Source organism: Pseudomonas sp. HT11 (assembly GCF_044875395.1).
In the GTDB taxonomy this organism is placed as follows: domain Bacteria; phylum Pseudomonadota; class Gammaproteobacteria; order Pseudomonadales; family Pseudomonadaceae; genus Aquipseudomonas.
The window spans coordinates 4682436-5135606 of sequence record NZ_CP173217.1 but is presented as its reverse complement, the minus strand read 5'-3'; the positions used below and the strand labels follow the sequence as shown (position 1 = coordinate 5135606).

Below are 453171 nucleotides of genomic sequence, written 5' to 3'. Positions count from 1 at the left end.
CGCAGCGTCTGGATGGGATTCATCTGTGAAGTTTCCGATGCGGTTATTGGAGTGTTGTCGCCCGGTAATGGTCGGAAATTAATACCACTTAAATACCATGTCAATGCGGCCAAAACGGTGCGGAACCCGGTTTCAGGGCGCTTTAAGGGTGCGTGGTATCAAGTGGTATTAGAGAGGTCTTCATAGCGCGCAGAACTGGGCAGCCCGGCGCGGTGAACTGGTATTCACCGGCAGGCGCTGCCAGGGGCAGGAATTATTTTCAGATTATTTTACGAACGGTACGAAATTACGGCCGAATCTCGATCATGGTGCCGTCTTTGACCAGGTTCCAGACTTCGCGCATGTCGACGTTGCGCATGCCGATACAGCCATCGGTCCAGTCGAGGGTGTGGAACCATTGCTCCGGGTATTCCTCGGTGTCGGGCGTGCCGTGGATCATGATCATGCTGCCCGGTCTCACGCCTTCGCGGCGCGCGCGGGCAGAGTCGCTGATATTGGGGTAGGAAATGTGCATGGCCAGGTTGTAGCGGTCGCTGGTCTTGCGCCAGTCGATCCAGTAAAAACCTTCCGGCGTGCGGCGGTCGCCCTCGAACTGCTTGGTGCCCTTGGGGTTTTTGCCCAGCGAGATGCGGTAGGTCTTGAGCGGTTTGCCGTCGTTGATCAGTTGCAACTGGTGCGCCGACTTGAGCACCAGGATTTTCTCGACAGGTTTGCCGCCGAGGATTTCCACCGTGGAGGCCGAGGACAGGGTAACGAACGACAGGCAGATGAAAGCGAGCAACCAACGCATTGAAACGGTTTCCCTTGTTAGACGGTGCTGCCTGAAGGTGTTATTTGGCCGGCCGCGTCATCGGCGGCACCGACTCGCTGCGTACCGGGAACTGTTGTTGCCGGCGGTCAGCGAAGAAGCATTCTAAGGTACGCCCGACCGTGCGGAAAGCCAGCTCTGACCAAGGGATATCGGCTTCATCGAACAGCTTCACCTCAAGGCTTTCGGGCCCTGCGGCAAAGTCCAGGTCGACCAGTTCGGCGCGGTAGAAAATATGCACCTGGCTGATGTGCGGCACGTCGATCAGGGTGTAGATGCTCAGGTTGCGCACGCGGGCGCAGGCTTCTTCCAGGGTTTCGCGCATGGCGGCCTGCTCTACGGTCTCGGCGTTTTCCATAAAGCCTGCGGGCAAGGTCCAGTAACCCAGGCGCGGCTCGATGGCGCGGCGGCACAGCAGCACTTGATCGCCCCACACTGGCACGGTGCCGGCGACGATATTGGGGTTCTGGTAGTGAATGGTCGAGCAGTGATCACACACATAGCGCAGGCGTGTGTCGCCTTCGGGAATGCGCTGGGTAACCGGTTTACCGCACTGGCTGCAGAAGTTCATGCTGGGGTTCCTGGAGAGTGGGCCTATCTTGGCTTGGCGGGCAGGGCCCTGCAAGTTGTCGTTTCGCGACATGTGCCGGGTTTTGGGGTTGGGCACCCGCCCGCTTTGGTGCATGATGCAAGTTAGCCAACAGACCGAGATGACTCATGCTGGACGAGCTACTTCGCCGGGTAAGCAATCACACCCCTCACACACTGGAAACTGACGGGCGTTTCCCCGAGGCCGCCGTGTTGGTGCCGATTACCCGCAGTGACGAACCTGAGCTGATCCTGACCCTGCGCGCCAGCGGCCTGTCGACCCATGGCGGCGAAGTGGCGTTTCCGGGCGGGCGGCGTGACCCCGAAGACCCGGACCTGATTTTTACCGCGCTGCGCGAAGCCGAAGAAGAAATCGGCCTGCCGCCCGGCCTGGTGGAGGTCATCGGCCCGTTGAGCCCACTGATTTCCCTGCACGGTATCCGCGTAACGCCTTATGTTGGGGTTATCCCCGATTACGTCGAATACCTGGCCAATGATGCCGAGATCGCCGCCGTGTTCAGCGTGCCTCTGGAGTTCTTCCGCCAGGACCCACGCGAACATACCCACCGTATCGATTACCAGGGCCGCAGTTGGTATGTGCCCAGCTATCGGTTTGGCGAATACAAAATCTGGGGGCTGACGGCAATCATGATTGTCGAGCTGATCAACCTGCTCTATGACGACGCGCAGATCAGCCTGCACCAGCCACCCAAGAGTTTCATCAATACCTGAGCCATCGCTTGAATGGCACCGCCGTGAGGACACACCATGAAATACCGCCTGGGCGACGCCCGCGTCGAGACTCATCCGCAAAGCTGGGTGGCGCCCAATGCCACGCTGGTCGGCAAGGTCAAGCTGGAGGAGGGCGCCAATGTGTGGTTCAACGCGGTGTTGCGTGGCGATAACGAACTGATCCTGATCGGCAAGAACAGCAACGTTCAGGACGGCAGCGTGATGCACACCGACATGGGCTACCCGCTGACCCTGGGCACCGGCGTGACCATTGGCCATAACGCCATGCTGCACGGCTGCACCGTCGGCGATTACAGCCTGATTGGCATCAACGCGGTGATCCTCAACGGCGCCAAAATTGGCAAGCACTGCATCATCGGCGCTAATTCGTTGATCGGCGAAGGCAAGGAAATTCCCGATGGCTCGCTGGTAATGGGGTCGCCGGGCAAAGTGGTGCGCGAGTTGACCGAGGCGCAAAAGCGCATGCTCGAAGCCAGCGCCGCGCACTATGTTCATAACGCGCAGCGCTATGCGCGGGACTTGGTTGAGCAAGAAGAATGAACCCGATTGAACGCCCTGTTGCCTCGCCCTGCGTGAGTATTTGCGCGCTGGATGACGATGATATTTGCACAGGTTGCCAGCGCAACGTGGATGAGATTACGCGCTGGAGCCGCATGGACAATGCCGAACGCCGGGTGGTATTGGGGTTGTGCCATGAGCGGGCGAAGGCGAGTGGGTTGGTGTGGATGATTCCGGGGAAATCCGGCGCCTGAACCACCGCTATCGCAGGCAAGCCAGCTCCCACAGTGGATATGTGAATACATTCAAAAATGTGGGAGCTGGCTTGTTGTGGCGACCGGGCTTGTTGTGGCAAGCGGGCTTTGGGTGGCGAGCGGGCTTGCCCCGCGTTGGGCTGCGAAGCGGCCCTGAAACTGGCGCCGCGGTTTGCCTGACAAGACGCGGCGTTCTTAGTGGGGCCGCTGCGCAGCCTAACGCGGGGCAAGCCCGCTCGCCACAATGATTGCTGTGCATTACCCTGTGCGGCATTACCCACAGGTCCTTCCCCATGCTCTTCCTGATCGCCTACATCAGCAGCGTCGTGCTGATCAACTTTGCCTTCTCCACCGCCCCGCACCTGGACGTCATCTGGTCCGCCTGGGGTGGACTGGTGTTTATCCTGCGCGACATGGTGCAAACCCGCTTCGGCCATGGCGCGATACTCGCCATGCTGGCGGCGTTGGTGCTGTCGTATATCACCTCCGACCCGTCCATCGCCCTGGCCAGCGCCACGGCATTTGCGGTGTCCGAATGTATTGACTGGCTGGTGTTCAGCATCACCAAGCGCCCACTGCACGATCGCCTGTGGATAAGTTCGGCGCTGAGTATTCCCCTCGATACCTTTATCTTCTTCGGCCTGATCGGCGCGCTGACGCCGGCGGTGGCGGGCACGGCGTTGGTGTCGAAATTCGCCGGGGTCACGGTGGTGTGGCTGATCATGGCCTGGCGCCTGCGCAAACGCGCCGTCGCCAACTGAGGTCAATTCTTGCAGTTCATGTAAAATGCCGGCCTTTCTCCCCATGATCCGCTCCCCTGAGGACCTGAGATGACCCGAATCGGAACTCCATTGTCGCCAACCGCGACCCGCGTTTTGCTGTGTGGCTGCGGTGAGCTGGGCAAGGAAGTGGTAATCGAACTGCAACGCCTGGGCGTTGAAGTGATTGCCGTGGATCGTTACGCCAACGCGCCTGCCATGCAGGTTGCGCACCGTAGCCACGTGATCAACATGCTCGACGGCGCCGCCCTGCGTGCGGTGATCGAGGCGGAAAAACCGCATTTCATCGTGCCGGAAATCGAAGCCATCGCCACCGCCACGCTGGTAGAGCTTGAAGCCGAAGGCTTCACCGTGATTCCGACCGCGCGTGCCACCTCGCTGACCATGAACCGCGAAGGCATCCGTCGCCTGGCCGCCGAAGAGCTGGACCTGCCGACGTCGCCGTACCACTTTGCCGACACCTTCGAGGACTACAGCAAGGCCGTGCAGGACCTGGGCTTCCCGTGTGTGGTCAAGCCGGTGATGAGTTCGTCGGGCAAGGGCCAGAGCCTGCTGCGCAGCGCCGATGACGTGCAGAAAGCCTGGGATTACGCTCAAGAGGGCGGGCGTGCCGGTAAAGGCCGCGTGATCATCGAAGGCTTTATCGACTTCGATTACGAAATCACCCTGCTGACTGTGCGCCACATTGGCGGCACCACCTTCTGTGCGCCGGTCGGCCACCGTCAGGAGAAGGGCGACTACCAGGAATCCTGGCAGCCGCAAGCCATGAGCCCGATTGCCCTGGCAGAATCCGAGCGGGTTGCCAAAGCCGTGACCGAGGCGCTGGGTGGCCGTGGCCTGTTTGGCGTGGAATTGTTCATCAAGGGCGATCAAGTGTGGTTCAGCGAAGTGTCGCCGCGCCCGCATGACACCGGCTTGGTGACCTTGATTTCTCAGGACCTGTCGCAGTTCGCGCTGCACGCGCGCGCGATCCTGGGCCTGCCGATTCCGTTGATCCGCCAGTTCGGGCCTTCGGCCTCGGCGGTGATTCTGGTGGAGGGGCAGTCGACCCAGACCGCGTTCGCCAACCTTGGCGCGGCCTTGAGCGAACCGGACACGGCGTTGCGTCTGTTCGGTAAACCGGAAGTCAATGGTCAGCGCCGGATGGGTGTGGCGTTGGCGCGGGATGAGTCGATCGAGGCGGCGCGGGCCAAGGCGACTCGGGCTTCGAAGGCGGTTGTTGTAGAGCTTTAAAACCGCGTCGCGCCCATCGCAGGCAAGCCAGCTCCCACATTTGAAGGCATTCACAATTCAACATGTGGGAGCGGGCTTGCCTGCGATAGCGGTCTATCAGGCGACCTTGTTCAAGTCGTTATTGCGCGTCTCTTTCAGGCACAGCACAGCAATCAAGCTGAGCAACGCTGCCGCCGACACATACCCGCCGACATAACTCAGCCCGCCCATCGCCACCAGCTTGGTCGCGAAGAACGGTGCGGCCGATGCTCCGACAATCCCGCCCAGGTTGTACGCCGCCGAAGCGCCGGTGTAACGCACGCGGGTGGGGAACAGTTCCGGCAGCATCGCGCCCATTGGGGCGAAGGTCACGCCCATCAGAAACAATTCCAGTGCCAGGAACAGTGCGACGGCCCAGGTCGAGCCGTGGGTGAGCAGCGGCTCCATGGTGAAGCCCGACAGAATCGCAAGAATGGCGCCGACGATCAGTACCGGCTTGCGCCCGTAACGGTCGCTGGCCAAGGCCGCCAGCGGCGTCGCCAGGCCCATGAACAACACCGCAAAGCACAGCAGGCCCAGGAACGTCTCGCGGCTGTAGCCCAGCGTTGCAACGCCGTAACTCAGCGAGAACGCGGTGGTGATGTAGAACAGCGCATAGCACACCACCATCGACGCCGCGCCCAGCAGGACCGGCAGCCAATGCTGGCTGAACAGCTCCACCAGCGGCACTTTCACCGGCGCTTGCTTGGCGACGGCATTGGCGAATACCGGGGTTTCATGCAGTTTGAGGCGGGCATACAGGCCGACCATCACCAGCGCCGCGCTGAGAATGAACGGGATGCGCCAGCCCCAACTGCGGAACTGTTCGTCGTTCAGGCTCATGGCCAGGATCAGGAACAAACCATTGGCCGCGAGAAAGCCAATCGAAGGGCCCAGTTGCGGGAACATGCCGAACCAGGCGCGCTTGCCCTTGGGGGCGTTCTCGGTGGCCAGCAATGCTGCGCCGCCCCATTCGCCGCCAAGCCCCAGGCCCTGGCCGAAGCGCAGCACGCACAACAAGATCGGGGCCCACGCGCCGATGCTGTCATAACCTGGCAGCAAACCGATCAGCGTGGTGCACACGCCCATCAGCAGCAACGACGCCACTAGGGTTGATTTGCGCCCGATACGGTCACCGAAGTGGCCGAACAGCGCCGAACCCAGCGGGCGAGCGATAAAGGCGATGCCGAAGGTCAGGAACGACGCCAGCATCTGCGCGGTGCCGGAGGTCTGCGGGAAGAACACCGGGCCGATCACCAGCGCAGCGGCTGTGGCGTAGATGTAAAAGTCGTAGAACTCGATGGCGGTGCCGACGATGCTCGCGGTTGCGACCCGTGCGGTCGAGTTGAGCGGGGCGGCGGTTGCAGCCTCGGTATAGGTGGTGCTCATTGAGGTATCCCTGACGGTCATTGCGCGTTTGGACGCGGATTATTATTGGTCAAACACCCATGGATCAGGGGCGTAAGCGGGGCGGCTCGGGATGGGAGCAAACACCGGTCAGACACGGTAACGCAGTGCCTGGACGCGCTGAGTGCGGGTAGCACGCGGTCGGGCGGGGCTCTGGTAAGCCGTCCCGATTATAGGAAGGGGTTTGAACAGACAACAAGGGGGCGGGCGAGGATCTCTTGGCTGGAAACCGGATCGATGTGGGAGCTGGCTTGCCTGCGATACAGGCGCCTCGGTACATCAGGAGTACCGAGGTGATGCCATCGCAGGCAAGCCAGCTCCCACAGGGGCAATGTGTTTTGCCAGGAGGTCAGGCGGCGACGGGCACGCGGCTGGTGTGCCAGATCAGCACCTTGCTGACGCGGTTGTCCTCGGTCTCGAGGATTTCCAGGCGATAGCGGCCGATCTTCAGGCACACCGCGCAATCCGGAATGGTCTCCAGCGCTTCGGTCACCAGGCCGTTCAAGGTCTTGGGGCCGTCACTGGGCAGGTGCCAGCCCAGGCTCTTGTTCAGCTCGCGGATCGAAGCCGCGCCGTCGATGATGTAGCGGCCATCGGGCTGCGCTTCGATATGCGGGTTGTCCGCTGCCTGATCACTTTCGAATTCGCCGACGATTTCTTCGAGGATATCTTCCAGAGTGACGATGCCCAGCACTTCGCCGTATTCGTCCACCACCATGCCCAGGCGCCGCTGCTGCTTGTGGAAGTTCAGCAGTTGCAGTTGCAGGGGCGTGCTTTCGGGGACGAAATAGGGCTCGTGGCAGGCAGCGAGCAAGGCCTCTTTGGTCAGGCTGGCGTCGGGCAGCAGGTGTTGGATCTGCCGGGTATTGAGCACGGCTTCGACCTGGTTGATGTCACTGTGGAACACCGGCAGGCGCGTGCGCTGCGAGGTGCGCAGTTGCTCAATGATCTCCTCGACCGAGTCATCCAGGTTGATACCGTCCACTTCGCTGCGCGGCACCAGGATGTCGTTGACCGTGATGTTGTCCAGCGCGTGAATGCCGGGCATGCCGGGCGTACGATTTTCATCGGTCTCGGGCTCGGGTTCATCGTCGTGATCGGGCAGTGGCTCGTCGCTCTTTTTCACCACGCCGGATTTGCGTGCGAACGGGCGCAGCAATAACAGGCTGATGCCATTGAGCAGCCAGGCCAGGGGGTAGAGGATTTTCAGCGGCACACCCAGCAGCGTATTGCCAAAGCCCAGTACGGCTTGCGGGTGGCGAACCGCCAGGGCGCGGGGCAGGTAGTCGGCGAGCACCAGCAGGATCGCGCAGGAGATCAGCCAGCCGAGCCACGGGCCGTTCTGCGCCCAGGCATAGATTGCCAGCAGCGTGCAGAGAATCACCACGGCCGCACGACACAGGCTGTTGCACAGAATCAGGCTGTTACGCGGGAAGTTCAGGCGGGCGGCGGCCTTGTCACCCTGGCGTGTACCGGGGCGCAGGGCCAGCAAGTGCTGTTGTGCGGCTTCGATGGCGGTAAACAGCGCCGCCCATAACACCAGCAAGGCGATTACCGCGAGCATCGGCCCAAGGGGCAAGTTGTCCATGATCGCTGCCCGTCAGATATGCAGGATGTATTCGCGAACCAGCTTGCTGCCGAAATAGGCCAGCATCAGCAGGCAGAAACCGGCCAGGGTCCAGCGGATCGCCTTGTGCCCACGCCAGCCGAGGCGGTTACGCCCCCACAGCAGCACGCTGAACACCACCCAGGCCAGGCACGCCAGTAGGGTTTTGTGCACCAGGTGTTGGGCGAAGAGGTTTTCGACGAACAGCCAGCCGGAAATCAGCGACAGCGACAACAGCGTCCAGCCGGCCCACAGGAAGCCGAACAGCAGGCTTTCCATGGTCTGCAGCGGCGGGAAGTTCTTGATCAGCCCGGACGGGTGCTTGTTTTTAAGCTGGTGGTCCTGCAGCAGCAGGAGCAACGCCTGGAACACCGCAATCGTGAACATGCCGTAAGCCAGGATCGACAGCAGGATGTGGGCGAGAATGCCCGGCTCCTCGTCGATCACTTGCACGGTGCCGGTGGGGGTGAATTGCGCCAGCAGCACCGTCAGCATTCCCAGCGGGAATAGCAGCACCAGCAGGTTTTCCACGGGAATGCGGTAACAGGCCAGCAGCGTCAGGGCGATGACGGCAGCAGCGATCAGACTGGCGGCACTGAAAAAGTCCAGGCCCAGGCCGACCGGCGTCATCAAGTGAGTGAACAGGCTCGCGGCGTGGGCGAGCAGGGCGACGACGCCCAAGCCTACCAGCAGACGTTTATCCGCTTTTGTGCCTTGGGCCAGACGAGTGCCCTGATAGAGAGTCGCAGCGGCGTACAAAATGGCGGCGGCGAGGCTGGGTAGCAAACTGGGTGACAAGGGGACCATAAATCCTGATAGACAAGCCCGAAAGGCGCTGAGTTTGGCACACACCAACGCTGCACGAAAGACTCCCGGGCCAGACAGCGGGTGTGCACAGGCGCAGTCTTCGCTATAATCCGCGACCTGCCCACGCCGCAGGCTCGCCGAGCGCTGTTTTTAACAGCGATTTACCACAGCCTGGGCCGCCATTACCTCGGTCTACAAAGCATTTCGATGAATAGGGCCTGAAAGGATCGCGCATGTTTGAAAACTTGACTGACCGTCTCTCGCAGACGCTGCGCCACGTAACCGGCAAGGCCAAGCTGACCGAGGACAATATTAAAGACACCCTGCGTGAAGTACGCATGGCGTTGCTGGAAGCCGACGTGGCCTTGCCGGTGGTGAAGGACTTCGTCAACTCGGTCAAAGAGCGCGCGGTCGGCACCGAAGTGTCCCGCAGCCTGACCCCGGGCCAGGCCTTTGTGAAGATCGTGCAGGCCGAACTCGAAAGCCTGATGGGCGCGGCCAACGAAGACTTGAACCTCAGCGCCGTGCCACCGGCCGTCGTGCTGATGGCCGGTCTGCAAGGTGCGGGTAAGACCACCACCGCCGGCAAGCTGGCGCGCTTCCTTAAAGAGCGCAAGAAGAAGTCGGTGATGGTGGTGTCGGCCGACGTGTACCGTCCGGCGGCCATCAAGCAGCTGGAAATGCTCGCGGGCGAAGTGGGCGTGACCTTCTTCCCGTCCGACCTGAGCCAGAAGCCGGTCGACATTGCCAACGCGGCTATTAAAGAAGCCAAGCTCAAATTCATCGACGTGGTCATCGTCGATACCGCCGGTCGCCTGCACATCGATGAAGAGATGATGGGCGAGATCAAGGCGCTGCATGCCGCGATCAATCCGGTCGAGACACTGTTCGTGGTCGACGCCATGACCGGCCAGGATGCGGCCAACACCGCCAAGGCCTTTGGTGATGCGCTGCCGTTGACCGGCGTGATCCTGACCAAGGTCGACGGTGATGCCCGTGGCGGTGCTGCGCTGTCGGTACGTGCAATTACCGGCAAGCCGATCAAGTTCATCGGTATGGGCGAGAAGAGCGACGCGCTCGAGCCGTTCCACCCTGAGCGTATCGCCTCGCGTATCCTCGGCATGGGCGACGTGCTCAGCCTGATCGAGCAGGCCGAAGCCACGCTCGACAAGGACAAGGCCGATAAGCTGGCCAAGAAGCTGAAGAAGGGTAAGGGCTTCGACCTCGAAGACTTCCGTGACCAGCTGCAACAGATGAAGAACATGGGCGGCCTCGGCGGCCTGATGGACAAACTGCCGAACATCGGCGGTGTGAACCTGGCGCAAATGGGCAATGCCCAGGGCGCGGCAGAGAAGCAGTTCAAGCAGATGGAAGCCATCATCAACTCCATGACCCCGGCCGAGCGCCGCGACCCTGAGCTGATCAGCGGTTCGCGCAAGCGTCGGATCGCCATGGGCTCCGGCACCCAGGTGCAGGACATCGGTCGCTTGATCAAGCAGCACAAGCAGATGCAGAAGATGATGAAGAAGTTCTCCGCAAAAGGCGGAATGGCCAAGATGATGCGCGGCATGGGCGGTATGTTGCCCGGCGGCGGCATGCCAAAAATGTAAAGAATTCGAGCGGAAGTTCACTTCTGCTCCGACCCACAAGGATGTGGGATCTCCAGCAAACCCGCGGTTAGCGGGAGCTGACTCGCCGTTTTAACCGACGGCTCTATAGCAGATCTGAGTGGCACGCTGACTAGGCGCCAGAAAAAGACATTTGCAAAAGTCCGGATATTCCTTAGAATATGCGGCCTTTCGGGCACCTATGCCCGCTGTGCATTTAGATTTGCAGCACCGACTACAGGAACGATGTTCACATGCTAACAATCCGTCTTGCCCTTGGCGGCTCCAAAAAGCGCCCGTTTTACCACTTGACCGTAACCGACAGCCGCAACCCGCGCGACGGTTCGCACAAGGAACAGGTTGGTTTCTTCAACCCTGTTGCTCGTGGTCAAGAAGTTCGTCTGTCCGTGAACCAAGAGCGCGTAGCCTACTGGCTGAGCGTGGGTGCACAGCCATCCGAGCGCGTTGCAAAACTGTTGAAGGACTCGGCTAAGGCCGCAGCCTGAGCAATATGAACGCGACGCCAGCTGTTGCTGATGATTTGATCGTTATCGGCAAGATTTACTCTGTTCATGGCGTTCGCGGCGAAGTGAAGGTGTATTCCTTTACTGATCCGACTGAAAACCTGTTGCAGTACAAAACCTGGACGCTCAAGCGCGAAGGGAGTGTGAAACAGGTCGAGCTGGTCAGTGGACGCGGGAGCGATAAGTTCCTGGTCGCAAAGCTCAAGGGTCTTGATGATCGTGAAGAAGCGCGTCTTCTGGCCGGTTATGAGATCTGCGTGCCGCGCAACCTGTTCCCTGAATTGACCGACGGCGAGTACTACTGGTACCAGCTGGAAGGTCTGAAGGTTATTGATCAACTCGGGCAATTGCTCGGGAAAATCGATCATCTTCTGGAAACCGGCGCCAATGATGTGATGGTGGTCAAGCCTTGCGCTGGCAGCCTGGATGATCGCGAACGCCTGTTGCCGTATACCGAGCAATGCGTGTTGGCCGTCGACCTGGCAGCGGGCGAGATGAAGGTGGAATGGGACGCGGACTTCTAAGCGTGGCTAATTTGCGCATTGAAGTGATCAGTTTGTTTCCCGAGATGTTCTGCGCCATCAGCGAGTACGGCATCACCAGTCGGGCGGTGAAACAGGGGCTGTTGCAGCTCACCTGTTGGAACCCGCGAGACTACACGACAGATCGACATCACACTGTGGATGATCGCCCATTTGGCGGTGGTCCGGGCATGGTGATGAAGATCAAGCCCCTGGAAGACGCGTTGGTTGAGGCCAAGGCCGCCGCCGGGGAGAAGGCGAAGGTAATTTACCTGTCCCCTCAAGGCCGTCAGCTGAAACAGGCTGCGGTACGCGAACTGGCGAATGAGGAAGCACTGATCCTGATTGCCGGTCGCTATGAAGGCATTGACGAGCGGTTTATTGAAGCTCATGTCGATGAAGAGTGGTCGATTGGGGACTATGTCCTGTCTGGCGGCGAGCTGCCGGCGATGGTCCTGATAGATGCGGTTACACGACTGCTGCCTGGAGCTTTAGGGCATGCGGACTCCGCGGAGGAAGATTCCTTCACGGATGGTTTGCTGGATTGCCCGCACTACACCCGACCGGAGGTGTATGCGGATCAGCGTGTTCCCGACGTATTGCTAAGTGGCAATCACGCACACATCCGGCGTTGGCGTTTACAGCAGTCCCTTGGTCGGACCTATGAACGACGCGCCGATCTTCTGGAAAGCCGCTCGCTTTCTGGAGAAGAGAAGAAGCTGCTCGAGGAATACATCCTCGCGCGGGACGATAGTTAACAACGTATCGATGGTAGGTCCATTGACTTACCTTAGGAGCACAGCATGACTAACAAAATCATCCTTGCACTCGAAGCAGAGCAGATGACCAAAGAGATCCCTACCTTTGCCCCAGGCGACACTATTGTCGTTCAGGTGAAAGTGAAGGAAGGCGACCGTTCGCGTCTGCAAGCGTTCGAAGGCGTGGTAATCGCCAAGCGTAACCGTGGTGTGAACAGTGCTTTCACTGTTCGTAAAATCTCCAACGGTGTTGGCGTAGAGCGTACTTTCCAGACCTACAGCCCGCAAATCGACAGCATGGCCGTTAAGCGTCGCGGTGACGTACGTAAAGCCAAGCTGTACTACCTGCGTGACCTGTCCGGTAAAGCAGCTCGCATCAAGGAAAAACTGGCTTAAGTCCAGCTTCCGATGCAGAAAAAAGCAGCCTACGGGCTGCTTTTTTGTGCCTGAAATTTGTCCCTTGCCGGTACTTGCCCATGACCACCCGCCTCGAAGAAATCCAGCGTCGCACCGACCTGTCCGTGACCCACGTGACCAAGGCCGTATTTCCGCCGACTACCAACCACCACAACACCCTGTTCGGCGGCACTGCCTTGGCCTGGATGGACGAAGTGTCGTTCATTACCGCCACGCGTTTTTGCCGCTTGCCGCTGGTGACGGTCTCCACCGACCGCATTGATTTCAATCACGCGATTCCGGCCGGTTCTATCGTCGAGCTGATCGGCCGCGTCATCAAGGTGGGCAACACCAGTCTCAAGGTTGAAGTCGAAGTGTTCGTCGAGAGCATGAGTGCCGACGGTCGCGAAAAGGCGATCCAAGGCGTGTTCAGCTTTGTCGCGATCGATGCCGACAAGCGCCCGGTGCCGGTGCTGCCAGGGTTTGTTGACTGATCCTGAACCGAGTCGCGGCCATCGCAGGCAAGCCAGCTCCCACATTCGATCGATGTTGATGATGCTATCAGGCAAAACACAAAACCCATGTGGGAGCTGGCTTGCCTGCGATAGGATCTACCAGACACTCCAGTAATCAGCCTGAGCCCCTATGCCCGCCATTGACCATCCTCTGATCGACCGCTTTCTCGACGCCTTGTGGCTGGAAAAAGGCCTGTCGGACAACACCCGCCAGGCCTATCGCAGTGACCTCGCCCTGTTCAATGGCTGGCTGCAGGAAAAAAACCTCGAACTGATCAATGCCGGTCGCGAGCTGATCCTCGATCACCTGGCCTGGCGCCTTGAGCAGAACTACAAGCCGCGTTCCACTGCGCGTTTTCTCTCTGGCGTGCGTGGCTTTTATCGCTACCTGCTGCGGGAAAAGCTCATCGCCGCCGACCCGACGCTGCAAATCGACATGCCGCAACTGGGCCGGCCATTGCCCAAATCCCTGTCGGAAGCCGACGTGGATGCCTTGCTCGCCGCGCCCGACCTCAGCGAAGCCATCGGCCAGCGCGACCGCGCCATGCTCGAAGTGCTCTACGCCTGCGGCCTGCGCGTGACCGAGCTGATCAGTCTGACCCTTGAGCAAGTCAACTTGCGCCAGGGCGTGCTGCGGGTGATGGGCAAGGGCAGCAAGGAACGCCTGGTGCCGATGGGTGAGGAGGCAATCGTGTGGGTCGAGCGCTACATGCGTGATGCCCGCATCGAGTTGCTCGGTGGGCGGCCCAGCGATGTGCTGTTTCCCAGCCTGCGCGGCGAGCAGATGACCCGCCAGACCTTCTGGCACCGTATCAAGCATCAGGCCAAGGTGGCCGGGATCGGCAAGGCGCTTTCGCCGCACACGTTGCGCCATGCGTTCGCCACCCACTTGCTCAACCACGGTGCGGACCTGCGTGTGGTGCAAATGCTGCTGGGGCACAGTGACTTATCCACAACCCAGATCTACACGCATGTTGCGCGGGCACGCTTGCAGGATATGCACGCCAAGCACCACCCGCGCGGATGAAATTGCATCCGAAACGGCCCAATTTACCCACCGCAGTCTGCCCTCCGGCCCAACTGTGGTAGGCTTTGCCGGTTAGCAAAGGGGACGGTCAGACTTTTGTTTGCCTTGTGTGTATGACCCCGTATTTTCAGATCGGTGTTCCACACCCGTCCCTGCATCTGCCTTCAGGAGTTCCCATGCGCTTGACCCAGATTATTGCCGCCGCAGCGATTGCGTTGGTTTCCACTTTTGTTGTCGCCGACGACGCCGCCGAGCAAACGATTCGCAAGAGCCTGGCCAACCTGCAGCTCGACACGCCGATCGAAAGCATCAGTGCCAGCCCGATGGCCGGCCTGTATGAAGTCAAGCTCAAGGGCAGCCGCGTGCTGTACGCCAGTGCCGATGGCCAGTACATCGTTCAGGGCTACCTGTTCCAGTTGAAAGATGGCAAGCCGGTCAACCTGACCGAGAAAGCCGAGCGCCTGGGCGTGTCCAAGCTGATCAACGGCATTCCAGTGGCTGAAACCGTGGTGTACCCGGCCATCGGCGAGACCAAGACCCACATCACCGTGTTCACCGACACCACCTGCCCGTACTGCCACAAGCTGCACGCCGAAGTGCCTGCGCTGAACAAGCTCGGTGTGGAAGTGCGCTACGTAGCGTTCCCGCGCCAGGGCCTGGGCTCGCCGGGTGACGAGCAGTTGCAGGCGGTATGGTGCTCGGCCGACAAGAAAGCCGCGATGGACAAAATGGTCGATGGCAAGGAAATCAAGGCGGCCAAATGCGCCAACCCGGTTTCCAAGCAGTTTGCCTTGGGTCAGTCGATTGGCGTGAACGGTACACCGGCCATCGTTTTGGCTGACGGCCAAGTCATTCCGGGCTACCAGCCGGCGCCACAAGTTGCCAAACTGGCACTGGGTGCGAGTAAGCAGTAATCGTCGAGCCTTTGGCGATCATGCTCCGCCGAACAGTCGGCGGGGCATTAATTGAGAGCCGCAGTTGTGCGGCTGTTTTTCACGGCCGACCTTGAGTCGGCCGTTTCATGGGGAGTTCTTCAGTGAAACCGGTCAAAGTAGGCATCTGTGGGTTAGGGACCGTCGGTGGCGGCACCTTCAACGTACTTCAGCGTAATGCTGAAGAAATTTCCCGCCGTGCAGGGCGTGGGATTGAAGTGGCACAAATTGCCACGCGTACGCCAAAGCCTCAGTTCCAAACGACCGGTATTGCGATTACCAACGATGTCTTCGCCGTGGCAACCAACCCTGAAATCGATATTGTCATCGAGCTGGTTGGCGGCTACACCGTGGCCCGTGATCTGGTGCTGCTGGCCATTGAGAACGGTAAACACGTGGTCACCGCCAACAAGGCGCTGATTGCCGTGCATGGCAACGAGATCTTCGCCAAGGCGCGCGAAAAGGGCGTGATCGTGGCGTTCGAAGCCGCCGTGGCCGGTGGCATCCCGGTGATCAAGGCGATCCGTGAAGGCCTGTCCGCCAACCGCATCAACTGGGTGGCCGGGATCATCAACGGCACCGGTAACTTCATCCTCACCGAAATGCGCGAGAAGGGCCGTACCTTCGAAGACGTGCTGGCCGAAGCCCAAGCCCTGGGTTACGCCGAAGCCGACCCGACTTTCGACGTTGAAGGCATCGACGCCGCGCACAAGCTGACCATCCTGGCGTCCATCGCGTTTGGCGTCCCGCTGCAGTTCGACAAGGCTTACACCGAAGGCATCACCAAGCTGACCACCGCCGACGTGAATTACGCCGAAGCCTTGGGCTACCGCATCAAGCACTTGGGCGTAGCGCGCAGCACCCCGGCCGGTATCGAGCTGCGTGTACACCCGACGCTGATCCCGGCCGATCGCCTGATCGCCAACGTCAACGGCGTGATGAACGCGGTAATGGTCAACGGTGACGCGGCAGGTTCGACCCTGTTCTACGGCGCCGGCGCTGGCATGGAGCCGACCGCTTCGTCGGTGATCGCCGACCTGGTTGACGTGGTTCGCGCCATGACCAGCGACCCGGAGAATCGCGTGCCGCACCTGGCGTTCCAGCCGGATTCGCTGTCGGCCCACCCGATCCTGCCGATCGAAGCCTGCGAAAGCGCCTACTACCTGCGTATCCAGGCCCAGGATCATCCGGGCGTGTTGGCCCAGGTGGCGAGCATCCTGTCGGAGCGCGGCATCAACATCGAGTCGATCATGCAGAAGGAAGTCGAGGAACAAAACGGCCAGGTGCCGATGATCCTGCTGACCCACCGCGTGCTCGAGCAGCACATGAACGATGCCATCCGGGCGCTCGAAGCTCTTCAGGGCGTGGTTGGGCCGGTCGTTCGTATTCGCGTCGAACATCTAAATTAATTCAGCTGCAAGCGCCAAGCTGCAAGCTGCAAGTAAAAGCAGATCCACTGTTACTTGCAGCTTGTTACTTGAAGCTTGAAGCCCAAACCGAAGGTTTGCCCCTATGCGTTACATCAGCACCCGCGGCCAGGCACCGGCCCTGAATTTCGAAGACGTTTTGCTGGCAGGCCTTGCCACGGACGGCGGCCTGTATGTGCCGGAAAACCTGCCACGCTTCACCCAGGAAGAAATCGCCTCGTGGGCCGGCCTGCCGTACCACGAGCTGGCCTTCCGTGTGATGCGCCCGTTTGTCACCGGCAGCATTCCGGATGCGGACTTCAAGAAGATCCTCGAAGAGACCTACGGCGTGTTTTCCCACAGCGCCATCGCGCCATTGCGTCAGCTCAATGGCAACGAATGGGTACTTGAGCTGTTCCACGGCCCGACCCTGGCGTTCAAGGACTTCGCCCTGCAGCTGCTCGGTCGCCTGCTCGATTACGTGTTGGAAAAACGCGGCGAGCGCGTGGTGATCATTGGCGCGACCTCCGGTGATACCGGTTCGGCGGCCATTGAAGGTTGCAAGCACTGTGAAAACGTCGACATCTTCATCCTGCACCCGCACAAGCGCGTGTCGGAAGTGCAGCGTCGCCAGATGACCACCATTTTTGGTGAGAACATCCACAACATCGCCATCGAAGGCAACTTCGATGACTGCCAGGAAATGGTCAAGAACAGCTTCGCCGACCAGAGCTTCCTCAAGGGCACGCGCCTGGTCGCCGTGAACTCGATCAACTGGGCGCGGATCATGGCCCAGATCGTCTACTACTTCCACGCAGCCCTGCAGTTGGGCGGCCCGGCGCGTTCGGTGTCGTTCTCGGTGCCGACCGGCAACTTCGGCGACATTTTCGCCGGTTACCTGGCGCGCAACATGGGCCTGCCGATCAACCAACTGATCGTCGCCACCAACCGCAACGACATCCTGCACCGCTTCATGAGCGGCAACCAGTACGTCAAGGAAACCCTGCACGCCACGCTGTCGCCGTCGATGGACATCATGGTGTCGTCGAACTTCGAACGCCTGCTCTTCGACATGCACGGTCGCAATGGCGCCGCCCTGGCCGAGCTGATGAGCAGCTTCAAGAGCGGTGGCGGTTTCAGCGTTGACCAAGAGCGCTGGACCGAAACGCGCAAGCTGTTCGACTCCCTGGCGGTGGACGACGCACAGACCTGCGAAACCATCGCTGAGGTCTACGCCCAGACCGGCGAGCTGCTGGACCCGCACACCGCTATCGGTGTGAAGGCTGCGCGCGAATGCCGTCGCAGCCTGGATATTCCGATGGTCATTCTGGGTACGGCTCACCCGGTCAAGTTCCCGGAAGCGGTGGAGAAGGCGGGCGTAGGCAAGGCGCTGGAATTGCCGGAGCACTTGGCTGACCTGTTCGAACGCGAAGAGCGTTGCACGGTGCTGGCCAATGACTTGAAGACGGTGCAGGCGTTTGTCAGCCAGCACGGGAACCGTGGCAAGCCGTTGTAAGGCGAGCCGCGTAGACACGAACGCCGCTTTCCCTTCGTTGGGGCAGCGGCGTTTTTTGTTTCGGGAACCTCAAAACGGTCAACCATTGCGTAAGCAGTTATGTGCGGCCGTTTTTTGCCTGTCATGTTGCAAGCGCATGCTGGTTCACGTCACTCCCTGACGACCCCATAAAGACGATAAAGCGAACTTTCCTACGTCATAACCAGTCACTTAGGATAGATGCAGCTCCCGTTGAAACGATTGTTCCCGAACTATTGAGTGGTGATCGAGATGGAAAGTATCAGCCTATTGCTCGAAGAAGCACTGAGCCCTTATCAGGTGACATTGACCACCGCTGGTGTGCAAGACGAGTGCCTGGTGACCGTGAAGAACCCGGCCGGCGCCATCGTTGTGGAGCGTGAAGTCGACCGCGCGCAATTGACCGATAAACGCGTGCTGGTGGATGTGGTGGATTGCCTGCTGCGCGACCTGAAAATCGCCGAAGGGCGTCTGGAACCGTCCGTCATCGCGGCCTTGCGCAGCGCTGCCCAGACCCGCAATGGCGCCCTTGCATGAAGAATTGTTTAACTAGGGAAACTTCCTACAGCATGGCCGGTCAGATTTTGTAACAGCAAGAGCAAACATTGTGCTCCGGTGTTTGTGGCTTGTTGTACTGGTCTTTGTAGGCCACGTTTAACCCCGAAGTGTCTCCCCACTCTTCGGGGTTTCTTTTTGCCTGCGATTTGCCCTGTGATGCCTCAGGGGGTTGGTGAGTCCTGGAAAAAATCAGGGTTGTCACGCAAGTACTGTTCACGCGTGACCGGGTCCAACCACGACGTGTAGGACTGCTGTAGCTGCGCCTGTGGGATGTCGCGTAATACCTGGTCGATACGTGCCATGGCCTGGCGGCCTTGAGGCGTGTCCGAGCAACCGATATGCGTACGCTGATAAGGCGCTGAGCCCTTGATGGGATAAAACACCAGGTCTCGTGCGGCGATGCCCTGTTGCGTGGCGTGATAGCGGATTTCCGGCCAGTAGCCCAGCACCGCCTCCAGCCGCCCAAGACGTTGCATTTGCAGCAGGCTGCCAAGGGCGTCATTGCCGTAATGCAGCGCCAGAATGTGCGGATCGGCGCCTTTTAGCTGTTCATCGATGACGGGGCCGTAACTGCGTTCGGCCGTGGCGCCGATGCGTGCTTTGTGGGCGTCGAGGAAGGCTTGCAGGTCAAATTGTTCATTGACGATAAAGGGCGCCATTGCCGCCTGCTGGCTTCGTCGAATGGCTACGCCGTTGCTCGCCACCGCAAACGCCTGGGCGGAAAACACAATGTACTTCGCGCGTTCCGGCGTCCACAGCAGTAACGGATCGCAGGTCAGGGAGTCAGCGCGCAGCATCTGGATGCCGCGGGCGCGATTGACGTGCATCACGGTGTGTCGGTATTGCGGCAGACGCTCGCTGAGCACTGGCAGCAATTGATCCAATGCCCCTTGGCCTTTCTGTGGGCCCTCGAAGATGATCAGCGGCGGCAGGTCGCGCAGCAACCAGATTATCTTGTCCTCGGCACGCGCGGCGAGCGGCCATACGCCGAACATCGCGCCGACAAAGCACAGGGGAATGGACCAGCGTCTACACGGGCCAGCCATCAGATCGCGCCGCCCTCGCGCAAGCGGGCGATGGCCGCCGTGTCGTAGCCCAATTGGTTAAGCACCTCGCTATTGTGCTCGCCCAACTGCGGCCCGACCCATTCACAACTGCCGGGCGTGTCCGACAGCTTGGGCACGATCCCCGGCATTTTGAACTCCTTGCCGCCCGGCAACTGAGCCTTGAGGAACATTTCCCGCGCCAGAAACTGCGGGTCGCCAAGCATGTCTTCGGCGCTGTAGATGCGGCTGGCGGGCACCTCGGCCTGGTTGAGCTGCTCGACCACTCGGTCCAGAGGCAGCGAATTGACCCAGCGGTCGATCACGCCATACAGCTCGTCACGGCGGCTGTCGCGTCCATCATTGCTCGCCAAGGTCGGATCGTTGGCCAGGTCCTCACGCCCAATCGCCGACATGAAGCGCTTGAAGATCGCATCGCCATTGGCCCCAATCTGCACATGCTTGCCGTCGGCGCTGGTATGGATCGAAGACGGCGTGATGCCGGGCATGATGTTGCCGGTGCGTTCGCGGATAAACCCGAACACATCAAACTCCGGGATCATGCTCTCCATCATCGCGAAGATAGCTTCATACAGCGCCACGTCCACCACCTGGCCAAGCCCGCCGTTGACTTCGCGATGACGCAGCGCCATCAGCGCACCAATCACCGCCCATAAGGCCGCTATCGAATCGCCGATGGAAATCCCGGTGCGTACCGGTGGGCGATCTTCGAAACCGGTGATATAGCGCAAACCGCCCATGGATTCGCCCACCGCGCCGAACCCTGGCTGGTCCTTCATTGGCCCGGTCTGGCCAAAACCTGAAAGCCGTACCATCACCAGCTTCGGGTTCAGGGCATGCAGGGTTTCCCAGCTCAAACCGAGTTTTTCCAGTACCCCGGGGCGAAAGTTTTCGATCAGGATGTCGGCGTCTGCCAGCAATTGTTTGAGAATCGCCAGGCCATCCGGGTGCTTGAGGTTCAGCGTCAGCGACTTCTTGTTGCGCGCCTGCACAAACCACCACAGCGACGTGCCCTCATACAGCTTGCGCCATTTACGCAGTGGGTCGCCGCCATCAGGGGATTCGACCTTGATCACCTCGGCCCCGAATTCGGCACAGATACGTGACGCAAACGGTCCGGCGATCAGGGTGCCCAGTTCGATGACTTTCAGGCCGGCAAGCGGTTTGGCATTAAACGACATGAGGATCCTTAGCAGCGTGGGGCGGTGGTGTGATGCCTTTTAACATAGGCGAGCGGCCCAGGGATAAGGATGATGCAACGCCGTATTCGTTGATTGACCTCGCCATCGGTTAGACTGGCCGCCTTTCCCTGTCTCTAGAAGCCCGTTCATGGCCCAGCCGTCCACGACCTACAAATTCGAACTCAACCTCACCGACCTTGATCGCTCGGTGTATGAGAGCGTCAAACAGACCATCGCCCGCCATCCATCGGAAACCGAAGAGCGCATGACCGTGCGCCTGCTGGCCTACGCCCTCTGGTACAACGAGCAACTGGCGTTCGGTCGTGGCCTGTCAGATGTAGACGAACCAGCCCTGTGGGAAAAAAGCCTGGATGATCGGGTTCTGCACTGGATCGAAGTCGGCCAGCCTGACGCCGACCGCCTGACCTGGTGTTCACGCCGTACCGAGCGCACCAGTTTGCTGGCCTATGGCAGCTTGCGCGTGTGGGAAGGCAAAGTGGTGCCGGTGGCCAACAACCTGAAGAACGTGCACATCGCTGCCGTGCCGCAGGAAGTCCTCGAGACCCTGGCCAAGGACATGCCGCGCGTGATCAAGTGGGACGTGATGATCAGTGAAGGCACGATTTTTGTGACCGACGATCGCGGCCAGCACGAAGTGCAACTGCAATGGCTGGTTGGCGAGCGCGGTTGAAATTGTGGGAGCTGGCTTGCCTGCGATGCAGACACCTCGGTCTTTCAGCTATACCGAGGTGATGCATTCGCGAGCAAGCCCGCTCCCACAAAAGCCGGTTCCTACAGTTGATCCATGTTGCTTTCAGCATTGTTGTTTAACCGTTGTACTAGAAGAGAAGCTTCCGTCGCCCCATGCGTATCGATCCTCGCCCGTTGCCCGCTGTCCTGCCGTTTCTCGGTGAATTGCCACCGCTGTTGACCCGTCTTTACGCCGCACGCGGGGTGCAGTCCGAAGCTGAGCTGGACAAGAGCCTGGCGCGGTTGATTCCCTACCAGCAGCTCAAGGGCATCGACGCGGCGGTGGACCTGCTGGTGACGGCCTTGGAGCAGCGCCAGCGCATCCTCATCGTCGGTGACTTCGACGCCGATGGCGCCACTGCCAGCACGGTGGGCACCCTGGGCCTGCGTTTGCTCGGCGCGGCCCATGTCGACTACCTGGTGCCCAACCGCTTCGAGTACGGCTATGGCCTGACTCCGGAAATCGTTGCGGTGGCGCTGCAGCGCGAGCCGCAGTTGCTGATCACCGTGGACAACGGCATTTCCAGTGTCGAAGGCGTCGCGGCGGCCAAGGCGGCGGGGTTGAAGGTGTTGGTCACCGACCACCACTTGCCGGGTGATGAGCTGCCGGCGGCAGATGCCATCGTCAATCCGAACCAGCCCGGTTGTGAATTTCCCAGCAAGGCGCTGGCCGGCGTAGGCGTGATCTTTTATGTGCTGATGGCCTTGCGCGCGCGACTGCGCAGCCTGGGTTGGTACGCCAACACGCCTCAGCCGAACATCGGCGAGTTGCTCGACCTGGTGGCCCTGGGCAGTGTCGCCGACGTGGTGCCGCTGGACGCCAACAACCGCATCCTGGTGCATCAGGGCCTGGAGCGTATTCGCGCCGGTCGTGCGCGGCCGGGCATCAAGGCGATTCTTGAAGTCGCCAAGCGCGACCATGCGCGCATCACCTCCACCGACCTTGGTTTTATCCTCGGGCCGCGCTTGAACGCCGCCGGGCGCCTGGACGATATGAGCCTGGGCATCGAATGCCTGCTCACCACCGACTTCGCCGCCGCGCGGGAAATGGCGGCGCAGCTGGACGGTATGAACCAGGACCGCAAATCCATCGAACAGGGCATGCAGCGCGAAGCGCTCGCCCAGCTCAAGGACTTGCCCGTGGAATCGATGCCCTACGGTTTGTGCCTGTTCGACCCGGAATGGCACCAAGGCGTGATCGGTATTCTGGCGTCGCGAATGAAGGAGCGGTATTTCCGCCCGACCATCGCCTTCGCCGATGCCGGTGACGGCCTGCTCAAGGGCTCAGGGCGCTCTGTGCAGGGTTTTCACATCCGTGATGCGCTGGCGGTCGTCGCCAGCCAGCATCCCAACCTGATCACCAAATACGGCGGCCACGCGATGGCGGCCGGTTTGACCTTGCCCGAGGCGAATTTCCCCCTGTTTGCCGAAGCCTTTGACGCTGAAGTCCGTCGCCAACTGCGGGAAGAAGACCTGACGGGCCGGCTGCTGTCGGACGGCACCCTGGCGGTGGAAGAGTTTCACCTGGAACTGGCGCGCGCATTGCGGCATGCCGGGCCGTGGGGGCAGCACTTTCCCGAGCCGTTGTTTCACGGTGTGTTTCAGTTGGTCGAGCAGCGCGTGGTCGGTGAGCGGCACCTCAAAGTGGTGCTCAAGAGCGAATGCGGGTCGGTGAAGCTGGACGGCATTGCATTTGGTGTGGACCGTGAGGTCTGGCCTAATCCGACGGTGCGTTGGGTCGAGTTGGCCTACAAGCTGGACGTGAACGAGTTTCGTGGGAATGAAACTGTGCAGTTGATGATTGCGCACATCGAACCGCGCTGAATCTAAACAACACTGCAAAAACAAATGTGGGAGGGGGCTTGCCCCCCTCCCACATTTTAAGCCATGTAATACCTGGAGTTACTCGGCTTTGTCCTTGGCCTGATGCTTCACGATGATATCCACCAGGCGCTGTGCCAGCGCTGGGTAGTTCTCGTCAAAGTGATGCCCGCCTGGCAGCTTCACGGCTTCGCCAACAGCGGTCTTGTCGGTGCAGCCACTCTCGTCGACTTCTTCGGCGCCGTAGATGCACACCACTTTGTCAGCCGGCAGCTTGGCCATTTCCGGGCCCGTCGCGGCTTCTTTGCCGGCGTTGCCCAACCAACCTTCCACTTCGATCTCAAAGCTGCCGGTACGTGCGAACGCCAGCAGGATGATTGCGTCGACGCGCTGCTGTTCGTTTTCCGGCATGCGGTTGTAGATCGCCGGCAGTACGTCGGCGCCGAATGAATAACCGGTCAGCACGAAGCGCTTGGTGCCCCATTTCTGCCGGTAGTGCTGCATCAATTCGGTGAGGTCCTTGGCGCTTTGCTCGGGCGTTTTGTGCTGCCAGTAGTAGCGCAGGGTGTCGATGCCCACGACCGGGTAACCGATCTTGGCCATTTCACCGGCGACGTCACGGTCCAGGTCACGCCAGCCGCCATCACCGGAGAGGAACAGGGTAACGGTGTCCTTGGCTTGACCGGCCGGTACTTCCACCACGGGAATCGCCAGGCCGCCATTGTCCGAACCCACCAGTTGCTTGCGCAGTTCGTTGTTCAGCACTTGCGGGTAGTGGATGTCGTAGTCGCTGATGCTGGTCGTCGCGCGCGGGGTATCGCGTACGAAACTGGCACTTTCATCGTCAGGGTTGTCGTTCCACGCCACCAGCCAATTGCCATGGGCAGAGGTCTTGGGCAGCGGGTCCTTGCAGCCTTCCTGCACCAGGGCGAAGCCGACGGAGATAGCATTGGCCTTGTCGTCGTTCTGTGTGGCCAGCCAGCGCCAGGCGAGTGCTGCGCCAGGGCCGATGCCGCTGACCAGCGTCGCCGGGCCTTTGAGCTGGGCCAGGGCGCTTTGCAGCGCTTGTTCCTGCAGCTTGCAGTCATCCTTTGGCAGGATCACTTGAACGATTTGCGCGGAGCCGCCCTGGCTCAGGGCAATCAGTTGGCTATCGGTCAGGGTTTCATCGGCCATCACGGCCACGGCCACACGGGCTTTTGCCGAGCCGTTAGGCGTCACGCGGGTCATCACCGAACCGTCGGCCTGGGGCAGTTGTTCCAGGGTCGGTTGCGGGGCAGGGCGGTTCCAGTACCAGAAGCCACCCGCCGCGATCAGCGCGAGCAGCACTACAAAGGCCAATACATACCGCCAGGAGCGTCGAATCATCAGCGTTTCACCAATCCAGTCAAGCCGCCCGCAATCAGGGCGGCGGTATCGGCCAGTGCCACCAGCGGATCAAGTCCTGCGGGCACGGCCATATAACGGGGTTCCCAGTCAGGCTGGAACTTGTCTTTAAAGCGGCGCAAACCTTGGAAGTTATACAGTTGCTCGCCACGTCGGAACACCATCGAGCCCAGGCGTTGGGTCAGCGGTGCGCCACGGCGTGGTTGCAGGCCCGACAACGGCACCATGCCCAGGCTGAATCGGGCGTAGTCGTGGTTCTTATAATGTTGAATCAGGCCAACCATCATGAATTCCATGGTCAGCTTCGGCGCGTCCGGGTGCGCACGCATCAGGTCGAGACTGGCCAGGTCATGGTTGTAAGTCTCGAGCAGGTTGGCGAAGGCCACCGGGCGCCCTTCGAAGCGAATAATCGCAATACGAAAGTGCTTGAGGTAGTCGTCGCTGAAACGGCCCAGGGAAAAGCCCTTTTCCCGCACGTTCTTGCCGGTCAGCCAGGCATCGGAGATGACTTTGAGTTCTTCCATCGGCGCCTGGCCCGGTTCGAAGATCTCCAGGGACAGGCCGTCCCGGGTGCCACGGTTCCAGGTGTAGCGCAGGTCCTTCATCTCTTTGCCCTTGGCTTCCAGGTCAAAGCGTTTCAGGTCGACGCGGGCTTCTTCGCCCAGCTTGATCGCGGTCAGGCCGATGTCCATGTAGTACGGCAGGTTCTCGGCGCGTACCTGGTAAAACACCGGGCGCGCGTGATGGATGTCGCACAGGTCACGGAACTGCCAGATCATCTCGGCTCGCGGCTGGGTCGGGCCGATCGGGTCATACAAGGCCACCAGGCTGCGCCCGCGGCGGGCGTACATCAGGAAGGCTTCATCGTTGGGGTGGAACAGCAGCGCCTTGTCGCCGGTCAGCGCCAGGCCTCCGTCGGGCTGTGAGGAGGCCATCAGGATCTTGGTGGCGCGTTCCAGTTCGTCCGGGGTTGGCAGATGAATCACCGGGCGTGCGGTGCGCAGCAGCCAGGTCAGCGAGACGATCACCAACAGCACCGCTGCACCCAGCAGCGAGCGCAGGCCGCGTGGGGCGTTGGCGTCCAGGGTGAACTGCCACCACAGCTGGTGGCTGTACGGCACGTCTTGATAGGCAAACAGCAGCAGCCAGATCGAGGCGCCCAACACACAGACGCTGGCCACCAGGTACAGCGGCGAAAATGGCAGCTCGGTCAGGCGGCTGGCGCGGTAGAACGAGCGCCGGAAGATCGCCAGCAGCACGGCGGTCATGATCATCAGGCTGGCTTCTTCCCAGTCGAAGCCTTTAAGCAGTGAGAGCAGGGCGCCGGTGAGCAGCAACACCATGGTCAGCATCCAGGCGGCCGACAAACGCCGACGCAAGCCCTGGGCGAGCAACAGGCACAGCACGCCGATCAAGCTGGCACCGAAGTGCGAGGCGTCAATCAGGCGGTGGGGAATCAGGAAGCCGATGTTTTCCAGGCGTGAGTCGATTTCCGGCGTTGCGCCGGAAAACAGCAGGACCACGCCGGACAAAAAAACCAGCACGGCCAACACCGGCGCGGCCAGGCCAGAGGCAACCCGCAGGCTTTGCTGCGTCTGGAACAGGCGCTGGGCCTCGTTGACCAGCAGGAACACGCAGGCGATCAGCAGCGGCAGCACCACATAAATCATGCGGTATAGCAGCAGGGCGGCAGCCAATGGCGCGGCGCCAAGCTTGTCGGCAAATGCCGCGAGCAGAATCGCTTCGAACACGCCAACACCGCCTGGCACATGGCTGAGTACGCCGGCGGCCAGGGCCAGCAGGTACACCAGCAGGAAGGGGCCGAACGGCGGCGCTTCCGGCAGCAGCATATAAAGGACGGTGGCGGCAGCGGCTACGTCCAGCGCGGTGATGATCAGTTGCAGGAACGTCAGGCGCCGGCCCGGCAGGCGCAGGGTACGACGCCCCGCCTTGACCAGCAGGTTGTCTGGATAAGGTTGCTCTGGCAGGCGACGGCGATAAATGCCGATGCACAGCGCGGCGGACAGCAGCAGCACTGCACCGGCAATACCACCGAGCACGCCTTGCGACAGGTGCAGGTAGGTCGATGCCGCCGGCAGGTTACTCAGTGTGGCCAGTGCTGCCAGTGGCGGCAGCGCCGTACCAAGGGCCAGGCTGGCGAACACGGTCATGTGCGCCACTTCCGAAGCTCCGATACCGTGGCGTGCATATAAACGGTAACGCACAGACCCGCCGGAGAGCATCGACAAGCCAATGGCGTTGCCGATGGCAAAGGCAGTGAAGCCACCCAGCGCCAGGGTCTTGGCCGGCAGTTTTACCCCGGCATAGCGTGCGCCGGAGAATTCATAACCCAGCAGAATGATGAAACCGGCGATGGCCGCCGCGAACGCACCCAGCAGGGCGGGTCTGGGCACTTCCAGGATCGAGTCGTGGAGCGCATACAGGTCCAGTTCCAGCAGTAAGTGTCGGCAGGCGATCAGGGCGATTGCGAACAGCAACAGGGTAACGGCCAGCCCGATCGGCTGACGGTATTTGCTCAACAGATCCAGCCAACGCAAGCGGGTGGGTGTGATCGGTTGTGTCGCTGTGACGGTGTCTTGTGGTTCAGACGAGTTGGCGCGCATCAATCACCTCGTGGATTGTGCGCGACAGGATGGAGGTATCCAGCCAAGTTACCAATCCCTATGGACAAAATAATTACAAATATTAACGCGTATCGCCGGGTGCGGCGACTGCGGCCATTGGTCGTAGAGGGTAATGCTTGAGCATTCAGCATAGCTTGCAATGAGATGGACTCTACAAACCGTGTACGGTTTCATGAAAGATGCCATGCCATTGTTTCAGAAGAACTTTTTCGTCAGATACAAAAAAGGCCACTCTTTCGAGTAGCCTTTTTTGATGTTTGGTTGCGGGAGCCGGATTTGAACCGACGACCTTCGGGTTATGAGCCCGACGAGCTACCAGACTGCTCCATCCCGCGTCTGTGGGCGGCATTCTACAGCCCAACGCCGAGGTGTCAACCGTTAATGGGTCGATGGGTCAAATTAGTGTGAATTAGCGTCTTTCACCCCGACCACGTGCGGTAAGTACGCGACGGACAAAGATTTTTCTGTCTTACAATTTGCGTACACATGCAAAACAAGCACGCACAAAAAAGGCCACTCTTTCGAGTAGCCTTTTTTGATGTTTGGTTGCGGGAGCCGGATTTGAACCGACGACCTTCGGGTTATGAGCCCGACGAGCTACCAGACTGCTCCATCCCGCGTCTGTGTGTCGGCATTCTACAGAGGAACGCGAGTGTGTCAACCTGTGAATCGAAGAAAAGCGCTTGTGGTTCAATCGGTTAGCTCTCCAAGGCAAGCCTTGGAAGGGCGCGAGGCCAGTGTGGCCGAGGGTTTCAGCTCTATTGGCAGGCGAATTTCGATTGAGAAAATAAATTCATCAGTGAAATTTCCTACCGCTGAAGCGGAAGATTCAAACTACTGGTGCTATATACAGGGGTGAATGCGATACTGGCCGCCCGTTGGATTACACCCTCTGTTTATATGACGCAGCGCAAAATCATCCACGTCGACTGTGATTGCTTCTACGCCGCCATCGAGATGCGCGACGATCCGAGCCTGGCACAAAAGCCCCTCGCGGTCGGCGGCTCGGCGGACAGAAGGGGGGTGATCGCCACCTGCAACTATGAGGCGCGGGCTTATGGGGTGCGTTCGGCCATGTCATCGCGCCACGCCTTGAAGCTGTGCCCGGACCTGACCATCGTCAAGCCGCGCATGGACGCCTATAAGGAAGCGTCGAAAGAAATCCAGACGATCTTTCGCGATTACACCGACCTGATCGAGCCACTGTCGCTGGACGAAGCCTACCTGGACGTCTCTGACAGCCCGCACTTTGGCGGCAGTGCCACCCGCATCGCTCAAGACATTCGTCGCCGGGTCTCCAACCAACTGCACATCACAGTGTCCGCCGGCGTTGCGCCGAACAAGTTTCTGGCCAAGATCGCCAGCGACTGGAAAAAACCCAACGGCCTGTTTGTGATCACCCCGGATCAGGTCGAAGACTTCGTCTCCCAGTTGCCGGTGAACAAGTTGCACGGCGTTGGCAAGGTCACCGCCGATAAGCTGGCGCGCCTGGGGATTGCAGACTGCCTGCAATTGCGTGAGTGGAACAAGCTGGCGCTGGTGCGTGAATTCGGCAGTTTCGGCGAGCGGCTCTGGAGCCTGGCTCGTGGGATTGATGACCGCGTGGTGCAGAACGACAGCCGTCGGCAATCCATCAGTGTGGAAAATACCTACGACGTGGACTTGCCGGATCTCTCAAGTTGCCTGGCGAAACTGCCCGAGCTGATGGAAACCCTGGCCGGGCGCATGGCGCGCATCGACAGCAGCTATCGCGCGGGCAAGCCGTTCGTCAAAGTGAAGTTTCACGACTTCACCCAAACCACTCTGGAGCAGGCAGGGGCAGGGCGAGATCTGGAGAGTTATCAACAGCTGTTGACCCAGGCGTTCAATCGCGGCGGCAAGCCGGTGCGGTTGCTGGGGATTGGGGTGCGGTTGCTGGATCTGAGCAGCGGTAACGAACAGCTGCAGTTTCCCTGGTAAAAACCGGGAGCCAAATGTGGGAGCGGGCTTGCTCGCGAAGGCGCCGTGTCAGTCGATACATTCATCACTGATACATCGCTTTCGCGAGCAAGCCCGCTCCCACATTTAGATCTTTACCTGCCCTGAGGTCCTAGCGTGCCCCAGGGTCCGCCACCAACCGCCCCGCATCCTTGGTCAGCGCCTGCACAAACTCCTGCTGCAACTCGGGATCATTGCGGGTCAGTTCGATCAGGCTCTGTTCCAGCTCACTGGCTTCTTCCTCAAGGCCCAACTCCGACAGGCGCTTGACCCGGTGCACCCACTGGTTGACTTCGTCGTCTTCGAGGTCGTCGTAGATCAGTCCATGGGCTTCCAGCAACTTGCCGCGCAGGGTGTTGCTGATCGCCAGGGAGGAGTCCGAGTGCACGTCGTCCTGGCCATCTTCCACGCTGATCTTCAAGGTCGTGACGCGGTTCAGGTCCTGCTCGGCAAACGGGCTGTCCAACAGGTTCAGGCGCAGCACGCCGTCGCGGTCGGTGGTCAGCTCATGGGTCTGCTTGCCGGCGGTGACCTGTACCGGGCGCTCGCTCCAGGGCAGGCTCGAATACTCCGTGCGCTTGTCACGCTGGACTTCATCGATCCCGGCCAGGTTCTGTTGCGCACGGCCGTGGGATTGCACGTTCATGAACGGGTTGATGCCGTCCACGCCGTAGCTCAGCCAGTCACGCGTCATGCTGGTCGGCAGGTTGCCGAGGGCGAAGATGTTCGCCACGTTGGCCCCCGCGCCAGCCACCAGGGCGACCGCGCCCAAGGGCATCTCGTAGAGTTTGCGCCAGGGTTGGTAGGGGGTATAGCGATCGTAACGGCGGGTGACTTCGAATTCAGTGACCTCAAAGGTCTTTTGCTCGTGAATGCGAACCCGGCGTTGCGGCAGTTCCAGCACTTTGGGTTCACCTACATCGATCTGCAGGCTGTGGTCGAGCAATTTGCGCTCGACCCGCTCCTCGTGCTCACTGCGTTGCGACATCTGGTTGGCGCAGCCGCTGACCAGCAGGGCGCCGCACAAGGCGGCGCCCCCCAGGGCTCTGGTGTTTCGCTTGAACATGACTTCTCTTGATCTGGTTTTCAGCGACGAATACGCGCCTGAAGGAAAGACAGCACGTCAGCCACCGGCAACGATTGGGCTTCGGCTTCGGTCCGGCTCTTGTATTCCAGATTGCCATCGGCCAGGCCGCGGTCACTGACCACGATTCGGTGCGGGATGCCAATCAGTTCCATGTCGGCGAACTTGATGCCGGGACTGGTTTTCTTGTCGCGGTCATCCAGCAGCACTTCAAAGCCGGCGGCCGTCAGTTCGGCATACAGTTTGTCGGTGGCTTCGCGTACTTGCTCGGTTTCGTAGCGCAGCGGTACCAGGGCCACCTGGAATGGGGCCAGGGCGTCACTCCAGATGATGCCTTTCTCGTCGTTGTTCTGTTCGATGGCAGCTGCCACCACACGGGAAACACCAATGCCGTAGCAGCCCATGTCGAGGGTGATCGGCTTGCCGTTCTCGCCCAGCACTTCGCACTTCATCGCCTTGCTGTACTTATTGCCCAGCTGGAAGATGTGCCCGACTTCGATGCCGCGTTTGATTTCCAGGGTGCCCTTGCCATCCGGGCTTGGGTCGCCGGCGACAACGTTACGCAGGTCGGCCACGGTTGGAACTGGCAGGTCACGCTCCCAGTTCACGCCGAAGTAGTGCTTGTCGTCGATGTTGGCGCCAATGCCGAAGTCGCTCATCAGTTCGACCGAACGGTCGATGATGATCGGCAGCGGCAGGTTCAGCGGGCCGAGCGAACCGGCACCGGCGCCAATCGCGTCGCGCAGTTCGGCATCGGTGGCCATGACCAGCGGGCTGGCCACGCCAGGTTGCTGGGCAGCCTTGATTTCGTTGAGCTCGTGGTCGCCACGGATGACCAGGGCGATCAGCTTGCCTTCTTCTTCGGCGCGCACGATCAGGGTCTTGATGGTCTTTTCAATCGGCAGATTGAATTTTTCCACCAGCGCCGCGATGGTCTTGGTCTCTGGGGTGTCCACCAGGCGCAGCTCTTCGCTTGGCGCCGGGCGGGACGTTTCCCGTGGCACGGCTTCGGCTTTCTCGATGTTCGCCGCGTAGTCGGAACCGTTGCTGAAGACGATATCGTCTTCGCCGGACTCGGCCAGTACGTGGAACTCGTGGGAGCCGGCGCCGCCGATGGAGCCGTTGTCCGCTTCAACCGGGCGGAATTTCAGGCCCAGGCGCGTGAACACGTTGCAGTAGGCCTGGTGCATGCGGTCGTAGGTGACCTGCAAGGAGGCCTGGTCGGCGTGGAAGGAGTAGGCGTCCTTCATGATGAATTCACGGCCGCGCATCAAACCGAAGCGTGGGCGGATTTCATCACGGAATTTGGTCTGGATCTGATACAGGTTCAGCGGCAGTTGCTTGTAGCTGCTCAGCTCGTTGCGCATCAGGTCGGTGATCACTTCTTCATGGGTCGGGCCGGCGCAGAAATCGCGGCCATGACGGTCCTTGAAGCGCAGCAATTCAGGGCCGTACTCTTCCCAGCGCCCGGATTCCTGCCACAACTCAGCCGGTTGCGTGCTCGGCATCAACACTTCCAGAGAGCCGGCGGCGTTCATTTCTTCGCGAACGATGGCTTCGACCTTGCGCATCACCTTCAAGCCCATGGGCAGCCAGGTGTACAGGCCCGAGGCCAGTTTGCGGATCATGCCGGCGCGCAGCATCAGCTGGTGGCTGATCACAACCGCGTCGGAAGGCGTTTCTTTCTGTGTGGCGAGCAAATATTGACTGGTACGCATGGTAGGCCGTTGTCGGTTGCTTGGACTTGAAATGACTTGGGATTGTACGGGCGGTTGCTGCCGGAGTACAGGCATGAGGTCGCGGGGTGTTTCTGTGGCGACCGGGCTTGTGTAGAGCTGGCTTGCCTGCGATGCGGTGTATCAGTTACGTCGCGCTGATGCTATCGCAGGCAAGCCAGCTCCCACATTGACCGAGGTGAGTCATTCTTCGGTGGGCGGGCTCAACCGAATCCGTCGATTTTCCTGAAACCAGTGCAGGGCAATCAGGAACAGTGTCGGTACGCCTAGCAGGCAGGTGATCAGGAAGAAGTTGTGATAGCCGAACTTCTCCACCATTACCCCTGAATAACCGCCAATCAGGCGCGGCAGCAACAGCATGATCGAGCTGAGCAGCGCATATTGGGTGGCCGAGAACTTGAGGTTGGTCAGGCTCGACAGGTAGGCGACAAACGCCGAGGTGGCAAGGCCGGAACTGAAGTTGTCCAGCGAGATGGTGAAGATCAGCATCTGCAGGTCGGGGCCCATGTCCGCGAGCATCACGAACAACAGGTTGGTGCCGGCCGAGGCCACGCCGCCGATAAACAGGATCGGCAGGATCCCGAAGCGCACGATCAGCAAGCCGCCCATGCCGGCGCCGAGCAGGGTCATGATCAGGCCGAAAATCTTGCTCACTCCGGCAATCTGGTCCTTGGTGAAGCCCTGGTCGATGTAGAACACGTTGGCCATCACGCCCATCACCGTGTCCGACATGCGATAGGTGGCGATCAGCCCGAGCAGCAGCAAGGCCTGCCAGCGGTAGCGCAGGATAAAGTCGTTGACCGGCGTCAGCACCGGCGCCAGGCCGCGTCGGCCCATGGTCGACAGGCACAGCGTGGTCAGGATGATATAGAGGATGGCGCGCAGGAAGGCGCGGTCTTCCATCAACAGTTCCCACAGGCTGACGCCGTGGAACAGGACGCTGGCAAAGTCGGTGTTGTAGAGCTGGGTGAACATCGCCGGGACGGACACCAGCAACACGATCAGTACAAACACCGAGACCAGCTGATGCACGAAGCTGTAGCGGCCGGCCTGCAACTGCGTGCGCAGTGGCACATTGGGCTCGCGCATGAACAGAGTGGTCAGCAGCGCCGGAATCATCAGCAGGCCGAACAGCACGTAAGTGCCGGTCCATGCCGAGTGCTTATAGTTGAAACCGGTCGAGCCGAAGCCTTCGGCAAAGAACAGTGCACCGGCGGTGGCCAGCAGGGCGGCGATGCGATAACCGGACATATAACTGGCGGCGAGGGCAGCCTGGCGGCTGTCGTCGGCGATTTCCAGGCGATAGGCGTCTACCGCGATGTCTTGGGTGGCCGAGGCGAAGGCGACGATCACAGCAATCGCAATCAGCCACGACAGGTGTTTTTGCGGGTCGCAAAAACCCATGCCGATCAACCCGAGGATCACCAGCGTCTGGGCCAGCACCAGCCAGGAGCGACGTCGTCCGAGTTTGCCGAGCAGCGGCAAACGCCATTGGTCGAGCAGCGGTGACCAGACCCATTTGAAGGCATAGGCCAAGCCGATCAGGCTCGCATAACCGATGGTCTCGCGGGCCACACCGGCCTCGCGCAACCACACTGAAAGCGTCGAGAACACCAACATGTAAGGCAAGCCGGCGGCGAAACCGAGCAACAACAGCACTAACGTCGAGGGGCTGGCATAGGCGGCGAGCGCGGCGCGCCAGGTTTTACGGGGCATGGGCTGGAGTCTGCCTCAGATTTGCGGAAACAAAGCGCGCACTCTAACCGCTGTGCTCTACCGGGCGCCAGCCATGACGCTGAATATCAACGCGATTGTTCAGGATACTGACACCTTCGCTGCGTAAACGCGCACGTTGCTCGTCACCTGAGGCACTGCCCACTGGCAGACTTATCCGACCACCGGCACCCAGCACCCGGTGCCAGGGCAACCGGGTGTCCTCGGGCAACTGGCTCAGCGTGCGCCCGACCCATCGGGCCGCCCGGCCCAGCCCGGCCAGATGCGCCAGTTCGCCGTAACTCACCACGCAGCCTTGGGGCACTTGCGCCAAGGTCAGGTACAACGCCGTACGGCGCATTTCTGCTGGGCTTTGCGCAATATTGGCGGGTTGATTCACTGTGGGCATCGTCAGGGTCTTTGTAAGAAACGTCTGTAATCATGCTGTTGAGAATTGAACTCAATATAAATACTTGAGTCAGTCGTAGCTATCTAACACGATAGCGCCCCTTTTTCGCCAACCCTGAGCCCCGAATACGCTTATGTTGTCCAGAACCCTGCTGTGCCTCGCTGTTTTCAGCGCCTCCACGCCCCTGCTCGCTGACACCGTGTGGTTAAAGAACGGTGACCGCCTGACCGGCAAGATCAAAGTCTTCGACGGTGGCAAGTTGCTGATTCAGACCAGCTACGCAGGGGCCATCCCGGTGGATTGGAAGCAGGTGAAAACCCTGGAAAGTGACCAGGAGCTACTGGTCAAGCAGGACGCGTACAGCGGTGAGAAGGCCAAATCCCTGAAAGCTGCGGATGACGGCAAGGTGGTGCTGGCCAATGGCGAGGCGCCCAAAACCGTGGAACTGGCCAGCATCCAGCAAATCCTCAAGCCCAAGCCGGTCATCGAAGACCTGGTGTGGAAGGGCAATGTCGACCTGGCGCTGGACTACAAGCGTGCCGACAAAGACACCAACGACTACGACGTGGACTTCAAGACCACGGCCCGTCACGGCCAGTGGCGCCATACCGCGCAGGGCGAATACAACCGCGAGTTCCAGGACGACGTCACCACCACCGACAACTGGGCGCTGGAATATGACCTGGACCGTTTCATCACCGAGCATTGGTTCTGGCAAGGCCGCCTGACCTACAAGCGCGACAAGGTTGAAGACTTGTCCCGCCAGCGCACGGTCGGTACCGGTCCTGGCTACCAGTTCTGGGACGATGAGCTGGGCGCGTTCTCCCTCGGTTCGCTGGTTAACCGCACCGATTACGAATATGCCGACGGCGGCAAATCCAATTTCTACTCGCTGGCCATGAAGTGGAACTACAACCGCTACCTGGTGGGCAAGACCGTGGAGTTCTTCACCAACGGCGAGGTGGGCAAGCCGCTTGCCGGGCCGTCCGATTACTCCCTCGATGCGCAAATGGGTCTGCGTTACAAGGTCACCGAATGGGCGTCCCTCAACCTCAAGGCTGAACGCGACATCATCAGTGGCGAATCGCAAAGCAGCCTGAGCAAGACCCGTTACACCGCAGGGTTCGGTGTGGCCTGGTAAGTGCACTCTGGCAACCTGCGCGGATATTGATTACCTTGTGTTGAGATCCATTCCCATATGCTGTGGGCGGCGGAATACCCGAGGAGTCATACGTTGAGCGCGCACGTTGCCAAGAACGCCCGAGAGCTGTTGCTCAAGGAATACCGTGGGGCTCTCTCCACATTGTCCAAAGCCATGCCCGGGTTTCCCTTCGGCTCGGTCGTGCCGTATTGCCTCGACGAGCTGGGCCGCCCGCTGATCCTGATCAGCCGTATCGCCCAGCACACCCATAACTTGCAGAAAGACCCCAAGTGCTCGCTGCTGGTGGGTGAGCGCGAGGCCGATGACGTGCAGGCAGTAGGGCGCCTGACCTACCTGGCTGAAGCCGAGAAACTCGAAGATGCCACCGCCATTGAAGCGGCTGCCGAGCGTTATTACCGTTACTTCCCCGATTCGGCCAACTACCACCAGGCTCACGATTTCGACTTCTGGGTACTTAAGCCGGTGCGTCACCGCTATATAGGCGGGTTTGGTGCGATCCACTGGCTCGACCACCTGACACTGGCCAACCCGTTTGCAGGCAAGGCCGAGCGCAGCATGGTCGAGCACATGAACGCCGACCACATCAAGGCCATTGCCCATTACGTCGCGCTGACCGGCTTGCCGACCTTTGAACCCGCGCAACTGGCCGGCATCGACAGCGAAGGCATGCACCTGCGCATTGGCCAGTCGCTGCATTGGTTGCCGTTCGCGACGCCTTGCAACACTCCGACACAAGTACGCGAAGCCCTGGTTTCATTGGCTCACGCTGAGGTCTGGCCGAAAAAAGAGCCTGCCAACGCTTGAATTCACGAAATGGCGACGTCATCTAAGGTGGACTGGCAAGGCATTCTTGCGTTGAGGAACCATTTGATGCGCCCTTTTTTATTGCTCTTTCTGCTGTTCCCGGTGCTGGAGCTGTTCGTATTCGTTCAAGTCAGCAGTGCAATCGGGTTTTTCCCGGCACTGTTATTGATCATTCTCGGCTCGATGCTCGGCGTTCTGGTGCTGCGCGTCGCCGGCTTGGCCACAGCGTTGCGTGCGCGTGAAAGCCTGAACCGCGGCGAGCTGCCCGCTCAAACCATGCTGGAAGGCCTGATGATGGCCCTGGCCGGTGGCCTGTTGATCCTGCCGGGTTTCATCAGCGACGTAGTCGGCCTGGTGATGTTGCTGCCGGTCACTCGCAAGCTGCTGGCCGGCAAGATGCGTCAGCGCGCCGAAGAAGCGGCGATTCGCCAGCGTGCGTTCGCCGATGACCTGCAACCCCGTGGTGGCCCGGCTCCGCGCCCGCCGTTGGGACGCGAGGGCGATGTGATCGAAGGCGAATTCGAACACCGCGACAGCAAATAACCGCTTTATTGGCACGGCACCTTCGGGTGCCGTGTTGCTTTTGTGCGTCGGCAAGCATAAAAAATTTCCGCCGCGGCCCCTTGTAATAAGCTTATGCGCCCTTATGTAACGGTCACCGCAAGGTTTCTGGTGGCGACACCAGACAGACTTCCGCGTCTTGCTTGGCGAGGCGCGACCGGCACAGCCGGAATACAACCCGCCGGTACCGATACCGGCCGATGAAAAACACAATTAGGAGAGATCGACAATGAGCAAGCTTCGTCCTCTGCACGACCGCGTCGTTATCCGTCGCAGCGAAGAAGAAAAGAAAACCGCTGGCGGTATCGTTCTGCCAGGTTCGGCTGCTGAAAAAGCCAACCACGGTGTGATCGTCGCTGCAGGCCCAGGCAAGACTCTGGAAAACGGTGAAGTGCGTGCGCTGGCCGTTAAAGTCGGTGACAAGGTTGTTTTCGGCCCTTACTCCGGCAGCAACACTGTGAAAGTTGACGGCGAAGACCTGCTGGTAATGGCTGAGAACGAAATTCTCGCTGTACTGGAAGGCTGATTTTCCCGCTCATTTTTCCGTTACTCCAAAGAATTTAAGGAATATCGATCATGGCTGCTAAAGAAGTTAAATTCGGCGATTCCGCCCGCAAAAAAATGCTCACCGGTGTCAACGTCCTGGCTGACGCAGTAAAAGCGACCCTGGGCCCTAAAGGCCGTAACGTGATCATCGAGAAGAGCTTCGGTGCTCCGACCATCACCAAGGACGGCGTTTCGGTAGCAAAAGAAATCGAACTGGAAGACCGTTTCGAGAACATGGGCGCGCAGCTGGTCAAAGACGTTGCCTCCCGTGCCAACGATGACGCAGGCGACGGCACCACCACCGCTACCGTTCTGGCTCAAGCTATCGTCAACGAAGGCTACAAAGCCGTCGCTGCCGGCATGAACCCGATGGACCTCAAGCGCGGCATCGACAAGGCGACCATCGCTGTTGTTGCTGAGCTGAAAAACCTGTCCAAGCCATGCGCTGACACCAAGGCTATCGCTCAGGTCGGTACCATCTCCGCCAACTCCGACAGCTCCATCGGCGACATCATTGCCGAAGCCATGGAAAAAGTCGGTAAAGAAGGCGTGATCACCGTTGAAGAAGGCACTGGCCTGGAAAACGAACTGTCGGTTGTAGAAGGCATGCAGTTCGACCGTGGCTACCTCTCCCCGTACTTCGTCAACAAGCCAGAAACCATGGTTGCCGAGCTGGACAGCCCGCTGATCCTGCTGGTCGACAAAAAGATCTCCAACATCCGCGAAATGCTGCCAGTGCTGGAAGCCGTTGCCAAGGCCGGCCGCCCACTGCTGATCGTTTCCGAAGACGTTGAAGGCGAAGCCCTGGCGACGCTGGTTGTGAACAACATGCGTGGCATCGTTAAAGTCGCAGCCGTGAAGGCTCCAGGCTTCGGCGACCGTCGCAAGGCCATGCTGCAGGACATCGCTGTTCTGACTGGCGGTACCGTTATCTCCGAAGAGATCGGCCTGAGCCTGGAAAGCGCCACCCTGGAAAACCTGGGTAGCGCCAAGCGCGTGACCATCTCCAAGGAAAACACCATCATCGTTGACGGTGCTGGCGTAGACCAGGACATCCAGGCTCGCATCACTCAGATCCGTGCCCAGGTTGCCGAAACTTCCTCGGACTACGACCGTGAAAAACTGCAAGAGCGTCTGGCCAAGCTGTCCGGCGGCGTTGCAGTGATCAAGGTTGGCGCTGGTTCCGAAGTTGAAATGAAAGAGAAGAAAGCCCGCGTTGAAGACGCCCTGCACGCAACCCGTGCAGCCGTTGAAGAAGGCGTGGTACCTGGCGGTGGCGTTGCGCTGATCCGTGCTCTGGAAGCTTTGGTTGACCTTAAAGGCGACAACGCTGACCAGAACGTGGGCATCGCTGTACTGCGTCGCGCCGTTGAAGCGCCACTGCGTCAGATCGCTGCCAACTCCGGCGACGAGCCGAGCGTTGTGGTCAACGAAGTCAAGAACGGCAAAGGTAACTACGGTTACAACGCTGCCACTGGCGTCTACGGCGACATGATCGAAATGGGCATCCTGGACCCTACCAAGGTGACCCGTTCGGCATTGCAGGCAGCGGCCTCCATCGGCGGTCTGATCCTGACCACCGAAGCTGCGATCGCTGATGCACCGAAGAAAGAAGGCTCGGCTGGCGGCGGTATGCCAGACATGGGCGGCATGGGTGGCATGGGCGGCATGATGTAAGCCAGCCTTACCCGGCACCTGAAAAACCCCGCCTGCAGTGATGCAGGCGGGGTTTTTTTATGCGCGGTATTTGCCGCAGGCACGCCGGTCAGCGTGTGCTCACCTGCGGGATGACTTCCTTGGGTGCCTTCCAGCTCAGCAATTGTTGCTTGAAGCCGTAGCTCGCGCCTTGGTAGTAGGTGATTGCGCGCTGGATCAACGGGTCGTCACTGCCCACACGCAACTCCTGGCTCTCACCCAGCGCCTGGTCATGGCGACGCAGGCCCTGGCGCGGGCTGAGGATCGCCAGGTCATTGCCGTCAAACAGCCCAAGGTGTTGGTAGTTGCCGATGACGACACGCGGCGGCAGCGGATTGTCCTGCAACAGGTTGCGGCCGAAGAAGGTCGACTCGTAGCTCAGGTTGATCAGGCCCAGCAAGGTGGGCGCCAGGTCGATCTGGCTGGCCAGTTGCGCGGTTTCACGCGCTTCAATCAGCTTGGGTGCATAGATGAACAGTGGGATCTGGTAGTTGGCGACAGGCAGGTCCTCTTTGCCTGCGCTGCCGGCGGTGTGGTCGGCGACAAACACGAAGATCGTGTTATCGAACCAGGGTTTCTGGCGTGCCGCATTGAGGAACTCGCCGATGGCGTGGTCGGTGTATTTCACCGCGCCGTCACGGCCATTGCCGGACTTGATATCAATGCGCCCTTCCGGATAGGTGTAGGGGCGATGATTGGAGGTTGTCATCAGTTGCAGCAAAAAGGGTTGCTGTTTGGCGTAATCGGCGTCGGCCAGCTTCAGGGTTTGCCGGTAGAGGTCTTCGTCGGCCATGCCCCACGCGTTTTTGAACGAGATTTCTGATTCGGCCACGCTGCTCTGGTCCACTACCCGGTAACCGTTGCCACTGAAAAACGCGTTCATATTGTCGAAGTAACCACGCCCGCCGTAGACAAATACGCTGTCGTAGCCGATGGAGCTGAGGTGCTGGCCGAGGCTGGCGAAACCGCTTTCACGCCCGATACGTTTGACAATCGAGCGGCCTGGCGTAGGGGGAATTGCCAGCGTGATCGCCTCCAGGCCACGGTCTGTACGGGTGCCGGTGGCATAAAAGTTACTGAAGTACAGGCTTTGTTTACGCAAGGCGTCCAGATTGGGCGTGAGGTTGCGCCCATCGCCGTTGCTGCCCATGTACTTGGCGCTGAAGCTTTCGATGGTCACCAGCACGATATTGGGTTTGCGCAATGTGCCGGGGTTGGTGATTGCCCGGCGTATGTCCAGCGGGTCAGTGCCGACGAAGCGCGCATTGGGCTCACTGAGTTCAGCGCGCAATTGCCTGGCGACGACGTCGTCAGGCAGGCTTTTGTAGAACTGTGTGTAATCGAGCTCATTATTTCGGAACGCGGCGAAAAACTGATACGGGCCATTGCTGGCCAATTCATTGTTGTAAGCGTTACCGCCCTGGGCGCGTGGGCTGTCCTGGCTGATCAATTGCAGGCTGAGCCCGGCGACGATCAATAAGCCCAAGGCATTCAGCAGGCGGCCACGCATGGGCGGCAGAGGCGCGCGCATCGCCGCGTTGAACGGCTTGCGCAGGGCCAGGCTCAACACAATCGCCAACATCGCCAGCAAACTGAGCAGCTTGCCGATCGGGTAGGACTCCAACAGGTTGTTCAATACCTCATTGGAGTACACCAGGTAATCGACGGCGATAAAGTTGAAACGCACGCCAAACTCATCCCAGAACAGCCACTCCGCAACCGAGGTGAACAGCATCGCGAACAGGCTGACTGTCAGCACGGCCTGCAGGAACCAGCGATGGCCGCGGCGATGCCACAGCGCGGGCGGGCACAGCAGCAAGTACAGGCCCAGCGGCAGGGCGGCGTAGGTGAGAAAGCCCAGGTCGTAGAGCAAGCCGACGCCAAACACCGGCAGCAGGTTGCCACCGACTTCGTCCAGGTGCGTGAAGAGCAGCACACTGCGGGTGATCAGGAAAATAACCAGCCAGGTGCCGGTGACGAGCGGCAGAAAGCGCATAGGCGCTGTTTTGAGAAACCCCATGTCTATGTTCCTTATATCGATGGGCGGTGATCTTCGGCCTGACACTGTAGTCAGTTTGTGAAGCTATAGTGAAAAACTTGTTGGTTTATCTTATTGGTTGAAAACCTTTATCGACACGGCTCTGAGGTCTATCCCTGAGCCACACTTGGCCTTAAGCTGCGCGAGCCAACACGGCCGTTACCGCGTACGGAGACACTGCCCATGCGAATTTTATTGGTTGAAGACAACCGCGATATTCTGGCCAACCTGGCCGATTACCTGGGGCTAAAGGGCTACACCGTGGACTGTGCGCAGGACGGTTTGTCGGGCCTGCACCTGGCCGCTACCGAGCATTACGACTTGATCGTGCTCGACATCATGCTGCCTGGCATCGATGGCTACACCTTGTGCAAACGCCTGCGTGAAGACGCCCGTCGCGACACGCCGGTGATCATGCTCACCGCCCGCGACCAGTTGGATGACCGGCTGCAGGGCTTCAAGTCCGGCGCCGATGATTACTTGCTCAAGCCGTTCGCCCTGTCGGAGTTGGCCGCCCGCATTGAAGCCGTGCTGCGCCGTGCCCAGGGTGGCGGCCGCCGCGCCCTGCAAGTCGGCGACTTGAACTACGACCTCGATACCCTGGAAGTCACCCGCGAGGGGCGCCTGCTCAAACTCAACCCCGTGGGCCTGAAGTTGCTCGCGGTGTTGATGCAAAAAAGCCCGCATGTGCTGCGTCGCGAAATTCTCGAGGAAGCCTTGTGGGGCGATGACTGCCCGGACAGCGACAGCCTGCGCAGCCACGTCCACCAATTGCGCCAAGTGATCGATAAACCCTTCGCCAAGCCGCTGCTGCAAACCGTGCACGGTGTGGGTTATCGCCTGGCCGAGGGTCGTGATGGAGTTTAAGCAAAGCCTTGCCCAGCGGATCATCATCGCCTTTGCCTTGATGAGTGCGTTGGTGGCAGGGGCGTTCGCCATGGGCATCGTTGCCACCGTGCACCTGGTAGAAGAAAAACTGATTTCGGCGGGCTTGGGCGGCGACCTGCAACGGCTGTTGTTGATGGACAGCGTCGAGGACTGGAGCCACCGGCCGGAGCCCGATCAGCTGTTCTATTTCAGTGGCGGGCGCGGGGATTTCGAGCTGCCCAAGGATTTGCGGCACCTGGAACCCGGCTTTCATGAGGTGTTCCGCGAGGCGCTGTCGTACCACGCCATGGTCGAAGTGGTGGATGGCCGTCGGTATGTCCTGCTGCAGGACCAGAGCGACTTCGAGGAGCGCGAGCGGGTTTTATTTGCCGTGGTGCTGGTGGGCTTCGTGCTCAGCCTGGCGCTGGCGGTGTTCCTCGGTTGGGTGTTGGCGCGCAAAGTGATGGCGCCGGTGGTGCGGCTCGCTCGCCAGGTGCGTCATCGCGACCAGTTGCTGGGTCTGGCGCCACCGCTGGCACCCGACTATGCGGCGGATGAAGTCGGCGAACTGGCCGTGGCCTTCGATGCCACGCTGGGGCGTCTGCGTCAGGCGTTATCACGCGAGCAGTTGTTTACCAGTGACGTCAGCCATGAATTGCGCACGCCTTTGATGGTGCTGGCCAGTTCCTGCGAACTGCTGCTGGAAAACCCGGCGATCGATCAACGCGGCCGCAATCAGGTTGAGCGCATCGCGCGTGCCTGCGAAGAAATGCGCGAGCTGGTGCAGACCTTCCTGATGCTGGCCCGTGCCGAACACGATGAAGCAGCCATGTCGCCGCAGGTAACGCTGCCGCAGGTGGCGGACGATTTGCTCGGCATCTGGCGCGAGCCGATCGAGCGCAAAGGCCTGGCGTTGATCTACCAGCCAGGTAACCCTTCGGACGCGCGCTACAACACCACTTTTCTCCACGCCGTTATGGGCAACCTGTTGCGCAATGCCCTGCATTACACCGAGCAGGGCTTCATCCGCCTGACCCTTGAACCCAGCGGTTTTGTGGTGGAGGACACCGGTGTAGGGATTCCCGAAGACAAGCGTGAGGCGATGTTCGAGCCGTTCGTGCGTGGCAGCGAAAAGCGTGGCGAAGGGCTTGGCCTGGGTTTGTCGCTGGTGCAGCGTATCTGTGAGAACCAGGGGTGGACGGTCAGCCTCAGCACGATGGAACCCAACGGCTGTCGTTTTCACGTGCAGTTGAGTCAGGTCAATCCCTGACACTTGCCCCTGCCGTTATCCTGCCAGACATCCCCGTAAATCGGCGAAGATGGCCCCATGCTATTGCTTGTATCTGTAAAGTCTTGAAATGTATGAGATTGGACAGGACAAGTTTTTCACAACGGGTTGACCTGTTGATCACAGTTCGCTGCATAAGGTTGTAGGCATCAGTTACCGGAGATCCGTTGATGTCTACCCCGATCAAGCTCGATTTTTCTGAAAAGTACGACGATCAGCACGCGCAAAATTATTTGCTCAAGCATCAGGACAATCTGGCTCGCCGGTTGTCCCACAAGCGCGACGAGCAATTGGCGCGGGGTGCGCTGGCCATGGCCGGCGAACCTGGCCTGGTGTTGGACCTGCCGTGCGGCGCCGGGCGCTTCTGGCCGCTGTTGGCTGAGAAACCCAACCGTGTGATTATCGGGGCCGATAATTCAGCGTCGATGCTCAAGGTCGCGACCGTTGCTCAGCCAGCGGACGTGGTGAAACGGGTACGACCCTTGCAGACGTCTGCCTTTGATATCGATTTACCGGATAACTCGGTCGACAGTATTTTCTGCATGCGCTTGCTGCACCACATTGGTGATCCGGCGCACAGGATGACAATACTGCGAGAATTTCAGCGGGTTACCCGCGACAGCGTGATTATTTCGCTGTGGGTGGATGGCAATTTCAAGGCCTGGAAACGCAAACGCGCCGAAGTGAAACGTCGCAACAAAGGTGAGCAAGAAGGTTACCAAAACCGGTTTGTGTTACCGGCTGCTACTGTCGAGGCAGAGTTTGAGCAGGCCGGTTTCCGTGTTCAGGAATCCCTGGACTTCATACCGCTCTACGCCATGTGGCGAGTATATGTATTGCGTAAGAGGTAACAGGATGGCAGTTGAGTGCGTAGTAGGCAGTCATGTAGCTCCCGAGGAACGATTCGATTTTTTCTGGCGCCTGCAGGGCGAGTGGGTTGAAGAACCCAATCGCCGACGTGGCGGTGAAAGTGGTGTGCAACGCGTGATGAGCCCCAACGGCCGCTTGCTTTACAGCAAACGCCAGACCGGTCACATCTATCGCAGCTGGCTTCACCCGTTTGGGCGCCCGACCGTACTGCGTGAGCGTGATGCCCTAAGGGGTTTGCGTTCATTGAATGTACGCGTGCCGGAGCTGGTGTTCTGCGAGGCACGTCGCGACCCTGAACATCAATGGAAAGCGTTGTTGGTGACTGCGTCGCTCGACGGTTTCGACGAAATCGAAAACTGGTACGCCGCCGGTGGTCGTGAGCAATACGGTGAGGCGGTGCATGAGCGCTTGCTCAAGGAATTGGCGGGCACCCTGGCACGTATGCACAAAGGCCGCTGGCAGCATGGCTGCCTGTACATCAAGCACGTGTTCGTACGCGTAACCGGCGAAGGCGACTCGGCCAAAGTCGAAGTGGCGTTGCTGGATTTTGAAAAATGCCGGCAGCGTTTGACCGCTTACCGGGCGGCGTCCCATGACATGCTGCAACTGCGGCGCCATTCGTCGTGGAACGATACCGACTGGAAAAAACTCAGCTACTTTTACGAGACGGCGTTTGGCAGCGCTATCAAGGGTTTAACCAGATGAAGCTAGAAATAGCACGAGGTTTGTTCCTGGTCGGCGCGTTGGGCATTTCAGCCCTGGCGCTGGCTGCGTGGGAGCTGCCTCGGACACAAGTGCTCAGTGCGGTGCAAGGGGGCGGGCAATGTCCGTTACCGCGCATCGCCAAGGCGAATGTGGCGGTCAAGCCTGATCATGAGTTGTTGTTGTTCATGTTCGGGATGTCTCAGGGCATGAGGCCGCAGAGCTGAATAAAGCGTTGAACAGATTCAAACCCCCGAGAAAGGGCCTTGCGATGCGAGGTCCTTTTTTTTGGCTGTTGATTTGGGGCCCGGCACCTGTCCGTTACGCAGTCACGGACAGGTGCCGATTTCAAATCACGTGCAGATGGTTATCCCAAAACCCGGACGGCAGCTCCAACGGCTTAGCCACCAACTGCTTTTGGCGGCAGTCGTAGAAGCGGCAGCGTCCCTGGCCTGAAGTCACCACAAACCCGTCCGCTACCGCACCCACGCCGGCGCAGTCGGGCAAAGGCCCATCCAGGCGCAGTTCGCCGCTGTCCATGTCCCAGATAAAAAAGCGATTGCCCCGTGGCGCCGTCAGCGCGACCAGGCGTAACTCACTGTGCACTGCGACGCTGGCGGTGTAATGCCCCATCGCCTGCAGCTGCTCATCCGCCACCGGGAACGCCACAAACGGCTGCCCCGGTCGCTTGATCGCCAGCAACTCGGACCGTTCCTGAGACGGCCCCATGAACTGCTGCCCCGTGAGAATTGTGCCGTCGCTGGCAATCCCCATATGACGCACGCTGTTCATCTGCTGGGCCAGGGTTTCCTTGCTGATCAACCGGCCATCGCGATGCATCAATACCAGGCTCGGTTCCATCGCATTGAGGTTCATCTCAACCCGGCTTTCAGCCTCGGTGCGAATCCCGCCGTTGGCCACCACCAGGGTTTCTCCGTCGGGCATCCACGAGACCTGGTGCGGCCCGATACCGTGGGTGGACATCTCGCCGCTGTGCACCAGCCGTTCGCCTTCGAACTTATACACACCCAGCAAGCCACGGCCCGGGTCGGACGTGTCGTTCTCGGTGGCATACAACCAGTCGCCGCTCTTGTGGATCACCGCATGCCCATAGAAATGGCGATTGGCATTCGACGTGATGGTCTGCAGCAGCGCGCCATCACGCAGGTTGATCAGGTAACTCTCAGTGCCCGGGCGACGGGCCACAAACAACGCAATTGGCAACGTCGGGTGGTTGATGATGTCGTGGCAACGCTGGCCAACCTGGGTGGCAAACACCTGCTTGCCGTCCAGGTGATAACCCACGGCGTAGTGCTTGCCGTCCGCATCATCCCGTGCGGACAGCAGCAGTGGGCTATTCGAGCCCTTCTGCTTGAACAGCGTCCAACCGCCCAACGTGAGTGCGCTGAGCAGCACGCTGCCCACCGCCAAAGCCTGTCGCCTGAGCATCATCAGTCACCGTCGTTGGCGTTAAAGCCCAGTTGGATGCCCAGCGCTTTGGCCAGCTCACCTTCGTGCAGGCGGTGGACCACGTTGAGGCTGTCGTAAATGTCGTTGAGCTGCTGGCGGCCGGCGTCGTCGGCCAACATTTCATTGAGCGTGCGCTGATTGCTGGCGAACAGCTTCAAAGACGCGGCGTAGGCGGCGTCGATCTTGTCGGCCAACGGCTTCTGCTCCGACGGCAACAAGCCACGCAGGCCTTTGTTGTCGACGCCGGCCCACACGGTCTGGGCCGCAGCCAGGCTGGCTTCCAGGCTTTGCAGGGACGACTGGCTGCGCCACGCATCGGCCTGGAACGGTTGCGGGATGCCCTTGGTCTGGCGACCCATCGGCGTGCCGAGTTTTTTCTTCAGCGTGTCCAGCGCAGTGACTTGCACGCGCAGCAGGTCAGCGATGGCTTCGTGGGAATCGGCGTAGCGCTGGTTGGGGAACTTGGTCATCTGCGCGAGCATGCCGTCGGTGCTGTTCCAGCTTGCCAGGATCTCTTCAGCCAAGGCTTTCTGGCGCTCGCCGATGGCGACCAGCAGCGGGCAGTAACGGGCTTTCTGGGCTTCGTCGGCGACGTCGGTCTTGGCGTCGTAGAGGATGTATTCGTAGGCCGACAGGCCTTGTACCACCACGCTGGACTTGGCCAGGGCGGCGCCGTCGATCTGCGGCTGGGCGGTGACCAGTTGTTCGACTTGGCGGCCGACCAGGTTTTTCTTGTCCGGCCAGAACTGCACTTGCCACGAACGGTTGCCCTCGGCCAGCGGGCCGATCAGCAGCGGTTGCAGCTCGGCCCAGGCTTTTTGCGCGTGGAGGAAGTCGGCGCGGGCGGTCTCCAGGCTTTCTTTGCCCTGGCAGTAGGCGAGGGCGCTGACGGCCAGTTGGCGGTCGGCTTCAACCCAACGGCTGTAGGTCGGCAGGATCACTTGCTTGGCGATGGCCGCCGAGGTCACCGCTTGCGGGTCCTGCGGCGAGCAGGCGCCGAGGGCGAGGGCGGCCAGGCTTGTGAACAACAACTTGGGACGAAACATGTCGAGCTCCCTTCTGTAAGTGCGGCAAAGCTTATAAAGAATTCAGGAACGCCAGCAACGCGGCACGCTGCTCGGCATTAAAGGACAGCACATGCTGCTGCGCCGCGTGTGCTTCACCGCCATGCCACAGCACGGCTTCGAGCAGATTGCGGGCGCGGCCATCATGTAAAAACTGGGTGTGGCCACTGACGGTCTGTGTCAGGCCAATGCCCCACAACGGCGGCGTGCGCCAGTCGCGGCCACCGGCCTTGAATTCGCTGCGGTTGTCGGCAAGGCCTTCGCCCATGTCGTGCAACAGCAGGTCGCTGTAGGGGCGAATCACTTGGTTGGCCAGTTCGGGTTCCGCGGCGCCTGCGGCCGTGGTGAACGTGGGTTTGTGGCAGCCCTGGCAACCGGCCTGGTAGAACAGGTTTTTGCCGGCCAGCACCTGCGGCGTGTTGACGCCACGGCGCACCGGCACGGCGAGGTTGCGGGTGTAGAACAACACCAGGCGCAGGATGTTATCGCTGACTTCCGGCTCGCCATCGGGACCATTGCCGTTGGGGGCCTGTTTGCAGGCGACTTGGGCGTCGGTGCAGTCATCAAAGGGTCTCAGGGACGTGGTGAGGCCCATATCACCAGAAAACGCGTGAACATTTTGTTGATTGAGGTTGGGTTGCCCGGCTTTCCAGCCAAAGCGCCCGAGCACGGTTTTCTGCTGGGCGTCATCCCAGACCCAATTGGCGCGGCCGACGAGGGCTTCTTTGTCGGCCGTTTTCGGGTCGGTGTTGCGCAACACATCGGCGTCGCTGATGGCTTCGAGCAAGCCCAGGCCGATCATGGGCGGGGCGACGCGCGCCGAGAAAAGTGTATCCGGATGCATCGGGCCGTAGCCGAGCTGGGTGATGTGCAGGTCGGGCTTGCGCAGCTCGACCACGGTGCCGTCCTTGAACGTCACGTTGACCGGTGTGTAATCCACGCGCACCTTGCCTTCCGGCGCCACGCCCGGCACGGCCATGTCCTGCAATTGCCCGCCGTAGACCGGCTCGGGCACTACGCCGAGCTGCTCGATGATTTTGGCGTAGGGCGCCGGCTCTGTCATAGGCACGGGAATCGACAGGCGCACCAGCATCGACACCGCATTGGGCGCGTCGGGCAGTGGTGGGTGACCCCGGCCGTCCTTGATGTGGCAGTTCTGGCAGGCGTTGGTATTGAACAGCGGGCCCAGGCCGTCTCGCGCGGTGGTGGTGGACGGCGCGATCACCCACGGGCTGCGAAAGAAGCTGTTGCCGACGCTGAAGTCCAGGCGGCGGGTCGGTGCCAGGTTGGCCGAGGGCAGGGAAAAGGCGTTCTGGTCGCGCTTGTTCACCGTCGTCGCGCCGCCGGCTCGCGCTTCACCAGGTTCGGCTTTGGTGAAACGTGGGGCGTCATCGCAGGCGGTCAGGCTCAAGGCCATCAACGCTGCGGACAGGCGAAAAAGCGAACGGAACATCAAGTTTCCTGAAGCAATGGCCAAAATTAGGCCGCAAAGTCTAACAGGGCGGGGCTCAATGAATAAGAGCAATTATCGTTTGGTCGAATCCGATTCATTCCCGCTAGAATGGCCGCACATTTTTCTCTGGAGGTGGCCAATGCAGGCTCTCGACGCTTTGCTCAACCGTGTTTCCGTGCCGCGTTTGCTGGAACCGGCACCGACCCAGGAGCAGCGCGATGTGCTGTTCGCCGCCGCCATGCGTGCGCCGGACCACGGTCAGTTGCGCCCATGGCGTTTTCTCACCGTCGAAGGCGCGGCCCGCGAGCAGATGGGCACGCTGTTGGCCGAAGCGGCGCGCCTGCAAGACGCCGACGCGCCGCAAGCCGCCATCGATAAAGCCCAGAACGGCCCACTGCGCGCGCCGTTGGTGGTGGTGGTGATTGCCCGCCTGCAAGAACACTTCAAGGTGCCGAAATCCGAGCAACTGCTGGCGGCTGCGTGTGCGGCCCACGGTATTCTGCTGGCGGCTTATGCACAGGGCATTGGTGCCGTGTGGCGCACCGGCGAATTGTCTTACTCGCCTCACGTCGCCAAAGGCCTGGGGCTGACGGCGGATGAGGAAGTGATTGGCTTCCTTTATCTGGGCACGCCGCAGAACCCGCCGCGTGTTGCGCCGAAGGAAGATGTGGCGGCGTTTGTTCAGGCGTGGACTGGCCTTTAAACCTCTGCAGTTCTGCTCTTTGTGGGAGCTGGCTTGCCTGCGATAGCGGTGTGTCAGCCATAAAGGTATGGACTGACCCACCGCCATCGCGGGCAAGCCCGGCTCCCACAGAGACCTCTATCGGTTTCAGCAGTGGTGTTACACCTTGAACTGATCCATCAACTTCATCTGCTGGCTGGCCAAGGCATTCAGTTGACTGCTGATGGCCGCCGACTCGGTGGCCTGGCCAGTGAGGGTTTCAGTCACGGTACGAATTGCCGAAACATTGCGATTGACCTCTTCGGCCACGGCGCTCTGCTGCTCGGCGGCGCTGGCGATTTGCAGGTTCATGTCGCTGATGACTGTGACCGCGTCGCTGATCTTGCCTAGCGCCTGCACGGCCTGATGGATCTGCCCGGCATTGCTCTGGGCCTGATGCTGGCTGGAATGCATGGTTGCCACCACGCCACGGGTGCCGCTCTGGATGCGCTCGATCACCAGGCGAATTTCTTCCACCGAATCCTGTGTGCGTTTGGCCAGGTTGCGCACTTCGTCGGCCACCACCGCAAACCCACGCCCGCTTTCCCCGGCGCGCGCTGCTTCGATGGCGGCGTTGAGGGCCAGCAGGTTGGTCTGCTCGGCAATGCTGCGGATCACTTCCAGCACCGAACCGATCTGCTCGCTGTTCACCGCCAAGGCCTCGACCTCGCTCACTGCCTTGCTGACTTCTTCGGCGAGGGTGGTGATGTCGCGGGTGCTCTGCTCAATGATCGACATGCCCTCACGCGCTGACTGGTCCGCGCCGCGTGCCGCGCTGGCTGCGTTGGACGCGCTGTTGGCCACGTCGTGGGCGGTGGCGCTCATTTCATTGGACGCCGTGGCAACCTGGTCGATTTCGCGGAACTGCACCTGCATGCCTTCGCTGGTCTGGCGCGCGATGGCTGATGACTGATCAGCCGTGCCGCGTGCTTCGGTAATGCTTTGTTTGATCTGCGCGATGGTCGGTTGCAGCTTGTCGAGAAAGCGGTTGAACCAGTTCGCCAGCTCGCCCAGTTCGTCTTTTTTAGCGTAAGTCAGGCGCTGGGTAAGATCGCCTTCGCCGCTGGCGATGTTCTTGAGCATTGCGGCCACGGTGTTGATCGGGCGGGTCACGCCGGTGGCGGTCAGCCAGATCAGCACCAGGCCCAGCAATGCGGCGGCGGCGCCGACCAGCAAGGCCTTGAGCGTGCCGGCTTCCTGGGCGTTGTCGAGGACGCCTTGCAGTTTCAAGGTGTCAGCCAGCATCACGTTCTTGGGCAGTTTGATCACGATGCCCCAGGACTTGGCTTCGGCAATCGGCTTGACCGGGTACACGGCGCGGATCGTGTCGTCTTGCTCGCGGATCGTGCGCGTGTCGTTGGCCAGCAATTGCACAATCTCTTTGCCCTCGGCGCCCAGGATATCGATCAGGTTTTTGCCGACCCGCGCCGGCTCGCCGCTGTAGGCCGCGATCAAGCCGGTGCTGGAGAGAATCTCCAGGTGCGCGGCGCCGTCGAAGAGTTCTTTTTGTGCTGCGTCGGTCACCGCCTGCAGGGTGTTGAGGGCCAGGTCCACGCCGACCACGCCGATGACCTTGCCGTCGACGATCAACGGCAGCGAGAGGGTGGTCATCAGCACCTGCTTGCCGGCCACGTCGTCGGAGTACGGGTCAAGCAGGCAAACAGTGCGCGTGTCCCGTGGGCAGGTGTACCAAATGTTGTAGGGCGTACCGCTGAGATTGAGGGTGGTTTTGGTCAGGTCTTCCTCGACCATCACCGTGTTCAGGCCGTCACCGGCGGCGCGGCTCCAGTAGCTCGAAAAGCGGCCTTTTTCATTCGAGACGCGGGCCTTGTCGTTGACAAACTCGCTGTCCTTGCCATCCAGGCCATTGGGTTCGAACGACAGCCAGATCCCCAGCACCTTGGTGTTGCGCTCAAAGGCGGTCTTGAGGCTCTGGTTGAGTTCTTCACGCAGGGCACCCGCTTCCAGCCCGCGCTTGGCGGCGGTGGTGCGCAGGCCCTTGATCTGGTCGGCCAGTGCGGTGACCACCACCAGGCTTTCGCCAAAGGTTTTCTGCAGCTGTACCGCCTGTTCGCCGGCCTTGGCTTGCAACAGGTTCTGCACACTGTTGGTGAGCATTCGCGAGCTTGAATCGCTGACCAGTCGGTTGTTCTGATCGGCTTCGTAGAGGTTGACGCCGACGACCAGTGCAATCACCCCCAACAGGCAGAGGCCGGACAGCAGCACGATTTTCAAGCGGATAGAGAGGGTGTCGAACATAGGTTCACTCGCGATTGGACTTGTTGACCTGCAAGCAGGGCGAGCCAAGTCCATTCGGCGCTATGTCCGGAACATCGGCGTAACGAGATGTTTCATGAGGGAAAGGCGATGAGCGGTAGGAAAAAGACTACACGCCGCGCTATACGGGGGCTGCAAGCCGTTCCGGGCGTGACCATATCCACAGGTTGCCCAGGCTCATGCCGGCGATTGCCAGGTAGATCGGCCAGCCGTGATCGAGCATCACCAGCATCAAACCCGCGCACAGCAGCATGCTGACGGTGGCGCTGACCTTGGCACGGCGCGCGATGATCTTGCCGTTGCGCCAATTGAACAGGATCGGCCCGAATAGCCGGTGGTTTTCCAGCCAGGCGCTCAGGCGCGGCGAGCTTTTGGTCGCGGCCCAGGCGGCAAGCAGGATGAATTCAGTGGTGGGCAAACCCGGTATGACAATCGCCACCAACCCAATGCCCAGGCTGACGTAGGCCAGCAGGCCGAAGAGGATCTGCGCGATTTTTGAGGTGGATTGGGTTTTGCCGGTCATGCTGAAGCTTATCTGCTGAGGAGGTTACAAATTATTTGAATTGGAATGCGCTCAAATGTGGGAGCTGGCTTGCCTGCGATAGCGGTGGGCCAGGCACCGATGTGTAGACAGGCAGTCCGCCATCGCAGGCAAGCCAGCTCCCACATTGAGCCAGTGTTTATCGGAACATTTACGCCAATTCAGGGGCGCTAGCGTACGCCTGTTCCAGCAGCACGGTGAAGCGCACAAACGCGTCGATTGCACCTTTTTCTACTGCGGCTTCTTCTTCGGCGCTGAACTCAAGGCCGTCGAGGGTACGGGTAAAGCTTTTCCAGCCTTCAGCACGGCCACCGGCCGGCTCGCCGAGGTGGCGGGCGCCGAAGGTTTCGCTCAGGCCCAGGCCCACGGCGCGTTTGATCAGGAACGCGGCGCCCAGCTTGGAGCCTTCGGACACGAACAGCCAGCCCAGGGCTTCGGCCTTGCTCGGGTTCTTGACAGCGCCGGCGACCGGTGCAGGCACTTCGGTGTCCAGGTCGCCGAGGTCCAGCTTGGCGGCTTCGGCGCGGCAGCGTTCAGCCAGGTCGGGGACGATCTTGATCAGCTCAGGGTCGTTGTACAGGGCCACCAGTTCCGATTGGAACAGGTACTGCGCGACCACGAAGCGGGCGAAGTTGGCCTGGGTTTCGAACGGGGCGTGGGCTTTGACCAGCGCATCGAGCTTGGTGTGGGGCGCGTTGGTGATCTGGTTCAGGCGCTGGGAGCGCAGGCTTGGGCGTTCTGCGGTAGGGGAAGCGGTCATCGAAAAAAGTCCTTGAGAAGAGTAGCGCCTGGGTGCCCTAAAGAGAGCTGTTATCAACTAGACGAACAAGAAGACGCGGCACAGTAAAAAATCCTCACCTCGCCGGTGAAATTCCGGCGAGGTGAGGAGGCGGCATTTGGGGTGAAGGGCTATCAGATGTCCCAGATCAGGTTGATCGCGAAGTTGCGGCCGGGCTGGGTCAGGCGGTCGAGGTTGGCGGGCGCTGTCACGCCGGCTTCGCCGACGCCGTCGTAGCTGCGCACGTCATCCCAGTTCCAGTACTTTTTGTCGGTGAGGTTGTAGAGGCCGCCGTTGATGGTCACATCGTCGGTGACTTTGTAGTAACCGGTCAGGTCGACGATGCCGAAGCCTGGCGTTTTGAACGGCGCACTGGTGCTGCCATCCGGTGCGTGGAAGGTGGTGCTGTCGACGCGGTTCTGTTTCTTGACCAGCGTCCAGCTGACCAACGCGCCATATTGCTCTTGCTCGTAGCCCAGGCCGAACACGCCTTTAAGCGGGTTGACGCTGTTGAGCGGCTCGCCGTTGTCGTCGTTGCGGCCGTAGGTGTAACCGACCGAGCCCTGGGTGTAGAGGCCTTGCGGTGCGCCGAATGCGTCGAGGTTCAGGCGGCCCTTGGCTTCAACCCCTTTGATGGTGGCGTGCTTGATGTTGTTGGCTTCGAAGGTTTGTACGTCGCCGCCGGCGACCGAGGCGTCTTCGTCGATAAAATTGCGGTACTTGTTGTAGAACACCGCGATGTCGAAAGAGCCCTCGTCGAAATTGCCGCGAATCCCGGTTTCGATGCCCTTGCTGGTTTCCGGCTTGAGGTTCGGGTTCGGCTCGACGGTGTAGCCCAGGTTAAGGTTTTCAAAGCGACCATAGAGCGCCTTGGCCGATGGCGTGCGGAAGCCCTCGGCGTATTGACCGAACCAGGTGTATTGATCGGTCAGCGCATAGGTCAGGCCGAATTTGGGCGTTACACGGTGCCAGGTTTTTTCTTTGTCGCTGACCGGGTAGGCGCCGGTCGGGTTTACGGTGTTGAGGAATTCCTGGGTCAGCTTGGGTTTGAGCTGGGTGTAGTCATAGCGCACTGCCGGCAGGAAGGTCCATTTGTTCCAGGTGATCTGGTCCTGGGCGAACAGCGAGTAGGTGTTGATGGTCGGGTCCGGGAAGTCGCTGGATTTTTTCACGCTGTCGCTGGCTTGTGGGCTGGGTGCGCCGATGGCTGTGCAACCCGAGCCGACCGCGAGGCAGGAGGCGGAGCCTTCGCGCGAGCCGGTGACTTTCTGCTGTTTGAGTGTGGTGCCATAGGTCACTTGGTGATCGGTTTCACCAATGTTGAAGGCCTTGTCCAGTTGGGCGTCAAAGACCCACTGTTTTTCTTCGTAAAGCGTGTCACGGGTGCGTAATACGCGACGGCCCGCCTGGTAGATTTCGGCGGTGGTCTGGTCGGTCTTGGCGATCTGGTAGTTCAGGCTGGTCTTGATGCGATCGGCAATCGGCGACTCGAGGGCAAAGGTGTTTTCCAGGCCGAAGCGCTCGCGAGTGATGGTGTCGTTGCCGGAGCGGGCGCGGTACAAATTCATTCCTCGACCGCCGATGAACGGGCCGCCCACGGCGTTTTTCAGGTTAACGTCGCGGTCATCCTTGAACTTCTCGTAGGTCAGGCCCAGTCGGTTGTCATCGCCATAGTTCCAGCCCAATTTGGCCAGGATATTGGTGGTGCGTGCATCTTCCGGGTTGGCGCCGGTGCGGGCCAGGCCGGTGGCGTTGTTGCCGTCGTAGGATTCCATTTCATGGCCATTGCGCTGGCTCAAGTGCAGCAAACCGTCGAAGTCCTGCACGCGGCCGGCAACGGTGCCGGAGGTCAGCCAGCTGTCGTCGGCGGAGCTGTAGCCGGTTTTCAGGCGGGCGCCGACGTCCTGGCCGGGCTTGATGATGTCGTCCGGGTCGAGGGTGAAGTAGCTCACTGCGCCGCCGATGGCGCTGCTGCCGTACAAAGCCGAGGCCGGGCCACGCAGGATTTCCACGCGCTTGACGATTTCCGGGTCGACGTAGTTGCGGCGCGTCTTGGCGTAGGGGCCGTTGAAGAAGTTGTCGGGCACTTCGACGCCGTCGACTTGGGTGAGGATGCGGTCGCCGTCGATGCCGCGAATGTTGTAGCCCGCGTTGCTGGCGCGGGTGCCTGCGCCGCCGACTGATACGTTGGGCTCGTAGCGCACCAGTTCACGGATGGTGTTGACGTTCTGGCGGTCCAGTTCCTGGCGATCATGCACAGTGACCGTGCTGGGCACGCTGTTGACGTCCTGTTCGTTACGCGTGGCGCTGATGGTCACCTGTTGCAGGTTGAGCACGCTGCCGGCTGCGCGTTTTTCCAGCACGATATTGTTAGTGCCCAGTTTGCGGTAGCTCAGGTTGGTCCCCACCAACAACCGGTCCAGGGCTTTTTCGGGTGACAGCGGGCCGCGTGCGCCAGGGGACGAGACACCTTGGCCCAGCTCTGCCGGCAGGCCGACTTGCCAGCCGGTCACGGCGGTAAACGCATTCAGCGCCGAGACCAACGGCTGCTGCTCGATGCTGAAATTGTAGTTGCCGTGGCTGCGGGCAACCGGCTCGGCGGCAGTGGCGGCCATGACTGGCGCGCTGGCCAGCAGCATGGCAGCGGTCAGCAACGACAGGACGGGCGAAGAAGACCGGCGATTGAAACGAGAGGACATCGAGAGCGCTCCGGAGTACGAATCTTATAGTTGCGAACCGAATCAAATAGGAATCAGTTGCATTGGCTATAACGAGACGTACCGCCGGTTAACATCGAGTAAAAATAATTCTCATTTAGTTCAGAATGACCAGCGCCGGGTATTCCGAAAGCGTGGCCGAGGTGATGTGCGCCAGCGAGCGCACCACGTCCAAAGGCTGGTCGAGGCGGTAGTTGCCGGTGACGGCTGTGCTGGCGAGCTTGTCGTTGGTGTTGATGATCCAGCCCGGGTAATAGCGGCGCAGCTCGGCCAGCACGTCGCTCATCGGGCAGTTTTCGAACACCAGCCGACCTTGAACCCAGGCCAGGTCCTTGCTCACATCCAGCTTGGCGGGTTGGCCAAAGCCTTTGGGGCCGATGCGGATGCTCTCACCGGCGCGCAGGCGCACACGGGCATCGTCGAAGGTATTGCTCAGGTCGACGTCACCGCGCTGCACTTGCACCTGCGCTTCGCCATTGAGGTAGCGCACGGCGAAGTCGGTGTCGCTTACGCTGGCGCGTACCGGCCCGGCGTCAATCTCCAGGGGCAGGCCGCGGTTGGGCGCAACTTCAAAAAACGCCTCGCCCTGGTACAGGCGGGCGATGCGCTGGTGGTCTTTGATGCTGCTGGAAAACGCCGAGTTGGTGTTCAGCAGTACTTTGGAGCCGTCGTCCAATTGCACGCGCTGGCGTTCACCGACGACGGTGAGGTGGTCGGCTTGCAAGCGCACGGGCAGGTTGCTGAAGCTGAACAGGCCGATCAACAGTACGGCGGCGGTGGCCAAGGGTTTCCAATGCGGTTTTATCCGGCGCCAGGCGCTCGGTTTGCGCGGCGCTGCCAGGGCCACGGCGGCGCTGCGTACCGGCGCGCCGCCCCAGGCGGTTTGGGCTTTGTTGAACGCGTGTACGTGTGCCGGGTCACTGGCCAGCCAGGCATCGAACTGCGCTTGCTGCCCGGGTTGCGGGCACTGCAAGACGATCAGCCAATCAAGGGCCTGGTCCATGGCAGTGTCTTGCAACACCTCATGAGCCAGCTCATGGGGGCGCAGTTTATTCGGGTCTGTCACGGTGTTCCTCGGGTCTTCGCCACGTTCTATTCATCTTTCCTACAGACTGGATCGCCACATCTGTCGGCTGAAGCTTAAGGCTGATCCAGCCGTTCAGCCACTCCTACACAGATGGCCATGATCAATTTCAGTTCCTTTTGCACGGTGCTCAAGGACACTTGCAACTGATCGGCAATCTCTTGGTAACTGCAACCGTGCAGGCGGCTGAGGATGAATATCTGCTGTTGGCGAGCGCTCAGCTGGCCGAGGCTGATGCTCAGGTGTTCGAGCAATTGCTCGGCCTGGGTGGCGTCTTCGGGCGTGCTGATGGGCGCCGCGACACTTTGCAGCACGTCCAGCGGGACATCTTCCTGCAGCGTGCGGGCTTGAATGCGCCGCGAACGCAGGTGGTCCAGCGCCAGGTTGCGGGCAGTCTGGTAGACGAAGGGTTCGAGGTGGTCGATCGGCCGCTCACTGAGGGCCCGGGTGACGCGCAGGTAGGTTTCCTGCAACAGGTCCTCGGCGGTGCTGTGGTTATTCACCATCCGCTGCAAGGTGCGAAGCAGAATCACCCGTTGGGTGATAAAGACTTGGTTGAAGCGAGATTGGCTCACAGTGCTACCAGATCGATTTGCAGTTAATGATAATGCTTATCATCAACGGAAATGGCAAGTGGCTATTGCTGTGAGCCTGCACCGATCAAATGTGGGCGAGTGCTTTTGTGGGAGCCGGGCTTGCCCGCGATGCAGGCACCTCGGTATTTGAGTCAAACCGAGGTGATGCTATCGCAGGCAAGCCAGCTCCCACACAAACCGGGCTTACTCGGCGTTGCACAGCGCCAGGCAGTTATCCAGCATCCGGTTGGAGAAACCCCACTCGTTGTCGTACCAGGCCAGCACTTTCAGCAATTTGCCGCTGACCTTGGTGTGATTGGCATCGAAAATCGACGACAGCGGGTTATGGTTGAAGTCACTGGAAACCAGCGGCAGGGTGTTATAGCCGAGGATTTTCGAGTGCTGGCTGGCTTCTTTGAGCAGCGCGTTGACCTGCTCGGCGGTGGCTTCTTTCTTCAGCTCCACGGTCAGGTCGACCAGCGACACGTTGATCACCGGTACACGCACCGCCATGCCGGTCAGCTTGCCCGCCAGTTCCGGCAGCACCAGGCCTACCGCTTCAGCGGCGCCAGTCTTGCTTGGGATCATGTTCTGGGTGGCCGAGCGCGCGCGGTACGGGTCGGTGTGGTAGACGTCGGTCAGGTTCTGGTCGTTGGTGTAGGCGTGAATGGTGGTCATCAAGCCGTTCTCGATGCCCAGCTCGCGGTGCAGCACCTGAGCCACAGGCGCCAGGCAGTTGGTGGTGCAGGAAGCGTTGGAGATGATCTGGTGCGATTGGCGCAAAATGTCATGGTTCACCCCGTACACCACCGTGGCGTCTGCGCCTTTGGCGGGGGCCGAGATGATTACCTTGCGCGCGCCGGCGGTAATATGAGCGGCCGCCTTGTCACGGTCGGTGAACAGACCGGTGCATTCGAACACCACGTCGATCTTGTGCGCAGCCCACGGCAGGTCAGCGGGGTTGCGAATGGCACTGACGGCAATCCGGTCACCATTGACGGTCAGGCTTTCCTGATCGTGGGCAACCTCTGCTTCGAAAGTACCGTGTACGGTGTCGTATTTGAGCAGGTGGGCATTGATCGAACTGTCGCCCAAATCATTGATGGCGACGATCTGCAAATCCTGGCGGTAGCCTTGGGTATACAGTGCGCGCAGGACATTACGGCCGATACGGCCAAAACCATTGATTGCGATACGAAGAGTCATTGGAAAGTGCCTGTCGTCGATTTGTTGTAAGAATTACAAGATTATTCGCATAAAAATAGAAAACAAGCCTTTTTAGTGGCAATATTTTGTTCAATCTACAACGAGTGACCTGAATCAACTGGTCCGATGATACAAACGACACCCTGCCATCCCATGAGCTGCGGGCGTTTGATCAGCATAGGAACGAGGGTCGCCACATCCGTTAGCCTGGAGTTCTACACATGCATCCCCGCGTAATTGAGGTCACCGAACGGCTTATCGCCCGCAGTCGTGCAACCCGCGAGGCTTACCTTGCGCTCATTCGCGGCGCCGCCAGCGACGGCCCGATGCGCGGTAAGCTGCAATGCGCCAACTTCGCCCACGGCGTGGCGGGCTGCGGCACTGAAGATAAAAATAGTCTGCGCATGATGAACGCCGCCAATGTGGCGATTGTTTCCTCATATAACGACATGCTCTCGGCGCACCAGCCGTACGAGCATTTCCCTGAACAGATCAAAAAGGCCCTGCGCGAAGTCGGCTCGGTCGGCCAGTTTGCCGGCGGCACGCCTGCCATGTGCGATGGCGTGACCCAAGGCGAACCCGGCATGGAGCTGAGCCTGCTCAGCCGTGAAGTCATTGCCATGTCGACGGCGGTAGCGCTGTCCCACAACATGTTCGACGCCGCGCTGATGCTGGGCATCTGCGACAAGATCGTCCCCGGCCTGATGATGGGCGCGCTGCGCTACGGCCACCTGCCGATGATCTTTGTGCCAGGCGGCCCGATGCCCTCGGGCATCTCCAACAAGCAGAAGGCTGACGTGCGCCAGCGCTACGCCGAAGGCAAGGCCACCCGCGAAGAGCTGCTGGAATCGGAGATGAAGTCCTACCACAGCCCCGGCACCTGCACCTTCTACGGCACCGCCAACACCAACCAGCTGCTGATGGAAGTGATGGGCCTGCACTTGCCGGGCGCCTCGTTCGTCAACCCGTACACGCCGCTGCGTGATGCGCTGACCCGCGAAGCCGCGCACCAGGTCACGCGCCTGACCAAAGCCAATGGCAACTTCACGCCGATCGGCGAGATCGTCGACGAAAAATCCATCGTCAACTCCATCGTCGCGCTCAACGCCACCGGCGGTTCCACCAACCACACCCTGCACATGCCGGCCATCGCCATGTCGGCGGGCATCATCCTCACCTGGCAGGACATGGCCGACCTCTCCGAGGTGGTGCCGACCCTGTCCCACGTGTATCCAAACGGCAAGGCCGACATCAACCACTTCCAGGCGGCGGGTGGCATGTCGTTCCTGATCCGCGAACTGCTCGAAGCCGGCCTGCTCCACGAAGACGTCAACACCGTGGCCGGCAAGGGCCTGAGCCGTTACACCCAGGAGCCGTTCCTGGTCGACGGCGAGCTGATCTGGCGCGATGGCCCGATCGAAAGCCTCGACGAAACCATCCTGCGCCCCGTGGCCCGTGCGTTCTCGCCGGAAGGCGGCTTGCGCGTGATGGAAGGCAACCTCGGCCGTGGTGTGATGAAAGTCTCCGCCGTTGCCCCGGAGCACCAGATCGTCGAAGCGCCGGCCGTGGTGTTCCAGGATCAACAGGACTTGGCCGACGCCTTCAAGGCCGGTGAGTTGGAAAAAGACTTTGTCGCGGTGATGCGCTTCCAGGGCCCGCGCTCCAACGGCATGCCGGAATTGCACAAGATGACGCCGTTCCTGGGTGTATTGCAGGACCGTGGCTTCAAAGTAGCGTTGGTAACAGACGGGCGTATGTCCGGTGCGTCGGGTAAGATCCCTGCCGCGATTCACGTCAACCCCGAAGCTCAGAGCGGCGGGCCGCTGGCGCGGGTCAAAGATGGCGATATCATTCGCGTCGATGGCGTCAACGGCACCTTGGAGCTTAAGGTGGACGCCGAAGAATTTGCAGCGCGCACGCCTGCCACGGGCCTGTTGGGCAATAACGTGGGGGCCGGTCGCGAGCTGTTTGCATTTATGCGCTTGGCCGCAAGCTCCGCAGAGCAGGGCGCCAGCGCCTTTACCTCTGCCTTGGAGACGCTTAAGTGAAGCTTGCGCTGGTCGGTGACATCGGTGGTACCAACGCCCGTTTTGCGTTGTGGCGGGATCAGGAGCTGCACTCGATCCGCGTGCATGCCACCGCGGATCACCACAGCCCTGAGGAGGCCATCAAGGTCTACCTCCAGGAAGAAGGCCTGGAAATCGGGGACATCGGCGCGGTATGCCTGTCGGTGGCCGGACCAGTGAGTGGCGATGAATTTAAATTCACCAACAATCACTGGCGCCTGAGCAAAGCTGCATTCTGTAAAACCTTGCAGGTGGATGAGCTGCTGTTGGTCAATGATTTCACGGCCATGGCCCTGGGCATGACTCGCCTCAAGCCCGACGAATTTCGCGTGGTCTGCGAAGGCACGCCGGAACCGCTGCGCCCGGCGGTGGTGATCGGGCCGGGCACCGGCCTTGGCGTCGGCACCTTGCTGGACCTGGGCGAAGGCCGATATACGGCGCTGCCGGGGGAGGGCGGCCACGTCGACCTGCCGCTGAGCAGCCCGCGTGAAACCCAGCTGTGGCAGCATATCTACACCGAGATCGGGCACGTCAGTGCCGAAACCGCCCTGAGCGGTGGCGGCCTGCCACGGGTGTACCGCGCGATTTGCGCGGTCGACGGGCACACGCCGGTGCTGGACACGCCCGAAGCCATTACGGCAGCCGGCCTGGCCGGGGACCCGGTGGCGATCGAAGTGTTGAACCAGTTCAGCATCTGGCTGGGCCGCGTGGCCGGCAACAACGTGCTGACCACCGGTGGACGCGGTGGCGTGTATATCGTGGGCGGGGTCATCCCACGCTTTGCCGACTTCTTTATCAACAGCGGTTTTGCCAAGAGCTTCAGCGACAAAGGCTGCATGAGCGATTATTTCAAAGGCATTCCGGTGTGGTTGGTGACCGCGCCGTATTCCGGGTTGACCGGGGCGGGTGTGGCACTTGAGCAGGCTTTTGCATAGGCAGTGATGCCGTCATCGCAGGCAAGCCCGCTCCCACATTCAACCGCATTCATCCAGTTGGAATGAGTTTAAATGTGGGAGCGGGCTTGCCCGCGATAGGGCCTCAAGGGCAACAGATGACTCAAGCTTGGCCATAACAACAAGGAGGACCCCGTGAGCGTAATCAGTAAATCGATTCTCCTCGTCGACGACGACCAGGAAATCCGCGAATTGCTGCAGACCTACCTCAGCCGCGCCGGCTTCCAGGTGCGTGGCGTGCCGGATGGTGCAGGGTTTCGCCAGGCGATGAACGAGGCGCCGTGCGATCTGGTCATCCTCGATGTGATGTTGCCCGACGAAGACGGTTTCAGCCTTTGCCGCTGGATTCGCCAGCACCCGCGCCAGGCGCAGGTGCCGATCATCATGCTCACTGCCAGTTCCGACGAAACCGACCGCGTGATCGGTCTGGAGCTGGGCGCCGACGACTACATCGGCAAGCCCTTCAGCCCGCGCGAGCTGCAAGCGCGAATCAAAGCCCTGTTGCGCCGCGCCCAGTTCGGCCAGGAGCGCAGCAGCGGCGGCGATGTGTGGGTGTTTGATGAATGGCGACTGGACATGATCAGCCATCGCCTGTTTCACGTGGACGGCGAAGAGGTAATTCTTTCCGGCGCCGATTTTGCCCTGCTCAAACTGTTTCTCGATCACCCGCAGCAAATTCTCGACCGCGACACCATCGGCAACGCCACCCGTGGCCGCGACCTGATGCCGCTGGACCGTATCGTCGACATGGCCGTGAGCCGCTTGCGCCAACGCCTGCGCGATACCGAAAAACCCCCACGGCTGATCCGCACCGTGCGCGGCAGCGGTTATCAACTGGCAGCCAGCGTGGTTGCCGGCAATGCCCACTGAGCATTTAAGCGAACGCCGCCGCCGTTTCCCGGTGCCGCGCTCGCTGCTGGGGCGGATGTTGCTGCTGACCTTGCTCGCGGTACTGTTCGCCCAGGCGCTGTCCAGCGTGATCTGGGTCTCGCAATTGCGCGCCACCCAGCTCGAAGGCCTGGTCACGAGCGCCCGCAGCCTGGCGCACTCGATGACGGCCAGCGTGAGTTATTTCCGCTCGTTGCCAGTGGCCTACCGCCCGCTGGTGCTGGACCAGTTGCGCAGCATGGGCGGCACACGTTTTGTGGTGACCCTCAACGACCGACCTCTGGATATGCAGATATTGCCGCAGACCCCGCGCAAGCTGGCGGTGCTGCAAGCGGTAGACGAAGTCTTGCGCCAGACCCTGGGCGGCGACGTGCATATCTCGGTGGAGTTCGTCAGTGCCGAAGACCTGCGCATTTTCAACGCTGGCCTGAAGCTCGATGAACTGCCGCGGTCCTGGGCGCATTACGCGTTGACCCTGGAACCGGTGAATCCGCCGGTGCTGGTCACGCAGATCCAGCTGGCGCCGGGCGAATGGCTGTACATCGCCTCGTTGTTGCCCGAGCCCTACACCAGCCTTGAAGAACAGGGCCTGCCTTCGCAGCAGGTGTGGTTTATCGTGCTGACCAGCGGTTTTCTATTGTTGTTTATCGGCCTGCTGGTGCACTGGCAAAGCCGACCGCTCAAGCGTCTGGCGCGGGCGGCGCGTGATATGTCCCTGGGCGCGGATGTCGAGCCGGTGGCCGAAGGCGGCGGCAGCGAAGTGGTGGAAGTGGGCCGTGCGTTCAACGCCATGCGCGAACGCATCAGCCGTTACCTGACCGAGCGCAGCCAATTGTTCAGCGCGATTTCCCACGATTTGCGCACGCCGATCACCCGCTTGCGCCTGCGCGTGGAACTGCTCGAAGACGAGAACCTGCAAGCCAAGTTCGGTCGCGACCTGGATGAATTGGAGTTGCTGGTGAAGGGCGCGCTGCAATGCGTGAAAGACACTGACATCCACGAAAACATCGAGCCGGTCGACCTTAATCACGTCCTTGATTGCCTGGTGGAGCCGTACCTGGCGCCCAACGGCAATGGTCGCATCACCCAGGATGGCCGCGCCCTGGCGCCGTATGCAGGCAAGCCGCTGGCGCTCAAGCGCTGCATCGGTAACCTGATCGACAACGCGTTGAAGTACGGGCAGAACGCGCATCTGCACATTGAAGACGATGGCGCGGAATTTATCCTGCACGTCGACGACGAAGGCCCCGGCGTGCCGGAGCAGCGGCTGGAGCAAGTGTTTGAACCGCACTTTCGGTTGGCCGGGCAGCAGCAGGGTTATGGCTTGGGGTTGGGCATTGCGCGCAACATCGCCCACAGCCATGGCGGTGAGGTGAGTTTGCAGAATTTGCGCGAGGGTGGTTTGCGCGTCACTTTGCAGCTGCCCCGGACCTTGGACTAAAGAACACCAAGGTTCAAATGTGGGAGCTGGCTTGCCTGCGATAGCGGTGGGCCAGGCAGCTAATGTTTGACTGATACACCGCCATCGCAGGCAAGCCAGCTCCCACAATGATACTTGTGGTGGGTCAGATACTTTGGCGCATTCTCGCCAGGTCCCGCAGCGGCGGCGCCCCAAACAGCCGGCTGTACTCGCGGCTGAACTGCGACGGGCTTTCATACCCCACCCGATACCCCGCCGCCGAGGCTTCCAGCCCTTCGGCAATCATCAAACGCCGCGCTTCCTGCAGGCGCAACTGCTTCTGGTATTGCAGCGGGCTCATCGCGGTAATCGCCTTGAAGCGGTGGTGCAACGTCGAGACGCTGAGGTTCACTTCGCGGGCCAGGTCATCAATACGCAGCGGCTGTTCATAGTTGCCGTTCAGCCACTTGATGGCCTGGCTCACCCGATGGCTCTGACTGTTGGCCACGGCGATTTCATACAGCCGGTAACCCTGCGGCCCACGCAGCAAGCGGTAAAGAATCTCGCGGTTGATCAACGGCGCCAGCATCGCGATGTCTTTGGGCGTATCCAGCAGGCGCGCCAGGCGCAGCACGGCGTCAAGCAATTGAGTGTCGATGCGGTCGACGTACATGCCGCGTGAGGTCGGGCGCGAGGGCACGCCCATCGGGCCGGCCTCGGCGATCAGCGCCGTCAGTTGCGCCGGGTCGATATTGATGCGCACCGACAGGTTGGGATCTTCCGGCGTGGCATCGATGATCCGCCCGGCCACCGGCATCGCCACGGAGAACACCAGGTAGTTGAGCGGGTCGTAGGCGAAGATTTCGTCAGCCAGGCGTACTTCCTTGCTGCCGCTGGCGAGGATGCACAGCGCAGGTTCCACCAGCACCGGCATGAAGTCGCGCGGCGTGTTGTGGCGGTTGAGGAACAACGAGGTGATCGCCGTGCCGTAGGAGCCATCTTCCCAGGTATGCCGGTGCACGATGCTGGCGAGTTCGGCGCGCTGTTTTTCCGTCTCGGCATCGAGAGGAATGGACTTATGTTCCGACGACATGACGTGTCCTCTACAAGCTTTTTGATGGGATCAGCTTAGCGGCGGCTTTTGAGAAAGTGTTACGTCGATCCTGCACAATCCTTGCCTGATCCTGCGATAAGTCGCGAATCAGGCAAGTGCAGTGCCTGTCATCTGCCTGAAACACTGAACATGGCCATAGAATAAACCCCCGGGGCCAAACGTCTTATCTACGCCTCTGGCAGGATTGTGCAATAAGCCGGCAGGAATTGACTAACCGCGCCCGCACCCGCGCCGTTATCTTTGATCCTGTGGCAGCACGCCCTCACAGTGCTTGTCGAGCATCACTTCTCAACGGGAGAGTCGAACATGTCCACCCCCATTCCCGCGAGCCATATGGCCTTTATCCGTGCCCGTACCGGGTGCAGCACCGAACTCGGTGCACGCTTGAGCAGTTTGATCGAACCGGGCCGTCAGGCTCAGGGTTGCCTGCAATTCTCGTTGCAGCATTCCCAAGTGGATCCCGATGTGTGGCTGATCTGCGGCTTCTGGAGCAGCGAGCAGGCGATGAGCGCCTACTTCAACTCGCCTGCCTTGATGGTCTTTACCGAGCTGTTGAACGACATGGTGGTACGCAGCATGGACTTCCAGACCTTTACTGATGCATCCGCGGCGCATGCCTACGGCGAGTACCTGCAACTGGCCGGTTGAGAAGGTTAGAATGGCCGACTTTTCCATTGGCCAGGACCTGCAACATGGCACGTAAAGAGTTTGCCCACCACGAAGCCGTTTCCGCCTTGGTGCGTGAAGAAGAGGGTGGCTACAGCGCCGCCATCGCCGTCAAGGCACTGGATGGCATGGGCGCCCCCAAGTTTCACAAGATCCTTGAAGGCCACACGTTCAAGACCGCTGACGACGCCGACGATGCGGCTGCCGCGCAATTGGAGCAGTTGGTCGACGTGGACGAAGAAGGGCAATTGACCTGGTCACCTGCCGCTGACTAATCAACACCACCGATCCAAATGTGGGAGCGGGTTTGCTCGCGAATGCGCAGTGTCAGTCACCGAAAATATTGACTGATCCACCGCCTTCGCGAGCAAGCCCGCTCCCACATTTTTTTGCCTTTCACTCAGCGCTGAGTGGCGCCTGGGCGATACATCTTGAACAGTGCCTGCGGCTCCAGCTGGAAGTAATCCGCCGGGCCACCGCCGCGCAAGATCGGCTCCGCGGCGGCCGTGTCATAGATCCCATCCTTGAGCAGCCACTTGGCAATGTGCACCGCGACCACCTCGCCAAGCACCAGCCAGCTCGGCACCAACTCTTTGTCGGCGCGCTGCAACTGAATAATCTGCGTCACCTTGCATTCGAACGACACCGGGCTTTCGCCCACGCGCGGCACGCCGACAATTTTCGAGGCGACTGGCGTCAGGCCGGACAGCTCGAACTCGTTGACCTCTGGCGATACCGCCGCGCAACTCTGGTTCATCTGCTCGGCCAACGGGCGAGTGGCCAGGTTCCACACAAACTCGCCGGTCTGTTCGATGTTGTTCAGGCTGTCTTTGCGCCCGACGCTGGAAAACCCAATGATCGGCGGAATGTAATTGAACGCATTGAAAAAGCTGTAGGGCGCCAGGTTCAGGCGGCCTTCGCGGTCGTGGGAAGAAATCCAGCCAATCGGCCGTGGCCCGACGATGGCATTGAACGGGTCATGGGGCAGGCCGTGGCCATTGGCGGGTTCGTAGAAGTGGATATCGTCAGACATGGGCCGGGGTTCCTGCTGCGGGGGGCTGTGAGGTAGCCATAGTGCAATCCATGACGGCGAATTTCCATTGGCCGGATGGAATTTTCATTGATTGCCCACCTATTTTTCACAGCGTCCCGTTCAGTCTGCGCGCCAGGTCGACACCCCCTATACGTCGGCCCAATGCACGACTGAGCTTCGGAGCCTTGCGCACAATGAACAAACTTCCTCAGATCACCCTGGCGTTCTGGGTCATGAAAATCTGTGCAACCACCCTGGGCGAAACCGCCGGGGATTTGTTGTCGATGACCCTGAATGTCGGCTACGCCATCAGTTCGATGATCTTGATCAGCGTGTTTCTCGTCACCCTGATGACACAGCTCTGGTCGAAAACCTACAACCCAGTGTTGTACTGGATCGTGATTCTGTCCACGAGTACCGCCGGCACCACGATGTCGGATTTCATGGACCGCACCTTGGGCCTCGGGTACGCCACCGGCTCGATGATCCTGATCGTGATCCTGATGATCATCTTCGCGTTGTGGCACCTCAGCGGTGATTCGCTGAACGTGAACAAGGTCCAGACCTTTCGAGGCGAGCTGTTTTACTGGATGGCGATCCTGTTCTCCAACACCTTGGGCACCGCGTTGGGTGACTTCCTGGCGGACGACTCCGGGTTGGGTTTTGCCGGTGGCGCCTTGCTGATCGGCTCGGCCATTGCGGTGGTGGTAGCACTTAAATATTTCACCCAGATTTCTTCGGTGCTGTTGTTCTGGGTGGCGTTTGTGCTGACTCGGCCGTTCGGTGCGACCCTGGGCGATTTCCTCACCAAGCCCCATGAAAAGGGCGGGCTGGATTTCGGCACTATCGGTTCATCGGCGGTGTTGGCGGGCGTGTTGGTGGTAATGATTGCCGCGGCGTCGTATGCGCAGCGCCGGTACGGGCGCCGGCATCCCGTAGAGCTGACCTGACGCTGTTTATGAAACGCTGAAGACCAAAATGTGGAAGCGGGCTTGCTCGCGAATGCGGTGGATCAGTCAGAGCAACAACGACTGACACTGCGCTTTCGCGAGCAAGCCCGCTCCCACACTGTTTAGTCCGTGGTAATCCGCGAATGCTTGCGGGTGTCTTTCATGGTCACGTAGACCACCAGCGACACCGCAATACAGGCCGTCACATACCAGTAGTAGCCGGTTTCCATGCCAATGCTCTTAAACCACAGCGCGATGTATTCAGCCGTACCGCCGAAGATCGACACGGTCAGCGCATACGGCAGGCCCACGCCCAAGGCACGGATTTCCGTAGGGAACAGCTCGGCCTTCACCACCGCATTGATCGAGGTATAGCCGCTGACGATGATCAGTGCCGCCATGATCAGGAAAAACGCGCCCCACCAGGTCTGGATGGTGTGCAGGGTGGTGAGGATCGGCACGGTAAACAAGGTGCCGAGGATACCGAAGGCGATCAGGATCGGCCGGCGGCCAACCTTGTCCGACAGCCCGCCGACAATAGGTTGCAGGCACATGAACAGAAACAGCGTGGCCGCCGAAATGGTGGTGGAGTCGGAAATGCTCATGCCCACCGTGTTCACCAGGTATTTCTGCATGTAGGTGGTGTAGGTGTAGAACGCCAGGGTGCCGCCCATGGTCAGGCCGACCACGGTCATCAGTTCCTTGGGGTGGCGCATCAAGGTGCGCATGGCGCTTTCCTTGGCCTTTTCCTTTTTGGTGAACGACTCGGTTTCTTCCATGCCACGACGAAGATACAGCGCGACCACTGCGCACAGGGCGCCGATGGCGAACGGGATGCGCCAGCCCCAGTCGTACAGTTGTTCGGTGGTGAGCACCTGTTGCAGCACGATCAGTACTGCCAGCGCGATGAGTTGGCCGGAGATCAGCGTCACGTATTGGAAGCTGGAGAAGAAGCCGCGACGTTCCTTGGTCGCCATTTCGCTCAAGTAAGTGGCCGAGGTACCGTACTCGCCACCCACCGACAGACCTTGCAGCAGGCGGGCGAACACCAGCAGGATCGGTGCGCCGACGCCGATGGTTTCATAACCCGGGCTCAGGGCGATGATCAGTGAGCCGAAGCACATCAACAGCACCGAAGCCATCAAGGCCGCTTTGCGACCGGCACGGTCGGCGTACAGCCCCATCAGCCAGCCACCGATCGGGCGCATCAGGAAGCCCACGGCGAAGATCGCGGCGGTGTTCAGCAGTTGGGCGGTGGTGTCGCCTTTCGGAAAGAAGGCCTTGGCGAAGTACAGCGAGAAGGCGGCGTAGACGTACCAGTCGTACCACTCGACCATGTTGCCGACCGAACCGCTGAAAATCGATTTGATCCGGCTGGAAGTACTGCGTTCTTTTGCCGGCGCAGCCGCCGACCCCAGAGGCAGGGAGTTGGAGTTATCCATTGAAGGATCCTTCATCTAGTTGTTTTTATGGAGCGTGCTTGAGCACTGCCTGGCTGGGGCTATAGCAGGAGCTGTGCCAGGTGGGTGAAGGCCCGGAATAGAAGGGTTACAAGATTTTATTGAGCGGAAATTTGCTGATGATTTTCAGGTGATGAGCGGAAATCCGCTTATGGCTGCTGTCCTTATCGGGGGCAAGCCCCCTCCCACATTTTGATTTGTGAACACGCTCAAGTGTGGGAGGGGGCTTGCCCCCGATAGCGGCCTGCCAGTCAACACAACGATTGGCCTAGAGAAACATCTCCCGCACCAACCCATGCCGCTGCATTTTTTCATTCAAGGTTCTGCGCGGCAGTTGCAACTCCGCCAGCACCGCCTTGATATCGCCTTTATGCCGGGTCAACGCGGCCTTCAAGCAATGAGCCTCGAACGCCTCCTGCTGCGCCGCCAGGGATTGCCCGGCCTCGACGCCTTCCGGTTCCGGGTCGCCAAGCCCCAGCACTTGGCGCTCGGCGACGTTGGCCAGTTCACGCACATTACCCGGCCAATCATGGCTGAGCAGGCGCCCCAGTTGCGCGCCGCTCAAGGGCTCGGCGCTGCGGCCCAGGCGCTCGGCGGCGCTGTGGGCAAAGTGGTCGAACAGTAGCGGAATGTCTTCACGGCGCTCGCGCAATGGCGGCAGGCGCAGTTGTGCGACGTTCAGGCGATAGGCCAGGTCTTCGCGAAAACGCCCCGCTCGCGCCTCTTCCAGCAGGTCCGGCTTGGTGGCGGCAATGATGCGCAAGTCCACGTGAATGCTCTGGTTGGAGCCCAGTCGCTCAAGCTTTTGTTCCTGCAATACGCGCAGCAACTTCACCTGCTGAGCCAGCGGCATGCTTTCGATTTCATCCAGGAACAGCGTGCCGCCATGGGCATATTCCAGCTTGCCAATACGCTTGCCTTGGGCTCCGGTGAACGCGCCACTTTCGTGGCCGAACAATTCGGCCTCAAACAGCTGCTCGGGGATGGCGGCGCAGTTGAGCGCTACAAACGGCTTTTTTGCGCGCGGGCCAAAATCGTGCAGGCAGCGCGCGACCAGCTCTTTACCGCTGCCGGTCTCGCCACGGATCAACACATTGACCGGCAGGTTCGCCAGGTCGAGCACCTGACGTCGCAGGTTCTGCAAGCCTCGGGACACGCCCAGCAGGCTCGATTCGAGCTGCGCGCGATGGTCGGCCTGTTGATGCAGACGACGGTTTTCCAGGATCAGCCCGCGTTTGTCCAGGGCGCGGCGCAGGCTGTTGAGCAAGGCGTCGGGGCTGAAGGGCTTTTCCAGAAAGTCATAGGCGCCGTCGCGCATCGCTTCCACCGCCATCGGCACATCGCCGTGGCCGGTGAGCAGAATCACCGGCAAATCGGCATCCCGGCTTTGTACTTCTGCCAGCAATTCCAGGCCGCTGAGCCCGGGCATGCGCACATCGCTCAAGATCACCCCGGCAAAGTCCCTGGGCAGGTGCGCCAGGCATTCCTCGGCGCGGCTGAACAACTGCACATCAAACCCTGACAGGCTCAACCATTGTTCGACGGCCGTGCGAATGCTGGCTTCGTCATCGACCATAATCACGGCGTTCAGCATAGGTCGGGCGTCTCCAGCGCAATCGGTAAGGTCAAGGTGAATATTGCGCCGTCGCCACGGTTGCCGGCGAGCAGGCGCCCGCCCAGTTCATGCACGATAGCGTAGGACACCGCCAGCCCTAGGCCGAGGCCGTCTCCGACGGGTTTGGTGGTAAAGAACGGGTCGAACACGCTGCTCAAGTGTTCTTCTGCAATGCCGCCGCCGCTGTCGCTGACGGTCAGTCGCCATAACTGCTGGTCGGCGTGCAGGCGGATCTCCAGGCGTTTGCGTGGCTTGTCGGCCATCGCATCCAAGGCGTTGCGCAGCAGGTTGATCAACACCTGTTCCAGGCGGATGGCATCACCGCGGACCCAGGCGGGGCGGGTCAGGTCCAGCACCACGCCGATGGCTTCCTCGCGCAGGCGCGCGTCGAGCAAGTGCAGGGATTGGTCGACGACGGTGGCCAGGTCGAGCTTTTCGCGCAAGCCGCTGGGGCTTTTGCGCGCGAAGGTCTTGAGGTGGCCGGTGAGTGCGGCCATGCGCGTGAGCATGTCGTCCAGCGGTGTGAGCGCTTGGTAGGCGTCGTCCACGCGGCCGTGGTCCAGCAGCAGGCGCAGGGTCGCCAACTGCATGCGTTGGGCGGTCAGCGGCTGGTTGATTTCATGGGCGAGTGCGGCGGACATCTGGCCCAGTGCCGCCAGTTTGGCCGATTGCACCAAGCCATCCTGGGCCGTGCGCAGCGCCTGGGTGCGCTCCTCCACAAGCTGTTCCAACTCCTCGCGGCTGCGATGGCGCAGGCGGGCCAGGCGCCAGCGTTGGGTCAGAAACAGCACCAGAAACACCAGCGCCAGCCACGAGCCTGCAGCGGCGAGGCCGGCGTTGCGCTGATCCTCAAAGGCGAACTGCGGTTTGCGCAGCAGGTGCAGGGTCCAGCCTTCGGCCTTCAGTGGCAGGGATTCCCAGATGTAGTTGGCATTGCCGTCAGGGCCATTGACGCGCATCAGGTGGCTGTTTTCGTCGAAGCGCTGCAGCGTCTGGGTTTGCAGCGGCTGCAATTGCTTTTTATCGTATTGGCGCGTGGCCTTGAGTTCGGCAAGGTCGCTGGCCGACAGCGGCCGCAGGTTGCGATAACGCCAGCCCGGCTGGTTGGCGATAAACACGATGCCGCGCGCGTCGCTGACCAGCAGCAGGTCATTGCCCTGGGCCCACTCACGTTCAAGTTCGGGGAATTCGAGCTTCACGACCATGGCGCCGAGAAACTGCTCGTGTTCATCGACCACCGCGCTGGAGAGGAAGTAACCCGGAACGCCGGTGGTTACCCCAACCGCATAAAAACGCCCGGTGCCTTGGCTTAAGGTCTGGCTGAAATAGGGGCGAAACGCGTAGTTATGGCCGACATAACTGCTCGGCAAGTTCCAGTTACTGGCGGCCACGGCCAGGCCGTTGCGGTCCATCAGTTCCAGGGTTGAGGACTGTGCTGCGCCGTTGATGCGCTCCAGTTTGCGGTTGAGCAGGTCTTGGGTGGTGGCGTCGAGCGGGCCTTTCAAGGCGCTGATCATTTCCGAATCCAGCGCCAGTACGGCGGGCAGGGCGCGGTAGCGTTCGATCAGGGTGTGCAGGGAATTGCCATAGAGCGTGAGCTGTTGATTGGCGCGGGCGGCGTCATCCACCAAGGCTTGGCGTTCGGCATGGCGAGTGGCCAAGGCAGCGGCCAGCACCGCTCCGGCGATGATCAACAGGGAATAGAAGGTCAGGCGCAGGGGGCGTGGGATCGCGATCATACGGTGATGAACAGGCACGGTAAGGGGTGAGCACCATAGCATGCACGCCGTTCAGTTTGTGGCGAGCGGGCTTGTTGTGGCGAGCGGGCTTGCCCCGCGTATGGGGGGCGAAGCCGCCCTAAAAACTGCCCCCGCGATATGCCTGGCACACTGCGGTGGCCTTATTGGGGCGGCTTCGCCACCCAACGCGGGGCAAGCCCGCTCGCCACAACCAATCCCTCTAGCCACAACATGCCCTCCAGCCGCAACAGACTCCACTGGCCCGAAGGAATGAGTCGGCCATAAAAAAGGCGACTGGGCCATGGGCCGCAGTCGCCTTTATCCTCGCAGTGAAGTGCTTACTGCACTTCTACCGCCAGGCTTTCACTGATCTTTTTCTGCCAGATGGCAGGACCGGTGATGTGTACGGATTCGCCCTTGCTGTCCACCGCCACGGTGACCGGCATGTCCTTGACGTCAAACTCGTAGATCGCTTCCATGCCCAGTTCGGCGAACGCGACTACGCGCGACTTCTTGATGGCTTGCGCCACCAGGTACGCCGCACCGCCCACAGCCATCAAGTACACGGCTTTGTGGTCCTTGATCGCTTCGATGGCGGTCGGGCCGCGCTCGGATTTGCCGATCATGCCCAGCAGGCCGGTCTGCTCGAGGATCTGACGGGTGAACTTGTCCATCCGCGTGGCGGTGGTCGGGCCGGCTGGGCCAACCACTTCTTCGCGCACCGGATCAACCGGGCCGACGTAGTAGATGAAGCGACCCTTGAGGTCTACCGGCAGGGTTTCGCCCTTGTTCAGCATCTCGACCATGCGCTTGTGCGCCGCGTCGCGGCCAGTGAGCATCTTGCCGTTGAGCAACACGGTTTCGCCTGGCTTCCAGCTTTGCACTTCTTCCGGGGTCAGCGTGTCGAGGTTGACGCGGCGGGCCGATGGGCCGGCTTCCCAGACGATTTCCGGGTAGGCGTCCAGCGATGGCGCTTCCAGCGACGCCGGGCCCGAACCGTCGAGCACGAAGTGTGCGTGACGGGTGGCGGCGCAGTTGGGGATCATGCACACCGGCAGCGAGGCGGCGTGGGTCGGGTAGTCCATGATTTTCACGTCGAGCACGGTGGTCAGGCCACCCAGGCCCTGGGCGCCGATGCCCAGTTGGTTGACCTTCTCGAACAGCTCCAGACGCATCTCTTCGATACGGTTCTGCGGGCCGCGCTTTTTCAGCTCGTGGATGTCGATGGACTCCATCAACACTTCCTTGGCCATCACTGCGGCTTTCTCGGCGGTGCCGCCGATGCCGATGCCCAGCATGCCCGGTGGGCACCAGCCGGCGCCCATGGTCGGAACGGTCTTGAGCACCCAGTCGACGATCGAGTCGGACGGGTTGAGCATGGCCATTTTCGACTTGTTCTCGGAACCGCCGCCCTTGGCTGCCACGTCCACTTCCACGGTGTTACCCGGGACGATGGAGTAGTGGATCACGGCCGGGGTGTTGTCCTTGGTGTTTTTACGCGCACCTGCCGGGTCGGCGAGGATCGATGCACGCAGGACGTTTTCCGGCAGGTTGTAGGCGCGACGCACGCCCTCGTTGATCATGTCGTCCAGGCCCATGGTGGCGCCATCCCAACGTACGTCCATGCCCACGCGCACGAACACGGTGACGATACCGGTGTCCTGGCAGATCGGGCGATGGCCGGTGGCGCACATGCGCGAGTTGATCAGGATCTGCGCAATGGAGTCACGGGCTGCCGGCGATTCTTCGCGCAGGTAGGCTTCGTGCATCGCCTGGATGAAGTCAACGGGGTGGTAGTAGGAAATGAATTGCAGGGCGTCGGCAACGCTCTGAATCAGGTCGTCTTGCTTGATCACGGTCATGAGTCGCGCTCCTCTATAAGGGAACATTCAATAAAGGTGGCTCAGTGGGGTACATCGGTCGGCTGAGTCCACCTTTCCAAGGCACGCCGTAGGTGCAGGCGCGACGCTAAAAAGGCGCGGCAGTATAACCCGGCGCGGTGGCCGATACACCCGACTATGGTCAAACTGTCGCAGGCATGATTCCCTGTGCGCGCCCCTTCTGATTGAGACCTTATATGCCTGAACTGCACGTCGGCGAACGCCACTGGTCGGTAGCCACCGGCAGCAACTTGCTGGATGCCCTGAATTTGGCGGGTGTGGCCGTGCCTTACAGTTGCCGGGCGGGCAGTTGCCATGCGTGCCTGGTGCGCTGCCATGGTGCGGTCGAGGACAAACAACCCGACGCCTTGAGCCCGGCGCAACGTCAGCAGGGGTGGCGTTTGGCGTGCCAATGCCAGGTTGTCGGGGACGTGCAAGTCGAAACGTTCGACCCGCTGCGTGACGGTTTGCCCGCCAAGGTAGTGGGCGTCGACTGGTTGAATGCGAGTGTGTTGCGCCTGCGCTTGCAACCGGAACGTGGCCTGCGTTATCGCGCCGGGCAGCATCTGGTGGTGTGGGCGGGACAGGTGGCGCGGCCCTATTCGCTGGCGAGCTTGCCCCAGGAAGATCCGTTCCTGGAGTTTCACCTCGATTGCCGTCAGCCCGGTGAATTCATAAATATTGCCCGCCAGTTGCAAGTGGGAGACGACCTGCGCCTGGGCGAGTTGAGGGGCGGGGCGCTGCAATACGATCCCGACTGGCATTCGCGGCCGCTATGGCTGTTGGCCGCCGGCACCGGGCTTGGGCCGTTGTGGGGCGTGCTGCGCGAGGCGTTGCGCCAGGATCATCAGGGCGCTATCCGTGTGATTCACCTGGCTCATGATGCCGACGCGCATTACCTGGCCGAGCCCCTGGCGCAGTTGGCTTTGCAGCATCCAAACGTCACCGTGGAGCTGTGGACTGCGGCTGAGTTGACCCAGGCATTGGCGCAACTGCGGCTTGTTTCGCGGCAAACTCTGGCCTTACTCTGCGGGCACCCTGTCAGCGTCGAGGCGTTTTCCAAACGCTTGTTCCTGGCCGGTCTGCCGCGCAATCAACTGCTGGCCGATGTGTTTGTGCCCCGTGGTTGAGCGCTGATTTCTACAGCCGCGAGATCCACCATGACCGACGCCATCCTGCTGCAACGCGAACGCGGGCTGCTGACCTTGCAGCTCAACCGCCCGGACAAGAAAAACGCCCTGACCCGCGCCATGTACACGCAATTGGCTCACGCGTTGGAGCAGGCCGATGCGGACCCAGACATCCGTGCCGTGCTGATTCAGGGCAGCCGTGAGTGTTTTACCGCCGGTAATGACATCGGCGATTTCCTCGAACAGCCGCCCAGCGACCTCGACAGCCCGCCGTTTCACTTTATGAAAAGCCTGCTCAATTGCCGCAAGCCAGTGATCGCCGCTGTGGCCGGCGCGGCAGTGGGCATCGGCACGACCCTGCTGCTGCACTGCGACCTGGTCTATATCAGCCGCGATGCGCGCTTGCGCATGCCATTCGTCAACCTTGGGCTGTGTCCGGAGTTTGGCTCAAGCCTGATCCTGCCGCGATTGCTCGGGCATGCCAAGGCGGCTGAGCTGTTGCTGCTGGGCGAGGGATTCACTGGTGAGCAGGCGGCCGCGTGGGGCATTGCCACGCAGGCGTTGAGCAGCGGTGAAGCGGCGCTGGCCAAGGCGCGGGAAGTGGCTGAACGCTTTGAAACCCTGGCGCCGGGGGCAGTGCAAGTCAGCAAACATTTGATGAAAAGTGTAGATCGCGAGCAGTTGCGCCAAGTGATTGAAGAGGAGGGGGCGTTGTTTACGCAGCGGTTGAAATCGCCGGAGGCGATTGCGGCGTTGTCGGCTTTTGTCACCAGGCGCTAGATTTTTGTCGATTGTTCTGACGTCTTCGCGAGCAAGCTCGCTCCCACATTCGAGCGCGTTTCTTCAGGGTGTGTGCGGTCAAATGTGGGAGCGGGCTTGCTCGCGAAGAGGCCAGTGAAGCCAACACCACCACCAGCCTCAAATGCAAAAAGCCCCGCCATTCACATGGCGGGGCTTTTGTTTTTCAGCCTGTCACTCAGACCATTGGGTCGCCAACGTGCAGGATCTTCATGCCGTTGGTGCCACCGATGGTGTGGTAGCTGTCGCCCTTGGTCAGGATGACCCAGTCGCCTTTCTCCACAACGCCGCGCTTGATCAGCTCGTCGATGGCAGCCTGGCTGACTTCATGCGGCGGCAACGAGGCCGGGTCGAACGGTACGGTGTACACGCCACGGAACATGGCCGCACGGGCCTGGGTTTCGCGGTGCGGGGAGAACGCGTAGATCGGCACCGAGGAACGGATGCGCGACATGATCAACGGCGTGTAGCCACTTTCGGTCAAGGCGATGATCGCTTTAACGCCCGGGAAGTGGTTGGCAGTGTACATGGCTGCCAGGGCGATGCTCTGGTCGCAGCTTTCGAACACTTTGCCGATGCGGTGGCTGGAGGTCTTGCTGGTCGGGTGCTTTTCGGCACCGACGCAGATCCGCGCCATGGCTTGTACGGCTTCCAACGGGTACGGGCCGGCAGCACTTTCAGCCGAGAGCATCACGGCGTCGGTGTAGTCGAGCACGGCGTTGGCTACGTCGGACACTTCGGCGCGGGTTGGCATCGGGTTCTGGATCATCGACTCCATCATCTGGGTCGCCACGATCACCGCTTTGTTATGGCGGCGGGCGTGCAGGATGATCTTTTTCTGGATGCCGATCAGCTCGGCGTCACCGATTTCCACGCCCAGGTCGCCACGCGCAACCATCACAGCGTCGGAAGCCTTGATCAGGCCGTCGAGGGTTTCGTCATCGGCAACGGCTTCGGCGCGTTCGATCTTCGCTACCAGCCAGGCAGTACCGCCGGCTTCGTCGCGCAGTTTACGGGCGTATTCCATATCGGCAGCGTCGCGCGGGAAAGACACGGCGAGGTAGTCCACTTCTATTTCGGCGGCGAGCTTGATGTCGGCCTTGTCTTTTTCAGTCAGCGCCGGCGCCGTCAGGCCACCGCCGCGACGGTTGATGCCTTTGTGGTCGGACAGCGGGCCACCGATGATCACGGTGCAGTGCAGTTCGGTCGGGGTGGCGGTGTCGACGCGCATGACCACGCGGCCATCGTCCAGCAGCAGCTCGTCACCGACGCCGCAGTCCTTGACCAGATCCGGGTAGTCGATCCCCACGACTTGCTGGTTGCCTTCGGTCAGCGAATGGCTGGTGGAGAAGGTGAACTTGTCACCGATCTTCAGCTCGATACGCTTGTTGGCGAATTTGGCGATACGGATTTTCGGGCCTTGCAGGTCACCCAGCAGCGCCACGAAGCGGCCGTGCTTGGCGGCCAGGTCACGCACCAGCTTGGCGCGAGCCTTGTGCTCGTCCGGGGTGCCGTGGGAGAAGTTCAGACGGGCAACGTCCAAACCAGCCAGAATCAGCTGTTCGAGGACTTCCGGCGAGTTACTGGCCGGGCCAAGGGTGGCGACGATTTTGGTACGACGGACGGACATGCACAGACTCCTGAGTTCAAGCGCTGGAGAAGGCTACTATGCTCTTTCGTTGTAGTCATTGTTCGTTTGCACTACTTATCGACGATTGGCTTGTTTTTGCAGCGGTTGAATAGACGAACATCCTTGAAGATTTTCGACGAGGGGTCGATACACTGCTCAAGACAGGAGAACCCCCATGCGAATTTTGCTCGTTGCTGCCCTGGCCGTCAGTGTTGTCGGCTGTACCCGCTGGTCGATGGACCACCATTTGAACAACGCTTACCGTGCCTATGGGGTGGGTGATTGCGAGCGCGTCACGCTGGAATTGTCCCAGGTTGACCGCGAGAGCCGCACCCGTCGCTACGTGCAACCGGAGGTCTCGATGTTGCGCGGCCAATGCCTGGAGCGGCAGAAATTGTTCGTGGATGCCGTCCAGACCTACCAATTCATCATCAGCCAGTACCCGACAAGTGAGTACGCCTACCGTGCGCGAGCCAGGCTCGACACCCTGCAGCAGTTGGGGCATTACCCCGGCGCCAGTGCTGCACAGACACGGCCGGCGTCGTTGTAATGATATTTGTCATGCTATAGCTGGCCCGTCGCCAGTCTTGAGCTATCCTTTGGGTGTTCGTTTGTACAAGTTTCTATTCGAACGAATGCGAGGCCCGGATTCGGCAGTTGTTTAGTGACCATAGCGACGTCTGTTGGCACACCGAGATCCAGGGAGAGCGAGCCATTGGCTCGTTCCGAATCACTGGACCGGCCAGGGCATGGCCATTGGATGGCGATCTCACATGTTTACCCACCGACGGATCGAGCGGCACCAGCTACCTTGCTTCCTGCAGGTATTCAACCGTGTTACCGATAAACCTATCGGTTTTCTGGGCAACGCGTCCGAAAGTGGGCTGATGTTGATCAGCCAGTTGCCCATGATGGTCGACGTGGATTTCGAGTTGCGTCTGAAAATTCCTGGCCCGACCGGCGAGTGCCAGGCAATTGACCTGACCGCGACCTGCTTGTGGAGCCATGAAGACATCAACCCGCAGCACTACGACTCGGGGTTCAGCGTGATCGAGGCGGGCGAAGAGTACAGCCAGCTGATCAGCGCCTTGTTGAATTACTTCAGCTTCGATCCGTTACAGGCATCCGCTTAGGCATTGAACGTGTTGGCCCGGGTTGGATCGTTAGCCCGGCCTTGGAAATGTGTTTGTGTCAGCACGCGTTTAGAACACTCCGGCTTTTTTCCAACCCAGATAACGCGTGACGAGCGCGGCCCCCAACGCTGATGGCGGCGTGTCCAGTACGGATAACCCATGGGCGCTCAACCGGTCATGGAGTTCGTTGCGTGCATTGAGGTAGTCGACCGTCCCGCAATAAGCCAATGCTTCGGGCAGGGTTTGCACCGGGGCCTGGCGCAAATCATCGAGTACTTCCTCCCGCAGGCTGGCCACCAGTACCCGATGCTGTCGGCTGATGCGCTTGACCGCTGTCAGCAGAGCTTCATCGTCCTCATCGCGCAGATTGGTGACCACGATCACCAGCGCCCGGCGTTTTTGCCGGGCCAGCAGTTGGCTGGCCGCAGCTTGATAGTCGGCCGTGCGGCGGGTGGTATTCAGGTCGTACACCGCATTGAGCAGCAGGTTCAGCTGGCCGCTGCCCTTGACCGGCGCCAGGTAACGCGGCGTGTCACTGGCAAAGGTGCTCAGCCCCACGGCATCGCCCTGACGCAGCGCGACATAACTGAGCAACAGGCAGGCGTTGAGTGCATGGTCGAAATGTGACAAATCGCCGTCCTGACTGCGCATGCGTCGACCGCAATCGAGCATGAACACAATCTGCTGGTCGCGCTCGTCCTGGTATTCACGGGCGATGGGTGTGCGTTGTCGTGCGGTGGCCTTCCAATCGATCTGGCGCAGGCTGTCACCCTCGCGAAATTCGCGCAGTTGGTGGAATTCCAGCCCCAGGCCCCTTCGCTGGCGTTGGCGCACGCCGAGTTGGCTGAGCCAGTTATCCACACCGAGCAACTGTGCGCCGTATAAGTGAGCGAAATCCGGGTAGACGCGAGTCGTATCGCTGACCTCGACAAATTGCCGTGCCGACCATAGCCCAATGGGGCTGGGCAGATGAATTTCACAGCGGCTGAAGCTGAAGTGTCCACGGCGCAAAGGCCGCAGGCGGTAGCCCAGTTCGCTGTGTTCACCGGGGCGCAGTTCAATGCTTTGGGGCAGGTTTTCCATGCTCAAGCCGTCAGGAACATGATCGAACACCTTCACTGTGATTGGTTGCGAGTGATCGTGCGTCAGGGTCAGGCGCACTTCCCCCCAGCGTCCGAGTGCCAGGCTGCCCGGCATTTGCCGTTGTACTTGCACACCGGGGCGACGCTTCAGGCGCACGGAATCCAGCAGCGCCAGCAGCAACAGCGCCAGTAACAAGCCCCAGGCTATCGAGTGCAGCGTGTCGGGCACTTTAAGCTGCAGCGCCGTTGCGGCGCCGAGCAGGATGTTCAGGCCCAGCAGCACGCTCAGCCAGCTGAGCAACAGGCGGGTCGGCTTCATGGACGAGTCACTGCCGGGGCGCCGCGATCTGGTCCAGCAGTTGCTGGAGCACTTGGTCTACCTCGAGCCCGTCGATGTCCAGTTCCGGCGCAATGCGCACCCGGTGACGCAATACAGCCAGCGCGCACCCCTTGATATCGTCAGGGGTGACGAATTCACCGCCACGCAACAAAGCGCGTGCCCGTGCCCCGCGAACCAGGGCGATGGAGGCCCGAGGGCCGGCGCCGATGGCCAGCCCAGGCCACGTGCGGGTGGCTCGCGCCAGGCGCACGGCGTAGTCGAGGACTTGCTCATCCAGCGCCAGTTCGCTCGCAACCTGCTGCAGGTGCAACACGTCCTGGGCCTGCAGCACTGTACGTAGCGGGTGCACATCGAGCATGTCTGCCCGGGACGAGCGAGTCACTTCGCGCACCATCTCCAGTTCTTGCCGAGCATCGGGGTAGTCCATGCGCACCTTGAGCATGAAACGGTCGAGTTCGGCTTCGGGCAGGGGGTAAGTACCTTCCTGTTCGATAGGGTTCTGGGTCGCCAGCACCATGAAGGGCTGACCGATAGGCAGCGCCTCGCCTTCGAGAGTGACTTGGCGCTCCTGCATGGCTTCAAGCAAGGCGGCTTGAGTCTTGGCCGGAGCGCGGTTGATTTCATCGGCCAGCAGCAAGTGAGTGAACAGCGGCCCCTTGCGCAGCTTGAACTGCTCGGTGTGCAGGTCATACACGGCGTGGCCGGTGACATCGCTGGGCATCAGGTCCGGTGTGAACTGGATACGCGCGAAATCGCCACCAAAGCAACGTGCCAGGGCACGCACCAGCAACGTCTTGCCCAGGCCGGGTACGCCTTCGAGCAGGACATGTCCGCCAGCGATCAGCGCGGTCAGTACGTCGTCGATCACCTGATCCTGGCCAATCACCGCCTTGCGCAGTTCAACGCGCAGGGCCTGTGCCTGCTGGCTGGCGTGTTGAAGGCTTTCGGCGGTAGGGGCAGTGGCTGCAGGGAGTTCGCTCATAGGGCATTCCTGAGGGTTTGCAGGCATGCCACCTGACGGCTGAAATCGGCGCTGGTGAGCCGTTTTGCCGGGAGTGGGCCTAGGGCCTGACTGATGATGTGGGAGGGTTGGCGCGTCAGGCGTTCGAGTACCTGCCACTGTTGAGCGGTGTCGAGGTGTTCAAAGCCAGGGTGACGTCGGCGGGCAGCGCGCTGAATGTCACGCTGCAGGGCGTGCAAGAGCGTGCCCTGGCCGGTGCGACGCAGCAGGAAATCGGCGCTGGCCCTCAAATGCTCCTGCAACTGCCGACGTGCCCTGGGCGCAGGCGCCTGGATCGGGCCCTGGCGCATGCCGGTCTGCCAGAGTGCCAGGGCAATCAGCGCCAGGAGTGCCACCAAGGCTTGGGGGAAATAGCGCATCAACAGGGTCAACAGGCTGTCTACGTCGCTGTTGAACAACAAGGTCACGTCAGTACCTTGGTTGAGGTACCACAGCAGCCAGGCGTTATCGTGTTGGCCGATGCCCGGGGTTTTCCACAGCTCGCTGTCGGTCACCACGGTTACGGTGCCGTGCCCGAAATTGCGTTGCATGAGGTGGCTGGATTTGGCGCTGTTGGCTGAAAACTGTGCCAGGTGTTTGGGATCGGTGAGGTTGAAGTCGGTATCGAAACTGAAGTACGCCGGGGCGGTTTCATTGTCGACGTAGAGTTTGGTCAGGTCCGGCGTTTTCTTTTTGCGCGTCGTGGCTGGTTCATCGAAGGTTTCGCTCAATGTCTGGTGGATGTTCAACCGATCAAGCAGCAGGTCGCCGCTTTTACCTGTCTCTTCATCCCACAGCGCTTCGGCGACCACCAGCAAATGGCCACCGGACTTCGCCCACTCCAGCAGTTGATCCACTTGGCGTGGGGTCATGTTGGCGCGATCACCCAACAGCAGAAGGCTGTGGCCTTTTGGCTGGAGGTGAGCGAGGTGTTCAAGGCTATTGGCATGCTCGACGCTCAGGCCTTGCTGGCGCAGAAAGTACTCGGCCGCCAGATAGGGATTCTCCCGCGCTTGGGGCGATGGGCCGCGATCAACCACTTCGTCATAAGGGACCGCTTTGTGCCAGGCATAAAATGCACCGGCCCCCAGCAGGCACGCCAGCAGTACACCTGCCCACAGTAATGGGCGGTTCATTGCCCGGCGTCCGACTTGAACAACGCACGCCAGTCGCTGCAGAGCTTTTGCTGGGCGGCGAGCGGGGGCAGCCGGTGGCCGTAGGCCAGGTTCTGCCAGTGGCGTGTCAGCTCATCACTGAACACCAGCAGCTGTGGTTGTTGTAATTGGTGAACACGCTCCAGGACCTGGCCTTCGGTGTCGGCGGTTTTCAGTGGCATGTTGTAGTCATGCAACAGGTGGCTGAGCAGGCCTCGGTACAGAAGGCTGAGGGCTTGCCGTGGTTGTGTGGGCCATAAGTGTTCGGCAGTGCTGGCGATGTCGTCGGGCAAAGTGTCTATGCCCAGTTCCAGGCCGAATAACTGCGTTGGAACGGGCTTGGTAACCCTGGGTTGACTGATTGCGCGCCGACTGACAAAAGCCTGCAACCCGTCGCGGTAGTGCCAACCGAGCAACGCGAGGCCTCCAATCAACAGGCTCCACAGGAGTATTTCCAATCCCTGGCCTAGGTGTTTGAAGGTGTTGCTGTTGAGGTGATCGAGCAGTGCCTGTAGCCATCCGGGTAATTTGCCATCACCGTGCGCGGTGCCTTTGGCCGCAGGCTGGTCTTCGCCGAAGCGATAGCGGGTGACGGTTTCCGGGTTCTTGAACGGGGGGAGGGCCAGCAGGGTCTTGATGGATTGACTCGCAGCCGGGGTGCTCAGTTGCTTTGGGCTACTGGACTCATCCGCCATGACCTGTGGGCTGGCCTGCAGCATCAGTCCGACCGCCAACAGCAGTAGCGTCGCCACGCTGCCCAGGCGCTGGCGTAAACGCCGGAATACCAGTTCCAGGTCCCAGGCCTCCAGCACGGTACGGCGGTTGAGGTATAGGCTGAAACCGCAGGCGACGTAGATAGGCTCCCAGAACACCAATATCAGCGCATAGAACGCGTTGCCCAGATGCTCCAGCCACAGCCCTTGCGAACTGGTGGCGAGCACTAGTCGTTGCCAGTCCCAATCCCGTTCAAGTTGTTCAGGAATGAAGAGGTAGAACAGCGCCATGCAGCCAAACCACAGGCCGATTTCCAGGTGCATGCCAATGATTGTCAGCCAGCGCGCAGCCCCTGCGTTGCGTTGTAACAGCACGCCGAGGCGGTGTTGACGCGCCTGGCCACCCAGGCCTTCGAGTTGGCTCACTGGCAGCACGAAACTGCGGCTCAGGCTCAGACGCCGCCAGGTCAGGCTGACCAGCAGCTGGCTTTTCAGCAGTCGCGGCCAATGACGCACGGCTTGTTTGGCGCTGGGTGTTTCACCAAACAGTGCCTTGGACAGGATGTACAACGGCAGCCGATCGAACGCCGGCTTGAGCCACCAGAACAGAAAAACAGCGGCAAAGGGAGACTCCCATAACACCACGGTGAGCAACGCAAATACCGGCAAGCTCACCAGCGCCCAACTGCTCATCAACAGCCAGCGATGCTCCCTGGCCATCAACACGCCAAGGTCCATGGCCTCCCAGGCAGTGCGGGGGCGAATTACCACGCTGGCGTCACTCAGGCGCATGGTGAACCCGCCCTGCAAGAATCAGGTAAGCGGCCACCAGCAGCCAAAGCGCGGCGCCCACCAGGTATTTGATCCAAGGTGTGATAGCGGTGGTGGAAGACCAATACGCCTCTATCAACGCAGCGATCAGCAGGAACACCATCACACCGCAGAGCATCTGCACGCTTTTGCGCGCCGCCAACCGCAGGGATTCGCTGCGAGCGAGCGGTCCCGGAGCGATCAGCGACCACCCCAGTTGCAAACCCGCAGCGCCGGCCAGGGCGATGGCGGTCAGCTCGAATGCACCGTGGCCGATGACAAACGACCAGAAGGTCTGGCCATAGCCAATTTCGGTGAGATGGCCGCAGATTGCGCCGATGATCAAGCCGTTGAAAATCAGAAAAAACACGCTGCCAAGACCAAACAGTAACCCGGCTGCAAAGGTCTGGAAGGCGATGCCGATGTTGTGCATCACGTAGTAGCCGAACATCATCCAGTTTTCGCTGGAGGCTCGCTCGGCGGCGCGCCCAAGGCGGCTGGCAGCGGGGTCGTACATGCTTTGCATCTCGGCGACCTGCTGGGCGCTGACGATGCTGTAGATCAGGTCGGGAAACAGGTAAACCAGCAGGGCTATTCCCAGCAGGCTGCCGAAAAACAACAGGCCGGCGATTAACACGAAGCGCCATTGCTCTCGTACCAGGCGCGGGAAGTCGGCCAGGACGAAGCTCAGAACCTTCGCTCCCAATTGACTGCGATGGCGATAGAGCTGCTGGTGGCCGCGCAGGGCCAATTGCTGCAGCGGATCTACCAGATAACTGCTGTAGCCACGCGCCTGTGCCAGCGCGAGGTGCTGGCACAGGCGTCGATAGTGATGGGGGAAGTCCGCCACGTCGCTGGCCTTGGCCTTGCCTTGCTCCAACTGTGTCAGTTGCGCCGCAAAGGCTTGCCACTGGGGCTGGTGACGGCTTTCGAACAGGCTCTGCTTCATGTCGGCCCCAACAAGCCACGGGCCACACCATTGAGTTGCTCTACGGCGCGTACAGGGGACACTTGCAGAGGGGCCGCGAGGATGGATGCCAGTTCATGCACCCGTTCGGTAGAGAGTTCGCCCTGGCGTTCGGCGAAGCCGAGAATGGCGCGCTGCTCGCTCAGGTCAAGGGCGAAGGGCAGGCGCAACGCAGCCGCTTGGGGTATCCGGGGGCGGGCCAGTGATTGTTCGCGGTAGATCACCAGGGTGCCGGCGGCGAGGTCGCCGAGCCGTTTGAAATGAGGGTGTTGCAGGCAACTGATGGCGCCGAGGAAGTAGCCGAAGGGCAGCATGTCGACAAAGCGCAGCAGGTTGCGGATCAGCGAGGCGGACCAGCCGACAGGCGTGCCATCGTCCTGTACGACCCGCAGGCCCATGACCTGCTTGCCTGGAGAGCAGCCTTGATTGAGCACTTCGAACAAGACCATGTACCACCAGCTGACCAGAAACAGCAGCAATGAACCCAGGCCAATACCAATATTGCCCAACAGGGCCAGCGGCACGAGCAGGATGCCCATGACCAAGCCACGCAAGCCCAGGTCGAAAGCAAAGGCCAGTACCCGCGGCGGCAGGCCTGCCGGGCGCAAGGGCAGATCTATGCCTTCAGGGGTCTCGATCTGGTAGCGGGTATCCAAAGGGTTTTTCGGCATTGCGATCCCTGGCAGTGCGAAGCGGCTAAGAGACACGGATGCTAGCAGTGTCGCCGGTGGAAGCAACCATTCAAGGTTTTGCTGGATATTTGTACAGCCAAGGTATCACTGGCCCCGGACGGCCAACAGCGCCTAGACTTTGCCGGTCTTCAGCACAGGAATAACCCGTGACCTCCATTTTCTGGTACGACTATGAAACCACCGGCATCAATCCGCGCAGCGATCGCCCGCTTCAGGTTGCCGGTATTCGTACCGACCTCGAACTCAACGAGATCGGCCCGCCGGTCAATCTTTATTGCCAGCTCAGCGACGATATCCTGCCTCATCCGGCCGCCTGCGCGATCACCGGCATCACCCCTGACATTCTGGCGGACAAAGGCCTGGCCGAAGCCGACTTCATGACCCGAGTGCATGCCGAACTGGCCGCACCGGGCACTTGCGGTGCCGGTTACAACACGTTGCGTTTTGACGATGAAATGACGCGCTACAGTTTGTATCGCAATTTTTTCGACCCTTACGCCCGTGAATGGCAGGGCGGCAACAGTCGCTGGGATTTGATCGATGTGGTGCGCACGGCCTACGCACTTCGCCCGGAAGGGATCGTCTGGCCAGAGCAGGATGGGCGCGTCACCCTCAAGCTTGAGCGTTTGACCGCCGCCAACGGAATCGATCATGGCCAGGCCCACGACGCCTTGTCGGACGTGCGAGCCACGATCGCCCTGGCGCGTCTGGTCCGCGAGAAACAGCCCAAGTTGTATGAGTGGCTGTTTCAACTGCGCAGCAAGCAGCGGGTGATGGATCAGGTACGCCTGCTGCAACCGATGGTCCATATATCCGGGCGCTTTTCCGCCGAGCGTCACTACTTGGGCGTGGTGCTGCCGCTGGCCTGGCACCCGCGCAATCGCAATGCATTGATCGTCTGTGACCTTGGGCTGGACCCGCAGGGGTTGCTGGATCTGGACGCCGATACCTTGCGCCAGCGCCTCTACACGCGCCGTGGCGACCTGGCGGAAGGCGAACTGCCAGTGCCGCTCAAGTTAGTGCATATCAACCGCTGCCCGGTCGTTGCCCCATTGAACGTGCTGCGGGCGCAGGACCGCGAGCGACTTCAATTGGATATGGACACGTGCCAGGCACGTGCACTGCGACTAACTGACGCACACGAAGTTTGGCGCGATAAGTTGGCGGCTATTTATGCCGAGGAAGATTTTGCGCCGAGTGCGGATCCCGAGCAGCAGCTCTATGACGGTTTTATTGGTGATCGCGATCGTCGTTTATGCGAACAAGTCCGGGCAGCCGAGCCTTTACATCTGGCCCATCAGCAGTGGCCATTTGATGATCATCGTTTGCCGGAATTATTATTCCGCTACCGCGCGCGTAACTTTCCTGACACCTTGAACAACGAGGAGCAACAGCGCTGGAAACTTTTCTGTCAGCAAAGGTTGTCGAGTTCGGAGTGGGGCGCGCCGACTACCCTGTTGGCATTTAAACAGGCGCGCGAGGAGTTGGCTGTTAGTGCTACATCGTTTCAGTGTCAGGTGCTGGATCAATGGCAGGAGTATGCCGACTCTTTAGCCGCCCGGCTGAACCTGTAGTCAGGCATTGGAGAATATTCGGACAATAAAAAACGCCAGCAAGCTGGCGTTTTTTATTGTGTCGCTTATCAGGCGAGAGCCCGACCAGGCTTAGCCCAGCAGGGTAGCCCAGCCTTCAACCACGTCGCCGCCCCACTTGGCTTTCCACTCTTTCAGGGTCTTGTGGTTGCCACCTTTGGTTTCAATCACTTCACCGTTGTGTGGGTTCTTGTATTGCTTGACCTTGCGAGCGCGCTTGGTGCCGGTAGTTTTCACAGCGCCGCGGGGTGCTTTAACTTTCGACTCTGGATCCAGCAGCGCGATGATGTCACGCAGGGATTTGGAGTATTCACCCATCAGGGTGCGCAGTTTGCCTTCGAATTCCAGCTCGGTTTGCAGCTTGTCGTCTTGGGACAGATTCTTCAAACGGGCTTGCAGCTCTTTGATAGCTTCTTCGGTGGCACGGTATTCGTTGATCAGAGACATGTGGACTACCTTATGTAGAGCGCGGATTGGCAGGAGAGTGGCCCAATAATAGTCAGGCACTAACCCCAAGTAAACATTTAAGGATGCATTTATGTGAATTACTTTGAATGTTTGTAGCGCTGCTACGCAATCGAGTTAATTAGTAGGTGGTAGACGTAAAGATAATCTCGTTTATTTTCCGACAATTGCCCGTGCATCACGTTGGACACGCATATAGCGTTGGTAAAACCTTACGCTATTAAGGGCTGTAGCCTGAGGGTGGGGGCAGAATAAGCCGTAAGGAATACTGCAGTTTTTCTGCGCAATCGCTAGAATGGCCGCCTTTGCGAAGTTCTGGAGTTTCCCCCTAATGCGCACTTTTCGGCTGGTGATTGCTTGCCCGGACCGGGTTGGCATCGTTGCCAAAGTCAGTAACTTTCTGGCCTCCCACAACGGCTGGATCACCGAGGCGAGCCATCACTCGGACGATCTCAGCGGTTGGTTTTTCATGCGTCACGAAATTCGTGCCGACACGCTGCCCTTTGGTCTTGAAGCTTTTCGTGAGGCGTTTGCGCCGATCGCCGAAGAGTTTTCGATGACCTGGCACATCACCGACACCGAGCAGAAAAAACGTGTCGTGCTGATGGCCAGCCGCGAGTCCCATTGCCTGGCCGACCTGCTGCACCGCTGGCACAGCGATGAGCTGGACTGCGAGATCGCTTGCGTAATCTCCAACCATGACGACCTGCGCAGCATGGTCGAATGGCATGGCATCCCGTACTACCACGTGCCGGTCAACCCGCAGGACAAGGAGCCGGCCTTTGCCGAAGTTTCCCGCCTGGTCAAGCAGCACGAAGCGGATGTGGTGGTGCTGGCGCGCTACATGCAGATTCTGCCGCCGGAACTGTGCCGTGAATACGCTGGCAAGGTGATCAACATTCACCACAGCTTCCTGCCGTCGTTTGTGGGTGCCAAGCCGTACCACCAGGCCTCCCTGCGTGGCGTGAAGCTGATTGGCGCAACGTGCCACTACGTCACCGAAGAGTTGGACGCCGGCCCGATCATCGAGCAGGACGTGGTGCGCGTCAGCCACAGCGACAGCATTGAAGACATGGTGCGTTTCGGCCGTGACGTCGAGAAGATGGTGCTGGCCCGTGGCCTGCGTTATCACTTGGAAGATCGCGTGCTCGTGCACGGCAACAAGACCGTAGTGTTCTGATACAGGTCTTGAAGAAGCACAGGCCTGGGCGTTAAATCGTCCCAGGCCTTTTTTTTGCTGCTATTGGGGATTGATCAATGAGCGATCCACTCGACAAAGCCACCTCCCAAGCCCCGGCGACGCTGGGGGAGGGGTGTTTAAGTCGATATGACCCGGATGACCTGGATGCTGAGGACGGCACCGAGTTTCCGGGTGCCGCTGAGTTGTGGGAGCGCGAACAGGCCAAATCCGAGCCTCCGGAAAAATAACGGCCCGCCGCTCTAAAAAAACGGCGGGCACTGGGCTCAGATTCGGAAACTGCCCACCAACTGTTTCAAACGAGCGGCCTGTTGTTCCAGGTCGGTGCAGGCGCGCAGGGTGGATTGCAGGTTTTCCACGCCTTCCTGGTTGAGGGTATTGATCTCGGTAATGTCCATGTTGATCGACTCCACCACCGAGGTTTGCTCCTCGGTGGCGGTGGCCACTGACTGGTTCATGCCGTCGATCTCGCCAATGCGCTGGGTCACGCTGTTCAAGCGCTCGCCGGCCAGGTTGGCGATTTCCACGCTGTCCTGGCTGTGGCGCTGGCTTTCACTCATGGTGCTGACCGAGTCGCGCGCGCCGACTTGCAGTTCCTCAATCATCTTCTGCACTTGCTGCGCCGACTCCTGAGTGCGATGGGCCAGGTTGCGCACCTCATCGGCCACGACCGCAAACCCGCGCCCGGCTTCCCCGGCACGCGCCGCTTCGATGGCGGCGTTCAGTGCCAGCAAGTTGGTTTGCTGGGAGATGCTGGTGATCACCTCCAGAATTTGCCCGATGTTCACAGTCTTGCTGTTCAGCGCTTCTATATTGCTGCTCGAAGCACTGATCATCGCTGACAGTTGGGTCATTGCCTTGATATTGCGATCCACCACCTGTTGGCCGTCTTCGGCCAAGTGCCGCGCATCGCTGGCCTGGCTGGAGGCTTGTGCGGCGTTGCGCGCGATTTCCTGGGCGGCGGCGCCCAGTTCGTTGATGGCGGCGGCGACGCTGTTGGTGCGGTTGGCCTGCTCGTCGGAGTTGACCATCGAGGAATTGGAGGCACTGACCACGCGCAAAGCCACTTCGTTGACCTGTTCGGTGGCTGAGGACACTTCGCGGATCGAGGTATGAATCCGCTCCACGAAGCGGTTGAAGGCAATGCCCAGCGTGCCGAACTCATCGTTGTTCTGGATGGTCAGGCGGCGAGTCAAGTCGCCCTCGCCATCGGCGATGTCCTGCATCGCGCGGGTCATTACGTGCAGGGGTTGCAACAGCACGCGGATGAGCATGCCCAGCAGCGCAATGATGATCACCACCGCGATGATCGTGGCGATGATCGCCGAATTGCGGAACTCGCTGAGCATGGCGAACGACTTGTCTTTATCCACCGAAATGCCCAGGTACCAGTTCACCGAGGGCAGGCCCTTGATCGGTGTAAAGGTCACGATGTTGTCTTTACCGTTGGCTTGAACTTCACTGAAGTCAGTACTGATCTTCGGCGTGTGATTGGGGTACATGTCGGCCAGGGTCTTCATCACCAGGTTTTTGTCCGGGTGCACGAGCACTTTGCCATCGGCACTGACCAGGAACGCATAACCCATGCCGCCGAAGTTCAGCGCGCCAATGTTATCCACCAGCGTTTGCAGGCTTAGGTCGCCGCCAACCACGCCGATGCTCTGGCCAGTTGTGGTGGTGCTGGGGGTGGCGACCGAAATGATCAGTTTCCCGGTGGCGGCATCAATGTAGGGTTCAGTCAGGGTTGAACCATTGCTGGACTGGGCGCCCTTGTACCAAGGGCGCACCCTTGGGTCGAAGCCATCGGGCATCTTGGTGTCGGGGCGGATGGTGAAGGCGCCTTTGCTGTCGCCCACGTAGGTGGCCATGAACGAGGACGTCAGGGCTTTCTGTTCCAGCAGGCCGGCGACCACGGCGGGCTCGGGGTTGATGGCGATGTTCTGTGCTGCGTTTTCCACCAGCGCTATGCGTCCGGTGAGCCAGGTTTGAATATTGCTGGCGGTGACGTCGCCCATTTCATGCAGGTAATTATTGAGGTCGTCGCGAATCGCGTTGCGTTGCAGGTAGTCGTTGTAGAGGGTAAACAATGCGAAGGCGGCGATGACGATAAGGGCGGCTGCAAGCAGGATTTTGTGGCTGAAGCGCAGGTTTTTATTCATGGCTTGAAGGGTCCGCTAAGGTCTTGGTATCCGAAGCGCGTCCTCATGGGATGCGCAAAATGGCAGCGTCAAAAAAGGTGTGGTACTTCTGGTGATGGCTCTGTGAGTCCCTGTAGGAGCCATCCGACCTGTTTTTAGACTTTGTGGGTCTTACAATTATCTGTATCGACCTTGCGGCACTAAAGATTAACCAAAGGTGACGAAATGCCTGACTCCTCGCAACTCCTTATTGGCGCCGGCCCGGACGGCCAGCCCATCGCCCAGGCCATGCGCCTGGCCAACCGTCACGGCCTGATTGCCGGCGCCACGGGCACAGGCAAGACCGTGACCTTGCAGCGCCTGGCGGAAGCGTTCAGTGATGCGGGTGTGGCCGTGTTCGCCGCTGATATCAAAGGCGATCTGTGCGGTCTGGGGGCTGCCGCGAACCCTCAAGGTAAAGTGGCTGAGCGCATCGCGGGCATGCCCTTCCTTAATTACACGGCGAAGGCTTATCCGGTAACGCTGTGGGATATCCACGGGCAGTCGGGTCATCCGCTTCGCACGACCATCAGCGAAATGGGACCTTTATTGCTCGGCAGCCTGTTGGAACTCACCGACAGCCAGCAGTCGGCACTCTATGCCACCTTCAAAGTGGCGGACCGCGAAGGCCTGCTGCTGCTCGACCTCAAAGACCTCAAGGCGTTGCTCAACCATCTGCGCTATCACCCGCAACTGCTGGGTGACGATGCCGCGCTGATGACCACCGGCTCCAGCCAGGCGCTGTTGCGGCGCTTGGCGGTGCTTGAACAACAGGGCGCTGAAGCCTTGTTTGGTGAGCCGGCCCTGCAGCTTGAAGATATTTTGCAGCCGGCCAGCGACGGCCGCGGGCGAATCCATCTGCTCGACGCCAGCCGGCTGGTGCACGAGGCGCCCAAGGTGTATGCGACTTTCCTGCTGTGGCTGCTGGCCGAACTGTTCGAGCAGTTGCCGGAGCGCGGGGATGCCGACAAACCGTTGCTCGCGCTGTTTTTCGATGAGGCGCATTTGTTGTTTGCCGACACGCCCAAGGCTCTGCAGGACCGACTGGAGCAAGTGGTGCGCCTGATCCGCTCCAAGGGTGTCGGTGTGTACTTTGTCACGCAATCCCCCGCTGATTTGCCTGACACGGTCCTGGCGCAACTTGGTTTGCGTATTCAGCACGGCTTGCGGGCGTTCACCACGAAAGAGCAGAAATCCCTGCGCGCGGTAGCGGATGGCTTTCGGGCCAACCCGGCGTTCGACACCTTGTCGGTGCTCACAGAGCTGGGCACCGGTGAGGCACTGGTGGGCACCTTGCAGGAAAAGGGCACGCCGGAAGTGGTCCAACGCGTGCTGGTAGCGCCGCCGCAATCGCGCATCGGGCCGCTCAGCGAAGCCGAACGCGCCGCGCTGATTGCCAACTCGCCGTTGCTGGGGCGCTATGACAAGCCGATTGATCGAGAGTCGGCCTATGAAGTGTTGATGGCGCGCAAGGAGCTCGGGCCGACTGAGGCAGCCACGCCTGCTGCCGAAGAACCGAGCTTTACCGACAAGGCCGGGGCGTTTTTGGGCACCACGGCCGGCAAGGCACTCAAGTCAGCCATGCAGCAGGCCGCCAATCAGATGGGCCGGCAGTTGGTGCGGGGTTTGTTGGGCTCGTTGCTGGGCGGCAGCAAGCGTAAGTAGCTATTCAGATTTGGGCTTGGCGTGCGCGGCCAATCGCTCCAGTGCTGCGCGCAAGCCCGGATCGCTGATCCCGTCGGCCGTTGCCTGAATGGTTTCGGCCGCATTTATCGACAGGTTGATGGTGTGCCCCACCGCGCCTTGCTGCACGGTCGGCGGCTGCACCTTGAACTGGATACGGGTCAAACTGGCAAATTCATCAAAGGCCATCAATTGTCGCTGCAGGCGTTTTTGCTGATAGCGCAAACGGGTCGCCCAATGACCGTCGGTGACAATTAACAGCAAATTTCCTTCGCGCCAGGACGCCACATGGCAATGTTCACGTGCGGCAGGTTGTAGCTGGCTTTCGACCAGGCGTTGCAAATGGCCCAAGCGTTGCGCATGGCCGAAGATGGCTTTCAACGGCTTGGCTTCGCGGAGCAACACGCTGGGCGCGCGGGCTGTAAGAGGGCGAAATGCCATGTTTAGACACCTTAAGTAACAGAGCCGCCATCTTAGCAGAAAGCGCCTGTGTGCCCCCCAGCCAATGCGTCACGCAGCGCTTTGCTCGTAAAATCAATAGGTAACTTCTGCGCCTGATGGGTTGAAGTTCCAGCAAAAGCCCTTATTTTAAACAGGCCCTCTCACAGCGCCATGCCAGCATCGGGGAATAACGCCACTTTCCTCACCCACGATTCCGGGTAGAATGCGCGTTCGCATGCGGCCGTGAGGGCTGCTCGGGCCACTCACGGTGCGCCCTCCATCCCTATGTGTGGAAGAACCTGCCGATATGTTTGCGCCTTTGTTAAAGAAACTTTTTGGAAGCAAGAATGAGCGCGAAGTTAAACGCATGCTCAAGACGGTGCAGCTGGTCAATGCTTTCGAAGAGCAGATGGTTGCCCTTTCGGACGAGCAATTGCGCGCCAAGACCCAAGAGTTCAAGGCCCGCATAGCCAAAGGTGAAACCCTCGACAAGCTGCTTCCCGAAGCCTTTGCGGTCGCCCGTGAAGCCGGTAAGCGTGTCATGGGCATGCGCCACTTCGACGTGCAGTTGATCGGCGGCATGACCTTGCATGAAGGCATGATTGCCGAAATGCGCACTGGTGAAGGCAAGACCCTGGTGGCAACCCTGGGTGTTTACCTCAACGCACTGTCCGGCAAGGGCGTGCACGTTGTGACGGTGAACGACTACCTGGCTCGCCGGGACGCCAACTGGATGCGCCCGCTGTATGAATTCCTCGGCCTGACCGTTGGCGTGGTAACGCCGTTCCAGCCGCCGGAAGAGAAGCGCGCCGCGTACGCGGCCGACATCACCTACGGCACCAACAACGAATTCGGTTTCGATTACCTGCGCGACAACATGGCGTTCAGCATGGAAGAAAAATTCCAGCGCGAACTCAATTTTGCCGTGATCGACGAAGTCGACTCCATCCTCATCGACGAAGCCCGTACCCCGCTGATCATCTCCGGCCAGGCCGAAGACAGCTCGCGCCTGTACACCGAGATCAACAAGTTGATCCCGCGTCTGGAGCAGCACATCGAGGAAGTGGAAGGCGTGGTGACCAAAGAAGGTCACTTCTCCATCGACGAGAAGACCCGTCAGGTCGAGCTCAACGAAGCCGGTCACCAGTTCGTCGAAGAGATGCTGACCCAGATCGGCGAGCTGGCTGAAGGCGAAAGCCTGTACTCGGCCCACAACCTGGGCCTGTTGACCCACGTGTATGCCGGCCTGCGCGCCCACAAGCTGTTCCATCGCAACGTCGAATACATCGTCCAGGACGGCCAGGTCGTACTGGTTGACGAACACACCGGCCGTACCATGCCGGGTCGTCGTCTGTCCGAAGGCCTGCACCAGGCCATCGAAGCCAAGGAAGGGCTCAACATCCAGGCTGAAAGCCAGACGTTGGCCTCCACGACCTTCCAGAACTACTTCCGTCTGTACAACAAACTGTCCGGCATGACCGGTACGGCCGACACCGAAGCGTTCGAGTTCCACCAGATCTACAACCTGGCCGTGATGGTGATTCCACCGAACAAGCCGCTGGCGCGTAAAGACTACAACGACCTGGTGTTCCTGACGGCCGAAGAGAAATACGCGGCAATCATCAACGACATCAAGGACGGCATGGCCCAGGGTCGTCCGATCCTGGTGGGTACTGCCACCATCGAGACTTCCGAGCACGTGTCCAACCTGCTCAACAAGGAAGGCATCGAGCACAAAGTCCTCAACGCCAAGTTCCACGAAAAAGAAGCCGAGATCATCGCCCAGGCCGGTCGCCCAGGCGCACTGACCATTGCCACCAACATGGCCGGTCGTGGTACCGACATCCTGTTGGGCGGTAACTGGGAAGTGGAAGTCGCGGCGCTCGAAAACCCGAGCCCTGAGCAGATCGCTCAGATCAAGGCCGACTGGCAGAAACGTCACCAGGCCGTGCTGGAATCCGGCGGCCTGCAGGTGATTGCCTCCGAGCGTCACGAATCGCGCCGTATCGACAACCAGCTGCGTGGTCGTGCCGGTCGTCAGGGTGACGCCGGTTCTAGCCGTTTCTATCTGTCGCTGGAAGACAGCCTGATGCGCATCTTCGCCTCCGATCGGGTGAAGAACTTCATGAAGGCCCTGGGCATGCAGTCCGGTGAAGCGATCGAGCACCGCATGGTGACCAACGCCATCGAGAAGGCTCAGCGCAAGGTAGAAGGCCGTAACTTCGACATTCGTAAGCAACTGCTCGAGTTCGATGACGTCAACAACGAACAGCGTAAAGTGATTTATCACATGCGTAACACGTTGCTGGCCGCCGACAACATTGGCGAGACCATTGCCGATTTCCGTCAGGACGTGCTCAACGCCACTGTCAGCGCGCATATCCCGCCACAGTCCCTGCCTGAGCAGTGGGATGTTGCCGGTCTGGAAGCGGCGTTGAAGAGCGATTTCGGTGTGGACCTGCCGGTTCAGCAGTGGCTGGACGAAGACGATCACCTGTACGAAGAAACCCTGCGCGAGAAGCTGATGACCGAGCTGCTGGCCGCGTACAACGAGAAAGAAGAGCAGGCGAGTGCCGAAGCGCTGCGCACCTTCGAGAAACAAATCGTACTGCGTGTGCTGGACGACCTGTGGAAAGACCACCTGTCGACCATGGACCACTTGCGTCACGGTATCCACTTGCGTGGTTACGCCCAGAAGAACCCGAAGCAAGAGTACAAGCGCGAGTCGTTCACGCTGTTCTCCGAGCTGCTGGATTCGATCAAGCGCGATTCGATTCGCGTGCTGTCCCACGTTCAGGTGCGTCGCGAAGACCCGATCGAGGAAGAAGCTCGCCTGCGCCAGGAAGCCGAAGCATTGGCTGCGCGCATGCAGTTCCAGCACGACGAAGCACCGGGTCTGGAAGCGCCTGAGGTGTTGGGCGAAGAGGTCGATGTGGCCTTGGCGCAAACTCCGGTTCGCAATGATCAGAAGCTGGGCCGCAACGAACTGTGCTGGTGTGGTTCGGGCAAGAAGTTCAAACACTGCCACGGCGAAATCAACTAAGATTTTTGCCTGACGCTGCAACACCCCGCGCCGCGACCGGCATCAGCCGTCGCGGCGTTTTGCCATTAATTCCCACCGTCGATAGCGACGGCACAGACATCACCTATTTTTAAGGAGCGCATTCATGGCTGTTGGTCTTGGTCCTTTGCCCACATTGCACCCGGTTGCCGGTTTTGAACTCGGTATCGCTTCGGCCGGCATCAAGCGCCCCGGGCGCAAGGATGTGGTGGTGATGCGCTGTGCCGAAGGTTCGACTGTCGCCGGTGTATTCACCCTCAATGCGTTCTGCGCCGCGCCGGTAATCCTGGCCAAACAACGCGTGGCCGGTTCGATTCGCTACCTGCTGACCAACACCGGTAACGCCAACGCCGGCACCGGCGAGCCTGGCCTGGTGGCCGCTGCCCGCACCTGCGCCAAGCTGGCCCAATTGACTGGCGTGGACGCCAGCCAAGTGCTGCCTTACTCCACCGGCGTAATCGGTGAGCCATTGCCGGTAGAAAAAATCGAAGGTGCCCTGCAAGCCGCGCTGGATGACTTGTCTGTGGATAACTGGGCTGCCGCTGCCACGGGCATCATGACCACCGATACATTGCCAAAAGGCGCGAGCCGTCAGTTCGTACACGACGGCGTGACCATCACCGTGACCGGCATCAGCAAAGGCGCGGGCATGATCCGCCCGAACATGGCCACCATGCTCGGCTACATCGCCACCGACGCCAAAGTCTCCCGCGACGTGCTGCAACGCTTGATGCTGGACGGCGCCAACAAATCGTTCAACCGCATCACCATCGATGGCGATACCTCGACCAACGACTGCTGCATGTTGATTGCGACCGGCCAGGCCAACCTGCCGGAAATCACCTCTACCGAAGGCCCGCTGTTCGCCGCGTTGAAGCAGGCGGTGTTCGAGGTGTGCATGGACGTGGCCCAGGCCATCGTGCGTGACGGCGAAGGCGCGACCAAGTTCGTAACCGTTGAAGTCAACGGCGGCGCCAACCACCAGGAATGCCTGGACGTTGGCTACACCGTGGCCCACTCGCCGCTGATCAAGACTGCCTTGTTTGCCTCTGACCCGAACTGGGGCCGCATCCTCGCCGCCGTTGGCCGTGCCGGCGTGCCTGACCTGGACGTGAGCAAGATCGACGTGTTCCTTGGCGAGGTGTGCATTGCCAGCCGTGGCGCCCGCGCCGAAACCTACACCGAAGCCCAGGGCTCGGCAGTGATGCAGCAGGAAGAAATCACCATCCGCATCGAACTGGGTCGCGGTGAGTGCAGCGAAACGATCTGGACCACTGACCTGTCCCACGAGTACGTGAAGATCAATGCGGAATACCGCACCTGACAGCCAAGAGGATAAGCGCGGTGAAACGAGTGCATGTAGCAGCAGCGGTGATCCGCGGTGTCGATGGCAGGATCCTGCTGGCGCGCCGCGCCGATACCCAGCATCAGGGCGGCCTCTGGGAATTTCCCGGTGGCAAGGTGGAGGCCGATGAATCGGTTGCTGCCGCCTTGTCCCGCGAATTGCAGGAAGAACTGGGCATCCAGGTCACCACGGCACGCCCGCTGATCAAGGTGCAGCATGACTACCCGGACAAGCAGGTGTTGCTGGATGTCTGGGAAGTCTCGGCCTTTACCGGCGAGCCCCACGGTGCCGAAGGGCAGCCGTTGGAATGGGTGGCTCCGCGAGACTTGATCAACTATGCGTTCCCGGCGGCGAATGCGCCGATCGTGGCGGCGGCGCGGCTGCCAGCTGAGTACCTGATTACCCCAGGCGAGCTGGAAACCCCGACCTTGCTGCGTGGTATTCAGAAGGCGATTGCCGGGGGCATCAAGCTGGTTCAGCTGCGTGCGCCCAATGGTTACGACCCTAAATACCGTGACCTGGCAGTGGACGCCGTTGGCCTGTGTGCCGGCAAGGCGCAATTGATGCTCAAGGGCCCGTTTGAGTGGCTGGGGGATTTTCCGGCGGCCGGCTGGCACATGACGTCGGCGCAGTTGCGTAAATACGCGAGCAAGGGACGCCCACTGCCGAAGGATCGCTGGTTGGCGGCTTCCTGCCACAACGCTGAAGAACTGGCGCTGGCGGAAATGATGGACGTGGATTTTGTCACGCTGTCACCGGTGCAGCCGACCCAAACGCACCCGGATGCTCAGCCATTGGGTTGGGAGCAGGCGGCCGAGTTGATCAGTGGGTTCAGCAAGCCGGTGTTTTTGCTCGGCGGCGTAGGGCCGGCAGAGCGGGAGCAGGCGTGGGCCGCTGGGGCTCAGGGTGTGGCAGGTATTCGGGCGTTTTGGCCGCAGGTTTAATGTTGTTCTGACGGGCCTCTTCGCGAGCAAGCCCGCTCCCACAGTCGACCGGGTTCCAATGTTGGAATGCAGTCAACTGTGGGAGCGGGCTTGCGCGCGAAGGGGCCAGATCAGTCACCCCAAAAACTCAGTGTGGCTTAGCCGCCGCCTGCCACAACACCTCAGCCACACCCTGGCGCTTGGCAATCACCCGTGCCGCCACAAACAACAAATCCGACAACCGATTGATGTACGCCAACCCCACGCCTTCCAACGGTTCAATCGCATTCAAATGCTGACACCGCCGCTCCGCACTGCGCGCCAGGCTGCGGCACACGTGGGCTTGGGCGATCAGCGCGGAACCACCGGGCAAGATGAAGTTTTCCAGCGGCCCGACTTCCTCATTCCAGCGGTCAATCGCCGCTTCCAGCCGATCAACTTCGGCCGCATTCAATGCCTTGTACACCGGCATCGCCAGCTCACCACCCAAGTCGAACAACCGATGCTGGCAAGGGGTAAGCACCTCAATCACGTCGTTCAGTTGCGGATGCTTGCCGCTCTGCTCTTCAAGGCTGGCCAGCAGTAAACCCAACTGGCTGTTGAGCGTGTCCACCTCGCCGATGGCTTCCACGCGCGGGTGGTCCTTGGGCACGCGACGGCCGTCGCCCAGGCCGGTCTCGCCTGTGTCGCCGGTTCGGGTGTAGATCTTCGACAGGCGAAAGCCCATGGTTATTGCTCCAGTTGAGTCAGGTCAAAGGGTGGCATTTGGCTGCCGGCCAGCGGCAGGCGCAGGGTGAAGCAGGTGCCTTGGCCGAGGGTGGAGTGCACTTCCATCTGGCCTTTGTGGTTATTGGTGACGATGAAATACGACACCGACAGCCCCAGCCCGGTGCCTTGGCCGATTTCCTTGGTGGTGAAGAACGGCTCGAACGTGCGTTTGCGCACGTTTTCGCTCATGCCGATGCCATTGTCTTCCACCTGGATCTCCGCCCAGGGCGGGTTGAGGCGGGTACGTAAAATAATGCGCCCGGGCTCGCGGTCGTCTTCACGCAGGTGAATGGCCTGGGCGGCGTTTTTCAACAGGTTGAGCAGTACCTGTTCCAGTTCGTTGGCGGTGCCGGGCACCGGGCCGAGCTGCGGGTCGAACTGGCGGATGATTGCCTGGCCCTTGAAGTCGAAGCCGATCGTCAGGTCGAAGTCATTGCCGGCAATTTCCACCGCCTGGTCGATCAGTGCTGGCAAATCGCAAGGCGCCATTTGCCGATTGCTGCGGCGGCTGAAACTGAGCATATGCGTGACGATCTTCGCCGCGCGTGCGCCGGCTTGCTGGATGCCATCGAGCAATTGCGGGACTTCGCGGCCCTGCAGGTAGCGGTTGACCACCTCCAGTTCGATGCCCGCCTGTTCCGCGTGTTCCAGGTTTTTCGGCAGGTCGGGGGACAGGCGGCGGCGGATGTTCTGCACGTTGTGCAGGATCGCCCCGAGCGGGTTGTTGATTTCGTGGGCCATGCCCGCGGCCAGGCCGCCGACGGAGAGCATTTTCTCCGACTGCACCATCATTTCTTCCAGGGACAAGCGCTGGGTGATGTCGTCGATACGGATCACCACGCCGCGCCCGGCGCCGCCCATCAAGGGGTAAAAGGTCAGGGCGTAATGCTTGGCCTCGTCATCCTTTATCCAGGTGACGCGCTCAATGCGTTCAACCGTGTGTTGCTCAACCGTGGCCTTGATTTGCGGCAGGTAGGGCTTGAGCGGCTGGAACGCGAGGAAGATCGGCTGGTTCAGCGCTTCGTCCAGGCGCGTGCCGGAAAGCGCAGTGGCTTCCTGGTTCCACTGGGTGACGTAGAGTTGTTCGTCCAGGGCGATCAGCGCAGAAGGCATCGAGTCGATAATGCTGTTCAGGTAATTCTGGAAACCCGTGAGTTTTTTCTCGATCTTGCTGCGAACCTGCACTTCGAGTTCCAGCTTGCGGTTGGTGTGGCGCGTCTCTTCGGCCAGGCCCTGGGCTTGGGCGTAGGCGGCCTGGGAGTCGTCCCGCGCTCGCTTGAGCTGATGCTCGCGGGCTTCAATGCGCGACAGCATGGTGTTGAACGCTTCGGCCAGGCTGCCGATTTCATCATGGTTGCCGCGCCCGGCACGCAGGGCGTAGTTTTCTTCGCGGGTCACCTGGCGCGAGAGTTCTTCGAGTTCGTGAATCGGGCGGGTGATCAAGCGTTTGATCTGCCGGGCGATGACCAGCCAGAGCAACACGCTGAAAATCAGGATGCCCAGGCTGGCTGTCAGCGTGCCGGTATAGAACGCCACGGGTAGCTCGCTGCTGGCCACCAACAGTAAATGCCCCGGAGGCTGGCCGGCGCGGGGCAGGGTGATGACCTGGTTGCTGCGAAATTCGGTGACGCGCCAGGCCTCGATATGCCGGTAGTTGTCCGGCAGGTGCAGGCGGTTGCCATGTTGCATTTGGGCCAGGCGGGTGCCTTCGCCGTCATATAACGCGGCGGCGCGTAATGGCGAGTAACTGGTCAACTCGCTGAGCAGGGCGTCGGCCTTGGCCGGGGATTCGAGGGCTTCGGCGGCGAGGGCGGGATTGGACACCAGGCGACCGATGGCCTGCAACGCCTGCGGGGCCATGCTTTCCTGGGAGATCCAGTAAGCGGCGCTGATAAACGTCAGATTGGCCACCAACAACACGGTGGTCAACAACACCAGCAGGGCGGCCAGCAGTTTCTGCCCTACCGGTAGATTTTCAAGACGCTGGCGCAGTGGCATCAGGGTTTTCCCAGGTGATAGACAGGTAGGCAGGGTAGCGCGTGCCTCAGTCGGTGGCCAATCCGCGTGCGCGTAAGTGGTCGATCAGCCGCGCTTGCAGCTGTTGCAGATGCGGCAGCACCAACTGATGGCGGGCCGCCGCCAGGCAAGCGTAGCCCAGCAGGTAGCTGATTTCGGTGCGCCGGGCGTTGGCCACGTCCTGATACATGGAGGAGTAGTTTGCCGCCGTCGCGTGGATGACGCGTTCTACTTCGCTGTGCAGCGCCTCGGCGGCGGCCGGTTGACCGCAGCACTCGAGCAACTCGGTCAATTCGGCGCACAAGGTCGCGACTTCACATTGATGCGCTTGCAGGTCGCCGTTGCGGCATTGGTACAGCACGGTCAGTGGGTTGATGGCGCAATTGAGGGCCAGCTTGCGCCACAGGCGGGTGAGAATATCGGTGCTCCATTCGTGGGGAATGCCGGCGGCGTGCAGGTCGTCCAGCCACAGCGGTGGCGTCGGGTGGCCCGCGTCCCCCAGCCAGGTGTAGCCATGACCGGCGAAGACCACGCGCCAATCGCCGTCGCGGAACGCGCCTTCGGTGCTGGAGGCAAAGATGCAACGGGCTTGCGGCAGCTGCGCGGCCACGGCGTCCTGGCTGCCCAGGCCGTTTTGCAACAGGATCAGTTCGGCGTCCGGTACCAGCCGGTGTTGCAGCTGTGCGATGGCGGTTTCGGCGTCGTAGGCTTTGCACGCCACCAGTAGACGATGAATGGGTTCTTGGCTGTGGGGCGTTTCGCCGATCACTGGGTAGGTGTGTGCTACGCCATGCTCTACCAGCGTCAGGCCTTTTGCCTGCCGGTAGCTGGAAAGGCGCGCCTCATCCCGCAGGATCAGCCGCACGGGCACGCCCGCGCGCGACAGGCGTGTGGCCCACAGTGTGCCCAGGCTGCCGGCGCCGAGAATGTGCCAGGTAGTCGACATGAGTTTGTGCTCCGTAGGGTCGCTCACAGTGAACAGGGCGAAAGAACCGCTATAATGCCTCGGCATTTTAGCTTGGGCGCGCTCCATCTCTACTGAGCCCGCCCCTTATATTGGAGAAATGACATGCCTTCGTTCGACGTGGTATCCGAACTGGACAAACACGAAGTCACCAACGCCGTCGAGAACGCCGTCAAGGAACTGGACCGTCGCTATGACTTGAAAGGCAAGGGCAGCTTCGAGTTCAAGGAAAAGGAACTGACCGTCAACCTGACCGCTGAAGCCGATTTCCAGCTGGAAGCGATGATCGAGATTCTCAAGCTGGCCCTGGTCAAGCGCAAGATCGACGTGCAGTGCCTTGAAGTCAAGGACGCCTACGCCTCCGGCAAGCTGATGAAGCAGGAAGCCGTGCTCAAGGAAGGCATCGACAAAGAGCTGGCAAAGAAGATCGTCGCCCACATCAAGGATGCCAAGCTGAAAGTCCAGGCCGCCATCCAGGGTGAACAGGTTCGCGTGACCGGCAAGAAGCGTGACGATCTGCAAGAGGCAATCGCTGCCCTGCGCGCCAAGACCTTCGACATGCCACTGCAGTTCAATAACTTCCGCGACTGATGGCACTTCGCGGAACCTGTGGGTGTTTTTGACGTCCCACGCCCCAGACTCTGTGCCTACACTTGAGCCCCACGGGGCTCATTTGCGTTTTATGGCAGTCAATCAAGCCGCACATCCGCGCAACAGGAGAAGATAGATGGATTTGAACGCTGAAATGGATCACCTGATCAAGACCTCGCAGTCCTGGATCCCGATGATTATGGAATACGGCAGCCGGGTGTTGCTGGCAGTGATAACCCTGGCCATTGGCTGGTGGCTGATTAACGTATTTACCCACCGCGTGGGGCGCTTGCTGGCCATCCGCAATGCGGACCTGGCGCTGCAGCACTTCATCACCAGCCTTGCCAACATCGCATTGAAAGTCATGCTGATTGTCAGCGTGGCCTCGATGATCGGCGTGGCAACCACCTCGTTCGTCGCCGCCATCGGTGCGGCTACCCTGGCCATCGGCCTGGCGTTGCAAGGCAGCCTGGCCAACTTCGCCGGCGGCGTGCTGATTCTGCTGTTCCGCCCATTCCGCATCGGTGACTGGATCGAGGCCCAGGGCACATCCGGGACCGTCGACAGTATTCAGATCTTCCACACCGTGCTGCGTACCGGCGACAACAAAACCGTGATTGTGCCTAACGGCATCCTGTCCAACGGCATCATCACCAACACCAACCGTCAGCCGACCCGCAAGGTGGTGTTTGACGTGGGTGTCGACTATGAAGCCGACCTGCAGAAGGCTCGCGAAGTGCTGTTGGAGCTGGCAAAAGACCCGCGTGTATTGGCAGATCCTGCGGCAGTTGCTGTGGTGTCGACCTTGGGTGACAGTTCGATCACCGTGTCTTTGCGCTGCTGGACCAAGACGTCAGATTACTGGGACGTGGTGTTCATGCTTAATGAACTGGCGCGTGATCGTTTGAAAGGCGCGGGCATTGATATTCCGTTTCCACAGCGCGTTATTCGAGTAATGCAGGAACCGGCTGCGAAATAACTAAGCGCAACGTATCGAACTTGGCCGAATGGTCAGGTTCGATGCGCGCAGTTAATCTCGTTAGTTAGCTTGCTAGTTATTTTTCAGAGAAATAAAACTGCAATAAAAAAGCCGCTCCCTTGCAAACAGGGGAGCGGCTTTTTATTTAAGGCCGAGGCCTTAAGCCATCGTTGTAATCAAACTGGCAATTACAAGATGTTCAACGGGTATTGCGCGATCAGACGCAGTTCGTCGATAGACGCCGAACCGTAGTACACGCCATCAGACGAACGATAGGTCGCTTGACGCACGCGCAGGCTCAGGTCTTTTGCTGGACCGCTCTGAATCACGTACTTGGCTTCGATGTCACGTTCCCACTCTTTGCCGTTGGAGGTCTCTGCGGTGTTAGCGCCGGTACCTTTAACGTAGCGAGTCATGAAGCTCAGGCCTGGCACGCCGAAGGTGGCCATGTTCAGGTCATAACGAGCCTGGAACGATTTCTCGTCTTCTGCGTTGAAGTCGGAACGGGCGATGGAGTTGGCCAGGAAAATCGTGCCGCCGCCGTCTACGCCGTAGCCGTAGTCACCGTCACCGCTGACTTTTTGGTAGGCCAGGGTGAACGTGTGAGCCTGGATGGTGTACGCGCCTTGCAAGCTGTAGGCACGGTTGTCCAGTTTGGTGGTGCCGTCTTTTTCTGCGCGTTGCAGGCCGGCGCCGTCGCTCTTGGTGCTGTAGATGTTGAAGTCAACGGCTAGGGACTGTTCGTTGCTCAGCGCGTGAGTCCAGTTCAGGTTGGCGTAGGTTTTCTTCCAGTAGTCTTCAGTCTTCGCGTAGTAAAGGCTGGCGCTGACTTCTGGAGTCAGGGCGTACACACCACCGATGAAGTCGGTTTTGGTCAGGCCCAGGCTGTCACGGTAAGTCTGTGCTTGTGCCACGCTGGAGGTGAAGTGACCACCTTCGAGTTTCAGGCCCTTGATCTCGTTGCTGGTGATCGAGATACCTTGCGGCAGCTCTGGCAGCAAGCGGCTGTCATCGGAGGCGAAGACCGGCGCGGTGGTGTACTGGTCGCCGACTTTGAGCACGGTGTCGGAGATGCGGAACTTAACAGCGCCGCCGCCTTTGGAGTAGTCGTCTTGCGAACGACCGTCTGCACCGGTAGGGAACAGGCCAGTGCCCGAACGACCCTTGCCGCTGTCGAGTTTCACGCCCAGCAGGCCGATCACATCAACACCGACGCCGATGGTGCCTTGGGTGTAGCCCGACTGGAACAGGCCGTTGAAGCCCAGGCCGGTTTCGTCTACACGGCTTTTGCCGGTGTCGTTGTTACGGAAGTCGCGGCTGAAGTTCAGCAAACGAGTGTTGATGCTGAAAGTACTGTCTTCAACAAAGCCCTTGGAATCGTCCTGGGCGGACGCCATTGCGAACTGCGAGGTGCCTGCTGAAACAGCCAGGGCGATCATGCTCCACTTCATCACGCGCATCGTGATTTGCTCCTTTGGTTTTAGGAAGAGTACTGCCGTCCCACCTGTATTTTTATCTGGGCGGCTCTTTCTTTTTTGTGTCGGCGCAAAGTTATATCACGCGGACCCTATTGACGATACTTACCCATCTATCCTTTCAGCTTCTTTACGAGGCTGTCGTAAATTGCTATTTCCATGTCGCAAATTCACAGCCCGACTGTAACCAGGCTGACAACTTAAGTGCTGTTTTCAGACCGCTTTCGAAGTTTGAAATCTTCCGTGATACGCACTCAATCGCTTGTGTTTTTATCGCGAAACACCTGCTTCCAAACGGGTGCCGTTGCCGACGATAGTGGGGTGAATGCAACAAGCGTGCACAAAGCGGTAACCAAATGTCATTTTTTCGTGAAAAACGTTACGGGAGTGTAAAAACCGCATAAGCACGGGCTTTTTACGCCGTTTGGTTTGGGCTTGACGCCCAGGCGTTACACCTCTGAAGGGCTGCATAAATCCTGTACCAGGTAAAAACGTTACCGGTTGACCCTCATGAGTGGGTAATCGGCGGATCCCTTTGAGGCACGGGTGGGTCATTTTGGTGCATTCCGTCGAGGCCCGATTCAGCGTAGCTCAAATATTCGCTTGCCTCTAAAGGGGGCACGTTTTTTATCCGCATGCATCGAGGCTTTGCGCATTCGCCGTGAAGCGTTGCGCATTCAAAGGTATGCTGGGCACCTGAAATTGACCTGCCAAACGGAGTGCCCGCGTGTTCGCCTTAGACCAACGCCTGCAACAAGACACACTGGCTATTGGGGACTTCCCGCTCTGCCGCCTGCTGCTGTCCAATGACTCGAATTACCCGTGGTTCATCCTGGTGCCGCGCATTGACGGTATCAGTGAAGTGTTTCAGCTGGATGTCGCCGATCAGCAAACCTTGTGGCAGGAAACAACCGCCCTGGCGGCGTTGTTGAACGAAGGGTGGGCAGCCGACAAGATGAACATTGGTGCGCTGGGTAATGTGGTCAGCCAGTTGCACGTGCACGTGATCGTGCGCAAGCGTGATGATGCCGCCTGGCCTGCACCGGTCTGGGGCAAGCATCCGGCCCGGCCGTACACCGAAGAGCAAGTAACGGCGATACGCGCCCGCCTGCGCGCTTTATTGCCTGCCGGCTTCATCTTTAGCCAGGACTGAATTATGGATCTGCAAGAACGCGTCACCGACCTGGAAAGCCGCCTGGCCTTTCAGGACGACACCATCGAGACCCTCAATGACATTCTGGTCACCCAGCAGCGGGCGGTAGAGCGCCTGCAGTTGCAGATGACGGCGCTGCTCAAGCGTCAGGAAGAAATGGGTGGCCAGTTCGAGTCATCCGAAGAAGAAGCGCCGCCGCCACATTATTAAGGCGCGCATAAAAAAACCGCGACCCAGCAGGGCTGGATCGCGGTTTTTTTACGCCGAGAAAAGTATCAGCGACGCGGCAATGCCGCGATCACGTCTTCGGCTTGCAGGCCTTTGTCACGGTTCATGACGGAGAACTCCACGCGCTGGCCTTCGACCAGAACGCGGTGGCCTTCGCCACGGATGGCCCGGAAGTGGACGAAGATATCGTCGCCCGAATCGCGGGAAATAAAGCCGAAGCCTTTGGAGGTGTTGAACCACTTCACGGTACCGGTATCCCGGTTGGTCATGTCGTAGTTTTGCGTCGCGGCCGCTGGGGACGAACGGTAGAAGCTGATGGCCAGGTGAAGAACGATAGCGACCACAGCAATCACCAGGCTGAGCAGGATAGCCGGGTGGCCGCCGACTTCAGGCATAGGTGCCAGGAGGGTGAGGGTTTGAACGACAACGGTCAGTACCAGCAGCGCGCTGACCAGGTTTTGCAGTTGATGACGTGTGCCTTTGTTCCAGTACGGGATCACCGGTGCCAGCGTCAGGTTAAGAAGGCCGAACAAGGCCAGGTACAGAGCGTCGTGTTGTTCCAGGTAGGGAGGGCTTCCCTGTTGCAAGCTCGGTATAAAGGACAGCAGCAACGCTGCAACGCCCGTTAGCAGGTGGACGATTTTCAACATTTTGATTAACTCACGTTAAGAAGGATCACAAGGAAGAGCTGACGGGCACGGTTCGCTTCTGAACAATGGGAGGCGTTGGGCACGTGCACGGGTATCAGCCTATGTGGTGTGCCGCGCAAATTAACGGCAACCACACGCCGTCTATTTAACAGCAAAGGCTGTGCCTACTCAAATCAAGCATTTCGGGGTGTTGCAGGCGCGATGGCATTTCTGCTTCAAACACTTGTCCTAGACAGGTGCGGACTTTTTCGGCGGCATTTTGGGCGTTTTCCTACTTGAGGCTGAGGCCTGCGCGCCGCCGATTGAACTGGGGCTGCTGGGTGAGCAAGCCTGTCATGCAGAGGGGCGATTTGCCGCACGCCAGTTGCGTGTGTCGGGCTGCACACGGCCTGCACTCTTGCTAGAGTGGTCCTGCACCTGATCAATGAATGCTCGTCAATTGAAGGGGAAAAACATGGCAATCGATATTGGTATCAGTGAAGAAGATCGTAAATCCATCGTCGATGGGCTTTCACGGCTGCTGTCCGATACCTATGTACTGTATTTGAAGACCCACAACTTCCATTGGAACGTCACCGGCCCCATGTTTCGTACGCTGCACTTGATGTTTGAAGAGCAGTACAACGAACTCGCGCTGGCGGTGGACTCCATTGCCGAGCGTATCCGTGCCCTGGGCTTTCCGGCGCCGGGTGCCTATTCGATCTACGCCCGTCTGTCTTCGATCAAGGAAGAAGAGGGTGTGCCCAGCGCAGAAGAGATGATCAAGCAATTGGTGGCGGGCCAGGAAGCTGTGACCCGCACCGCGCGCGGTATCTTCCCGTTGCTCGATAAGGTCAGCGATGAGCCGACCGCCGATCTGCTGACCCAGCGTATGCAAGTCCACGAAAAAACGGCGTGGATGCTGCGATCCCTGCTCGAAAACCAGTAACGCTCCAGCCCCAAAAGCAAACCGAGTGGTGCCGTCCTGGCGCCGCTCGCTTGTTTCTCTGCGCTTCCTGGCGTTGTCCTACGACTATCGACTCCGCGTCTTCTGGCTGCCTCGCACGTCCTGCTGTTTTATAGGGCCACTGTCCGATGGGAGAAACCCATGGGCTGCTGTTTGGCAATGGAGTGTCAGGTGTATGTCACGCGGAGTGGGTAGTGGAGTGATGGAAACCTGTGGTTTTCATAAGATAAAAGTCGATCCTTTTGCTAAAGGGTTCGATATGGGACTGGCCAAGCCATTGTCCCGGTCGGTCAGACTCAACGGGTTTTCCACGTGCCTGCGGCTCGAGCAGATCTATTGGAATATCCTCACGGAGATAGCCAGGCTCAATGCCTGCTCAGTCAGCGCATTGCTGTCTTATGTCGATCGGGAAGTGCATTTGCGTTACGGAGGAGTGAAGAACTTCAGTGGCTTGGTCAGGGTGGTGTGCGTGGTTCACGTATTAAAAGGCAGTACGGCGTCGCACCACCCTGACTAGCCAGGCGGCACCGGGCCGGCCCGCTGCCCGGGCGGGCAAGGCCTGGGGCAGAAAGCCGGCTGCGCTGCTTCGATTTACCAGATATAATCCCGCGCTTTGCTGCGCGTGCCGGGTCTTTACCCACAGGGCGGGTGCAGCGCAGTAATGATCTGATCGCCGAGACATCTCCATGCCCATGTACGATTATCAATGTGCTTCCTGTGGTCATCAGTTGGAAGCCATTCAGAAAATCAGCGCAGCGCCGCTGGTCGATTGCCCTGCCTGCCAGGCACCTGAGCTGAAGAAGATGTTGTCCATGCCGGGCTTTCGCCTGAGCGGCGGTGGCTGGTACGAGACCGACTTCAAGACCGGCGCCAAGAAGAATCTGGCGGGCGGCGACAAAGCAGACTGAGTTGAACTCTACGCGCAGGCTCCTGCATTATCCGTCCCCTGCTTAACTGTACGGTGACGAGGCGAGCCTCCACCGAAATTCGAATTACGAGAAGTGAAACCACTATCATGATGCGCAGCCACTATTGCGGCCAACTGAACGAGACCCTGGATGGTCAGGAAATCACCCTGTGCGGATGGGTTCACCGTCGCCGTGACCACGGCGGGGTGATCTTCCTCGATATCCGTGATCGTGATGGTCTGGCCCAGGTGGTGTTCGATCCGGACCGCGCTGAAAGCTTCGCCGCCGCCGACCGTGTGCGCAGCGAATACGTTGTGAAAATCACCGGCAAGGTTCGCCTGCGTCCGGCCGGTGCCGTGAACGCGAACATGGCGTCCGGCGCGATTGAAGTGCTGGGTTACGAGCTGGAAGTGCTGAACGAGTCGGAAACCCCGCCGTTCCCGCTCAACGAATACTCCGACGTCGGCGAAGAAACTCGCCTGCGCTACCGCTTCCTGGACCTGCGTCGTCCGGAAATGGCCGAGAAGCTGCGCCTGCGTTCGCGCATGACCACCAGCATCCGCCGCTTCCTCGACGAAAACGGCTTCCTCGACGTCGAAACGCCGATCCTCACCCGGGCCACCCCGGAAGGCGCGCGTGACTACCTGGTGCCGAGCCGTACCCACGCCGGTTCCTTCTTCGCCTTGCCGCAATCGCCGCAACTGTTCAAGCAACTGCTGATGGTGGCCGGGTTCGACCGTTACTACCAGATCGCCAAGTGCTTCCGCGACGAAGACCTGCGCGCCGACCGCCAGCCGGAATTCACCCAGATCGACATCGAGACCAGCTTCCTCGATGAAAAAGAGATCATGGGCCTGACCGAACAAATGATCCGCAACCTGTTCAAGGAAGTGCTGGACCTGGAATTCGGCGAGTTCCCGCACATGACCTTCGAAGAAGCCATGCGCCGCTACGGTTCCGACAAGCCAGACCTGCGTATCCCGCTGGAACTGGTGGACGTGGCCGACCAGCTCAAGGAAGTCGACTTCAAGGTGTTCAGCGGCCCGGCCAACGACCCTAAATGCCGCATCGCCGCCCTGCGCGTGCCTGGCGGCGCGAGCATGCCGCGCAAGCAGATCGACGACTACACCAAGTTCGTCGGCATCTACGGTGCCAAGGGCCTGGCGTACATCAAGGTCAACGAGCGCGCCAATGGCGTTGACGGCCTGCAATCGCCGATCGTGAAGAACATTCCGCTGGACAACCTGAACGCGATCCTCGATCGCGTCGGTGCGGTTGACGGCGACATCGTGTTCTTCGGCGCCGACAAAGCCAAGATCGTCAGCGAAGCCCTGGGCGCGCTGCGGATCAAGCTGGGCCACGACCTGGACCTGCTGACCTGCAAGTGGGCACCGATGTGGGTCGTCGACTTCCCGATGTTCGAAGAGAACGACGACGGCAGTTTCAGCGCCTTGCACCACCCGTTCACTGCACCGAAGTGCTCGCCTGAAGAGTTGGAAGCCAACCCGGCAGGCGCGTTGTCGCGTGCCTACGACATGGTTTTGAACGGCACCGAACTGGGTGGCGGTTCGATCCGTATCCACCGCAAAGAGATGCAGCAAGCGGTGTTCCGCCTGTTGGGCATCAACGAAGCGGAACAGGAAGAGAAATTCGGCTTCCTGCTCGATGCCCTGAAGTACGGCGCTCCGCCGCACGGCGGCCTGGCATTCGGTCTGGACCGTCTGGTAATGCTGATGACCGGCGCCCAGTCGATCCGTGAAGTGATCGCCTTCCCGAAAACCCAGAGTGCTGCGGACGTAATGACCCAGGCTCCGGGCGTGGTGGATGCCAAGGCGCTGCGCGAGTTGCACATCCGTCTGCGCGAGACGCCAAAGGCTGAGTAAGGCTGCTGCGTGAAAGCGCACTGAGGTTTACGCAGTCTAAAAAGGCGCATCTTCGGATGCGCCTTTGCGTTACAAGGGTTGTGCTTTCAAGAGGAAAATCCTGCCTGGGGCGGGATTGATAAGGTTTCTAGAGAATTTCGGAGTTGTGTTATGGCTGGCCATTCCAAGTGGGCGAACATCAAGCACCGCAAAGAGCGTCAGGATGCCAAGAAAGGCAAGATTTTCACCAAGTGGATTCGCGAGCTGACCGTTGCTGCCCGCCAAGGCGGTGGTGACCCGGGCTCCAACCCGCGTCTGCGCCTGGCGCTGGACAAGGCTTTGGGCGCGAACATGAGCCGCGACATCATCGACCGCGCCGTGGCCCGTGGTGCCGGCGCCGCCGACACCGACGACATGGTCGAGCTGAGCTACGAAGGCTACGGCCCGGGCGGCGTGGCGGTGATGGTCGAGTGCATGACCGACAACCGCAACCGTACTGCGGCAGCCGTGCGCCATGCGTTCAGCAAATGCGGCGGCAACCTGGGCACCGACGGTTCGGTGGCCTACCTGTTCGAGCGCAAAGGGCAGATCACCTTTGCGCCGGGTACGGATGAAGACGCGCTGATGGAAGCTGCGATGGAGGCTGACGCCGACGACGTGGTGACCAACGAAGACGGCTCCATCGACGTGTTCACTTCCTTCGCCGGCTTCTATGCGGTGCGCAACGCCCTGGAAGCGGCAGGTTTCAAAGGCACCGACGCGGAAATCGTGATGCTGCCGACCACCAGCGCCGAACTGGACCTGGACGGCGCGCAGAAGGTGCTGAAGATGCTGGATATGCTGGAAGACCTGGATGACGTGCAGAACGTGTACTCGAACGCCGACATCCCGGAAGACGTGGCTGCACAGCTGGTCTGAAGGATGATGTAGATCAAACTGTGGGAGCTGGCTTGCCTGCGACAGCGTCACCTCGGTTTAGCAGAAGCACCGAGGTGTTTGCATCGCAGGCAAGCCAGCTCCCACAGTTGATCGATGTTGGCCGCAAATATTGTGTTTTACCCAACCCGCAGGCGTTATGACTTTAATCCTAGGTATCGACCCCGGTTCGCGCATCACCGGTTTTGGCGTGGTGCAACAGACCCCGCGCGGCTGCGTCTACGTCGCCTCGGGCTGCATTCGCACCGGTGCGGGCGAGTTGGCCGAGCGCCTGCAGATTGTCTATCGCGGCGTGCGTGAAGTGATCCAGACCTACGGGCCGGTGACCATGGGCATCGAAAAAGTCTTCATGGCCAAAAATGCCGACTCCGCGCTCAAGCTTGGCCAGGCCCGTGGCGCGGCGATTGTCGCCGGTGCGGAGGAGGGCATGGAAATCGCCGAGTACACCGCCACCCAGGTCAAACAGGCCGTGGTCGGCACTGGTGCGGCGAATAAGGAACAGGTGCAGATGATGGTCATGCACATGCTCAAGCTCACCTCAAAGCCACAAATCGACGCCTCCGACGCCCTGGCCATTGCCATTTGCCATGCGCACACGCGCTCAAGCTTGCTGCCGCACGGCCTGGGCACGGCACGCAGTCGTGGCGGCCGGCTGCGTCTCTGATAGCATCAGCGCAATCGTTATTTCCGGTCAGGCCTCAATCTGACCCCAAGCTTTAAGGATCTGAACCGTGATTGGACGCTTGCGCGGCACCCTGGCTGAGAAACAGCCGCCGCACCTGATTCTGGATGTCAATGGGTTGGGGTATGAGCTGGAAGTGCCCATGACTACCCTGTATCGCCTACCGTCGGTCGGCGAGCCGCTGACCCTGCACACCCATTTGGTGGTACGGGAAGACGCGCAATTGCTCTACGGTTTCATTGGCAAGCGCGACCGCGACTTTTTCCGCGAGCTGATCCGCTTGAATGGCGTGGGGCCAAAGCTTGCGCTGGCGTTGATGTCGAGCTTGGAAGTTGATGAGCTGGTGCGCGCGGTGTCGGCCCAGGACACCTCGGCGTTGACCAAGGTGCCGGGTGTCGGCAAGAAAACCGCTGAGCGTCTGCTGGTGGAACTCAAGGACCGCTTCAAGGCCTGGGAAGTGGTACCGAGCATGTTTGCCCTGGTGCCGAACCAGCCGGACATGCCGGCAGGCCAGGTCGCCAGCGCCGAGAGCGACGCGGTCAGCGCGTTGATCTCCCTGGGCTACAAGCCGCAGGAAGCGAGCAAAGCCGTATCGGCCATCAAGGACAAGAACCTGAGCAGCGAAGACATGATCCGCCGAGCCCTGAAGGGAATGATTTAAGTGATTGAAGCTGATCGTCTGATCGCGGCCACTGGCCCGCGCGACCGTGAAGAAGTCCAGGACCGGGCCATCCGCCCGCTGAGCCTGGCTGAATACATCGGCCAACCCACCGTGCGCGAGCAAATGGAGTTGTTTATCCAGGCCGCGCGCGGGCGCAGCGAGTCCCTGGACCACACCTTGATCTTCGGCCCGCCGGGGCTGGGTAAAACCACGCTGGCGAACATCATCGCCCAGGAAATGGGCGTGTCGATCAAGTCCACCTCCGGCCCGGTGCTGGAGCGTCCGGGTGATCTGGCGGCCTTGCTGACCAACCTTGAACCGCACGATGTGCTGTTTATCGACGAGATTCACCGGTTGTCGCCCATCGTCGAAGAAGTGCTGTACCCGGCCATGGAAGATTTTCAGCTCGACATCATGATCGGCGAGGGCCCGGCGGCCCGCTCGATCAAACTCGACCTGCCGCCGTTCACCCTGGTGGGCGCGACCACCCGCGCGGGCATGCTGACCAACCCGCTGCGAGACCGTTTCGGGATTGTTCAACGTCTAGAGTTCTATAGCACCGCAGACCTGGCGACGATTGTCAGTCGTTCGGCGAGCATCCTGGGCTTGCCGCTCGACCCGGAAGGCGCGTTTGAAATCGCCCGTCGAGCGCGAGGCACGCCGCGGATCGCCAACCGTTTGCTGCGACGTGTGCGCGATTTTGCTGAAGTGCGCGCCAAGGGGCACATCACCAAGGCCGTGGCCGATTTAGCGTTGAACCTGCTGGATGTGGACGAACATGGCTTCGATCATCAGGATCGACGTCTACTCTTGACCATGATCGAGAAGTTCGACGGCGGCCCGGTGGGTGTGGACAGCCTGGCGGCGGCGATCAGCGAGGAGCGTCATACCATTGAGGATGTGCTGGAACCGTACCTGATCCAGCAGGGTTACATCATGCGCACGCCAAGGGGGCGGGTGGTGACGCGTCATGCTTATCTGCACTTCGGGTTAAACATTCCGTCACGATTGGGCGAGATGCCTGTAGTAGACGAATTCCTGGATGCAGTGGACGATTAAAAAGCTCACGTCAGTCGATTTATCTGAGGTTTGTGCTGTCCTAGTGGCTGGTAGCGTCATTCAGTTGCTGCAAATGTTTCAGAGAATGAAAAAACAGTTGCCCAGCCGGATTGGCAACCTGAGGAGTAAGCACTAGAGTATGCGCGCGCAAAACGGGGATCAGTCGTTCGCACATCGCTGTCGCGTTTATTACGAGGACACCGATGCCGGCGGCATCGTTTATTACGTCAACTACCTCAAGTTCATGGAGCGGGCTCGAACCGAGCGGCTACGGGAGCTGGGCTTTGCCCAATCCCAGCTGGCAGGGGAGGACCTGTTATTCGTCGTGCATTCCAGCGAGGCGCGTTACCACGCACCGGCGCGATTGGACGACGAGTTACTGGTCAGCGCTGAAGTAATCGAATTGAACCGTGTCAGCCTGCGCTTTAAACAGCAGGTCAGGCGGGCAACGGATGCAACGCTGCTCTGTGAGGGGCAGTTCCTGGTGGCCTGTGTGCGCACCAATAGTTTGAAACCCCGGGCCATTCCCGAAGCTCTACGTGCGGCCTTTGCCGGCGTAAGCGGCGCGGGTAAACAATCAAAGCAGGAGATTTAGCGTGGAACCTACCGTCGTCGACCATTCCTCCATGTGGAGCCTGGTCAGCAATGCCAGTGTCGTGGTTCAACTGGTGATGCTGGTCCTGGTAGCCGCATCGGTTACCTCTTGGGTCATGATTTTTCAGCGCAGCAATTTGCTGCGTGCCGGTCGACGTGCCCTGGAGAGCTTCGAAGAGCGCTTCTGGTCGGGTATCGACCTGTCCAAGCTGTACCGTCAGGCCGGCAGCAACCCGGACCCGGATTCGGGCGTCGAGCAGATCTTCCGCGCCGGCTTCAAGGAATTCTCCCGCCTGCGCCAGCAACCGGGCGTTGACCCGGAAGCGGTCATGGAAGGCGTGGCCCGTGCCATGCGCGTCGCGATTTCCCGCGAAGAAGAGAAGCTGGAGCAGAGCCTGCCGTTTCTCGCCACCGTCGGTTCCGTGAGCCCGTATATCGGCCTGTTCGGTACGGTGTGGGGCATCATGAACTCCTTCCGTGGCCTGGCTCAGGCCCAGCAAGCGACCCTGGCCACCGTGGCCCCGGGTATCGCCGAAGCCCTGGTCGCCACCGCGATTGGCCTGTTCGCTGCTATCCCCGCAGTAATTGCCTACAACCGTTTTGCCGCGCGCGGCGAGACCTTGATCAGCCGTTACTACACCTTCGCCGATGAATTCCAGGCGATCCTGCACCGTAAAGTGCACACCAGCGAAGAATAAGCAGGTAATTCCCAATGGCTTTAATCGCTCGAGCTCGCAAAAAGCGCAAGCCGGTCGCCGAGATGAACGTAGTGCCTTACATCGACGTGATGTTGGTGCTGCTGGTCATCTTCATGGTGACCGCGCCGATGCTCAATCAGGGCGTGAAGGTTGATCTGCCCAAGGTTTCCAGCGAAGCCTTGCCGCAAGACAACAACACTCAGGTCCTGACCATTTCGATCAAGGCTGACAAGACCTATTACTGGAACCTTGGCAGCGAAGTCGACACCCAGAAACAGCAGGACAAGGCCATGACCTTGCCGCAGATGACCGATGCCGTGACCAAGATCATCCGGGCCGGCAACGAAGGCGGCAAGCACACCCAGGTGTTCATTCGCGGCGATAAAGTGGTCGACTATGGTTCCGTCATGGGCGCCATGGGTGGGCTGCAGAAGGCCGGCGTGGGTAACGTTGGCTTGATTACCGAGGCGCCCTGATGCAGCAACAGCGAGAGCCGTCCGCCTCGGAAAGCTACTTCTGGCCTAGCGTCTGGGCAATTGCCCTGCACGTCCTGGTGTTTGGCATGCTGTTCGTCAGCTTTGCCATGACCCCGGACCTGCCGCCAGCCAAGCCGATCGTGCAGGCGACCCTGTATCAGCTGAAATCGAAAAGTCAGGCCACCACCCAGACCAATCAGAAGATTGCGGGTGAGGCCCAGAAGTCGGCTGCGCGCCAGACTGAAGTCGAACAGATGGAACAGAAGAAGGTCGAGCAGGAAGCGGTGAAGGCTGCTGCGGAACAAAAGAAAGAAGAGGCGGCTCAAAAGGCCGAGGAATCGAAAAAGGCTGACGAAGCCAAGAAAGCTGACGAGGCGAAAAAGGCTGATGAAGCCAAGAAAGCCGACAAAGCTGCCGAAGCTAAAAAAGCCGAAGAGAAACAATTGGCTGATATAGCTAAGAAGAAGTCTGAAGAAGAAGCCAAAAAAGCTGCTGAAGAAGAGGCCAAGAAAAAGGCCGCTGAAGAAGCCAAGAAAAAGATAGTCGAAGACGCGAAGAAGAAAGCCGCCGAAGACGCCAAGAAAAAAGCTGAAGCAGACGAGGCGAAGAAGAAAGTCGCCGACGACGCGAAGAAGAAAGCTGCCGCCGACGCCAGCAAGAAAAAGGCCCAGGAAGCAGCACGTAAATCCGCCGAAGAGAAAAAGGCCCAGGCCTTGGCAGATTTGCTTTCCGACACGCCGCAGCGTCAGCAAGCCTTGGCCGATGAACGTGGTGATGAAGTCGCGGGCAGTTTCGACGACCTGATTCGGGCACGGGCAGCGGAAGGCTGGACACGTCCACCTTCGGCACGCAAAGGCATGACAGTAGTGCTGCAGATCGGCATGTTGCCGGACGGTACGGTGACTTCGGTCAGCGTGGCCAAGTCCAGTGGTGACGGTTCGTTCGACAGTTCGGCGGTTGCCGCGGTCAAGAACATTGGCCGGTTGACCGAGATGCAGGGAATGAAACCAAGCGACTTCGCTCCCTATCGTTCATTCAAGATGACATTCACACCTGAGGATCTAGCCTTGTGAGAAACCTTCTTCGAGGAATGCTTGTCGTTATTTGCTGTATGGCAGGGATAGCGGCGGCGGATGAAAAGAACATTCTGGTTACCAGCGGTAGCGATCGGGCCACCCCGATTGCCGTAGTACCGTTCGGCTGGCAGGGCGGCAGCGTGCTGCCGGACGACATGGCCCAGATCGTCAGTGACGACCTGCGCAACTCCGGTTACTACGCGCCGATTCCGAAAGGCAACATGATCAGCCAGCCTAACCAGGCCAGCGAAGTTGTGTTCCGTGACTGGAAGGCAGTGGGCGCCCAGTACCTGATGGTCGGCAACATCACGCCGGCCGGCGGTCGCCTGCAGATCCAGTACACGTTGTTCAACGTGGCCACCGAGCAGCAGGTCTTGACCGGCAGCGTTTCGGGCACCGCCGAACAACTGCGGGACATGGCGCACTACATCTCCGACCAGTCGTTTGAAAAGCTCACCGGTATCAAGGGTGCGTTCTCGACGCGTCTGCTGTATGTAACGGCTGAGCGTTTCTCTGTAGACAACACTCGTTACACCTTGCAGCGTTCGGACTACGACGGTGCACGCGCTGTGACCTTGCTGCAATCGCGTGAGCCAATCCTGTCGCCGCGCTTTGCGCCGGACGGCAAGCGTATTGCCTACGTATCGTTCGAGCAGCGTCGTCCACGTATCTTCGTTCAGCACATCGATACCGGTCGTCGCGAGCAGATCACCAACTTTGAAGGCCTCAACGGTGCGCCAGCCTGGTCGCCGGATGGTTCGCGCCTGGCGTTCGTACTGTCCAAAGACGGCAACCCTGATATCTACGTGATGAACATGGCTTCGCGCCAGATCAGCCGTGTTACCAGCGGCCCGGGCATCAACACCGAACCGTTCTGGGGTAAGGATGGTTCGACCATCTACTTCACCTCCGACCGTGGCGGCAAGCCTCAAATCTACAAAACAAGCGTAGGTGGCGGTGGCGCAGAACGCGTGACCTTTATTGGTAACTACAATGCCAACCCTAAGCTTTCGGCTGATGAAAAGACGTTGGTGATGATTCACCGTCAGGATGGTTTCACTAATTTCCGGGTTGCGGCCCAGGATTTGCAGCGCGGAACCGTAAAAATCCTCACAGATACCAACCTTGATGAGTCAGCTACTGTTGCGCCCAACGGCACCATGGTAATCTACGCCACCCGCCAGCAGGGCCGGGGAGTCTTGATGCTCGTGTCCATTAATGGACGCGTAAGGCTCCCGCTTCCTACCGCTCAAGGCGAAGTCAGAGAACCGTCCTGGTCCCCTTACCTGAACTGACGCGGCGCTACAAAAAGAAGTACTTAACACACTGGGGTTCATTAGGAGTTTCACGATGGAAATGCTGAAGTTTGGTAAGTTTGCTGCTCTGGCTCTGGCTCTGTCCGTAGCCGTTGGTTGCTCGTCTAAAGGCGGCGACAATGCCGGTGAAGGCGCAGCTGTTGATCCAAACGCTGGTTACGGCGCTAACACTGGTGCAGTTGACGGCTCCCTGAGCGAAGAAGCTGCTCTGCGCGCTATCACCACTTTCTACTTCGAATACGACAGTTCGGACCTGAAGCCAGAAGCCATGCGCGCTCTGGACGTTCACGCGAAGGACCTGAAAGCTAACGGCGCTCGCGTTGTTCTGGAAGGTAACACTGACGAACGTGGTACTCGTGAGTACAACATGGCACTGGGCGAGCGTCGTGCGAAAGCCGTTCAGCGCTACCTGGTACTGCAAGGTGTTGCTCCAGGCCAACTGGAACTGGTTTCCTACGGTAAAGAGCGTCCAGTTGCTACTGGCCACGACGAGCAGTCCTGGGCTCAAAACCGTCGCGTCGAACTGCGTAAGTAATTCGTCATGCGAACGTGCCGTCGTGCTCTAACTGTATTGGCTCTCAGCCTCGCACCGCTTGCGGTGTGGGCTGCGGTTCCTGTGGAAGATAGCAACTCTGGCTATAACAATAGCGGGAGCAGTTATCCGCCAGCGGGTTATGGCACGAACGGCGCCTATGCTGGGGGAGCGGCTACGTCTGCTCCCTCGGCACAGGGCGAGCTGTTCAACCAGCTGCAACGCATGCAGGATCAATTGTCGCAGCAACAAGGCACGATTGAAGTTCTGCAGAATCAAGTGAACCAGCTTAAGCAAGAAGGCCTGGAGCGTTACCAGGATCTTGACCGACGCATTGGAGCCGGCGTTACACCTGCCGTCACTCCTGATAATTCTTCTGCCGGTGGCGCACCAAGCGCAGCCGGTGGTGCAGCAGCGGGGGCCGCGGCGGCAAGCCAAGCCCCTGCCGCCAGCAGCGAACCGGGTGATCCGGCGAAGGAAAAGCTGTATTACGATGCAGCCTTCGACCTGATCAAAGCCAAGGATTTCGATAAGGCCAGCCAGGCCTTTACCGCATTCCTGCGCAAATACCCGAACAGCCAATACGCGGGCAATGCCCAGTACTGGTTGGGCGAGGTCAACTTGGCCAAGGGTGATTTGCAAGGTGCAGGCCAGGCTTTTGCCAAGGTCAGCCAGCTTTACCCAAAGCACGCCAAGGTGCCTGATTCGCTGTACAAACTCGCTGACGTAGAACGCCGCCTGGGTCACACCGACAAGGTCAAAGGCATTCTGCAGCAGGTGGTTGCCCAGTATCCGGGTACCTCCGCTGCCCAGTTGGCCCAGCGGGACCTGCAGCGTTTGTAAGCGATGCTTCCCGTTTAGAAGAAACCCGCGCCTGGCGCGGGTTTTTTCGTTAGAATCCACGCCCTTTTATGAAACACGCTTCCTGGGGTTTACGCGTTTGCGCAATTCCTTGAAGTGCCTGACGGAGGCGGACAGCCTGTTTAGCTGTTACGCCCGTGGCGACTATGCAAGACACATTACGTATTACCGAAGTTTTTTACTCGTTACAGGGTGAAACGCGCACTGCTGGCCTGCCTACTGTATTTGTACGGCTGACCGGCTGCCCCTTGCGTTGCCAATACTGTGACAGCGCCTACGCCTTCAGCGGCGGCACCGTGCGCACCCTGGACGACATCATCGAACAGGTTGCCGGCTTCAAGCCGCGCTACGTCTGTGTGACGGGCGGCGAACCCCTGGCCCAGCCCAATGCCATCCCGCTGCTCAAGCGGCTGTGTGACGCCGGTTACGAGGTTTCACTCGAAACCAGCGGCGCCCTGGACATCTCGGCCGTGGATCCGCGCGTCAGCCGTGTGGTCGACCTCAAGACCCCTGGCTCCAAAGAGGCGCACCGCAACCTGTACGCCAACATGGACCTGCTGACCGCCAACGATCAGGTCAAGTTCGTGATCTGTTCCCGCGACGATTATGACTGGGCGGCTTCCAAGCTGATCCAGTACGGGCTGGACCGTCGTGCAGGCGAGGTGCTGTTCTCTCCAAGCCATCACGACCTGAACGCTCGCGACCTGGCTGACTGGGTGGTGGCGGACAACCTGCCGGTGCGCCTGCAGTTGCAGCTGCACAAATACCTGTGGAATGACGAGCCGGGGCGCTGATATGGCTGATCACAAGCGTGCAGTTATCCTGCTTTCCGGCGGTCTGGACTCCGCCACCCTGGTGGCCATGGTCCGCGCCCAAGGCTTCAGCTGCTACACCCTGAGTTTCGACTACGGCCAGCGCCACCGCGCCGAGCTGAACGCCGCCGCGCGCGTGGCCCGTGACATGGGCGTGGTCGAACACAAGGTGATCGGCCTCAACCTCAATGGCATCGGCGGGTCCGCGCTCACCGACAGCAGCATTGACATGCCCGAGGCGCCCAGTGAAGGCATTCCGCTGACCTACGTGCCAGCGCGCAACACCGTGTTTCTGTCCCTGGCCCTGGGTTGGGCTGAAGTATTGAATGCTCGCGACATCTTCATCGGCGTCAACGCGCTGGACTACAACGGCTATCCGGACTGCCGGCCAGCGTACGTCGAGTCGTTCGAGCGCATGGCCAACCTGGCCACCAAGGCCGGCGTAGAGGGGCAGGGCTTCCGTATTCAGGCGCCGCTGCAGAACATGACCAAGGCGGACATTGTGAAGACTGGTGTAGGACTTGGCGTCGATTACACGCTGACTGTTTCCTGCTATCAGGCAGACGATGACGGCCGTGCATGTGGGAAATGCGACGCCTGCCGACTGCGCGCAGAAGGCTTCCAAGCGGCCGGAATTACTGACCCTACGCGTTATTTCTGATTTATTTAAAATAAGGTGTTGAATAATCCTTAGAAATCAGTATTATACGCGCCACCACACAGCGGGTCGTTAGCTCAGTTGGTAGAGCAGTTGGCTTTTAACCAATTGGTCGTAGGTTCGAATCCCACACGACCCACCATTTTTGGCGGTTTAGAAAATCCGGAAGGCCCACGCAAGTGAGGATTTCCGGGTTTTTTTTTGCCTGTGATTTGGGCCTTGCGACGCCAGGCTCTACTGCGCGTCCTTGACGTACAGACTTATCGCGACCTGTGCATCGAACAATACGTAAACTCAGCCCGCTCGGACTGAGCCCGCCACCAAGCCCCAATGCTTTGCCACGCCGAGCGGTTACCCAAACCGCCCGGTAATGTAGTCCTCTGTCTGCTTCATCTTCGGCGTGGTAAAGATCTGGTCGGTCTTGCCGTACTCAATCAATTCCCCCATGAACATGAACGCGGTGTTGTCCGACACCCGTGCGGCCTGCTGCATGTTGTGGGTCACGATGATCACCGTGTACTGCGTCTTCAACTCCGTAATCAATTGCTCGATGCGCCCGGTGGAAATGGGGTCGAGCGCTGAGGTCGGCTCGTCCAGCAGCAACACTTGCGGGCGCAGCGCGATGGTGCGTGCGATGCACAATCGCTGTTGCTGGCCACCGGAGAGGCTCTGTGCGCTCTGGTTGAGTTTGTCTTTCACCTCATCCCACAGGGCGCCGCCGCGCAGGGCTTGTTCGACGCGATCGTTCATTTCACGGCGGGAAAGCTTTTCGTGGTGGCGCACGGCGTAGGCGATGTTGTCGTAGATCGACATCGGAAACGGCACCGGCTTTTGGAACACCATGCCCACGTGGCTGCGCAGGCGATTCATCGAGTAGCCGGGAGCGAGGATGTTTTCGCCATTGAGCAGCACTTCGCCACGGGCTTCCTGCTTGGGGTACATCGAGTAGATGCGGTTGAACACGCGCAGCAAGGTGGATTTGCCGCAGCCTGAAGGGCCGATGATGGCGGTGATGCGTTTTTCCGGGATATCGATGTCGATGGCGTTCAGCGAACGTTGGTTGTTGTAGAAAAACTCCAACCCGCGCACCTGGATTTTGGTTTTTTCGTGAGCAATGCCGGTAACGTCCATCAGTGAGACCTATTGCGTAAAAGAATCAGGCGGGATGTCAGGCTCAGCACCAGCACGAACAGCGTCAGCACCAGTGCACCCGCCCAGGCGAGCGCGTGCCAGTCATCGAACGGGCTCATGGCGTACTGGAAAATAACCACGGGTACGCTGGCAATCGGCTTGAGCAGGTTGCTGCTCCAGAACTGATTGCCGAAGGCGGTGAACAGCAAGGGTGCGGTTTCCCCGGTGATCCGCGCCAGAGCGAGCAGGATGCCGGTGACGACGCCGGCCTTGGCCGCTCTCAACACAATCTGCAGCGTCAGCTTCCATTGCGGTACACCCAATGCCAGGGCTGCTTCGCGCATGGTCGAAGGTTGCAGTTGGAGCATTTCATCGGTGGTGCGCACCACTACCGGGATCACCAACAGCGCCAGGGCCAGGGCACCGGCGATGGCGGAAAACCCGACCTGATGGTTGGTCAGCAGGTTCAGCGGCAGGATGACGCCGGTGTAGATAAACAGGCCCAGCACAATCGACGGCGCCGACAGCAGGATGTCGTTGATAAACCGCACCGTGGTGCCCAGGCGCGAGTGGCGGGCGAACTCCGCCAGCCAGATTCCCGCCATCAGCCCGATGGGCGTGCCGATCAACAGCGCGATGCCGGACATCAGCGCGCTGCCGTAAAACGCGTTGGCCAGCCCGCCTTCGGTGCCGGGTGGCGGAGTCATCTGGGTAAACAGGCGCAGGTTGAGCGCCTGGAACCCATTGATCAGGGTAGTCAGCAGTATCCACGCCAGCCACAGCAAGCCAAAGGCGGTAGCGCCGCAACTGAGGAACATGGCCACGGCGTTTTTAAGCGCGCGCTGGCGGTACAGGCGTTCGTGAGTGTTCATAACCCTTCCTTACGCGACAGGCGCATCAGCATCAGGCGCGCCAGTGCCAGCACCACGAATGTCACGATAAACAGCAAGAAGCCCAAGGCGATCAGCGCGGAGCGATGCAGGTCGGTGTACGCCTCGCTGAATTCGTTGGCGATGACGGACGCGATCGAGCTGCTGGGCATCAACAGGGACGCGGAAAACTGTTGCGCGTTACCCAGTACGAAGGTCACGGCCATGGTCTCGCCGAGGGCGCGGCCCAAGCCGAGAAAGATCCCGCCTACGACGGCCGAGCGGGTGTAGGGCAAGACGATGTCCCACACCACTTCCCAGGTAGTACTGCCAAGCGCGTAGGCCGATTCCTTCAACGGCGTGGGCACACTGCGAAACACCTCATGCATCACCGAGGTGATAAACGGCATGATCATCACCGCCAGCACGATGCCGGCAGTGAGCATGCCAATTCCCAGCGGCGGGCCCTGGAACAGCGAGCCAACAAAGGGCAGGGCGCCCAGGTAGTCATTGATCACGGGCGAGAGGTGTTCGGCCATGAACGGCCCGAACACGAACAGGCCCCACATGCCGTAGATGATCGAGGGGATACCGGCGAGCAGTTCAATCGCCGACGCGACCGGCATCTTCAGCCAGGGCGGCGCGACTTCGGTAAGAAAAATCGCAATGCCAAAGCTCACCGGCACCGCAATCAGCAAGGCCAGAAACGAGGTGACCAAGGTGCCGTAGATCGGCACCACAGCACCAAAATGGTTGTTCACTGCATCCCATTCGGTGCTGGTGATAAAGCTCCAGCCAAAGGTCTTGAACGCCAGGCCGCCGCCCCACAGGGTCGAGGCCGCAATGGCACCCAGCAGCACCAACACCAGCATGGCTGCGCCGAACATCGAGCGTTTGAACCACAAATCGTGGCGTTGATCGCGGGTGGCACGGCGGTCGCCCGCGGTGGCGCCTGCGTGAGTACTCATAACCAGCGGGTGGACGGTGTCGTTCATATCAGATGTGCTCACCGCCTTCCTCAATCACTGAGCAAGGCGGTTGTAGGGCGAATCAGTTGGCGAAGTCAGACTTCCAGTAACCTTCGATGCGCGACACCAGGGAGTCCGGCAGGGCTACATAGTCCAGCGCTGCTGCCTGTTGCTGGCCTTTTTCCAGCGACCATTTGAAGAAGCTGAACGCCGCCTGGCTTTGCTCGGCATTCTTGGGCTGCTTGTACATGATGATCCAGGTGGTCGCCGTGATCGGCCACGCGCCTTCGCCTGGGGCGTTGGTCATGATCAGGTTGAAGTCCTTGGCGTTGGCCCAGTCGGCGGTGTCCGCGGCTGCCTGGAACGCTTTGGCGTCAGGTTTGACGAATTTGCCCGACGCATTCTTCAACTGGGTGTAGGTCATCTTGTTCTGCAGGGCGTAGGCGTATTCCACAAAGCCAATAGAGTTCTTGATCTGCTTCACGTAGGCCGAAACGCCTTCGTTGCCTTTGCCGCCCACACCCACCGGCCACGGCACAGTGGTGCCGAAACCGATCTTGGTTTTCCAGCTGTCGCTGACTTTGGCCAGGTAGTTGGTGAAGTTGTACGAGGTGCCTGAACCGTCGGAGCGGTGCACCACGGTGATGTTTGCCACCGGCAGGTTCAAGCCCGGGTTGAGCGCGGCGATGGCCGGGTCGTTCCAGGCCTTGATGTCACCAAGGAAGATCTTCGCCAGTACGTCGCCGTCGAGCTTCAACTGGCCCGGCGCAATACCTTCCACGTTCATCACCGGCACGATGCCGCCGATCACGCTGGGAAACTGGCCCAGGCCGCCGGCCTTGAGCTCGTCGGCGGACAGCGGGGCGTCGGAGGCGCCGAAGTCCACGGTGGCGGCCTTGATTTGGGCGATACCGCCGCCGGAGCCGATCGACTGGTAGTTGATGCGGTTGCTGGAGTTCTTGCTGTAGTCCTGCGACCACTTCGACAGCACCGGGTAGACGAAGCTGGAACCGGCACCGGTAACGTCAGTGGCGTGGGCCACGCCGCTCAGGCACAGGGCGGCGAACAGAACAGACAGACTTTTTTTAGTCGGCAACATCACGACAACACCTCAAGGGAAGGGTTAAGTGGGATAGGTCCACCTGTCTAAGACGTGACGATTTAATTCCTGAGATATGTCTGTTTAATGACGGTTTGGCTTTATGAAGAAACATTTAGAAATGTTTGCGCCGGTGAACGCGGACTTGCCCTCGTCCAGCTTCAATGTCGCGGTGTCGGCACGGGTTAAGGGTTGGTTTTGCGGGTTTTGGTTGCAGTGCCGGGGTGCGGGATGGTTTTTGATTGTTGCAGAGGAACTGCTTAATCGAAGTGTTTAGAGACGGGGCCGGTGCGGCCCCGTCTCAGGCTTAGCTTTGTGCGGTGAGGTTCAGGCGACTCTTGACGACTTTTTGCAAGAGCACGGCCAATGCTTCGGTGGAGTAGGGCTTTTGCAACAGCACAAAGCGCTGGGCCTCTTCCTTGGCGATACGTGCGAATTCGTCGTTGTAACCCGTGGTGAGCACCACCGGCAGCCACGGGTAGAGGGCTTCGAGCGCATCGAGCAATTCCAGTCCGCTCATGCCCGGCATGGAAATGTCGGAGAACACCACCTGGAAGCTTTCCGGGTTCGGCGCAAGGGCCTCGAGCGCGCTGTTGGCGTCCGCGACCCAAAGCACTTTGAAACCCATCTGTTCCAGGGTCTGCGAGGTGTAGAGGCCGACGTCGGGATTGTCCTCAACCATCAGCACGCACAGGTCAGAGGCGATGGGTACGTCGTGACTGTCCTGGATGACGGGCATCAAACCGGCTTCGACCTTGGGCAGGTACAACATAAACTGGCTGCCTTTGCCGCACTCGCTTCGCACCAGGATTTCACCGCCCGACTGCTTGGCAAAGCCATACACCTGCGACAAGCCCAGCCCGGTGCCCTGGCCGATGGCCTTGGTGGTGTAGAAGGGTTCGAAGATCGCGTCGAGCTTCTCCGGAGCAATGCCCGATCCGGTGTCGCTCAACTCAATCGTCACGTACTCGGCGACTCGCACCGGGTGGGCACGCACTGAAGGCAGCCACGTAGCGGTTGCCACCCTGATCGCCAATTGGCCGTTGCCGGCCATGGCATCCCGGGCATTGACCACCATATTCACCAGGGCGGTGTCGAATTGGCTTTCATCGGCGTTGATAAAGCAGGGTTCCTGCGGCACCTCGATGGTGACCTTGACGCGTGAGCCGGTCAGGCTGTCCATCATTTCGCCCACGCGCAACACGCTGTCGCCGACGTTGAAAACCTCCGGACGCAGCGCCTGGCGGCGCGCGAAGGTCAGCAGTTGGGCGGTCAGGCGCGCGGCGCGGTCCACGGTGCTGGCGATGGCTTCCACGTACTTGATGCGCCGCACTTCGCTCAAAGAAGGCGTCTTGAGCAAGTCAGCGCAAGACTTGATCACCGTCAGCAGGTTATTGAAATCGTGTGCGACGCCACCGGTGAGTTGGCCGATTGCTTCAAGCTTCTGCGACTGACGCAGGGCGTCTTCCGACAGACGCAGGGCTTCCTTGGCTTCTTCTTCGGCCTGGATATCCCGGCCCACCGCGTGGATGTAGTCGCTGTCGGGCACGGCGGTCCAGGCGATCATGCGGTAGCTGCCGTCCTGGTGACGGTAGCGGTTCTTGAAATTGGGAAAATTCTTGCCGTCCCCCAGGCGGCTGACCGCCGAGGAGGAGACCGCGAGGTCTTCCGGGTGCACCAAGTCCAGCAGCTGGCTGCCCACCAAGTCGTGTTCGGTGTGGCCGAGCATGCGTGTCCAGGCCGGGTTCACCGCGGAGATAACGCCGTCAAGCTGGGCGACCAGCATCAGGTCCGGCGACAGGCGCCAGATACGATCGCGATCGCGGGTGCGCTCCATCACCCTTTGCTCAAGGGATTCGTTGAGTGTGCGCAGGGACTCTTCGGCTTCACGCAGGGCAGTGATATCACGCGAGACACAGAGGATTTGTTCCGGCCGGCCGTCACGGTCGAGGATCGGGCTGACCTGCACATGCCACCATTTCAGGTTGCCGGCCAGCGTCTCGGCGGGGCCGATGAAACTTGCGCTTTCACCGTTTTTGGCGGCCTGTACGGCAGCCTTGGCATCCGCGTTTCCCTTGTCCTGCCAGAAGTCGGGCCAGGGGCAGCCGCGAATCGCGTTGAAGTCACTGACTTCCATGATTTTCATGCCGCCTTCGCTCATGAAGGTGAGGCGGGCGTCGAGGTCCAGAACCTTGATGCAATCGTTGATGCTGGCCAGAACGCGCTCGGTGAACGCTTCGCTTCTGCCCAAGCCGGTGGCGGCCAGCTCGCTTGGCTCTGAGCCGATCCCGACAGTGGTATTCATTTGAGTTTGGCCGAGTGGGAGTAAATGGGCCGTATCATGTCATTACGATACCTATCTCACCAGCGACTTCCTCCCGTACGGTGCTGACTTTGCTCTGGCAAAGCATTGGTGTTGACGTTTAGGCGGTGGATACTCGCGACACGTTGGCCAGACACACTCGATGCAATCGCAGGCAACCAGCGCGCACGTTGGATTGGGTTGAGCTTACGAGAGCGGGCTGCCCTGGCGTTACGGGCAGTTAAAACCAGGCGGTCACGATCAGGTTAAAAGGTCATAAAAAGACGCCGAAAAACGGGCAAAGTCTTTGAAAACTCTAGAATTGTCCGACAATCGTGTGCATGAAAAACTCTTCATAAACCCTCGGCTCGAACGTTGGTAGTTTTCCCGGCGCTGACCAATAATTCGAGTCCTAATAATGAATAACAAAACTCTTAAAAGCGCTTTGGCGCTTTGCGTTTCGCTTGCCTCTACACAGCTGCTCGCCGGTGGCTTCGCCCTCAATGAACAAAGCATCAGTTCAATGGGCACAGGCTACGCCGGGCGTTCTTCCTCGGCCGACGACGCCAGCACGGTGTTCGGCAACCCGGCCGGCATGTCGCGCCTCAAGCACAATGAAGTCAGCATCGGGGCGACCTACCTGGATGCCAAAACCAATATCAAGGACGCCAGCTCCAGCCAGGGCGGCGTCGATAACCCTGGCACCAACAAGGGCGACATGGTCCCCGGCATTGCCGTGCCGATGGGTTACCTGGTTACGCCGATCGATGAACACTGGGCGTTTGGCCTGGGCATCTACGCACCGTTTGGCTTGGTGACCGACTATGAGCACAGCTTCCAGGGCAATGGTTTTGGGAGTAAGAGCAAGATTGAAGTCCTCACCGTGCAGCCGACCGTCAGCTACGCGTTCAACGACAAAGTGTCGGTAGGTTTCGGCCCGACCTTCAACAAAATCAGCGGCGAGCTTGACTCCAAGGTACCGGCGTTCGGGCTGGGTACGGAAACGGCCAAGATCAAGGGCGACGACACCGCGATGGGCTTTAACGCCGGTATCCTGGTGCAGGCGCTGGACAGTACCCGCGTCGGCCTCACCTACCATTCGCAAGTGGTGTATCACTTGAGTGGTCATACCGACGCCTCGGGCGTGCTCTCCGACCTGTTGGACGGCGGGGCACAGAAGTACGACGCCAAGCTGAATGTCACCACGCCGTCTTCCGTGGACCTTTCCGTTACTCACCAGCTGACCGATGCCTTGACCCTTTACGTGGGCAGCACCTATACCCGCTGGAGCCAGTTGAAGAAGATCACGGTGAACAATTCCGGCGTGTCCGAACTGACGGCTGAGCTGGCTGGCCTGGGTTCCATCACCGAGCAGGAGCACTGGCACGACACGTGGTCCCATGCAATCGGCCTGTCGTATCAGCTCAACAAACAACTGGTGCTGCGCACCGGCTTCTCGGTGGACCAGACGCCGACCAACAACACCGACCGTTCCGTACGGATTCCTACGGGCGACCGTACCGTGTTCAGCCTGGGTGCCGGCTGGACGCCGGTGGATAACCTGACCTTTGACGTGGCCTATTCCTACCTGAAGGAAGAGCCGATCAAGATTCGCGACAACAACCCTCAGTTGGCGCTGACCTACGACGCCAAATATGAAAACAGCGCCAATGGTTTCGGGGGCTCGGTGACTTACCGCTTCTGACGTGCGCCATACCGCAAAGAGCCAGTTTTTTGGCATGGCTCTTTGCCTTCCATTTAGGTATCAGTGCTATTAATCCCGGCGCGTCTTGGTTAGATTGAACGCTACTCAGCTTTTAAGACACGGACTGTCATGACCACGCTAACGCCTGTTATAGCGACCAATCCCCTCATTGTTCGGGCTGCGACCAGCACGCCGCCGGCCACCTCGGCGAACACCCTCGATGTCTCACCGACGCGGCCTTCTTCAGTGGTCAGCCTTGGCAATCCGGCAGCCGATGTCGTCGATACTTACTCTCGAAACGGTTTGTTGCCCGGCCAGGAAAGCGTGCGGACCTGGGAAAACAACAGCGATGATTCGATCACCTGGGTCATCAACGCCAACTTCCACTCGGTCACTACGGCCAGCCGCTACAGTGGGCTGGGCGCTGCGTTGGTGGACCAATTCACCAAAGGTGGCGGTGCCGCTATTTCCCAGTCGCTGCTCAACACCACCGCTGACCGCGCCGGCGACACCGATGCAATCAAGGCGGACCAGACGCTGCTGCACAGCAAGGCCGACAACCAAGTCAGCCTCAGCATCAAGACTGCCAGCGGCAAGACGGTGACGTTCAGCCTGTCCAGCCAGAAAGATGGCCTGGGCGTACAGGCCACTGTAGAAGGCGGGGAGTTGACCGCCGATGAACTCAAGGCCGTCGGCCAGTTGGGCAGCGCATTCCAGGCCTCGGTCGACGGGCTGACCGCCGTGCCGCCGAAACTCGACTTGAGCAGGCTGACTCAGTTCGACGCCAAGCTGCTGTCGTCGGTGGACCTCAATGCCAAAGTGAAGGCCTCGAACGATGAGGACATTACCCTGGCCTTTCATGCCGACAGCGAGAGCCGTACCACGCGCATGAGTGGCCCGGCGGGTCAGATTGACCTCACGGTGGACCTGAGAAACGCGGCGATCCTCGGCAATGCCAAGCAGCAGGCCAAGGCGCTGCAAACCTACCTAGCGCAGTTCGACCGCGTCGAGCGGCGCGGCAGTGCCAACGCGGACCTGATGGCCATGTTCAAGGACGCGTTCAGCGCCATGAACAGCAACTATCCGCCCGGGGCTGGCGCTGCGAACCCGCTGACTCATAACCCGACCGACAAAGGCTTGCTGACGGGCCTGGCTGACTTCAAGGCCTCGATCAAACAGGCGGCGGGCGCGCCCAATTCGATGCGTCGGTCGGAAGTTGAGGGCTTTTCCTACAGCGTGTCGCAGAATACCCAGGTCAATGGCCGCAGCACGGGCGACCGCAGCGTCACCCAGAACCAGCAATCGCTGCTGTCGGCCAGCTTCCATAAAGGCCTCGACGGTGGCAAACCGCCGGTTTTTGACGGCTCTCGCGAATCGCAGAATTACCTGTATGTGCAAGTGCAGGACAAGGCCAGCAGCACCGCAACCTTCGCCTATAAAGACGGCCGACTGACGAATGCGTCCGTTACCCAATCGGCTTCCCAGAACACCCACACGCAGAAATACGTGATGGGCAACCGGGTGCAAGACAGCGTGGTGCCGAAGGAAGCCTCAACCAGGCGCGACTACCTGGCGCTGCTTGAGCACGCCGCCCAGGCGAGCAAAAAGTACAAGGATGCCTTTGAGCAGTCACCCTTGAAGGATGCCTTGGCCAACATGCATGACTCGATCCTGTTGCAGAACGATCCGGATGTGCTGATGCGCTGACGTTCGGCGTGGTCAAAGCGGGAAGGCCCAGTCATGAGCCTTCCCGTTTTTTTGCCCGACCAGCGCGCCTGCGCAGGCCAGATTAGGCTTTTGAATCGATTCGATATTCTGTAGCCTTGCGCAGCTTCACCCGTGCTTGATGAACACAATCACTTCGTCCGGCGGCGCCCGAAAGGCTCCAGAGCCGGTGGTACACTCGACTTTCGCGCAACTGCGCCTGCAGGTCTTGCGAACATGACGCAAATTTCCGAACGCCTACTGGTTCAAGCTCACCTCGACGCCAAGCAGCCCAAGGCGCTCAGCGCCGAAGAAGAGGCAAGCCTGCGTGCCGCCATCGCCGCCGAGCTCAAGGCTCAGGACGCGGTGCTGGTCGCCCACTTCTACTGCGACCCGGTGATTCAGGCCCTGGCCGAAGAAACCGGCGGCTGTGTCTCCGACTCCCTGGAAATGGCCCGCTTCGGCGCAGCCCACCCGGCCAAGACCGTACTGGTCGCCGGTGTGCGTTTCATGGGCGAGACCGCCAAAATCCTTACACCCGAAAAACGCATCCTCATGCCCACCCTGGAAGCCACCTGCTCCCTGGACCTTGGCTGCCCGGTGGAGGAGTTTTCGGCGTTCTGCGATCAGCATCCCGAGCGCACGGTGGTGGTGTATGCCAACACGTCGGCGGCGGTCAAGGCGCGGGCCGATTGGGTCGTTACCTCAAGCTGCGCACTGGAAATCGTCGAAAGCCTGATGGACAACGGCGAGACGATTATCTGGGGGCCGGACAAGCACCTGGGCACCTACATTCAGCGCCAGACCGGCGCCGACATGTTGCTGTGGGATGGCGCGTGCATCGTCCATGAGGAGTTCAAGTCCAAGCAGCTCGAGGACATGAAGGCGCTGTACCCGGACGCTGCGATTCTGGTGCATCCGGAGTCGCCGACGTCGGTGATCGAACTGGCGGACGCCGTGGGTTCCACCAGCCAATTGATCGCAGCGGCCCAGCGCCTGCCGAACAAGACGTTTATCGTCGCCACCGACCGCGGCATTTTCTACAAGATGCAGCAGCTGTGCCCGGACAAGGTCTTCATCGAGGCACCGACTGCCGGCAACGGCGCGGCCTGCCGCAGTTGCGCGCATTGCCCGTGGATGGCGATGAATACACTGGAACGCACGCTGCAGTGCCTGCGTGAGGGCAGCAACGAGATCTTCGTCGAGCCGTCGGTGATTCCGCAGGCGGTGCGGCCGCTCAAGCGCATGCTCGACTTCACCCAGGCGGCGCGCCTCAAGCTTGCCGGCAACGCTTAATTTAATTGTAAACACGGTTAAAAATGTGGGAGCTGGCTTGCCTGCGATAGCATCACCCTGGTCTGACTGATAGACCGAGGTGCCTGCATCGCAGGCAAGCCAGCTCCCACAGTTGTTTTGTGTCGTTTGGAATTACTTCTTCTGCTTCGGGACACGCACCAGCTGCGTATCCGAATAGATGTCATGCCAGCTGCGTTTTTGCTTATCAAACAGCGACCAGATAAACCCCAGCCCTACGCACAACCACGACGCAATCGACACCACAAACCGCAACAGCGCCTGCCACAGGCTGATCCGCGAGCCGTCGGCGTTCTGCACGCGCACGCCCCACACCTGCATGCCCAGGGTCTGGCCGGAATAGGTCCAGAACTTGGCGAAAAAACCAAATAACACAAAGAACAGAATCGTCGACAGCAACGGGTCACCGTCCAGTGCGCCAGACTCGGTGAGCGCGCGCATCTTCGCCTCGCCGATAAAGGCCATCCACACCAGCTTGTAGATGAACGCTGTGACGATCAGCAAGGCAGTGCACAGGAGAAAGTCATAAAACATCGCTGCCAGGCGACGGCCCAGGCCAACGGCGGGAAACTCGCCTTGGGGGCTCAGCAGGGGTTTGGACATGGCAGTCTCTCTAGAGAAAAAAGCCATTTTACGAGCAAACGCACATAAAAAAGCCCCTGATGTCACCATCAGGGGCTTTTTGTCGCAGCAAGGATCAGCCTTCTGCTTGTACTTCGTCAGCCTGCATGCCTTTCTGGCCTTGCACGGCGATGAACGTCACTTTCTGGCCTTCTTTGAGGCTCTTGAAGCCGTTGCCCTGAATAGCGCGGAAGTGCACGAACAGATCCGGACCGCTTTCTGGAGTGATAAAACCAAACCCTTTCTCGTCGTTAAACCACTTGACGGTACCGCTCTGACGATCAGCCATTTTCTTATTTCCTTGACGCAAAAAATTAATGACAGCCCCTTTCACATGAAAGAGTACTGGGCTGAGTTGCAGGAAAGTAAGAGACGTCGAACGGGTTGTAGCAAACTTTGGCTACTGCCCAGGTCCAGGTTCAAAGCGACCCATGCAAACACAGTGGGCAAACTCTACGCCAACTAATAGAGAAAAAACAAGCCCCGCCAAAAGCCCAGCGTTTGCTCGGCTTCATGACTGTTTGATGATTAATGTCGATCCCACTTATTCGATAGAGTTGATCACTTGTTATAGGTTGTTAGCTATTACATTGACTATCGTCAGTGCACTGTTTTATGGCGGTTGCGTTACAGTTTAGTGCACGTTAACGCACCCGCGTTACTTATAGGAACAGTCAATCAGCCACGGAAGTAACGTTGTGGCACAAATGGCATTTTACTTACACGTAATGGCACCTTTTTCCCACGTACCAACGCAGACACTTCGGTGTCCAGTGCGATGAATGCGCTGTCCAGGTAACCCATGGCAAGCGGGCCACCCAACGTAGGGCCAAAGCCGCCGCTGCACACGCTGCCGATCACGGTGCCCTGCGCATCGACGATCTCTGCACCTTCACGCACCGGGGTACGTTCCTGTGGCAGCAGGCCGACACGCTTGCGGCTCACACCGGCTTGTTGCTGGGTGAAAATCCGGTCGGCGCCGGGGAAGCCACCGGCACGCGCGCCATCGGCACGGCGAGCCTTGGAGATGGCCCACAACAGGCTGGCCTCAATCGGCGTGGTGTCGGTGTTCATGTCGTGGCCGTAGAGGCACAGGCCGGCTTCCAGGCGCAGCGAGTCACGGGCGCCCAGGCCGATGGCCTGCACTTCGGCCTCGGCCAGCAGGCTGCGCGCCAGGCTCTCGGCGTTGGCGGCGGGCACGGAGATTTCAAACCCGTCTTCGCCGGTGTAGCCGGAGCGGCTGACATAGCAGTCCACGCCCAGCAGGCGCAGGGTAGCGAACTGCATGAACGTCATCTTGGTCACTTCCGGCGCCAGGCGCGCCAGTACCTTCACCGCCGCCGGGCCTTGCAGGGCCAGCAGGGCGCGTTCTTCAAACAGCGGCTCGATCGTGCACTGCTCGCCAATGTGTGTGCGCAGGTGCGCCAGGTCCTGGTCCTTGCAGGCGGCGTTGACCACCAGGAACAGTTCGTCGTTACCCAGGTTGGCCACCATCAGGTCGTCGAGAATGCCGCCTTGATCGTTGGTGAACATCGCGTAACGCTGCATGCCCACCGGCAGGTCGATGATGTCGACCGGCACCAGGGTTTCCAGGGCCTTGGCGGCATTCGCGCCGGTCAGGCGAATCTGGCCCATGTGCGACACGTCAAACAACCCGGCCTGTTCACGGGTGTGCAGGTGTTCTTTCATCACGCCCAATGGGTATTGCACCGGCATGTCGTAGCCGGCGAAGGGCACCATGCGCGCGCCCAGCTCAAGGTGCAGCGCATGCAGTGGAGTTTTCAACAGGGTTTGGGTGGACATATTCAGCTCCTGAAAAACGTGCGGACGCGCTGTTAGGCGTCAGCACTCGATAATGTTGACCGCCAAACCGCCACGGGCGGTTTCCTTGTATTTGCTTTTCATGTCGGCGCCGGTCTGGCGCATGGTGCGGATGACTTTATCCAGCGAGACGAAATGCTGCCCGTCACCGCGCAAGGCCATGCGCACCGCATTGATCGCCTTGACCGAGCCCATCGCATTGCGCTCGATGCACGGCACCTGCACCAACCCGCCAATCGGGTCGCAAGTCAGGCCGAGGTTGTGTTCCATGCCGATCTCGGCGGCGTTCTCCACTTGGGACACGCTGCCGCCCAGCACTTCACACAGTGCGCCGGCTGCCATCGAACAGGCCACGCCGACCTCGCCCTGGCAGCCGACTTCGGCGCCCGAGATCGAGGCGTTTTCCTTGTACAAAATCCCGATGGCGGCGGCGGTGAGCAAAAAGCGCACCACGCCGTCTTCATTGGCGCCGGGGATAAAGCGCATGTAGTAATGCAAAACCGCCGGCACAATCCCGGCCGCGCCGTTGGTGGGCGCCGTGACCACGCGGCCGCCGTTGGCGTTTTCTTCGTTGACCGCCAGCGCGTACAGGTTGACCCAGTCGAGCACCGACAACGGGTCGCGCAGCGCCGACTCGGGGTTCTTGCACAGCTGGCGATGCAACGCGGCCGCGCGGCGCTTGACCTTCAAACCGCCGGGCAAGATGCCTTCATTGCGACAACCGGCATCCACACAGTCCTGCATGACCTGCCAGATGTTCAGCAAGCCAGCGCGGGTTTCCGCTTCAGGGCGCCAGGCACTTTCATTGGTCAGCATCACCTGGCTGATCGACAGCCCATAGGTGGCGCAATGCCCAAGCAAGTCCTTGGCATGCTTGAAAGGGAAGGTCAGCGGCGTGGTGTCTTCGACAATCCGGTCGGCGCCGGCCGCGTCTTCGTCCACCACAAACCCGCCACCGACCGAGTAGTACTCGCGGCTGCGGATCTGGATGCCGGCGGCGTCGAAGGCACGGAAAATCATGCCGTTGGGATGGTAGGCCAGCGGTTTGCGAATCATCGCCAGGTGTTCTTTCTCGTTGAACGCAATGCTGTGTTCGCCGAGCAGGTTCAAGCGGCCGTCGCTGCGCATCTGCGCCAGGCGTGCAGCCACGGTTTCAGTGTTCACGGTGTCCGGGTGTTCGCCTTCCAGGCCCAGCAACACGGCCTTGTCGCTGCCATGGCCTTTGCCGGTGGCGCCGAGGGAGCCATAGAGTTCCACCTTGATGCCGGTGGTGGCGCTCAACAGGTTGTCGCGCTTGAGGCCTTCGACAAAGCGGGCGGCGGCGCGCATCGGGCCAACGGTGTGGGAACTGGAGGGGCCGATGCCAATCTTGAACAGGTCGAACACGCTAAGGGACATGGTTGTTCTCCGGTTTCTTATTATTTTCTGGGTGTACTCGGCCTGACTGTGGAAGAGATCCATGTGGGAGCTGGCTTGCCTGCGATGCAGACACCTGGGTCTATCAGGTAGACCCAGGTGATGCCATCGCAGGCAAGCCAGCTCCCACACTTGACCCTGTTCCGTCAGTCAGGGTTACGCGTAGCTCTCAATCGACGGGCACGCACACACCAGATTGCGGTCGCCAAACACGTTGTCGACCCGGCCAACCGGCGGCCAGTACTTGCCTTCAATCAACGACGCAACCGGGTACACCGCCTGTTCACGGCTGTACGGGTGGGTCCATTCGCCGACGATTTCAGCGGCCGTGTGCGGCGCGTTTTTCAACGGGTTGTCGTCCTTGTCCAGCGTGCCGTTTTCCACCGCGCGGATTTCTTCGCGGATGGCAATCATCGCGTCACAGAAGCGGTCCAGTTCTTCCTTGGATTCACTTTCGGTCGGCTCGATCATCAAGGTGCCGGCCACCGGGAACGACATGGTCGGCGCATGGAAACCAAAATCGATCAGGCGCTTGGCCACGTCGTCCACGCTGATGCCGCTGCTGTCTTTCAATGGGCGCAGGTCCAGGATGCACTCGTGTGCCACCAGGCCATTGCTGCCGGTGTAGAGCACCGGGTAGTGCTCTTCGAGGCGACGGGAAATGTAGTTGGCATTCAGGATCGCCAGCTGGGACGCACGCTTGAGGCCCGCGCCGCCCATCATGCTGATGTACATCCAGGTGATCGGCAGGATGCTCGCGCTGCCGAACGGCGCCGCGCACACCGCGCCTTCCTTGCGTTCCATGGCCGCGTGGCCAGGCAGGAATGGCGTGAGGTGCGATTTGACGCCAATCGGGCCAACGCCCGGGCCGCCACCGCCGTGCGGGATGCAGAAGGTTTTGTGCAGGTTCAGGTGAGACACGTCGCCACCGAACTTGCCCGGTGCGCACAGGCCCACCATCGCGTTCATGTTGGCGCCGTCGATGTACACTTGGCCGCCGTTGTCGTGAATGATGCCGCAGATTTCGCGGATGCCTTCTTCGAACACGCCGTGGGTGGACGGGTAGGTGATCATCAGCGCCGCGAGGTGCTCGCGGTGCTCGATGGCCTTGGCGCGCAGGTCTTCGATGTCGACGTTGCCGCGTGCATCGCAGGCGGTCACGACCACGCGCATACCGGCCATGTTGGCGGTCGCGGGGTTGGTGCCGTGGGCCGACGAAGGGATCAGGCAGATGTCGCGGCGCTCTTCGCCACGGCTCTGGTGATAGGCACGAATGGCCAAGAGGCCAGCGTATTCACCTTGGGAACCGGCGTTCGGCTGCAGCGAGATGGCATCGTAACCGGTGGCCGCGCAGAGCATGGCTTCCAGCTCGGACGTCAGCTGCAGGTAGCCAGCGCTTTGCTCGGCCGGGGCGAATGGGTGCAGGGCACCGAACTCGGCCCAGGTCACCGGGATCATTTCGCTGGCGGCGTTGAGCTTCATGGTGCACGAGCCCAGCGGGATCATGGTGCGGTCCAGCGCCAGGTCCTTGTCGGCCAGCTTGCGCAGGTAGCGCATCAGCTCGGTTTCGGAGTGGTAGCGGTTGAACACCGGGTGGCTGAGGATCGGCGATTGGCGCAGCAGCGCGGCCGGCAGGGTGCCTTGGACGTTGGCGTCGAATTCCGGCAGGGCTTTGCTGTCGGCGAAGATCGACCACAAGGCTTCGATATCCGCCTGGGTGGTGGTTTCGTCGACCGACAGGCCCAGACGCTCAGCATCCACCACACGCAGGTTGATGCGCTGGGCGCGCGCCTTGTCGTGCAGGGCCGCGGTGTTGGCGCCGGTGTTCAGGGTCAGGGTGTCGAAGAAGTGTGTTTGCTCAACCTTCAGGCCCAGCGCGCTCAGGCCTTTGGCCAGGATCGCGGTCAGGTGATGAATGCGGTTGGCGATCTGGGTCAGTCCTTTGGGGCCGTGGTACACGGCGTACATGCTGGCGATGTTGGCCAGCAGCACTTGGGCGGTACAGATGTTGCTGGTGGCCTTCTCGCGGCGGATATGTTGCTCGCGGGTCTGCATAGCCAGGCGCAGGGCCGGCTTGCCGAAACGGTCGACGGACACACCGACCAGACGGCCCGGCATGTCGCGCTTGAACGCGTCCTTGGTGGAGAAATACGCCGCGTGCGGGCCACCAAAGCCCAGCGGCACGCCGAAGCGTTGTGCGCTGCCGATGGCCACGTCGGCGCCGAACTCGCCCGGAGGCGTCAGCAAGGTCAGGGCCAGCAGGTCGGCGGCGACCGCGACCAACGCATTGGCGGCGTGGAAACGCTCGGTCAGTTCGCGGTAATCAAACACGTCACCGTTGCTGGCCGGGTATTGCAGCAGGGCGCCGAAGAATGCGCTGACGTCGGTCAGTTCACGCTCGTCGCCCACCACCACGTCGATGCCCAGCGGCTCGGCACGGGTGCGCAGCACGTCGAGGGTTTGCGGGTGGCTGTGGATCGAGGCGAAGAAGGCGTTGCTGCTTTTGTTCTTGCTCAGGCGCTTGCAGAAGGTCATGGCTTCGGCGGCGGCGGTGGCTTCGTCGAGCAAGGACGCGTTGGCGATCGGCAGGCCGGTGAGGTCGCTGATCAGGGTCTGGAAGTTCAGCAGCGCTTCGAGACGGCCTTGGGAAATCTCGGGCTGATACGGCGTGTAGGCGGTGTACCAGGCCGGGTTTTCCAGCAAGTTGCGCAGGATCGGCGACGGCGTGTGGCAGTTGTAGTAGCCCTGGCCGATGTAGGTCTTGAACAGTTGGTTCTGGCTGGCGATGGCCTTGATCTTGGCCAGGGCCTGGGCTTCGCTCAAGCCGTCTTCCAGGCCGAGCACGCTGGTGCCCTTGATGCTTTCCGGGATCACGCTGGCGCTCAGGGCTTCGAGCGAGTCAAAGCCCAGCTTTGCGAGCATTTGCTGCTCGTCTTCCTGGCGTGGGCCGATATGACGGGCGATGAATTCGTTGGCGGTGCTGAGATTGATCGTCATGGCGCGCTCCTCAGGCTTGGGCGTTGGCTTTGATCAGGCGGTCGTACGCATCCTGATCCAACAGCTTAGCCACTGCATCGGCATCGGCGGGTTTGAAGCGGAAGAACCAGCCTTCGCCCATCGGGTCTTCGTTGACCAGTTCCGGGCTGTCGCTGAGTTTGTCGTTTACGTCGAGGACTTCGCCGTCCAGCGGCATGTACACGCCGCTCGCTGCCTTGACCGACTCAACGGTGGAGGCTTCTGCGCCCTTGGCGTAGGCCTGCAACTCCGGCAGTTGCACGAAAACCACATCACCCAGCGCGTTCTGCGCGAAAGCGGTGATGCCCACGGTGACGCTGCCATCGGCTTCGGCGCGCAGCCATTCGTGATCTTCAGTGAAACGCAACTCGCTCATGGAAACTCCTCAGGGCCAGATTCGTCTGGTGGACGGGATTGGAATAATGAGGAGTTACTTAGCAATATCGCGGCCAATGTTATTAATTCGTTAGAAATCAACGGGTTAATAAAATCAGCGTGGAAGTGGAAAGATTTGCCTGTAGCGATTTCGCTACAGCTGGGCCGGTGAAAAAAAGCCTATGTGGATCAAAGCCTTGCATGGCGCGCAAAAAACAGGGTTGTAGCGATATCGTTACGCTGTAGCGCTTTCAGTACAGTGGATGTCGTTCTCAGACCCGATTTGGCGAGTCATGCAATCCCTGTGGGAGCTGGCTTGCCTGCGATAGCGGTCTATCAGTCACTAACGCGTTGGCTGACCCACCGCTGTCGCAGGCAAGCCAGCTCCCACCTTTGAACCGCGTTTATTCAGTCAGGGTTTGTTTGGGATGCCGTACTTGCGCAGGCGATGGGCAATCGCCGTGTGCGAAGTCTGCAGGCGGCTCGCCAGTTGGCGGGTCGAGGGGTAACTGGCGTAGAGCTTTTCCAGCAGGCTGCGCTCAAAGTCTTCCACTGCCTGTTCCAGGCTGTCGACTTCACCGTCGCTCTGGCGCGCCACCGAGGTGCCGGCGATGTCCAGGTCGCCGATGTCCACCAAACTGCTTTCGCAAATCGCGGCGGCGCGGAAGATCACGTTTTGCAGCTGCCGCACGTTGCCCGGCCAGCGGTTGCCCAACAGCGCCGGATAGGTGCCTGGCGCCAGGCGGCACACCGGGCGCTGGATCTGCGCGCAGGCCTGCTGCATGAAGTAGCGGGCGAGCAGCAAGATGTCCTGGCCGCGCTCGCGCAACGGCGGCACTTCGACGTTGAGCACATTGAGGCGGTAGAACAGGTCTTCACGAAAGGTGCCTTCGCTGACCATCTTTTCCAAGTCGCGGTGGGTAGCGCTGAGGATGCGCACATTGACCTTTACTTCGCGGTCGCCGCCAACGCGCCGGAAGCTGCCGTCGTTGAGAAAACGCAGCAGCTTGGCCTGCAAATACGGTGACATCTCGCCGATTTCATCCAGAAAAACCGTGCCTTGGTTGGCCAGTTCCATCAGCCCCGGCTTACCGCCGCGCTGCGCGCCGGTAAAGGCGCCGGGGGCGTAGCCGAACAGTTCACTCTCGGCGAGGTTTTCCGGCAGCGCCGCGCAGTTCAAGGCCAAAAACGGCGCACTGTGACGCGCGCTGATGGCGTGGCAGGCCCGCGCGACCAGCTCTTTGCCGGTGCCGGTTTCGCCTTGGATCAACAGCGGCGCATCGAGTGCGGCGACGCGCTGCGCACGCGCCTTGAGGGTGCGGATCACCGGTGATTCGCCCAACAACGCATCAAAACCTTCGGCATGGTCATGGTGCAGCGCCGACAGTTGTTCGCCGATGCGGTTGGGCTGGTACAGCGTCAGCAGGGCGCCGGCGTCGGTGATCGGCGTGGCGTCCAGCAAAAAGGTCTGGCCGTTGACGCTGATTTCGCGCAGCGGCAGGCGAAAGCCGTGTTCCAGCAAGGTCTCCAGCAGCGCCGCATCGTTGAACAGCTCGCTGATGCTTTCCCCCGCCGGCTCGCGGCCGTACAGGGCGATCAGCGCCGGGTTGGCCAGCAGGATCTTGCCGGCACTGTCCAGCGCCAGCACCGGGTCGGTCATGGCGGCCAGCAGGGCGTCGAGTTGCAGGTGGCGGCGTTGGCCGGGGAGGATGTCCACCACCGTGACCGCCTGTACGCCGTGCACGCTGAACAGCGCGTCGCGCAGTTCTTCGAGCACCTCGGCGCTCAACGTCGGCGCGTCGATGTAGACGTTGGGCGGCACCATCTCCACCGCATCCAGGTTGAGATTGCGCCCACCGAGCAGGGCCAGGACTTCCTGGGTAATGCCGACGCGGTCGATGAAGCTGACGTGGATACGCATGGGGCGGTTAACGATTCTGGGGAGCGTGAGGCGGCAAGTATGCCTTGGAGCGGATGGAGATCAAAATGTGGGAGCTGGCTTGCCTGCGATGGCGACCTGTCAGTCGATACGTGCAGCGACTGATCCACCGCTATCGCAGGCAAGCCAGCTCCCACACTTGATCTGTTTTGGCTGTGGGAGCGGGGTTATTCCAGGTGCTCGGGCTTGATCGGATCGCCCGCCTTCACATCCAACTGATGCCGTACATCCTCAAACATCAAGTCGTACTGCTTGTGCATTTGGCCGTTAAGCGTCGCAATCTTCGGCATGCCATATTTCTGCGCGATGTTCATCGCATGCCGGGCGAAATCAAAGGCCTGGTCCTTGGGCAAAAAGAATTCCTCCTTGAGGTCCTTGCCCTGCACCGAGCCGTGCAGTTTGAAGAGCATTCCTTTGCCTTCCTTTGGGTCCTGGCTGACTTCGTAGTCGATGCACAGGTTGTAGCTGTAATCATCCTTGTTGAGCGCGTGACGTTCGACGTGCAGGTGACCGGGTTCAAAGGTGGCCATAGGCGTTTCTCCTCTACTTCACAGGTAGGTGATGCCAGATGTTGCCGTGCTGATGCGTGTGCCGGCGCTGCCCTGGACGATGGCTTCGATGTCCGAGAGTGAACCGATGACGGCGGTTTTTCCAGTCTGGCGGGCGAACTCGCAGGCGGCTTGTACCTTGGGGCCCATGGAGCCGGCGGCGAAACCGAGTTTTTCCATGTCGTCGGGGTGGGCTTGGCCGATGGCTTTCTGGGTCGGCTTACCGAAGTCGATAAAGGCGGCGTTGACGTCGGTGGCGATCACCAGCAAATCGGCGTCCAGTTGCGCGGCCAGCAGGGATGAACACAGGTCTTTGTCGATCACCGCCTCAATGCCGCGCAGCTTGCCGTCCTCGCCATACATCGTCGGGATGCCGCCGCCACCGGCGCAGATCACGATGGCGCTTTTTTCCAGCAGCCACTTGATCGGGCGGATTTCAAAGATGCGTTTGGGGCGCGGGCTGGCGACCACACGACGATACTTATCGCCGTCCGGGGCGATGGCCCAGCCTTTTTCGGCGGCGAGTTTCTCGGCTTCGGCTTTGGCGTACACCGGGCCGATGGGTTTGGTCGGGTTTTTGAAGGCCGGGTCGTTGACGTCCACTTCCACCTGGGTCAGCAAGGTGGCGAACGGCACTTCGAAGTCCAGCAGGTTGCCCAATTCCTGTTCGATGATGTAGCCGATCATGCCTTCGGTTTCGGCGCCCAGCACGTCCAGTGGGTAGGGCGACACGCTGGTGTAGGCCGCCGCCTGCAACGACAGCAGGCCGACTTGCGGGCCATTGCCGTGCGCGATCACCAACTCGTTGCCAGGGTGGATCTTGGCGATCTGTTCGGTGGCGATTCGGATGTTGGCGCGTTGGTTGTCCGCGGTCATGGGTTCACCACGGCGGAGCAGGGCGTTGCCGCCCAGGGCTACGACGATGCGCATAAAGAATGTCCTTCTAGAATTCAGCAGGGTCTTTGAGCGAAGCGCAATTCATGTGGGAGCCGGGCTTGCCCGCGATGGCATCACCCTGATGTTCCTGAGAAACCGAGGTGTCCGCATCGCAGGCAAGCCAGCTCCCACATTGATCGAGTTCCCACTCAAGATTTAGATATCCGCCAACGCCGACACCAGAATCGCCTTGATGGTGTGCATGCGGTTTTCCGCTTGCTCAAAGGCGATGTTGGCCGGCGACTCGAACACCTCTTCGGTCACTTCCACGCCATTGGCCAGGTTCGGGTAGCGCGCGGCAATGTCCTTGCCCACCTTGGTTTCGCTGTTATGAAACGCCGGCAGACAGTGCATGAACTTCACGCGCGGGTTGCCCGAGGCCTTCATCATTTTGGCGTTGACCTGGTACGGCAGCAGTTGCTCGATACGCTCGTCCCACGCTTCCACCGGCTCGCCCATCGACACCCAGATATCGGTGTGGATGAAGTCCACGCCTTTGACCGCCTCTTTCGGGTCTTCGGTGATGGTGATACGCGCGCCGCTTTCTTCGGCAAACGCCTGGCACTGCTTGATGAAATCCTCGTGTGGCCACAGGGCTTTCGGCGCGCCGATGCGCACGTCCATGCCCAGCTTGGCGCCGATCATCAGCAACGAATTGCCCATGTTGTAACGCGCATCCCCCAAGTAGGCGTAGCTGATGTCATGCAGCGGCTTGTCGCTGTGTTCGCGCATGGTCAGGGTGTCGGCGATCATTTGGGTCGGGTGGAATTCGGCGGTCAGGCCGTTGAACACCGGCACACCGGCGAACTTGGCCAGCTCTTCGACGATTTCCTGTTCAAAGCCACGGTACTCGATGGCGTCGAACATGCGGCCCAGGACGCGGGCGGTGTCTTTCATGCTTTCTTTGTGGCCGATCTGCGACGACACCGGGTCGATGTAGGTGACGTGGGCGCCTTGGTCGTGAGCCGCCACTTCGAACGCGCAACGGGTGCGGGTCGAGGTTTTTTCGAAGATCAGCGCGATATTTTTGCCCTGCAGGTGTGGGCGCTCGGTGCCGGTGTATTTGGCGCGCTTGAGGTCGCGGGACAGGTCCAGCAGGTAGTGCAGCTCGCGGGTGGTGTGGTGCATCAGCGAGAGCAGGCTGCGATTGCGCATATTAAAAGCCATGGTGGATCTCCTTCTGTTTAGGTTATCCCCTTGGCCGGCGCCTCATGAGCGGCGGCCAAGGTTTGAAAGTTAGTAGTCGATTGGGTCGCGGATGATCGGGCAGGTCATGCAGTGGCCGCCGCCACGGCCGCGACCGAGTTCACCGGCGCTGATGGTGATGACCTCAACACCGGCCTTGCGCAGCAGGGTGTTGGTGTAGGTGTTGCGGTCGTAGCCGATCACCACGCCGGGCTCCACGGCCACCACGTTGTTGCCGTCGTCCCACTGCTCGCGCTCGGCGGCGAAGCTGTTGCCGCCGGTCTCGACCACACGCAGCGCCTTGAGGTTGAGGGCTGCGGCGACGGTTTCGAGGAAGTTGGTTTTCTCCCGCTGGATATCGATGCCGTGTGGCTTGCTTTCATCCGGGCGCAGGGTGAAAGGGATGATCTGGTTGACCACTTCCGGGAAGACGGTGACCAGGTCGCGGTCGCAGAAGCTGAACACCGTGTCCAGGTGCATCGCCGCTCGGGATTTGGGCAGGCCGGCAACGATCACGCGTTCCACGGCTTTGTTTTTGAACAGGTTGCGCGCCAGTTGGCCGATGGCCTGGTGGGACGAGCGTTCACCCATGCCGATCAACACCACGCCATTGCCAATCGGCATGACGTCGCCACCTTCCAGCGTGGCGGCTCCATGCTCCTGGTCGGGGTCGCCGTACCAGATCTGAAAGTCGGCGTTGGTGAACTCGGGATGGAATTTGTAGATGGCCGAGGTCAGCAGGGTTTCCTGGCGTCGCGCTGGCCAGTACATCGGGTTCAGCGTCACGCCGCCGTAGATCCAGCAGGTGGTGTCGCGGGTGAACTGGGTGTTGGGCAGCGGCGGCAGAATGAAGCTTGCGTGGCCGAGGAAGTCGCGGAACATCTCGATGGTCTTGCCACCGAAGCTGCTCGGCAGGTCATCGGCCGACACGCCACCAATCAGGTACTCGCTGATTTTGCGCGGCTCAAGGCTGCGCAGCCAGGAACTGACTTCATCGACCAGGCCCAGGCCCACTGTGTTTGGGGTGATCTTGCGTTCCAGAATCCAGTCCAGCGCTTCGGGGATGGCAACGATGTCGGTCAGCAGGTTGTGCATTTCCAGCACATCGATATCCCGCTCGCGCATCTTGGTGACGAAGTCGAAGTGGTCGCGCTTGGCCTGGGCCACCCACAGCACGTCATCGAACAGCAGTTCATCGCAGTTATTGGGGGTCAGCCGCTGGTGGGCCAAACCTGGGGAGCACACCATGACTTTACGCAGTTTGCCGGCTTCGGAATGTACGCCGTACTTCACTTTTTCCGTGGTCATTACAGATCCTCCAGTAGAAAACACTTACAGAGTCAGGAAGCCGTCGTAGAGGCCGTAGGCAGCCACCAGGGCGCCCACGACGACTGCGGCGAAAATCAGCTTCTCGACGTTGGTGAAAATCGGTTTGCCCAGTTCATGCTTGGCCTTGGCGAACAGAATCACGCCAGGGGCATAGAGCAGGGCGGACAGCAGCAGGTATTTGACGCCGCCGGCGTAGAGCAGCCAGACCGCGTAGATCAGCGCGATGGCGCCGATGAACAGGTCTTTCTTGCGCTCGCGCAGGGCGTTTTCGTAGGTCTCGCCGCGCACCGCCAGCAGCAGCGCGTAGGCCGCTGACCACAGGTAAGGCACCAGGATCATCGAGGTGGCGAGGTAGATCAGCGAGAGGTAAGTGCTGGCCGAGAACAGCGTGATCACCAGGAAGATCTGCACCATGGCATTGGTCAGCCACAGGGCGTTGGCCGGCACGTGGTTGGCGTTTTCCTTGCGCAGAAACGCCGGCATGGTGTGGTCTTTGGCGGCGGCGAACATGATCTCCGCACACAGCAGCACCCACGACAGCAGGGCGCCCAGCAGCGAAATGATCAAGCCGACACTGATCAGCACCGCGCCCCAGTGACCGACCACATGCTCAAGCACGGCGGCCATCGACGGGTTCTGCAGCTTGGCCAGTTCCGGCTGAGTCATGATCCCCAAAGACAGTACGTTCACCAGCATCAGGAACAGCAGCACGGTGATAAAGCCAATCACCGTGGCCTTGCCGACGTCGGAGCGTTTTTCCGCCCGCGACGAGAAGATGCTCGCGCCCTCAATGCCGATGAACACCCAGACGGTGACCAGCATCATGTTGCGCACCTGATTCATCACACTGCCCAGGTCCGGGTTTTTCACGCCCCAGATGTCAGCGGTGAAAATGTCCAGCTTGAACGCGAACAGTGCGATCAACACAAACAGCACCAGCGGCACGACCTTGGCGACGGTGGTCACCAGGTTGATAAACGCCGCTTCCTTGATCCCGCGCAGCACCAGAAAGTGCACGGCCCACAGCAACACCGACGCGCCAATCACCGCGGCCGGGGTGTTGCCTTCGCCAAAGATCGGAAAGAAGTACCCGAGGGTGCTGAACAGCAACACGAAGTAACCGACGTTGCCCAGCCACGCGCTGATCCAGTAACCCCAGGCCGACGAGAAACCCATGTAATCGCCGAAACCGGCCTTGGCGTAGGCATATACGCCGCCGTCGAGGTCGGGCTTGCGGTTGGCCAGGGTCTGGAACACGAAGGCGAGGGTCAGCATGCCGATGGCGGTAATTACCCAACCAATCAACACCGCACCTACATCGGCGCTGGCAGCCATGTTTTGCGGCAGTGAGAAGATCCCGCCGCCAATCATTGAGCCCACGACCAGCGCAACCAGCGCGCCTAGTCGAAGTTTTCCGGGAGATTCAGACATTGCATGACTCCAATGCAGGAGAAGAGAGACCACAGAATAATTCCGTGCGCTAATCAAACAGCTGACTCAGATCACTTCATTGGCACATTCCATTGTGAATTAATGACTTAGGGTTAAGATCCCCGGGCGATAGTGTTCCTCGCAAAGTCGCGTCCCAGAGCGGCTCTGCGTTGTGGTTAATTATTTAGTGCGTTCAGGCGGACTTTTGAAGCTAGCCCCTTTTGCTGAATGTGCAAACTTTTTCGGGACGGGCTGCCAAATAACCGAGGGCTGGCAAAGTGCCTGCCTATTTAAATTCTAAATAAACCTAAACTATATAAACTGTCATGCCATTACGTTATGAGCTTGACGGTTTTATCGCTGTCTTTAATAAACGCTACACTCGCTGAATTAATTAGTTGAGTGCACGGTCGTCAGCTCAATTGTTAGTTATTCAGGAGTGTTCATGTCGCAACCGGCCCAAAAACTCAAACTCAGTGCGCTGATCGCGCTGGTGGTGGGCTCAATGATTGGCGGGGGGATTTTCTCCTTGCCGCAGAACATGGCGGCGCGCGCTGAAGTGGGCGCCATATTGATTGGCTGGGCGATCACCGCCGTGGGCATGCTGACGTTGGCCTTCGTGTTCCAGACCCTGGCCAACCGCAAGCCCGAACTGGATTCCGGGGTGTATGCCTACGCCAAGGCCGGTTTTGGCGACTACATGGGGTTCTCGTCGGCCTGGGGTTACTGGATCAGTGCGTGGATGGGCAATGTCGGTTACTTCGTGTTGCTGTTCAGCACCCTCGGCTACTTTTTCCCGGTGTTCGGCCAGGGCAATACGCCGGTCGCCATCGCCTGCGCCTCGCTGTTGTTGTGGGCCGTGCATGTCCTGGTGATGCGCGGGATCAAGGAGGCGGCCTTCATCAACCAGATCACCACCGTGGCGAAGATCGTGCCGCTGCTGATGTTTATCGTGATCGCCGGCGTGGCGTTCAAGGCGGATATCTTCACCCGTGACATCTGGGGCCTGGGCAACCCGCAAGTCGGCAGCGTGGTTGATCAGGTGCGCAACATGATGCTGGTCACCGTGTTTGTGTTCATCGGCATCGAAGGCGCCAGCGTGTATTCGGCGCGGGCCGAGAAACGCTCGGACGTCGGCCGGGCCACGGTGATCGGCTTTCTTGGGGTCTTGGCACTGCTGGTGCTGGTGAATGTGTTGTCCTTGGGAATCATGAGCCAGCCGGAATTGGCGCAGTTGCAAAACCCGTCCCTGGCGGGCGTGCTGGAACATATCGTCGGCCCTTGGGGCGCGATGGCGATCAGCATTGGCCTGGCCGTGTCCTTGCTTGGCGCCTTGCTGTCCTGGGCGCTGCTGTGCGCGGAAATTCTTTATGCCACTGCCCATGACAAGACCATGCCGGCCTTTCTGAAAAAGGAAAACGCCAACCAGGTGCCGGTTAACGCACTGTGGCTGACCAATGTGATGATCCAGATCTTTCTGGTGATCACGCTGTTTTCCCACAGCACCTACACCACACTGATCTACCTGGCCTCGTCGATGATTCTGGTGCCGTACCTGTGGTCGGCGGCCTATGCGGTGCTGTTGAGTGCACGTGGCGAAACCTACGAAGGCGCCCGCCGCCAGCGCATGAAAGATTTGCTGGTAGGCCTGATTGCCCTGGCGTATGCCGTGTGGCTGCTTTATGCCGGCGGCTTGAAATACTTGCTGTTGTCGGCACTGCTGTATGCGCCCGGTGTGATTCTGTTCGCCCTGGCCAAGCGCGAGCAGGGCCAGCGGTTGTTCACCTCTGTGGAAAAAGGCATTTTCAGCTGCGTTGTCGCCGGCGCAGGGTTGGCTGCATATGGCTTGTATGGCGGGGGATTGTCGTTGTGAGACTGGCGTATCAGCCGCCCTATGACTGGGCGGCGATGCTGGGCTTTTTGTCCCTGCGTGCGATCACTGGGCTGGAAAGTGTCGAGGCGGGTGTGTATCGACGCAGCATCAGTGTTAACGGTTGCCACGGCTGGATCAGTGTTACGCCGGGCGCGGGCAACTGGTTGGACGTTGGCGTGGAGGTTTCTGACGCGACGGCGCTTGCTGAGATCGCGCAGCGCTTGAGAGCCATGTTCGACCTGGACGCCCAGCCCGGGTTGATCAATGCGCAATTGGCCGCCGACCCATTGATGGCGCAACTGGTTGCGGCGCGTCCGGGCCTTCGCGTGCCGGGCGCGTGGGACGGTCTGGAACTGGCGATTCGCGCTGTGTTGGGCCAGCAGATCACAGTGGTGGCAGCCATTCGCCTGGCGGGCAAACTGGTGGCGCAGTATGGCCAGCCACTGGCAACCCCACACGCGGGTATCACCCACCTGTTCCCGACGCCGGAGGTGTTGGCGCAGGCGGATCTGGCGACGTTGGGCATGCCCAAGGCGCGGGGCCGCACGTTGTCCGGTGTGGCTCAGGCGTTGCTGGATGACCCGCAGTTGTTTGAGCCCAAAGCCAGTCTCAACGACGGCGTGGCCCGGCTGGTGGCCTTGTCGGGGATTGGTGACTGGACCGCGCAGTACATCGCCATGCGTCAGTTGCGTGAGCCGGATGCGTTTGCGTCGGGGGATATTGGGTTGATCAACGCGTTGGCGGCGTTGGAAGGCGGGCCGGTTTCGGCGCGCCAGTTGTGGGTGCGGGCTGAGGCGTGGCGGCCGTGGAGGGCGTATGCGGCGCAGCATTTGTGGGCGTCGCTGCAACGGGCGGATTGATGGCGTCTACTAGGGCCCCTTCGCGGGCAAGCCCGCTCCCACATGGGGAATGCATTTCAAATGTGGGAGCGGGCTTGCCCGCGAAGGCGGTCTTCAGGTCACCACTGAGCCCGGTGCGAGCCCAATTCCCCCGCCGGCAAATCCCACTGCAACGGCGTGCCGCTGAGGGTGACCGGTGCCAGCAACCGATGGGCCTGACCCCATGCCGTCTGTTCCACCACCAACCCCTGGTCACTCGGCTCTTCAGCCCGTAACGCCGGTTGCTCCGGCACCTGTCCGGCTTCCACCAGCAACTTCGCCGTGCGCGCCAATGACAACCGCGCCGAGCCGCCACGCCCGGATTTCAAGCGTTCGCTTAGCGCCTGGATCGCGCTGGCTGCCATCAAATACCCGGTGGCGTGATCCAGCGCCTGCAACGGCAGCGGCACCGGTTTATCCGACTGCTTCCAGGCCATGCCCGCGTCGGCAATCCCGCTGCTCATCTGCACCAGGCTGTCGAAGCCGCGGCGATTGCGCCACGGGCCGCTCCAGCCGTAGGCATTGAGGCTCACGTCGATCAGGCCGGGGGCGAGGGTCTGCAGTTCTGCGGCGGTGTAACCCAGTTGTTCAAGGGCATCGGCGCGGTAACCGTGAAACAGAATGTCGGCGTCCTTGAGCAGGTCTTCAAACACCTGTCGGCCTTCGGGGCTCTTCAAGTCGAGGCGTGCGCAGCGTTTACCCAGGGTCATTTCCGGCACCACGCCGGGCTCGTTCCAGCCCGGGGAGTCGATGCGCAGCACGTCGGCGCCGAGCCCGGCGAGGAAGCGACTGGCCACGGGGCCGGCCAATACACGTGTCAGGTCCAGTACCTTGATGCCCGCCAGCGGGCGCGCCATCGAGCCGAGCCAGGGTTTGTCGGTGAGGGTGTCGAAGGTCTGGCGCTGCACCAACTTCTCGGCATTCACCGCCAACCCTTGAGGATGGGTTTGCCAGGCCTGCCACGTACGCATCTGCGCTGCACAGCCGCCGACATCGACGATCGCCTGTTCCAGCTCGGCAGCGTTCCACGTTGCAACTTTTGCGGCCATTTCGGCGCGGTCATTGACCTTGCCCAAGACCTGCTCGGCGGCGGCGCGATGATGCGGGGCGTTGGTGTGCAGGCGAATCCAGCCATCGGCGCAGGCATAGTCGCCGGCGACCGGGTCCCACAGCGGCGGCGTTTCCCAGCCCACGGGGCGAATCGAGGACGAAAACCAGAAGGAGGCGAGGCGACGGTCCACACTGACACTGGGCAAACGCCCGGTCTGTTGGTGGATAAGGTGAGCCACGGCCTGGCCGGCTGCGCCAAGGCTGGCGCTGGCCAGTTCGGTGACGGCGAAGGTCGAGGGCAGGGCGCCAGCCTCCGTGAAGGTCAGCGGGGTTTGCGGCAGATCGAGTGCGGCTTGGATGGGAGTCAGCAGGTCAGTCATCAAAGGCCCTCCATTAGAGAAGGGCCACTATAGAAGATCCTCACACCGGTGTGACAACTCCCGGTTCCAGCGGCAGGTCGATGCTGGCGATGAAACCTCCGTCGGGGTGATTGGCCAGGATCAGGCTGCCGCCATGGCGTTCCGCTGCGCGCCGGGCAATCGCCAGACCCAGGCCGTGGCCTTGGGCAGCCTGGCCGGGCGCGCGGTAAAACGGTTCGCCCAATTGGCTGAGGTGTTCGGCTTCGACGCCGGGGCCGTGGTCACGCACGCTGATCAGAATGCGCTCGCCGTGGTGCCGGGCGTGCAACTCGATCGGTTGTCCCTGTGGGTTGAAGCGCTGGGCGTTGCGCAGCAGGTTATCCACGGCGCGCTCGATCATGGTCGGCCAGCCCTTGAGCGCCAGCTCGGGCTCGGCGGTCAGTTGCACCACTTGGTCGGGAGCACCGAGCTGGGCGTCCTTTTGCAGGCTCTTGAGCAGCGGGTTGAGGTCGACTTCTTCGGCGCTCGCGTTGTCGGCATCGACGCGGGCCAAGACCAGGATTTCGCTGATCAGGGCTTCCAGGCGATCACACTCGCGGGTCAGGCGTGGCCAGAGTCGTTCGCGTTCTTCGGGGCTGGCGCGTTCGGCCAAGGCCAAGGCAATGCGCAGCCGGGCGAGCGGCGAGCGCAACTCGTGGGACACGTCGCGCAGTAACTGGCGCTGGCTGCCGATCAAGCTTTGCAAACGCGCGCCCATGCGGTTGAAATCAGTGGCCAGCACGCCGAACTCATCGCGGCGGTTGGCCAATTTCGCGAGGCTGTTTTGCTGATAGGTGGCCTGGCCGAGGTCATGCACCGCGCCGCGCAGGCGGCTGAGCGGGCGGGTGATGGACAGCGTCACCAGCAGGCTGAACAGGGTCAGCACCACCAGCGCAATCGCCAGCGCGCTCAACGGCCACGTCAGGCTGTTTCGGTGCCATTCGTCCAGTTCCGGGTGCGGGATGCGGTAGATCAGCAGGTAGGTGTCGCCGGTTTTTTCACTGGTGTACTCGGCGGTCAGGCGGCGCCACGGCAGGTGGCCGTCCTGGTTGTCATTTTGCCGGGCCTCGAAGGCGGCGGCGCGCCGGGGGAACGTACCGCGCACCACCGGCTCGCCGCTCTCATTGAGCACTTGCACGTCGATGTGGTACTGGCGTTTGCGTTGTTGCAGCAAATCCTGAGCGGCGTCCTCGCCCTGGGCTTCGTAGAGTTGCGTCCACTCCTGCGGCAGGTTGTTGAGGCCGGGGTGGCGGCTGAGAATCCAGGCGTCCTGGTTGAGCATGTGCCCAAGCAGGATCGACAGCCCGGCAACCAAGGCGATGGCCAGCCAGAAACTGGCCAGGATGCGCCAGAACAATGAACGCACAGGAAACCCTCAAGCAGGAAAAGCCCAGCGGCGCGAGCCACTGGGCTGGGGTGGTAAAGCTAGAGCATTATTGCGCTTTTTTCGGCTGCTGGGCTTTCCAGGCCTGGAATTCCTTCCACTCGGCGCGGCGCTCGGCTTGTTTCTTGACGATCTCGTCGAATTTCTTCTGTTGATCGGGCTTGAGCACGGCGCGGATGTCGGCCTGGGTTTTCTGCTTGGCGGCCGCCATTTCGTTTTTCATGGCTTGCTGGTCAGCGGCTGGCAGTTTGTCCAGGTACTTGCGCACGATCTCTTTGCGGCCGTGCCATTGTTCGCCCATCAGCTTGCCGATTTGCTCGCGCTGTTCGCGGCTCAGGTCGAGTTGGCTGAACGGGCCGCCTTTGCCACGCGGACCGTGTTCACCACCGGGGCCCGGGCCACCCATCATGTGGCCTTCAGGGCCGCCCATCGGGCCTGGGCCTTCTGGCGCGGCGGCCATGGCAACGGTTGGCAGGGCAGCGGCGAACATCAAAGCGATAAGGGTCTTGCGCATGGTGATTCTCCTGTCTCTATTCCGGTGAGTCCGGATGTGAGTAGGTTACTCAGATCAAGGTCAGCGGCGGTCAGGTGTGGGTAAAGCTTGGGTAAAGAGGGGTTTGGTGGGGGCTGACAAAACTTGGGGCGGGGTGGGGTTGGGTACATATCCGTTGCTGCGGTAACGGCGGCTGGCGGTTCCGCTCTTACAGCGGGTCACTTTTGGCAAACGCCCCAAAAGTAACCAAAAGGTCTTTGCCCCACCACTCGGTGCCTCGCCTAGGCTCGGCATTCCCTCACTCCGGCTTGAATCCGTGGGCCGCCGCGACGGGCCATCCATGGCCCAACGCGGCTAACCCGGCGTCCTGCCGGGTTACCCACGGATTCAAGCCTGCGTTCGGCCAGCGTGGTTGACGGGGCCTGTCAGATCAAAAGCAAGATCAAGAGCACGGCGGCCTGAAAGCCGACCTGAGTGGTAGAAGCAAAAGCGGATCAAAAGCACAGCAACACCACATCTGTCTGATGCACAGAGATCCAAATGTGGGAGCGGGCTTGCCCGCGAATGCGGTGTGTCAGTCAGCTCATGTGTCACTGGCACACCGCCTTCGCGAGCAAGCCCGCTCCCACAATTTCACTGAGTTCAACCGCCAGCACCGCACTGCTTTTGCTTTTCTGTGGGAGCTGGCTTGCCTGCGATGCATGCACCTCGGTGTATCAGGCATAGCCAGTAGATGCCATCGCAGGCAAGCCAGCTCCCACATTTGATTGAGTTCAGCTTCCAAAATCAGGTCGGCTGTCAGGCCGCCTCGGTTTTGCTTCTACCACTCAGGTCGGCTACTAGGCCGCCGTGCTTTGCTTTTGATTTTGATCTTAGGCGCCCCGTTAAACCACGCTGGCCGAACGCAGGTTTTGGAGCGTGGGTAAACCGGCAGGACGCCGGTTTAGCCGTGTTGGGCCATGGATGGCCCATCGCGGCGGCCCACGCTCCAAAGCCTGCGTGAGGGCACACCGAGCCTAGGCGAGGTGCCGAGTGGTGGGGCAAGAGCCTTTTGGTTACTTTTGGGCTCTTTTCAAAAGTGACCCGCCGTAAGGGCGGAACCCAAAGCGGCCATCACCCAAATAACGGATATACACCCACCCCAAAAGCCCAACCCCCATACCACTCAGAGGCTGTAATAATACCCGCGACTACGCAACGCCATGATCCGCGGTCGGCCATCCGGGTGTGGGCCGATCTTTTTACGCAAGTTGCTCACGTGCATATCCAGGCTGCGATCGTAGAGGGTCAACTTACGCCCCAGCGCGATCTGCGCCAGCTCCTGCTTATCCAGCGGCTCACCCGGCTGGCGCAGCAAGGCTTCAAGCAGGCGACTCTCAGACACGGTGAGAGCAAATTCCTGCTCATCGATGGTCACCACCCCACGCACCGGGCTGAAGCACAGGTCGCCCAGTTCCAGCTGAGTAGACACCGCCGCCGGATGACTGCGGCGCAATACGGCGCGCAAGCGGGCAGTCAGTTCGCGCGGGTCGCAGGGCTTGGCCAGGTAATCGTCGGCGCCCAGCTCCAGGCCGAGGATGCGATCCAGCGGCTCGCCCCGTGCCGAAAGCATCAGCACCGGCAATTCCGGATGGTCGTTGCGCAATTGCTTGAGCAGCTCCAGGCCGCTGCCATCGGGCAGCATCACATCGAGCACCACCGCCGCAGGGGCGCTGTCGGCCAAGGCTTTACGCGCGCTCAAGCCGTCGTGGCAGGCACGCACCTGGAAACCTTCCTGGCTCAGCCAACTGGTCAGCAGCTCACAGAGCTCCTGGTCATCATCTATCAGTAACAGCTCGCTCATGACTCACTCAATTTAGCCATTGTCGACGGCGACGGTGCCCACCGCTGGCGAAGATCCCGCACAGCAGGGCGATCAGTGCGACGGCCCCGCCGGTGACAAACCACTGTTGTTGCTCGGTCAGCCAGCGGGTCAAGGCGCCGCCTTGTGATTCTTTGAGTTGCTGGGCCAGGCGTTGGTTCTCTTGGCGCAAGCGATTCAGTTGGGCACTTTCGCGGGCAGTGTCTGCGCTTTGCAGTTGCTTGCTCAGTTCTTCACGCAGCCGTTCGCTTTCTTTCAAACGTTGCTGCAACTCGGTGATCTGGCTGGCGGCACTCACGGACAGGGGCGTGGAACTGCCGGTGTTCGAGGTTTCTTCAGCGTGGGCCGTAGCCCCGATCGTTAACACTGCCAACAGACACAACTGAGGTAAGCGCATCGGAACTCCTGATTCCACACGAATATTCAGAACGTTGTCGGCAGGTTACCGAGAATAATGAGCCATTAGGAGCGCGCCGAACCGATTAGGTTCGGCCCGGCTTTATTAAACAAAGCGGGTTCAAGGCAGGACTTGCTTGAACGGCTTGATCACCACATCGGCGTAGACGCCTGCTGCTACATACGGGTCGGCCTTGGCCCAGGCTTGGGCGTCGGCCAACGAGGCGAACTCGGCGACGATCAGGCTGCCGGTGAAGCCGGCGTCGCCCGGGTCGTTGCTGTCCACGGCCGGGTGTGGGCCGGCCAGCACGATGCGGCCTTCGGCTTGCAGCTGTTTCAGGCGTTCGACGTGGGCCGGGCGCACGGACAGGCGTTTTTCCAGCGAGTTGGCGACGTCGGTAGCAATGATGGCGTAGAGCATGTCAGTCCTCGGTTTTCGGCGTGGTAGGGGCGGTGTCATGCAGGTGGCGCGACAGGTAGATACCCTGGCCGATCAGGAACAATACGGTCATGCCCAGGCTGCCGAAGACCTTGAAGTCGACCCAGTAGGCCTGGAAGGTAAAGGCCACGAACAGGTTGGCGGCGCCGCAGAACAGGAAAAACACGATCCAGGCCACGTTCAAGCGTGTCCACACCGGGTCCGGCAGGGTCAGTGCATGGCCCATGATGCGCTTGATCAGCAGGCGATCACCGATGAAGTGGCTGCCGATAAAGACCAGGGCGAACAGCCAGTTCACCACCGGGGCTTTCCATTTAAGGAAGGTTTCGCTGTGAAAGGCCAGGGTCAGGCCACCGAATACCAGGCAGGCAATCAGGGTCAGCCATTGGCTTTTTTCCAGTTTGCGCTGGGAGATGAAGATGGCGCCGTAGACCACGATCGAGCTGATGATCAGCACGGCGGTGGCGCTGTAGATGCCCCCGAATGTCAGCTCGTGACCGGCGATATCAATGACCCTGGGGTCGAGTTTGGTAACGATGAAAAACAGCAACAGCGGGATGAAGTCGATGAATTGTTTCACAGTAAGAGCCAGAAGCTGGATGTGGCGGCATAATAACAAACATCCTTGGTTGCGATAGCGCCAGCTGACTTGAGGTTACACACCCCCGTGAATGTTGATTTGCACTGCCACAGCACGGCCTCCGACGGCGCCCTGGCGCCCGCGGTTCTGGTTGCGCGTGCGTTTGAAAAAGGCGTGCGAGTCCTGTCTTTGACCGACCACGACACCCTCGAAGGCCTCGACGAAGCCCGTACGACCGCGCATGCGCTGGGCATGCAGCTGGTCAATGGCGTGGAATTGTCCTGCACCTGGGGCGGCGCCACCATTCATGTGCTCGGTTACGGTTTTGATCAGAACGCCGCGCCGTTGGTCGAGGCCATTGCCCAATTGCACGATGGCCGCTGGCTGCGGTCCGAAGAAATAAGCCGCAAGCTCAGCCTTAAAGGCATGCCCAACGGCCTGGAAGGCGCCCGCGCCATCCAGCAGGAACTGGGCGACAGCGGCAACGCACCGGCCCGTCCGCACTTTGCCGACTGGATGGTGCGTGAAGGTTTTGTAAAGGATCGCGCCGAGGCGTTCCGCAAATGGCTGGGCGCCGGCAAGTTGGGTGACGTCAAGCAACACTGGCCGACCCTGGAAGACACCGTCGGCACGCTGCGGGCCGCTGGGGCTTGGGTCAGCCTGGCGCATCCGTGGCATTACGATTTCACCCGCAGCAAGCGCCGCAAGCTGATTGCCGACTATATTGGAGCGGGCGGCCACGCTATCGAAGTGGTTAACGGGCACCAACCCGCCGATCAGGTGGGCAGCCTGGCGATACTTGCTCGCGAATTTGGTCTGCTGGTCAGCGCCGGCAGTGACTTTCATGGCCCAGGCGGCTGGTCCGAGATTGGCGAGTATCGCCAAGTACCGGAAGATCTGCCGCTGTTGTGGGGGCGATTCAAGCATGACCCCATTATTGCCACCGTCTGAACAGGTAGAACACGTGAGTCAATTCTTCCAGATTCATCCGGAAAACCCTCAAGCGCGCCTGATTAAACAGGCCGTGGAGATCATCCGCGCCGGCGGCGTGGTGATCTACCCAACCGACTCGTCCTACGCCATTGGTTGCCAGATCGGCGACAAGAACGCGGTTGAACGGGTCAGACGCCTGCGTGACCTGGACAAGAATCACAACTTCGCACTGATTTGCAGCGACCTGTCCCAGCTTGGGCTGTTTGCGAAGGTCGACACCGGCACCTTCCGCCTTCTTAAGGCCCATACGCCTGGGCCCTACACCTTTATCCTCAACGCCACCCGCGAAGTGCCGCGCCTGTTGCTGCACCCGAAAAAGCGCACCATCGGCCTGCGTGTGCCGGAGCACCCGATTGCCCTGGCGTTGCTGGCTGAGCTGGGCGAGCCGCTGATGAGTGTGTCGTTGATCCTGCCCGGTGAAGAAGAGCCGCTGTACGACCCTTACGAAATGCGCCGCCTGCTGGAAAAACACGTCGACTTGATCATCGACGGCGGCTACGGCGGCAACAAGGCCTCCACCGTGATCAACCTGGCCGACGGCGAGCCGGAAGTGGTGCGTGTGGGTTGCGGCGATCCGACGCCGTTCATGGTCGAGGCCTGAATGTCGGTCGTCGAAACCGTCGACAGCCAGGCCGGCGCCCAGCAGGAACTGCCCTTTGCCATGGTCTATGGCCAGGCGGTCCTGGAAATGCCGCTGGACCTGTACATCCCGCCGGACGCCCTGGAAGTGTTCCTTGAAGCCTTCGAAGGCCCGCTGGACTTGCTGCTGTACCTGATCCGCAAGCAGAACATCAATATCCTCGACATCCCGGTGGCGGAAATCACCCGCCAGTACATGGGGTATGTCGAGCTGATGCAAACCGTGCGCCTGGAGCTGGCCGCCGAGTACCTGGTGATGGCCGCGATGCTCGCCGAGATCAAATCGCGCATGCTGTTGCCGCGCTCGGAGACCGTCGAAGCCGAAGAGGATGACCCGCGCGCCGAGCTGATCCGCCGCCTGCAAGAGTACGAACGTTTCAAGGCCGCCGCCGAAGGCATCGACAACCTGAGCCGTGTGGGCCGCGATGTGGTGGTGCCCAAGCTCGACGCCCCGGAAGCCCGGGCGCGCAAGCTGTTGCCGGATGTGAGCCTGGAAGAATTGCTGATGTCCATGGCCGAAGTGCTGCGCCGGGGCGACATGTTTGAAAGCCACCAGGTCAGTCGCGAGGCGCTGTCGACCCGCGAGCGCATGAGCGATGTGCTCGAACGCCTCAAGGGCGGCGGGTTTGTACCCTTTGTCGAGTTGTTCACCAAAGAAGAAGGGCGCCTGGGGGTGGTGGTGACCTTTATGGCGATCCTTGAGCTGGTCAAGGAATCCTTGGTCGAGCTGGTCCAGAATGAGCCTTTTGCGGCTATCCACGTGCGGGCGCGAGCCGAATAACGAGCTGAATCGATGAATTTGACTGAACCCCGCGAACTGGCGCCGCTGCTGGAAGCCTTTCTCCTGGCCTCGGGTAAACCGCAATCCCTTGAGCGCCTGTTCGAGCTCTTTGAAGAGGCCGAGCGCCCTGAGCCACCGGTGTTCAAGAAGGCATTGGAGATCCTGCGCAAGTCCTGCGATGGCCGCGCCTTTGAGCTGCGCGAAGTGGCGTCGGGTTATCGCCTGCAGATCCGTGAGAAGTTTTCCCCTTGGGTCGGCCGTCTGTGGGAAGAGCGCCCGCAGCGTTATTCGCGAGCGATGCTTGAGACCATGGCGCTGATCGCCTATCGCCAGCCGATCACCCGGGGTGAAATCGAAGACGTGCGCGGTGTGGCGGTCAACAGCCATATCGTCAAGACGCTGCTGGAGCGCGAGTGGATCCGCATCGTCGGCTACCGCGACGTGCCCGGCAAACCGGCGATGTTTGCCACCACCAAGGTGTTCCTCGACCACTTCAATCTGAAAAACCTGGATGACCTGCCGCCGCTCGCCGAACTGCGCGAGATGGAGGCCGAGCCGGTATTGGATTTCGACGACGCACCGGTTCCCGCCAGCCTGCAGGAACTCGCCGACGCCACGGCCGAGCCGGAAGAGCCGAAGGACGAGACCAGTTTCCATACCTTGTTGCTCGAATTGGACGACATGGAGCAGGGGATCAAGACCGATTTCGACGACTTGCTGCGTGACGGTGCGAGTGAACCGCAAACCCAGGTGAACGGTGAAACCGTGCCCGAGGTCGAAGTTGAACCGGAACCGGAACCGGAAGCCGAGCCCGAGGAAGACATCCTTGGCGTGGCTGAAGCCCGCGAGAAACTCCTGGCTGCCGTCGCTGCCCTCGAACAACCGCCGTTGAGCGACGAGGAAGACGAAGCCCGGGCCCTGGCCGAAGCCATCGAAAACGAACGCCGCCAACTCGAAGACTGACGCAACTCGATGTGGGAGGGGGCTTGCCCCCGATAGCAGTGCCCCAGTGACAAAAATGTAGGCTGAGACACTGCATCGGGGGCAAGCCCCCTCCCACATTGGATCTGCATTGTCTGGGTTGTCTGGGAGAAAACATGAGCGCCAGCAAAGACCCGTGCATCAGCATCTGCAAATTCAGCGACGATATCTGCGTCGGCTGTGGCCGCAGCAAGCGCGAAATCCGCGCCTGGAAGAAACTCGACAAGGTCGACAAACGCACAGTGCTGGCCGAAGCCGAGCTGCGCCTGTTGGCCCTGGGCGCCACCGGTCGGCGGAAAAGCAAATGACTGCGGCTTAATCGACTAGTCTGTGATGCGCAATGCGCGCCATGCGCGTATGATTCGCGACCCTTTGCCGAGCTATTCGGCCAAAGCCCCGCTTTCAACACTCTTCAGGCCACGCCTGAATCGACCCACCGGGAGGTGCTTAAGATGAACGACCAAGACCAGAACGACAGCCAGGAAATCGGCCCAGCAGGCGAAAAACTGCAAAAGGTGCTGGCGCGTATCGGCGTGGGCTCGCGCCGCGACGTCGAAGCCTGGATCACCCAGAAGCGCATCAAGGTCAACGGCGTTGAAGCCACCCTTGGCCAGCGCGTCGACCTGCACGATGCAATCACCATTGATGGCAAGGTCATCAAGCGTGAAGAGGCCGCCGAATCGGTGCGCCGCGTCATCATGTACAACAAGCCCGACGGCGAGATCTGCACCCGTGACGACCCGGAAGGCCGTCCGACCGTGTTCGACAAGATGCCCAAGCCTAAAGAAGGCCGCTGGATCAACATCGGCCGTCTGGACATCAACACCACCGGTTTGCTGATGTTCACCACCGACGGCGAGCTGGCCAACCGCCTGATGCACCCGTCCTACGAGATGGACCGTGAATACGCCGTGCGTGTACGCGGTGAAGTCGATGACGAGATGATCGAGCGCTTGAAAGCCGGCGTCGTCCTTGAGGACGGCCCGGCCAAGTTCACCGACATCAAGCAGGCGCCAGGTGGCGAAGGTTTCAACCATTGGTACCACTGCGTGGTGATGGAAGGCCGTAACCGTGAAGTGCGTCGCCTGTGGGAATCCCAGGGCCTGGTGGTCAGCCGCCTGAAACGCGTGCGTTTCGGCCCGGTGTTCTTGAACTCCGACCTGCCGATGGGCCGCTGGCGCGAAATGAGCCAGTACGAAGTCGATATCCTCAGCGCTGAGGTCGGCCTGACGCCGGTTGCCATGCCGCAGATGAACGCCAAGAGCAAAGACAAGCTTGAGCGTATGCAGCGTAAATCGTCGCGTCCTGTGGCCCGTACCGAACGTGTTGCCCGCACCCTGCGCCCGGCGCTGAATGCACCGGCCACCGGCGGTCGCATCTCGCGTGAGCCGCACATCGAAGGCGAGCGTCGCCCAACCGCTCCGTCCCGCCAGGAAGGCGAGCGTGCCCCTCGCACCCCGCGTCCTGCGCGTGGCGGCGAAGCACCAAGCGGCGGCCGCGGCAACCGTGGTGAAGGCCGTGGTGCTCCGGCATCCGACAGCGCCAGCACCAAGCGTCCAGCCAAGCCGGCAGCGAACAAGCGTCCTGGGCCGAAACTGGTCGCGGACGAGCCGTCGGGCAAGCGCCGTGGCGCCCCGGCCGGTTCCGGCCAGCGTCCTGGTTTTGGTCGCAAGAAGCCGCAGTGATGTAAGGGCTGCACAAAAAAACGCCAACCCTCGGGTTGGCGTTTTTTTTGCTCTCAATTTGATCACCCAATCCAATGTGGGAGCTGGCTTGCCTGCGATGCAGGCACCTCGGTATTTCTGACAGACCGCAGTGATGCTATCGCAGGCAAGCCAGCTCCCACATTGGTCTTCAGCGCCCTAAAGCTGGTGCATGGCTAACCGGCGGCATCGCCAGCAAGCCGGCTGCTACACGGTGGCCGAGTGCTCAGAACGCAAACCTTCCATCAAACACCGGCTTGTCATCCAGCGCCAACACGCCGCTGGCAAAGATCAAATCCAGGTGATGGCTGCCTTTCTGCCCGCCGCCCAAGCCCAGGTGCAAGCCGCAATGGCGCTCCTCGAACCCGGCATTGCGCGCATACAAATCCTTGACCCCTTCATTGGTGCCAATCCCCAGCTCTTCCACGCGACGGTTGGACGGGTTGGCATTCAAGTACTTGTTGAAATCGTCCGCCAGGCCCGGCACATCACTGGCCACGCTGCAAATGGTCGAGTTCTCGATCCACAGCTCCAGCGGTGATTGCAGTACGCCGTATTTGCGCGCAAACGGGATGGTGCTGAGGAAGGTGCCGACAAACCGCACCTGGCCGTTGATGGCCTCGCTGTGCGTGGCGATCTCGCCCGGCGCCAGGTCATGGTTGCCGACGCCATTGATATTGGTCCACTTCTTGATGCTGCTCATCGGCGCTTCCAGGCGCGAGCCGTGTTTGTCGGTAAAGCTCAGCACGTTGGCCTGGGACATGCGCCGGATCAGCGTGGCATTGAGGTCGGCGATGCGTTGCGGCTCGACGCTGAAGGTGTCGTAGAAATAGTCGCCGTAATCCTTGAACAGCAGGGATTTCTTCCAGTGCTCGGCCATCACCCCCTGCAGGGCGCGGATAAAGTCCGGGCCTTCGGCGCGTGGGTTGGGCAGGGTCGAGGAATCGTAGAGAAACAGATACAGGTCAGAGGTTTCGATGGCCTGGGCCAGTGTGTCGCTGGCGGCCAGGTCCAGGCGCTGCAACTGGAAATTGAAGCGGGCGGCGCTGCCGTGGGTGATCGCCTGGGCAATGGCGTCGTAGCGCTCGGTGTGGCCCAGCAGCACGGTTGGGCGGCTCAGGCCGTTGAGGGCCGGGTGATGCGCAAGGTAGTAGAGAAAATGTTCGACGGCGCGGGCCTTGTCCATGACGTATGTCCTTCTGTGCCTGGGGTAAGGGGGCAGGTGCCGTGCACAACACCTGCCGGTTGCCTGCCGGGTGTTAGAAAGGCCACATCGCGGTGCCAAAAGGCACAACGGCATCAGCTTGCATCATTTCAACGGCGGCCTCATGGGTCGGCGCTTCAAACCAATCGTCGAGTTGCAGTTCGGTTTCCAGGTCTTTTTCCAGTGCTTGCATGGTGTATCTCCTAGAGGACGTTGTTTGAGAACGGCTTGCCAACGGGCTTCGCTGGCAAGTGAAAGAACCTAGGAGAGTGTGTTTCAGAATGCAAAATATTTATTGACACGGTCTCATTTGGATTTTTTCTTCTGTTTTTTCGCGGTGGTTTTTTATTTAGCAAAAACAACGGACTGGCGAAGCTAATTTGTAGGATTTTTCATACTGACATTTTTCCGTTTTCTGACGGATCAAGCGCGCCTGTAACGCTTATTTTCCGGGCTGTAACGATTAATTTACGATAAAGGCGCGCCGTCATTGAGCGACCCGGCGCTGTAAGGAATGCCTGACAGATTGTCACAGGCGCTCCCCAGTGGCGGCCCGAAGCTGTCGAGCGGTGTACAATGCGCCGCGTTTTACTGTGACTCCCTTGCGTACCTACGCAAAAGGCCAAGACCTCAGGGTTTATCCACCCTGATCACTCCGCCTGGCCACGAGCCGGACGGGTTCGATTTCGTCACAGATAAAAACAAACAGGTGACGCATGACCGTTAGAAAGACGCTGTACTCCTGGTGCCTGCGCTGGGGTTTGAGCGGCGCTGCTTGAGTCGAGATTCAAGGCAGCAACGTGCATTCAACATCATCAAACCTTGCGTGAGACCCTTTTCATGAGTGGACCCCATTCCTCTTCAGGCGAGCTGAAACGCGGCCTGAAAAATCGGCATATCCAGTTGATCGCCCTCGGTGGCGCCATCGGCACCGGCCTGTTCCTGGGCTCGGCCGGGGTGCTTAAATCAGCCGGGCCGTCGATGATCCTGGGCTATGCCATCTGCGGCTTCATCGCCTTCATGATCATGCGCCAGCTCGGCGAAATGATCGTCGAAGAGCCGGTCGCCGGTTCCTTCAGCCACTTTGCCCATAAGTACTGGGGCGGTTTTGCCGGCTTCCTGTCGGGCTGGAACTGCTGGATTCTGTACATTCTGGTGGGCATGTCGGAGCTGACGGCGGTTGGCAAATACGTGCACTACTGGTGGCCGGAGATCCCGACCTGGGTCTCGGCGGCGGCGTTCTTCGTGCTGATCAATATGATCAACCTGGCCAACGTCAAAGTCTTTGGTGAGGCCGAGTTCTGGTTTGCCATCATCAAGGTGGTGGCCATCGTCGGCATGATCGCCCTGGGCAGCTACCTGCTGGTCAGCGGCAGTGGCGGGCCGCAAGCCTCGGTGAGCAACCTGTGGGACCACGGCGGTTTCTTCCCGCATGGCGTCAGCGGTTTGGTGATGGCCATGGCGATCATCATGTTCTCGTTCGGCGGCCTGGAAATGCTCGGTTTTACTGCGGCCGAAGCCGACCAGCCGCGCACCGTGATCCCCAAAGCGATCAATCAGGTGATCTACCGCATTCTGATTTTCTACATCGGCGCGCTGGTGGTGCTGTTGTCGCTGACGCCGTGGGACAGCTTGCTGGCAACCCTCAACGCGTCCGGCGATGCCTACAGCGGCAGCCCGTTCGTGCAGGTGTTTTCGATGCTGGGCAGCAACACTGCCGCGCACATCCTCAACTTCGTGGTGCTGACCGCAGCGCTGTCGGTGTACAACAGCGGCACCTACTGCAACAGCCGCATGCTGCTGGGCATGGCTGAGCAGGGCGATGCGCCCAAAGCCCTGGCGAAGATCGACAAGCGTGGCGTACCGGTGCGTTCGATCCTCGCGTCGGCGGCGGTCACCCTGGTGGCGGTGCTGATGAATTACCTGATCCCGCAACACGCGCTCGAGCTGCTGATGTCGCTGGTCGTGGCCACGCTGGTGATCAACTGGGCGATGATCAGCTTCTCGCACGTGAAATTCCGCCAGCACATGGACCGCACCGGCCAGGTGCCGCTGTTCAAAGCGCTGTGGTACCCGTACGGCAACTACATTTGCCTGGCGTTCGTGGCGTTTATCCTGGTGATCATGCTGATGATTCCGGGCATTCAGGTCTCGGTGTACGCGATTCCGGTATGGGTGGCGTTCATGGGGCTGTGCTACTGGATCAAGAACAAGCGTAGCGCTGAAGCGGCGTTGACCACGGCGAGTGCGGCGTTGAAGTAAGCCGTCTTGCCTCAACAGAAAACCCGGCGCCTTGCCGGGTTTTTTGTCGGCGCCGACAGGGTAGACTCGCGCCTTCTTTTTCATCGACCCTTGCCCGGAGGCTTCATGCAGCACATCGATATCGACGGCGGCAGCTTGCAGCGCGATGAGGTGCAAGACCTGATCGACCAGCACCGCGGGCCGTTGCGCTTGATGGGCGTCGATTTGAGCGGGGCAGACCTGTCGCGGAGGGTGCTGGAGCATTGGGTGTTCGAGCGCTGCACACTGGCGCAAACGTCCTTTCTCGGTGCGCGCCTGGAAGGCACGCAGTGGAAAAGTTGCCGGGCCGGGCACGCCGTGTTCGAGGCGGCCAACCTGCTCGAGGCGCAATTCATCAGCTGCGACCTGAACAACACCCGTTGGCAGCGCAGCAAGTTGTCCCAAGCCCATTTCACGCAGTGCAAACTGACCGGCGCCAACTTCACCCATTGCGCGTCCCTGGGGTTGGGCTTCAGCGAGACCTTGCTCAACAGTGCGTTCTTGTCCGGCCTGTCGTTTGCCCGAACCGTGCTCAATAATCTGGATTTTTCCGACAGCGACTTGTCGGATGCAGACTTTCGCAAGGCCGAACTTGTCGACTGCAGCCTCGCTCACGCCCGCATCAACGGTGCCAATTTTGCCGGCGCTGACTTGCGGGGCGCGGATTTGAGCGGCTTTCGCCTCAATGATGCCAAACTGTTCAAAGGCGCCGTGATTTCCAAAGCCCAGGCGTCGATGTTGTTATCCGAGTTGGGCTTGTCCGTTGCCTAAGGTTTTTGAGTGATGCTGGTAATTTCCAACAACGTGCACCTGCCCGATGCCGAGATCGAGCTGACCGCCATTCGCGCCCAGGGCGCCGGTGGGCAGAACGTCAACAAGGTATCGAGCGCGGTGCACCTGCGGTTTGATATTCCGGCATCGTCGTTGCCGGACTTTTACAAGGAACGGCTGCTGGCGCTGCGCGACAGCCGTATCACCAGTGAAGGCGTGCTGGTGCTCAAGGCCCAGCAATACCGGACCCAGGAACAGAATCGCGCGGATGCGCTGGAGCGCCTGGTGGAGTTGATCCTCAGCGCTACCAAGGTCGAGAAGAAGCGCCGCCCGACCAAGCCCACCCTGGGCTCGAAAAAGCGCCGCCTGGAATCCAAGACCAAGCGCGGCAGCATCAAGGCCGGGCGCGGTAAGGTCGACTTTTAAGCGTCGCGCGCCTCGCGGGCCTTGGGCGCTTGCCGGTACAGGTACAGGCTCAGTAGCAAGCCACCGGCGGCGGCGAGCGCAGCGAACAGGAAGATTGAGGCAAAGCCGAACCCCGCCGCCACCGCACCTGCCAGCGGGCCGGTGATGCCCAACGACAAGTCGATAAACAGCGAATAAGCCCCCACCGCCGAGCCCCGGCTGGAGGCCGGCACCAGGTTGACCGCCTCTACCCCCAGCGCCGGAAACACCAGGGAAAAGCCGAACCCGCTCAACGCCGCACCGGCCAGGGCGAGGTGGGCGTCAGGTGCCAGCCACAGCAACAGCAACCCGAGGATTTCCACGGACAGGCAGGCAATCGCCACGCGAAAGCCGCCGATCCGGTTGATCAAATTGCCGAACAGCAGGCGCGCGCCGATGAAGCTGGCGCCGAACAGGCTCAATGCCCACACGGCGTTGTCCCAGTGCTGGGTGGTGTAATACAGGGTAATAAAGGTGGCGATCGTGCCAAAGCCGATCGAGCCCAGGGCCAACGCGCAGCCGTGGGGCAGCACGCGGCCCAGCACATTCATGAACGGTAGGCGCACACCGGCCACAATCGGCGCCGCGACTTTGTTCCAGGCCAGAAACACGCCGAGCACCGCCAGCAGAATGATGCTGACGCCCATGCTCCACAATCCGAAATGGCTGACCAGCAGCACCCCAAGCGGTGCGCCGATGGCCAGTGCGCCGTAACTGGCGATGCCGTTCCATGAAATGACTTTGGCGGTGTTGGCCGCGCCGACCCGGCCAATGCCCCAGCCGATCGCGCCCGAACCCACCAGGCTTTCGGCGCTGCCGAGCACCAGTCGGCCGATGAGCAGGCTGATCAGGCTGACGGCCGGCAGGCTGGAAAACCACGCGGCCAGCAACATGAACACGCCACTCAGGCCGCAGCCCGCCAGGCCGATCAACACCGCGCGCTTGCTGCCCAGGTTGTCGATGATTTTGCCGGCATACGGGCGGCTCAGCAGCGTGGCCAGGTACTGCACGCTGATCACCAGGCCGGCAATCACCGCGCCGTAGCCCAGTTCACTGTGGACATAGCCCGGCAACACGGCCAGGGGAATGCCGATATTGAGGTAACCGATAAAGGTGAACAGCACGATGGAAACGACTTGCAGCGTGACCGCCATGGGGCGCTGGGTATCTGGCATGGGAGAGGTCCACTGTCGCAGCAGGTAAAGATAGGCTGCTAATGATACCGGCGCTTACGCCTCGCGGGGCGGCAAAACGTAAAAACTTCAGATTACCGACAGATCAGGGTTTGGCAGGCGTCAGCATTTGCGTGGTCACCAGGGCGGCCAGGGCGTTTTCCTGGGTGCCGAAGCGCTTGAGCAGGAGCGCCTGTTTTTCAGGGCTGAGGCGGTTCCACACGTCGATCATTTGCAGGGCTGCGTCGAGTACAGCGGCGTCAGGGGTGTCGGGGAGGGTATCAGTCATGGCGGGCATCTCGGGGTGATTCAGGCAGTGTGGAAAGCGCTCAAAGGTGCGCTTTCCACACGGTCTGGTACGGCGTCAGTCCTGGCTTTTGCTGTCGACTGGTTGTGCTTCTTTGGTCTCAGGCCGGTTGTCGCTGGCCTGCTGCGGTGTTGGCTGCTCTGTTGGGTGCAGGCTTGGGAAGGGGAGATTAGGTATCTCGTGCATCGTCGTCGCTCCTCGCAAGGTCTGTTTAATCAATCGCAGTGTGATTGCGCGCTCTCAAAAAGCCTTGGCAGGATACAGCACTGAAAATGACAAAAAGAATTTTATGTCGACGTATGTACGAATTTTCATTGTTTAGGCAAGTGACAAGAGGTCACACCTTCAAGGACGCCCCTTAAAAGGCGCCCTGTTCAAAAAGGCGCCCTGTTTAAAAAGGGACCTTGCCCAAGATCATGTCGCGGTACATCACAAAGTCGCCCAAGAGGCTGTAGAGCGGGTGTTGAAACGTCGCCGGGCGGTTCTTTTCGAAGAAGAAGTGGCCGATCCAGGCGAAGCTGTAACCGGCGATGGGCAAAGCCAGCAGCAGCCCCACCGAACCTTTGCCGATGGCGTACGCCAGGATGCCAATCACCAGTGTGGTGCCGATGAAGTGCAAACGCCGGCATGTGCTATTGCCGTGTTCACTCAGGTAGTAAGGATAGAACTCGGCGAAGCTATTGAATTGTTTGACGTTTTCCACGTTGGCCGGCCCTTGGGTGGTTGTACCGCCTAACAGATGTTCGGCGGGGAGCTTATTTGAGTCTAGAGTGATCAGTGGTAACAGCCAGTGACAATAGATGCCACTTTAGTATCCTTGGCTTCCTGGCTGCCGTTAAGCCTGCTTTTTTAAGAAGACGCCATGAGCGAACGAACAACTTCTGCAAGCTGGGCGATGGGGATAGTCAAGGCGTTGGAAATGGACGGCCTGGACTGCCGTATGCTGTTCAAGCAATTGGGCCTGGACTACGCCGCCCTCAGTGACCCTGACGCGCGTTTTCCTCAGGACTCGATGACGCGGCTTTGGCAACGGGCAGTTGAGCTCTCGGGCAACCCGGCGATCGGCCTGAACATGGGCAAGGTCGTTCGCCCGGCGTCGTTTCATGTGGCCGGTTATGCGCTGATGTCCAGCAACACGTTGGCCGAGGGCTTTATGCGCCTGGTGCGTTATCAGCGCATCATCGCCGAAAGCGCCGACTTGAGCTTCCGACTCTTACCTGAAGGCTACGCGCTGATTCTGACAGTGCACGGCGACCACTTGCCACCGACCCGCCAGAGCGCCGAAGCCTCGCTGGCCAGTGCGTTGGCATTGTGCGGCTGGCTGACCGGCCGCACTTTGCAACCGCGCAAAGTGGTGCTGCAAGGCGATCAACCGGCGGACCTGACGCCTTACAAACAAGCCTTCCATGCGCCCCTGGAATTCAATGCACCTTATGACGCGCTGATTTTTGAGCAGGCCGACATGGACGCGCCGTTGCCCACGGCGAACGAAGCCATGGCGTTGCTGCATGATCGGTTTGCCGGTGAATACCTCGCGCGCTTTTCCGAGAGCCGCGTGACCCACAAGGCGCGGCAAGTGCTGTGCCGTCTGCTGCCCCAGGGCGAACCCAAACGCGAAGTGGTCGCCCAGACCTTGCACCTGTCCCAGCGCACCTTGCAGCGGCGCTTGCAGGAGGAGGGCACCAGTTTCCAGACATTGCTCGACGACACCCGCCGCGAACTCGCTGAGCAGTACCTGGCGCAGCCCAGCATGACCCTGCTGGAGATTGCCTACCTGTTGGGGTTTGCCGACCCGAGCAATTTTTTCCGCGCGTTCCGCCGTTGGTTCGATGCCACGCCCGGCGAATACCGGGCGCGGCTGCTCGAAGCGTCGACGGTCAGTGCCGCCAAAACGCCGGAATGCACAGAACAAAGACTGTAATGATCTCCAGTCGGCCCAGCAGCATGCCGAACGACAGGATCCACTTGGCCGCATCCGGCAGGCTGGCGAAGTTACCGGCCGGGCCGATGGTTTCGCCCAGGCCCGGGCCCACGCCGGAAACGGTGCTGGCCGCGCCAGTCAATGCGGTCATCCAGTCCAGCCCCAGCAGCGACAATGCCAGGGCAATGGCGCAGATGGTGATGGCGAAGAAGAACGAAAAGGTCAGAATCGAACGCACGATCTCTTCGTCGAGGCGGTGGCCGTTGTACTTCTGCTTGATCACCGCGCGCGGGTGAATCAGCTGGTTCAGGTTGGCCTTGAGCAGGATATAGGCGACCTGGAAACGGAAGATCTTGATCCCGCCCGCCGTGGAGCCCGAGCAGCCGCCAACAAAGCCCAGGTAGAAGAACAGCATCAGTGAGAAGTTGCCCCAGATGCTGTAGTCCCCGAGTGCAAAACCGGTCGTCGTCACCACCGACGTGACGTTCACCGCCACATGACGCAGCGCATCGAACCACGGCAGGTCGGTGGTCCACCAGTACCAGGTGCCCAGTACCAGCCAGGTCACCAGCAGCAACCCGAGCAAGCCTTGCACCTGTTGATCCTTGATCAGCGCCCGACGGTTGCCGCGCAAGGTGGCGACATACAGGGTGAACGGCAAGCTGCCGAGGATCATCACCACCACGGCGACCCAGTGCACCGCCGGTTGTTTCCAGTGGGCCAGGGACTCATCGGAGGTGGAAAACCCGCCGGTGGAAATGGCCGACATCGCGTGGTTGATCGCATCAAACAGCCCCATCCCGGCCCACCAGAACGCCAGGCTGCCGAGGATGGTGATGCCCACGTACGCGGCCACAATCAGGCGCGCCACCATGTGCGAGCGCGGCATGACTTTTTCAGAGCGATCCGAGGATTCGGTCTGGAACAGGCGCATGCCACCAATGCGCAGCAGTGGCAGGATCGCCACCGCCATGCCGATAAAGCCGATGCCGCCAAGCCAGTGCAGCAGCGAGCGCCACATCAGGATGCCCGGTGACATGCTGTCCAGCCCGCTCAAGACGGTGGAGCCGGTGGCGGTAATGCCCGACATGCTTTCGAAGAAGGAGTCGGTATAGCTGATGTGCTGGGTCAGTAAAAACGGCAGCGCGGCGAACACGCAGACCACCAGCCAACTGCTGACGGTCAGCAGGTACATGTCTCGGGGGCGCAGGTGCACGTGTTCGGGGCGGCCAGGAATGACCAGCGCCAGGCCAGCGAGAAAGGTGATCAGGCTGGCCCACAGGAACGAGGGCAGGTCGCTGGTGCGTTCGAAAATCACCAGGGTGGCCATCGGGATGACCATGGCGATCGCGAGGGTGATCAGGAAGATGCCGATGATGAAACCGATGATGCGTAAGGTCGGCAACGCCATGAAGAAAGCTCGGGTGTTGGGAGAGTGGCGCCATTCTACCCGCGGTGCAGGGCTTGTAAACCGGGCTGTCCGAGGCGACTCGGTTCACACATGTGGGAGCTGGCTTGCCTGCGATGGCGATGTATCTTTCAGCCACTGCGTTGCCTGACCCACCGCCATCGCAGGCAAGCCAGCTCCCACAGGGTTATGGGGTGGTCGGGAGCGGGCATAAAAAAGGCGACCCGAAGGTCGCCTCATTCAACGCGGCGCGGATCAGAACTCGTGATCAGCGTTATCCGGGTTCAAGTCGCTGATACCCAGCTTGCCCGCCGCGGCCTCTATCGAACCGGTCTGTTTGACCAGCGCGGCGATGGCGTCGCGCACGATCTGGTTGCCCGCGTCGTTACCCGCGGCGATCAGTTGGTCGTAGTGCTCGCCCTTGTTGGCGTGGTCAACCATGACCTGGATCTTCGCTTCGGTCGACGCCAGGTCAGCCTTGAGCGCGGTGTCGGCGGCCGGATCAGCTTTGGCCACCAGGGACGACAAGCTCGGCCCCGTCATCTTGGTGCCGTCAGTGCGGGTGTACTCGCCCAGGTAGACGTTACGAATACCCTTGGCGTCGTAGAAATGCGAGTTGTGGGTGTTGTCGCTGAAGCAGTCTTGCTCGTCTTCCGGCGAGTTGGCTTCCAGGGACACCTTCATGCGCTCACCGGCCAGCTCGCCGAGGGACAGGCTGCCCATGCCGAACAACATTTTGCGCAGGCCGTCGGTGGCCGGTTCGGCCTCCAGGGTGGCGCGGTAGTTGTCTTCGACGTTGGGTTTCCAGTTGCCGACCATTTCTTCCAGGTCGCTGACCAGCAACTGAGTCACCGCGCGCAGGTAGGTGCGACGACGCTCGTTGTTGCCGCCGGTGGCACCGTCACCGGTCATGTAGTCCGACGCAGGGCGGTTGCCCGCGCCTGGGCCGGTGCCGTTGAGGTCCTGGCCCCACAGCAGGAATTCGATGGCGTGGTAGCCGGTGGCGACGTTGGCCTCGGAACCGCCCAGCTCATTGAGGCTGGCGAGTTTTTCCGGGGTGATTTCTTTCACGTCGACCTTGTCTTCGCCCACCTGGATCTCGGTGTTGGCGATGATGTTGGCGTTGGCGCCTGGGTTACCCAGGGCGTGCTCGTAGGATTTGTCGACGTAGTCGATCAGGCCTTCGTCCAGCGGCCAGGCGTTAACTTGGCCTTCCCAGTCGTCGATGATGGTGTTGCCGAAGCGGAACACTTCACTCTGCAGGTACGGTACGCGCGCGGCGATCCAGGCGGTACGGGCCGCTTTGAGGGTGTCGTCGTTCGGGTTGGCGAGGAAGGTGTCGATTGCGGTTTGCAGGGTTTTTGCGGTGGATTCGGCATCGCTGTACACCGCGAACACCATGTCAGCGTAGTGCGCGACCACGGCCTTGGCGGCCGCTTCGTCGACCTGGCCTGCCGGGGTGGCAGCCGCTGGAGCGGTGGTGCTGGCAGCCGGGGTCGGCGCTTGGGGCGCGGCGGCCTTGTCTTTACCTTCGCCGCAACCGGCGAGAGAAATGGCAATGGCCAGCAGACTGGCGGTGGCCAGGGGCATACGAATCATGGCGAACATCCTGCTTCGGTTGTTGATGGGGCGCGCGGGGAGCGCAAAAACTGCGACATAATGCGAAAGATTTGCATTTTGTGTAAAGGTTTATACGAGGGAAATATTTAGTATTGTTTTCAGCGTTCAGAGAATCGCCGCGTTGTCGCGCTCGGACTGTTTCAGATACGCCGCCAACTCCCGGGCCGGCAGCGGTTTGCTGTAGTGATAGCCCTGGCCCTCGTGGCACCCCTCGGAAATGATGTAGGCCTCCTGTTCGGCGGTTTCCACGCCTTCGGCGATCACCTGCATGCCCAGGCTTTTGCCCAGTTGGATAATGGCGCGCACGATGGTTGCGTCGTCGTCGTCATCGAGCAGGTCCTGGACGAAGCTCTTGTCGATCTTGATCTTGTCCAGCGGCAGGCTTTTCAGGTAGCTGAGGGACGAATAGCCGGTGCCGAAGTCATCAATCGCGATCAGCGCCCCGGAACGGCGCAGGCTCAGCAAGTGCTGGGCGGCGGTGCTGATGTCTTCCATCAGGCCGGTCTCGGTCACTTCCAGTTCAAGGCTGCGCGGCGGCAGGCGGTAAATCTGCATGAGGTTGTTGACCACCCGCGGCAGCTCGGTGTGGTGCAACTGCACGGTGGACAGGTTGACCGCCATGCGCAGGGTGGTGAAGCCCAGGTCATGCCATTCGCGCAATTGCCGGCAGGCCTGGTCGAGTACCCATTCGCCAATTGGAATAATGGTGCCGTTCTGTTCGGCCAACGGGATGAACAAATCGGGCGGCACCAGGCCGTGTTCCGGATGCTGCCAGCGGATCAAGGCTTCCACGCCCACCACGCGGTGGTCGCGGTAGCTGATCTGCGGTTGGTAGACCAGGTGAAACTGGTCGCGGCTGAGGGCGTCGCGCAGGTCTTTTTCCAGCTCGCGGCGCCGGCGCATTTCACTGTCGACGCTGGCGATATAGAACTGATAGCGGTTGCGCGAGCGGCTCTTGGCCAGGGTCATGGTCTGTTCGGCTTTTTGCAGCAGCTTCTCGGTGCTGTCGCCGTCTTCCGGGAACAACGTGATACCGATGGTCGCGCGCAGGCGAATCTGCTCATGCTCGAGGGCAAATTCGGCTTCCAGGTCATCCAGGATGCTTTGTGCCAGTTCGGCGGCTTCGTAAGGTTGGTCGATATCCGCCTGCACCAGCGCGAACTGATCGCCGCCCAGCCGGGCCAGGGCGCCGAGGCGGCCACTGTGGGCGCGCAAGCGATCGGCCAGGGCCAGCAGCAGTTTGTCACCGGCCTGATAAGTGAACTGTTCGTTGACGCTTTTGAAGTCATCCAGGCCTACGCACAACACCGCAACGCGGCGCTGTCGGCGGCCGGCGTCGATCAGGATCTTGTCCAGTTGCTCCTGCAGTTTCTGGCGATTGGGCAGGCCGGTGAGGAAGTCGTATTGGGCCATGCGCAGCAGGCTCGATTCTGCCTCGTGCCGCAGGTGAGTATTGCGTTCGATGGATTCGAGCAACTCGTTGGCGGTGTTGATCCACAGCCCCAGCTCGTTGCGTTCGTGGCCCTTGATTTGGGGGATCTTGTGTTCGCTGGGCCGGTCCGGGTTGATCGACGTCAGGTGCTCGATAATCCGTGACAACGGCTTGGTCAGCAGCCAGTGATAAACCAGGTACAACACCAGCCCCATGGCCAGCGCGCGCAGTACGCCGGAAATAAAGATGATCACCGAGCTGACCAGAAAACCTTTGCCATAGGTAGCCGTGTCCAGGGTGATGCTCAGGTCACCGTAATACTCGCTGTAGGGGCCTTTGCCGACCAATGAGGTGGTGAAGGTGCGCTCCTGGCCAAGAATCAGGTCGGTCAGCCAGCGGGTGGGCGATTGCTGTAATGCGCGGCTTTTTTCCGCGAGCATGGTTTCGTTGGGATGGCCGATGGAGGCCATGCGCACGGCATCGTCCTGAAACAGGCCTTCGATTACCTGCATGCCCATCTCGCGGTCCAGGCTGTAGACGGCCTGTGTGGAGGGGTCGCGAAACATGTCGAGGATGCGCTGGGCATCGCCGGCCACGGCCTGGCGCGTCTTGTAGGCATCGAAAACGATCTGCGCCACGCTCAGCGCCACGCCCACGATCAATGCCGACAGCAGCACCACCCGTAGCAACTTCACCGACAAGCTGTTTTTGAGTTCCAGCTTCAAAGGGGCATTCCTTGTTCCATGCGGGTGGCCTCAATATGCCATGAGTATTGGCAATCTCGTGATGGCAGTCAAAGGAACATTAGGGCATCGGCAGGTTTGACAAGGAACTTGAGAGGGGCACCGGGGCGAGGCGGACATGGATCCGCCTGCCTTGAGCAATTCCCGTGGGCGCAGCGGATGCGCTGGGAACTGACGCTTTTTTACGCGACGTTGATGTTGACGGTGCTGTTGGTGGATTCGTTGTTTGAAAAATTCACACGTTCCTTGTTGTGCATGTCTTCATGCGCAATCTTGTTTTGATCACCTTCACCTTGCTTGTTGCCAGATTGCGACTGAGCCATTTGACCGGCTGCTTTGGCGAGCTCGGTCACAGCTTTGAGGCCCTCTTGGGCCAAACCGGCAACCATAGGGAGCATGGATGTTATTGCGCCGATGGTCATAGTAATTTCTCCGACAGGTACGAGAGGCGAATTCCTCACACTGTCTACGTGGCAAGATCCGCGCACCGAGTTCCAGCCACCAGAGCACAATTCACTGCCCATAAAAAAGCCCGGCACGATGGCCGGGCTCTCTTTACCGCAAGCGTTGCTTAGGCAGTGAAGGTCTTGCCTTCGAACTGCTCAGCCACGAACTTCCAGTTGACCAGGTTCCAGAACGCTTCCACATACTTTGGACGCACGTTGCGGTAGTCGATGTAGTAAGCGTGTTCCCAGACGTCGCAGGTCAGCAGCGGGGTGTCGCCGCTGGTCAGCGGGTTGCCGGCGCCGATGGTGCTGGCCAGGGCCAGGGAACCGTCAGCCTTTTTCACCAGCCAGCCCCAACCGGAACCGAAGGTGCCGACGGACGTCTTGGTGAACTCTTCTTTGAACTTGTCGAACGAACCGAAAGCGGCGTTGATAGCCTCAGCCAGTGCGCCGGTAGGTTGGCCGCCGGCGTTTGGCGCCAGGCAGTTCCAGTAGAAAGTGTGGTTCCAGACCTGAGCGGCGTTGTTGAAGATGCCGCCCGAAGAAGACTTGACGATTTCTTCCAGGGTCTTGCCTTCGAACTCGGTGCCTGGCACCAGGTTGTTCAGGTTCACGACATAGGTGTTGTGGTGCTTGTCGTGGTGGTATTCCAAGGTTTCCTTGGAAATGTGCGGCTGCAGGGCATCGTGTGCGTAGGGCAGCGGCGGCAATTCGAAAGCCATGATGATTCTCCTAATCAGGTCAGTTGCGGTGAGCGCAAGGCCGATCACGGGCGGCCAAACAAGCGCCGGGGAGTTTGTACTCTTTGCGGCGCAGGGTCCGGATCATAGCACCGGGGGTGCGGCAAAACCACGCAACAACTGTGTGGGATAGAGGTTCCAGAGCGTTTTGGAATATTCATCAAGCACTGATCAATTGATACGCCACGCTGAACATCATCGCCGCCACCAGAAAGTCCAACAGCCGCCATGTAGCGGGGCGCGCGAGCCAGGGTGCCAGCCACGCAGCGCCCAATGCCAGTGTGGCAAACCACAGGAATGACGCGCTGGCGGCACCGGCTACATAGGCGCCGGGTTCAGTTTGTTGAGCGCCCAACGAGCCAATCAACAGCACGGTGTCCAGGTACACATGCGGGTTGAGCAGTGTCACCGCCAGGGCGCTGAGTAACACCGCGCGCAGCGAACGCACCTTGAGGTTTTCGCCTTGTTCCAGACTTTGCCTGGAACACGCCCGGCGCAGCGCCAGGGTGCCATACCACAGCAGGAATGCCGCACCACCCCAGCGGGCGATTGCCAGCAGCAGCGGGTTCTGCGCCAGCACCGTAGCCAGGCCGAATACCCCGGCAGCTACAAGTATTGCATCGCACACGATGCACAGCGCGGCCACCGGCAAATGGTGTTCACGGCGCAGGCTTTGCGCCAACACGAACGCATTCTGGGTGCCGATCGCCATGATCAGGCCGAGGGCCACCAGCAGCCCGTTCACGTAGCTTTGCCACATAAGAGTTACTCCGCGTTTGCTGCCAATTGGCGCAATACATCCATGGCCCGCTCAGCATCGCTGCGGCCGACAAACAGGTGGTCGTGGTAGTAACCGGCGATCACGTTGCAGCTGATGCCGGCTTGGCCCAGCGCGCTGGCAAAGGCCGCGGTTAAACCCACGGCTTCCAGGGCGGAGTGCACGTTCAAGGTGATCCACGCAGCCACATAGTCAAACGCCAGCCCGGCGTGCTCTGCCTGTTGGCGCTCTAGAATCAGCGTCAGCCCTTCCTGTTCGCGAAAGCTGCCGATCACGTCGCACCCTTGCGGCACGCGCTGATCGGGCAGGGTGCAGAACACATAATCGCCGTCATTGAGGTGCGGGCTCATGCTGCGCAGCAGGGTTGCCAGGGCGGTTTCACCGGCCATGTGAGAATTCCTTGATAGAGAAAGAAGCAATGCTGGTCATTCTCACGGGCTACGTTGTATAAGAAAAACCAATATTGCTGATCGCTCATTAGAGAAACTGATGTTCGACTATAAATTGCTGTCCGCATTGGCCGCGGTGGTGGAACAGGCCGGCTTTGAACGCGGCGCCCAGGTGCTGGGGCTTTCGCAGTCGGCGATTTCTCAACGCATCAAGTTGCTTGAGGCGCGCATCGGTCAGCCGGTGTTGGTGCGGGCCTCGCCGCCGACGCCCACCGACATCGGCCGGCGCCTGCTCAACCACGTGCAACAAGTGCGCTTGCTGGAGCGCGACCTGCAAAGCCAGGTGCCGGCGCTGGACGAGGAGGGCATGCCCGAGCGTTTGCGCATCGCGCTGAATGCCGACAGCCTTGCCACCTGGTGGGCCGAGGCGGTCAGCGACTTTTGCGCCGAGCAGCATTTGCTGCTGGACCTGGTGGTGGAAGACCAGACCGTTGGCCTCAAGCGCATGCGCGCCGGTGAAGTGGCGGCCTGTATTTGCGCCAGCGAGCGCCCCGTGGCTGGGGCGCGCAGCCTGTTGCTCGGCGCCATGCGTTATCGCGCGTTGGCCAGCCCTGCGTTTATTGCGCGGCATTTCCCTGAGGGCGTGCGCGCCGATCAACTGGCGCGAACACCGGCGCTGGTGTTCGGTCCGGATGATTTCCTGCAACACCGTTACCTGGCGTCCCTGGGAGTAGATGGCGGTTTCGAGCACCATCTATGCCCGTCGTCCGAAGGCTTTATCCGTTTGACCGAAGCCGGCCTGGGCTGGGGGCTGGTACCCGAATTACAGGTGCGCGACCAACTGCAAACCGGCGTATTGGTCGAGTTGTTGCCAGATAAGCCCATTGACGTGCCGTTGTACTGGCATCATTGGCGCAGTGGCGGGCAACTGTTGGGCTTGTTGACCGACCATTTGGCCCAGGCATGTGGCCAATGGTTGGTGCCCTATCAGCAGTAACAAGCGTCAAGCTGCAAGCTGCAAGAGAAAAGCTTGCGGATCGTTTTTAACTTGTGGCTTGAAGCTTGACGCTGGCAGCTGCATCCGTAGGAGGCTACATGAAGATTCTGGTCACCGGCGCAAGCGGCTTCATCGGCGGGCGCTTTGCGCGGTTCGCTCTGGAGCAAGGCCTGGACGTGCGGGTCAACGGGCGGCGCGCCGAAGGTGTGGAACACCTGATACGGCGCGGTGCCGAGTTTATCCAGGGTGATTTGAATGATGCCGACCTTGTGCGCGATCTGTGCCGAGACGTCGAAGCCGTGGTGCATTGCGCCGGCGCCGTCGGGCTGTGGGGCAAGTATCAGGACTTCCATCAAGGCAATGTGCTGGTCACTGAAAACGTCGTCGAAGCCTGCCTCAAGCAGCGCGTCGGCCGGCTGGTGCACCTGTCGTCGCCGTCGATCTACTTCGACGGGCGTGATCATCTGGGGCTGACCGAAGAGCAAGTGCCAAAGCGCTTCAAGCACCCGTATGCCGCTACCAAATACCTGGCGGAACAGAAGGTGTTCGGCGCCCAGGAGTTCGGCCTGGAAGTGCTGGCCTTGCGCCCGCGCTTTGTCACGGGGGCCGGTGACATGAGCATTTTTCCGCGCCTGTTGAAAATGCAGCGCAAGAACCGCCTGGCCATCGTCGGCGATGGCCTGAACAAGGTCGATTTCACCAGCGTGCACAACCTCAACGAAGCGTTGCTCAGCAGTTTGCTGGCGACCGGCTCGGCGCTGGGCAAGGCCTACAACATCAGCAACGGCGCGCCTGTGCCGGTGTGGGACGTGGTCAACTACGTGATGCGCCAGATGGACATGCCGCAGGTCACGCGTTATCGGTCTTACGGCTTGTCCTACAGCGTGGCGGCGTTGAACGAGGCATTCTGCGCGATGTGGCCGGGGCGTCCGGAGCCAGCGTTGTCGCGCCTGGGCATGCAGGTGATGAACAAAGATTTCACCCTCGACATCAGCCGCGCGAGGCATTATCTCGACTACGAGCCCAAGGTCAGCCTGTGGACCGCCCTCGACGAATTCTGCAGTTGGTGGAAAGCTCAGGATCCGGGGCTCAAGTAGGTTCACAAGCGGCAATACATCGGGAACCGAATGTGCGGTTCCGGGTCGATCAGTGCGGCGCGAACGCGGTTTATACTGCCGTCGCTCGGCTTTTCAGGTAGCCATCTCACCGATTCAGGGTTGATTCATGCGTAACGATGCTAAAGACGATTTCGACAACGTTCCCAGCCTGCGGGCAGACATCGGGGACGATGATGATTTCGAGCCGACACCTGCTACCTCCGTGCGCTCGCGCAATACGCCGGTGGTCAAGGTCAAGAGCGCCACGACCGGCCCGTTGTGGGCACTGGTGGGCGCGCTGCTGATCGCCTTTGCGGGCCTTGCCTGGTGGAGCTTTCAGCAGATTTCCCTGATGGGCCAGCAGTTGGTTGCCACGCAAGAAAGCTTTGCGCGCATCAGTGAAGAAGCGGCGGGGCGTTTGCAGGACATATCCGGCAAGGTGGTCGCCAGCGAAGCCAACGTGAACAACGGCAGCGAAGCGCTCAAGTTGCAAATCAAGCAGCTGGAAGCGCAGTTGCAGGAGCAAGGCAAGCAGCAGGTCGGCGTTGCCGGCCAGGCGAGCGAGCTGGACCAGCGCCTGGCGCAAATGACCGCCAGCACGACCGACCTGGCCAATGCGAATGCCAAGTTACAGGGCCAGGTGCAGGCGTTGACCGACGCGGTGGCAACGCTCAAGGCGGCGCAAAGCGAAATCAAAGACCTGTCTGCCGACGTGGCTGCCCTGAAAAAACAGGGCAACCCGAGCGCGGCGATTGCGCGCCTGGAGCAGGACCTGGTGGTACTCAAAAGCGCCCAGGACAACCAGCCCGCCAACAGCGATGCGCCGACCAATAAAGAGTTCGACGTGTTCCGTATCCAGACCACGCGCAACATCACCACGTTGCAGAGCCAGGTGCAGAACCTGCAGCAACAGCTCAACGAGCCGGCGAAAGTCAGGCCTCTAGGAGGGCAGTGATAGTCGGTGTGAGCCGGTTTCAAACTGTGAGAGCTGGCTTGCCTGCGATAGCGGTCTGCCAGCTCATGCTTTGTAACTGACCCACCGCTGTCGCAGGCAAACCAGCTCCCACAATCAGATGGGGGCCAGAGTTGGGCGCAGGGCTCGCGTCTGGATTGTCACCGGCTGGTGACATTTCCAGTCCCCTTCGTTACTTGCCCTCATGTCACCCTTGTTTAGACTCCGGTCATCCCATAAAAAATAATAAGGGCCACCCATGACCATGCAACCACTGCCTGCCAGTAGTTGGCTGAACGCACCTGCCCATCACAGCTGGCTCGCCACCGAAGGCCAGCGCCTGCTGGCATTCGCCAAGGCCTCGCGCCTGCCTGACGGTTTTGGCAACCTCGATGATCAAGGCCAATTGCCGGCCGATGCCCACGCCGAAACCATGAACACCGCCCGCATGACCCACAGCTTCGCCATGGCCCACGCCATGGGCCTGCCCGGTTATGTCGACCTGGTGGCGCACGGCGTCGCGGCCCTGAGTGGCCCATTGCGTGATAGCGAGCACGGCGGTTGGTTCGCCGCGGCCCACGCCGTCGATGGCAACCGTGGCAAGGCCGCTTACCTGCATGCTTTCGTTGCCCTCGCCGCGAGTTCGGCGGTGGCAGTGGGCGCGCCCGGTGCTCAGAATCTGTTGAACGACGCCGTGCACATCATCGACCAGTTCTTTTGGAGCGAGGCGGAGGGCGCCATGCTCGAGTCCTTTGCCCAGGACTGGACCGGTGTGGAGGCTTATCGCGGCGCCAACAGCAACATGCACGCTACCGAAGCGTTTCTGGCGCTGGCCGATGTCACCGCAGACACGCGCTGGCTGGACCGCGCACTGCGTATTGTCGAGCGCGTTATTCACACCTGCGCCGCCGGCAACCAGTTCATGGTCATCGAGCATTTCGACGCCCGGTGGCAACCGCTGCTGGGCTACAACGAAGACAATCCCGCCGACGGCTTTCGCCCTTATGGCATCACCCCCGGCCACGGTTTTGAGTGGGCGCGGCTGCTGCTGCACCTGGAGGCCGCCCGCCTGCAAGCCGGGCTGACGACTCCGGACTGGCTGGTCACCGATGCCAAGGGCTTGTTCGCCAGTGCCTGCGAATACGCCTGGGCCGTGGACGGCGCGCCCGGCATTGTCTACACGCTCGATTGGAACCACCGCCCGGTGGTGCGCGAGCGCCTGCACTGGACCCATGCCGAAGCCAGCGCCGCTGCCCAAGCGTTGCTCAAACGCACCGCAGAGCTGCATTACGAAACCTGGTATCGGCGGTTTTGGGAGTTTTGCGAAAACTACTTTATCGACCGTATCCAGGGCAGCTGGCACCACGAGCTGAGTCCGCACAACCAGCCCAGCAGCAAGATTTGGGGCGGCAAGCCAGACCTTTATCACGCCTGGCAAGCGGTGGTGCTGCCTGCGCTACCCTTGTCACCCAGCATGACCAGCGCTTTGGCACAGGGTTGTTATGTCACCAAATGGTGACATTTGTACGTCCCTTTGTTACCTGCGCCTTGAAAATCCCTGTTTAAACTCCGTGCAGCGCAAGCTCTAGACTTGCATGCATAACAACAAGAAAAGGTACTCAGATGAACGCGATTAATCGCCTCGCCGTAGCTATTTCCATTGCCTCGTTGTTTCCCCTCAGTGCATTTGCCGCCGACTCGAAAGGGACGGTTGAAGTTGTGCATTGGTGGACCTCGGGCGGTGAAAAAGCGGCTGTAGATGTCCTGAAGGCCCAAGTTGAGAAAGACGGCTTCACCTGGAAAGACGGTGCTGTCGCAGGCGGCGGTGGTGCCACGGCCATGACCGTGCTGAAAAGCCGCGCAGTTGCCGGCAACCCGCCTGGCGTTGCCCAGATCAAAGGCCCCGACATCCAGGAATGGGCGTCCACTGGCTTGCTCGACACCGACGTGCTCAAAGACGTCGCCAAAGAAGAAAAGTGGGACTCCCTGCTCGACAAGAAAGTCTCCGATACCGTGAAGTACGAAGGTAACTACGTTGCCGTACCGGTCAACATCCACCGCGTCAACTGGCTGTGGATCAACCCGGAAGTCTTCAAGAAAGCCGGTATCACCAAGAACCCGACCACCCTCGAAGAATTCTACGCAGCCGGCGACAAGCTCAAAGCCGCGGGCTTCATTCCGCTCGCCCACGGTGGCCAGCCTTGGCAGGACAGCACCGTGTTCGAAGCGGTCGTACTGTCGGTGATGGGTGCCGACGGCTACAAGAAAGCCCTGGTTGACCTGGACAATGGCGCGCTGACCGGTCCTGAAATGGTCAAGGCCCTGACTGAGCTGAAGAAAGTCGCGACCTACATGGACGTCGACGGCAAAGGCCAGGACTGGAACCTGGAAGCAGGCAAGGTCATCAACGGCAAGGCCGGCATGCAGATCATGGGTGACTGGGCCAAGTCCGAGTGGACCGCCGCCAAGAAAGTCGCCGGTAAGGATTACGAGTGCGTAGCCTTCCCGGGCACCGACAAAGCCTTCACCTACAACATCGACTCCCTGGCGGTGTTCAAGCAGAAAGACAAAGGCACTGCTGCCGGTCAGCAGGACATCGCCAAAGTCGTGCTGGGTGAAAACTTCCAGAAAGTCTTCAGCATCAACAAGGGCTCGATCCCTGTGCGCACCGACATGCTCAACGAAATGGACAAGCTCGGTTTCGACTCCTGCGCCCAGACCGCTGCCAAAGACTTCCTGGCTGACGCCAAGACGGGCGGCCTGCAGCCAAGCATGGCGCACAACATGGCCACCACCCTGGCCGTGCAAGGTGCGTTCTTTGATGTCGTGACCAACTACATCAACGACCCGAAAGCCGACCCGGCCGACACCGCCAAGAAACTCGGCGCTGCGATCAAGTCTGCGAAGTAACGGTTAGCACGGCTGATCCTTGTGAGGGGAAACCCCCTGACCCCTCACAAGGTTTGTTCCTGTAGTCCTTTTTCCCTGTACTGGATTTTCCCATGAGTTCTGTTGCTGTGTTCAGCAAGGCCTCGCCGTTCGATGCACTGCAGCGCTGGCTCCCTAAACTGGTGCTGGCGCCCAGCATGTTCATCGTGCTGGTGGGCTTTTATGGCTACATCCTGTGGACGTTCGTGCTGTCGTTCACCACATCCACCTTCCTGCCGAGTTACAAATGGGCCGGCCTTGCGCAATACGCGCGGTTGTTCGACAACGACCGCTGGTGGGTAGCGAGCAAGAACCTGGCTGTTTTTGGCGGGATGTTTATCGGTATCACCCTGGTGATTGGCGTGACCCTGGCGATCTTCCTCGACCAGAAAATCCGCCGCGAAGGTTTTATCCGCACCATTTACCTGTACCCGATGGCGCTCTCGATGATCGTCACCGGTACCGCCTGGAAATGGCTGCTCAACCCGGGCATGGGCCTGGACAAACTTCTGCGTGACTGGGGCTGGGAAGGCTTCCGTCTCGACTGGCTGATCGACCCCGACCGCGTCGTGTACTGCCTGGTGATTGCCGCCGTGTGGCAAGCCTCCGGTTTCATCATGGCGATGTTCCTCGCCGGCCTGCGCGGCGTTGATCAGTCGATCATCCGTGCCGCGCAGATCGACGGCGCGAGCCTGCCGCGCATCTACTGGAGCGTGGTGCTGCCCAGCCTGCGTCCGGTGTTCTTCAGTGCGGTAATGATCCTGGCGCACATTGCCATCAAGAGCTTCGACCTGGTCGCGGCAATGACCGCCGGCGGCCCGGGCTACTCCTCCGACCTGCCTGCGATGTTCATGTACTCGTTCACCTTCAGTCGTGGCCAGATGGGCATGGGCTCGGCCAGTGCAATCCTGATGCTCGGCGCGATCCTCGCGATCATCGTGCCTTACCTGTACTCCGAGCTGAGGACCAAGCGTAATGACTAGTCTCGCTTCCAAACCGACCATCAGCCTGAGTCGCGTCGCGATCTACGCGGTGCTGATCCTCGCGGTGCTGCTGTACCTGGTGCCGCTGGTGGTGATGCTGCTGACCAGCTTCAAAACCCCGGAAGACATCAGCACCGGCAACCTGCTGAGCTGGCCGACCGTGGTCACCGGCATCGGCTGGGTCAAGGCCTGGGCCACTGTAGATGGCTACTTCTGGAACTCGATCAAGATCACCGTTCCGGCCGTACTCATCTCCACCGCCATCGGCGCGCTGAACGGCTACGTGCTGTCGTTCTGGCGCTTCAAAGGCTCGCAGTTGTTCTTCGGCCTGCTGTTGTTCGGCTGCTTCCTGCCGTTCCAGACCGTACTGCTGCCGGCCTCGTTCACCCTCGGCAAAATGGGCCTGGCCAGCACCACCACCGGCCTGGTGTTTGTGCACGTGGTCTACGGGTTGGCGTTTACTACACTGTTCTTCCGTAACTACTACGTGAGCATTCCGGATGCGCTGATCAAGGCGGCACGGCTGGACGGTGCGGGTTTTTTCACCATCTTCCGTCAGATCATTCTGCCGATGTCGACGCCGATCATCATGGTCTGCCTGATCTGGCAGTTCACCCAGATCTGGAACGACTTCCTGTTCGGTGTGGTGTTCTCCAGCGGCGACTCGCAGCCCATCACGGTGGCGCTGAACAACCTGGTCAACACCAGCACCGGGGCCAAGGAATATAACGTGGATATGGCGGCGGCGATGATCGCCGGGCTGCCGACCCTGCTGGTCTATGTGATCGCAGGCAAGTATTTCGTGCGCGGCCTCACGGCCGGCGCGGTCAAGGGGTAATCATGGCTACGCTTGAACTTCGCAATGTAAACAAGACCTATGGCGCCGGCCTGCCCGACACCTTGAAGAACATCGAACTGTCGATCAGGGAAGGCGAATTCCTGATCCTGGTCGGCCCTTCGGGTTGCGGTAAATCAACGCTGATGAACTGCATCGCCGGGCTTGAAACCATCACCGGCGGCGCGATCATGATCGGTGATAAAGACGTCAGCGGCATGAGCCCCAAGGATCGCGACATCGCCATGGTGTTCCAGTCCTACGCGCTGTACCCGACCATGAGCGTGCGCGAGAACATCGAGTTCGGCCTGAAGATTCGCAAAATGAGCCAGGCCGATATCGACACCGAAGTGGCGCGCGTGGCCAAGCTGCTGCAGATCGAACACTTGCTCAACCGTAAACCGGGACAACTGTCCGGTGGCCAGCAACAGCGTGTGGCCATGGGCCGTGCCCTGGCACGTCGGCCGAAGATCTATCTGTTCGACGAACCGCTGTCCAACCTCGACGCCAAGCTGCGCGTCGAGATGCGCACCGAAATGAAACTGATGCACCAGCGTCTGAAAACCACCACCGTCTACGTCACCCACGATCAGATCGAAGCGATGACCCTGGGCGACAAAGTGGCGGTGATGAAGGACGGCATCATCCAGCAGTTCGGCACGCCAAAAGAGATCTACAACAACCCGGCCAACCAATTTGTGGCGAGCTTCATTGGTTCGCCGCCGATGAACTTCGTGCCGCTGCGCCTGCAACGCAAGGACGGTCGTCTGGTGGCGCTGCTCGACAGCGGCCAGGCGCGCTGCGAGCTGGCGCTTAACGTGTCGGACGCCGGCCTCGAAGACCGCGACGTGATCCTGGGCCTGCGCCCGGAGCAGATCATGCTGGCGGCAGGCGAGGGCGACAGCGCATCGAGCATTCGTGCCGAAGTCCAGGTCACCGAGCCGACCGGTCCGGACACCCTGGTGTTCGTGCAACTGAACGACACCAAGGTCTGCTGCCGCCTGGCGCCCGACGTGGCGCCGCAGGTGGGCGAGACCCTGACCCTGCAATTCGATCCAGCCAAGGTGCTGCTGTTTGACGCCAACACCGGCGAGCGCCTGGGCACTGCCGCTTCATTGCCAGCACAGGACCGTGCGGATAATGTGGCCCAATTCAAGGGACGCTGAGTGTTGCGCCTGAATGGATAACTTGTTGTTTTGGTTAAAAAAAGTAACCCGCGTTAGATAAAAACAGTTTAATAACAATAAAGACGAGGATGTAGGGATGAAAAAGCAACACAACAACACCCGGCTGATCTGCCAACTGTCAGCGGCAGCAGCCCTGGTATTGTCCGCCAGTGCGATGGCGGACGATGCTTTCAGTGCCGATTCCAAGTGGATGACCGGCGATTGGGGCGGCGAGCGTACCAAGCTGATCGAGCAAGGTATCGATATCAAGGCTGATTACGTTGGGGAAGTCGGTGGCAACCTGAGCGGTGGCTACAACAACGACAAAACTGCCCGTTACGCTGACCAGTTCGGTCTGGGCGTAGCACTGGATCTGCAAAAGCTGTGGGGCTGGGATAACACCCAGGCCAAGATCCAACTGACCAACCGGAACGGCGCAAACATCTCCAATGACCGCATTGGTGACCCGCGTGCCGGCACCTTGAGTTCGTCTCAAGAAGTTGATGGCCGAGGCCACATGGTGCGTCTGACCCAGTTCTGGATTCAGCACCAGATGTTCGACAACAAGTTGGACGTGAAGCTCGGTTACTTCGGTGAAGGCGAAGACTTCAACACCTTCCCGTGCGACTTCCAGAACCTGTCGTTCTGCGGCTCGCAAGTGGGTAACTACGTCAACACCTGGTACAACTGGCCTGTCAGCCAGGCAGCGATCCGCGTGAAGTACAACATCACGCCTGAGCTGTATGCGCAAATCGGTGCGTACAACCAGAACCCATCGCAGCTGGAGCACGGCAACGGCTTCAAACTCAGCGGCAGCGGCACCAAGGGCACCGTATTGCCGGTGGAATTGGTCTGGTCGCCGAAGGTCAATGGCCTGCCGGGCGAATACCGTGTGGGTTACTACAAGAGCACCGCTGACGCTACCGACGTACGTGAAGACGTCAACGGTAACGATGCGGGCACCACCGGTGCGGCGTTCCGCGTGCGCAGCAGCAAAAGCGGCTACTGGGGCGTTCTGCAACAGCAACTCACCACGCACAATGGCGATGCTTCGCGCGGCCTGAACATTGCGGCCAACGTGACCTTCCACGACAAAGACACCAACCTGGTCGACAACTACCAGTCGCTGATGCTTGTGTATAAAGGGCCATTCGACGCACGTACCAAAGATGACGTCGGTATCGGTGTTTCCCGCATCCATGCCAACAGTGACGTGAAGAAAAACGCTGAGTTGCTCAACGCGGCCGGTGGCTTCACCGACTACGACCAGTCCGGTTACGCACCGCTGCGTAACACCGAGTACAACGTCGAACTCAACTACGGCATCCACGTCACCAACTGGCTGACCGTGCGTCCTAACCTGCAATACATCGCCAACCCAGGTGGTGTGAAACAAGTCGACAACGCGGTAGTAGCGGGCCTGAAAATTCAGTCTACGTTCTAACGCTGTTGCGATAAGCTCCTTCTCTCTGTGCGCATTTTGCGGATAGCCATGGCTATCCGCTTTTTTTTGGATTGCACTGTGAAGAACTTCGGGACCGTGGCACATGCATGAGCATCCGCTGCAACGCTTTTTCAAATCCCTGCGCGAGCGTCCGGTGTTCGCCTGGGAACGCTTTCAGATGCGCGACGTGTTGGTCATCGACCATCCGTTGTGCCAGGCAGTGTTCAGCCGTCAGGGCGCGCAATTGCTGCACTTTCAACCGCGTGGCCAGAAACCCTGGCTGTGGTGCGCAGCCAAGTGGCCGCAAGTCGGCGCCATCCGAGGCGGCGTGCCGGTGTGCTGGCCGTGGTATGGGCGTCATCCGAGCGAAAACGCGTGGCCTTCCCATGGGTGGGCGCGGCTGATCGACTGGAAGCTGCTCGACAGCAGCACCGACGACGACGGTGTGCGCCTGCACTGGCAATTGCAGCTGTGCGACTGGCAGGTCGACCTGCATGCACACCTGGGTGAAACCCTGGAACTGCGCCTGTGCACCGAGCATCAGGACGAGTTGCCGTGCCAATTGAGCCATGCTTTGCACGCCTATTGGCGTATTGGTCATGTGGATGAGATAGCGCTGTCTGGGCTTGATGGCGCGCAAGGTTACGACCAGCTCAATCGCCAGGCTTGCCAGCAGGAAGGCGAGCTGCGCGTGGATGGCGGGTGCCAGCGGGTGTTCCAGCACGAGGGCGAATTGCACCTCAAGGACCATGCCTGGCAGCGCGAATTGTGCATCGACACCGGCGACAGCGCCGACACCGTGGTGTGGCACCCGGGCAGCCGGCCGTTGTTGGGCGTGAGCTTTAACGAGGCGTCAGGGTTTGTGTGCGTGGAGTCGGCGATGGCCGGTGCGAGCTTGGCACCGGGGGAGAGGGCGCATTTGAGTTTGCAGGCCAGGGCAGGGGCTTAGTGGTGCGGCTGATGGCCTCATCGGGGGCAAGCCCCCTCCCACATTTGAAGGTATTCACAAATCAAACTGTGGGAGGGGGCTTGCCCCCGATGAGGCCAGTGAAGCCAGCACACAGGCTGGCTTAGTTGAACTCATCCCCCACCGGATACCGGCTGTCATTCAGGCTCTCTTTGATCTTGCGCAAATGCGGCTGGAAATCCACCCCGCGGCGCAAGGTCATGCCGGTCGCCAGTACATCCAGCACGGTGAGCTGGATGATCCGCGAGGTCATCGGCATGTAGATGTCCGTGTCTTCGGGCAGCGGAATGTTCAGGCTTACCGTACTGGCCTTGGCCAGTGGCGAGTTCTCGGCGGTCACGCCCAGCACTGACGCACCGTTTTCCCGGGCGATGCGCGCCACTTCCACCAACTCACGGGTACGCCCGGTGTAGGAAATAATCACGAACAGCTCGCCCGTATGCGCCACAGACGCGATCATGCGCTGCATCAGCACGTCGGCATGCGCGGTCACGGCCAGGTTGAAGCGAAAAAATTTGTGCAGCGCATCCATGGCCACCGGGGCCGAAGCGCCAAGGCCGAAGAAGTGGATCTGCCGCGCCTGGATCAACAGGTCCACGGCCTTGCTGATCAGGGCCGGGTCCAGGGCCTGGCAGGCGCTGTCCAGCGAGGCAATGGCGCTGCCAAAGATCTTCTGCGTGTAGGCCTCAGGGTTATCATCGGCTTCCACGGCGCGGCTGACATACGCCGCGCCACTGGCCAAACTTTGCGCCAGCTGCAATTTAAGTTCAGGGTAACCGCTGACGCCGAACGAACGGCAGAAACGGTTGACCGTCGGTTCACTGACCGAGGCGGCTTGGGCGAGGGCGGCGATAGAGAAGCGGGTCGCCTGCTGCGGGTTGAGCAGGATAACCTCGGCGACTTTTTTCTCGGCCTTGTTCAATTCTTCGAGGCGGTTCCGGATCTGTTCCAGAAGATTTCGCACGCGGTCCATTCAGTCTTTCCTTCGGGCGACGATGCAAATTAAGGGCGGTAACCAATCGACGAGTGGTTCTTTGCGGTGGCCTATCCTACTGAGGGTAGCTGAACACCACCACTCGGAATGCGTATTTCGGGAAAATGTTGTGGTTATTACTACATTTTTCCTTGAGTGATGCCTTGAAAAAAGGTATTTGTAGCTTAACTTGATAAAAGAACAAACATCATGCCTTCGATAACCGTAGAACCCTGCACCTTTGCCCTGTTTGGCGCGTTGGGTGATCTGGCGCTGCGCAAGTTATTTCCTGCTCTCTATCAACTCGATGGCGCGGGCCTCCTGCACGACGACACGCGCATCCTGGCCCTGGCCCGTGAGGCCGGCTCCGAACAGCAGCACATGGCCCACATCGAGAAAGAACTGCGTAAGTACGTCGGCAAGGAACTTGATGAAGCCGTGGCCACACGCTTCCTCGCGCGCCTGGCCTATGTGCATGTCGATTTCATGAAAGCCGACGATTACGTCGGCCTGGCCGAGAAGGTCGGTAGCGACCAACGCTTGATCGCCTATTTCGCCACCCCGGCGGCTGTTTACGGGGCGATCTGCGAAAACCTGGCCAAGGTCGGCCTGGCGGAAAACACCCGCGTCGTGCTTGAAAAACCCATCGGTTCGGACCTGGAGTCCTCGCGCAAGGTCAACGACGCCGTGGCGCAGTTTTTCCCGGAAAACCGCACCTACCGTATCGACCACTACCTGGGCAAAGAGACGGTCCAGAACCTGATCGCGTTGCGTTTTGCCAACAGCCTGTTCGAAACCCAGTGGAACCAGCACTACATTTCCCACGTGGAAATCACCGTGGCCGAGCAGGTCGGTATCGAAGGCCGCTGGGGTTACTTCGACAAGGCCGGCCAGCTGCGCGACATGATCCAGAACCACCTGTTGCAACTGCTTTGCCTGATCGCCATGGACCCGCCGGCCGACCTGTCCGCCGACAGCATCCGTGACGAGAAGGTCAAGGTGCTCAAGGCGCTGGCGCCGATCAGCCCGGAAGGCCTGACCACCCAAGTGGTGCGCGGCCAGTACATCGCCGGCTACAGCGCCGGCAAGCCGGTGCCGGGTTACCTGGAAGAAGAGAATTCCAACACCCAGAGCGACACCGAAACGTTTGTCGCCCTGCGTGCCGATATCCGTAACTGGCGTTGGGCCGGGGTGCCGTTCTACCTGCGTACCGGCAAGCGCATGCCGCAAAAGCTGTCGCAGATCGTCATCCACTTCAAGGAACCGTCCCACTACATCTTCGCCCCCGAGCAGCGCCTGCAGATCAGCAACAAACTGATCATCCGCCTGCAACCGGACGAAGGTATTTCCTTGCGTGTGATGACCAAGGAGCAGGGCCTGGACAAAGGCATGCAACTGCGCAGTGGCCCGCTGCAACTGAATTTTTCCGACACCTATCGCAGCACCCGTATTCCGGATGCCTACGAGCGGTTGTTGCTGGAAGTGATGCGCGGCAATCAGAACCTGTTTGTTCGCAAAGATGAAATCGAAGCCGCGTGGAAGTGGTGTGACCAGTTGATCGCCGGGTGGAAAAAATCCGGTGATGCGCCCAAGCCGTACGCGGCGGGCTCCTGGGGGCCGATGAGCTCAATTGCACTGATCACGCGGGATGGGAGGTCATGGTATGGCGATATCTGAATTGAAACTGCCTCAGGGCGTAACTGCTCATGAGTACCGCACGCCTGTATTGCTGGCCGATGGCCTGGCCAATGACGTGGCCGAGCAACTGCGCGCGGCCATCAGTGCCCGTGGCGAGGCGACCCTGGTGGTGTCTGGCGGCCGCAGCCCTGTGGCGTTTTTCCAGAACCTGGCCAAACAGGGGCTGGACTGGTCCAAGGTCACCATCACGCTGGCCGACGAACGTTGGGTGCCGGTGGAGCACGCCGACAGCAATGCCGGCCTGCTGAAGAAATACTTGCTGCAAGGTCCGGCGGCCAAGGCCAAGTTCCTCAGCCTGTATCACGTTGCCGCCACGCTTGAAGATGCCGCCGAATTGGCCGATCGCCAGTTGGCAGAGTTGCCCGCCATCGACGTGCTGGTACTCGGCATGGGCGATGACGGCCACACCGCGTCGCTGTTCCCCAACAGCCCGAACCTGGCTGAAGCACTCAAGGCCGACGGTACCCGCCGTTGCTGGCCGATGCTTGCGCCGACCGTGCCGCACCAGCGCCTGACCATGAGTCGCGCGTTGCTGGCCACGGCCCACTACACCGTGCTGTCGATTTCCGGCAGCGCAAAATTGACCACCTTGAGCGCCGCGCTGGCCAGTGATGACGTTGCTGCCATGCCGATACGCGCGTTTTTGCAACCTACTTTAGAGATTTACTGGTGCCCATGAGCCAAGGATCAGCCGCTATGAAAAGCCCTCAACCGACCGTGTCCATGGCGGATAAAGTTGCCTTGATCGACAGCCTCTGCGCCAAGGCGCGGATCCTGCCGGTGATCACCATCGCCCGCGAACAGGACATTCTGCCGCTGGCCGATGCCCTGGCAGCTGGCGGTTTGACCGCATTGGAAGTGACCTTGCGTTCCGAGTTCGGCCTCAAGGCGATTCAAGTGCTGCGCGAGCAACGCCCTGAATTGTGCACCGGTGCCGGCACCGTGCTCGACCGTCACATGCTCGAAGCCGCCGAAGTGGCCGGCTCGCAGTTTATCGTCACGCCAGGCATTACCCGTGACCTGCTGGAAGCCTCGGTGCACAGCCCGATCCCGTTGCTGCCAGGCATCAGCAATGCCTCCGGCATCATGGAAGGCTATGGCCTGGGTTATCGCCGCTTCAAGCTGTTCCCGGCAGAAGTGAGTGGCGGCGTTGCTGCGATCAAGGCGCTGGGTGGTCCGTTCGGCGAAGTGAAATTCTGCCCAACCGGCGGCGTTGGCCCGGCCAACATCAAAAACTACATGGCGTTGAAAAACGTGATGTGCGTGGGCGGTAGCTGGATGCTTGATCCGGAATGGATCAAGAACGGCGACTGGGCCCGCATCCAGGAAGTCACCGCACAGGCGCTGGCGCTGCTGGATTGAGCTGATTTACCGAATCGTTGTTGCTGTGCTTAACGGCATTTTTGCGGCGCACTTGGTCGGTGTGCCGCTTTTTTTTGCCTGTAGAAAACCTCAAATCTAACGCTGAGCAATGTGGGAGCGGGCTTGCTCGCGAATGCGCTGGCTCAGTTGGCCTATTCGTCGACTGACCCAGCCTATTCGCGAGCAAGCCCGCTCCCACATTTCAGTCCGCGCTTAGCTCGGTTATTGCTTTGACCAAGGCATCGATGTCCGCCGCGGAAGTCACCAACCCCGGCGTCACCCGAATGCAGCTGCCAAAGGCCGCGCCGACACGGGTGGTGGTAAACAGGTCGTAGTCCTTGAGCAACCGATCCGCCATCACCTGCTGATCACGTCCGGTGAACTTGAACCCCGTGATCCCGCAATACAGCCGTGGGTCATCCGGCGTCAGCACTTCGATGTCCGGCAACTGACGCACCGGGTTCACCCACAGATCCCGCAGGTAATTGACCCGTGCGCCCTTGGCCGCCGAGCCACCCAGTGCACGGTGCTCTTCCAGCACCAGCGGCAAGGTCATCAGCGCCGGGAAATTCGGCGTGCTGTAGGGCGTACGCGCGCGAACATCGGTGGCCGGGTAATGACACTCGCCCATGTCCGGGTCGATATCGGCCAGGCGCTCCGGGGCGATGTACAGAAAGCCCAGGGTCAGCGGCGCGCCGATCCATTTGTGCAAATTGAAGCCGGCGAACTGGATGCCCAGTTGGGCGGGGTTGAATTCGATCTGGCCCAGGGCGTGGGCGCCATCGAGGATCACATCCACGCCGTGCTCACGTGCGGCGTTGGCAATCGCCTCGACGGGCATTACCAGTCCGGTGCGGTGGGTCACGTGGGTCAGGGCCATCAACTTGAGGCGCGGGTACTGCACAAACGCAGTGCGATAAGTCTGCACCAGGCTGTCGAAACTGGCCGGGTGAGGGTGGGATAACTCGATCACCTCCACACCGCGATAGCCCGCCAGCCAGCGCATCGCGCCTTTGACCGTGTCGTACTCCAGGTCGCTGATCAGCACTTGGTCGCCCGGTTGCAGGTTGTTGTAGTTGCGGATCAGTGACTGCAAAGCCTCTGTGGCATTGCGGGTGAACGCAATCGACTCCGGGTCGGCGTCGATCAGTCCGGCCAGTTGGCGGCGCACCTCGTCGTTTTCACCCTGCTCAAAGCGCTGGCGCACATACAGCGAGTTGCTGCGGTTGATAAACGCGACGTGCTCCAGGTACTGCGCCCGTACCGCGTGGCTCATACGCCCGAAGTAGCCGTTTTCCAGATTGATCGGGCCAGGTTCCAGCTCATAGCGCTGGGCAATGGCCTGCCAGTGACGTTCGTTATCTGCATTCCTTGGCATGGCGAGGCTCTCAGTGGCGGGGGGCAGGTTTGCCGTGCTTTACGCGCAGCGGTTCCAATAGTTCGGACAGGCCGTTGTGGTCGATTTCCTGCATCAACGCCAGCAAGCCGCCCAACTCGCCGTGAGGGAAACCCTCACGGGCGAACCAGTTCAGGTAGGGGCCGGGCAAGTCGGCGATGATCCGTCCCTTGTATTTGCCGAAGGGCATTTCGCGGGTGATCAGCAATTCAAGTTTTTCGGGGTTCATGGTCTTCAAGCGTTCAAGTCGAGACCTTGGAAAATACAGGCATTCTGCATGAAGGCCAAATGACAGATCATGCAAATAACTCGCATACAGATGGTTCAATAATTTTTATCTTGTTGAAAAATAAGGAAAAAGTTGTTTTTTAAAACTTGGCACGGGCGCTGCAATCATTAATACACGTTTCTTAACCCGCACAAGGAATTGAAAAATGACTGATATCAACAAAGAATCGATCTCTGTACTTAACGACCTGATCGAGACCAGCAAAGACGGCCAGAAAGGCTTCGCAACTTGTGCTGAAGACATCAAGCACCCAGAGCTCAAAGCGCTCTTCCAGAAACGTGCCGCCGATTGCGCCAGCGCTGCCGCTGAGCTGCAAACCGCTGTGAAAGCCCTGGGTGGCGATCCGGAAAATTCCGGTTCGGTTGCCGGCGCACTGCACCGTGGTTGGGTCGACGTGAAATCGATGGTTACCGGCAAAGACGAAGAAGCCGTGCTGAACGAAGCCGAGCGCGGTGAAGACCACGCACTGAAGGCTTACAAAGAAGCGATCGAGAAGATCAACAAGCACAACCTGCTGGGTATTCGTGACCTGGTTGAGCGTCAGTTCCATGGCGCCCAACGTAACCACGACCAGGTGAAAGCCCTGCGTAACCAGGCTCGCGCTCAGTCTTGAGTCGCGCCTGATTAGAAAAAGCCCCGCTGATGCGGGGCTTTTTTATGGGCGATTTTTATACCCAGGCATCAGCCGATGCTGATCGGCGGCAGTTCGGTCAATGTCACCACCTGCTGCTTGCGGGGTGCGAGGATTTCCGCCTCACCGTCCACTACCAGCTCATCACGCTGGTTGAACACGCGAGTGGCGATGCGCACGCGAAACTTGGGCAGCTTCTCGAGGATTTCCAGACGCACGGTCAAGGTGTCGCCGATTTTCACTGGCTTCTGGAAGCTCATCTGCTGGCCGATATAGATAGTGCCCGGCCCGGGCAGCTCGCAGGCAACGGCCGCGCTGATCAGGGCGCCGCTGAACATGCCGTGGGCGATACGCTCCTTGAACATGGTCGCCTTGGCGTACTCGGCATCCAGGTGCACCGGGTTGTGGTCGCCGGACATCGCGGCAAACAACTGGATATCACGCTCTTCGACTGTCTTGCTGTAGCTGGCGGTCTGACCGACTTCGAGGGCTTCGTACGGGGTGTTGGTAACCTGAGTCATCTCGGGGTGCATCCTGTGGCTAATCGGTAATTAAACAGTATGATTTTAAGCGTTTGATTTTAAACGAAAAATTATTCGCAGCGGGTCGGCCTGCGCAAGGTCAGAGCCTGTTGCAACCACGCCAGTACATCCGCTGTGACTTCATCACGGTTGGTTTCGTTGAACACTTCATGACGCGCCTGCGGGTAGATATTCAATTGCAGGTGCTGACAGCCGGCCTCACGCAACGCATGGGCCAGGCTTTTGAGACGCTTGCCTTCACTCACCGGATCACATTCGCCGCCCATCACCAGGATCGGCAGGCCCGGATCGATCTGCGCGAGATTGGACGCTTTGCTGATTTGCTGCAAGCCGCCCAGCAGGTCGATCCACAACTGGTTGGTGCAGCGAAAGCCGCAAAGCGGGTCGGTGATGTACTGGTCGACCTCGACCGGGTCGCGACTGAGCCAATCAAACGCCGTTCGGTTGGGCTTGAAGGCTTTATTGAACGAGCCGAACGACAGGAACTCGATCAGCGCACTGCGCCCGCGCAAACCCTGGCGTGCCCGTTCGATACGAGCAATCACCGCCGCCGCGCGGTACAGCGCAATCGGCTGGAAATTCGAACCGCTGAGAATCGCGCCATTCAGGCTGGCGCTGTGGTGCAGCAGGTAGGCCTGGGCGATGTAGCTGCCCATGCTGTGGCCCAGCAGAATAATGGGCAGCCCCGGTTGCTGCTGGCCGATGTGCTGGTTGAGGCTGGCCAGGTCGCCCACCACTTTGTTCCAGCCGTCCTTTTCGGCGTACAGCCCCAGCGTGCCTTCATCGGCGGTGCGGCCATGACCGCGCTGGTCCAGCGCATACAGGCCGTAACCGGCACCGCACAGGGCTTGGGCCAGGCGTGCATATCGACCACTGTGCTCGGCCATGCCGTGGGACAGCATGATAATTGCCCGGGTCTCGCCTTCCGGCAGCCATTGATTGACGTACAGGCGGCTGCGGTCATTCGCGGTCAGCCAGAAGGTGCTGTGGTTCATGGCGCTTCCTTTGCTCAGGGTCGTTGCAGTGTATAGCTCATCCTCGGGCTTGCGTCTGATCAGTGCAGGCCCTTGTAGGAAGATTCACGCAATTAATGACGCTCTTTCCTGTATTTGCCTGTTTGGCCATAGCTGCTAACGTCCCCAAAGCTCCGCTTTTTATAGCAGCACGTTTTTTATCGCTGCAGCGGTCGGACACACTCAGGTAAGAGGACAAGAATAATGCAACCTGATTTCTGGAATGACAAACGCGCCGCGGGCGTTCCCAGCGACATCGATCTCACCACGTACAAGTCGGTGATCGAAGTCTTCGAACGTTCCTGCAAGGCCTTTGCCGACCGTCCGGCGTTCAGCAACATGGGCATCACCCTGACCTACGCCGAGCTTGAGCGGCAGAGTGCAGCGTTCGCCGGTTACCTGCAGCAACACACCGACCTCAAGCCGGGCGAGCGTATCGCGGTGCAGTTGCCCAACGTGCTGCATTACCCGATTGCCGTGTTCGGCGCACTGCGCGCCGGGCTGATCGTGGTCAACACCAACCCGTTGTACACCCCGCGCGAGATGCGTCACCAGTTCAAGGATGCCGGCGTGCGTGCGCTGGTGTACCTCAACCTGTTTGGTGCGAGGGTGCAGGAGGTGTGCGCTGACACCGAGATCGACTACCTGATCGAAGCCAAAATGGGCGACTTCATGCCGGCCGCCAAGGGCTGGTTGATCAACACCGTGGTCGACAAAGTCAAGAAAATGGTCCCGGCCTACCACCTGCCACGGGCGGTGTCGTTTAAACGCGCGTTGCGCATGGGCGCGGGGCAAGGGGTGATCCGGCATCCGGTCACGCTGGATGACATCGCCGTGCTGCAATACACCGGCGGCACCACTGGCCTGGCCAAGGGCGCGATGCTCACTCACGGCAACCTGGTTGCGAATATGCAGCAGGTCCGGGCGTGCATGTCCCAGGTCACCGACGATGGCCAGCCGCTGGTAAAGGAAGGGCAGGAGGTGATGATCGCGCCGCTGCCGCTGTACCACATCTATGCCTTCACGGCGAACTGCATGTGCATGATGGTGACCGGCAACCACAACGTGCTGATCACCAACCCGCGCGACATCGGCGGGTTCATCAAAGAGCTGAAAAAGTGGCGGTTCTCCTGCCTGCTGGGGCTCAACACCCTGTTTGTGGCACTGCTGGACCACCCCGACTTCAAGACCCTGGATTTCTCCCACCTCAAGATCACCAACTCCGGCGGCACCGCCCTGATCAAGGCCACGGCCGAGCGCTGGAAGGCGGTGACCGGGTGTTCCATCGGCGAAGGCTACGGCCTGACTGAAACCTCACCCGTGGCCAGCACCAACCCGTACGGCAGCCAATCGCGCCTGGGCACGGTGGGGATTCCAGTGCCGGGTACAGCGATGAAGGTGATCGACGATGACGGGCACGAGCTGCCATTGGGTGAGCGCGGCGAACTGTGCATCAAGGGCCCGCAGGTGATGAAGGGTTACTGGCAGCAGCCGGCCGCTACCGCCGAGGCGCTGGACGCCGACGGTTGGTTCAAGACGGGTGACATTGCGGTGATCGACAACGATGGCTTCGTCAGCATTGTTGATCGCAAGAAAGACCTGATCATCGTTTCGGGCTTCAACGTTTACCCCAACGAGATCGAAGACGTGGTGATGGCCCACCCGGCGGTGGCCAACTGCGCGGTCATCGGCGTGCCGGATGACCGCACCGGGGAGGCGGTGAAGCTGTTTGTCGTGGCGCGTACCCAAGGCGTGAGCCTTGAAGAACTGAAGGCGTACTGCAAGACCAATTTCACCGGGTACAAAGTGCCCAAGCATATTGTGTTGCGCGACTCGCTGCCGATGACGCCGGTAGGCAAGATTTTGCGCAGGGAGCTTCGCGACATCGCCTGACCCTGCTTGAAATCCACTCAAAATGTGGGAGGGGGCTTTCCCCCGATGGCGGTGTATCAGTCAGCAGATGTGTTGGCTGAAACACCGCCATCGGCGGCAAGCCTCCTCCCCCATTGTTATTTACTGCCCTGAAAACCCTATTCCAGAGCCTTTTGCTGGGATATTTCATCGCTGCTTAAAGTGTGACCAAATATTGTAGGACAGTCATGTTTATGACCGTAGGGGCCCCTTTTGGCTCTAGGCGGCCCTTGGCAAAGCTGCTACTCTCGGCGCGCTTTGTGACTTCTCGGCCTGCTTGAAAGCGCCAGACTCACCTTTAAAAAAACACACACCAATAATAATCGCATCAAATGCGATGATGAATTCGCGTCGCTGAGGAGTGGGCTTCCATGAACGAAGACTTTTGGAAGGATAAGTACCCCGCCGGGATTGCTGCAGACATCAATCCAGACGAGTATCCAAATATTCAGGCGGTACTGAAACAGTCCTGCCAGCGCTTCGCCGACAAGCCGGCTTTCAGCAACCTGGGCAAAACAATCACCTACGGTGAACTGTACGAATTGTCCGGTGCTTTCGCCGCTTACCTGCAACAACATACCGACTTGAAGCCTGGCGATCGCATCGCCGTGCAACTGCCCAATGTCCTGCAATACCCGGTTGCGGTGTTCGGCGCCATCCGTGCCGGCCTGATCGTGGTCAACACCAACCCGCTGTATACCGCGCGGGAAATGGAACACCAATTCAATGATTCCGGGGCCAAGGCCCTGGTCTGCCTGGCGAACATGGCGCACCTGGCTGAAAAAGTCGTGCCCAAGACCGCCGTCAAACACGTGATCGTCACCGAAGTCGCCGACCTGTTGTCGCCGTTCAAGCGCCTGCTGATCAACAGCGTCATCAAGTACGTGAAGAAAATGGTCCCGGCCTATCACTTGCCCAAGGCGATCAAGTTCAACGACGTGCTGGCCAAGGGGCACGGCCAAGCGGTCAATGATGCCAGCCCGGCCAGCAGCGATGTTGCCGTGCTGCAATACACCGGCGGCACCACCGGCGTGGCCAAGGGCGCGATGCTCACCCACCGCAACCTGGTCGCCAACATGCTGCAGTGCAAAGCGCTGATGGGCTCCAACCTCAACGAAGGTTGCGAAATCCTGATCACGCCGCTGCCGCTGTACCACATCTATGCCTTCACCTTTCATTGCATGGCGATGATGCTGATCGGCAACCACAACATCCTGATCAGCAACCCGCGCGACTTGCCGGCGATGGTCAAGGAACTGTCGAAGTGGAAGTTCAGCGGCTTTGTCGGCCTCAACACGTTGTTCGTGGCGCTGTGCAACAACGAAGGCTTCCGCAAGCTGGACTTCTCTGCGCTGAAAGTCACCCTGTCCGGCGGCATGGCGCTGCAACTGGCTGCGGCCGAACGTTGGAAAGACGTGACCGGTTGCAACATCTGCGAAGGCTACGGCATGACCGAAACCAGCCCGGTGGCGACGGTCAATCCGATTCAGAACATTCAGATCGGCACCATCGGCATTCCGGTGCCATCGACCGTGTGCAAAGTTATCACCGATGACGGCGTCGAGCTGGCCCTCGGTGAAATCGGCGAACTGTGCGTCAAAGGCCCGCAAGTGATGAAGGGCTACTGGCAGCGCGAAGACGCCACCGCCGAAATCCTCGACAGCGAAGGCTGGTTGAAGACCGGTGACATCGCGATCATCCAGCCTGACGGCTACATGCGCATCGTCGACCGCAAGAAAGACATGATTCTGGTCTCCGGCTTCAACGTCTATCCCAACGAGCTGGAAGACGTGCTGGCAACCTTGCCGGGCGTGCTGCAGTGCGCGGCCATCGGCGTGCCGGATGAAAAATCCGGTGAGCACATCAAGATCTTCATCGTGGTCAAGCCCGGTGCCACCCTGACCAAAGACCAGGTGATGGAGCACATGCGCGCCAATGTCACCGGCTACAAGGTGCCCAAGGCCGTTGAGTTCCGTGATGCGTTGCCGACCACCAACGTGGGCAAGATCCTGCGACGTGAGTTGCGTGATGAAGAGCTGAAGAAGCTCGGCCTGAAAAAGTAACCCAATAAAAAACCCCGCAATTGCGGGGTTTTTTTATGGCCTGTTGCTGGCGAAACACTATCCCTGTGGGAGCTGGCTTGCCTGCGATAGCGGCGTAACTGTCAATGTAATGTGACTGACCTACCGCTATCGCAGGCAAGCCAGCTCCCACACTGTTTCACCGAGTGCTTACACCGCAAACTGCGCGAAGCTCACACCCGCACCCGCCGGGCGCACATCGGTGAGGAACGAGTCCTTGTCCGCGCTCAGCTCCAGAGTGATCTCAGGGCTGCGCTTGCCTGCATTGCGCACCACCAGGCCTTCAAGTTTTTCACGCAAAAATGCTGTCGGCACCTTCAGGTGCAGCAACTGGTCGGACTCGGCGTTGTGCATCAACAGGTGAATCCACTCGTACTGGCCCACGGCAATACGGCCTACCGGCAGGTCGAACCACCAGATGTTGCGTTTGCGGTCCAGGTCGGTGAAGTGGCAGTTGTTGAGGCCGAGTACGGCACCGCCCAGTTCCTGGTTTCTGCGGGCGATAGCCTGTGCTTTATTGAGTTTCATAACCTTCCTACGGGATCTGTTATTCAGCGTTATAGCCTGAATGTGCGGGGCATTCTCGTGGGTTGGCTACAAAACATAAAGCCAAACCTGCAGGCGGCGATGAAATGCCGGTCGAAAAATAATTGAAACTCTGCCGAACAGCCTCGGGTCAATCTCTACGTAATGACCAAAAACCTCGATTGTTCCAGGAGAAATACCATGAGCAGCACATCGGATAAGGCAAAAGGTTTGGCTAACGAAGCCGTCGGCAACGTCAAGCAAGGTGTTGGCAAAGTGACTGGCAACGACAAGCTGCGCGCCGAAGGCGTGGTTCAAGAAAAGAAAGGCGAAGTGCAGAAAGCGGTGGGCGACACCAAAGATGCGGTAAAAAAAGCCACCAAGTAAGTCTGAATCGCTGGCTGTATGCGTGCAGCCCGACGGCCATCCACGGATGGCCGTTTTTATGTCAGATGCTGCAACTAAAATCTGGTAATTGTTTCAAAGTCGCCAAGTAGGCTACTTTTGATGTAGAAAACGGCCCCTGAGTCGCCCACGACCTCACCCTTTTGCGGCGAAAGGAGACGCTATGATTTTTCCGGTATTACAAGGTTTACCCCTGCATAAGGTGCTGGTGCGCACCGTCAAGGAATTCGTCGATGACGAAATGCCCACCTATGCCTCGGCACTGGCCTACCAGATGCTGTTCTCGTTGTTTCCCTTCCTGCTGTTCCTCATCGCCCTGATCGGTTTCCTGCACCTGCCGGACTTCTTCACCTGGCTGCGCATGCAATCGGAACTGGTGCTGCCGCCCCAGGCGCTGGAGCAGGTCAACCCGGTGATCGACCAGTTGCAGCAGTCCAAGGGTGGCTTGCTCTCCGTGGGTATCGTGATCGCCCTGTGGACCGCCTCCGCCGGTGTACGGCTGATGATGAGCGCGATGAACGCCGCCTACGATGTGGTCGAAGGCCGTCCGATCTGGAAGCGCTTCCCGCTCTCGGTGTTCTACACCGTCGGCATCGCCGGCATGCTGCTCGCCGCCGCCGCCTTGATGGTGCTTGGCCCGCAGGTGATGGAGTGGCTCGCCGGGCAGATCGGCATGCAGGAATTCGTTGTGACCTTGTGGACCATCCTGCGCTGGCCGCTGATCGTGATTTTGCTGATGTTCGCCGTGGCCCTCATGTATTACGTGATGCCCGATGTGGAGCAGAAATTCCGCTTCATCACGCCAGGCTCGGTGCTCGCCGTGGTGGTGTGGATCGTTGCTTCCCTGGGCTTTGGCTACTACGTTAAAACCTTCGCCGACTACAACGCCATGTATGGCAGTATCGGTGCGATCATCGTCCTGCTCCTGTACTTCTATATTTCCGCCGCGGTGCTGCTGCTGGGCGCGGAGATGAATGCCGTGATCGAACACATGTCGACTGAAGGCAAGGACCCGGGAGAAAAAGAGTTCGATGAACCCGCCGAACACGTTTCTGACACGGATGAAAAACAGCACGTCTCAGGCCTAGGCCGGGACCACTCCAAGCCCACACCCATTGAGCCTGATCGATGATCCGTGAAATCCTGAAAATGGGCGATGAGCGCCTGCTGCGTATTGCACCGCCGGTTCCGCCGGAAATGTTCGACAGCCCCGAGCTTTGGCAGTTGATTGACGACATGTTCCAGACCATGGAGCACGTCGGCGGCGTTGGCCTGGCCGCACCGCAGATCGGCGTCGATCTGCAACTGGTGATCTTTGGTTTCGAGGCCAGCGAGCGTTACCCGGATGCGCCACCGGTGCCGCAGACCATCCTGATCAACCCGTTGATCACCCCGCTCAGCCCGGTGGTGGAAGAGGGCTATGAAGGTTGCCTGTCCGTGCCCGGCCTGCGTGGTGCGGTAGACCGTTATCAGCAGATTCGCTACGAGGGTTTCGACCCTAAGGGCGAGCCGATCACACGCATCGCCGAGGGTTTCCATGCGCGCGTGGTGCAGCATGAATGCGATCACCTGATCGGCCGGTTGTATCCCTCGCGGATTACCGACTTCAGCAAGTTCGGGTTTATCGAAGTGATGTTTCCGGACATGGATCCGAAGGCTGACGAGTAGTACTCAGGCACTGAGATAAAAAATGTGGGAGCTGGCTTGCCTGCGATGGCGGTGGGTCAGCCAACATCACTGTGGCGCTCACGCCGCCATCGCAGGCAAGCCAGCTCCCACCTTGGTTTTGTGTTCGGAGCTGGTTATTTAGCCGGTTTCACAAACCGCAACGTCATCCGATCCGACTCGCCAATCGCCACATACCTGGCTTTGTCCTGCTCACCCAACTTCAATGCCGGCGGCAAGGTCCATACCCCACCGGGGTAATCCTTGGTGTCCTTCGGGTTGGCATTCACCTCGCTTTGCCCCGCCAGCTTGAACCCGGCGTCCGTTGCCAGCTTCACCACCTGCGCGGTGGTCAGGTAACCACTGTCCTTGATCGCTTCCAGATCCGCCCCGTCCTTGGCCCGATGATCTTCCACCCCCAGCACCCCACCGGGCTTGAGCACCGTGTAGAACGCGCTGAAGGTGGCCGGCGCGGTGCCCGCGTCAACCCAGTTATGCACATTGCGAAAGGTCAGTACGGCATCGGCCGAAACAGGCTTACCGAACACCGGCGCCTTGGGATCGAACTCGACTACCGCGGCCTTGGCATAACGCGCAGGGTCGGCGGCGAATTTCTTTTTCAGGTTCTGTTCGGACGTCGCGGCGTAAGCACTGCTGCTCGCAGCCTGCACGGCGGCCACGTAATGCCCATGGTCCTTGAGCAACGGCGCCAGCACCTCGCTGTACCAGCCGCCGCCCGGGGTGATTTCGATCACCGTCTGCTGGGCGCCCAGGCCAAAGAATTCCAACGTTTGCTGCGGATGACGGTAAACATCGCGCGCGCTGTTGACCGGGTCGCGCCAGCTGCCGGCGAGCACGCTGGCGTACTGCTTGGCGGTAATCGGTGCGTCGGCTGCCTGGCTGAGCGTTGGAACGAGCAGGGCGGTGAGGGACAAAGCTGCAAGCGTCGTTTTCATGATCATCCTGTAAGGGGCCACTGTGCCGTCGAGGCTAGCATGGGCCCTCTGCCGGGCGATCACACATTATCCGAGGTGCACCTCACCCTTGGTTATAAGCCCCATGGCGATCATGGGTTTATTGCGTTTGTAGCGCACCAGCCGCTCGCTGAGCGATTGTGGCAGCACCGTGTCCTGAGTGAAGCCCATGCGCTGGTACACACCTTCCAGATCCGGATGGCACAGCAGCCAGACTGTGCCTTCCACCTCGGCCACAGCCTGCAGAATCAGCCGCGCCGCCAACCCGTTGCCGCGATACGCGGGGTCCACAAACACCCCGGTCAGCCACTGCCCACCCACCACCGGGCTCAGGCACAACCCAGCCACGATTTCGCCGTCACGCGCCACCCATAAACGCCCACCTTTGATGGCTTTCATCGACGAATCATGGCTACGGTAAAACTTGTTGAGCAGCGGCCACAGGGGCGCTGCCAGCGGTTCGAGGTGCAGTTCGGGCATGGTCTTCAAGCGAGCAATATCAAGGGCCGGGGATTATAAGCGCCTTCTGCCCGGCAATAGGTGGTATACCCACTGTTACATCCCCTTCAGTTGAGCATGCATCATGGCCAAAGGTATGGATTCAAAGAAAGCCGCGAAGAAGAAACCGGCAAAAACTGCCGATGAAAAACGCGCCGACAAAAAAGCCAAGAAGTCCGACACAGGCCTGTTCGGTCACTGAGTTACAAGCTTAGAACCAAACGGTCTGCAAGATTTTCGAGCCTCAATGCACAGAGCAGGAAACACCTGCTCTGAGCTGCCGATGGCCAACTACCTTGATCTGACCCAGCGCCGGGAAATCGAAGCCCTGGTGCACCGTTTTACCGCCCGAACCGAATGGCCGACCTGGCTGTTGCTGATCGGCGTGTACACAGGCTGGTTCGCCGTGATGCTCGCCAGTCAATGGCTGGGCCTGTGGCTGAGCACCCTGCTGCTGATCCCGTTGGTGACGCTGTGGCTGTCGGTGCAACACGAATTACTGCACGGCCATCCCACCCGCTCGCTTCTTGTGAACAAATTGCTCGGCTATGCGCCATTTGCCGTGTGGTATCCCTACACGCTGTACCGCGAAAGCCATTTGTTGCACCACAACGATGAAGACCTGACGCTGCCGGGCATCGACCCGGAAAGCCGCTACCTCAACCAGTCGCAATGGGACAACAGCTCGTTGCTCAAACGCCGCGTGCATTGGTTGACCAAAACCGTGCTCGGCCGGTTCCTGCTCGCGGCGCCGTTGGCAATTGGCCGACTGGCGCGTCATGAGCTTCAACGCTTGCCCCACGTGTGGCCGATGTGGCTGGCTCACGGCGTGGTGACCCTATTGATGCTGAGCTTAATCGCCCACTGCAGCGCACTGCCGGTGTGGCATTACCTGCTGCTGGTCAGCGTGCCGGCCTTGTCGCTGGCGTCGATCCGTTCCTACTATGAGCACCGTCCACACCGGCAGCCGGAACAGCGCACCGTCCTCAACGAAGCGGCCTGGCCCTGGACCTGGCTGTTCCTCAACAACAACCTGCACCTGGTGCACCATGACTTGCCGAAACTGCCCTGGTACTTGCTGCCCACCGTCTACCGCGCCCGCCGCGAACAATGGGTGGCGCGCAGCGGCGGGTTTGTGGTGCAGGGCTATGGCCAGTTGATCAGCCGCCACGGCCTCAAGGCCATCGACAGCCCCCGGCACCCTTTTGCCTGAGAGACGCCCATGCGTGATCACTACGCCGAACTGCTGATGTACGTCGCCCCCGAAGCGGTGCAGCGCGCCAACCAGCAGTGGTTGGCGCGGATAGTCGAGCGTCTGAACCTGAGCCGCCGCAACGCCGACCACCTCGACCTGCACGGCCTGTGGCTGGCGCCCGAACTGCTCGTCACGCAAACCTGCGGCTATCCGCTGATGACCCAACTGCGCGGCCAGGTGCGCGTGATCGGTCGCCCACGCTACGAGTTGGCCCACAGCAGCCAGGGCGCACATTGCAGCCTGCTGCTCACCCGCGACGACAACCCGCGCACCGCGCTGGCGGACTTCTACCACAGCCGTGGCGTGATCAACGGCCATGACTCCAACAGCGGCATGAACCTGCTGCGCGAACGCCTCGCGCCGTTGCAGCGCGGCGGCCGTTTCTTTGCCAGCGTCGGCATCAGCGGCGCCCACCGTGAAAGTCTGCGCTGGCTGCGCGAAAACCTTGCCGACCTCGCCGCCATCGACAGCGTCACCTACGACTACCTGGCGCGTTTCGCCCCGCAGGAAGTGGCGGGGCTGCGCATCGTCACCCGCAGCGCGCCGAGCCCGACCTTGCCTTACATCGGGCCGCTCACGCTGAGCGATGAACGCGTGGCGCAGATCCGCGAGGCGATGAACCTGGCGTTGCAGGATTTACCGCAGGTGGTCGACACGCTGGGTATCCAGCAAGTGCTGCCCGCCCGCGAAGACGACTACCGCGTGCTGTTGGATTACCAGCAACAGGCGGTCAACGCGGGTTATTCGAAGCTTCAATAAGGTTATATAAAAATACCTTTTAAATATTATTAAAGAATAAGCAGCCTTGCTAGGATCGCTCCACCGGAACACCGGACATAACGCGCAACCTACTCAGATGGAGCCACTATGTCCGGCGCCGACACTTCTCACAGCGATTACGTGGGCGGATTGTTCCGCAGTCATTACGACTGGCTGTGCAGCCGTTTGCACCGCCATCTCGATTCGCGTGCCCACGCCGAAGACATCGCCGCCGACACCTTCGTCCAACTGCTGAGTTCGCCAGGCGTGGTGCCGATACGCCAGCCCCGCGCCTTGCTCACCACCATCGCCCAGCGCCTGATGTACCAGCTGTGGCGCCGGCGCGATCTGGAGCGCGCGTATCTCGATGCCCTGGACAACGACGAAGCCTGCACCGCGCCGTCTCCCGAAGACCTGGCGCACATGCTCGAAGCCTTGCAGGCCATCGACCAGTTGCTCGACGGCTTGCCGGCCAAGGTCAAGGCGACGTTCCTGCTGTCGCAACTCAATGGCCTGACGTATCCCGAGATCGCCGCCGAACTGGGGATTTCCCAACGCTCGGTCAGCGACTACATGGCCCGCGCGCTCAACCGTTGCCTGCCACTCGCTGCCGGCCTTGAAGTGCATTTCGACCGTGCCGGCTTCGGCCCGGTGCGGGTCAGTTCGGCCGGCGCCACGGCGTGGATCGATGGCTTGCTGCAAGTGCGCGACCGCCCGTTGGCGGAAGTCATCGACGCGTTGCGGCCCTATCACCGTGGCGTGTTGCGCCTGGACCCGTCAGTCGCCGGCTTGCGCGTCAGCGGCCTTTATCGGCTGGACAACCCGCAGCAAATCCTCGACACCCTGGCGCGCACCTTGCCGATCCACATCACCCGCCGCACCGGGTTGTGGGTAACCGTCAATGCGGCCTGAAGGCTTCACTCAGTGACCCTGCCCACTTTGAATGCGTTGTGAATCGAATCTCCAAGAGGCTACTCATGAAAACACTAAAAAACCTGCTCGGTGGTTCGCTGCTGGCACTGACCGTCCTGGCCCACCCGGCCCACGCCGCCGACGCCGTCAAACCGATCCACTTCGGCGACATCACCTGGGAAAGCGGCAGCCTGATCACCGAAGTGCTGCGCCTGATCGTCGAAAAAGGCTACGGCCTGCCCACCGACACCTTGCCCGGCAGCACCGTGAGCCTGGAGGCCGCGCTGGCCAAGGACGACATTCAAGTGATCGGCGAAGAGTGGGCCGGGCGCAGTCCGGCGTGGGTCAAGGCCGAAGGCGAAGGCAAAGTGTTCGGCCTGGGCGACACGGTCAAAGGCGCCACCGAAGGCTGGTGGGTGCCGGAATACGTGATCAAGGGCGACGCCGAGCGCGGCATCAAACCCCTGGCGCCGGACCTCAAGTCGGTCGCTGATCTTGCGCGCTACAAGGACGTGTTCCGCGACCCCGAAGACCCAAGCAAAGGCCGCTTTCTCAACAGCCCCACCGGCTGGACCTCGGAAATCGTCAACAGCCAGAAGCTCAAGGCGTATGCCCTGACTGACACCTTCGTCAACTTCCGCACCGGCTCCGGCGCGGCGCTGGATGCCGAAGTGGCGTCGTCGATCCGCCGCGGCAAACCGGTGTTGTTCTACTACTGGTCGCCCACCCCGCTGCTGGGGCGTTTCAAGCTGATCAAACTGGAAGAACCGCCGTTCAACGCCGAGGCCTGGAAAACCCTGGCCGACGCCAATAACCCGCACCCCATCGGCACCCGTTCGATGCCGGCGCACCTGGCGATTGGCGTGTCGGCGCCGTTCAAGGCGCAGTACCCGCAACTGGTCACGTTCTTTGAAAAAGTCGACCTGCCGATCGACCTGCTCAACGGCATCCTTGCGCAGATGAGCGAGAAACGTGAACAGCCACGCCAGGTCGCGCTGGCGTTCCTCAAAGAGCAGCCGAACGTCTGGCAGCAATGGGTGCCGGCGGATGTCGCGGCCAAGCTCAAGGGAGCCCTCTGATGCTCAAAGCCCTCGCTGTTGTGGTTCTTTCGCTGGTGGCCAGCCATGTGCTCGCCGCCGAACCTTCCACGTTGCGCATCGGCTACCAGAAAAGCTCGGTGAGCATGGTGCTGGCCCGCGAGCACAAGTTGTTTGAAGACGCGCTGCCCGGCACCCAGGTGCAATGGATCGAATTCCTTGGCGGCCCGCCGCTGATCGAAGCACTGAACGGCGGCAGCCTGGACATCGGCAACATCGGCGACATCCCGCCGATCTTCGCCCAGGCCGCCGGCATTGATTTGCAGTACTTCGCAGTCGAGCCGAACGAGGGCAAGACCGAAGCGGTGTTGGTGCCCAAAGCCAGCACAATTCAGAGCGTGGCCGAGCTCAAGGGCAAGCGCGTGGCGCTGCTCAAGGGTTCCAGCGCACACAACCTGTTCCTCAAGAGCCTGCTGCGCGCCGGTTTGCAGTGGAAGGATGTCGACGTGGTGTACCTGTCGCCGTCCGATGGCCGTGCCGCGTTTGAACAAGGCAAGGTCGACGCCTGGGTAGTGTGGGACCCGTATTACTCCGCGGCCGTGGTCGACGGTTCCGCCCGCGTGCTGGGCGATGGCCAAGGCCTCAACCCGGCGGGCAGTTTCTTTGTGGTCAGCAGCCCGTTTGCCAAGCAGCACCCGCAAGCGGTTGGCACGATTATCAACACCCTGGCCAAGGCCCAGCGCCTGTCCCTGGACCAACCCGAGCAAAGCATTGCGCTGATGGCCAAGACCCTGGGCCTGCCACCGGCGGTGGTTAAAAGCTACTTCGAACACCGCTCACCTGCGCCGATTCGTCCGCTGGAAGCCGTCGACATCGCCAACCAGCAACGCACTGCCGACCTGTTTTTTGCCAATGGCCTGATCCCGAAGAAGGTCGATGTGCAGCAGATCGTGTTCAAGGCCCCCTGAATCCTGCGGCCAGCAAGCCTCCTGTGAGCGACCGGGCTTCCCGTGGCGAGCGGGGCTGTTGTGGCGAGCGGGCTTGCCCCGCGTTGGGCTGCGCAGCAGCCCCAAAACCATTCACCGCAGTATGTCAGGGGACGCGCGCAGGTCTGGAATGGGGCCGCTTCGCAGCCCAACGCGGGGCAAGCCCGCTCGCCACAACAAGCCCGCTCGCCACAGGAGGCCCACTTGCCACAGAAAGCCCGCTCGGCACAACCAGCTCTAAAACCTCCCATCAGTGAGCAGACCATGCAACCGATCTACATCGACTTTCTCAACGGCCTGGACATCGACGCGCTCAACCTGTCCAACGAGGAAATCCTCACTGCCATCCAGGCCAGCCTGGCGCTTCAGGGCCGTGGCGAGGCGGTGATCGAGCCGCGCACTCACCTGATTCCTGGCGGCGGCATCAACGGTCACTTCAACGTGTTGCGCGGCGTGCTCGGCGGCGACATCGGTTACGCCGGGGTCAAGGTGGTGGGCGACTTTGTCGATAACTACCGCAAGGGCCTGCCGTCGGAGTTGGCGATCCTCAACCTGCTGGACCCGGCCACCGGCATTCCCAAAGCCATCCTCGACGCCTCGGCAATCACTGACATGCGCACCGGCGCCGTCACCGCCATCGGCGCCAAATACCTCGCCCGGCCCGACAGCAAAGTGCTGGCGCATATCGGCGCGCGCGGCACCGCGTATTGGAATGTGCGGCTGCTCGACCATCTGTTCGATTTCGAGGAAATCCGCGTGCATTCGCGCCGCAGCGAAAGCCGCGAAGCCTTCGCCCAACGCCTGCGCCAGGACTTGGGCAAGCCGGTAATTGTCACCGACGACTGGGAGTCCGCCGTGCGTGGCGCCGACATCGTGGTCGAGGCCTCGCGCCTGGATCAGCCCGAGCCGTTGTTGCGCACCGACTGGATCAAACCCGGCGCCTTCGTCGTGCCCTACGGCACCATGAGCGCGGTGCAATTGTCGCTGACCGACATCATGAGCAAATTGGTGGTGGACGATTGGGGCCAGTGCAAAGGCGGGATGTTTGGCGCACTGCGCGCGCATGTCGATGCCGGCAAACTCAGTGCCGACACCCTGCACGCCGAGCTTGGGCAGATTGTCGCCGGCTTGAAAACCGGCCGTGAAAACCCGGAAGAAACCATCCTGTTCTGGCACCGTGGCCTGAGCCTCAGCGACATCGCCCTGGGCCATGCACTGCTGGAAAAAGCCCAGCGATTGGGCATCGGCCAGCGGCTGCGCTGGGCATGATCAGCTTCGATCCCCAAGGCCTGGCGTTGGCAGATCTGCTCGCCATTGCCCGGCACGACACACCGGCGCAGTTCAGCGCGCAAGCGCGCCAACGGATCGACGAAGGCCACCGCCTGCTGCTGAAACTGGCGGCCGAGGGCACGCCGATTTATGGCGTAACCACCGGGCTCGGTGCCGCGGTGGACACGCCGGTGGCCGATCGGGTGGAAGACTACGCCGGGCAGGCGCTGGCGGTGGTCGACAAGACCCGCCGGTAGACCTGCGTGGTGTATCGCGATTGGGGCAGGGCACGCGGCGGGTCCATGACGCGGTGCGCAGCCAAGTGGCGCATCTGGATCAGGACCGGTCGGGCTCGGTGGATGTGCTGGCGTTGAGTGCGTTCATCACCAATGGCAGCTTGAAACCCTTTCTTTGAAACGAAGCACACCAACTGTGGGAGCGGGCTTGCTCGCGAAGGCGGTGTATCAGCTGATGCATGTGCTGACTGACCCACCGCATTCGCGAGCAAGCCCGCTCCCACAGGGTTGATTGCATTTCAGGTCATGGATTTTCGGCAGCCAAGGCCTCGATCACAGCCTGGCGCTCACCCACTCTGTGTTGAAACGCCGCCAACGCCGGCCACTGTTGCAAATCAATAGCGTGGACACCCGCCCAACGCAGCACCACAAACAAATACACGTCCGCCACCGAATACTGCTCGCCCAGCAGGTAATCCTGACGCTCCAGTGTCTGCACCAGAATCGCAAAGCGCTTGAACAGCGTGGCCACAAACATCGCCCGCACTTCGCCTTGAATGGCCGGGTTGAAGAAAATCGCCAACCCGCCATGAATCTCGCTGGCGATAAAGTTCAGCCATTCCTGCAACCGCACGCGTTGCCAACTGCCATTGGCCGGGGCGAGCAGGGCGGCGGGTTTGAGGTCGGCCAGGTATTGCAGGATGGCACTGGCTTCGGTCAGCACATCGCCGTTGTCCAGTTGCAGCGCCGCCACGTAGCCCTTGGGGTTGATCTGCAGGAAGTCTTCGCCGTCGCCGAAGGTTTTAGCCTGGTTGTTCACCTGCACCAGCTCGAACGGCAGCGCCAATTCGCGCAGCACGATATGCGGGGCGAGCGAACAGGCGTTGGGGGAAAAATACAGTTTCATCAAAGGCGACTCCGTTGGGTTTGCGCCAGTCTCGCGGGCGTGGCACCGTGCGTAAAATTAAACCTGCAAACCCCATCCATAAGGACAGCTACTGCCATGATGAACCTGATGCACTGGCGCCTGCTGGTGGCCGTCGCCGACCACGGCAGCATCACGGCGGCTGCCGAACAGGTGGGCATGACGCAGTCCGCCGCCAGCCAGGCCATGGCGTCCATGGAGGCGACGCTGGGCGCGCAACTGTTTACCCGTGAACCGCGCAAGACGTTGCCCACAGCGCTTGGGCTCAATGTGATCGCGCAGGCGCGGGTGATGATGGGCGCGTTGCAGGCCATTCGCACCACGGTGGATGAAGCGCGCCCACTGCTGCGTGGGAACATTCGCATCGCCAGTTTTCCGAAGGTGCTGGCGACTTTTCTCGCGCCGTTGCTGCAGCGTTTCCGCCAGTTGAACCCGGGTATCGAGGTCACCACCCTGGAAGTGACCGACAGCGAAGTGCACACCTTGCTCGACGCGGGCCTGATCGATTTGGGCGTGGTGCTCAACCCCAAGCCCGAGCGCAACGCCACGGTATTGGGTCGCGACCTGTGGATGGCAGTGCTGCCATCCCATCATGCACTGGCGCAGCGCGCGGAGGATGCCAGCGTGGCGCTCGAAGCCTTGCTCGAACAACCCTTCGTACTGGCCACCGGCGGCTGTACCGCGAATGCCCGCAGCCTGGCGGCCGACGCCGGTTTGCGCCTGCGCGATATCCGCGTGGAAGTACGTGAATGGAGCAGCGCCTACAGCCTGGTGCGCGAGGGCGTCGGTGTCACGCTGGTGCCGGAAATGGCCTTGCCGGCGCAGCGCACTGGCCTGCGCGTGATGCCGCTGACGGTGCCGTTGTACCGTGAGTTTGCCTTGGTCGGTTCACCGACCCTTCCACCCTCGGCGGCGGTCGGTGCATTGTTAAAAATGCTGGCTGACTAGTGGCCTTGCATAGCGCCATGCCCTGTCTATGCTCACCCACAACCGTTGATGACGCTTGGCATGTAAAGCGATTCGGATGGTTTTTTCCCCATGACGGTGTGCCAGCAATAGCCAACTGAAGAATGGAATGCGCCGTCTCAGGCGCTGGGAATCTAGGGTGATCTGACCATGTTCAACCGCCATCACAAATCCGACCTGCAAGAAATCGAACGTTTTTCCTGTGCCCTCACCGAAGCCAACACCAAGCTGGCTGCCATCAGCCGTTCCATGGCGATGATCGAGTTCGACCGCAACGGCGTGATCCTCGACGCCAATCTCAACTTCTGCAAAACCATGGGCTACAGCGTGGAGGAGATTCGCGGCAAACATCACCGCATCTTTTGCGAAGAGGCGTACACCCACACCGAGACCTACGCCAAGCTGTGGCGCGACCTGGCGCGGGGGGAAGCGCTCAGTGGCACGTTCATGCGCCTGAACAAGCGCGGTGAGCAAGTGTGGCTCGAAGCCAGCTACATGCCGGTGCTGGACAGCAGCAATCAGGTGCTGAGCGTGATCAAAGTGGCGTCGGACATTTCTGCGCGGGTTCACCATGAACACGAGAACCAAAGCCTGATCGACGCGATCAGCCGGTCCATGGCCGTGATCGAGTTCACCCCACAAGGCCAGATCATCAACGCCAACGACAACTTTTTGCGCACCGTGCAGTATTCCCGCGAAGAAATCATTGGCCAGCACCACAGCATGTTTTGCCATCGCGGCGAAGTGGAAGCCCCGGCGTACAAGGCCTTTTGGGCCTCGCTCAACCGCGGCGAATACCATTCCCACCGCTTTGAACGCAAAAACAAGTACGGCAAAACCCTGTTTCTGGAGGCCTCCTACAACCCGATCTTCGATACCAATGGGCGCCTGTACAAAGTGGTGAAGTTCGCCAGTGACATCACCGATCAGGTCACCACCCTGCGTACCGCCGCCGACTCGGCCCATGCCACCTCAGTACAAAACGACGCCTGCGCACGCAAGGGCTCGGAGGTGGTGCAGCAAACCGTGCAGATCATCGAAGAGATTTCCCACGACCTGAACCAGGCCGCCCAGAGCATCGATGCGGTGAGCAAGCAGTCGGACATCATCGGCTCCATCGTGCAGACCATTCGCAGCATCGCCGAGCAGACCAATATGCTCGCGCTCAATGCGGCCATTGAAGCTGCGCGGGCCGGCGAGCATGGGCGCGGGTTTGCGGTGGTGGCTGATGAAGTGCGCAGCCTTGCGGCGCGTACCAGCCAGGCGACGGTGGAGATTGTGGAGGTGGTGCGCAAGAACCACGACCTGTCGCTGAGCGCGGTTTCGAGCATGCAGTCGAGCCTGAGCCGCACCGGGCTTGGGGTGGAGCTGGCGAATGAAGCGGGGCAGGTGATCCTGGAGATTCAGGAAGGGTCACGGCATGTGGTGGATGCGATCAGTCAGTTCAACTCGACCCTGCAACTGCAGTAAGCACGATCCCTGTGGGAGCTGGCTTGCCTGCGATAGCATCACCTGGGTGTACTTGATACACCGGGGTGCCTGCATCGAAGGCAAGCCAGCTCCCACAGTTTGATTGGCCGTGTCGGTTAAATCGCAGCCAGGGTCTCTTTCACCGACTGCGCCGGGTCCGTGGCTTTCGCCGCTACTTGCTGTTCTTGCTGCTGCTTCACACGATCAGCCACTTGCTTGGCAATCGCGTCCTGTTTTTCCTGCGGCATGGCTTGCACCTGCTCTTCGGTTAAACCCTGCTCCTTGAGCAGCTGTTCGCGAATGCGTTCGGCCGGGGATTTGTTCATGTAGTCGGTGAAGTCGGCGCGCGCGCTGCTGGTGGTCGAGCCGGCGGCAGGCACATCAGTGCTTGTTGCCGTCGTGGTGGATGCCGTCGTGGCGGTCGTTGCCGCCGTGCTGGCTTGCAACTGCACACGGGTCTTGGCAAAGGCTTCGTCGATACGGTCGTTGGCCTTGTCCAGGTCCTTCTGCGCGGCCGGTACGGTCACGCTTTGCTGCGCCGCTTGCAGGGCACCGCTGTACAGCGTGCTGGCGGCGGCATTGGCGGGGTCCATGTCGGGTCGCTTGAGCTGTTGGACGGTCGACACCGCTTGGGCGTTGTTGTTAACCAGCATGATCGGTCACCTGAGGATGTGTTCGGTGTTTCAGGTGGAGCAAATAGCATGCCGAGGGCGATGTGCCCGTTTTTATTGGGGATGACACCGCCGCCGCGGCAATCTTTGTCCCGTCGGCGGCCAAGGCTTGCCGTCAGTGCGCAATATTCTCCAGCGCCAGGTTACGCGTGCGCGGCCCGAACCAGCTGATGGTGATCATCACGATCAACATGCTGCTGGCGATAAACGCCAGCAGGCCCGGCGTGCCCAGGTGTTCGAGGATAAAACCGATCAGCAGGCTGCTGAACACCGTGGACAAACGGCTGAACGAATAGCAGAAGCCCACCGCCCGCGCGCGGATATTGGTGGGGAACAGTTCGCTTTGGTACGAGTGATAACTGAAGCTCAGCCAGGCGTTGCAAAAGGTGATCATCACCCCGCAGATCACCAGCCCCACCGCCGTGGTTTGCAGGGCGAACAGGCTGCCGAAGATCATCGCGCCCATGGCCGAGCCGACGATCTGCCATTTGTTTTCGAAGCGGTTGGCCACCTTCACAAACAGCAACGGGCCCAGTGGGTAGGCGAGGGTGATGATAAAGGCGTACAGCAAGCTGTGGGTCACGCTCACGCCCTGGCCAGAGAGCAACGCCGGCAACCAATTGCCGAAGCCGAAAAAGCCGATGGCCTGGAACACGTGAAACACGATCAGCATCAACGCGCGGCGGCGGTAAGGCGGTTGCCAGATATCGGCAAAGCGGCCGTTGCCCTGCACGCTGACGGCTTCGGGTTCGGGTTCATCCAGCGCTTTGCCGTGGTCTTTCTGGCAGCGTGCTTCCAGGCGGTCCATGATCTGCCCGGCTTGGTCAAAACGGCCTTTCTGCGCCAGCCAGCGCGGTGACTCCGGCAGACGCTTGCGCAGTTGCCAGATAAACAGCGCAAACACTGCACTGCTGAGCACCACCCAGCGCCAGCCGGACACCCCGAACGGCGCCTGGGGCACCAGCCACCATGACATCAACGCTACCGCCGGCACTGACAAAAACTGGATGAAAAACGCGAAGGCAAAGGCCGAGCTGCGCATGCGCTTGGGCACCAGTTCCGAAAGGTAGGCGTCGATGGTCACCAGTTCGATGCCCAGGCCAATGCCCACCAGAAAGCGCATGCAGATGATGCCCAGAGCGGAAGTCTGAATGCCCATCAACACCGTGGCGACGGTGTACCAGATCAACGCAAAGGTGAAGATCGCCCGACGCCCGAAGCGGTCGGCAATGGGACTGAGCAGGCTGGCGCCGAGGAACAGGCCGAGGAAGGTTGCCGAGGCGAAAGCGGCCTGGTCGGAGAACCCGAATACGCCCTCGCTGCCGGTGTGGAAAATCCCGTCGCTGATCAGGCCGGGGCTGATATAGGCGGTCTGGAACAAGTCATACAGCTCGAAAAAACCGCCGATCGACAGCAACGCCACCAGGCGCCAGAGCGTGGCGACGGCGGGCAAGCGGTCAATGCGCGCGCTGATGTGGGCGGCACGGATCGGGTCAATGCCGTCCGTGGCTGAGGCGGTGAGTGTCGACATGGGCGGATTCCAGGGGCAGTGACCTGGAATCTTAGCGGGCTAACGTAAACCGGCGCTTGTGAAATTGCGTGCGCCACGGCACGCAATTGCCGATTTATTGCGCCAAGCCTTCAGGTTTGAAGGTTTTATGGCGCAAGGGTCAGTAGGTGATGGGCATCTCGAAGGTCTGGAATGCATCGTCCACCGGCTGATAGCCCAGCACCCGTGTGGTTTCGCTCAGGTCCAGGCGCTTGAAGCGGTTATTGGAAATGCCGTGGGCGATCAGGTGTTTGACCCCTTCGACTTCAACCGAGCGTTGCAGCAATTGCACGGCGTCACGCGGGCTGAGCCAGGCGCTGAGGTCGCGGGCGTTGTTCAGGTCGGGGGTTTGGCGCGATTCGAAGGCGCCGATGCGCAGGGCAATGGTCGACAGCGCAGTTTTTGCCGCGTAGTAGCTGCACAGCGCCTCGCCGTAGCATTTGCTCACGCCGTAGAGGTTGGCGGGCATGACCTGCATGCCGGGCGTGATCTGCCGATCAACCGGGTAGCCCTCGATGGCTTGCGCGCTGCTGGCGTACACCAGGCGTGTTACGCCCGCGGCCACCGCGGCTTCGAACAGGTAGGTGGTGGCGAGGATGTTGTTGGGCAGCAGCTCCTCGAACGCAGCACTGGCGTCGGGGATGCCGGACAGGTGCACGATCACGTCGATGCCATTGAGCAGGCCGGCCAGGCTGGCTTTGTCGCTGAGGTCGGCGTTGATGTAACGGTGCTCGCCCAGGTCAAAGTCCGGGGCGATGCGGTCAGTAAGGGTGAAGCGGTAGCGGTCTTTCGAGGCTTCGAAAAATACCTTGCCGATTCTGCCGCAGGCGCCGGTGAGCAATACGTTGAGTCCTTTCACGGGGGTGTCCTTGTTTCAGTTATGACCGGCGAGGGCGAAGGTCTGAAAGCCCGGGCGTTGGCTGAGGCGCTGGTAGTAGGCCGCCACTGCGGGGTAGGGCGGGCGCTCCATGGGGGCGTTCTGCCAGCGATGCACCGAGAGGCCGATGAGGATATCGGCGAGGGTGAATTCGTCGCCAGCCACGTAGGCGCCGGTCTTGGCCAGCTGTTGCTCCAGCAGGCCCATCTTGTCATTCCATACCTGCACGGCGGCGGCAATCTGCGCCGGGTCGAGACCGTCCGGGTTGTTGCGCACCAGAGCGGTGAACGCATCGCTCCAGGCGCGGTTGAGTTCGGTGGCTTGCCAGTCCATCCACTGCTCGACCCGAGCGCGTGGCGCTGGCTCGGCGGGCAACAGGTCGTGGCGTTGGTAAAGGCCTATCAGGTAGCGGCAGATGGTGTTGGATTCCCACAGCACGCCGTGGTCGTCGATCAGCACCGGCACCTGGGCGTTGGGGTTCAGGGCGAGGAACTCGGCCGACTGGGTGGGTTTGAAACCGATGCCCCAGTCTTCGCGCACGTAGTCGATGCCCAGTTCCTGGCAGGTCCAGAGCACTTTGCGCACGTTGATGGAGGACGTGCGACCCAGGATTTTCAGTGAGTGTCCCATGGTACTTCCCTGACGATGGAGATGACCCATGGGAATCTATCAGGGGTAAACCTTCGACGCTACGCGGTTGTGGCCGGCCGCGCCGACGCGGGCAAACCGAACGTGCGGTCGAACAGCCAGTTGAAGGCAAACGTGTAGCAGGGAATGAACAGGATCAACGCCAGGTCCAGCATAAACGCCTGCACCAGGCTGACCTTCATCCACCAGGCGATCAGCGGAATCAGGAAGACGATCAGCGTCAGTTGAAACCCGACCGCGTGGGCAATCCGCCGTTTGACGGTGCGCGTGCGGTCGGCCTGGCGGCCTTCCCAGCGCTCGAACAGTGAGGTGTAAATGAAGTTCCAGGTGACCGCGATGGTCGTGATGACGACCGCCAACGGCCCTGTGCTGGAGGGGTGAGTGCCCGACAGCAGCGCCAGCCCGAGCGCCGAGAAGGTCATGCCGATCAGCTCGTAGAGCGACACATACACCAGTTTGCGTTTCACGCCTTGCATACCACTTCCTCTTTTCTACGTGACAGGAACCTCAGAGGGCGCAGACCATAGCGTCAGCTTGGCTGATACTAAAAGTCAGAAGGTTTCAGTTTTATTGATAGGTGGCGCGATGAGTTTTACCAGCGACAGTGTCCAGTTGTTCTTGGCGGTGGTGGAGCGCGGCTCGTTTTCGGCGGCAGCGCGGGCGTTGGGCAAGGTGCCTTCAGCGGTGAGCATGGGCATTGCCAACCTTGAAGCCGAGCTGGGTTACCCGTTGTTCGATCGCAGCCACCGCGAGCCGGTGCCCACCGACTTGGCGCTGGCGTTGATTCCCCATGCACGGCTGATGGCCGAGCAACTCAAACAGTTGCAGGTGCATGCGTTGCAACTGTCTCAGGGGCTGGAGAGCAAGCTGTCGATTGGCGTGGGCGCCGACATCAATACGCGCCGCCTGCTGGCCGCCATTGGCGAACTCAGTGAGCAATTCCCGTTGCTCGACATCGAAGTGCTGACCGCCCCGCAAGATGACGTTTTGCAGCTGCTGCACAGCGGCCGGGTGCAGCTGTGCCTGGCCTATGCGGGGTTGAGCGTGAATGTGCTGGAGCGGTTTCAGTTTGTCGGCAGCGAGCAACTGATGGCCTGTATCAGCCCGCGACACCCCCAGGCGGGCGGCGAACCGTTTTTGGAAGACTTGGTGCGGGTGCGACAGATTCTGGTGGCCGGCCGGGACTTGCCCCTCAGCGATCGTCGGCCACTGGTGGGGCAATCCTATTGGCGGACCGACACCCTGGGCATGGCGCTGGAGATGGTGGAAGCCGGGCTGGGCTGGGGCAACTTCCCGCAGTCGGTGGTGGCGCCGTTGCTGGCGGCGGGGCGCTTGCGGCGCTTGAACTTCAAGAACATCGAGAACGGGCTGGCGATGGTGGTGAATGCGGTGTGGTTGAAAAATCAGCCGTTGCACAGAGGAGCGTCGGCATTGGTAAAAATGCTGGCTTCAGCGGATTAACCCTGCCCTCAAGTGGGCACGGTAAAGGTGGGAGCGGGCTTGCCCGCGAAGGCGGTGGGTCAGTCAGCCCATGTGTAGCTGACCCGCCGCCATCGCAGGCAAGCCAGCTCCCACATGTTTAACCGCGCTGGGCGTCAGGTGCGCGGTGTTTGCTGGTCCATGGCTTTGCCTACCATGAGCACTGATAGCTCGCTCAATTGATGAATGGCGAGGGCTACGTCGCGGTGCTTGCCAGTGAGGTCATCGGAGAGGTCGAGCAACAAGGCGCTGACGGAACAGACGGTTTCGTAGCTGTTGGTCAGCAGGGATTCGATGGGTGTATCGGGGATGATGGTGAAGAGCGTATTCGGGGGATTGACGCTTTGCATGATTGAAGTACCTGGTTTGTGCCAACACCCGCATCGCTACTAAACAAGTTGGGTGGCAACTGTACGCAGGTTAGTAGACCGGTAATCCCACACAAACCCGGCGCGCCCGAAGGCGCCCTACGCACAGCCGCCATAGTTGGCTTGTGCATATTGTGTTGGGAGGTTCGGGCTACTAAACCCGGTCACCGAGAAATTCAGCGACCGGCAAACCCTAAAGACCACCACCCAAGCGCACAAGCCGGCGGATTCTGACGTAAGCGTAGGCAGCCGGGCAAGGCGCTGACCGCAATGTCAGCCGCGTCCTACAGGCGTCCTACATCTCAAGTGGGCACGGTAAAAAAGGTGGGAGCTGGCTTGCCTGCGATGGCGGTGAGTCAGTCAACACATCATTGCCTGACACTGCGCCATCGCAGGCAAGCCAGCTTCCACACGTTGAGTGTGTCTGGCCTTCAAAAATCAGGTGCTCTCGCGCACTTGCAACTCAAAGCCCATGTCCACCACCGGCTTGGCGATCTTGTTGCCGGCCATGATCGTCAACAGGTGCTCTGCCGAACGCCGGCCAATCGCTTCACGCGGTGTGCTGATGCTGCTCAAGCGCGGCACCATGAAAGAAGAGGCGGGCAAGTCGTTGAAACCCAACACGGCCACGCGCTCCGGCACGTTGATGCCGTGGCGCAGGGCTTCGAGCAGTGCGCCTTGGGCCAGGTCGTCGTTGCCGAAGAAAATCGCATCCACGTCCGGATGCGCCGCCAGTAACTGCAGAAACAGCTCGCCACCCAAACCCACGGAGGAGGGGCGCGGCGTCAGCAATTCCAGCGCCGGGTCATACATACCGGCGTGTTGCAGCGCGCGGCGGAAACCTTCACCGCGCAGCAACGTACGCTGGTCCAACTGCGCGCCGATGTACGCCAGGCGCTTGCGCCCACGCGAGATCAAGTGCGCCGCCGCCGTTTCACCCGCGGCCAATTGCGAGAAGCCCACGCAGTTCACGCCGGCATTCGGGTCCAGGTCCATCATGTACACACACGGCACATTGCTGGCCTCGACCATCCGGCGCGCGCTTTCGGTGCGGTCAAAGCCGGTCAGCAGCAACCCGCGTGGCTGGTAGGCCATGTAGTTGCGCAACAGGTTTTCTTCTTCGTCGCGCGAATAGTGAGAGTTGCCGATCAGCACTTCAAAGCCCTTGGGCCGCAGCACTTGGTGGATGGCTTCCAGGGTTTCGATAAACAGCAGGTTGGACAGTGATGGCACGATGACCACCACCGAGTGGCTTTGCGCCGAGGCCAGGGCGCGGGCGGCGGGGTTGACCACGTAGTTGAGTTCGGCGGCGGCCCATTGCACTTTTTCCACCAGCTCGGTGGCCACGGTGCTGATGCCACGCAGGGCGCGCGAGGCGGTGATCGGGCTGACGCCGGCCAGGCGGGCTACTTCATTGAGGGTCGGGCGACCGGTGGTGCGGGTATTTTTATCGTTCTTGGAGGTCATCAGGCGGTTGCCAAACAAAAATCGAGGCACTAAGGTAGCGCTGTCTCCAAAAGGCTGCAAATGCTTGAACGCAGGGTTGCCTGATCCGGTTCAACGGTTTCGGAGAGGATGCACGCGTCACTCCATAAAAATGACAAGTCGGCGCGGGAAAAGCCTGTTTTTGCACTAGCCTTACGGCGTGCGAAGGTAGCGCTATCTGCGTCCTGAGGTGTTTCATGAGTCAACCTGTTACCGCCCTGGTCATCATGGGTGTTTCTGGCTGCGGCAAGTCCAGCGTCAGCGAAGCCCTGTGTCGCCTGAACGGCGCCACCGCCATCGAAGGCGACAGCTTTCACCCCGCCGCGAACATCGAAAAGATGAGCGCCGGCCATCCCCTCAACGACGACGACCGCGCCGGCTGGCTCGACATCCTGTGCGATGAACTGCGTCGCTCGCTCAAAGCCGGCGAGCATCCGGTGCTGACCTGTTCGGCGCTGAAGAAAAAATACCGCGACCACCTGCGCGAAGCCGCGCCGGGCCTGGGCTTTGTGTTCCTGGAGTTGACCCGTGCCGTGGCCGCCGACCGCGTGTCCCATCGCCCCGGCCATTTCATGCCGGCCAGCCTGATCGACAGCCAGTTCGCCACCCTTGAATCGCCCGTGGGCGAGCCGCTGACCCTGGCGCTCAACGCCAGCGAAGACAGCGTCGAGGACCTGGCCGAGCAAACCAATGCCTGGTGGCTGCAACACGGCTTTGAACCAACCCATTAATTTTTTGCCGGAAAAGATAGCGCTATCCCCGGCAGGAAATTCAACACCCGCTTTAATAACAACAACAAACAGGAGAGACCCCCCATGTTTGGCATGTCCCACGAGTCTTACCTGCTGCTAGATGCAGTGGTCACTATCATCGGGCTGATCTTTTTGATCACCAAGTTCAAGGTGCACCCGTTCATTGCACTGATCATCGCGGCCGGCTTCCTCGGCCTGACCTCGGGCATGCCCGTGGACAAGATCATCAAGGCATTCCAGGACGGCTTTGGCGGCGTGCTCGGCTTTGTCGGCATCATCCTCGCGCTGGGCACGATGCTCGGCAAAATGATGGCCGAATCCGGCGGCGCCGATCAGATCGCGCAGACCTTGATCCGCGCCTTCGGCAAAGAAAAAGTCCAGTGGGCGATGATGTTCGCCGCGTTTCTGGTGGGCATCCCGCTGTTCTTCGAGATCGGTTTTGTATTGCTGATCCCGCTGGTGTTTATCGTTGCGCGCCGCACCGGTGTGTCGCTGATCAAAATCGGCATCCCGCTGCTCGCCGGCCTTTCGGCGGTGCACGGGCTGGTGCCACCGCACCCGGGCCCGCTGCTGGCCATCGGCGTGTTTGGCGCCGACATCGGCAAGACCATCCTGTACGGCCTGATCGTTGCCCTGCCGACCGCTATCATTGCCGGGCCGATTTTCGGTACGTTTATCGCCAAGTACATTCCGGGCAACCCGTCCCAGGAACTGGTCGATCAACTGGCCCGCGAGCCCGAATCCAAAGACCTGCCGAGCTTCAGCATTACCCTGATCACCGTGCTGCTGCCGGTGTTCCTGATGCTGCTCAAAACCTTCGCTGACGTCGCGCTGCCGGACGGCCACGCCATTCGTAACTGGATGGACATGATCGGTCACCCGATCACCGCGTTGCTGCTGGCGTTGCTGCTGTCGCTGTACACCTTTGGCCATCGCCAGGGCATTCATTCCAAGCAAATCCTCAAGCTGCTCGACGCCAGCCTGGCACCGACCGCGGCGATCATTTTGATCATCGGCGCCGGCGGCGGTTTCAAGCAGATGCTGGTGACCAGCGGCGTGGGTGATGTGATCGGCCATATGGCGGTGAACGCGCAGATCAACCCGATTTTGCTGGCGTGGTTGGTGGCGGCGGTGATTCGCGTGGCGACTGGTTCCGCGACCGTGGCGACCATTACCGGCGCAGGCATCGTGGTGCCGGTGGTGGGCATGATCCCAGGCGTGAACCGTGAGTTGCTGGTGTTGGCGACGGGCGCAGGCTCGCTGGTGTTGTCTCACGTCAACGATGCGGGTTTCTGGCTGGTGAAGCAGTACTTCAACATGACCGTGGTCGAGACGTTCAAGACCTGGACAGCGATGGAGACCATCCTGTCGGTGGTGGCGCTGATCTTTATCATGTTGCTGTCGATGGTGGTGTAACAGGCACACCGCAAAACAAATGTGGGAGGGGGCTTGCCCCCGATGGCAGTGGACCAGTCACCCGATGCAGTGACTGACACTCTGCTATCGGGGGCAAGCCCCTCCCACATTTTGACCGAGTTATGCCCCGGTTTTGGGTACCAACCCATCCGCGCGGAACATCCCGCGAATCCCGCGCACCGCCTGACGAATGCGGTCCTGGTTTTCGATCAGCGCAAAGCGCACATGATCGTCCCCATACTCACCAAAGCCGATGCCCGGCGACACACACACCTTGGCTTCCAGCAGCAATTTCTTGGCAAATTCCAGCGAGCCCATGGCGGCATACGCGTCGGGGATCTTGGCCCAGACGTACATCGACGCCTTCGGGTTCTCCACCATCCAGCCCAGTTCATGCAGGCCCTTGACCAGCACATTACGGCGCTGGCGGTACTGCTCGGCGATGTCTTTGACGCACTGCTGATCGCCTTCGAGCGCCGCAATCGCCGCCACCTGCAGCGGGGTGAAGGTGCCGTAGTCGTGGTAGCTCTTGATGCGCGCCAGCGCGTTGACCAGTTCCGGGTTGCCGACCATGAAACCAATGCGCCAGCCGGCCATGTTGTAGCTCTTGGACAGGGTGAAAAACTCCACCGCAATGTCCTTGGCGCCCGGCACTTGCATGATCGACGGGGCTTTCCAGCCGTCGTAGACGATGTCGGCGTAGGCCAGGTCGTGCACCACCAGTACGTCGTACTGCTTGGCCAGGGCGATCACCCGTTCGAAGAAGTCCAGTTCCACGCACTGCGCGGTGGGGTTGGACGGGAAGCCGAGGATCATCATCTTCGGCTTGGGGATCGAGCCACGAATGGCGCGTTCCAGTTCAGCGAAAAAATCCACCCCCGGAATCAGCGGCACCGAGCGCACCTGGGCGCCGGCAATCACGGCACCGTAGATGTGAATCGGGTAGCTGGGGTTGGGCACCAGCACGGTGTCGCCCTGGTCGAGGGTGGCGAGCATCAAGTGCGCCAGGCCTTCTTTGGAGCCGATGGTGACGATGGCTTCCGTTTCCGGGTCGATGTCCACTTCATAGCGGTCCTTGTACCAGCGCGAGATCGCCCGGCGCAGACGCGGAATGCCTTTGGAGGTGGAGTAGCCGTGGGTGTCTTCACGCTGGGCGACGGTGACCATTTTTTCCACGATGTGGGGAGGCGTGGCGCCGTCAGGGTTACCCATGCTCAAGTCGATGATGTCTTCGCCGCGCCGACGCGCAGCCATCTTCAGCTCGGCCGTGATATTGAAAACGTAAGGGGGGAGTCGATCTATGCGCGCAAAGCGGCGCGGCGAACCTTGGTCTGCCATTGTTGCCTCAAGAGTACGTAAGCGCCCGGAACCGTCCGAGCGACGTCGGCCACTGCGGTGGCCTGCGGGGCAGACAATACGGTCGATGATGGCCAGTTGTCCAGATGGCGCAGGAAAAATTTCTGATTGGGGTGAGGCGTCAATATGCCCCTATACTCGATGCGGGTTTGTGCCCTCACAAGAAGGAGACTGTTCAGATGGATCAGCAGACAAAACTACCCTTGCAGCCACGCCTGGAAGAGGGCAAAGCCCTGGTGATTGCCGGGCTCAAGGGCCATTACGACAAAGCCACCGTGGGGGATATTCCCAAGTTGTGGGAAGTGCTCGACGGCAACATCAAAGACATCAGCAAGCGCGTTGACCGCCAGATGTATGGCGTGTGCTACAACGCCAAGCAAGGCGAGTTCGACTATCTGGCCGGCGTTGAAGTACCGGCAAAAAGCGATGTGCCCAGCAATTTCCAGTCAGTTGAATTGCCTGCCCGCCATTACGCGGTATTTGCGCACCACGGCCCGGTGCAAGCGCTTGAGCAGACCTACGAGCGCATCATGTTCGAGTGGCTGCCACACTCGGGCTACAAGGTGGCCGGGGCGGATTTCGAGCGCTACAGCGCGGATTTTGATGCACGCAAAGGCACGGGTTCCGTTGAGATCTGGATGCCGGTCGAAAAGAAAGCCTGATGACTCACAGGGGCCGGCGCTCCGGCCCCACAGGTCCTTCAATACAGCGTGGCCTTGACCCGCTCCGGCATTTCCCGGTCGTACGCCTCGGCGTCAAACTGCCCATCATTGAGCCGTTTGTGAAACGCCCCGGCCGACGGCAATGCCGAACGGTCCAGGTGCTTCTCGGGGTTCCAGCAGTCCGAGCGCACAAACGCTTTCGAGCAGTGGAAATACGCGGCTTGCACCTGCACCAGAATCACCGAGCGCGCAGGCTTGCCATTCACCGCAAAACTCTCCAGCAGCTCGGGCTCGATGCAAATCTGCGCCAGGCCATTCACGCGTAAGGTCTCGCCAATGCCCGGGATGATGAACAGCAATGCGATGCGTGGGTCCTGCACCAGGTTGCGCAGGGTATCGAGGCGGTTATTGCCCGGCCGATCCGGGATCGCCAGGGTGCGCTCATCCACAATTCGCACAAACCCCGGTACATCGCCGCGCGGCGAGCCATCGATGCCTTCCGGCCCGGATGAACTGACCACCACCAGTGGCGACGCCCGCACCATGGCCTGGTAATCCTCGTTGAGAAACGGGATCTCCTTGCGCACCGCCCGCTCGTGCGGGAGGCCGTAGAGGGTTTCGAGTTGTTCCAGGGTTGTCAGCATGTTCACCACCTCCTTATCGTTTCAAAACACTAACGCCAGCCGGCGCTCATGGCCAATCCGGCCCTTATACGCCTCGCCGCTGTCGACCCAGCCCGCCGCCAGATACAGGCCCATCGCCGCCACATTCTGCGCGTCCACCGACAACTCCAACGCTTTGATCTGCGGCCACGCGCGCAGGGCCGCCGCCGGCAGCGCCTGCAAACAGGCTTTGCCAAACCCACGGCCCTGCTGATGCCGATCAACCTGCAACGCATGCAGCGTGGCGCTGTGTTCATCGGCCCAATGAGGCAGGCAGGGCGGGCGTTTAAGCAGCAGGAAAGCGACGGGCACGTCATCGGCGAGCAGGGCGAAGCCCTTGATGGCGTTGGGGCTGGGATTGACCAGCAGGCTGTTCAGCGCGCAGTAGATATCGCCTGAATACGCCAGTTGCTCGGGATGCACTTGCAGGGTGTCGAGTTGCTGTTTTTGCACAAGGTTCAGCGTCTCATAGGGCACGAGGCGGGTTTCCATCCAGGGCGCATCCCAAATCCTACAAAGAGGCGTGGATTCTAGCGGGTTTGCGCGTAGCGAAATTATTTTTCAACGCGCTGTCGATTTACCCACAGCGCGTTCGACTAAGGGTGTCCCACGTGATTTTCCACCCTCAGGAGTATCGCCATGAGCACTGCAATCACCCGTCTGATCGATGAATGGCAGCAAGCCGTGCTGGCCCGTGATATCGACAAAATTGTCAGCTTTTACGCCGACGATATCGTCTCGTTCGACGCCGTCACCGCGTTGCAATTCAAGGGCAAGGCGGCCTACCGCACGCATTGGGAAGACTGCATGAAACACTGCCCCGGCCCCGGCATTTTTGAGTTCCATGAGCTGCATATCGTCGAGGCACCCGAGAGTGCGTTTGCCCATTGGCTGGCCCATTGCGGCGGTGCCGGGCCGGATGGCGTGATGAAGGCCTGCTGGATGCGGGTGACCGCCGGTTACCAGCGCATCGAGGGTCAATGGCGCGTGGTGCATGAGCATTGGTCAGCGCCCTTCGACATGAACAGCGGCAGCGCATTGTTCGACCTGAAACCCTGACCGCCACGAACTATAGTCAGTAGTCCGAAAACGGAGACGCCCATGAAATACCTCTGCCTGATCTACAGCGACGAGCAGGTGTTGCACACCTCGCCGGACAGCCCTGCGGACCCCGAGTGTTTTGCCTATGCCGAGGCCATCCAGGCCAGCGGGCGCATGCTCGCCGCCGAGCCACTGGAGTCGGTGAGCACCGCCACCACCGTGCGCATGCGCAATGGCAAGTTGTCGATCACCGACGGGCCGTTCGCCGAGACCAAGGAGCAGCTCGCCGGGTTTTACCTGATCGAGGCCAAGGACTTGAACGAAGCGATCCAGGTGGCCGGTGGCATACCGGCGGCCAGGGTCGGCAGTGTGGAAGTACGCCCCGTGCGTGAATTGAATCTCTGAAAACAACAACCACAAGAGGTTTATCCCATGACAACGCCAATTGCCGAATTTGAACTGTCCATCAGCCGCTTGATCGACGCCCCGCGCAACCGTGTGTTTCGCGCCTGGACCGAGCCTGCCTTGTTGCAACAATGGTGGGGACCCCACGGCATGACCACGCCAGAGTGCGAAATGAACCTGTGGGTCGGTGGCCTGTTTCGCACCCTGATGCGTGCACCGGATGGCGCCGAGTATCCGACCCAGGGCGTGTTCCTGGAGATCCAGGCGCCGCGCCGGCTGGTGTTTACCGATGCTTACTCGCCAGGCTGGGTGCCGTCGGGCAAGCCGTTCATGACCGCCGAAGTGACCTTCGAAGAGGTCGACGGCAAAACCCTCTATACCGCTCGCGCCATGCACTGGAGCGAAGCCGATAAACAGGCGCACGAAGCCATGGGGTTTCATGACGGCTGGGGCCAGAGCCTCGACCGCCTGGTGACGCTGGTGACCCAGGGCATGCCCGATTGACGCCTGAACTGGAGGCGATCTACCGCAGCGAGTCACGCCGCGTGCTCGCCACGCTGATCCGTTTGCTCGGTGATTTCGACCTCGCCGAAGAAGCCCTGCACGAGGCGTTCTTCGTCGCGGTCGAGCGCTGGCAGCACGACGGTGTGCCGAGCAATCCACGCGCCTGGCTGGTCTCGACCGGTCGTTTCAAAGCCATCGACCGCCTGCGCCGCCAGGCCCGTTTTACCCCCTTGTTGCAGGAGCAGGCCGACGCGCTGGAAGCGGCCGCGTGGAGTGAGGACGACGTGGAAGACGACCGCCTGCGCCTGATGTTCACCTGCTGCCACCCGGCGCTGGCGCCTGACGCCCAGGCGGCGCTGACCTTGCGTGAGATCTGCGCCCTCAGCACCGAAGAAATCGCCCGCGCCTTTCTCGCCACGCCCACCACCATCGCCCAACGCATCGTGCGCGCCAAGGCCAAGATTCGCGAAGCGAAGATTCCCTATCAGGTGCCGTCCCGCGACGAATTGCCCGAGCGCCTGGACAGCGTGTTACGCGTGGTTTACCTGGTGTTCAACGAGGGCTATTCGGCGTCGATGGGCGTGAACCTTACTCGGGAGGACCTGACCCGCGAAGCCATTCGGCTGGGGCGCTTGCTTGTGGAACTGCTGCCAGAGCCGGAAGTCATCGGCCTGCTGGCGCTGATGCTGTTGCACGAATCACGCCGAGCGGCGCGCACCTCGGCCGACGGCGAGTTGGTGTTGCTGGATGAACAGGACCGTGGGTTGTGGGACGCGTCCTTGATTGCTGAAGGCTGCGCGCTGGTGGAGCAGGCGTTGAGCACACGGCGTTTTGGCCCGTATTGCCTGCAAGCCGCCATTGCGGCGGTGCACGCCGAAGCGTCGAGCGCGGGGGAGACGGACTGGCCGCAGATTGTCGGGCTCTACGACGTGTTGCTCAGGGCGGTGGCGTCGCCGGTGATCGAGTTGAACCGCGCGGTGGCGCTGGCCATGCGCGATGGGCCGTGGGCAGGCCTGCAGGCAGTGGAGGCAATTTTTGCGCGAAGCGAGTTGCTGGATTACCACTGGGCACATTCGGCGCGTGGGGAGTTTTGTCGGCAATTGGGGCGTAGCGAACACGCCCGTGCTTCGTACGAAAAAGCCCTGTCACTGACTCAGCAAACCCCAGAAAAGCGCTTTTTAGAGCGGCGCCTGGCTGAACTCAAATCCCCCAGACAATAAGGATCAACCCTGTGGGAGCAGGCAAGCCAGCTCCCACATGCAAACGCGTTGTCTGGGGGCAATCACTCCAACATCTTGCCGAGCAACCAACTTCCCGCCGGCCCCGGCGGGTGGTGCCTTGACCACAGCGCATCCACCGCTACCGAGCGTGGCCAACCACGGGCCTTGAGCTCCACCAGGTGGTCGCCGCCAAAACGCTCCACCAGCCAGCGCGGTATCGGTGCCCAGCCGAACCCCAGCTGCGCCATTTCCATCAACATCAGGTAACTGGGGGCCGACCACACGCGCCCAGTGGCACGGATTTCATTCGGGTTGATGATGCTGGCCAGGCGCAGCTCGCGATGCTGCTGCAAGGTGTTCACGCAGATGTTTTTCAAGTGGGCCAACGGGTGTGAAGGCGCAACGAACAGCGCAATTTCGGTGCGCTCTTCCACGGGAGCGCCCGTCAGGTCGGGCGGGTAGGTGTCCTGTTGCTCGATAAACGCAATCTGCGCTCGGCCGCTCTGCACCAGGGCGACCAAGTCTTCGCACTCGGCGATCAGGCATTCCAGCTCAAGGTCCGGGTAGCGCTGTTCAAACGCTTTGAGGGCGATTTCAAAGCGGTCGGACTGGTAAGTATCGGACATGGCGATGGTCAACTTAGGCTCCAGGCCCTGTGACAACTGGCTCGCCGCCAGCGCCAGACGGCTGCTGGCCTCCAGCACCTGCTCGGCGCGTTGCAACAACACGTGGCCGGCCGGGGTGAGCGTTGGCTTGCGGCTGCTGCGATCAAACAGCGTCACATCCAGGTCAATCTCCAGACTCGCGACCGCCGCGCTGACCGTGGACTGGCTCTTGCCCAACTTGCGCGCCGCGGCGGAAAAAGAGCCTTGGGTGGCCGCTTGGACAAACGCCTGCAGCACTTCATGAGAGGCCATGAGTATCGCCTTGATCGATGGTTATTAGTTATGAAGTATCGATTCAAAGGGTAATCATGGCAACCGTCGTCACTCACGGAGCCGGGCCATGAACCCTACCAAGTCGATTACTGAACGTGTTTGCCAAGCCATTGGTTTTGAGGGTTTGGCGTTGTTGATCTGCACCCCGTTGCTGGCGTGGATCATGGACAAGCCCGCCCTGGAGATGGGCATGGTCACCCTGGCGATCAGCCTGATGGCGCTGACCTGGAACGTGATCTTCAACGGCCTGTTCGACCGCCTGAAGGCCCGCTGGAAACTCGCCAATAACGCCTGGACGCGTGTGCTGCACGCGTTGATGTTCGAGGGCGGCCTGATTCTGATGTGTGTGCCGTTGATCGCAGCGTGGCTGAACATCAGCCTGATGCAGGCGTTTATTCTCGACATCGGCGTGCTGCTGTTCTTCCTGCCGTACACCTATGTGTATCACTGGGGCTATGACGTGCTGCGGGAAAAATTCGTACAGCGCCGGCTGGTCAGCCAAGCTTGAGCGAGGCGACAAACTCCAGAAACGCCCGCACCTTGGCGGCGGGCAAATGCCGCGACGGGTAGTAGGCGTACAACGGAAAACGCTCGTCCGGCCAGTCGGGAAACAACTCCACCAGGCTGCCGGCATTGAGCGCCGGCGTCAGGCCTAGGTCGAGCATTTGCGCCACCGCGTGCCCGTGTTCACACACGCTGTACAAGGTGCTGGCGTCGTTGACCACCAAGCGCCCGTCGGTGCGCACGATCACCTGCTCGCCCTTGCGGTGGAACTCCCAGGCAAACGGGCGGCCGGTCTGCGAGTCGCGAAAGTCCAGGCACATATGCCCGGTTTCCAAGTCTTGTGGCGTGGCCGGTCGGCCGTATTGCTCAAGGTAAGCGGGGGAGGCCACGGTGAGCACGCGCACTTGCATCAATTTGCGTGCGATCAGCGAGGAGGATTGCGGGATGCCGAAGCGAATCGCCACGTCAAAACCGTCGGCGACCAGGTCGCCGAGTTGGTCGCGGGTGTGCAAGTCCAACTGCAATTGCGGGTAGCGGCGCATGAAGTCGCCCAGCACCGGGCCCAATACCAGGCGCGAAAAGTACGGGTCGATATTCACCCGCAAGCGCCCGCGTACGGTCAATGCACTGTCGGCGGCGGAGCTGGCGGCCTCTTCGAGACCGGCCAGCAACGGCGCGATTTGCTGATAAAAACGTCGGCCTTCGTCGGTCAGTTGCACCGAGCGCGTGGTGCGGTCGAACAGGCGAATCCCCAGGCGCTTTTCCAGCCGCGAAATTGCCCGGCTGACCCCCGAAGGCGTCATGTCCAGGCTGTCGGCGGCGCGGGCAAAACTGCCGCTGTCGACCACGGCTGCCAATACGCCCATGCCGCCGGCCAAACCTGGATCGAAACTCATCGGTGATTGCCTGTCTGTGACTTGAAGGCATTAATGCTAGCGCACAATGCCTACAGAAACATGCCGCCCGAAGCTTCGACGCGTTGCCCGGTGATCCAGTGGCTGCCATCGGCCAGCAAGGTCGAGATCGCGCCGCCGATGTCGTCTGGCAAACCGGCACGGCCCAGCGCGGTGTTGTTGGCGACCATTGCGTTGAGGTCCTTGTTGTCGCGCACCGCGCCGCCGCCGAAGTCGGTGGCGATGGCGCCCGGTGCCAGGGTGTTGACGGTAATGCCGCGCGGGCCCAACTCTTTGGCCTGGTAGCGCGACAGCACTTCAACCGCGCCCTTCATCGAGGCATACGCCGAATACCCTGGCAGGCTGAACCGCGCCAGGCCGCTGGAGATATTGATGATGCGCCCACCATCGCTGATCAGCGGGAGCAATTTTTGCGTGAGGAAAAATGGCGCCTTGAGGTGGATCGCCACCAGGCGGTCAAACTGTTCTTCGGTGGTTTCGGCGAAGCTGGCGTGAGCGCCGATACCGGCGTTGTTGATCAGAAAATTGAAGTGATCCTGTGCGAAAACATCCTTGAGTACTGTGCTGATATCGCCGACGAAGTCATTGAAAGTGCCGCTTTGGCTGACATCCAGTTGCAGCATGGCCGCACGGCCACCCAGCGCTTGAATCTGTTCCACCACCGCTTGGGCGTCGGCTGCGGCGCTGTGGTAGGTGCCGATGATGTCGACGCCCTGTGCCGCCAGGTGCAGCGCTGCGCTTTTGCCCAGGCCGCGGCTGGCGCCAGTGATGAGTGCGATTTTACGGGTCATGGTGCAGTCCTCGTGTGTGATCAGTGGGAGTGAGTGTATTTGTCCGTTCGTAACGTGATAAACAGGGCGTTATCGGAATCACTGGCCGGATAAGGCGAACAATCCCATGAACAAGCTTGAGCTGTTGCGCACCTTCGTGCGGGTCACCGAACTGTCGAGTTTCACCCAGGCCGGCGAGAGCCTGGGCCTGCCGCGCTCCACGGTGTCCGAGCACGTGCAGGCACTCGAAGAATTGCTCGGCGCGCGCCTGTTGCAGCGCACCACGCGCAAGGTCCAGGCCACTCAGGACGGGCGCGTGCTGTATGAGCGCAGCAAGGACTTGCTGTCGCACATGGAAGAACTTGAAGGCCTGTTTCGTCAGGATGAAGCGCAACTGAGCGGGCGCATTCGCGTGGACATGCCCAACGTCATGGCGCGGGACCTGATCCTGCCGCGCCTGCCCGAATTCATGCACGCCCACCCCTTGATCGAGCTGGAAATCAGCACCACCGACCGCCAGGTAGACTTGCTCGCCGAAGGTTTCGACTGCGTGTTGCGCGTTGGCGCGCAGCCCGATCAGTCGGTGGTCGCGCGCCTGCTGTACAGCATGCCGATGATCAACTGCGTCAGCGCCGAGTATGTTCAGCGCCATGGCAAGCCCGAGACCCTGGCCGACCTGGCGCATCACCAATTGGTGCATTACGTGCGGCCATTGGGTTCGCGTTCGCCGGGGTTCGAATACCAGCAGGGCAACAAAGTGCACCGCGTGCCGATGGCCGGGCGTGTCACGGTCAACAGCACCGATGCGTACAAGTCGGCGTGCCTGGGCGGTTTCGGCATCACTCAGGTGCCGGTCCTGGGGATTCGCGATTTACTCGAGCGCGGTGAACTGGTGGCCGTGTTGCCTGACTACCCCGCGCCAGCGTTGGACGTGTCGCTGCTCTATGCCGGGCAACGGCATTTGCCACAGCGCGTGCGGGTGTTCATGGATTGGCTGGCCGCCACCTTGCAAGCCCGGATTTAACGCCGCGCCGACAACTGCTGCGGTGCCAGGAAGGCGTCGTGGAAGTAATCCCGAAACGCCTGCATCGCCGGCGTGAACGCGCGCTCGCGGTGCCAGGCCAGGCCGACGCTCATGGGCGTGACCGGGTCGGTCACCGTCAGCGTTTCGATGCGCTTGCCTTCCAGGGACCAGGGCCGGTGCACCAGGTCCGACAGAATCGCCACGCCGCTGCCATTGGCAACCATGCTGCGCACCGCTTCCACTGAACTGGTGCGCAGCCGCACCTTGGGCGTTTGCCCGGCCTGTTCCCAGTAGCGCATGGCGCTGTGTTCGGCCTCGTCGACGGTGAGCAGGATGTAGGGTTGCTGCGCCACATCGGCCAGGCTCACGGCGCCGCGTTCGCACAACGGGTGGTGGCTGGGCAGCCACAGGCGGCGTTCGGAATTGAACAGGATCTCCGAGACGATATCCGGGTGAGTCAGGTTGGCGGTGAGCACCACGGCCATGTCGAATTGACCGTCGAGCAGGCCGTGTTCGATGGCTTGGCGCTCCTGCTCGAACACCTCGATGGTCACGTCCGGGTGCCAGTGTTCCATGCGCTGCAAGTGATGCGGCAGGAAGTAGCCGAGCACCGTGTAACTGGCCGCCACGCGCAGCACGCCGCTGGCGCGGTAGTCCGGCAGCGGGCTGTTCAGCGCGTCGTCCACGCTGCGCACAATCACATAGGCACGGTTGAGAAAGTGCCGCCCGGCATCGGTCAGGTTCATGCCTTGGGCCGAACGCACAAACAGCTGCACGCCGAGCATGGCTTCCAGTTCCTTGATCGCCGTGGTCACCGCTGACTGGGAGATGTTCAAGTGAATGGCCGCCTGGGAAATCTGGCCGATCTCGGCAGTGGCGACGAAGTAGCGAACTTGGCGCAAAGTCAGGGACATGGCTTTATCTGATTTTCAGAAGATGGGCTATCTGATAATAGATCTTCCCAAGGGGTCAAGCGCCAGCCTACTTTCCTGGTATCACCTTTGGCGGAGCGACACCGATGCAGGCAGTGGATTTCAATTCAGACATGGGCGAAGGCTTCGGCCCCTGGACCATCGGCGATGGTGTGGATGCTGAACTGATGGCTTACATCAGCTCAGCCAACATTGCCACCGGCTTCCACGCCGGCGACCCCGGTACCATGCGCCGCACCGTCGCGCGCGCCAAGCAACTGGGCGTGGCCATCGGCGCGCATCCAGGCTTTCGCGACCTGGTGGGTTTCGGCCGTCGGCACATCAACGCACCGGCGCAGGAACTGGTGGACGACATGCTCTACCAGCTCGGCGCCCTGCGCGAAATCGCCCGCGCCCAAGGCGTGCCCCTGCAACACATCAAGCCCCACGGCGCGCTCTACATGCACCTGGCCCGCGACGAAGAGGCCGCGCGCCTGCTGGTGCAAAACCTGCAACTCATCGAACCGACACTGTTGCTGTACTGCATGCCCAACTCGGTGATCTGGCGCGTTGCCAAGGAACTCGGGCAGCCTGTGGTGCGCGAGTTTTATGCCGACCGTGAATACGACCTGAGCGGCTCCATCGTGTTTACCCGCAATGTGCGCGCGCTTGACCCTGCAACGGTCGCGGCGCGGGTCTTGCGTGCTTGTCGGACGGGGTTGGTGCGAACGGTAGAGGGCGAAGACCTGCCTATCGAATTCGACTCCATCTGCCTGCACAGCGACACGCCCGGCGCGCTGGAGTTGGTCGAGGCCACTCGCGAAGCCTTGGACCAGGCGGGCATCGTAGTCACTGCGGCGAATGGACGTGTTGGGGTGAGAGGACTCTCTGAGGGCGAGCGGGCTTGCTGAGACAACCGGGCTTGCTGAAGCAACCGGAATTGCTGTGGCCTGTGGCGAGCGGGCTTGCCCCGCGTTGGGCGGCGAAGCCGCCCCAATAAACGCCGCGTAGTGTCAGGTAGCACTTGGTCGCCTGATTTAAGGGCTGCTGCGCAGCCCAACGCGGGGCAAGCCCGCTCGCCACAGTAGGCCCGCTGGCAACAGTAGGCCCACTGAACAGAGTAGGCCCGCTGGCAACAGTAAGCCCACTGACCACAGCAAGACCGCTTGCCACAACGACATGCGCTCACCACAACAAAAAGCGTGCGCCCCCCACATTATTTTTTGCCTGCCTTTCTACAATGATTCCAAGAGGAACAGACATGGCTGAAACGTCCCCCATCCGCTACAGCTTCGGCGGTGATGAACACCTGTTTGCCGAGGTCAGCGACAGCATGTCCCTGCAGGCCTTTTTCAAAGGCATGGCCGTGACCCGTGCCGTGGAGCGTCTGGCGCTGGAAGGCGTGCTGGATGTGTGCCTGGCCAATGCGTCGTTTCAAATTCGCTTCGACCCCGACCGCATCGCGCCACACGTGCTGCTCGATGCGGTGCAAAGCGCCGAAGCCCAGGCCGTGGCCGAGCGCACGTTGCACACGCGCATCATTGAAATCCCGGTGCTCTACAACGACCCGTGGACCCACGAAACGCTGATGCGTTTTCGCGACCGTCACCAAGACCCCACGGGCACGGACCTGGAATACGCCGCGCGCATCAACGGCCTGGCCGACGTGGACGCGTTTATCGCCGCCCACAGTGGCGCGCCGTGGTTTGTGTCGATGGTGGGCTTTGTCGCGGGCCTGCCGTTCATGTTCCAGATGGTTGAGCGCGAACGGCAATTGCAGGTGCCCAAGTACCTGCGCCCGCGCACTGACACGCCCAAATTGACCCTCGGGCATGGCGGCTGCTTTGGCTGTATCTACTCGGTACGCGGCGCCGGTGGTTACCAGATGTTTGGCGTAACCCCGGCGCCGATCTACGACCCGGCGCAGCAGTTGGCGTACCTCAAGGAACACATGGTGTTCTTCCGCCCCGGTGACATTGTGCAGTTCAAACCGCTGGACCGCGACGCATACGACCTGGCGGTCGCCGAGGTGGACGCGGGGCGTTTCGACCTGCGCATCCGCCCGGTGGAATTTTCCCTCGACGCCTTTCTTGCCGACCCCGTTGGCTATCCGAAAACCCTGCAGGAGGCGCTGGCATGATCAAAGTCATCAAACCCGGCCTCGCCACCTCTGTGCAGGACCTTGGTCGTGAAGGCTATTACCACTTGGGCATTCCGCCCTCGGGTGCGCTGGACCAATACGCGTTGAGCGCGGCCAACCACCTGGTGGGCAACCCGGTGGGTGCGGCGGGCCTGGAATGCACGTTGATTGGCCCGGAATTGCAGTTCCAAAAGGACGCATTGGTGGCGCTCAGCGGTGCGCTGATGGCGCCGCGCCTGGATGGTGACGTGGTGCACCAGGACACCGCGTTCCAGGTGCGCGCGGGGCAAGTGTTGCGCTTTGAGTTTCCCAAGGCGGGCGCGCGCACCTACCTGGCGGTGGCGGGCGGCATTGATGTGCCATTGGTGCTCGGCAGCCGCTCGACGTACACCCTCGGCGCGCTCGGTGGGTTTCAGGGACGGCGCTTGCAGGCGGGCGATGAACTGCCGATCGGCGATGCCAGTGGGCAGGGGCGTGCGGGCAACAGTTTGCCGATGGCACTGCGTCGCTCAGTCGGCGGCGATGTGACCTTGCGTGTGGTGCCGGGGCTGTATTACGACCGGCTGACTGACGGCGCGAAAAGCAGCTTTTTTGCCGAGCCGTGGACGGTGGGCTCCGAGGCGGATCGCATCGGCTATCGCTTCAAGGGCGGCAGCGCGTTGAGTTTTCAGCCGCGTGAGCAGCCATTTGGCGCGGGCTCGGACCCGTCGAATATCGTCGACAGTTGCTACCCCATTGGCTCGATCCAGGTGCCGGCGGGGTTGGAGCCGATTGTGCTGCACAGGGATGCGGTGTCGGGCGGTGGCTACGCGATGATTGGCACGGTGATCAGTGCGGATCTGGATTTGATCGGGCAGATGCAGCCGAACCAGCGGGCGGGGTTTGTGGCGGTGACGCTGGAGGAGGCCTTGGAGGCGCGGCGGGTGTACAAGAAGCGGTTGAAGGCCATGGCTGGCCTCTTTACTTCCTGACACACCCTAAAACCCTGTGGGAGCTGGCTTGCCTGCGATGGCGGCGGGTCAGCTTACCTTACTGTTGGCGGGTACACCGCCATCGCAGGCAAGCCAGCTCCCACCTTTCCAATTGCGTTGGGTCAGAACAGTTTGGTGAACAGCCAGTACAAACTGCCCGACAACAGAATCGCCGCCGGCAACGTTAGCACCCAGGCCATCAGCAAATTGCGGATGGTCTTCATCTGCAACCCTCCGCCGTTGGCCACCATGGTCCCGGCCACACCGGACGACAGCACATGGGTGGTCGACACCGGTAACCCGAACATATCCGCTGCGCCAATCGTCAGCATCGCCACGGTCTCGGCCGAGGCGCCTTGGGCATAGGTCAGGTGGGTTTTGCCGATCTTCTCGCCCACCGTCACCACGATGCGCTTCCAGCCAACCATGGTGCCCAGGCCGAGCGCGATGGCCACGGCGATCTTCACCCACAGCGGAATAAAGCGCGTGGAACTGTCGACCTGTTCTTTGAACAGCTTCAGCTTGCCTTGGGTGTCGGCGTCGAAGCTGCCGACCTTGTCCTTGTCCATCAGGCGAATGGTTTCGCTGGTCAAGTACATGTCGTTACGCACGTTGCCTACCGCTTCGGCGGGGACTTTGGCCAGAGAGCCGTAGCCTTTGACTTCGTCACCAATCTGGCCTGCCAGGGCGGCGAGGGCGGGTATCAGTTCCGCGGTGGCTTCCTTGGTGCGCACGTAGGTCGACAGGATCGGCCGTGGGTCGCCCGGCAGTGCTTGCGGTGCGCTTTTCATCAAGGCGACCTGGGTCACCTCGGCCACTGCCGCAAACTGCAAGGACTGCTCGGCCGGCATGGTGCGGTTCAGCGCGTAGGCCATTGGCAGGGTGCCGACCAGGATCAGCATGATCAGGCCCATACCTTTCTGGCCGTCATTTGAACCGTGGGCGAAGGACACGCCGGTGCAGGTGGCGATCAGCATGCCGCGAATCCACCACGGCGGCGGGGTGTCGCCCTTGGGCGCCTTGTACAGCGAGCGGTTTTTCACAAAGGCGCGCAGGGCCAGCAACAGCAAGGCGGCAAACGCGAAGCCGATCAGCGGTGACAGCAGCAGCGCATAACCAATCTTGATCGCCTGGCTCCAATCGACGCCGCTGGTGCCGTCACGCCCGTGCATCAAGGCGTTCGCCACGCCGACGCCGATGATCGAGCCGATCAGGGTGTGCGAAGACGAGGCCGGCAGGCCCAGCCACCAGGTGCCGAGGTTCCACAGGATCGCGGCGATCAGCAAGGCGAAAATCATCGCGAAACCGGCCGAGGAGCCCACCTGCAAAATCAGCTCGACCGGCAGCAGGGCAATGATGCCGAACGCCACGGCGCCGCTGGACAGCAGCACGCCGAGGAAGTTGAAAAAGCCCGACCACACCACCGCAAAGTGCGGCGGCAGCGAGTTGGTGTAGATCACAGTCGCCACTGCGTTGGCGGTGTCGTGGAAGCCGTTGACGAACTCAAAGCCCAGGGCGATCAACAGCGCCACGCCGAGCAGCAGGAACGGCGTCCAGGTGGTCACCACCGTGCCCAGTTCGTGCATGTCGTGCATCAGGCTGTAGGCGGTAAACAGCAGGCCCATGGCGAGCACGGCGAAGAAGATGATCACCGTTACCAGGCCGGGTTTCTTGTCCAGCCGGGGTTTGGGGTCTGCGTGTGAGGCGGTGGTGGAGGCAGTCAGGGAAGGGGTGGCCATGCCGGAGCATCCAGTGTGGGGAGGATGTCGTTGATGATCATTGCAGAATGTTACAGAGATGCTGCGGTAAGTCAGTGTTTAGGGAATTGGGCGTGCCACTGGTCTACAAACCGCCACAGAAGTAATGTCAGAGTGCAATCAATGGGGGAGCTGGCTTGCCTGCGATGCAGGCACCTCGGTCCTTCAGAGACACCCGGGTGATGCTATCGCAGGCAAGCCAGCTCCCACATTTTTGACTGTATTGCAGGTCAGTAATCTTTGCGTTTGCGGAATGCCCAGCGGCCGGCAATCAAGGTGAACGTGGCCACCAATGCCACCAGAATCCAGAAGCCTTCCGGGTCGGTAGAGAGCGGCACGCCTCCCACGTTCATGCCGAAAAAGCCGGCAATGATGTTGATCGGCAACGCCAGCACGGTCACCACCGTAAGGGTGAACAGCGTGCGGTTGCTTTGTTCATTGAGGTTGGCGGCGATCTCTTCCTGCAACAATTTGATCCGCTCGCCCAGGGCCATCAGGTCGTTGATGATCAGCGCAAACTCCTCGGTGGATTTGCGCAATTCCTTCACGTCCTCCTTTTGCAGCCACTGCGGCGGGCGATTGAGCAGGCGCAGCAACGAGCCCGGTTCCAGCGCCAGCAGGCGTTGCAGGCGCACCAGCACCCGGCGCGCGGCACCCAGTTCGGCGCGGTTGGTAGACAGGCGCGAGGACAGCAACTGGTCTTCGATCTGGTCGACGCTGAGGCTGGTCTTGCGCACGATCTGGGTCAGCACCTCGCCCTGGTCGCGCAACAAATGCACCAGCAGCTCCAGCGGCGAGCGAAAGCGTTCACCGGCTTTCACCGACGAGCGCAATTTGTCCACCGAATGCAACGGTTGCAGGCGCGCACTCACCAGCAAGTGGCTGCGGGCGCACACCCACAGCGTGGAAATATCCGAGGAGACCATGCTGCTGAAGTTGAACACCACGTCGTTGACCACCGCCAGCAAGGCCGAGTCAACGTGTTCGATGCGCGTAGAGCGCGAACCTTCGTGCAAGGCTTCGAAAAACTCTTCCGGCAGCGCCAGATGCGTCTGCATCCAGCGCTCGCACGCGGCGTGGGCCAGGTTCAGGTGCAGCCAGAGAAATTCCTCCGGGTTGTGCGGCGCCTGCAAGGCTGCGAGCGCCGTGGCCGAATCAATCTGTTCGCCTTTTTCGCCGGGTCGAAAACGAAACCCGTAAAGCAGGCCAAACAGATCGGGATCCTGATGGCCGTGGTCGATGCTGTGGTTCATGGAGGCTCGCAGAGAAAGCGCCTGTAGGACGTTTCACAGGTTCGCGTGGGCGAATCATTGCAAGGCTGGATGACGATTTTGTGACGGTTTGAAAACCAGTTCAGCGGGTTTTCAGTGTGAAGGTGAAGCGCGTGCCATTTTCTGCGCAGGACGACACCTCAAGCTGCCCGCCGTGGGCATCGGCAATTTGCTTGACGATATACAAACCCAGGCCCAGGCCGGCTTGCGGCGTGTCCCGGACCGGCCGCGAGTAGGGCTGAAAGAGCCGAGGCAAAGCCAGTTCGTCGATCTGGCCGGGGTTTTTCACGGTCAGCGTGAAGTGGCCCTGTTCAACCCGCGCCGTGACCTCCACCGGGCCGTCGTGGCTACCATGATGGATGGCGTTGGCCACCAGGTTGGAGAGCAATTGCGCCAGCCGATCGCGGTCGCCGTAGACGCCACGCAGGTCGCCGATATCGGCCTTGATCAAGCGTTGCGGGTTTACGCTTTGCACTTCGAAGACCACATGTCGAAAAGCGTCCTGCAGATCCAGGCAATCATTGAGGTGCAGCGGTATGCCGCTGCCCATGCGCCCGCGAGCGAAATCCAGTACATCTTCGACCAGTTGCGACGCGCGCCGGCCGCTGGCGAGGATGTGCCGTACGAGCGGGTCGGTCGCCGCGTTGGGGTGTTTGCGCAGCAGCCGCTCGGCACCGAAGTTGATGGCGAACAGCGGGTTGCGCAGGTCATGGCCGAGCACGGCGATGAATTGCTCGCGCAGCTCGGCGGTGCCGCGCTCTTCCTGCAATTGCGCCTGGGTATTCTGCAAGGCCTCCTCGGCTTCGATCTGCAAGGACAGCACCCGGGCGAACGACTCCATGGTCGATTGGATCGTGCTGCTGCGCAGCTGCGCGGGGTTGGGGTCCAACGCGCAAATGGTGCCGAAAAAGCGCCCGTCAGTGCGGAACACCGGCACCGAGATATAGCTTTCAAACTGGTACATGCGCGGGGTGTGGTGGTCGTGGTAGCGCGGGTCTTCGCTGGCCTTGTCGATCACAACGGAGGCGTGGGAACCCCGGATTTCGTGACAGATCGTCGTGGACAGGTCCAGCTCGCCACCCACACCGAGGCCGAACTCCAATTGATCGAGCACAGCGCAGGCGGTCCAGGTGTCCTCGGTCACGCGCGCCACGGCGGCAAAACGCAGGCCGGTCATGTCGCTGATGACTTTGAGCATCGCAGGTACGGCACTGATACGGCCAATAGTGGCGATGTCGGCGGCTTTCTGCCCCATGCAGCGGTCTCGATATGGAGGAGGGTGGGCGTTGTGCCCAGGTTAATGAGTGGGATTCTAGCGACCTTGCGCGCTGTAGGTGTGATTTCATTATCCAGGTGGGTACTTTTCCTGCCTCTGGCTTTGCAGCACGCATAAAAAAACCGCGCCACTTAAAAAGTGGCGCGGTTTTTTTGGCGGTTGACTCAAGTGTCTTGCTTGTTTTCCAGCACCGCGCCGGTCTTGGCGTCGAGCTTGACTTCAAAGCGCTTGCCGGCGGTGTCGGTCACGTCAACTTCGTACACCAGCACACCGTTTTTGTGGTCCAGCTCGGTGTCGGTGATGCTGGCGCCGGGGTGAGTGGCCACGGCGGCGGCGTTGAGTTTCTCGAACGGCATGACTGCGCCGGATTTGAGCAGGCCTTCAATGTGATCCGGGCGAACATCCGCCTGGGCCAGGCCGGCAGTCAGGGTCAGGGCGGTAGCGGCAAACAGGGCGGTCAGGGTTTTCATGGTGTGTCCTTCTGGGTGAGCTGTTTAAGTGGCGCCAGATTAACCAGCGCAACTTAATTCATCCTTAATGGCCAACCGACACCTATTGCGGCCTGACGCTTAGTACCCGTTGTCCTTGAGCAGGTCCTGCACACTCGACGACGGCCAGCGCTTGTAGAACTTCAGCAGTTCGGCGGCGCGGTTGGTGAAGATGCCATCGACGCCAGCGGCCATCACTTTCTCGAAGTCTACGGGCTCATCGACGGTATAGACGTGCACCAGCAAGCCTTTGTCGTGGGTCAGCTTGTTCATTTGCGGCTTCACCAGGTCGGTGTAGCTCTGGTCGCCATGGTTGGTCAGCTCGGCCGATGTGCCGGTGCCGATAGCGCCGAGGCTCTTGGCTTCGTCGACCCATTTTTCAAATTCGGCAGCGTCTTTGGGCTCTTGCTTGGCGTAGTAGGCCGCTTTGGTGGTCTCGCCGGATTCGGCAAATGTTTGCGCGGATTTTGGCTCGATGCTGCCAGGGCCGACCCACAACAGCAGGATTTTCGGGGTGTTGGGCATTTCTTTCTGCAGCTCTTTCAAGCTGTCTTTTTCAAACGTTTGCAGCACGACGCGGCCCTTGCCCTGGCCGACGCCCGTGTTGCTCTTGCCCAGCTTGGAGCCGGCGGAGCTCAACCAGCCCTTGTCCAGCAGCTTGTTTTTCAGGTCGGCTTCGATGCCCGGAAATTGCTTGGGCTCTTTGGTTTCGATGTACAGGCCGGGTTTGTGCTGCGGGTTGCCTTCGGCGATCTTGATGATTTCGTCCAGGCTCTGGATTTTCAGGCCGACGAACGCTGGGCGCGCGCGATCCGGGTAGGCGGCGTTGAACCAGCTGCCAGCGTCCAGGGTGCGCAGCTCGGCCCAGGTGAACTCGTTGGCCGGGGCGTCTTTGCGCTCGGGGAACTTGGTGGCCACGTCGGTGGTGCGCTGCAGGTTGTTGTCGTGCAGGGCGAACAGCACGCCATCTTTACTGCGCTGCAGGTCCATTTCCAGGTAGTCGGCGCCCAGGTCGCGCGCAAGCTTGTAGGACGCCGCGGTGGATTCGGGAGCGTCGTAGGAAGCGCCACGGTGCGCAATGACGGCCGGGTAAGGAATGCCTTCGTTTGTTGCCAATTCAGCCGGGCTGATCGGGTCGGCAGCCTGTGCCTGGCCAAGGCCGAGCATCAGAGCGAGCAGCAAGGCGCTCTTGGTAAACGTGACAGGCATATGCGAAGTCCTTTCGTGGAGGTAACTTTGAGAAGGCGTCCTTTTTAACAATTGATTGCGAAAGGCGCTATCACCAAACCGACATTAAGGTGCTCAGGCGCCATTTTTCTGGGTTTTTTTGTGCTGTATTGCAGTATTCTTGGCCGCAGCTGCCCCGTCAGAGGGCGGTAATTTCTGCCACGCGTGTAAACCATCTTTCCAGTCCCAGTGGGACTTTTCAGTGAGGTTTACCATGCGCATCACTTCAGAACTTATCTGCCAGGCCGCCGACCAACTCCACGGATTTGTCGGCCTGAACCGCAAAACCGGCCAGTACATCGTGCGTTTCAGCGAAGATGCCTTCGGCATGGACGTGGCCGATGACGGCATCATTCCCACTGCTGAGTTTGTCTGGCTGCCGGCCGCCGACCAAGCCATGACCCTGTCGCGCGAACGCCTGCAGTTGCTGCTGGACCAGAACATCGACGACCGCATCAACATCACCGAGCCGTTGCGCGTGTACATGCGCCGGGTAGAAATCCCGCAGATCAGTGCGTTGCGCAGTTTGGTCAGCTAAGCACCTGTTGTTTTGCCGGCAATGAAGATCAGAGGTGGGAGCTGACTTGCCTGCGATGCAGACGACGCGATCTCTGAGTAAAACCGAGCGGGTGCCATCGCAGGCAAGCCAACTCCCACAGGGGAACGCATTTCACTTCTGGAAGGTGTAGGCCCGCTCCACCTTGCACACGCGTGTTTGAAACGCCGAGTACCAAGTGGCGCGCCCCTGCTCGCGCACTTCACGATGCTCGGCCTGCTGCTTCCAGGCCAGGATCGCCGCCTCGCTTTCCCAGTAGGACACGGTGATGCCCAAGCCGTCTTCGCGCGCCGACTCCACCCCGAGAAACCCCGGTTGTTCACGCGCCAGTTCCAGCATGCGGGCGGCGGCCTGGCCGTAGCCTTGATCGCCCTCGGTGCGCAATGAGCTGAAAATCACTGCGTAGTAGGGCGTGGCGGGTGTGTTGGCGATCATCGTGACCACTCCAGACAGGCCTTGAGCAGAGCGATCGCCAAGGGTGGCGTGACGTCCTTGAGCGCGGCACGTTCCGGTTGGAACAGCGTGGCGACAAAAAATGGATGGTCGAGCAATTCGATGGCGCGCAGATCGCCGGCCGAGTCGTGGCCGCTGGGAATCAGGTCGCTTTCCAACAGTGCGTTGGCGAACTCGGGGTTGATGCCGTACCGGCAGCGATAACCCTCGTGGATATCCAGCGTGCCGTAGGCCTCGGCGATGCGGGTGTAGGGCGCCAGGCGCACGGTGTCCGTGGCCCCTACCAGCGCGCAACTGAGCGGTGTGATCACCGCACGCTTGGCGTGCGGGGCCAGCTCGCCATGTTCGGCATCCGCCCAACCCAGCACGTTGCGGGCATATTCGAGCACCGCATGTTGAAAACCGCCGCACGTGCCGAGGAAAGGGCGCTTGTGTTCGCGGGCAAACCGGATCGCCCGCAGTGCGCCGTCGGTGTCGCGGTAGGGGCTGGCGGGCACACACCAGAAGCCGTCGAACGCATGCAATTGAGTGGTGAGCGTGATCGAGTCCGTGTCGAGCCATTGCACGTGAACGTTCAGGTTCAAGGCGTCGGCCGCCTGTTGCAGCGCCACGGGGATGGCCTGGTGCGCGGTGACGTCGGGGTTGTAGTCGCCGATCAGGGCAAGGTGCAAGGTGCTGGCTTTCATCGTGTACGTCCCATGGCTTGTTGTGTGCTGGTGCCCACTATAGATTGGCGCTCACGCAATCAAAATTGGCGTTCGCCCACATGCTCAATGCAGCCACGCACTATCAAATCGACTATCCCGACCTCTCGCTGATCCTCGCCCTGGTACGCGGCGGCACCCTGGCGCGGGCGGCGGCGCTGTTACGGGTGGATGTGTCCACGGTGTTCCGTGCGGTGCGTCGGCTGGAGGCCGCCTTGGGCCAGACCCTGTTTGAAAAAAGCCGCGCCGGTTACCTGCCCACCAGCCTGGCCAGCAACCTGGCGCAGCAGGCCGAGCACGCAGAACAAGCATTGGAGGCGGCGCGCATTGGCGTGGAGCAGGGCGGCGAAGTGATCAGCGGCACCGTGCGCCTGACCTGTACCGACTCAGTGCTGCAAGGTTTGCTGCTGCCGGCGCTGGCGCGGTTCATGCCCGAATACCCGGCGTTGACCCTGGAGTTGAGCACATCGAATGATTTCGCCAACCTCAGCCGCCGCGATGCGGACATTGCCCTGCGCCTGACCAAGACGCCGCCGGAGCACCTTGTCGATCGATGCCTGGGCACAGTCGCCTATCAAGTGTGTGCCAGTGCCGGTTTTGCGCGCCAGCACGCAGGCCGCGAGTTGGCTGAGCTGCCGTGGATCGCCCCGGACGACTTCTTGCCTGATCACCCCACCGTCGCCTGGCGCCGCGAGCATTTGCCGGGCGTGCGTCCCAGCTATCGCTGCAACGGCATGTTGTCGGTCACCGAGTTGGTGCGCGCGGGCCTGGGCGTGGCGGCGCTGCCGGATTTTCTCTTGGGCGATGGTTTGCAACCACTGGGGCCGGCGTTGGCCGGGCGGAACACCGCATTGTGGCTGCTGACACGTCCGGATTGCCGGGCGTTGCGTTCGGTGGTGACGTTGTTTGATGAATTGGGGCGGCATGTGCGGTTGCCATGAATGGCGCCTTTTGTGACTGTCGGGGTAGGTGTGGCGAGCAGTGCTTGTTGTGGCGAGCGGGTTTCTGTGGCGAGCGGGCTTGCCCCGCGTTGGGCTGCGAAGCGGCCCCAGATAGGCCCACGCGATTCTTCAGGTAAACCGCAGTGTCAGGTTTTGGGGCTGCTGCGCAGCCCAACGCGGGGCAAGCCCGCTCGCCACAACAAGCCGCGCGCGCCATAAATAAGCCAACGGCTTCGCCCTCAGGGTTTACGCATGAACTGCTCATGCATCTCGCAGGTCAGGGTCTCGATACGCTCGGTCAGTTGCTTGGTCATTTCCGTCAGGCGGGTGTTCTGCTCCAGCAGTTCCAGCAACTGCTTGGTGGTTTGTTCGGCTTGGGCCTGGCGCTCGGTGTTGGCAATGGCCAGCGCTTCGCGGTGCTGGGCATCGGCGTCGGACTGGGCTTTGTCGCGGGCGGCCTGGCGTGTCTGGGCCAGCAGGATCAGCGGCGCGGCATAGGCCGATTGCAGGCTGAAGGCCAGGTTGAGCAGGATGAACGGGTACACGTCAAAGTGGGTGATGCCGGTCATGTTCAGCACTACCCACAAGATCACGATCGCGGTTTGCGCGCCGAGAAAGGTGGGCGTACCAAAGAAGCGCGCGAACGCTTCGGCCTTGAGCGCAAAGGTGTCGTTGCCAAAGGTCGGCGCCAGGTGGGCGTGGCCTCGGTGGAAACGCAGGTGATCGACGGGGGCAGCTTCTGGCTTGTCTGGGGTCATGGCGGGCTCGAATCCTTGGCGTAAAGACTAGTCAGCACTATAGACCCAGCCCCCGGCCAGACACATGAAGATCAGGTCAGTTGTTGCCCCGCTCATTGGCAAACGCGCTCACCGCCTGCACAGCCTCGCCCGTGCCTTCGCGAATCTGCAGGATCACCGTGCCGGCCTGGTTGGCCAACTCCACACCTTGAGCGGCGCGGTCGCGTGTCCCTTCCATGCTGTCGATGGCTTGGCGGGTTTCCTCCTGGATCATCGCGATCATGCTGGAAATTTCCGCCGTCGAGCCGCTGGTGCGTGCCGCCAGTTGCCGCACTTCATCGGCCACCACGGCAAAACCACGGCCTTGTTCGCCAGCGCGCGCCGCTTCGATGGCGGCGTTGAGGGCCAGCAGGTTGGTCTGGTCGGCGATGCCGCGGATGGTGTTGACGATGGCCGTGATCTGCTGCGAACGCTCGCCCAGCTTGGCGATCAGTTGCGAGGAGCCATCGATGTCGGCAGCAATTTCGCGCATGCCGCTGGCGGTTTGCTGGATCACATCAGCGCCCTTTTCGGCGATATCCCGAGTGCTCAGCGAGATGTGATAAGCCTGGGCAGCGCTGGCAGCGTCGGCGGCATGCTGTTGCACTCTGGCGGTGATGTCGGAGGCGAACTTCACCACTTTGCACAGGCGCCCGCTGGCGTCATACACCGGGTTGTAGTTGGCTTCCAGCCACACCGTCTGGCCGTTTTTGTCGATGCGTTCAAACTGGCCGTTGAACAGTTCGCCCTGGTTCAAGCGCTTCCAGAACTCACTGTACGTCGAGCTGTTGGCCAGGTCCGGCTTGCAGAACAGGCGGTGATGCTTGCCCTGAATCTGCGCCAGGCTGTAGCCCATGCGCTGCAGGAAATTTGCATTGGCGGTAATGATGGTGCCGTCGAGGTTGAATTCGATCACCGCCATGGCCCGGTCGATGGCCCCCAACTTGGCGTTGGCTTCGCTTTCGGCCTCCAGACGCGGGGTGACGTCCATGGCGTATTTCACCACTTTGATGACCTGGCCCGTGTGATCGCGCACCGGGTTGTAGCTGGCTTCCAGCCATACCGATTGGCCGTCGCCGCCGACGCGCTCAAAGGTGCCCGACTGAAATTGGCCATTACGCAGTTGCGTCCACAACTGGTTGTACTCGGCACTGCGCGTGAACGCGGGGGTGCAGAACATCCGGTGGGGCTGGCCCGCGATCTGTTCGGCGCGGTAGCTCATGGTCTTGAGGAAATTCTCATTGGCCCGCAGGACGGTGCCTTGCAGATCGAATTCGATCACCGCCATGGAGCGCTCGATGGCATCCAGCAAGCTGGCTTGTTGGGCGTTGGTGTGTTGCAGGGTGTTGATGGTTTTTTTGTGGGCGTTGAATAGCATGTTCGAGAGCTCGGGGAAGCACGCGTCAGAGGTATCCATGAATATGCGCCTGCCCCCGTACGGCACCAGGCCTTACGGTTGACTTGCTCATTGTCAGCTTCCTTGTGCCGACAGAGGGGGGTTGAACAACGGGTTCAGAGTGATCGGCCGGCCAAGAAGTTCGCCTTCAGGGCGGGAACGTCATTGAGTAGGCGACCAATGGTGGCATTATGCTTCTGCGGCAGTGTGTCTGAAGAGAATTCAGACGAGGTGTCGTAGGACGACTTACGCGGAATGGGCGACGACGTAGTGGCTGACATTCACCCGGTTGCGACCGGAGTCCTTGGCGACATAGAGCGCGCGATCCGCGGCGTTGAGCCACATTGCCGCATCGCTGAAGACGGGTTGGAAGTCTGCCAGACCAATGCTCAGGCTCACGCGCAACTCCGGGATCTGCGAATTGCGATAGTTACTAAAAGTTTCTCGCATGTGTTCCATGACCAGCGCAGCTTCTTCCAGTGACATTTGCGGAAGAATCACACAGAACTCATCGCCGCCGTAACGGCCGGCCAAGTCATTTTCCCTCAGGTGTTGACGCAACTCCTGACTCAACTGGCGCAACACCTGATCACCGACGATATGGCCGTAGGTGTCGTTGATCTGTTTGAAATGGTCGATATCGATCAAGGCAATGGTGGCGTGGCCCTGTTGCTGCTGGCATTTGTGGAACTTGAGATTGAGCAGGTCTTTCCATGAGCCATGATTGAGCAGGCCGGTGAGGCTGTCGACACGGCTGAGGGCGCTGAGGGCGCGTTTGTGTTCCGAGAGTTTGATTGCCAACTGATAGCAGACCATGCCGATCGCCATCGGATAAAGCGTCAGCATCGGCAGGCAGGTATACACCTGGGCAAGGCTGACGTTGGGATTGAACTTGATCCCCAACAGCGCCCATCCCACGCCGATACCGCCCGCCTGTGCCACCAGCCCGTGCAGGAACAGGCGCTTGCCCCCGGCCGCGACGTTGTTCATGGTCATCATCGACAGGATGGTCACGGTCGTCAGCGGTGTGAATTGCGTGGCCGCCGCCCAGAAACCGCCGAGCAGCGAGTCATAGAGCAAGTTGCGTTGTTCGGCCTGGTAGGGAAATTGCGAGCGCGTGGAGAGCTGGTACGCCACATGGGCCCAGGCATAACCGTTGAATATCAGCAAGGCCCATACCCAGCCCGGCATCGCCAACGGGTAAAGGGCGCCAATGACGCTGATACAGCCGATACCCAGGCCGATGATCCTTGGCTTGTAGATACGCCTGGCAAATGACAGCCCTTTGCCTCGTCTGTTTTCCATAGTGTTCCGGGTCAGCTCTTTTTTGCAGATGCGACAGCGTGCGTCAGCGGCGGGAACCGTTGATCGGATAATAGGTGTGAATATTGTCAGTTATTCGCGTGGGAATAATCAGTGTCCTTCCAAGCCATTTGCGTAGCACACCGGGTGAATGCGCTAAAAACGACTTGGAATGTCGCTCATGCAACAGGCTTTATTGCGAACGGGCAGGGCTGACTTCGTAGCCGGCCAGGAACAGGTCGATGGCCGATTCGATAACGCTGGCCTGGCTGGCAGCGTCGAGGGTAGGTTGGCCCAGGGTAATTTGCGGCCAGAAGGCGAACGCCTTGAGCAGGCTCTGGATCTGATGGGCCGCAAAGGCCGGGTCGGTGCAGGCCAGGCGGCCATCTTCCTGGGCCGCGCGTACCCACTGGGTGAAGCCTTCCTCGCGCTTGCTCAAGCGGTTGACCATGTCTTGCGCGCGTTCGGGCGAATGAATGGTGGCGGCGATCGCGACGCGGGCCAGGTCGAGGAAATTGGCGTCCGACATCATCTGCATCTTCGCCTGCAGCAAACCGCGCAATTGCTCGCGCAGGGGGCGGTCACTGGCGTAGCTGGCGTCCAGCTGGGCGACGCTGCTGGCCCACAATTGGTGCAGGATTTCTGCAAACAACTCTTCCTTGCTGGGAAAGTGGTTGTAGACCGTGCGCTTGGAAACACCGGCGGTGGCGGCGATTTTGTCCATGCTGGTGACCTCGAACCCGTTAGCCCGAAACTCGGTGATGGCCGCTGCCACGATGGCTTCGCGCTTGCGGTCGGTGAGGCGTTGGGGAGCAGTCATGGAATGCGTTCGGCTCTTGGATGAAATTACACTCGGTAGTTTACTTGCTCCGGGTTTTGTTGCAATCTAGAAACTACACTGTGCAGTGTAATTTATGAGCGGACCCCAGGAGTCACTCTGTAATGGCCACGATTTCAAGCCGTCTCGACCCTTCGCCTGAAGCACTCAAGCCTGCCGAGCAGGAGCAAGGGCATTTCACCAACGATGCCCCAGTGCAGCACGGCGGCTTTGGCAAGACGTTGCGGATTTTCTGGAACATGCTTTTCAACAAGCCGCGCAGCACGCGCCCCGTGGGCAAGATTCCGGTGCAACCGCTGACACGCGAGCAGCTGTTGGCCGCTCCCGATCACAGCGTGTTCCGTTTGGGGCATTCCACCGTGTTGCTGAAAATGCGCGGTAAGTTCTGGCTCACCGACCCGGTGTTTGCCGAGCGTGCCTCACCGTTCAGTTGGGCCGGGCCCAAGCGCTTCCATCAGCCGCCCATCAGCCTTGAAGACTTGCCGCCGCTGGAAGCGGTGATTCTTTCGCACAATCACTATGACCATCTGGACCATAAGGCCGTGGTCCAGCTGGCCGACAAAACCCGCTACTTTCTCGCCCCGCTGGGTGTGGGCGACACCCTGGTGAAGTGGGGTGTGGACGCCAGCAAAGTCAGGCAACTGGATTGGTGGCAAGGCACCGAGGTCGATGGCATTCGCTTTATCGCCACGCCGGCCCAGCACTTTTCCGGGCGCGGTCTGTTTGACGGCAACCAGACCCTGTGGTGTTCCTGGGTGATGATCGACGGTGCGCGGCGGGTGTTTTTCAGTGGCGACACCGGTTATTTCGACGGTTTCAAACGCATCGGCGAACAATACGGCCCGTTTGATCTCACGCTGATGGAAACAGGTGCTTACAACGTCGACTGGCCCCATGTGCACATGCAGCCGGAGCAAACCTTGCAGGCGCATATCGACCTTAAAGGCCGTTGGCTGTTGCCGATTCACAACGGCACGTTCGACCTGGCGTTCCATGCCTGGCACGAGCCGTTCGACCGCATCATGGCCCTGGCCTGGGAGAGCAACGTTTCGATTACCACGCCGGCGATGGGGCAGGCGTTCAATCTGAACCAGCCTGAGCGTGGGCATGCGTGGTGGTTGGACGTGGAAACGCAAGGTGCGAAAGAGCACGCGGCGGGCTGAAGTTTGGGGCCGTAGGAAAATGAGTTTTCAGGGTATTTCAGCCCTGCGACAACCCTTCGATGAGAGTGCGATGATCCCGCACGGTCATTGTCGGGGTGCAGGTTCTGATGGAAAAAAACTGTAGGGAGCATTGGCGGTTGGGCTTGCCTTGTCGACTTGGGCCTTCCTTGCCGGAAGCGGGTGAAGCGGGCGGCGCGAACGCTGCGCCGGCCCAGGCCCACACCGATAAAGCCAACCTGGGCGGTATCGTCTTCGGCGCTGACCCTCCAAAGGGCTTCGCACTCATTCCCGGTTACAACGCCGTGGCCCCGCTGCTAAAACCCGAGCGAGACCCTGCGCTGTTACTCGTCGCCTTGAGTGGTATCGAGCCCACAGGGCCTGTGATGGTTGAAGTGGCTCTGGTACGCAATAACAGCACCTTTACCGCTGCCAAGGTGCTCGCAGGGTGGCGCATCGGGTTCGCTGACCGGTATGTGCACGGGGCCCATTACGAAGCCATTGAACACAGCGCAGCCTTGAGCCGAGCGTTCGATATCCTGCAACAGGCCGGTGCGCAATTGGTACCGGTAGATGCACGACGTGCAGACCACAGCCTTCAATTCTCTTTGCAGACACGTGAAATCGACGATCTGGTGACCAGGCATCGTCTTGATGCCTTGGTGTCTGACGATCAATGTGCGGCGTTTCATAGTGCGTGCATAAGCGGGTATCCCGCCGTTTGCGAGCCGTTGGCAGAGGACACGAAGCTTTGGTTTTATGGCGCTCGAGGGTCTCGCGATGCATTGCACGCGTTGCTGCGCGCCTATCGACAGATCAGCGCCGGCGGCCCAGGCGGCCACTGACCTGGGCTTCAGTCTATTCGCTGACTACACGCCGTAACGTGGGGCCGGGCTGCTGTGTGACAGGTTTGGTCCCAAGGCCAGGCGCGCGGTTTCGTAAGCGTCCCAATCCAAGCTGTCAGGCAGTGACGGGATGGTGACCCTCTCACCTTGTGCGAGCCCTGCCAATGCGGCGTCCACCAGGTTTTGCGTAGTCATGACCATTGTCTCGGGCAGGTTGCTCACCGGCAGGCCGGCAACGTCCCAAAACTCGGTGGCGGTGGCACCGGGCAACACCACTTGAACCCGTACACCCTTGTCGCTCAGCTCATGCTCGAGTGATTCGGAAAACGCCTGCACAAACGCTTTGGTGCCCCCGTAAACACCATTCAGCAACTTGGGTGCGACCGCCACGATCGAGCCGATGTTGATCAGGGTGCCGCGACCCTGGGCGACAAAGTTGGTTGCTGCGGCTTTGGCCAGGCGGGTCAGGGCCAGCACATTGAGCAGGATCATTGCCTCCATCTTGTCCGCATCGCTGTCGAGCAAGGGCGCGGTGGCACCGATGCCGGCGTTGTTCACCAACAGGCTGATGCGGCTGTCGTCGTGCAGGATCTGTTCGATACGGGCCAGATCGGCCGGCAGGTTCAGGTCGGCCACCACCACTTGGATATCCCGTTGGGTATCGGCGTTGAGCTGAGTCGCCAGCCGCTCCAGTCGGTGCTGGTTACGCGCCACCAATATCAGATCGTAACCCTGGCGAGCCAGGCGATCGGCGTAGGTGGCGCCAATGCCCGAAGAAGCGCCGGTGATCAGCGCATAACCTTTGGATTGAGTCATTGCAGTTGCTCCAGGAGGGCCAAGGAAGGAGGGCCTTGTTGCAACCAAGATTATGGGTGTAATGTCATGGCTGCAATGTCGTATATCCCTCCTTTAGAGACATGAGGTTTGGCCATGGTGTCTGTCGGTATTTTGCTGTTTCCGGGTTTTCAGATGCTCAGCCTGAGCACCAGTACGGTGTTTGAATTCGCCAATCTGGAAGTGGAACAGCCGTTCTATCGGGTAGACCTGGTATCCGAGGAGGGCGGGCCGGTCAAAAGCTCCATGGGTTTTGCCATTGATACGGTGCCCTTTGGTCCGTACGACACGGTATTGGTAGTGGGCGATAACGAAGTACTCGACGCCACGCCTGGCCTGCTCAGCTACTTGCAGCACGCAGTGGTGACGTCGCGTCGTGTGACTTCTGCCTGCACCGGCTCTTTCCACCTGGCGGCGGCCGGGCTGCTGGAAGGCCGCAAGGCAACCACTCACTGGTACCACGCCCGTGCCTTTCGGCAGGCTTATCCCAAAGTGAGGCTTGAAGAAGACCGCATCTTCACTGTCGACGGCCCACTCTGGACTTCTGCCGGCATGACCGCCTGCCTCGACCTGGCCCTGGCACTTGTCGAAAACGACCTGGGTGTAGAGGTGGCCCGCGAGGTCGCGCGCAAGTTGGTGATCTACCATCGCCGCGCGGGCGGCCAGTCGCAATTTTCCGCGCTGCTGGACATCGACCCCAAGTCCGACCGCGTGCAAACCGCCCTGGTCTTCGCCCGCCAGCATTTGCAGGAAGAGCTTTCGGTTGAACGGCTGGCCGACGTCGCGCACCTTAGTCCGCGCCAGTTCAGCCGTCTGTTTCGCAGCGAAACCGGCCACACCCCGGCCAAGGCGATCGAACGCCTGCGCATTTAAGCGGCGCGCCTGATGCTTGAATCCGGCGACCACCCCATCGACATCATTGCCCGCGACACCGGTTTCGGTGACCCGGAGCGCATGCGTCGCGCCTTCCTGCGTGCCTTCGGCCAGCCGCCACAAATGATGCGCCGCGCGCTGCAGGCGCAGGCACTACGACCTTGGGCAAAGCCTTGGCCGAACGCTTGAATGTGGTTTATTTCGACTCCGACGACTTCTTCTGGCAGCAAACTCCGGAACCGTTCACCGTCGCTCGGCTACGGGATGAACGCACGCGTCTGTTACAGGAACAAAGTGCCGGCCTCGAAGGCTGGGTGCTGTCCGGCTCAGTGTGCGGATGGGGCGATGCCATGATCCCGCAGTTCACCCATGTGGTGTTCCTGCGTGTAGACCCGCAGGTTCGCCTGCACCGCCTGCGGCTGCGCGAAGAGCAGCGCTATGGTGACCGGATTCTGGAGGGCGGCAGCCGCCATGAAAACAGCGTCGCGTTTCTCGCCTGGGCTGCTCGTTACGATGATGGTAACCACAGCCTACGAAGCCTGCGTCGGCATGAAAGCTGGCTGAAGCCACTGACCTGCCCGGTGATCCGGCTGGACGCTACGCACCATTCGGTTGAGGCGCTGGTGAATCAATTGATGCCGCTGTTGAGCCCATCAAGCGCGAAATGATGCCTTGTGCCGCGGGCTCGGCCGGGGCCTTGTCGAACTTGCGCGCACTCATGCCCCAACCCGGCGCAAACCCCGGGAAAAACACCAGCCCCTCGGCTTCCAGCCGAAAGGCCAATACCAGGCGGGTTTCATCATCTACATCGCCCTGGCTTTCAAAGCGTTGCACCGTTTCAACCGCCAGCCCGGCTTGGCGGGCCAGTTCTTCTCGGCTCCAACCGAGCATCGCGCGGGCCTGCACGCTGTGCTTGGCGGTGAATTGGTGCAGGACGATCTGCTGTTCTACGAAAGAGCTCATTGCCAGAGAGGACATGGGGGGTTCTCCAGGTTCGACGGGGGAAGGCAAACTATACTGTTTTTTTGTACAGTTGTTTTGACCGCTCATCAACTGGATTTTTTTAATGGCGTTTCAGTCGCGCTTTATTCCACGCCCGGCGCTTCTCGAATGATCAAGTGATCCAGGTTCTCGATATTCGCGCTGAAAACCCCGAATGTCTGCTCGGGGTTTTTCTTGCTTGGCACCTGTTTCAATTGCGGCGTGACCCCATAAAAGAAGCAGTACAGCGCCTTTTTACTGTCTGCCGCCGCCTTGATCTGTTCCAGGAACGCCGTGCGCTTGCGGTAGTTTTCGATGAGTTTTTTGCTCAGGTAGACGTTGACCGAGTAGGGCTTCTTGTCGAGCCACACTTTCTTTTCGAAATCGATGCGAAAGCTGGCGGTGTAGTCCTTGATCTCTTTGATTTTGCCCCAGTAGATCAGGCCGTTGTTGTCCTGCAGGTACTCGATCTTCTTGAAAAACGTCCAGTAGGTTGCCGTGTGATCGCCGATCTTCAGCGGCATGCTCTTGAGCTTGTCTTTGTCGTCGATATTCGACACATAGCATTCCACCGGGTGGGCGAACACGCTGGTTTTGTCTGGGGTAGCGTCGCTGGCGCTGTGGGACGAACCGGTACGAGTAGACGCAACCTTCGTGGGATCGTGTGGGATGCCGGCTTCGGTGCCGGTCACGGCCGGCTTGCGCTCGTACTGGCGCCGTGTCAGGACCCATTCCGATGGGAAATTATCCTCGCGCTCGTCATCGGTTTCGCCGGTCGCAGTCTTGTGCGTGCTGGCGTAGCGGCAGCCGTCAATGTGCTGGGTACTGGCCTTGTTCTTGAAGTGCGGCGTGCGCTGATAGTTGACGTTTTTTGCGTTGAAGGTGCTGAGCGCATTGCCCGCATCGAACGCTGCGCGGCATTCATCGTTGGGGCACAGGAAGCTGTCCTTGTCGGAGTCGAAAGGGCTGGTTTCGTCGAAATTCAGGTCTCGTACGTCGTAAATCGACAGTTTGTCATCGAGACTCAGGCTGTAGGCCGTGTCGAATTTCATGGGGCTCGGGTCCGTGAGATGAGTGGCTGGATATTACGCAAATAGAAGCCGCTACGCAGAGCAAAAAATGTGCGAGCTGGCTTGCCTGCGAAAGCGGTGTGTCAAGTTATGGATAGGCAAGCTGGCCCACCGTTATCGCAGGCAAGCCAGCTCCCACATTAGAGAGGCGGTGTACCGGCTACACGCCGCCCACTCAGGAAACACAAGGTGCCGCCTATCGCGGTCAATGCGCCGAGGGCATAGAACATGCTGACCGGCGCCGCATTGATCAGCAGGTAACCGCAGATGACCGGGCTCATCGCCCCGCCAAATGCCGCCAGGTTTTGTGCACCGTAATAACTGCCGCGCAGCGCGTCCGGGGCGATGGTGTCGATGAACAGGAATTCCGAGGGGTAAATGATCATCTCGCCCAAGGTGAACACGAACATCGCCAGGCACCAGGTCACCAGGCTGTCCGCCAGACTGAAACCGATCAGCCCGACAATGAACAACAACGTGCCCAGCACAATCCAGTAGCGCAGCTGTTCACGTTTGAGAAAACGGCCGATCTGGTACTGCATCAAAATCACGGTGATGGCGTTGCAGGCCAGCACCGCCGACAGAATCTTCAGCGCCTCGGCGGGCTTGTAGGCCACCAGCAGAAACTGTGACAGATAAAGCGTATAGCGCCCGTGGACAATGGTGCTCAACAGGCTGCCGCTGGTGAACAGGATCAGCGTGCGGTCGCTGCGTAGCGTGCGCAGGGTCGTGAGAAAACTCAGGGGTTTGTTGCTGTTGTCGCGTTGGGTCGGCGCAATGCCGATCATCAGGAACACACTGCCCAGGGCGATGGCGCTGGCGATCAGGAACGGCGCCCAGGGGATCTGCCCGGCGATCACCACACCCACCATTGGGCCGGTGGCATAGCCGACGTTGGTCAGGGTGTAGCGCAGGGAAAACACTTTGGCGCGGTCGCCCACCGGCAGGTTTTCGCTGATGATGGCCTTGGAGCCGATCAGGAACAGTGCCGACGCGGCTTCAGTAATCACCAGGGTCAGGGTGGTGAGGTAGAGGTTGCTGGCAAAGGTCAGCAACAAAAATCCGATGGCGCTGGAAAGCATGGCCAGGATTAGCAGCTTGCGCTTTTCCAGGCGGTCAATGACGTAGCCGCCATAGAGGCCGAGCAACGTGGCGATGAACACGGCGATGCCCATCAGCAAGCCGATGTCCTGCTGGTTGAGGCCCAGGCGCGTGCTCAGCCAAAGGGCCAGCAGCGGACTGGTCATGGCGCGGCTGACGACGATGGTCACCGAGCAGATCATCAGGCGGCGGATTACCAGGGAGTAGGTGGCCACGGTGGGGCGGATGTCCTTATTAATTTTCCAATACAACACAATTCAAATGTGGGAGCGGGCTTGCCCGCGATGGCGGTGAGTCAGGCAATGCAGATGCAAGCTGACCCACCGCTATCGCAGGCAAGCCAGCTCCCACAGGTTTTTGCAGTGTTTACTGCCCGGCATTGATGCTGATTTTTTCAACCGCACCCTGTTCCAGATCCCACTTCTTCAGGATCTTGCCGTACGTGCCATCATCAATCATGCCCTGCAACGCCTCACTGATCGCCGTGACCAATTCGGTGTTGCTTTTCTCAATCCCCAGCCCCGTGAACTGCTTGGAAATCGCCAGGCCCACCGGCTTGTACTTGCCCTTGTCCAACGACATCAAATAAGGAATCGTCTCGCTGCCCTGCATCGCCGCGTCCAAACGGTTCTGCTGCAACTGCGCACGCGCATCCGCAGAGCCTTCAGTGCCGATCACCACGACCGCTGGCTTACCCGCCGCTTCGCAGTTTTCCTTGCTCCACGCGGCAATTTCCGACGGCCAGGTGGTACGGCGGCTGGTGCCGACTTTTTTACCGCACAGGTCAGTCAATTCCTTGAGGTCTTCACGCTTGGCCAGGGTGTACAGCTGCGGGCCGCTGGTGAAGTAGTCGATGAAGGTCACGGCCTTCTGGCGCTCGGCGGTGTCACTCATGCCTGACAGTACGATGTCGACGCGCTTGGTGGTCAGGCCGCTGAGCATCTGCTCGAAGCCGGTCTCCTGCCACTTGATCTTCACGCCCAGGCGCTCGGCCAGGGCGTTGCCCAGGTCGAAGTCAAGGCCGGTGAGTTTGTTGGTGGCGGTGTCTTTGAAATCCATCGGCGGGTAGTTCGGCACGATGGCCGCGCTGATCTCACCCTTGTCCTTGATTGCCGCCGGCAATGCCGCGAATACACACGAGGAGGCCATCAGGCCTGCGAGCAACGTTGGGATAAACAATTTTTTCATGGGGGCGTTCTCGTTAGTTTTTTAGTTAAGTGCGAACGGCAGAAATAAAGCTTTGGGTACGCGGGTTTTGTGGGCTTATTAGAATTTCTTCAGGGCTGCCGGCTTCCACAATCTGGCCGGCGTCCATAAACACCATGCGGTTGGAGACTTCGCGGGCGAAGCCCAACTCATGGGTGACCACGATCATGGTCATGCCGGTGGTGGCCAAATCGCGCATCACCGACAGCACTTCGCCTACAAGCTCCGGGTCGAGGGCTGACGTGGGCTCGTCAAACAACATCAACTTGGGGCGCATCGCCAGCGCGCGGGCAATGGCCACACGCTGTTGCTGGCCGCCGGACAATTCCACCGGGTAGGCATTGCGCTTGTCCGCCAGGCCGACGCGGGCCAGCAACTCCAGCGCGTCTTCGATGGCTTCCTTGGGCGAGCGCTTGAGCACCTGCACCGGGCCTTCGATGATGTTTTGCAACACGGTCATGTGCGGGAACAGATTGAAGCGCTGGAACACCATGCCGGTCGCCAGGCGCTGGCGGGCAATCTGCGATTCATTCATCTCGTGCAGCTTGTTGCCGACGACGCGGTAACCGACCAGTTCGCCGTCGACCCACAGGCCACCCTTGTCGATCTTTTCCAGCTGGTTGACGCAGCGCAGCAACGTGCTTTTACCCGAGCCGGACGGGCCGATGATGCACATGACTTCGCCTTGCTCGACCTCGATATTGATGTCGCGCAGCGCGTGATACTCGTCGTAATACTTGTTCAGGTTGACGGCCTTGACGATGCTTCTCATGGGGCAAATCTCCTCAACCCAGACTTACGAACGCTTGCCGGCGCCGCGGGCAAAACGACGCTCGAGGCGGCTTTGACCAAATGAAAGAACAGTCACCACCGCCAGGTACCAGATGCCGGCCACAATCAGCAGCTCCATGACGCGGGCGTTGGCGTAGTAGATGTTTTGCGCGTTGTGCAGCAGCTCCGAATACTGGATCACACTGGCCAGGCTGGTCATTTTCACCATGCTGATGAACTCGTTGCCTACAGGCGGAATGATCACTCGCATCGCCTGCGGCAGAATTACCCTACGCAGCGCTTGCAGGCTTGGCATGCCGATGGACTTGGCGGCTTCGTACTGGCCAGTGTCGACCGACAGTAAACCCGCGCGCACCACTTCGGCGGTGTAGGCGCCCTGGTTGATGCTGAGGCCGAGCAGCGCGGCCACGAATGGCGTCATCAGGTCGACGGTGTCGATGCTGAACAGGCCGGGTATGGCGATCACCGGGAAAATCAGCGCCAGGTTGAACCACAGCAACAGCTGCAGAATCAGCGGCGTACCGCGGAACAGCCAGGTGTAAGTGATGGCCACGTAGCGCAGGATCGGGTTGGCCGACATGCGCATGATCGCCGTGATCACGCCGATGACCACGCCCAGCGCCATTGCCAGAATCGACATGACGATGGTGTTCACCAGGCCCCACAGAATGGCCTCAGACGTGAGGAACTGCCCGATGTAGGACCATTCGATCTGGCCATTGGCAAAGGCGCGCAACAACGCGGCCAGTGCGATCACGATCAACGTGGCAAAAAACATCCGCCCGTAATAACGACGCGGTACGTGCTCGTACTGCGTGATATCGAACTGGTTCTCGGACAACTTGCGCTCAGCTTCCAAGCGCTCCGCCGGGGTTTGGTTCATGGTGCTACTCCACTGCTGTACTCGATCCAACTGTTAAAACACGGTCCAAATGTGGGAGCTGGCTTGCCTGCGAAAGCGCCAGCAAACTCACCACAAAGGCCCAGGTTTAAATCCGAAACCCCTGATAACTCTCAGCCCATGTCTGCTGCTCAGCCAAGGCAGTCTTCAACCGCCCAATCTGTTCCCGAACCCGCTCCGGCGCCGTCCCACCCCAACCACTGCGCGCCGCAATCGCAGCTTCCAGGGTCAAGCAGTCCCGCACCTCCGGCAGCAGCCGGGCATCCACCTCTGCCAACATCGCCGGTGAGGCTTCCCACAACTCAATCTCGTGTTTCTCACAGGCTTGCACCAAGGCGCCGGTAATCTCATGCGCCTCCTTGAACGGCACACCGCGCGTGGCCAACCAATCCGCCACCTCAGTCGCCAAGGTGAAGCCCATCGGCGCCTGACGCCGCAGCTCTTCAACTTGCACCTTCATCGTCGCAACCATCCCGGCCATCGCTGGCAGCACCAGCAACAAGGTGTCCACACTGTCCAACACACTGTGCTTGTCTTCACTCAAATCGCGGTTGTACGACAGCGGCAACGACTTGAGCGTCGACATCAACCCGGTCAGGTTGCCAATCAAGCGCCCAGCCTTGCCTCGCGCCAGTTCGGCAATGTCCGGGTTCTTTTTCTGCGGCATGATCGAGCTGCCAGTGGCGTAGGCATCGTCCAGCACCACCCAGCGAAACTGGCGCGACGACCACAGGCAAAACTCCTCCGACAGCCGCGAAATATTCACCCCGAGCATGCCCGCCACAAACAGGAACTCCGCCACATGGTCGCGGCTGGCGACAGCGTCGATAGAGTTTTCGCACGGCCCGGTGTAGCCCATTTCCTTGGCCGAATGCTCTGGCTGACGCGCAATCGCCGAGCCTGCCATGGCCGCAGCACCCAACGGTGACAACGCCGTGCGCGCATCCCAATCCACCAGGCGCTGCACATCGCGCAGCATCGATTGCGCATGGGCGAGCAAATGGTGGGCAAACACAATCGGTTGCGCCTGCTGCAAGTGCGTGAAGCCCGGGCAAATGCTCTCCACATGCTGCTCAGCCTGCTCTACCAACGCCTGCTGCAAACCCAACACCTCAGTGGTGATGATGCGCGCATGGTCGCGTAGGAAAAGGCGCAGATCATTGGCGGTCTGATCGTTACGCGAACGCCCGGCGCGCAACTTGCCACCCAGGGCGCCCAGGCGTTCGGTCAATACGCGTTCGATAAAGGTGTGCACGTCCTCGTCATCCAGGGTTGGATGCAGGCGGCCGGCGGCGAAGTCCTCACCGATGCGGTCCAGGGCTTCGAGGGTGCGCAGGGTCTCGGAGTCATCCAGCAAACCGGCGCGTTGCAACTCGCGGGCATGGGCACGGGAGCCGGCCAGGTCGTAGGGCGTCAGGCGAAAATAGCGCTCAGGGCAACGCGACAACGCGGCCAATGCAGCAGACGGGCCGGTCTTGAAACGAGCACCCCAAAGGCGGTCGGTGGGCTGGGACATCGGTATTCCTCACGCTTGTTTTTAGAAGAGTCGGAGGCAGTAAAAAACTAAAAAGACCTGATCGTAGTGTCAGGTTTTTACGGGTGTTAAATCAGCCTCTGTGTGCTGTTCAACCCGCTATATTCAAGGTTGCCAAGGGCAGATGTTTACGGCCATTATCGCCGCCTGGCTATGTTCAAGGATTGGGTTGAAGCCTGTTGAATATGGCACTTGAGGTCAACGCGTATTATGGAAACCCCACTTTCCACTTCTGGAAACATGCCGCCAAAACCCGGCACACGACCGCCCCTGCAACTGAGCGGGCTGGACTTCAAATTACTGCGCGTGTTCATGGCCGTGGTCGAAGCCGGCGGCTTCAGCGCCGCGCAAAACGAGCTGAACGTGGGCCTGGCGGCCATCAGCAAGCAGATCTCCGACCTTGAAATTCGCATCGGCATGCGCCTGTGTACAAGGGGCCGGGAAGGCTTTGGCCTGACCGAAGAAGGCAAGTTGGTGTATCAGGCTTCCATCGAGTTATTTACCTCGGTGGACAGTTTCAGAGACAAGCTTAGTTCGGCGCAAAATGAACTGATCGGCGACCTAAGTGTGGGCGTTATTGATAACACCGTCTCCGACGTTAATTCGCCGCTAATTACCGCATTAGGGAAATTACACAGCGAATCGCCAAAAATTAGATTGCGCCTACATGCCTCGCAACTGGACGAAGTTGAGCGCGGCGTGGTGGAAGGGCGGCTGATCGTCGGCATCGTCCCGGTGTATCAACGCCGCGAAGAGTTCGACTACTTCCCGTTGTACGAAGAAAAAGCCCACGCCTACTGCGCCGTAGGACACCCACTGTTCAACGCGAGCGACATCACGCCAGAAGTGCTGCGCCAATACGAAGTGGTCAACCACCGGTATGCAATCCATCGCGACAAAGCCAACTTCGTCACCTACGACAGCCAGTCCGCCTCGGCCTCACAGGTTGAAGCCGTCGCCATCCTGATCCTCACCGGCCGCTTCTTAGGCTTCCTGCCCGAACACTACGCCGCGCCACTGGTCAGGGAAGGGCGCCTGCGCGCACTGTGCCCGGAGCAGGTTCACCTAAGCACCGCCTTCAACCTGATCCTGCGCCACAACGCGCCAAGAAGCCCAATGGTAAAAGCCTTCGCCACAGCCCTGGACGTAGACCTCAAAGCCGCAACATAACCCCCGCCGAGCAACGATCAACAGGCCAACAAAGCCCAAATGTGGGAGCTCTCGAGCCCCAGCGAGGCAGCGAAGGGATCGACTCGGTCCGCTGCCGACCCCGCTATTTGTATCGACCCCCAGCACCCCATGCTAGTGCGCTGTCTGGCCTGCACCGATCAAAATGTGGGAGCTCTCGAGCCCCAGCGAGGCAGCGATGGGATCACCTCGGTCCACCCGCCGACCCCATCACCCACATCACCGCTGCAACTTGCCCTGCTTCTTCTTCGAATGAAAATGCCGAAAATGCGCATCCTGCGCCGCCGCCAACAACTCCCGATCCCCACGGGTATCGCCCCAGGCCCTGAGCCGATAATCGCCCAAATCCCCATACACCGCCTCAAGCCGCAGCACCTTATTCTCACAGCGGCAATTATTCCCCGTGAGCTTGCCCGTCAACACCCCGTCGACCACCTCAAGCTCAGTGCCAATCAACTTGATCCCCAACCGATTCGCAAACGGCTGCAACACCAACGCCGGCGACGCCGAACACAACGTCACCTCCGCCCCGGACTTCACCTCATCCGCCACCGACTGCAACCCAGTCGGGCGCATCAGCTTGCTCCACGTACGCTGGCAATACGCCTCAGCCTGCTGCTGAACCCACGCCTTCTCAACCCCGGTCATAAAGGTGCGAATCAACTGCGCCTTCAACTCATCCCGACTGATCTGCCGCAGCAAAAAGCGCAGCCCCGGCACCGCCAGCTTCACCATCCGGCCATAGAACTCGCCGGTGCCAAAGGCAAACTTGAGGAAGGGCACGAAACTGTCGTGATGGGTCAGGGTGCCGTCGAAGTCAAAGACGGAAAGTACTTTGGCGTCCATTGGGCCGGCTTCGAGCATGTCTGGGTTCACGGGTTGGCCTCGGTCCTATCTAGTGTTTATTAAGCGTGCATCAGGTGTGACAGCAGGAGTTTACTCCCGTGCCAATCTTCCGATCTTGGCGTAAAGCGACTCGGTGAAAGCCTCCCGGTCACTCGACCGGTGGCAACGCTGATGGCAATTGGGGCACAAGGCTACAGCATTGCTGGTGCGATCCGAACCCTTCTGGGCGAGGTGCTTGACGTGATGTACTTCAAGAAATGGCTGGCCGTCGACCTCGAAAGGCGCGTTTGAACCGCAGCCTTCGCAGATACCGTTGGCTTCTTTTAGTACCCAGGCGCGTACCTTTGGGTCGCGGACAAAGGCGGTGCTGACGGTCGATACCTTCTGTGGCTGGGCTATGCCGTCGGGTAGCTTATGGAAGGGTTGTCGCTGCAGTTTGGATGCGCGGCGGATCAGCGTTTGCTCGTCTGCCGTTTGAGCAGCATCTTCTGATTCGAACACGCCCTTTGCGGCCAGTGCATTGCGGATGCGTTGCTCTACGCCCGAGCCCACATTTTTGGCGGGCTTATAGCCCTCGATGCGGTCCCAGCCCATACGGACGAGCACGGTAGAGATATTTTGCATGCGAAACTCAATAGAACCCTTCGCACGGCCCGCTACCGGGCCTTCACGCAGAAGGCGGTTTTCGAGTGCTTTGTTGAAAGGTTGGCCGCTCTTTTCCCAGGCCAACATCTTCAAGTACGCCTCTACCGCCGCTGTCAGCTCAGCGTCGTTCCAGTCCGTTTTTTCTTTCGTAATATCCATACAGCCGCCGAGGGTAGAAAACCCTCGGACGATACTGAGTAGCCATTATTGCGTCTACGAAATTTCCTACAGTCTGGTGGGATTTGACCGTCTCTGAATTTGGGAATATTCAGATCACTGAGCATAAAAAAGCCCTGAACATGTCAGGGCTTCTTGATGTTGCCGACTTAGGGATTAATCCCAGCTCAGCGCGCCGCCGGTCTGGTACTCGATCACACGGGTTTCGAAGAAATTCTTCTCTTTCTTCAAATCCATAATTTCGCTCATCCAAGGGAACGGGTTGGTCGTGCCTGGATACTCTTCCTTCAACCCAATCTGCGACAAACGACGGTTCGCGATGAACTTCAGATAATCCTCCATCATCGCCGCATTCATGCCCAACACCCCACGCGGCATGGTATCCCGCGCATATTCAATCTCCAGCTGAGTCCCTTGCAGGATCATCTGGGTCGCCTCTTCCTTCATCTCGGCATCCCACAAGTGTGGGTTTTCGATTTTGATCTGGTTGATCACATCGATACCGAAGTTCAGGTGCATCGACTCATCGCGCAGGATGTACTGGAACTGCTCGGCCACGCCGGTCATTTTGTTGCGACGGCCCATGGACAGGATCTGGGTGAAGCCGCAGTAGAAGAAGATGCCTTCCAGGACGCAGTAGTAAGCGACCAGGTTGCGCAGCAGTTCTTTGTCGGTCTCGACGGTGCCGGTTTCGAACTTCGGATCGGAGATCGAACGGGTGTACTTCAGGCCCCAAGCGGCCTTTTTGGCGACCGATGGAATCTCGTGGTACATGTTGAAGATCTCGCCTTCATCCATGGCCAGCGATTCGATGCAGTACTGGTAGGCGTGGGTGTGGATCGCTTCTTCGAAGGCCTGGCGCAGGATGTACTGGCGGCACTCCGGGTTGGTGATCAGGCGGTACACGGCCAGCACCAGGTTGTTCGCGACCAGGGAGTCGGCGGTGGAGAAGAAGCCGAGGTTGCGCATGACGATGCGGCGTTCGTCGTCGGTGAGGCCTTCGGGGTTTTTCCACAGGGCGATGTCGGCGGTCATGTTGACCTCTTGCGGCATCCAGTGGTTGGCGCAGCCGTCGAGGTACTTTTGCCAGGCCCAGTCGTACTTGAAGGGCACGAGTTGGTTGAGGTCGGCGCGGCAGTTGATCATGCGCTTTTCGTCAACGGCGACGCGGGCGGCGGAGCCTTCAAGCTCAGCGAGGCCTTCGGCGACGTCGAGTTTGTCGAGGGCGGCCTTGGCGCGCACGATGGCGGCGGAGTCACTGGCGGTGACGGCGCGGGCTTCGATGGCGGCGGCGGCGCCGGCACCGTCGAGGCGGTCCATGTTGGCTTCGGTGGCGTGGCCGGCGTTGGCGCCTTTAGCGGCTACTTCGCCTTCTTCTTCTTTGTCGAATTCGTCCCAGCTCAGCATGACGTGTCGTCTCCTGCGTGAGGGCTCAAAGGTGCCCGTGTGAAACCGGATGGTTGGGTGTTCACACGGCCCAGAGGCCGCGGTGGATCTTAAGGAATCGTTTGTTGCAACAGCTCGCGCAGGCATTAAACGGAATTGGGTAACGGGTGTTCTGCGTGAGGCTTGAGGGGCGGAGCGACAGGTGCATGCTCCAGCGCAGGCTCAAGGTCTGGCTCTTCATCCCAGTGTAAAGGGATATTGCAGGCCCGATTTACCAGCGCATTATAGGGAAAAATTCGGCTTTGTGTTGCGGCGGATGGTCACGATTGAGCGCCAAAATGGCTTGGTTTTCGGCCAAGGCGCGTGTTTGCAAGGCTTTGCCGGGACAGGAATTTTTTGACGGGCGGTGGGATCGGTTTTGTGGGGGCAGCAGAGGCGGGTAGGTGGCGGGCTTTGGGAGGTGGGTAAGGCTGAAATTGCCATCGCAGGCAAGCCAGCTCCCACATTTGTTTCATAGTGGGTTCGAAATAGGTTCTTGGCCGCAAGAACGATTACTTGCGGCGACCAAGATCCGGGTTTAAACCTGACTCAATAACCTGTTACCCGTTAGAACAACCGTTGCCCATAACTTGGTAATTAAGAATATGGCGTTGACCGTGTGAGTCTTCATATTCCATTTGTACCGGTACCACTTGGCATACTTCCGGAACAGTGCTCATGGACAATACTTTGGCAACATCCAGGTGAGTGCTGTAGGTGTAATCCTCAACGATCGGGGCGTTCTGGCCGGCCAGCTCGGTCGGGGCCTCGTCGGCCAGGGCGGCGGTGGCGCACAAGCTGCTGAGGGCCATAACTACGAGAGCTTTCATTTCTTTACTTACCTTCTTCAGGGCGAAAGGGGTCACGGGGCCCTTATGAGGCCGCGTGTGTAACTTAAGAGTTGGGAAGTTCGGATTAACGTTGCCTTCGTGGGGGCTGTTACGTTGTTAATCACTGTGCCTTGTTGGCGGAGTTGATTTTAGGCTCGCGAGTTATATTCATATACCCGTGCTTTTGATAAACACTATTGGCGGTTTTTGTAACAATCCCCTGATAAAGGTTTTTTCATCCAGCCGGAAAGCCACGCAGGGCGCGGGCCAGAGCCGTAAATGGGCATGGCGGGGCAATTTGTAGGGGCTTGTTACTACCATCGTCGAATGGTTCTATGGGGGCGCCCCGGCTACAACAGGGCATACAAAAACAACTATTGTCACCGAGGTAAGAAAGATGAGTGCGGCTTCCCTGTACCCCGTTCGCCCCGAAGTAGCAGCCAACACGCTGACCGACGAGGCGACCTACAAGGCCATGTACCAGCAGTCGGTGGTCAACCCCGATGGCTTCTGGCGCGAGCAAGCCAAGCGCCTTGACTGGGTCAAGCCTTTCACCGCGGTCAAGCAGACCTCTTTCGACGACCACCATGTCGACATCAAATGGTTCGCCGATGGCACCCTGAACGTTTCCTACAACTGCCTGGACCGTCACCTCGCCGAGCGTGGCGACCAGGCGGCGATCATCTGGGAAGGCGATGACCCTTCCGAAAGCCGCACCATCACCTACCGCGAGCTGCATGAAGAAGTCTGCAAGTTTGCCAACGCCCTGCGCGGCCAGGATGTGCACCGCGGCGACGTGGTGACTATCTATATGCCGATGATCCCCGAAGCCGTGGTCGCCATGTTGGCCTGTACCCGCATCGGTGCGATTCACTCCGTGGTGTTTGGCGGTTTTTCGCCGGAGGCGCTGGCCGGTCGCATCATTGACTGTAAGTCGAAGGTGGTGATCACCGCCGACGAAGGCATCCGCGCCGGTAAGAAAATTCCGCTGAAGGCCAACGTCGACGACGCGCTGACCAACCCGGAAACCAGCAGCATCCAGAAAGTCATCGTGTGCAAGCGCACCAATGGCAACATCAAGTGGAACCAGCATCGCGACATCTGGTACGAAGACCTGATGAAAGTGGCGGGCACCGTGTGTGCGCCCAAAGAGATGGGCGCCGAAGAAGCGCTGTTCATCCTCTACACCTCGGGTTCCACCGGCAAACCCAAAGGCGTGCAGCACACCACCGGCGGCTACCTGCTGTATGCGGCCCTGACCCACGAGCGCGTGTTTGACTACCGCCCGGGCGAAATCTACTGGTGCACCGCCGACGTCGGTTGGGTCACCGGCCACACTTATATCGTGTACGGCCCGCTGGCGAATGGCGCGACCACATTGCTGTTCGAAGGCGTGCCGAACTACCCGGACATCACCCGTGTCGGCAAAATCGTCGACAAGCACAAGGTCAATATCCTCTACACCGCGCCCACTGCGATCCGCGCGATGATGGCTTCCGGCACCGCCGCCTGCGAAGGTGTGGACGGCAGCAGCTTGCGTCTGCTCGGTTCAGTCGGTGAGCCGATTAACCCGGAAGCGTGGGATTGGTACTACAAGAACGTCGGCCAGTCCCGTTGCCCGATCGTCGACACCTGGTGGCAGACCGAAACCGGCGCCACCCTGATGAGCCCGCTGCCGGGTGCGCACGCACTCAAGCCGGGTTCGGCCGCGCGGCCATTCTTTGGTGTGGTGCCGGCGTTGGTGGACAACCTGGGCAACATCATCGAGGGCGCTGCCGAAGGCAACCTGGTGATCCTCGATTCGTGGCCAGGCCAGGCGCGTACGCTGTACGGCGACCATGACCGCTTCGTCGACACCTACTTCAAGACCTTCCGTGGCATGTACTTCACCGGCGACGGCGCGCGTCGTGATGAAGATGGCTACTGGTGGATCACCGGCCGTGTGGATGACGTGTTGAACGTGTCCGGCCACCGCATGGGCACGGCCGAGATCGAAAGCGCGATGGTTGCACACCCGAAAGTCGCCGAAGCGGCGGTGGTGGGCGTGCCGCATGACATCAAGGGGCAGGGCATCTATGTGTATGTCACGCTGAAAAATGGCGAAGAGCCGAACGAAGCGCTGCGCCTGGAACTGAAAAACTGGGTGCGCAAAGAGATCGGGCCGATTGCGTCGCCGGATGTGATCCAGTGGGCACCGGGCTTGCCGAAGACGCGCTCGGGGAAAATCATGCGGCGGATTCTGCGCAAGATTGCCACGGCTGAATATGACGGGTTGGGGGATATCTCGACCTTGGCTGATCCGGGTGTGGTGGCGCATTTGATTGAAACGCACAAGACCATGAACGTCGCGTAAGGCGGGTTGGGTCGGATAAAGCCCCATTCGGCGTGAGCCGGGTGGGGCTTTTTTGTTGACTGGCTATCACTGACGAAACCGAATCATTGTGGGAGCTGGCTTGCCTGCGATGAGGGTGGCACAGGCACAGGCGGGCTAACAGGCAGACCGCTATCGCAGGCAAGCCAGCTCCCACATTTGGAGGGTATTTCAACCTGGCTGAAGTGTAGGTCTGACAGACCGGCATCACCACCAAGCCAATAAATATCGACTTCCCCCGTAGGACGTTTCTGAATGTTACCGAAGCCTGCAAATGTGTAACCCTACGCCCAAACCTGAGGCAAAGTGCTACGCCCGTGCCCCGAAAAGCCCCGTTTTAGACACCCTCTGAAATAAGATTAAACGCCAGACTTGCCGTGCTAGAAGGGTTTGCGAATAATAGGCCCGCAATTTGCAGCATCAACAGGTTTAATATCTTTTGTCTCTGCATAAAATTCAGAGGCTGTCAATGTGCTGGAACCGCTTTCTCAGTGCTTCTGTAAATTGTTGTCGCATTGAGGAAATATCGGCTTCCGGCCTGTCGTTAGAATGCCGATCACTCGCTCGTCGTCTCCCATGCTGAACCGGGGTAGGACGCAGCACCGCTATTCGGTTTCACTTAAGTCGCATCGTGGGCCACGGCTCATTCTGCTTTTTGCCCTACCGATGGAGTCCCAAGATGAAGAAACTTGTGCTGTTGGGCGCCCTGGCGCTGTCCGTGCTGTCGATGCAGGCCTTCGCTGATGAAAAGCCCCTGAAGATTGGTATCGAAGCGGCTTACCCTCCGTTTGCCTCGAAGGCGCCGGATGGCAGCATCGTCGGTTTCGACTACGACATCGGCAATGCCCTGTGCGCCGAGATGAAGGTCAAGTGCGTCTGGGTCGAGCAAGAATTCGACGGCCTGATCCCTGCGCTCAAAGTGCGCAAGATCGACGCGATCCTGTCGTCCATGTCCATCACCGAAGACCGCAAAAAGTCCGTGGACTTCACCAACCGCTACTACCTGAGCCCAGCGCAGCTGGTGATGAAGGAAGGCACCACGGTCAGCGACAGCCTGGATGAATTGAAAGGCAAGAAAATCGGCGTGCAGCGCGGTTCGATCCACGACCGTTTCGCCAAGGAAGTCCTGGCCCCTAAAGGCGCCACGGTTGTGCCTTACAGCTCGCAGAACGAAATCTACCTGGACGTGGAAGCCGGTCGCCTCGACGGCACCGTGGCCGACGCCACCCTGCTGCAAGACGGCTTCCTGAAAACCCCGGCCGGTAAAGGCTATGCGTTCGTGGGCCCACAGTTCACCGACGCCAAGTACTTCGGCGACGGCATTGGCATCGCTGTACGTAAAGGCGACAAGGCCGAGCTGGACAAGATCAACGCGGCCATCGCAGCGATCCGTGCCAACGGCGAATACAAGAAAATCCAGGACAAATACTTCGACTTCGATATTTACGGCGCTGACCCTAAGTAACTCGTCCTAGCTGTCTGTCCAGAATGGCGCAAGCAACAGAATTCCTGCGGTTTGCGCCATTTTTTCATCCCCCTTTTCGAGGACCTGAATCATGTTGAAAGGCTACGGGGCCGTCATCCTCGATGGCGCATGGTTGACGCTTCAGCTCGCCTTGTCGTCCATGGCCTTGGCCATTGTTCTGGGTCTGATCGGGGTCGCGTTACGCCTGTCGCCGGTGCGCTGGTTGGCCTGGCTGGGTGACTTGTACTCCACGGTGATCCGCGGGATCCCCGACCTGGTGCTGATCCTGCTGATTTTCTACGGCGGTCAGGACTTGTTGAACCGCGTCGCGCCGATGCTCGGCTATGACGACTATATCGACTTGAACCCCTTGGCCGCCGGTATCGGCACCCTGGGTTTCATCTTTGGCGCCTACCTGTCGGAAACCTTCCGTGGCGCCTTCATGGCCATTCCCAAGGGCCAGGCCGAGGCCGGCCTTGCGTATGGCATGAGCTCTTTCCAGGTGTTTTTCCGGGTGATGGTGCCGCAGATGATTCGGCTGGCGATCCCTGGTTTCACCAACAACTGGCTGGTACTGACCAAGGCCACCGCGCTGATTTCGGTGGTGGGCCTGCAAGACATGATGTTCAAGGCCAAGCAGGCGGCAGACGCCACCCGCGAGCCTTTTACCTTCTTCCTCGCAGTGGCGGCGATGTACCTGGTGATCACCAGCGTGTCGTTGCTGGCCCTGCGCTATCTTGAGAAGCGCTACTCGGTAGGCGTAAGGGCGGCTGATCTATGATCTTCGACTACAACGTCATCTGGGACGCCATGCCGCTGTACCTCGGCGGTTTGGTGACCACCCTGAAATTGCTCGCCATCTCGCTGTTCTTCGGCTTGCTCGCCGCCTTGCCCCTGGGCTTGATGCGCGTGTCCAAGCAGCCGATCGTCAATGGTGCGGCCTGGCTCTACACCTACGTGATTCGCGGCACGCCGATGCTGGTGCAGCTGTTTTTGATTTACTACGGTCTGGCCCAATTTGAAGCCGTGCGCGAAAGCTTCCTGTGGCCGCTGCTGTCCAGCGCCACGTTCTGCGCGTGCCTGGCCTTTGCGATCAACACCAGCGCCTACACCGCGGAGATCATCGCCGGTAGCCTCAAGGCCACGCCGAACGGTGAGATCGAAGCGGCCAAGGCCATGGGCATGTCGCGTTACAAGCTGTACCGCCGCATCCTGCTGCCATCGGCCCTGCGCCGTGCGCTGCCGCAGTACAGCAACGAAGTGATCATGATGCTGCAGACCACGAGCCTGGCGTCCATCGTCACCCTGATCGACATCACCGGCGCCGCGCGCACAGTGAACGCCCAGTTCTACCTGCCGTTCGAAGCCTATATCACGGCCGGCGTGTTCTACCTGTGCCTGACCTTTATCCTGGTACGCCTGTTCAAGCTGGCCGAGCGCCGCTGGCTCAGCTACCTGGCGCCACGGAAGCACTGATATGGAACGTATCGATCACCTGTTGCCCTGGGGCCACCTGGGCTGCGAGCGCCAGCTGAGCGTGTTTCGTTTCGGCAGCGGCGAGCGCAAGGCCTACCTCCAGGCCAGCCTGCACGCCGACGAATTGCCCGGCATGCGCGCCGCCTGGGAACTGAAAAAACGCCTCACCGAACTGGAACAGCAAGGTGCGCTCAATGGCGTGATCGAGCTGGTGCCCGTGGCCAACCCGATGGGCCTGGGCCAGCTGTTGCAAGGCAGCCACCAGGGGCGTTTCGAAGTCGGCAGCGGCAAGAACTTCAACCGTGATTTCGTCGAGTTGAGCGAGCCGGTCGCCGCGTTGCTCCAAGGCAAGCTGGGCGATGACCCGCACGCCAATGTGCGCATGATCCGTCAGGCGATGAGCGATGCGCTTAGCGCGTTGCCCGAGCCGAGCAGCCAGCTGCAAGGCATGCAGCGCGTTTTGCTCAGCCACGCCTGCACCGCCGATATCGTCCTCGACCTGCATTGCGATGCCGAAGCCGCGCTGCATATGTACGCGCTGCCGCAACACTGGCCGCAATGGCGTTCGCTGTCGGCGCACTTGAATGTGAAAGTCGGCCTGCTGGCGGAAGACTCCGGCGGCAGCTCGTTCGATGAAGCCTGTTCGCTGCCGTGGTTGCGCCTGTCCCGGGCGTTCCCCGAGGCGCAGATTCCGCTGGCGTGCCTGGCGACGACCCTGGAGCTGGGCGGCCAGGCCGACACCGGCCGCGACGAGGCGATCTTCCACGCTGAAGGCATCCTCGCGTTCCTGGCCGAACAAGGCCTGATCAAGGGCGAATGGCCCGCTCCGCAGCATGAGCCGTGCGAAGGCCTGCCATTCGAGGGGACCGAGCTGTTGTTCGCGCCCCATGCCGGCGTAATCAGTTACCTGCGTAAAGCCGGTGACCGGGTGGAGACCGGCGAGCCGATTTTTGAAGTGATTGATCCCTTGACCGACCGCGTCAGCATTGTGTGTGCGGGCACGTCCGGGGTGTTGTTTGCCGTTGAACGGCTGCGTTATGCCCAAGCGGGTTTCTGGCTGGCCAAGGTGGCGGGGCGCGAAGCGCTGCGTCACGGGCGCTTGCTCAACGACTGACCACCTGTTTTTGTGAGAACCGACCGCATGTACAAACTTGAAGTCCAAGACCTGCATAAACGCTATGGCAGTCATGAAGTGCTCAAAGGTGTGTCCCTGGCCGCCGCGGCCGGTGATGTGATCAGCATCATCGGTTCCAGTGGTTCAGGCAAAAGTACCTTTTTGCGCTGCATCAACCTGCTCGAGCAACCTCACGCCGGCAAGATTCTGCTCAACAACGAAGAGCTGAAACTGGTGGCCAACAAGGACGGCGCCATGAAGGCTGCCGACCCGAAGCAGCTGCAGCGTATGCGTTCGCGCCTGTCGATGGTGTTTCAGCATTTCAACCTGTGGTCGCACATGACCGCGCTTGAAAACGTGATGGAAGCCCCGGTGCACGTGCTGGGCATGTCGAAAAAAGACGCGCGTGAAAAAGCCGAGCATTACCTGGCCAAAGTCGGCGTGGGCCATCGTAAGGATGCGTTCCCCGGCCACATGTCCGGCGGCGAACAGCAGCGTGTGGCAATTGCCCGCGCCCTGGCGATGGAGCCTGAGGTGATGCTGTTCGACGAACCGACCTCGGCCCTCGACCCGGAACTGGTCGGCGAAGTGCTCAAGGTCATGCAGGACCTGGCCCAGGAAGGCCGCACCATGGTGGTAGTGACCCACGAAATGGGCTTTGCCCGTGAAGTGTCGAACCAGCTGGTGTTCTTGCACAAAGGCATCGTTGAAGAGCGTGGCAACCCGCGTGAAGTGCTGGTGAACCCGCAGTCTGAGCGGTTGCAGCAGTTCCTGTCGGGCAGCCTGAAATAATCAAGACTGCTTTGTGCACCGAGTTAGTGCATGCTTCACAGCTTTAAGGCTGGCCTCGATCCCCTGTGGGAGCTGGCTTGCCTGCGATAGCGGTGGGTCAGTTTGCCTCTCTGGCACAGACACGCCGCCATCGCAGGCAAGCCCGCTCCCACATTAGATCTCCACATGTTTTGAGATTTGTGTTGGTTTCCGGGCTAGCATTGGCCCTTGTCTTCATTAGCGTTCTTCGTTTCGGATAGCACTCCATGACCGCCCACAAAATTGGTTTCCTGATTTGGCCCAGCACAAAAGCCCTGACGCTTGCGCTGGCTGAGGAGGCCTTGCGCGTTGCTCAGCGGGTGCATCCGGACGTGGTCTACGAGTTGTCGTTCCTGCTCGCCGAGCCTGCCACCGAAGGCGCCTGGCAATTGCCGGGTGAGCCGTGGGCCGGCAAGCTCGAGGGTTTCCAGAAACTCTTCCTGCTGGCAGACGAGCCGCCGACCGTCATCGCCTCGCAACTGAGCGCGGCGCTCAAGCAGCTTGTGCGGGCGGGTTGCGTGATCGGTGGCTTGTCGGCGGGTGTGTATCCGCTGGCGCAACTGGGTCTGCTCGACGGCTACCGCGCCGCCGTGCACTGGCGCTGGCAGGACGATTTTGCCGAGCGCTTCCCCAAGGTCATCGCCACCAGCCATCTGTTCGATTGGGACCGTGATCGCCTGACCGCCTGCGGCGGCATGTCGGTACTCGACCTGTTGCTGGCCGTGCTGGCCCGTGACCATGGCGCCGAACTGGCCGGCGCCGTCTCCGAAGAACTGGTGGTCGAACGCATTCGCGAAGGCGGCGAGCGCCAGCGCATTCCATTGCAGAACCGCCTGGGCTCCAGCCATCCGAAGTTGACCCAGGCCGTGTTGCTGATGGAAGCCAACATCGAAGAGCCGCTGACCACCGACGAAATTGCCCAGCACGTATGCGTGTCGCGACGACAGCTTGAACGCATCTTCAAGCAATACCTCAATCGCGTTCCCAGCCAGTACTACCTGGAATTGCGCCTGAACAAGGCGCGCCAGATGCTCATGCAAACCAGCAAGTCGATCATCCAGATCGGCCTGTCGTGCGGCTTCTCCTCGGGCCCGCACTTCTCCAGCGCCTACCGCAACTTCTTCGGCGCTACCCCGCGTGAAGACCGCAACCAACGCCGCAGCAGCAGCCCGTTCGAGTTGTCGTCGGTGCCGTCCGAGCGCGGCTGACCTCAGTTATTCCTCCATCGGTTCGGGTGTAGACGGTGGCGTCAGGGGCGCGCCCTGGGCGTTCAGGCCGGCTGCATCCACCTGCAGATCATTGCCCGTCTGGCGAAAATACTGCCGAAGGTGGTCCAGGCTGCCCTCCGACAGCGGGTTGCCGCTGAGGTCGGACTCGTCGTCCCACGGCTGGCGCATGCTTAGAATGTCGTCGGGGACCTGGGTGATCAGGTTGTCGCTCAGGTCCACGGTGCGCAAATAAGGGCGGTCAAACAGCCCGAACGGTACCTCGCTGAGCCCGCAGTTTTGCAGGTAGAGGCATTCCAGCCTGGGCATATTGTCCAGCTCAGGCGCCCCGCCCAGCGGGTTGTCACTCAAGTCCAGGTACTCCAGGTTACGCAAGTCTCGCAACTTGGCGCGGGCCCGCGGGCTGAGGCGAAGCCGACTTTGCGTCAACGTCAGGCTGGTCAGCCTTGGCAGGTTGAAGATCAGGTCGGGGATATCGCCCAGGGCGTATTGATCCAGCGCCAGCGTGCTCAGGTTAGGGAATGCACGCACCAGGCCTTCAACGTTGGTGGTGGTGCCTTCGCCGATGAGCTCCAGATGCGAAACATGTTCGAACCGTGCGCTCAAGGTGGGCAGCTCGCCAAAGATCGACGTATGGCACGTCAGCTTATGGGTCACTCCATACCCGCCATTGAAATCGTCGATTTCGCTCTCGCGGCGCCAGCCTTCCTCCAGTGTTGTCTTGATGGCAAGGCGCTGGATTTGCTCCTCGGCTGCTGTCTGTTCGTCCAGCGCCACATCAAGGATGGGATGCCGTTCGGGTACGGTCAGTGCCCAGAGGGTGAGGTCTGCACTGAGGCGCTCGTATTCGCTTTCCAGACGACGGATGGCGCCGTCAATCGCATCCAGATCGCCGGGCAGGCTGAAGATAAACACATTCACCTCCGCGGCGGTGAACGTCGGATACAGGGCTGCGATGCGCGCTTTATAGGCGCCGGGCGCATCGACCTGGAGGTGCTCGCCGCGGGTTTGGCAATAGCGCTTGAGCCGTTCCAGGGTCGCTCGTGACAGCGGGTTGGCAGATAAATCAAACGCGCTGGTAACTGGGGCCGGCCTTTGCAGCAGCGGTTCTGGGATCTGCGTGATCAGGTTGTGGCTCAGGTCTACGAGGTTGCGTTCGCGGGGCGTGAGCAGGCTCGGCGGAATCTCTGTGAGGCCGGTGTTGCGCAGTCCCAGGCTGTCCAGTGATGTCATCGAAGCAAAGTCCGGGAGTTGCCCCAGAGGGTTATCGCTCAGGTTCAGCCGTTCCAGGTTGCTCTTTGCCTCCAGGGCCTGGACGGTTTTTGCTGACAGTCGCAGGTTGCAGCGTTCGAGGCTGAGGGTCGTGAGCTGTGGCAGTTGGAAAACCGGCTCGGGAATATCCTCCAGCGCATAGTCTTCAATGATCAGGTGCTGCACGTCCGAAAAACTCGCCAGCCAGTTTCCCACGTCCAACGGCTGAGCATCGCCACGGAGCCTGAGGGTCGACACGTGGGTGAACCGGCTGCTGAGTGTCGGCAATTTGCCGCTTATGGGGGCAGAGATGTCCAGCGCGTAGGTGGGATAAATGTCGTTGCTGTGGTCGTCCTGCTTCAGTTGCCGACGCCATCCGGCGAGCAGCGCCTGTTTGAACGCCTCGCGCTGGTAGGGGGCGGCCTCGCCGAGGCCGGGGCTGTTCACCCAAGCGTCCAGCTCGTGGTTCAGCTGCTTGTAGTCAAGGTCACGCCGCGCCAGTTCGATTTTGCCCATTTCCAGGTTGCCCGGCAGGCCGAAAATCAGGCGGTTGATTTCGTCACTGCTCGAGGTTGGGTAAAGCATCTTCGCGCTGGCAATGTCCACCGGGGCCGCATTGGCCTCCCAATAACTGCCGGTGCGCTGGAAGTAGGTTTTGACCTGCTCAAGGGTCTGGCCAGACAGCGGGTTGCCGGAAAAGTCGAACGAATGACTGGTTGCCACGGGAAGCTCGAAAAGTGCGTCGGGCAATTCAGCAATGCGGTTGTCCCGAAACAGCGCGGTCTCCAGCTGGGGGCGCTGCAAAATCCCGGCAGGCAATTGCGTGATACCTGTGTTGCTCAGATCGAGAAAGTGCAGGCCAGGCATGTTCTCGACACTGGGTATGAGCCCCAGCGGGTTGTTGAAGAGGTCGAGGGTTTTGAGCCGGGTCATGTTTTCAAGCGCGGTGCGGGTCTGGGCAGTCAAGGTGATGTTGCAATCGCTGAGCACCAGTTCATTGAGGCTGGGTATCGCGGGGACGCCATCGGGCAGTCTGTCGAGGTTGAAGTTGCGCACGGTCAGGCGGCGCAGGAACGGAAACATCGACAGGAACGTGTCGATCTCCAGTGGCCCTTGCTCGCCCTCCAGCGACAGGCTGGAGATATGACCGAAACGCCCGGGCAGCACGGGAGGATTGCCGGCAATCGGCCAGTTCAAGTGCAGTTGATAGCCATTGGGGGCAGGCGGCTCGTAGTACGCATCGAGCGGGGTTTCCAGGCGCCAGGCCCGGCGCAGTTCATCGGCCCAGGCCGTGCGGTTGCGCCTTGCATAGGCGAGTTCCTGACGACTGATGCGCACCTCGGCGTCAGCGCTCAGGCGCGGCGTGGCAGTGATCCAGGCCTGCAAATCGCGCTCAAGTTGCTGGTATTCGTTGCGCAGCGTGCTCAGCGCCGTCGTGACCCCGCCGGGCGCTTGTTCCAGGCTGCGCACAATGTTGTCGATATGCGTGCGTGGCAACGCCGGGAACAGTTGCTGGGCGTGTTCATGCGCGGTCAGCGCGTGCTGCGCGCCGGGCATGGTCGTCGGTCGATAGCCCGGCATACCACCGCGCAGGCGCATGGTGTTTGGGTCGTAGGCGGGTTTGCCGACGGGGGCGTCCGCGAGCAACTCGCGCAGACGCCAGTGGTGCAGGGCATGACGAGCAAGCGCCTGGCGTAGGGCCGGGCCCTGGCCGATATGAATGCCCAACGCAGCGCGCGCCGGGTCGGGCAGCGCCTGGAGCAGGGCGGTGTAGAAGTCGGTTTCGCCAAACAGCGGGCCGCTGCTGTCGGTGGGCACGTAGTCGCCGTTGGCGGTGTAAACCAGCGTGCGCTGAACGCTGGCGCGGTCATCACCGATCACGTCGCGCAACGGGCCATCAGCGGTGTCGTTTCTGACGCTAATGCGCAGCCCCGCGGGCCAGTTCGGCACATCGGGCAGGGAGTGCAGGGCCAAGCGGTCAGTGTCCTGGTTGTCGATGCTGTCCAGGTACAGCCCTTCGTAGGCACGGCAGGCGCGTATTTCTCGCTGGGCTTCATGCGCCAACTCGATCAGGCGCCGTGGTACCCGGCCTTGATCGAGGGCGCGCAGCTCCTCAGGGCTGGCGATGGCGCGCAGGGCTTCAGCGGCGCTCACCGGCAAGCCCGGCGACGCGTCGACAAGCGCGCTCAGCTGCGCATCGTCGGTACGCTGCAGCGCGCGATACGCTGACTCGAACAGCGCCCAGCGTTTTTCCCGTGCCAGGTGGGCAAGTTTTTTCCTGAGAACACGCGTACGTGCTTGTAGCGAGGTTGTGGGATCGCCGAACGCTTCCCCAAGCAACGTCCTTCTCTGCGGTTCGTCCAGCGCTTCGATAAGGGTCTGGAGCAGGTCGCCATTGTTCAGTTGGTGCTCATGAATCTGGGTGACGCTGGCGTCTGGCGCGCCCGGGATTTCCCAGTGCGTGCGTCCCCGGCTGTCGATCAGGCGCAGGGTTCTGGTGGTGGGCCACAGCCCGTAGTTGGTCAAGAGCAGCAGTTGGGTCTGGGCATCGGCCAACGCTTGGACACGCGGGTCATCACTGTTCATTTGGTCGATGAAGGTTTGCAGGTCCTGGTCGATTTTGAAGCGCTCGAAGGTGTCGGCCAGCAGCGGTGGCAGGGGTTCGTGGGTCATGTAGAGTTTGCGCAGCGCCGCGTCTTCGACACCGCTGACGTGGCGAATCTGTGCCAGTTGCAGGTCGCTGAAGCTTTGCGCCTGATGGCCCAGACGGCGCATCAACTGGGCGCTGTCCCAACTCAGCGGCCGGTCCAGCTCACTCACCCAGGCGCCTTGGCCATTGCTGTATGCCGTTGGGCGGTAGGCATTGGTGCGGGTGGGATGCTTGAAGTAATGCGTCTGAGTACTGGGGTCGAGCCCCAGCGCGTAATGCGCGCCGGACAGGGGCAGGATGTCTTGCTCGCCATGCGCGTGCAGGCCGAGCGGGTTGGCGCGCGAGCCTTCGGGCAGCGTCACCGCCTGGGCGTAAGGCGCAAGGTCCGGTTGCCACAGCCGGTGCTGGCCATCGGGCAAGGTGACGGGTTTGAGGCGGTCGAAAAACTGCCAGAGTTCCGCGGGCAAGTGCTGGCGCAACAACCCTTCGGCAAGCGGCGGGCCGAGGGCGAACATGCCCAGTTGGACCATCTGCTCCAGCACAGACATCAGGTGCCCGAACGCCTGGGTCTTGAGGCCTTCGGCCCAGTCGACGATGCCCTCGAACGTGTCATCCAGCAGCTGATACGCGGTGTAACCCAGCATCAGTAAACCCACCGGCGGTACAAACGGTGCGGCGACCAGCGCGGCAATCTGCAGCAGGGCCGAGCCGATTTTTTCGAACAGGCTCCAGCGCTCCCAGCGGGTTTTCTGGTCGGCGCTGGCGGTGGACACGGCTTGAGCGCGTGCGTCATTGAATAGCTTACTCAGTGTGGTTTGGTAAAGGTGTTCGAGCACCGAGCCGCTGATCGGTGTGACGGCAAACTGCAGCTCAGGCTTGTCCACCGGCGTATCCCGCCAGGCAGGGCGCGGGTCGCCGCGGGTGTGCGCATGCCAGGTGACGCGTGACAGGCGCTGGCCGAGGTCGGCGAAAAAATGCCCGCGCTCGTCGTGGTTCACGAAACGGCTGAAGAATTGCTGGTACGCAGGCTGGCGCAGGTCGGCGGTCAGGGCCTGCATGAACTGCACGCTGGAGGGGTACTCCTTGAGCGGGTGTTGCGGGTCGTGCGGAATATAGGCAATGACGGGCACCACGTGATTGGCCCGCTCAAGGTTCGCGGAGGTAAACAGCACAATGCCTGTCAGCGGGCTGGACAGGATGCTCAGGGCGTGACAGCGCAGTGCGTTGCAGTCCGCCGGGTTGCTCAGCAATTGTTGCAGGCGCTGCGAGCTGGCTTGCGACAGGTCGCCCTGCAGGCGCGCCACGTGCAGGGCGAGTCTCAGGTTGGCGACCTGGCTGGCGTCGAAGCGGTGTTGCAGGTAGGCAGCGGCGACGGGGTTGTTGAGGTCCAGGAAGTGCTCGAGGTAGGCGCTGTATTGGCCGCCAAGGTCCAGTTCGCGACACAGGCGTGTAAAGGCCGGCACGCTGATACGGGTGTCTATGTCGGGCAGGGTTTCGAAATGCCCGGTGGCGGTGGGCCGGGTGATAAAGCCGGACGGTGGCTCGTAGGCGTCGACAGTGGTTTCGCCAGCTTCAAAGTTATGCAGGGCGGCGTCCAGCAGCGACACGGTCCTGATCCGCGCTGCGCCGGAGCGCACCGGGAACCAGGGGATGGTCGCCGGTACAGATAGGCGCAGGTAGGTGCTGCGCACATCGCACTCCACACCGAAGTGCTGCTTGAGCGCCTGTTGCAGCACGGGCGCGGCGAAGTCGGCGGGTGACTTGAGTGCGTCCATGGCCTTGTCGAGCCGGTTCTGGCTGATCCAGGCCTCACGGATCAGGCCCTTGAGCGCCGCGTCCTGCTCGGCTGAGGGCTGGGCGTACCACGCCGGGGCGCTGGTTTTAAGGGCGTTGCGACGCGCGGCCGACGCGTCGCCCAGCCAGTCGGGGATCGCGTTTTTGAGCGTTTCATGATGAACGTCGCGTGCCGGAATCAGCCGGTCGAAGGCGGGCACGCTGGGTTGCTGGCTCATTGCAAAGCTTCCTGAGGATAAAATGATGCCCTCAGCAGAACAGTTCGCCGTCGCCGATCCGTGTTAGATAATTAAGCGCGAGCCGTAAATCGGTGCCGTTGGGCGAGCCCACGGTTTAAACTGCGCCATTGCGATGCTATTTGTCGCATTGGCGTAAACCCGCTGAAAACGCGGGTTGGCGCTATAAGAAGTTGTCGCTTGGCGGCAAGGCCGCACTGAAAACTGTCCTTACAATCCCTGCATCGCCCGCCAGTTCCAGGCAGGCGTTCCTCTTCAGGAGACTCCGATGTCCGTTGAGCAAGCCCCGGTGCAACGTGCCGATTTCGACCAGGTCATGGTTCCCAACTACGCACCTGCCGCATTTATCCCTGTGCGTGGCGCGGGTTCGCGCGTCTGGGACCAGGCCGGTCGCGAGCTGATCGACTTTGCCGGCGGCATCGCGGTTAACGTATTGGGCCACGCCCACCCGGCGCTGGTCGGTGCACTGACCGAACAAGCCAACAAGCTGTGGCACGTTTCCAACGTCTTCACCAATGAGCCGGCCCTGCGCCTGGCCCACAAGCTGATCGACGCCACCTTTGCCGAGCGCGTGTTCTTCTGCAACTCCGGCGCCGAAGCCAACGAGGCCGCGTTCAAGCTGGCCCGCCGTGTGGCGTTCGACCGTTTCGGTACCGAGAAGTACGAGATCATCGCCGCGCTGAACAGCTTCCACGGCCGTACCCTGTTCACCGTCAACGTCGGTGGCCAGTCGAAGTACTCCGACGGCTTCGGGCCTAAAATCACCGGCATCACCCACGTGCCTTACAACGACCTGGAAGCGCTGAAAGCCGCCGTGTCGGACAAGACTTGCGCCGTGGTACTCGAACCGGTCCAGGGCGAAGGCGGCGTATTGCCGGCTGAGCTGGCGTACCTGCAAGGCGCCCGCGAGCTGTGCGATGCGAACAACGCACTGCTGGTGTTCGACGAAGTGCAAACCGGCATGGGCCGCAGCGGCCACCTGTTCGCCTACCAGCATTACGGCGTGACGCCGGACATCCTCACCAGCGCCAAGAGCCTGGGCGGCGGTTTCCCGATTGCAGCCATGCTCACCCGTGAAGACCTGGCCAAGCACCTGGTTGTCGGCACCCACGGCACCACGTACGGCGGCAACCCGCTGGCGTGCGCGGTGGCGGAAGCGGTCATCGACGTGATCAACACCCCGCAAGTGCTGGCTGGCGTGAATGCCAAGCACGAGCTGTTCAAGGCGCGCCTGCAACAGATCGGCGAGAAATACGGCATTTTCACCGAAGTGCGCGGCATGGGCCTGCTGATTGGTTGCGTGCTCAGCGACGCGTTCAAGGGCAAGGCCAAGGACGTGTTCAACGCGGCCGAAAAAGAAAACCTGATGATCCTGCAAGCCGGCCCCGACGTGGTGCGTTTCGCCCCGAGCCTGGTGGTGGAAGATGCGGACATCCAGGAAGGTCTGGACCGTTTTGAACGCGCCGTGAAGACGCTGACGCAAGCCTGATAGCGACACATTTTGCTGGCTGGACTGGGTCAAAAATGTGGGAGGGGGCTTGCCCCCGATAGCGGTGGATCAGTCACTGGATTTATCAACTGACAGACTGCTATCGGGGGCAAGCCCCCTCCCACATTGGATCTGTGTGAACTCAGATCCCGTGTCCGGCATTTTTTCCTCTATGAGTTTTTCGAGTTAAGGAGTGACACCATGCTGGTGATGCGCCCCGCGCAAATGGCTGATCTGGGCGAGGTACAGCGTCTGGCTGCGGACAGCCCGATTGGTGTCACCTCCTTGCCGGATGATGTGGAACGCCTGAGCGACAAGATCGCCGCCAGCGAAGCGTCCTTCGCGGCCGAGGTCAGTTTCAATGGCGAAGAAAGCTATTTCTTCGTGCTTGAAGACACCGAGACCGGCGAGCTGGCCGGCTGTTCGGCCATCGTCGCGTCGGCCGGTTACTCGGAGCCGTTCTACAGCTTCCGTAACGAAACCTTCGTGCACGCGTCCCGCGAGCTGAAGATCCACAACAAGATCCATGTGCTTTCCCAGTGCCACGACCTGACCGGCAACAGCCTGCTCACCAGTTTCTACGTGAAGCCTGCGTTGGTCGGTTCGCCGTGGTCGGAACTCAATTCCCGTGGCCGCCTGTTGTTCGTCGCCAGCCACCCCGAGCGCTTTGCCGACTCGGTGGTGACCGAGATTGTCGGCTACAGCGACGAGAACGGCGATTCGCCGTTCTGGGACGCTATTGGCCGCAACTTCTTCGACCTCAACTACGCCGCCGCCGAGCGCCTGTGCGGGCTCAAAAGCCGCACCTTCCTCGCCGAGCTGATGCCGCATTACCCGATCTACGTGCCGCTGCTGCCCGACGAAGCCCAGGAAGCCATGGGCCAGGTGCACCCGCGTGCGCAGATCACCTTCGACATCCTGATGCGTGAAGGCTTCGAGACCGATCATTACATCGACATCTTCGACGGTGGCCCGACGCTGCACGCGCGGGTTTCGGGCATTCGCTCGATTGCCCAGAGCCGCGTGGTGCCGGTGAAGATCGGCGAAATGGTCAAGGGGGCCGGCCGCCAGTACCTGGTGAGCAACGCGCAGTTGCAGGATTACCGCGCGGTGATGCTGGAGCTGGACTACGCGCCCGGCAAACCGGTGACCCTGGACCTGGCCGCGGCCGAAGCCCTGGGTGTCGGCGAAGGTGCCAGCGTGCGCCTGGTCGCTGTTTAAAGCAGAGTTTTGCGGGTGGCCTGGAGCAGGCGGCCCGTCTGAGGAGATAGCATGATCGTTCGTCCCGTACGCAGCAGCGATTTACCGGCCCTGATTGATCTGGCGCGCAGCACCGGCACCGGCCTTACCACCTTGCCGGCCAACGAAGAGCGCCTGACCCATCGGGTTGGCTGGGCGGAAAAAACCTTTCGCGGCGAAGCCGGGCGCGGCGATGCCGACTACCTGTTTGTGCTGGAAAACGACGAAGGCCGCGTGGTGGGTATTTCCGCCATTGCCGGCGCCGTCGGCCTGCGTGAGCCGTGGTACAACTTCCGGGTCGGCCTGACCGTCAGCGCCTCCCAGGAGCTGAACATCTACCGCGAGATTCCGACGCTGTTTTTGGCCAACGACCTCACCGGCAATTCCGAATTGTGCTCGTTGTTCCTGCACGCTGATTACCGCAACGGCCTCAACGGCCGCATGCTGGCCAAGGCGCGCATGCTGTTTATCGCTGAATTCCCGCAGCTGTTTGGCAACAAGATCATTGCCGAGATGCGCGGCGTGTCCAACGACGCCGGGCGCTCGCCGTTCTGGGAAAGCCTGGGCCGGCATTTCTTCAAGATGGAATTCAGCCAGGCCGATTACCTGACCGGCGTGGGCAACAAGGCGTTTATCGCCGAGCTGATGCCCAAGTTTCCGCTGTACAGCTGCTTCCTCTCCGAAGACGCGCGCCATGTGATCGGCAAGGTTCACCCGGACACCGAACCGGCGCTGAGCATGCTCAAGAGCGAAGGCTTCAGCTACCAGGGCTATGTCGATATCTTCGACGCCGGCCCGGCGGTGGAGTGTGAAACCAGCAAAATCCGTGCGGTGCGCGACAGCCAGTCACTGGTGTTGGCCATCGGCACCCCAGGGGACGACGCCACGCCGTTCCTGATTCATAACCGCAAGCGCGAGGAGTGCCGCATCACGGCCGCTCCGGCCCGTCTGGCGGCAGGCACGCTGGTGGTCGATCCACAGACCGCCAAACGCCTGCAACTGGTGGTGGGTGATCAAGTGCGCGCTGTTGCGTTGTCTGCTGCTCGGGAGTCGAAATAATGAATTCGCTGTATATCGCAGGTAGCTGGTTGGCGGGCCAGGGTGAACTGTTCGAGTCGCGCAACCCGGTGACGCAGCAGGTGCTGTGGGCGGGCAATGGCGCCAGCGTCGAACAGGTCGAATCCGCCGTGCAGGCCGCGCGCCAGGCGTTTCCAGGCTGGGCCCGGCGCCCGCTGGAAGAACGCATCAGCGTGCTGGAAACCTTTGCCGCCACGCTGAAAAGCCGCGCCGATGAAATCGCCCGTTGCATCGGCGAAGAAACCGGCAAACCGCTGTGGGAATCGGCCACCGAAGTCACCAGCATGGCGAACAAGATTGCCATCTCGGTGCAAAGTTACCGTGAACGTACCGGCGAGAAGAGCGGCCCACTGGGCGACGCCACGGCCGTGTTGCGCCACAAGCCGCACGGCGTGGTGGCGGTGTTCGGCCCTTACAACTTCCCTGGCCATTTGCCGAACGGGCACATTGTCCCGGCGTTGCTGGCGGGCAATACCGTGCTGTTCAAACCGAGCGAGCTGACCCCGAAAGTCGCCGAGCTGACCGTGCAATGCTGGATCGACGCCGGCTTGCCGGCGGGCGTGTTGAACCTGCTGCAAGGCGCGCGGGAAACCGGTATCGCGTTGGCGGCCAACCCCGGTATCGACGGGTTGTTCTTCACCGGTTCCAGCCGCACCGGCAATCACCTGCACGAGCAGTTTTCCGGGCGCTCGGACAAGATCCTCGCCCTGGAAATGGGCGGCAACAACCCGCTGTTGGTCGACGAAGTGGCCGACGTGGATGCGGCGGTCTACACCATTATCCAGTCGGCGTTTATCTCGGCCGGTCAGCGTTGCACCTGCGCGCGTCGTTTGCTGGTGCCCGAAGGTGCCTGGGGCGATGCGTTGCTGGCGCGCCTGGTGGCGGTCAGCGCGACGATTGAAGTGGGTGCGTTTGATCAGCAGCCAGCGCCGTTCATGGGCTCGGTGATTTCTCTCGGCGCGGCCAAAGCCTTGATGGACGCCCAGGCGTTGATGCTGGCCAATGGCGCCGTGGCGCTGTTGGAAATGACTCAGCCACAGGATCAGGCCGCGTTGCTGACGCCTGGCATTATCGACGTGACCGGCGTGACCGAGCGCGAAGATGAAGAGCTGTTCGGCCCGTTGCTGCAGGTGATCCGCTACGCTGATTTTGCCGCGGCGATCACTGAGGCCAACAACACCCAGTACGGTTTGGCCGCGGGCTTGTTGTCGGATTCCGAAGCACGCTACCAGCAGTTCTGGCTGGAAAGCCGCGCCGGCATCGTCAACTGGAACAAGCAGTTGACCGGCGCTGCCAGCACCGCGCCGTTCGGTGGGGTAGGGGCGTCGGGCAACCATCGCGCCAGCGCCTATTACGCGGCGGATTATTGCGCGTACCCGGTGGCGTCGCTGGAAACGCCGAGCCTGACGGTTCCAGCCACGCTGACGCCAGGTATAACGCTGATCTAAAGGTGGGAGCGGGCTTGTGTGGGAACTGGCTTGCCTGCGATGCGGGCAACTCGGTGCTTTAGTCAAACCGCGCCGCTGCCATCGCAGGCAAGCCAGCTCCCACAGTTGATCGGGTTTACAGATAGAGAGTAGCGGTGGTGTGAAGACTGCTATTGATGCCTATAAAAACAGATGTTCGTGGAGCCTCGCCGATGAAATCCTGTGAAGTCAATTTTGACGGTCTCGTGGGGCCGACCCATAACTACGGCGGTTTGTCCTACGGCAACGTCGCGTCCCAGAGCAACAGCCAGCAGTCTTCGAACCCGAAGGAAGCGGCGTTGCAGGGGCTGCAGAAAATGAAAGCCCTGATGGACATGGGCTTTGTGCAAGGCGTGCTGGCGCCGCAGGAACGTCCTGACGTGGCCGCGTTGCGCAACCTTGGTTTCAGCGGCACCGACGCTCAGGTGATTCAGCAGGCGGCCAAGCACGCCATGCCGCTGCTGGTTGCCAGTTGCTCGGCCTCCAGCATGTGGGTGGCCAACGCCGCCACTGTCAGCCCGAGCGCCGACACGGCGGACGGCCGCGTGCATTTCACGGCCGCCAACCTCAACTGCAAATACCATCGCAGCATCGAACACCCGACCACCAGCCGCGTGCTGGGCGCGATGTTCGCTGACCAAAAACACTTTGCCCATCACGCCGCGTTGCCGGCGGTGGCGCAGTTCGGCGACGAAGGCGCGGCCAACCACACGCGCTTCTGCCGTGACTATGGCGAGGCCGGCGTCGAGTTCTTCGTGTTTGGCCGCAGCGCGTTCGATACCCGTTACCCCGCGCCGCAGAAATACCCGGCGCGCCAGACCCTCGAAGCCTCCCAGGCCGTTGCGCGCCTGCATGGCCTGAAGGATGACGGCGTGGTCTACGCTCAGCAGAACCCGTCTGTGATCGATGCCGGCGTGTTCCACAACGACGTGATCGCGGTGGGCAACGGCGAGGTGCTGTTCTATCACGAGGACGCGTTCCTCAATACCGAGCAGATGCTCGCCGAGCTGCAAGGCAAGTTGGGCAAACTGGGCGGCAACTTCCAGTCCGTGTGCGTGCCGCGCGCCCAGGTCAGCGTCGAGGACGCCGTACGGTCCTACTTGTTCAACAGCCAGTTGCTGACCCGCGCCGACGGTTCGATGCTGCTGATCGTGCCGGAAGAATGCCGCGCCAACGAGCGTGTCTGGCAGTACCTGCAAGGCCTGACGGCCTCCGGCGGGCTGATCCGTGAAGTGAAGGTGTTTGATCTCAAGCAAAGCATGCAGAACGGCGGTGGCCCGGCGTGCCTGCGTTTACGCGTGGCGTTGAATGAAACTGAGCTGGCGGCGGTGAACCCAGGGGTTATCATGACCGCGCCGTTGTACGACACGCTGACCCAGTGGGTCGACAAGCACTACCGCGACAGCCTGCGTGAAACCGACCTGGCTGATCCGCAATTGCTGCTTGAGTGCCGGACGGCACTGGATGAACTGACGCAAATCCTTAAACTGGGCTCGGTTTATCCTTTCCAGATCAACTAGCGCCACTTTTTTACACCCTATGGCTGAGAACTCTTTATGACCACCGACACCCTGAAACTGATTCTTGAAGACACCGACGGCACCCAGCTGGAAACCTCCTGCACCCGCGTCGCCGTGGTCTGGCAGGGCAAGGAAATCTGGATCCAGCACGACGGCCGTGGCCAGTTGCTGATTGGTGTGGACGTGGAAGAAGGCGACGCTGAGTACGCCAACCTGCTGATGCGCCCATTGGCCACCAACCTGATGAGCCTGCAACTGGAAATGGAACCGGCCGACGTTGAAGGTGATGACGACGATCACGTTCACGGCCCTGGCTGCAACCACTAAGGAAGCTGCTTATGCTCGCCCTCGGCAAATTGCTTGAACTGACCCTCGCCGGTCGCGAACCGGCGCAAAAAATTCAACTGACTGTCGACGGCGTGCAGATGCGCTGGCTCAGCGAGGGCGCGCTCGAAGTGCGCCCGCCGCAAGCGCTGGACAACGGCAGCGACCTGCTGCTGTCGTCTGGCATCCATGGCAACGAAACCGCGCCGATCGAATTGCTCGACCGCTTGTTGCATGGCATTGCCCGTGGGGAAATCAAACCCCGCACTCGTATTCTGTTCCTGTTCGGTAACCCCGAGGCCATGCGCCGCGGCGAGCGTTACCTCGAGCTGGACGTCAACCGGCTGTTCAATGGCCGTCACGAACAAAACATTGGCCCTGAGGCCATGCGCGCCGCTGAGCTTGAGCAGCTGGCCCGCACGTTCTTCAGCCTGCCTGAGCGCTCGCGCCTGCATTACGACCTGCACACGGCCATTCGCGGTTCGAAGATCGAGCAGTTCGCGCTGTACCCGTGGAAGGAAGGTCGCCAGCATTCACGTCACGAGCTGGCGCGCCTGTGTGCGGCCGGCATGCAAGCGGTACTGTTGCAGAACAAGACGTCGATCACCTTCACCGCGTTCACCTATGAGCAACTGAGCGCCGAGGCGTTTACTCTGGAGCTGGGCAAGGCGCGGCCGTTCGGCCAGAACCAGGGCGTGGATGTTTCCCGCCTGGAGAGGCGCCTGACGCAGATCATCGAAGGCAGCGAACCGGCCACCGACAGCCTGGACGGACTGCAACTGTTTGCGGTATCGCGTGAAGTGATCAAGCACAGTGATGCCTTCCTGCTGCATTTGCCGGCGGACGTGGAAAACTTCTCGCCGTTGGCCAAGGGCTATCTGCTGGCCGAAGACGTGGCCAAGACCCGCTGGGTGATCGAGGAGGAGGGCGCACGCATCATCTTCCCGAACCCGAAAGTGAAGAATGGTTTGCGCGCCGGGATTCTGATTGTGCCCACCTCGGACGCAGCGCTGGTTTAGTCCACTTGAGGCTTCGCTAGGTACGTGTCGCGTGTCGGCAATCCGAACTCCTTGCGCAGCGCATTTTCCGTAAAAGCCTCGGGGTTGGTCTGCGTGGGCGGGGTGTCGGGGTTCAGATCGAAGTCAAAAGGCGCCAGATCGATGGGCAGGCCCACGGCTTGCCGCTCCACGTTTTTGATCGCAACGGTTTTGCCTCCGTCAGTTTCATCGGTGGTGCCGGGCGCCACGGTACCGGTGACGGCGTTATAGGCGTGACACAGCTCGTGATAGAGCCCGATGATCGGCAGCGAGCCCGGTGGGCTGAAAAAGGGGTTGTACTCGATACGCCCGCCGTAGGCCGGCGTGCCGGGATGGCCGTCGCGGATCATCAGCGTGTCGCTGTCGGTGGAGGGCGTGAACCTGGCGTTGTTTTCGTCACCCGGTTCAATGCTGACGGGTTGCCCACCGTGTTGTGCCGCAATATCCAGTGCGTGGAGCAGTTTTTGCCCGTTGGGCGAAACGCGCAGCACGCTGAGGTCGGATTCGACGCGCGCAGCAAACTGCCTGTTTCCCCCAATCGACAGACCCGTTTTACCAACCTCGCCGGACGCCACGAGCGTCTGGTGGAGCGTGTCGAGGTCGGTGGGGAACAGCACCGCCATGACCTGTTCGAGCGACGCGGTTGGCAGGCTGGCGAGTTTTTCAAGCAACCACGCGTAGCGTTCGTCGTTGGTCATGGCGACCAGGGTGTCGCCGGGCAGGCTGTATACCCGGTCTGTCGCCTTGAGCTTGCTGACATGGTCATGGCCTTTACCCGGATAGATGACGTTAGTGGCGCTGCCAGCCTTGATCGTGTCATTGCCGTCGCCGCCGCTGAGCAGGTGATGGCCGCTGCCACCGACAATCACGTCGTCGCCCGGCCCGCCATCGATAAAGTTGAGCCCGGCGCCGCCGTGAATGCTGTCGGCGCCGTCACCCGCATAGATACGCGCGGTGCCGGCGCCGATGACCTGCGTGCTGTCGTTGCCGGGGCCGCTGTCGACGGTGCAGTCCTCGGCGCTGATCCGTAGCGTGTCATCGCCCTCGCCGGACAGGATTGTTGAGTGACGGCCGCCGACGCGCAGGTAGTCTTCGCCAGCGCCTGCGTCAATGCTGACGGGGTTCTGGAGGCTGTCATCGACATGGATGCAGTCGGCGCCATGGCCGGTGACCAGCTCGATGATTTGCCTCGGCGAAGACGGCGTTATCTGATAGAGCGCCGTGCCTACGTAGAGGTGCAGGTGATCGCCCGCTGCGCCGAGCCAGAGTTCGCTTTGATCGGCGGTGAATGCAAACCTCAGGGCATCCCTGCGCGGCGCCTTATCCTGGCGGGTCTGCAGCCTGAATCGTTCGACCCGAACGGCCGTGTCCCGATAGACCTGCGCACGCAACGGGGCACCGCCCAGGTTGGCGGTTTTTTCTGCGTCGGTGGGCGAAAGGCTTCCCCCGTGCACGGTGTGAATGGCGCTGGGGGTGTCGGGTACAAACAGAGGACGGTGCATGGCGTGATGGCTCCGGGTCAGGTGAGAAGGCCGGCGGTGGCCCGGCGTGTGGCTCACTAGACCGCAGATACGTCATGGCGCGGTGGTAGATGCTTGAACGAAAAACGCCCCGCTCACCAGGGTGAGCGGGGCATTTTCAGGGGCGATTTATACCGCCAGTTTCTGCTCGCTGCGACGGATTGCACGCACTTTGTGCAAGGTGTCGGCGCAGGTGCGCGCGGCTTCCTGGCCCTTGTGGACGAAGTGCTCGTAGAAGAAGGTGTGGTGTTCGCTGCCCGCGTGGAAGTGGTGCGGAGTCAGGGACACCGAGAACACCGGCACTTCGGTTTCCAACTGCACTTGCATCAGGCCACTGACCACCGACTGGGCGACGAATTCGTGACGGTAGATGCCGCCGTCCACCACCAGTGCGGCCGCGACGATGCCGGCGTAGCGGCCGGTCTTGGCCAGCAGCTTGGCGTGCAGGGGCAGTTCAAAGGCGCCGCCGACTTCGAAGAAATCGATGTCCGATTCCTGGTAGCCCTGGGCGATCATTTCGGCGAGGAAGCCTTTACGCGATTGGTCGACAATATCCTTGTGCCAGCAGGCCTGGATAAACGCGACGCGCTCGCCGTGATGGTTCTTGATTTTGCTGTCGATTGCGGTGGGTTGCATGTTCTGACTCCTGTTTAAGAAAAAAACAGGGCGTTATGAATCGAATGGGATTTAAGGGTACGAACCACTGCCTCATGCAAGCATGAACCCAGCGCGCGGCCCTTAGGTGCCAATCCCGTTCTCTCTTCATCCGGACTATGACCGTCGGCCCCGGGATCACACCGGGTCTGCTGACCTTGTCGCCGTCCTGCGTGAGCAGTTCGAGGCGCCAAGCGCTCGCGGGCTATGCACATTGCGTGCAATTACCGCCGGTGGGGAATTACACCCCGCCCTGAGAACGTTGCCGCCAGAACCCTGGCGGCGGAGAGTTTTTAACATGGTTTTTCAAAAACTGCACGAGCGCTGTATCGATAACCTATATCGGTTTGTTTGGTTGGTATTCGATTGAAGCCAATTGGGGCTTGATATTCCGTGGCTTTGCCCGCAGTAATCACCCACAAGAGCACATCACATCACCCCGTTAGAGGCCTGCTTCATGTCTGTGATCGACCTGCGTAGCGACACCGTGACCCAACCCAGCCCCGGCATGCTCGACGCGATGGCCAGCGCCGTTAGCGGTGATGACGTCTACGGCGAAGACCCCAGCGTCAATCTGCTGGAGGCCGAGCTGGCCAGGCGTCTGGGGTTCGAAGCGGCGCTGTTCGTGCCCACCGGCACCATGAGCAACCTGCTGGCGTTGATGGCTCACTGTGAGCGTGGCGAGGAATACATCGTCGGCCAGCAGGCCCACACCTACAAATACGAAGGCGGTGGCGCGGCGGTACTCGGTTCGATCCAGCCGCAGCCGCTGGAAGTGCAGGCGGACGGCTCACTGGACCTGGACCACGTGTTGGCGGCGATCAAACCGGATGACTTCCACTTTGCCCGCACCCGCCTGCTGGCGCTGGAAAACACCCTGCAAGGCAAGGTACTGGCGCTGGACTACCTGGCGAAAGCGCGGGCGTTTACCCGTGAGCATGGGTTGTCGCTGCACCTGGATGGCGCGCGGATCTACAACGCCGCGGTCAAGCTTGGGGTAGACGCGCGGGAAATTGCTCAGCACTTCGATTCGGTGTCGGTGTGCCTGTCCAAGGGCCTGGGGGCACCGATTGGCTCGGTGTTGTGCGGCTCGCACGCGTTGATCGCCAAGGCGCGTCGTCTGCGCAAAATGGTCGGCGGCGGTATGCGCCAGGCCGGCTCTCTGGCGGCGGCCGGGCTGTATGCCCTGGATCACCAGGTACAGCGCCTGGCCGATGACCACGCCAATGCCCAGTGGCTGGGCGATGAACTGCGCAAGGCCGGTTATGCGGTGGAGCCGGTGCAGACCAACATGGTCTATGTGCAGATCGGTGACCGCGCCGACGCGTTGAAAGCCTTTGCTGCCGAGCGCGGCATCAAGTTGAGCGCCGCGCCGCGTCTGCGTATGGTCACTCACCTGGATGTCAACCGGGCGCAGATCGAGCAAGTCGTGCAGACATTTGCCGAGTTTTCACGCAAATGACGGTGCAGACCGTCTAATTGACTGTTTCTATCACATAAACACGCTGTACCACCGGCAAAGGGCCGATATAATGCGGCCCTTTGCCGTCGCTCCGTCTGATGATGTTGCGCACTGGCCTTTGGCCGCAGACTCCGTGGAAGAACCTAATGAAAAGCGCAGAAATCCGTGAAGCCTTCCTTCGCTTCTTCGAAGAGCAAGGCCACACCCGTGTAGCCTCCAGCTCCTTGATCCCAGGCAATGACCCGACCCTGCTGTTCACTAACGCGGGGATGAACCAGTTCAAGGACTGCTTCCTGGGCCAGGAAAAGCGCGCCTATACCCGCGCAACCAGCAGCCAGAAGTGCGTGCGCGCCGGCGGCAAGAACAGCGACCTGGAAAACGTCGGTTACACCGCTCGTCACCACACTTTTTTCGAGATGCTGGGTAACTTCAGCTTCGGTGACTATTTCAAGAAAGATGCGATTACCTTCGCCTGGACCTTCCTGACCGGCGTGTTGAAACTGCCCAAGGAAAAACTCTGGGTCACCGTCTACGCCACGGACGACGAGGCGTATGACATCTGGACCAAAGAAGTCGGCGTGCCGGTCGAGCGCATGATTCGCATCGGCGACAACAAGGGCGCGCCTTACGCCTCCGATAACTTCTGGACCATGGGCGATACCGGCCCATGCGGCCCGTGCACCGAGATTTTCTACGATCACGGCGCCGATATCTGGGGCGGCCCACCGGGCTCGCCGGAAGAAGATGGCGACCGTTACATCGAGATCTGGAACAACGTGTTCATGCAGTTCAACCGCACCGCCGATGGCGTGTTGCATCCGTTGCCAGCCCCGTCGGTCGACACCGGCATGGGCCTGGAGCGGATCAGTGCGGTGATGCAGCACGTTCACTCCAACTACGAGATCGACCTGTTCACCAACCTGCTGAGCGCTTCGGCCGCCGCCATTGGCTGCGCCAACGAAGGCCAGTCGTCGCTCAAGGTGGTGTCTGACCACATCCGTTCCTGCAGCTTCCTGATCGCCGACGGCGTACTGCCATCGAACGAAGGCCGCGGCTATGTGCTGCGCCGGATCATCCGTCGCGCCTGCCGTCACGGTAACAAGCTGGGCGCCAGCGGCAGCTTCTTCTACAAGATCGTTGCAGCGCTGGTGGCCGAGATGGGCGATGCCTTCCCGGAACTCAAGCAGCAGCAGGCCAACATCGAGCGCGTGCTCAAGGCTGAAGAAGAGCAGTTTTCCAAGACCCTGGAACACGGCCTGAAGATTCTGGAGCAGGACCTGGCCGAGCTCAAAGGCACCGTGGTGCCGGGCGACGTGGTGTTCAAGCTGTACGACACCTACGGTTTCCCTATGGACCTGACTGCCGACATCGCCCGCGAGCGCGAGCTGACCGTCGATGAAGCGGGTTTTGAGCGTGAGATGGAAGCCCAGCGCGTGCGCGCTCGCTCTGCCAGCTCCTTTGGTCTGGACTACAACACGCTGGTCAAGGTTGACGTGCCTACCGAGTTCATCGGCTACAAGGCGACCGTTGGCGCGGCGAAGATCGTGGCCATTTATAAAGACGGCCAATCGGTCGACGTGCTCAATGAAGGCGAAGAGGCTGTTGTGGTCCTGGACCAGACGCCGTTCTACGCCGAATCCGGCGGCCAGGTGGGCGATTGCGGCTACCTGAGCTCGACGTCCGGTCGTTTTGAGGTGCGCGATACCACCAAGACCGGCGGCGCATTCCTGCACCACGGTGTGTTGGTGTTGGGCAACTTGACCGTCGGCGCGCCGGTAGACACTCAAGTGGATGCCGACGTGCGGCATGCAACTGCTTTGAATCACTCCGCCACTCACTTGCTGCACGCCGCGTTGCGTCAGGTGCTGGGTGAGCACGTGCAGCAGAAGGGTTCGTTGGTTGATAGCCAGCGCCTGCGTTTCGACTTCAGCCACTTTGAAGCGATCAAGCCTGAGCAGATCAAGGCGCTGGAAGACATCGTCAACGCCGAAATTCGCAAGAATACCCCGGTGGAAACCGAAGAAACCGACATCGAAACCGCCAGGAACAAAGGCGCCATGGCGCTGTTTGGCGAGAAGTATGGCGACGAAGTACGCGTACTGAGCATGGGCGGCAGCTTCTCGGTGGAGCTGTGTGGCGGTATCCACGCCAACCGTACCGGCGACATCGGTCTGCTGAAAATCATCAGTGAGGGCGGTGTGGCCTCGGGTGTACGCCGTATTGAAGCGGTCACCGGTGCTGCGGCCCTGGCCTACCTCAATGCGGCTGAAGAACAACTCAAGGAAGCGGCCAGCCTGGTCAAGGGCAGCCGCGACAACCTGATCGACAAGCTCTCTGGTGTACTGGAGCGCAACCGCCAGCTGGAAAAACAGCTGGAGCAGTTGCAGGCCAAGGCGGCCAGCGCAGCGGGCGACGATCTGTCGGCCTCTGCCCTGGACGTCAAGGGCGTGAAAGTCCTGGCCGTGCGCCTGGATGGTCAGGACGGCAAGGCGCTGTTGGCCTTGGTCGATCAGTTGAAGAACAAGCTCGGCCGCGCAGTGATCCTGCTCGGCAGTGTCCATGAGGATAAGGTCGTTCTGGTTGCCGGTGTAACCAAAGACCTGACTGGCCAACTCAAGGCTGGTGATTTGATGAAGCAAGCCGCCGCGGCAGTGGGCGGGAAGGGCGGTGGTCGTCCGGACATGGCGCAAGGCGGTGGTGTAGACGCCGGTGCCCTGGACGCGGCCCTGGCCCTGACCGTGCCGTTTGTCGAGGCCGGTATTTAAGGCACTGTTAATGAGCCCATGGTCTAGTCATGGGCTTGCTCAGCTGCTGGAAGATTTGTTTATTGGGCGCCCCTTTACGGGCTGAGGCGGCTTAGAAATGGCTTTGATCGTACAGAAATTCGGAGGCACCTCGGTCGGTTCTGTCGAAAGAATCGAGCAGGTCGCCGACAAGGTTAAGAAATTCCGCGACGCCGGCGACGACCTGGTAGTGGTGCTGTCGGCCATGAGCGGCGAGACCAATCGCCTGATCGATCTGGCCAAGGCGATCAGCGGTGATCAACAGCCGCTGCCGCGTGAGCTGGATGTGATCGTGTCCACCGGTGAACAGGTCACTATTGCCCTGTTGGCCATGGCGCTGAATAAGCGTGGTGTGCCGGCGGTGTCCTACACTGGCAGCCAGGTGCGCATCCTGACCGACAGCGCACATACCAAGGCGCGCATCCTGCAGATTGATGATCAGAAAATCCGCACAGATCTCAAAGCCGGGCGCGTGGTAGTTGTAGCCGGTTTCCAGGGTGTGGACGAGCAGGGCAACATCACGACCCTGGGGCGTGGCGGTTCAGACACCACCGGCGTGGCGCTGGCAGCGGCCCTCAAGGCTGACGAATGCCAGATCTATACCGATGTGGACGGCGTCTACACCACCGACCCGCGTGTGGTGTCCGTGGCCCAGCGCCTGGACAAGATCACCTTTGAAGAGATGCTGGAAATGGCCAGTCTCGGTTCCAAGGTGCTGCAGATCCGCGCGGTGGAGTTCGCCGGCAAGTACAACGTTCCGCTGCGCGTATTGCACAGCTTCAAAGAGGGTCCGGGCACCCTCATTACTATTGATGAAGAGGAATCCATGGAACAGCCGATCATTTCCGGCATCGCTTTCAACCGCGATGAAGCCAAGCTGACGATCCGTGGCGTGCCGGATACTCCGGGCGTGGCCTTCAAGATCCTCGGTCCTATCAGTGGCGCGAACATTGAAGTCGACATGATCGTGCAGAACGTTTCGCACGATAACACCACCGATTTCACCTTCACTGTGCACCGTAACGAGTACGATGCGGCGGAGCGAATCCTGCAGAACACCGCGAGCGAGATTGGCGCCCGTGAAGTGGTCGGCGATACCAAGATTGCCAAGGTGTCGATCGTGGGCGTGGGCATGCGTTCCCATGCCGGCGTTGCCAGCCGCATGTTTGAGGCGCTGGCCAAGGAAAGCATCAACATCCAGATGATCTCCACCTCGGAAATCAAAGTCTCGGTGGTGATCGAAGAGAAGTACCTGGAACTGGCTGTACGCGCGCTGCATACCGCTTTTGAGCTGGACGCTCCGGCCCGACAGGGCGAGTGATGCGATGCCAGGAAGGCGCGGTTTACCGCGCCTTTCATTTTTTTGTGGGGCGCATGGTCTTTTGCGTGTGCTCGACAATACTTAGGCCGTTAGGGCTACGGCTTTCATGTCGTAGGTCGAACGCCTTTTTTTTGCAGACTGTTGTTCCTGAACTGAAATGCGTGAGGAGAAAGGTATGCTGATTCTGACTCGTCGGTGCGCAGAAAGCCTGATTATCGGTGATGGCGAAATCACCGTGACCGTGCTCGGCGTCAAAGGCAATCAAGTACGTATCGGGGTTAACGCTCCGAAAGAGGTAGCGGTCCACCGCGAGGAAATTTACCTGCGGATCAAGAAAGAGAAGGACGAAGAACCAAGCCTTTAATTTTTATCGTTTTTTATGTTTGCAAACGGGGATGAACGTGGTTAATATACGCCCCGTGTTGCGGAGAGCTGGCCGAGTGGCCGAAGGCGCTCCCCTGCTAAGGGAGTACACCTCAAAAGGGTGTCGGGGGTTCGAATCCCCCGTTCTCCGCCATTATTTGCTTAGTACGTTGCAATCTGGTTTTTTCGGTAAGTTGTTGAAATTACTCGAAAAAATAGCTTTACATAGAGATTGAACGGCCTATAATGCGCGGCAACAAATGCACTCGTAGCTCAGCTGGATAGAGTACTCGGCTACGAACCGAGCGGTCACAGGTTCGAATCCTGTCGAGTGCACCATTTAAGAGTCAGTTGCAGCAATGCAGGTGACTCGGCTTCAACCAGTTGTGATCTGGTCTAAAAACACAATCTGCACTCGTAGCTCAGCTGGATAGAGTACTCGGCTACGAACCGAGCGGTCACAGGTTCGAATCCTGTCGAGTGCACCATACAAACAAAAAGCCCGCCTAGTGCGGGCTTTTTGCCGTCTGGGGTTTGTGTGGGATTTTATCTTTTTCTCCCGCACCATGTGTTTTCCTTATCCGCTGCGTCGTCGCAGTTCATAGATGCAGCCAAAGCTCAGCTTTGGCTCGCAAGCGCTTGTTCTTTCCAGTTTTTTAACGTTTAAAACCGACGCAAGGTGTATCATTGCGCCCGTCAGCCCCGCCGGGGCTTGTGGAATACCTCCATGGACTTACCCAGTAGTTACTTAGTACCCCGTTTTACCAATCATGAATTGACTGATTGATCCTTCCGGCGTGCCCCGCTGCTGGGAGTGGAGTTCGCCTATGACCGAAGTAGAAGTAAAGAAAACGCAAGACAGCCTGCAGGATCGCCTGGCTCAAGTCATCGAGCTGCTGCAGCGCCAGCGCGTGGTCGAAGACCTCACGCACCGCCAGGAAGGTCCGCATCACGACCGCGTCGAAAACCTGGTGCACCGGCAGAACCTCGTCGAGTTGCAACGCAAGCTCGATGACCTGCACTCCGCCGACGTTGCCTATATCCTCGAAGCCTTGCCGCTGGATGATCGACTGACCCTGTGGCAGTTGGTGAAGGCCGACCGCGACGGCGATATTCTCCTCGAGGTATCCGACTCGGTCCGTGAAACCCTGATCGCCGACATGGATGATCATGAGCTCCTGGCAGCAGCCAGGGAGATGGACGCCGACGAACTGGCCGACCTGGCCCCCGAGCTGCCCCGTGATGTTGTCCATGAGCTGATGGAAGCGCTCGACAGCCAGCAGCGTGAGCGAGTGCGCTCCGCGCTGTCCTACGACGAGGATCAGGTCGGCGCATTGATGGACTTCGAGATGGTCACCATCCGCGAAGACGTCAGCCTGGAAGTGGTACTGCGTTATCTGCGTCGCCTGAAAGAGTTGCCCGGTCACACCGACAAATTGTTTGTGGTCGACTACGAAGGCATTCTCAAGGGCGTGCTGCCAATCAAGCGTCTGCTGGTGAATGATCCGGACAAGAAAGTTGCGGATTTGATGGCCAGCGACACCGTGAGCTTTCACCCGGATGAGGACGCCTACGAGGCGGCGCAGGCGTTTGAGCGTTACGACTTGATCTCGGCGCCGGTGGTCGACAAGAACGGCAAGCTGATTGGCCGTTTGACCATCGACGAAATGGTCGACCTGATTCGTGAAGAAAGTGAAACCGAAGTCCTCAACATGGCCGGTTTGCGTGAAGAGGAAGACATTTTTGCGTCGGTCTGGCGCTCTCTGCATAACCGTTGGGCCTGGCTGGCGATCAACCTGATCACAGCCTTTATCGCCTCGCGCGTGATTGGGCTGTTTGAAGGTTCGATCGAGAAGCTGGTGGCCTTGGCGGCGCTGATGCCGATTGTGGCGGGTATCGGCGGCAACTCCGGTAACCAGACGATCACCATGATCGTGCGTGCGATGGCACTGGATCAGGTGAGTACGGCCAATTCCTCGCGCCTGCTGCGCAAAGAGCTGGCCGTGGGCCTGATCAATGGCCTGGTGTGGGGTGGCGTGATCGGCGTGGTGGCTTACTTGCTGTATGGCAGTTGGTCGCTTGGCGTCGTGATGACCGCCGCCATGACCCTCAACCTGCTACTGGCAGCGTTGATGGGGGTGTTGATCCCCATGACCCTGGCGCGCCTTGGGCGTGATCCGGCGATGGGTGCCAGTGTGATGATCACTGCCATGACCGACAGCGGCGGCTTCTTCATCTTCCTGGGTCTGGCGACGATCTTTCTGCTCTGATCCCCCTCAGCGGGAGCACATCTGCTCCCGCTTTGCCGTCTGTTCCCGGCACTCCTTTATCAAATCGCAGGCAAAAAAAAGCCAGCACATGGCTGGCTTCGGCTTTCAACTGCAGATCAATTGGCTTCTGCGGCCGCCTCGACGTCGTGCGCAATAAGCGAGACGAGAGCATTTTGCTGGCGGTGGGAGAGCTGACGAAAACGCTGCAGCAGTTCGCGTTCGTGCAGTGACAGCTCAGGGCTGTCCAGGCGCATGCTCAACTCTTCGCCCAGCGCACCTTCCTGAATAAGGCTCTGTTCCAGGCGCGCGATGATTTCGGAGTTCATGCTGCGGTGATGATTGCGAGCCACCTCGGCAATGCGTTCCCGCATTCCGTCTGGCAGACGTACGACGAACTTGTCAGCCGTACGGCTGGAATAAATTGCCTGTTTCAATGGGCGCATATATTTAACCGGTTAGTTCAGGGGAGCGGTTTTTGGAATTGGCCGCAAGATGAGTGTTAAGACAAGGCTCACGACCAAAGTTCAACCCGAATTACAAAGAGGCCGCATCATGCCTCAGATTTGACAGTTCCTTGGCGTCAATTCTGTGACAAATATTGAACTGCCTAAAGGCTTTATGCCAGCACTCATTTGCATTTTTGCGGACTGGTTTGAAAACTTTTCAACGAGTGATTCCGCAAAGGAACTTCTCGCAAGTCCAGGCCACGGCAGGGTTTGAGGCCGCACATCCTATAGCAATATGGCCTTTTGCCCTCGTGTTTAAGACTAGTGGCAATTTGCCGATTTACTAGCACGAGGCGACATAAGGTAGGGGGACAAGCAGGAGGGAGGGATCAGCGTAAGACGGGGTCGAATTTGATTCTGCGGCCCACGATGAGCGTCAGCAGCAGAAGGCTTGCACATACACCGGCAGCAACAAAAGCGGTGGTCTGCGCATCTTGGGCATCGGCGCCAAGGCCTGCGATGCCGGTTGCAACGGTCAGGCACAAAAACAGCCAGGCAGATTTAGTCATTCGCGATCCCTCAGAAAACCCAGTGTTCAGATGCTGGCGCGGCCTGACTGCCCTGGGTCAGGCGTACCGGCGATTGTGCGTTGGGCGTCATCACCGCCAATTGCGGGCGTTGTTGCAAATGGTGCGGCACCGCCTGGCTGATCTGTGCGGGATCATTGCTGCCAGTCGATTGAAAATGGAAGGTCACCAGTGCAGCAAGGGCTACGGTGTTGAGGGCTAACAGAAGGGCACTGTTCATGGTCATGTTCTCCGCTTAACGCCGTGGCCGGTTAGGTTTTGTAGGAGAAGTATTGCAGGTCTCGTGCCAAACTATTATTTCAATAAAATCAGTGGTTTAAGTCTACTTTAACGGCCCGTAAGGTTGCAATTTGCAATGCTGGCATTTTGGGGGAGTGCATTTTGCACGACGGTGATGGATCCCCCGGTTTTACGGGTTCAAACCGCGCTCTGCAGAACAAGGACAGGCCTACGCTCAAAAAGCCAACGGACGACATGACAAAACCTACCTCGGCCGTTAACATGCACGCCGTCCGTCGCCGCGCCTCTTGTCCGGTGGCTGTCATTTTGTCCCAGTAGCTCAATTGGATAGAGCATCCCCCTCCTAAGGGGAAGGTTGGCCGTTCGAACCGGCCCTGGGACACCAGATTCAGCACCTGTGAAAAAGCCCCGTCCAGAGCGCTCTGGCGGGGCTTTTTTGTGCGCGCCTGGTGAACACCGTTCGAACCTTGCAGCCGTTGAGGGTTCACAGCAGGTGCGCGGTGTATTTATCGCAAACTGTGTACCTTGCACATGGCCAGGCAGCGTCTGAGCCATATGCAAAATATTCCCCGGATACAGCCGATATCGCCTGTCCGGACCCGGCAACCCCGGACTATCATGCCGATAGCCCTGACTCTCACTGCAAGGAGCCGCTCGGAACGCCGATGCGCCAGATCTGGAAATCTTTTCGAGCCCTTTATTTCGCCTCCTTGATGATGTTGATCGGGTCCGGCCTGCTCAGCACCTACCTTGCCTTGCGCCTGGCAGCCGACCACGTCGACAGTCTGTGGGTGGGTGCGCTGATGGCGGCTAACTACTTTGGCCTGGTGTTGGGCGGCAAGATCGGGCACCGCCTGATCGCCCGTGTCGGGCATATTCGTGCCTATGCCACGTGTGCCGGGATTGTCGGGGCTGCCGTTTTGGGCCATGGCCTGATCAACTGGCTGCCCGCCTGGATCGTACTGCGGATGATCGTGGGCCTGGGGATGATGTGCCAGTACATGGTCATCGAGAGCTGGCTCAATGAGCAGGCGGACGCCAAGCAGCGTGGCGTGGTGTTCAGCGGTTATATGATTGCCTCCTACCTCGGGCTGGTGCTGGGTCAACTGATCCTGGTGATGCATCCGGAGCTCGGCCTCGAACTGCTGATGTTGGTCGCGCTGTGCTTCGCCCTGTGCCTGGTGCCGGTCGCCATGACCCGGCGCATTCACCCGGCGCCTTTGCATCCTGCGCCGATGGAGCCGCGCTTCTTTATAAAGCGCGTGCCTCAGTCGCTTAGTACCGTGTTGGGCGCAGGGCTGATCGTAGGTTCGTTCTATGGTCTGGCACCGCTCTATGCTTCGCAGCAAGGCCTGACCACCGAGCAAGTGGGTCTGTTCATGGGTAGCTGCATTTTCGCCGGGCTGGTGGTGCAGTGGCCTTTGGGCTGGCTCTCAGACCGCTATGACCGCGCCCTGCTGATTCGGTGTTTTGCCTTATGCCTGGCGGTGGCAGCGTTGCCGTTGGCGCTGCTCACCAAGGTGCCTCTGGAAGTGCTGTTCGTGGCCGGGTTTTTGTGTTCCCTGGTGCAGTTCTGCCTGTATCCGTTGGCGGTGGCGTTTTCCAATGACCACGTCGAGGGCGATCGGCGGGTATCGCTGACCGCGATGTTGCTGGTCACCTACGGCATCGGCGCCAGTGTCGGGCCGCTGCTGGCGGGCGTGGTCATGAAGCTGTTCGGCAGCCATATGCTGTATGCGTTTTTCAGCCTGTGTGCGTTGATTCTGGTGTGGCGTATCCGGCCGAAGGCGGTGACCAACCTGCACCAAGTGGACGATGCGCCGCTGCACCACGTGGCAATGCCTGACAGCATGTCCAGCTCGCCGCTGGTGGCATGTCTGGACCCTCGGGTGGATGAGGCGGTGGTGCAGGAGCAGATGCAGACTACCGTGCCGGATCCTGAGCCTGACACTGATCCACAGCCGCCAGTAGACGAGCCAGCTTTCGAAGGGCCGCCGGAACCTCTGGGGCCGGAGGAGCATCCTCACGACTTGAGCAGGGCGCGCCCCTGAATGCAAAAACGGGCAGATCCCATCAGGATCCGCCCGTTTTTTTTGCCGCAATGCTTAACGCTTAAAGATCATCGTCTTTGTCAAAGCGTCGCGCCTCGCGCTGCAACTGATACACAAACCGCTCAACCTGGCGCTGCACCAGCCCGCTCATGTTGTGAAAGCGCACGCCGGCGAAGGTGGTGTTGATCTTGTCTTCGAAGTGCAGGTAACGCAGCTCGACAGAGGTGGTCATGCTGCCAAAGGGCAGGGCGGCAATAAAGCGGTCATAGACCTGGCCCAGCTGCAGGCGCTCGGAAATGTCGCCTTCAAAGCGCAATTTGCAGCCGGTGGCGGAGATGTCCAGAAGCTTGCCGCTGATCGGCGCCTTGAGCTTCTCGCCGCCCAGTTCGATGCTGACCAGTTGCGCCAGCTTCAACGCCGCGCGAAAGGCATTGCGGCGTTGGTGGTAAACCACCTCGTCGGGCATGCTGCCGGTGTAGATGCGGTGGCCGTCTTTTTCACTGATGGTCAGCGTGCCGTTGCTTTCCCAGGCGACGCGTACGCCATCGTGGAAACCTTCGATACGAAAGGGTTCGCCATTCTCGAGGTAGCGTTCACCGTCACGCGGAATCATTTCGTCCAGGATCAGCGTCTTGCTGTCCCGGTCAACGTCCACCAGGTAGCTTTGAAAGCGCTGGCTGCGTTCATGGAAAGTGATGATCAGTGGATCATGGCTTTCTTGCAGCATCCGTAATGTGCTGGCGATTTCCAGAGGCGTGGTGAGCACCTTGGGTGGCTGCGGAGCATCTTCCGCATTAAGGGCGTTGAACACGGTTCTTCCATCTCCAGACAAAATACGACTACACGCAAGAACCGGCATTTTGCCAGCATGTAGCGCGCCTTGGATAGGGCGCGCTGTAAACCACTGTCAGGCTTGGCTGCGGGTGCTTGGCTTGACCAGACGCGAGGTGGAACCCTGGGCGTTATACAGCGCCGGGGGTTCTCCGCCGTGAAGGATGCGCAACTGATTGGCCGTCGTCGCTTGCTGCAGCTGGATCGACTGACCGTTGAGCAGGTTGGCTTCCTGGCACTGGGCAAGTAATTGATTAAGTGCGGTGCTCTGCGCCAGCAACTGATCGCCAACCGAAGAATGGCTGGCCAGTTGTGCGAGGCCGTCGTGATCAGCCGGGAGGCCCAGGCTGAGAAGAATTTCGCTGCGCTTTTTGCCGTGCTGTTCAAGCAGCACAATCAGCGACTGCTTGCGCGCCAGAATTTCTTCCAGCAAGCGCATGTCCCGGCCGTACAGGGCCAGGGACTCTTCCTTTAGCAGCTCGAGCAAATGTTGCGTCGGCGCCAGATCATCAATGATCAGTTGAAGCAAATGTTCGTCGTGGTGCATGGCTGGCCTTGGGTTTTAAGCGTCCAAAAGCCCTGCGCAGGCCTTTGCCTAGCGCTCGGCTTCGAAGTTAAGCAGCTTGCTGGCTACACGGCTGCTGTCGACTTTATAGCTGCCATCGGCAACGGCCTGTTTCAACTCGGCCACACGGGCTTTATTGACAACCGGCTGGTCGCGCAGCGAGTCAGTGACCTTTTGCAACTGTTGAGCCTCATTGCTCAGGTGAACCGATTCCCCGCTTTGGCTGGCGCTGGCCTGTTCGGTCTTGGCGGGCGCTGGCTGGGCCTTGGCTTCTACGCTGTCCTTGGCACCGCTGGTGCGCGTATTGCCGGGCAATGCCGGGGTGTTATTCAAACGACTGAAATCGATGACCATGATAAAAAAACCTCTGGGTATTTGGACGCTTGCCATGTTTTCGGCCATACCCGGACAAACTTTAGGCTCGATTGACAATAAACCTGTACAGGTCGACATCCAGAACACAGTGTAGGAAAAGCTGGCGCTTGATACCAGTGATCTATAAAGCGACCTCGACTTGGCCTGGCGCCATCACCTGTGCCTTGATCACGCGATTGGAATTGAGGTTCTTGACCCGGATCTGTTCGCTCATGCCGCCATTGGACAGCGCCTCGCCCGGCATCTTTACCGTCAGCCCGCCGCTGCTGGCGGAAATCACCACTTGGTCGCCCTTGCGAATCACTTCAGCCTGTTCCAGATGCACCAGCGTAATCACCTGGTCGGTGACCATTGGTCGGGTAAGTTTTTGCCCGACGGCCTGGTCCACAGAGGTGAGATAACCCTGGCTGATCGAGCTGATATCCCGTTCACGCAGCGCAACGTCTTCAAACCCGATGATGCCCGTCCGTTTGAGCGGGCGTGTGACAACCACTACATCACGAAACAGTTTGACCTGCGCCGGGACGAACACAGTCCAGGGCGAGGCGCCGTCGCAGCGTACTTTGACCGTCACGCGGCCGATGGGCTGGGCGGGGCTTTCCAGGGTGGCTGTCAATTCCTTGTCGCACATGGGCATGCGCAGGCGCGGGTCCAACTGGTTCACCTGAATTTCATAACGTCCCGGCGTCTGCGTGGTCGCCAGATAATCTTCTACAGTGAATTCAAGAAAGCCTTGAGTGACGCCGATAAGGAGATCAGGCAGGGTGACATTATCTGCACGGGCCATGGTGCCCGTGCCCAAGGCAAGCAATGCCAGCCAGACGCAGACAACTCTGCGGTAGCGTGGGATGCGTCGGGAAACTGTCGTTTTAAGGTTCATAAATCAATAAATAGCAAAGCTCGTGCCGTTTAGTGTTGGGTACGCGTCGTACCCCTAAGGTTTTTGCGTAGGAGTCTGGGCATGGCAGGAGTAATGGATTCAGTAAACCAGCGCACACAGCTGGTAGGGCAGAATCGCCTGGAGTTGTTGCTTTTTCGCCTGGACGGCAAGCAGCTGTACGGCATCAACGTGTTTAAAGTGCGGGAAGTGCTGCAGTGTCCCAAACTGACGATCATGCCCAAGTCCAGTCCGGTGGTGTGTGGCGTGGCCAACATTCGTGGTGCGACCATTCCCATTCTTGACCTGGCCTTGGCCACCGGCTCTGCGGGGCTGCAGGACCGTCAGAATCCGTTCGTGATCATTACCGAATACAACACCAAGACCCAGGGTTTCCTGGTGCGCTCGGTAGAGCGCATCGTCAACATGAACTGGGAGGAGATCCACCCGCCGCCCAAGGGCACGGGGCGCGATCACTACCTGACGGCGGTGACACGGGTCGATAACCAGTTGGTGGAAATCATCGACGTGGAGAAGATCCTCGCGGAAGTTGCACCGACCTCCGAGTCGATTTCGGTAGGCGTCGTCGACGCCGAAACGGCGCACAAGGCAATCTCGCTGCGCGTGCTGACCGTGGACGACTCCTCGGTCGCGCGCAAGCAGGTGACCCGTTGCCTGCAGACCGTCGGCGTGGAAGTGGTGGCCCTCAACGACGGTCGCCAGGCCCTGGATTACCTGCGCAAGCTGGTGGATGAAGGCAAGAAGCCGGAAGAAGAATTTTTGATGATGATCTCCGACATCGAGATGCCGGAAATGGATGGCTACACGCTCACGGCCGAAATACGCAACGATCCACGCATGCAAAAATTGCATATCATCCTGCATACTTCGTTGTCGGGCGTATTCAATCAGGCGATGGTCAAGAAGGTCGGTGCCGATGACTTTCTGGCCAAATTCCGCCCTGATGACCTGGCATCCCGGGTAGTCGACCGGATCAAGGCAGCAGATCACGGCTAAGGGGAGTTCCCCTGGCGGTCACACGATTTAAGAGGCGGTATCATTGTCTACGGGTAATTTGGATTTCGAACAGTTCCGGGTCTTCCTGGAAAAAGCCTGTGGCATATTGCTCGGTGAAAACAAGCAGTACCTGGTATCCAGCCGCCTCAACAAACTGATGGAGCAGCAGGGCATCAAGTCGCTGGGCGAGTTGGTCCAGCGCATTCAGGGCCAGCCGCGCAGCGGGCTCAAGGAAATGGTGGTGGATGCCATGACCACCAACGAAACCCTGTGGTTTCGGGATACCTACCCCTTCGAAGTGCTCAAGAACAAAGTGCTGCCGGAGGCCATCAAGGCCAGCCCGGGCCAGCGCTTGCGTATCTGGTCGGCCGCTTGCTCCTCGGGGCAGGAACCGTACTCGATCTCGATGTCCATCGACGAATTCGAGCGCACGAACATGGGCCAGTTGAAGGCCGGGGCGCAGATTGTCGCCACTGACTTGTCCGGCACCATGCTCACCAATTGCAAGACCGGCGAGTACGACAGCCTGGCCCTGGGCCGTGGTTTGTCTCAGGAGCGCCTGCAGCGTTACTTCGACCCCAAAGGGGCGGGGCGCTGGGCAGTCAAGGCACCGATCAAGAGCCGGGTGGAGTTTCGTTCGTTCAACCTGCTCGACAGCTACGCCAGCCTGGGCAAGTTCGACATGGTGTTCTGCCGCAACGTGCTGATCTATTTCTCGGCCGAGGTGAAGAAAGACATCCTGTTGCGCATCCACGGCACGCTCAAGCGTGGTGGGTATCTGTTCCTTGGTGCGTCCGAGGCGCTGAACGGGTTGCCGGATCATTACCAGATGGTGCAGTGCAGTCCCGGTATCATTTACCAGGCCAAGTGATCGGCACATGAGCATTAAAAAACGGGAGGCCCCCAAAGGCCTCCCGTTTTTTATGCGCGCGATTCGGCAGGGTTCAAGCCCAGGCGACGCAATATTCAGTGTTCAGGCCGTTGCATTGAAGGGCTGCCTGCTGAACCTGTCGTCCAAGCAGCCGTGTCAGTGCCGGCAGTCTGCATAAAAGCGGCAACCGGTATTGCCGCTTTACTGGCGCCACGCGGAAGGCCGTTGCCGCTTTTCTGGCATTGCCACCGGCAAACTCTCCGCAAACCCTTGAATTACGGGCCTCGATGGAATTGGCATGCGCCTTGCTATAACCCTGTTACGAAAAGCAGGTCAGCCTAAAGGTTTCCGCCATGAGCATCAGCTTCGATAAAGCGCTCGGTATCCACGAACAAGCCCTGGGCTTCCGCGCCCAGCGTGCCGAAGTCCTGGCCAACAACATTGCCAACGCCGACACCCCGAACTACAAGGCTCGGGACCTGGACTTCTCTGCCGTGCTCGCCGCACAGCAGGACAAGACCAAGAACGGCACCTTCGCCTTGAACATGACCAACAGCCGTCATATTGAAGCGCAAGGCTTGAGCAATGGTGACGAGTCGTTGCTGTATCGCACGCCGATGCAGCCATCGATCGACCAGAACACCGTCGACGCTCAGCTGGAGCAATCGGCCTACGCCGAAAACTCGGTGAACTTCCAGGCCAGCTTCACCCTGCTCAACAGCAAATTCAAAGGGCTGATGTCAGCCCTGCGTGGAGAGTAAGCCATGTCCTTAGCCAGTGTTTTCAATATTGCCGGCAGTGGCATGAGCGCGCAGACCACGCGCCTGAACACCGTCGCCAGTAACATCGCCAACGCCGAGACCGTGTCTTCGAGCATTGACCAGACCTACCGTGCCCGTCACCCGGTGTTCGCCACCATGTTTCAGGACGGCCAAAGTGGCCAGAGCGGTAGCGGCGACTCGCTGTTCCAGAACCAGGACGCCGCAGGCCAGGGCGTGCAGGTGCTTGGCGTGGTCGAAGACCAGAGCAATCTGGAAGCCCGCTACGAACCCAACCATCCCGCCGCGAACGAAAAGGGTTACGTGTACTACCCCAACGTCAACGTGGTCGAGGAAATGGCCGACATGATTTCCGCCAGCCGCTCGTTCCAAACCAACGCGGAAATGATGAACACCGCCAAAACCATGATGCAGAAGGTCCTGACCCTGGGTCAGTGATAAGGGGCGCCAAATAATGGCCATTGTTGATAGCACTTCTACGACAACCAACACGCCGGTTCAGGACCTTTTCAACTCCAAGGTCAAGACCTCGACGGACAACAGCGGCCTCGCTTCGGTGGCCACGGCGGCCACCGGTAACCAGGCGCTGGGTAAAGATGCATTCCTGCAGCTGCTGGTAACCCAGCTGAAAAACCAGGACCCGCTGTCGCCACAGGACAATGGCGCCTTCGTGGCCCAGCTGGCTCAGTTCAGCAGCCTGGAAGGCATCAACACCCTGAACGACTCGGTGAATGCGATCTCCAGCAACTTCAGCTCCTCGCAAGCGCTGCAGGCGTCGTCGATGGTCGGGCGTTCGATCATCACCCAGACCGACAAGGCCATGGTTGATACCAGCAAGAGCATGACCGGCTCGGTGGCGGTGACCGCGGCGACGGGCAACGTCTCCGTGAAGATCACCGACAAGGACGGCAACGTGGTCCGCACCCTCGACATGGGCGCCCAAAGCGCCGGTGATTCCAGCTTTATCTGGGATGGCAAGGACGATAACGGCGAGGTCGCACCCGCCGGGACTTATACCTTCGCGGCCAGCACCAAAAATGATACGGGCGACTCGGTTGCCTTGTTGACTTCGCTGCCGGCAACAGTGACCAGCGTGACGTTGAGCCAGACCGGCGGCGAAATGCTGCTCAACCTTGCCGGCGGCATGGGCAGCGTCAAGCTGTCGCAAATTCAGACTATCGGTACATAGAGCCGGCTAAATACGGCAGAAGGAGAGAAACATGTCTTTTAACATCGGCCTTAGCGGCCTCTATGCGGCCAACAAACAACTGGACGTGACCGGCAACAACATCGCCAACGTCGCGACCACGGGCTTCAAGTCGTCCCGTGCCGAGTTCTCGGACATCTACGCCGCGTCCAAGCTGGGCACCGGCCAGAACAGTGTCGGCAGTGGTGTGAACCTGGCGGCCGTTTCCCAGCAGTTCACCCAGGGTGACGTCAACAACACCGGTGGTCTGCTGGACATGGCGATCCAGGGCGGCGGCTTCTTCGTTCAGAAGGGCAGTGACGGCTCGCTGGAATACACCCGCAGCGGTTCCTTCCGTTCGGATAAGGATGGCTACATCACCAACAACACCGGCACCTCGCGCCTGCAAGGCTACGCGGCGGACGCCGACGGCAACATCATCAAGGGCGCGCTGACCGACCTGCAATTGAACCTGTCGAACCTGCCGCCCAAGGCGTCCACCAAAGTCGATTCCACCAGTAACCTGAACTCGTCTTCGCCGGTGATCGATCAAACGACCAAGCCGTTTGATCCAACGGACTCCACCACCTTCAGCACCCAATACAACACCACCTTGTATGACACCCAGGGCAACGCCCACCCAATGGTGCAATACCTGGTGAAAACAGATTCCAACACCTGGAAATCCTACACCCTGATCGATGGCCGTAACCCTGACGGTTCGGCGCCTACCGGCACAGGCTCGACGCCGCCGGTCGCCTCGACGTTGAGCTTCGACGGTTCCGGCAAGCTCACCGGGATTGTCACGGGCACCACTTCCAGCACGACCTTGCAGCTGACCGGCTGGGTGCCAGGCACAGTGACCGACGGCGTGTGGACCCAAAACGGTGCGAACGCCAACCCAGGTGGGATTGCCATCAACATGAGCAACATCACCCAGTACAACTCGGCCACCTACCGTAACCCACCGGTCACCGATGGCTACGCCACCGGCCAGATCACCGGCCTGAACATTGACGGTAACGGCGTATTGTTCGCCACCTTCAGCAACCAGCAGAGCAAGTCCATCGGCCAGCTTTCCCTGGCCAGCTTCAACAACGAACAAGGCCTGCAGCCGGCGGGCGGCACCACTTGGAAAGAAACCTATGCATCGGGCCAGCCGGGTTACGACACCCCGCAAGCCGGTACCCTGGGTTCGATCGTGTCCAAATCCCTGGAGAACTCCAACGTCAACCTGACCAACGAGTTGGTGGACCTGATCAAGGCCCAGAGCAACTATCAGGCGAACGCCAAGACCATCTCCACTCAGAGCACCATCATGCAGACCATCATTCAGATGACCTGATGCTGTTGGCCTGACGCGCACGCGCAACAAAAGCCCCTCGATCGAGGGGCTTTTTTTTGCCTGCCATTTGGCATCGGGGAATATTCCCACCTCTCGCCTGATTACAGCCGACAGGCCCGTGTTGGAACCGGCCACACGGTTCTTCCCACTCATCAAGCCTCAACGTGTTCGATCACAAGGTGGCTCGGTATGGGAAGTTCGTCGATGTCCGGCCAAGGGGCTGGAGGTGTGCGTTATGGCGTTGGGTGGGCAGGGCAGTACCTGAATGGGGTCAGCCGATCAGAGGGCAACCGGGATGCGTTCGATGCCGATAAAGAGGCGGTCACGCAGCTTCTCAGGCAGTTGGATGACGCCGAGAAAACCTCCAAAAACCAGACGGTCCAGGACCTGCGCGACAAGCTCAATGACAAGCGAAACGCGCTGGGAGATGAAAAATTCAAAGCGATCCTTGAGCAGCTGAAGCGCGATGCGGTCACAGATTTTCTTGCGCTGTTGAAGAGGCTGTTTCCGGAGCTGTTTGCAGACGACGCGACTCCGTCTCCAACACCGCGTCCCACACCGTCGCCAGATCGCGGTGGCGGAGGCGGTGATGGCGGTCGGGTTAATCCAAGCGATTTTGGCGGCAGTGAGCCCATGAGTAATCTGCCGATTACCGAGGGCTCCAAGCATTTCAACTACAAGCCGGACGCAAGTAACCCGGGCAAGAAGCCGGACAATATCTGGAGTGGATTCAGCCAGGGGCCTGATGGTAATTGCGTCACGGTTGCCGCGATAAAGGGGGCGATGATGAAGTTTGGGCAGAAGCCCACTGATGTTTTCGCTGAGGTGCATGAGACCGCTGGTGGCTATCACGTCAAGATGCGCGATGGGTTCGAACTGGATTTATCCAAGGCTGAACTGAGGTACGCCGCCAGTTACGCGCAGTTCAAGGGGGACAACCCCTCGATGATGACCGACGCCAACTTCATGTACGCGGTGAGTGCCAAGCGTGCACAGATGGAAGGGAATGGTTTTGATGACAATCCCGAGGCTTCAAAACAGAGTTTTGCGCATGCGATGCAAAGCTTGAACAACGGTGAGATGGGGCAAGAGGCGCTGGACCGGCTTGGGTTGAAGGGCCTCTACAAAGCCTCTTCGAGTTCGGAGCTGGCAAGCGGCACACTGGGCGTTGTTGACTATGGCGGCCATTCAATGGCGGTAATTGGCGGGCGCGTGGAGTTGTGGGGAGGGCGGGGCGGCGCTCCCCAGGAAGGCAACGCCTACGAATTCGTTTAGCGTAAAAACAAAAAAACCGATAAACCCACTGCAGCAGGGTCTATCGGTTTTTTTCAACCCCGGGCAATCAAGCCCGGGATCAGCTCAGCTTATTGGCAAGCTTCGCAATCCGGCTCATCAATCGCGCAGGCCTTTGGCACTGGCGCTGGACCGGCTGGTGCTGCGAGAACCGAATCATCACCGTGGTTGCCGCCGCTGGAAACAGCGTTCAGCTTGCCGGTGTTGATGGTCGACTTCTCGGTGCTGGTCGCGGCCAGGGCACGGAGGTAGTAAGTGGTTTTCAGGCCACGGTACCAGGCCATGCGGTAGGTCACGTCGAGCTTCTTGCCCGATGCGCCAGCGATGTACAGGTTCAGCGATTGGGCCTGGTCGATCCACTTCTGACGGCGGCTGGCGGCGTCAACGATCCACTTGGTGTCCACTTCGAACGCAGTCGCGTAGAGCTCTTTGAGTTCTTGCGGGATGCGCTCGATCTGCTGCACCGAACCGTCGTAGTACTTCAGGTCGTTGATCATGACCGAGTCCCACAGGCCGCGGGCTTTCAGGTCGCGAACCAGGTACGGGTTGATCACGGTGAATTCGCCCGACAGGTTCGATTTCACATACAGGTTCTGGTAGGTCGGTTCGATCGACTGCGATACGCCAGTGATGTTGGCGATGGTGGCGGTCGGTGCGATGGCCATGATGTTGGAGTTACGAATGCCTTTCTGCACACGGGCACGTACCGGGGCCCAGTCCAGGGACTCTTCCAGGTCAACGTCGATGTACTTCTGGCCACGTTGCTCGATCAGGATCTGTTGCGAATCCAGCGGCAGGATGCCTTTGGACCACAGCGAACCCTGGAACGTCTCGTAGGCACCGCGCTCGTCGGCCAGGTCGCAGGAAGCCTGGATGGCGTAGTAGCTGACCGCTTCCATCGACTTGTCGGCGAACTCGACTGCAGCGTCCGAACCGTAAGGAATGTGCTGCAGGTACAGCGCGTCCTGGAAGCCCATGATGCCCAGGCCGACCGGACGGTGCTTGAAGTTGGAGTTCTGCGCCTGTGGTACCGAGTAGTAGTTGATGTCGATAACGTTATCGAGCATGCGAACGGCGGTATTCACGGTGCGTTCCAGCTTGGCGGTGTCCAGCTTGCCGTTGACGATGTGGTTCGGCAGGTTGATCGAGCCCAGGTTGCAAACGGCGATCTCGTCCTTGTTGGTGTTCAAGGTGATCTCGGTGCACAGGTTCGAGCTGTGGACCACGCCCACGTGCTGCTGCGGGCTGCGCAGGTTGCACGGGTCTTTGAAGGTCAGCCATGGGTGGCCGGTTTCAAACAGCATGGACAGCATTTTGCGCCACAGGTCTTTGGCCTGGATGGTCTTGAACAGCTTGATCTTGCCTGGGTACTGGGACAGGGCTTCGTAGTACTCGTAACGCTCCTCGAAGGCCTTGCCGGTCAGGTCGTGCAGGTCCGGTACTTCGGATGGCGAGAACAGGGTCCACGGGCCGTCATCGAAGACACGCTTCATGAACAGGTCAGGGATCCAGTTGGCGGTGTTCATGTCGTGGGTACGACGACGGTCATCACCGGTGTTCTTGCGCAGCTCGATGAACTCTTCAATGTCCATGTGCCAGGTTTCCAGGTAGGCACACACAGCGCCTTTGCGCTTGCCACCCTGGTTCACGGCTACAGCGGTGTCGTTCACTACTTTGAGGAACGGTACAACGCCCTGGGACTTGCCGTTGGTGCCCTTGATGTACGAACCCAGTGCACGCACAGGGGTCCAGTCGTTGCCCAGGCCGCCGGCGAATTTGGACAACATGGCGTTGTCGTGGATCGCGTGGTAGATGCCCGACAGGTCATCCGGCACGGTGGTCAGGTAGCAGCTCGACAGCTGTGGACGCAGGGTACCGGCGTTGAACAGGGTCGGGGTCGACGACATGTAGTCGAAGGACGACAACAGGTTGTAGAACTCGATGGCGCGGTCTTCTTTGTGCTTCTCTTCGATCGCCAGGCCCATGGCCACGCGCATGAAGAACACTTGCGGCAGTTCGAAACGGATACCGTCCTTGTGGATGAAGTAACGGTCGTACAGGGTCTGCAGGCCCAGGTAGGTGAACTGCTGATCGCGCTCGTGGTTGATCGCCTTGCCGAGTTTTTCCAGGTCGAAGGTGGCCAGGATCGGGTTGAGCAATTCGAACTCGATACCCTTGGCGATGTAGGCAGGCAGGGCCTTGGCGTACAGGTCAGCCATCTCGTGGTGGGTGGCGCTGTCGGCGACTTTCAGGAAGCCCAGGCCTTCGGCACGCAGGGTGTCCATCAGCAGGCGCGCGGTCACGAACGAGTAGTTCGGCTCACGTTCAACCAGGGTACGGGCGGTCATCACCAAGGCGGTGTTGACGTCGGTCAGGGCCACGCCGTCGTACAGGTTCTTCAGGGTTTCGCGCTGGATCAGGTCACCGTCGACTTCTTCCAGGCCTTCGCAGGCCTCGGTGATGATGGTGTTCAGGCGGCCCAGGTCCAGCGGTGCAAAGGTGCCGTCAGCCAGGGTGATGCGGATCGACGGGTGAGCTTGCACGGCAGCTTCTTCAGCCGGGGTGCGTACAGCGCGCTCTTTGGCGCGCGAGTCACGGTAGATCACGTAGTCGCGGGCAACTTTCTGCTCGCCGGCACGCATCAGGGCCAGTTCGACCTGGTCCTGGATTTCTTCGATGTGGATGGTGCCGCCCGAGGGCATGCGACGCTTGAAGGTCGCAGTGACTTGTTCGGTCAGGCGGGCAACAGTGTCATGGATGCGCGACGAGGCAGCAGCGGTGCCGCCTTCAACTGCAAGAAACGCTTTGGTGATGGCGACGGTGATTTTGTCATCGGTGTAAGGAACGACAGTGCCGTTACGCTTGATCACTCGCAGTTGGCCAGGTGCAGTGGCGGACAGATCCAGGTTCGAATCAGCGGCCTGCGGCACGGAGCCCTGCGGGTTCTCGCGAGTTGTGTCGGTTTGCATGGGGGGTTGTCTCCACATTCTATATTTATTTGGGCACCATCACGGTGCCCACCGTTCCGTCCTGAAGCACTTACAGCAGGCCTGGGGCCTGGCATAACAACTTCGGGACAGGAGGAAGGGAGCTCATCGCGCCGCTTCCATGCCGAAGTCTTCGGTTCGGGCCATGAGGCGCCCTTCGCCGTATTCCTGGTGGGTGACAGTTGCTCGCTTCAAGCACTGCAACACCCGTACCGCTTTCTGCCCTGGAGGCTGGAAAACGGCTGCCATCCGCGTGCGCGGTTTGGGCTTTTAAAAAATGCGTTGGTTCCAACCAAACGGGAGCAAGAAAGCGCTTGAGTTTCTTGTCTGATCTGTGTTTGGTTTTTCGCTTAAAACCCTACATGTAGGGTTTTTTTAGCGCCGAGGTACAAGATAATGCGTTTTGGGGGGCTTAGCAACGCACTACCTGTGGATAACGCTGTGGGTAAAATGTGTATGAATCGTAGAACGCCCGTGTAGGCCGCAGTACTACTGGATCGCGCCGTTTGTCACCGAATATTCCAAGGTAAAAACAGCCGATTGGAATTTTGAGGGCGCGAACCCTACCACAAAAAAATGCGATCACCGAATGGATTTCCCGGCTTGTGCCAGAGGGCTGGCGCATGGCTACAATCGGCCTTCAATAGAGGCAGCAGTGTGTGCCCCGTAGATGACAATAATTAGAACCGAGGTAGCGCATGGAGCAAGAAGCCTGGCAGATATTGATCGTCGAGGACGACGAGCGATTGGCCGAGTTGACCCGTGATTATTTGCAGAGCAACGGCCTGCGGGTGGCGGTGGAAAGCGACGGCGCCCTGGCGGCGGCACGCATCATTGCCGAACAGCCCGACCTGGTGATCCTCGACCTGATGCTGCCCGGCGAAGATGGCCTGAGCATCTGCCGCAGTGTGCGCGAGCGCTATGACGGTGTGATCCTGATGCTCACTGCACGCACCGATGACATGGACCAGGTGCAGGGCCTGGACATGGGTGCCGATGATTACGTGTGCAAACCCGTGCGCCCGCGCCTGTTGCTGGCGCGCATCCAGGCCCTGCTGCGGCGCAGTGAGCCGGCCTTGCCGATCGCCGTGGAAAACCAGCGTCGCCTGCAATTTGGCCCCTTGGTGGTGGACAACGCTCTGCGCGAAGCCTGGCTGCACGAAGGCGGCATTGAGTTGACCAGCGCCGAATTCGACCTGCTATGGCTGCTGGTGGCGAATGCCGGGCGCATCCTGTCGCGCGAAGAGATCTTTATCGCCCTGCGCGGCATCGGCTACGACGGCCAGGACCGTTCCATCGATGTACGCATCTCACGCATTCGCCCCAAAATCGGCGACGACCCGATCCACCCGCGCCTGATCAAGACGATCCGCAGCAAAGGCTACCTGTTCGTCCCCGAAGCCGCTGCCGATATGCCGCTGTGAACTCAATCTTCCTGCGCATCTACGGCGGCATGTGCGCGGCGCTGATCCTGGTCGCATTGCTGGGCGTACTGGCCCTGCACCTGCTCAATGAAGTGCGCAGCGGCCAATACCGTGAACGCCTGGCCCACGGCACCTTCGCGTTGATGGGCGACAACCTGCAGCCCATGAGCGCCATCGAACGCCAGCGCGCCCTGGCGGTGTGGGAGCGTTTGCTGGGCATTCCCCTGGAACTGCGCACACTCACCGACGCGCAACTGGACCTGAGCCAACGCAACCGCCTGCAACGCGGCCAGGTGCTGGTCGAGCAGACCGGGCCGCATGCGGCGCGGGTGCTGCGTCTGGTCAGCGAGCAGGAACAACTGGTACTCACCGGCGAAGTGCAACAGATCAGCGAACAATTGGCCCGCGCGACGATTTACCTGCTGGCGGACGAACTGGTGCGCTTTCCGGTCGCCGAGCAGCCGCAAAAACTCGCTGACATAAAAGAAGCCAAGGGCTTTGGTTTTGACATGCACCTGATGACCCTGGACCAGGCCGACATGGACGACGATCAGCGTCGACGGGTCTCGGAAGGCGACACGGTGATGGCCCTGGGCAAGGGCGGCGATTCGATCCGCGTGTTTGCCGGCATGGTCGGGACGCCATGGGTACTGGAAATCGGCCCGCTGTACCAAATGAACCCTTACCCGCCGCAGTGGCTGATCCTGATCGCCTTGATCAGCCTGACCCTGATCGGCTTGATCGTGTATTTGTTGGTGCGCCAGCTTGAGCGGCGGCTCAAAGGGCTGGAAGCGGCGGCCACACGCATCGCCAAAGGCAATCTGGAGGTCCGCGTGCCGGCACGTGGCGCCGACTCGGTGGGGCGACTGGCGGCGGCCTTTAATGGCATGGCCGAGCACTTGCAGCAGTTACTGGCGATTCAGCGTGAGCTGGTGCGGGCGGTGTCCCACGAATTGCGCACTCCGGTGGCACGCCTGCGCTTTGGCCTGGAGATGATCGGCGACGCCGCCAGCCCCGAGGCGCGGCGCAAATACATGGACGGCATGGACAGCGATATCCAGGACCTGGATGGCCTGGTTGACGAAATGCTCACCTACGCCCGCCTGGAGCAGGGCGCGCCGGAGCTGAATTTCCAGCGGGTCGACCTCAGCGCGTTGCTCGATCAGGTGATCGGCGAATTGTCGCCACTGCGCCCTCAGGTCAACGTGGCCCGTGGTATTTGCCTGTCGTCGGCGCATTGGGACGACGCCTGGGTCGATGCCGAGCCGCGCTACCTGCACCGCGCTGTGCAAAACCTGGTGAGCAATGCGATGCGCCACGCCCAGGGCCAGGTGTTGATCAGCTACCAGGTCGGGCAGGTGCGTTGCCGCATTGATGTGGAAGATGACGGCCCCGGTGTGCCGGAAAGCGCCTGGGAGCGCATCTTTACGCCGTTTCTGCGCCTGGACGACAGCCGCACCCGCGCCTCCGGCGGGCACGGCCTGGGTTTGTCGATTGTGCGGCGGATCATCTATTGGCACGGCGGGCGGGCGTTGATCAGCAAGAGCAACAACCTGGGTGGGGCGTGTTTCAGCCTGAGTTGGCCCAGGGATCAGGAGAAGGCTTGAGATCGCTATCGCAGGCGAGCCAGCTCCCACAGTTGAAATGCATTCCAACTGTGGGAGCTGGCTTGCCAGCAATGGCGTCAGATCAGGCCCTGACGGCCACTAGACTCAACAATTGCTCACCCTCCACCGCAAACTGCCCCTCCAACTCCGTGCCATGGCACCACTCGGCAGACAGGTCGGTCAGCAGCCTTAGTCGCACCTGTCCGGTCTCGGACCACGCCACCACCTCGGCATGTTCGAAGTAAAAGCGCTTCTGCACGATCGGGTAGAGCGCCTTGAACAGGCTTTCCTTGGCCGAAAACGTCAGCGTCACCAACAAGGCGACCTGCTCGCGCGGCACGCTTGTCATGCGCTGCATTTCTTCAGCCGTAAGAATCTCCCCGGCCAGGCGTTCTGCCCGGTCCAGGGCCAGCACATTTTCCAGGTCCATCCCCAGCCCACGCCATTGCGCCTTGTGCCCGACAATCGCCGCCGCATGCCCGGTGCTGTGGGTGATTGAGCCGCTGATGTGTTCAGGCCACACCGGCGCACGGTCTTCGCCGATGGTCGGCACGCAATCGAGGTGATCGAGTTGTTGCAGGGCCGCGCGGGCGCACAGGCGGCCGGCGAGAAACTCCGCTTGGCGCTTGGCCACCGAGCGCTGGATGCTGGCCGGAGGCGGCACCGCGCAGCGCTGGAAATCACCGGCGGCTAATAAGGCTGGATCGAAACGGGTGCTCAGAAACACCGTGCCCGGCAACGGAGCGGGCAGCGGCCAATGGGCATCGAGTGGGGTGCAGCAAGCGGGTAGAGGCGTCATGCGCGGTATTTTGCGTCAGTTGGCGCGCCAGTGGATAGCCCGTCACGGTTCAGGCGCGGTTCAGAGCCCGTTCAGGGGGAGTTCAGGGGCGCCTGCGTAGTCTGGGCTCAACAGCCAAAACGCGTAGAGGTAAGCACCATGACTGCGATCAAAAAGCTGATGTTGGCGTTAACCATGCTCAGTGCCACTGCCGGCGTCCAGGCGTCGGACGGTGCATTTGCGGCCTTTGGTGGCGAGAAAACCAAGAAGTCCAGCAACCTGATCCATCGTGTCAGCTTCGAAGACGCGGGCACCCAGGCCGCGCCGTGGGGCCAGTCCCTGGGCCTGAGCGCCCCGCAACCTGCCTACCGCACCGGTTACGAACACCTGACGGGCCAATACAATGGCATTAAACTGCGCCCGCAAGACTTGCAGGGCCGCTATGATATCCCCCTGTCGGACAGTTGAATTGCCTTGGAGAGCCTTATGAAATTGCTGGTCGTGGAAGATGAGGCGCTGTTGCGTCATCACCTGTTCACCCGCCTGACCGACAGCGGGCACGTGGTCGAGGCCGTGGCCAATGCCGAGGAAGCCCTGTACCAGACCGGGCAATTCAACCATGACCTGGCCATCATCGACTTGGGCCTGCCCGGCATGGGCGGCCTGGACCTGATCCGCCAACTGCGCAGCCAGGCCAAGACCTTCCCGATCCTGATCCTCACCGCCCGCGGCAACTGGCAGGACAAGGTCGAAGGCTTGGCGGCCGGCGCTGACGACTACGTGGTCAAGCCGTTCCAGTTCGAAGAGCTGGAGGCGCGGATGAACGCCTTGCTGCGCCGCTCCAGCGGTTTCACCCAGTCGACCATTGTTGCCGGGCCCTTGCTGCTGGACCTCAATCGCAAGCAAGCGTCCCTGGATGAACAGCCGCTGGCGCTGACCGCCTATGAGTATCGGATTCTCGAATACTTGATGCGCCACCATCAGCAAGTTGTCGCCAAGGACCGCCTGATGGAGCAGCTTTATCCCGATGACGACGAGCGCGATCCGAACGTGATCGAAGTGCTCGTCGGCCGCCTGCGCCGCAAGCTGGAAGGGCCAGCCGGGTTCAAGCCGATCGACACCGTGCGGGGCCTGGGTTACCTGTTTAATGAGCGCTGCCGTTGATACGCTCGTTACGTGTGCGCTTGATGCTGGCGGCCACCACCCTGGCCGTGTTGTTCATGCTGGGCTTATTGCCCGCCATGCAAGGGGCATTCAGCCTGGCGCTGCAGGATTCCATCGAGCAGCGCCTGGCGTCGGACGTCACCACCCTGATTTCCGCTGCGCGCGTCGAAAACAATCGCCTGCTGATGCCTGCGCAGTTGCCGGACGAACGTTTCAACCTCACCGATAGCCGTCTGCTTGGCTATATCTACGACCGTGAAGGCCATCTGGTATGGCGCTCACGCGCTACCCAGGAAGAAAACATCAACTACAAGCCGCGCTACGACGGGCGCGGTAATGAGTTCGCGCGCATTCGCGAGGCCAATGGTCAGGAATTTTTCGTGTATGACGTCGAGGTCAAGCTGCTGGGCGGCAAGAGCGCGGCGTTCAGTATCGTGGCCCTGCAGCCAGTGCGCGAATACCAGCTGACCCTTGAAGGCCTGCGGGAAAACCTCTATTTGGGGTTCGGCGCGGCCTTGCTGGTGTTGCTGACGTTGCTGTGGCTGGGCCTGACGTGGGGCCTGCAAGCACTGCGGCGCCTTAGCCAGGAACTTGACCAGATCGAAGGCGGCACCCGCGAAAGCCTTTCCGAAGAGCATCCACGAGAATTGCTGCGTCTGACGGGCTCTCTCAACCGGTTGCTGCACAGCGAGCGTGAACAACGGGCGCGCTACCGCGATTCCCTCGACGACTTGGCCCATAGCCTGAAAACGCCGCTGGCCGTGTTGCAGGGTGTGAGTGAAGACATGGCCCAGCGCCCGGAAGATCGCGGCCAGGCCTGGGTATTGCAGTCGCAGATCGAACGGATGAGCCAGCAGATCGGCTACCAGTTGCAGCGTGCCAGCTTGCGCAAAAGCGGGCTGGTGCGCCACCAGGTGCGCCTTGAGCCGGTATTGCAAAGCCTGTGTGACACGCTGGACAAGGTCTATCGCGATAAACGCGTGACGGTGACCTTTGAGTTGCCGGCCGAATGCGATGTGCCGATCGAGAAAGGCGCGTTGCTCGAAATGCTCGGCAACTTGCTGGAAAACGCCTATCGCCTGTGCCTGAGTGAAGTGCGCATCAGCCTGACAGAAAGCCTCGAAGGCACCGAGCTGTGCATTGAAGATGACGGGCCTGGTGTGCCGCCTGATCAGCGTGCGCGGATTCTGCAAAGGGGCGAGCGGCTGGACCGCCAGCATCCGGGGCAGGGCATTGGTCTGGCGGTGGTCAAGGACATTATTGAAAGCTACAGCGCGCGGCTGACCTTGGGCGACTCACCATTGGGCGGCGCGGCGTTCAAGATTCACTTTCCGGCGGTTTGATTTGTATCGCCTGGACCCGCCCCATCGCAGGCAAGCCAGCTCCCACCTTTTGATTATGTGAACCCGATCAAATGTGGGAGCTGGCTTGCCTGCGATGAGGCCAGCACACACACAACACCGCGCTAACTCTCCTGCGCCCGATACGCCCCCGGCGTCAAGCCTGTCCACTTCTTGAACGCCCGATGAAACGCCGACGGCTCGGAAAACCCCAGCTGCTCGGCAATCTCCTGCAACGACAAATCCGCTCGTCCCAAATGATAGATGGCAATGTCCCGTCGCAACTCATCCTTGAGCGCCTGAAAGCTGGTGCCTTCCTCACGTAAATGCCTGCGCAGGGTTTGAGGACTGATGTGCAGGTGCTGCGCGACCGCTTCCAGGTCCGGCCAGGGCGTGCGGTCGCGGCTCAACAGGCGGCGCAGCTGGCTGCTCAGGCTGTCGCCTTCATCCGGCCGCGACAGCAGGTCGGCGGGGGAGCGCTCGAGAAAATGCTTGAGGGTGCGTTCGTCCTGCAGCAGCGGCAAGCTCAGGTAGCGGCTGGGAAACACCAGGCTGCTGTGTGGCGCGCCGAATACCTGAGGGCAGGGAAAGAGCAGGTCATATTCGCCGGCATGGGCCGGCATCGGGTAGCTGAACGTTGCCTGTTGCAGGCGGATACGCTGGCCGATCAACCAACTGCCCAAGCGATGCCAGATCACCAGCAGGCATTCACTGAGGAAGTGATCCGGGTCCCACAACTGCGAATCGTCCAGGCTCAGCCGGGCCATATCGCCTTCTCTCGTCAGCTGCCAGCGCGGACCCTGTGGGAATAGGCTATAAAATAATAAGCCGCGTTCCAGAGCCTTCTCCAGGGTGCGGCAATGAATCAGCGCGTGGCACATCATGGCGAAAGTGCCGCGCTTGCTCGGGCCTTCGGCAAACCCCAGGTATTCGTCGTCCAGCGCCAGCCACAACCTCTGCAACAGCCGGGTAAATTGCTCGGGGGCGATGCGGGCGCGGGGTTCGGTCAACAGCTCGGGGGTGATGCCCACCTGCAGCAGCAGGCCCGAGCAGTCGTAGCCGACCCGGCGCGCACCGCCGAGGGCGGCCCGGGCGTAGTGGCTGGCGATGGTACGTTCACGCATGTGAGGGCCTCGTCCATGGAGTGGCGGATGTTAGCCATCACCGAGAGAGGCAACAAGGCGGATATCCGCCAAATTGTAGGACGAGACCGGGTGGCCTGGCGGAATTCCGCCACATCTTCCAGGGTGTACAGGGCCGTCGTCTTGCCCCCAGCCCTGATGTCTAAAGGCCTTCAGCATTTTTTAAGCGAAGTGGCACGGCGTTTGCGATACAGAAAACAGCGCAGGCCTGTTTCAGCAGACCTCGCAAACAACAAATCCCTCCAGTGCAGGAGGGTTCGCAATTCAAGTGTCGTGGGCAATGGCGGATATTTGCCACACGGTGCGATTGAGGAACTTTGCAATGACGACTCGTCAGCCACTGTACAAATCCCTGTATTTCCAGGTGATCGTTGCAATCGTTATCGGTATTTTGCTCGGTCACTTCTACCCGCAGACCGGCGTGGCGCTCAAGCCACTGGGTGACGGCTTCATCAAGCTGATCAAAATGGTCATCGCCCCGATCATCTTCTGCACCGTTGTCAGCGGCATCGCTGGCATGCAAAGCATGAAATCGGTGGGCAAAACCGGTGGCTACGCGCTGCTGTACTTCGAAGTTGTTTCAACCATCGCCCTGTTGATCGGTCTGGTCGTGGTTAACGTCGTGCAACCGGGCGCCGGCATGCACATCGACGTGGCTACCCTGGACGCCTCCAAAGTCGCGGCCTACGTGACTGCCGGTGCAGACCAGAGCGTGGTTGGCTTCATCCTTAACGTGATCCCGAACACCATCGTCGGCGCTTTCGCCAACGGCGATATCCTGCAAGTGCTGATGTTCTCGGTGATCTTCGGTTTCGCCCTGCACCGCCTGGGTGCCTACGGCAAGCCGGTGCTGGACTTCATCGATCGCTTCGCGCACGTGATGTTCAACATCATCAACATGATCATGAAGCTCGCGCCACTGGGTGCCCTGGGCGCCATGGCGTTCACCATCGGCGCCTACGGTGTAGGCTCGCTGGTACAGCTGGGTCAGCTGATGATCTGCTTCTACATCACCTGCATCCTGTTCGTGGTCGTGGTGCTGGGCGCCATCTGCCGCGCACACGGTTTCAGCGTGTTGAAGCTGGTTCGCTATATCCGTGAAGAGCTGTTGATCGTACTGGGGACTTCCTCCTCCGAATCGGCACTGCCACGCATGCTGATCAAGATGGAGCGTCTGGGCGCGAAGAAATCCGTAGTAGGCCTGGTGATCCCGACCGGCTACTCCTTCAACCTCGACGGTACTTCGATCTACCTGACCATGGCGGCCGTGTTCATCGCTCAGGCAACCGACACCCACATGGACATCACCCACCAGATCACCTTGCTGCTGGTGCTGCTGCTGTCCTCCAAAGGCGCTGCAGGCGTGACCGGTTCGGGCTTCATCGTGCTGGCGGCCACCCTGTCGGCTGTTGGCCATCTGCCGGTTGCCGGCCTGGCGCTGATCCTGGGTATCGACCGCTTCATGTCCGAAGCCCGCGCACTGACCAACCTGGTCGGTAACGCCGTTGCCACCATCGTTGTGGCCAAGTGGGTCAAGGAACTGGACACCGACAAGCTGCACAGCGAGCTGGCGTCCGGCGGCACTGGCATCTCCGACACCCGTCCGGAAGATGACCTGGGCGTGGCCGAAGGCCCAGCTCCTGCGGTTAAGTAACATGCCGAAGGCGTGAATCGCGCCAGACGCTCTGCAAACGCCCCGACTGGATCGGGGCGTTTGCGTTTCTGCGGGGTCACTTTTCGGTGCTTTTGATTTACAGTCAGTCACCGCTTCATCAAATCGCGATGAGGCTCGTATCTGCCTACGTCCGTTGGCCCTGACCGGACGATGCTGATGAAACTCACGCCGGGGTGTCCGCTCTAAAACCCATTAGCCAGCCGCATGTTTGCGCTGCAATCGCTTGCAGGAGTTTTGATGGACAGTGTGGATCTGAATGTCTTGCGCAGCGTGCTCGATTGGCGCCGCGCAGGGCGCCGAGTGGTGCTCTACAGCGTGGTCCAGACCTGGGGCAGTGCGCCGCGCCCGCCTGGGGCGATGTTGGCCTTGCGGGGCGACGGTGTCGTGATTGGGTCGGTGTCCGGTGGCTGCATCGAGGATGACTTGATCGCGCGCTTGCAGGACGGTCGCTTGCCGGACGATGGGCCACCGGTGCAACTGGTGACCTACGGCGTTACCCGGGATGAAGCTGCGCGTTTTGGCTTGCCCTGCGGCGGTACATTACGCCTGACCGAAGAGCGCGTGGACAACTGGGCTTGGGTCGCCCAATTGCTGGCGCGGTGTGAGGCGCATGAAATCGTTGCGCGCGAGTTGGACCTGGCCACTGGCGAGGTGAACTTGAGCGGTGCGAGCAAGACCGATGTCGTGACCTTCGATGGTGAACGCCTGCGCGCGATCTATGGCCCCCGTTGGCGTTTGTTGCTGATCGGTGCGGGCCAGTTGTCACGCTACGTGGCCGAGATGGCGCGGTTGCTGGATTTCGAAGTGCTGATCTGCGACCCGCGTGAAGAGTTTGTTTATGGCTGGGAAGAGCAGCACGGCCGCTTTGTGCCGGGCATGCCGGATGAGGCGGTGCTCAATATCCAGACCGATGAACGCACTGCCATCGTCTGCCTGACCCACGATCCACGCCTGGATGACATGGCGCTGCTGACGGCGCTCAATTCCACGGCGTTCTACATTGGTGCCCTTGGTTCACGGGTCAACAGCCAGAAGCGCCGAGAGAACCTGGCGGCGCTGGGCCTGTCGGCGGAGGCCATTGCCCGCTTGCATGGGCCGATCGGTTTGCACATCGGCAGTCATACACCGTCGGAAATTGCGTTGTCGTTGATGGCCGAAATCGTTGCGATCAAGAACGGCGTGGCACCACTGCAGAAAAAGCCGTTGCCGGTAGCAGCCCAATGACCGTTGCCGCGATTGTGCTGGCGGCAGGGCAGGGCAGTCGTTTTCGGGCTGAGGCGGGGGCTGATAAAGACAAGTTGCTGGCCGATTGCGTGGGCCTAGATGGTGTGACGCGGCCGGTGATCGAGCAGGTGCTCGTGAATCTGCCTGAGCGGGTTGTAAAGCGCTGGGTGGTGACTTCGCCGGACCGGCTGGAGGTGATTCGCCTGGCACAGGCTTACGGCTGTGAAGTCCTGTTGCTGCATTCTGCCGGCATGGGCGACAGCCTTGCGGCGGTGGTTGCGGCCAGTGGCGCGGCAGACGGCTGGTTGGTGGTATTGGGCGACATGCCGTTTATTCAATCATCGAGCATTGAACAGGTACTGGATGCGCTGCAGGAAGAGGGTATCAGCGTGCCGGTGCATGCGGGAGCGTGCGGCCATCCTGTGGCGTTTGGTCGTGCGTTCGGGCCAGACCTGATGGCGTTGACCGGGGATCGGGGCGCCAAGCCTCTGTTCGCTCAGGCGAAGGTAGCGCAGGTTCACGTGAATGATCCGGGGGTGCTTTGGGATGTTGATCTGCCACAGAGGCTGAATTTCAACGCCGACTGAATGTGGGAGCGGGCTTGCTCGCTCCCGTGTTGGAACTGCGCAGGTCTCAAATCAATCGCCCATAAAAAAGCCCCGCCTGATCACTCAGGCGGGGCTTTTTAGTGGCTGATGGAATCAGACGAGAGGTTTAGGCTCGTGTTCTGCTTCCAAAGCCTTTGGGGCGTGCTCAGCGGCAGCCGGGGCTGGCGCCTCGACCACTTCAGCAGCAGCCGGTGCGGCAGCAGCTGCCGCGGCGGCGGCCTCAGCTTCCCTGCGACGGCGACGCACTTCACGTGGGTCGTTCGGCGCGCGGCCATTTTCAGTCAGGGCGCTGGCAGGGGCGGCTTCAACCACCGGGGCGGCGACTTCGGCAACCACTGGTGCTTCAACCACTGGCGCAGGCTCGGCAACCACCACCGGAGCGGCTTCAACCACTTCGGCAACCGGTGCTGGCGCTTCTTCTGCCACAGGGGCAGGGGTTGGCGCTTCAACCGGAGCGGCTGGCTCGGCAGTCCACTGGAAGGCGGTCTGTTCTTCGCGAACTTCACGCACTGCCGGGGCAGCCTCTTCGACAGCCGGCGCTTCAACCACGGCTTCAACCACTGGCTGAGGCTCAACCACCGGTGCAGGCTCGACAGCGGTGACTTCCACTGCTGGTTGGGCTTCGCGAACCGATGCAACTTCCACTTCCGGCACCACTGGGGCTTCGATCGGGGTGGTTGCTTCGACGACTGGAGCTTCAACTACCGGCGTTTCAACTGCCGGGGCCTCAACCACTGGCGCTTCAACCGCTGGCGTTTCGGCGAGTGGCGCTTCTACAGCAGAGGTGTCTTCGACGGCGGCAGTGGCGCGTTCAGCTTGCTCGTGAGCCTGGGCTTCAGCAGGTGCGCTGATCACCGAGGTGGCCACGGCGGCTGTCACAGCCAGGCCGGCAGCCAGTTCGGCGCCAGTCGGTTCGGCGGTGGCGGCTTCTGCGTTTTCGCCGGACTCTTCCGAGCCTTCGATGACATTGCCGTTGGCGTCACGTTGACGCTCGCGACGGTTGCTGCGACGACGCTGGCCCCGGGAGCGACGACGTGGACGATCGCCTTCGGCGTTGTCCTGGCCGTCTTCCTGCAGTTGCTCTTCGCCCGTCAGCACTTCTTCTTCGCTGGCGGCAGCGGCTTGCTCGGCGCGTGGTTGACGCTCTTCACGCGGTGGGCGCGGCTGGCGCTCTTCACGTGGGGCGCGTTCTTCACGCGGCTGGCGAGCCGGGCGTTCTTCGCTGGCGGCTTCGGCAGCCACGGCTGGCGCTGCGTCCAGTGGCTCGCGCAGTTCACGCACACGTTCTTCACGCTCGCCACGTGGCTTGCGGTCTTCACGAGGGGCGCGTGGGGTACGTGGTGCGCGCTCTTCACGCGGTGCACGTTCTTCACGGGCTACGGTCGGGGTTTCTTCGCGGGCTTCGCGAGGTGCACGCTCTTCACGTGGCGCGCGTTCTTCACGCGGTGCACGTTCCTCGCGCGGCTTGCGCTCTTCATCACGGCGACCGTTGCGGTTACGGCTTTGCTGGCGACCGTTGCGACGTTCTTCGTTACGGGCCGGGCGCTCGGTGGCAGGTTTTTCAACCACTACCGGAGCAACAGGCTCTTCCTTGGTGGCGAACAGGCTGACCAGCGATTTCACCAGGCCTTTGAACAGGCTTGGCTCAGGCAGGGCGGCTGGCGCGGCAACCGGGGCGGCTACCTCGGCAGGTACCGGTGCGTTGGCACGCGCCGGCGCGGTCTTCACGGCAGCTTCCTGGCGAACCAGGGTGCGGGTTGCGGCAGCTGGCTGGACTTCTTCCACTTCAGCCGCAGCAGCAGCGATTTCGTAGCTGGACTGGCCGCTGTGGGCTTCCGGACTGTCATCACGTAAGCGCTGCACTTCGAAGTGCGGCGTTTCGAGGTGATCGTTCGGCAGGATAACGATACGGGCACGGGTGCGCAGTTCGATCTTGGTGATCGAGTTGCGTTTTTCGTTGAGCAGGAAAGCTGCAACCGGGATCGGCACTTGCGCGCGGACTTCGGCGGTGCGGTCTTTCAGGGCTTCTTCTTCGATCAGGCGCAGGATCGCCAGGGACAGCGATTCAACGTCACGGATGATGCCGGTGCCGTTGCAACGCGGGCAGACGATGCCGCTGCTTTCGCCCAGGGATGGACGCAGGCGCTGACGGGACATTTCCAGCAGGCCGAAGCGCGAGATGCGGCCGACCTGTACGCGGGCACGGTCAGCTTCCAGGCATTCGCGGACTTTTTCTTCCACGGCGCGCTGGTTCTTGGCCGGGGTCATGTCGATGAAGTCGATCACGATCAGGCCGCCGATGTCACGCAGGCGCAGCTGGCGAGCGATTTCTTCAGCCGCTTCCAGGTTGGTCTGCAGGGCGGTTTCTTCGATGTCGCTGCCTTTGGTCGCACGCGCCGAGTTGATGTCGATGGACACCAGGGCTTCGGTCGGGTCGATCACAATGGAGCCACCGGAAGGCAGTTCGACGACGCGCTGGAAGGCGGTCTCGATCTGGCTTTCGATCTGGAAACGGTTGAACAGCGGAACGCTGTCTTCGTATAGCTTGATCTTGCTGGCGTACTGCGGCATTACCTGGCGGATGAAGGTCAGGGCTTCGTCCTGGGCTTCAACGCTGTCGATCAGCACTTCGCCGATGTCCTGGCGCAGGTAATCGCGGATGGCGCGGATGATCACGTTGCTTTCCTGGTAGATCAGGAACGGCGCGGAACGGTCCAGGGACGCTTCTTTAATAGCGGTCCACAGTTGCAGCAGGTAGTCGAGGTCCCACTGCATTTCTTCGCTGCTGCGGCCAAGGCCGGCAGTGCGCACGATCAGGCCCATGTCGGCTGGTGCAATCAAGCCGTTCAGCGCTTCACGCAGTTCGTTGCGCTCTTCGCCTTCGATGCGACGGGAAATACCGCCGGCACGCGGGTTGTTCGGCATCAGCACCAGGTAACGGCCGGCCAGGCTGATGAAAGTGGTCAGGGCGGCGCCCTTGTTGCCACGTTCTTCTTTTTCGACCTGAACGATGACTTCCTGGCCTTCGCTCAGGACGTCCTTGATGTTCACGCGGCCTTCTGGGGCTTTCTTGAAGTATTCGCGGGAGATTTCTTTGAGGGGCAGGAAGCCGTGGCGCTCGGAGCCGAAATCGACAAAGGCAGCCTCAAGGCTTGGTTCGATGCGAGTAATACGGCCTTTATAGATGTTGGCCTTCTTTTGCTCGCGTGCACCGGATTCGATGTCCAGGTCGTAGAGGCGTTGGCCATCTACCAGTGCAACACGCAACTCTTCGGGTTGAGTTGCGTTAATCAGCATTCTTTTCATGTTGTACCGTCGGTTTCCGGGCTGCCGGAAACGGCGTTCGGCACACACGACTTCTCACGGTCGGTGTCAGGTGCGTCAAGAGTGGTTGGCCACTCCAGTGTCCAGCAATAACGAGCCAATTGGGCCGGTATCGCGACGGACGCGTCCTGCTTGTTAGCGGTGGTGACAAAGGCACCACTTCAACAAAAGCTAAGGTCAGGAGGAGGAATCAACCGGCGACTGTGGACGAGATGAAGCGTCTAAATATAAGCCTAGTGCTACACGGTCCGACGGTTGTGCATCTCCACCCTACACGTATCCCTGATAATTCGGGTGCTGCCGCGCGCAGAATCCGCAGCGGGTTGGCATTTACCGTGTTCTCCAATGGGGAGTCCACGCTCATGGCTAAACAAGACTAGGTGTGGGCGACTGCGCTCTCACTCAGCTCTTAACAGGCGTTGTTTCCGAAGCTTTCGCCATGGTCTGGCTCAAGACTGACTGCACTTTGTGAACTGGCCGTAAATATCGGCGCAGAACGCGAGTATTCACTCTGCTTTCTGCACTCGCTTCAGGCCTCATGTCACCTGCGCTTGTTACAATCTCGAGCCTTCCAAGGTGGCAAAAGCCCCGTAGGACGGCCTCGCGTCCTGATGAATTGCGATGGTCAGGGCCGGCAGTTTGCCGCAAGTCCTCTGTCCAGGCCGCTTTTGGCGGCGTTCGCGACTATAGCAGCAATGATTAAGTGCTTCAATTCCATAAAAAATTGTTATCATCGCCGCCATGACGACTACCGCCCCCCAGACCCCCAGCGTCCAGCTGCTCGAGGTCTCGCCGGAATATGCCGGCCAACGCATCGACAATTTTCTCCTGGCCAGGCTCAAAGGCGTGCCCAAGACCTTGATTTACCGCATCTTGCGTAAAGGCGAAGTGCGCGTGAACAAAGGCCGCATCAAGCCCGAGTACAAGCTGCAGGCGGGCGATATCGTCCGTGTGCCGCCGGTTCGCGTGCCTGAGCGTGACGAACCCGTGCCGCTGGCCCAAGGCCTGCTGCAGCGCCTTGAGGCTTCAATTGTTTTCGAAGACAGCAAGCTGATCGTGATCAACAAACCGTGCGGCATTGCGGTGCACGGCGGCAGCGGCCTGAATTTCGGCGTGATCGAAGCGTTTCGTCAGTTGCGCCCGGATGCCAAGGAGCTGGAGTTGGTCCACCGCCTGGACCGCGACACCTCCGGTCTGCTGATGATCGCCAAAAAGCGCAGCATGTTGCGCCACCTGCACACCGCCCTGCGTGGCGATGGTGTCGACAAGCGCTACATGGCGCTGGTGCGTGGCAACTGGGCGAGCTCGATCAAAAGCGTTCGTGCGCCGCTGCAAAAGAGCAACCTGCGCTCCGGCGAGCGTATGGTTGAAGTGGACGAGGAGGGCAAAGAAGCCCTGACCCTGTTCAAGGTGCTGCGCCGTTTCGGTGACTTCGCCACCATGGTCGAGGCTAAGCCAGTGACCGGGCGTACTCACCAGATTCGCGTGCATACCCTGCACGCAGGCCACTGCATCGCCGGCGACACCAAGTACGGTGACGAGGATTTCTCCAAGGAAATCCGCGACCTGGGCGGCAAGCGCCTGTTCCTTCACGCCTACATGCTGACGGTTCCACTGCCTGATGGCGGTGAGTTGAAGCTGCAGGCGCCGGTCGACGAGATGTGGGCCAAGACCGTGGAGCGTTTGAGTGTCGCACCTTGATTACAAACTGCTGATCTTTGACTGGGACGGCACCCTGTGCGATTCCATCGGGCGGATCGTGGAATCAATGCACGCAGCTTCAACCCGCTCGGGCTTTGCGTTGTGCACCGATCTCGCGGTCAAAGGCATCATCGGCCTGGGCTTGCCTGAAGCCATCCGTACCCTGTACCCCAAGATCAGTGACGCTGAGCTGGTGACCTTTCGCGATCATTACGCCGAACACTACATCGCGCTGGAGGCCACGCCTTCGCCGCTGTTCGACGGTGTGGTGCAATCGCTGGAGGCCTTTCGTGCCCAGGGTTATCACTTGGCAGTCGCCACCGGCAAAGCCCGTCGCGGGTTGGACCGGGTCCTTAAGGCGCACAACTTCGAAGATTATTTCGACATCACCCGGGCGGCGGATGAAACCGCCAGCAAGCCTCATCCTCTGATGCTTGAGCAGATCCTTGCCCATTGTGGTGTGTCGCCGCGCCAGGCGTTGATGGTAGGCGATGCCTCCTTCGACCTGATGATGGCGCGCAATGCTGGCATGGACAGTGTGGCGGTCAGCTACGGCGCTCAGGCTGCCGAGGCCTTGCAGCAGTACGAGCCGAGGCTGACGATTGATCATTTTTCCGAACTGCAGGCCTGGCTCAGCCGGGCCCAATAAGTCTTTGCTGGGGTTAATGGCATGAGTGACGAGTGGAAGGCGCCGGAAAAGGCGGATAGCAGCGATGATAAAAGCTGGAAGCTGCTGGAGAAGACTCTCCTGGCCAGCGTTCAGGAACAGCGCCGTGCGCGGCGTTGGGGGATTTTCTTCAAGCTGCTGACCTTTATCTGGCTGCTCGCGATGCTGGTGCTGTTCAGTCCACTGATGGACATGGAAAAAAGCGCCACCCGTGGCAGCAACTACACCGCCTTGATCGAAGTGCGTGGCGTGATCGCCGACAAAGAGTCCGCCAGCGCCGACAATATTGTCAGCAGCCTGCGCGCGGCGTTTGAAGACCCGAAGGTCAAGGGTGTGATCCTGCGCATCAACAGCCCAGGTGGCAGTCCGGTGCAGTCGGGTTACGTGTATGACGAGATTCGCCGTCTGCGCGGCCTGCACCCGGATATCAAGGTGTATGCGGTGATTTCCGACCTGGGCGCCTCGGGCGCCTATTACATCGCCAGCGCCGCTGACCAGATCTACGCCGACAAGGCCAGCCTGGTCGGCTCCATTGGCGTGACGGCGGCCGGTTATGGCTTCGTCGGCACCATGGAGAAGCTGGGGGTTGAGCGTCGCACTTACACCTCGGGTGAGCACAAAGCATTCCTCGACCCGTTCCAGCCGCAAAAAGCCGATGAAACCCAGTTCTGGCAGGGCGTGCTCGATACCACTCACCGTCAGTTCATTGCCAGCGTGAAGCAGGGGCGTGGCGATCGTCTGAAGGACAAAGACCATCCGGAGCTGTTCTCCGGCCTGGTGTGGTCGGGTGAGCAGGCGTTGCCGCTGGGCTTGATCGATGGGCTGGGCAGTGCCAGCTCGGTGGCGCGGGACGTGATTGGCGAGAAGGAATTGGTGGATTTCACTGTTCAGGAATCGCCGTTTGATCGCTTCTCCAAGAAGCTGGGTGCCAGTGTGGCCGAGAAATTGGCTATGTACATGGGCTTCCAGGGCCCGACGTTGCGCTGATACCTCGAAAGCGACAGGGTTCAAACTGTGGGAGCTGGCTTGCCTGCGATAGCGTCACCTCGGCTCGACTGATGTTCCGAGGTGTGTGCATCGCAGGCAAGCCAGCTCCCACATTGGTTTTGTGGTGGGCTTAGGGGATCTGTACGCCTTCGGCCAGCAGCATGTCCACCAGGCGAATCAGTGGCAGGCCGATCAGGCTGGTCGCATCCGGCCCTTCGGTGCTCTGGAACAAGCTCACGCCCAGTCCCTCGGCCTTGAAGCTGCCGGCGCAGTCATAAGGTTGCTCGATCCGAAGGTAGCGCTCGATGCGTTCAGCGCTCAGTTCGCGCATGTGCACCGTAAACGGTACGCAGTCGACCTGGCAGTGCCCGGTCTCGCTGTTCAGCAGCGCCAGCCCGGTAAGGAAGCTGACACGCTTGCCGCTCGCTGCCAGCAGTTGTGCGCGCGCGTTCTCGAAGGTGTGGGGCTTGCCGATGATCCTGCCTTCCAGAGCAGCGACCTGATCGGAGCCAATGATCAAATGCCCCGGATGGCTGCCGGCGAGGGCGCGAGCTTTCTGTTCGGCCAGGCGCTTGACCAGCTCAATGGCGGATTCATTTTCACGGTGGCTTTCGTCGATATCCGGCGAGCTGCAGATGAACGGCAGGTGCAGGCGGCTCAGCAATTCCCGGCGATAAACCGAGCTGGATGCAAGTAATAAAGGCAGCATAGGCGTCTCCTCAGAGCAGCCGGGGATTCTAGCGGGGTGACCGGCTGACGCACAGGGCTGAATTTCCTTTGACATGGCCGGGTGCATCCCTATAATGCTGCGCCTATGTTGAATGACCCGATTCCACCTCACGTTGACCCGCGCAAATTGGCAGATCGTGGCACTTCCCTTCAAGGTGAATTGCTGCTGGCCGATTTGGAGAGACTCTGCGACCCGCTTTCCGACACTGTCGGTACGGTGCAGGCCAAATTTGTTTTTGAACGAGATGAACGTAAGTCTGTGGTAATCCACAGTTTTATCGACACCGAAGTCAAAATGGTTTGTCAGCGTTGTCTTGAGCTGGTCACCCTGCCGATTCACAGCGAATGCAGTTACGCTGTGGTGAAGGAGGGTGCGAATACCCAGTCGTTGCCGAAAGGTTATGACGTGCTGGAACTGGGCGAAGATCCTTTGGATCTGCATGCACTGATCGAGGAGGAGCTTTTGCTCGCCTTGCCCATTGTGCCTGCTCATCATCCGGAAGAATGCCAGCAGCCGGAGGGTCTCGATGACGAGGCCGAGCCGAGCGAGGACGAGGTAACGCGGTCCAACCCGTTCAGTGTATTGGCGCAGTTAAAGCGTGACCCAAACGTTTAGGAGTTAATCAATTATGGCTGTTCAGCAGAACAAAAAATCCCGCTCTGCCCGTGACATGCGTCGTTCGCACGATGCCCTGACGGCAAGCACTCTGTCTGTAGAAAAAACCACCGGTGAAATTCACCTGCGTCACCACGTATCGCCAGAAGGCGTATACCGTGGTCGTAAAGTGATCGACAAGGGCGCTGACGAGTAATCACTTGTCTGCTCAAGTCATCGCGATTGACGCAATGGGCGGGGACTTCGGTCCCCGCAGCATTGTTCAGGCCTGCATTGCCAGCCTGTCTGCTACGCCCTCGCTGCACCTGACCCTCGTCGGTCAACCCTCCCTTCTTGAAGAATTGATTGCCAGCCATCCGGCGGTGGATCGCGCGCGCCTGACGATTACGCCAGCCAGTCAAACCATCAGCATGGATGACAAACCGGCGGCAGCCCTGCGTGGCAAGCCCGACTCTTCGATGCGGGTGGCGCTTGAGTTGTTGCGTGATGCCAAGGTGCAAGCCTGTGTCAGTGCCGGCAATACCGGAGCCTTGATGGCGTTGTCGCGGCATGTGCTCAAGACACTGCCCGGGATCGATCGCCCGGCGATGGTCGCGGCCATCCCCACACAAAAAGGCTACTGCCAACTGCTGGACCTGGGTGCGAACGTCGATTGCAGTGCCGAGCACCTGTTCCAGTTCGCGGTGATGGGCTCGGTGGCCGCTGAGGCGTTGGGCGTGACCCGGCCGAGGGTGGCGTTGCTGAATATCGGCACCGAAGACATCAAGGGCAATCAGCAGGTCAAGCTCGCCGCCGCCTTGCTGCAAAATGCGCGAGGGGTGAACTACGTCGGGTTTGTCGAAGGTGACGGTGTGTACCGTGGCGAAGCCGATGTGGTGGTGTGCGACGGGTTTGTCGGCAATATCCTGCTCAAGTCCAGCGAAGGCCTGGCAACCATGATCGCTACGCGTATCGAAGCCTTGTTCAAGCAGAGCCTCGCCTCACGCATGGTCGGCGCCCTGGCGCTGCCATTGATGCGCCGCTTGCAGGCCGACCTGGCGCCGGCGCGGCACAATGGTGCGAGCTTTCTGGGGTTGCAGGGCATTGTGGTGAAAAGCCATGGCTCGGCGGGGGTGCAAGGTTTTCAAAGTGCGATTGCGCGGGCGCTGATCGAGATCCAGGAAAACCTGCCGCAACGCTTGCACGGCCGTCTTGAAGACTTGTTGCCTTAGGCGAATTGGCCCGGGAATGCTTAAATGTGACCGGCCAGTTCAATTGACCATCCAATCTGTCAGTTTCGTGCGCTCCCACCCGTGGATTCATCTCAAAATCGGGAGCGTTCATTTTTGACGACCAGATCATTAGGGGCTTGTTACATGTCTACATCCCTCGCATTCGTCTTTCCAGGGCAGGGTTCGCAGTCCCTCGGCATGTTGGCCGAGTTGGGCGCGCAACATCCGTTGATCCTGGACACCTTCAAGGAAGCTTCCGACGCCCTGGGTTACGACCTGTGGGCGCTGACCCAGCAAGGGCCGGAAGAACAACTCAATCAAACCGATAAAACCCAGCCGGCCATCCTCACCGCGTCGATCGCGCTGTGGCGCCTGTGGCTGGCTGAAGGTGGCGCGCGCCCGGCTTACGTGGCCGGTCACAGCCTGGGCGAATACAGCGCCCTGGTGGCGGCGGGCAGCCTGACCCTGGCTGAAGCCGTCAAGTTGGTCGAGCGTCGTGGTCAACTGATGCAAGAAGCCGTTCCGGCCGGGCAGGGCGGCATGGCCGCTATCCTGGGTCTGGACGACGCCGTGGTGATCGAAGCCTGCGCCGAAGCGGCCCAAGGCGAAGTGGTCAGCGCGGTGAACTTCAACTCGCCTGGCCAGGTGGTAATTGCCGGCGCCAAGGCCGCCGTTGAACGTGCCATCGAAGGTTGCAAGGCTCGTGGCGCCAAGCGCGCCTTGCCATTGCCGGTCAGCGTGCCGTCCCACTGTGAGCTGATGCGCCCGGCTGCCGAGCGGTTTGCCGAGTCCATCGCCGCCATCAACTGGCAGGCGCCGCAGATTCCGCTGGTGCAGAACGTCAGCGCGGCCGTTGCCGCCGACCTCGAGACCCTCAAGCGCGACCTGCTGGAGCAACTCTACAAGCCTGTGCGCTGGGTTGAGTCGGTCCAGACCCTGGCGGCCAAGGGTGCCACCGAGCTTGTCGAGTGTGGCCCGGGCAAGGTCCTGGCTGGCCTGAACAAGCGCTGCGCCGACGGCGTCTCGACTGCCAACCTCAATACCCCGGATGCCTTCGCTGCCGCCCGCGCGGCACTGGCCTGAATCCCTGATCCCCGAACTTAGGAGAAGCCTGCATGAGTCTGCAAGGTAAAGTTGCACTGGTTACCGGCGCGAGCCGTGGCATTGGCCAGGCGATCGCCCTGGAACTGGGCCGTCAGGGCGCCGTAGTCATCGGCACCGCGACATCCGCCTCGGGTGCCGAGCGTATCGCCGCCACCTTGAAGGAAAACGGCGTTCAGGGCACGGGCCTTGAGCTGAACGTGACCAGCGATGAGTCGGTTGCCGCTGTGCTGGCGCAAATCACTGCACAATTTGGCGCACCGGCTATTCTGGTGAACAACGCCGGTATCACCCGCGATAACCTGATGATGCGCATGAAAGACGACGAGTGGTACGACGTGGTCGATACCAACTTGAACAGTCTGTTTCGCCTGTCCAAGGGCGTTTTGCGTGGCATGACCAAGGCGCGTTGGGGCCGAATTATCAATATTGGCTCCGTAGTGGGTGCCATGGGCAACGCAGGCCAAGTAAACTACGCGGCGGCCAAAGCCGGTCTGGAAGGTTTCAGCCGTGCATTGGCGCGTGAAGTCGGTTCGCGGTCGATTACGGTCAACTCGGTGGCCCCAGGGTTCATCGACACCGATATGACCCGCGAACTGCCGGAAGCACAGCGTGAAGCGTTGCTGACGCAGATTCCGCTGGGCCGTCTGGGCCAGGCTCAAGAGATCGCAAATGTGGTCACTTTCCTGGCATCCGACGGTGCGGCATACGTGACTGGGGCTACAATCCCGGTGAACGGCGGGATGTACATGAGTTAAATTGTGACGGATCGCTTCAAAAAAATGTCATACGAGCTGTCTAAAATCCGTTATAAAGCTGCAACTTAATTTATAGGCTGGTGGCCGACCGGGTACAGGGTGAAGCTTTCAGTTGAAAAGCTGAAATGGCTTTCTATACACTTACCCACTGGCCAGCTGCCTGAATTTGTCCATTAGGAGTTAAACAAGGTATGAGCACCATCGAAGAACGCGTCAAGAAAATCGTCGCCGAGCAACTGGGCGTTAAAGAAGAAGAAGTGACCAACAGCGCTTCCTTCGTAGAAGACCTGGGTGCCGATTCCCTTGACACCGTTGAGCTGGTGATGGCTCTGGAAGAGGAATTCGAGACCGAAATCCCGGACGAAGAAGCTGAAAAAATCACTACTGTTCAAGCTGCTATCGACTACGTTACTGCCCACCAGGCGTAATAGTTTGTAGTCGTCGCTTGCTGTTAGGGAAAAACCGCACTGCTGTAACGGCGTGCGGTTTTTTCTTTAGCTCTGATGAAACTTCAGCGCTGATAAAATGCGTGCTGAAGCGAAGTGTCGCCATCAAGAAAAAAGGAGAGTGCTGTGTCGCGTAGACGCGTCGTAGTCACCGGTATGGGTATGTTGTCGCCACTGGGTACGGATGTGCCAAGCAGTTGGCAGGGCATTCTGGCTGGCCACAGTGGTATCGGTCTGATCGAGCACACGGACCTTTCTGCCTATTCCACCCGTTTTGGCGGCTCGGTAAAGGGCTTTAATGTCGAGGAATATCTCTCGATCAAAGAGTCCCGCAAACTCGACCTGTTCATTCAGTACGGCCTGGCAGCCGGTTTTCAGGCGGTGCGTAATGCCGGCCTGGAAGTCACCGACGCCAACCGTGACCGCATCGGCGTGGCCATGGGTTCGGGTATTGGCGGTTTGACCAATATCGAAGAAACCAGCCGCACGCTGCACGATTCCGGCCCCCGTCGAATTTCACCGTTCTTCGTACCGGGCTCGATCATCAATATGATTTCCGGTTTCCTGTCCATCCACTTGGGTGCGCAGGGGCCTAACTACGCCATTGCTACGGCGTGCACCACGGGCACTCACTGCATCGGCATGGCGGCGCGCAACATCGCCTATGACGAGGCGGACGTGATGATCGCCGGTGGCGCCGAGATGGCCGCCTGCGGCCTGGGCATGGGCGGCTTCGGCGCGTCCCGTGCGCTGTCGACGCGCAATGACGAACCGACCCGTGCCAGCCGTCCGTGGGACAAGGGCCGTGACGGTTTTGTACTGTCTGACGGCGCCGGTGCCCTGGTACTCGAAGAGTTGGAGCACGCCAAGGCGCGTGGCGCCACCATCTACGCCGAGCTGATCGGCTTTGGCATGAGCGGCGATGCCTATCACATGACGTCGCCACCGTCCGACGGTGCCGGCGCTGCGCGCTGCATCACCAATGCGTTGCGCGATGCGAAGGTGAATCCCGACCAGGTGCAGTACATCAACGCCCACGGCACCTCGACCCCGACCGGCGACCTGGCGGAAGCCGAGGCCATCAAGTCGGTGTTTGGCGAGCACGCCTACAAGCTGGCGGTCAGCTCCACCAAGTCCATGACCGGCCACCTGTTGGGTGCGGCAGGCGCGGTCGAGGCGATCTTCAGCGTAATGGCCATCAAGGATCAGGTCGCTCCGCCGACCATCAACCTTGATGAGCCGGACGAAGGTTGCGACCTGAACTTCGTCCCCCACGAAGCCCAGCCGATGCCAATCGACGTGGTGATATCCAACTCCTTCGGGTTTGGTGGCACCAACGGCTCCCTGGTGTTCCGCCGGTTCGCCGAGTGATGCACAGCTGGGTCGACGGTCAGCCAGCGGACAGCGTGCCCCTGAAAGATCGCGGCCTGGCGTACGGTGATGGGCTGTTTGAAACCATCGCCGTCAAGGCCGGGCAGCCCGTGCTGCTCGACCGCCACCTGCAACGCCTTGAGGAGGGCTGCCGGCGCCTTGCGTTGATCACGGATCACGCACTGATCCGCAACGAAGTCTTGGCTTACGCCGCCGCTCTTGGCGACGCAGTGCTTAAGTTGATCCTCACCCGCGGCGACAGCCAGCGCGGTTATGGCATCAACTCCGGCGCCCCGGTGCGCCGTATCTTGCAGGGCAATCCGCCCGCGACCTATCCCCACGCTCACGCAACCGACGGCATCCGCCTGTTTGCGTGCGCCACCCGTTTGGCCGAGCAGCCGTTGCTCGCCGGTCTCAAGCACCTTAATCGCCTGGAACAAGTGATCGCCCGCGCCGAGTGGCAGGATGCCGAGCATGCCGAAGGTTTAATGCTGGATATGTCTGGTCGCGTTATCGAGGGCGTGTTCAGCAACCTGTTCCTGGTTCGCAATGGCGTGTTACTGACCGCTGATCTGAATCGTTGTGGCGTTGCCGGGGTCATGCGCGCCGAGATTCTCGCCCAGGCGCATGCACTGGGTATCCCGCTGGCCGTGGCCGACATCAGCGTTGAGCAGTTACAGCAGGCCGATGAAGTCTTCGTGTGCAACAGTGTTTATGGCATTTGGCCGGTGCGCAGTTGCGCTGCGATGAGCTGGTCGGTTGGGCCGCTCACCCGTAAACTGCAGGGCATTGTTCGCGCGCTATTGGATATTTGAGTTGATACGAAAACTGGTTTTACTGCTGCAGATCGGCCTGGTCTCGGCAGGCTTGCTGCTGGGCTTCTCGGCCTGGAAGCTCGATTCTGCCTTGAAGCAGCCCCTGAATCTGACCCAGGAACAATTGCTTGATGTGCCTGCCGGGTCGACCCCGACGGGCACCTTCAATCGCCTCGAAGCCGAAGGCGTGCTGGATGATGCTTTCTGGTTGCGTCTGTACTGGCGCTTCAACCTCGACGGCCAGCCGCTGCACAGCGGCGAATACCGCATGACCCCAGGCCTTACCGCCGAAGGCTTGATTGGCCTGTGGCAGCGCGGCGAAGTGGTGCAATACAGCCTGACGCTGGTCGAAGGCTGGAACTTCCGTCAGGTGCGGTCGGCCCTCGCCAAGCATGAAAAGATCGTGCAAACCCTGTCGGGCCTCAGTGACAGTGAAGTGATGGACAAGCTTGGTCACCCCGGCGTGTTCCCTGAAGGGCGGTTCTTTCCTGACACTTACCGCTTCGTGCGCGGCATGACCGACGTCGAATTCCTCAAAAAAGCCTACAACCGCCTGGATGATGTACTTGCCCAGGAGTGGAGCAAACGCGCCGCCGATGCGCCCTACACCGACCCTTACCAAGCGCTGATCATGGCCTCCCTGGTCGAGAAAGAGACCGGTGTGCCGGAAGAGCGCGGGCAAATCGCCGGCGTGTTCGTGCGGCGCATGAAGATCGGCATGTTGCTGCAGACCGACCCGACAGTGATCTACGGCCTGGGCGAGCGCTACAACGGCAAGTTGACCCGCGCGCATCTCAAAGAAGCCAACCCTTACAACACCTACATGATCGCCGGCCTGCCGCCGACGCCGATCGCGATGGTCGGCCGCGAGGCGATTCATGCTGCGTTGAACCCGGTGCCGGGCAGCAGCCTGTATTTCGTCGCCCGTGGCGATGGCAGCCATATTTTCTCCGATGACCTGGATGCGCATAATGCCGCCGTGCGCGAGTTTCAGCTCAAGCGCCGTGCCGATTACCGTTCCAGCCCTGCGCCGGCGGTGAAACCGGCGGAAGACGCGGCGCCTCCTGCCGAAGCACCGACCGAAGCACCGACCGAAGCGCCGGTTGAAAAGCCCGTCGAGGCTGCGCCGGATACCGCCGCGCCGCAAAGCCCGCAATGACTCTGACTAAGGACTGCCTGTGACTGGCTTGTTTATTACTCTGGAAGGCCCGGAAGGCGCCGGCAAAAGCACCAACCGCGATTATCTGGCCGAACGCCTGCGCGCGGAGGGCATCGAGGTGGTATTGACCCGCGAACCCGGCGGCACGCCGCTCGCCGAGCGCATCCGTGAAGTATTGCTGGCCCCGGGTGAGGAACCGATGAACGCGGACACCGAGCTGCTGCTGGTGTTTGCTGCACGCGCTCAGCACCTGGCCGAGGTGATTCGCCCAGCTCTTGCGCGTGGCGCGGTGGTGATTTGCGACCGTTTTACCGATTCGACCTACGCCTACCAGGGCGGCGGGCGCGGCTTGTGCCTGGCGCGTATCGCCACGTTGGAAACTTTCGTCCAGGGCGATTTGCGTCCAGACCTGACCCTGCTGTTCGACCTGCCGGTGGAAGTGGGGATGGCCCGCGCCAGTGCCCGGGGTCGCCTGGACCGCTTCGAACTGGAAGGCCAGGTGTTTTTCGATGCGGTGCGCAGTGCGTTCCTGCAACGCGCCAAGGCGGAGCCCGCGCGCTACCACCTGCTGGACGCGGCCCAGCCGCTGGCGCAGGTACAGCACGCCATCGACGCCCTGGTGCCGACGCTGCTGGAGCGCGCTCGTGGCTGAGGCCTATCCGTGGCAGGACAGCCTCTGGCAGCAACTGGCCGGGCGTGCCCAGCATGCGCATGCGTATTTGCTGCATGGGCCAGCGGGTATCGGCAAGCGTGCGTTGGCCGAGCGCTTGATGGCCAGCCTGTTATGCCAGCGCCCGGTCAATCTGGAGGCTTGCGGTGAGTGCAAATCATGCCTGCTGCTCAAGGCCGGCAGCCACCCCGACAACTACCTGCTGGAGCCCGAGGAAGCCGACAAGGCGATCAAGGTCGACCAGGTGCGTGACCTCGTCAGCTTCGTGGTGCAGACCGCGCAGATGGGCGGGCGCAAAGTGGTGCTGATCGAGCCGGTGGAGGCGATGAACATCAACGCCGCCAACGCCTTGCTAAAAAGCCTGGAAGAGCCGTCGGGCGATACGGTGCTTCTGCTGGTGAGTCACCAGTCCAGCCGCCTGTTGCCGACCATTCGCAGTCGTTGCGTGCAGCAGGCCTGCCCATTGCCGAGCGAAGCGATGAGCCTGCAGTGGCTGGCGCAGGCGCTGCCCGAGTGCGGCGAAGACGAACGCGTCGAGTTGCTGACCCTGGCCACAGGTTCCCCCTTGGCGGCCGTGAAGCTGCACGCCCAGGGTGTGCGTGAACAACGTGCGCTGGTGGTCGATGGCGTGAAGAAGCTGCTCAAGCAGGAGCTGTCCGCGACGCAACTGGCCGAAAGCGCGTGGAAGGATATTCCGTTATTGCTGCTGTTCGACTGGTTCTGTGACTGGTCGAGCCTCATCCTGCGCTACCAGTTGACCCAGGATGAAACCGGCCTGGGCCTGCCGGACATGCGCAAAGTGGTGCAGTACCTGGCGCAGAAAAGCGCGCAGGACAAGGTGCTGAATATCCAGGACTGGATTCTGGCCCAGCGCCAGAAGGTGCTCGGCAAAGCCAACCTCAACCGCGTGCTGTTACTCGAAGCATTGCTGGTGCAGTGGGTCGGCTTGCTCGGCCGGCGTTAATTTCCGCGGCCGACGGTGTATCGTCGGCCAGACACTTTCCGTGACTCAAGTTGTACATTCCTATGCTCGTAGATTCCCATTGCCACCTTGATCGCCTCGACCTTGCCCAACATGGTGGCTCCCTCGATGCTGCCCTTGAAGCTGCGCGCCAGCGTGGAGTAGGGCACTTCCTGTGCATTGGTGTCAGCGCTGAAAATGCCGCCGACGTCAAAGCGCTGGCTGATCGTTATGCCGATGTCGATTGTTCGGTGGGCATTCACCCGCTGGACCTCAAGCCCGGCGAAGCCCCCGCCCTCGATTGGCTCCTGGGCGAACTCAATCACCCACGCGTGGTGGCGATTGGCGAAACCGGCCTGGATTACCACTACGAGCCCGAGGCCGCTGAGTTGCAGCAGGCGTCCTTCCGCCTGCACCTGCAGGCCGCCCAGCAAACCGGCAAACCGGTGATCGTTCACACCCGTGGCGCCCGCGCAGACACCCTGACGCTGCTGCGCGAGGCCGCGTTGCCCCAGGCCGGCGTGCTGCATTGCTTCACCGAAGACTGGGACATGGCCAAGGCCGCACTGGACCTGGGCTTCTACATTTCCCTGTCGGGCATCGTCACCTTCCGCAACGCCGATGCCCTGCGTGATGTGGCGCGCCAGGTGCCGGCCGACCGCCTGCTGGTGGAAACCGATTCGCCCTACCTGGCGCCCATCCCCCATCGCGGCAAGCCGAACCTGCCGGAATACGTGCGCGATGTAGCGGATTACCTGGCAATGCTGCGGGGTGAGTCGTACGAACGCTTCGCCGAGCAGACCACCGAAAACTTCAAGCGCCTGTTCCCACTGGCCCACGTCGGCGGCTGATAGGGCCAAATTGCAGGCAAAAAAAACCCGGGTTCTGGGGGGTGAATCCGGGCTAAGACCATTAGGAGTAAACAAGGGTACACAGTCCGTCGGTACCCAGGTCGACGCGTCACTTGGGGGAGATGCCACGCCGACAGTTCAAGTATTGATCAGGATCCCATTCAGTCCAGTCGCATCTGATCGTTTTTTAAACAGATTTGGAATACGCGCGCTTCGCTTGAGTTCTCATTGCGCAGGTGCACGGGTGTCATTACCGCGTATTGTTTCTGACTGATAACGGCGAAAACGTTGGCGTGCTGAAAGTTAAGTGCATAACGGGTTCACATAGGCGTTGCCCAACGACTGTTCAGTCGGGATAATCCCTCGCACTGGGTAAATCGTATCGCCACGTATCAATGGCCCTGCGCAACCCTCCCACTTTGACCTCTGCAGACTTCTCCCTCATGCAAAAAGAACCCCGTAAGGTCCGTGAGTTTCGCCGCCGTGAGCAGGAAATTCTCGACACTGCACTCAAGCTGTTCCTCGAACAAGGTGAAGACAGCGTCACCGTCGAGATGATTGCGGATGCCGTGGGTATCGGCAAAGGCACGATCTACAAGCACTTCAAGTCAAAGGCCGAGATCTACCTGCGCCTGATGCTCGACTACGAGCGCGACTTGAACGAGCTGCTGCACTCGGCCGATGTCGATAAAGACAAAGAAGCCTTGTCCCGCGCCTATTTCGAGTTCCGCATGCGTGATCCGCAGCGCTACCGCCTGTTTGATCGCCTGGAAGAGAAAGTGGTCAAGGGCAATCAGGTCCCGGAAATGGTCGAGGAGCTGCACAAGATTCGCGCCTCGAACTTTGAGCGCCTGACCCTGCTGATCAAAGGTCGCATCAGCGAAGGCAAGCTTGAAGATGTGCCGCCTTATTTCCACTACTGCGCCGCCTGGGCGTTGGTGCACGGCGCCGTGGCGCTGTACCACTCGCCGTTCTGGAGCAACGTGCTGGAAGATCAGGAAGGTTTCTTCCAGTTCCTGATGGACATCGGCGTGCGCATGGGCAACAAACGCAAGCACAGCGCTGAACTGCCGGGCGCTGAGCCCAAGAGCGGTGAAACCCCCGCTGCTTGAGCTATTCCCGACAGTGATGGCGCAATGATTTACTGCCAGTTGCAGTACCCCAGGAATATACTCAGGCAAGGACCTTGCTAAAAGTTGATTTATAGGTCAGCTTTTAGCGCGCCCGAATCATCCTCTGCCGGAGTGATCCATGATCGTTGATCGTCAAGGCAGGCGATTTCGCAACTTGCGAATCAGCCTGACCTCAGCCTGCAACTACGCGTGTACCTACTGCGTGCCTAACGGCAAGCGGCTGGTGGCTGCCCAGGACGAACTCTCGGCCGAGGCTATGGCCCGTGGGGTGGCGTACCTGATTGAAGCGGCGGGCATCGACCGACTGCGTATCACGGGCGGCGAACCGTTGGTCAGCCCCAAGCTGGAAGCCTTCATGAGCGCGGTCGGCGGAATGGGCCTCAGTGATATCAGCCTGACCACCAACGGCCAATTGCTCGCGCGCAAACTGCCGCTGCTGGTGGATGCCGGCATTCGCCGCATCAACGTTTCACTCGACACCCTGGACGCCGACGCCTTCCGTAGCATCGCCCGCGGCGGCGACTTGGCCACCGTGCTTGATGGCATGGACCAGGCCCGCGCCGCGGGGATCAAGATCAAAGTGAACATGGTGCCGTTGCGCGGGCAGAACCTGGACCAGGTCATGCCGCTGCTCGACTACTGCCTTGAGCGTGGCTACGAGCTGCGCTTTATCGAACTGATGCGCATGGGCCATCTGGCCAAGGATTCCAACGCGTTCCTGCAGCAATTCGTCAGCCTGCAGCAACTGCTCAGCCTGATCGGTGAACACCACGAATACCTGCAAGCCAACGCGCCGGTAGACGCCACCGCAGTGCGCTACGAAGTGCCGGGCCAGGGCTTCTTTGGTGTCATCGCCAATGAAAGCGTGCCGTTTTGCCGGACGTGTTCGCGTCTGCGTTTGTCGTCTACCGGCTGGCTGCACGGTTGCCTGTCGTCGAGCAATCGGCACTACGTCGGCGACCTGCTCGACCTGCCGCGCCATCAGGCGCTGCCAGCCTTGCAAGGGCTGCTGATGAAGGCCCTGGGCGACAAACAGGAAGTGGCCTTCTCCGGCGGTGCCACCATCATGAAGATCATCGGCGGCTAGCCCACGCACGCTCCTCCCACATTTCATTTGCGGCGCTGCCGGATGGCGCGGATTCTGCATCTCACGCCCATTCGCCGGTTTTCCGTCACCGGCTTCTGGAGGATTAGGATGCGTAGTCTGGTTTTGTTGCTGGCGTCGTTGACGCTGAGTGGTTGCATGACCGTCAGCGATATGGCCGAAGGCACCCGCTATCAGATGAGCGACGCCGGCTTGCTGGACCACAGTGATACCCGCCGCACTGCGTCTATTCGCATACAGCCGGACTCTTTTGTCTTTATCGCCCAAGGTGCGTTTGTGCCGCCGGGCAGCGCTTATCCGCGACCCAACGTGGTGGCCGAAGAAGCCTTCAACGGCTTTGTCGAATACTTCCCGATGGTGCGCCGCGCGCGCAAGCCCGAAGGCCTGGAGCAGGCGATGGCCGAAGCCCGTGGGGCGGGTGCGCATTACCTGTTGTATTGCCGCTTCGCTGCAGCCGATGACCGCATCGGCAATGCCGATGAATGGACGGACCAACAGGCGCTGGACCGCGTCGGGCTGGACAGCGGCGTCATCCAGATCATGTTGATCGAGACCAGCACCCAGTATTTGATTGATACTGCACGTATTCGCAGTCGTGGCGGTTTACTGACGTTCCACGACAACAAGCCAGAAGATCTGATTGCCCGCCCCCTGGCGCAGTACGCCCGCGGCCTGCTGGGCATGGGAGATCAGTAAAAAACTCAAGGAGAACTGCATGTCCGATTCCGCCAAGGCCAATGACCTGTTGGCTCAATTGCCCAAGGGCAAGGGGCCGGCACCGGTGCACCTGTGGAATCCGGATTTCTGCGGCAACATCGACATGCGCATCGCCCGCGATGGCACCTGGTTCTACCAGGGCACGCCGATCGGGCGCAAGCCGATGGTCAAGTTGTTCTCCAACATCATTCGCCGCGACGGTGATGATTATTTTCTGGTGACGCCGGTAGAGAAGGTCGGCATCACCGTCGATGACGCACCGTTCGTGGCGATAACCCTTGAGGTGCAAGGGCAGGGCGAAAGCCAGGTGCTGCACTTCACTACCAATGTCGACGAGCACGTCGAGGCCAGCCTCGAACACCCGCTGCGCGTCGAAATCGACCCCATCACCCAGGAGCCCGCGCCCTATTTGCGTGTGCGCACCAACCTCGAAGCCCTCGTGCATCGCAATGTTTTCTACCAAATGGTCGAGTTGGCGGTCAGCCGTCCGATCAACGGTCAGAACTGGCTTGGCGTATGGAGCGCCGGGGAGTTTTTCCGCATTGGCCTGGAGCCCTGAGGCCGGCTTTTTCACCTTCCTGAAATAATTCGCTTGCTGTCGTCGGGCGCTATCGGTTATCAATTTGTACATGATTAGACATGTCCGATTTGATAAGAAAAAACGCGTCGTCGACGAGCTCATCCGCCGTATCGAGGCGGGGGTGATGGCCGACGGTTTCCTGCTGCCAGGCGAGCACCAGTTGGCCGAAGAGTTTGCGGTCAGCCGTGGCACGTTGCGCGAAGCCCTGGCCGAGCTCAAACGCCGCAACTACATCGCGACCCAGAGCGGCGTCGGCTCCATCGTCACGTTTGACGGCATGGTGCTCGACCAACACAGCGGCTGGGCCCAGGCCCTGGCGGACACGGGGGCGCTGGTCACCACCGATGTGCTGCGCCTGGAAGCCGTGACCCGCCCCGACCTGCTCAGCCGTTTCGGCAGCGACCAATTCATCGCCCTCGACCGTCGCCGGCGTACCACCGATGGCACGGCTGTATCGCTGGAGCGCTCGCTGATGCCCGCCTCCGGTGGCCTGGAAGGCCTGCCCCGCGTCGGCCTGATCGACAATTCCCTGACCATCACCCTGGCCGCCTACGGCTACGTCGGCGCCGAAGGTGACCAATGGATCGGCGCCGAGCCCCTTAGCGACGAAGACGCCGAGCTGCTTGGCCGCCCCGCTGGCACGGTGTTTCTCAAGGCTTCGCGCACCACCTACGACCGCCGCGAGCGCTTCATGGAGTACGTCGAAAGTTTGCTCGACCCTCTGCACTTTCGCCTGCACCTGCAGTTTGGAGCGTCAAAATGACCCCGCAAAACCGCGCCCTCGGCGCCTTCTACGGCTTGGCTTTGGGCGACGCATTGGGCATGCCCACCCAGTCCTTGAGCCGCGAGCAGGTGCAACAGCGCTTCGGTGCCATCACGGGTTTGGAAGACGCCGACGCCGACCAACCCATTGCGCCAAACATGCCGGCCGGTTCGATCACCGATGACACTGAGCAGGCGATCCTGGTCGGCGAGTTACTGGTTGAAGGCAACGGCCAGATCGAACCGACCGTGCTCGCCCAGCGCTTGATCGACTGGGAAGCGGCGATGCGCGCCAAGGGCTCCCAGGATTTGCTCGGGCCATCGACCAAGCGCGCCATCGACATGATCCTCGCCGGCCACACCCCGGAAGAGTCCGGGCGCTATGGCACCACCAACGGCGCCGCCATGCGGATCACGCCGGTGGGGATCGCCGCCGATGTCAGCGACCCGGCGCCGTTCATCCAGGCGGTGATCCAGGCCTGCCAGGTCACCCACAACACCACGTTGGGCATCTCCAGCGCGGCCGCTGTTGCAGCGGTGGTCTCAGCCGGTATCAACGGCGTGGACCTGGGCGAAGCGCTCAACATCGGCACGCAGATCGCCCAGCAGGCGGAAAACCATGGTCACTGGATTGCCGGTGGGCGTATTTCCACGCGCATCAGCTGGGCGCGGACCTTGAGCGTCGGCAGCGGCGACAAAGCCCTGTTTGCCGACCTGCTTTACGAACTGATTGGCACCTCTGTCGCCTCCCAGGAATCGGTGGTGGTGTCGTTTGCCCTCGCGCAGCAAGTGGCGGTGGGCGCGATGAATGCTTTTGAAGCCGTGTGCCTGGCCGCCAGCCTTGGCGGCGACACCGACACCATCGCCGCGATGCTCGGCGCGATGTTGGGCGCGTGTCTGGGCATGCAGTGCTGGCCGCCAGCGATGATTGAACAGGTCAAGCGGGTCAATGGCCTGGACTTGCAGCCGCTGGTGCAGGGGCTGCTGCAAATTCGCTAAGCGCCGCAGGCATTGAACTCGCAGAGTCAGGAAGACCGAGAGTCGATTCACCTTGAGTATCTGCCACAACCACAACAATACAGGCACCAGGAGCACCCCTCATGAGCACCACTTCTTCCGGCCAAAGTGCCGGGCAATTGGAAACACGCGGTATCGAACCGGTCCCTGAAGGCGAGTGCAACGGTCATCCGCTGCAACTGTTCTGGGTGTGGTTCGCGGCCAACATCAGCATTCTCGGTTTGCCGCTGGGCGCAACCCTCGTGGCGTTCCGTGGTCTGGCGATCTGGCAGGCGATCATCGTCGCAATCCTCGGCGCCGCTGGCTCGTTCGCCGTGGTGGGCATCATCTCGATTGCCGGCCGCCGCGGGCGTGCACCGAGCCTGACGCTGTCCCGCGCGATCTTCGGCGTGCGCGGCAATATCGGCCCGACCCTTGTGTCGCTGATGTCGCGACTGGGCTGGGAAACCGTCAACACCACCACGGCGGCATTCGTGTTGCTGTCGTTGTGTTCGATCCTGTTCCACTCGCCGGTCGAAGCCAAAAGCGCGCCCGTGCTGACACTGATCTTCATCGCCATCTTCGTGCTGCTGACCCTGTCCGTCTCCGGTCTGGGCCACGCGACCTTGCTGGTGATCCAGAAGTGGGCGGCCTACGTATTTGGCGCCTTGAACATCCTGGTGGGCGGCTTCCTCTGCGCCACCATCGACTGGAGCGCGGTGTTCAACGCCACGCCGGCGCCGCTGAGCGCGATGATCATCGGCGTCGGCACCATGGCTGCCGGCACCGGTATCGGCTGGGCCAATGCCGGCGCCGACATGTCGCGCTACCAGCACCGCAGCGTCAAGGCCGTGCGCCTGGTGGCCTCCGCCGCGTTTGGTGCGGGGATTCCGCTGGTGTTGCTGATCACCCTCGGCGGCTTGCTGTCGGTGGGCAACAACGATTTGGCCTCGGCCACTGACCCGATCATCGCGATCCGCGACATGCTGCCCACCTGGATGGCCGTGCCGTACCTGATCACCGCGTTTGGCGGCCTGCTGCTGTCCAACAACCTGTCGGTGTACTCGGCGGGCCTGACCACCTTGACCCTTGGCTTAAAGGTCAAGCGCGTGCACGCGGTGATCGTCGACATCGTCGCGATCTTCGCCGGTTCGATCTACTTCATGCTGATTGCCGACAGTTTCTACGGCCCGTTCATCACGTTCATCTCGCTGCTGGCGGTGCCGATTACGGCGTGGGTCGGGATCTTCGTGGTCGACTTGATTCATCGCCACTACTACAGCCCCAAAGACTTGCTGGACGTGAGCCCAAGCAGTGCCTATTGGTATCGCGGCGGCGTGGAATGGCGTGCGTTCGGCGCCTGGGCCGTGGCCATCGTGCTGGGCTTCAGCTTCACCACCATCGGCACCACAGCCGAAAACATCTGGTTCGCCGGCCCGCTGTCCGACTCATGGCTGGGTCACAATGGGCTGGGCTGGATCGTCACCTTCCTGGTGGCCGGCGGAATTTACGCAGTACTGGGCGGCGCAGCTGACCGTCGTCCGGCTTTAGTAGAGAGCCCCAATGTCTAGATTGCTGCACACCGGCCAGGTCATCGTCGACCTGGTCATGGCCCTCGACACCTTGCCCGCGACCGGCGGCGATGTGCTGGCGCGGTCTGCCAGCTTCGAAGCCGGCGGCGGTTTCAACGTGATGGCCGCCGCCCGACGCAATGGTCTGCCAGTGGTTTACCTCGGCCGCCATGGCAACGGCCGTTTCGGCGACCTGGCGCGCGCGGCCATGCAAGCCGAGGGCGTAGAGATGGCCCAGGCGACCAGCGACGGCAAGGACACCGGCTTATGCGTGTCGCTGACCGAAGCCACCACCGAACGTACCTTCATTTCGCATATCGGCGCTGAAGGGGATTTGAGCGCCGAGGACCTGGCGAACGTCGTGCCGCGCGCGGACGATTACGTGTACGTCAGCGGCTACAGCCTGTTGCTCGAGGGCAAGGCCCAGGCATTGCTTGATTGGCTGCTGGCGCTGGCGCGTGACATCACGGTGGTGTTCGACCCGGGGCCGCTGGTCAAGGCGCCGGACTCGGCGCTGATGGTGGCCTTGCTGCCGCGCATCGACATCTGGACCAGCAACGGCCCGGAAGCCCTGGCGTTTACCGGCGCCGATACCCTGGCCGAGGCATTGCTCGAACTCGAACGGCACTTGCCTGCCGATGCGTTGCTGGTGGTGCGCGACGGGCCGAACGGGTGCTGGATCAGCCTTCAAGGCGAGGCCAGGCATGTGCCCGGCTTCAAGGTGACCGCCGTGGACAGTAACGGCGCCGGCGATGCGCATGCCGGTGTGTTTCTTGCGGGGTTGGCCAAGGGCTTGAAACCGGCTGATGCGGCACGCCGCGCCAATGCGGCCGCAGCGCTGGCGGTCACGCGCTGGGGGCCGGCAACCTCACCTGGGGCTGCCGAAGTGGATGCGTTGTTGGCAGAATAGGCGCCACTCAGCACGGAGCGACGCCATGACCCAGAATATCTACGACACGCCAGCCTTCTTCGAGGGCTACAGCAAAATGGGCCGCTCGGTCGAAGGCTTGGCCGGCGCGCCGGAGTGGCCTGCCTTACAGGCAATGTTGCCGCCGATGGCTGGCTTGAAAGTGGTGGACCTGGGCTGTGGCTATGGCTGGTTCAGCCGCTGGGCGCAGGAGCAGGGCGCAGCTTGTGTGCTGGGGTTGGACGTGTCGCAGAAGATGCTGGCGCGGGCCAAACAGATGACCTCTGCGGCGACCATCACCTATGCCATCGCCGACCTGGAACAGCTCGACCTGCCTGCTGCCTCGTTCGATCTGGCCTACAGCTCGCTGGCCTTCCATTACATCGTCGATCTGAAGGGGCTGTTCGAGCGTATTCACCACGCTCTTGTGCCTGGCGGCCGACTGGTGTTTTCCATCGAGCACCCGATCTTCATGGCACCGCGCAACCCGCGGTGGCTGGTCGATGATCAAGGCCGCAAAAGCTGGCCGGTGGATGGCTATCAATTGGAAGGGCCGCGGGTGACTCACTGGTTGGCCGAAGGCGTGGTCAAGCAGCACCGTACGCTGGGCACGTTGCTCACTCTGATGATTCAGGCGGGGTTCACGCTCAGTCACGTGGAGGAGTGGGGGCCAAGCGAAGCGGACCTCATTGCTCGGCCAGCATTGGCCGAAGAACAAGAGCGCCCCATGATGCTGCTGGTATCGGCTCACCGCTGACTCTGGATGTGCAACGCAAAACACAATGTGGGAGCTGGCTCCCACATTGCGTTTGTTGTGTCGGCAAGGCCGGCGTCAGCCAGCCTTGCGCAGCGCTTCGATCAGCTCATCCTTGCGCATGCTCGACCTGCCCGGAATATCCTTGGCCCGAGCTTCTTTCAGCAAGCTTTCCTTGGTCTGCGTCGCCAGCGAAGTGCGACCGGTGCGAGGGTGACCCTCGCGGCTGGCGGCAGCTCGCTTGGCCGAATCACTGCGTGCCTCGGCTTTTTTCTGCGGCGCTTTGCGCTGGCCCGAACCGCCGGCTTTGTCGCCGCCGCCGGACTGCTTGTTGACGGTGGCCCACGCCCGGGCTTCAGCTTCTTCCTTGGACACGCCTTTGTGCTCGTAACTGTGTTCGATACGGGCAGCTTTGCGCTTCTGTGCGGCGGTGTATTTAGCTTTGCTTCCAAGAGGCATTGCGATACTCCAACTGGCCCTGTTGTCAGGGCCAGACCAGACAAAATGGATTACTGGGTGCTTTCGCCTTCCAGCTTGCGCGCCTCGTCAACGCCTGACGCGGTCAGCTTGATCGGCAGGTTCAACGAGTATTCACCGGCGTCGTCGGTGGTCACATGCCCATCCTTGATAAATCCCCGGTCCTGCAGGAACGCCAAGACACTGGCGACCTCCTTCCCACCGCGGTAGTTATCCAGCACCTCCTTGCCCAGACCGTTCGGGTGGGCGTGCAGCAGGCGGGTGAGGACTTCTTTTTCAAGGTTTCTATCGACGTTCATGCGTACCTCTTCACTGGGAATGATCGGGTGTCGGTGTCGTTATGGATGCTTCAAGGCGCAGGTTGTTTTGGGGCGCCTGGGATGTTCGAGTCGTCGCCTTTATTGACCTTCGGCTCATTGCTGATGCCGGGGCCCATTTTGCCGTTGCCGACTGCAGCCGGTGCCTGACGTTGGGTGTCGTTACCCTTGGTGCGAGGGTCAGCGCCAGCGCCGTTGTCGATGATCGCGCCGCCATTGGTGTCCAGGCCGGTGCCCATCGAATCCTGGGATTCCTGGGTGGCGGGGCTTGGCGGGCTGCCGACCGGGTCGGTCTTGCCGGTCGAGGAAGTGGCGGCAAAGGCGTTCAGCGACGCGGCAGACAGCAGGCCGGTGAGGGCGAGGGCGGCAAACTTGGAATTCTTCATGGGGGTGTCTCCATATGATTAATGTCCTTACCCTTTATTGGTCAGCCCCCGTTGGCGGTTCGTGCCTTGATGGCGACGAACGGTCTTAGCTCACCTGTAAGATTTTGTGTGCAGAGGCTTTGCGCCACACCAGCCGCGCCACCGTGATCAGCCAATTCAACGACGCCACGCCCACGACAATTGCCATCAATGTCGGCAGGCCGTAATCGACGATGATCCTGCCCGCCAGCCAGGGAAACCCGAACACGCCGACAAAGTACGCCAGGCTGAACAGCAGCAATGCCTGGGACGTGGTGCCGGGCGGTGCTTCGTTGGCCACCAGCCCGTTGATCACCGAATACGTCAGGCCGTAACCCACTCCCAGCGTGGCGGCGGCCAGCAAGTAGCTGAAATTGCCCCTCACGCCCACCGCAAACAGCACGATCGACCCGAGCATGATCCCCGACAACACGCACGCCGCCCGGTAGGCATCACGTTTGACCACGTGGCCTGCGATCAACAGACGGCTGGTGATCGCAGCGCTCAGGAACCCGGCGAAGAACAGCGAGTAGTCCAGGCCATGCGCGGCCGCATAGCTGGTTTGAAATGACGAAAGCCCGCCAAACACACACCCTCCCAGGCCGACCATGAGGATTGCGAACCCGGCCTTGGATGACAGCACGCGACGGCTGGCGGCCCAGGAAATCCTCGAGGCCGGCACATTCGCGTGCTGTTTGAGGCGGGCGCCCATGCGCCAGAACATCAGCACCCCGGCAAAGCTGGCCAGCCCGGCAATATAGAAGGCCGTCGTCAGCGGCAGGTCCAGCGCACTGGCGGCTCGGCCGAGCAACGGGCCGGAGCCGATCCCGCTCAACATGCTGCCCGACAGCAGGGCAAAGTATTTGGCTCGCTGCTGGGGCTCCACCAGCAGGCTCACGATGATCGGGCCCAAGGTGTAGAACACGCCCCAGCCCAAACCAAGGGCCAGCCCGAACACCATCAAGCCTTGGCCGAACCCCGGCGTCAGGGCGAAACCCAGGCAGGCCACAACCAGCAATACGCCCATTCCCGCAATAGCCCGCGCGGCCCCGACCGCATCGGCCAGGTGCCCGGAAAACACCACGGACACAAAGGTACTGAGCATCGCCGTGGAGATCACACTGCCCGCATCATGCTCGTTGCCACCGCGTGAATGGATCAGCAGTGACAGCAGAAACGTCGAGCCGTACGACAGCGACAACAGGAAGCTGGCCAGGCAGAACAGGGCGAAGAGCGTCGCGCCTTGCTTTTTTTCGGGTGCAGTGGCGTGCATGGGGTAAGCCTTGGAATAGTTGGAGTTGTGGCCAACTTTTACCACGCACGCTGCGACCGATTGTTCTGTGCTTGGTGGTGCTTGCTTTAGCATCCGCTGGAGTAAGGCGCCCTGACTGCACGAAAATGCGCTGCAATCAGTCATGAAAGCGCCTTAGTATGTGGGCTTTCAAATTGCCCAAGGCCCGCCCATGACCATCGAGATTCGCCCTGCCGTGCCCAGCGATGCTGCGCAGATCCTGACCTTCATCACCGAGCTTGCCGAATACGAAAAGGCCCGGCATGAAGTGATCGCCAGTGTGGCGGATATCGAGCGCAGCCTGTTCAGCGAGGGCGCCACCGCCCATGGCCTGATCTGCTCGCGGGACGGCCTGCCGATTGGCTTTGCGGTGTTCTTTTTCAGCTATTCCACATGGTTGGGCAGCAATTGCCTGTACCTCGAAGACCTCTACATCAACCCCGAACAGCGCGGCGGCGGGGCGGGCAAGAAATTGCTGCGCCACCTGGCGAAGATCGCCTGCGACAACGGCTGCGGACGTTTCGAATGGAGCGTGCTGGACTGGAACGAGCCGGCGATCGCCTTCTACAAGTCCATCGGCGCACAACCGCAGGAAGAATGGGTGCGTTACCGCATGGAAGGCGACGCACTGCGCGATTTCGCCCAGGGCTGAAGCCAACCCTCTGTAACCCCAGAAGATCAAAGGTGGGAGCGGGCTTGCCCGCGAAGGCGGTGTATCTGTACCAACCAAGCCGCCTGACCCACCGCCATCGCAGGCAAGCCAGCTCCCACCTTTATTGGTGACAGACCAAAATCTCCGCACCCCCCGCAATCCAAATGTGGGAGCGGGCTTGCCCGCGATAGCGGTGTATCTGTACCAACCAAGCCGCCCGACCCACCGCCATCGCAGGCAAGACAGCTCCCACCTTCATTGGCGACAGACCAAAATCTCCGCACCCCCGCAATCAAATGTGGGAGCGGGCTTGCCCGCGAAGGCGGTGTATCAGTAACAACCAAGCCGCCTGACCCACCGCCATCGCAGGCAAGCCAGCTCCCACACTAATGAGTGACAGACTAAAATCTCGCACCCGCCGCAATCCAAATGTGGGAGCGGGCTTGCCCGCGAAGGCGGTGTATCTGTACCAACCAAGCCGCCTGACCCACCGCCATCGCAGGCAAGCCAGCTCCCACACTAATGAGCGACAGACCAAAATCTCGCACCCGCCGCAATCCAAATGTGGGAGCCGGGCTTGCCCGCGAAGGCGGTGTATCAGTAGCAACCAAGCCACCTGACCCACCGCATTCACAAGCAACCCCACACCCGCACTTCTCAGTTTTTGTTTCACTATATGGGATGCAAATTTATATATTGAGATATTTCAAAAGATGGGTTTATAGTCGCCTGCATCAGCACTCACTACCAAAAATAAAACAGGTGAAGCGATGCAGCCCCAACCGTTGTCATTACCCGTCGTGCCGGAACCCACCTACGGCGAGCGGCTGAAAAACAAAGTGGTGATCATCACCGGCGCCGCTCAAGGCATTGGCGAGGCGATTGTCGCCTGCTTCCAGGCCCAGCAGGCCCGTCTGGTGATCGCGGATATCCAGGCTGAAAAAGTCCAGAACGTCGCCGCCCACTGGCGCGAACGCGGTGCCGACATTGTCGCGCAGGCCGTCGACATCACGTCCAAAGAGCAATGGCAGTCGCTGGTTAACCTGGCCATCGAGCGCTTTGGCCGTGTGGATGTGTTGGTAAACTGCGCCGGCGTCAACGTGTTCCGCGACCCACTGGAAATGACCGACGAAGACTGGCGCCGCTGCTTCGCCATCGACCTCGACGGCGCCTGGTACGGCTGCCGTACGGTGCTGCCGCACATGATCGAGCAGGGCATCGGCAACATCATCAACATCGCCTCCACCCATTCCAGCCACATCATCCCCGGCTGCTTTCCCTACCCGGTCGCCAAGCACGGCCTGCTCGGCCTGACCCGCGCGCTCGGCATCGAGTACGCGCCCAAGGGCATCCGTGTGAATGCCATCGCGCCGGGCTATATCGAAACCCAGCTCAACGTCGATTACTGGAACGGTTTTCCCGACCCGCATGCCGAGCGCCAGCGTGCCTTCGATTTGCACCCGCCCAAGCGCATCGGCCAGCCGGTCGAGGTGGCGATGACGGCGCTGTTCCTGGCGACTGACGAGGCGCCCTTTATCAACGCAACCTGCCTGATGATCGATGGCGGGCGTTCTGTGATGTACCACGACTAAAATTTTTCGATAACAAGAAGAGGTGGTTCATGTTCAAGAAAACACTCGGTGCCCTGGCGCTCGCCGCAGCCTTCAGCGGCTTCGTGTCTGCCGAAGAGGTAAAGATCGGCTTTTTGGTCAAGCAGGCAGAAGAGCCCTGGTTCCAGACCGAATGGGCCTTCGCCGAAAAGGCCGGCAAGGACCAGGGCTTCACCGTGATCAAGATCGCCGTGCCCGATGGCGAGAAAACCCTGTCGGCCATCGACACCCTCGCCGCCAACGGCGCCAAAGGCTTTGTGATCTGCCCGCCGGACGTGTCACTGGGCCCGGCGATCATGGCCAAGGCCAAGCTCAACGGTTTGAAAGTGTTGGCGGTGGATGACCGTTTCGTCGACGCCAAAGGCAAGCCCATGGAAGACGTCCCTTACGTCGGCCTGGACGCTTACAAGATCGGCCAGAAACAAGGTGAAGCCATGGCCACCGAAGCCAAGCACCGCAACTGGGACTGGAAGGAAACCTACGCCGTCATCAACACCTTTGACGAGCTGGAAACCGGCAAGAAGCGCACCGACGGTTCGGTAGAAGGCCTCAAGGCCGCCGGTTTGCCCGCCGACCACATCCTGTTCAGCGCACAGAAAACCCTCGACGTACCGGGCAGTATGGATTCGACCAACTCGGCACTGGTGAAACTGCCGGGCACCGCGAAAAATCTGATCATCGGCGGCATGAACGACAGCACCGTGCTCGGCGGCGTGCGCGCCACCGAAAGCGCCGGGTTCAAGGCGGCCAATGTGATTGGCGTGGGCATCAATGGCACCGATGCCATCGAAGAACTCAAGAAATCAGACACCGGTTTCTACGGCTCGATGCTGCTGAGCCCGGACGCTTCCGGCTACAAAACCGCCACGGCGATGTTCGAGTGGGTGACCAAAGGCACTGAGCCGGCCAAGTTCACCGCCCTGGACGACGTGACCCTGATCACCCGCGCCAACTTCAAGGAAGAGTTGAGCAAAATCGGTCTGTGGAAATGACCGGCGCGGCCTTGCGCTTCAACGGCATCGGCAAGGATTTTCCCGGGGTCAAAGCCTTGGCGCAGATCAGCTTTGAAGCGCGACCGCACTCGGTGCACGCGCTGATGGGCGAGAACGGCGCGGGCAAATCGACCCTGCTGAAAATCCTCGGCGGCGCCTACATTCCGAGCAGCGGCACGGTGCAGATCGGCGAGCAGACCATGGACTTCAAGTCTGCCGCCGACAGCATTGCCAGCGGCGTCGCGGTGATCCACCAGGAGCTGCACCTGGTGCCGGAAATGACCGTGGCCGAGAACCTGTTCCTCGGGCATTTGCCGTCGCGTTTCGGCGTGGTCAATGGCGGGCTGCTGCGCAAGCAGGCGCTGGCGTGTCTCAAAGGCCTGGCCGATGAGATCGACCCGCAGGAAAAACTTGGGCGGTTGTCGCTGGGCCAGCGTCAGCTGGTGGAAATCGCCAAGGCGTTGTCGCGTGGCGCCCATGTGATTGCCTTCGACGAACCGACCAGCAGTCTGTCGGCGCGGGAGATCGACCGTTTGATGGCGATCATCACGCGCCTGCGTGACGAGGGCAAAGTGGTGCTCTACGTGTCGCACCGTATGGAAGAGGTGTTTCGTATCTGCGATGCGGTGACGGTGTTCAAGGACGGCCGCTTCGTGCGCACCTTTGACGACATGGCCACGCTGACCCACGACCAATTGGTGACGTGCATGGTCGGCCGGGATATTCAGGACATCTACGACTACCGCCCGCGTGAGCGCGGCGAGGTGGCGCTCAAGGTCGAGGGCTTGCTGGGCCCGGGCTTGCGCGAAGCGGTCAGCCTTGAGGTGCACAAAGGCGAGATTCTCGGCCTGTTCGGGTTGGTTGGCGCGGGGCGTACCGAGTTGTTTCGGCTGCTGAGCGGATTGACGCGTTCCACCGCCGGGCAGCTGCAGCTCTTTGGTGAAAACCTGCACCTGCGCTCGCCGCGTGATGCCATCGATGCGGGCGTGCTGCTGTGCCCGGAAGACCGTAAAAAGGAAGGCATCATCCCGCTGTCCAGCGTCGCCGAGAACATCAACATCAGCGCACGCGGCGCCCATTCCACGTTTGGCTGGCTCTTGCGTGACGGCTGGGAGAAGGGCAACGCCGACCATCAAATCAAGGCGATGAAAGTCAAAACGCCGAACGCCGAACAGAAAATCATGTACCTGTCCGGCGGTAACCAGCAGAAGGCCATTCTCGGCCGCTGGCTGTCGATGCCGATGAAGGTGCTGCTGCTCGATGAGCCGACGCGCGGCATCGACATCGGCGCCAAGTCGGAGATCTACCAGATCATCCACAACCTGGCTGCCAGTGGCATCGCGGTGATCGTGGTGTCCAGCGACTTGATGGAAGTCATGGGCATCTCCGACCGCATCCTGGTGATGAGCGAAGGCGTACTGACCGGCGAGTTGAACCGCGATCAGGCGGACGAAGCACAGCTATTGCAATTGGCACTTCCGCGTACGCGGGCTTGAAGAATTCGAGGTGAATGATGTCGCAAATAAAAACTGCAAAGAGCTTCTGGCCGGGTTTTAACCAGCGCAAGTTTCTTGATGATTGGGTGATGCTGCTCGCCGCGTTGAGCATTTTTGTGCTCAGCGCGTTGTTTATCGACAACTTCCTCTCGCCGCTGAACATGCGTGGGTTGGGCCTGGCGATTTCCACGGTGGGTATCGCTGCGTGCACCATGTTGTTCTGCCTGGCGTCGGGGCACTTCGACTTGTCGGTGGGTTCGGTGATTGCCTGCGCCGGCGTCGTGGCGGGGATTGTGATTCGTGACACCGACAGCGTGGTGCTCGGCGTGTCGGCGGCGTTGGCCATGGGCCTGGTGGTGGGGCTGATCAACGGCATTGTGATCGCCAAGCTGCGCATCAATGCGTTGATCGCCACCTTGGCGACCATGCAGATCGTGCGCGGCCTGGCCTATATCTTCTCCAACGGCAAGGCCGTCGGCGTGATGGACGAGCGCTTTTTCGTGTTCGGCAACGGCCAATTGATGGGCGTGCCGGTGCCGATCATCATCACCGTGCTGTGCTTTGTGTTCTTCGGCTGGCTGCTCAACTACACCACCTACGGGCGCAACACCATGGCCATCGGCGGTAACCAGGAAGCGGCGTTGCTGGCCGGGGTGAATGTCGATCGCACCAAGATCATCATCTTTGCCGTGCACGGTTTGATCGGCGCGTTGGCGGGGGTGATTCTGGCCTCGCGCATGACCTCCGGCCAGCCGATGATCGGGCAGGGCTTTGAGCTGACGGTGATTTCTGCCTGCGTGCTGGGCGGCGTCTCGCTGAGCGGCGGCATCGGCATGATCCGGCACGTGATTGCCGGGGTGCTGATTCTGGCGATCATCGAGAATGCGATGAACCTGAAGAACATCGACACCTTTTACCAATATGTGATCCGCGGTTCGATCCTGTTGCTGGCGGTGATTATCGACCGTATGAAACAACGCTGAAGCCTTGCCCTGTGGAGATCCAAATGTGGGAGCTGGCTTGCCTGCGATAGCGGTGTGTCAGCCTGCACATTGACTGCCTGACACGCCTCATCGCAGGCAAGCCAGCTCCCACAGTGGATTTCCTCTGTTCAGGAGGGCTGCTTTTGCCATAATGGCGCCGTTTTCGTACTTCCCAATAGGCCCGATATGCAGGAAAACGCCCACATCCCCGTCAAAGACGCCGCGCCCACCGGCACCCAGACTCTGTTGCGTGGCCTGGGCGTGGTGCAGGCAGTGGCGGGCGGTGCGCGGGATCTGAAAGAGATCGCCCGGCGCATCGGCACCACCCGCAGCACCACCCACCGCCTGGCCAGTTGCCTGGTGGAGGAGCGTTACCTGCGTGTGGTGCCGCAAGTCGGTTACCTGTTGGGGCCCAAGCTGATCGAGTTGGGCTTCCAGGCCCGTGAAGAATTGCCGTTGGTGAGCCTCGCGGTGCCGTATCTGGATGAGTTGTCGGCGCTGACCGGCGACACCATCCACCTGGCGATTCGCGAATACGATGACGTGCTTTACCTGCACAAGAATCCCGGCCGTAACGGTCCGGAAATGCGCTCGCGGGTGGGCCATCGCATGCCACTGGCGCGCACGGGTGTGGGCAAGGCGATGTTGCTGGACGACTCGGTGCAGGAGTGGCAGCGCCTGTATGAAGCCAGCCTTCCGGCCGGTGGCAAAAGCCAGCAGTGGCCGCAGCACCCGGAGCAATCCTGGGCGCAGTTCGAGCAGCGCATGCGCGAATACGTGGCGGGGGGGTATGCGTTCGATCTGGAAGACAACGAACCGTCGATCCGTTGTGTGGCGGCACCGGTGCGCGATGCCAGCCGGCGAATCGTCGCCGGCATCAGCATCGCCAGTACCGTGCCCTACATGCCGCTGGAAAAAATGGCCGAGCTGATCCCTGTGATCAAACAGGTCGCAGCGCGGCTGTCAGCGGAGTTGGGCGCGAAGGCCTGATCAGGCCTTCAAGGTCGCCATGTCGATGACAAAGCGGTACTTCACATCACCGGCGATCATGCGGGTGTAAGCCTCATTGATCTGGCGGATGTCGAGCATTTCGATGTCGCAGGTGATGTTGTGCTCGGCGCAGAAATCCAGGACTTCCTGGGTTTCGGCAATACCGCCGATCAACGAACCGGCCAGCACTTTACGGCCCAACACCAGCTTGGCGGCGTTGACCGGCGGATCGACCGGTTCGATCAGGCCGACCAGAATGTGCACGCCGTCAAAGCGCAGCACGTCGAGGTAGGGGTTCAGGTCGTGCTGCACCGGAATGGTGTCGAGCAGGAAGTCGAAGCTGCCGGCGGCGGCTTTCATTTGCTCGGCGTCGGTGGACACGATCACGTGATCGGCGCCCTGGCGACGGCCTTCTTCAGCCTTGCTCGCGGAGCGGGTGAACAGCGTGACTTCTGCGCCCATCGCCTTGGCGAACTTGATGCCCATGTGGCCCAGGCCACCCATGCCCAGCACGCCGACTTTGTCGCCCGCTTTCACACCGTAGTGCTTGAGCGGCGAGTAGGTGGTGATGCCGGCACACAGGATCGGTGCGGCGCTGGCCAGGTCGAGCTTGGCCGGGATTTTCACCACGAAGTGCTCGCTGACCACGATGCTGTCGGAGTAGCCGCCCATGGTGTTGCTGCCATCGACCCGGTCCGGGGTGGCGTAGGTCATGGTCGGGCCTTCGAGGCAGTATTGCTCCAGGTCCGCGTGGCAGGCGTCGCAGTGGCGGCACGAATCAACCATGCAGCCCACGCCGACCAGGTCGCCGACTTTGTGCGCGGTGACGCTGGCGCCGACGGCGGTGACTTTGCCGACGATCTCGTGGCCCGGCATCAGCGGGTACACGGCAATGCCCCACTCGTTGCGCGCCTGGTGGATGTCGGAGTGGCACACGCCGCAGTAGAGAATCTCGATGGCCACGTCATCGGCGCGCGGGCTGCGGCGTTCGAAGGACATGGGGGCGAGGGGAGTGGTCGCCGACTGGGCGGCATAACCGATGGCGGTATACATGAGGAAACCTCGCAACAGGAATAACTAGGGAGGCGGCGCATTCTCCGCGCCGCGCCCCGATGCGGCCATGGCGATTGCTCCGAGTCTCATGCCTATTCGTCCGGGAGTGCCCCTTGTTTGGATTCATGTGCCCTCAGACCTGCGATGATGCTCTCATCCCTTTTTCGCGAAGTTTTTTGCCATGTTGTTGACCCGCCATCTCGACGCCAACGCCACGTTGGTGGCCTTGATAAAAGGGCTTACGCCCTGCGACGGATTTTCGCCGACGAACCTTCCCGGCGTGCAGGTCCTGCGCGCCAGCTGCGACGTGGCGCGCGGCCCGCAGATCTACGAGCCGAGCCTGATGATCGTGGCCCAGGGCAGCAAAGTCGCCTACCTGGGCCCGCGTACGCTGGAGTATGGCGCCGGGCATTATTTGATCCAGGCGATGCCGGTGCCGTTTGAATGCGAGACCTTTGCCCTGCCGAACGCGCCGTTGTATGGCGTGACGGTGGGTATTGATCGGGTGGTGCTGGGCGAGTTGGTCATGGCCATGGGCATTCAGGCCGGGCCGCCGCCGGCAGCGCAGACGCTGGAATCGATGAGTTCGGTGGTGCTCGATGATGCGATGCGTGGGTGCGTGGAGCGACTGTTGCAGTGCCTGCACGATCCGCTGGAAAGCCGGATCATGGGCCCGGCGCGGGTGCGCGAATTGTTGTTCACCGCGTTGCGCGGGCCGCAGGCCGATGTGTTGCGGGCATTGGTGGAGCAGCAGGGGCAATTTTCGCGCATCGCCACGTCGTTGAATCACCTGCATGCCCATTACGCCGAGCCGCTGAATATCGAGACGCTGGCCGGTTATGCGCACATGAGCGCGTCGACGTTTCACGAGCATTTCAAGCGCTGTACGTTGTTGTCGCCGGTGCAGTATTTGAAGCGGCTGCGCTTGCTCAAGGCGCAGCAGTTGCTGCTGGTGGACGGCCTGAGCGTGGCGCAGGCGGCGCACAGTGTGGGGTATCAGAGTACGTCGCAGTTCAGTCGTGAATATAAGCGCTATTTCCTGCGTAACCCCGGTGAAGAGCGGGCTGCCTGATCACACCTCGCTCAATGTGGGAGCTGGCTTGCCTGCGATGGCGATGGGTCAGCTAAAGATTGGTTGACTGAGACTCCGCTATCGCAGGCAAGCCAGCTCCCACAGTTGATATATGTTGCCCATAAAAAAGGCTCCCATTTGGGAGCCTTTTTGTTCAAGCCAATGACTTACATATTCGGGTAAGTCGGCCCGCCCGCGCCTTCCGGCGTCACCCAGGTGATGTTCTGCGAAGGGTCCTTGATGTCACAGGTCTTGCAGTGCACGCAGTTCTGGGCGTTGATCTGGAAGCGCTTCTCGCCGTCTTCCTTGGTGATCACTTCATACACGCCGGCCGGGCAGTAGCGCTGCGCCGGTTCATCGTAGAGCGGCAGGTTGGTGCCGATCGGGATGCTCGGGTCCTTGAGCTTCAAGTGGCACGGCTGTTCTTCTTCGTGGTTGGTACCGGAGATGAACACCGAGCTCAGCTTGTCGAAACTCAGCTTGCCGTCGGGTTTTGGGTAATCGATCTTCTTGCTGTCCTTGGCGAGCTTCAGGCAGGCGTAGTCCGGCTTGGTGTCGTGCAGGGTGAACGGCATTTTGCCGCCGAGGATGTTCTGGTCGAACCAGTTGAAGCCGGCGCCGAGGATCGGGCCGAACTTGTGCATCGCCGGGCCGAAATTGCGGCTGGCGAACAGCTCTTCGTAGAGCCAGCTGGCTTTGAAGCTGTCGACGTAGTTGGTCAGTTCGTCGCCGCCTTCAGACTCGGCGAACAAGCGGTCGGCCACAGCGTCGGCGGCGAGCATGCCGGACTTCATCGCGGTGTGGCTGCCTTTGATCTTGGCCACGTTCATGGTGCCCAGGTCGCAGCCGATCAGGGCGCCGCCTTTGAAGACCATCTTCGGCAGCGAGTTGATGCCGCCTTTGGCCAAGGCACGCGCGCCGTAGCTGATGCGCTTGCCGCCTTCCAGGTACTGGGCCAGCACCGGGTGATGCTTGAGGCGCTGGAACTCATCGAACGGCGACAGGAAGGTGTTGCTGTAGGACAGGTCGACGATCAGACCCACGACCACCTGGTTGTTTTCCAGGTGATAGAGGAAAGAACCGCCCGTGTTCTCGTTGCTCATGATGTCCAGCGGCCAGCCGGCGGTGTGTACCACCAGGCCAGGTTGGTGCTTGGCGGGGTCGATTTCCCAGATTTCTTTGAGGCCGATGCCGTAGTGCTGGGCGTCGGCGTCGCTGTCCAGGTTGAAGCGCTGGATCAGTTGCTTGCCGATGTGGCCACGGCAGCCTTCGGCGAACAGCGTGTACTTGCCACGCAGCTCCATGCCCGGGGTATAGACGCCTTCCTTTGGATGGCCTTCACGGTCGACGCCGAGGTCGCCGGTGATGATCCCGCGGACCACGCCGTTTTCGTCGAACAGTGCTTCTTGGGCTGCGAAGCCTGGGTAGACTTCCACACCCAGGTTCTCGGCCTGCTGGGCCAGCCAGCGGCACAGGTTGCCCAGGGAGATGATGTAGTTGCCTTCGTTGTGCATGGTCTTGGGCACAAAGAAGTCGGGAACCTTGGTGGCGGCTTCCGGGCTGCGCAGTACATAGATGTCATCGCGCACCACGGGAGTGTTGAGCGGGGCGCCAAGTGCTTTCCAGTCCGGGAACAGTTCGTTCAGGGCGCGGGGTTCAAACACCGCACCGGAAAGGATATGCGCGCCGACTTCGGAGCCTTTCTCGACCACGCAGACGCTGATTTCTTTACCGGCTTCGGCGGCCTTCTGCTTCAGTCGGCAGGCGGCAGACAGGCCTGCCGGGCCAGCGCCGACGATGACCACGTCGAATTCCATGTATTCGCGTTCCACAGGCTATCTCCTACTCAAGGCTCAACAGGCTTTTTTTTTAATGGGTGGAGGTTCGGTGTCGTATCCGTCATCACTGCATTCGGAGCACGGGATGACCCACCTTTCTCTCTAGGTGGCGCATTATATCTACACCACTGGCAGCGTCCAATACAAACGTTTGTTTGAATTGCTTGGAAGCTAGGTAAATCAAAGCAACGCGGCTTATGACTGGCTATTTTGGCGTATTGACCAGAATAGGCGTTCCGGTCAATATACGGTCGGTTTTGCGCATACCGTAGGCATACCGCAGGTTTCAAGAGCACGTCCAAAAGCAGGGCCAAGGCAAAACAGGTGACGCGCGTTTCATTGATGGCGCGCAGTTTACACGCCGCGATAAAGAATGACCTCTCAGTCACCACTGACGAACGGTCATCATTTCCCGTGAGTAAGGTCATCCGCCGACGTTTTTGGAGGTGCCCTTGTGTGCCGATGAGCATCAACCGCCAGGTTCGCCTAGGCGACTTTCTTTTCACCGGAGAGTAACGAGGAATCCATGAAGGTTCTTGTAGCTGTCAAACGCGTTGTCGATTACAACGTGAAAGTTCGCGTCAAGGCGGACAATTCCGGCGTCGACCTCGCTAACGTCAAGATGTCGATGAACCCTTTCTGCGAAATCGCTGTGGAAGAAGCCGTACGCCTGAAAGAGAAAGGCGTGGCGACTGAAATCGTTGTGGTTTCCATCGGTCCTACCACTGCCCAAGAGCAGCTGCGTACCGCCCTGGCACTGGGCGCCGACCGCGCCATCCTGGTTGAATCGGCTGAAGAGCTGACCTCCCTGGCCGTTGCCAAGTTGCTCAAAGCCGTTGTCGACAAGGAACAGCCTCAGCTGGTGATCCTCGGCAAACAGGCCATCGACAGCGACAACAACCAGACTGGCCAGATGCTGGCTGCACTGACCGGTTACGGCCAGGGCACCTTCGCCTCCAAAGTCGAAGTGAGCGGCGACAGCGTTGCGGTTACCCGTGAAATCGACGGCGGCGCGCAGACCGTTTCGCTGAAACTGCCGGCCATCGTCACCACCGACCTGCGTTTGAACGAGCCGCGCTATGCGTCCCTGCCAAACATCATGAAAGCCAAGAAGAAGCCGCTTGAGTCGCTGACTCCAGAAGCTTTGGGCGTTTCCACCGCCTCCACCAACAAGACCGTCAAGGTTGAAGCGCCGGCTGCACGCAGCGCGGGCATCAAGGTCAAGTCGGTGGCTGAACTGGTCGAGAAACTGAAAAACGAAGCGAAGGTAATCTAATCATGACTATCTTGGTAATCGCAGAACACGACAACAAGGTGCTGGCCCCGGCCACCCTGAACACCGTGGCTGCCGCTGCGAAAATCGGTGGCGACATTCACGTGCTGGTAGCAGGTCAGGGCGCTGGCGCCGTGGCTGACGCCGCGGCGAAAATCGCTGGCGTGAGCAAAGTACTGCTGGCCGACAACGCCGCCTACGCTCACCAACTGCCGGAAAACGTTGCTCCTCTGGTTGCAGAGCTGGGCGCTGGCTACAGCCATATCCTGGCTGCCGCTACTTCCAACGGCAAAAACATCCTGCCACGCGTTGCCGCGCAATTGGACGTTGACCAGATCTCCGAGATCATCTCGGTTGAAAGCGCTGATACCTTCAAGCGCCCGATCTACGCCGGTAACGCCATTGCCACCGTGCAGTCCAACGCGTCGGTAAAAGTGATCACCGTGCGTGCCACCGGTTTCGACCCGGTTGCTGCTGAAGGTGGTTCGGCGGCCGTTGAAGCCGTCTCCGCCGCCCACGACGCGGGTACGTCCAGCTTTGTTGGCGAAGAGCTGGCCAAGTCGGATCGTCCTGAGCTGACCGCTGCCAAGATCGTCGTTTCCGGCGGGCGTGGCATGCAGAACGGTGACAACTTCAAGCACCTGTACGCCCTGGCCGACAAGCTGGGCGCTGCGGTGGGCGCGTCCCGCGCGGCCGTCGATGCAGGTTTCGTACCCAACGACATGCAGGTCGGCCAGACCGGCAAAATCGTTGCGCCACAGCTGTACATTGCCGTCGGTATCTCCGGCGCGATCCAGCACTTGGCCGGTATGAAAGACTCCAAAGTGATCGTTGCGATCAACAAGGACGAAGAAGCGCCGATCTTCCAGGTGGCTGATTACGGCCTGGTGGCGGACTTGTTCGAAGCCGTACCTGAGTTGGAGAAGCTGGTCTAATCCAGCCGCTTCACTTATAAAGAGCCCGGTCTTTGGACCGGGCTTTTTTTTGCGCGCCCCTTTTTAATCTGGAGAACCGCCATGGATCTGCGTCCCGTAGTGCTGGCACTGACACTTGGATTGGCGCTGCTGCCGAGCCTGGCGCTGGCCGCTGGCAAATGTGAGCGCCTGGTGATCACCGGCAGCCCGGACGCGCCGCCCTTGTTATGGCGTGACCCACAAGACCCGACGCACCTGATCGGCGCCACCGCCGATGTGCTGCAACAAGTGGCCAAGGAGCTGGGGCTTAAAATCGATCTGCTCTATGGCGGCAAACGCGCCCTGGCCCTGGATGAAGTGCGCAGCGGGCGCATGGACATCCTCGCCGATGCGCCGCTGAACCTGGGCGAGTTGGAAACCCTCGACTACATCCACCCGGCCTTGATGCAGATCGACTACCTGGTCTGGACCCGCAAGGATTCGGCGCTGGTCTACGCCACGGCGGCCGACCTGCACGGCCAAAAGGGCGCAGTCTCGGAACGCGCACGCTTGAGTGCCGATTTCGACACCTTCGCCAGCCAACAGCTCAACCTGCAACGCTTCCCCACCTTGACGCCGGCCTTTCAGAAACTGCTGCTGGGGGAAGTGGACTACGTGCTCGCCGGGCGTTATTCGGGTATGGCCATGGCCCAGACGCTGGGCATGAGCAACGACTTGATCGCGCGTGAAGTGCCTGTCGATCAACCCGGCTTGTACCTGGCGATTTCCCACAACTCGGCCTGCAATGATCCGTGGCTGCGCGGACAGCTGGCCAAAAAGATGACAGAATTGCCCGCGTCCGGTGTGGTGCAAACAGCAATGCAGCGCAACCTCGAGCGCTGGAAAGCGCAATTGCAGCAACCCGTCGGCACCCCAGCAAAGTAAGGATTTACAGTGACTATTCGACCTCTTTTCGCGGCCCTCGCCGTTGTCGCTTTGGCGGGATGTGCAGCCGATCCTGCGCCGAATGAGCAAATACGCCTCACCCAGCAAGCCCTGGAACAAGCCAGCGCCGTGGGGGCCAGCGTCGACGATTCGCCTGAGCTGAAACTGGCCGAAGACAAGTTCGCCAGGGCCAAGGCCGACATGGCCGATGAGTCCTACAAGCATGCGCGCATGCGGGCCGAACAGGCCGAGTTGGACGCGCGCCTTGCCGAAGCCAAGGTTCTGACCCAAAAGAGCCAAGAGCAACTGAGCGTGCTCAACACCCGCATCACCCGCCTGCGCAAGCAATTGCAGTTGGGAGAAGCCCAATGAGCCCGATGATCCGTGGTTTGAGCTGTGTCGTGCTGCTGGGCAGCGCCGCCCTGGGCGGTTGCGCCAGCCAACCGAGCAGCGAGCAGGCCTTGCAACAGGCCGGCACTGATTTCCAGAAGGTCAAGGAAGACGCCAATGTGCTGCGCTTTGCACCCAAGGACGTCATTCGCGCCGGTGAATCCCTGGCGCGCGCCGATCGTTTGTCCAGCTACTGGGGCAGCGGTGCCGACGTGGTGCATTACGCTTACCTGAGCCAGCGGTACAGTGCGATCGCCCGCGAACACACCGAACAGGGCCTTAACGCCGAGCGCGGCACCAAGCTCGAGTTGGAACGCCAACGCCTGCAACTGGCCCTGCGCGAAAACAAACTCGCCAGCGTGCAGCAACAGGGCAAGTGGCTCGAAGAGCAAATCGCCAGCCTGACCACCACCCAGACCGATCGCGGCCTGGTGATGACCCTCGGCGATGTGCTGTTCGACACCGGTGATGCGCAGCTGGAAAACTCGGCCAATCGGACGGTGCTGAAGATCGTGCAGTTCCTGCAACTGAACCCCAAGCGCGTGGTGCGCATCGAGGGTTACACCGACAACACCGGTGGCGAGCAGGAAAACCTGAAGCTGTCGCGCGACCGTGCGCAATCGGTGGCCGATGTGCTGATGGACCTGGGGATCGATGAAAAACGTATCCAGGTCGAAGGCTATGGCGACCAGTACCCGGTCGAAGCCAACGCCTCCGAGCGTGGCCGCGCGCAGAACCGTCGGGTGGAGATTGTGTTCTCCGATGAAAAGGGCCAGCTGGGCGCTGCGCGCTGACGCCCTGCGCGGTCCTCTGTGGGAGCTGGCTTGCCTGCGATGCGGGCACCTCGGTGGATCTGGCTAACCGAGGTGATGCCATCGCAGGCAAGCCAGCTCCCACCCCAAGCAAACCCGATCGCTGATCGGGTTTTTCATGTTCAACACCCGCACAGTTTTTTCTATCACTGCCGCCCGAGCTCGACTATTCTCGCAACTGTCCCCGTACACTTCTAAACTGTGCCGGTATGTTTCACACAAAAATAAAATACCCGTGAAATCGAGTGCTGCGTCATGACCAATCTGTTGCTCTACCAACGTATCGCCCAGCAACTGGCTGAGGACATCCGCCGTGGTGTCTATCAACCCGGTGAGCGTGTGCCCTCGGTGCGCAAAATGAGCTCCCAGCTCAACGTCAGCCACGCCACGGTGTTACAGGCCTATGCCAACCTGGAAGACCAGGGGCTGATCCGGGCGCGGCCGCAGTCGGGCTATTACGTGCACCAGACACCTGCGTTGACGGCGCCCACGCCGGACATCGCGCGGGTCGAGCGCCCGGGTTTGGTCACCCGCAGCAGCATCATCCAGCAAGTCTTGGTCGAGTCGCGCCGCGAAGGTGTGTTCCCGTTGGGCGCCGCCGTGCCGAGTGTGGATTACCTGCCTGTGCGGGCGCTGCACCAGCAATTGGCCAAAGTCACCCGCTTCCAGAGCCCGCGCGCATTCAGTTACATGTTCAGCCCGGGCTTTGAGCCATTGCGCCGCCAAGTGGCGATTCGCATGCGCGACGCCGGCGTAGTGGTGGATCCCTCCGAAGTGGTGATCACCCACGGTTGTGTCGATGCGTTGCAGATGTCGTTGCGCGTGCTGACCCGCCCGGGCGACCTGATCGCCGCCGAATCGCCCACCTATTACGGTTTGCTGCAATTGGCCGATCTGCTGGGCCTCAAAGTCATCGAGATCCCCAGCGACCCGTCCACCGGCATGAGCCTTGAGGCCTTGCAACTGGCGGCCAACCAGTGGTCGATCAAGGCCCTGGTGCTGACCACGCGCCTGAGCAATCCCCTGGGCGCGACCATGCCTGAAGAACGCCAGAAACAGTTGCTGCGCCTGGCCTCGGATTTCGATATCCAGATCGTCGAGGACGATATCTACGGCGAACTGATGTTCGAACTGGGCCGCACCAAGGCGCTGAAAGCCTATGACCGCCTCGACCGGGTGATCTACTGCTCGAGCTTTTCCAAGACCTTGTCTCCCGGCGTGCGCATCGGCTGGATGATTGCCGGCAAATACCAGCAGGAAATCCAGCGGCTGCAGATGTTCAGCACCCACTCGGCCTGCAGCGTGACCCAGATGGGCGTTGCGGCCTACCTGGAAAACGGCGGTTATGACCGCCACCTGCGTTATATCCGCCAGGAGTACCGCAAGAACCTCAGCGCTTTTCAGCTGGCGGTGCAGCAGTATTTCCCGGAAGGCACACAGATGACGCGTCCCAACGGCGGTTTTATCTTGTGGGTCAGTTTGCCGGGGCGGGTCAATACCCAGGAACTGCACGTGCGCGCACTGCAGCAGGGCATCAGCATTGCGCCGGGGGTGATTTTCAGTAATACGGAACAGTTCAACCACTGTATTCGCCTCAACTGCGGCACGCCGTGGAACCGCGAAGCAGAGCGGGCGCTGATGACCTTGGGGATGCTCGCCAGCCAGCTGTGCCAGGAAACTGCAGCCGGGCTTTGAGGCCAGTGGCTGAGGCGTGTAATGGGGACAGTACCGATAGCTGGCTAATCACCAGACTTGTCATGCCGCGCACAACAAGCGAGCATATGGCCCTCTGCCGTTAATGCTGTTGGCGATATGACATCTATTTTTCGCGCTGCTGTAGTGGTTGGCCTGTTAAGCCTGTGTAACGTCGGCACCGTGCTGGCGGCAACGCCTGTGGTGTCTGAAAGCAAGCCCGCCGCCAGTACCGAGCAGGCCACCCCCGCGAAAAAACCGGCGCCCGCCAAAAAGGCTCCGGCGGCCAAGAAGAAAGCCGCCACGGTGAAAAAGCGCGCCCCTGTCGCGAGCAAATCCAAGTCAGCCCATGAAGTGGCGCAGACCAAACTGCCACCGGCACAGTTGGACCTGACACTGCCTACGGACATGGTCAGGCACTTGCAGCCCATTGGCACCATGCCCAAGCCCAAGAGCGTGCCCTTGCTGCCGCCGATGTTTGGCGAGAAACCTACCGACAACAGCGCGTTCCAGATCAACGGCCGCTTGCTCAGCAACGAGATGAAGCTGCAGTTGCGTAACGATGAACGTCGCGATATCGAAGGCGCAGCGCTGGATTTCGAGTTCAAGCAATAAATTTCGCGCAAAGGTGACGCCGCTCATCGACCATCTGTCGCAGACTGGTCAGTCACTTTTGTTTTGTGCGAAAAACCCCTGTTAGACCATTTTAAAACGGCTGTTTAAGGGCGTACTCTAGCCCGGCCATCCACATTGAGTCGTCGAGGACCTGTTGGTCATGAAATGCCGTGAAGGCTGTGGCGCATGCTGCATTGCCCCCTCCATCAGTTCGCCATTGCCGGGAATGCCGCACGGCAAACCCGCGGGCGAACGCTGCCTGCACCTGTCGGTCGAACAGCTATGCCTGCTGTTTGGCCAACCGGAACGCCCAGCGGTGTGCAGTGATTTCAAGGCAGATCTGGATGTCTGTGGCAACGACCAGGCCGATGCGATCCGGTTGATCGGCTGGTGGGAGCAGATGACGGCGGCTTGATGGGCTTTACTATCGGAATTTACTTTCAGAACTTACTTTCAGAACTTCGACAATAAGGAATACAACAATGGGTTCGCTGAAACGAATGGCTGTGTTGTGCGGTTTTACGGTGTTGTTTGCTGCCACTGCGCAGGCTGAGGATTGGCAGGTCGCCAAGGACGAAGACGGTATCAAGGTGTCCCTGAGCGAAATTGCCGGCTCCAAATACAAGGCCTACCGCGGTGTGGCGCTGATCAAGGCGCCTGTCGCCAAGATCCAGGCCCTGCAGGAAGACGTGGCCGGTGCCTGCTCCTGGATCCACGAATGCAAATCGCAAAAACTGCTCAAGACCGAAGGCGACAAGAGCTGGACCTACACCCAGTTCAAGGCACCGTTCCCGGTGACCGACCGCGATTCGATCCTCGAAATCACCACGTCCAAGGCTGCCGACGGCACCGTGACCCGCAAATTGCTGGAAGTGCCGACCTACCAACCGGAAGTGAAAGGTTACGTGCGCGTTGCCCAGGTAGACGGCTACTGGAAGCTGGTACCCAAAGGCGACAACCAGACCGAAGTCACCTACCAGGTGCACACCGAGCCAGGCGGCAGCGTGCCATCGTGGCTGGCCAACAAGTTCGTGGTGGACGCGCCGTTCAACACCTTGAAAGCCTTGAAAGAACACGCTGAAAAATAAGTGTCATTAATCAGGTGCCTCCTGACTTGAGTGGAACGTTTGCAGAGCCCTCAAGGTCCAGATAGTTGTAAGCCCACACATGGGTTTTATCGAGGAGGCACCGATGCAAAAGTGGCAGATTACCTTCGTTGATGATCACGGCGTTCAGTCCGTCGAGCAGTTCAGCTGCGACCAGAAGCCCAGCCTCGAAGATGCGGCACACATGATTCGTAACAAGCTGGTGCCAGTGGCCGCCGAACTTGACCTGAATGACTTGGAAGGGCGCAAACCCGAGCCTACGGTCAAGATTCTTAAAGACCAGAACAGCATTCAAATCCTCGACATTTCGCCCGCCGCCTGAACATTGCCTGTATGCCCTTCAAGCACCTCTGGTGGAGGTGATAGCTTCGCGCTACTCTGCAACCGAGATCAGCGAATGAATCGCTAAGGTCTGGTCTTGTCAGCTACATGCTTGTTTTCCCGCGGTGTCGTTAATGCCGTAGCACCCGCGCCAGCAGGGCGCGGTCTTCGGGAAGCACGGAAAGTCTATCCATCAGTTTGAGGAGGACGTTTCATGAGCACAGCCTATCAAGAAGACATCAGCACCAACGTACTGCGCCGCATGAAAGAAGGCGGTTTCGACTTCTCACGTTTTCACCCCATCGAGTTCTACGCCATTTTCCCGGATGAGGAGCGGGCGCGAAGGGCTGCGGGTCGATTTCGTGGGGAATCCCTGAATGCCCAGGTCAGCGCGCGCGATGATGGCGCCTGGTACCTGGAACTGAGCAAAATCATGTTCGCAACCTACGACGGCATAGGAGACTTCGAGCAAGACTTTGAAGCGGTGGTCGAGCCTTTGGGCGGGATCATCGAGGGATGGGGCGTCAAGCAGGAGGTGCGTGGGTTACCCATGTAGCGGCATTCGATGAGCAACACAGCGTATCGGCTGACCTTTGGGTCGGCCGATTTTGTTTGTGCACTCCCCACAACTGCGTCCTCAACATCGCCACCCTTATGAGCCCGGCTTGCCGGCGATCGCGTCTTTAAGCTCGCGATCGCCGGCAAGCCGGGCTCTTGGCTTTCTACGGCGCAAAAAAAACCACCCAAAGAGGGTGGCTTAAAGGGAAGAGCGGTTCGCTGACATCTCAGGAAACATCCTGGTCAGCCGATGTGGGGATTATCCGCAAGCGCAACCGGGCAGTGAAATCAACTCTGACTATGCTGTTGATAGTCAAAGCCCGCATTGCGATGAAGCGTGGTACAGGACAGCAGGCGTTCTGCGCACCAGGACGGTGCGCGCAAAACTTGAAGGTTATTTAACTCACTGATTTTTAAGTGTTTATGCCGCTGGCACGGGCCTTGCGACGGTTCTCGCGCCCGGGTGACAAGGAGTACGGCATGATCCGCACTTATTACGATGAAATGTACGACGGGGCAGGGCAGGTCCGCCCCCATTACCGCGAGTTCGCCCGCTGGTTAGCTGAAACTCCCGCCGAATTGCTGGCCCAGCGCCGGCGTGAAGCCGATTTGCTGTTCCACCGCGCCGGGATCACCTTCACCCTTTACGGGGACGAGCAGGGCACCGAGCGCCTGATTCCTTTCGACACCATTCCGCGCAGCATTCCGGCGAGTGAGTGGCAAATTGTCGAGCGCGGCTGCATTCAGCGGGTCAAGGCGCTGAACCTGTTTCTCGCCGACCTCTATCACGAGCAACGCATCATCAAGGCCGGGATCATCCCCGCCGAACAGGTGTTGGCCAACGAGCAATACCAGTTGGCCATGCAGGGCCTGGACCTGCACCGCGATCTGTATTCCCACATCTCCGGTGTTGATCTCGTACGCGATGGCGACGGCACCTACTACGTGTTGGAAGACAACCTGCGCACACCGAGCGGCGTGAGTTACATGCTCGAAGACCGCAAGATGATGATGCGCCTGTTCCCCGAGTTGTTCGCCGCCCAGCGCATCGCGCCCATCGACCATTACCCCAACCTGTTGCTCGACACCCTGAAAAGCTCGAGCCCTCTGGATAACCCCAGCGTGGTGGTGCTGACCCCGGGGCGCTTTAACAGCGCGTTCTTCGAGCACGCCTTCCTTGCGCGGGAAATGGGCGTGGAACTGGTGGAAGGCGCCGACTTGTTCGTGCGCGATGACCGCGTATTCATGCGCACCACTGACGGCCCCAAGGCCGTGGATGTGATCTACCGTCGCCTCGATGACGCATTTCTCGACCCACTGGCCTTCAACCCCGACTCGATGCTCGGCGTGCCCGGCCTGCTCGCGGCCTATCGCTCGGGCAATGTGGTGTTGGCCAATGCGATTGGCACCGGGGTGGCCGATGACAAGTCGGTGTATCCCTTCGTCACCGAGATGATCCGTTTTTACCTGGATGAAGAGCCGATTCTGAAGAACGTGCCTACGTTTCAATGCCGTAAGCCCGACGAATTGTCCCACGTGCTGGCCAACCTTCCGGACCTGGTCGTCAAGGAAACCCAAGGTTCCGGCGGCTACGGCATGCTGGTGGGCCCGGCGTCGACAAAAGCGGAAATCGAAGCCTTCCGCGCGCGCATCAAGGCCAAGCCCCACGCCTATATCGCGCAGCCGACGCTGTGTTTATCCACGTGTCCGACCTTCGTCGAAAACGGCATTGCGCCGCGCCATATCGACCTGCGGCCGTTCGTGTTGTCCGGCAAGGAAACCCGCGTGGTGCCCGGCGGTTTGACCCGCGTGGCCCTGCGCGAGGGCTCGCTGGTGGTCAACTCGTCTCAGGGCGGCGGCACCAAAGACACCTGGGTGGTCGAGGACTGATGCCATGTTGAGTAGAACTGCCTCGGATTTGTACTGGATGTCGCGCTACCTGGAACGCGCGGAAAACCTCGCACGCATGCTTGATGTCAGCTATTCGCTGTCGCTGATGCCCCAGGATGGGCGCGGTGATGGCCTGCACGAATTGGCCATGCCGCTGCTGATCACCGGCACCCTGGAGGATTACCACGAGCGCCACGGCGAACTGCATGCCGAACGCCTGCTGCACTTCTTTGCGTTGGATGCGGCCAACCCGGCGAGCATCTACAGTTGCCTCGGCGCCGCGCGCGCCAGCGCCCATGCGGTGCGTGGGCGAATCACCGCCGACATGTGGGAAAACATCAACGCCACCTGGCTGGATATCCGGGATATCGCCCAGCAAGGGCTGAGCCGCTACGGCATGAGCCGGTTCTGTGAGTGGGTCAAGGAGCGGTCGCACCTGTTCCGTGGCGCCACCTACGGCACCATCATGCGTAACGACGCGTTTCGTTTTATTCGCCTGGGCACCTTCATCGAGCGTGCCGACAACACTCTGCGGCTGCTGGATGCGCGCTACGAAATGGCTGGCGACCAAGCCGCTGCGGTCAGCGACGGCACGGCTCATGCCTACTATCAGTGGAGTGCCCTGCTGCGCGCGTTGTCGTCGTTTGAGGCCTACACCGAGATCTACCGTGACGCACCCGGCGCCCGGCAAGTGGCCGAACTGCTGTTGTTGCGCGCTGATGTCCCACGTTCGCTGCGTGCTTGCAGCGAAGAGATTGACCAGATCCTTGCCAGCCTGCCCGGCCTCAACGGGCGCCCGGCCCAGCGCCTGGCCGCCGAGATGGACGCGCGCCTGCGCTTTACTGCCATCGACGAAATTCTCGAGGAAGGCCTGCATGCCTGGCTGACCGACTTTATCCCCTTGGTCCGCCAGTTGGGCGACGCCATCTACAGTTCCTACCTGGAGGCGGCATGAGACTTTCCATCAGCCACGAAACCACCTACCACTACGAAGACCAGGTGCGCGCCAGCATCCAGTACCTGCGCCTCACGCCCCACGACAGCGAACGCCAGCACGTGCTCAGTTGGCAGCTCGATCTACCGCGCCCGGTGCGCGCGCAGGTCGACCCGTTTGGCAACATCCTGCATGTGCTGACCCTTGATGAGCCCCACGACGCCATCATCATCGGCGCCCGTGGCCAAGTGGACATCGATGAATTGCGCGAGGCTGAGCATGAAAGCCAGTCGGCGTTTCCGTTCCTGCGCAGCACGCGACTGACCGAGCCGGACGATGCGTTGCGCGGTTTTGCCGACCAGCATTGCCGTCAACGCCGCGACCGCTCTGCGTTGATCGACCTGATGCATGCGCTCAACCAGTCGATGGTCTACACGCCGGGCGCCACTGAAGTCGACACCTGCGCCGCCACGGCATTCGCGGGGCGCGCAGGCGTGTGCCAGGACCACACCCATGCATTCTTGGCCTGCGCGCGCAGCCTGGGCATTCCAGCGCGATATGTGTCGGGGTATTTGTACACCGAAGACAGCACGCACCTGGCCAGCCACGCCTGGGCCGAAGCCTGGCTGGATGACGCGTGGTACAGCTTTGATGTGACCAACCAATTGGCGCGGCCCGAGCGGCATTTAAAGTTGGCGGTAGGCCTGGATTACCTGGATGCCTGCCCGGTACGCGGCATGCGCCGAGGCGGCGGGCATGAGCAGATGCACGCCAAAGTGTTTGTGGCGCCGACGCCGGTGATTTCGGTGCAGCAGCAATAATCTCCCGAACGGAGCAGCTCAACCCTGGGCGCGGGCTTGTCGTGGGGACGGGCTTGTCGTGGTGAGCGGGCTTGCCCCGCGTTGGGCTGCGAAGCGGCCCCAAAACTACACTTTGAGAAGTACCTGACACACCGCATTCTGCTTTATTAGGGCTGCTGCGCAGCCCAACGCGGGGCAAGCCCGCTCGCCACGACAAGCCCGCTCGCCACAGCAGTCCCGTTGAGCAAGGGAGCTTGGTAAGGCTCAAGGCTGCTGCTTACGCCCCGCCATATGCTTTAAATACCCCACCAGCAAATCCAGCTCGCCGTTCGGCAACACACTGGCTGCGAACGCTGGCATCTTCGCCTGGGGCCAATGCCGCAGGCTCTGCGGGTCGCGGATATAACGCTTGAGGAAATCCCCGCTGAAATATTCCGTTGGGTTGTAGGGAATATTCAGGTCCGGCCCCACCTGCGCATCGCCGGCGCCATTGAGGCGGTGACAGGCCAGGCAGTTTTTCTGGAACAGCGCAAAGCCCTGATTGATCGGGTCATTCGCGGCGAGTTTCGGGTCAGGCAACAGGGCTGGAAAGCGCTCGGCCACCGTCTTCAATTGCTTGATCCCGGACATCTGGAAGGGCCACTGCTCAGGGCTGATGTTCCCGGCTTGCGGGTCGGTCCACACCAGATAGAACGGCCCGGCACTTGGCTTGCCTTCGGCCAGCGCGGGCCACGGATGAGCCGGGTCTTCCACCGCCAGCCAGGCACGGGCACCGTGTTTTTGCAGCAAAGGCGCCGCCGTCAGCTCGGCGGCGAACCCGTCGAGGGCGACGGCTTGCAGATGATTTTCCGGCAAGAGGCCCGGTAACAGAGCCGCCAGCGGCACCGCGCGATAAGTCATGTCGCGCTTGTAGGAAACGTCATTGACGATATGCACCGTCTGCGCCTGCGGGTGCTTGAGCAGGTCTTCGGTCCGCCAGGTTTTGCTGGCGCGGTCCAAGTCGATGGTCAACTGGGCGGCCGCAGCGGGAAGGGCCAACAGCGCGGCGAGAAAGGCGAGGATCAGTTTCAAGAGTGAGCCCGGTTTGAAGTGGCGATGGCGCCCACGATACCGGAAATCGGCACGCAAAAAGACAGCCCCTGCAACAGGACCGCTATACGCAATGTCCCGGCAGGTGCTGCCAAAAGCTGCAGTCCTGATGCAATGTGTGCACGGAATGTGAGGATCGAGTCGTCACCCAATAACCTTGGTTAAATTGGGCAAGATCAGAATCAGTGTGGTGGCGAACAGAATAAGTCCCGCCTGACGTACTTTCGAATGTTTGAACATGGCTGACTGCCTTTTGTTGTTATTCCTGAGCGTCAAATGCGTGCCGGTCAATTTCAGTATCGCAACGTGACGTGTCGCTTTTCTTACAGTTGCTCCAGCAAAACCCGGCAGCAACTTCTTACTGATTGAACCTTAGAGCCCTCGTTCTGCGTCGCTTAGATCCATTTAATATCAGCTAATCAGAATTTCTAATTAAAAAGGCATGAGGCATATCGCCATCTTGGCGCCAATGCCTTGGCTAGACCGCTAAAACGATTAACCCGCGCTTTCCCATAGCACCCTACCGTTCGTCCGAGCGTGAGGGTCAAAAGCAATGAGCGCATCCGTCATTGAAACCGTGTCAATCGGGCCTAAGGTAGGGGCACACACGCACTGCGTTCGAGGATGTCATGACCCAAGCTTTGATCTTTGATGCCATACGCACGCCCCGGGGCAAAGGCAAGGCCGACGGCGCCCTGCACAGCGTCAAACCGGTAAACCTGGTGGCCGGTCTGCTCACCGCGCTGGCGCAGCGCAGCGACCTCGACACACGCCAGGTGGATGACATCGTGCTCGGTTGCGTCACCCCGGTAGGCGACCAGGGCGCCGACATTGCCAAGACCGCCGCACTGGTGGCGGACTGGGACATCAGTGTCGCCGGCGTACAAATCAACCGCTTCTGTGCCTCGGGCCTCGAAGCGGTGAACCTGGGCGCGATGAAAGTGCGTTCCGGCTTTGAGGACTTGGTGGTGGTCGGCGGCGTCGAATCCATGTCGCGCGTGCCCATGGGCAGTGATGGCGGCGCCTGGGTGCTCGACCCACAGACCAACATGCACAGTCACTTCACGCCCCAAGGCATCGGCGCGGACTTGATCGCGACCCTGGAAGGCTTCACCCGCCATGACGTCGACGCCTTCGCCCTACATTCCCAGCAGAAAGCGGCCAGGGCGCGTGCGGACGGTTCTTTCAACAAGTCGCTGATCGCGGTGCAGGACCAAAACGGCATCGTGCTGCTGGACCACGACGAGTTCATTCGTGGCGACTCCAGCCTTGAAGGCCTCGGCAAGCTCAAGCCAAGCTTCGAGATGATGGGCCAGATGGGCTTCGATGCCACCGCCTTGCGCGTCTACAGCCATGTGGAACGCATCCATCACGTGCACACGCCAGGCAACAGTTCCGGCATCGTCGACGGCGCCGCGCTGATGTTGATCGGCTCCGAGGCCAAAGGCCGCGAACTGGGCTTGCGACCGCGGGCGCGCATCGTCGCCACGGCGGTCACCAGCACCGACCCGACCATCATGCTCACCGGCCCGGCACCGGCCACGCGCAAAGCCCTGGCCAAGGCCGGTTTGCGCGTGGAAGACATCGACCTGTTTGAAGTCAACGAAGCGTTTGCCTCAGTCGTCCTCAAGTTCATCAAAGACATGGGCATCGACGCTGCGCGGGTCAACGTCAACGGCGGCTCCATTGCCATGGGGCACCCGCTCGGCGCCACGGGCTGCGCGATCCTCGGCACCCTGCTCGACGAACTGGAAGTGCGCCAGCAGCGCTACGGCCTGGCCACCCTGTGTGTCGGCGGTGGCATGGGCATCGCCACCATCATCGAACGCCTCTGAGTCCAAGGAACCTGTCATGACCGACGCCATTCGTTACGAAAAAGGCCAGGACCAGATCGTGGTGCTGACCCTCGACATGCCCGGCCAGAGCGCCAACACCATGAACGGCGTGTACCGCGAGGCCATGGCGGCCGCAGTCGCGCGCCTGGAGGCAGAAAAGGACGGCATCGCCGGTGTGGTGATCACCTCGGCGAAGAAAACCTTTTTTGCCGGCGGTGACCTCAATGAATTGATCAGAGTCGACAAGGCTCACGCCAAGGAATTTTACGACGGCGTGTTGGTGTTGAAGGCCCAACTGCGCCGTCTGGAAACCCTCGGCAGGCCAGTGGTGGCCGCCATCAACGGTGCGGCGTTGGGCGGCGGTTGGGAGATTTGCCTGGCGTGCCATTACCGGGTCGCGCTGGATGACAACTCGACACAGCTCGGCTTGCCTGAAGTCACCTTGGGCTTGTTGCCGGGCGGCGGCGGGGTAGTGCGCATGGTGCGCATGCTCGGGTTGGAAAAGGCCCTGCCGTATTTGCTGGAAGGCAAGAAGGTGCGGCCGCAGCAGGCGCTGCAAGCCGGGTTGATCAATGCGCTGGCGATGGATCGCGATGAGCTGCTGGCTAAATCCCGCGCCTGGATTCTGGCCAATCCTGAGGCCAGACAACCGTGGGACAACAAGGCTTATCAGATCCCAGGCGGCACGCCGTCGAACCCGAAGGTGGCGCAAATGCTGGCGATTGCGCCGTCTATTTTGCGCAGCAAAACCCATGGCTGCTTCCCGGCCCCGGAGAAAATCCTCTGCGCCGCCGTGGAGGGCGCCCAAGTGGATTTCGACACTGCGCACTTGATCGAAACGCGCTATTTCACCGAACTCGTCACCGGCCAGGTGGCGAAAAACATGATCGGTACCTTTTGGTTCCAGCTCAATGACATCAACGCCGGCAGCTCACGGCCACAAGGTTTTGCGCCGTACGTCACGCGCAAAGTCGGCGTACTGGGCGCGGGGATGATGGGGGCGGGCATCGCCTATGTCAGCGCCAGTGCGGGCATCGACGTGGTGCTCAAGGACGTCAGCCTGGCCGCGGCCGAAAAGGGCAAGGCGCATTCGGCTGCGCTGCTGGACAAGAAGATCAGCCGTGGGCAACTGACGGCCGAACAGCGCGACACCATTCTGGCGCGGATTCATCCTACGCAGGACGACGCCGACCTGGCCGGCTGCGACCTGATCATCGAAGCCGTGTTCGAAGACCGTGAGCTCAAGGCCAGGGTCTCGGCCGCCGCGCAACGTGTGGTCGGCAGCGACGCCGTCATCGCCTCCAACACCTCGACCTTGCCCATCAGCGGCCTGGCTAACGCCGTGCCCGATCAAGGCAAGTTCATTGGTCTGCATTTCTTCAGTCCGGTCGACAAGATGCCGCTGGTGGAAATCATCAAGGGCGCCCATACCCGCGACGAAACCCTGGCCCGAGGTTTTGATTTCGTCCTGCAAATCAAGAAAACTCCGATCGTGGTCAACGACAGTCGTGGTTTTTTCACCTCGCGGGTGTTCGGCACCTTCACCAACGAAGGCATTGCCATGCTCGGCGAAGGCGTGGCCGCGCCAATGATCGAAACCGAAGCGCGCAAGGCCGGCATGCCGGTGGGGCCGTTGGCGGTGTCGGATGAGGTGTCGCTGAGCTTGATGAGCCACATCCGGCAGCAAACCGCGAAAGATCTACAGGCTGAAGGCAAGGCGCCGCCGACGCATCCCGCGACCTTGGTGATCGACCTGTTGGTGAATGAGTACAAACGCACGGGCAAGGCGGCGGGCGGTGGTTTTTACGACTATCCCCAAGGGGCGCAGAAACACCTGTGGCCGCAGCTGAAAGCGCGCTTTGAACAGCCCGACAACCAAATTTCGCCACAGGACGTGCGCGACCGTTTGCTGTTCATCCAGGCCATCGAAACCGTGCGTTGTGTGGAGGAGGGCGTGTTGAGGTCGACGGCTGACGCCAACGTCGGCTCAATCTTCGGCATAGGCTTTGCCGCGTGGAGCGGCGGTGCGCTGCAGTTTATCAACCAGTACGGCCTGAACGACTTTATCGCCCGGGCGCGCTACCTGGCCGAGCAGTACGGGGAGCGCTTCTCGCCCCCGGCTCTGCTGCTGGAAAAAGCAGCGCAGGGAGACATATTCGCCTGACCGAAACACCTCAGTCTGAGCGATATAAAACCCATGTGGGAGCGGGCTTGCCCGCGATAGCGGTGTGTCAGCCAATGCATATGTCGGCTGATATGACGCCATCGCACGCAAGCCCGCCCCCACACTGAGGCACTTGGCGAGACTTGCTTTGCAGGGGTGTTTCAAGGCAGGCTCTGGGGTGTGCATTATTCCCACCACCGTGTCAGGTATTTTTTATGTCGCTACGCGTCTGTATCCTGGAAACCGATATCCTGCGTCCAGGCTTGATCGATCAATACCAAGGGTACGGGCAGATGTTCAAGCGCCTGTTCTCCAAGCAGCCGATTGCTGCCGAGTTTGTTGTGTACAACGTGGTTCAGGGCGAATACCCGCCGGATGACGAGGCGTTTGACGCCTACCTGATCACTGGCAGCAAGGCCGATTCCTTTGGCACCGACCCGTGGATCCAGACCCTCAAAACCTACCTGCTTGAACGCTATGAGCGCGGCGACAAGTTGCTGGGCGTGTGCTTCGGTCACCAGTTGCTCGCGCTGCTGTTGGGCGGCAAGACCGAGCGCGCCAGCAAGGGCTGGGGCATGGGCATCCACGACTACAAACTCAACGCCAAGGCGCCGTGGATGAGCCCGGTGGTGGAAGAGCTGACCTTGTTGATCAGCCATCAGGACCAGGTCACCCGCCTGCCGGAAAACGCTACCGTGATTGCCTCCAGCGATTTCTGCCCGTACGCCGCTTACCACATTGAAGACCAAGTGTTGTGCTTCCAGGGCCACCCGGAATTCATCCACGACTATTCACGCGAGCTGCTGGAAATTCTTCAGACAACGTTGGGCGAAAAGATCTACACCAACGGCGTGGCCAGTCTGGCGCGTGACCACCACGGCGCCACCGTGGCGGAATGGATGATGCGTTTTGTGGCGCACAAGCCCGAAGCCGACGTGGCTTGAATCACGCCGAGGCGGGGGCCGGCCGGCGTTGATTTACAACCAGCCCGACCGCTTGAAGCTGGCCCACAAACTCGTGCAGCCCACCGCAATAAACCCGAGCACCGCAAAGTAACCGTAATGCCATTGCAGCTCGGGCATGTTCTGGAAGTTCATCCCATAAATCCCCGCCACCGCGGTGGGGAACGCCAGGATCGCCGCCCACGCGGCGAACTTGCGCTGCACCACGCTCTGGCGCGACGCTTCGAGCAATACACCAATCTCAATCGTCTGGCTGGCGATATCGCGCAAGGTGGTGAGGTCTTCCATCTGCCGCGTCACGTGGATCTGCACGTCACGAAAATACGGGCGCATGTTCTTGTCGATAAACGGGAAGCTCAGCTTTTGCAATTCCTGACTGATCTCCACCATCGGCGCCACATAGCGTTTAAGCCGCAGCACGTCGCGGCGCAGGCCGTGGAGGTTCTGGATATCACGCTCGCTCAGCGAGCTGCACAGCACATTGCGCTCCAGCTCATCAATTTCGGCGTGGATCGCTTCGCTCACCGGCTGGTAATTCTCGGTGACGAAATCCAGCAGCGCATAGAGTACGAAATCTTCCCCGTGCTCCAGCAACAACGGCCGCGCCTCACAGCGCTGGCGCACAAAGCCGTAGGACGCCGAGTGGCCGTTGCGGGCAGTGATGATGTAACCGTTGCCGGCAAAAATATGGGTTTCGATAAACTCCAGCTTGCCGTGCTCGCGCACCGGTGAGTAGGTGACGATAAACAGCGCATCACCGAAGGTTTCAAGCTTGGGGCGGCTGTGTTTTTCGAGGGCGTCTTCGATGGCCAGTTCGTGCAGGTTGAACTGGCGTTGCAGGTTGGCCAGCTCCTGGGCGCTGGGCTCTTCCAGGCCGATCCACACAAAGTGATCGGGCTTGGCGGCCCAGGCTGCGCCTTCATCGAGGGTGATATCAGTGACTTTCTTTCCGGCGCTGTAAACGGCCGCCGCAACAACTCTACCCATGGTGCTGATCGCTTCTTATTGGGAGGACAGGTGTTGGGCAGCTTAGCGTGAATGGCGTTCCCTTGTTGCTCATGCAGGCACGCTTTTTGTGGCGAGCACGCTTGTTTGTACGGGGGTGCAAAGCGCCCTCAAAAAATCACAAAGGCGCAGGTGCCCAAGCGGCCTGCAGTTCACGGTCCATCTGTGCAATACACTCATTCATCTGCTTCTGACACGCCTGCATCAACGCCGGGATGTCATCCGAAGTCAGTCCTACGGTAGGAATCGGCGGCAGCGAGCGTATGAGCACATCACCGCTGTCCCAGCGATTAAGCTGCATGTGCGTGACGTAATTGCTGACACACACCTGCACGATGGGCACACCCGCCGCAATCGCCATATGAAACGCGCCTTTCTTGAACGGCAGCAGCCCCTTGCCCAAGTTGCGTGTGCCTTCCGGGAACACCCAGATCGATGTGTCTTCATGCTGCAAAGTGCGCGTCGTGGTGAGCATCGCGCGCCGCGCCTTGTGCGCGTTGCCCCGGTCGATCAGCACATTGCCCGCCAACCAGAACAACTGGCCGAACAGCGGCACCCATTTCAGGCTTTTTTTGGCAATGCACACCGTGCGATGCGGCACCACAGTGCCCAGCACAAACAGGTCGTAGTTGGACTGGTGGTTGGCGATGATCACGCACGTGTCGGGCTTATTACGCAGCGAGTCGACGTCCGCCTTCACGTTCAGTCGCAACATCCACATCGCAGGCACCCCATACAGGCGAGCGCACAAGCGACTGTTATCCGGGTTGAACGGCCGACAGATGCCTAGCAGCACGCCCAGCACGCCAGCGACCATAAAGTGCAGGCCCATCAACAACATACGTAACAGAAAAAGCATCGACACAGCCCATCGGGACAAAAGGTGGCGCAGTGTACGGATGTGCACTGTATTCGGCAATTGCCCCTACAGACGTGGGAGATAGGCGATGTTTAAGCACATGTTTCAATGTGTGCCGGCAGCGCCCAGCTAGAGCGGTTTAAGACGTATCCCCATTTTTTGTAAGAAAAAGCCCGACTCAAGGTCGGGCTTTGGCACAACATGGGTAAGGCATCAGATCAGGTTATGCCCCTGATCCTGGATGATGGCGTCATCCAAGGCTTCCAGCAGTGCCTTACGCACCTTCAATTTGGTGTGCTTATGGGCGTTCATGTTGATCTTCTTCAACTGGCGCGCCGCTTCCAGGGCCGCCGCGTGCAACTCTTCTGGCGCAACCACTTTATCCAGGAAGCCGGCTCCTAGGGCACCTTGCGGGTCAAACATTTCAGCATTGATGACCGACCGGTGAAACGCCGACTTGCGCAGACGATCCCGCGCCAACTCGATACCGGCGTGGTGCATGGTCATGCCGATCGCCACTTCATTCAGGCCAATGCTGAACGGGCCTTCAACACCAATGCGGTAATCGGCCGACAACAGCAGGAATGCACCTTTGGCCACCGCGTGCCCAGGGCACGCCACAATCACCGGAAACGGGTGCGACAGCAGGCGACGCGCCAACGTCGAGCCCGACGTCACCAGGCTGATGGCCTCTTTAGGCCCGGCTGTCATCACCTTTAAATCATAACCACCCGACAGAATCCCCGGCGTGCCGGTGATGATCACCACCGCGCGATCCTTCTCGGCCTGATCCAGTGCAGCATTAAACTCACTGACGACGGCCGGAGAAATGGCATTCACCTTGCCGTTGCTCAAGGTCAGGGTCGCGATACCGTCTTCGAGGTGGTAGGCAATCAACTCACTCATGACGCGGTTCCTTGTAGGATTTGTTATAGATAGGCTGCTTATAGAAGCGCATGCGCAGACGTTACCCACCACGCCCGCCCCGGTAAAGCGCCGTGACTGACTACACAGTCAGACTTTTCCTGCATCCCCAAGGGTAGACGGGCCCGGAGCAGGGCGCAGCAGCCCCACCAAACGCGTACCGCCGATGCCCGAGAATGGCAGATTCACCGTCCCTCGCCGGGTAGGTAACGGCATAACCGTCTAAGCGCATGAAAATTCTGAAAAAAACCTTTGCCATCAGAAAGGCTTTCGACTACATTAGCGCGCCTCGACAGACTGAACTGGTTTGACGAGATACGGTGAAGTGTCCGAGTGGCTTAAGGAGCACGCCTGGAAAGTGTGTATACAAGAAATTGTATCGAGAGTTCGAATCTCTCCTTCACCGCCACATTAAGTAAACACAAACCCCTGATTTTCCTAGAGAAAGCCGGGGGTTTGTGGTTTTTGGCGTCCAAAAAATAGTCCCATGGGACCAATATGGGACTGGCGCTTCATTCTGGTGCGTAAAGACGCGCTTGTGATTACTCGGGTTGGAGGGCCCGCCGTAGGGATTTGGACAAAGTGTGGCTACTTTGACCATTTGCGGCCGCTCCCCGATTCCTAGAAGATTGCTACATTCAACTCTAAGAAAAGAGCGCCTTAATGAAACCGCTAATTAAATACTGTCAAGGGGCTGTTAACGCGTTAAATGCTCAATACGATATGACCAAGGTGCTGGGACATTCTGTCACAGCAGGATCGGCGCGAGAGCGACTCATTCAAGATTTTCTTGTGGCGCATCTTCCAGAAATGACCAGCGTTGTGAGCGGAGTGATTATCGACTCGAATGGTCGACGCTCCAAACAGCAAGATATTGTATTGATGTTGAAGTCTATGCCTCGACTTCCGTTCGCTAGCGGCCACGACTTGATTTTCCAAGAGGGGACTGTAGCGACCTTCGAAATCAAAACGGAAATAACACCATCTGTTCTCGAGGCTGTAGCTCTCAATATTGAGAGCGTGAAAACGCTGATGCCTACTACGCTAGAGGGTGTTCAGCTTGGCGACCTAGATTGGCCGCACGCTAGAATCTTAAGCGTTGTTGTCACGTACGGAGGCTCCGCATTGGAAAGCATCGAACACAAACTTAAAGAGCTTCCAGAGGCATGCCAGCCAGATGTGTACTTAGATCTCACGAAAGGGATTTTTATTAAGAATGAAGGAATGTTATTTAGCAAGGAGGGCAACAGTTCATACCTTCGGTTCGATGATGCCGCCGTTGGTCTCGCGCGTCTGCTTGCGCTGTTGTCAAAGGTGACTGGTCGTTTAGTGATGCGCGGTGTTAAGTGGGATGCGTATATCTCCTAATTGCTGCTTGCGGACTGTGCTGGAGTTTGCACGTTACAGCTTTAGATTCCGTCGTGAGTCGTTTTTGGTCGATTCTCCCTGACGGTACGTGGAAAGCTGATTGCGAATAACGCCGCTTATGTGAAACAGGCCCTCACACGCTGGCCCCGTGCGAGAGATTATTTTGCGAGGGTTATCCAGACCTGCTTGGAAAATGACAAAGTAATTGATGTTTGGGTTTCCGTTTCTAATTACTGCTTAAAAAATTATTTTTTTAAAATAGCGCCACTTATATATTGATTTAAATCACGAAAATCATTAACCGTCCAGGCATGTGGCGGCACCTTCACACCATTCTCTCGCAACGTTCTCGGAATCAAGTCTCCATTCGGCCGAAGTATTACCGACGATACAATAACGCCCGGATAATCACTCAGTCGTTTCTTGAAAGCAGGCGTTGTCAAATCAGGCGTAGGCGGATTGCTCCTATGCGCTAATGGCCCTGTTCCCTTGAGATCAGCGCCGTGGCACATGGCACATCGCTGTAAAAAGAGGTTTTTCCCATTGGCGTTATCCGCGAAGGACAGTGATGGTTGAATCAGCGATAACATTCCCAGCGTAACGATGAACACTATTTTCATTTTTATAGGGTCTTTTTGTATGAGTCAGGTCTGAATCGAGGGCAAGCTCCGCAGGTGTTCGCAAGCTTTGCGTTAACTAGTGTATAGGCGAGCCGTTGAATGCTGAAGCGGCTGATGTGGCACCACTGCCAGGCAAACAAAACCCCTGGTTTCGGAAGAGACTAGGGGTTTTGTAATTCTGAAGTTTGAACTTGTACCGTTCTTAGATCATGCGCGCGGCATGTCCATCCGCCGCGCAATGACATCCAGCAAGTCGCACCCGTCGCGCAGCGGAATTGAGCAGAGCAACGCAAAATCGCTGAGCACCACTGCATCACTACTTATCTCACTACGTAGTGCAAGGTTCTCAAGCACTTGGGTGACGGCCCGCAGCCGATAACTCGCGGCGTCGAGGAGTACTTCCAGCGGTGCAGTGGTATCGACAAAAAGGGCCGGTGTGGCGCTGTCGTTGCTGGTAAGGGCCATGTATTGGTTCATGAGTGACTCCATTAAGACAAAGATAAATAACCACGACGCTTTTTCACCCGCTACGGCCAAAACGGCCGTTGCCTGGCATAGCGTTGTTTGCATTCCGTCTTGTAGTCGAGTCGCCAAACCCGGCCGCTCACACAGCGACCGAGCGACTATAAAGTTGGCCTTTGAAAAACAGGAGCGAGCTGCTTCCGAATGGGCTGTAGGACGTTGCTCAAATCGGTGCCTCAATGCCGATGCCGATGATGCACATCCGAAAAGTGCGCATGGCTATGCTTCATCACACTGTGAACATGCGCATGACTGTGCGGCTGCGTCGGGTCCCACTCGAACCCATGCTCATGTTGATGGTGCTCATCATGCACGTGCCGATGCCCGTGTTCCGTCGCGTCATGCAGATGTTCATGCGCATGCCGCTCTGTCAGGTGCAACCACACGCCCACGGCCATCAGCGCCGACGCAATCCAGAACGCCACCGTCACCGACTCCCCGAACGCCAGCAGGGCCACCGCCGCCCCAAGGAATGGCGCCGTCGAGAAGTACGCTCCGGTGCGCGCACTGCCCAACCCGCGCAAGGCCAAAACAAACAGGACCAGGCTGATGCCGTACCCCAGAAACCCCACCAGCAAGATCGGCGCCAGCTGCGCCACACCCGGAATCTGCGCTCCGAGGTACAGCGCGAGGCTGCAGTTCACCGCCCCGGCAATCAACCCTTTGGCGCCGGCGATGAACAATGCGTCCGACGCAGATACCTTGCGCGTCAGGTTGTTATCGATGCCCCAGCACAAACAGGCCACTGCCACGGCCGCCGGCCCGAGCCAATCGTGGCTGGCGCCGCCAGCGTCGGACCAGGACAGCACCACGCCGCCCAGCACAATGGCGATCATCCCGAACACAATGCGCCGGTCGGCATTTTCTCTGAACACCTGCCAGGCGATGACGGCGGTCAACACCGATTCAAGGTTGAGCATCAGCGAGGCGGTCGTGCCGGCGGTGCGGGTCAGGCCGAACATCAGTGCCACCGGCCCGAGGATGCCGCCGAACGCGATGGCGCCGATCAGCCACGGCCATTCAGCCGGGGTGAGCCCGGTGGGTTTCCAGCCACGATCACGGATGAGGCGCACGCCTGCGAGGCCGATGCCGCTGCCGAGGTAGAGCAGGCCGGCGAGCAGTATGGGCGAGAGGCCCAGGCCGAGGGTTTTGGCGAGCGGGGTGCTGGCGCCGAACAGCGCGGCAGCGGCGAGTGCGTAAAAGATACTGAGGTTCATGGGCCGTCCTCGAAGGTCTGGCCCATGATACGTCGCTTGTCGGGCTCAATGCCCTGGCAACTTCCGGCTTATTGCGCGGTTTTCAGCTTGATCACATCACCGGAGATTTTGGTGGTGTAACCACTCAGCACCCAGGCCCAGAACCAGTTTTCCTGCACTTGGGTGTTGATCAGCGCGTCGCCGCCTTTGGCCTTGATGGCCGCAGTCTGGGCGCGCACGAAGCGGCTGTTCTGACCGATCGGGATGACGCCGAACAACATGATGCCGGTAGCGCTGGCTTCACTGTGGCCCAAAACGGTGTATTGGCTGCTGTCGTACTGCGGGGATTTGATGGCGGTGCCGGTGCAGCCTGCGAGGGTAAAACCGAGAACAGCTGCTGCAACCACTTTACTGACGTACTTCACTGTGTAACTCCATGGACTGACCCTCGAGATTCAATTCTCGAGGGGGCGCCACTTTAATCTGAGCACTGGCAGATTGAAATCAATTGCCCGCAATTTCATCTCAGGCTTGCACGTAGACCCACGCTGTCAGCCCCGAAGCCAATGCCACTGACACACGCTTGTAGTCCGACACCTCGTAGGCATCCGCCGCGGCCAGTTCCTGCTCGTTGATCTGAAAGACCATGCCTTCAACGCTGGCAGCCTGTTCTTCGGTCGGCGCGACAATCGGGTGGTGGGTCTTGCCGCTGGTGGCCAGCACTTCGGGGTCGGTGATTTCGACCCAGCTTTGCGAATAGCCGAGCATCGCGTCGTGCTGGCCGACCAGTTCCCGGCCGAAGTTGGCGAGTTGCACGGCCTTGTCTTGCAAGGTGCCGTAGGAAAACAACAGCACGGGGAATTGGGTGGAGTGTTCCATGGGTATTCCTTAAGCGAGTAGGTCTTCGTAAAAAGCGCCGTAGGGCTTGCTCGGGTGGGCAATCTGAATTTCCAGGATCCACAGCCCGGCGTTCGGGCAGTGCTCGAAATCCCCCAGGTCGCCGCCACGGTGGATCGCGTGGGGGAAGTCGCTGACGCGGTGGCCCTTGATGTCCAGGTTCAGTTGCCAGCCCATGGCCTTGGCGTGTTCCTCGGCGTAGCGGTACAGCTCAAGGCCTACGACCTGGTCATTTTTCCAGCGCGATTGTACGCGCTCGAACAGTACTTTGGCGGCGCTGGCGCAGGCGATCATTTCAGGGTCGTTGCCGGTGGCAAAGGTGGCGCCGGCGTCACCTTCGTGGCCTTGCCACACGGCGCCCATGTCGATGAAGAAGATATCGTTTTCACCCAGCACCGGGTCGCCGTCCGAGCGTTGGTTGAAAGCCTTGAGGGTATTGGCGCCAAAGCGCACCAGCAGCGGATGCCAGATGCGCTGCATGTCGAGCTCGGCGAGTACCTGTTTGCCCAGCTCACGCGCTTGGGATTCGAGCATGCCGGGGCGAATGCGTTGGGCGAGTTGGTCGATGGCTTGCCAGGTCATGGCCTGGGCGTAGCGCATGGCGTCGATACTGTAGGCGGCGCCCACGGCTTCTTTGGGTTGTGCAGTCACCGGTTTCCCCTCGCGTTGAACAGCATCAGGCGTTATGCGTTTTACTATATAGCGATGTGATGGCCGAACCCAACTCCGAAAACACTGGAGATTAAAGGTGGGAGCTGGCTTGCCTGCGATAGCGGTGGCACAGCAAACATTAATGCTGCTTGACCCACCACCATCGCGGGCAAGCCCGCTCCCACATTTTTGACTGTGTTCAGTCTGTCAGAGGTGTAGCCACGCCAAGGCGCCCAGTACTACGGCCACACCGCCAGCGGTGTAGGACATGCGTTTGAGCCATTCCTTACGCGTCAGCAACGTAATCGCCGCCAACGAAATCGCAATCTGAATCGCCGTCATCGCCTGCGCCCAGCGGTGATGCTGGTGCAGCGCCTCTTCGGATTTCTGATCCCATTCCTTGGAGGTCGCCTCAAGCTTTTCGGCCTGTTTGCGCACGTCTTCCTTCTGGCTCTTGTAACGCTCGATCTCATCCTTGTAATGCGCAGCGTCCACGCCGGGAATATGCGTGGCCAGTTCGGCCAGGTTCTGCCGGCTGGATTTGGCCTGGTAGTAGTTCCACTGGTTGGCGGCTTCGGTCTTGATGATGGCGGCGTTGTTCTTGTCCATCGCCGCTTCGCTTTCGGTGGAGCCGGCCTGGTAGCTGAGCATGGCGCCGAGGGTGGCCATCAGCGCGGTCATCACGGCGATGCGGCTGGCAAAATTGTCACCGCGCCCGTGCGCATGTTCGGTGGTGTGTTCGATGTGTTTTTCGTGGGGGCTGGGGACTTCGAAGGCTTCGGACATGGGGGCGTCTACGAACGGAATGAGGGAGACTGATTCTTTACCAACCAAGCTGTCTCAAGCCTGTACGTAACGCTGCAAACCCGCCACTAACGCATCAAAGGTCACGCGGCAGCGCGGGCTGTTGCGCAGGTCTTCGTGCATGGTCACCCAGGTGTCCATCTTGAACGCGAACGCCTGCGGCAATACCCGTTGCAGGCGTGGGTTCTGCTTGGCCAATTGCACCTGGCAGCCGCCGATACCGGCACCCGCGCGGATCAGCGCCAATTGCGCCAGGTCACTGTCGCTGCTGATGGCGAAGGCGCTGCGTTCAAAGCCCTTGATGGCCAGGCTGCGGATAAACGCGTTCTCCTGATCGAAACCAATCACTGAATGACCGACCAGATCCTGCATTTGCACAGGCATGCCGCGTTCTTGCAGGTAATCGTCGCGGGCGTGCAGGCCGACTTCAATCAAGCCGACACGCCGCGCCAGCAGTTGCTCCTGGCTGGGGCGGACCATGCGCACAGCGATGTCGGCCTCCAGTTGCAGCAGGTCGATCAGGCGGTTGGTCAGGATCAGTTCAACCCGCAGGTGCGGGTGCTGGCGGCGCAGCGCGGTGATGATCGGCGGCAGCACTTCCACGCCAACCACTTCACTGGCCGAGACCCGCACCACCCCGCGCACTTCATCGCCTTGAGAAGACGCCGCACGCTCCAGAGCGGCGGCGGTGCGCTCCATGGTTTCAGCATGGGCGCGCAAGGTGTGCGCCACCGCAGTTGGCAACAGCCCCGTGGGTGAACGGGTAAAAAGCACCACGCCCAGCGCCGCTTCAAGCGCGGCAATGTGCCGGCCGACTGTGGGCTGTGTGATGCCAAGCTGCCGTGCGGCCCCCGACAACGAGCCTTCCTTGAGTACACCAAGGAACGATCGGTAAAGCTCCCAACCAATATGTGCAGCCATGCATAAATGTATAGCGGCTGGATGCTCTTCGGCAATTTATCTATAGCGACGCTGCACACAAAATGACCTCACCGACAACATGGGAGCAGGTCATGAGCAAAGTTCTGGTACTGGGTGCAACGGGCGGGATTGGCGGTGAAGTGGCGCGGCAGATGCGCGCGGCGGGTTGGGACGTGTGTGCGTTGACCCGTGATGTGGACAAGGCGCGGCGTGAGAACTCGTCCTTTTCCTGGATCAAGGGCGACGCGCTCAATCGTCAGGAAGTCATTGCTGCCGCGCGTGGCTGTGCGGTGATCGTGCATGCGGTCAACCCGCCGGGCTATCGCAACTGGGCTGAATTAGTGATGCCGATGATCGACAACACCGTTGCGGCGGCCATCGCCGAGGGCGCGACCATCGTGTTGCCCGGCACGGTCTACAACTTCGGCCCGGACGCATTTCCCGTGCTGCACGAAGACTCGCCGCAACACCCGCAAACCCGCAAGGGCGCGATCCGGGTGCAATTGGAGCAGCGTTTGGAACAGGCGTCCCGTCAGGGCGCTCGCGTGTTGATCGTACGGGCCGGGGATTTCTTTGGCGCCCGTGTCGCCAACAACTGGTTTGCCCAAGGCCTGGTCAAACCCGGCAAGCCGGTGCATGTCGTCAGCTACCCGGGCGCGCCGGGTGTGGCGCACCAATGGGCGTACTTGCCGGATGTGGCGCGCACCATGCTCGCGCTGATTGAGCGCCGCGAAACGCTCGCGGCGTTCGCGCGCTTTCATATGGCGGGGCATGAGGATATGGATGGCACGCAGATGACTCAGGCGATCCAGCGGGCAGTCTTGCGCAGGACCGGTCATCAACCCCGCGCAGGCCGCTTCCCCTGGTGGTTGATGCAAGTGATTGCGCCCTTCGTGGTCACGGTCCGCGAGATGCTGGAGATGCGCTACCTGTGGCAAACCCCGCTGCGGATGGATAACCAGCGTTTGCTGGATACCTTGGGCCGCGAACCACACACGCCGCTGGATCAAGCGGTCGAAGCCACCCTGGCTGATCTGGGCTGCGTGCCTACGCCTGCCTGACCAGGCGCACATACACCGCGATATTGATCAGCAACACCAACGCGCCAAGCACCAGTTGAATGTTCGGAGTCAGCCCGGCCGGGTAGATCAGCGTGAGGAGGTAATGCTCGATAAACCCGCCGCCATAACCGTCCTGCCCGGCGAGGTGGCGAAACAGGTTTTCCCAGCGGGTGAGCGGGCAGGGCAGGTGGAACACTTCCACGGCCACGCCCCAGGCGGCAGCGGGCAAGTGCAGCCACATGACCGGCCGCCACTTGAGCGCCAGCAGCCCGCCGAACAACACGAACAGGATGAAACACAGGTGAAACAGCACCAGGCTGTCGGCGGCTACGCGATAGAGCATGTCGGGTTCGCTTTTAAAAGTGAGTCACAGACAGAACAGGCAACACCTCAGCATAATGACAGTGTTGTTCCTTAACTGAGTTGTTCTTGCGGGTAGTCGATAAGCTCGGCAGTTTTTTCGGTGTGTTCAGTAAGGCAGGAGAGGAAGGGCGCATTGGTCATCGCAACGGTTGCTTGCAGGCAACCATGACCGTTATTGTGCTGAATCCTTTTAGTCCTTCCCCCAAGGTTCTGTTGTGATGAATGCACCGCGTATTGCAGTCGGTCCAATCAAGGCCGTGATTTTCGATATGGACGGGTTGTTGCTGGACACTGAAGGCATCTACACCGAAGTCACGCAGATCATCGCCGAACGTTACGGTCGCACCTACGATTGGGGGATCAAGCAGCACATCATCGGCCGAGGTGCTCAGGACCTGGCCGACTATGTGGTGAAAGCGTTGGACTTGCCGATCACGCCGGCTGAGTTTCTGGAAATACGCGAACCGCTGATGAGCGAGCGTTTCCCCAAGGCCTTGGGCATGCCCGGCGCCGAAGCGCTGGTGCGGCACTTGAACGCGCATAACATCCCGATTGCGGTGGGCACCAGCTCGTCGCGTCATTCGTTTGGCCACAAAACCACGCTGCACCGCGAATGGTTTGGCCTGTTCGGCACCATCGTCACCGCTGACGACCCGGAAGTCGGCGCCGCCAAACCCTCACCGGATATCTTCCTCACCGCTGCGCGCCGCTTGGGCGTAGCGCCAGAAGATTGCCTGGTGTTCGAAGATTCACCGTTCGGCGTGACGGCCGCAAAAGCTGCCAACATGACCGCCATCGCCGTGCCGGATGAAGCCATGGCCGACAGCAAGTACGCGCATGCCGACCAGATCATCCGCAAACTCGCAGACTTTGACCTGGCCGCCTACGGCCTCCCTCCCATGCGCTGACTCAACACAGGCAAAAAAATGTGGGCGCTGACTTGCCTGCGATAGCGACCTTGAGGACGCCATCGCAGACAAGCCAGCTCCCACATTGGGTTTTGCTGTTCTCCAGAACCCTCAGGCGCTGAAGCCACCATCGATGGTCAAGCTGGCACCCGTGATATACCCGGCTTCCGGCCCCGCCAGATACGCCACGAAACTGGCAATCTCCTCCACGTGGCCATAACGTCCCACTGCCATCAACCCGATCAATGTTTCGGCAAACTCGCCGCTCGCCGGGTTCATATCGGTGTCCACCGGCCCAGGCTGCACGTTGTTAATCGTGATGCCACGCGGCCCCAGGTCCCGTGCCAAGCCCTTGGTCAGCCCCACCAGCGCCGCCTTGCTCATCGCGTACGGCCCGCCGCCGCCGAACGGCATGCGCTCGGCATTGGTGCTGCCAATGTTGATCACGCGGCCGCCTTCGCTCATATGTTTGGCCGCTTCCTGCGTGGCAATGAACACGCTGCGCACATTGATCGCCAGGGTCTGGTCGAAGTCTTCCAGCTTGAAGTCTTCCAGTGGCGCGATGGCCAGCACCCCGGCGTTGTTGACCAGGATATCCAGGCGCCCGAAGGCGTCGACGGTGGCGTTGACGGCAGCGCGAATCGCTGTGGCGTCGGCGCTGTCGGCCTGTATCGCCAGGGCTTGGCCGCCTGCGCTGATCACGCTTTTTTGCAACGCTTCGGCTTTTGCGGCCGAGCTGACGTAGGTAAAGGCGACGGCTGCGCCCTGCGCGGCCAGGCGTTTGACGATGGCGGCACCGATGCCGCGGGAACCGCCTTGAATCAAGGCGACTTTGCCAGTGAGGTTGTGTGCAGTCATGTCGATCTCCAAGTAGTTGATGGGGGGAGTATCGACCTCGTCCCGCCGACCCGGTAGACCGTGATTGCTATAGTCTGTGTAAACCAAAAGTTTGCAATGAGGCGATATGGAAAGCTTTGGCAGTATCGAATGTTTTGTACGCAGCGCCGAAGGCGGCAGCTTTGCCGAGGCCGCCAGGCACTTGAGCCTGACACCGGCGGCGGTGGGTAAAAGCGTCGCCAAGCTGGAGGCACGCCTGGGCGTGCGGCTGTTCCAGCGCAGCACCCGACGCCTGACCCTGACCGAGGCCGGCAAGCTGTTCCTCGAAGAGGTCAGTGGCAGCCTCACCACCATCCAGAACGCCGTGGCCAACCTGGCCAGCGCCGAAGGGCGGCCGGTGGGCACGCTTAAAGTCAGCATGGGCACGGTGTTCGGCAATCGCTATGTGGTGCCGCTGCTGGCGGAGTTTATGCGGCGCTTTCCGGATATCAGCCCGGATTGGCATTTCGATAACCGTCAGGTTGACCTGATCGGTCAAGGCTTCGACGCTGCCATTGGCGGTGGTTTTGAACTGCCCCAGGGCGTGGTGGCGCGCAAGCTGAGCCCTGCGCATCGAGTGCTGGTGGCCTCCCCGGATTACCTGGCGCAACGCCCGCCGGTGCACGTGCCCGAAGATTTATCGCGGTGCCTGGGCATCCTGATCCGCTCGCCGCAAACCGGCCGCGTGCGTACCTGGCAACTCACCGGCCCGGACCGTGAACAACGCCCGTTGGTACTCAAACCGCGCATGACCATGAGCGACTCCGAAGCCGCCTGCTGCGCCAGCGCTCAAGGCCTGGGCATTGCACTGGTGAGCATGCCGATGGCCGTGCCGTTTCTGGACAGCCGTGCGGTGGTGCGGGTGTTGCCCGACTGGTACGTCGACGACGGCAACATCTCCCTCTACTACGCCGAACACAAACTGCTGCCCGGCAAGACCCGGGTGTTTGTGGATTTCATTATTGAGCAGTTTGCCGAGCAGCAACTGGGGCAACGGTTCAGCGCCATTTGATCGCGGCGGCCTACCGAGGTGCGGCCATCGCGGGCAAGCCCGGCTCCCACTGTTAATCGCATTCCCCTGTGGGAGTCGGGCTTGCCCGCGATGCAGGCGACGCGGTCTACCGGCCGAACTGACCCGGCCAGCCAATGACTTTCTTCGGCCTCGGCGTGGCATAGGTCCTGATCTTCGACGTCGACAACCCTAGCCGCACCAGCGATTCGGCAATGGTCACCGCGGCCGTCACCCCATCCACCACCGGTACGCCGGTGCGCTGGCGAATCTGTTCATCCAGCCCGGCCATGCCGCCGCAGCCCAGGCAGATCACCTCGGCCTTGTCTTCGTGAATGGCCCGTTCCGCCTGGCGCACGATGGCTTCCATCGCCGCCAGCGGGTCTTCTTCGAGTTCCAGCACTGCCATGCCACTGGCGCGTACCGAGGCGCAGCGCTGGTACAGGCCGGCGAGTTTCAGGCGGTCTTCAATCAAGGGCACGGTGCGATCCAGGGTGGTGACCACTGAATAGGCGTGGCCCAGGAACATTGCTGTGCTGGCGGCTGCTTCCGTGATGTCCACCACTGGCACGTTCAACAACTCCTGCAACCCCTCACGGCCATGTTCGCCATAGCCGGCCTGGATCACCGCATCAAACGGCTGGTCGTAGGCCATCACGCGGTCCATCACCGCGATGGCGGCCAGGTAGCTTTCGAAATTGCCTTCCACTGATTCGGCGCCGAAGTACGGCGTGAGCCCGACAATCTCAGTGCCTGGCGAGGCGACAGCCCGCGCTTGCTGGGCAATGGTTTCAGTGATGGATTCGGTGGTGTTGACGTTGACCACGAGGATACGCATGGAATGTCCTTGATTAATGACTGACGTTATCGACTGCAATGCTTTCGCCGCTGACATCGGCGTAGTGCGGCCGACGCTTGGCGATCAAGAGGTACAACAGCCCTGCAATACCGGCGCCAAACAACCAGGAAAACGGGGCGACGCTGGCAAAACCGGGCAACAGCGCCAGCAGAATTGCGATCACCGCTGCGGGAATAAACGCCGCGACCGCACGTAAATTGACTCCGCGGCTGTAGTAATAAACGCCATTGGGGTCTTCGCTATACAGCTGCAATACGTCCACCTGGCTTTTACGGATCAGCCAGTAATCGACCATGATCACCCCGTACAGCGGCCCCAGCAGTGCACCCAGGCCCGAGAGGAAATACACGATCACCAGCGGGCTGTTGTAGAGGTTCCACGGCAGGATCAGCACTGCCAGCGTGGCGCTGATCAACCCGGCGCGCCGAAAGTTCAGGTACTTGGGCGCCAGGTTGCTGAGCACAAACGCGGGGGCGACGAAGTTGGCCATGATGTTGACGGCCACGGTAACGATCAGGAAGGCCAGGCAGCCGAGCACCAGGAAGAAGGTATTGGGAATGGCCGCGATGATTTCGGTCGGGCTTTCGATCACCCGGCCATTGAGCTGGAACTGCCCGCCGCAGAGCAGCACGGTGATTGCGGCAAACACCAGGATATTCACCGGCAAGCCCCAGAAGTTGCCGACCAGAATGGTCTTGCGGCAGGGCGAGGAACGGGCGAAGTCGCAGAAATTGAGGATCAGCGTGCCGTAGATCGTCAGCCACAACGCGCCACCGGCAAAGATATTGCGCCACATCTCGCCGCCGTTCAGCGGGTCGCGGATCGACCAGGCGATATTGCCGCCGACCTGGAAGTACATCCAACCGGCCAGCGAAGCCACCGTCACCAGAATCACCGGCCCGGCGAACGCCTCGTAGCGGCGCACCATTTCCATGCCGTACGCCAGGATCACCAGCTGCACAAACCAGATCGCCACGAAACACGCCCAACCGAGGGTCGACAGGCCGAGGATGGAGTTGTGGTCATAGTCGGCAAATCCTGGATGAATCGCCGACAGCAGCACGCGGAAAACCACCGAGGCCAGGTAGGTCTGGATACCAAACCAGGCAATCGCAATGACCGCACGAATCAGCGCCGGAATCTGTGCACCGTGGATGCCGAAACTGATGCGGCTGATCACCGGGAAGGGCACTCCGGTCTTCTGGCCCATAAAGCCCGACAAGTTCATGAAGAAGTACACCAGCGCTGCGCCGATCCCCAGCGACATCAAAATCTGCCAGCCGCCAAGGCCCAAGGCATACAGGCCGATGGCAAACGAATAGTTGGCGATGTTGTGCACGTCATTGGTCCACAGCGCAAAGATGCTGTATCGGCCCCAACGTCGGCCTTCAACCTTGGTGGGCGCCAGGTCTTGGTTGTGCAGGCGCGGGCTGAGCACGAGCGGGCCGGGGCTTGCGGCCACAGGGTTCAGGACGGAGGAGGGCAGATCCAGTGCGATGTTATTCGAGAGGCTTGTACGCATTCCGGCAGGCTCCGGCGCATCTGCTGCAAGGTCGCAGATGGCAAAGTGTATGTAGGTTTTGTATTTATTGTATACAAAGCGTAATTCACCTTAAGCCACATGCGTGCCAGTTTTCGATCTATAAAAACTGTATTTAATTTCGTTTTTACTGATTATCAAAATAACTGGCTGAATTTAAAGCGATATAAATTGACCGTTTGAACAGGTATTTATTTTTAAATGAGGAGGCGCTCTAGTGGAGAGGCAAACAGCACGCGAGGATGGGTGTTACGTTTTGGTGCGGTGGAATATGAATTGCACACATAAATGGCACCGATAGTTACATAGGTGTGTACAAGATTTTTGTCCCCACAAGCAAATGTGGGAGCGGGCTTGCCCGCGATGGCGAGCTATCAGCCAACAATTCATTGACTGACACACCCTCATCGCGGGCAAGCCCGCTCCCACATTTTTACTGCGACAGACCTCAGGCCTTGCTGATGATATTCCCAGCGTGCAGCCCACATTCCTTCTGCGTGGCTTCTTCCCACCACCAGCGGCCTTCGCGTTCGTGCTGGTTCGGCAATACTGGCCGGGTGCACGGCTCGCAGCCGATGCTGATAAACCCGCGCTCATGCAGGCTGTTGTACGGCAGCTCGAGCATGCGGATGTAACCCCAGACTTCCTCGCTGGTCATTTGCGCCAGTGGGTTGAATTTGTACAGGGTGCGCTCGGGTGTTGAGAACGCCGTGTCAATTTCCAACGCCGCCACCTGGCTGCGGGTGCCGGGGCTCTGGTCACGGCGTTGGCCGGTGGCCCAGGCGCTCACGCCGGACAGTTTGCGGCGCAGCGGTTCGATCTTGCGCACACCGCAGCATTCGCCATGGCCATCCTTGTAGAAACTGAACAGGCCCTTTTCCTTGACGAAGGGTTCCAGTTTGCTCTGGTCCGGCGAGATCAACTCGATGTCGATCTTGTAGAACTCGCGCACCTGTTCGATGAACCGGTAGGTCTCCGGGTGCAGGCGCCCGGTGTCGAGGCTGAACACCTTGACGTTCTTGTTCAGCTTCCAAGCCATGTCTACCAGCACCACATCCTCGGCGCCGCTGAAGGAAATCCACAGGTCGTCACCGAACTGGCTGAACGCCAGTTTGAGAATGTCCTGGGCGGATTTGTTGGCATAAGTCGTGGCGAGTTCAACGACGTCGAAGGCTTGGTTCATCAGGACGGTTCCTACAGGTCAGTGGCGCTGAGCGCTCTATAGGGAAGCGATGGTACCAAAATCCGCCCTGCGTTGCGGCGCAGAGCTTGAGTCGCTAGAGTTCGGCAGTCCTTTTGCTCGCTCAACTAACAACATCTAAATGGGAGTGTCTTGTGGAAATTGCCTGTCTCGACCTGGAAGGGGTGCTGGTTCCGGAAATCTGGATCGCCTTCGCCGAAAAAACCGGTATTGAATCCCTGCGCGCCACTACCCGCGACATTCCCGACTACGACGTGCTGATGAAGCAACGCCTGCGCATCCTCGACGAGCATGGGCTCAAGCTTGCCGACATCCAGGAAGTAATCGCCACCCTTGAGCCGCTGGACGGCGCCATCGAGTTCGTCAACTGGCTGCGCGAGCGTTTCCAGGTGGTGATCCTGTCCGACACCTTCTACGAATTCTCCCAACCGCTGATGCGCCAGCTGGGTTTCCCTACCTTGCTGTGCCACCGCTTGATCACCGATGAAAACGACCGGGTGGTGAGTTACCAACTGCGTCAAAAGGACCCGAAGCGCCAATCCGTGCTGGCATTCAAGACCCTCTACTACCGCGTGATCGCCGCCGGCGATTCCTACAACGACACCACGATGCTGGGTGAAGCTGATCGTGGGATTCTGTTCCATGCGCCGCAGAACGTGATTCGCGAGTTCCCGCAATTTCCGGCGGTGCATACGTTTGAGGATTTGAAGAAAGAGTTCATCAAAGCGTCGAATCGGGCGTTGAGCCTGTAAGTTTTTCAGCGCTGCTGATGGCCCCTTCGCAGGCAAGCCAGCTCCCACATTTGGTTGGGTTCACACAGTTCAACCTGTGGTGGCTGGCTTGCCTGCGAGCAGCCGATCATAAGGAATACTCAAGCCCTCATGCAGGCGCTTGATCATCGCCAGGCTCAGCTTGCGCTTGTGGTTCAGCACTTCAGACACTCGCCCGCTCGTGCCGATGAAAGGCTCAAGGTCACGGGCGGTCATGCCTAGCTGCTCCATGCGAAATTTGATCGCTTCCACCGGGTCCGAGGGCGGCATGGGAAAGTGTTCCGCTTCGTATTTCTCAATAAGGACAGCGAGGATCTCCAGCTCGTCACCCTCCGGCGAGCCGATCTCGGCCCCCCATAGTTGCTCGACGCGTGCGAGCGCCGCCGCCAGGTCTTGCTGGGAATGAATGGGTTTTATGTTCATCACACGGTCTCCGCGTTGATCTGGTCGTAGTGCGCGTGGGTTCCCACGAAGCGTATGAACCCCAGCTGGCGCTGATAATCGATTGCCATGATCACTCGATACTTGTTGCCACCCACGTTGAACACAACCCTGCCGCCTTTGAGAATGCTGGCTGTTCTGAGCTCTGCTTTGAGTGCCTGTGGCGTCTGGTAAGTGGTCTTCTCCATATGACGGTACAACTCGACCAGGGGTGTTTTGGCATCGGTATAGGCGGGATGGCTTTCCCAGAATATTAGTAAGGCAGACAGAGCGATTATGCGCATCGCTGCAACCTCCCAATTTGGGAGATGGTAGGCGCGGCGGGGTGGATATGCAATCGCGGAAATAATTTCTGACGAGTAGGCAGTCGCTTCATGTGATCCTTCACAAACGGCGGGTGGACGTGGACGCTGGACGCTATCCTCCAGGCCACACGTCGTCCACGACTGTTCTGATGCAGGCTTTTTCGGCAGCTCGGCTCTGCGCCTGAGCCTCAGGCAGGGCCGGGCTACTACAAGCTTTCCAACGTTTGTAACAACACCCGCACTTTCGTCAGCGACTCCTGATACTCCGCCTCCCACTGCGAGTCCGCCACGATCCCGCCACCGCCCCAGCAGCACACCTGCCCATCCTTGACCAGCAAGCTGCGAATCGCGATGGAGCTGTCCATCTCGCCGCGCACATCCAGGTACACCAACGAGCCGCAGTACAACCCGCGCCGCGTGGGTTCAAGCTCATCGATGATCTGCATGGCGCGAATCTTCGGTGCGCCGGTGATGGAGCCACCGGGGAAGCTGCCGGCGATCAGGTCGAGGGCGTCCTTGTCGTCGGCCAAGGTGCCAGTGACGCTGCTCACCAAGTGATGCACGTTGGGGTAGCTTTCCAGGCTGAACAACTCCGGCACTTTCACCGAGCCGGTGCGGCAGGTGCGGCCCAGGTCGTTGCGCAGCAAGTCAACGATCATCAGGTTTTCGGCGCGATCCTTGGGGCTGGCCAGCAGCTCGGCGGCGTGGGCCGCGTCTTCTTCGGGCGTCAGGCCGCGCGGGCGGGTGCCTTTGATCGGGCGGGTTTCGACGTGGCGCTCGCTGATGTGCACGAAGCGCTCCGGCGACAGGCTCAGCACTGCGCCGTCGTCCGGCAGGCTCTGGAACCCGGAAAACGGGGTAGGGCACGCCTCACGCAAGGCGCAGTAAGCCGCCCACGGATCGCCGACGCACGGCGCGCGAAAGCGCTGGGCAAAGTTGACCTGGTAGCAGTCGCCGGCCTGGATGTACTCCTGAATGCGCACGATGGCCTGCCGGTAAGCGTCGGCGGTCAGGTCCGCAACCATGGGGCCGTGCAGTTTGAAGCTGGCCTGGGTGTCGACAACTTCAGCGTTGAACAGCGCAATCAGGCGTTGTCGTTCGCTGTCGATCAGCGAAGGGTGGAAGACCAACTGACTGCTCTGCACCCGGTGGTCGCTGATCAGCGCCCAGGCATACAGCCCAAAGCGCGCGTCCGGCAGGTGCAGGTCGTCCACCGCCAAGTGCGGCATCTGTTCCAGGTGGCGGCCGAAGTCGTAGCTCAGGTAGCCGATCAAACCCCCGGCAAACGGCAGTTCTAAACCTGCGGGCAATGCCGCCTCACCCAACTGCGTGAGGTTTTCGCGCAAGCGTTGCAGGAAATCACTGCCGTTTTCGTCAGGCCGTACCGTCAGCGTTTCCACTGGCCAGGCGCTGAGCAGGTCATAGCGCCCGCGTTCGGCAGCCGGGCGGCCGCTGTCGAGCAACACTGCGCCGGGGGCATGACGAATCGCCGCGAAGTAGTCGGCGGGGTTGGCCCGGTAGGGCAGCGGGTGTACAGAGCAGGTCGACATGCGGGGTGGATCAGCTGTTGGCTTGGGGGAGGCGATTGTAGTCCCCCGAAGGGTTTGGTCCTAGAGCGCGGTTTAAATGGGGCAGCGGGCTTGCTCGCGAAGGCGGCGTATCAGTCCCGGTTGTGTTGAATGGCACTCCGCTTTCGCGAGCAAGCCCGCTCCCACCGTTGAGTGGCGTCAGCCTTCAACGGCGGGAATATGCCCGAACATCTCCTGCACGAACTTAACCCGCTCTTCCGGCGTTTCGGTCACGCCCGCAGCTTTCAATTCTTCCAACCGCGCTTCCACCGCATGGGTGCGCAACGTCAGGCCGCAGTCGTTGGCAATCTGGATATTCAGCCCCGGCCGCGCGTTCAGCTCGAGGATCAGCGGGCCTTTCTCCTGGTCCAGCACCATGTCAACGCCGATGTAACCCAGCCCGCACAGCTCATAACAGCTGGCCGCCAACTTCATGAAACCGTCCCAGTTGGGCAGTTGCACGCCATCCACCGCGTTGGTGGTGTCGGGGTGTTTGGTGATGATGTTGTTCAGCCAGGTGCCGCGCAGCGTCAAACCCGTGGCCAGGTCGACACCCACGCCAATCGCGCCCTGGTGCAGGTTGGCCTTGCCGCCGGATTGGCGCGTCGGCAAGCGCAGCATGGCCATCACCGGGTAACCCATCAGCACAATAATGCGGATGTCCGGCACGCCTTCGTAGCTGATGCTCTTGAAGATCTGGTCAGGCACCACGCGGTATTCGATCAGCGCGCGGTCACGGTGGCCGCCCAGGGAATACAGGCCGGTGAGGATGCTGGAAATCTGGTGTTCGATTTCTTCATGGCTGATGATCTTGCCGGACACCGTGCGATAGCGCCCTTCAAAACGGTCGGCCACCACCAGGATGCCATCGCCGCCGGCGCCCTGGGCCGGCTTGATCACGAAGTCGCTGCGCCCACCGATGATCTCGTCGAGCTTGTCGATTTCCTTCTCGGTGGAAATGATCCCGTACATTTCCGGCACATGAATGCCAGCCGCCATCGCCCGCTCCTTGGTGATGATCTTGTCATCCACAATCGGGTACAGGCTGCGCTTGTTGTAATTGAGCACGTAGTCGGCGTTACGCCGGTTGATGCCCATGATGCCCCGCGCTTCCAGGGCCTTCCAGGTTTTCCAGAAGCCGAACATTACGAGTCAGCCTTGAGGAAGGCCTTGAAACGCACCAGTTCGGTCAGGCGGTAGCCGCGATAACGACCCATGGCCAGCATGAAACCCACCAGGATCAACAGGACTGCCGGGAAGGTGAACACAAAGTAGATCAGCTCCGGCACGCTCATGATGATGTGCGCCAGCGAGGCGGCGAACAGCGTACCAATCGCCACTTTCAGCGCATGGTTGGCGCCGCGTTCTTCCCAGGTGATCGACAGGCGTTCGATGGTCATGGTCAGAATCACCATCGGGAACAGCGCCACCGACAGCCCGCGCTCCAGGCCCAGCTTGTGGCTGAACAAACTGATGGCCGCAATCAGCACCACCACGAAGGTCAGCACCACCGACAGCCTCGGCAGCATCTGCAGCTTCAAGTGTTCCAGGTACGACCTGAGCGACAAGCCCAGCGCGGTAATAATGGTGAACAGCACGATGCCAAAGCCCAGTTGCGTCTCGCGAAACGCCAGGGCGATCAGCACCGGGGTGAAGGTGCCCAGCGTCTGCAGGCCGATCAGGTTGCGCAGGATCAGAATCACCAGCACGCCAATCGGGATCATCACCATGATCATGAAGGTCTGCTGGGTTTGCAGCGGCAGGCCGTACAGCGAGTATTCGAGGAAGTTGGCGTCGGTGTTCTCGTCGGTCAGCTTGGCCAGGCGAATCGCGTTCATTTCGCTGTTGTTCAGGCTGAAGGTCACCATGGCTTTCTTGCCGCCATCTACCGTGATCAGGTTTTCATCGCCGGTCCACCACAGCAGGCGGTCGGCGGGCAGGCCTTGCTCGCCGGTTTCCGGGTTGAAATACAGCCAGTCATTGCCATTGAAGCTGCGCAGCCACAGTTCCGGGGTTTGCGGCTGGTCGGCGACGAGGCGGATGGTGTGGACTTTTTCCACCGGCACATGGGCGATGGACAGCAATAACTCGACGATCTTGGCCTTGTGCGGCGTCGACGGGTCGCCCGCCAGCAGCAGCTTCACATTGTCGTCGTTGAGGTTGTTGGTACGCTTGATCGCTTCGGTAATAAAGGTTTCGACGTCGGCCGAATGCTGGCGGATCGGCGCCAGCAAGGCTTCGGCGGCGATTTTTTCCGGGCCTTCCACAGCAATGCTGTCGCGGAAGGTCGGACCTTTGACCTTGACCTTTTCGCCGCTGTAACGCTTGGTCAGCACCAGGCGGTAATACAGCGTCTGGTTGCCCTTGGCGCGGCGCGCCGACCAGGTGACCTTGCGGTTACCGTCGGTGCGGTTGACGCTCACGCCGTAGTTATTGGAGATGAAACTCTCGTTGAGGCTGACGAAGTCGCGGCTCAGGGGCGGCACGAACATCGAGATCTTCACCGGGTCTTTGGGGCTGGCGACAAACTCGACCTTGGCGTCGATGTTCCACAGGTCGTCGGTGGCGTCCTCGGTGACGGGAATCCCCAGCACGAAAATCTGGTAGGCGGTGACCGAAATACCCAGCACCACCAAAATGGTGATGAGGATTTTCAGGTGCAGGGTCAGAGAGCGCATTCGGTTTACTCGGCGGTAGGAGCGTCAGCGGCGCAGGCAGGTTTGCCCGCTGCGTATTTAAGACTGGGGTCGACCAGCGCATCAAAGCGTTTCAAGGCTTCGGAGCCGATCAGCAGCGGGTATTGGAATGCGCTGCGGTCAGTCAAGTTCACTTCGATGCTGCGTAAAGCAGTGCCCATGCAAATGTCCAGAGCGATGACTGGGCGGGCGGTGTAGTTCTTGTCCTCATCGGGGTCGTAGTCTCCGGCGCGGCGTTTGATTTTGCTGACGCGGGCCAGGGGGCGTTCGATGGGGTGGGAATGGGCGGTGTCGATGGCCAGGTAGAAACGTACCCAGGATTCACCGTTGCGTTTGAAGCGCTTGATGTCGCGGGCGCTCAACGAGGCGGTCTTGGCGCCGGTGTCGAGTTTGGCCGCCACTTCCAGGTCAATGCCCGCCAGTTTCGCGTATTCATTCAGGCCATACACGGTCTTCTCGGCGGCGCCGCCAAGGCTGGGTATGCACGCTAGGCAAAACATTAAAAGGAAGGGCTTGAGTCTCATAGATCCTGAGGCGCTGCAGTGCGATGTTTAATTCAAGGCGACTGGCATTGCTGCGCAATCTCGGGTGCGCCGTTTCATCAAGTGATGTCAGGCAAAAGCGGCGGGCATTCTAACATGATGCTTTTTTGGCGCCAGCGCTGGCAGGCGGCCATGCCCCTATTTAGCGCAGAAGGGGTTATTAGACGATTGTCGACAATGTTGATTTATTCTTTGACTATTTTGGCTTGAGTGGCTAGTTTTTGCGGCATTGCTTTTAAAGGTGTCGACAATATGCTGGATCAACTGGAAACCCCAGTGGTGGCGCAGGACGATTCCCAGACCATGTCCGAGAACGTCTTCCGGCGCATCCAGGCCGCCATCGTCAAAGGCGAAATCGCCCCCGGCAGCAAGATTTCCGAGCCGGAGCTGGCCCGCACCTACGGCATCAGCCGTGGCCCGCTGCGCGAAGCCATCCACCGCCTGGAAGGCCAGCGCCTGCTGGTGCGCGTGCCTCACGTTGGCGCGCGAGTGGTGTCCTTGAGCCATGCCGAGCTGATCGAACTCTATGAAATCCGCGAGTCCCTGGAGGGCATGGCCTGCCGCCTGGCCGCCGAGCGCATGACCGACGCGGAAATCGAAGAGCTGCGCCAGGTGCTTCATACCCATGAACGCGACGAAGCGTTCCAGGCCGGCCTGGGCTACTACCAGCAGGAAGGCGACTTCGATTTTCATTACCGGATAATTCAAGGCGCCGGCAATCGCACCCTGACCCAAATGCTCTGCGGCGAGCTGTACCAATTGGTGCGCATGTACCGCATCCAGTTCTCCGCCACGCCCAATCGTCCACGCCAGGCTTTTGCCGAGCACCACCGCATTCTTGACGCGATTGCCGATCGCGACGGTGAACTGGCCGAATTGTTGATGCGCCGGCATATCGGCGCCTCCAAACGCAACATTGCCCGTCACTTCCCCGACGGCACTTCCTGAAGAGGTGAGTCATGAGTTCTAACAATAAAAGTACACCCGGCCAGCGTTTCCGTGACGCGGTTGCCAGCGAACATCCGTTACAGGTCGTTGGCGCGATCAACGCCAACCACGCGCTGCTGGCCAAGCGCGCCGGTTTCAAGGCGATTTACCTGTCGGGCGGCGGCGTGGCGGCGGGTTCTCTGGGCGTGCCAGACCTGGGCATCACGGGCCTGGATGACGTGTTGACCGACGTGCGCCGCATCACCGACGTGTGCGACCTGCCGCTGCTGGTGGACGTGGACACCGGTTTTGGCTCCTCGGCCTTCAACGTGGCGCGCACGGTCAAGTCGATGATCAAGTTTGGCGCGGCCGCTATCCATATCGAAGACCAGGTCGGCGCCAAACGCTGCGGCCACCGCCCGAACAAAGAAATCGTGTCCCAGCAGGAAATGGTCGACCGTATCAAAGCCGCCGTGGATGCGCGCACCGATGACAGTTTCGTGATCATGGCGCGCACTGACGCCCTCGCCGTCGAAGGTTTGGAGTCGGCACTGGAACGCGCCGCCGCCTGCATCGAAGCCGGCGCTGACATGGTGTTTCCCGAAGCCATCACTGAGCTGGAGATGTACAAGCTCTTCGCCTCCCGCGTGAAGGCACCGATCCTGGCCAACATCACCGAATTCGGCGCGACGCCGCTGTACACCACCGAACAGTTGAAATCTGCCGATGTTTCCATCGTGCTGTACCCGCTCTCGGCCTTCCGCGCCATGAACAAGGCCGCCGAGAATGTCTACACCGCGATCCGTCGCGATGGCACTCAACAGAACGTGATCGACACCATGCAAACCCGCATGGAGCTCTACGATCGCATCGACTACCACACTTTCGAGCAGAAGCTCGACGCGCTGTTCGCCGCGAAAAAGTAAAGAACGCGCCTCCCTGAATAACTACAAAATTGGAGAACAACCATGGCTGAAGCAAAAGTATTGAGTGGGGCCGGCCTGCGTGGCCAGGTGGCCGGGCAGACCGCACTGTCCACCGTGGGCCAGGCCGGCGCCGGCTTGACCTATCGCGGCTACGACGTGCGTGAACTGGCCGCCGATGCGCAATTTGAAGAAGTCGCCTACCTGCTGCTGTACGGCGAATTGCCAACCCAAGCCGAACTGGCGGCCTACACCGCCAAACTCGGCAAGCTGCGCGACTTGCCGCAGGCACTTAAAGAAGTGCTGGAACGCATCCCCGCCGACGCCCACCCGATGGACGTGATGCGCACCGGCTGCTCGTTCCTGGGCAATATCGAGCCCGAAAAAGACTTCAGCGTGCAACGCGATGTCACCGACCGCCTGCTTGCCGCTTTCCCGGCGATCATGTGCTACTGGTATCGCTTCAGCCACGATGGCAAGAAGATTGACTGCGTGACCGACGAGCCGAGTATCGGCGGCCATTTCCTGCACCTGTTGCATGGCAAGAAGCCGAGCGAGTTGCACGAGAAGGTCATGAACGTGTCGCTGATCCTTTACGCCGAGCACGAATTCAACGCCTCGACCTTCACCGCCCGTGTGTGTGCCTCGACCCTGTCCGACCTGTATTCCTGCGTCACCGCCGCCATCGGTTCGCTGCGCGGCCCGCTGCACGGCGGCGCCAACGAAGCCGCGATGGAAATGATCGAGCGTTTCGGCTCGGCCGAAGAAGCCGTCGAAGGCACTCTCGGCATGCTGGCGCGCAAAGACAAGATCATGGGCTTTGGCCACGCGATCTACAAAGACAGCGACCCGCGTAATGAAGTGATCAAGGGCTGGTCGAAAAAGCTCGCTGACGAAGTGGGCGACAAGGTGCTGTTCCCGGTCTCCGAAGCCATCGACAAGACCATGTGGGAGCAGAAGAAACTGTTCCCCAACGCCGACTTCTACCATGCCTCGGCGTACCACTTCATGGGCATCCCGACCAAGCTGTTCACGCCGATTTTCGTGTGCTCACGCCTCACCGGCTGGGCCGCGCATGTGTTCGAGCAGCGCGCCAACAACCGCATCATCCGTCCAAGCGCCGAGTACATCGGCGTTGAGCAGCGCAAGTTCGTGCCAATCGAACGTCGCTGAGTGAGGAGACCGACGAGCCCGGGATGGGTATGAGGTCAAATGTGAGAGGGGGCTTGCCCCCGATAGCAGTCTGTCAGTTGATACAGCTGGCACTGAGCAACCGCCATCGGGGGCAAGCCCCCTCCCACATTTTGATCACATTCCAATTCTGGATCTGCGCAGGTCTTCTTTTGCAACTACCGTGACCGAGTCCTGACGATGAACACTGAATTTCGCAAACCGCTCCCTGGCAGCCGCCTAGATTTCTACGACGCCCGTGCGGCAGTCGATGCAATCGCCCCCGGCGCCTACGCCACTTTGCCGTACACCTCCCGCGTGCTCGCCGAGAACCTGGTGCGCCGTTGCGACCCGGCCACGCTCAATGCGTCCCTGAGCCAACTGATCGAACGCAAGCGCGACCTCGACTTCCCCTGGTTCCCGGCGCGTGTGGTGTGCCACGACATCCTCGGCCAGACCGCCCTGGTCGACCTTGCCGGCCTGCGCGACGCCATCGCCCTGCAAGGCGGTGACCCGGCCCAGGTCAACCCGGTGGTGCCGACCCAGCTGATCGTCGACCACTCCCTGGCGGTCGAAGCCGGTGGTTTTGACCCGGACGCGTTCGAGAAAAACCGCGCCATCGAAGACCGTCGCAACGAAGACCGGTTTCACTTTATCGAGTGGACCAAAAAGGCCTTCAAGAACGTCGACGTGATCCCGCCGGGCAACGGCATCATGCACCAGATCAACCTGGAGAAAATGTCTCCGGTGATTCAGGTGCGTGACGGCGTGGCGTTCCCGGATACCTGCGTCGGCACCGACAGCCACACCCCGCATGTGGACGCCCTGGGCGTGATCGCCATCGGCGTTGGCGGCCTGGAGGCCGAGAGTGTGATGCTCGGTCGCGCCTCGTGGATGCGCCTGCCGGAAATTATCGGCGTCGAACTCACCGGCAAGCTGCTGCCCGGCATCACTGCCACCGACATGGTGCTGGCGCTGACCGAATTCCTGCGTAAGCAGAAAGTGGTGGGGGCGTGGCTGGAATTCTTCGGCGAAGGCGCCTCCAAGCTGACCCTGGGCGACCGCGCGACCATCTCCAACATGGCCCCGGAATACGGTGCCACCGCGGCGATGTTCTACATCGACCCGCAGACCATCGCCTACCTGAAACTCACCGGCCGTGAAGACGAACAAGTCACCTTGGTCGAGCAGTACGCGCGTCACACCGGCCTGTGGGCGGATGACTTGAAAGGCGCGCAATACGAGCGCGGCCTGACCTTCGACCTGTCCAGCGTAGTGCGCAACATGGCCGGCCCGAGCAACCCGCACGCGCGCGTGGCCACCAGCGACCTGGCGTCCAAGGGCATCTCCGGCCAGTGGGACGAAGTGCCGGGGCAAATGCCTGATGGCGCGGTGATCATCGCCGCTATCACCAGTTGCACCAACACCAGTAACCCGCGCAACGTGATCGCCGCCGGCCTGCTGGCGCGTAATGCCAACAAGCTTGGGCTGACGCGCAAGCCGTGGGTCAAATCCTCGCTGGCGCCGGGTTCGAAAACCGTAGCGATGTACCTGGACGAAGCGGGCTTGACCCACGAGTTGGAGCAGCTGGGTTTTGGTGTGGTGGCGTTTGCCTGCACCACCTGCAATGGCATGTCCGGCGCACTCGACCCGGTGATCCAGCAGGAAATCATCGACCGCGACCTGTACGCCACTGCCGTGTTGTCGGGCAACCGCAACTTCGACGGGCGCATTCACCCCTACGCCAAGCAAGCGTTCCTGGCCTCGCCGCCGCTGGTGGTGGCTTACGCGATTGCCGGCACCATCCGTTTCGACATTGAAAAGGACGTGCTGGGTCTCGACGCCAACGGCAAGGAAATCCGCCTGCAGGACATCTGGCCCAGCGATGAAGAAATCGACGCGGTGGTCAAGGCTTCGGTCAAGCCGGAGCAGTTCCGCGCGGTCTACATCCCGATGTTTGCGATCCACGAAGACACCGGCCCCAAAGTGGCGCCGCTGTACGACTGGCGCCCGCAAAGCACCTACATCCGCCGCCCGCCGTATTGGGAAGGCGCGCTGGCCGGTGCACGCCCACTCAAGGGTATGCGGCCGCTGGCGGTGCTGCCGGACAACATCACCACCGACCACCTGTCGCCGTCCAACGCGATCATGCTCGACAGCGCCGCGGGCGAGTACCTGGCGAAAATGGGCTTGCCGGAAGTCGACTTCAACTCCTACGCGACTCACCGCGGCGACCACTTGACCGCGCAACGCGCGACCTTTGCCAACCCGAAACTGTTCAACGAAATGGTCCAGGAAAACGGCAAGGTCAAGCAGGGTTCGCTGGCGCGTATCGAGCCGGAAGGCCGGGTCACGCGGATGTGGGAAGCCATTGAAACCTACATGGAACGCAAGCAGCCGCTGATCATTATTGCCGGCGCCGACTACGGCCAGGGTTCGTCCCGCGACTGGGCCGCCAAGGGCGTGCGCCTGGCCGGTGTGGAGGCGATTGCCGCCGAAGGCTTTGAGCGTATCCACCGCACCAACCTGGTGGGCATGGGCGTGTTGCCGCTGGAGTTTCTGCCGGGCACCGACCGCCACACCCTGAACATCGACGGCAGCGAAACCTATGACGTGGTCGGCCAACGCACCCCGCGTGCGCAACTGACCCTGGTGATCAACCGCAAAAATGGCGAACGTGTCGAGGTGCCGGTGACGTGCCGCCTGGACACCGCCGAAGAAGTGTCGATCTACGAGGCGGGCGGCGTGTTGCAACGTTTTGCCCAGGACTTCCTGGAATCGGCGGCAACCGCCTGAGGGTTTAACCATGGCACACGCAGCGCAAATCAAGATTCCCGCCACCTACATGCGTGGCGGCACCAGCAAGGGCGTGTTTTTCAGCCTCAAGGACCTGCCCGAAGCGGCGAAGGTGCCGGGTGCCGCGCGCGACGCTTTGCTGTTGCGGGTGATCGGCAGCCCCGATCCCTACGACAAGCAAATCGACGGCATGGGCGGCGCCACTTCGAGCACCAGCAAAACCGTGATCCTCGCCAAAAGCACCCGTGCCGATCATGACGTGGACTACTTGTTTGGCCAGGTCTCCATCGACGAGCCTTTTGTCGATTGGAGCGGCAACTGCGGCAACCTGTCGGCAGCGGTGGGTTCGTTTGCCATCAGCGCCGGGCTGGTCGACCCCGCCCGCGTGCCGCGCAACGGCGTGGCCGTGGTGCGGGTCTGGCAGGCCAATATCGGCAAGACCATCATCGCCCATGTGCCGATCACCGACGGCGCGGTGCAGGAAACCGGCGACTTTGAGCTCGACGGCGTGACCTTCCCGGCCGCCGAAGTGCAGCTGGAGTTCATGGACCCGGCGGCGGAAGAGGAGGGCGGCGGTGGCTCGATGTTTCCCACCGGTAATCTGATCGACGACTTGGAGGTGCCCGGTGTCGGCACCTTCAAGGCGACGCTGATCAATGCGGGCATTCCGACGATTTTCATCAACGCTGAAGACCTCGGCTACACCGGCACCGAGCTGCAAGGCGCGATCAACAGCGACCCCAAAGCCCTGGCGATGTTTGAAACCGTGCGGGCCTATGGCGCATTGCGCATGGGCCTGATCAAGCATCTTGACGAAGCCGCCCAGCGTCAGCACACGCCCAAGGTCGCCTTTGTGGCCAAGCCTTTGGACTACGTGGCGTCCAGCGGCAAGGCCATCAAGGCCGGTGATGTGGATCTGCTGGTGCGCGCCTTGTCGATGGGCAAGTTGCACCACGCCATGATGGGCACGGCGGCGGTGGCGATTGGCACGGCGGCGGCGATTTCCGGCACCTTGGTCAACCTCGCAGCCGGTGGTGTCGAGCGTAATGCGGTGCGCTTCGGGCATCCGTCCGGCACCTTGCGTGTGGGCGCGGAGGCGACCCAGGTGAACGGCGAATGGGTCGTTAAGAAAGCCATCATGAGCCGCAGCGCGCGGGTATTGATGGAAGGTTTCGTACGCGTGCCCGGCGACGCCTTTTAATAGCCAGCACCGAACCCATGTGGGAGCGGGCTTGCCCGCGAATGCGGTGGACCAGTCACCTTATGTGCCACTGACAGACCGCCATCGCGGGCAAGCCCGCTCCCACAGGGAATGGTGCTATCCGCACGACCAAGGTGGGCAATCAGACCTGCCAACACATGATCAACCCTGACCCTGAGGATGGAACAACCCCCTAACTGCTTGGAGAACTGCCATGAGCGCCAACGTCGACCAGAACAACCGCCCCGACTACGACCAGGTCCTGCAGGACATCGCCGATTATGTCCTCGATTACCGCATCGACTCCCAGGCCGCACTGGACACCGCCCGCAACTGCCTGATGGACACCCTCGGCTGTGGCCTGCTGGCCCTGCGTTTTCCCGAGTGCACCAAGCACCTGGGGCCACTCGTGGAGGGCACCGTCGTGCCGTTCGGGGCGCGCGTGCCGGGCACTTCGTTGCGTCTGGACCCGGTCAAAGCCGCCTGGGACATCGGCTGCATCGTGCGTTGGCTCGACTACAACGACACCTGGCTCGCCGCCGAATGGGGCCACCCTTCGGATAACCTCGGCGGCATCCTCGCCGTGGCCGACCACCTTTCGCAAAAGCGCGTGGCCAATGGCGACGCACCGCTGACCGTGCGCGCGGTGCTGGAAGCGATGATCATGGCCCACGAAATCCAGGGCGTGATCGCCCTGGAAAACTCCTTCAACCGTGTCGGCCTCGATCACGTGCTGCTGGTGAAAGTCGCCTCCACGGCGGTCTCCGCCAAGCTGATGGGCGCCAACCGCGAGCAGTTGCTTGCAGCGTTGTCCCATGCATTTGTCGACGGCCAGGCACTGCGCACTTACCGCCATGCACCCAATGCGGGCTCGCGCAAATCCTGGGCGGCTGGCGATGCGTCGAGCCGTGGCGTGCGCCTGGCCGATATCGCCTTGCGCGGCGAGATGGGCATTCCCGGTGTGTTGAGTGCGCCGCAGTGGGGGTTCTATGACGTGCTGTTCAGTCACACCAACAACGACCTGGCGCTTAAGCCTGAGGACAAGCGCGCGTTCCGCCTGTCGCAGCCCTACGGCACTTATGTGATGGAAAACGTCCTGTTCAAGATCAGCTTCCCGGCCGAATTCCATGCGCAAACCGCCTGCGAAGCCGCAGTGGCCTTGCACCCGCAGGTCAAAGCGCGCCTGCATGAAATCGAGCGCATCGTGATCACCACCCATGAGTCGGCGATTCGCATCATCTCCAAGGTCGGCCCGTTGGCCAACGCCGCCGACCGCGACCACTGCCTGCAATACATGACCGCGGTGCCGCTGGCCTTCGGCAATCTGGTGGCCGAGCAGTACGAGGACGCGTTTCACGCGGCCCACCCGATCATCGATGAGCTGCGCCAGAAGATGGTGATCATCGAAGAGCCACGCTACAGCCGCGAATACCTGGAGGCCGACAAGCGCTCCATCGCCAACGCGGTGCAAGTGTTTTTCAAGGATGGTTCCAGGACCGAGCAGGTGGCGGTGGAATACCCGATCGGCCATCGTCGGCGTCGGGTGGATGGCATTCCATTGCTGGAGGACAAGTTCAAGGCCAACCTGGCGACCCGGTTTACCGCGCAGCGCAGTGCCGAGATTTTTGCCCTGTGCAAGGATCAGGCGAAGCTTGAGGCCACGCCAGTGAATCGGTTTGTGGACCTGTTTGTGATCTGAACACCACCACAACACTCACTGTGTAAACCCAATCACTGTGGGAGCTGGCTTGCCTGCGATGCAGGCAATTCGGTCTTTCAGATACACCGAGGTGATGCTATCGCAGGCAAGCCAGCTCCCACATTTGCCCTGTGTGCTCAATAAAAAGTGTTCGGCTTACATACTGCCTTCCACATCATCCAGGCTGAAGGTCTCGGTATGGTCGTCATAGGAGAAAATCTCCGCATACCGCCCCCACGCCACCACGCTTTCCAGGGTTTTTTGCACAAAGGCTTCGGTCATTGAGTCCTCCAGTTCCTGCTCGAAGCGCACCCGTGGCGCCCGATGCCCGCTGCGCTCAAGCAATACCTGATGAATGCGCGCGGCCAATGGCACGTGCCGGATCAAATGCTCGGCGAACAGGGTTTTGCGTTCCTGGGTGCCGTAGTCGGCGAACAGTTTGCCGGCGTCGGTGAGGGTGATGTCGGCGCCCTTGAGTTCGGCGAAACCCAAATGCTCGAGCATCTCGGCCACCGGGAATAAATCGTCCACTTCCAGCAGGCGGCGCTCGGCTACCGTGGGCAAGCCTGCGTGGCCGTTGTAAGGCTCGGCGGCCAGGGTTTCGATCAGGCCGGCCATCAGGTTGGTCGACACTTCCGGCAGCAGGCTGCCCATTTTCAGCTCGGGGATGCCTTTGGCATCGGCGCTGCGCCGGTCGGTCATCAAGGCATAAATGTCGTCGACCATTTGCCGAAAGGTCGGGTCCAGGCGGTTGCGCGGGTGCGCAAATGGCACCTTGATTTCGGCGACCACCCGGCCCGGGTTGGACGACAACACCAGGATGCGGTCGCACATCAGCACCGCTTCTTCGATGTTGTGGGTCACGATCAGGATCGATTTGATCGGCAGTTGCTTGCCGCTCCACAAGTCCAGCAAGTCGGTGCGCAGGGTTTCGGCGGTGAGCACGTCGAGGGCCGAGAACGGTTCGTCCATCAGCAGCAGCGTCGGGTTGACCACCAGGCCACGGGCAAAGCCCACGCGCTGGCGCATGCCGCCGGACAACTCGCGCGGGTAGGCGTTTTCAAACCCGTCCAGGCCGATCAGGTCGATGGCGGCCAGGGCGCGGCGGCGGCTTTCCTTGCGCTCGACTTGCAAGGCTTGCAGGCCGGCTTCCACGTTTTCCAGCACGGTCAGCCAGGGGAACAGCGCAAAGGTCTGGAACACCATGGCCACACCTTCGGCCGGGCCGTTGAGCGGGGCGCCGTTGTAGCGCACTTCGCCCGACGACGGCTGAATCAGCCCGGCGATGATGCGCAGCAAGGTGGACTTGCCCGAGCCGGAGCGGCCGAGCATGCCGACGATCTCGCCTTCGTGCAGGCTCAAGTCCACGCCGCTGAGCACTTGCAGCTCGTCTTTGCCCTTGCCGAAAACCCGGTTGACGTTTTTCAGCGAGTAGATTTGCGGGGTATCAGCAGCGTGTTCGGTATTGGTATTCATCACAGCGAATCCCGTCAATTCAAGCGAAGTTTGTTTTCAGCCAGGGCGTACATCGGCCGCCAGACTGCGCGGTTGAAGGCCACCACAAAGATCGACATCACCACCACGCCCAAGGCGATTTTCGGGAAGTCGCCGGCGGCGGTGGTCTGTGCAATGTAGGCGCCCAGCCCGTGGGCGACCACGTTGTCCTGGCCCCAGGACACGTACTCGGAAACGATACTGGCGTTCCACGCGCCGCCCGAAGCGGTAATGGCGCCGGTAACGTAATAGGGGAAGATCCCCGGCAGCATCACCTTGCGCCACCACAACCAGCCGCGGATGCGGAAGTTGGCGGCAGCTTCCTTGAAGTCGTTGGGAAACGCGCTGGCCCCGGCGATCACGTTAAACAGGATGTACCACTGGGTGCCCAGTACGATCAGCGGGCTCAGCCAGATGTCCGGGTTGAGCTTGTAGTGCAGGATCACGATGACGAATACCGGGAACAGCAGGTTCGCCGGGAAGGCGGCAAGGAACTGCGCCAGGGGCTGGATTTTCTCCGCAAGGCGGGGGCGCAGGCCGATCATCACGCCCAGGGGCACCCAGATGAGTGATGCGATCAGGATCAGCCCGGTTACCCGCAGCAGCGTGATCAGGCCCAGCAGGAACACATGGCCGACCTCGGCAAAGGTCACTTCGGTGCCGACGTACTGCACGATGTGATACAGCGCATACGCGGCCAGCAGCGCTATGAGTGTGCCCCACACCCAATCGATCACTTTTGAGGCCTTCGGTGTTTCTGCCGGCAACGCCTTGAGCGCACTGCCCGCGAGGCTGAAACGCTTGTTACCGATACGGCTGATGGCACGGGTGATCGGGCGCAGGATGCGCTGAACCACGCGCGTGCGCTGGATCAGGTTCAACAGCCAGGATTGCGGCGCGGCGCCCTGAGAGGCCGTGGTCTCCATGCGGAACTTGTCGGCCCAGGCCACCAGCGGACGGAACAGGAACTGGTCATACATCAGGATGACCACAATCATCGCCAGGATCACGTAACCCACGGCGTGCAGGTCTTTCTGGGCAATGGCCAGGGCCAGGTAAGAACCCACGCCCGGCAGGGTGATGGTCTTGTCGCCGACGGTAATGGCTTCGGAGGCGACCACAAAAAACCAGCCGCCGGACATGCTCATCATCATGTTCCACACCAGCCCGGGCATGGCGAAGGGCACGTCGAGCTTCCAGAACTTCTGCCAGCCGGAAAGCCGCAGGTTGGTCGACACTTCGACCAGGTCGTGGGGCAGCATGCGCAGCGACTGGTAGAAGCTGAACGTCATGTTCCAGGCCTGGCTGGTGAAGATCGCAAAGATCGCCGCGAACTCGGCGCCCAGCACACGCCCGGGAAACAGCAACAGGAAAAACGTCACGGTAAAAGAGATATAGCCGAGCACCGGCACCGATTGCAGGATGTCGAGCACCGGCACCAGCAGCTTCTCGGCACGCCGGCTTTTGGCGGCCAGGGTGCCGTACAACAGGGTGAAGACCAGCGCGGCGACCATCGCTGCGAGCATGCGCAGGGTGGTGCGCATGGCGTATTCCGGCAGGTTGGCCGGGTCCAGAGAGATGACTTCACTTTGCAACGTGGCGATTGGTGCCCAGGTTTCCCGCGCCGTAATGGAGAAAAACAATAAAAAGCCGATCACCAGAGGCAAGGCGACCAAATCCCAGCGATTGGGTAGCAAGCGCAGCGTGGACGCCGGTAAATAGTGACGAAACACTCTGTTCATAGGCAGTCAGTCCTGCAGCGTTCAGGGGCGTGATGGGAGTGAGCTTAGCTGCTGCACGAATGACCCACCGAGAAGGGCGGGCGCTGTTTTCGTGAGTCAGGGGCAACGAGGCGTTGCAGGCGGGATTGTACGTTTCTGAATGTTACAAGCACATAAATTTGCTGTCAGTTTCCTGTACGAACTGCGGCTTATGTGTTGGTGCGCCGGGCGTCCGCCCCTGACACAAGCGCAAGGCACCGCTGTTTTTGCCTGAGATACAAATAGCCACTTACCCGCCCTACGGTTCCGGAACCCTCTTTCAGAGAAACGCCAATCAGGTAACCAGACGGCGTGCGAACGCAGGCCTTCAAATCGGCAATCACGACTTCACTACCTGAATCTGGGAAGGTCCCTATGACTAGCGTAAATACTCGGCCAGCACCCTACACGGTTGGCTATGAACAGCCTCAAAAGCCGTCGCCCATCAGCTACCAGGACAGCGCCCGCGCTTCCGAACGAGCCAGTACCCAGCCCGATTCCGCGCCGCTGCGTCCCGCGATGACGCCCGAGCAGCGCGGCCAGTTCTCAAGCCACAGCGCGATCGTGAACGCGCCACCGTCACAGGGCTCGGAGGCGACGGACTCGCTGGCAGAACTGACGCAAAAAAATATGGCGCTTCGTGCCAAGTTCCAGGGGTTTGCCGCTGAGGTTGGGCCACAGATCCAGAGCCTCCAACAGCAAGTTGTCGACCTGACCCAGCAACTCAATACGCCACGTGAAGCCACTCAACCCTCCTCGAATCAGCCTGAGGCTACGCCGCAGAACCGTTCTGCAGGTGAGCAGCACACTGCGCCGTCGCAGGCTTCGCCGGTTACACCGAATCCATCGGGGACTGAGCCGGGCCAGGCTCAAAGTCTTGAAGCGTTGAACCGTGAGAGCCAAGCGTTTCGCCAGGAAGTGTTAGCGTTTTTCGGGGAGCTCAAGACGGTGATTCAGCAACTGCAAGAGCAAATCCAGGGCTTGGCTCAACGCATTGACGCGATTGGCACGCCTCAGAACGCGGTGCCTTCTGAGCCGGAAAATTCTGCTCCTGGTCCGTCACCCGACGCAGCGGCCCCCGCGAATGACCCAACGTCGGCCCCGAGCGATGAGCCAGAAGCGACTGCTGCGCGTGGCGTTGAAGCACTCATGAGTGAAAACGCACAGCTGCAGGCCGGGCTTGATCAAATGGAAGCACAGTTCAAGGCGGTGATTGCGCAGCTTCAAGCGCAGATCGAGACCTTGAGCAAGAAAATCAGCGAGCAAAAGCAATAAGGGCTGCACCGCGTCGGCCTTGTATGGGGGCACCCCATACGGGCCGCGTCAGGGTTGACCTATCCCTCGAACCGCAGGATCACCCGGCGGTTGTGCTTGCTCTTCTTTTCGATTTTCTCGCAGAACACCCGGCCGATTTCCTCGGTGTTGATAACATGGGTGCCACCGCATGGCTGGATATCGATGCCGGCGATTTCAATTACCCTCACCGAACCCTGGATCACCGGCGGCGCTACTGCCTGGGTACGGGTGATCTGCAGCAGGGTTGAGTACTCCGAGGCGGGCATCGACAGGGTTTTCACCACGTGGGCCTGCTCGATCAGGGCGTTGAGGTCGCGGGTGATGCTGTCTTTATCGAGGGTCATTTCCGGCAAGTCGAAATCCAGCCGGCCTTTGTCTGCGCTGATGCTGCAACCGGTGACGGGGGCATCAATGATCGAGCACAGCAAATGCAGGCAGGTGTGCATCTTCATATGCTGGTAGCGGCGTTCCCAGTCCAGACCCGCGTCCACCTGCACCCCGACAGTCAACTGCGGCGGGCACTCTTGGACTTGGTGCCAGATGATCGAACGCAGCACCGGGTCGCGTACGGTGCCGATCACCTCGACCCGCGTGCCATCGGCCAGTGTCAGGTGCCCGGTGTCGCCCGGCTGGCCGCCGCCGGTGGGGTAGAACAGCGTGTGCTCCAGGGCAATGCCGTGTTCGCTGACCGCAATTACCCGCGCGCTGAAGGCATTCTGGTAGGGCGCGCTGTCGAACAGCGCCAGGGTTTCCATGGTGTGCACAGACATGTTCAACCTCCGACAATCAGTGGGCTGGCTTGCAACAGGTGACGCACCATCGCACTCAAGCCAGGGGGGGAGAGCAGGGTGATTTCAAATTCCGGCCCGCAGATTTTCAGGTTCAGCGGCAAGCGTGGCAGTTGCTCGCCGACATCGAGGCGGCGCAGGCGAAACTGCAGGTGATGACGCTCTTTCACCGTGGGCTCCAGCATCAGCCCCTGCAACGGGTGAAAGTCGGCGTCGAGCACCGTGACCTTGTGGCTGGCATTCACTTCGCCGACCACGTGCAAACGCTCGTCCAGGGCGAAAGCTCCGAGGTAGTTGCTGTGGTCTGACTCATCGTTTTTCTGCAGTTGAACCTGATTGACCACCTTGACCTTGGTACCGGCAGGCACGTCCTGGGTGATGACACACGAAGGGCTGATAAACACGTTGTCGCCGATCAGCACATACCCCAACACGCGGGCGCCGGCGCCGACCTCGACGTTGTTGCCCAGGCGCGGGTGGCGTTTGCCATCCGGGTTGTTGGCGATCCCGCGGGCGCCCAGTGTCACGCCACAGAGGATGTAGCAGTCGTTGCCGATCTCGCAGGTTTCGCCGATCACTGTGCCGTAACCGTGGTCCAGCACGAAGCGCCGGCCTATGCGCGCAGCGGGATGGATCTCGGCTCCAGAGAGGATTTTGCCCTGGTTGCTGAGCTTCAGAGCCATGCGCGAAAACTCGCCATTGGTTTGATCGGGGAAATGCCATACCAGGTGCGCAAGGCGGTAAAACAGCACGGCCTTGAACGAGGCATAGGATTCCAGAATCAACTCGCCGCGCCCGCGTGACGCCGGGTCGCGATAGGCATAGGCGATCAGGTCCTCGGCCACCGCCTGGGCGGCGTTCTGGATCAGCGGCGCCAGGTGCGGTTCCAGCTGCTTGATCTGCGCAGGCGTCAGGGTCTTGATGAGGTGGGTGAGCAACTCATCGTGCAGCTGTTGCATGTCGATAAAGCCCCCCATGGAGGCACCCCCGCGTTCTGGATGGTTGGGAAACCGGTTATTCGAAACTGGGCAGGTAGCTGTCAGCATTGTCGTAGACCATGGTCAACACCACCGTTTCGGGCGGCAGTTCGGGGGCGAGTTGGGCGATGGCGACCATGTTGGCGGCCGAGGACAAGCCCAGGCTGATGGCGTCGGTGCGCATGATGCGTTTGATCATGTCGATGCATGCCTGGTGCGACACCTTGAGCATGCCGTCGATCACTTCCAGGTTGAGAATGCTTGGGATCAAGCCAATCGACAGGCCCTGGATATGGTGCGGCGCGTGCTGGTTTTTCAGCAGGTCGCATTCCTCCGGTTCCACGCCCATCACCCGCAGTGCAGGCCAGGCGGCCTTGAGCGTTTCGCCGATGCCCGTGAGGTGGCCGCCGGTGCCGATGCCGCTGACGAAATAATCCACGCGCCGTTCACCGAACGCGCGGAGGATTTCCGGTGCGGTGGTGTCGCGGTGGGTCTGCGGATTGGCGCCGTTACGCTGCTGGTTGAGCATCACGTAGCTGGGGTTTTCGAGCTGCAGTTCCATGCATTTTTCGCCGTGGGAATTGTTCCCCAGGCGGCTGTCCGACAGCACCACCTTGGCACCATACAGGCGCAGCAGTTTCTGCTTTTCGGGGCTGTAGTTGTCCGGGATCACCAGCACCACTTTGTAACCCAACACGTTGCCGGCTATCACCAGTCCAATGCCGGTGTTGCCGCCGCTGGGCTCGATGATGGTCTGCCCGGAATCACGCATCAGCACGCCGCGGCGCTCGGCGTCGAGGATCATGCCCAGCGCGATGCGTGCCTTGTGGCTGCCACCTGGGTTGAGGGATTCCAGCTTGGCGTAGACCTCGATGCCAAGGTCTTCGGAAAACTGCGCCAGACGCACGATCGGTGTGTGGCCGATCACGTCAAGAATGGAGTTATGCAACATCGCTCAGCCCCCGGATCAGTACAAAGGCATGTCAGGTTCGACGTCGCGAACCCAGTGTTTCATGCCGCCCTGCAGGACTTTGGTGTTGGCGAAACCGGCGGCTAGCAAGGTGCTGGCGGCTTGCTCGGCGCGGGAGCCGGCGTAGCAGATCAGGTAATGGGTATTGTCGCGGCTGAGGCTGTGCAGTTGCTCATCCAGTTCGGCCAGAGGGATATGCACCACGCCCGGCAGTTTGCACACCTCCAGCTCAGTGGCGTCACGCACGTCCAGCAGCACATCGGCGCTGCGGTGGTGTTCAAGCACTTGCTTGAGTACTCGCGGCTTGATGTAGCGTTCTTCGGCCAGGGACGGTTGGCTGGGCACGGCATCGGCGCACACTGTCGGCGCCACCGGTTCGCTGCGACGCAGCGCCGAGCAGCACGGGCAGTCGGCGCGGCGCTTGAAGCGGATTTCGCTGAATTTCATCGCCAGCGCATCGAAGCGCATCAACCGACCGGACAGCGGCTCGCCGATGCCGATCAGCAATTTGATGGCCTCGGTGGCTTGAATCATGCCAACCACACCCGGCAATACGCCGATTACGCCGCCGGCGCTGCAGTTGGGTGCCAGCTCGGCAGGCGGTGCTGAGGGGAACAGGCAGCGGTAGCACGGCCCACCTTTATAGTTGAGCACACTGATCTGCCCGTCGAAGCGGTAGATGGCGCCGTAGACCAGAGGTTTACCCAACTGCACGCAGGCGTCGTTGACCAAGTAACGCGTGTCGAAATTATCGGTGCCATCGATCACCAGATCGTAGGCGCCCACCAGTTCCAGGGCGTTGTCGGCGTTGAGGGCAGTGTTGTGCGCGTTGATCTGGATGTGCCGGTTCAGATCCTGCAGGCGCTGTTTGGCCGACTCGACCTTGGGCATGCCCAGTGTGCTGTTGCCGTGAACGATCTGGCGTTGCAGGTTGCTGCTTTCCACCACATCGAAGTCCACCAGGCCCAGGGTGCCAATGCCGGCCGCCGCCAGGTACAGGCTGATGGGCGAGCCGAGGCCGCCGGTGCCGATGATCAATACCTTGGCCTTTTTCAGGTTCAACTGACCTTCGCGCCCGACGCCTGGCAGAGTGATATGGCGCACGTAGCGCTGCACTTCTTCGTTGCTTAAAGCCTCGACGTCCATGCCGCCGGAGGTGGCGAGCAGCACTTCGATTCTGGCTTTTTCCGGCAAGGGCTCGTCGGCGTCGATCAGTTCTTCCTCGGCCGTGAACAGGAAGTGTTCCTTGAGCTGATTGTTCTTCTCGTGAAACAGGTGCGGGCGCAGCTGCGGGTGGCTGCTGCAGAGGTTTTCAATGACTTCGCGCAATGTCGATCCGGTGCCCTCGAGGGTCGATTCCGGCAGCTTGGCCACGCGAACCAGAATGTCGGGGAAAGAGACAGCGTTCATGGACAACTCCGTGTGCAGGTCGTTGAAGGGTTGAGGGGCGAAATGCTTGCCGTCCCAGGCAAACAGCTTTGAGCCCAGGGCCTTGCCCTGGCGTACGTCCACCACCAGGTAGCTCACGGGGTAGATCGGCTCACCCAGGAACAGTGCCTTGTCCTGGTCTTCGTCACTGAAGTAGGCGCCGACATCCGGGTGCGAGTGATAGATCACCACCACCGGGTTATCACTGCGCAACGCCTTGTTCATCAGCAGGGTGTCGGCTACCGAGAAGGTGTAGCCGTTGGCCGCGCTGCGCGCGTACATCTGGGGGTTCTTGCGGTGTAAGTCGTTCTGGATATTGCTGCCCAGGTACACGCTGCCGTCGGCGAAGACAAAACCACAGCATTCCTCTGGGTAGCTGCGGCTGGCGTGGGCATAGATCTGCTCCAGGGCATTGGGGCGGAGGACGTCCATGTTTCTCTCGCGTTGCTGATAGGGGTGGGTCAGGAGGCTCAATTTTTCTTGGCCAGGAGTTTTTCGACAGGCAGCTTGGTGATCGCGAAACCAGCCAGCAGGATGGCGGAGTACAGCATCAGGTCGCGGGAAATTTCCACGCCTTCGTACCAGGCGCCGATGATCACCGCGAATACCGGGAAGATGATGAACACGAACGACAGAATGATCGGACTCAAGCGCTTGAGCAGCATGAAATACACGATAAACCCGCCCACCGACGCCACCAGCCCCAGGTAGAACAGCGCGCTCCAGGAACGCAGCGTGATGGTTTCGAAGGTGGGTGTTTCAAACCACAGGCCGGCCACAAACAGCATCAACCCGGCAATGCCGATGGGCAGCGTGTTGTAGGTGATCACGCTGATGGCGCTGCCTTTTTGCTTGGTAATGACGTAGCACAAGGCATGCATGATCGCGGCGGTCAGAATTGCCAGCACCCCGAAGAATTCGGCGTGGTCCAGGTGCAGGCCCTGGCTCTTGATGATCATGTAGAGGCTGCCGAAACCGATGCCGATGCCGACCACCTGGGAAAAATAGATGCGCTCGCGCAGAAACAGCGCGGAGAAAATCAGGATAAACACCGGCATGCAGCTGAACAGCAGCGCGGTGAGACCGGAAGAGACATGCATCTCGCCGTAGTTGAGCAGGTAATAGGGAACGCTGAAGTAGGACAGTGTCACGAATACGAAGAACCAGCGGCTTTCGCGCGGGAACAGGATGGGCTCGCGGCGCACCAGAGCGAAACACAGGAACAGCGGGAAGGCGATCAGGAAGCGCAGGCCCGCCGATGTCAGCGGTGGCACGCTCTCGACAGCGATCTTGATCCCCAGCCACGTAGTGCCCCAACTCAGGCACACGATAAGAAACATCACGCTGGTCACCAGGCCGGCCAACCACTGTTTCTGAGTTTTTGTTTTTGTTGTGTTTTCAAGAACGGCGGACATTGGCATCGTTTATTGCTTCCCTGAGCCGGAATTGAACTCTATATTGACTGTGTATTAAGTTGTTTCATTCGGTTATTGAACCCGTAAAAGCACACTATTAGGGCGAATGATGGCTGTCAAAACAAATATTGACATGGTGTCAATTATGCGTGAGGGGTTGTCCAGCGGTCAGGGCGTGAAGTACAAGCGCCTGTCCGATGTGATGGAACGAGGCATCCTTGAAGGCTTGATTGAACCCGGACGAAAACTGCCGCCCCATCGGGTGCTTTCCGACAATCTGGGTGTAACCATCGGCACTATCAGCCGAGCCTACGGCGAACTGGAACGCCTCGGGTTGGTGGTGGCGCGGGTGGGTGACGGCACTTTCGTGCGCAAGCGTGGGATGGAGCGCCAGCGTGATGAAGGTTTTCGCAACGTCAGCGAGGAGCCGCGCCATTACTTCGACATGAGCCGTAACATGCATATTCCTGGTCAGGAGACGGTGTTTCTGGCCCAGAGCTTCCAAACCTTGTCGACCAACGCCAAGTTCCTCCAGGACATCAGCGCCTACACCCCGGATGCCGGTTTGCCCCGCTACCGTGAGGCCGGGGCGCAGTGGCTGGTGCAGCGTGATTTTCACCCGATTCCCGAGCAGGTCATCTGCGTCAATGGCGGCCAGCATGGCCTGCTGTGCGCGATGATGGCATTGCTGCGGGCGGGCGATACGGTGGTCACCGAACAGCTGACCTATCCCGGGCTGATCACGGCCGCGCGCATGCTCGGCGTGCGGCTGATCGGCCTGGAGATGGACGAAGAAGGCGTGTTGCCGGGCGCGCTGGATGAAGTCTGTCGTAATCACCGGGTTTCGGCGTTGTACTGCACGCCCACCATCCAGAACCCGACCACGGCGGTGTTGTCGGTCGCGCGCCGGGAAGCGTTGGTCAAAGTGTGTCGCGAGCACAATCTGCTGATTCTTGAAGACGAAGCCCACGGCGTATTGGTAGAAGATCGGCCGCCGCCCCTCAGCCATTTCGCGCCTGAACGTACGATTTTGATCAGTAGCCTGAGCAAAGCGGTGTCCGCGGGGTTGCGGGTGGGCTACGTGCATGCGCCACCGGCGCTGGTCAGTCGTATTTCGGCGGCCTTGCGCTCGACCTGCTGGATGGCCACGCCAGTGACTCTGGAACTGGCGACCCAGTGGATCGAAAACGGCACGGCGGAATACCTGCTACGTCAGCAGATAAACGAGATCAGCCGCCGCAAAGCCCTGGTGCGCGACCTGCTGACCGGCCTGGAGTACCGCACCCACCTCAACAGCCCGCATTTTTGGATTGAAGTGCCGGAGCCCTGGCGCGCGTCGGAAATCGAGGCGGAACTCAAGCAGAATAATTACCTGATCGCCACGGCCGAAGCCTTTGCCGTAGGGCAAACGGCGGTGCCGCAGTTTATTCGGGCGAGTATTTGTAATACGTCGGGTGACGATCAATTGTTGCGGGCTGGGTTCGATGCGCTGGCGACGGCGTTGGGGCAGGGTGGCGGCAGGTTTCACCTGTAGGCAGGTTTACCGCGTTATCGTTCATCGCAGGCCAGCCCGCTCCCACATTTGAATGCATTCCAGTGTTGGAACTCGGTCAAATGTGGGCGCGGGCTTGCCCGCGAAGGCGTCAGTTCAGACAGTGCAGTTATTTGAACCTGCGCTCTACACCTTTCTCCACCAGAATCTTCGCCGATATCTCTTCCACCGAAAAATGCGTGGAATTGATGTGCGCAATATTCTCGCGACGGAACAGATTTTCCACCTCGCGCACTTCGAACTCGCACTGTGCGTAGCTGGAGTAGCGGCTATTGGGCTTGCGTTCGTTACGAATCGCCGTGAGGCGGTCCGGGTCAATGGTCAGGCCGAACAGCTTGTGCTGGTGCGCGCGCAGGGCGGCCGGCAACGTCAGGTGTTCCATGTCGTCTTCGGTCAGCGGGTAATTGGCGGCGCGGATACCGAACTGCATGGCCATGTACAGGCACGTTGGGGTTTTGCCGCAGCGGGACACGCCCACCAGGATCAAATCGGCCTTGTCATAGTAATGAGTGCGGGCGCCGTCATCGTTGTCGAGGGCAAAGTTGACCGCCTCGATACGCTCCATATAGTTGGAGTTGTGGCCAATGGAATGGGACTTTCCTACTGAGTAGGAGGAGTGTTCACTCAACTCCTGTTCCAGTGGCGCCAGGAACGTGGAGAAGATGTCGATCATGAAACCATTGGAGGTGGCGAGGATCTCACGGATGTCTTGATTGACGATGGTGTCGAAAATGATCGGCCGAAAACCGTCTTTTTCAGCCGCCAGATTGATTTGTTGTACCATGGCTCGCGCTTTATCCACGCTGTCGATATAGGGCCGCGTGAATTTGGCGAAGGTAATGTTTTCGAACTGCGCGAGCAGGCTCTGACCCAATGTTTCGGCTGTGATGCCGGTGCCGTCGGAGATAAAGAAAGCAGATCGTTTCATTTGAGCCCTGGGCCTTAAGCTGATGGCGAATCTTGGATATGATAGGCGCGATTTTGCCGTCCCGCAGTGGGCCGCATTCTCACTTATTTTCCAGGTCCAGGCCACAAGCGCTGGCGTTTGCTCCTACTGAGCCGCTGGCGTCCTGAGCTTTTCCAACACAGAAAGTGGAGAGATCACCTTGGTAGAGTACGTAGTTTCCCTCGATAAGCTCGGCGTCCATGATGTAGAGCATGTGGGGGGCAAGAACGCATCCCTCGGCGAGATGATCAGTAATCTTGCAGGCGCTGGTGTCTCGGTGCCCGGTGGTTTCGCCACCACGGCCCAGGCTTACCGCGACTTCCTCGAGCTGAGCGGCCTCAACGCCCAGATCCACGCCGCGCTGGACGCCCTGGACGTCGATGACGTCAACGCCCTGGCCAAGACCGGTGCCCAGATCCGTCAATGGATCATGGACGCCGAGTTCCCCGAGAAGCTCAACGAAGAAATCCGCACCGCCTTCGCTACATTGTCGGCCGGCAACTCGGACATGGCCGTCGCCGTGCGCTCCTCGGCCACCGCCGAAGACTTGCCGGACGCCTCCTTTGCCGGTCAGCAGGAAACCTTCCTGAATATCCGCGGCGTCGAAAACGTCATCCGCGCCGCCAAGGAAGTGTTCGCCTCGCTGTTCAACGATCGCGCCATTTCCTACCGCGTACACCAAGGTTTCGACCACAAGCTGGTGGCTTTGTCTGCCGGCGTGCAGCGCATGGTGCGTTCGGAAACCGGCACCGCCGGCGTGATGTTCACCCTGGACACCGAATCCGGTTTCCGTGACGTGGTGTTCATCACCGGTGCCTACGGCCTGGGCGAAACCGTCGTGCAGGGCGCGGTCAACCCGGACGAATTCTACGTCCACAAACACACGCTTGAGGCCGGTCGCCCGGCGATCCTACGCCGCAACCTGGGCAGCAAGGCCATCAAGATGATCTACGGCGACGAGGCCAAGGCCGGTCGCTCGGTAAAAACCGTTGAAGTCGACAAGGCCGAGCGCGCGCGTTTCTGCCTGACCGACGCTGAGGTCAGCGAGTTGGCCAAGCAAGCGATGATCATCGAAAAGCACTACAAGTGCCCGATGGACATCGAGTGGGCCAAGGACGGTGATGACGGCAAGCTGTACATCGTGCAGGCGCGTCCTGAAACCGTGAAAAGCCGCACTTCCGCCAACGTCATGGAACGCTACCTGCTGAAAGAAACCGGCACCGTGCTGGTGGAAGGCCGTGCCATCGGCCAGCGCATCGGCGCCGGCAAGGTGCGGATCATCAAGGACGTGTCCGAGATGGACAAAGTCCAGCCGGGCGACGTGCTGGTGTCCGACATGACCGACCCGGACTGGGAGCCGGTGATGAAACGCGCCAGCGCCATCGTCACCAACCGGGGCGGGCGTACTTGCCACGCGGCGATCATTGCGCGTGAGCTGGGCATTCCTGCGGTGGTGGGCTGCGGCAACGCGACCCAACTGTTGAAAGACGGCCAAGGCGTGACCGTATCCTGCGCTGAAGGCGACACCGGCTTCATCTTTGAAGGTGAGCTGGGCTTCGACATCAAGCAAAACTCCATCGATGCCATGCCGGACCTGCCGTTCAAGATCATGATGAACGTCGGCAACCCGGACCGCGCCTTTGATTTCGCGCAGTTGCCGAACGCCGGTGTGGGCCTGGCCCGCCTGGAATTCATCATCAACCGCATGATCGGCGTGCACCCCAAGGCCCTGCTGAACTACGACGGCCTGCCGCTGGACATCAAGGAAAGCGTCGACAAGCGCATCGCCGGCTACAACGACCCGGTGGGCTTCTACGTCGAGAAGCTGGTGGAAGGCATCAGCACCCTGGCGGCGGCGTTCTACCCGAAAAAGGTCATTGTGCGGCTGTCGGACTTCAAGTCCAACGAATACGCCAACCTGATCGGCGGCAAGCTCTACGAGCCGGAAGAAGAAAACCCGATGCTGGGCTTCCGTGGGGCCTCGCGTTACATCAGCGAGGCCTTCCGCGACTGCTTCGAGCTTGAGTGCCGCGCTCTCAAGCGCGTGCGCAATGAGATGGGCCTGACCAACGTCGAGATCATGGTGCCGTTCGTGCGTACCTTGGGCGAGGCGAGCCAAGTGGTCGACCTGCTCGCAGAAAACGGCCTGAGCCGTGGTGAAAACGGCCTGCGCGTCATCATGATGTGCGAGCTGCCGTCCAACGCCATTTTGGCCGAAGAGTTCCTGGAGTTCTTCGACGGTTTCTCCATTGGTTCCAACGACCTGACTCAGCTGACCCTGGGCCTGGACCGTGACTCGGGGATCATTGCCCACCTGTTCGATGAGCGTAACCCTGCGGTCAAAAAGCTGCTGGCCAACGCCATCCAGGCCTGTAATAAGGCCGGCAAGTACATCGGCATCTGCGGCCAGGGCCCTTCCGACCACCCGGACCTGGCCAAATGGCTGATGGAACAGGGCATCGAAAGCGTCTCGCTGAACCCCGATTCGGTGCTGGAAACCTGGTTCTTCCTGGCGGAAGGGCAAGCGTCCGCCTAAGGTCGTGACTTAAAAAGTGCCGGTCACTCCTCAAGGGTGACCGGCATTCTTATCTGTGCAGGGCGGAACTCCTTCCGGACGCCGCCCTTTTTTGTGCAAGAGCATTATGCAAAGCAGCAGCAACCTGTTTCCCGTCGCCCTGATCAGTGCTGAACGTCGCGGCGACCTGAGTGAAGATGTGTATCGCCTCAAACCCGGTAATAGCCCCGACGGCACCGTCGAGCTGGCCGTGACGCGTTTGGGGCTGGCCGATGTCCCGGAAAACCGGGGCACGCCGGTCATTTTGTTGCACGGTAGTTTTTCCAACCGACGTTTCTGGTACTCGCCCAAAGGCATCGGTTTGGGCGCTTATCTGGCGCGCCAGGGCTTTGATGTGTGGATCGCGGAAATGCGCGGGCATGGCTTGTCCAAGCGCAACCAGGACTACGCGAAGAATCGCGTTGCCGACTACGCGCGTTACGATTTGCCGGCCATCGGCGCGTTTGTGCATGAGCAAAGTGCGCAAATCCCGCACTGGATCGGGCATTCCCTGGGCGGCACCGCACTGGCCGCGGCCCTCGGCGGGCAGCACCTGGGGGTGCCAGCGGCGGCCTCGGTGGCGTTGTTTGGTTGCCAGGTGAGCCGTACCCACTGGCCGTTGAAAATTCCACCGGTGGAGTGGACCGCTCGTTTGCTCCTGAAACGTTTTGGCGAGGTGTCCGGCGCGCGGCTCAAGCGTGGTCCGGAGGATGAGCCTGCGGGCGTGATGATCGAAGCCATGCGCTGGAACGGCCTGTTCGGTCGCTTTGGCGATGGCAAACAGGATTGGTGGAAAGGCCTCGCCGAAGTCGATGTGCCGTTGTTGGCGGTGAGTGCCGCCGGTGACCAGCAGGACCCGGATTGGGCGTGCCGCAAGTTGTTCGAGCAAGTCGGCTCCGAGCATCGCCAATACCTGTGTCTGGGTCGCCAGCAGGGCTTCAGCGGGGATTTCGGGCATGTCGAGATGCTGGTCAGCAAAGCTGCTCAAGCCGAGGTATGGCCAATGGTGGTGCGGTGGTTGAACGATCCACTGACACCCTTGGCCGGGGCGTACCCGCAGGTATTGGCAGCTGTTTGATCAAGCGCTCTGCCAAGGGCGTTTCACTCGTGTGTGGTTGCGGCTAAGATATGACGCGTTAAACGCTTCTGGTCATATTCAGTCGCGCAGTCGCTATTGCGTTGCGACGAAGCGAGTCCGATCATGGCCGCCGCCAACCGGTGAACCGTTAAAGATTGCCTGTTGCGACACGTTTTTCTGATGTACACCGTGGGATGTTCGACCTCTTCTTTGATGACAGGAGTTTCTCGATGAACCATTACGTGACGCCCGATCTGTGCGACGCCTACCCGGAGCTGGTGCAGGTGGTTGAGCCGATGTTCAGTAATTTCGGTGGCCGGGATTCCTTTGGCGGCGTGATCGTCACCATCAAATGCTTCGAGGACAACTCCCTGGTCAAGGAACAGGCCGATCAGCCGGGCGCCGGCAAGGTGCTGGTGGTCGACGGTGGTGGCTCCCTGCGTCGCGCGTTGCTCGGCGATATGATTGCCGAGAAAGCCGCAAAAAACGGCTGGGAAGGGCTGGTGATCTACGGGTGCATCCGTGATGTCGATGTCATTGCCCAAACCGATTTGGGCGTACAGGCGCTGGCCACTCACCCGATGAAGACCGACAAGCGCGGCATTGGCGACCTGAACGTGGTGGTGACCTTCGCCGGCGTGACGTTCCGCCCCGGTGAATACATTTATGCGGACAATAACGGCGTGATCGTCTCGCCCAGCCCGCTGAAAATGCCTGAATAAACTGCTGTTGCCGATAGGGGTGAGGATGTTCGAGGAAGAAAACGCGCAATGGGGGCTGGTGCATGCCCTGGTGCTGGACGGTAAAGGCGGTGCGCGTTCGATTGCCCGGACTGAGCTCGACGACTTGCAACTGCAGCATCAGGAAAGCTTGTGGCTGCATTGGGATCGCAGCCATCCGCAGACCCAGACCTGGCTGCGTAAATCCAGCGGCTTGAGCGAGTTTGCCTGCGATTTGCTGCTGGAGGAAAACACCCGTCCGCGCCTGTTGCCGCTGCCCGAAGCGCAATTGCTGCTGTTTCTGCGCGGGGTCAACCTGAACCCGGGCGCCGAGCCGGAAGACATGGTGTCGGTGCGGATCTTCGCAGCGGCCGATCGCGTGATTTCCTTGCGCCTGCGTCCGCTGCGCGCAACCGATGAGTTGCTGGTGCAACTGGCGGAGGGCAAAGGGCCGAAAACCGCTTCGGAACTCATCCTTTATATGGCGCAGTACCTGACCAACAAAGTGCAGGATCTGGTTACCGATCTGTCTGAAGTCGTCGATATCGAAGAAGAAAAATTGGATGCCGACGAACGGTATACTCCGGAACATGGCAGCGTCCTGCAGATCCGTCGGCGCGCGGCGGGGCTCAAGCGTTTCCTCGCCCCTCAGCGAGATATTTTTGCCCAGCTGACGCGAACCAAATTGCCGTGGTTTTGTGATGACGATGCTGACTACTGGAACGAATTACACAACAGCCTGACGCGTTACCTGGAAGAGCTCGAATTGGCTCGAGAGCGCGTGGGGCTTGTGCTCGAGACCGAAGACCGGCGATTGAGCCTGCGGATGAATCGCACCATGTACCGCTTCGGTATCATCACCGGGATTTTTTTGCCGATGAGTTTTCTCACCGGTTTGCTGGGGATAAATGTGGGCGGGATTCCGTTCTCCGCCAGCCCCTACGGATTCATGATTGCGTGCCTGATGATGGTGGTCGTCGCCTTGGGACAATGGTGGCTATTTCGACGATTGCGCTGGGTTTGACCTGAATATGACCTGAACGTAGTAGGGGGTACATGTGACCCCAGGAATTTAACCCTCGTCTTTTAAATCACTTGCGAGAGGTCTTTATGCACGATCCGTTCGAACAGTCATTGCGTGACATGCTTAATGCTTCGCCGTCCAACCGTGACGACGACGCCTGCCTGGGTCGCGTGTTGAAAACCGCCAACCGTCAGGTAGGTGCGGGAGATCTGTTCGGGCTGCTCGGTCGTTGGCTGCCAGCGCTGATGATGGCTCTGAACAATGGTTCGGCCCATGTGTCGCCGGTTTCCCGTCGTAAACCTCTTGCTCGCACTGCTGATAAGGCTGATTGAATATGGAACTTGATCTCTGGACCCAGAGCCTGGTCACTGCGATGACTGCATTGTGGACCAAGGTGGCGAATTTCATTCCCAACCTGTTTGGTGCTCTGGTATTGGTCTTGCTGGGTTTTGTCGTGGCCAAGCTGCTCGACACCCTGCTGTCCAAATTGCTCGCCAAACTGGGCCTGGACCGCTTGATGGCAGGCACGGGCCTGACCAAGCTGTTGGGTCGTGCCGGGCTGCAAGTGCCGATCTCGACCCTCATCGGGAAGATCGTTTACTGGTTCGTTTTACTTATTTTTCTGGTTTCTGCAGCTCAATCCCTTGGACTTGAGCGAGTTTCAGCTACGCTCGACATGCTGGCGCTGTATTTGCCGAAGGTTTTCGGCGGCGCGCTGGTGCTGCTCGTAGGCGTTTTACTGGCGCAACTGGCCAACGGGCTGGTGCGCGGAGCCGCCGAAGGCGTGGGGCTGGACTATGCTGCGGGCCTGGGGCGGATCGCTCAGGGGCTGGTGATCATCATCAGTATTTCCGTCGCGATCAGCCAGCTCGAGGTCAAAACTGACCTGCTCAACCATGTGATTGTGATTGTTTTGATTACCGTTGGTCTGGCCGTTGCGCTGGCCATGGGGTTGGGAAGCCGGGAAATTGCCGGTCAGATTCTTGCGGGAATCTATGTGCGTGAGCTGTATCAGGTTGGGCAACAGGTGCGTGTGGGCGAGGTCGAAGGGCAAATCGAGGAGATCGGCACAGTCAAGACGACCGTGCTGACCGATGACGGTGAGCTGGTATCGCTGTCCAATCGGATTCTCCTGGAGCAGCAGGTCAGTAGCCGCTAATCCGGCAAACCCTGCTAATGTACGCCGCCGCAAACCCGGGTGACCGGGCTGTAGCGGACATTGACCTGACTGTCGGCACGACTTGTTTTGAATAAAGCCCAAACGCTGTCTACGCGCTATGACCCCCGTGAGCTCTCTGATGAGGAGTTGGTCGCGCGCTCGCACACGGAGCTGTTTCACGTAACACGCGCGTACGAAGAATTGATGCGCAGATATCAACGCACTCTGTTCAACGTTTGTTCAAGGTATTTAGGGAACGATAGAGATGCGGACGATGTCTGTCAGGAAGTGATGCTCAAGGTGCTGTATGGCCTGAAGAACTTCGAGGGCAAATCGAAGTTCAAGACATGGCTCTACAGCATCACGTATAACGAGTGCATCACGCAGTATCGTAAGGAGCGGCGAAAGCGTCGGTTGATGGACGCTTTGAGTCTCGACCCCCTTGAGGAAGCGTCTGAAGAAAAGGCGCCGGCACCCGAGGAAAAGGGCGGACTCGATCGCTGGTTGGTGCATGTGAATCCAATTGACCGCGAAATTTTGGTGCTACGATTTGTCGCAGAGCTGGAGTTTCAGGAAATTGCTGACATCATGCACATGGGTTTGAGTGCTACAAAAATGCGTTACAAGCGTGCTCTTGATAAATTACGTGAGAAATTTGCGGGCGAGACTGAAACTTAGTGCGTGGCAAATATCTCTTACGTGTAGGCAAGTTCTGTTAGACTTGTCGCCGAGTTGTCCCCCGGTTTGTGGGACTGCTTTACAATCACCAGATGGGGATTTAACGGATGAAACTGAAAAACACCTTGGGCTTTGCCATTGGTTCTCTTATTGCTGCCACTTCTTTCGGCGCTCTGGCACAAGGCCAAGGCGCAGTTGAAGGCCAGCTGTTCTACAAGAAGCAGTACAACGATAGCGTTAAGCACATCGAAGACGGCTTCAACCCTGGCGCAAGCATCGGTTACTTCTTGACCGACGACGTGTCGATCAACCTGAACTACGACACTACCAACCACACCCGTTCGAACGACGGTACTGGTAGCCAGAAGATCAAAGGTGACACTGGCAGCGTGACTGCTCAGTACCACTTCGGTCAGGCCGGTGTTGACTCCCTGCGTCCATACGTTGAAGGTGGTTTCGGTCACCAGAGCCGTACCAACGTTGAAGCTGACGGCCACAAAGGTCGCGACCAGTCCACTCTGGCTATCGCTGGCGCTGGCGTGAAGTACTACTTCACCAACAACCTGTTCGCACGTGCCGGTGTTGAGTCTGACTACAACCTGGACAACGGCAAGTGGGATTACTCCGCACTGGTCGGCCTGGGTGTGAACTTCGGCGGCAACGCCGGCGCAGTAGCTCCAGCTCCTACCCCAGCACCAGCTCCAGAGCCAACTCCAGAGCCAGAAGCTCCAGTTGCTCAGGTTGTTCGTGTTGAGCTGGACGTGAAGTTCGACTTCGACAAGTCGGTTGTTAAGCCTAACAGCTACGGCGACGTGAAAAACCTCGCTGACTTCATGAAACAGTACCCACAAACCACCACCGTTGTTGAAGGTCACACTGACTCCGTCGGTCCTGACGCTTACAACCAGAAGCTGTCCCAGCGTCGTGCTGACGCGGTCAAGCAAGTTCTGGTCAAAGACGGTATTGCTCCTAACCGTGTAAGCTCGGTTGGTTATGGCAAATCCCGCCCAGTTGCTGACAACGCAACTGAAGCTGGCCGTGCTATCAACCGTCGCGTAGAAGCCTCGGTAGAAGCTCAAGCTGCTCAGTAATTACTGAGTGGTAAAAAAAAGCCCGGCTTAGGCCGGGCTTTTTTTCGCCTGGCGTTTGCCTCAGGCGCTGGCGGATACGGCCACGCATGCCGCCTGTGCAGCCGCGGCGACACTGCCGATCACCAGAATTGCCGGGCTCTTCAAGGCGAACGCCTGCGCATCCTTGTGCATCTGCCCCAACGTGCTACGGCATTCTCGCTGCTGAGGCAGCGATGCGTTTTCGATCATCGCCACCGGCATATCCTCTGCCATGGCACTCTCCAGCAGCTGCTGACGGATCTCCTCCAGCTTCGCCACGCCCATGTACACCACCAACGTCGTCCCGCTTTCGGCCAGTGCACGCCAGTTCGGGCTGCTGTTGTCCTGGGTATGTGCCGTAACGAGCGTTACACCGCGACTGACCCCGCGCAATGTCAGCGGGATATCGCAGTTTGTTGCACCGGCCAGGCCCGCCGTGATCCCGTTGACCAACTCCACGTCCACACCACGTTCGCGCAACCACATCGCTTCTTCGCCGCCACGCCCGAAAATGCACGGGTCACCACCCTTTAATCGCACCACGCATTTGCCTTGCCGGGCATAACGCAGCATCAGGCGATGGATAAAATCCTGTGGTGTCGAACGGCAGCCACCGCGTTTGCCTACGCTGATAATCCGCGCCTCAAGGCAGTGCTCCAGCACAGCCGGGTTGACCAGGTCATCAATCAATACCACGTCGGCCTCATGGAGGGCCCGCACCGCCTTCAGGGTCAGCAGTTCAGGATCACCGGGCCCCGCACCCACCAGCCAGATTTTTGCGCTCATGTTTTTCCCTCACACACTGATTGCGATTGGCTGCGGGTTGCTGGCCAAAAGACGTTTGATTTCCGGTACGCACGAGCCGCATTGCGTGCCGCAGCCCAGCGCCTGTTTGAGCCCGTTAAGGTCCAGGCCGCGAGTGATGCCTGCGCATACGGCGTTTTCGCTGACGTTCTTGCAGTTGCACACAATCTTGCCGCTGGCAGCCGCACCGCCCGGCGGCGCACTGAGCGGTGCCAGCAGCCAGCGGCGCAGTTGATCGTCAGTGCGGCCTTCCAGCCAGAGGCTTTGCAACCAATGCCGAGCCAGGGTTTCACCGGCCAGGCGCAACGCGGTAATCCGGCCTTTTTCGATTTTTACGCGTTTACCGATCGAGCGACGCGGGTCGTCGTACGCCATCACTGGGCCGTCGTTGAGCCCCAGCAGTGCGTCGATACGGGTCAGCAGTTGCAGGTCGGGCGCCTCGGTATGTGCCGCGCGCACCACCAGTGCCGGCCGTTCGCGCCCGGCCAGGCTCAGGCTCACGTAGGCAAAGCCCTCGCACAGGGGGCGCAGTGCCTCGACGTGTTGCTGCACATCGCCTTCGATCAACGCAAACAGCTGCCACGGCAGTTGCACAGCCTCCAGGCGCACACCGCTGTGTTTGAGTTCCGGCTGTTTCGACAAAGGGTCGAAGGCTGGCTGGGTCAGCGTATTCACGCCCCCCTTGAGAAAACGGTCACCCCAATGCATCGGCAGGAACGCTTGGCCGGGGCGCACGCTGTCATCACTGTTGAGGGCAATAATCACGCTGCCGCGGCGGCTTTTGAGGTTGACCAGGTCTCCGTCCTTGAAGCGATGGCGGCGCAACTCATCCGGGTGCAGGCTCAGCAGTGCCTCGCTCACATGCCCAAATAACTGGGCTGCAGTGCCTGTGCGACTCATGCCGTGCCATTGATCACGCAGGCGGCCGGTGATCAGCGTCAGCGGGAAGCGTGCGTCGCGCTGCTCTTTGGCGGCGCGGTAGGGGTCGGCAACAAAGTGCGCGCGGCCGCTCTCGGTCGGGAATACGCCGTCGGTGTACAGGCGCGCAGTTCCAGATTGCGCGCCCGCGGGAAACGGCCATTGCTGCGGACCCATCCGATCGAGCAGGGCATGGCTGATGCCCGACAGGTCAAGGTCGCGGTTGCGGGTCAGCAGTTTGTACTCATCAAAGAGCTGCGAGGGGTGTTCAAAGGCGAAAAGCCCCGGTTTTCCGGGATAAAGATGTCGCTCCAGGCGCTGGGCAAAATCCACAGTGATCGCCCAATCCGGGCGCGCCTCCCCAGGTGGGGCGATGGCCCGTCGCACGTGGGAAATGCGCCGTTCAGAGTTGGTTACCGTGCCTTCTTTCTCGCCCCAACTGGCCGCCGGCAGCAGCAAGTCAGCGAAACGGGCCGTTTCTGTTGTACGAAAAGCCTCCTGTAGCACCACGAAAGGGCACGTCTCCAAGGCCATGCGCACGGTGTTCTGGTCGGGCAAGGATTGGGCAGGGTTGGTGCAGGCGATCCACAAGGCCTTGATCTTGCCGGCCTGTACCTGTTCAAACAGTTCGATGGCGGTCAGCCCGGTGCTGGCTGGCAGTTGTTCAACACCCCAATACGCGGCCACTTCGGCCCGATGTTCCGGGTTGGCCGCCTCGCGATGGCCGGGCAGCAAATTCGACAAACTGCCGGTCTCGCGTCCACCCATCGCATTCGGCTGGCCAGTCAGGGAAAACGGCCCACAGCCCGCTCGGCCAATCGTGCCCGTGGCCAAGTGCAAGTTGATCAGCGCGCTGTTTTTGGCGCTGCCGGCGGTGGATTGGTTGAGCCCCATGCACCACAGCGACAGAAAACTGCTGGAGGTACCGACCCATTCGGCGCACAGGCGCAGCTGCTCGACGCTGATCCCGCACAGCTGCGTGACCATTTGCGGCGTGTAGTCATGCACCAGCCGTTTCAGCTCGGCCAGCCCATCGGTATGTGCCTGGATAAAGTCTCGGTCGACCCAGTCTTCCCACAGCAACAGATGCAAAATCCCATGGAACAACGCCACATCCGTCCCAGGCAGGATGGCCAGGTGCAGGTCAGCCAAATCGCAGGTGTCCGTGCGGCGTGGGTCGATCACCAGCACTTTCATCTGCGGGCGCCGCGCTTTGGCTTCCTCTAGGCGTCGGAACAATACCGGGTGGGCGTAGGCCATGTTGCTGCCGACGATCATTACGCAGTCGCTGCACTCCAGGTCTTCATAACTGCACGGCGGCGCATCGGCGCCCAGGCTGCGCTTGTAGCCCACCACTGCCGAGGACATGCACAGCCGCGAGTTGCTGTCGATGTTGTTGGTGCCGACCAGCGCGCGAGCCAGCTTGTTGAAGCTGTAGTAGTCCTCGGTCAGCAATTGCCCGGAAATGTAGAACGCCACGCTGTCCGGCCCGTGTTCGCTGATGGTCTCGGCGAACACGTTGGCCGCGTGCTCCAGTGCGGTTTCCCAGTCGGTGCGTGCCCGCGCCAGGCCCTTGCCCAGACGCAGCTCCGGGTACAAGGCGCGGGCCGCCAGGTCGCCGGTCAGGTGCAGACTGGAGCCTTTGCTGCACAACTTGCCGAAGTTCGCCGGGTGGTTCGGGTCGCCTTGCACACCGAGGATCTGCGCGCCATCGTGCTCGATCAGCACGCCGCAACCCACCCCGCAGTAACAGCAGGTGGACGCGGTGACCTGGCGGTTCATCAACCCGCGTCCCGCAGGGCCAGCATGACCCGGCCATTTTCCACGCGGGCGTGGTGATGGTGTGCGCAGCCGATGTCCGGTGCCTGGGCTTCGCCGGATGCCAGATCAATCTGCCAGTTGTGCAGCGGGCAGGCTACGCGCTTGCCGTAGATCAGGCCTTGGGACAACGGACCGCCCTTGTGCGGGCAGCGGTCATCGAGGGCGAACACTTCGTCATCACTGGTACGAAAAATCGCGATATCACCTTTGGGCCCATTGATGATGCGCGAGCCCAGGGCGTTGATTTCATCGAGTGCGCAGATATCCAGCCAGTTCATACCGGCACCTCCAGCTGTTTGACGGGGATGACCTCGAATTCCTTTTTCAGCAGCGGCTGCTCCAGGCGTTCTTTCCAGGGGTCTTGTTCGAACGACAGCGAAAACTGCAGACGCTCGTTGAGAGCTTGGCGGCGAGCCGGGTCTTCCAGTACGGCCTTCTTGATGTGCTCCATGCCCACGCGTTGCAGGTAGTGCACGGTGCGCTCGAGATAGAAGGCTTCTTCGCGGTAAAGCTGCAGGAAAGCGCCGTTGTATTCACGGACTTCGTCGGCGGTTTTCAGCTTGACGAAGAACTCCGCGACTTCGGTTTTGATCCCACCGTTGCCGCCGATGTACATCTCCCAGCCGGAATCCACGCCGATGATGCCCACGTCCTTGATGCCGGCTTCCGAGCAATTGCGTGGGCAACCGGACACCGCCAGCTTGACCTTGTGCGGCGACCACATATTGAACAGGTCATGCTCCAGCTCAATGCCCAACTGCGTCGAGTTCTGTGTGCCAAAACGGCAGAACTCACTGCCGACGCAAGTCTTCACGGTGCGGATGGATTTGCCATAGGCGTGACCGGAAGGCATGTCGAGGTCTTTCCAAACCCCTGGCAGGTCCTGTTTCTTGATGCCCAGCAGGTCGATGCGCTGACCGCCGGTGACCTTGACCATCGGCACGTTGTACTTGTCGGCCACGTCGGCAATACGCCGCAGCTCTGACGGATTGGTCACACCGCCCCACATCCGCGGGACTACGGAGTAGGTGCCGTCTTTCTGAATGTTGGCGTGGGCGCGTTCGTTGATCAGGCGCGATTGCGGGTCATCCTTGGCTTCGCCTGGCCAAGTGGAGATCAGGTAATAGTTGAGCGCCGGGCGGCAGGTGGCGCAGCCGTTGGGTGTGCGCCAGTTCAGGTAGCTCATGGTGCCGGCGATGGTCAGCAAGTGCTGATCGCGGATGGCCTGGCGAATTTGCCCGTGGTTGAGGTCGCTGCAACCGCAGATCGCCTTTTCGCTCTTCGGTTTGACGTCCGCGGCACCGCCCACGGTGTTGATCAGGATCTGCTCCACCAGCCCGGCGCAGGAGCCGCAGGAGCTGGCGGCCTTGGTGTGCTTCTTGACCTCGTCAACGCTGAATAGCCCGTGCGCCTGGATCGCCTTGACGATGGTGCCCTTGCACACGCCGTTGCAGCCGCAGACTTCGGCGTTGTCGGCCATGCTCATGGCCTTGTCCTGGCCTTGATGGCCGACATCCCCTAAAGCGTTTTCGCCGAACATCAAGTGATCGCGGATCTCGCCTATCGCATGGTTCTCACGGATCTGACGGAAATACCAACCGCCGTCCGCGGTATCGCCGTACAGGCAGGCACCGACCAGGATGTCGTCCTTGATCACCAATTTTTTGTACACGCCGCCAATCGGGTCGCTGAGGGTGATGGTTTCGGTGCCTTCGCCGCCCATAAAGTCGCCGGCGGAGAACAGGTCGATACCGGTGACCTTCAATTTGGTTGAGGTGACCGAGCCCTTGTAGGTGGCAAAGCCCAGCTGCGCCAGGTGATTGGCGCAGACTTTGGCTTGCTCGAACAGTGGCGCAACCAGGCCATAGGCGATGCCACGATGGCTGGCGCATTCGCCGATGGCATAAATGCGTGGGTCGTAGGTCTGCAAGGTGTCGTTGACCAGAATCCCGCGGTTGCACGGGATGCCGGATTTTTCTGCGAGTTCGGTGTTGGGGCGGATGCCGGCAGCCATCACCACCAGGTCGGCGGGGATGACGTCGCCGTTCTTGAATTGCACTGAGCCGACACGGCCGTTACCAGCATCGTGCAGCGCCTGGGTCTGTTCTTGTAGACGGAACACCAGGCCACGGCTTTCCAGTTCGGCCTGCAGCAGTTGGCCGCTGGTCTTGTCCAGCTGCCGCTCCAACAGCCATTCGCCGATATGCACCACGGTCACGTGCATGCCGCGCAGCATCAGGCCGTTGGCGGCCTCCAGGCCGAGCAAGCCACCGCCGATCACCACAGCGTGCTTGTGGGTTTTGGCGGTGTCGATCATGGCCTGAGTGTCGGCGATGTCGCGGTAGCCGATCACGCCTTGCAAGGTATTGCCTGGGATCGGCAGGATAAATGGCGTCGAACCGGTGGCGATCAGCAGGCGATCGTACTCGGCTGCGGTGCCGTCTTCGGCGATGACCAGGCGTTTGACACGGTCGATCTGCACCACTTTGCGGTTGAGCAACAGCTTGATGTGGTTATCCAGGTACCAGTCGAGATCGTTGAGCACGATCTCTTCGAACGTTTGCTCGCCGGCCAGCACCGGCGACAGCAGAATGCGGTTGTAGTTGGTGTGGGGCTCGGCGCCGAACACGGTGATGTCGTACAGGTCGCTGCTCAGCTTGAGCAATTCTTCAAGGGTGCGAACCCCGGCCATGCCGTTGCCGATCATCACCAATTTGAGTTTTTTCATGTCGTTCTCCGCAATGGCTCGACCAATTACGCGCAAACAAAAAAAGGCGTCCCCGCTAGTGATCTAGCGAGGACGCCTTTGTCCTGGTCCCGTTCTCTCGGGAAGCTCGCTCCTTCGACGTTGAAGGGACGGCTGTATGTGTGTTGTTGGGGAAGCTAATGCAGTGGCTGTGCCAAGTTGGCCAGCTTGCGGGTTTATTGGGGCTTTGAGTCAGCGCTGCCTGGGAATTTGCCCTCTAGTGGTGCAACAGCCAGTACAGCAGCACCAGATTGACCAGCAGCGACATGGCGGCGAGGCTTTGCCAGACCTTGAGCGGTTCGCGCTCCAGCAAGGGCCGTGGTCGCACGCTCAGTTCACGGCGGTCGGCCTGCTCCAGCACCAGCAGCCATTCTTCGGCGGTTTCATAACGTTGCGCGGGTGAAGCCGCCACGGCGCGTTCCAGGCTCAGTGGCAACCAGTCAGGCAGGTCGGGACGATAGCGGCTGGCGCTGACGGGCTGGGCGAAACGCGGCCGTTGGAAAGCTTCGATTTCGCCGTAGGGATAATGCCCGGTCAGCAGGTAATACAAGGTAACGCCGACACTGTATAAATCCTGTTGCGGCGTAGGCGGCTCGCCGCTGAACGCCTCGGGTGCGATAAAACTTGGCGTGCCGGGCAGCAAATGAGCGCGGTCTTCGGAGAGCCCCGGGCAATAGGCCAGGCCAAAATCCAGCACGCGCAGTTCGCCATCGTCACCCAGCAGCAGGTTTTCCGGCTTGATATCGCGGTGCAGGATTTGTCGCCGGTGCAGCAGGCCCATCGCCCGCAGCAACCGCTCGGCGATGGACTGCCACTGCGCCAGGGGCAATGGCCCCTGGTGCCGGAACAGTTCGGCAAGGGTTTGCCCCGGGTATTCGCGCATCACGTAGTACAGATGCTGTCGCCCACTGGCCGCGTGAACTTCAGGAAACGCGCGCCCGGCAACCCGGCGCAAAAACCACTCTTCAGATAGCAACGCTTGGCCGGCATCGCTGTCATCGTCGCGGTTGAGCGGCAAGGTTTTCAGCAGCCAGGGTTGCTGCTGGGCATCACGTACCCGGTACAGCAACGACTGTCGGCTCTGCGCCAGCAGGCTTTCAACCTGCCAGCCTTCAAAGCGCTGCCCGGGTTTGAGCGAAGGGGGCAGCGGCCATTGCTGCAACTGCACCAGCGCATCGCCCAGGGTGGCGGCGCCGAGCTGGTCGATGCGCACCAGCAGGGCGCTGGCATTGTCCTGGCTGGCGGCCAGGTGCGCGGCGTTGACCAGCGTGTTGACCGCCACATCGAGGTCAGTTTGCTCGCGCAGGATCGAACTGATGCTGTGCTCACCCAAGGCGGCCCACACGCCATCGCTGAGCAATAAAAAACATTCGCCTGCGCGCAGTTCACCGTCGAGAAAATCCAGCACCAGGTGTTGGTCCAGGCCGAGCGCGCGCTTGAGCACGTGCTGCATGCCCGGTTGTTCCCACACGTGGTCTTCGCTGATGCGCTGCAACTCGCCGTCCTGCCAGCGATACACCCGGCAATCGCCGACATGCGCGAGGGTGAAACGTTGGCCGCGAAACACCAGCGCACTCAAGGTGGTCAGCAGCGGCTGGCCGCCGCCGTTGGCCTGCAACCAGCGATTCTGCGCCAGCAACAGACGCTCGAGCGACTGGGCCACGCCCCAGGTTTGCGGCGTGGCGTAGTAGTCCATCGCCAGCGCCTGCAAGGTCGAGCGCGCCGCCAGGCCGCCGTCGGCGCATTGGCTGACGCCATCGGCGATGGCGCACAGGTAACCTTTACTCGCCGCCAGTTCCGCCACGGGTGTGACGGCGCGCAGGGCGTCCTGGTTTTCGGCCCGAGGGCCAATGGCGCTGGCCTGCGCGACACTCAGTTGCAAGCCCATCAGACGCGTGCGGCGGTCACGGCGGCCGAACCCCAGGTGGTTCTCCAGCGACGTTTGACCCCGTGCAGCCCGAACCAGGCCAGCACGCCGAGGCTGGCGAACAGCCACAGGGCCATTTGATAACTGCCGGTGCTTTGCTTGATCGCGCCCATGCCTGCCGCGAGGGCGAAGCCGCCGATCCCGCCGGCCATGCCGATCAGGCCGGTCATCACGCCGATCTCGCGGCGAAAACGCTGGGGCACCAGTTGAAACACCGCGCCATTACCTGCGCCGAGGCCGAGCATGGTGCAGACGAAAAGTGCCAACGCAGCGTAAGAGCTTGGCAGGTTGAAACCCACCGCCGCGATGCAGATTGCCGCCACGCTGTACATGCCGAGCAGGGTGCGAATCCCGCCGAAACGGTCCGCCAGGGCACCACCCAACGGGCGCATAAGGCTGCCGCCAAACACACAGGCGGCGGTGTAGTAGCCGGCGGTCACCGGGCTCAAGCCGTATTGGTCGTTAAAGTAGCCGGGCAGGGCGCTGGCCAGGCCGATAAAACCGCCGAACGTCACGCTGTAAAAGAACATGAACCACCAGCTGTCGCGGTCGCCCAGGGCTTTAAAGTAGTCGGCCATGGATTTGGCTTTCGGGCGTTCCGGGGCATTGCGCGCAAGCCAGGCGAAGACGACCAGCGTGATGACCAATGGAATCAGCGCGAAGCCGAACACATTGCTCCAGCCAAACGCGGCGGCGAGTACCGGTGCCAGCAATGCAGCAAACACGGTGCCGGAGTTGCCGGCACCGGCGATGCCCATGGCCTTGCCCTGGTGTTCAGCGGGATACCACTGAGAGGCCAACGGCAGGGCGACCGCAAACGACGCGCCCGCCATGCCCAGGAACACGCCCAGCAGCAGGGCCTGCTCGTAACTGTGGATGCCCAGTTGCCAAGCGCCGAACAGTGCGGCAATCACAATGACCTGGCCGATCAGCCCGGCGGTTTTAGGCGACAGTTTGTCGGCCAGCATGCCCATCAGAAAACGCAGCACCGCGCCGGCCAGGATCGGCGTGGCCACTACCAGCCCGCGCTGTTGGGTGGTCAAGTGCAGGTCGGCGGCAATCTGCACCGCCAGCGGGCCCAGCAGGTACCAGACCATGAAACTCAGGTCGAAATACAGGAACGCGGCAAACAGGGTCGGGGTATGCCCGGATTTCCAGAAGCTTGATTTCATCACGCACCTCAACGGTTGGGGTCTTGTAAGAAGGCCGAGTGATGGGGCCGCTGGCTAAAAGCCGCCCCATCGGCCCCAGGCGCTGGGGCCAAAACGAAAAAACGCCGCCATCGGGTTCGCGAGGGCAAACCGGATGGGCGACGTCTTTGTCGTAGAAGGGGCAACCGCCGTTGGTTACCTGTGGTGAATGCTTAGCAAGAGCTGCGCCAGATCAGCCAAGCAACTCGCTCATGGCGATAATCTGCTCCGCCACCTGGATCAGTTTCTGTTGGCGGCTCATGGCTTGGCGGCGCATCAGGGTGTAGGCCTCTTCTTCGTTGCAGTGCTTCATTTTCATCAGCATGCCTTTGGCCAGCTCGATGCGTTTACGCTCGGCCAGTTGCTGGTCGCGCGCCTGGAGCTGGGCGCGCAAGGCCTGGTCGCTTTCAAAGCGGGCCATGGCCACGTCCAGGATCGGCTGCAGGCGATGGGCCTGAATGCCTTCGACGATATAAGCGCTGACCCCGGATTTGATGGCCTGGCGCATTACGTTCGGGTCGTGTTCGTCGGTAAACATCACGATCGGCCGGGGCTGATCGCGGCTGACCAGTACCACCTGCTCCATTACATCTCGGCCAGGTGACTCGGTATCGATCAGGATCACGTCCGGGCGCACCGTTTCGACGCGCGCGGGCAGGTCGATAGTCAGGCCGGACTCATCGATCACCTCGAACCCGGCTTCGATCAATGCGGCCTTGAGGCGCCCGACCTTGCGCGGCGTATCGTTGATCAACAGGATGCGTAACATAAAGGTCGTCCTGTCAGCGCTGCGCTTCGTGGCTGGGGTGGTCTGCCATGGCGTGCAGTCGGAAGCTGCGCGCGTAGGCGGCGGGGTCGGAGCCGTCCCAGATTTTGCCGTCGATCAGTTGGCTGCTGCGCATGTCCGCTGCGTTTGCGTTGACGCCCACGGCGGCAGCGGCCTGACGGTATAAAGCCAATTGCTGCACGCCGCGGGCCACGCCCAGGTAGTCCGGATCTTCGCGCAGCAAGCCCCAGCGTCGAAACTGGGTCATGAACCACATGCCGTCGCAGAGGTAGGGCAGGTTTACCTCGCCATCGCCGAAAAACCGCAGGGCATGCGGGTCTTGCCACTGGTTGCCGAGGCCGTCGTCATAAGCACCCAGCAGGCGTGGTTCGATGCAGTCGAGCGGCGCATCGAGGTAGTCGCGAGCACTGAGTAATTGTGCGGTGGAGCGGCGGTTTTCCTGGCTTTGCTCGATAAAGCGGCTGGCCTCGAGAATCGCCATCACCAGGACGCGAGCGGTGTTCGGGTATTGATCGACAAACGCCTGGGTGCAACCTAGAACCTTTTCCGGATGATTCGGCCAGATCGCCTGGGTGGTCGCCAGGGTGAACCCCTGGTTTTGCTTCACCGCGCTGGCACACCAGGGCTCGCCCACGCAAAACCCGTCGATGCGCCCGGCTTGCAGGTGCGCGACCATCTGCGGCGGCGGCACCACCACGCTGTCGACGTCGTGCAACGGATGAATGCCTTGGCTCGCCAGCCAGTAATACAGCCACATGGCGTGAGTGCCTGTGGGAAATGTCTGTGCAAAGGTCAGTTTTGTGCGGCTTTGGTGCACGTGGCGGTCCAGTGCTTCAGGAGTGATCACCCCTTGCTGTTGCAGGCCGCGGGACAGGTTGATGCTCTGGCCGTTCTGGTTGAGCCCCATCAGAACGGCCATGTCGGTCGGCGCTACGCCGCCGATGCCCAGGTGCACGGCATAGATCAACCCATAGAGGCTATGGGCGGCGTCCAGTTCGCCGCTGACCAGTTTGTCGCGCAAGTTGGCCCAGGACGATTGGCGCTTGAGGTTCAGCGTCAGGCCGTAGGGTTGGGCGAAACCCTGGGTGGCGGCGACCACCAGCGAGGCGCAATCGGTCAGCGCCATGAAGCCCAGGTCGAGGCTGCTCTTTTCCGGGGCGTCACTGCCGTTCACCCAGGCCAGCGGATGGCTCACCGGGCTGTTGCCGACCGAATCGTTCATCAACACTCACCTTTGCTCAAAAAAAAGCGTCGTAACCCTTGAGGGTTGCGCGGGTGGCAGCGCAAGCCATTGCAGGGAAACGACGCCATTGTCCGTAAGCCTGCTCCGACGTTGGTGCAGGCTTTAATACATAGCCCTTAGCAAGGCACATGCCACGGGGCTTCAAGCGCAGTCCGCCGTCAGTTTTCCATCAAGATTGAAACTCAGCTGCCTTCCAGTATGGCCGCCTCTTTGCGTCAGGCGGCGAGGAACATCCACGGTGTCTATCTATTCCCCAACTATGCGCAGTTACCGCAGGTTATGCCGCTGGCTGCTGTGCGGTGCACTGCTGTTGGCAAATGCGTGCGCTTTGGGGGATAGCTATCAGGCGCGGGATGAAAGCCTGCATACCTTTTTTACCGCGCTGTCGGTGCCCTTGGGCTTGCCTGTCGTTGTCAGCCGCGAGGTGGCGCGTAAAACCATCACCGGGCAATTCGACCTTGGGGCGGCGCAGCACACGCTGGAAACCGTCGCCGAGCAGCAAGGCCTGATCTGGTACAGCGACGGGCAAGTGCTTTACCTGTATGACGCCGGGGAGGCAAAAAGCTCGGCGGTAGCGCTGCGGCATATCTCGGTCGACAGGCTGCGCGGGTTCATGCGCCGTTCCGGGCTTGATGAGTCGCGCTTTCCCCTGAGGGAGAGCGGCGGGCGGACGTTCTATGTGTCCGGGCCACCTAACTATGTCGACCAGGTGTTGCACCTGGCTCAACTGATGGACAAACAGCGCACCGAGGTCCGCGTCGGCACGCAAACCTTCGGCGTGGTGCAGGTGTTCAACACCCACGTGGCGGATCGCACGTATTCGATGGGCGACGACCAGGTCAACGTTCCGGGCATGGCCTCGATGATCGAAACCGTGCTGGCCAGCGAGCAAAAGAAGGACACGCAACGCCCCCCCGGTTTGCTGGCCGACAAGAGCCTGGTGGTGATGGCTTATCCGGATTCAAACAGCCTGTTGATCAAGGGCAAACCTGCTCAGGTGAAGGTGCTCGAGGAGCTGGTGGCGGAACTCGACAAGCCCAAGCGGCCGATTGAGGTGTCGCTGTGGCAAGTGGAGGTGGAGCGCAGTGAATTCGTCAGGATGGGCGCAGCCTGGGCTCAGGAAACCGAGACCGGGGCTTTCGTGACGCGCGTACTGGAACCTTTAGAAGACAACCGCTTGATGGCACAGCTCGGTGTGCTGGAGCGCCGGCGCAAGGCCAAAATCGTCGCGTTTCCCGTAATCCTTACCCAGGAAAACGTGCCTGCGGTTTTCCAGGATAACCATACGTTTTACCTGCCACGGCCCGGCGACGATAAGGGTGATTGGCAGCCCGTGCGGTATGGCATTGAAGCCAGTGTGCTCCCGCGCTTCGCCGGAGCGCATCAGATCGAGATGCTGGTGAACCTCGAGGATGGCCGTCAGATGGACAGCACATTCAAGCCCGGCTCGGCAGGAGCGGTGGGGCGAATGGCCGTCAGCTCTGTGGTGCGCGTACCTCAAGGCAGACGCTTGTGGCTGGGTGGTTTTCACCGTGAGGGCGAGGCGACCCGCCGTGGTCGACGCGCGCAGGTGCGGCTCTTTGTGATCCAGGCGCGGGCGGTTGGCAGTGAGCCGCGGATGTTGGCCGGTGCTGTCGGCCCGCCGCCGCTGACCCCGAGCCAATATGAGCGTGTGCAGCGTGCGTTTGTGCGCGAACGCCGTGATGTCCTTGAGTGACACAACCCGTTGGTCAGAGCCCTGAAACGCTTTGCGGTCGGTGACTGCGAAAAGTCCTACGTGGCGCCCGCCGAAAGCCTCGATGACATGGGTTTTTTCCTAACGTTGTTCGCGGCTCGGGTTTTTATAGTCGTGATGTTGGCGTATCGGCCGTTTCTGGAAACAAGGAATTCAATGTCAGTAGTCGGGTGCAGAGGTGTGCATGACCCTCGTGAATGATGGGCTGACGGCTGCCTGGGTGTTTGCCGGGTGGACCTTGCAGGGCGATGGCCGATTGATCGGCGAAGGCGCGGATATTCAGTTGCCGCCCAAGGAGTGGCATGTACTGCGGCTGCTGTTGGCGTCTGACGGAGCATTGATGACCAAGGATCGTCTGCTTGAGTTGGTCTGGCCCCGAGGGGAGGTTGCAGAGGAGTCGCTGACGCGCTGTATCTACGCATTGCGCAAGCAGCTGAAGAAGGACAAGGGCTTTATCAAGACAATTTACGGCAGGGGGTATCGCTTTACCTGTGCCGTGAAAGCCGAGCAGCGCGCCATTCTCCAGACGGGGCCAGGGCGTGTGCAACGCATCTGCTCGGCTTGTGGGCAGGTGACTCATGATTAATCGATTGGGCAAAGCGTTGGTGTTGAGCCTGTTGATGGGCAGCCATCAGGCCTGGGCCAATTGCTGGGAAGAGGTGGCTAGCCGCTATGACCTCGAACCTGAGCTTTTACAGGCCATCGCCGCTGTGGAATCGGGTTACCGCGCGCACGCCGTGAACGCGCTCAACAGCGATGGCTCCCGGGATATTGGCCTGATGCAGATCAACAGCATGCACTTGCCTCGCCTGGCCAAGCAGGGCATTACCGAGGAGCGGTTGTTGAGTGAGCCCTGTTTGTCGGTCGAGGTGGGCGCCTCGATACTTGCCGGGTTTATCCAGCGTTTCGGTTACAACTGGACAGCCGTGGGCTCCTACAACGCCGGCGCGGCACCTGAGCGTGAAGCGTTGCGTTTGCGCTACGCAGAAAAAATATGGGCGCGGTATGAGGCGTTGGTAGCACAACGTCACTGACGATTGGACGGCGCACCTCGCACCTGGCGCGCCACCCCGGCTATAATCGGCGCCACCTTTCGCCGCCATCCGAGTCTAGCCCGCCCATGTATACCCTGGCCCGCCAGCTGTTGTTCAAACTCTCTCCGGAAACCTCCCACGATCTGTCCCTGGACCTGATCGGTGCCGGTGGTCGTCTGGGGCTCAATGGCCTGGTATGCAAGGCACCGGCAAAAATGCCGGTATCGGTGATGGGACTCGACTTCCCCAACCCGGTCGGGCTGGCTGCCGGCCTCGACAAGAACGGCGCGGCCATCGACGGGTTTGCGCAATTGGGTTTCGGTTTTGTCGAAATCGGCACCGTGACGCCACGCCCGCAACCGGGCAACCCAAAACCTCGGATCTTTCGCCTGCCGGAAGCCGAGGCGATCATCAATCGCATGGGCTTTAACAACCTGGGCGTTGATCATCTGCTTGCACGGGTTCAAGCCGCGAAACACAAGGGCATCCTCGGCATCAATATCGGCAAGAACTTCGACACGCCCGTAGAGCGCGCCGTCGATGATTACCTGATTTGCCTGGACAAGGTCTACGCCCACGCCAGCTACGTCACCGTCAACGTCAGCTCGCCGAATACGCCGGGTCTGCGTAGCCTGCAGTTCGGTGATTCGCTCAAGCAACTGCTCGAAGCCTTGCGTCAGCGCCAGGAAGACCTGGCCATACGTCATGGCAAACGTGTGCCGTTGGCCATCAAGATTGCGCCAGACATGAGCGATGAAGAAACCGTGCTGGTCGCTCAGGCGCTGGTGGATTCGGGCATGGATGCGGTGATCGCCACCAACACCACCCTCAGCCGTGTGGGTGTCGAAGGGCTGGCGCATGGTGATGAAGCGGGTGGGCTGTCGGGCGCGCCGGTGCGCGACAAGAGCACTCACATCGTCAAGGTGCTGGCGGCTGAGTTGGCCGGGCGCTTGCCGATCATCGCCGTGGGCGGCATCACCGAAGGCAAGCACGCGGCCGAGAAGATCGCCGCCGGTGCAAGCCTGGTGCAGCTGTACTCAGGTTTTATCTATAAAGGACCGTCGCTGATTCGCGAGTCGGTGGATGCGATAGCGGCCTTGCCAAAAAGGTAGGCGCCCGGCTTGTTGGCGATGGCAGGCTAAAAATACACCTGTGAGTGTGTAGTCCGCATCGCCACCGACCCAATAAAAAGGGCTCCCTAAAGGAGCCCCTGGGCCGAAGCCCGCCGCCCTGATGGGGCGTGCGTGGTTAAGTCGTTACATATTCAAGGTGGTGTGTCGGATTAAGTGCCCTGTGTTAGCCGACGGCGTGAAGTTCGTTGAGTCTGTGGATTCCCGCAGTGCCAGTCATACCGTCCCAGTTGTCGCCGCGTCCTTCTCGCCAGCCGTTG

General features: G+C 60.4%; 429 protein-coding genes, 8 tRNA genes, 4 pseudogenes and 1 riboswitch (2 of these 442 running past the window's edge). Of the genes and pseudogenes, 248 read left to right on the top strand and 193 right to left on the bottom strand.

The genetic code is table 11. The features are described 5' to 3' along the window. From ABWL43_RS23790 to ABWL43_RS23780, 3 genes are all read right to left on the bottom strand, one after another. Positions 1 to 23: the 5' end (the start) of a GntR family transcriptional regulator gene (locus ABWL43_RS23790; RefSeq protein WP_106578301.1), read on the bottom strand. Its footprint begins 736 nt before the window's first position; only the first 23 of its 759 coding nucleotides appear in the window; the start codon lies at positions 21 to 23; the stop codon falls past the left edge of the window. A 263-nt stretch (positions 24 to 286) separates the two neighbouring features. Further along, positions 287 to 790, bottom strand: a complete 504-nt coding sequence (locus ABWL43_RS23785) for a murein L,D-transpeptidase family protein (RefSeq protein WP_145164152.1) — start codon at positions 788 to 790, stop codon at positions 287 to 289. A gap of 40 nt (positions 791 to 830) precedes the next feature. Then, entirely contained in the window at positions 831 to 1379 is a 549-nt protein-coding gene (locus ABWL43_RS23780) for an NUDIX hydrolase (RefSeq protein WP_404484737.1), read from the bottom strand. A 146-nt stretch (positions 1380 to 1525) separates the two neighbouring features. Between ABWL43_RS23780 and ABWL43_RS23775 the strand changes: the two genes are divergently transcribed. The 5 genes from ABWL43_RS23775 to purT all read left to right on the top strand — a co-directional run bounded on the left by ABWL43_RS23775 (position 1526) and on the right by purT (position 4913). After that, positions 1526 to 2128, top strand: coding sequence for a CoA pyrophosphatase (locus tag ABWL43_RS23775; RefSeq protein ID WP_060754282.1), 603 nt, complete (start codon positions 1526 to 1528; stop codon positions 2126 to 2128). 36 nt (positions 2129 to 2164) lie between these two features. Beyond that, positions 2165 to 2689, top strand: a complete 525-nt coding sequence (locus ABWL43_RS23770) for a gamma carbonic anhydrase family protein (protein ID WP_106578304.1) — start codon at positions 2165 to 2167, stop codon at positions 2687 to 2689. Beyond that, entirely contained in the window at positions 2686 to 2901 is a 216-nt protein-coding gene (locus ABWL43_RS23765) for a DUF1289 domain-containing protein (RefSeq protein ID WP_145164145.1), read from the top strand. Before ABWL43_RS23770 ends, ABWL43_RS23765 begins: the two co-directional genes overlap by 4 nt. Before the next feature lie 293 nt (positions 2902 to 3194). Beyond that, the gene (locus tag ABWL43_RS23760) at positions 3195 to 3662 is read left to right on the top strand and encodes a VUT family protein (protein ID WP_106578306.1); all 468 of its coding nucleotides are present in this window, start codon (positions 3195 to 3197) and stop codon (positions 3660 to 3662) included. 69 nt (positions 3663 to 3731) lie between these two features. Next, the gene (gene purT, locus ABWL43_RS23755) at positions 3732 to 4913 is read left to right on the top strand and encodes a formate-dependent phosphoribosylglycinamide formyltransferase (protein ID WP_017139720.1); all 1182 of its coding nucleotides are present in this window, start codon (positions 3732 to 3734) and stop codon (positions 4911 to 4913) included. 96 nt (positions 4914 to 5009) lie between these two features. Here the strand turns inward: purT and ABWL43_RS23750 are convergent, their stop codons facing one another. The 3 genes from ABWL43_RS23750 to ABWL43_RS23740 all read right to left on the bottom strand — a co-directional run bounded on the left by ABWL43_RS23750 (position 5010) and on the right by ABWL43_RS23740 (position 8751). Then, complete coding sequence (locus ABWL43_RS23750; protein WP_145164143.1) at positions 5010 to 6320, bottom strand: MFS transporter; 1311 nt, start codon at positions 6318 to 6320, stop codon at positions 5010 to 5012. A 367-nt stretch (positions 6321 to 6687) separates the two neighbouring features. Further along, positions 6688 to 7926 (bottom strand): transporter associated domain-containing protein, encoded by a 1239-nt coding sequence (locus tag ABWL43_RS23745; protein ID WP_369302119.1) that lies wholly within the window; start codon positions 7924 to 7926, stop codon positions 6688 to 6690. A gap of 12 nt (positions 7927 to 7938) precedes the next feature. Continuing rightward, positions 7939 to 8751 carry an inner membrane protein YpjD gene (locus ABWL43_RS23740; RefSeq protein WP_106578310.1) on the bottom strand — a complete coding sequence of 271 codons (813 nt, stop codon included), beginning with the start codon at positions 8749 to 8751 and terminating at the stop codon, positions 7939 to 7941. Positions 8752 to 8984: 233 nt separating this feature from the next. Here ABWL43_RS23740 and ffh point away from each other — a divergent pair, with 233 nt between their 5' ends. The 11 genes from ffh to ABWL43_RS23685 all read left to right on the top strand — a co-directional run bounded on the left by ffh (position 8985) and on the right by ABWL43_RS23685 (position 18508). Then, complete coding sequence (gene ffh / locus ABWL43_RS23735) at positions 8985 to 10361, top strand: signal recognition particle protein (RefSeq protein WP_010207982.1); 1377 nt, start codon at positions 8985 to 8987, stop codon at positions 10359 to 10361. Between the two features lie 251 nt (positions 10362 to 10612). Further along, positions 10613 to 10864 carry a 30S ribosomal protein S16 gene (gene rpsP, locus ABWL43_RS23730; protein WP_003175899.1) on the top strand — a complete coding sequence of 84 codons (252 nt, stop codon included), beginning with the start codon at positions 10613 to 10615 and terminating at the stop codon, positions 10862 to 10864. Between the two features lie 5 nt (positions 10865 to 10869). Next, positions 10870 to 11406, top strand: coding sequence for a ribosome maturation factor RimM (rimM, locus tag ABWL43_RS23725; protein ID WP_003175898.1), 537 nt, complete (start codon positions 10870 to 10872; stop codon positions 11404 to 11406). Further along, a complete protein-coding gene (trmD, locus tag ABWL43_RS23720) occupies positions 11388 to 12161 on the top strand; it encodes a tRNA (guanosine(37)-N1)-methyltransferase TrmD (RefSeq protein WP_262209844.1) in 774 nt (257 codons plus the stop codon). The genes rimM and trmD overlap by 19 nt, the downstream gene beginning before the upstream one ends. Before the next feature lie 45 nt (positions 12162 to 12206). Continuing rightward, positions 12207 to 12557 carry a 50S ribosomal protein L19 gene (gene rplS / locus ABWL43_RS23715; protein ID WP_003175895.1) on the top strand — a complete coding sequence of 117 codons (351 nt, stop codon included), beginning with the start codon at positions 12207 to 12209 and terminating at the stop codon, positions 12555 to 12557. A gap of 80 nt (positions 12558 to 12637) precedes the next feature. Then, a complete protein-coding gene (locus tag ABWL43_RS23710; RefSeq protein ID WP_003193963.1) occupies positions 12638 to 13051 on the top strand; it encodes an acyl-CoA thioesterase in 414 nt (137 codons plus the stop codon). 151 nt (positions 13052 to 13202) lie between these two features. Further along, a complete protein-coding gene (gene xerD, locus ABWL43_RS23705) occupies positions 13203 to 14099 on the top strand; it encodes a site-specific tyrosine recombinase XerD (protein WP_262209842.1) in 897 nt (298 codons plus the stop codon). A gap of 176 nt (positions 14100 to 14275) precedes the next feature. Beyond that, on the top strand, positions 14276 to 15013 hold the full coding sequence (locus ABWL43_RS23700) for a thioredoxin fold domain-containing protein (protein WP_145164137.1): 738 nt from the start codon (positions 14276 to 14278) through the stop codon (positions 15011 to 15013). Positions 15014 to 15135: 122 nt separating this feature from the next. Continuing rightward, positions 15136 to 16440, top strand: coding sequence for a homoserine dehydrogenase (locus ABWL43_RS23695; protein WP_106578313.1), 1305 nt, complete (start codon positions 15136 to 15138; stop codon positions 16438 to 16440). Positions 16441 to 16543: 103 nt separating this feature from the next. Then, entirely contained in the window at positions 16544 to 17953 is a 1410-nt protein-coding gene (gene thrC / locus ABWL43_RS23690; protein ID WP_119736873.1) for a threonine synthase, read from the top strand. Positions 17954 to 18223: 270 nt separating this feature from the next. Next, complete coding sequence (locus ABWL43_RS23685; protein WP_106578316.1) at positions 18224 to 18508, top strand: DUF3509 domain-containing protein; 285 nt, start codon at positions 18224 to 18226, stop codon at positions 18506 to 18508. Between the two features lie 182 nt (positions 18509 to 18690). Here ABWL43_RS23685 and ABWL43_RS23680 read toward each other — a convergent pair whose 3' ends face one another. Beyond that, positions 18691 to 19575: a TIGR02285 family protein gene (locus ABWL43_RS23680; protein WP_404484723.1), complete on the bottom strand. Its 885-nt coding sequence runs from the start codon at positions 19573 to 19575 to the stop codon at positions 18691 to 18693. Then, complete coding sequence (locus ABWL43_RS23675; RefSeq protein ID WP_404484720.1) at positions 19575 to 20774, bottom strand: CaiB/BaiF CoA transferase family protein; 1200 nt, start codon at positions 20772 to 20774, stop codon at positions 19575 to 19577. The genes ABWL43_RS23680 and ABWL43_RS23675 overlap by 1 nt, the downstream gene beginning before the upstream one ends. Before the next feature lie 148 nt (positions 20775 to 20922). Here ABWL43_RS23675 and ABWL43_RS23670 point away from each other — a divergent pair, with 148 nt between their 5' ends. Next, on the top strand, positions 20923 to 21465 hold the full coding sequence (locus ABWL43_RS23670) for a YaeQ family protein (RefSeq protein ID WP_003193952.1): 543 nt from the start codon (positions 20923 to 20925) through the stop codon (positions 21463 to 21465). 173 nt (positions 21466 to 21638) lie between these two features. After that, positions 21639 to 23348, top strand: coding sequence for a single-stranded-DNA-specific exonuclease RecJ (recJ, locus tag ABWL43_RS23665; protein WP_145164129.1), 1710 nt, complete (start codon positions 21639 to 21641; stop codon positions 23346 to 23348). A gap of 78 nt (positions 23349 to 23426) precedes the next feature. Here the strand turns inward: recJ and ABWL43_RS23660 are convergent, their stop codons facing one another. The 4 genes from ABWL43_RS23660 to ABWL43_RS23645 form a co-directional block, all read right to left on the bottom strand. After that, positions 23427 to 24713, bottom strand: coding sequence for a virulence factor family protein (locus tag ABWL43_RS23660; protein WP_106578320.1), 1287 nt, complete (start codon positions 24711 to 24713; stop codon positions 23427 to 23429). Continuing rightward, complete coding sequence (mprF, locus tag ABWL43_RS23655; RefSeq protein ID WP_145164127.1) at positions 24713 to 27355, bottom strand: bifunctional lysylphosphatidylglycerol flippase/synthetase MprF; 2643 nt, start codon at positions 27353 to 27355, stop codon at positions 24713 to 24715. The genes ABWL43_RS23660 and mprF overlap by 1 nt, the downstream gene beginning before the upstream one ends. A 279-nt stretch (positions 27356 to 27634) precedes the next feature. After that, positions 27635 to 27711: transfer RNA gene (locus ABWL43_RS23650), tRNA-Met, on the bottom strand. A gap of 208 nt (positions 27712 to 27919) precedes the next feature. Continuing rightward, a tRNA-Met gene (locus ABWL43_RS23645) sits at positions 27920 to 27996 on the bottom strand. A 280-nt stretch (positions 27997 to 28276) separates the two neighbouring features. On the opposite strand from ABWL43_RS23645, the gene dinB reads away from it, so the two are divergent. Next, complete coding sequence (gene dinB / locus ABWL43_RS23640) at positions 28277 to 29335, top strand: DNA polymerase IV (RefSeq protein ID WP_242199922.1); 1059 nt, start codon at positions 28277 to 28279, stop codon at positions 29333 to 29335. Between the two features lie 130 nt (positions 29336 to 29465). Here the strand turns inward: dinB and ABWL43_RS23635 are convergent, their stop codons facing one another. The 4 genes from ABWL43_RS23635 to ABWL43_RS23620 all read right to left on the bottom strand — a co-directional run bounded on the left by ABWL43_RS23635 (position 29466) and on the right by ABWL43_RS23620 (position 34295). Beyond that, positions 29466 to 30419 carry a hypothetical protein gene (locus tag ABWL43_RS23635; RefSeq protein ID WP_404484714.1) on the bottom strand — a complete coding sequence of 318 codons (954 nt, stop codon included), beginning with the start codon at positions 30417 to 30419 and terminating at the stop codon, positions 29466 to 29468. A 20-nt stretch (positions 30420 to 30439) separates the two neighbouring features. Beyond that, positions 30440 to 32155, bottom strand: a complete 1716-nt coding sequence (locus tag ABWL43_RS23630; protein ID WP_404484711.1) for a proline--tRNA ligase — start codon at positions 32153 to 32155, stop codon at positions 30440 to 30442. 201 nt (positions 32156 to 32356) lie between these two features. Next, a complete protein-coding gene (locus tag ABWL43_RS23625; RefSeq protein WP_242199923.1) occupies positions 32357 to 33889 on the bottom strand; it encodes an AmpG family muropeptide MFS transporter in 1533 nt (510 codons plus the stop codon). A gap of 43 nt (positions 33890 to 33932) precedes the next feature. Then, positions 33933 to 34295 (bottom strand): MGMT family protein, encoded by a 363-nt coding sequence (locus ABWL43_RS23620; protein ID WP_404484707.1) that lies wholly within the window; start codon positions 34293 to 34295, stop codon positions 33933 to 33935. A gap of 133 nt (positions 34296 to 34428) precedes the next feature. On the opposite strand from ABWL43_RS23620, the gene ABWL43_RS23615 reads away from it, so the two are divergent. The 5 genes from ABWL43_RS23615 to groL all read left to right on the top strand — a co-directional run bounded on the left by ABWL43_RS23615 (position 34429) and on the right by groL (position 39045). Then, positions 34429 to 35436: a DUF481 domain-containing protein gene (locus ABWL43_RS23615; protein ID WP_145165448.1), complete on the top strand. Its 1008-nt coding sequence runs from the start codon at positions 34429 to 34431 to the stop codon at positions 35434 to 35436. A 93-nt stretch (positions 35437 to 35529) separates the two neighbouring features. After that, positions 35530 to 36261, top strand: coding sequence for a HugZ family protein (locus tag ABWL43_RS23610; protein ID WP_404484704.1), 732 nt, complete (start codon positions 35530 to 35532; stop codon positions 36259 to 36261). A gap of 66 nt (positions 36262 to 36327) precedes the next feature. Further along, the gene (locus ABWL43_RS23605) at positions 36328 to 36804 is read left to right on the top strand and encodes an FxsA family protein (protein WP_145165446.1); all 477 of its coding nucleotides are present in this window, start codon (positions 36328 to 36330) and stop codon (positions 36802 to 36804) included. 247 nt (positions 36805 to 37051) lie between these two features. Further along, positions 37052 to 37348 (top strand): co-chaperone GroES, encoded by a 297-nt coding sequence (gene groES / locus ABWL43_RS23600; RefSeq protein WP_017846112.1) that lies wholly within the window; start codon positions 37052 to 37054, stop codon positions 37346 to 37348. Positions 37349 to 37398: 50 nt separating this feature from the next. Continuing rightward, a complete protein-coding gene (groL, locus tag ABWL43_RS23595) occupies positions 37399 to 39045 on the top strand; it encodes a chaperonin GroEL (protein WP_106578329.1) in 1647 nt (548 codons plus the stop codon). A gap of 88 nt (positions 39046 to 39133) precedes the next feature. Here groL and ABWL43_RS23590 read toward each other — a convergent pair whose 3' ends face one another. After that, positions 39134 to 41083, bottom strand: coding sequence for an LTA synthase family protein (locus tag ABWL43_RS23590; protein ID WP_404484700.1), 1950 nt, complete (start codon positions 41081 to 41083; stop codon positions 39134 to 39136). Between the two features lie 201 nt (positions 41084 to 41284). Here ABWL43_RS23590 and colR point away from each other — a divergent pair, with 201 nt between their 5' ends. The 5 genes from colR to ABWL43_RS23565 all read left to right on the top strand — a co-directional run bounded on the left by colR (position 41285) and on the right by ABWL43_RS23565 (position 45055). Further along, positions 41285 to 41968 carry a two-component system response regulator ColR gene (gene colR / locus ABWL43_RS23585; RefSeq protein ID WP_003208587.1) on the top strand — a complete coding sequence of 228 codons (684 nt, stop codon included), beginning with the start codon at positions 41285 to 41287 and terminating at the stop codon, positions 41966 to 41968. Further along, positions 41958 to 43238 carry a sensor histidine kinase gene (locus ABWL43_RS23580; protein ID WP_404484697.1) on the top strand — a complete coding sequence of 427 codons (1281 nt, stop codon included), beginning with the start codon at positions 41958 to 41960 and terminating at the stop codon, positions 43236 to 43238. The genes colR and ABWL43_RS23580 overlap by 11 nt, the downstream gene beginning before the upstream one ends. Positions 43239 to 43426: 188 nt before the next feature. Beyond that, positions 43427 to 44107 carry a class I SAM-dependent methyltransferase gene (locus tag ABWL43_RS23575; protein ID WP_145165440.1) on the top strand — a complete coding sequence of 227 codons (681 nt, stop codon included), beginning with the start codon at positions 43427 to 43429 and terminating at the stop codon, positions 44105 to 44107. Positions 44108 to 44111: 4 nt separating this feature from the next. Beyond that, a complete protein-coding gene (locus tag ABWL43_RS23570) occupies positions 44112 to 44831 on the top strand; it encodes a lipopolysaccharide kinase InaA family protein (RefSeq protein ID WP_119736897.1) in 720 nt (239 codons plus the stop codon). Further along, complete coding sequence (locus ABWL43_RS23565; RefSeq protein ID WP_145165438.1) at positions 44828 to 45055, top strand: hypothetical protein; 228 nt, start codon at positions 44828 to 44830, stop codon at positions 45053 to 45055. Before ABWL43_RS23570 ends, ABWL43_RS23565 begins: the two co-directional genes overlap by 4 nt. Positions 45056 to 45176: 121 nt before the next feature. Here ABWL43_RS23565 and ABWL43_RS23560 read toward each other — a convergent pair whose 3' ends face one another. From ABWL43_RS23560 to ABWL43_RS23550, 3 genes are read right to left on the bottom strand one after another with little or no spacing between them, the layout of a single operon-like run. Then, positions 45177 to 46277, bottom strand: a complete 1101-nt coding sequence (locus ABWL43_RS23560; RefSeq protein WP_404488483.1) for a DUF1513 domain-containing protein — start codon at positions 46275 to 46277, stop codon at positions 45177 to 45179. A 2-nt stretch (positions 46278 to 46279) separates the two neighbouring features. Further along, positions 46280 to 47344, bottom strand: coding sequence for an imelysin family protein (locus tag ABWL43_RS23555; RefSeq protein WP_145165436.1), 1065 nt, complete (start codon positions 47342 to 47344; stop codon positions 46280 to 46282). Positions 47345 to 47375: 31 nt separating this feature from the next. Continuing rightward, positions 47376 to 48815 (bottom strand): di-heme oxidoredictase family protein, encoded by a 1440-nt coding sequence (locus ABWL43_RS23550; RefSeq protein WP_404484692.1) that lies wholly within the window; start codon positions 48813 to 48815, stop codon positions 47376 to 47378. Between the two features lie 139 nt (positions 48816 to 48954). Here ABWL43_RS23550 and ABWL43_RS23545 point away from each other — a divergent pair, with 139 nt between their 5' ends. Further along, positions 48955 to 49518, top strand: a complete 564-nt coding sequence (locus ABWL43_RS23545; RefSeq protein ID WP_145165432.1) for an NAD(P)H nitroreductase — start codon at positions 48955 to 48957, stop codon at positions 49516 to 49518. 138 nt (positions 49519 to 49656) lie between these two features. On the opposite strand, the gene ABWL43_RS23540 is transcribed toward ABWL43_RS23545, so the two are convergent. The 8 genes and pseudogenes from ABWL43_RS23540 to gap form a co-directional block, all read right to left on the bottom strand. After that, positions 49657 to 50412: a methyl-accepting chemotaxis protein gene (locus tag ABWL43_RS23540; RefSeq protein ID WP_370004810.1), complete on the bottom strand. Its 756-nt coding sequence runs from the start codon at positions 50410 to 50412 to the stop codon at positions 49657 to 49659. Between the two features lie 102 nt (positions 50413 to 50514). Next, positions 50515 to 51654 (bottom strand): annotated as a pseudogene (locus ABWL43_RS23535) (HAMP domain-containing protein); the annotation flags it as partial. Positions 51655 to 51934: 280 nt separating this feature from the next. Next, a complete protein-coding gene (locus ABWL43_RS23530; RefSeq protein ID WP_145165428.1) occupies positions 51935 to 52336 on the bottom strand; it encodes a YbaN family protein in 402 nt (133 codons plus the stop codon). A gap of 169 nt (positions 52337 to 52505) precedes the next feature. Continuing rightward, the gene (locus tag ABWL43_RS23525; RefSeq protein WP_145165426.1) at positions 52506 to 53114 is read right to left on the bottom strand and encodes a biliverdin-producing heme oxygenase; all 609 of its coding nucleotides are present in this window, start codon (positions 53112 to 53114) and stop codon (positions 52506 to 52508) included. A 152-nt stretch (positions 53115 to 53266) separates the two neighbouring features. Continuing rightward, complete coding sequence (locus ABWL43_RS23520; RefSeq protein WP_404484688.1) at positions 53267 to 55831, bottom strand: TonB-dependent receptor; 2565 nt, start codon at positions 55829 to 55831, stop codon at positions 53267 to 53269. Between the two features lie 115 nt (positions 55832 to 55946). Further along, positions 55947 to 56915: a FecR family protein gene (locus ABWL43_RS23515; protein WP_404484686.1), complete on the bottom strand. Its 969-nt coding sequence runs from the start codon at positions 56913 to 56915 to the stop codon at positions 55947 to 55949. A 74-nt stretch (positions 56916 to 56989) separates the two neighbouring features. Then, the gene (locus tag ABWL43_RS23510; protein WP_242199938.1) at positions 56990 to 57508 is read right to left on the bottom strand and encodes an RNA polymerase sigma factor; all 519 of its coding nucleotides are present in this window, start codon (positions 57506 to 57508) and stop codon (positions 56990 to 56992) included. Positions 57509 to 57712: 204 nt separating this feature from the next. After that, positions 57713 to 58714 carry a type I glyceraldehyde-3-phosphate dehydrogenase gene (gene gap, locus ABWL43_RS23505; protein WP_083356951.1) on the bottom strand — a complete coding sequence of 334 codons (1002 nt, stop codon included), beginning with the start codon at positions 58712 to 58714 and terminating at the stop codon, positions 57713 to 57715. Positions 58715 to 58935: 221 nt separating this feature from the next. Here gap and edd point away from each other — a divergent pair, with 221 nt between their 5' ends. The 4 genes from edd (at position 58936) to ABWL43_RS23485 (ending at position 64062) form a co-directional block, all read left to right on the top strand. After that, complete coding sequence (edd, locus tag ABWL43_RS23500; protein ID WP_145165418.1) at positions 58936 to 60762, top strand: phosphogluconate dehydratase; 1827 nt, start codon at positions 58936 to 58938, stop codon at positions 60760 to 60762. Further along, on the top strand, positions 60759 to 61715 hold the full coding sequence (locus ABWL43_RS23495; RefSeq protein WP_404484682.1) for a glucokinase: 957 nt from the start codon (positions 60759 to 60761) through the stop codon (positions 61713 to 61715). The genes edd and ABWL43_RS23495 overlap by 4 nt, the downstream gene beginning before the upstream one ends. A gap of 153 nt (positions 61716 to 61868) precedes the next feature. After that, positions 61869 to 62603, top strand: a complete 735-nt coding sequence (locus tag ABWL43_RS23490) for a response regulator (protein ID WP_262209816.1) — start codon at positions 61869 to 61871, stop codon at positions 62601 to 62603. Next, entirely contained in the window at positions 62593 to 64062 is a 1470-nt protein-coding gene (locus tag ABWL43_RS23485) for an ATP-binding protein (protein ID WP_404484679.1), read from the top strand. The genes ABWL43_RS23490 and ABWL43_RS23485 overlap by 11 nt, the downstream gene beginning before the upstream one ends. Positions 64063 to 64186: 124 nt before the next feature. Here ABWL43_RS23485 and ABWL43_RS23480 read toward each other — a convergent pair whose 3' ends face one another. Beyond that, a complete protein-coding gene (locus ABWL43_RS23480; RefSeq protein WP_242199943.1) occupies positions 64187 to 65113 on the bottom strand; it encodes an AraC family transcriptional regulator in 927 nt (308 codons plus the stop codon). A 327-nt stretch (positions 65114 to 65440) separates the two neighbouring features. Here ABWL43_RS23480 and ABWL43_RS23475 point away from each other — a divergent pair, with 327 nt between their 5' ends. Continuing rightward, positions 65441 to 65782 (top strand): antibiotic biosynthesis monooxygenase family protein, encoded by a 342-nt coding sequence (locus ABWL43_RS23475; RefSeq protein ID WP_242199945.1) that lies wholly within the window; start codon positions 65441 to 65443, stop codon positions 65780 to 65782. A gap of 44 nt (positions 65783 to 65826) precedes the next feature. Further along, complete coding sequence (locus tag ABWL43_RS23470; protein WP_404484676.1) at positions 65827 to 66075, top strand: hypothetical protein; 249 nt, start codon at positions 65827 to 65829, stop codon at positions 66073 to 66075. 125 nt (positions 66076 to 66200) lie between these two features. On the opposite strand, the gene ABWL43_RS23465 is transcribed toward ABWL43_RS23470, so the two are convergent. Next, positions 66201 to 66833 carry a flavin reductase family protein gene (locus ABWL43_RS23465; protein WP_404484674.1) on the bottom strand — a complete coding sequence of 211 codons (633 nt, stop codon included), beginning with the start codon at positions 66831 to 66833 and terminating at the stop codon, positions 66201 to 66203. Positions 66834 to 67027: 194 nt separating this feature from the next. On the opposite strand from ABWL43_RS23465, the gene ABWL43_RS23460 reads away from it, so the two are divergent. Continuing rightward, positions 67028 to 67783, top strand: coding sequence for a hypothetical protein (locus ABWL43_RS23460; RefSeq protein ID WP_404484673.1), 756 nt, complete (start codon positions 67028 to 67030; stop codon positions 67781 to 67783). A gap of 122 nt (positions 67784 to 67905) precedes the next feature. Here the strand turns inward: ABWL43_RS23460 and ABWL43_RS23455 are convergent, their stop codons facing one another. The 4 genes from ABWL43_RS23455 to ABWL43_RS23440 all read right to left on the bottom strand — a co-directional run bounded on the left by ABWL43_RS23455 (position 67906) and on the right by ABWL43_RS23440 (position 74459). Continuing rightward, positions 67906 to 69225, bottom strand: a complete 1320-nt coding sequence (locus ABWL43_RS23455) for an MFS transporter (protein ID WP_145165403.1) — start codon at positions 69223 to 69225, stop codon at positions 67906 to 67908. Between the two features lie 286 nt (positions 69226 to 69511). Next, positions 69512 to 70837 carry a sigma-54-dependent transcriptional regulator gene (locus tag ABWL43_RS23450; RefSeq protein WP_404484670.1) on the bottom strand — a complete coding sequence of 442 codons (1326 nt, stop codon included), beginning with the start codon at positions 70835 to 70837 and terminating at the stop codon, positions 69512 to 69514. Beyond that, the gene (locus ABWL43_RS23445) at positions 70831 to 72597 is read right to left on the bottom strand and encodes an ATP-binding protein (RefSeq protein ID WP_404484667.1); all 1767 of its coding nucleotides are present in this window, start codon (positions 72595 to 72597) and stop codon (positions 70831 to 70833) included. Before ABWL43_RS23445 ends, ABWL43_RS23450 begins: the two co-directional genes overlap by 7 nt. Before the next feature lie 338 nt (positions 72598 to 72935). Next, the gene (locus ABWL43_RS23440) at positions 72936 to 74459 is read right to left on the bottom strand and encodes a fumarate hydratase (protein WP_005790979.1); all 1524 of its coding nucleotides are present in this window, start codon (positions 74457 to 74459) and stop codon (positions 72936 to 72938) included. A 215-nt stretch (positions 74460 to 74674) separates the two neighbouring features. On the opposite strand from ABWL43_RS23440, the gene ABWL43_RS23435 reads away from it, so the two are divergent. Together ABWL43_RS23435 and ABWL43_RS23430 are read left to right on the top strand one after the other, a co-directional pair. Beyond that, positions 74675 to 75607, top strand: coding sequence for an iron-sulfur-binding ferredoxin reductase (locus ABWL43_RS23435; RefSeq protein ID WP_404484665.1), 933 nt, complete (start codon positions 74675 to 74677; stop codon positions 75605 to 75607). A 30-nt stretch (positions 75608 to 75637) separates the two neighbouring features. After that, on the top strand, positions 75638 to 76387 hold the full coding sequence (locus ABWL43_RS23430; RefSeq protein ID WP_145165396.1) for an enoyl-CoA hydratase-related protein: 750 nt from the start codon (positions 75638 to 75640) through the stop codon (positions 76385 to 76387). 196 nt (positions 76388 to 76583) lie between these two features. Here ABWL43_RS23430 and pyk read toward each other — a convergent pair whose 3' ends face one another. After that, entirely contained in the window at positions 76584 to 78035 is a 1452-nt protein-coding gene (pyk, locus tag ABWL43_RS23425) for a pyruvate kinase (protein ID WP_404484662.1), read from the bottom strand. 175 nt (positions 78036 to 78210) lie between these two features. On the opposite strand from pyk, the gene ABWL43_RS23420 reads away from it, so the two are divergent. After that, positions 78211 to 78585 (top strand): tol-pal system YbgF family protein, encoded by a 375-nt coding sequence (locus tag ABWL43_RS23420; protein ID WP_106578362.1) that lies wholly within the window; start codon positions 78211 to 78213, stop codon positions 78583 to 78585. A 223-nt stretch (positions 78586 to 78808) separates the two neighbouring features. Further along, positions 78809 to 79168, top strand: a complete 360-nt coding sequence (locus tag ABWL43_RS23415) for a PilZ domain-containing protein (RefSeq protein ID WP_145165394.1) — start codon at positions 78809 to 78811, stop codon at positions 79166 to 79168. A 69-nt stretch (positions 79169 to 79237) separates the two neighbouring features. Here ABWL43_RS23415 and ABWL43_RS23410 read toward each other — a convergent pair whose 3' ends face one another. From ABWL43_RS23410 to ABWL43_RS23385, 6 genes are read right to left on the bottom strand one after another with little or no spacing between them, the layout of a single operon-like run. Next, the gene (locus ABWL43_RS23410) at positions 79238 to 80569 is read right to left on the bottom strand and encodes a DUF58 domain-containing protein (protein ID WP_404484658.1); all 1332 of its coding nucleotides are present in this window, start codon (positions 80567 to 80569) and stop codon (positions 79238 to 79240) included. Between the two features lie 7 nt (positions 80570 to 80576). Then, complete coding sequence (locus ABWL43_RS23405; RefSeq protein ID WP_242199955.1) at positions 80577 to 81572, bottom strand: MoxR family ATPase; 996 nt, start codon at positions 81570 to 81572, stop codon at positions 80577 to 80579. Further along, positions 81569 to 82726: a DUF4350 domain-containing protein gene (locus tag ABWL43_RS23400; protein WP_404484655.1), complete on the bottom strand. Its 1158-nt coding sequence runs from the start codon at positions 82724 to 82726 to the stop codon at positions 81569 to 81571. The genes ABWL43_RS23405 and ABWL43_RS23400 overlap by 4 nt, the downstream gene beginning before the upstream one ends. Next, positions 82723 to 84249 (bottom strand): DUF4129 domain-containing protein, encoded by a 1527-nt coding sequence (locus ABWL43_RS23395; protein WP_404484652.1) that lies wholly within the window; start codon positions 84247 to 84249, stop codon positions 82723 to 82725. The genes ABWL43_RS23400 and ABWL43_RS23395 overlap by 4 nt, the downstream gene beginning before the upstream one ends. Next, a complete protein-coding gene (locus ABWL43_RS23390) occupies positions 84236 to 85216 on the bottom strand; it encodes a stage II sporulation protein M (protein WP_404484650.1) in 981 nt (326 codons plus the stop codon). The genes ABWL43_RS23395 and ABWL43_RS23390 overlap by 14 nt, the downstream gene beginning before the upstream one ends. Then, positions 85213 to 85905, bottom strand: a complete 693-nt coding sequence (locus ABWL43_RS23385) for an RDD family protein (protein WP_262209790.1) — start codon at positions 85903 to 85905, stop codon at positions 85213 to 85215. Before ABWL43_RS23385 ends, ABWL43_RS23390 begins: the two co-directional genes overlap by 4 nt. Before the next feature lie 167 nt (positions 85906 to 86072). Here ABWL43_RS23385 and sbcB point away from each other — a divergent pair, with 167 nt between their 5' ends. Further along, positions 86073 to 87500: an exodeoxyribonuclease I gene (gene sbcB / locus ABWL43_RS23380; RefSeq protein WP_369302094.1), complete on the top strand. Its 1428-nt coding sequence runs from the start codon at positions 86073 to 86075 to the stop codon at positions 87498 to 87500. A gap of 90 nt (positions 87501 to 87590) precedes the next feature. Here sbcB and mvaT read toward each other — a convergent pair whose 3' ends face one another. Further along, on the bottom strand, positions 87591 to 87965 hold the full coding sequence (gene mvaT / locus ABWL43_RS23375; RefSeq protein ID WP_005790963.1) for a histone-like nucleoid-structuring protein MvaT: 375 nt from the start codon (positions 87963 to 87965) through the stop codon (positions 87591 to 87593). 349 nt (positions 87966 to 88314) lie between these two features. Between mvaT and purU the strand changes: the two genes are divergently transcribed. Further along, the gene (purU, locus tag ABWL43_RS23370; RefSeq protein ID WP_005790961.1) at positions 88315 to 89163 is read left to right on the top strand and encodes a formyltetrahydrofolate deformylase; all 849 of its coding nucleotides are present in this window, start codon (positions 88315 to 88317) and stop codon (positions 89161 to 89163) included. A gap of 77 nt (positions 89164 to 89240) precedes the next feature. Further along, on the top strand, positions 89241 to 89411 hold the full coding sequence (locus ABWL43_RS23365; RefSeq protein ID WP_242199966.1) for a hypothetical protein: 171 nt from the start codon (positions 89241 to 89243) through the stop codon (positions 89409 to 89411). Positions 89412 to 89447: 36 nt separating this feature from the next. On the opposite strand, the gene ABWL43_RS23360 is transcribed toward ABWL43_RS23365, so the two are convergent. Further along, complete coding sequence (locus tag ABWL43_RS23360) at positions 89448 to 90212, bottom strand: methyl-accepting chemotaxis protein (RefSeq protein WP_370004806.1); 765 nt, start codon at positions 90210 to 90212, stop codon at positions 89448 to 89450. 93 nt (positions 90213 to 90305) lie between these two features. Next, positions 90306 to 91340 (bottom strand): annotated as a pseudogene (locus tag ABWL43_RS23355) (cache domain-containing protein); the annotation flags it as partial. A gap of 204 nt (positions 91341 to 91544) precedes the next feature. Here ABWL43_RS23355 and ABWL43_RS23350 point away from each other — a divergent pair. Next, positions 91545 to 93023: a helicase HerA-like domain-containing protein gene (locus ABWL43_RS23350; RefSeq protein ID WP_404484644.1), complete on the top strand. Its 1479-nt coding sequence runs from the start codon at positions 91545 to 91547 to the stop codon at positions 93021 to 93023. On the opposite strand, the gene ABWL43_RS23345 is transcribed toward ABWL43_RS23350, so the two are convergent. Next, positions 93024 to 93482, bottom strand: a complete 459-nt coding sequence (locus ABWL43_RS23345) for a DUF721 domain-containing protein (protein WP_145165373.1) — start codon at positions 93480 to 93482, stop codon at positions 93024 to 93026. 307 nt (positions 93483 to 93789) lie between these two features. On the opposite strand from ABWL43_RS23345, the gene secA reads away from it, so the two are divergent. From secA to ABWL43_RS23330, 3 genes are all read left to right on the top strand, one after another. Beyond that, positions 93790 to 96525, top strand: a complete 2736-nt coding sequence (gene secA / locus ABWL43_RS23340) for a preprotein translocase subunit SecA (protein ID WP_106578375.1) — start codon at positions 93790 to 93792, stop codon at positions 96523 to 96525. Between the two features lie 124 nt (positions 96526 to 96649). Next, positions 96650 to 97867: a bifunctional glutamate N-acetyltransferase/amino-acid acetyltransferase ArgJ gene (argJ, locus tag ABWL43_RS23335; protein ID WP_262209779.1), complete on the top strand. Its 1218-nt coding sequence runs from the start codon at positions 96650 to 96652 to the stop codon at positions 97865 to 97867. A gap of 20 nt (positions 97868 to 97887) precedes the next feature. Continuing rightward, positions 97888 to 98832: a Nudix family hydrolase gene (locus tag ABWL43_RS23330; RefSeq protein WP_404484639.1), complete on the top strand. Its 945-nt coding sequence runs from the start codon at positions 97888 to 97890 to the stop codon at positions 98830 to 98832. A gap of 127 nt (positions 98833 to 98959) precedes the next feature. On the opposite strand, the gene ABWL43_RS23325 is transcribed toward ABWL43_RS23330, so the two are convergent. From ABWL43_RS23325 to ABWL43_RS23315, 3 genes are read right to left on the bottom strand one after another with little or no spacing between them, the layout of a single operon-like run. Next, complete coding sequence (locus ABWL43_RS23325) at positions 98960 to 99538, bottom strand: cob(I)yrinic acid a,c-diamide adenosyltransferase (RefSeq protein ID WP_404484636.1); 579 nt, start codon at positions 99536 to 99538, stop codon at positions 98960 to 98962. Positions 99539 to 99540: 2 nt separating this feature from the next. Beyond that, positions 99541 to 101577, bottom strand: a complete 2037-nt coding sequence (locus ABWL43_RS23320; RefSeq protein WP_145165365.1) for a PAS domain-containing sensor histidine kinase — start codon at positions 101575 to 101577, stop codon at positions 99541 to 99543. A gap of 46 nt (positions 101578 to 101623) precedes the next feature. After that, positions 101624 to 102541 (bottom strand): putative 2-dehydropantoate 2-reductase, encoded by a 918-nt coding sequence (locus ABWL43_RS23315; protein ID WP_262209774.1) that lies wholly within the window; start codon positions 102539 to 102541, stop codon positions 101624 to 101626. A gap of 123 nt (positions 102542 to 102664) precedes the next feature. Here ABWL43_RS23315 and ABWL43_RS23310 point away from each other — a divergent pair, with 123 nt between their 5' ends. Continuing rightward, positions 102665 to 103150 (top strand): YajQ family cyclic di-GMP-binding protein, encoded by a 486-nt coding sequence (locus ABWL43_RS23310; protein WP_003193880.1) that lies wholly within the window; start codon positions 102665 to 102667, stop codon positions 103148 to 103150. A gap of 136 nt (positions 103151 to 103286) precedes the next feature. Further along, positions 103287 to 104129: a mechanosensitive ion channel family protein gene (locus ABWL43_RS23305; RefSeq protein WP_262209773.1), complete on the top strand. Its 843-nt coding sequence runs from the start codon at positions 103287 to 103289 to the stop codon at positions 104127 to 104129. Between the two features lie 188 nt (positions 104130 to 104317). Here ABWL43_RS23305 and ABWL43_RS23300 read toward each other — a convergent pair whose 3' ends face one another. After that, on the bottom strand, positions 104318 to 105589 hold the full coding sequence (locus ABWL43_RS23300; protein WP_145165359.1) for an OprD family porin: 1272 nt from the start codon (positions 105587 to 105589) through the stop codon (positions 104318 to 104320). A gap of 742 nt (positions 105590 to 106331) precedes the next feature. On the opposite strand from ABWL43_RS23300, the gene ABWL43_RS23295 reads away from it, so the two are divergent. Then, entirely contained in the window at positions 106332 to 106757 is a 426-nt protein-coding gene (locus tag ABWL43_RS23295) for an HIT domain-containing protein (RefSeq protein ID WP_145165357.1), read from the top strand. A gap of 3 nt (positions 106758 to 106760) precedes the next feature. Then, positions 106761 to 106967, top strand: a complete 207-nt coding sequence (locus ABWL43_RS23290) for a SlyX family protein (protein WP_005790924.1) — start codon at positions 106761 to 106763, stop codon at positions 106965 to 106967. Between the two features lie 65 nt (positions 106968 to 107032). On the opposite strand, the gene ABWL43_RS23285 is transcribed toward ABWL43_RS23290, so the two are convergent. Continuing rightward, positions 107033 to 107635 carry a cold-shock protein gene (locus tag ABWL43_RS23285; RefSeq protein WP_106578384.1) on the bottom strand — a complete coding sequence of 201 codons (603 nt, stop codon included), beginning with the start codon at positions 107633 to 107635 and terminating at the stop codon, positions 107033 to 107035. 454 nt (positions 107636 to 108089) lie between these two features. On the opposite strand from ABWL43_RS23285, the gene ABWL43_RS23280 reads away from it, so the two are divergent. The 18 genes from ABWL43_RS23280 to ABWL43_RS23195 all read left to right on the top strand — a co-directional run bounded on the left by ABWL43_RS23280 (position 108090) and on the right by ABWL43_RS23195 (position 121854). After that, positions 108090 to 108563 carry a Dps family protein gene (locus tag ABWL43_RS23280; RefSeq protein ID WP_003193874.1) on the top strand — a complete coding sequence of 158 codons (474 nt, stop codon included), beginning with the start codon at positions 108090 to 108092 and terminating at the stop codon, positions 108561 to 108563. Between the two features lie 193 nt (positions 108564 to 108756). Then, positions 108757 to 109098, top strand: coding sequence for a ribbon-helix-helix domain-containing protein (locus ABWL43_RS23275; protein WP_145165355.1), 342 nt, complete (start codon positions 108757 to 108759; stop codon positions 109096 to 109098). 169 nt (positions 109099 to 109267) lie between these two features. Continuing rightward, the gene (locus ABWL43_RS23270; RefSeq protein WP_017139808.1) at positions 109268 to 109489 is read left to right on the top strand and encodes an FmdB family zinc ribbon protein; all 222 of its coding nucleotides are present in this window, start codon (positions 109268 to 109270) and stop codon (positions 109487 to 109489) included. Between the two features lie 107 nt (positions 109490 to 109596). Further along, positions 109597 to 111372 carry an aspartate--tRNA ligase gene (aspS, locus tag ABWL43_RS23265; protein ID WP_056858570.1) on the top strand — a complete coding sequence of 592 codons (1776 nt, stop codon included), beginning with the start codon at positions 109597 to 109599 and terminating at the stop codon, positions 111370 to 111372. A 150-nt stretch (positions 111373 to 111522) separates the two neighbouring features. Continuing rightward, entirely contained in the window at positions 111523 to 112269 is a 747-nt protein-coding gene (locus tag ABWL43_RS23260) for a YebC/PmpR family DNA-binding transcriptional regulator (protein ID WP_262209769.1), read from the top strand. 157 nt (positions 112270 to 112426) lie between these two features. Continuing rightward, entirely contained in the window at positions 112427 to 112951 is a 525-nt protein-coding gene (gene ruvC, locus ABWL43_RS23255; RefSeq protein WP_016975450.1) for a crossover junction endodeoxyribonuclease RuvC, read from the top strand. A gap of 67 nt (positions 112952 to 113018) precedes the next feature. After that, a complete protein-coding gene (gene ruvA, locus ABWL43_RS23250) occupies positions 113019 to 113630 on the top strand; it encodes a Holliday junction branch migration protein RuvA (protein ID WP_025854761.1) in 612 nt (203 codons plus the stop codon). Further along, on the top strand, positions 113631 to 114689 hold the full coding sequence (ruvB, locus tag ABWL43_RS23245) for a Holliday junction branch migration DNA helicase RuvB (protein ID WP_003193867.1): 1059 nt from the start codon (positions 113631 to 113633) through the stop codon (positions 114687 to 114689). It begins immediately after the preceding gene. Positions 114690 to 114828: 139 nt separating this feature from the next. Continuing rightward, a complete protein-coding gene (ybgC, locus tag ABWL43_RS23240; RefSeq protein WP_071484353.1) occupies positions 114829 to 115284 on the top strand; it encodes a tol-pal system-associated acyl-CoA thioesterase in 456 nt (151 codons plus the stop codon). A gap of 1 nt (position 115285) precedes the next feature. Next, complete coding sequence (gene tolQ / locus ABWL43_RS23235) at positions 115286 to 115981, top strand: protein TolQ (RefSeq protein WP_404484624.1); 696 nt, start codon at positions 115286 to 115288, stop codon at positions 115979 to 115981. A gap of 23 nt (positions 115982 to 116004) precedes the next feature. Further along, the gene (gene tolR / locus ABWL43_RS23230) at positions 116005 to 116457 is read left to right on the top strand and encodes a protein TolR (RefSeq protein ID WP_161635741.1); all 453 of its coding nucleotides are present in this window, start codon (positions 116005 to 116007) and stop codon (positions 116455 to 116457) included. Further along, on the top strand, positions 116457 to 117530 hold the full coding sequence (gene tolA / locus ABWL43_RS23225; RefSeq protein WP_056858573.1) for a cell envelope integrity protein TolA: 1074 nt from the start codon (positions 116457 to 116459) through the stop codon (positions 117528 to 117530). The genes tolR and tolA overlap by 1 nt, the downstream gene beginning before the upstream one ends. Before the next feature lie 17 nt (positions 117531 to 117547). Next, a complete protein-coding gene (gene tolB / locus ABWL43_RS23220) occupies positions 117548 to 118828 on the top strand; it encodes a Tol-Pal system beta propeller repeat protein TolB (protein WP_152745290.1) in 1281 nt (426 codons plus the stop codon). 55 nt (positions 118829 to 118883) lie between these two features. Beyond that, complete coding sequence (pal, locus tag ABWL43_RS23215) at positions 118884 to 119384, top strand: peptidoglycan-associated lipoprotein Pal (RefSeq protein ID WP_003209827.1); 501 nt, start codon at positions 118884 to 118886, stop codon at positions 119382 to 119384. Between the two features lie 6 nt (positions 119385 to 119390). Then, positions 119391 to 120224, top strand: a complete 834-nt coding sequence (ybgF, locus tag ABWL43_RS23210; RefSeq protein ID WP_404484619.1) for a tol-pal system protein YbgF — start codon at positions 119391 to 119393, stop codon at positions 120222 to 120224. 164 nt (positions 120225 to 120388) lie between these two features. Then, entirely contained in the window at positions 120389 to 121036 is a 648-nt protein-coding gene (queE, locus tag ABWL43_RS23205) for a 7-carboxy-7-deazaguanine synthase QueE (RefSeq protein ID WP_145165353.1), read from the top strand. Between the two features lies 1 nt (position 121037). Next, entirely contained in the window at positions 121038 to 121715 is a 678-nt protein-coding gene (queC, locus tag ABWL43_RS23200) for a 7-cyano-7-deazaguanine synthase QueC (protein WP_404484615.1), read from the top strand. Positions 121716 to 121778: 63 nt separating this feature from the next. Beyond that, positions 121779 to 121854 (top strand) — tRNA-Lys (locus ABWL43_RS23195). A gap of 209 nt (positions 121855 to 122063) precedes the next feature. Here ABWL43_RS23195 and pstB read toward each other — a convergent pair. From pstB to ABWL43_RS23170, 5 genes are all read right to left on the bottom strand, one after another. Continuing rightward, positions 122064 to 122843 (bottom strand): phosphate ABC transporter ATP-binding protein PstB, encoded by a 780-nt coding sequence (gene pstB, locus ABWL43_RS23190; protein WP_404484612.1) that lies wholly within the window; start codon positions 122841 to 122843, stop codon positions 122064 to 122066. Then, positions 122843 to 123715, bottom strand: coding sequence for a phosphate ABC transporter permease PstA (pstA, locus tag ABWL43_RS23185; protein WP_145165349.1), 873 nt, complete (start codon positions 123713 to 123715; stop codon positions 122843 to 122845). Before pstA ends, pstB begins: the two co-directional genes overlap by 1 nt. Then, positions 123712 to 124707 (bottom strand): phosphate ABC transporter permease subunit PstC, encoded by a 996-nt coding sequence (gene pstC, locus ABWL43_RS23180; RefSeq protein WP_404488480.1) that lies wholly within the window; start codon positions 124705 to 124707, stop codon positions 123712 to 123714. Before pstC ends, pstA begins: the two co-directional genes overlap by 4 nt. A gap of 55 nt (positions 124708 to 124762) precedes the next feature. Then, positions 124763 to 125779 carry a phosphate ABC transporter substrate-binding protein PstS gene (gene pstS / locus ABWL43_RS23175; RefSeq protein ID WP_119737129.1) on the bottom strand — a complete coding sequence of 339 codons (1017 nt, stop codon included), beginning with the start codon at positions 125777 to 125779 and terminating at the stop codon, positions 124763 to 124765. Positions 125780 to 126086: 307 nt separating this feature from the next. Continuing rightward, a complete protein-coding gene (locus ABWL43_RS23170) occupies positions 126087 to 128084 on the bottom strand; it encodes a PAS domain-containing protein (protein WP_262209762.1) in 1998 nt (665 codons plus the stop codon). A 415-nt stretch (positions 128085 to 128499) separates the two neighbouring features. Between ABWL43_RS23170 and ABWL43_RS23165 the strand changes: the two genes are divergently transcribed. From ABWL43_RS23165 to nadA, 3 genes are all read left to right on the top strand, one after another. Next, positions 128500 to 129786: an OmpP1/FadL family transporter gene (locus tag ABWL43_RS23165; RefSeq protein WP_145165345.1), complete on the top strand. Its 1287-nt coding sequence runs from the start codon at positions 128500 to 128502 to the stop codon at positions 129784 to 129786. 129 nt (positions 129787 to 129915) lie between these two features. After that, complete coding sequence (locus ABWL43_RS23160) at positions 129916 to 131493, top strand: lactate dehydrogenase (protein ID WP_404484607.1); 1578 nt, start codon at positions 129916 to 129918, stop codon at positions 131491 to 131493. A 234-nt stretch (positions 131494 to 131727) separates the two neighbouring features. After that, on the top strand, positions 131728 to 132786 hold the full coding sequence (nadA, locus tag ABWL43_RS23155; RefSeq protein ID WP_145165343.1) for a quinolinate synthase NadA: 1059 nt from the start codon (positions 131728 to 131730) through the stop codon (positions 132784 to 132786). 132 nt (positions 132787 to 132918) lie between these two features. On the opposite strand, the gene ABWL43_RS23150 is transcribed toward nadA, so the two are convergent. The 12 genes from ABWL43_RS23150 to arcD (ABWL43_RS23095) form a co-directional block, all read right to left on the bottom strand. Next, the gene (locus tag ABWL43_RS23150; RefSeq protein WP_145165341.1) at positions 132919 to 133407 is read right to left on the bottom strand and encodes an RDD family protein; all 489 of its coding nucleotides are present in this window, start codon (positions 133405 to 133407) and stop codon (positions 132919 to 132921) included. Positions 133408 to 133501: 94 nt separating this feature from the next. Further along, the gene (locus tag ABWL43_RS23145; RefSeq protein WP_003220045.1) at positions 133502 to 133714 is read right to left on the bottom strand and encodes a cold-shock protein; all 213 of its coding nucleotides are present in this window, start codon (positions 133712 to 133714) and stop codon (positions 133502 to 133504) included. A gap of 389 nt (positions 133715 to 134103) precedes the next feature. Continuing rightward, entirely contained in the window at positions 134104 to 135228 is a 1125-nt protein-coding gene (gene gcvT, locus ABWL43_RS23140) for a glycine cleavage system aminomethyltransferase GcvT (RefSeq protein WP_404484604.1), read from the bottom strand. Positions 135229 to 135267: 39 nt separating this feature from the next. Next, on the bottom strand, positions 135268 to 136644 hold the full coding sequence (locus ABWL43_RS23135) for an L-serine ammonia-lyase (protein ID WP_106578399.1): 1377 nt from the start codon (positions 136642 to 136644) through the stop codon (positions 135268 to 135270). Positions 136645 to 136818: 174 nt separating this feature from the next. Next, complete coding sequence (gcvP, locus tag ABWL43_RS23130; protein ID WP_262209752.1) at positions 136819 to 139659, bottom strand: aminomethyl-transferring glycine dehydrogenase; 2841 nt, start codon at positions 139657 to 139659, stop codon at positions 136819 to 136821. Between the two features lie 10 nt (positions 139660 to 139669). Beyond that, complete coding sequence (gcvH, locus tag ABWL43_RS23125) at positions 139670 to 140053, bottom strand: glycine cleavage system protein GcvH (protein WP_145165334.1); 384 nt, start codon at positions 140051 to 140053, stop codon at positions 139670 to 139672. Between the two features lie 411 nt (positions 140054 to 140464). Next, positions 140465 to 141973: a sigma-54-dependent transcriptional regulator gene (locus tag ABWL43_RS23120; RefSeq protein WP_106578402.1), complete on the bottom strand. Its 1509-nt coding sequence runs from the start codon at positions 141971 to 141973 to the stop codon at positions 140465 to 140467. 185 nt (positions 141974 to 142158) lie between these two features. Further along, positions 142159 to 142521, bottom strand: coding sequence for a DUF5064 family protein (locus ABWL43_RS23115; RefSeq protein ID WP_145165330.1), 363 nt, complete (start codon positions 142519 to 142521; stop codon positions 142159 to 142161). 18 nt (positions 142522 to 142539) lie between these two features. Then, positions 142540 to 143469, bottom strand: a complete 930-nt coding sequence (gene arcC, locus ABWL43_RS23110; protein ID WP_404484600.1) for a carbamate kinase — start codon at positions 143467 to 143469, stop codon at positions 142540 to 142542. A 162-nt stretch (positions 143470 to 143631) separates the two neighbouring features. Continuing rightward, positions 143632 to 144642: an ornithine carbamoyltransferase gene (locus tag ABWL43_RS23105; RefSeq protein ID WP_027605559.1), complete on the bottom strand. Its 1011-nt coding sequence runs from the start codon at positions 144640 to 144642 to the stop codon at positions 143632 to 143634. 69 nt (positions 144643 to 144711) lie between these two features. After that, on the bottom strand, positions 144712 to 145968 hold the full coding sequence (gene arcA, locus ABWL43_RS23100) for an arginine deiminase (protein ID WP_145165326.1): 1257 nt from the start codon (positions 145966 to 145968) through the stop codon (positions 144712 to 144714). A 24-nt stretch (positions 145969 to 145992) separates the two neighbouring features. After that, a complete protein-coding gene (gene arcD / locus ABWL43_RS23095) occupies positions 145993 to 147420 on the bottom strand; it encodes an arginine-ornithine antiporter (protein ID WP_262209749.1) in 1428 nt (475 codons plus the stop codon). Between the two features lie 445 nt (positions 147421 to 147865). Between arcD (ABWL43_RS23095) and arcD (ABWL43_RS23090) the strand changes: the two genes are divergently transcribed. Both arcD (ABWL43_RS23090) and ABWL43_RS23085 read left to right on the top strand, forming a co-directional pair. Then, on the top strand, positions 147866 to 149293 hold the full coding sequence (gene arcD / locus ABWL43_RS23090) for an arginine-ornithine antiporter (RefSeq protein ID WP_404484595.1): 1428 nt from the start codon (positions 147866 to 147868) through the stop codon (positions 149291 to 149293). Next, positions 149290 to 150153 carry a DNA-3-methyladenine glycosylase family protein gene (locus tag ABWL43_RS23085; protein WP_404484592.1) on the top strand — a complete coding sequence of 288 codons (864 nt, stop codon included), beginning with the start codon at positions 149290 to 149292 and terminating at the stop codon, positions 150151 to 150153. Before arcD (ABWL43_RS23090) ends, ABWL43_RS23085 begins: the two co-directional genes overlap by 4 nt. 98 nt (positions 150154 to 150251) lie before the next feature. Here ABWL43_RS23085 and ABWL43_RS23080 read toward each other — a convergent pair whose 3' ends face one another. The 7 genes from ABWL43_RS23080 to ABWL43_RS23050 form a co-directional block, all read right to left on the bottom strand. After that, positions 150252 to 151601 carry a CoA transferase gene (locus ABWL43_RS23080; protein WP_404484589.1) on the bottom strand — a complete coding sequence of 450 codons (1350 nt, stop codon included), beginning with the start codon at positions 151599 to 151601 and terminating at the stop codon, positions 150252 to 150254. 40 nt (positions 151602 to 151641) lie between these two features. Further along, the gene (locus ABWL43_RS23075) at positions 151642 to 152985 is read right to left on the bottom strand and encodes a sensor histidine kinase (protein ID WP_404484586.1); all 1344 of its coding nucleotides are present in this window, start codon (positions 152983 to 152985) and stop codon (positions 151642 to 151644) included. A gap of 67 nt (positions 152986 to 153052) precedes the next feature. After that, complete coding sequence (locus tag ABWL43_RS23070; RefSeq protein WP_145165314.1) at positions 153053 to 153517, bottom strand: LTXXQ domain protein; 465 nt, start codon at positions 153515 to 153517, stop codon at positions 153053 to 153055. Positions 153518 to 154661: 1144 nt separating this feature from the next. Then, positions 154662 to 155339 carry a response regulator transcription factor gene (locus ABWL43_RS23065; RefSeq protein ID WP_145159562.1) on the bottom strand — a complete coding sequence of 226 codons (678 nt, stop codon included), beginning with the start codon at positions 155337 to 155339 and terminating at the stop codon, positions 154662 to 154664. 7 nt (positions 155340 to 155346) lie between these two features. Next, entirely contained in the window at positions 155347 to 155754 is a 408-nt protein-coding gene (locus ABWL43_RS23060) for a translation initiation factor 2 (protein ID WP_145159560.1), read from the bottom strand. A 120-nt stretch (positions 155755 to 155874) separates the two neighbouring features. Continuing rightward, complete coding sequence (locus tag ABWL43_RS23055; protein ID WP_015885584.1) at positions 155875 to 156174, bottom strand: YciI family protein; 300 nt, start codon at positions 156172 to 156174, stop codon at positions 155875 to 155877. Between the two features lies 1 nt (position 156175). Continuing rightward, on the bottom strand, positions 156176 to 156772 hold the full coding sequence (locus ABWL43_RS23050; protein WP_106578415.1) for a septation protein A: 597 nt from the start codon (positions 156770 to 156772) through the stop codon (positions 156176 to 156178). A gap of 87 nt (positions 156773 to 156859) precedes the next feature. Between ABWL43_RS23050 and ABWL43_RS23045 the strand changes: the two genes are divergently transcribed. From ABWL43_RS23045 to rluB, 6 genes are all read left to right on the top strand, one after another. Next, positions 156860 to 157723: a PHP domain-containing protein gene (locus tag ABWL43_RS23045; protein ID WP_242196373.1), complete on the top strand. Its 864-nt coding sequence runs from the start codon at positions 156860 to 156862 to the stop codon at positions 157721 to 157723. A gap of 13 nt (positions 157724 to 157736) precedes the next feature. Beyond that, a complete protein-coding gene (locus ABWL43_RS23040; RefSeq protein WP_106578417.1) occupies positions 157737 to 158366 on the top strand; it encodes an L-threonylcarbamoyladenylate synthase in 630 nt (209 codons plus the stop codon). 120 nt (positions 158367 to 158486) lie between these two features. Next, positions 158487 to 159185: a ScpA family protein gene (locus ABWL43_RS23035; protein WP_178119667.1), complete on the top strand. Its 699-nt coding sequence runs from the start codon at positions 158487 to 158489 to the stop codon at positions 159183 to 159185. A 12-nt stretch (positions 159186 to 159197) separates the two neighbouring features. Beyond that, a complete protein-coding gene (gene scpB, locus ABWL43_RS23030; protein WP_404484581.1) occupies positions 159198 to 160148 on the top strand; it encodes an SMC-Scp complex subunit ScpB in 951 nt (316 codons plus the stop codon). A 134-nt stretch (positions 160149 to 160282) separates the two neighbouring features. Then, positions 160283 to 160474 (top strand): DUF1289 domain-containing protein, encoded by a 192-nt coding sequence (locus ABWL43_RS23025; RefSeq protein ID WP_404484578.1) that lies wholly within the window; start codon positions 160283 to 160285, stop codon positions 160472 to 160474. A 144-nt stretch (positions 160475 to 160618) separates the two neighbouring features. After that, positions 160619 to 161851 carry a 23S rRNA pseudouridine(2605) synthase RluB gene (gene rluB, locus ABWL43_RS23020; protein WP_404484576.1) on the top strand — a complete coding sequence of 411 codons (1233 nt, stop codon included), beginning with the start codon at positions 160619 to 160621 and terminating at the stop codon, positions 161849 to 161851. Positions 161852 to 162095: 244 nt separating this feature from the next. On the opposite strand, the gene ABWL43_RS23015 is transcribed toward rluB, so the two are convergent. Together ABWL43_RS23015 and ABWL43_RS23010 are read right to left on the bottom strand one after the other, a co-directional pair. Then, positions 162096 to 163055 (bottom strand): leucyl aminopeptidase, encoded by a 960-nt coding sequence (locus ABWL43_RS23015; protein WP_145159546.1) that lies wholly within the window; start codon positions 163053 to 163055, stop codon positions 162096 to 162098. Between the two features lie 73 nt (positions 163056 to 163128). Beyond that, complete coding sequence (locus ABWL43_RS23010) at positions 163129 to 163266, bottom strand: hypothetical protein (protein ID WP_003237751.1); 138 nt, start codon at positions 163264 to 163266, stop codon at positions 163129 to 163131. A gap of 647 nt (positions 163267 to 163913) precedes the next feature. Here ABWL43_RS23010 and ABWL43_RS23005 point away from each other — a divergent pair. The 3 genes from ABWL43_RS23005 to arfB all read left to right on the top strand — a co-directional run bounded on the left by ABWL43_RS23005 (position 163914) and on the right by arfB (position 166550). Continuing rightward, positions 163914 to 165335 carry an amino acid permease gene (locus ABWL43_RS23005; protein ID WP_370003882.1) on the top strand — a complete coding sequence of 474 codons (1422 nt, stop codon included), beginning with the start codon at positions 163914 to 163916 and terminating at the stop codon, positions 165333 to 165335. 105 nt (positions 165336 to 165440) lie between these two features. Further along, complete coding sequence (locus tag ABWL43_RS23000; RefSeq protein ID WP_404484571.1) at positions 165441 to 166124, top strand: pentapeptide repeat-containing protein; 684 nt, start codon at positions 165441 to 165443, stop codon at positions 166122 to 166124. A gap of 12 nt (positions 166125 to 166136) precedes the next feature. Further along, the gene (gene arfB / locus ABWL43_RS22995) at positions 166137 to 166550 is read left to right on the top strand and encodes an alternative ribosome rescue aminoacyl-tRNA hydrolase ArfB (RefSeq protein WP_034109044.1); all 414 of its coding nucleotides are present in this window, start codon (positions 166137 to 166139) and stop codon (positions 166548 to 166550) included. Here arfB and ABWL43_RS22990 read toward each other — a convergent pair. From ABWL43_RS22990 to ABWL43_RS22980, 3 genes are all read right to left on the bottom strand, one after another. Continuing rightward, positions 166547 to 167743 carry an MFS transporter gene (locus tag ABWL43_RS22990; RefSeq protein ID WP_404484568.1) on the bottom strand — a complete coding sequence of 399 codons (1197 nt, stop codon included), beginning with the start codon at positions 167741 to 167743 and terminating at the stop codon, positions 166547 to 166549. The two genes, arfB and ABWL43_RS22990, sit on opposite strands and share 4 nt — an antisense overlap. A gap of 103 nt (positions 167744 to 167846) precedes the next feature. Beyond that, the gene (locus tag ABWL43_RS22985; protein ID WP_262210401.1) at positions 167847 to 168029 is read right to left on the bottom strand and encodes a hypothetical protein; all 183 of its coding nucleotides are present in this window, start codon (positions 168027 to 168029) and stop codon (positions 167847 to 167849) included. A gap of 409 nt (positions 168030 to 168438) precedes the next feature. Then, positions 168439 to 168750, bottom strand: coding sequence for a DUF962 domain-containing protein (locus ABWL43_RS22980; RefSeq protein ID WP_124418341.1), 312 nt, complete (start codon positions 168748 to 168750; stop codon positions 168439 to 168441). 159 nt (positions 168751 to 168909) lie between these two features. Between ABWL43_RS22980 and ABWL43_RS22975 the strand changes: the two genes are divergently transcribed. Beyond that, positions 168910 to 169968, top strand: a complete 1059-nt coding sequence (locus ABWL43_RS22975; RefSeq protein ID WP_262210402.1) for an AraC family transcriptional regulator — start codon at positions 168910 to 168912, stop codon at positions 169966 to 169968. Here ABWL43_RS22975 and ABWL43_RS22970 read toward each other — a convergent pair. From ABWL43_RS22970 to ABWL43_RS22940, 7 genes are all read right to left on the bottom strand, one after another. Beyond that, positions 169925 to 171379, bottom strand: coding sequence for a TrkH family potassium uptake protein (locus ABWL43_RS22970; RefSeq protein ID WP_106578429.1), 1455 nt, complete (start codon positions 171377 to 171379; stop codon positions 169925 to 169927). The two genes, ABWL43_RS22975 and ABWL43_RS22970, sit on opposite strands and share 44 nt — an antisense overlap. A gap of 252 nt (positions 171380 to 171631) precedes the next feature. Next, complete coding sequence (locus tag ABWL43_RS22965) at positions 171632 to 172975, bottom strand: imelysin family protein (RefSeq protein ID WP_145159538.1); 1344 nt, start codon at positions 172973 to 172975, stop codon at positions 171632 to 171634. A gap of 126 nt (positions 172976 to 173101) precedes the next feature. Further along, positions 173102 to 175153: a bifunctional diguanylate cyclase/phosphodiesterase gene (locus tag ABWL43_RS22960; protein WP_145159537.1), complete on the bottom strand. Its 2052-nt coding sequence runs from the start codon at positions 175151 to 175153 to the stop codon at positions 173102 to 173104. A 200-nt stretch (positions 175154 to 175353) separates the two neighbouring features. Next, positions 175354 to 175593 carry a hypothetical protein gene (locus ABWL43_RS22955; RefSeq protein ID WP_145159536.1) on the bottom strand — a complete coding sequence of 80 codons (240 nt, stop codon included), beginning with the start codon at positions 175591 to 175593 and terminating at the stop codon, positions 175354 to 175356. A gap of 149 nt (positions 175594 to 175742) precedes the next feature. Further along, on the bottom strand, positions 175743 to 176339 hold the full coding sequence (locus ABWL43_RS22950; RefSeq protein ID WP_003212997.1) for a superoxide dismutase: 597 nt from the start codon (positions 176337 to 176339) through the stop codon (positions 175743 to 175745). Positions 176340 to 176517: 178 nt separating this feature from the next. Beyond that, positions 176518 to 177117: a LysE/ArgO family amino acid transporter gene (locus tag ABWL43_RS22945; protein WP_145159534.1), complete on the bottom strand. Its 600-nt coding sequence runs from the start codon at positions 177115 to 177117 to the stop codon at positions 176518 to 176520. Between the two features lie 5 nt (positions 177118 to 177122). Continuing rightward, complete coding sequence (locus ABWL43_RS22940; protein WP_145159532.1) at positions 177123 to 177524, bottom strand: ACT domain-containing protein; 402 nt, start codon at positions 177522 to 177524, stop codon at positions 177123 to 177125. A 100-nt stretch (positions 177525 to 177624) separates the two neighbouring features. Here ABWL43_RS22940 and ABWL43_RS22935 point away from each other — a divergent pair, with 100 nt between their 5' ends. The 10 genes from ABWL43_RS22935 to ABWL43_RS22890 all read left to right on the top strand — a co-directional run bounded on the left by ABWL43_RS22935 (position 177625) and on the right by ABWL43_RS22890 (position 188875). Continuing rightward, positions 177625 to 178521 carry a LysR family transcriptional regulator ArgP gene (locus tag ABWL43_RS22935; protein WP_119741468.1) on the top strand — a complete coding sequence of 299 codons (897 nt, stop codon included), beginning with the start codon at positions 177625 to 177627 and terminating at the stop codon, positions 178519 to 178521. 98 nt (positions 178522 to 178619) lie between these two features. Further along, complete coding sequence (locus ABWL43_RS22930) at positions 178620 to 179618, top strand: NAD(P)-dependent oxidoreductase (protein WP_262210408.1); 999 nt, start codon at positions 178620 to 178622, stop codon at positions 179616 to 179618. Between the two features lie 127 nt (positions 179619 to 179745). Continuing rightward, complete coding sequence (locus tag ABWL43_RS22925; protein WP_262210409.1) at positions 179746 to 180573, top strand: ATPase; 828 nt, start codon at positions 179746 to 179748, stop codon at positions 180571 to 180573. A gap of 256 nt (positions 180574 to 180829) precedes the next feature. Further along, on the top strand, positions 180830 to 182089 hold the full coding sequence (locus ABWL43_RS22920) for an AGE family epimerase/isomerase (RefSeq protein WP_404484560.1): 1260 nt from the start codon (positions 180830 to 180832) through the stop codon (positions 182087 to 182089). A gap of 104 nt (positions 182090 to 182193) precedes the next feature. Then, positions 182194 to 183480, top strand: coding sequence for an ABC transporter substrate-binding protein (locus ABWL43_RS22915; protein ID WP_106578439.1), 1287 nt, complete (start codon positions 182194 to 182196; stop codon positions 183478 to 183480). A 92-nt stretch (positions 183481 to 183572) separates the two neighbouring features. After that, positions 183573 to 184481 carry a carbohydrate ABC transporter permease gene (locus ABWL43_RS22910; protein WP_053257700.1) on the top strand — a complete coding sequence of 303 codons (909 nt, stop codon included), beginning with the start codon at positions 183573 to 183575 and terminating at the stop codon, positions 184479 to 184481. Then, a complete protein-coding gene (locus ABWL43_RS22905) occupies positions 184474 to 185319 on the top strand; it encodes a carbohydrate ABC transporter permease (RefSeq protein WP_106578440.1) in 846 nt (281 codons plus the stop codon). The genes ABWL43_RS22910 and ABWL43_RS22905 overlap by 8 nt, the downstream gene beginning before the upstream one ends. Positions 185320 to 185321: 2 nt before the next feature. Beyond that, positions 185322 to 186482: an ABC transporter ATP-binding protein gene (locus ABWL43_RS22900; protein ID WP_404484556.1), complete on the top strand. Its 1161-nt coding sequence runs from the start codon at positions 185322 to 185324 to the stop codon at positions 186480 to 186482. A gap of 97 nt (positions 186483 to 186579) precedes the next feature. Continuing rightward, positions 186580 to 187926, top strand: coding sequence for a carbohydrate porin (locus tag ABWL43_RS22895; RefSeq protein ID WP_404484554.1), 1347 nt, complete (start codon positions 186580 to 186582; stop codon positions 187924 to 187926). A 103-nt stretch (positions 187927 to 188029) separates the two neighbouring features. Continuing rightward, positions 188030 to 188875, top strand: a complete 846-nt coding sequence (locus ABWL43_RS22890) for a D-hexose-6-phosphate mutarotase (RefSeq protein ID WP_124418336.1) — start codon at positions 188030 to 188032, stop codon at positions 188873 to 188875. 121 nt (positions 188876 to 188996) lie between these two features. Here ABWL43_RS22890 and ABWL43_RS22885 read toward each other — a convergent pair whose 3' ends face one another. Beyond that, entirely contained in the window at positions 188997 to 189857 is an 861-nt protein-coding gene (locus ABWL43_RS22885; RefSeq protein WP_170039859.1) for a MurR/RpiR family transcriptional regulator, read from the bottom strand. A gap of 219 nt (positions 189858 to 190076) precedes the next feature. On the opposite strand from ABWL43_RS22885, the gene zwf reads away from it, so the two are divergent. Genes zwf through ABWL43_RS22870 form a run of 3 tightly spaced genes read left to right on the top strand, consistent with a single transcriptional unit; the run spans position 190077 to position 192926 of the window. Next, entirely contained in the window at positions 190077 to 191543 is a 1467-nt protein-coding gene (gene zwf, locus ABWL43_RS22880; protein ID WP_106578444.1) for a glucose-6-phosphate dehydrogenase, read from the top strand. Continuing rightward, positions 191530 to 192243 (top strand): 6-phosphogluconolactonase, encoded by a 714-nt coding sequence (pgl, locus tag ABWL43_RS22875; RefSeq protein WP_145159519.1) that lies wholly within the window; start codon positions 191530 to 191532, stop codon positions 192241 to 192243. The genes zwf and pgl overlap by 14 nt, the downstream gene beginning before the upstream one ends. A gap of 17 nt (positions 192244 to 192260) precedes the next feature. Beyond that, complete coding sequence (locus ABWL43_RS22870; RefSeq protein WP_106578446.1) at positions 192261 to 192926, top strand: bifunctional 4-hydroxy-2-oxoglutarate aldolase/2-dehydro-3-deoxy-phosphogluconate aldolase; 666 nt, start codon at positions 192261 to 192263, stop codon at positions 192924 to 192926. A 202-nt stretch (positions 192927 to 193128) separates the two neighbouring features. On the opposite strand, the gene ABWL43_RS22865 is transcribed toward ABWL43_RS22870, so the two are convergent. Beyond that, a complete protein-coding gene (locus ABWL43_RS22865; RefSeq protein WP_404484549.1) occupies positions 193129 to 194304 on the bottom strand; it encodes an aminotransferase class V-fold PLP-dependent enzyme in 1176 nt (391 codons plus the stop codon). 10 nt (positions 194305 to 194314) lie between these two features. Then, the gene (locus ABWL43_RS22860) at positions 194315 to 194551 is read right to left on the bottom strand and encodes a DUF3820 family protein (RefSeq protein WP_017139191.1); all 237 of its coding nucleotides are present in this window, start codon (positions 194549 to 194551) and stop codon (positions 194315 to 194317) included. A 205-nt stretch (positions 194552 to 194756) separates the two neighbouring features. Here ABWL43_RS22860 and ABWL43_RS22855 point away from each other — a divergent pair, with 205 nt between their 5' ends. Further along, positions 194757 to 195224 (top strand): PA2169 family four-helix-bundle protein, encoded by a 468-nt coding sequence (locus ABWL43_RS22855; RefSeq protein ID WP_145159513.1) that lies wholly within the window; start codon positions 194757 to 194759, stop codon positions 195222 to 195224. Positions 195225 to 195292: 68 nt separating this feature from the next. Here ABWL43_RS22855 and ABWL43_RS22850 read toward each other — a convergent pair whose 3' ends face one another. Further along, complete coding sequence (locus tag ABWL43_RS22850) at positions 195293 to 195763, bottom strand: MaoC family dehydratase (RefSeq protein ID WP_003175719.1); 471 nt, start codon at positions 195761 to 195763, stop codon at positions 195293 to 195295. A 71-nt stretch (positions 195764 to 195834) separates the two neighbouring features. Then, on the bottom strand, positions 195835 to 196779 hold the full coding sequence (locus ABWL43_RS22845) for an alpha/beta hydrolase (protein WP_262210418.1): 945 nt from the start codon (positions 196777 to 196779) through the stop codon (positions 195835 to 195837). Positions 196780 to 197001: 222 nt separating this feature from the next. Here ABWL43_RS22845 and fadD2 point away from each other — a divergent pair, with 222 nt between their 5' ends. Both fadD2 and fadD1 read left to right on the top strand, forming a co-directional pair. After that, the gene (gene fadD2, locus ABWL43_RS22840; protein ID WP_404484545.1) at positions 197002 to 198690 is read left to right on the top strand and encodes a long-chain-fatty-acid--CoA ligase FadD2; all 1689 of its coding nucleotides are present in this window, start codon (positions 197002 to 197004) and stop codon (positions 198688 to 198690) included. 389 nt (positions 198691 to 199079) lie between these two features. Next, the gene (gene fadD1, locus ABWL43_RS22835; RefSeq protein ID WP_145159507.1) at positions 199080 to 200771 is read left to right on the top strand and encodes a long-chain-fatty-acid--CoA ligase FadD1; all 1692 of its coding nucleotides are present in this window, start codon (positions 199080 to 199082) and stop codon (positions 200769 to 200771) included. A gap of 168 nt (positions 200772 to 200939) precedes the next feature. Here the strand turns inward: fadD1 and ABWL43_RS22830 are convergent, their stop codons facing one another. After that, the gene (locus tag ABWL43_RS22830) at positions 200940 to 201317 is read right to left on the bottom strand and encodes a hypothetical protein (protein WP_106578452.1); all 378 of its coding nucleotides are present in this window, start codon (positions 201315 to 201317) and stop codon (positions 200940 to 200942) included. 198 nt (positions 201318 to 201515) lie between these two features. Between ABWL43_RS22830 and ABWL43_RS22825 the strand changes: the two genes are divergently transcribed. The 3 genes from ABWL43_RS22825 (at position 201516) to def (ending at position 203387) form a co-directional block, all read left to right on the top strand. Beyond that, complete coding sequence (locus ABWL43_RS22825) at positions 201516 to 201701, top strand: CsbD family protein (RefSeq protein ID WP_076015848.1); 186 nt, start codon at positions 201516 to 201518, stop codon at positions 201699 to 201701. A gap of 181 nt (positions 201702 to 201882) precedes the next feature. Further along, positions 201883 to 202851: a YihY/virulence factor BrkB family protein gene (locus ABWL43_RS22820; protein WP_262210425.1), complete on the top strand. Its 969-nt coding sequence runs from the start codon at positions 201883 to 201885 to the stop codon at positions 202849 to 202851. After that, entirely contained in the window at positions 202848 to 203387 is a 540-nt protein-coding gene (gene def, locus ABWL43_RS22815) for a peptide deformylase (RefSeq protein WP_145159503.1), read from the top strand. The genes ABWL43_RS22820 and def overlap by 4 nt, the downstream gene beginning before the upstream one ends. Before the next feature lie 134 nt (positions 203388 to 203521). Here the strand turns inward: def and ABWL43_RS22810 are convergent, their stop codons facing one another. After that, entirely contained in the window at positions 203522 to 204340 is an 819-nt protein-coding gene (locus ABWL43_RS22810) for a class I SAM-dependent methyltransferase (RefSeq protein WP_404484540.1), read from the bottom strand. Positions 204341 to 204406: 66 nt separating this feature from the next. Beyond that, positions 204407 to 204838 carry a GNAT family N-acetyltransferase gene (locus ABWL43_RS22805; protein ID WP_145159499.1) on the bottom strand — a complete coding sequence of 144 codons (432 nt, stop codon included), beginning with the start codon at positions 204836 to 204838 and terminating at the stop codon, positions 204407 to 204409. A 301-nt stretch (positions 204839 to 205139) separates the two neighbouring features. Here ABWL43_RS22805 and ABWL43_RS22800 point away from each other — a divergent pair, with 301 nt between their 5' ends. The 8 genes from ABWL43_RS22800 to ABWL43_RS22765 all read left to right on the top strand — a co-directional run bounded on the left by ABWL43_RS22800 (position 205140) and on the right by ABWL43_RS22765 (position 211489). Next, entirely contained in the window at positions 205140 to 206069 is a 930-nt protein-coding gene (locus ABWL43_RS22800) for a fatty acid desaturase (RefSeq protein ID WP_404484537.1), read from the top strand. Between the two features lie 9 nt (positions 206070 to 206078). Further along, positions 206079 to 206870 (top strand): phosphate/phosphite/phosphonate ABC transporter substrate-binding protein, encoded by a 792-nt coding sequence (locus ABWL43_RS22795; protein ID WP_404484534.1) that lies wholly within the window; start codon positions 206079 to 206081, stop codon positions 206868 to 206870. Positions 206871 to 206978: 108 nt separating this feature from the next. Beyond that, a complete protein-coding gene (locus ABWL43_RS22790) occupies positions 206979 to 207782 on the top strand; it encodes a sigma-70 family RNA polymerase sigma factor (RefSeq protein ID WP_404484531.1) in 804 nt (267 codons plus the stop codon). 65 nt (positions 207783 to 207847) lie between these two features. Further along, positions 207848 to 208861 carry an ABC transporter substrate-binding protein gene (locus ABWL43_RS22785; protein WP_404484529.1) on the top strand — a complete coding sequence of 338 codons (1014 nt, stop codon included), beginning with the start codon at positions 207848 to 207850 and terminating at the stop codon, positions 208859 to 208861. After that, on the top strand, positions 208861 to 209787 hold the full coding sequence (locus ABWL43_RS22780; protein ID WP_404484526.1) for an aliphatic sulfonate ABC transporter substrate-binding protein: 927 nt from the start codon (positions 208861 to 208863) through the stop codon (positions 209785 to 209787). The genes ABWL43_RS22785 and ABWL43_RS22780 overlap by 1 nt, the downstream gene beginning before the upstream one ends. Before the next feature lie 282 nt (positions 209788 to 210069). Then, positions 210070 to 211074 carry an ornithine cyclodeaminase family protein gene (locus ABWL43_RS22775; protein ID WP_404484523.1) on the top strand — a complete coding sequence of 335 codons (1005 nt, stop codon included), beginning with the start codon at positions 210070 to 210072 and terminating at the stop codon, positions 211072 to 211074. Then, a complete protein-coding gene (locus tag ABWL43_RS22770) occupies positions 211071 to 211331 on the top strand; it encodes an aromatic amino acid lyase (RefSeq protein ID WP_404484521.1) in 261 nt (86 codons plus the stop codon). Before ABWL43_RS22775 ends, ABWL43_RS22770 begins: the two co-directional genes overlap by 4 nt. A 20-nt stretch (positions 211332 to 211351) precedes the next feature. Next, the gene (locus ABWL43_RS22765; protein ID WP_404484518.1) at positions 211352 to 211489 is read left to right on the top strand and encodes a hypothetical protein; all 138 of its coding nucleotides are present in this window, start codon (positions 211352 to 211354) and stop codon (positions 211487 to 211489) included. A 125-nt stretch (positions 211490 to 211614) separates the two neighbouring features. Here the strand turns inward: ABWL43_RS22765 and gstA are convergent, their stop codons facing one another. After that, positions 211615 to 212217, bottom strand: coding sequence for a glutathione transferase GstA (gstA, locus tag ABWL43_RS22760; RefSeq protein WP_404484515.1), 603 nt, complete (start codon positions 212215 to 212217; stop codon positions 211615 to 211617). Between the two features lie 96 nt (positions 212218 to 212313). On the opposite strand from gstA, the gene ABWL43_RS22755 reads away from it, so the two are divergent. The 3 genes and pseudogenes from ABWL43_RS22755 (at position 212314) to ABWL43_RS22745 (ending at position 214671) form a co-directional block, all read left to right on the top strand. Further along, positions 212314 to 213183 (top strand): LysR family transcriptional regulator, encoded by an 870-nt coding sequence (locus ABWL43_RS22755; protein ID WP_242196301.1) that lies wholly within the window; start codon positions 212314 to 212316, stop codon positions 213181 to 213183. 168 nt (positions 213184 to 213351) lie between these two features. Continuing rightward, positions 213352 to 214128 (top strand): annotated as a pseudogene (locus ABWL43_RS22750) (PAS domain-containing protein); the annotation flags it as partial. After that, positions 214102 to 214671 (top strand): methyl-accepting chemotaxis protein, encoded by a 570-nt coding sequence (locus tag ABWL43_RS22745; RefSeq protein WP_370004803.1) that lies wholly within the window; start codon positions 214102 to 214104, stop codon positions 214669 to 214671. The pseudogene ABWL43_RS22750 and the gene ABWL43_RS22745, both read left to right, overlap by 27 nt. A 116-nt stretch (positions 214672 to 214787) precedes the next feature. Here the strand turns inward: ABWL43_RS22745 and ABWL43_RS22740 are convergent, their stop codons facing one another. From ABWL43_RS22740 to ABWL43_RS22720, 5 genes are all read right to left on the bottom strand, one after another. Then, positions 214788 to 215324, bottom strand: a complete 537-nt coding sequence (locus ABWL43_RS22740; RefSeq protein WP_145159481.1) for a hypothetical protein — start codon at positions 215322 to 215324, stop codon at positions 214788 to 214790. A 133-nt stretch (positions 215325 to 215457) separates the two neighbouring features. Beyond that, the gene (locus tag ABWL43_RS22735) at positions 215458 to 216873 is read right to left on the bottom strand and encodes an MFS transporter (RefSeq protein ID WP_404484512.1); all 1416 of its coding nucleotides are present in this window, start codon (positions 216871 to 216873) and stop codon (positions 215458 to 215460) included. Between the two features lie 139 nt (positions 216874 to 217012). Next, a complete protein-coding gene (locus ABWL43_RS22730) occupies positions 217013 to 217750 on the bottom strand; it encodes an NAD-dependent epimerase/dehydratase family protein (protein ID WP_404484509.1) in 738 nt (245 codons plus the stop codon). 15 nt (positions 217751 to 217765) lie between these two features. Further along, positions 217766 to 218398, bottom strand: coding sequence for a glutathione S-transferase family protein (locus ABWL43_RS22725; protein WP_262210169.1), 633 nt, complete (start codon positions 218396 to 218398; stop codon positions 217766 to 217768). A 59-nt stretch (positions 218399 to 218457) separates the two neighbouring features. Continuing rightward, a complete protein-coding gene (locus ABWL43_RS22720) occupies positions 218458 to 218892 on the bottom strand; it encodes a PACE efflux transporter (RefSeq protein WP_404484506.1) in 435 nt (144 codons plus the stop codon). Between the two features lie 109 nt (positions 218893 to 219001). On the opposite strand from ABWL43_RS22720, the gene ABWL43_RS22715 reads away from it, so the two are divergent. Then, complete coding sequence (locus ABWL43_RS22715; RefSeq protein WP_242196286.1) at positions 219002 to 219877, top strand: LysR family transcriptional regulator; 876 nt, start codon at positions 219002 to 219004, stop codon at positions 219875 to 219877. 134 nt (positions 219878 to 220011) lie between these two features. On the opposite strand, the gene ABWL43_RS22710 is transcribed toward ABWL43_RS22715, so the two are convergent. Together ABWL43_RS22710 and ABWL43_RS22705 are read right to left on the bottom strand one after the other, a co-directional pair. Continuing rightward, positions 220012 to 220245: a DUF6124 family protein gene (locus tag ABWL43_RS22710; RefSeq protein WP_404484503.1), complete on the bottom strand. Its 234-nt coding sequence runs from the start codon at positions 220243 to 220245 to the stop codon at positions 220012 to 220014. Between the two features lie 456 nt (positions 220246 to 220701). Next, complete coding sequence (locus tag ABWL43_RS22705; protein ID WP_404488477.1) at positions 220702 to 221733, bottom strand: LacI family DNA-binding transcriptional regulator; 1032 nt, start codon at positions 221731 to 221733, stop codon at positions 220702 to 220704. Positions 221734 to 221945: 212 nt separating this feature from the next. Here ABWL43_RS22705 and ABWL43_RS22700 point away from each other — a divergent pair, with 212 nt between their 5' ends. Continuing rightward, positions 221946 to 222479 (top strand): gluconokinase, encoded by a 534-nt coding sequence (locus ABWL43_RS22700; protein ID WP_017139216.1) that lies wholly within the window; start codon positions 221946 to 221948, stop codon positions 222477 to 222479. Positions 222480 to 222563: 84 nt separating this feature from the next. Then, complete coding sequence (locus ABWL43_RS22695) at positions 222564 to 223916, top strand: GntP family permease (protein WP_106578477.1); 1353 nt, start codon at positions 222564 to 222566, stop codon at positions 223914 to 223916. A 120-nt stretch (positions 223917 to 224036) separates the two neighbouring features. On the opposite strand, the gene alaC is transcribed toward ABWL43_RS22695, so the two are convergent. Then, complete coding sequence (gene alaC, locus ABWL43_RS22690) at positions 224037 to 225254, bottom strand: alanine transaminase (protein WP_242196280.1); 1218 nt, start codon at positions 225252 to 225254, stop codon at positions 224037 to 224039. Positions 225255 to 225451: 197 nt separating this feature from the next. Here alaC and ABWL43_RS22685 point away from each other — a divergent pair, with 197 nt between their 5' ends. Next, complete coding sequence (locus tag ABWL43_RS22685) at positions 225452 to 225934, top strand: GyrI-like domain-containing protein (RefSeq protein ID WP_242196277.1); 483 nt, start codon at positions 225452 to 225454, stop codon at positions 225932 to 225934. A 38-nt stretch (positions 225935 to 225972) separates the two neighbouring features. Here the strand turns inward: ABWL43_RS22685 and ABWL43_RS22680 are convergent, their stop codons facing one another. Together ABWL43_RS22680 and ABWL43_RS22675 are read right to left on the bottom strand one after the other, a co-directional pair. Then, positions 225973 to 226578 carry a pyridoxamine 5'-phosphate oxidase family protein gene (locus tag ABWL43_RS22680; RefSeq protein WP_404484498.1) on the bottom strand — a complete coding sequence of 202 codons (606 nt, stop codon included), beginning with the start codon at positions 226576 to 226578 and terminating at the stop codon, positions 225973 to 225975. A 21-nt stretch (positions 226579 to 226599) separates the two neighbouring features. Next, positions 226600 to 227088 carry an N-acetyltransferase gene (locus ABWL43_RS22675; RefSeq protein WP_242196272.1) on the bottom strand — a complete coding sequence of 163 codons (489 nt, stop codon included), beginning with the start codon at positions 227086 to 227088 and terminating at the stop codon, positions 226600 to 226602. Between the two features lie 147 nt (positions 227089 to 227235). Between ABWL43_RS22675 and ABWL43_RS22670 the strand changes: the two genes are divergently transcribed. Genes ABWL43_RS22670 through ABWL43_RS22655 form a run of 4 tightly spaced genes read left to right on the top strand, consistent with a single transcriptional unit; the run spans position 227236 to position 229766 of the window. Further along, positions 227236 to 227655 carry a YybH family protein gene (locus ABWL43_RS22670; RefSeq protein WP_404484495.1) on the top strand — a complete coding sequence of 140 codons (420 nt, stop codon included), beginning with the start codon at positions 227236 to 227238 and terminating at the stop codon, positions 227653 to 227655. Between the two features lie 42 nt (positions 227656 to 227697). Further along, on the top strand, positions 227698 to 228042 hold the full coding sequence (locus ABWL43_RS22665; RefSeq protein ID WP_242196266.1) for a YciI family protein: 345 nt from the start codon (positions 227698 to 227700) through the stop codon (positions 228040 to 228042). A gap of 27 nt (positions 228043 to 228069) precedes the next feature. Further along, positions 228070 to 228546 (top strand): SRPBCC family protein, encoded by a 477-nt coding sequence (locus ABWL43_RS22660; protein ID WP_404484492.1) that lies wholly within the window; start codon positions 228070 to 228072, stop codon positions 228544 to 228546. Then, the gene (locus tag ABWL43_RS22655) at positions 228543 to 229766 is read left to right on the top strand and encodes an RNA polymerase sigma factor (protein ID WP_404484489.1); all 1224 of its coding nucleotides are present in this window, start codon (positions 228543 to 228545) and stop codon (positions 229764 to 229766) included. The genes ABWL43_RS22660 and ABWL43_RS22655 overlap by 4 nt, the downstream gene beginning before the upstream one ends. 62 nt (positions 229767 to 229828) lie before the next feature. Here the strand turns inward: ABWL43_RS22655 and ABWL43_RS22650 are convergent, their stop codons facing one another. Further along, the gene (locus ABWL43_RS22650) at positions 229829 to 230683 is read right to left on the bottom strand and encodes a LysR family transcriptional regulator (RefSeq protein ID WP_145159448.1); all 855 of its coding nucleotides are present in this window, start codon (positions 230681 to 230683) and stop codon (positions 229829 to 229831) included. 88 nt (positions 230684 to 230771) lie between these two features. Between ABWL43_RS22650 and ABWL43_RS22645 the strand changes: the two genes are divergently transcribed. Next, positions 230772 to 231212: a multidrug/biocide efflux PACE transporter gene (locus ABWL43_RS22645; protein ID WP_370003788.1), complete on the top strand. Its 441-nt coding sequence runs from the start codon at positions 230772 to 230774 to the stop codon at positions 231210 to 231212. Here ABWL43_RS22645 and ABWL43_RS22640 read toward each other — a convergent pair. Then, positions 231199 to 232104: a LysR family transcriptional regulator gene (locus tag ABWL43_RS22640; RefSeq protein ID WP_145159444.1), complete on the bottom strand. Its 906-nt coding sequence runs from the start codon at positions 232102 to 232104 to the stop codon at positions 231199 to 231201. The genes ABWL43_RS22645 and ABWL43_RS22640 overlap by 14 nt on opposite strands. A gap of 50 nt (positions 232105 to 232154) precedes the next feature. Then, positions 232155 to 232913 carry an SDR family NAD(P)-dependent oxidoreductase gene (locus ABWL43_RS22635; RefSeq protein ID WP_404484484.1) on the bottom strand — a complete coding sequence of 253 codons (759 nt, stop codon included), beginning with the start codon at positions 232911 to 232913 and terminating at the stop codon, positions 232155 to 232157. Between the two features lie 106 nt (positions 232914 to 233019). Between ABWL43_RS22635 and ABWL43_RS22630 the strand changes: the two genes are divergently transcribed. After that, the gene (locus ABWL43_RS22630) at positions 233020 to 233916 is read left to right on the top strand and encodes a LysR family transcriptional regulator (RefSeq protein ID WP_145159441.1); all 897 of its coding nucleotides are present in this window, start codon (positions 233020 to 233022) and stop codon (positions 233914 to 233916) included. Here ABWL43_RS22630 and ABWL43_RS22625 read toward each other — a convergent pair. Continuing rightward, on the bottom strand, positions 233913 to 234830 hold the full coding sequence (locus ABWL43_RS22625; RefSeq protein WP_145159439.1) for a LysR family transcriptional regulator: 918 nt from the start codon (positions 234828 to 234830) through the stop codon (positions 233913 to 233915). The genes ABWL43_RS22630 and ABWL43_RS22625 overlap by 4 nt on opposite strands. 104 nt (positions 234831 to 234934) lie before the next feature. Between ABWL43_RS22625 and ABWL43_RS22620 the strand changes: the two genes are divergently transcribed. The 3 genes from ABWL43_RS22620 to ABWL43_RS22610 all read left to right on the top strand — a co-directional run bounded on the left by ABWL43_RS22620 (position 234935) and on the right by ABWL43_RS22610 (position 237938). After that, a complete protein-coding gene (locus ABWL43_RS22620; RefSeq protein WP_404484480.1) occupies positions 234935 to 235738 on the top strand; it encodes a 5-oxoprolinase subunit PxpA in 804 nt (267 codons plus the stop codon). Between the two features lie 350 nt (positions 235739 to 236088). Next, positions 236089 to 236967, top strand: coding sequence for an allophanate hydrolase subunit 1 (locus ABWL43_RS22615; protein WP_145159435.1), 879 nt, complete (start codon positions 236089 to 236091; stop codon positions 236965 to 236967). Then, positions 236964 to 237938 carry a biotin-dependent carboxyltransferase family protein gene (locus ABWL43_RS22610; RefSeq protein ID WP_404484477.1) on the top strand — a complete coding sequence of 325 codons (975 nt, stop codon included), beginning with the start codon at positions 236964 to 236966 and terminating at the stop codon, positions 237936 to 237938. The genes ABWL43_RS22615 and ABWL43_RS22610 overlap by 4 nt, the downstream gene beginning before the upstream one ends. A 122-nt stretch (positions 237939 to 238060) precedes the next feature. On the opposite strand, the gene ABWL43_RS22605 is transcribed toward ABWL43_RS22610, so the two are convergent. The 5 genes from ABWL43_RS22605 to ABWL43_RS22585 all read right to left on the bottom strand — a co-directional run bounded on the left by ABWL43_RS22605 (position 238061) and on the right by ABWL43_RS22585 (position 243939). Then, positions 238061 to 239677, bottom strand: a complete 1617-nt coding sequence (locus ABWL43_RS22605) for an inorganic phosphate transporter (RefSeq protein ID WP_242196245.1) — start codon at positions 239675 to 239677, stop codon at positions 238061 to 238063. A 248-nt stretch (positions 239678 to 239925) separates the two neighbouring features. After that, a complete protein-coding gene (locus tag ABWL43_RS22600; protein ID WP_145159429.1) occupies positions 239926 to 240948 on the bottom strand; it encodes a transporter in 1023 nt (340 codons plus the stop codon). Between the two features lie 100 nt (positions 240949 to 241048). Continuing rightward, positions 241049 to 242221, bottom strand: a complete 1173-nt coding sequence (locus tag ABWL43_RS22595; protein WP_404484474.1) for an ATP-binding protein — start codon at positions 242219 to 242221, stop codon at positions 241049 to 241051. A 185-nt stretch (positions 242222 to 242406) separates the two neighbouring features. Beyond that, positions 242407 to 242712, bottom strand: a complete 306-nt coding sequence (locus ABWL43_RS22590) for a PepSY domain-containing protein (protein WP_106576085.1) — start codon at positions 242710 to 242712, stop codon at positions 242407 to 242409. Positions 242713 to 242811: 99 nt separating this feature from the next. Continuing rightward, complete coding sequence (locus ABWL43_RS22585; RefSeq protein WP_404484471.1) at positions 242812 to 243939, bottom strand: glycerophosphodiester phosphodiesterase family protein; 1128 nt, start codon at positions 243937 to 243939, stop codon at positions 242812 to 242814. A gap of 232 nt (positions 243940 to 244171) precedes the next feature. Between ABWL43_RS22585 and ABWL43_RS22580 the strand changes: the two genes are divergently transcribed. After that, a complete protein-coding gene (locus ABWL43_RS22580; RefSeq protein WP_404484469.1) occupies positions 244172 to 244495 on the top strand; it encodes a DUF2025 family protein in 324 nt (107 codons plus the stop codon). Between the two features lie 132 nt (positions 244496 to 244627). Here the strand turns inward: ABWL43_RS22580 and ABWL43_RS22575 are convergent, their stop codons facing one another. Beyond that, positions 244628 to 244948: an antibiotic biosynthesis monooxygenase family protein gene (locus tag ABWL43_RS22575; protein ID WP_404484467.1), complete on the bottom strand. Its 321-nt coding sequence runs from the start codon at positions 244946 to 244948 to the stop codon at positions 244628 to 244630. Next, complete coding sequence (locus ABWL43_RS22570; RefSeq protein WP_404484465.1) at positions 244945 to 245652, bottom strand: CTP synthase; 708 nt, start codon at positions 245650 to 245652, stop codon at positions 244945 to 244947. Before ABWL43_RS22570 ends, ABWL43_RS22575 begins: the two co-directional genes overlap by 4 nt. Before the next feature lie 80 nt (positions 245653 to 245732). Between ABWL43_RS22570 and ABWL43_RS22565 the strand changes: the two genes are divergently transcribed. Next, positions 245733 to 246611 (top strand): LysR family transcriptional regulator, encoded by an 879-nt coding sequence (locus ABWL43_RS22565; protein WP_404484462.1) that lies wholly within the window; start codon positions 245733 to 245735, stop codon positions 246609 to 246611. Positions 246612 to 246850: 239 nt separating this feature from the next. Here ABWL43_RS22565 and ABWL43_RS22560 read toward each other — a convergent pair whose 3' ends face one another. From ABWL43_RS22560 to ABWL43_RS22545, 4 genes are all read right to left on the bottom strand, one after another. Continuing rightward, positions 246851 to 247369, bottom strand: a complete 519-nt coding sequence (locus ABWL43_RS22560) for a DUF1003 domain-containing protein (protein WP_119741558.1) — start codon at positions 247367 to 247369, stop codon at positions 246851 to 246853. A 76-nt stretch (positions 247370 to 247445) separates the two neighbouring features. Further along, positions 247446 to 248765: a methyl-accepting chemotaxis protein gene (locus ABWL43_RS22555; protein WP_404488476.1), complete on the bottom strand. Its 1320-nt coding sequence runs from the start codon at positions 248763 to 248765 to the stop codon at positions 247446 to 247448. Positions 248766 to 249029: 264 nt separating this feature from the next. Beyond that, entirely contained in the window at positions 249030 to 250088 is a 1059-nt protein-coding gene (locus tag ABWL43_RS22550; protein WP_404484455.1) for a diguanylate cyclase, read from the bottom strand. Positions 250089 to 250278: 190 nt separating this feature from the next. Further along, complete coding sequence (locus ABWL43_RS22545; RefSeq protein ID WP_145159411.1) at positions 250279 to 250905, bottom strand: TetR/AcrR family transcriptional regulator; 627 nt, start codon at positions 250903 to 250905, stop codon at positions 250279 to 250281. Positions 250906 to 251027: 122 nt separating this feature from the next. On the opposite strand from ABWL43_RS22545, the gene ABWL43_RS22540 reads away from it, so the two are divergent. Together ABWL43_RS22540 and ABWL43_RS22535 are read left to right on the top strand one after the other, a co-directional pair. Continuing rightward, on the top strand, positions 251028 to 252086 hold the full coding sequence (locus ABWL43_RS22540) for an MBL fold metallo-hydrolase (RefSeq protein WP_404484452.1): 1059 nt from the start codon (positions 251028 to 251030) through the stop codon (positions 252084 to 252086). 107 nt (positions 252087 to 252193) lie between these two features. Further along, positions 252194 to 252928: a hypothetical protein gene (locus tag ABWL43_RS22535; protein WP_404484449.1), complete on the top strand. Its 735-nt coding sequence runs from the start codon at positions 252194 to 252196 to the stop codon at positions 252926 to 252928. Positions 252929 to 252952: 24 nt separating this feature from the next. Here ABWL43_RS22535 and ABWL43_RS22530 read toward each other — a convergent pair whose 3' ends face one another. Continuing rightward, on the bottom strand, positions 252953 to 253744 hold the full coding sequence (locus tag ABWL43_RS22530) for an SDR family oxidoreductase (RefSeq protein ID WP_262208560.1): 792 nt from the start codon (positions 253742 to 253744) through the stop codon (positions 252953 to 252955). 114 nt (positions 253745 to 253858) lie between these two features. Between ABWL43_RS22530 and ABWL43_RS22525 the strand changes: the two are divergent. After that, positions 253859 to 254824 (top strand): annotated as a pseudogene (locus ABWL43_RS22525) (GlxA family transcriptional regulator). After that, the gene (locus tag ABWL43_RS22520; RefSeq protein WP_404484446.1) at positions 254797 to 255303 is read left to right on the top strand and encodes a hypothetical protein; all 507 of its coding nucleotides are present in this window, start codon (positions 254797 to 254799) and stop codon (positions 255301 to 255303) included. The pseudogene ABWL43_RS22525 and the gene ABWL43_RS22520 overlap by 28 nt, the downstream one beginning before the upstream one ends. On the opposite strand, the gene ABWL43_RS22515 is transcribed toward ABWL43_RS22520, so the two are convergent. The 7 genes from ABWL43_RS22515 to argH all read right to left on the bottom strand — a co-directional run bounded on the left by ABWL43_RS22515 (position 255233) and on the right by argH (position 262202). Then, positions 255233 to 255613, bottom strand: a complete 381-nt coding sequence (locus ABWL43_RS22515) for a multiprotein-bridging factor 1 family protein (protein WP_404484444.1) — start codon at positions 255611 to 255613, stop codon at positions 255233 to 255235. The two genes, ABWL43_RS22520 and ABWL43_RS22515, sit on opposite strands and share 71 nt — an antisense overlap. Positions 255614 to 255720: 107 nt before the next feature. Next, on the bottom strand, positions 255721 to 256668 hold the full coding sequence (locus ABWL43_RS22510) for a hypothetical protein (RefSeq protein WP_404484441.1): 948 nt from the start codon (positions 256666 to 256668) through the stop codon (positions 255721 to 255723). Positions 256669 to 256826: 158 nt separating this feature from the next. Beyond that, positions 256827 to 258002 carry an MFS transporter gene (locus ABWL43_RS22505; RefSeq protein WP_404484438.1) on the bottom strand — a complete coding sequence of 392 codons (1176 nt, stop codon included), beginning with the start codon at positions 258000 to 258002 and terminating at the stop codon, positions 256827 to 256829. Positions 258003 to 258153: 151 nt separating this feature from the next. Further along, on the bottom strand, positions 258154 to 258975 hold the full coding sequence (locus ABWL43_RS22500) for an ABC transporter substrate-binding protein (protein WP_145159393.1): 822 nt from the start codon (positions 258973 to 258975) through the stop codon (positions 258154 to 258156). A 25-nt stretch (positions 258976 to 259000) separates the two neighbouring features. Next, positions 259001 to 259765, bottom strand: a complete 765-nt coding sequence (locus ABWL43_RS22495) for an amino acid ABC transporter ATP-binding protein (RefSeq protein WP_119741579.1) — start codon at positions 259763 to 259765, stop codon at positions 259001 to 259003. 24 nt (positions 259766 to 259789) lie between these two features. Further along, complete coding sequence (locus ABWL43_RS22490) at positions 259790 to 260668, bottom strand: amino acid ABC transporter permease (RefSeq protein ID WP_017134649.1); 879 nt, start codon at positions 260666 to 260668, stop codon at positions 259790 to 259792. Between the two features lie 106 nt (positions 260669 to 260774). Beyond that, positions 260775 to 262202 carry an argininosuccinate lyase gene (argH, locus tag ABWL43_RS22485; protein ID WP_404484434.1) on the bottom strand — a complete coding sequence of 476 codons (1428 nt, stop codon included), beginning with the start codon at positions 262200 to 262202 and terminating at the stop codon, positions 260775 to 260777. 228 nt (positions 262203 to 262430) lie between these two features. Between argH and ABWL43_RS22480 the strand changes: the two genes are divergently transcribed. Next, on the top strand, positions 262431 to 263390 hold the full coding sequence (locus tag ABWL43_RS22480; protein ID WP_242196216.1) for a LysR family transcriptional regulator: 960 nt from the start codon (positions 262431 to 262433) through the stop codon (positions 263388 to 263390). 237 nt (positions 263391 to 263627) lie between these two features. Here ABWL43_RS22480 and ABWL43_RS22475 read toward each other — a convergent pair whose 3' ends face one another. The 4 genes from ABWL43_RS22475 to ABWL43_RS22460 form a co-directional block, all read right to left on the bottom strand. Beyond that, positions 263628 to 264272 carry an HAD-IB family hydrolase gene (locus tag ABWL43_RS22475; protein ID WP_145159589.1) on the bottom strand — a complete coding sequence of 215 codons (645 nt, stop codon included), beginning with the start codon at positions 264270 to 264272 and terminating at the stop codon, positions 263628 to 263630. Positions 264273 to 264344: 72 nt separating this feature from the next. Next, positions 264345 to 265058 (bottom strand): HNH endonuclease signature motif containing protein, encoded by a 714-nt coding sequence (locus ABWL43_RS22470; RefSeq protein WP_262208550.1) that lies wholly within the window; start codon positions 265056 to 265058, stop codon positions 264345 to 264347. A gap of 174 nt (positions 265059 to 265232) precedes the next feature. Beyond that, positions 265233 to 266483 (bottom strand): ribonucleotide-diphosphate reductase subunit beta, encoded by a 1251-nt coding sequence (locus ABWL43_RS22465; protein ID WP_032879817.1) that lies wholly within the window; start codon positions 266481 to 266483, stop codon positions 265233 to 265235. Positions 266484 to 267061: 578 nt separating this feature from the next. Beyond that, positions 267062 to 267331 carry a DUF2790 domain-containing protein gene (locus ABWL43_RS22460; protein ID WP_145159385.1) on the bottom strand — a complete coding sequence of 90 codons (270 nt, stop codon included), beginning with the start codon at positions 267329 to 267331 and terminating at the stop codon, positions 267062 to 267064. Between the two features lie 397 nt (positions 267332 to 267728). On the opposite strand from ABWL43_RS22460, the gene acs reads away from it, so the two are divergent. The 7 genes from acs (at position 267729) to argR (ending at position 275775) form a co-directional block, all read left to right on the top strand. Further along, positions 267729 to 269684, top strand: coding sequence for an acetate--CoA ligase (gene acs / locus ABWL43_RS22455; RefSeq protein WP_056861684.1), 1956 nt, complete (start codon positions 267729 to 267731; stop codon positions 269682 to 269684). 697 nt (positions 269685 to 270381) lie between these two features. Further along, positions 270382 to 271167 carry an ABC transporter substrate-binding protein gene (locus ABWL43_RS22450; RefSeq protein ID WP_106576110.1) on the top strand — a complete coding sequence of 262 codons (786 nt, stop codon included), beginning with the start codon at positions 270382 to 270384 and terminating at the stop codon, positions 271165 to 271167. 91 nt (positions 271168 to 271258) lie between these two features. Beyond that, complete coding sequence (locus tag ABWL43_RS22445; protein WP_032886746.1) at positions 271259 to 271948, top strand: ABC transporter permease; 690 nt, start codon at positions 271259 to 271261, stop codon at positions 271946 to 271948. Next, on the top strand, positions 271945 to 272643 hold the full coding sequence (locus ABWL43_RS22440; RefSeq protein ID WP_106576111.1) for an ABC transporter permease: 699 nt from the start codon (positions 271945 to 271947) through the stop codon (positions 272641 to 272643). The genes ABWL43_RS22445 and ABWL43_RS22440 overlap by 4 nt, the downstream gene beginning before the upstream one ends. Position 272644: 1 nt before the next feature. Continuing rightward, positions 272645 to 273757 (top strand): succinylglutamate desuccinylase/aspartoacylase family protein, encoded by a 1113-nt coding sequence (locus ABWL43_RS22435; RefSeq protein WP_369301486.1) that lies wholly within the window; start codon positions 272645 to 272647, stop codon positions 273755 to 273757. Between the two features lie 27 nt (positions 273758 to 273784). Next, a complete protein-coding gene (locus ABWL43_RS22430) occupies positions 273785 to 274549 on the top strand; it encodes an ABC transporter ATP-binding protein (protein ID WP_003214336.1) in 765 nt (254 codons plus the stop codon). Positions 274550 to 274794: 245 nt separating this feature from the next. Then, positions 274795 to 275775, top strand: coding sequence for a transcriptional regulator ArgR (gene argR, locus ABWL43_RS22425; RefSeq protein ID WP_106576113.1), 981 nt, complete (start codon positions 274795 to 274797; stop codon positions 275773 to 275775). Positions 275776 to 275781: 6 nt separating this feature from the next. On the opposite strand, the gene ABWL43_RS22420 is transcribed toward argR, so the two are convergent. Continuing rightward, complete coding sequence (locus ABWL43_RS22420) at positions 275782 to 281706, bottom strand: dermonecrotic toxin domain-containing protein (RefSeq protein ID WP_404484426.1); 5925 nt, start codon at positions 281704 to 281706, stop codon at positions 275782 to 275784. Between the two features lie 286 nt (positions 281707 to 281992). On the opposite strand from ABWL43_RS22420, the gene ABWL43_RS22415 reads away from it, so the two are divergent. From ABWL43_RS22415 to astE, 7 genes are all read left to right on the top strand, one after another. Continuing rightward, positions 281993 to 283213 carry an aspartate aminotransferase family protein gene (locus ABWL43_RS22415; protein WP_145159375.1) on the top strand — a complete coding sequence of 407 codons (1221 nt, stop codon included), beginning with the start codon at positions 281993 to 281995 and terminating at the stop codon, positions 283211 to 283213. A gap of 201 nt (positions 283214 to 283414) precedes the next feature. Then, a complete protein-coding gene (gene aruF, locus ABWL43_RS22410) occupies positions 283415 to 284434 on the top strand; it encodes an arginine/ornithine succinyltransferase subunit alpha (RefSeq protein ID WP_106576116.1) in 1020 nt (339 codons plus the stop codon). Positions 284435 to 284485: 51 nt separating this feature from the next. Next, positions 284486 to 285511, top strand: coding sequence for an arginine N-succinyltransferase (astA, locus tag ABWL43_RS22405; RefSeq protein WP_404484423.1), 1026 nt, complete (start codon positions 284486 to 284488; stop codon positions 285509 to 285511). Beyond that, positions 285508 to 286977 carry a succinylglutamate-semialdehyde dehydrogenase gene (gene astD / locus ABWL43_RS22400; protein WP_404488474.1) on the top strand — a complete coding sequence of 490 codons (1470 nt, stop codon included), beginning with the start codon at positions 285508 to 285510 and terminating at the stop codon, positions 286975 to 286977. The genes astA and astD overlap by 4 nt, the downstream gene beginning before the upstream one ends. 191 nt (positions 286978 to 287168) lie before the next feature. Then, the gene (gene astB, locus ABWL43_RS22395; protein ID WP_404484420.1) at positions 287169 to 288515 is read left to right on the top strand and encodes an N-succinylarginine dihydrolase; all 1347 of its coding nucleotides are present in this window, start codon (positions 287169 to 287171) and stop codon (positions 288513 to 288515) included. Positions 288516 to 288551: 36 nt separating this feature from the next. Then, a complete protein-coding gene (locus ABWL43_RS22390; protein ID WP_003214319.1) occupies positions 288552 to 288842 on the top strand; it encodes a hypothetical protein in 291 nt (96 codons plus the stop codon). An 11-nt stretch (positions 288843 to 288853) separates the two neighbouring features. After that, positions 288854 to 289858: a succinylglutamate desuccinylase gene (gene astE / locus ABWL43_RS22385; RefSeq protein ID WP_404484417.1), complete on the top strand. Its 1005-nt coding sequence runs from the start codon at positions 288854 to 288856 to the stop codon at positions 289856 to 289858. Here the strand turns inward: astE and ABWL43_RS22380 are convergent. Both ABWL43_RS22380 and ABWL43_RS22375 read right to left on the bottom strand, forming a co-directional pair. After that, on the bottom strand, positions 289855 to 291378 hold the full coding sequence (locus ABWL43_RS22380) for a M91 family zinc metallopeptidase (protein ID WP_404484416.1): 1524 nt from the start codon (positions 291376 to 291378) through the stop codon (positions 289855 to 289857). The genes astE and ABWL43_RS22380 overlap by 4 nt on opposite strands. 147 nt (positions 291379 to 291525) lie before the next feature. Next, a complete protein-coding gene (locus ABWL43_RS22375; RefSeq protein WP_145159367.1) occupies positions 291526 to 292032 on the bottom strand; it encodes a 6,7-dimethyl-8-ribityllumazine synthase in 507 nt (168 codons plus the stop codon). Positions 292033 to 292145: 113 nt separating this feature from the next. Further along, positions 292146 to 292315: riboswitch (FMN riboswitch) on the bottom strand. A 192-nt stretch (positions 292316 to 292507) separates the two neighbouring features. On the opposite strand from ABWL43_RS22375, the gene ltaE reads away from it, so the two are divergent. The 8 genes from ltaE (at position 292508) to mgtE (ending at position 300249) form a co-directional block, all read left to right on the top strand. Beyond that, a complete protein-coding gene (ltaE, locus tag ABWL43_RS22370) occupies positions 292508 to 293512 on the top strand; it encodes a low-specificity L-threonine aldolase (RefSeq protein WP_404484413.1) in 1005 nt (334 codons plus the stop codon). A gap of 146 nt (positions 293513 to 293658) precedes the next feature. Continuing rightward, complete coding sequence (gene alaS / locus ABWL43_RS22365) at positions 293659 to 296277, top strand: alanine--tRNA ligase (RefSeq protein WP_262208540.1); 2619 nt, start codon at positions 293659 to 293661, stop codon at positions 296275 to 296277. A 97-nt stretch (positions 296278 to 296374) separates the two neighbouring features. Next, positions 296375 to 297616 carry an aspartate kinase gene (locus ABWL43_RS22360; RefSeq protein ID WP_056861669.1) on the top strand — a complete coding sequence of 414 codons (1242 nt, stop codon included), beginning with the start codon at positions 296375 to 296377 and terminating at the stop codon, positions 297614 to 297616. Positions 297617 to 297791: 175 nt separating this feature from the next. After that, positions 297792 to 297980, top strand: coding sequence for a carbon storage regulator CsrA (csrA, locus tag ABWL43_RS22355; protein ID WP_003175645.1), 189 nt, complete (start codon positions 297792 to 297794; stop codon positions 297978 to 297980). Positions 297981 to 298042: 62 nt separating this feature from the next. Further along, positions 298043 to 298133 (top strand) — tRNA-Ser (locus tag ABWL43_RS22350). A gap of 108 nt (positions 298134 to 298241) precedes the next feature. Further along, positions 298242 to 298318: transfer RNA gene (locus tag ABWL43_RS22345), tRNA-Arg, on the top strand. Positions 298319 to 298390: 72 nt separating this feature from the next. Next, positions 298391 to 298467, top strand: a tRNA-Arg gene (locus tag ABWL43_RS22340). A gap of 339 nt (positions 298468 to 298806) precedes the next feature. Beyond that, positions 298807 to 300249: a magnesium transporter gene (gene mgtE / locus ABWL43_RS22335; protein ID WP_145159361.1), complete on the top strand. Its 1443-nt coding sequence runs from the start codon at positions 298807 to 298809 to the stop codon at positions 300247 to 300249. Between the two features lie 116 nt (positions 300250 to 300365). Here the strand turns inward: mgtE and ABWL43_RS22330 are convergent, their stop codons facing one another. The 3 genes from ABWL43_RS22330 to ABWL43_RS22320 form a co-directional block, all read right to left on the bottom strand. Continuing rightward, a complete protein-coding gene (locus tag ABWL43_RS22330; RefSeq protein ID WP_003193592.1) occupies positions 300366 to 300692 on the bottom strand; it encodes an Arc family DNA-binding protein in 327 nt (108 codons plus the stop codon). Positions 300693 to 301084: 392 nt separating this feature from the next. Beyond that, entirely contained in the window at positions 301085 to 301264 is a 180-nt protein-coding gene (locus tag ABWL43_RS22325) for a PA3371 family protein (protein WP_106576125.1), read from the bottom strand. Between the two features lie 10 nt (positions 301265 to 301274). Beyond that, the gene (locus ABWL43_RS22320; RefSeq protein ID WP_145159360.1) at positions 301275 to 301502 is read right to left on the bottom strand and encodes a hypothetical protein; all 228 of its coding nucleotides are present in this window, start codon (positions 301500 to 301502) and stop codon (positions 301275 to 301277) included. A 328-nt stretch (positions 301503 to 301830) separates the two neighbouring features. Between ABWL43_RS22320 and ABWL43_RS22315 the strand changes: the two genes are divergently transcribed. Together ABWL43_RS22315 and ABWL43_RS22310 are read left to right on the top strand one after the other, a co-directional pair. Further along, a tRNA-Arg gene (locus ABWL43_RS22315) sits at positions 301831 to 301907 on the top strand. 280 nt (positions 301908 to 302187) lie between these two features. Continuing rightward, complete coding sequence (locus ABWL43_RS22310; protein WP_145159359.1) at positions 302188 to 303573, top strand: MFS transporter; 1386 nt, start codon at positions 302188 to 302190, stop codon at positions 303571 to 303573. Positions 303574 to 303634: 61 nt separating this feature from the next. Here the strand turns inward: ABWL43_RS22310 and ABWL43_RS22305 are convergent, their stop codons facing one another. From ABWL43_RS22305 to flgA, 4 genes are all read right to left on the bottom strand, one after another. Then, a complete protein-coding gene (locus ABWL43_RS22305) occupies positions 303635 to 304384 on the bottom strand; it encodes a flagellar brake protein (RefSeq protein ID WP_119741971.1) in 750 nt (249 codons plus the stop codon). 96 nt (positions 304385 to 304480) lie between these two features. Next, positions 304481 to 304951: a flagella synthesis protein FlgN gene (locus tag ABWL43_RS22300; RefSeq protein WP_145159358.1), complete on the bottom strand. Its 471-nt coding sequence runs from the start codon at positions 304949 to 304951 to the stop codon at positions 304481 to 304483. Positions 304952 to 304999: 48 nt separating this feature from the next. Next, positions 305000 to 305323: a flagellar biosynthesis anti-sigma factor FlgM gene (flgM, locus tag ABWL43_RS22295; RefSeq protein ID WP_145159357.1), complete on the bottom strand. Its 324-nt coding sequence runs from the start codon at positions 305321 to 305323 to the stop codon at positions 305000 to 305002. A gap of 142 nt (positions 305324 to 305465) precedes the next feature. Continuing rightward, positions 305466 to 306224 carry a flagellar basal body P-ring formation chaperone FlgA gene (gene flgA / locus ABWL43_RS22290; protein ID WP_262208539.1) on the bottom strand — a complete coding sequence of 253 codons (759 nt, stop codon included), beginning with the start codon at positions 306222 to 306224 and terminating at the stop codon, positions 305466 to 305468. Between the two features lie 81 nt (positions 306225 to 306305). On the opposite strand from flgA, the gene ABWL43_RS22285 reads away from it, so the two are divergent. The 7 genes from ABWL43_RS22285 to ABWL43_RS22255 all read left to right on the top strand — a co-directional run bounded on the left by ABWL43_RS22285 (position 306306) and on the right by ABWL43_RS22255 (position 312694). Continuing rightward, the gene (locus ABWL43_RS22285; RefSeq protein WP_242196171.1) at positions 306306 to 307238 is read left to right on the top strand and encodes a chemotaxis protein CheV; all 933 of its coding nucleotides are present in this window, start codon (positions 306306 to 306308) and stop codon (positions 307236 to 307238) included. 43 nt (positions 307239 to 307281) lie between these two features. Continuing rightward, entirely contained in the window at positions 307282 to 308109 is an 828-nt protein-coding gene (gene cheR, locus ABWL43_RS22280) for a protein-glutamate O-methyltransferase CheR (protein WP_119741973.1), read from the top strand. Between the two features lie 353 nt (positions 308110 to 308462). Beyond that, positions 308463 to 308870 carry a flagellar basal body rod protein FlgB gene (gene flgB / locus ABWL43_RS22275; RefSeq protein ID WP_010208346.1) on the top strand — a complete coding sequence of 136 codons (408 nt, stop codon included), beginning with the start codon at positions 308463 to 308465 and terminating at the stop codon, positions 308868 to 308870. A gap of 3 nt (positions 308871 to 308873) precedes the next feature. After that, positions 308874 to 309326, top strand: coding sequence for a flagellar basal body rod protein FlgC (gene flgC / locus ABWL43_RS22270; RefSeq protein WP_106576134.1), 453 nt, complete (start codon positions 308874 to 308876; stop codon positions 309324 to 309326). Between the two features lie 16 nt (positions 309327 to 309342). Next, entirely contained in the window at positions 309343 to 310077 is a 735-nt protein-coding gene (flgD, locus tag ABWL43_RS22265) for a flagellar hook assembly protein FlgD (RefSeq protein ID WP_242196168.1), read from the top strand. A gap of 31 nt (positions 310078 to 310108) precedes the next feature. Next, entirely contained in the window at positions 310109 to 311419 is a 1311-nt protein-coding gene (flgE, locus tag ABWL43_RS22260) for a flagellar hook protein FlgE (RefSeq protein ID WP_262208538.1), read from the top strand. Between the two features lie 189 nt (positions 311420 to 311608). Next, positions 311609 to 312694 (top strand): hypothetical protein, encoded by a 1086-nt coding sequence (locus tag ABWL43_RS22255; RefSeq protein WP_262208537.1) that lies wholly within the window; start codon positions 311609 to 311611, stop codon positions 312692 to 312694. Between the two features lie 89 nt (positions 312695 to 312783). Here the strand turns inward: ABWL43_RS22255 and ABWL43_RS22250 are convergent, their stop codons facing one another. After that, the gene (locus ABWL43_RS22250; RefSeq protein WP_145159319.1) at positions 312784 to 315681 is read right to left on the bottom strand and encodes a ribonucleoside-diphosphate reductase subunit alpha; all 2898 of its coding nucleotides are present in this window, start codon (positions 315679 to 315681) and stop codon (positions 312784 to 312786) included. Positions 315682 to 316397: 716 nt separating this feature from the next. On the opposite strand from ABWL43_RS22250, the gene ABWL43_RS22245 reads away from it, so the two are divergent. After that, a complete protein-coding gene (locus ABWL43_RS22245) occupies positions 316398 to 317123 on the top strand; it encodes a response regulator (RefSeq protein WP_145159317.1) in 726 nt (241 codons plus the stop codon). Further along, positions 317120 to 318730: an ATP-binding protein gene (locus tag ABWL43_RS22240; RefSeq protein ID WP_242196164.1), complete on the top strand. Its 1611-nt coding sequence runs from the start codon at positions 317120 to 317122 to the stop codon at positions 318728 to 318730. The genes ABWL43_RS22245 and ABWL43_RS22240 overlap by 4 nt, the downstream gene beginning before the upstream one ends. Positions 318731 to 318812: 82 nt before the next feature. Here the strand turns inward: ABWL43_RS22240 and ABWL43_RS22235 are convergent, their stop codons facing one another. Further along, positions 318813 to 319529 (bottom strand): 4'-phosphopantetheinyl transferase, encoded by a 717-nt coding sequence (locus tag ABWL43_RS22235; RefSeq protein WP_262208533.1) that lies wholly within the window; start codon positions 319527 to 319529, stop codon positions 318813 to 318815. A 138-nt stretch (positions 319530 to 319667) separates the two neighbouring features. Here ABWL43_RS22235 and ABWL43_RS22230 point away from each other — a divergent pair, with 138 nt between their 5' ends. The 3 genes from ABWL43_RS22230 to ABWL43_RS22220 are packed head-to-tail and all read left to right on the top strand — an operon-like array spanning position 319668 to position 322015. Continuing rightward, positions 319668 to 319976, top strand: coding sequence for a hypothetical protein (locus ABWL43_RS22230; RefSeq protein WP_145159311.1), 309 nt, complete (start codon positions 319668 to 319670; stop codon positions 319974 to 319976). 18 nt (positions 319977 to 319994) lie between these two features. Beyond that, a complete protein-coding gene (locus ABWL43_RS22225; RefSeq protein ID WP_017138377.1) occupies positions 319995 to 320672 on the top strand; it encodes a response regulator in 678 nt (225 codons plus the stop codon). Then, on the top strand, positions 320669 to 322015 hold the full coding sequence (locus tag ABWL43_RS22220) for an ATP-binding protein (RefSeq protein WP_262208529.1): 1347 nt from the start codon (positions 320669 to 320671) through the stop codon (positions 322013 to 322015). Before ABWL43_RS22225 ends, ABWL43_RS22220 begins: the two co-directional genes overlap by 4 nt. A 122-nt stretch (positions 322016 to 322137) precedes the next feature. On the opposite strand, the gene ABWL43_RS22215 is transcribed toward ABWL43_RS22220, so the two are convergent. Next, the gene (locus tag ABWL43_RS22215; protein WP_145159307.1) at positions 322138 to 323136 is read right to left on the bottom strand and encodes an AraC family transcriptional regulator; all 999 of its coding nucleotides are present in this window, start codon (positions 323134 to 323136) and stop codon (positions 322138 to 322140) included. Positions 323137 to 323476: 340 nt separating this feature from the next. On the opposite strand from ABWL43_RS22215, the gene ABWL43_RS22210 reads away from it, so the two are divergent. The 3 genes from ABWL43_RS22210 (at position 323477) to ABWL43_RS22200 (ending at position 326640) form a co-directional block, all read left to right on the top strand. Next, positions 323477 to 324808, top strand: coding sequence for a dicarboxylate/amino acid:cation symporter (locus ABWL43_RS22210; protein ID WP_145159305.1), 1332 nt, complete (start codon positions 323477 to 323479; stop codon positions 324806 to 324808). A gap of 258 nt (positions 324809 to 325066) precedes the next feature. Continuing rightward, the gene (locus tag ABWL43_RS22205; RefSeq protein ID WP_262208527.1) at positions 325067 to 326053 is read left to right on the top strand and encodes an XdhC family protein; all 987 of its coding nucleotides are present in this window, start codon (positions 325067 to 325069) and stop codon (positions 326051 to 326053) included. Next, a complete protein-coding gene (locus ABWL43_RS22200) occupies positions 326050 to 326640 on the top strand; it encodes an NTP transferase domain-containing protein (RefSeq protein WP_262208525.1) in 591 nt (196 codons plus the stop codon). Before ABWL43_RS22205 ends, ABWL43_RS22200 begins: the two co-directional genes overlap by 4 nt. A 114-nt stretch (positions 326641 to 326754) precedes the next feature. Here the strand turns inward: ABWL43_RS22200 and rne are convergent, their stop codons facing one another. Then, the gene (rne, locus tag ABWL43_RS22195) at positions 326755 to 329967 is read right to left on the bottom strand and encodes a ribonuclease E (RefSeq protein ID WP_404484396.1); all 3213 of its coding nucleotides are present in this window, start codon (positions 329965 to 329967) and stop codon (positions 326755 to 326757) included. Between the two features lie 759 nt (positions 329968 to 330726). Between rne and rluC the strand changes: the two genes are divergently transcribed. Genes rluC through ABWL43_RS22180 form a run of 3 tightly spaced genes read left to right on the top strand, consistent with a single transcriptional unit; the run spans position 330727 to position 333340 of the window. After that, positions 330727 to 331686 carry a 23S rRNA pseudouridine(955/2504/2580) synthase RluC gene (gene rluC / locus ABWL43_RS22190; protein ID WP_058427510.1) on the top strand — a complete coding sequence of 320 codons (960 nt, stop codon included), beginning with the start codon at positions 330727 to 330729 and terminating at the stop codon, positions 331684 to 331686. Continuing rightward, positions 331673 to 332335 (top strand): HAD-IA family hydrolase, encoded by a 663-nt coding sequence (locus ABWL43_RS22185; protein WP_262208523.1) that lies wholly within the window; start codon positions 331673 to 331675, stop codon positions 332333 to 332335. The genes rluC and ABWL43_RS22185 overlap by 14 nt, the downstream gene beginning before the upstream one ends. Before the next feature lie 21 nt (positions 332336 to 332356). Continuing rightward, positions 332357 to 333340 (top strand): S49 family peptidase, encoded by a 984-nt coding sequence (locus ABWL43_RS22180; RefSeq protein WP_145159295.1) that lies wholly within the window; start codon positions 332357 to 332359, stop codon positions 333338 to 333340. A gap of 130 nt (positions 333341 to 333470) precedes the next feature. Here ABWL43_RS22180 and ABWL43_RS22175 read toward each other — a convergent pair whose 3' ends face one another. Continuing rightward, positions 333471 to 334049 carry a nucleoside triphosphate pyrophosphatase gene (locus tag ABWL43_RS22175; RefSeq protein WP_242196141.1) on the bottom strand — a complete coding sequence of 193 codons (579 nt, stop codon included), beginning with the start codon at positions 334047 to 334049 and terminating at the stop codon, positions 333471 to 333473. Positions 334050 to 334154: 105 nt separating this feature from the next. On the opposite strand from ABWL43_RS22175, the gene ABWL43_RS22170 reads away from it, so the two are divergent. The 21 genes from ABWL43_RS22170 (at position 334155) to ABWL43_RS22070 (ending at position 352556) form a co-directional block, all read left to right on the top strand. Then, the gene (locus ABWL43_RS22170) at positions 334155 to 334685 is read left to right on the top strand and encodes a YceD family protein (protein WP_032886799.1); all 531 of its coding nucleotides are present in this window, start codon (positions 334155 to 334157) and stop codon (positions 334683 to 334685) included. A 13-nt stretch (positions 334686 to 334698) separates the two neighbouring features. Then, entirely contained in the window at positions 334699 to 334881 is a 183-nt protein-coding gene (gene rpmF / locus ABWL43_RS22165; protein ID WP_008152339.1) for a 50S ribosomal protein L32, read from the top strand. Positions 334882 to 334885: 4 nt separating this feature from the next. Then, complete coding sequence (gene plsX / locus ABWL43_RS22160; protein WP_404484390.1) at positions 334886 to 335896, top strand: phosphate acyltransferase PlsX; 1011 nt, start codon at positions 334886 to 334888, stop codon at positions 335894 to 335896. 144 nt (positions 335897 to 336040) lie between these two features. Next, complete coding sequence (fabD, locus tag ABWL43_RS22155) at positions 336041 to 336979, top strand: ACP S-malonyltransferase (RefSeq protein WP_262208521.1); 939 nt, start codon at positions 336041 to 336043, stop codon at positions 336977 to 336979. Positions 336980 to 337011: 32 nt separating this feature from the next. Next, positions 337012 to 337755, top strand: coding sequence for a 3-oxoacyl-ACP reductase FabG (fabG, locus tag ABWL43_RS22150; RefSeq protein WP_010566560.1), 744 nt, complete (start codon positions 337012 to 337014; stop codon positions 337753 to 337755). 191 nt (positions 337756 to 337946) lie between these two features. Next, positions 337947 to 338183, top strand: a complete 237-nt coding sequence (acpP, locus tag ABWL43_RS22145) for an acyl carrier protein (protein ID WP_016973676.1) — start codon at positions 337947 to 337949, stop codon at positions 338181 to 338183. A gap of 144 nt (positions 338184 to 338327) precedes the next feature. Then, positions 338328 to 339572: a beta-ketoacyl-ACP synthase II gene (gene fabF / locus ABWL43_RS22140; protein WP_145159285.1), complete on the top strand. Its 1245-nt coding sequence runs from the start codon at positions 338328 to 338330 to the stop codon at positions 339570 to 339572. Next, positions 339572 to 340387 (top strand): aminodeoxychorismate lyase, encoded by an 816-nt coding sequence (gene pabC, locus ABWL43_RS22135; protein WP_262208520.1) that lies wholly within the window; start codon positions 339572 to 339574, stop codon positions 340385 to 340387. Before fabF ends, pabC begins: the two co-directional genes overlap by 1 nt. A gap of 1 nt (position 340388) precedes the next feature. Beyond that, positions 340389 to 341546 (top strand): endolytic transglycosylase MltG, encoded by a 1158-nt coding sequence (gene mltG, locus ABWL43_RS22130; RefSeq protein ID WP_262208519.1) that lies wholly within the window; start codon positions 340389 to 340391, stop codon positions 341544 to 341546. 19 nt (positions 341547 to 341565) lie between these two features. Beyond that, positions 341566 to 342198, top strand: a complete 633-nt coding sequence (tmk, locus tag ABWL43_RS22125) for a dTMP kinase (protein WP_262208518.1) — start codon at positions 341566 to 341568, stop codon at positions 342196 to 342198. Beyond that, entirely contained in the window at positions 342191 to 343180 is a 990-nt protein-coding gene (locus tag ABWL43_RS22120; RefSeq protein ID WP_262208517.1) for a DNA polymerase III subunit delta', read from the top strand. The genes tmk and ABWL43_RS22120 overlap by 8 nt, the downstream gene beginning before the upstream one ends. A gap of 62 nt (positions 343181 to 343242) precedes the next feature. Then, the gene (locus tag ABWL43_RS22115; RefSeq protein WP_145159275.1) at positions 343243 to 344028 is read left to right on the top strand and encodes a TatD family hydrolase; all 786 of its coding nucleotides are present in this window, start codon (positions 343243 to 343245) and stop codon (positions 344026 to 344028) included. A 443-nt stretch (positions 344029 to 344471) separates the two neighbouring features. Continuing rightward, on the top strand, positions 344472 to 345140 hold the full coding sequence (locus ABWL43_RS22110) for a TetR/AcrR family transcriptional regulator (protein ID WP_106576163.1): 669 nt from the start codon (positions 344472 to 344474) through the stop codon (positions 345138 to 345140). A gap of 139 nt (positions 345141 to 345279) precedes the next feature. Continuing rightward, positions 345280 to 346248, top strand: coding sequence for a GTP 3',8-cyclase MoaA (locus ABWL43_RS22105; protein WP_145159273.1), 969 nt, complete (start codon positions 345280 to 345282; stop codon positions 346246 to 346248). Positions 346249 to 346356: 108 nt separating this feature from the next. Further along, complete coding sequence (locus ABWL43_RS22100; RefSeq protein WP_106576165.1) at positions 346357 to 346962, top strand: DUF4823 domain-containing protein; 606 nt, start codon at positions 346357 to 346359, stop codon at positions 346960 to 346962. Between the two features lie 19 nt (positions 346963 to 346981). Next, a complete protein-coding gene (locus ABWL43_RS22095) occupies positions 346982 to 347542 on the top strand; it encodes a DUF1285 domain-containing protein (RefSeq protein WP_404484380.1) in 561 nt (186 codons plus the stop codon). Positions 347543 to 347612: 70 nt separating this feature from the next. After that, positions 347613 to 348326, top strand: coding sequence for a GntR family transcriptional regulator (locus ABWL43_RS22090; RefSeq protein WP_145159269.1), 714 nt, complete (start codon positions 347613 to 347615; stop codon positions 348324 to 348326). Continuing rightward, on the top strand, positions 348323 to 349324 hold the full coding sequence (locus tag ABWL43_RS22085) for an ADP-ribosylglycohydrolase family protein (RefSeq protein WP_404484377.1): 1002 nt from the start codon (positions 348323 to 348325) through the stop codon (positions 349322 to 349324). Before ABWL43_RS22090 ends, ABWL43_RS22085 begins: the two co-directional genes overlap by 4 nt. Before the next feature lie 101 nt (positions 349325 to 349425). Next, on the top strand, positions 349426 to 350892 hold the full coding sequence (locus ABWL43_RS22080; RefSeq protein ID WP_404484374.1) for a purine-cytosine permease family protein: 1467 nt from the start codon (positions 349426 to 349428) through the stop codon (positions 350890 to 350892). Continuing rightward, positions 350885 to 351802, top strand: coding sequence for a PfkB family carbohydrate kinase (locus tag ABWL43_RS22075; protein WP_404484371.1), 918 nt, complete (start codon positions 350885 to 350887; stop codon positions 351800 to 351802). Before ABWL43_RS22080 ends, ABWL43_RS22075 begins: the two co-directional genes overlap by 8 nt. Before the next feature lie 25 nt (positions 351803 to 351827). Beyond that, a complete protein-coding gene (locus ABWL43_RS22070) occupies positions 351828 to 352556 on the top strand; it encodes a class I SAM-dependent methyltransferase (RefSeq protein ID WP_404484368.1) in 729 nt (242 codons plus the stop codon). 75 nt (positions 352557 to 352631) lie between these two features. Here the strand turns inward: ABWL43_RS22070 and ABWL43_RS22065 are convergent, their stop codons facing one another. The 4 genes from ABWL43_RS22065 to ABWL43_RS22050 all read right to left on the bottom strand — a co-directional run bounded on the left by ABWL43_RS22065 (position 352632) and on the right by ABWL43_RS22050 (position 355024). Further along, positions 352632 to 353012: a Rho termination factor N-terminal domain-containing protein gene (locus tag ABWL43_RS22065; protein WP_119742016.1), complete on the bottom strand. Its 381-nt coding sequence runs from the start codon at positions 353010 to 353012 to the stop codon at positions 352632 to 352634. Positions 353013 to 353062: 50 nt separating this feature from the next. Further along, entirely contained in the window at positions 353063 to 353329 is a 267-nt protein-coding gene (locus tag ABWL43_RS22060) for a hypothetical protein (RefSeq protein ID WP_106576174.1), read from the bottom strand. Between the two features lie 50 nt (positions 353330 to 353379). Continuing rightward, on the bottom strand, positions 353380 to 353733 hold the full coding sequence (locus ABWL43_RS22055; protein WP_145159255.1) for a hypothetical protein: 354 nt from the start codon (positions 353731 to 353733) through the stop codon (positions 353380 to 353382). Between the two features lie 85 nt (positions 353734 to 353818). Then, positions 353819 to 355024 (bottom strand): MFS transporter, encoded by a 1206-nt coding sequence (locus tag ABWL43_RS22050; protein ID WP_404484365.1) that lies wholly within the window; start codon positions 355022 to 355024, stop codon positions 353819 to 353821. A gap of 190 nt (positions 355025 to 355214) precedes the next feature. Between ABWL43_RS22050 and ABWL43_RS22045 the strand changes: the two genes are divergently transcribed. The 6 genes from ABWL43_RS22045 (at position 355215) to ABWL43_RS22020 (ending at position 361765) form a co-directional block, all read left to right on the top strand. Continuing rightward, positions 355215 to 355694 (top strand): GNAT family N-acetyltransferase, encoded by a 480-nt coding sequence (locus ABWL43_RS22045; RefSeq protein ID WP_119742815.1) that lies wholly within the window; start codon positions 355215 to 355217, stop codon positions 355692 to 355694. A gap of 770 nt (positions 355695 to 356464) precedes the next feature. Continuing rightward, positions 356465 to 357286 carry an SDR family oxidoreductase gene (locus ABWL43_RS22040; protein ID WP_404484361.1) on the top strand — a complete coding sequence of 274 codons (822 nt, stop codon included), beginning with the start codon at positions 356465 to 356467 and terminating at the stop codon, positions 357284 to 357286. A 29-nt stretch (positions 357287 to 357315) separates the two neighbouring features. After that, entirely contained in the window at positions 357316 to 358296 is a 981-nt protein-coding gene (locus ABWL43_RS22035; protein WP_404484358.1) for a substrate-binding domain-containing protein, read from the top strand. After that, positions 358293 to 359792 (top strand): L-arabinose ABC transporter ATP-binding protein AraG, encoded by a 1500-nt coding sequence (araG, locus tag ABWL43_RS22030; RefSeq protein WP_145159249.1) that lies wholly within the window; start codon positions 358293 to 358295, stop codon positions 359790 to 359792. Before ABWL43_RS22035 ends, araG begins: the two co-directional genes overlap by 4 nt. Positions 359793 to 359809: 17 nt before the next feature. Then, positions 359810 to 360775 carry an L-arabinose ABC transporter permease AraH gene (gene araH / locus ABWL43_RS22025; protein ID WP_106576704.1) on the top strand — a complete coding sequence of 322 codons (966 nt, stop codon included), beginning with the start codon at positions 359810 to 359812 and terminating at the stop codon, positions 360773 to 360775. Positions 360776 to 360961: 186 nt separating this feature from the next. Further along, on the top strand, positions 360962 to 361765 hold the full coding sequence (locus ABWL43_RS22020; protein ID WP_242196088.1) for an IclR family transcriptional regulator: 804 nt from the start codon (positions 360962 to 360964) through the stop codon (positions 361763 to 361765). Here ABWL43_RS22020 and ABWL43_RS22015 read toward each other — a convergent pair whose 3' ends face one another. Next, positions 361766 to 362818 (bottom strand): NAD(P)-dependent alcohol dehydrogenase, encoded by a 1053-nt coding sequence (locus tag ABWL43_RS22015; RefSeq protein ID WP_017138342.1) that lies wholly within the window; start codon positions 362816 to 362818, stop codon positions 361766 to 361768. Positions 362819 to 362999: 181 nt separating this feature from the next. Between ABWL43_RS22015 and ABWL43_RS22010 the strand changes: the two genes are divergently transcribed. Then, the gene (locus ABWL43_RS22010; RefSeq protein ID WP_242196086.1) at positions 363000 to 363890 is read left to right on the top strand and encodes an AraC family transcriptional regulator; all 891 of its coding nucleotides are present in this window, start codon (positions 363000 to 363002) and stop codon (positions 363888 to 363890) included. Between the two features lie 167 nt (positions 363891 to 364057). Here the strand turns inward: ABWL43_RS22010 and ABWL43_RS22005 are convergent, their stop codons facing one another. Beyond that, positions 364058 to 365722, bottom strand: a complete 1665-nt coding sequence (locus tag ABWL43_RS22005; RefSeq protein WP_404484353.1) for an electron transfer flavoprotein-ubiquinone oxidoreductase — start codon at positions 365720 to 365722, stop codon at positions 364058 to 364060. Between the two features lie 532 nt (positions 365723 to 366254). On the opposite strand from ABWL43_RS22005, the gene ABWL43_RS22000 reads away from it, so the two are divergent. From ABWL43_RS22000 to ABWL43_RS21935, 14 genes are all read left to right on the top strand, one after another. After that, entirely contained in the window at positions 366255 to 367004 is a 750-nt protein-coding gene (locus ABWL43_RS22000; RefSeq protein WP_057009251.1) for an electron transfer flavoprotein subunit beta/FixA family protein, read from the top strand. Between the two features lie 2 nt (positions 367005 to 367006). Continuing rightward, entirely contained in the window at positions 367007 to 367936 is a 930-nt protein-coding gene (locus ABWL43_RS21995; RefSeq protein ID WP_145159239.1) for an electron transfer flavoprotein subunit alpha/FixB family protein, read from the top strand. Between the two features lie 81 nt (positions 367937 to 368017). After that, the gene (locus ABWL43_RS21990; protein ID WP_242196084.1) at positions 368018 to 368839 is read left to right on the top strand and encodes an ABC transporter substrate-binding protein; all 822 of its coding nucleotides are present in this window, start codon (positions 368018 to 368020) and stop codon (positions 368837 to 368839) included. Positions 368840 to 368848: 9 nt separating this feature from the next. Next, positions 368849 to 369211: a DUF4398 domain-containing protein gene (locus tag ABWL43_RS21985; RefSeq protein ID WP_242196081.1), complete on the top strand. Its 363-nt coding sequence runs from the start codon at positions 368849 to 368851 to the stop codon at positions 369209 to 369211. Continuing rightward, the gene (locus ABWL43_RS21980; RefSeq protein WP_145159233.1) at positions 369208 to 370023 is read left to right on the top strand and encodes an OmpA family protein; all 816 of its coding nucleotides are present in this window, start codon (positions 369208 to 369210) and stop codon (positions 370021 to 370023) included. Before ABWL43_RS21985 ends, ABWL43_RS21980 begins: the two co-directional genes overlap by 4 nt. Before the next feature lie 273 nt (positions 370024 to 370296). Next, positions 370297 to 371736 (top strand): PLP-dependent aminotransferase family protein, encoded by a 1440-nt coding sequence (locus ABWL43_RS21975; RefSeq protein ID WP_106576193.1) that lies wholly within the window; start codon positions 370297 to 370299, stop codon positions 371734 to 371736. 117 nt (positions 371737 to 371853) lie between these two features. Then, a complete protein-coding gene (locus tag ABWL43_RS21970; RefSeq protein WP_262208501.1) occupies positions 371854 to 372348 on the top strand; it encodes a translation initiation factor 2 in 495 nt (164 codons plus the stop codon). 160 nt (positions 372349 to 372508) lie between these two features. Further along, complete coding sequence (locus tag ABWL43_RS21965) at positions 372509 to 372763, top strand: YkgJ family cysteine cluster protein (protein ID WP_083357231.1); 255 nt, start codon at positions 372509 to 372511, stop codon at positions 372761 to 372763. A 67-nt stretch (positions 372764 to 372830) separates the two neighbouring features. After that, a complete protein-coding gene (locus ABWL43_RS21960; RefSeq protein WP_064453725.1) occupies positions 372831 to 373436 on the top strand; it encodes an START domain-containing protein in 606 nt (201 codons plus the stop codon). Positions 373437 to 373539: 103 nt separating this feature from the next. Beyond that, positions 373540 to 373776 (top strand): hypothetical protein, encoded by a 237-nt coding sequence (locus ABWL43_RS21955; RefSeq protein ID WP_106576196.1) that lies wholly within the window; start codon positions 373540 to 373542, stop codon positions 373774 to 373776. Positions 373777 to 373989: 213 nt separating this feature from the next. After that, entirely contained in the window at positions 373990 to 374331 is a 342-nt protein-coding gene (locus tag ABWL43_RS21950) for a ribonuclease E inhibitor RraB (protein ID WP_003193463.1), read from the top strand. A 482-nt stretch (positions 374332 to 374813) separates the two neighbouring features. Next, positions 374814 to 376223 carry a circularly permuted type 2 ATP-grasp protein gene (locus tag ABWL43_RS21945; protein ID WP_145159230.1) on the top strand — a complete coding sequence of 470 codons (1410 nt, stop codon included), beginning with the start codon at positions 374814 to 374816 and terminating at the stop codon, positions 376221 to 376223. Positions 376224 to 376227: 4 nt separating this feature from the next. Then, a complete protein-coding gene (locus ABWL43_RS21940; RefSeq protein WP_106576198.1) occupies positions 376228 to 377178 on the top strand; it encodes an alpha-E domain-containing protein in 951 nt (316 codons plus the stop codon). Beyond that, positions 377175 to 377978, top strand: coding sequence for a transglutaminase family protein (locus ABWL43_RS21935; protein WP_145159228.1), 804 nt, complete (start codon positions 377175 to 377177; stop codon positions 377976 to 377978). The genes ABWL43_RS21940 and ABWL43_RS21935 overlap by 4 nt, the downstream gene beginning before the upstream one ends. 243 nt (positions 377979 to 378221) lie before the next feature. On the opposite strand, the gene ABWL43_RS21930 is transcribed toward ABWL43_RS21935, so the two are convergent. Next, the gene (locus tag ABWL43_RS21930; RefSeq protein ID WP_404484341.1) at positions 378222 to 379028 is read right to left on the bottom strand and encodes a c-type cytochrome; all 807 of its coding nucleotides are present in this window, start codon (positions 379026 to 379028) and stop codon (positions 378222 to 378224) included. 647 nt (positions 379029 to 379675) lie between these two features. On the opposite strand from ABWL43_RS21930, the gene ABWL43_RS21925 reads away from it, so the two are divergent. The 3 genes from ABWL43_RS21925 (at position 379676) to ABWL43_RS21915 (ending at position 383989) form a co-directional block, all read left to right on the top strand. Then, on the top strand, positions 379676 to 380881 hold the full coding sequence (locus ABWL43_RS21925; RefSeq protein ID WP_404484338.1) for an acetyl-CoA C-acetyltransferase: 1206 nt from the start codon (positions 379676 to 379678) through the stop codon (positions 380879 to 380881). 16 nt (positions 380882 to 380897) lie between these two features. Then, positions 380898 to 383045: a 3-hydroxyacyl-CoA dehydrogenase NAD-binding domain-containing protein gene (locus tag ABWL43_RS21920; protein ID WP_404484335.1), complete on the top strand. Its 2148-nt coding sequence runs from the start codon at positions 380898 to 380900 to the stop codon at positions 383043 to 383045. A gap of 215 nt (positions 383046 to 383260) precedes the next feature. Beyond that, positions 383261 to 383989: an amidotransferase gene (locus tag ABWL43_RS21915; protein WP_145159216.1), complete on the top strand. Its 729-nt coding sequence runs from the start codon at positions 383261 to 383263 to the stop codon at positions 383987 to 383989. A 33-nt stretch (positions 383990 to 384022) separates the two neighbouring features. Here the strand turns inward: ABWL43_RS21915 and ABWL43_RS21910 are convergent, their stop codons facing one another. From ABWL43_RS21910 to ABWL43_RS21900, 3 genes are all read right to left on the bottom strand, one after another. Beyond that, complete coding sequence (locus ABWL43_RS21910; RefSeq protein WP_404484332.1) at positions 384023 to 384994, bottom strand: magnesium and cobalt transport protein CorA; 972 nt, start codon at positions 384992 to 384994, stop codon at positions 384023 to 384025. A 136-nt stretch (positions 384995 to 385130) separates the two neighbouring features. Then, positions 385131 to 385871: a lysophospholipid acyltransferase family protein gene (locus ABWL43_RS21905; RefSeq protein ID WP_404484329.1), complete on the bottom strand. Its 741-nt coding sequence runs from the start codon at positions 385869 to 385871 to the stop codon at positions 385131 to 385133. A gap of 213 nt (positions 385872 to 386084) precedes the next feature. Next, complete coding sequence (locus ABWL43_RS21900) at positions 386085 to 386777, bottom strand: crotonase/enoyl-CoA hydratase family protein (protein WP_119742052.1); 693 nt, start codon at positions 386775 to 386777, stop codon at positions 386085 to 386087. 337 nt (positions 386778 to 387114) lie between these two features. Between ABWL43_RS21900 and ABWL43_RS21895 the strand changes: the two genes are divergently transcribed. Continuing rightward, positions 387115 to 387204 (top strand) — tRNA-Ser (locus ABWL43_RS21895). Positions 387205 to 387458: 254 nt separating this feature from the next. After that, the gene (locus tag ABWL43_RS21890) at positions 387459 to 388163 is read left to right on the top strand and encodes a DUF6602 domain-containing protein (protein ID WP_404484326.1); all 705 of its coding nucleotides are present in this window, start codon (positions 387459 to 387461) and stop codon (positions 388161 to 388163) included. Between the two features lie 245 nt (positions 388164 to 388408). Here ABWL43_RS21890 and ABWL43_RS21885 read toward each other — a convergent pair whose 3' ends face one another. From ABWL43_RS21885 to ABWL43_RS21850, 8 genes are all read right to left on the bottom strand, one after another. Then, positions 388409 to 388783, bottom strand: coding sequence for a c-type cytochrome (locus ABWL43_RS21885; RefSeq protein WP_404484323.1), 375 nt, complete (start codon positions 388781 to 388783; stop codon positions 388409 to 388411). A gap of 207 nt (positions 388784 to 388990) precedes the next feature. Next, positions 388991 to 389260 (bottom strand): short-chain dehydrogenase, encoded by a 270-nt coding sequence (locus ABWL43_RS21880; RefSeq protein WP_404484320.1) that lies wholly within the window; start codon positions 389258 to 389260, stop codon positions 388991 to 388993. A 221-nt stretch (positions 389261 to 389481) separates the two neighbouring features. Continuing rightward, positions 389482 to 390522: an EamA family transporter gene (locus ABWL43_RS21875; RefSeq protein ID WP_404484317.1), complete on the bottom strand. Its 1041-nt coding sequence runs from the start codon at positions 390520 to 390522 to the stop codon at positions 389482 to 389484. A gap of 68 nt (positions 390523 to 390590) precedes the next feature. Beyond that, positions 390591 to 390926 carry a hypothetical protein gene (locus ABWL43_RS21870; RefSeq protein WP_106576263.1) on the bottom strand — a complete coding sequence of 112 codons (336 nt, stop codon included), beginning with the start codon at positions 390924 to 390926 and terminating at the stop codon, positions 390591 to 390593. A 100-nt stretch (positions 390927 to 391026) separates the two neighbouring features. Continuing rightward, on the bottom strand, positions 391027 to 391380 hold the full coding sequence (locus ABWL43_RS21865; RefSeq protein ID WP_106576264.1) for a gamma-glutamylcyclotransferase family protein: 354 nt from the start codon (positions 391378 to 391380) through the stop codon (positions 391027 to 391029). A gap of 9 nt (positions 391381 to 391389) precedes the next feature. After that, complete coding sequence (locus ABWL43_RS21860) at positions 391390 to 392049, bottom strand: M24 family metallopeptidase (protein ID WP_404484313.1); 660 nt, start codon at positions 392047 to 392049, stop codon at positions 391390 to 391392. Between the two features lie 207 nt (positions 392050 to 392256). Then, a complete protein-coding gene (locus ABWL43_RS21855; RefSeq protein WP_145159185.1) occupies positions 392257 to 392835 on the bottom strand; it encodes a DUF4337 domain-containing protein in 579 nt (192 codons plus the stop codon). Between the two features lie 54 nt (positions 392836 to 392889). Next, on the bottom strand, positions 392890 to 393774 hold the full coding sequence (locus ABWL43_RS21850) for a LysR family transcriptional regulator (RefSeq protein WP_369301396.1): 885 nt from the start codon (positions 393772 to 393774) through the stop codon (positions 392890 to 392892). Between the two features lie 92 nt (positions 393775 to 393866). Here ABWL43_RS21850 and ABWL43_RS21845 point away from each other — a divergent pair, with 92 nt between their 5' ends. Continuing rightward, the gene (locus ABWL43_RS21845; protein WP_404484311.1) at positions 393867 to 394835 is read left to right on the top strand and encodes an NAD-dependent epimerase/dehydratase family protein; all 969 of its coding nucleotides are present in this window, start codon (positions 393867 to 393869) and stop codon (positions 394833 to 394835) included. On the opposite strand, the gene ABWL43_RS21840 is transcribed toward ABWL43_RS21845, so the two are convergent. After that, positions 394822 to 395178, bottom strand: coding sequence for a DUF2784 domain-containing protein (locus tag ABWL43_RS21840; protein ID WP_404484308.1), 357 nt, complete (start codon positions 395176 to 395178; stop codon positions 394822 to 394824). The two genes, ABWL43_RS21845 and ABWL43_RS21840, sit on opposite strands and share 14 nt — an antisense overlap. A 238-nt stretch (positions 395179 to 395416) precedes the next feature. On the opposite strand from ABWL43_RS21840, the gene ABWL43_RS21835 reads away from it, so the two are divergent. Next, positions 395417 to 396106, top strand: a complete 690-nt coding sequence (locus ABWL43_RS21835) for an HAD-IA family hydrolase (protein WP_145159177.1) — start codon at positions 395417 to 395419, stop codon at positions 396104 to 396106. 111 nt (positions 396107 to 396217) lie between these two features. On the opposite strand, the gene ABWL43_RS21830 is transcribed toward ABWL43_RS21835, so the two are convergent. After that, a complete protein-coding gene (locus ABWL43_RS21830) occupies positions 396218 to 396964 on the bottom strand; it encodes a 3-oxoacyl-ACP reductase family protein (RefSeq protein ID WP_404484306.1) in 747 nt (248 codons plus the stop codon). A 106-nt stretch (positions 396965 to 397070) separates the two neighbouring features. Here ABWL43_RS21830 and ABWL43_RS21825 point away from each other — a divergent pair, with 106 nt between their 5' ends. Beyond that, positions 397071 to 397994, top strand: a complete 924-nt coding sequence (locus ABWL43_RS21825; RefSeq protein WP_404484304.1) for a LysR substrate-binding domain-containing protein — start codon at positions 397071 to 397073, stop codon at positions 397992 to 397994. A 106-nt stretch (positions 397995 to 398100) separates the two neighbouring features. Here ABWL43_RS21825 and ABWL43_RS21820 read toward each other — a convergent pair whose 3' ends face one another. The 3 genes from ABWL43_RS21820 to ABWL43_RS21810 all read right to left on the bottom strand — a co-directional run bounded on the left by ABWL43_RS21820 (position 398101) and on the right by ABWL43_RS21810 (position 401573). Continuing rightward, entirely contained in the window at positions 398101 to 398829 is a 729-nt protein-coding gene (locus ABWL43_RS21820) for an aspartate/glutamate racemase family protein (RefSeq protein ID WP_106576279.1), read from the bottom strand. 13 nt (positions 398830 to 398842) lie between these two features. After that, positions 398843 to 400372, bottom strand: coding sequence for an NCS1 family nucleobase:cation symporter-1 (locus ABWL43_RS21815; protein ID WP_404484301.1), 1530 nt, complete (start codon positions 400370 to 400372; stop codon positions 398843 to 398845). Between the two features lie 466 nt (positions 400373 to 400838). After that, entirely contained in the window at positions 400839 to 401573 is a 735-nt protein-coding gene (locus tag ABWL43_RS21810; protein WP_106576281.1) for a phosphoadenylyl-sulfate reductase, read from the bottom strand. A gap of 152 nt (positions 401574 to 401725) precedes the next feature. On the opposite strand from ABWL43_RS21810, the gene thrH reads away from it, so the two are divergent. Continuing rightward, positions 401726 to 402343: a bifunctional phosphoserine phosphatase/homoserine phosphotransferase ThrH gene (gene thrH / locus ABWL43_RS21805; RefSeq protein WP_145159167.1), complete on the top strand. Its 618-nt coding sequence runs from the start codon at positions 401726 to 401728 to the stop codon at positions 402341 to 402343. 69 nt (positions 402344 to 402412) lie between these two features. Here thrH and ABWL43_RS21800 read toward each other — a convergent pair whose 3' ends face one another. The 6 genes from ABWL43_RS21800 to ABWL43_RS21775 form a co-directional block, all read right to left on the bottom strand. Continuing rightward, the gene (locus tag ABWL43_RS21800) at positions 402413 to 402784 is read right to left on the bottom strand and encodes a type II toxin-antitoxin system HigA family antitoxin (protein WP_404488473.1); all 372 of its coding nucleotides are present in this window, start codon (positions 402782 to 402784) and stop codon (positions 402413 to 402415) included. Further along, complete coding sequence (locus ABWL43_RS21795; protein ID WP_404484298.1) at positions 402784 to 403086, bottom strand: type II toxin-antitoxin system HigB family toxin; 303 nt, start codon at positions 403084 to 403086, stop codon at positions 402784 to 402786. The genes ABWL43_RS21800 and ABWL43_RS21795 overlap by 1 nt, the downstream gene beginning before the upstream one ends. 227 nt (positions 403087 to 403313) lie before the next feature. After that, the gene (gene pabB / locus ABWL43_RS21790) at positions 403314 to 404657 is read right to left on the bottom strand and encodes an aminodeoxychorismate synthase component I (protein ID WP_404484296.1); all 1344 of its coding nucleotides are present in this window, start codon (positions 404655 to 404657) and stop codon (positions 403314 to 403316) included. Positions 404658 to 404834: 177 nt separating this feature from the next. Continuing rightward, a complete protein-coding gene (locus tag ABWL43_RS21785) occupies positions 404835 to 405821 on the bottom strand; it encodes an alpha-L-glutamate ligase-like protein (RefSeq protein WP_404484293.1) in 987 nt (328 codons plus the stop codon). Continuing rightward, positions 405821 to 407353: an inactive transglutaminase family protein gene (locus ABWL43_RS21780; protein ID WP_106576285.1), complete on the bottom strand. Its 1533-nt coding sequence runs from the start codon at positions 407351 to 407353 to the stop codon at positions 405821 to 405823. Before ABWL43_RS21780 ends, ABWL43_RS21785 begins: the two co-directional genes overlap by 1 nt. A gap of 5 nt (positions 407354 to 407358) precedes the next feature. After that, complete coding sequence (locus tag ABWL43_RS21775; protein ID WP_119742081.1) at positions 407359 to 407895, bottom strand: ATP-dependent zinc protease; 537 nt, start codon at positions 407893 to 407895, stop codon at positions 407359 to 407361. 270 nt (positions 407896 to 408165) lie between these two features. On the opposite strand from ABWL43_RS21775, the gene ABWL43_RS21770 reads away from it, so the two are divergent. The 6 genes from ABWL43_RS21770 to prpD all read left to right on the top strand — a co-directional run bounded on the left by ABWL43_RS21770 (position 408166) and on the right by prpD (position 416629). Then, positions 408166 to 408861: a GntR family transcriptional regulator gene (locus ABWL43_RS21770; RefSeq protein ID WP_119742083.1), complete on the top strand. Its 696-nt coding sequence runs from the start codon at positions 408166 to 408168 to the stop codon at positions 408859 to 408861. Between the two features lie 11 nt (positions 408862 to 408872). After that, the gene (gene prpB, locus ABWL43_RS21765) at positions 408873 to 409766 is read left to right on the top strand and encodes a methylisocitrate lyase (RefSeq protein ID WP_025854214.1); all 894 of its coding nucleotides are present in this window, start codon (positions 408873 to 408875) and stop codon (positions 409764 to 409766) included. Between the two features lie 42 nt (positions 409767 to 409808). Continuing rightward, positions 409809 to 410936, top strand: a complete 1128-nt coding sequence (gene prpC / locus ABWL43_RS21760; protein ID WP_242195929.1) for a 2-methylcitrate synthase — start codon at positions 409809 to 409811, stop codon at positions 410934 to 410936. Positions 410937 to 411134: 198 nt separating this feature from the next. Continuing rightward, positions 411135 to 413729 carry a Fe/S-dependent 2-methylisocitrate dehydratase AcnD gene (gene acnD, locus ABWL43_RS21755; protein ID WP_404484289.1) on the top strand — a complete coding sequence of 865 codons (2595 nt, stop codon included), beginning with the start codon at positions 411135 to 411137 and terminating at the stop codon, positions 413727 to 413729. Between the two features lie 10 nt (positions 413730 to 413739). After that, positions 413740 to 414930 carry a 2-methylaconitate cis-trans isomerase PrpF gene (gene prpF, locus ABWL43_RS21750; protein WP_404484287.1) on the top strand — a complete coding sequence of 397 codons (1191 nt, stop codon included), beginning with the start codon at positions 413740 to 413742 and terminating at the stop codon, positions 414928 to 414930. Between the two features lie 214 nt (positions 414931 to 415144). After that, positions 415145 to 416629, top strand: coding sequence for a 2-methylcitrate dehydratase (gene prpD / locus ABWL43_RS21745; RefSeq protein WP_404484284.1), 1485 nt, complete (start codon positions 415145 to 415147; stop codon positions 416627 to 416629). Positions 416630 to 416785: 156 nt separating this feature from the next. On the opposite strand, the gene ABWL43_RS21740 is transcribed toward prpD, so the two are convergent. Together ABWL43_RS21740 and ABWL43_RS21735 are read right to left on the bottom strand one after the other, a co-directional pair. Then, the gene (locus ABWL43_RS21740; RefSeq protein WP_145159151.1) at positions 416786 to 418105 is read right to left on the bottom strand and encodes an AAA-associated domain-containing protein; all 1320 of its coding nucleotides are present in this window, start codon (positions 418103 to 418105) and stop codon (positions 416786 to 416788) included. Between the two features lie 14 nt (positions 418106 to 418119). Next, positions 418120 to 419865 (bottom strand): ABC transporter permease subunit, encoded by a 1746-nt coding sequence (locus ABWL43_RS21735; protein WP_145159149.1) that lies wholly within the window; start codon positions 419863 to 419865, stop codon positions 418120 to 418122. A 330-nt stretch (positions 419866 to 420195) separates the two neighbouring features. Here ABWL43_RS21735 and ABWL43_RS21730 point away from each other — a divergent pair, with 330 nt between their 5' ends. Next, on the top strand, positions 420196 to 421158 hold the full coding sequence (locus tag ABWL43_RS21730; RefSeq protein WP_242195913.1) for a hypothetical protein: 963 nt from the start codon (positions 420196 to 420198) through the stop codon (positions 421156 to 421158). 59 nt (positions 421159 to 421217) lie between these two features. On the opposite strand, the gene ABWL43_RS21725 is transcribed toward ABWL43_RS21730, so the two are convergent. The 5 genes from ABWL43_RS21725 to ABWL43_RS21705 are packed head-to-tail and all read right to left on the bottom strand — an operon-like array spanning position 421218 to position 426706. Continuing rightward, positions 421218 to 421949, bottom strand: coding sequence for an alanyl-tRNA editing protein (locus tag ABWL43_RS21725; RefSeq protein ID WP_404484279.1), 732 nt, complete (start codon positions 421947 to 421949; stop codon positions 421218 to 421220). Between the two features lie 2 nt (positions 421950 to 421951). Beyond that, positions 421952 to 422944 carry a serine O-acetyltransferase gene (locus ABWL43_RS21720; protein WP_106576296.1) on the bottom strand — a complete coding sequence of 331 codons (993 nt, stop codon included), beginning with the start codon at positions 422942 to 422944 and terminating at the stop codon, positions 421952 to 421954. Positions 422945 to 422981: 37 nt separating this feature from the next. Continuing rightward, positions 422982 to 423896 (bottom strand): PLP-dependent cysteine synthase family protein, encoded by a 915-nt coding sequence (locus ABWL43_RS21715; RefSeq protein ID WP_404484275.1) that lies wholly within the window; start codon positions 423894 to 423896, stop codon positions 422982 to 422984. 15 nt (positions 423897 to 423911) lie between these two features. Then, positions 423912 to 425774, bottom strand: coding sequence for a molybdopterin-synthase adenylyltransferase MoeB (moeB, locus tag ABWL43_RS21710; RefSeq protein ID WP_404484272.1), 1863 nt, complete (start codon positions 425772 to 425774; stop codon positions 423912 to 423914). A gap of 38 nt (positions 425775 to 425812) precedes the next feature. Then, on the bottom strand, positions 425813 to 426706 hold the full coding sequence (locus tag ABWL43_RS21705) for a DMT family transporter (protein WP_164487959.1): 894 nt from the start codon (positions 426704 to 426706) through the stop codon (positions 425813 to 425815). Positions 426707 to 426866: 160 nt separating this feature from the next. Here ABWL43_RS21705 and ABWL43_RS21700 point away from each other — a divergent pair, with 160 nt between their 5' ends. Continuing rightward, entirely contained in the window at positions 426867 to 428291 is a 1425-nt protein-coding gene (locus ABWL43_RS21700; RefSeq protein WP_106576709.1) for a PLP-dependent aminotransferase family protein, read from the top strand. Between the two features lie 127 nt (positions 428292 to 428418). Here the strand turns inward: ABWL43_RS21700 and ABWL43_RS21695 are convergent, their stop codons facing one another. After that, complete coding sequence (locus ABWL43_RS21695; protein WP_058412273.1) at positions 428419 to 429237, bottom strand: pyruvate, water dikinase regulatory protein; 819 nt, start codon at positions 429235 to 429237, stop codon at positions 428419 to 428421. Between the two features lie 178 nt (positions 429238 to 429415). Between ABWL43_RS21695 and ppsA the strand changes: the two genes are divergently transcribed. From ppsA to ABWL43_RS21655, 8 genes are all read left to right on the top strand, one after another. Further along, the gene (ppsA, locus tag ABWL43_RS21690) at positions 429416 to 431791 is read left to right on the top strand and encodes a phosphoenolpyruvate synthase (protein ID WP_262208405.1); all 2376 of its coding nucleotides are present in this window, start codon (positions 429416 to 429418) and stop codon (positions 431789 to 431791) included. Between the two features lie 106 nt (positions 431792 to 431897). Continuing rightward, positions 431898 to 432887 (top strand): alpha/beta fold hydrolase, encoded by a 990-nt coding sequence (locus ABWL43_RS21685; protein ID WP_404484267.1) that lies wholly within the window; start codon positions 431898 to 431900, stop codon positions 432885 to 432887. A gap of 230 nt (positions 432888 to 433117) precedes the next feature. Then, the gene (gene rraA, locus ABWL43_RS21680) at positions 433118 to 433609 is read left to right on the top strand and encodes a ribonuclease E activity regulator RraA (protein WP_404484264.1); all 492 of its coding nucleotides are present in this window, start codon (positions 433118 to 433120) and stop codon (positions 433607 to 433609) included. 25 nt (positions 433610 to 433634) lie between these two features. Next, positions 433635 to 434630 (top strand): zinc transporter ZntB, encoded by a 996-nt coding sequence (locus ABWL43_RS21675; protein ID WP_404484261.1) that lies wholly within the window; start codon positions 433635 to 433637, stop codon positions 434628 to 434630. 86 nt (positions 434631 to 434716) lie between these two features. Beyond that, entirely contained in the window at positions 434717 to 434962 is a 246-nt protein-coding gene (locus ABWL43_RS21670; RefSeq protein WP_005790375.1) for a hypothetical protein, read from the top strand. A 2-nt stretch (positions 434963 to 434964) separates the two neighbouring features. Next, positions 434965 to 435789 (top strand): mechanosensitive ion channel family protein, encoded by an 825-nt coding sequence (locus ABWL43_RS21665; protein WP_003193288.1) that lies wholly within the window; start codon positions 434965 to 434967, stop codon positions 435787 to 435789. An 87-nt stretch (positions 435790 to 435876) separates the two neighbouring features. After that, positions 435877 to 436467, top strand: a complete 591-nt coding sequence (gene sigX / locus ABWL43_RS21660; RefSeq protein WP_003193286.1) for an RNA polymerase sigma factor SigX — start codon at positions 435877 to 435879, stop codon at positions 436465 to 436467. Positions 436468 to 436574: 107 nt separating this feature from the next. After that, positions 436575 to 437558: an OmpA family protein gene (locus ABWL43_RS21655; protein WP_262208399.1), complete on the top strand. Its 984-nt coding sequence runs from the start codon at positions 436575 to 436577 to the stop codon at positions 437556 to 437558. Between the two features lie 60 nt (positions 437559 to 437618). Here the strand turns inward: ABWL43_RS21655 and cobA are convergent, their stop codons facing one another. From cobA to ABWL43_RS21615, 8 genes are all read right to left on the bottom strand, one after another. Then, positions 437619 to 438362 (bottom strand): uroporphyrinogen-III C-methyltransferase, encoded by a 744-nt coding sequence (cobA, locus tag ABWL43_RS21650; protein ID WP_404484256.1) that lies wholly within the window; start codon positions 438360 to 438362, stop codon positions 437619 to 437621. A gap of 9 nt (positions 438363 to 438371) precedes the next feature. Beyond that, positions 438372 to 441080, bottom strand: coding sequence for a molybdopterin-dependent oxidoreductase (locus ABWL43_RS21645; protein WP_404484253.1), 2709 nt, complete (start codon positions 441078 to 441080; stop codon positions 438372 to 438374). Then, positions 441080 to 441397 (bottom strand): nitrite reductase small subunit NirD, encoded by a 318-nt coding sequence (gene nirD, locus ABWL43_RS21640; RefSeq protein ID WP_145159126.1) that lies wholly within the window; start codon positions 441395 to 441397, stop codon positions 441080 to 441082. Before nirD ends, ABWL43_RS21645 begins: the two co-directional genes overlap by 1 nt. Next, a complete protein-coding gene (gene nirB, locus ABWL43_RS21635) occupies positions 441394 to 443847 on the bottom strand; it encodes a nitrite reductase large subunit NirB (RefSeq protein ID WP_145159124.1) in 2454 nt (817 codons plus the stop codon). The genes nirD and nirB overlap by 4 nt, the downstream gene beginning before the upstream one ends. 235 nt (positions 443848 to 444082) lie before the next feature. Then, positions 444083 to 445753: a protein kinase gene (locus tag ABWL43_RS21630; RefSeq protein WP_404484250.1), complete on the bottom strand. Its 1671-nt coding sequence runs from the start codon at positions 445751 to 445753 to the stop codon at positions 444083 to 444085. After that, a complete protein-coding gene (locus tag ABWL43_RS21625; protein ID WP_369301362.1) occupies positions 445753 to 446964 on the bottom strand; it encodes a nitrate/nitrite transporter in 1212 nt (403 codons plus the stop codon). Before ABWL43_RS21625 ends, ABWL43_RS21630 begins: the two co-directional genes overlap by 1 nt. Positions 446965 to 447175: 211 nt before the next feature. Beyond that, positions 447176 to 447751: an ANTAR domain-containing response regulator gene (locus ABWL43_RS21620; RefSeq protein WP_404484247.1), complete on the bottom strand. Its 576-nt coding sequence runs from the start codon at positions 447749 to 447751 to the stop codon at positions 447176 to 447178. Positions 447752 to 447764: 13 nt separating this feature from the next. Beyond that, positions 447765 to 448991, bottom strand: a complete 1227-nt coding sequence (locus ABWL43_RS21615; protein WP_404484244.1) for a CmpA/NrtA family ABC transporter substrate-binding protein — start codon at positions 448989 to 448991, stop codon at positions 447765 to 447767. Positions 448992 to 449250: 259 nt separating this feature from the next. Here ABWL43_RS21615 and sctC point away from each other — a divergent pair, with 259 nt between their 5' ends. The 4 genes from sctC to ABWL43_RS21595 all read left to right on the top strand — a co-directional run bounded on the left by sctC (position 449251) and on the right by ABWL43_RS21595 (position 452893). Further along, complete coding sequence (gene sctC, locus ABWL43_RS21610) at positions 449251 to 450729, top strand: type III secretion system outer membrane ring subunit SctC (protein WP_404484241.1); 1479 nt, start codon at positions 449251 to 449253, stop codon at positions 450727 to 450729. A gap of 202 nt (positions 450730 to 450931) precedes the next feature. Continuing rightward, entirely contained in the window at positions 450932 to 451333 is a 402-nt protein-coding gene (locus tag ABWL43_RS21605; RefSeq protein WP_106576312.1) for a winged helix-turn-helix domain-containing protein, read from the top strand. Beyond that, complete coding sequence (locus tag ABWL43_RS21600) at positions 451326 to 451781, top strand: transglycosylase SLT domain-containing protein (RefSeq protein WP_145159113.1); 456 nt, start codon at positions 451326 to 451328, stop codon at positions 451779 to 451781. Before ABWL43_RS21605 ends, ABWL43_RS21600 begins: the two co-directional genes overlap by 8 nt. Before the next feature lie 86 nt (positions 451782 to 451867). Further along, positions 451868 to 452893, top strand: a complete 1026-nt coding sequence (locus ABWL43_RS21595) for a quinone-dependent dihydroorotate dehydrogenase (RefSeq protein ID WP_404484237.1) — start codon at positions 451868 to 451870, stop codon at positions 452891 to 452893. A gap of 184 nt (positions 452894 to 453077) precedes the next feature. Here the strand turns inward: ABWL43_RS21595 and rmf are convergent, their stop codons facing one another. Beyond that, positions 453078 to 453171: the final stretch of a ribosome modulation factor gene (rmf, locus tag ABWL43_RS21590; protein WP_002553055.1), read on the bottom strand. It continues 122 nt past the right edge of the window; only the last 94 of its 216 coding nucleotides appear in the window; its start codon lies beyond the right edge, outside the window; its stop codon occupies positions 453078 to 453080.

Coding starts and splice junctions, on each gene's coding strand:
- ABWL43_RS23685 (WP_106578316.1), top strand. CDS start 18,224: ATGGAAAGTATCAGCCTATTGCTCGAAGAAGCACTGAGCCCTTATCAG.
- ABWL43_RS22575 (WP_404484467.1), bottom strand. CDS start 244,948: ATGATCGCCAACACACCCGCCACGCCCTACTACGCAGTGATTTTCAGC.
- ltaE (WP_404484413.1), top strand. CDS start 292,508: ATGTCTGTGATCGACCTGCGTAGCGACACCGTGACCCAACCCAGCCCC.
- ABWL43_RS23350 (WP_404484644.1), top strand. CDS start 91,545: ATGCCTGACTCCTCGCAACTCCTTATTGGCGCCGGCCCGGACGGCCAG.
- ABWL43_RS22300 (WP_145159358.1), bottom strand. CDS start 304,951: ATGCACCACGACGAACATTTGCTTCAACTGATCATTGATGATCTGGCG.
- ABWL43_RS21620 (WP_404484247.1), bottom strand. CDS start 447,751: ATGTTACGCATCCTGTTGATCAACGATACGCCGCGCAAGGTCGGGCGC.
- ABWL43_RS22800 (WP_404484537.1), top strand. CDS start 205,140: ATGGCCAACTACCTTGATCTGACCCAGCGCCGGGAAATCGAAGCCCTG.
- ruvC (WP_016975450.1), top strand. CDS start 112,427: ATGACTTTAATCCTAGGTATCGACCCCGGTTCGCGCATCACCGGTTTT.
- ABWL43_RS22040 (WP_404484361.1), top strand. CDS start 356,465: ATGCAGCCCCAACCGTTGTCATTACCCGTCGTGCCGGAACCCACCTAC.
- ABWL43_RS21715 (WP_404484275.1), bottom strand. CDS start 423,896: ATGTTGCATAACTCCATTCTTGACGTGATCGGCCACACACCGATCGTG.
- ABWL43_RS22035 (WP_404484358.1), top strand. CDS start 357,316: ATGTTCAAGAAAACACTCGGTGCCCTGGCGCTCGCCGCAGCCTTCAGC.
- ABWL43_RS22905 (WP_106578440.1), top strand. CDS start 184,474: ATGACTAGTCTCGCTTCCAAACCGACCATCAGCCTGAGTCGCGTCGCG.
- ABWL43_RS22935 (WP_119741468.1), top strand. CDS start 177,625: ATGTTCGACTATAAATTGCTGTCCGCATTGGCCGCGGTGGTGGAACAG.
- astB (WP_404484420.1), top strand. CDS start 287,169: ATGAAATCCTGTGAAGTCAATTTTGACGGTCTCGTGGGGCCGACCCAT.
- ABWL43_RS23400 (WP_404484655.1), bottom strand. CDS start 82,726: ATGAACCGCCCATTACTGTGGGCAGGTGTACTGCTGGCGTGCCTGCTG.
- ABWL43_RS23440 (WP_005790979.1), bottom strand. CDS start 74,459: ATGACCGTGATCAAGCAAGACGACCTGATTCAGAGCGTTGCCGACGCC.
- ABWL43_RS21800 (WP_404488473.1), bottom strand. CDS start 402,784: ATGAACATAAAACCCATTCATTCCCAGCAAGACCTGGCGGCGGCGCTC.
- ABWL43_RS21605 (WP_106576312.1), top strand. CDS start 450,932: ATGACCCTCGTGAATGATGGGCTGACGGCTGCCTGGGTGTTTGCCGGG.
- ABWL43_RS22900 (WP_404484556.1), top strand. CDS start 185,322: ATGGCTACGCTTGAACTTCGCAATGTAAACAAGACCTATGGCGCCGGC.
- ABWL43_RS23570 (WP_119736897.1), top strand. CDS start 44,112: ATGGCAGTTGAGTGCGTAGTAGGCAGTCATGTAGCTCCCGAGGAACGA.
- ABWL43_RS22065 (WP_119742016.1), bottom strand. CDS start 353,012: ATGCCTCTTGGAAGCAAAGCTAAATACACCGCCGCACAGAAGCGCAAA.
- ABWL43_RS22470 (WP_262208550.1), bottom strand. CDS start 265,058: ATGGATATTACGAAAGAAAAAACGGACTGGAACGACGCTGAGCTGACA.
- ABWL43_RS22420 (WP_404484426.1), bottom strand. CDS start 281,706: ATGAGCCAGCAACCCAGCGTGCCCGCCTTCGACCGGCTGATTCCGGCA.
- ABWL43_RS23145 (WP_003220045.1), bottom strand. CDS start 133,714: ATGGCTGATCGTCAGAGCGGTACCGTCAAGTGGTTTAACGACGAGAAA.
- ABWL43_RS23405 (WP_242199955.1), bottom strand. CDS start 81,572: ATGAGCGAACTCCCTGCAGCCACTGCCCCTACCGCCGAAAGCCTTCAA.
- arcD (WP_262209749.1), bottom strand. CDS start 147,420: ATGTCTGAATCTCCCGGAAAACTTCGACTAGGCGCGCTGGTTGCGCTG.
- ABWL43_RS23545 (WP_145165432.1), top strand. CDS start 48,955: ATGCAGGCTCTCGACGCTTTGCTCAACCGTGTTTCCGTGCCGCGTTTG.
- ABWL43_RS22540 (WP_404484452.1), top strand. CDS start 251,028: ATGGCCACGATTTCAAGCCGTCTCGACCCTTCGCCTGAAGCACTCAAG.
- ABWL43_RS22360 (WP_056861669.1), top strand. CDS start 296,375: ATGGCTTTGATCGTACAGAAATTCGGAGGCACCTCGGTCGGTTCTGTC.
- ABWL43_RS23675 (WP_404484720.1), bottom strand. CDS start 20,774: ATGTCGTTTAATGCCAAACCGCTTGCCGGCCTGAAAGTCATCGAACTG.
- ABWL43_RS23390 (WP_404484650.1), bottom strand. CDS start 85,216: ATGAAGCAGAGCCTGTTCGAAAGCCGTCACCAGCCCCAGTGGCAAGCC.
- ABWL43_RS23760 (WP_106578306.1), top strand. CDS start 3,195: ATGCTCTTCCTGATCGCCTACATCAGCAGCGTCGTGCTGATCAACTTT.
- ABWL43_RS23530 (WP_145165428.1), bottom strand. CDS start 52,336: ATGACCGGCAAAACCCAATCCACCTCAAAAATCGCGCAGATCCTCTTC.
- ABWL43_RS21825 (WP_404484304.1), top strand. CDS start 397,071: ATGGAAAGCTTTGGCAGTATCGAATGTTTTGTACGCAGCGCCGAAGGC.
- ABWL43_RS22680 (WP_404484498.1), bottom strand. CDS start 226,578: ATGCTGACAACCCTGGAACAACTCGAAACCCTCTACGGCCTCCCGCAC.
- ABWL43_RS22320 (WP_145159360.1), bottom strand. CDS start 301,502: ATGAACAGTGCCCTTCTGTTAGCCCTCAACACCGTAGCCCTTGCTGCA.
- ABWL43_RS22940 (WP_145159532.1), bottom strand. CDS start 177,524: ATGGCCGGTGAAACCGCCCTGGCAACCCTGCTGCGCAGCATGAGCCCG.
- ABWL43_RS23270 (WP_017139808.1), top strand. CDS start 109,268: ATGCCCATGTACGATTATCAATGTGCTTCCTGTGGTCATCAGTTGGAA.
- ABWL43_RS21795 (WP_404484298.1), bottom strand. CDS start 403,086: ATGCGCATAATCGCTCTGTCTGCCTTACTAATATTCTGGGAAAGCCAT.
- ABWL43_RS21785 (WP_404484293.1), bottom strand. CDS start 405,821: ATGTTCGGCTTCTGGAAAACCTGGAAGGCCCTGGAAGCGCGGGGCATC.
- ABWL43_RS22720 (WP_404484506.1), bottom strand. CDS start 218,892: ATGCAAGGCGTGAAACGCAAACTGGTGTATGTGTCGCTCTACGAGCTG.
- moeB (WP_404484272.1), bottom strand. CDS start 425,774: ATGGACGTCCTCCGCCCCAATGCCCTGGAGCAGATCTATGCCCACGCC.
- rpmF (WP_008152339.1), top strand. CDS start 334,699: ATGGCTGTTCAGCAGAACAAAAAATCCCGCTCTGCCCGTGACATGCGT.
- ABWL43_RS22495 (WP_119741579.1), bottom strand. CDS start 259,765: ATGAGAAGCATCGTCAAGGCCGTCAACCTGAACAAGTATTACGACGAG.
- tolA (WP_056858573.1), top strand. CDS start 116,457: ATGCAGCAACAGCGAGAGCCGTCCGCCTCGGAAAGCTACTTCTGGCCT.
- ABWL43_RS23010 (WP_003237751.1), bottom strand. CDS start 163,266: ATGCAAGCACTGGAAAAAGACCTGGAAACCGAACTGCAACTCGACGAT.
- recJ (WP_145164129.1), top strand. CDS start 21,639: ATGCGTATCGATCCTCGCCCGTTGCCCGCTGTCCTGCCGTTTCTCGGT.
- flgC (WP_106576134.1), top strand. CDS start 308,874: ATGTCCTTAGCCAGTGTTTTCAATATTGCCGGCAGTGGCATGAGCGCG.
- ABWL43_RS23055 (WP_015885584.1), bottom strand. CDS start 156,174: ATGCTCTACGCCATCATTGCTACCGACGTCGCCAACTCGCTGGAAAAA.
- rne (WP_404484396.1), bottom strand. CDS start 329,967: ATGAAAAGAATGCTGATTAACGCAACTCAACCCGAAGAGTTGCGTGTT.
- ABWL43_RS22610 (WP_404484477.1), top strand. CDS start 236,964: ATGATCAAAGTCATCAAACCCGGCCTCGCCACCTCTGTGCAGGACCTT.
- ABWL43_RS21890 (WP_404484326.1), top strand. CDS start 387,459: ATGAAACCGCTAATTAAATACTGTCAAGGGGCTGTTAACGCGTTAAAT.
- ABWL43_RS23365 (WP_242199966.1), top strand. CDS start 89,241: ATGAGCGATCCACTCGACAAAGCCACCTCCCAAGCCCCGGCGACGCTG.
- ABWL43_RS22755 (WP_242196301.1), top strand. CDS start 212,314: ATGATGAACCTGATGCACTGGCGCCTGCTGGTGGCCGTCGCCGACCAC.
- ABWL43_RS23000 (WP_404484571.1), top strand. CDS start 165,441: ATGCAGCACATCGATATCGACGGCGGCAGCTTGCAGCGCGATGAGGTG.
- ABWL43_RS21920 (WP_404484335.1), top strand. CDS start 380,898: ATGACCGACGCCATTCGTTACGAAAAAGGCCAGGACCAGATCGTGGTG.
- pabC (WP_262208520.1), top strand. CDS start 339,572: ATGCACAGCTGGGTCGACGGTCAGCCAGCGGACAGCGTGCCCCTGAAA.
- ABWL43_RS22550 (WP_404484455.1), bottom strand. CDS start 250,088: ATGGAAAACAGACGAGGCAAAGGGCTGTCATTTGCCAGGCGTATCTAC.
- ABWL43_RS22770 (WP_404484521.1), top strand. CDS start 211,071: ATGATCAGCTTCGATCCCCAAGGCCTGGCGTTGGCAGATCTGCTCGCC.
- ABWL43_RS21845 (WP_404484311.1), top strand. CDS start 393,867: ATGAGCAAAGTTCTGGTACTGGGTGCAACGGGCGGGATTGGCGGTGAA.
- ABWL43_RS21955 (WP_106576196.1), top strand. CDS start 373,540: ATGCAAAAGTGGCAGATTACCTTCGTTGATGATCACGGCGTTCAGTCC.
- ABWL43_RS22810 (WP_404484540.1), bottom strand. CDS start 204,340: ATGAAAACGACGCTTGCAGCTTTGTCCCTCACCGCCCTGCTCGTTCCA.
- ABWL43_RS21780 (WP_106576285.1), bottom strand. CDS start 407,353: ATGCGCTCTCTGACCCTGCACCTGAAAATCCTCATCACCATTTTGGTG.
- fadD1 (WP_145159507.1), top strand. CDS start 199,080: ATGAACGAAGACTTTTGGAAGGATAAGTACCCCGCCGGGATTGCTGCA.
- ABWL43_RS22970 (WP_106578429.1), bottom strand. CDS start 171,379: ATGGCGTTGCCGACCTTACGCATCATCGGTTTCATCATCGGCATCTTC.
- ABWL43_RS22100 (WP_106576165.1), top strand. CDS start 346,357: ATGCGTAGTCTGGTTTTGTTGCTGGCGTCGTTGACGCTGAGTGGTTGC.
- ABWL43_RS21645 (WP_404484253.1), bottom strand. CDS start 441,080: ATGAACCGCCAGGTCACCGCGTCCACCTGCTGTTACTGCGGGGTGGGT.
- colR (WP_003208587.1), top strand. CDS start 41,285: ATGCGAATTTTATTGGTTGAAGACAACCGCGATATTCTGGCCAACCTG.
- acpP (WP_016973676.1), top strand. CDS start 337,947: ATGAGCACCATCGAAGAACGCGTCAAGAAAATCGTCGCCGAGCAACTG.
- ABWL43_RS22060 (WP_106576174.1), bottom strand. CDS start 353,329: ATGAACGTCGATAGAAACCTTGAAAAAGAAGTCCTCACCCGCCTGCTG.
- ABWL43_RS21830 (WP_404484306.1), bottom strand. CDS start 396,964: ATGACTGCACACAACCTCACTGGCAAAGTCGCCTTGATTCAAGGCGGT.
- ABWL43_RS21600 (WP_145159113.1), top strand. CDS start 451,326: ATGATTAATCGATTGGGCAAAGCGTTGGTGTTGAGCCTGTTGATGGGC.
- purU (WP_005790961.1), top strand. CDS start 88,315: ATGCGCACTTTTCGGCTGGTGATTGCTTGCCCGGACCGGGTTGGCATC.
- ABWL43_RS21875 (WP_404484317.1), bottom strand. CDS start 390,522: ATGAACCTCAGTATCTTTTACGCACTCGCCGCTGCCGCGCTGTTCGGC.
- ABWL43_RS22245 (WP_145159317.1), top strand. CDS start 316,398: ATGGAGCAAGAAGCCTGGCAGATATTGATCGTCGAGGACGACGAGCGA.
- ABWL43_RS22375 (WP_145159367.1), bottom strand. CDS start 292,032: ATGCAACCCACCGCAATCGACAGCAAAATCAAGAACCATCACGGCGAG.
- aspS (WP_056858570.1), top strand. CDS start 109,597: ATGATGCGCAGCCACTATTGCGGCCAACTGAACGAGACCCTGGATGGT.
- alaC (WP_242196280.1), bottom strand. CDS start 225,254: ATGGCAGACCAAGGTTCGCCGCGCCGCTTTGCGCGCATAGATCGACTC.
- ABWL43_RS23420 (WP_106578362.1), top strand. CDS start 78,211: ATGCGAATTTTGCTCGTTGCTGCCCTGGCCGTCAGTGTTGTCGGCTGT.
- ABWL43_RS23445 (WP_404484667.1), bottom strand. CDS start 72,597: ATGATCGCGATCCCACGCCCCCTGCGCCTGACCTTCTATTCCCTGTTG.
- groL (WP_106578329.1), top strand. CDS start 37,399: ATGGCTGCTAAAGAAGTTAAATTCGGCGATTCCGCCCGCAAAAAAATG.
- ABWL43_RS23620 (WP_404484707.1), bottom strand. CDS start 34,295: ATGCCCACAGTGAATCAACCCGCCAATATTGCGCAAAGCCCAGCAGAA.
- queC (WP_404484615.1), top strand. CDS start 121,038: ATGGCTGATCACAAGCGTGCAGTTATCCTGCTTTCCGGCGGTCTGGAC.
- astE (WP_404484417.1), top strand. CDS start 288,854: ATGCTCGCCCTCGGCAAATTGCTTGAACTGACCCTCGCCGGTCGCGAA.
- ABWL43_RS21655 (WP_262208399.1), top strand. CDS start 436,575: ATGAAACTGAAAAACACCTTGGGCTTTGCCATTGGTTCTCTTATTGCT.
- ABWL43_RS22330 (WP_003193592.1), bottom strand. CDS start 300,692: ATGCGCCCATTGAAACAGGCAATTTATTCCAGCCGTACGGCTGACAAG.
- ABWL43_RS23480 (WP_242199943.1), bottom strand. CDS start 65,113: ATGTCGTCGGAACATAAGTCCATTCCTCTCGATGCCGAGACGGAAAAA.
- prpC (WP_242195929.1), top strand. CDS start 409,809: ATGGCTGAAGCAAAAGTATTGAGTGGGGCCGGCCTGCGTGGCCAGGTG.
- ABWL43_RS23290 (WP_005790924.1), top strand. CDS start 106,761: ATGGATCTGCAAGAACGCGTCACCGACCTGGAAAGCCGCCTGGCCTTT.
- ABWL43_RS22650 (WP_145159448.1), bottom strand. CDS start 230,683: ATGGCCTCTCATGAAGTGCTGCAGGCGTTTGTCCAAGCGGCCACCCAA.
- ABWL43_RS22670 (WP_404484495.1), top strand. CDS start 227,236: ATGAGCACTGCAATCACCCGTCTGATCGATGAATGGCAGCAAGCCGTG.
- ABWL43_RS21885 (WP_404484323.1), bottom strand. CDS start 388,783: ATGAAAATAGTGTTCATCGTTACGCTGGGAATGTTATCGCTGATTCAA.
- ABWL43_RS22685 (WP_242196277.1), top strand. CDS start 225,452: ATGGATCAGCAGACAAAACTACCCTTGCAGCCACGCCTGGAAGAGGGC.
- astA (WP_404484423.1), top strand. CDS start 284,486: ATGATCGTTCGTCCCGTACGCAGCAGCGATTTACCGGCCCTGATTGAT.
- purT (WP_017139720.1), top strand. CDS start 3,732: ATGACCCGAATCGGAACTCCATTGTCGCCAACCGCGACCCGCGTTTTG.
- ABWL43_RS22660 (WP_404484492.1), top strand. CDS start 228,070: ATGACAACGCCAATTGCCGAATTTGAACTGTCCATCAGCCGCTTGATC.
- ABWL43_RS23575 (WP_145165440.1), top strand. CDS start 43,427: ATGTCTACCCCGATCAAGCTCGATTTTTCTGAAAAGTACGACGATCAG.
- araG (WP_145159249.1), top strand. CDS start 358,293: ATGACCGGCGCGGCCTTGCGCTTCAACGGCATCGGCAAGGATTTTCCC.
- ABWL43_RS22210 (WP_145159305.1), top strand. CDS start 323,477: ATGACGACTCGTCAGCCACTGTACAAATCCCTGTATTTCCAGGTGATC.
- rplS (WP_003175895.1), top strand. CDS start 12,207: ATGACTAACAAAATCATCCTTGCACTCGAAGCAGAGCAGATGACCAAA.
- ABWL43_RS22105 (WP_145159273.1), top strand. CDS start 345,280: ATGATCGTTGATCGTCAAGGCAGGCGATTTCGCAACTTGCGAATCAGC.
- gcvT (WP_404484604.1), bottom strand. CDS start 135,228: ATGTCCACCCAAACCCTGTTGAAAACTCCACTGCATGCGCTGCACCTT.
- ABWL43_RS23170 (WP_262209762.1), bottom strand. CDS start 128,084: ATGAATACCACTGTCGGGATCGGCTCAGAGCCAAGCGAGCTGGCCGCC.
- ABWL43_RS21935 (WP_145159228.1), top strand. CDS start 377,175: ATGAGACTTTCCATCAGCCACGAAACCACCTACCACTACGAAGACCAG.
- ABWL43_RS22985 (WP_262210401.1), bottom strand. CDS start 168,029: ATGACTGATACCCTCCCCGACACCCCTGACGCCGCTGTACTCGACGCA.
- ABWL43_RS23115 (WP_145165330.1), bottom strand. CDS start 142,521: ATGGCCACCTTTGAACCCGGTCACCTGCACGTCGAACGTCACGCGCTC.
- ABWL43_RS22735 (WP_404484512.1), bottom strand. CDS start 216,873: ATGTCGACACTCACCGCCTCAGCCACGGACGGCATTGACCCGATCCGT.
- rpsP (WP_003175899.1), top strand. CDS start 10,613: ATGCTAACAATCCGTCTTGCCCTTGGCGGCTCCAAAAAGCGCCCGTTT.
- ABWL43_RS22390 (WP_003214319.1), top strand. CDS start 288,552: ATGACCACCGACACCCTGAAACTGATTCTTGAAGACACCGACGGCACC.
- prpF (WP_404484287.1), top strand. CDS start 413,740: ATGGCACACGCAGCGCAAATCAAGATTCCCGCCACCTACATGCGTGGC.
- ABWL43_RS22460 (WP_145159385.1), bottom strand. CDS start 267,331: ATGAAAGCTCTCGTAGTTATGGCCCTCAGCAGCTTGTGCGCCACCGCC.
- ABWL43_RS22805 (WP_145159499.1), bottom strand. CDS start 204,838: ATGCCCGAACTGCACCTCGAACCGCTGGCAGCGCCCCTGTGGCCGCTG.
- ABWL43_RS22490 (WP_017134649.1), bottom strand. CDS start 260,668: ATGAACCAAACCCCGGCGGAGCGCTTGGAAGCTGAGCGCAAGTTGTCC.
- ABWL43_RS21975 (WP_106576193.1), top strand. CDS start 370,297: ATGACCAATCTGTTGCTCTACCAACGTATCGCCCAGCAACTGGCTGAG.
- ABWL43_RS23410 (WP_404484658.1), bottom strand. CDS start 80,569: ATGAAGCCGACCCGCCTGTTGCTCAGCTGGCTGAGCGTGCTGCTGGGC.
- ABWL43_RS23635 (WP_404484714.1), bottom strand. CDS start 30,419: ATGTTCAAGCGAAACACCAGAGCCCTGGGGGGCGCCGCCTTGTGCGGC.
- ABWL43_RS22230 (WP_145159311.1), top strand. CDS start 319,668: ATGACTGCGATCAAAAAGCTGATGTTGGCGTTAACCATGCTCAGTGCC.
- ABWL43_RS22775 (WP_404484523.1), top strand. CDS start 210,070: ATGCAACCGATCTACATCGACTTTCTCAACGGCCTGGACATCGACGCG.
- ABWL43_RS23345 (WP_145165373.1), bottom strand. CDS start 93,482: ATGGCATTTCGCCCTCTTACAGCCCGCGCGCCCAGCGTGTTGCTCCGC.
- ABWL43_RS22435 (WP_369301486.1), top strand. CDS start 272,645: ATGGAACGTATCGATCACCTGTTGCCCTGGGGCCACCTGGGCTGCGAG.
- rimM (WP_003175898.1), top strand. CDS start 10,870: ATGAACGCGACGCCAGCTGTTGCTGATGATTTGATCGTTATCGGCAAG.
- ABWL43_RS21740 (WP_145159151.1), bottom strand. CDS start 418,105: ATGAATACCAATACCGAACACGCTGCTGATACCCCGCAAATCTACTCG.
- ABWL43_RS21595 (WP_404484237.1), top strand. CDS start 451,868: ATGTATACCCTGGCCCGCCAGCTGTTGTTCAAACTCTCTCCGGAAACC.
- ABWL43_RS22740 (WP_145159481.1), bottom strand. CDS start 215,324: ATGCTGGTTAACAACAACGCCCAAGCGGTGTCGACCGTCCAACAGCTC.
- argJ (WP_262209779.1), top strand. CDS start 96,650: ATGGCTGTTGGTCTTGGTCCTTTGCCCACATTGCACCCGGTTGCCGGT.
- ABWL43_RS22675 (WP_242196272.1), bottom strand. CDS start 227,088: ATGGAAACCCGCCTCGTGCCCTATGAGACGCTGAACCTTGTGCAAAAA.
- ABWL43_RS23450 (WP_404484670.1), bottom strand. CDS start 70,837: ATGCTGAACGCCGTGATTATGGTCGATGACGAAGCCAGCATTCGCACG.
- ABWL43_RS22955 (WP_145159536.1), bottom strand. CDS start 175,593: ATGACCATCGGCGCAATAACATCCATGCTCCCTATGGTTGCCGGTTTG.
- ABWL43_RS23485 (WP_404484679.1), top strand. CDS start 62,593: ATGCCCACTGAGCATTTAAGCGAACGCCGCCGCCGTTTCCCGGTGCCG.
- ABWL43_RS21625 (WP_369301362.1), bottom strand. CDS start 446,964: ATGAAATCAAGCTTCTGGAAATCCGGGCATACCCCGACCCTGTTTGCC.
- flgA (WP_262208539.1), bottom strand. CDS start 306,224: ATGAACCTTAAAACGACAGTTTCCCGACGCATCCCACGCTACCGCAGA.
- nirD (WP_145159126.1), bottom strand. CDS start 441,397: ATGAACTGGCTGGATATCTGCGCACTCGATGAAATCAACGCCCTGGGC.
- ABWL43_RS23775 (WP_060754282.1), top strand. CDS start 1,526: ATGCTGGACGAGCTACTTCGCCGGGTAAGCAATCACACCCCTCACACA.
- ABWL43_RS22055 (WP_145159255.1), bottom strand. CDS start 353,733: ATGAAGAATTCCAAGTTTGCCGCCCTCGCCCTCACCGGCCTGCTGTCT.
- ABWL43_RS22430 (WP_003214336.1), top strand. CDS start 273,785: ATGTACAAACTTGAAGTCCAAGACCTGCATAAACGCTATGGCAGTCAT.
- arfB (WP_034109044.1), top strand. CDS start 166,137: ATGCTGGTAATTTCCAACAACGTGCACCTGCCCGATGCCGAGATCGAG.
- pstC (WP_404488480.1), bottom strand. CDS start 124,707: ATGAACGACACCGTCCACCCGCTGGTTATGAGTACTCACGCAGGCGCC.
- ABWL43_RS21850 (WP_369301396.1), bottom strand. CDS start 393,774: ATGGCTGCACATATTGGTTGGGAGCTTTACCGATCGTTCCTTGGTGTA.
- ABWL43_RS23285 (WP_106578384.1), bottom strand. CDS start 107,635: ATGTTGAAAATCGTCCACCTGCTAACGGGCGTTGCAGCGTTGCTGCTG.
- ABWL43_RS23435 (WP_404484665.1), top strand. CDS start 74,675: ATGCCTGAACTGCACGTCGGCGAACGCCACTGGTCGGTAGCCACCGGC.
- ABWL43_RS21820 (WP_106576279.1), bottom strand. CDS start 398,829: ATGCGTATCCTCGTGGTCAACGTCAACACCACCGAATCCATCACTGAA.
- gap (WP_083356951.1), bottom strand. CDS start 58,714: ATGACTCTTCGTATCGCAATCAATGGTTTTGGCCGTATCGGCCGTAAT.
- ABWL43_RS21970 (WP_262208501.1), top strand. CDS start 371,854: ATGACATCTATTTTTCGCGCTGCTGTAGTGGTTGGCCTGTTAAGCCTG.
- rluB (WP_404484576.1), top strand. CDS start 160,619: ATGAACGACCAAGACCAGAACGACAGCCAGGAAATCGGCCCAGCAGGC.
- ABWL43_RS22285 (WP_242196171.1), top strand. CDS start 306,306: ATGGCAGGAGTAATGGATTCAGTAAACCAGCGCACACAGCTGGTAGGG.
- ABWL43_RS23385 (WP_262209790.1), bottom strand. CDS start 85,905: ATGCCGAAAAACCCTTTGGATACCCGCTACCAGATCGAGACCCCTGAA.
- ABWL43_RS23580 (WP_404484697.1), top strand. CDS start 41,958: ATGGAGTTTAAGCAAAGCCTTGCCCAGCGGATCATCATCGCCTTTGCC.
- ABWL43_RS22070 (WP_404484368.1), top strand. CDS start 351,828: ATGACCCAGAATATCTACGACACGCCAGCCTTCTTCGAGGGCTACAGC.
- ABWL43_RS21720 (WP_106576296.1), bottom strand. CDS start 422,944: ATGGGGGGCTTTATCGACATGCAACAGCTGCACGATGAGTTGCTCACC.
- gstA (WP_404484515.1), bottom strand. CDS start 212,217: ATGAAACTGTATTTTTCCCCCAACGCCTGTTCGCTCGCCCCGCATATC.
- ABWL43_RS22215 (WP_145159307.1), bottom strand. CDS start 323,136: ATGCGTGAACGTACCATCGCCAGCCACTACGCCCGGGCCGCCCTCGGC.
- ABWL43_RS21670 (WP_005790375.1), top strand. CDS start 434,717: ATGCACGATCCGTTCGAACAGTCATTGCGTGACATGCTTAATGCTTCG.
- ABWL43_RS21940 (WP_106576198.1), top strand. CDS start 376,228: ATGTTGAGTAGAACTGCCTCGGATTTGTACTGGATGTCGCGCTACCTG.
- ABWL43_RS23625 (WP_242199923.1), bottom strand. CDS start 33,889: ATGCCCCGTAAAACCTGGCGCGCCGCGCTCGCCGCCTATGCCAGCCCC.
- ABWL43_RS22175 (WP_242196141.1), bottom strand. CDS start 334,049: ATGCTGCCTTTATTACTTGCATCCAGCTCGGTTTATCGCCGGGAATTG.
- tolB (WP_152745290.1), top strand. CDS start 117,548: ATGCTTGTCGTTATTTGCTGTATGGCAGGGATAGCGGCGGCGGATGAA.
- arcD (WP_404484595.1), top strand. CDS start 147,866: ATGTCGCAACCGGCCCAAAAACTCAAACTCAGTGCGCTGATCGCGCTG.
- ABWL43_RS23025 (WP_404484578.1), top strand. CDS start 160,283: ATGAGCGCCAGCAAAGACCCGTGCATCAGCATCTGCAAATTCAGCGAC.
- ABWL43_RS21615 (WP_404484244.1), bottom strand. CDS start 448,991: ATGAACGATTCGGTCGGCAACAGCCCGGTGAGCCATCCGCTGGCCTGG.
- fadD2 (WP_404484545.1), top strand. CDS start 197,002: ATGCAACCTGATTTCTGGAATGACAAACGCGCCGCGGGCGTTCCCAGC.
- ABWL43_RS22640 (WP_145159444.1), bottom strand. CDS start 232,104: ATGAGTTTCGATCCAGGTTTGGCCGGCGGCATGGGCGTATTGGCAGCC.
- ABWL43_RS23305 (WP_262209773.1), top strand. CDS start 103,287: ATGGATTTGAACGCTGAAATGGATCACCTGATCAAGACCTCGCAGTCC.
- ABWL43_RS21835 (WP_145159177.1), top strand. CDS start 395,417: ATGAATGCACCGCGTATTGCAGTCGGTCCAATCAAGGCCGTGATTTTC.
- ABWL43_RS23065 (WP_145159562.1), bottom strand. CDS start 155,339: ATGAGCGAGCTGTTACTGATAGATGATGACCAGGAGCTCTGTGAGCTG.
- ABWL43_RS22715 (WP_242196286.1), top strand. CDS start 219,002: ATGAGTTTTACCAGCGACAGTGTCCAGTTGTTCTTGGCGGTGGTGGAG.
- ABWL43_RS22910 (WP_053257700.1), top strand. CDS start 183,573: ATGAGTTCTGTTGCTGTGTTCAGCAAGGCCTCGCCGTTCGATGCACTG.
- ABWL43_RS23080 (WP_404484589.1), bottom strand. CDS start 151,601: ATGACTGACCTGCTGACTCCCATCCAAGCCGCACTCGATCTGCCGCAA.
- gcvH (WP_145165334.1), bottom strand. CDS start 140,053: ATGAGCGAGTTGCGTTTCACTGAAGATCACGAATGGCTGCGCGCCGAA.
- ABWL43_RS22205 (WP_262208527.1), top strand. CDS start 325,067: ATGGACAGTGTGGATCTGAATGTCTTGCGCAGCGTGCTCGATTGGCGC.
- ABWL43_RS21865 (WP_106576264.1), bottom strand. CDS start 391,380: ATGGAACACTCCACCCAATTCCCCGTGCTGTTGTTTTCCTACGGCACC.
- ABWL43_RS23325 (WP_404484636.1), bottom strand. CDS start 99,538: ATGGGCTTTCGCCTGTCGAAGATCTACACCCGAACCGGCGACACAGGC.
- ABWL43_RS22235 (WP_262208533.1), bottom strand. CDS start 319,529: ATGACGCCTCTACCCGCTTGCTGCACCCCACTCGATGCCCATTGGCCG.
- ABWL43_RS23150 (WP_145165341.1), bottom strand. CDS start 133,407: ATGTCCAAACCCCTGCTGAGCCCCCAAGGCGAGTTTCCCGCCGTTGGC.
- ABWL43_RS23475 (WP_242199945.1), top strand. CDS start 65,441: ATGTCCACCCCCATTCCCGCGAGCCATATGGCCTTTATCCGTGCCCGT.
- ABWL43_RS22075 (WP_404484371.1), top strand. CDS start 350,885: ATGTCTAGATTGCTGCACACCGGCCAGGTCATCGTCGACCTGGTCATG.
- ABWL43_RS23700 (WP_145164137.1), top strand. CDS start 14,276: ATGCGCTTGACCCAGATTATTGCCGCCGCAGCGATTGCGTTGGTTTCC.
- ABWL43_RS23070 (WP_145165314.1), bottom strand. CDS start 153,517: ATGCGCAAGACCCTTATCGCTTTGATGTTCGCCGCTGCCCTGCCAACC.
- ABWL43_RS23555 (WP_145165436.1), bottom strand. CDS start 47,344: ATGTTTCGTCCCAAGTTGTTGTTCACAAGCCTGGCCGCCCTCGCCCTC.
- flgM (WP_145159357.1), bottom strand. CDS start 305,323: ATGGTCATCGATTTCAGTCGTTTGAATAACACCCCGGCATTGCCCGGC.
- ABWL43_RS22930 (WP_262210408.1), top strand. CDS start 178,620: ATGAAGATTCTGGTCACCGGCGCAAGCGGCTTCATCGGCGGGCGCTTT.
- ABWL43_RS23135 (WP_106578399.1), bottom strand. CDS start 136,644: ATGTCCCTTAGCGTGTTCGACCTGTTCAAGATTGGCATCGGCCCCTCC.
- arcA (WP_145165326.1), bottom strand. CDS start 145,968: ATGACCACGGAAAAAGTGAAGTACGGCGTACATTCCGAAGCCGGCAAA.
- aruF (WP_106576116.1), top strand. CDS start 283,415: ATGCTGGTGATGCGCCCCGCGCAAATGGCTGATCTGGGCGAGGTACAG.
- ABWL43_RS22855 (WP_145159513.1), top strand. CDS start 194,757: ATGACTGATATCAACAAAGAATCGATCTCTGTACTTAACGACCTGATC.
- pyk (WP_404484662.1), bottom strand. CDS start 78,035: ATGTCCGTCCGTCGTACCAAAATCGTCGCCACCCTTGGCCCGGCCAGT.
- ABWL43_RS21900 (WP_119742052.1), bottom strand. CDS start 386,777: ATGAGTGAGTTGATTGCCTACCACCTCGAAGACGGTATCGCGACCCTG.
- ABWL43_RS22600 (WP_145159429.1), bottom strand. CDS start 240,948: ATGAACCACAGCATCGACCACGGCCATCAGGATCCCGATCTGTTTGGC.
- zwf (WP_106578444.1), top strand. CDS start 190,077: ATGCCTTCGATAACCGTAGAACCCTGCACCTTTGCCCTGTTTGGCGCG.
- ABWL43_RS23105 (WP_027605559.1), bottom strand. CDS start 144,642: ATGGCTTTTAATATGCGCAATCGCAGCCTGCTCTCGCTGATGCACCAC.
- ABWL43_RS22605 (WP_242196245.1), bottom strand. CDS start 239,677: ATGGCCACCCCTTCCCTGACTGCCTCCACCACCGCCTCACACGCAGAC.
- ABWL43_RS22645 (WP_370003788.1), top strand. CDS start 230,772: ATGAACCCTACCAAGTCGATTACTGAACGTGTTTGCCAAGCCATTGGT.
- ABWL43_RS23540 (WP_370004810.1), bottom strand. CDS start 50,412: ATGCAGGTGCAGTTCCGCGAAATCGACCAGGTTGCCACGGCGTCCAAT.
- ABWL43_RS23320 (WP_145165365.1), bottom strand. CDS start 101,577: ATGCCACTGCGCCAGCGTCTTGAAAATCTACCGGTAGGGCAGAAACTG.
- ABWL43_RS22565 (WP_404484462.1), top strand. CDS start 245,733: ATGCTCAATGCAGCCACGCACTATCAAATCGACTATCCCGACCTCTCG.
- ABWL43_RS22870 (WP_106578446.1), top strand. CDS start 192,261: ATGAAAAGCCCTCAACCGACCGTGTCCATGGCGGATAAAGTTGCCTTG.
- ABWL43_RS22515 (WP_404484444.1), bottom strand. CDS start 255,613: ATGTCCTCTCTGGCAATGAGCTCTTTCGTAGAACAGCAGATCGTCCTG.
- ABWL43_RS22180 (WP_145159295.1), top strand. CDS start 332,357: ATGAGTGACGAGTGGAAGGCGCCGGAAAAGGCGGATAGCAGCGATGAT.
- ABWL43_RS22625 (WP_145159439.1), bottom strand. CDS start 234,830: ATGTCCCTGACTTTGCGCCAAGTTCGCTACTTCGTCGCCACTGCCGAG.
- ABWL43_RS23455 (WP_145165403.1), bottom strand. CDS start 69,225: ATGGATAACTCCAACTCCCTGCCTCTGGGGTCGGCGGCTGCGCCGGCA.
- edd (WP_145165418.1), top strand. CDS start 58,936: ATGCATCCCCGCGTAATTGAGGTCACCGAACGGCTTATCGCCCGCAGT.
- ABWL43_RS22920 (WP_404484560.1), top strand. CDS start 180,830: ATGACCATGCAACCACTGCCTGCCAGTAGTTGGCTGAACGCACCTGCC.
- ybgC (WP_071484353.1), top strand. CDS start 114,829: ATGCGCGCGCAAAACGGGGATCAGTCGTTCGCACATCGCTGTCGCGTT.
- ABWL43_RS23310 (WP_003193880.1), top strand. CDS start 102,665: ATGCCTTCGTTCGACGTGGTATCCGAACTGGACAAACACGAAGTCACC.
- ABWL43_RS23770 (WP_106578304.1), top strand. CDS start 2,165: ATGAAATACCGCCTGGGCGACGCCCGCGTCGAGACTCATCCGCAAAGC.
- ABWL43_RS21665 (WP_003193288.1), top strand. CDS start 434,965: ATGGAACTTGATCTCTGGACCCAGAGCCTGGTCACTGCGATGACTGCA.
- ABWL43_RS22570 (WP_404484465.1), bottom strand. CDS start 245,652: ATGAAAGCCAGCACCTTGCACCTTGCCCTGATCGGCGACTACAACCCC.
- ABWL43_RS21950 (WP_003193463.1), top strand. CDS start 373,990: ATGAGCACAGCCTATCAAGAAGACATCAGCACCAACGTACTGCGCCGC.
- ABWL43_RS22725 (WP_262210169.1), bottom strand. CDS start 218,398: ATGGGACACTCACTGAAAATCCTGGGTCGCACGTCCTCCATCAACGTG.
- ABWL43_RS21675 (WP_404484261.1), top strand. CDS start 433,635: ATGTTCGAGGAAGAAAACGCGCAATGGGGGCTGGTGCATGCCCTGGTG.
- ABWL43_RS22475 (WP_145159589.1), bottom strand. CDS start 264,272: ATGCTCGAAGCCGGCCCAATGGACGCCAAAGTACTTTCCGTCTTTGAC.
- ABWL43_RS22325 (WP_106576125.1), bottom strand. CDS start 301,264: ATGACTAAATCTGCCTGGCTGTTTTTGTGCCTGACCGTTGCAACCGGC.
- ABWL43_RS21925 (WP_404484338.1), top strand. CDS start 379,676: ATGACCCAAGCTTTGATCTTTGATGCCATACGCACGCCCCGGGGCAAA.
- groES (WP_017846112.1), top strand. CDS start 37,052: ATGAGCAAGCTTCGTCCTCTGCACGACCGCGTCGTTATCCGTCGCAGC.
- ABWL43_RS21915 (WP_145159216.1), top strand. CDS start 383,261: ATGTCGCTACGCGTCTGTATCCTGGAAACCGATATCCTGCGTCCAGGC.
- queE (WP_145165353.1), top strand. CDS start 120,389: ATGCAAGACACATTACGTATTACCGAAGTTTTTTACTCGTTACAGGGT.
- ABWL43_RS22415 (WP_145159375.1), top strand. CDS start 281,993: ATGTCCGTTGAGCAAGCCCCGGTGCAACGTGCCGATTTCGACCAGGTC.
- ABWL43_RS22480 (WP_242196216.1), top strand. CDS start 262,431: ATGGAAACCCCACTTTCCACTTCTGGAAACATGCCGCCAAAACCCGGC.
- argH (WP_404484434.1), bottom strand. CDS start 262,202: ATGTCCCAGCCCACCGACCGCCTTTGGGGTGCTCGTTTCAAGACCGGC.
- ABWL43_RS22785 (WP_404484529.1), top strand. CDS start 207,848: ATGAAAACACTAAAAAACCTGCTCGGTGGTTCGCTGCTGGCACTGACC.
- ABWL43_RS23015 (WP_145159546.1), bottom strand. CDS start 163,055: ATGGACAAGGCCCGCGCCGTCGAACATTTTCTCTACTACCTTGCGCAT.
- ABWL43_RS23465 (WP_404484674.1), bottom strand. CDS start 66,833: ATGTCTGACGATATCCACTTCTACGAACCCGCCAATGGCCACGGCCTG.
- ABWL43_RS23550 (WP_404484692.1), bottom strand. CDS start 48,815: ATGTTCCGTTCGCTTTTTCGCCTGTCCGCAGCGTTGATGGCCTTGAGC.
- mvaT (WP_005790963.1), bottom strand. CDS start 87,965: ATGTCTCTGATCAACGAATACCGTGCCACCGAAGAAGCTATCAAAGAG.
- ABWL43_RS22010 (WP_242196086.1), top strand. CDS start 363,000: ATGTTGTTGACCCGCCATCTCGACGCCAACGCCACGTTGGTGGCCTTG.
- ABWL43_RS22945 (WP_145159534.1), bottom strand. CDS start 177,117: ATGTGGCAAAGCTACGTGAACGGGCTGCTGGTGGCCCTCGGCCTGATC.
- ABWL43_RS23360 (WP_370004806.1), bottom strand. CDS start 90,212: ATGGTCAACTCCGACGAGCAGGCCAACCGCACCAACAGCGTCGCCGCC.
- fabD (WP_262208521.1), top strand. CDS start 336,041: ATGTCTACATCCCTCGCATTCGTCTTTCCAGGGCAGGGTTCGCAGTCC.
- ABWL43_RS22200 (WP_262208525.1), top strand. CDS start 326,050: ATGACCGTTGCCGCGATTGTGCTGGCGGCAGGGCAGGGCAGTCGTTTT.
- dinB (WP_242199922.1), top strand. CDS start 28,277: ATGACGCAGCGCAAAATCATCCACGTCGACTGTGATTGCTTCTACGCC.
- ABWL43_RS23745 (WP_369302119.1), bottom strand. CDS start 7,926: ATGGACAACTTGCCCCTTGGGCCGATGCTCGCGGTAATCGCCTTGCTG.
- ABWL43_RS22585 (WP_404484471.1), bottom strand. CDS start 243,939: ATGCCTGTCACGTTTACCAAGAGCGCCTTGCTGCTCGCTCTGATGCTC.
- ABWL43_RS22080 (WP_404484374.1), top strand. CDS start 349,426: ATGAGCACCACTTCTTCCGGCCAAAGTGCCGGGCAATTGGAAACACGC.
- ABWL43_RS23780 (WP_404484737.1), bottom strand. CDS start 1,379: ATGAACTTCTGCAGCCAGTGCGGTAAACCGGTTACCCAGCGCATTCCC.
- ABWL43_RS22975 (WP_262210402.1), top strand. CDS start 168,910: ATGAGCGAACGAACAACTTCTGCAAGCTGGGCGATGGGGATAGTCAAG.
- ABWL43_RS22695 (WP_106578477.1), top strand. CDS start 222,564: ATGTTTGGCATGTCCCACGAGTCTTACCTGCTGCTAGATGCAGTGGTC.
- ABWL43_RS22615 (WP_145159435.1), top strand. CDS start 236,089: ATGGCTGAAACGTCCCCCATCCGCTACAGCTTCGGCGGTGATGAACAC.
- ABWL43_RS23315 (WP_262209774.1), bottom strand. CDS start 102,541: ATGTCGACTACCTGGCACATTCTCGGCGCCGGCAGCCTGGGCACACTG.
- ABWL43_RS22115 (WP_145159275.1), top strand. CDS start 343,243: ATGCTCGTAGATTCCCATTGCCACCTTGATCGCCTCGACCTTGCCCAA.
- ABWL43_RS22530 (WP_262208560.1), bottom strand. CDS start 253,744: ATGACTCAATCCAAAGGTTATGCGCTGATCACCGGCGCTTCTTCGGGC.
- ABWL43_RS22510 (WP_404484441.1), bottom strand. CDS start 256,668: ATGAAATTCGACACGGCCTACAGCCTGAGTCTCGATGACAAACTGTCG.
- ABWL43_RS22990 (WP_404484568.1), bottom strand. CDS start 167,743: ATGCCAGATACCCAGCGCCCCATGGCGGTCACGCTGCAAGTCGTTTCC.
- ABWL43_RS22825 (WP_076015848.1), top strand. CDS start 201,516: ATGAGCAGCACATCGGATAAGGCAAAAGGTTTGGCTAACGAAGCCGTC.
- pabB (WP_404484296.1), bottom strand. CDS start 404,657: ATGTCGACCTGCTCTGTACACCCGCTGCCCTACCGGGCCAACCCCGCC.
- ABWL43_RS22915 (WP_106578439.1), top strand. CDS start 182,194: ATGAACGCGATTAATCGCCTCGCCGTAGCTATTTCCATTGCCTCGTTG.
- ABWL43_RS22095 (WP_404484380.1), top strand. CDS start 346,982: ATGTCCGATTCCGCCAAGGCCAATGACCTGTTGGCTCAATTGCCCAAG.
- ABWL43_RS23120 (WP_106578402.1), bottom strand. CDS start 141,973: ATGCGTATCCACGTCAGCTTCATCGACCGCGTCGGCATTACCCAGGAA.
- nadA (WP_145165343.1), top strand. CDS start 131,728: ATGACGCAAATTTCCGAACGCCTACTGGTTCAAGCTCACCTCGACGCC.
- arcC (WP_404484600.1), bottom strand. CDS start 143,469: ATGCGCATCGTCGTAGCCCTGGGCGGCAACGCCCTGCTCCGCCGTGGT.
- ABWL43_RS22020 (WP_242196088.1), top strand. CDS start 360,962: ATGCAGGAAAACGCCCACATCCCCGTCAAAGACGCCGCGCCCACCGGC.
- ABWL43_RS21990 (WP_242196084.1), top strand. CDS start 368,018: ATGGATCTGCGTCCCGTAGTGCTGGCACTGACACTTGGATTGGCGCTG.
- ABWL43_RS22090 (WP_145159269.1), top strand. CDS start 347,613: ATGATTAGACATGTCCGATTTGATAAGAAAAAACGCGTCGTCGACGAG.
- ABWL43_RS22620 (WP_404484480.1), top strand. CDS start 234,935: ATGCAGGCAGTGGATTTCAATTCAGACATGGGCGAAGGCTTCGGCCCC.
- ABWL43_RS23260 (WP_262209769.1), top strand. CDS start 111,523: ATGGCTGGCCATTCCAAGTGGGCGAACATCAAGCACCGCAAAGAGCGT.
- ABWL43_RS23785 (WP_145164152.1), bottom strand. CDS start 790: ATGCGTTGGTTGCTCGCTTTCATCTGCCTGTCGTTCGTTACCCTGTCC.
- ABWL43_RS23630 (WP_404484711.1), bottom strand. CDS start 32,155: ATGCGTACCAGTCAATATTTGCTCGCCACACAGAAAGAAACGCCTTCC.
- ABWL43_RS22560 (WP_119741558.1), bottom strand. CDS start 247,369: ATGACCCCAGACAAGCCAGAAGCTGCCCCCGTCGATCACCTGCGTTTC.
- ABWL43_RS22700 (WP_017139216.1), top strand. CDS start 221,946: ATGAGTCAACCTGTTACCGCCCTGGTCATCATGGGTGTTTCTGGCTGC.
- ABWL43_RS23520 (WP_404484688.1), bottom strand. CDS start 55,831: ATGTCCTCTCGTTTCAATCGCCGGTCTTCTTCGCCCGTCCTGTCGTTG.
- pstB (WP_404484612.1), bottom strand. CDS start 122,843: ATGGACGTTACCGGCATTGCTCACGAAAAAACCAAAATCCAGGTGCGC.
- ABWL43_RS23740 (WP_106578310.1), bottom strand. CDS start 8,751: ATGGTCCCCTTGTCACCCAGTTTGCTACCCAGCCTCGCCGCCGCCATT.
- ABWL43_RS22635 (WP_404484484.1), bottom strand. CDS start 232,913: ATGACCCGTAAAATCGCACTCATCACTGGCGCCAGCCGCGGCCTGGGC.
- rluC (WP_058427510.1), top strand. CDS start 330,727: ATGACGACTACCGCCCCCCAGACCCCCAGCGTCCAGCTGCTCGAGGTC.
- ABWL43_RS21815 (WP_404484301.1), bottom strand. CDS start 400,372: ATGCGTACAAGCCTCTCGAATAACATCGCACTGGATCTGCCCTCCTCC.
- pstA (WP_145165349.1), bottom strand. CDS start 123,715: ATGAACACTCACGAACGCCTGTACCGCCAGCGCGCGCTTAAAAACGCC.
- ABWL43_RS22830 (WP_106578452.1), bottom strand. CDS start 201,317: ATGAAACTCAATAAAGCACAGGCTATCGCCCGCAGAAACCAGGAACTG.
- ABWL43_RS22445 (WP_032886746.1), top strand. CDS start 271,259: ATGTTGAAAGGCTACGGGGCCGTCATCCTCGATGGCGCATGGTTGACG.
- ABWL43_RS23680 (WP_404484723.1), bottom strand. CDS start 19,575: ATGGCTGGCCCGTGTAGACGCTGGTCCATTCCCCTGTGCTTTGTCGGC.
- ABWL43_RS22250 (WP_145159319.1), bottom strand. CDS start 315,681: ATGCAAACCGACACAACTCGCGAGAACCCGCAGGGCTCCGTGCCGCAG.
- ABWL43_RS22050 (WP_404484365.1), bottom strand. CDS start 355,024: ATGCACGCCACTGCACCCGAAAAAAAGCAAGGCGCGACGCTCTTCGCC.
- ABWL43_RS23710 (WP_003193963.1), top strand. CDS start 12,638: ATGACCACCCGCCTCGAAGAAATCCAGCGTCGCACCGACCTGTCCGTG.
- ABWL43_RS22860 (WP_017139191.1), bottom strand. CDS start 194,551: ATGAACCCCGAAAAACTTGAATTGCTGATCACCCGCGAAATGCCCTTC.
- ABWL43_RS21735 (WP_145159149.1), bottom strand. CDS start 419,865: ATGAACAGAGTGTTTCGTCACTATTTACCGGCGTCCACGCTGCGCTTG.
- flgD (WP_242196168.1), top strand. CDS start 309,343: ATGGCCATTGTTGATAGCACTTCTACGACAACCAACACGCCGGTTCAG.
- ABWL43_RS21840 (WP_404484308.1), bottom strand. CDS start 395,178: ATGCTCTATCGCGTAGCCGCCGACAGCCTGGTGCTGTTTCACCTGTGT.
- ABWL43_RS22795 (WP_404484534.1), top strand. CDS start 206,079: ATGCGTGATCACTACGCCGAACTGCTGATGTACGTCGCCCCCGAAGCG.
- ABWL43_RS21630 (WP_404484250.1), bottom strand. CDS start 445,753: ATGGGCTTGCAACTGAGTGTCGCGCAGGCCAGCGCCATTGGCCCTCGG.
- ABWL43_RS22865 (WP_404484549.1), bottom strand. CDS start 194,304: ATGCCAAGGAATGCAGATAACGAACGTCACTGGCAGGCCATTGCCCAG.
- ABWL43_RS22950 (WP_003212997.1), bottom strand. CDS start 176,339: ATGGCTTTCGAATTGCCGCCGCTGCCCTACGCACACGATGCCCTGCAG.
- ABWL43_RS23660 (WP_106578320.1), bottom strand. CDS start 24,713: ATGATTCGACGCTCCTGGCGGTATGTATTGGCCTTTGTAGTGCTGCTC.
- ABWL43_RS23470 (WP_404484676.1), top strand. CDS start 65,827: ATGGCACGTAAAGAGTTTGCCCACCACGAAGCCGTTTCCGCCTTGGTG.
- ABWL43_RS22630 (WP_145159441.1), top strand. CDS start 233,020: ATGAACAAGCTTGAGCTGTTGCGCACCTTCGTGCGGGTCACCGAACTG.
- ABWL43_RS22820 (WP_262210425.1), top strand. CDS start 201,883: ATGATTTTTCCGGTATTACAAGGTTTACCCCTGCATAAGGTGCTGGTG.
- ABWL43_RS21980 (WP_145159233.1), top strand. CDS start 369,208: ATGAGCCCGATGATCCGTGGTTTGAGCTGTGTCGTGCTGCTGGGCAGC.
- ABWL43_RS23765 (WP_145164145.1), top strand. CDS start 2,686: ATGAACCCGATTGAACGCCCTGTTGCCTCGCCCTGCGTGAGTATTTGC.
- ABWL43_RS23750 (WP_145164143.1), bottom strand. CDS start 6,320: ATGAGCACCACCTATACCGAGGCTGCAACCGCCGCCCCGCTCAACTCG.
- ABWL43_RS23060 (WP_145159560.1), bottom strand. CDS start 155,754: ATGCGCTTACCTCAGTTGTGTCTGTTGGCAGTGTTAACGATCGGGGCT.
- mgtE (WP_145159361.1), top strand. CDS start 298,807: ATGACCGAAGTAGAAGTAAAGAAAACGCAAGACAGCCTGCAGGATCGC.
- thrC (WP_119736873.1), top strand. CDS start 16,544: ATGCGTTACATCAGCACCCGCGGCCAGGCACCGGCCCTGAATTTCGAA.
- ABWL43_RS22440 (WP_106576111.1), top strand. CDS start 271,945: ATGATCTTCGACTACAACGTCATCTGGGACGCCATGCCGCTGTACCTC.
- fabG (WP_010566560.1), top strand. CDS start 337,012: ATGAGTCTGCAAGGTAAAGTTGCACTGGTTACCGGCGCGAGCCGTGGC.
- ABWL43_RS22780 (WP_404484526.1), top strand. CDS start 208,861: ATGCTCAAAGCCCTCGCTGTTGTGGTTCTTTCGCTGGTGGCCAGCCAT.
- ABWL43_RS22085 (WP_404484377.1), top strand. CDS start 348,323: ATGACCCCGCAAAACCGCGCCCTCGGCGCCTTCTACGGCTTGGCTTTG.
- ABWL43_RS21945 (WP_145159230.1), top strand. CDS start 374,814: ATGATCCGCACTTATTACGATGAAATGTACGACGGGGCAGGGCAGGTC.
- ABWL43_RS23560 (WP_404488483.1), bottom strand. CDS start 46,277: ATGCTCAGGCGACAGGCTTTGGCGGTGGGCAGCGTGCTGCTCAGCGCA.
- argR (WP_106576113.1), top strand. CDS start 274,795: ATGACCGCCCACAAAATTGGTTTCCTGATTTGGCCCAGCACAAAAGCC.
- ABWL43_RS22710 (WP_404484503.1), bottom strand. CDS start 220,245: ATGCAAAGCGTCAATCCCCCGAATACGCTCTTCACCATCATCCCCGAT.
- cobA (WP_404484256.1), bottom strand. CDS start 438,362: ATGAGCGCAAAAATCTGGCTGGTGGGTGCGGGGCCCGGTGATCCTGAA.
- ABWL43_RS21855 (WP_145159185.1), bottom strand. CDS start 392,835: ATGTCCGAAGCCTTCGAAGTCCCCAGCCCCCACGAAAAACACATCGAA.
- ABWL43_RS23525 (WP_145165426.1), bottom strand. CDS start 53,114: ATGACCGCTTCCCCTACCGCAGAACGCCCAAGCCTGCGCTCCCAGCGC.
- csrA (WP_003175645.1), top strand. CDS start 297,792: ATGCTGATTCTGACTCGTCGGTGCGCAGAAAGCCTGATTATCGGTGAT.
- ABWL43_RS23615 (WP_145165448.1), top strand. CDS start 34,429: ATGTTGTCCAGAACCCTGCTGTGCCTCGCTGTTTTCAGCGCCTCCACG.
- ABWL43_RS23165 (WP_145165345.1), top strand. CDS start 128,500: ATGAATAACAAAACTCTTAAAAGCGCTTTGGCGCTTTGCGTTTCGCTT.
- ABWL43_RS23300 (WP_145165359.1), bottom strand. CDS start 105,589: ATGCGCGTGATGAAGTGGAGCATGATCGCCCTGGCTGTTTCAGCAGGC.
- ABWL43_RS22045 (WP_119742815.1), top strand. CDS start 355,215: ATGACCATCGAGATTCGCCCTGCCGTGCCCAGCGATGCTGCGCAGATC.
- ABWL43_RS22465 (WP_032879817.1), bottom strand. CDS start 266,483: ATGCTGAGCTGGGACGAATTCGACAAAGAAGAAGAAGGCGAAGTAGCC.
- ABWL43_RS23605 (WP_145165446.1), top strand. CDS start 36,328: ATGCGCCCTTTTTTATTGCTCTTTCTGCTGTTCCCGGTGCTGGAGCTG.
- ABWL43_RS21685 (WP_404484267.1), top strand. CDS start 431,898: ATGCAAAGCAGCAGCAACCTGTTTCCCGTCGCCCTGATCAGTGCTGAA.
- xerD (WP_262209842.1), top strand. CDS start 13,203: ATGCCCGCCATTGACCATCCTCTGATCGACCGCTTTCTCGACGCCTTG.
- mprF (WP_145164127.1), bottom strand. CDS start 27,355: ATGCGCGCCAACTCGTCTGAACCACAAGACACCGTCACAGCGACACAA.
- ABWL43_RS22790 (WP_404484531.1), top strand. CDS start 206,979: ATGTCCGGCGCCGACACTTCTCACAGCGATTACGTGGGCGGATTGTTC.
- ABWL43_RS22170 (WP_032886799.1), top strand. CDS start 334,155: ATGTTGAATGACCCGATTCCACCTCACGTTGACCCGCGCAAATTGGCA.
- ABWL43_RS21960 (WP_064453725.1), top strand. CDS start 372,831: ATGGGTTCGCTGAAACGAATGGCTGTGTTGTGCGGTTTTACGGTGTTG.
- ABWL43_RS23275 (WP_145165355.1), top strand. CDS start 108,757: ATGTCACGCGGAGTGGGTAGTGGAGTGATGGAAACCTGTGGTTTTCAT.
- ABWL43_RS22500 (WP_145159393.1), bottom strand. CDS start 258,975: ATGAAAAAATTGTTTATCCCAACGTTGCTCGCAGGCCTGATGGCCTCC.
- ABWL43_RS22380 (WP_404484416.1), bottom strand. CDS start 291,378: ATGCACCGTCCTCTGTTTGTACCCGACACCCCCAGCGCCATTCACACC.
- ABWL43_RS22535 (WP_404484449.1), top strand. CDS start 252,194: ATGGAAAAAAACTGTAGGGAGCATTGGCGGTTGGGCTTGCCTTGTCGA.
- ABWL43_RS23670 (WP_003193952.1), top strand. CDS start 20,923: ATGGCCCAGCCGTCCACGACCTACAAATTCGAACTCAACCTCACCGAC.
- ABWL43_RS23395 (WP_404484652.1), bottom strand. CDS start 84,249: ATGCGCCTGAGTGACGCCAGCGTGGTAATTCGCCCCCGCACTGCCTGG.
- ABWL43_RS21700 (WP_106576709.1), top strand. CDS start 426,867: ATGGCTGTCAAAACAAATATTGACATGGTGTCAATTATGCGTGAGGGG.
- secA (WP_106578375.1), top strand. CDS start 93,790: ATGTTTGCGCCTTTGTTAAAGAAACTTTTTGGAAGCAAGAATGAGCGC.
- ABWL43_RS22310 (WP_145159359.1), top strand. CDS start 302,188: ATGCGCCAGATCTGGAAATCTTTTCGAGCCCTTTATTTCGCCTCCTTG.
- ABWL43_RS23415 (WP_145165394.1), top strand. CDS start 78,809: ATGTTTACCCACCGACGGATCGAGCGGCACCAGCTACCTTGCTTCCTG.
- ABWL43_RS22110 (WP_106576163.1), top strand. CDS start 344,472: ATGCAAAAAGAACCCCGTAAGGTCCGTGAGTTTCGCCGCCGTGAGCAG.
- ABWL43_RS21775 (WP_119742081.1), bottom strand. CDS start 407,895: ATGAGACTCAAGCCCTTCCTTTTAATGTTTTGCCTAGCGTGCATACCC.
- nirB (WP_145159124.1), bottom strand. CDS start 443,847: ATGAAAAAACTCAAATTGGTGATGATCGGCAACGGCATGGCCGGGGTT.
- pgl (WP_145159519.1), top strand. CDS start 191,530: ATGGCGATATCTGAATTGAAACTGCCTCAGGGCGTAACTGCTCATGAG.
- ffh (WP_010207982.1), top strand. CDS start 8,985: ATGTTTGAAAACTTGACTGACCGTCTCTCGCAGACGCTGCGCCACGTA.
- prpB (WP_025854214.1), top strand. CDS start 408,873: ATGAGTTCTAACAATAAAAGTACACCCGGCCAGCGTTTCCGTGACGCG.
- ABWL43_RS21905 (WP_404484329.1), bottom strand. CDS start 385,871: ATGCTTTTTCTGTTACGTATGTTGTTGATGGGCCTGCACTTTATGGTC.
- pstS (WP_119737129.1), bottom strand. CDS start 125,779: ATGTTGCCGACTAAAAAAAGTCTGTCTGTTCTGTTCGCCGCCCTGTGC.
- ABWL43_RS21810 (WP_106576281.1), bottom strand. CDS start 401,573: ATGAACCAAGCCTTCGACGTCGTTGAACTCGCCACGACTTATGCCAAC.
- ABWL43_RS23430 (WP_145165396.1), top strand. CDS start 75,638: ATGACCGACGCCATCCTGCTGCAACGCGAACGCGGGCTGCTGACCTTG.
- ABWL43_RS22000 (WP_057009251.1), top strand. CDS start 366,255: ATGAAGGTTCTTGTAGCTGTCAAACGCGTTGTCGATTACAACGTGAAA.
- ABWL43_RS22590 (WP_106576085.1), bottom strand. CDS start 242,712: ATGAAAACCCTGACCGCCCTGTTTGCCGCTACCGCCCTGACCCTGACT.
- ABWL43_RS22850 (WP_003175719.1), bottom strand. CDS start 195,763: ATGACTCAGGTTACCAACACCCCGTACGAAGCCCTCGAAGTCGGTCAG.
- rraA (WP_404484264.1), top strand. CDS start 433,118: ATGAACCATTACGTGACGCCCGATCTGTGCGACGCCTACCCGGAGCTG.
- alaS (WP_262208540.1), top strand. CDS start 293,659: ATGAAAAGCGCAGAAATCCGTGAAGCCTTCCTTCGCTTCTTCGAAGAG.
- ABWL43_RS23280 (WP_003193874.1), top strand. CDS start 108,090: ATGGCAATCGATATTGGTATCAGTGAAGAAGATCGTAAATCCATCGTC.
- ABWL43_RS22555 (WP_404488476.1), bottom strand. CDS start 248,765: ATGCTATTCAACGCCCACAAAAAAACCATCAACACCCTGCAACACACC.
- ABWL43_RS21880 (WP_404484320.1), bottom strand. CDS start 389,260: ATGAACCAATACATGGCCCTTACCAGCAACGACAGCGCCACACCGGCC.
- trmD (WP_262209844.1), top strand. CDS start 11,388: ATGGGACGCGGACTTCTAAGCGTGGCTAATTTGCGCATTGAAGTGATC.
- ABWL43_RS22665 (WP_242196266.1), top strand. CDS start 227,698: ATGAAATACCTCTGCCTGATCTACAGCGACGAGCAGGTGTTGCACACC.
- ABWL43_RS22895 (WP_404484554.1), top strand. CDS start 186,580: ATGAAAAAGCAACACAACAACACCCGGCTGATCTGCCAACTGTCAGCG.
- ABWL43_RS22545 (WP_145159411.1), bottom strand. CDS start 250,905: ATGACTGCTCCCCAACGCCTCACCGACCGCAAGCGCGAAGCCATCGTG.
- pal (WP_003209827.1), top strand. CDS start 118,884: ATGGAAATGCTGAAGTTTGGTAAGTTTGCTGCTCTGGCTCTGGCTCTG.
- ABWL43_RS22450 (WP_106576110.1), top strand. CDS start 270,382: ATGAAGAAACTTGTGCTGTTGGGCGCCCTGGCGCTGTCCGTGCTGTCG.
- ybgF (WP_404484619.1), top strand. CDS start 119,391: ATGCGAACGTGCCGTCGTGCTCTAACTGTATTGGCTCTCAGCCTCGCA.
- araH (WP_106576704.1), top strand. CDS start 359,810: ATGTCGCAAATAAAAACTGCAAAGAGCTTCTGGCCGGGTTTTAACCAG.
- ABWL43_RS21695 (WP_058412273.1), bottom strand. CDS start 429,237: ATGAAACGATCTGCTTTCTTTATCTCCGACGGCACCGGCATCACAGCC.
- ABWL43_RS23590 (WP_404484700.1), bottom strand. CDS start 41,083: ATGGGGTTTCTCAAAACAGCGCCTATGCGCTTTCTGCCGCTCGTCACC.
- scpB (WP_404484581.1), top strand. CDS start 159,198: ATGAATTTGACTGAACCCCGCGAACTGGCGCCGCTGCTGGAAGCCTTT.
- ABWL43_RS21965 (WP_083357231.1), top strand. CDS start 372,509: ATGAAATGCCGTGAAGGCTGTGGCGCATGCTGCATTGCCCCCTCCATC.
- acnD (WP_404484289.1), top strand. CDS start 411,135: ATGAACACTGAATTTCGCAAACCGCTCCCTGGCAGCCGCCTAGATTTC.
- ABWL43_RS22925 (WP_262210409.1), top strand. CDS start 179,746: ATGCGTAACGATGCTAAAGACGATTTCGACAACGTTCCCAGCCTGCGG.
- acs (WP_056861684.1), top strand. CDS start 267,729: ATGAGTGCGGCTTCCCTGTACCCCGTTCGCCCCGAAGTAGCAGCCAAC.
- ABWL43_RS22845 (WP_262210418.1), bottom strand. CDS start 196,779: ATGAACCACAGCACCTTCTGGCTGACCGCGAATGACCGCAGCCGCCTG.
- def (WP_145159503.1), top strand. CDS start 202,848: ATGATCCGTGAAATCCTGAAAATGGGCGATGAGCGCCTGCTGCGTATT.
- ABWL43_RS22890 (WP_124418336.1), top strand. CDS start 188,030: ATGCATGAGCATCCGCTGCAACGCTTTTTCAAATCCCTGCGCGAGCGT.
- flgE (WP_262208538.1), top strand. CDS start 310,109: ATGTCTTTTAACATCGGCCTTAGCGGCCTCTATGCGGCCAACAAACAA.
- flgB (WP_010208346.1), top strand. CDS start 308,463: ATGAGCATCAGCTTCGATAAAGCGCTCGGTATCCACGAACAAGCCCTG.
- ABWL43_RS21770 (WP_119742083.1), top strand. CDS start 408,166: ATGCTGGATCAACTGGAAACCCCAGTGGTGGCGCAGGACGATTCCCAG.
- gcvP (WP_262209752.1), bottom strand. CDS start 139,659: ATGACGATCAATCTCAGCACCGCCAACGAATTCATCGCCCGTCATATC.
- ABWL43_RS22255 (WP_262208537.1), top strand. CDS start 311,609: ATGGGAAGTTCGTCGATGTCCGGCCAAGGGGCTGGAGGTGTGCGTTAT.
- ABWL43_RS21725 (WP_404484279.1), bottom strand. CDS start 421,949: ATGTCTGTGCACACCATGGAAACCCTGGCGCTGTTCGACAGCGCGCCC.
- ABWL43_RS22595 (WP_404484474.1), bottom strand. CDS start 242,221: ATGGGGCAGAAAGCCGCCGACATCGCCACTATTGGCCGTATCAGTGCC.
- ABWL43_RS23005 (WP_370003882.1), top strand. CDS start 163,914: ATGAGTGGACCCCATTCCTCTTCAGGCGAGCTGAAACGCGGCCTGAAA.
- ABWL43_RS23160 (WP_404484607.1), top strand. CDS start 129,916: ATGACCACGCTAACGCCTGTTATAGCGACCAATCCCCTCATTGTTCGG.
- ABWL43_RS22015 (WP_017138342.1), bottom strand. CDS start 362,818: ATGTATACCGCCATCGGTTATGCCGCCCAGTCGGCGACCACTCCCCTC.
- ABWL43_RS21910 (WP_404484332.1), bottom strand. CDS start 384,994: ATGGGTAGAGTTGTTGCGGCGGCCGTTTACAGCGCCGGAAAGAAAGTC.
- ABWL43_RS21995 (WP_145159239.1), top strand. CDS start 367,007: ATGACTATCTTGGTAATCGCAGAACACGACAACAAGGTGCTGGCCCCG.
- ABWL43_RS22965 (WP_145159538.1), bottom strand. CDS start 172,975: ATGATTCGTATGCCCCTGGCCACCGCCAGTCTGCTGGCCATTGCCATT.
- ABWL43_RS22225 (WP_017138377.1), top strand. CDS start 319,995: ATGAAATTGCTGGTCGTGGAAGATGAGGCGCTGTTGCGTCATCACCTG.
- ABWL43_RS22580 (WP_404484469.1), top strand. CDS start 244,172: ATGCGCATCACTTCAGAACTTATCTGCCAGGCCGCCGACCAACTCCAC.
- prpD (WP_404484284.1), top strand. CDS start 415,145: ATGAGCGCCAACGTCGACCAGAACAACCGCCCCGACTACGACCAGGTC.
- ABWL43_RS23460 (WP_404484673.1), top strand. CDS start 67,028: ATGAACAAACTTCCTCAGATCACCCTGGCGTTCTGGGTCATGAAAATC.
- ABWL43_RS23565 (WP_145165438.1), top strand. CDS start 44,828: ATGAAGCTAGAAATAGCACGAGGTTTGTTCCTGGTCGGCGCGTTGGGC.